This is a genomic window from Pseudonocardia halophobica (genome assembly GCF_050948485.1).
GTDB classification, from domain to species: domain Bacteria; phylum Actinomycetota; class Actinomycetes; order Mycobacteriales; family Pseudonocardiaceae; genus Pseudonocardia; species Pseudonocardia halophobica.
This window is the reverse complement of sequence record NZ_CP192046.1, coordinates 1-452,964: the sequence shown is the minus strand read 5'-3', so window position 1 is coordinate 452,964 and position 452,964 is coordinate 1. Positions and strand designations below refer to the sequence as shown.

The following is a 452,964-nucleotide window of genomic DNA, read 5'->3' as shown; positions in this document are numbered from 1 at the left end:
CCCAAGGCTTCCTGGGCACTGATCCGACGCGGTGAGCAGGAGGTCCACCTGTTCCAACCGACCGTCCCCGCGTAGACCGCCGCGGCTCGTCGGACGCTGCCGGGCGTCGAACCCGTCGCTCAGCCTGCTGCCGTCGCCGGTGGCGGCCTGCTCCAGACTCTGCTGCAGGCGGAACCGCTCGTTCGGGCTGCCGAGGCGGTCCCGCACTGCTCCACTGGCGGATACCCGAGTCACGCTGTCAGGCCCGCCGCAGGCTGCGCGCCCTGTGGGCGGGGCGGTGAGCTGATGCGGTCACGCGGAGCGCGATGACTCCCTAGATCGCGTGTCCTGTAAGGGATCTGAGCTGGCCTGATTGATCATGTCCGGGTGGTCGGTCGCGGCGAGCTGACAGATAAGGCGTGGGCTCGGATCGAGCCGCTGCTACCCGCGGTGGCCGGAAACGGCCGCCGCTGGCGCGACCACCGCCAGGTGATCAACGCGATCCTGGGGAAGCTGCGCACCGGAGCGCCGTGGCGAGATCTGCCCGAACGCTACGGGCCCTGGAAGACCGCCCATGAGCGGCTGCGCCGATGGACCGCCGATGGAACCTGGGACCGGATCCTCGACCAGGCCGTGACCAAGTACGACTCCGTAGGCGCGGTCGAGTGGACCATCACAAGCTAGACTAGGCTGACCTGGTCGGCGCCCCGAGCACCAGTGAGGACCGGTGATGCCGGGCAGTGCGAGGAACGATCGGTGGCACATCTATGAGCATCGGCCCGCGCAGCGTGATCGCGGCGGCGACGCTCACCCCCTGGAGGCGCGCCCGTTCCCGAGGAACGCCCGGTCATGCGGTAACCAACCCGCGCATATCAGCCTGACCGCGCGTCGACCGCGACAGCCTCTCCACCACCGGTCCTCACCGGCCACAAAGCTCCATGGCAGCCACGATGCCTCCGCATGGCCCAATTGCCCCTGCCCACATGACAAGAGCTACCCATATCGGCTGTCTCAGCTGCCCCTGGCCGGGTCGCAGATGCAGCCGCGCTCGTGGGACATGGCGAGCGTTGCGGTGCAGAAGCGCACGTCGATGGGCGAGTGCTCGGACCACAGGTGCACGCAGGCCAGGCAGCGGGGGCCCTCGTCCAGCTCGGCCCACTCGTCCTCGACAGTCCTGCCCGGCGCGCCGCGGGCGGCGCCGTTGAGCCCGTTCATCGCACCCACTCCCGGAGGTGCTCGAGCGCGCCCAGAACGGGGGCCGCGAGGGAGAGCCCGGCTTGCTCGGTGAGGGCCGAACCCTCCCGGATCTCTCCGCACACGAGTGCGAGCCCCCGTTGGTGGCCCGTGGTGGTGACAAGCGGGACCGATGTCATGCCGATGTTCCGTCCCCGGGCGGCGATCCGCCCGGCCTGGCCGTTCACCGGGGACGACAGCGGGCCGAACGCCCGCGTACAGGAATGCTCCCGGTATAGCCCACCGTACGCGGTCGGGGCGTCGCCGCAGGGGCTGCTCACGGGACGCCGGAACGTAGCCGCGGCACGCGGACGTCGCCACCGAGGCCGGGGCCGGTGCCGCTTGCGTGGGCAGAGCGGCAGGAGGACAGTCACGGAGGAAGCCTGTGGCTCCATGGCCCGCGTCCCACTGGCGCAACACCCGAACGCGGCGCCTCCCGCCGACCAAGGAGATCCGCCATGTCCGACAAGTCCCCGCGCCAGTCCAGTAGCAAGAAGTCCGCCAAGACCATCAAACAGAAGCGTGCCGAGAAGAAGTCGGCCGCGGCCGCGGCCCTCAACAGGGCCGTCATTCCCACGCGGAAGGACAAGTAGCACCGGCGAGCGCATACTTCCCTGCCACACCGCGCCGCGGCTCGCCGCTCGGTCCGAACCGAGTAGGGCCCGAGCGGTCGTCAGGTGGTCAGGCGGCCGACCACCGCTGTGAAGAGCTCCGAGGCACGCGCCGGCGGAGGGGCGGCCACCAGAGTGGGCCGGCCCCGGCGACGGCCGCGGCACCGCCGTAGGGGTCCGACGACCGAGCGGCGACCGGAGCGCCCAGGGCGAGGAGCGATGTATACAAGTGCCGCCCATATCCCGGCCTCGGCCTGGGCGTGTTGGTCGAACTGGTTGCGCAAGGCGGTCCTGCCGACGATAAGGCGCGGTTAACGCCGACTGAAGAAGAACCCGGCCAGCGGCCGCCTCACGCGGTCACCACCAGTACACCTGCGCTCGCCCCGGAGAACGCTCGCACTCTCCCCGCGCATCCTCCTACCCCGCCTCGACGCTGGTACGCATCGCGACGAGGTTGTCGAAACGGAACATCACGGCGGCCGCCCAACATCGGTTCGGCCGCCGCCGTCAGCAGCTTGGGCGCTTTGAATGCGCGATCCCCCGTCGCCTCATGGGTCCAGCTGCTCCCGGCATGCCGCCGGCGGGAGGCCGCACACGAGCTGCGCGTCCTCGCGACCAACCGTTGGCAACGCGGAAGCCGCGGCGCGGTCGAGGTGCGCGGACAGCGCCGCCGAAGCTGAGGACCCTGTGAGCTGTCGCCGAAGGTCGAGGTGGGAGTTCAGCACAGGTAGGCGTGAAGGGTGCGAATTCGGTTGAGTTTGCGCAGGCTGGACATCGTCTTGTCCTCGATCTGTCGGATGCGTTCCCGGCTCACACCGTAGCTTCGGCTGATCTCGTCGAATGTCTGCGGCGGCTCGCCGGTGAAGCCGAAGCGGCGGCGGAGGATGTCGGCCTCTCGTGCCGGCAGCGTGGCCAGTACCGCCCGGACTTCGGTCCGCAGCGCCGCGGCTTGAGCGGCGTCGGCAGCGCGGTCACCTTCGAGGTCCTCGGTGAGGTCGGCGAGCCGGAGATCGCCCGTCTGGCCCACGGGAATGTCCAGGGACAGCGTCCGGCGTGTGCAGCGCCGGATTTCCACGACCTGCGCGGGCTGCATCCTCAGCTCGGCGGCCAGCTCGGCTGCGGTCGGTGGGTGGCCTAGACGCACGAGCAGCTCGCTGCTGGTCCGGTCGAGCCGGGCCACCAGCTCCAGCACGTGCGCCGGGATCCGGATCGTCCGGGCTTGCTCGGCTGTGGCTCGGCCGATGGCGTAGCGGATGCACCACGTGGCGTAGGTGGAGAACCGATATCCCTTGGTGTAGTCGAATTTCTCCACCGCGCCGATGAGGCCGATGTTGCCTTCCTGCACCAGGTCCAGCAGGGCCATACCGCGGCCGAGGTAGCGGCCGGCGATCGACACGACGAGCCGCAGGTTCGCCTCGACCAGGTGGGTTCTTGCTGCATGGCCGTCCTCGGTGAGGGCGCGCAGATCATGCGCGGCCGCGGTGGTGTGATCGGGTCCGTCGACTCCGCCGCGAAGTCGTTCCTCCGCCAACAGGCCCACCTCGATGCGCTTGGCCAGATCGCACTCATCGGCCGCCGTCAGCAGGGCGCTCTCACCGATATGCCCCAGATACGCGGACAGCGCATCAGCGGCGTCTCGATCGTCGAACCGTCCCTGGGTAGTCATGTGCCGGGATCGGCTTCGGACGAGTTCTGGTCATACACAGCGTCGAACGCGACGGCGGTCAGCGACCGGGCCAGGTCGAGCACCACCGCGAGCGCCTGGTACTTCTCCCCCACGCCGGGGCGCTCGCCGGCGCGTTCCACGTCTTGCCAGAGCGCCTCGATGTAGTCGAGGAGGTCTTGGCGAGCGACGAGCTGGGTCTCGCGACTGCGCTGGTCTGTCCTGCCGAGCCGCGCACGGTCCAGGGAGGCAAATGACTCGACGAGCTCCTCGGGAAGCTGCATGTCCTCAGCTCCCGCCGCTCGTCGCCCGCTGAGAGCGATTCACACCGTACGGACGTGGTTCGCCACCCGGCCCGGCGCGCACGGGGCGAGGTCGAACTCGACGGGGCGACCCGCCACCTCGCTGAGGGCAGATGTGTCGATGTCGGAGACGTGGACGGACAGCTCGTCTCCGCTGCCCTGACGGATAAAGCCGTAATCCCGGTCCTGGTTGAGCCACTTCACTGATCCTTCGAGGAAGGGAGAACTCCTGTCGATCACGTGCGGAGATCGCCGAGGGCTTGCCTGCCGCTGCGACGACGCTGCGACCGCCTCCTTCCCCGATCCGGCACTGGCGTGACCCTCATGCGGGGGACGAGTGCAACCGAAGGGTCAGGGGACGAAGACGTCGACGATGCGGGGGCCGCACGGGTGGTCGAGCAACGTGAAGGCGACCCGGGTGGCCGCCGTCAGGCTTTGTCGTCCGCCCCCGTCGATCTGAGTCGAGCGCACCGACACCTCGGCCCCGGACACATCGACGGTGATGGCACCCACCCCACGCTGGGCGTCGAACCACGCGACCGTTCCGCAGTGCATGCCTGGCTCCTGTTCATCGCGCGCCGCTACGGTGTAGACACTACGCTGTAGACGTTCGACGGACAACGGGAAGGAAACGAACGCGATGCCGACCTCCACGAAAGCGCCGGTCCGGCACCACCGCCCGGTGCTGACCCGACGTACGGTGCTGGACACCGCACTACGTCTGATCGACGCCGAGGGCGTGGAGGCCCTGTCGATGCGCCGGATGGGAAAGGCCCTGGGCTGCGACCCGATGCGCCTCTACCGGGTCGCAGCGGGCAAGGACGACCTGCTCGACGGCGTCGTCGAACTCGTCCTGAGTGAGCTGCGAGTGCCCGCACCGGTCGACCACGACTGGGAAGGCGTGCTGCGACGGACCGCGCACTCCTTCCGGACGATCGCTCTCGCCCATCCCGGCATCGTTCCGCTGCTGGTGACCCGCCCGCTGGCGACGCCCCTGGCGATGCGCCCGCTCGGGACCTTGCGCCCGCTGGAGGCGCTGCTCGAGCTGTTGGTCGGCGTCGGTTTCGATGAGCGCGGCGCGCTGCACGCCTACCGGCTCTACATCGGCTTCCTGCACGGGCACGTGCTCAACGAGCTGCAAGAGCGTGTCCTCGACCCGGACGAACCCGACGACCTCCTCCGGCTCGGGCTACACCGACTCCCGGTCAAGGAGTTCCCACGACTCCGCGCCCTCGCCACCGAGCTCGCCTCCTACGACGGCCGCCGCGAGCTCGAAGAAGGACTCGACGTCATACTCGCCGGCCTTCGCCGCCAACTCGACCGCACCAGCCCCGGAGAAGGGCTTTGACCCAGCTACTCATCCCCAGCCCACGGCCCGCGCCAGGATGCTCGCGACCGTCCCCCCGCCGCGGTTGCCGAGCCCCACGCGCAGCCTCCTGAGCGGCACAGCGAACGACCCGCCGGCAGGGGCCCGGGCCCGCATGTTGAGGCACCTGTGGCCGGGCGGACCGGCACCCAGGTGTCCCCGGGGCGTTCACAGGTCGCGAGTCCATCTGGCGCGGGGTGAGCCCGCCGCTGGACAGCGATCTCGATCTGGGTCACCGCTTGCCGGCGCGCGGATCACCACGCCCCTGCTGCCTCGTTCATCCGCTGGCGCGCTCCTGGTCGGCGGCACACGATACGGCCGAGCGCGACGCCGCCCGAAGTGATCGCCGGTTTCGCGATCGACCTCAGAGTGGGGCGCCCCTCGGGCGCTGGCAACCGTGTTCGATCGCGTAGACCGCGGCCTGGGTTCGACGCGTGAGACCGAGTTTGTGCAGCATCGCCGAGACGTAGTTCTTCACGGTCTTCTCCGAAAGGTAGAGCCGCGCGCCGATCTCCCGGTTGGTCAGCCCACTGGCGACGAGCGTCAAGACCCGGCGTTCCTGCGCCGACAAGGCTGCATAACCCAGGTCCTCGTCGGGGTGTCCGTGCCGCAGCCGGTCGAGCACCAGCCTGGTCGCGTTCGGGTCGAGCAGCGAGCCCCTGGCGGCGACGGTGCGCACCGCGGCGACCACCTCATTGGCGGGCACTTGCTTGAGTAGATAGCCGGCCGCGCCGGCCATGATCGCCCCGAACAACACCTCGTCGTCGGAGTACGAGGTGAACATCAGACACACCGGCGGCGGATCTGTCGTCGCACGCACCTGCTGGCACACCATGACCCCGTCGCCGTCGCGCAAGCGCACATCCAGGACCGCGGCGTCGGGCCGGACCACCGGGATACGGGCACAGGCTTCGGCGGCGGTGCGCGCCTCGCCCACCACCTGGATGTCGTCGGTGGCCTCGAGCAGTGCCGTAACGCCGCGGCGCACGATCTCGTGATCATCGAGCACGAACACCGAGATCGGCACGAGCCGCCCTCCGTCTTTCAGCATCAACGGGATGTTGGGAGAGGATGAGGTGCAGTGTCGGATCGTCGCTGGCCTCGACACCGGCCACGTGGTGAAAGAGCTTGCGCGACCGCCTCGCGCAACGCAGCTGCCGCACGGTCTGCCCCAGCTCCTCGATCCGCGCCCGGAGCTCGACCTGTCCGGATGGTTCTGCCACCCGCTGCCGAGCAGCGACCATCGCGCGACTTCCCTTCGACGGGCCTGTGAAACGCACAGGCCGCCGAAGCGCCCCCGGCTCACCACCGGAAGGTGCGCGCCCGCCCTTCCCCCGGCGCGGCGCGAGATGGCCGGTCAGTTCCCGTAGGGGTGGTCGGCGTAGTGCTGCGCAGGAGGGGTCTGGGTGGTTTGCCGATGAGGCGAGATGGTGACGGCGGCCGTTCCCCGTGCAGCGCATCCGACATCTCCGTTTGCTCTCCCTCCTGGCCGTTCCTAAAGTGCAGGAACAGGCGACGCAGCGATATTGCAAATACTTGGACGCCGTCTAGCCTACTCGACCGAGTTTCACAAGATACGGGACCGACGGTGGACGCGCGGTGAGTCAATGCCGGGACAACGTAGTGGTCGGGCGCTAATTCGTAGAGGGTGCAGTGGCGAACCAACCCCATTCTTGGCCACTGCACCCCGGCTACACGTGCCGTGCCCAAGCACGCGCATGCTCTCCGTGATCCCACTCGTCGCCGAGTCGACCCCGGCCTCGACCAGGTTCGACCAGCCAGGTCGGCCCCTTCCCGTCGTTCCCCCCACCAGGGGCTGCGACGACGCGCCCTACGAGGACAGTCGATGATGTAGATCACAACGTAGCCGACGCCGACTGTCGGCCACAACTTCAACAACTTGTCGGCGCCCGCTTACTTTTCGGCAGCGACAGCGATGATCGTCAGCCGGGCATGGATCAAGAAGTTCGTCGTTAAGCAAGGCTCCACTAAGCCGAGAGGGGCGGTCTTGCGCAGCCTCGCCGAGGACTCATAATGTCGAGCCCTCGGTTGTCATTTCTCCCAGCTCCGGCGAGAGAAGCTCTACGGTTAGTCACCGATTTGATCGAGGAATGTTGAATATGGGCAGATGTTGTGCGCTTACCGCAGTGGGCGTGCCCCCGTCGCCGTGGTCCCCGGCCTCGGGCCGGTCGGGGCTCGCTCCGAGCGGCCCAGCCGGGGGCGCCGAACTCGCCGACCAGGCGGCACTTTGGCCGCCCGATCCGGCAGGGCGGCAACGGTGAGTCTCACGCTCGAGCAGCCCGCAGCCAGCGCGCCTGACCTGGCCAGCGGGCCCGGTTGCGCGAGGACGCCGGCCTCGGTTTCATCGATCCTGGCTGCACGAGCCCAGCAGGCGCTGGACGTGCGGCTCTATGCGCCGTACCCGGACGTGGTCATCATTAGGGTGGCCGGGCCGCTGTGGCAATCGACCGCCTCCTTGCTGATGCTTCGGCTTGAGCAGCAGATTCACCGCGCCCCGCACGTCATCGTCGATCTGTCCTTGGTCGACGAGCTGGACGCGGACGCGGCGAGCGAACTACGAGCAACGGTTGCCAAGGCCCAGCGCAGCGGCACCCAGGTGCACCTGGCCGGCGTCGGGTCCGAAGCGATCGCCGAACCGTTGCGGCAGGTGGACCCGGGCTGGCGGCTGGTTGCCGGTCCCGCCGACGCCGTCCTGGCCACCCTCAACCTCGACGCCGCCGGCCACCACCGCACCGTCCCCCACACCGTGCCCACCACCGTGCCCACCCGCGACCTGGCGCCCCTTGCCTCCACACCCGCAGGGAACGCATTGTGAGCACTTTCCCGCCGTATCGCCGCCACGGCACTTCCCCGGACGGCTGCTTCGCGACTCGGTGCGGGCCGATCCGCCCACAGCCAAGATCCTCGAGCCCTTGGCAGACGATCGGCGACGTCCTGGACCAACCGACCACCACCCCTAACGTCCTGGACTGCCCGCGCGATGCTTGATCCGGCTGGAGACGGCGCATCCGCGACCGGGTCGCCCGGCGGGAATTTCTCGAGCTCCCTTCCGGATGCTCCGCAGAGCAACGGTTCCTCTCCGGGGCCACCGGTCACTTCCTTGTGGTCGCGAGCCTCCAGCGACGGTCCCAGCCCGGCCGCCTCGTCGCGGCTCACCGGCCTGCGTTCGGCCCGGATGCACTGGTACCTCTCGCGGCGCAGGTCGTGACGTCCTCCATGACGACCACGGGCGGCGAGGCGACGGCGGTCGGTCGCCGCGAAACAGCTCGGTAACCATGGAGGCCGTCGGGTGTCGGCCACCGGTGGTGAGCGTGTCGGCGCCCGAGCTCGGCAAGCGCAATGTGCCGGCCAATGGGTGGTTGCGTGCAGCAGGTCGGCCCAGCACCCCGCGAAGGGCGTAAGCTCAAGGTCACAGAGTTCTTTCTGCACGTCGGCGGCCTGTCGACGTCGACCTCTGCGAACTCTGACACCGGGCGCTCTCGCTCGGGAACGGAAAGCACCGACATGGCCTCGGTAGCCCTCACCTCGACACCCATCCCCACGCCAGTCGCGTCCGCAGCTGCCAGCGACGAGTCACGAGCCAGGCTGTCGGTCAAGTCCGTCGGCTCTGGTACTACAGGCCAGGTCGACGGTGCGTGGTGGCCGCACTCGCGCGGCCTCGTGGAAGAACTCAGCAATCTCCTGCCGCTTCTGCTTGGGCGCCTCGGTCGTGTCGAACGCGTGAGCTACCGGCTCGGCGAGTGGGACCCGGCCGCTCGGAAGGCGGACGTAGGGGGCGAACGCATCCGGTTGGCCGGCTTCAACTCCAAGGCAGCACACACTGTCGACGTGCTTGCCGAGCAGCACCGCGTCACGCTGCTCGTGATCCCGCCCGACACCGCACCCGCGCTCGCGCCGTCCGTGCTGGAGGCCGCGGGAACCGACGGCAACGCGGACAGCATTGCCGCTCTGCTGGCGGCCGCTGGTCTCAGCAACTGATCCGCCCGACCCTCCGAGTCCCAGGGGTGACACGATGACCACCGTCGCTATCGACAGACAGCTCTCCCCCTATGAGCGCCGGGTCGAGCTCGTCACCGACGTGCTGGTCGCGAACTCGCCCCTGGCGAAAGAAGCCGCCGGCGAGCTCGCCGTCCTCGTCCTGCACGCGCTCGACCACATCCCGGAACGGGTGCGGTGAGCAGCCGTGCCCACCACCAGACCGCGGTCAGGACGCTCACATCACGACCAGCCCAGGAATGCCGACGGCGGCTCCGTCACGGAGAAGCAGCACCCCTTGCCGTGGCGCAACACGCCGACCGGCGGCGAGAACAACGTCACCGACGCACGAGGTGCGACGGTGTACCGGGGATGCGACGCCTCCGAGATGTTCCGGCTCCTTGCCGCCGCCACCACGCCCATCGACCCGACGCAACCGCGCCCGCGGGCACCGCGCAGGGTCTTCCGCCGGCGCACCCCTCACCGCCACGACGGGCCGCCCAGGCCGACTGTATGACATTCGCCTCCGGGGCACCGGCACCGCAGCTCGCGCCGCGCGGGGCCTGATCGCAGCATGCACAAGAGCTCCACGTCAGTCGCTTCACCGAGGCTAGGGAGACAGCAATGGCACCGTCAGCGGCCGGCGCTCACGATGAGGCCGCCTCGCCGTCGACCAGCCCTCGGGCTGCAGCCCGACCCGTTGATGTCGTGGGTCACGGCTTCGTGATGTCCGAACGGGAACGCGCCCACGTGGTCGAGAAGATGCGCCACTTGGATCGCTGCGACGACGGCATCAAGCGGTACCAGGTCGCGGTGTTCCATGAGCACAACCCGCGCCAGGCGAAGCGCAGCGACCGGGTGCAGATCACCGGTACCGGCCGAGGGGTCACGGTTCGGGTGCAGGCCAGCGGCTCGGGGTTCCACCCGGCCTTCGCCGCTGCCCTTGCGAAGCTCGAAGGCAGGCTCCATCGCGCGCACGAACGGCGCGTGATGCGAGACCACAGTGGCGGTCACCGAAACCCGGTCATCGACACCACCGCCTGAGCTGAGCCCGCTCGGGATAATGGACATGCTAGGTCACGGCGGTTGCGACTGACACCGTTGCGACGTCAGGAGGTCGCTCCCGACTGGCATCCCTCCGACCCGGAGCGGGCCACGCCCTGGGCTGGTCGCGATGATTGACCAGCATTGCGGCCGCGGTCCGACGCGACCCATCGGGTTGGAATTCACCGCGGTCGTCGCCGGCTTGGCGCTGCTGGCCAGCTACGCCCACGACGTTCTGGTTCACTCACGCGATGACGGATGGCGGCCCCCGCAGCCGAACGTCGCATCCTGGGTTCTTCTCCGTTGGTGACGTCTGGCCCTTCCACGGTCGGGCCTTTCCCCGGTTCCTGGACACGGGGTGGAATTTCGCGGCATCATGTCGATCACGAGCGAGGAAGAGCAGCCCGAGGTCCCAACCGTCCGCCGCCGGTCTGCGCCCGGTGGCGTCAGCCTCGAGCGGCTCGGGTGTGGAGGCGCTGGAGAATCTGTCTGGTGTCGGCGATGTGTTCGCGGATGCTGCAGAGAGATTGGTGAATGAGGTTGCCCGACGCCCAGGCGCGTTCCACGCTCGCTTCGAGCTGTCGCTGGAGGGCTTGGAAGCCGGTCCGGAAGTCGACCTGTTCGGTCGAGCACCGCTTGTTGACGGTCCGCCGAGGAGTCGTCGCGGTCGTGGGCGGCGCGGATGACCGTGGACAGCCCCGCGCTCCGCCGCCGGCTGTGGACCCTGGTCGGGCTCATGGGCCACATCGTCATGGCCAAGCTCGCCTACAGCGACCGGCTCAGACGGTGGCGAAGCGACGGCCCGCTCTCCCTCCCGTCAGACCGGCTCTAGCAACTGGTCCCGCCACGCACCTTCGCCACCGAACGGGTGGTCGTGTCGGCGCTCCTGCAGCCTCACAGCCAGGTCGCCGGCGACGCCTACGACTACAACGTCGACGGCGAGGTCGTCGAGCTCGCCGTGTTCGACGCGGTCGGGCACGACATCCGGGCCGGCCTGACCACGGCGTTGGTGATGACTGCCATCCGCAACGCCCGCCGTCCGGCGAACACGACCTCGCGGCGATCGCGGCCCGCGCCGACGACGTCGTCGCCGCCCAGCCCGGTCCGCTGCAGTTCGCCACCGCCGTCCTGGCCCGCTTCGACACGGTCACCGGCGACCTTCGCTACCTGTTGGCCGGCCACCCGGCGCCGCTGCTGCTACGCCACGGCAAGATCGTCAAGGAGCTTACCGGCCCTGCCCGGCCGCCCCTCGGCGTGAAGCCGCTGAACAGGGCGACGGCCGCCTCGTGGGGGACGGTGTCGCGCGACAGCTCGAGCCGGGTGACCGCCTGCTGTTCTACTCGGACGGCACCACCGAGGCGCGCGATGCACAGGGCGCCTTCTTCGGCGAGAACCGCCTCATCAAGCTGACCGAGCGCGCCGCGGCGGCCGAACTGTCCGCCCCCGAGACCCTGCGCCGGCTGGGCATCGCGGTAATGGAGCACCAGGACAGGTGCTGGCGCTCGGCGAAAGTGACCAGTTCTGATCGGCGAGAGTGATCACCCTGGCCCGGCCAAGGGTAGTGGTCAGGTCGGGCTCATGTGGGTCACCTCCGGGGTGCGGATGTGGGCGGCTTCGGCGGGGACGACGACGGCGATGACGGCGAGTTCGGTGTGGCAGTGCGGGCAGCGTTGGATGCCGTTCGCGGCGGGGACGGCGTTCGCTGGTGGGCTGGCGTTCCTGACGGCGTCAGGGACGGCCTTCACGGCGTTCGGGCTGGTGAGAGCGCTGCGCGTGACGGCGTTCGTGACGGCGTTTGCCGGGCGCTGGGTGCGGTGGTGTGCGGCGCGGCAGCGCGCCGAGCAGAACCGCCGGTTCGGGTTGCGGCTGGTCACGCTCACTCGGGTGCCGCAGGTCGCGCAGGGGCGCTCGGACAGGACAGTCATGGCTGTCCCGGGCCGGTGAGGGCGCGGCGAAGTTGGTCGCTGCGTTGCTGGTGGGCGCGCATCCGGTAGGACGGGCCGTCGATGGCGACGACGATGCCGCGGTGCAGGAGCCGGTCGAGCAGGGCCGCGGCGAGCATCGGGTCGGCGAGCCGGTCGCCCCAGCTGGCCACTCCGGCGTGGCTGGTCACGATGGTCGAGGACTTCAGGTAGCGGCGGTTGATCACCTCGAACAGGGCGGCGTTGGCGTCCGGGTCGGGGGCGGTGCGGGAGTAGGCGAACTCGTCGATCACGAGCAGTCGGGGCCCGCAGTAGAACCGCATGGCGGTGGCCCAGCGTCCTTCGAGGGCGGCTTTGCGGCAGCGTTTGGCCAGGTCGGCGGCGGTGGTGAAGTAGACGCGGTGCCCGGCGTTGACTGCGGCGCGGGCGAGTCGCGCGAGCATGGTCTTCCCGGTGCCGGGTGGGCCGACGAACAACACGTTGCCGGCGTCGTCGAGGAACCGCAGCGCGGCGAGCTCGCGCACGAGTTTCTCGTCGACCCCGGGCTGGGCGGCGAAGTCGAACTCGGCCAGGGTCCAGGAGTGCGGCAGGCAGGCGAACCGCAACCGGCCGGCCAGCCGGCGGGCCTCGGCCTGGACGACCTCGAGCCCGAGCAGGTGCTCGAGCGTGGCGGTGGGCGTCCACTGCTGGTCGCGGGCGGTGTCGAGCACCCCGGTCAACGCCTCCGCGGCCGTGCCCAGCTTGAGGGTGTCCAGATGGGCGCGCAGCCGCTGATAGGTCGCCGCCTCACTCGAGCCGTCAGGCTGGGTCGGTTCGGGCTCGGTCAGTTCGGGCCGGGTGATCATGAGCTCTCCCGGGCGTCGGCGCCGGGGTTGGCCCCGCGCAGCGGGCGGGCGCCCGAGGCGTAGGCGTCGAAGTCGATAACCACCTGCTCACCGCTCTCGACGGGCGTGCCACTACGGGTGCGGCGGATCCGCTCGGCCTCGGCCAGGGCCTGCGCGGTGGGTGGACACCGACGTTTGCGCTGACACGGGGCCCGGTCGGTGAACTCGGCCAGCACCACTCGGGTCATGGCGGCGACGTGTTCATCGGCGCGGACCAACGCGCCGGCCCCGTCCGGGCAGCGACGGTGACGGGCCAGCGTGACGCCGCGAGCGGTGGTGATGTCCAGCTCTGGGGTGCCGAGCCGATGGCGGACTTGCACTGTCTCGCCGGTGTGCCCAGGCGGGATGGAGTAGCGGTTGCCGCGGAAGGAGACCAGGGCCTGCTCGGACACGGTGCGCTCCACCCCGAGCACCGCCGGCAGCGGTGCCGGGGCCGGGCGCAGCCCCTCGGCCTCGGCCAGCGCGCCCACGGTCGTCTTGACCCCAGCAGCGTCGACGCGACGACGGCCGTCCAGGCGGGCGCAGACGCGGTCGAGCCCGGCCTGGGCGTGGGCCAGGGTGGTGTCGTCGGCCAGGGTGCGCCACCAGCGTTGCGCGATCACGTGCGCGCTCTTCTCCACCGCGCCCTTGCGCCAGGCGTGCCGAGGCGGGCAGATGTCGATCCCGACCCGATAGTGCACCGCGACCGGCCCGAAACTGGCCTTGAGCCGGCCCGAGCCCGGGTGGCAGACCGTGGACATCCGGTCGAACCGCCACCGCCGGGTCAGCCCGCCCAGACGGCCCACGACCTGGTCCAGGCCCTCGATCAGGTGCGGTTGGTCGAGCGACTCGGTGATCCAGCCCCGCCAACGCCCAGAGTGCGAGAGCACCCCGAGCAGCACGAACGCGCTGCCGCGGAAGCCCCAGTGCTCGGGCGGGTCGGTCAGCTCCAGGTAGTCCCACTGGGTCTCCTCACCCGGCGGGTGGGCGATCACCGCCCGCTGGCCAGTCTTGCCCGACCGACACGGCCCGCAGACCGGGCGCAGCTCCCGCGCGCGCAGCGCCCGTGTGAACGACGGGTAAGATCCGCGATAGCCCAACGCCGTGACCTCGTCAAACAACGTGGTCGCCCACAGATGCGGGTCCGCGCTCAGCCGCAGCCGGCAGTACTCGACGAACTCTTCGAACGGGTCCGGCGCCGTCCGGGCCCGCTGGCCCGGGACGCGTTCGCCGCTCAGATAGCGGCGCACGGTCAACCTGGTCACGCCCAGATGCCGGGCGATCGCTGAGATCGTCCACCCCTGCGCGCGTAGTGCTTGTGCTTCCACGTACGACTCCCATGCGAGCATCCCGAACGGGCTCCCTCGACTGCTTCCGGCTTCGACAACCGAAGCGTCGAGGGAGCCCGCCCACTGACAGCGGATCTCCGTCGGCGGGTCGCAAGCGTGGTCACTTTCGCTGATCAGCCCTGGTCACTTTGAGATGAGCGGCGGCACAGGCGGCTCCAGGACGACGCGACACTGCTGCTGCTGGACTGGTTCACCGCGGGGCACCTCAGGATGTTCCCCACGCTCCCCACCCTCGCCCCGCACCTCGACGCGCTACATGTCGACGCTCCGGACGGTGAGGCACCGGACGGATGAGCATCCCTACGAGGGCGTCCCGAAGGACGTGGAGGAGACCCCCGTCCACCGGTCGACGTCGCGCAGAGCGTCTTCACGGGAGCGGTAGAGAGCCAACAGGCCGGCGCTGAGGCGTCCACGTCGCGCGGAGTGAGCCCTCAGCCCTCTCTCTCCCTCGCGCTCGACCCCGCAACGGACGTGCAGCTGTTCCAGTCCAGGGCGGCTCCCCGAAACCGGGCGCCACAGCCGCCGAGGCAGCGTTGCGACAGAACATCGACGACCTTCGTTCGCTTTATCAGCGCGCTGGCTGCTGGTAACAGCAAGAGTGCTGAACACATCGACGACGTCCACGACGGGTGCCGGAACTCCGAGCGCCGCGCGCCGGTCGCGCTCGTTCACGGCAGACGGGATCACCGCGGGCATGCTGGAGGCGTGAGAACAGTCGTGCACGCCCTCGGATCGGCAGTGTTTCTGGCCGCGGGCGTGATGCTGCTGGCCGTCGGCTCGCTCCTGCTCGGCGGCATCGTGGCCCTCGCAGGCACCTCGTGGCTCGTCTGGTGCCTACGGCGGGCCTGATGCCTGGCGCAGCCAGCGACGGTCTCACGTGGCGACCTCCGTCACAGCGATGTTGATCCGGCACGTCTCCGTCCACGGCGCCCACATGCTGGCCCTGCAACCCTCGACCTTCCGGCATTCTTCTCCGCCGAGGCATGCTCGATCAGCGACCGTGCCGTCGGGAGATGCCCATGATTCGCCAGATCACCGACTCGGTGAAGGCGGGTCGGGCCAGGATCTGGGCTGCCTCTCCAGTGGTCGGTACTGCGGCGCGTAACGGCGGTCCCGGAGCACGTTCCGGGCCCCGAGGACAGCGATCATGGCGTAGCCGAGGATTAGGACCAGGGCCAAGAGCGGCGTCGCCGAGGCGGTGGCCGTACCCGCCCCGAACCGACCGAGGCCGACCGGCAGCGCGGGGCGCTCTCGGCTCAGTTCGACGACCGCGTCGTTCCCGGCGCCAGTCCGTCCGGCGGTACCAGTGCGGCGCCGACCTGGTTGGCGAGCGCGATTGCGACACGTAACTGCTCCCGCGTTGGCCGGACCACCCGGCTCGTGGACACCAGCAGGAACCGGCCCCTGACCACGCCACCACTGCGGACCATCAGGGCGATCTCGGTGTCGCTGGGCAGCCCGGACCGGGCAACGTCGAGCGGGCGCCCGTCGTAGACCACGCTCGTATCGTCGCGAAGCTCTGCGAGGACGCCTCCGCCGCCGTCGTCGAAACGGCACGCGTCGATCTCCAGCAGGTCGACGATCTGGCGTGACACGAGGTCGATCAATGTCGACGCTGAGGTGCGCCCCGCGCCCACGGTGGCCGCCGTCGTCACGACGCCGTCGAGATAGCCCTGCTCCCGACTGGCCCGGGCCTGCTGCCGGCGTCCCCAGATGGCGATCTCGCTGACGGCGAGACCGACCAGCAGGAGCAGCACGGCGGTCTCGATGTCCGCCCGCTTGGTGACGGCGAACTGGTTGTACGGCCCAGTGAGGAAGAAGTCGAACCAGACCGCGCTCGACAGCGCCGCGGCAAGGCCGGCGGCGCGGATCCCCGTGGCGGCCAGCGCCACGATCAGCAGGACCAGCCCGAGCGCGGCGTTGGTGTTGGCGACCTCTTGGCGGAACAGACCCAATACCGCACACGCCACGAGCGGTAGTGCTGCGGCGCTCCACACAACGAAGGTCCGGTGGGTCTGCAGGAGTCGATCGAGCTGCACCTCGTCAGCGAAGCCGGCGACAGACCGGGCCACGAGGTTCCGATGGCCCCGGTCGCCCAGGCCGATCGGCACTCGCGAGCGGGGGGAGGGGAACAGCGGTCGGGTCGAGGCCGGTTCGGCGTCACCCGTGAGCGTCGATGCGAGGTCCTCGGCACGTCGACCGCCTTCGGAAGAGCGAGGACGACCGTGACCCAGCCTCCCGGGGTCTCCTCGAGTGCGAACAAGACGCCCATCGCTTCGGTGGGCACCGGCCAGGCGCAGACCGGCACCCCCCTGTCCCCCTTGTCGCGGTTGCCGGTCTCCTCGTCGGACGCGAATAGTGAACGCAGGCGCCGGCGAGAGCGGCGGACCTGCACCGACGATGCGCAGCTCGACGTGATCCCCCGTGCCACCGGCTCGGAGAGCGGCCGGTTCGCCGACCCCGTGACGGAGGACCGAGTCGACGACATCGGCGACCACCCGTTTCAAGGAGCCACGGGCCGTCGCCGTGCGGAGCAACGGGATACCCGCGACCGCGCCTGGACCCGGCCCGACCACCTGGAGGCAGCGGCGGATCCAGGAGGACCTCGCCCGTTCCGGGACGCAGTGGCGCGACGATCTCGGCCACCGCGCGCCCGGGGTTGCTGCGCGTGCACGTGACCAAGGGGAAACGGGCCTGCGCCTCGGCGTCCCCCCCGCCTCGGAGCAGTCGAACCCAGCTGGGCAGGGTCGATGGGCGTCCGCTACCGGGTGCCGCTCGGTCCCGGACTGTCCGCGCGGTCCGAGACCATGACGCTTTGTGGGCGGCCCGCAGGTTCCGCGGCCGACTGCCCCGTAGGGATGGCGCCCCCACGACGGTGGCCGAGCCAGCCCTGCTCGCCCACGCCGAGTTGGTAGGGCACGTCGACCACGACGACACCCGGGGTGAACAGCAGCCGGGTCTTGAGCCGTAGCGCGCTCTGGTTGTGCAGCAGCTGCTGCCACCACCGGGTCACCACGTACTCGGGCAGGAAGACGAGCACGACCGAGCTCGGGTCGTCGCGGCGCAGCCGCTTCACGTACGCCCCCAGCGGCCGCCCGAGGTCACGGTAGGGCGCTTCGAGCACGGTCAGCCGCACCGGGATGTTCCGGCGCTCCCACTCCGCGCGCAGCCGTCGGGTGTCGGCCTCGTCGACGTCGAGTGTGACCGCGGTGAGGCTGTCCGGACGGATCGCCCGGGCCAGCTCGAGCGCGTGGAGGGCCGGCTTGTGCAGGCGGGAGACCAACACGATCGCGTGCACCCGGCTCGGACGGGTGCCGAGGGTGTCCCCCGGCTCCGGCGTGACCTCGGCGGTGACCCGGGCGTAGTAGCGGTTCACCCCCCGCATGGCCGCGAACAGCAGGATCATCGCGAGCACCGCGATCCACGCGCCGTGGGTCACCTTCGTGGCGAACACGACGACCAGCACGACCGTGGTGAACACGGCGCCGGTGGCGTTGACGGCCTGGGAGCGGCGGATCGCGGCGCGGTTCACCACGTCGGGGGCCCGCAGGATCCGCTGCCAGTGCCGCACCATCCCCAGCTGGGACAACGTGAAGCTGGTGAACACCCCGACGATGTAGAGCTGGATGAGCCGGTCGAGGTTCGCGTCGAACCCGATGATCAGCGCGACGGACGCGGTGGCCAGCAGCACGATCCCGTTGGAGAACACCAGCCGGTCGCCCCGGTTGTGCAGCTGCCGGGGCAGGTACCAGTCGCGGGCCAGGATCGACGTCAGCACCGGGAAGCCGTTGAACGCGGTGTTCGCGGCCAGGACCAGGATCGCCGCCGTCGCGGCCTGGAACAGGTAGAACAGCGGCGAGCTCCCGCCGTAGACTGCCGCGGCGATCTGCGAGATGACCGAGGGGTCGCCATCGGGCAGCGCGCGGGCGTCGAGCGCCACCGCGAGCAGCGTGATCCCGGAGAACAGGACCACCGCGATCAGGCCCATGAGCGTGAGGGTGGTGGCGGCGTTGCGGGCCTTGGGCTTGCGGAAGGCGGGCACCCCGTTGCTGATCGCCTCCACGCCGGTCAGTGCCGTGCACCCGGAGGCGAAGGCGCGCACGAGCAGCAGCACCAAGACCAGCCCGGCCAGCCCGGTCGACGGCGGGACGGGCAGCGCGGCCGTCTCCGCCTTCGGCAGGCCGCCGGTCAGTGCGCGGATGCCGGCCCAGACGAACATCAGCAGGGTCAGGCCCACGAACGCGTAGGTGGGGACCGCGAACGCGCGCCCGGACTCGCGGGTGCCACGCAGGTTCACCAGCGTCAGCACGACAACCAGGGCAATCGCGAGCGCGACCGCGTGCGGCGACAGCGCCGGGAATGCCGAGGTCACCGCGACCACACCGGAGGTCACCGAGACCGTCACGGTCATCACGTAGTCGACCAGCAGCGCGGCCGCAGCGGCGAGCGAGGCGTCCTCACCGAGGTTGTCGCGGCTGACCACATACGCCCCGCCGCCGCTGGGGTAGGCGTAGCAGGTCTGCCGGTAGGAGGCCACCACCGTAACCAGCAGCAGCACGACCACCAGTCCCACCCACGGGGTGGCGCGCAGCGCCAGCAGCCCGCCCGCGGCCAAGACCAGCACGATCTGCTCGGTCGCGTAGGCCACCGAGGAGATCGGGTCGGAGCAGAACAGCGCCAGCGCGATCCGCTTGGACAGCAGCGTGTCGCCCAGTCGGGAGCTTCGCAGCGGCCGGCCGACAAGGAGCCGCTTGACCACCTCGAACACGGTCCGAGTATCGCGGCGCGCCAACGGCGTCGGCGTCACGAGGACGTCAAGATCCGAACGGTTCGCATCAGGATTTCGTCAAGATCAGCACACGATGTGGCGCAAGGCCGCAAATGGGACTGGATGACCGGGCCCGGGAGAACCCCGACGTCTCCTGGGTCGAGTGCTTCTCGAGTGCCGCACGAAGCATCGCGACCGACACCGTGTAGAGGGCGGAACGGGTCGGCCGCGGCCAGCCCCGATAGTCCGCCGGCAAGGCGACAACATGACAAGCCGACGTGCGCGCACGTGCTTGTCGTCGGGATGACGTCTGGCGTGGTGGACGAGGGCAAGCACTCCGTTGCACTGGTGGCGCGGTCTCGACGATGACTGCTCGCTGACCGAAGCCGAGACCGGTTGGACGCCGCGCGGCGCACGCCTGGAGGAGCTCACCCGCGGCCGCGGGCGGGCTCGTTGAACATCGAGCACGTCGTGACCCGCATGGTTAGGCCGCAAAGGCTGGTGTCCTGGGGGCGAACAGGGCGCGCACTGCGACGTCATGTGAGGCCGGCCGCGTCGGCGATGGTGACCCTTCGCCGACGTGGGCGCCTTAAAACCGGAGGCCCCCCGGTAGGCTGCCTCCCGCTGCGCTTCCCCCGCAGCACCGTTCCGCGGGTGCCGTCGAGAGGGGAAGCCAATGTCCAGCGCCGCCGAGCAGCGGGCCGCGGCGAAGCGAGCCAGCCAGCGTCAGCTGCTCGAGACCTTCGCGCGCGACCTCGGGCACAAGGCTCGGCAGGGGCAGTATGCGGGGATCGACCAGGGCGACTACGTCGCGGCGGCGATCGGCGCGGTGTTCACTGGAATTGCGCTGCACATCCGCGACCTGCCGCCGCAGATCGTCTCCGACGCGCGCTGTGCGCGGCCCGCCGGCACCTTCATGGTCCGGCCGGGCAGCGGGATGCGCGGCGGGCTGCCCGCGCTGTCCGACGGCCCGGGGCACTGACAAGCCTGCACTTGCCGTGGCGGGCACGGCCGTCTGGCGAGGCCTCGGACGGTCGCTGGACCGCGAAGGTCGTTTGTGGATGCTGTGGCCGGCCAGCGGTCGGAGGCTGTGCACGCAGCAAACCCCGCCGAGACCCGCCGAGACCCGCCGAGACCCGCCGAGACCCGCCGAGACGAGGTGTGCCATGGCCGATGAGCTGACGATCGTGCGGTCGCGGTTCGATGTGCCCACAACCGTAAGCCGGATCGAGAAGGCCCTGGCCGAACGCGGCGTGCAACTCTTCGCCTCTGTCGACCACGCGGCCGGTGCCCGGGCCGCGGGCCTGGACCTGCCCGACGAGGTCCTGCTCGTGTTCGGCAACGCCGCCGTCGGCACCGCGCTGATGCAGGCCGACCCCCGTGCGGGCCTCGACCTGCCGCTTCGGATGCTCGTCTGGGCGGCGGGCGGCGGGGCCGCTATCGCCTTCCGGGACCAGCGCCGGCTCGCCGCAGACTACGACGTCGCTGCGCACGGCGCGGTGCTCGCAAAGCTGAACGGGTTGCTCGAGCAGCTCGCAGCCGAGGCCGCCGGGTAGGCGGCCGTTCGCCGTGCTCCGGGCCTGGGTCTCAAGCGACGGCCAGTGCGGCGCCCACCCGTGGCGAGCCGGCAGGACAGGTGAGCTCTGGGCGAATTGCGCCGTTCGGCGCCAACCGCCTCGCCGCGTGAGCCGTCCCCCTCGTAGATCGACGATCATGAAGGGGGTAGCCGGTGGCGAGGTGGAAGTCGCGCAAGGTGCTGGCCGTGGCGGCATCGCTGGTGGTCGGGGCGGCCGTGGCGACGGCGCTGACGGTGACGACGGCGAGTGCCTCGCCGGGCGGGCACCGCGACGACGGGTTCTACCTGTACTGCACGCCGATCGACCGTACACCGGGCTACTACTGCACACCGACCGACGAGGACGACGGGAAGGCGGGCGGCTGGTGGGGCGGCTCCGGCGGTCGTAACGACCCGGGACCGCGGCAGCCAACAGCCCCGACCCCCGTGCCGCCGCCGGTCGCGCCGCCGCCGATGACCACGGAGCCGCCGCCGAGGACGCCCACTACGTCGCCGGTGCCGCTGCCGACGCCGACGACGCCAGCACCGACAACGACCCCGCGGGCATCTGACGGGTGCGACCAATAGGGTAGTTGCCCGGTCGAGAGCGATGGTGACGTGCCGGTCAGGACGGACTCTCCCGGGGCGACCGGCACCCTGGGCCCAATTACGGCCCCGGTGGCGCCTTGAGACCAGATGGGGCGTTCGCCGAATGGTTCGGCGAACGCCGAGCCGGTGGAGTAGCAGCTGGAGCGGTCTTGGGCCGCCGCTCAGCTGGTGACATGTCGGCGGTGTCAACCCAGGGCGCGAGGACACTGAGCGCCGCCAGCTGCTCGAGAGCCTCGTTCTCGGGGAGCTCGCCCTCATCGTGTGAGGCCGGGTTCGGATAGCGGCGTAGCAGCCCTCCCCGAAGTTGCGGACCCCGATGCATGCTGTTGAACGTCTTGCTTCGATCGTCGGGGTGCACTCTCAGGCGGCTGACCCGGTGCGGGCGGGTTCTCGCTGAACGCCTGCTTGAATAGGTCAGCCTCCGACACGTCTCGCCGTCCGACCTTGTTCTGTGTCTTCTCGCAGGCGCGGTCGGGGCCGCGGCGCATGTAGTAGAGGAGGGCGGCGACCAGGCGCGGGTAGCAGTCGCGCTGCTGCGGAGTCCAGTCGTCGCGGGTGCCAGTCGGCTCGGCCTCGATGCCGAGGAACTCGTCGTTGAGGTCGGTGGAGCCTGCCCACCGCGAGGCGCCCGCGTGCCAGGCGACGCCGGCGGCGGTGACGAAGATCGTGCCGTCGCGGCCGAGGTTGGCCAGCGGCCCGGCGAGCCCGGCGCGGCCGTCGCGCACGACCCCGAGCGAGGGGTAGATGCCGGTCGGGCCGTCTGCGGTGTGGTGCAACACGACGCCCTCGAGCACCCGGAAGTCGCCGTGCCCTCGGCCGCGCCAGCCCGCTCCCTCGTTGACGGGGTAGCCGGTGAGCCGGGCGGCGTCGACCAACCAGGTGGCGCGCACGCCCATCTCGGGCCTCCCGCAGGTCGTCGTAGGCGCCCTCGGCTTCGGGCCCCTCGGGGGCGGACGGGTCGGCGATGCGCGGCGAGCGCGGCGCGGGCCTCGTCGACGGTCTTCGGCGTCTCACGGCCGGCGTCCCACCGCTCGGCCTCATAGACCTCGGCCAGGCGGATCGAGCCGAGCAGCTCGTCGAGGTCGGCGGGCATCGGATGCTGGGCGCTGCTGGGCGCGCCGAGTTCGATGTCGAGGTAGCGCTCGACGCCCTCCATCTCGCGGAAGGCGCGCCCGTGCGCGTCGGGTCGGTACGGCATGCGCCGGTCCTCCCTCATTGCCCGTCCGCCGGGGGCTCGCAGGCGAGTTCGTGCAGGCGTACTGCGGGGATGCGGGGTCGAGGTTGGGCGAGGCGGATGCAGGTGGTCGTCGAGTCGTCGGCCTCGTTGACCATCCAGCCCGCGAGCGGCTGGCCGTCGCTGCCCGGTGCGCCCGGCGGACCCGCGGCACCGGTCGGTCCCGCGCTTTCCGGCTGGCCGTCCGTCCCGCTGCTGCCGTCCGCGCCGGCGGGCCCGGGTGGTCCGACGGGCCTGGGTTGCCCGTCCGCGCCGGGCGGCTTGGCGGGGCCCGCAGGCCCGGGCGGGCCGGTCGCGCGGGCCAGGTATCGGGTCGGCCGCGACCTGATCGGCGGTTTGGCAGACCGGGCCGGAGAGCCGCCCGTCGGCGCACGCGTCGCGGATCTGCGCGGCGAGGCCCTGCGCCTGCTGCGCGGTGGCGTCGCGCTGCTGCTCGGTGACCTGCTGCGCCCGCTCGACGTCGGTCGTACCGAAGTTCGCGTAGAGGGTCGAGCCGACGAGGAAGGCGATGGCGCCGAGCGCGACGATCATCTGCGCCGAGCGCGGCAGGCGCAGCCGGTACCGTCGACGCGGCCTGATCTTGGTCACCGGCTCCATGGCGAGTCTCCGCCAGGGCGATTGATCATGTCCTCCGCTGCCTGCGTAGGGCCCGCTCGGCGTCGAGAGCGGCGTTGAGCTGATCGACCTGCTTGCGCAGCTCGGCGAGGTCGGAGCGCAGTTCGGCGAGCTCGGCGTCGTGGTCGGCGTTGACCCGCTTGAGGTCGGCGGTGTGCCGCTCGGCGACCGCAGCCAGCTCGAGGCGGTGGTCTTCGCGTTCGCCGACCTGCCGGCGCTGCCGGATGACGAGAAGGGCGAGCAGGACACCACCGAGCCGAGCTGCGGTGTTGGCACCGAGGATGGAGGTGATGATGGTGTCCCCCCTCGGGCGCCCCTTTCGTGCGGCGGATGCAGGATCAGGCGGCGTACTGCCCGATCCAGTCGACGCACATGTCCGAGGGCGTATAGGGCCCGGTGCCGTCGAAGGCGTCGAGCTGCACGATCATGTGCATCGCTTGCGGCGGAAGGTGCGAGACCGTGCAGTCGCGGAACCACTGCTCGCCGTCGATGTAGCCGGTCACACAGGTGGCGGACCACTTGACCGCGTAGTTGTGCCAGGCCGTAACGTCGAGCCGTTTGCCCGCGTGCGTCTGGGAGTTGCGCGCGCCGTAGTGCAGGAAGAAGTCGACGCTCTGCCGCCCGGCGTCGGACACCTCGGCGTAGTCGACCTCGCCGGCGCGCGGCCAGTCCTCGGCGTCGGGCCACAGCAGTAGCACCGGGTGGTAGTCGCCGTCGCCGGCGGGCGCCCGCATCCGCGCCTCCTGGCCACACGACGGTGCTGCGGTGTGGGCGAGCCAGCGCTCAGGACGGTGGGGCCGTCGGAGAACACCCTCACAGCCGCTCGCCGTCCGCGTCACGACGTACGCACCACTGCGTATGTCCGGCTGCCGTAGCCGGCCGCGAAACTGGACGGTCCCTCAGCCCTGGGGGTTACAGATGTTGGTCAAGCCGGGCGCCAGGAGGACACCCATGGGCAGCGAGAGCGGCTACATCCTCACCGAGATCTGGAAGGCGAGGCCGTCCTGGATCAGGCTTTCCCCCGGGGAGCGACAGAAGTTCTTCCACGAGAAGATCGGTCCGCTCATCATGAGTCAAGTCGAACAGGGTGCCCAGTTCCTTGGCTGCGCCATCAACGACAACACGGGCCCGGAGCGCATGGATTATCGGTACATGGCCGTCTGGAAGCTGCCCGACAAGGCTTTCAGCGAGAGGCTCGAAGCCAGCGCGAAGGAAGCAGGATTCCTTGCCTATTTCGAGCAGGTCAATTTCAGTGGCAAGCTCATCGCACCGGACGTGATGAACGCCGACATGATCCAGCTCGATGGGTAACAGTCGCGGGTCCCAGACAGCGCGAACATCTTACTGGGGCTGACACCGCGCATGACGCTGGTCGGGCGGCCGCCGAACTCGCCGGGCAGCACCGTGACGTAGGACTGCCCGTAGGTGAGTGTGGCGCGGTGCACGGCGATCTGTCGGGCGTCGAAGCGGTTCGCCTGCCAGGTCCGCCACGGCCCATCGATCTCGGCGATCTCGAGCACGCCGTCGGGGCCCGGCTCGGGCGCCGCGCCGGCGTCGACCGCCGAGATGTAGTTGTCGACGTACATGCACTGCGCGACGGTGTTGACGACGAGCCCGAGCCACGGCGTGCGGCTGATCTCCTCGAGCGGCTTGTGCTCGGTGGTGGGCTTGCGGGGCAGGGTCAGCGGCTGCTGATGCCAGCGCGACCAGGCGTCGATGACGTCCAACCGCTCGCGCTCGGCCTTCCACCCGGGCCACAGTCGGTGATCAGGGCCTTGAGGTCGGACTCGCTCAGCACGCACTCACCCGACCGTTCTGCTGACTGTTGGGGTTGGGCTCGTAAGCGGGAAACGAGGCTCAGGACTCGACGTCGGGGCGGGTGCACCCTGCCAGTGCCGGGTAGCCCGGACCGAGTAGGCGTATCTCGGAGCGAGGGGGTGCCCCATGGGCGAAGACCGACGGGTGGATCTAGGGGCTGTCGACCTGTACGGGCTCATCGAACAGCTCGTCATCCGCGAGCCCTATGCGGGCGCCGCGCCTGCGGGCACCGGAGCGACCCGTCGCGACGATGCGCTCGCGGCGGTGGTGGAGATGGCCCGCATGCTCGAGGTACCAGCCGAGGCCTCCGATGTCGACCTCGAGCAGGCGCGCCGGAGAATGACCCTCCTGCTGGTCATCCGCGACTTCGTCGAACCCACGGACGAGGGCCGCGCCGACGAGCACGTGCGGCGCTATCTCGACGAGGTGCTGGATCGGATGCGGCGCGAGGGCAGCGGCTAGCCCGGGGCTTTCATCGCGGTACGTCGCGGTAGGCCTGTCAGATGGCTGGAGGGTGCCGCTGACCAGCGAGAATAGGGATTGCTGAAGTCTCTATCGTCGCGAGGACAGGAGCACCCTCCAGGTGAAGAAGACTATCGGGTTCTACCCGTGCCCGGACATCGACACGGTCGGGACGCAGGTGGTGTCCCACGCCGGGACGGTGCTGCTGACCGAGACGATCACGAAGGTCGGGCTTGACCGCGCTCTGTCGGGGGCGCTGGGGCGGTGGCGACCCCGGCTGGCGGTCCATGACCCGGCCAAGATCGTGCTGAACCTAGCGTTGGGTCTCGCGGTCGGCAGGGACTGCCTGGCCGACATCGCGGTGCTGCGCGCCGAGCCCTCGGTGTTCGGGCTGGTCGCCTCTGATCCGACGGTGTCACGCACCATCGACCGCCTCGCTGGCGACGCGACCGCCGCGTTGGCCGCGATCGACGTCGCCCGCGCGCAGGCGAGGGCCCGGGCCTGGGAGCTGGCCGGCAATCATGCCCCCGACCACAACACTGACGGCGGCCGACCGCTGGTCATCGACGTGGACGCCACCCTGGTGACCGCCCACAGTGAGAAGGAGGGCGCGGCGGCGACGTTCAAGAAGGGCTACGGCCACCACCCGTTGTGGGCGTTCGTCGACCACGGACCCGAGGGCACCGGCGAGCCCCTCGCCGCGCTGCTGCGCCCGGGTAACGCAGGCTCCAACACCGCCGCCGACCACATCACCGTCATCCTCGCCGCACTACGCCAGCTCCCCGGCCACAAGGCTGGACACCGGGCGGGCCGCAAGGTCTTGGTCCGGGTCGACGGTGCCGGTGCCACCCACGAGCTGCTGGACTGGCTGCACACCCAGCGTCTGTCCTACTCGGTCGGGTTCGGTCTGACCCAGGACCTCGTCGACCAGCTCGCCGCCCTCCCGAGCTCGGACTGGCAGTCCGCCTACAACGCCGACCGGGAGCCACGCCCCGGCGCCTGGATCATCGAGGCCACCGGCCTGATGAACCTGACCGGCTGGCCGAAAGGCATGCGGGTGATCGTCCGCAAAGAGCGCCCACACCCCGGCGCGCAGCTGCGGCTGACCGACCCCGACGGGCACCGCTACACCGCCTTCGCCACCAACACCCGCCCCGGCGACTCCCACCGCCAGCTCGCCGACCTCGAACTACGCCACCGCCGCCGCGCCCGAGCCGAGGACCGCATCCGCGCGGCGAAGGACACCGGCCTGACCAACCTCCCGCTCCATGAGCTCGACCAGAACCGGATCCAGTGCGCCGTCGTCGCGCTGGCCTGCGAGATCACCGCCTAGACCCAGCTGCTCGCCTACACCGAACACCCGGCGCGGCGCTGGGAACCGAAACGGCTCCGGCTACGGCTGTTCTCCCTGCCCGCCCAGATTGCCCGACACGCCCGCCGGGTCGTGCTGCACCTACCCGCCCACGCACCCTGGTCCGGGCTGGCCCTCGACGGCCTCACCCGACTCCGCGCGCTCACCGTCCCCGGCTGAGCAGCAGCCCATCCGCCCCGACGACCCAAGAATCCCGACCGGACCCGTGGAACCCGGCGCCCACCCGAGCGACCTCGGCCGAACTGTCACACCCGACAGACAGAATGCCCCCGGCACACCGGCCAGCACCGGTGTCGATCAAGCCAGCGCCACGGGACGAAAGATCTGGGCTAGAGGCGTACTCGGCAGTGGTCCACGCTACCGGAAGTGTCGTCTGACCAGCAACTCTATGAACAAGACCGCGTCGGCAGGTCGATCTCTTCGGCTTTACCTGCGAGACGCTGTCGGAACGATCGCGGGCCGAACTGTGTCGGCCATGTCAGCCGCGGTTGTGCGAGCGGCCCTGCCACATATCAGCGCTCTCTGGGCGCTTCCGTCAACGGGCGCGGCCGCCTTGAAAGGAGGTCAGTCGGACGGTGTGGGGACGTCCCGGAGACTCCATGCTTGGCGAGGGCCGGCACTGCTGAGACTCCGCTCTCGTATCTCGAATTGCCGGCAGACGGCGTCAGCGCAGCTGCTTCGCCGCAGCTGGGCGCAAAGCCGAGTGTTCCGGCAAGGTCTGTCGGAGGAGCACCGTCGTCCCCGAGGCATCGTGACTGATCGTGACGGTGTCGACGAGGTGGTTCATCATCGGGATCCCCATACCCCGCCCGCCAGCGGGGCCAGGAGTCTGCCACTGCCCGTGGTCCTCGATCGTGATGCTCAGCGCGTCGTCCTCGACCCAGAAGTCGATGTCGACGGTGTCATCGGGGCCCGGCAGCACGTACGCGTGCTCCATCGCGTTGGTGGCCGCTTCGTTGACGGCGAGTACGAGGTCGTCGACCGCGTCGAGCCGATAGCCCAGCGCGTCCAACCAGCGCCGTACCTCGTCCCGCAGAACGGCCAGATCGCCTGGATCAACTGGCCACGTCCGTTGGGCGAAGGCTACCCGGCCGCGGGCCGCGAATTGGTCGACCACAAGGTCCCCCTGTGCGTCACGCATGCTCGTCGCCGGGGACCGGGGCGACCTCAACAAGAAAGTATACCCGTGGCAGCCGGCAGGAAACTGCAATTGCGCGGACCGACGCCGGTCTCAGAGCGTGTTTGAGAAGGGTCGGCGTGTCTGCGTCGTGTTCGGCCGGGCGTGGTCCATCGTCGACGGGTGGCTCGGCGTAGGCGGCGGTATCCCTCGGACACCAGTGACGCCCAGTGGGCGTTGATCGAGCCGCTGCTCCCGGCGGCGGGTCGGGGGGCGGCCGGAGAAGCACCCGCGCCGTGACGTGGTCGACGCGATCCTCTACGTGGTGCGGGCAGGGTGTGCGTGGCGGGCTCTGCCTGCGGACTTCCCGCCGTGGCAGACGTGTACTGGTACTTCAACCGGTGGGAGCAGCAGAAGGTCACCGAGAAGATCCTCCCCGTCGTGCGCGGACAGCTGCGCGCCGAGGAGGGCCGAGACCCCGAGCCGAGCGCCGGCATCCTCGACTCCCAGAGTGTGCGCGGCGCCGACACCGTCGGGCTGGACTCGCGTGGCTATGACGCCGGGAAGAAGGTCAACGGGCGGAAGCGGTTCATCGTCACCGACACCCTCGGCCTGCTGCTCACCACGATGGTGTGCTCGGCGTCGGTGCAGGACCGCGACGGCGCCAAGTCGATCCTGCTCGACCTCTACCTACGCACCAGGGTGCGGTTCGTCTTCGCCGACGCCGGGTTCGCGGGACGCCTGCTCGACTGGGCGAACACCATTCTGCGCACCACGGTCGAGGTCGTGCGTAAGCCCGCGGACCAGCGGGGATTCGCCGTGCTGCCGCGACGGTGGGCGGTCGAGCGGACCTTGGCCTGGCTGACCGCGCACCGCCGTCTGGCCCGGGACTACGAACGCCACCCCGCCATCTCCGAGGCCATGATCCGCTGGGCCGCGATCAACACCATCACCCGCCGCATCGCCCGCGGCACACCCGCCACGCGACAGCAGAAGTACATCTTCACGCCCTCAGCTTGATCTTCTCAATCAGGCTCTCAGTAGGTGATCAACGGCTTGATCACGCCGTCCCGCTTGTCGCGCATGACCGCGAACGCCTCCTCCGCGTCACCCATCGCGAAGCGGTGGGTGGTCATCGGGGTCGGGTCGACCTTGTCGGTTGCGAGGAGGCGCATGAGCCGCTCCATCCGGTCTCGCCCGCCAGGGCACAGGTCGGTGGTGATCTGCTTGCCGGCCATACCCAGCCCGAAGGCGTCGAGGGGGATGGTCAGGGTGGGGCCGCCTTCGCCGTGGTAGCCGAGGTTGGAGATCGTGCCTCCGGCCCGAGTCGCGCGGAGGCAGCCCTCAAAGGTGGCCTGCGACCCGAGCGCTTCGATGGCCGAGTCGACGCCGCCGCCCGTGATCTCGACGATTTGTTCGGCGGCGTTGCCGTCGGACGGGTCGATCACGATGTCGGCGCCGAACTGCTTGGCCAGCGCGGCGCGGTCGGGCCGGCCCTCGACGGCGATGATGAGCCCGGCACCGAGGAGTTTGGCGCCCATGGTGGCGGAGAGCCCAACCGCTCCTTGGGCGAAGACGGCGACGGTGCCGCCGAGGGGGATGTGGGCGTTCTCCGCGCCGACGAAGCCGGTGGAGAGCATGTCGCAGGCGTAGACGGCGACTTCGTCGGCGAGCTCGCCGGGGATGGGGGCGAGGTTGTAGTCGGCGTCGTTGACGTGGAAGTACTCGGCGAGGTTGCCGTCTTTCTGTGCGGTGTAGCGGTAGCCGCCGAGCGGGCCACCGCATTGTGAGGTGAATCCGCGCTGGCAGTAGTCGCAGGTGCCGTCGGGGGTGACGGCGTTGACGGCGACCCGGTCGCCGACCTGGACCGAGGTGACGCCGTCGCCGATCTCGTACACGACGCCGACGCTCTCGTGACCGAGCAACCGTCCGGCGGGAACGGGCAGGACGCCGGCGACGGTGTGGACGTCGGAGGTACAGATCAGGGAGGCGGTGGTGCGGACGACGGCCTCACCGGGCCCGGCGGTGGGGATGTCGCGCTCGACGAGCCCGACCTGTCCGTCGCCGAGGAACGCGAGGCCTCGCATCGTTGCGGTCATGGGTGTTCCTTTCACATCTGGGGAGGCGGTCGGCGGGCACTCGACAACCCGCCGACCGCCGGTCGGAGCGCCGCTCAGGCCGGGCTGTTAAGCAGCTCGGCGAGGTGCTGGTCGATCTGCGGCATGTAGGTGGGGGCGACGGCGAACAGGCCGAGGTGGCCGAGGATGTCGTCGATCACGCGCAGCTCGGAGTTCTTGATTTTCTCCTGTTCGGCGCGGCAGTCGCGGACCGGGAAGAACATGTCTTCGCTGATCGGCATGACGAACGTCTTCGCGGTGATGCGGCCGAGGGCGGCGTCGAGGTCGCCGCCGGCGTGGCGGGCAACGTCGCCGCGCTGCCACTTCCACGCCATGCACAGCAGGTCGTTGGGGTCCATCGCCGTGAAGTAGGGCTCGAGGAAGCCTTCGACGAAGGCCTCCTTGGAGTCGAACTCCAGTGCCCGCCAGACCTCCTGCTTCCAGAACTCGGTGGAGAAGCCCATCACGGCCCAGATGCCGGCGTGGCGCTTGAGCCCGGCGACGACCTCGGCGTTGGAGCTGTACTCGCCGCCCGCGAAGCCCGGGTCGGAGGTGATCGCCTCGGTGAGGGCCTTGGTGAAAAGGAAGTCGTGCGGGGTGTTCTGCGCGGTGCCCGCGATGGGGGCGGCGCGCTTGACCTTCTCCGGGAAGCGGACGGCCCACTCGTAGGTCTGCTGGGCGCCCATTGAGCCGCCGACGACGGCGTGCAGGGTGTCGATGCCGAAGTGCTCCCGCAGCAGCCGTTCCTGGGCGACGACGTCGTCACCGATGCGCACGTGCGGGAACTTCGACATGGCGATCTCGGCGTTGGGGCCGTCGGCGTTGTGCGGGGAGGTCGACAGCCCGGAGCCGATCTGGTCGGCCACGACGATGAAGTACTTGTCGGGGTCCAGCGCGTGGCCGGGCCCGATGTACTGCTCCCGCCAGATCTGGTGTGTCCCGGAGTACCAGGTCGTCACCAGGATCGCGTTGTCCTTCGCCTCGTTGAGGGTGCCGAAGGTGGCGACGGCGAGCTGGCAGTCCGGGATCGTGCCGCCCTCCTCCAGGTCCAGGCGGCCGACAGGGATCAGGTCGTACTCGCCGTGGAACTCGTGCGAGTAGAAGGGGTTGTCGATCATTTGTGCTCCTCGTCGTTGACGGAGTGGGGGCGGTCAGCGGGCGGTGTAGCCGCCATCGATCACCAGCTCGCTCCCGGTGACCCAGCGGGCTTCATCGGAGGCGAGGTAGACGACGCCCCAGGCGATGTCGTCAGGGGTGCCGGTGCCGCCGAGGGGGTGCAGCGCATCGAGGGCGGTGCGGGCCTCGCCGCGGTCCATCCCGGCCTCGTCGACGTAGCGGTTGACCATGTCGGTGAAGATGAAGCCGGGATGGATGCTGTTGACCCGGATCTTCTCCGGGGCGTAGGTGAGCGCGTCGTTCTTGCTCATCAGCCGCACCGCGCCCTTGGAGGCGTGGTAGGGCGGGATGTCGCCGCCCCCCACGAGGCCGTAGATCGAGGAGATGTTCACGATCGCGCCGCCCCCGGCCTGGCGCAGGTGCGGGATGGCGTGCTTGGTGCATAGAAACACCGCCGTGCAGTTGACGGCCATGACCCGCTCCCACTCCGCGAGCTCGAGCTGGTCCGTCGGCTGGTTGGCGCCTTCCACCCCGGCGTTGTTGACCAGGACGTCGAGCCGGCCGAGCTCGCCGGCCACCTCGCGGATCCGGCCGGCCACCTCGTCCTCCGCTGTGACGTCGCAGGTGCGGAAGATCGCCCGCCCTCCACCAGAGGCAATCTTCTCGGCGACGTCCTGCCCGGCCGGGTCACGGTCGAGAATCGCGACCGCGGCCCCTTCCTCGGACAGTCGTGTGGCGATCGCAGAGCCGAGGCCGTTCGCTCCGCCGGTGACGACGGCGACCTTGCCGCTCAGACGAGACATTGCTGGTTCCTCCTGGCGAGACATGGTCCCGGATACGCTGTGCGGTGGTGGGATCCAGGTCACTGTCGAGGGTGTCCCGGCACTACAACGTGTCCCGTAATGGGACACGTTGCGGCCTTGCCCCTTGCCGCACCATGAACGGCGGGGCACGAGGAGGTGTTGCCTGGTGGCCGAGATGCCTGACCGGCGGTTGTTGTTGGCCTCCGCGCGCGCGGATCTGCTCGACGGTAATGGTGCGCTGGAGTGCCACGGGGTGCCCGATCATGTCGCCGCCTCCTGGCGACGAAGTGTGTCGCACGGTGTGCCCCCGGACGGCGTCCAGAGCCCGTACTTCGCCGAGCTCGACTTCGGATCGCGGCTGGTCCGCTGCGCCCAGCCGGTGATCGATCAGCTGTCCGAACAGATCGCGGACGTGCCGATGTGTGTCGCGTTGACCGACAGCCGGGCCCGGATCGTCGTCCGCCGGGACAGCAGCCAGTGGATCGGCAAGATCCTCGACCGCGTCTACTTCGCCAAGGGCTTCGGTTACGACGAAGGCGCCGTGGGCACCAACGGCGTCGGAACCGTGCTGGAGTTCGGCGAGTCGGTGCACATCGTCGGCGCCGAGCACTTCGTGGACAACCTGCAGTCCTTCGCCTGCGCCGGCGCCCCGGTCCGCGACCCCTTCTCCGGTCGGATCGAGGGCGTGCTCGACATCAGCTGCCTGAGCGACCACTCCACGCCGATCATGCACTCCCTCGTGCGCTCGGCGGCCCAGCGCATCGAGCACAACCTGCTGCTGGACCGCAACGAGGCCCAGCAGGCCCTGTTCGACGTCTACTCCCGCGTCGATTCCCGCACCCGGGACGCCGTCGTCGCTGTCGGCCCGCGCTTCGTCCTGGCCAACACCGCCCTGCAGACCCTGCTCGTCTCAACCGACCAGGAGGCGCTGCACGACCACATCCGGTTCGTGACCCGCCGCCACTCGACCGTCGACGACAAGGTCGACCTGCCCTCCGGGCTGCAGATCCGCCTCCGGGGGTCGACCGTAACGGTCGGCGACGACGTCGCCGGCATGATCGGCATCGTCACCCCTCTGCGCGACGACATCCGGTCGATCTCTCGCGAGCGGTTCACCACGGCTGCTGCCTCGAAGCCGGTTGCTGCGGAACCATCGCGACAGGTCGCGAGCAGCTCACCCGCGTGGCGTGCCGCCGAGACGATCGCATGCAGCGCCCTGGGCGCCGACGAGACGGTTCTGGTCCTCGGCGAACCTGGCAGCGGTCGTTTCACACTTCTCGCCCAGCTGGTCCGCCTCGAGCGGCCAGGGGTTCGCCTGCACCGCATCGAGGCCCAGGACGTCGAGAAGGACCCCTGCGAGATCGGGTGCGTCCTGGCGGAGGCAGACCCGCAGGAGGACCTGTACATCCTGTGCGACGTCGACCAGCTCTGCGGTCGCACGGCGGACGCGATGATGGCCTGCCTGGGCGAGCACAGCTCTGCCCCCGGCCTGCTCGGGGCGACCGCCGGTGTGTCCGCGCGCCCGGACACCGACCAGGGCGCGCTGCTCGCCCTGTTCTGCCAGTCGGCGACCCTTCCGCCGCTGCGGCATCGCACCGGTGACCTCATGGCTCTCGTCCGCTCCATCCTGCACGAGCTCGCGCCCTATCGTGAGCTTCAGGTGTCCCCGGAGGCCTTCCGGGTGCTCGGGCGGTACCGCTGGCCGGGCAACGTCCGGGAGCTGCGCGAGGTGCTGGCCGGCACGGTCGCCCGCCGGCCGGTCGGCGTCATCCAAGCCGAAGACCTCCCCGCCTACTGCCAGAGTGCACCGCGTAGCCCGCTGCGGCAGGTCGACCAGATCGAGCGGGACGCCATCATCGACGCGATCCGGCAGGCCAAGGGCAACCGCAAGGCCGCGGCTGCTGCGCTCGGCTTCTCCCGCTCCACCCTGTACCGGAAGATCCAGCAGTACGGGATCACCGACTGACGTGGCGAACGTGTCCCGCCTTGGGACACGTCGATGGTGTGGGACACCGCACACCATGTCCGTGTTCGCGCACCACCTGGACACGGAAGAGGCACATGACGATGACGTCCACGACCGACACCGCACCCGCATCCGACGGCTCCGCGGTCGACCGCGAACTCGACGCCGTTGTGCTCGGCGCCGGGGTCGCCGGGCTCTACCAGCTCCACCAGCTGCGCGAGCAGGGCCTGCGGGTCCGGGCCTACGAGGCCGGCAGCGACGTGGGCGGGACCTGGTACTGGAACCGCTACCCCGGCGCGCGGTTCGACTCCGAGGCCTACATCTACCAGTACCTGTTCTCCGAGCAGCTCTACACGGACTGGAGCTGGAGCGAGAAGTTCCCCGGCCAGCCCGAGATCGAGCAGTGGCTGCACTACGTCACCGACCGGCTGAACCTGCGCGAGGACATCCAGTTCTCCACCCGGATCGTGAGCGCCCACTACGACGAGGACCGCGGCCGCTGGACCATCCGCACCGACCGCGGCGAGACCATCGACACGCAGTTCTTCGTCACCTGCGCCGGCATGCTCTCCGCGCCGATGGACAACATGTTCGACGGCCAGGACAGCTTCCAGGGACCGATCTTCCACACCTCGCGCTGGCCGAAGGAGGCGGTCGACCTCGCCGGGAAGCGGGTCGGCGTCGTCGGGGTCGGGGCCACCGGCATCCAGGTCATCCAGACCATCGCGAGCCAGGTCGAGCACCTCACGGTCTTCGCCCGCACCCCGCAGTACGTGCTGCCGATGAAGAACCCGAAGTACGGCGAGACCGAGCAGCGCTGGTACAAGAGCCGCTTCCAGGAGCTCCGCTCGACCATCCCGCACACGTTCACCGGGTTCGAGTACGACTTCGAGCACGCCTGGGCCGACTGCACCCCCGAGCAGCGCCAGGAGATCCTCGAGGAGATCTACCAGGACGGGTCGCTCAAGCTGTGGCTGGCGAGCTTCGGCGAGATGTTCTTCGTCGAGGAGGTCAGCGAGGCGGTCTCGGAGTTCGTCCGCGACAAGATGCGCGCGCGGCTCGAGGACCAGCACCTGATCGACGTCCTCGTGCCCACCGACTACGGCTTCGGCACCCACCGCGTCCCGCTCGAGACCAACTACCTCGAGGTCTACCACCGGGAGAACGTCGAGCTGGTCGGGGTGAAGGACAACCCGATCGCCCGGATCCGGCCCGAGGGCGTCGAGCTCGCCGACGGCAGCGTCCACGAGCTCGACGTGATCATCCTGGCCACCGGATTCGACGCCGGCACCGGCGCGCTGACCCGCATCGACATCCGCGGCCGCGAGGGCCGGTCACTGACCGAGGACTGGGGCCGCGACATCCGCACCACGATGGGCCTGATGGTCCACGGCTACCCCAACATGCTCACCACCGCCGTGCCGCTCGCCCCGTCCGCGGCGCTGTGCAACATGACCACCTGCCTGCAGCAGCAGACCGAGTGGATCACCGACACCATCCGGACGCTGCGTGAGCAGGGCAGGACCGTGATCGAGCCGACCGAGGCCGGCGAGGAGGCCTGGATCGCCCACCACGAGGAGGTCGCCTCCGCCACGCTGGTCCCGAAGACGCACTCCTGGTACCTGGGCTCCAACGTCCCCGGCAAGCCCCGCCGGCTGCTGTCCTACATCGGCGGCGTCGGGCAGTACCGGCAGAAGTGCGACGAAGAGGCCGCTGCCGGCTACCCGAAGTTCCGCATCGCGTAGCGCCCGGTCTCGCAGCCAACGGAGCCGACCTTCCCGACGGGCCGCTTGGGAGGGTCGGCTCCGGCGGTCAACCGCTACCAAGCCGTTCGTCGCCTATGCATGGAAGGAGTTGCGCTCATGGCGAGCACAGAGCAGCGCGCCGCAGATGACAGTCTGAAGTCGTCGTTCGCTCGGCTCGACCCCGTCACCGCACCGGCAACCGCAAACCCGACCGGTACGAGGACCACGCCGCGGCGGCGACCCTCCATGGCGCTACTCGTCGCGTCGGCAGCGAGACCGAGCCCGAGGCTTCCCGAGTACGAGGTCCGCGCCCGGCTCACGGTGAACACCGCTCGAGATGCCTGCCTCGCCTTTCGCGACCAGCAGTTCGACATCGCGCTCGTCCACATCGGCCCGGCCGCCCGGGATTACGTCTGGGCTGTCGACGCGTACCGAAGGATCCAGCTCACCGCCCCGACATGCCCGATCGTGCTGTGGGGCATAGGAGTGGAGCCCTGGATGGCAGAGGCGGCCCTTGACGTGGGTGTACGTGCGGTCCTTGATGGACCCGCTCCGGCCGACCTGGCTGCGGCCGTTCGAGTGGTCAGGCGTGGGGGCGTCGTCATCGACGTCGGCCCCGACTGCGCGCCGCTGTCGACGGCCACCGGCCCGGCACCGTCAGGGGCGGAGCCCATGCGCGGCAAGAAACAGGACCTACTCACCGAGCAGCAGCGCGAGGTCCTCCGCCTCGTATCGCAGGGCCTACGCAACGAGGAGATCGCCGAACGGCTCGACGTCGCGCTCTCTACGGTCAAGTTCCACATCCGATCGATCTTGACCAGGCTGCAGGCTGCCAACCGTGCGGAAGCGGTTTACCTGGGCGCGCAGCTGAGCTTGTGTTGAAGCGAACCGCAGGAACCTGCTACAGCCACTTGTGCGTGCTCGCCGGGAACCTACCGGGTTGCCGAGCGGGTCTCCCTGTCCAATGGCATCGCAACGTCGTCGGCCACACCCTGCACGTCTTCTTGTTCCTTACTACTGCAGATAAGACGTGACCTTCTCAAACACGCTCTCAGTCGGGTGGGCTCGGGTCGGCTGTGATCCCGGCGGGATCGAGCTCTCGCCGGACGATCTGGCTGGCGACGACCGCGAGCTTCCCATTGTGACTTCGCGCGTACGAGCGCAGACGCTCGAACGCTACCTCGACGCTGACGCCCAGCTGTTGGCTCAGCACGCCTTTGGCCTGTTCGATGGTTACCCTGCTGGTCAGCGCCATTTGCAGCTGCTCGTTGACCACCTCGGCACGACGGATCGCCCGTTCCTGGAGGATGCCGATCGTGGCCACGTCGGCCAGGGCCTGGCCGAGGGCGAGGTCGCCCTCGGGCAGCGAGCCCGGCTCGCGGTCGAACAGATTCAACGCGCCGATCGCCTGCCCCCGCAGGCGCAAGGGAAGGGCGTGCACGGCCCGGAACTGTCCGCGCTCGGCGACCGCGGCCACGAACCGCGGCCAACGAGCCGCCGCGCCGGTCAGGTCCGCAACGCTGACCGGCGTCGCGCTCTGGAAGCAGTCGAGGCAGGGCCCCTCGTCGCTTTGCAGCTGCAGGAGCTCCATCAGCTCGGCCGCCTCGCTGGAGGCCGCGACGACCCGCAGCTCCCGGCGGGCGTCCCCGAGCACGATCCCGGCGGCCTCGGCGGGCAACAGGTCCACGCAGAAGCCGATCAGACGATCCAGAAGATCGATGGCGTCGTAGTCGGCGACCATGGTGTCGGCCAGCACCACGAACGCATGGCTGGCCGACCGCTCGCGATCGGCAGGCAACGAACTCATGACCGACACCCCTCACATCCCGCCACCGCTACTGCACATCCTCGAGGAAGCTGACCCGGCGAGCCACCACGTCACGGGCGACGTCGATGAGCAGGCGCCCCTGGACGAACGCATGGGCACGTAGGCGGGCCAACGCTTCCGGGGCCGTGACCCCGAGCTGCACCAGCACCATGCCCGTGGCCTGGTGGATCTCGGCCCTGCTCGCGACACCGCCATCCAGCCAGCCGCCCCCGCCGGGGTCGGTGCGCTGCCCCAACATCATCAACGCCGCGACATCCGCGGCGCCGAACGCGTCGCGGCGCTCACCGTCGGTCAACCCACCCGGATCGCGCCGGTGCAGATCCAGAACGCCCAGGTTGATCGCGCCCCACTGCAGGGGCAGCGCGAACAGGGCCCGGGCCTCGGTCTGCTCCATCACGGCCGCGGCGAACGCCGGCCACCGCGCCGTGTCGGTGGAATCCTGCACGTCCGGCACCAGGACCGGGTCGCCGGTCAGCGCAGCCTCCACACACGGTCCTTCGTTCAGGGTGAACTGCAGGTCTTCCAACAGCTGCGCGGTCCGATCGGTAGCCGACAGCGTCTCGCGGGCGTCGGTCACCGTGAGCACCGAGATCGACGCGCCGTCGACGTCAAGCCCGTTCACGCACGCCCCGCAGATCGTCCTCGCCAGACCACGGTCATCCGAGCCGTCTCGGGCAAAACCCAACAAGACCCGGGTCACAACCCCCAGCTCAGGCACCCGGCCCGCACCTTCCCGGCGCCGCGCGCAGCCGACCGATCACGCGCCACCTCCCGTCGTCCGATGAAAGCGGGACAGGGGCACGACGGGGACCAGATCGAGCACCAAGCCAAGGCCGCAAACCCTACTCCCCGGGGGCCGTCATAGCGCTCCCCGGCCGATATGCCCGTGCAGGTTCCCTGTAGCCGACCGAAGAGACCCGCGTTCCGGTCGGTGTCGTGCTTCCCCATGGCTGCGGTTGCCGCTTCACGGTGGGAGGAGTAGACATTCAGGCAGCCCTGGACCTCGGCCGCGACACAGCACCGACGGCGAGTTGTCGTCGTGTCCACTCTGTCGCCGACGGATCGAGGGCAGATGATCGCGGGCAGCAGTCCGGCGGTACCACCGTGTGGTGCAACAGGCGGCTCGCTCCGCAGCGTTACACCCGAGCAAGCTCCGCCGGCACCATCCCGGCGCCTGGGTAACGGAGTTGCGCAGGATCCCGCAGCCACCGCCGGGAGCGGCGCTGACTTCGACGAGCGCGACCGGATCGCCGCCGAGTTGTCCAACAACATCGTCCATCGCTTGTTCGCGGCCGGGCTGTCCCTCAACAGCGCCGCATCCCGGTTGCGGACCTCGACCACCGTGCACGCGACTTCCCTCACCGCCGGCCACATCGACGACGCCATCCGCATACTCGACGAGACGATCAACGAGATCCGCACGATCCTCTTTCCCCCTACCGAGCGGCGCCTCGCAGAAGGAGATGACCTGCTGCGCAGGCTGCAGGCCATCATCACGGATATGGCCGCCGTACTGGGTTTTCCGCCCTCCGTGTTCCTGGCCGCCGCACTCGGCGGCTTCGTCCCGCAGGAGCTGGGCAACGACCTCGTCATCGCGTTACGGGAGTCCCTGGCCAACGTCGTGCGGCACGCCTGCGCGCGATCCGTCTCAATCAGCGTCGAGGTGACCCCTGGCCGCCTCACCCTTGAGGTCACGGACGATGGCGTCGGAATCAGCACGAAGACCCGGAACCGTGGACTCCGCGAAATGCGGCAACGTGCCGAGCATCACAGCGGCTCCTTTTCGATCAGCACTTCTGATTGTGGGGGTACACGAGTGGTCTGGTCAGTCCCCATGTGATCCGTGGCGCGACGTCGTTCCTGGACGGGTCGGAGTGGGAGGGCACCTTCAACCATCCAGGGTCCGGGGCCACTGGGGGCTCATCGTGGCGCCCCCATCGCGCCCCGGTGGCCGGTGGCGGCCGGGCCCCGAAAGCCTGGGGCCCGGCCGCCCGCAATGTCGACGCTGCAGAAGCAGCAGCTCAACCACGCTCAGGTGCTCGGCGTGGACGGCGGGCTCGGCTCGTCGACAAACACGCGTCGGCCAGATCCGCCGCCGCCAGCCCCTGCCCAGCGGCGGTGGAGGCGACCTTAGCCCGGGGCTAAGACGACATTTCAGAAGTCCAGGCACCCGTGGCTCAGGCGATGCCGTGGGGTACAGATCCGCTGGCAGAAGGACTGGTCGCCCTGCTGGCGATCTTGCTTCCCAGACTTCTGCAATGACGTCTAAAGATCCTCCTCCGGTCTCGACTAGTACTCCAGCCGCAGTTCGTTAGGTTTGTCGTTCGCGTCGGCGGTAGTGGGCTTGGCGGGCTCGGTGTTGGTGTCGTCGTCGCCAGGTGGACCAGGCCCATCGCAGGGTGTGGGCGGGGATGTGGGTCAGAGGTGCCAGGAGACGTCGGATCTCGGCGAGGGTGAGCGGGATGAGGCCGCTACCAGGTCTTTTGGGGCGATGGCCGCGGTGACCGAGAGGTAGGCGTGGGCGAGGAGGGCGAGGGTGATGTGCCGGTACCAGGCGTCGTAGCGGCGGACCTGGTACTGGTCGAGGCCGACTTCGTTCTTCGCGGTCTGGAAGCATTCCTCGATGGCCCAGCGGGTGCCGGCGACCCGGATCAGGTCGGCGTCGGTGGTGCCCGGTGGGCCGGCGCACAGGTAGTAGGCCAGCTCCGGCTCCGCGCCGGCCTGGGTCTGCTCATCGGTGAGGATCTGGCGGCGCACCAGCAGCCATCGGCCCAACCCGGCGGGGGCGTTCTCGGGCGGATACAGCGAGGCCACGGCCCAGTCGTAGAACCGTTCCCCCTTCACCCCCGGACCGGCTGAGCGGCGCTTCCAGGCCCGGTCGGGAGCGCGGGCGACCAGGTCGTCGGCCCGTCGTGAGCCGCCGATCTGGGAGATGTCGGCGTCCAGGGACACCGGGCTGGACAACGGGATGGACTGGTTTCGGGGGACCGCGACGACGTAGCCGATCCGGCGCTGCTCGCACCAGGAGCGAAACTTGTAGTCCTGCCCGTAGGCCTCGTCCGCCGCTACGAAGCCCGCCGGAACTCCGGCATCGAGGGCACGGCCGAGCATGTCCTTGGCCAGGGCGGTCTTGGTGGCGAACTCGACCTCGTCGGGCACCGCCGCCTCCCGGCAGCGTTCCCGATCGCCGGTCCACGACTTCGGCAGGTAGAGCTCGCGGTCGATCAGAGTGCGGCCCTTCCCGGTGGCGTAGGCCAAAAACACCCCGAGCTGGCAGTTCTCCACCCGCCCCGCGGTGCCCGAGTACTGGCGCTGCACCCCGGCGGACTTGGTGCCCTTCTTGAGAAACCCGGTCTCGTCGACGATCAGCACCCCGCCCGGCTCGCCGAGGTGGGAGACCACGTAGTCCCGCACGTCGTCACGGACTCCGTCGGCGTCCCAGGCGGCGGCGTTGAGGAGCCGCTGCATCCCATCCGGGGTCGAATCACCGGCGACCTCGGCCAGCGTCCACCCGTTCTTCCCGGCCAGCGGGGCCAGCAACCCCCGCACATACGCCCGCGCCCGCCGCCGCGGCTCCGCACGGAAGAACCGGCCCGCCACCAGCCCGAACAACCCGTCCAGGCCACCGGCCCACGCCTCGAGATCCTCCGACGACTCCACAAGATCGAACCCTATTGGAAGATCCCATAACGAACTGCGGCTGGAGTACTAGACCGTAGCGATCACCACCGACAGTTCCGGGCGCCGGAAGCCCTCGCCGGGCGGCAGATCAACAGGATGGCGACCCGTTCCGTGCCATCCCGACGACCTCCCGGAGGGCTACCACGCGGCCACCCGTGGGCGGAGCTGGCGTAGCTCGGCCGGCGGTTGGCATCGAGGGCCGCCCACGGACGTCCGCGTGGTCGGGCTGCGCCAGGTCGACGGGATGGCACTCAGCGAGCAGGGGAGTGCGCGGCGAGGCATTAGGAAGGCATCACGAGCCCTGGCACGGCCCGCTACGAGCGAGTACCCAACAGCACGTCAACCAGCGAGAACGGTCCTGGCTGGCCCTTGTCGGCAGGCGGGAACCGCGTTCACACCGAAGCGCTCGCTCGGTCGCCGTAACGCGAAGATCAACCAGCGCGAGCTTCCGGTGACAGTGAGTGAGAGCCGGAGGACTCCCCGTTGGCACGACGGATCGGCGGCAAGGGTGGCGGGAGCGACAAGGGCAGCGGCGGCGGTACTCCTCTCGCTATCGCCCTCGGCGTAGCCCTTTTGGCCAGCGCCGGCGGCGCGACCGCGATCGGGAGCGCCACATCCTCCGGTGGTGCATCAGTCTCAGCCGGTGGCGGTTCCGGGGCACGGAGCGGGTCGCGGGTCGGCAGCAGGAACTCGACCGCGGCGGAAGCACGCATCGTCCGGCAGGGCGTGCGCCTGACCGGGAAGGTCACGGACGACTCCGCGGATTGCGTGGCCAACTCCTACGGCCAGGTCCAGGACTTCTTTCGCCGCACTGCCTGCACGGGGCTCCATCGCGCCTACTTCGAGCTGCGCGACCAGAAAGGCGACACCGCCATCGTCGCAGTGTCCTGGGTCGAGATGCCCGACGAGACGAGCGCTCGTGCGCTCAAGCAGCTCATGGACACCAGCGGCACCGGCAACGTGACGGAGCTGTCTCGGAACCGCGGCAGGTACCGCACGGTTAGCTATACCGGCGACGCCTACGCCTCCCGACGCGACGGGCCGGTCGTCATCAACGCCCAGGCCGAGCCCGTGGCCCGCGGGTGGGCAGGGCTCGCCCTCACCAGCATCGCCACCAACGCCGCGCAGTAGGCCGCGCCTGGACATGACCGCGACGCCCGGGGCGCTCCTGGTCAAGGCGACAACATGACAAGCCGACGTGCGCGCACGTGTTCTTGTCATGATGGCGTCTTCCCTGGTCACCTCTACGTGGGGTTGTCGTCTTGCCGCCTTGGTGCGGTATCGAGCGTCCAGGTCCAGCCGGTTGCGGTTCGGTGGGTGGACACGTGCGCGCGTTTGCGGGCGCGCTGCAGCAGGCGTTCGTTGAAGCCGTCCGCTTTGGCTGCCCGAAGGATCTCACCAGCGCCCGCGGAGCCGGCGCGCTTCTCGTCGGAGAGGTAGCCGAGCAGCCATGTCACCGCCTCGGCGATCAGGGAGCGGTCTTCTCCCTCGGGGCCAACCGCGAGGAGCTCCTCCGCGCGTTGCGGTGTTTCGCCGTGCCACTCGACGCGTGCCACCTGTGTGGGGCCGTCCGGCGTGTCCACCGCCGCGGGAACGAGGCTGACGGCGAGCGATGCGGCATCCCCTGGCGCGAGGTTCGCCTTCGTCGAGGAGATGACCAGCTGGTGGGTGTCCTCGTCCCGAGCCACCGCCAGGACCGAGCGCGCCACCTGCGACCACGCGATCGAGCCCAGGATCAACTTGCCAGTGTCCGCCGACTCCCGCTTCCCGAAGTGCACGATGCCCACGATCGCGGCACCCGTGTCCGCCGCAAGCTTGGAGATCGGCTCCAGCCCGCGCCGCATCTGGCGGTCTCGATCACCGTCCAGCGTGCTGTCGATGACCGACGTCGCGGCGTCGAGCACCACCAGGGCAGCCCCGAGGTCGTCGATCTCCTCTGCCAGCAATCGGGTGTCGTGAGGCAGGACCAGCGGCGCCTCGTCGTCGGTCGGTGACACAGCGTCCAAGAAGACAACCCGTTCGAGATCGGCCCCGGCGGCCACCAGGCGCGGGACGATCGTGCTGTCCCTCGCGTCCTCCGAGTTGACGTAGATGACAGGGCGGGGCTCGCCGAGGAACTCCCCGGCGAGCTCGCCCCGCGTGACCTGCGCGACCAGGTCCACGGCAACCGTCGACTTCCCGAGCCCTTCTCGGCCGGCCAACAGCGTCAACCCGCCGAGCACAATCCGGTTCTGCCACAGCCACCGCAGCCGGCGCATCGTCACTTCGGAAGCCGGCGTCCGACGGAGTCGCCGCCCCCGACCAGACCGCCCACCGCCGGCGACCTCGTCGAGGAACTCATGCGCCCGACCGACCAGGTCCTCGTCGACGTCGCCCGGCAGCGCGTAGGCAAGCTGGGACATCCTCGTCGCCGCCGCCACCAGTCGGCGCCGCATCGCCTTGTCCGCGACGATCTCGGCGTAATACGCCACGTTCGACGGCGTGGGGACGCTCCCCATGCAGTCGATCAAGTACGGCGCGCCACCCAACTGATGCAGACGATCTCCAAGGTGCGCAGCCAACGAGATCGCATCAACCGGACGACCCGCCTCACGCATCCTCAGCATCTCGCGGAAGAGCTCCGCGTGGGCCGGACGGTAGAAGTCCTCCGGAGACACGAGCTCGGCCGCCTCGTCCAGCACAGCTGCGTGATGAAGCACCGCCCCGATCACGGCTCGTTCAGCGCCCAGGTCAGCAGGTGGCAGCCGCTCCGGCGGAGGCGCATCCGCGAACCCAGTTGTCACCTGCCCGGCCCCGTCCGTCGGCATAAGGGCTCATGCCACACCCTGCGCACCGCTGCCCCCACCCGCCGGATCGTCGGTGCCCCGAGCCCGGTCAACCTCTCCGACGGCCTTCAACAAGTCAGCCCGTCGGACTCGATACGTCCGGCCCAGCCGCAGGACCGGCACGGGGAAGGTCCCCGCCCTCACCATCTCGTGCGTCTTCGTCCGGCCCAGCCCGAAAGCCCGTCCAGCCGTCACCACGTCGACCACGACGGGCAATCCACAAAGCTCAGTGATCGACATGCCGCGCGCATCCTGTGTCGCCATCTCACGATCCCCCGATCCGAGAGTTACAGCTGTGTCACTCGATCAACGTGACAGGCTGTGTCGCCACTTGTCAAGCGGGGGGCGGATGCCGCTATCCTGTGTCGCGATGACACGCGAGGCTGAGTGGGAGAAGGAGCTTGTTCGGACCGTCGCCGACGAGGTGCGGCGCTACCGGAACAAGCGGCGCCTGAGCGCCCAGCAACTCTCCGAGCGTTGCCGCGAGATCGGCTACGACATACCGAGGTCGGTACTCGCGAACCTCGAGTCCTACCGACGCAAATCCGTGTCACTGGCCGAGCTGCTCGTACTGGCCGAGGCCCTCGAGGTTCCGCCTGTCCTTCTCATCAGTCGCTTCGGCCAGACAGACCTCATCGAGATCCTGCCCGATCGCAGTGTTCACCCGTGGCATGCCATCGAGTGGGTTTCCGGCGATAAGCAGCTACCAGAGTCCGAGCACGAGAACCGCTCGTCGTTCGGCCTCATCTACTCGTTCAAGCTCTTCCTCAAGCACCTCGACAGATTCGATCGCGCCGTCAAGTATTGGCAGGCCATCAAGAAGCGCGAGATCAAGCGCAGAGAGACCGAAACAGTCGCCCAGCACATACGTGATCTCGCGAACGCGGAAGATGATGTCCACCTCAGCCGCGAGGCCGTCCGGAATGCCGAGTGGTTCCTGCGGAGCAGGGCAGAACAGGCCGGCACCATCCCCGAGGCGCTGACCTCCTACCTCCCTGACCGTGTAGACCGCTACGACATCCTCCAGGAACGCGCGGAGCAGTACGAGATGTTCGAGGATCGCAGGTGAACAGGGGCGCGATCTCGAAGCGTTGTGCCTGCACAGAAGTCGTCGATGGGCGCCGACGTCAGCTCGGTGCACGCTGCCCAAAACTCAAGCGCGCAGACGGGAGTTGGAACCCGAGACATGGGCGGTGGGGCTTCACGCTGACCGTTCCCGGCCGAAGCGGGAAGCCACACCAATTGCGTCACTGGAAGTGGGATACCCGCCAGGAGGCAGAAGCCGCTCTCGATGCCGCAAGGACGCGCTATCGAAACGGATCAGGTCGAATCGGGCTCCAGCTTGGCACATATCTTTATGAGTGGATCGCAGCAAGGACCGACCTTGCAGACACCTCCCACCGAAGTTATGCCGGCCATATTCGGAACCATCTCGTGCCGCGGCTCGGACATATCAAGCTCGACGATCTACGAGTCGCACACGTAGCCGAGGCCTTCGCCGAGATCCCGGTGAGCGATTCGACCCGTCAACGAGTCCGCGCCACCCTGCGGGCAGCTCTCAACGACGCCATGCGCGAGAGCCTGATCCCCTCGAATCCCGCCGCCCTGGTTCGACTCCCAAGTGGGAAACGTCCGAAGGCACTCATCTGGACCGAGGAACGCGTCTCCCGCTGGTCGGCTGCGTGCGCCGCGCTCGCCGCCTGCGAACTTGACGAACCTGACCGAGAACGGCTCGAGGAAGCGTGCCAACCGCCCTCGCCGGTGATGGTCTGGACGCCAACACAGCTGGGCGCCTTCCTCGACCACGCCCACCACGACCGCCTCTACGCCCTCTGGCACGTCGTCGCTCACCGTGGCCTCCGCCGTGGTGAGGCGTGCGGCCTTGCCTGGGAGGACGTGGACCTGTCCGCAGGCCTGATGGCGATCCGACGGCAGCTGGTCCAGAACGGGTGGCAGGTCATCGAGAGCAGACCGAAGTCGGAGGCCGGCAACAGGTTCATCGCCCTCGATGCCGGCACCGTGGCCGCGCTGCAGGCACACAAGGAGCAGCAAGACCGAGAGCGGGCCGTCTGGGGCGAGGCCTATCAAGAGTCCGGCCGCGTCTTCACCAAGGAGAACGGCGAGGCGCTGCACCCGGCCTGGGTTACGGCGCGCTTCCATCACCTCGCCGAGGAGATCGGCCTACCGCCCGTGCGGCTACACGACCTGCGTCACGGCGCTGCCTCCCTCATGCTCGCGGCGGGGGTGCCGATGAAGGTCGTCCAGGAGACCCTCGGCCACAGCTCGGTAACGCTCACTGCCGACACCTACACGTCGGTCTTCCACGAGGTGGCGGCGAGTGCGGCCGAGGCGGTCGCCGCCCTGATCCCACGAGCCCGAGCCGGATCCGCCACGCACAGACCACGCACACACTCGGCCAAACGCGATCATCCCGAGGTACGATCTCCCCAGGTAGAAGGGGGTGGGCCCCGTGAGGATCGAACTCACAACCCGCGGATTAAAAGTCCGCTGCTCTGCCGATTGAGCTAGAGGCCCTGGCCGGATCCCGGGGAGCTGCCCAGGTCGACCGCGGTCGAGCGTACTGGGCGCAGGTGCCGGCCGGGGATCGAAGGGCACCTCATGCGCAGAGCGGGGTCGCGCCGGCGGTGGGGCGGTACTCGACGACCATCCCGCCGGTCTCGAAGTGGGCGAGGCCGTCGGACACCAGGGTCATCACGCCCGTCACGTAGCCGAGCGCGCCGCCCCCGTCGAACGGATCATGGCCGGCGTCCCAGGAGCGCGAGTCGAAGGTCGTGTACCGCCCACCGCAGTGTGCGTGCACCGGAATCACCGTGCGCGAGGGAGCCGGGCCGGGTGCGGCGGGTTCGGGCGGCACAGAGGAGGCCGAGCAGGCGGCCGACAGCGCCGGACCGAGGCCGACGACCGTCGTCCGGATCACCCTCCCCCTCATCCCACACCGTCGCGACACGCACGTGGACAATGGGATCCCGTGACACTGCTGGACACCCCCGAGAGCACCGCCCGCCCGGTGCTGCCGCCGCTGCGCATCGGCCGCCACGAGGTGGCGACGCCGGTCGTGCTGGCGCCGATGGCGGGCATCACGAACCCGGGGTTCCGGCGGCTGTGCCGCGAGCAGGGGGCGGGCTTCTACGTCTGCGAGATGATCACCTCGCGCGGGCTGGTCGAGAAGAACCCGCTGACCTTCCGCATGATCGCGTTCGACCCGGACGAGCAGCCGCGCTCCATGCAGCTCTACGGCGTGGACCCGGCGGCGATGGGGCAGGCCGTGCGGATGATCGTCGAGCGCGACCTCGCCGACCACATCGACATGAACTTCGGCTGCCCGGTCCCGAAGGTCACTCGACGGGGCGGCGGGGCGGCGCTGCCGTTCAAGCGGCGGCTGTTCGAGCGGATCGTGAAGGCGGCCGTCGACAACGCCGGCGACCTGCCCGTGACCGTCAAGATGCGGATCGGCATCGACGACGGGCACCACACCTACCTCGAGGCCGGCCGGATCGCGGCCCAGGCCGGGGTCGCGGCCGTCGCGCTGCACGCCCGGACCGCGGCGCAGCGCTACTCGGGGCACGCCGACTGGTCCGCGATCTCGCGCCTGCGCGACCACCTGCCCGCCGGGCTCCCCGTGCTGGGCAACGGCGACATCTTCAGTGCCGACGACGCGCTCGCCATGGTCCGCGAGACCGGGTGCGACGGCGTCGTCGTCGGGCGGGGGTGCCTCGGCCGGCCGTGGCTGTTCGGCGACCTCGAGGCCGCCTTCGCCGGGCGCCCGCTGCCCACGCCGCCGAACCTGCGGCAGGTCGCGGCCACGCTGCGTCGGCACGCCGTGCTGCTGTGCGAGCACATGGGTGACCACAAGGGCATCCGGGACGTCCGCAAGCACATCGCCTGGTACCTCAAGGGCTTCGCGGTCGGCGGCGACCTGCGGCGCAGCCTCGGCATGGTCGAGAGCATCGACCAGCTCGACGAGCTCCTCGCCCAGCTCGACCTCGACCAGGAGTTCCCCGCCGACGCCGAGGGCCCGCGCGGGCGGCAGGGTTCACCGGGCAAGGTCGTCCTGCCCGAACACTGGCTCGACGACGCCGACGACCCCTCCGTGCCCTTCGGCGCGGAGCTGGAGCACTCCGGCGGGTGACGTCGCGCGCCGACGCCCTGTGGATCATCTTTCGCCCGGTCGGGTGGAGTGGGACGCGAACGGGTAGGAACGTCCCGTCCGTCTCAAGAACCACACGCGTCACGACGACGATAGGGGCAGCAGGGGGGTGATCGGGATGGACGGCAGGGCAGCGGTGCGGACGTTGGTGCACGACGCGCCGATGGTCACGGACACCCCGCCGGCGTCCCCGCGCAACCGCGCGGCCCTGCACACCGCCGCCGCCGAGCGCCTCGCCGCCGAGGGTGCCTGGGAGCAGGCCTACGGCCACCTCCACGCGGCGCTGCGCCTCCTGCACGGCGACGAGCCCCTGCCCGACGCGCACGACGAGCTCGACCGCCTCCGCCGCGAGCACGCCGAGGCCCGCGAGCAGAGCCGCCGGGACAGCCTCACCGCGAGCTACAACCGCCGCTACCTCGACGAGCGACTCGCCGCCCTGCTGGCCGACCTCGACGGCACGCCCTTCCGGACCACCGGGCTGTGCCTCGCGCTGGTCGACATCGACCACTTCAAGCTGGTCAACGACACCCACGGGCACCTGTTCGGCGACCGCGTCCTGCAACGCATGGTGACCGAGCTCGACGCCGCGCTGCCCGAGGGCGGCTTCTGCGCCCGCTACGGCGGCGAGGAGTTCGCGCTGGTCCTGCCCGGCCGCGACCTGGCCCAGGCGGTGGAGATCAGCGAGCAGGCGCGGGACCGCATCGCCCGGCACGACTGGTCCGACCTGCACCCCGACCTGCGGGTCACCGTGAGCATCGGGGTGGCGCACGCCGCGGGGCGGATCGCCGAGGTCGAACGCCTGATCGGCGAGGCCGACATGCTCCTCTACACGGCCAAGGAGGCGGGGCGCAACGCCGTGGCCTACCGGACCGCGCGCGGCGGCCGGGTGCGGCTCGCCGGGCCGGCCGGGGCGCGCCGGTCCATACCCCAGCCGGTTCGCACGACCGGCTGACCCTCCGCCGGTCGGAGCATTGCGGCTCCGTAAACTCGACGGCCGGGGCGGACACTGCCGGTGACGGCTACTCCGCCCTTCCCGCTGTCGGTGGGCCGGAGGTGACGTGCAGGACGAGGACGACCGGCGGTCGCGGGGTTCCCGCGCGGGCCGGCGTGCCCGGGGGGACGGGCCTCCCCCTGCGGACGACGTCCTCGCCCGGCTCGGCATCCGCGCCACCGAAGAACCCGAGCCTGCCCCGTGGGTGGACGAGACCTCCCGGCGCGAGCGCCGCGCCCCTGAGGGATCGGGCGTTGACGGGTACGACCCTGCCTCGACGAACGGCCGGCCGCGGAACGGCACCGCCCCGAGCCCGTCCTGGCCGGGACAGCCCGGCGGGTACGAGCAGGCCGGGACCGGCCATGCCGGACGCCGGGCCGCCGACGACGGGACCGGCCAAGGCCCCGATGTGGCGGATCGGAACGGCTACGGACGCAGCGGCGCAGGACAGAACGGTCCGGGATACAACGGCGGTGCCCCGGGCGCTCCCGGGCCGAACGGCCCCGGCCGGAACGGCGCGGGACAGAGCGGGTACGGCCCGCCCGGCGCCACGCAGAGCATCCCCACGCCGAACACCGCCGCCCAGAACACCGGGCCGAACGGCCCCGGGCAGAACCGAGCCCCGCACCACACCGGGCCGAACGCCTTCGAGCAGCACGGCGCCGCGCCGGGCACCGCCGGGCCGAGCGGCCACGGGCGGCGCAGCGCCCCGCCGAACACCGGGCCGAACGGGTTCCGGCAGAGCGGCGCCGCCCCGAACAGCTCCGGGCCCAACGTCGGCACGCGACACACCCTCGGGCAGAACCGCTCGCGGGAGAACGGCGCGCTGCAGAACGGCGCCGGGCAGGGCAGTGTCGGGCAGGGCGGTGTCGGGCAGGGCGGTGTCGGGCAGGGCGGCTACGGCCGTACCGCTGACCGCCCAGGAGGCGGCGGGCAGGCCCAGGACCCGCGAACCGCAGGGCCGGCGGCAGGGAATCCCGGCGACCGACGGACGGATGCCCGACCCGCCCCGTCGAGCGCCGACCCGCGGGACGCGGCCCGGCACCGCCCCGACACCTCCGACGCCGCAGCCACAACGGGGATCCGCCCCGGCGGGCCGCGCCGCCCCTCCGACCCCGCGACGAGCACCGTCGGCCTCCCGACCGGCCCCGCCGGTGCACCGCCCCGAACCCCGAACGCCGGCGGCCGGCCGCCGGCGCAGGACTCCGCACCCCAGCACAGCCCTGCACGCCGACCCGGCGCCGCGGCACCACCGCAGCCGGACGAGGCCGGAGGGACGACCGCCTCCCCCACCACCCGCCTCCGCGCCCGTACGGGCTCCCCGGACACCCCCGGCCGTGCCCTGCGCGCCCCCCGCGGCGACGACACCGCGCTCGTTTCCCCTGTCGGGGACGAGACCGATGACGACGGCGACGCCCTCGCCGACCGCACCCGCGCGATCGACGCGAGCCTCACCCGTCTGACCGCCGCCCACGCCGGCGTCACCCTGGACGACGACGAGGACGGCGAGGAGGACGAGGAGGAGGCCCCCCGCGCCCGTCGCGCGGACCGTCGGGCCACCACGGACACCCCGCCGAAGCCGCCGTCCCGCCTCGCCCTGGCCGGCCGGATCACCGCGGCCGCGCTGGCGGTCCTGACCTTCCTCGGCGTCGCGCTGAGCTGGGGCGCCACCCGCTGGATGGACTCGACCATCCGCTCGGTCGCCGCCCTCGACCCCGAGTCCGGGGTGATCGACGCCGCGGGCCAGGCCGGCGACGACAACGTCCTGGTCCTCGGCACCGCCTCCGGCAGCTCGGGCACACCGGCGGCCACGGACGAGCGGACGGACACGCTGATGCTCGCGCACGTCGCGGCCGACGGGGACCGGGTCGTCGGCGTCTCGTTCCCGATGGACCTGGAGATCAACCGACCGCCCTGCCCGCGCTGGGACCCCGCGGCCGCCACCTACCTCGACGAGACCGTCCCCGCCGAGACCCGCACCGCGCTGTCGTCGGCCTACACGGTGGGCGGGCCGCGGTGCCTGGTCCGCACCGTCCAGCAGCTCACCGGGATGTCCGTGACCCGGTTCGTCGCGCTGGACCTGCCCGGCATCGCCGGCATGGTCGACGCGATCGGCGGCGTCGACGTGTGCGTCGGACAGCCCGTCGAGGACCGCACGCTCGGCACCGTGGTCCCGCGGGCCGGCACCACTCGGCTCGACGGGACCCAGGCCGTCCGGTTCGCCGAGGCCGCCGCGGTGCCGACCGACCCCTCCCCCGCGCTGGGCCAGCTGCAACGCCAGCAACAGCTGCTCGCGGCCACCTTCCGCGAGGCCCTTTCCGCCTCGACCCTGCTCTCTCCCACTACGACCCGGGACTTCGCCGCCGCCCTGGGCCGCAGCATGCTGGCCGACGACGTCGGCGTGCACGAGATGGTCCGGCTGACCTCGGCGCTCGACCGGCCGTCCGCCGACGGCGTGACCTTCCTGCCGCTGCCCGTCTCCGCCGTGCCGAACACCCGCGGCAACCTGGAGCTGCGCGACACCGAGTCCTCCCGGCTGTTCTCCGCGTTGCGCAAGGGCCAGCCCCTCCCCACCACCACGACGCCGGTGGCGTCCGCCGAGGGACCAAAGCCCGCCGACGTGACGGTCGGTGTGGTCAACGCCGCGGGCCGCGACGGGCTGGGCCGCCAGGTCGGCGACGCACTTCGGTCGCTCGGGTTCGGCGTGGGCGAGGTCGGCAACGCCGCGCAGCCCTCCACCGAGACGGTCCTGCGCTTCTCCCCCGACCGCGCCGACGCCGCCGAGCTGCTCCGCGCGGTCGTCCCCGGCGCCCGGCTCGTCCAGGACCCCGGCAGCACCGGAACCCTCCAGCTGGTCCTCGGCAGCTCGTTCGACGGCACCGTGCGGGCCCCCGTGACCGACGCGGCCGCCCCGGCCGCGCAGACCGCCCCGACCGCCTCCTGCGGCTGACCGCGACCCCGAGCGTTCATCGCCGGTTCACGTCCTGCTGCTGTGCGCCGGATCGCACCCCTTTACCCTCGGACCATGCGCGACGCCTACACGGACCAGCTCGACGAGCTCGGCGACGCCCTCGCCGGAATGTGCGAGGACGTCGCGACGGCCATGGAGAAGGCGACCCGTGCGCTCCTCGACGCGGATCTCCGGCTCGCCGAACAGGTCATCGACGAGGACATCCGGATCGACGAGATCCGGCACTCCGCCGAGGAGAAGGCGTTCGCCCTGCTCGTCCTGCAGGCCCCGGTGGCGACGGACCTGCGGATCGTCGTCTCCGCGATCCACGGCGCCGGCGACATCGAGCGGATGGGCGACCTGGCGCTGCACGTCGCGCAGGCCGCGCGGCGCCGCCACCCCCAGCCGGTGCTGCCGGAGGAGATCGCGCCGTACTTCGCCGAGATGGGCCGGGTCGGCGTCGCACTGGCCCGCAAGGCCGGGGCGGTCATCCGCAGCCGCGACCTCGCGGCCGCCGCCGAGCTCGAGTCGGACGACGACGCGATGGACGACCTGCACAAGCACATGTTCACGGTGCTGATGGACCGGAACTGGGACCACGGCGTGGAGGCGGCGGTCGACGTCACGCTGCTCGCCCGGTTCTACGAGCGCTACGCGGACCACGCCGTCGCCGTCGCGCGGCGGATCGTCTACGTCGTCACCGGGCAGATGCCGGGGCCGCTCGCCGTCTGATCGCCGCTCCCGCGTTTGGGGCGCCCCGTGATCGGGCTACACAGGTGCATGTCGGATCATGTGTACCGCGTCACCGAGATCGTCGGCACCTCGCCCGAGAGCGTCGAAGCGGCGATCCGCAACGGCGTGAGCCGCGCCCACGAGACACTCCGCGGGCTGGACTGGTTCGAGGTCACGGAGATCCGCGGGAACCTGCAGGACGGGGCCGTCGACTACTTCCAGGTCGGGCTGAAGGTGGGCTTCCGCCTCGACCCGTAGGACAGCCAGGCGTTCACCCACCGTTCACGCGGACCCGGCCGTGGTCGTCCGTCCCGTTTTCCTAGGCTGGCCCGGTGGCACGGGAGACCCTGGACGGCAACACCGCCCAGCTGCAGGCGCTGCTCGGCGAGATGGGCGACGCCGTCGTGGTCGCGTTCCGGGCGGCCTGTGCCGCCCTGCTCGACCGGCACCCCCGCCTGGCCCAGCGGGTGATCGAGGGCGACCCGGCCATCGACGACCTGCGGGCGCGGATCGAGGTCCTCGCGACCGAGACCATCACCATCTTCGCGCCGGTCGGACCGGACATGCGGGTGGTCGTGGCCGCCATCCAGTCCGCGCACGAGCTCGAGCGGGTCGGCGACCTCGCCCAGCACATCGCCGAGGCCGCACACCGGCGTGACCCGCTGCCGGCCGTGCCGGACGTCGCCCGCGACCTCGTCGTGGAGCTCAGCGCCCAGGTCACCGCGATGGTGGCCAAGGCGGTCACGGTGCTGCGGACCCGCAACGTCCTCCTCGCCCTCGAGCTCGAGTCCGACGACGACCGGGTGGACGCCCTGCACCGCGACCTGTTCGCCCTGATGTTCGGCGAGCGCTGGACCTGCGGCATCCGCGCCGCCGTCGACCTCACGCTGCTCGCCCGCTTCTACGAGCGCATCGCCGACCACGCCGTGGCCCTCGCGGAGCGCACCGTGTACGTCGTGACCGGGTACCACCCCGAGGCCCTGCAGATCTAGGCCGAGAACGCCGAACGCCGGCGGCATCGCGCACCGCCGGCGTCCGTTCCCGCAGGTCCCCGGCTCAGCCGAACCGGCCGGAGACGTAGTCCTCGGTCGCCTTCTGCTTCGGCTGCGAGAAGATCGTCTTGGTCTCGTCCATCTCGACGAGCTTGCCGGGCTTGCCGGTGCCCTCGATGTTGAAGAAGCCCGTGAAGTCGCTGACCCGCGCCGCCTGCTGCATGTTGTGGGTCACGATGACGATCGTGTAGTCCGTCTTCAGCTCGTTGATCAGGTCCTCGATCGCGAGCGTGGAGATCGGGTCGAGCGCCGAGCAGGGCTCGTCCATGAGCAGCACGTCGGGCTGCACCGCGATCGCGCGGGCGATGCAGAGCCGCTGCTGCTGGCCGCCGGAGAGGCCGGAGCCGGGCTTGTCGAGCCGGTCCTTGACCTCGTTCCACAGGTTGGCACCGCGCAGCGAGCGCTCCACGGTGTCGTCCAGGTCCGCCTTCTTCGACTTCTTGTTGTTCAGCCGCATCCCGGCGATGACGTTGTCGTAGATCGACATCGTGGGGAACGGGTTGGGCCGCTGGAAGACCATGCCGATCTGCCGGCGCACCCCCACCGGGTCGACGCCGGGCCCGTAGAGGTTCTGGCCGTCGAGCTCGAGCCGGCCCTCGACGTGCGCGCCCGGGATGACCTCGTGCATCCGGTTGATGGACCGCAGGAAGGTCGACTTCCCGCAGCCGGACGGCCCGATCAGGGCCGTGACCGTCTGCTTCTTGATCGAGATGTTCACGCCCTCGACCGCGCGGAACGACCCGTAGTAGATGTTCAGGTCCTTGGCGTCGATGTTCTTGCTCATGACGTGTCCTATCGGGTCTTCGGGGCGAACGCGCGGGAGATGATCCGGGCGACGACGTTGAGCAGCATCACGATGATCATGAGGACCAGCGCCGCCGTCCACGCCCGGTCGAGGAAGGGCTCGCGCGGGATGCCCGGCGCGACGTACGAGTAGTACGAGAAGACCGGCAGGGTGGCCATCCGGTCGTCGAACGGGTTGAGGTTCACGCCCGTCGTGATGCCGACCGCGACGAGCAGCGGGGCCGTCTCGCCGATGACGCGCGCGATCGCCAGGGTGATGCCGGTGGCGATGCCACCCGCCGTCGTCGGGATGACGACCTTGAGGATCGTCCGCCACTTCGGGACGCCGAGCGCGAACGCGGCCTCGCGCAGCTCGTTCGGGACGATCTTGAGCATTTCCTCCGTGGAGCGCACCACGATGGGGATCATGAGCACGGTCAGGGCGACCGCGCCGGCGAAGCCCATCCGCACGCCCGGCCCGAGGATCAGCGCGAACAGCGCGTAGGCGAACAGGCCGGCGACGATCGACGGGATGCCCGTCATGACGTCGACGAAGAAGGTGATCGCCCGGGCCAGCCGGCCCTTGCCGTACTCCACCAGGTAGACCGCCGTGAGCACGCCGATCGGGATCGACATGACGGCGGCGAGGCCGGTGATGATCAGCGTGCCGATGACGGCGTGGTACGCGCCGCCGCCCTCGCCGACGACGCCCCGCATCGAGTTGGTGAAGAACGTGGCGTCGAAGCGGGCGACGCCGTTGGAGACGACCGTGTGGATGACCGAGACCAGCGGGATCATGGCGACCAGGAAGGCCGCGGACACGATCACGGTGACGAGCCGGTCGGCCGCCTTGCGGCCGCCCTCGACCACCCGCGAGGTGACATAGGTGGCGACGGCGTAGAGCACCGCGCTCAGGAAGACCCACAGGCCGACGCTGAAGCCCGTGGCGGCCAGGACCGCGCCGACCACGACGGCCGACCCCACGAGGATGCCCCAGGGCGCCCAGCGCGGGAGCGTGCCCTGGACCCGGGGGACGTCGGAGGTGGTCGTGGCGGGCGTGTCGAGCGAGCGGTCGCCCGGCAGCGTGTCGAGGTCGTTGCGCTCGGTTCCGGTGGACATCAGTTCGCTCCGGAGAACTCGCGGCGACGGTTGACGATGTAGCGGGCCAGCATGTTGACCGCCAGGGTGACGAGGAAGAGCACCAGGCCCGACGCGATCAGCGCGTTCACCGCGAGGCCGGAGGACTCGGGGAACTGCAGGGCGATGTTCGCCGCGATGGTCGACGGGTTGCCGGAGCTGATCAGGTTGAACGTGACGACGCCCGAGACCGACAGCACGATCGCGACGGCCATCGTCTCGCCGAGCGCGCGGCCGAGGCCGAGCATGGCGCCGGAGATGACGCCAGAGCGGCCGAACGGGATGACCGCCATGCGGATCATCTCCCAGCGGGTGGCGCCGAGGGCGAGCGCGGCCTCCTCGTGCAGCTTCGGCGTCTGCAGGAAGACCTCGCGGGCGACGGCCGTGATGATCGGGAGGATCATGACCGCGAGCACCAGGCCGGCGACGAGCATGGTGCGGCCGGTGGTCGAGACCGGGCCGGCGAACAGCGGGATCCAGCCCAGGTACTCGTTCAACCAGGTCGTCAGACCGACGGAGGCGGGCGCGAGCGTCCACGCACCCCACAGGCCGTAGACGATCGACGGCACCGCGGCGAGCAGGTCGACGAGGTAGCCGAGGCCCTGCGCGAGCCGGCGCGGGGCGTAGTGGCTGATGAACAAGGCCACGCAGATGGCGAGCGGGGTGGCCACGACCAGCGCGAGGAAGGCGCTGAGCAGCGTGCCGAACAGCAGCGGCCAGACGTAGACGAGCAGGCTCTGGTCGCCGGGCAGCTCGTCGGCCGGGGCGACGATCGCCGGGAACGCCTCGCTCAGCAGGAACGCGGCGACCCCGGCCAGGACGACGAGGATCAGGATCCCGGCGCCCTTCGCCGATCCGGCGAAGATCCGGTCGCCCAGCTGCGTGACCGGCTTGCCGGTCTTCCGCGGCGTGGGCGTGACTTCCGTTGTGGTCACGGCATTCCCTCAGCTGGCGAGGTGGGACGGGGGCACGGGCGGGGGCCCCGGCCGCGCGGCGTGCACGGGCCGGGACCCCCGGACGTCGGTGCGGTCGAGGATCAGCCCGAGGCCCGGATGCCGTCGATCACCGGGGTGATCTGCTGGCGCAGGGTGTCGGACAGCGGCGCGGAACCGGCGGCCTGCGCGGCGGCCTGCTGGCCGTCGGCGCTGACCACGTAGGTCAGGAACGACTTCACGAGGTTCGCCTGGGCGGCGTCCGAGTACTGCGGGCACGCGATCAGGTACGACACCAGGACGATCGGGTAGGTGCCGGCCTCGGTCGTGGTGCGGTTCAGCTCGAAGGCGAACGAGCTGTCGCCCTGGCCCTCGACCCGCTGCGACTCCTCGAGGATCTTCGCCGCGGCCTCGGGGGTCGGGCCGACGTAGTCGTCGCCGACCTTCACGTTGACCTTGCCGAGCTGGCCGGCCTGGCTGGCGTCGGCGTAGCCGATGGTGCCGTTGCCACCGCTCACCGCACCGATGACACCGGAGGTGCCCTGCGCGGCCTCACCGCCCTGGACCGGCCAGTTGCCGTCCGGCTCGTGCGGCCAGGCCTGCGGCGCCGCGGCGTGCAGGTACTCGGTGAAGTTCTCGGTGGTGCCGGACTCGTCGGACCGGTTCACCGGGGTGATCGGGGTGGCCGGGAGGGTGACGCCGGGGTTGTCGGCGGCGATCTCCGGCGCGTTCCAGGTCGTGATCTTGCGGTCGAAGATGCCCGCGATCGTGGCCGGCGCGAGGTTGAGGTTGCTGACGCCGTCGAGCTTGTAGACCACCGCGATCGGCGAGACGTAGTTCGGGACCTCGACGACCGCGCCGCCGCACCGGGTGCGGGCCTGCTCGAGCTGCTGGTCCTTGAGGTAGGCGTCGGAGCCGGCGAAGGCGGTGCCGCCCTCGACGAACTGGGTGCGGCCACCGCCGGAACCCACCGGGTCGTAGTTCACGGTGGCGTCGGGGTTGGCCCCGGTGAAACCGGCGATCCAGGCCTGCATCGCGGCCTGCTGCGAGCTCGCGCCCGCACCGCTGATGGTGCCCGAGACGTTCGACGACGGGGCGCTGGAGGCGCCGCCGGCCGACGAGCCCTCGTTGGCCGCGCCGCAGCCCGCGAGCACGATGGCTCCGCCGGCCACCAGTCCGACCGCGGCGATCCGGCCGCGCTTCGGGCGCATGGTCTTCACTGCTGGTTCCTCCGTGTTCGGGTAGCCGGTCGGAACCGGCCGCACACGCGGCCCGGGAGGGCCGCACGGCGAGGAACGCTAAGTGCGCCCGGTGGACGCTCGACCCACTACGGATGAACGGGGGATGAACACGTAACCCGAACGGCACGGCCTTCATCACGTGCCCGACGGCACGTGACCGGCCCGTGATCTGCGGCGTGACGGGCCACACGGACCGGTGACGGGGGGCTATCCCCGTATCACGAGGAGTACATGACGTCCGAGGTGTGGACGGCGAAGCCGAGCTTCTCGTAGACGCGCACGGCCGGCGCGTTGTCCGCCTCGACGTAGAGCAGCACGGTGTCGAGCCCGCGCCCGGCCAGGTGGTGCAGACCGGCCAGGGTCAGCACGCGACCCAGGCCGCGGCCGTGCGCGGCGGGGTCGACGCCGAGGACGTAGACCTCACCCATGGAGGGCTCGGTCGCCGTCGGCGGGTGCACCTTGGTCCAGTGGTAGCCGAGCAGCGTGCCGTCGGCGTCCACGGCCAGGAGGAAGCCCTCGGGGTCGAACCAGTCCTCGGCCTCGCGCTCGCGGACCTGGTCGACCGCCCAGCCGCCCTGCTCCGGGTGCCAGTCGAAGGCGGCGTTGTTGACCCGCAGGAACTCGGCCTCGTCCTCGCCCACCACGAAGGGGCGGATCGTGACGCCCTCGGGCACGGTCGACGCGGGCAGCGGGCCGGCGTCGGGGGTGCGGCGCATCTGCCACAGCACTCGCGCACGTTCCAGATCGTGGGACCGTGCGAGGGCGGCGGCCGCCGGGAGGTCGCCGTGCGCCCAGACGTCGATCTTCGGGGCCCGGCCGGTCAGCTCGGCGAGCAGCGCGGCGCCGAGCCCGCGGCGGCGGTGGTCGGGGTGCACGGCCAGCTCGGCCGACGTGCCGTCGAGCTGGGCGTACCCGGCGACGGTGCCGTCGGCGCCGGCCACGAGGTGCGTGACGCCCTCGCGGGGCCCGCCACGCAGGTTGAGCAGGAACTGCTCGGAGAAGGGTTCGCGCCCGTCCGCCCGCTCGGCCGCTTCGGCCAGGGCGCGGACGCCGGCCGTGGTGGCGGGGTCGATCTCGGACAGGACCCGGACGGCGCTCACCGGGACGACCCTACCCGCGGGCCGTCCCGGTGTGCCGTGATCGGTCGATCAGTGCATCTGGTGCAGACCACGGAAGGCGGCTCGGTCGCCGTCGTCGTCCGTGTCCGTGTCGCTCTCCTCGGGGATCCCGCCGGCCGGCACGCCCAGCCCGGCGCGGCCGGGGCGGACGAACTTGTAGCCGACGTTGCGCACCGTGCCGATCATCTGCTCGTGCTCGGGGCCGAGCTTCGCGCGCAGCCGCCGCACGTGGACGTCGACGGTGCGGGTGCCACCGAAGAAGTCGTAGCCCCAGACCTCCTGCAGCAGCTGGGCCCGGGTGAACACCCGGCCCGCGTGCTGCGCGAGGTACTTGAGCAGCTCGAACTCCTTGTACGTGAGCTCGAGCAGGCGCCCGCGCAGCCGTGCCGCGTAGGTCGCCTCGTCGATCACCAGCTCGCCCAGCACCAGCGCGCCGCCCGCGCTCGCGGAGTCCGCGCCCGGGCGGGACTTCAGCAGCCGCAGGCGTGCGTCGACCTCCGCGGGACCCGCCGACGGAAGCAGGATCTCGTCGACCACCCACTCACCGGAGACGGCCACGAGTCCGCCTTCGTTGAGCACGGCGATGACGGGCACGTCCGTGCCGGTGCTGCCGAGCAGCCGGCAGAGGCTCCGCGCGGCGACCAGGTCGGTCCGTGCGTCGACCAGGACCGCGTCGTGGGGACCGGCGTCGAGCAGCGCGGCCACCTCGGGCGCTGCCGTCCGGACGCCGTGCGGGAGCAGGGTCAGCGCGGGGAGCACCGAACCGGGGTCCGTGTCCGCTGTCAGCAGTAGCAGTTCCACCGCTGCCTCCTCTCCACCGGGGAATCGACGGCGGACGCCACGCCCGGCGTCCGTCGTTCTGGTCACGGTGGGCGACGCCGACCTCCGTCCCGCACCGCGTGACCCGGCGGGTCCGTCACGCGGATCGGTCAAGAATAGACAAGCGGTTGCCGCGGACACGAGTTCCGCGAGCCAGCTCACCCCCTTCGACGGGCTCGTGCGCTGCAGAAATACCTGTGCGTGACGAATTCCCTCATCCGGAGGCGGCTGCGGTTTCGGGCGCGTTACGAACTCGTCAGAGCACTGTGACGAACGGCGGGGGCGGGCCCGCCGCACGGGCCCGCGCCGGGGGTCTCTAGGTTGGGCCCGCGCGACGTGTGGGAGCCGGAGGTCGAGAGTGAAACGCCTGATCGTCGCGGTGCTGGTGCTCGCCGGGGTACTGGTCGCCGCGGACTACGCCGCGGCCGCGGCAGCGGAGTCGGTGGTGTCCCGCGAGCTGCGGGACCGGCTCGGCCTGGCCGACGACCCCTCGGTGCGGATCAACGGCTTCCCCTTCCTCACCCAGGCGGTCTCGGGCGAGTACCGCTCGGTCGAGGTCCGCGCGGACCGCCTCCAGGTCGGCGACCTGCACAACGTGCAGTTGCGCGCGGACCTGCGGAACGTCGAGGCACCGCTGTCCGGGTTCCTCGGCGGCGGCACGCCGGGACTGAGGGTGACCACGGCCGAGGGTGCGGCCCGCGTCGGCGCGGACGACCTGCAGCGGATGCTCCCGGGCGTCGAGCGGTTCAGCCTCGGCAACGTCGACGCCAACGCGATCGCCGACGTCGTCGACGAGGGCGGCGACCCGAGCATGCGCCAGCTCGACCCGGACTCCGTCGCGCGGCTCTCCGGCACCGTGACGATCGGCGGCGAGGAGTACCAGCCCGTCGTGCTCGCCGAGCTGCAGGTGGCCGACGGCGTCATGCGGGTCGTGCCGCGGGACGTGCGCGGCAGCGACGGCGACCCGCTGCCCGATGCGATCACCGAGCTGGTCAGGCAGACCTTCGCTCTGCGCATCGACCCTGGCGGCCTGCCCTTCGGCGTGGTGCCCACGAAGCTCCAGGCCCGCGACGGCACGCTGGAGATCTCCGGCGAGGCGCGCGACGTCGTCGTCGGGGCCCTCCCCGGATCGGGTACGACGGGCTGACCCGGGAACATCGCGCCGGCCGGCCGGGTTGGCCCGGGACATGAGCGGCACGGGACTCGTGGTCCTGATCGCGGCGCTGGTGGCGGCCACCGCGCTGGGGCTGGTGCTGCGCGCCCGCAACGGCCGGGTGCGGACCCCGTCCGGCGCCGGCTCGCCGGACGGTTGGGCCCTCACCGGTTCCGCCCCCGAGGGTGCCGAGCAGGTGCTCCTGCTGCAGCTCTCCTCGCCGGTCTGCACCCCCTGCCGGCAGACGGCGGGCGTGCTCGGCGAGCTGGCCGCGGGCGAGCCCGGGGTGCGGCACGTCGAGATCGACGTCGTCGACCGGCCGGACGTGGCCCGCGCGCTGTCCGTGATGCGGACGCCCACCACGATCGGCTTCGACCGCGCCGGTCGTGAGCTGCTGCGGGTGTCCGGCGTGCCCCGGCGCGCGGAGCTCGACGCGGCGCTGGCCCCGGAGCTGCGCGGACGCCCGGCGTGACGGGCGTCCATCTTCCGGGACGCCGCTCCCGCCGACCGGACCTTTCGGTTACCCTCGCTGCCGTGAACTGGCCGCTGACCCGACGCCGCGCAGTCGATCTGTGCCGCGTGGCCGGCTGCCTGTGTCGGCCCTCCTGACCCCGACCCCTTCGTCGAGAACCCTCAGGAGTTCCCCCATGTCCGCACCGGACGGGTCCGGCGCGCCCGCGCGCTCGGTCGACCCGCCCCTGGACCCGCGCGGCGTGCGGTTCGCCGCCGGACTGACCACCGTCGTCCTGGCGCTGGTCCTCGTCAGCGGCAGCGGCTGGCTCGCCGCCGCGCAGGCGCTGGTGTTCGCGTCGGGCGCGTTCGGCGGCATGCGGTTCGCGCCCTACGGCGTGCTCTACCGGCTGGCGGTCGCCCCTCGCCTGGGCCCGCCCGCCGAGCGCGAGGAGGCGGCCCCCGTCCGCTTCTCCCAGACCGTCGGCTTCGTCTTCGCCGCGGTCGGCGCGCTCGGCTACCTCTCCGGGCTGACCGTGCTCGGGATCGTCGCCACCGCGTTCGCGCTGGTGGCCGCCTTCCTCAACGCCGCCTTCGGCTTCTGCCTGGGCTGCGAGATGTACGGCCTGCTCGCACGGGCGCGCGCCGCACGCGCCTGACCCGCTTTCGTTCACCATCGACACCGACACACAGGAGTGACATCACCATGAGCCGCGAGGACGTCCTGGTCACCGCCGACTGGGCGGAGAAGAACCTGGGCACCGAGGGCGTCGTGTTCCTCGAGGTCGACGAGGACACCACCGCCTACGACGGCGGCCACCTCCCGGGTGCCGTCAAGATCAACTGGACGACCGAGCTGCAGGACCCGGTCCGCCGCGACATCGTGTCGCAGGAGCAGTTCGCCGAGCTGCTGTCGAGCAAGGGCGTCGCGAACGACGACCTGGTCGTCCTCTACGGCGGCAACAACAACTGGTTCGCCGCGTACGCGTACTGGGAGTTCAAGCTCTACGGGCACGAGAAGGTCGTGCTGCTCGACGGCGGCCGCAAGAAGTGGGAGCTCGACGGGCGCACGCTGACCACGGACGTCCCGAAGCGCAGCGGCACCACCTACAGCGCCAAGCCGGCCGACAACTCGATCCGCGCGCTGCGGGACGAGGTCGTCGAGGCGATCGACACCAAGAACCTTGTCGACGTCCGGTCGCCCGACGAGTTCTCCGGCAAGATCCTCGCCCCGGCCCACCTGCCGCAGGAGCAGTCGCAGCGGCCGGGCCACATCCCGTCGGCGATCAACATCCCGTGGTCGAAGGCGGCCAACGAGGACGGCACCTTCAAGTCGGACGAGGAGCTCACCGCCCTCTACGGCGAGGCCGGCTTCGACGCCGGCAAGTCGACCATCGCCTACTGCCGCATCGGCGAGCGTTCCAGCCACACGTGGTTCGTGCTGCGTGAGCTGCTGGGGCACTCGGACGTCAAGAACTACGACGGCAGCTGGACCGAGTACGGCTCGCTCATCGGCGTGCCGATCGAGCTGGGGAGCAAGTGACCTATGTGTGGAGCACCTGACCAGGCGGCGCTGCTGCCCGCCGGTACCGACCTGACCAAGGAGACCGTCCTGGCCGGGCGCGTCGTGTCCGGCGACAAGCCGGTCGGCGGCGCGTTCGTGCGGCTGCTCGACGGGACCGGCGAGTTCACGGCGGAGGTCGTGTCGTCGGCCTCCGGCGACTTCCGGTTCTTCGCCGCGCCGGGCACCTGGACCGTCCGGGCGCTGTCCCGCAGCGGCAACGGCGAGGCCACGCTGTCCCCGGAGGCGCCGGGCCTGCACCGCACGGAGATCGCCGTCGCCTGACGACCGCGCGACCCGCACCGCCCCGGTCACCCTCGTGGTGGCCGGGGCGGTGTGCTGTCCGGCCTCCCGCGGGTCGCGGTCAGACCGTCGGGGCCGCGGGGGCGAGGCGTGCGGCCGTCACGTGCGCGACGACGACCGCGACGATGACCAGCGGCATCACGGCCAGCCCGTCGGCGCCGAGCAGCAGCGTCGCCAGCAGCACCGAGGTGAGCGGCAGCCGCAGCATCACCACGGACATGGCGCCGATGCCGATGGCCGCTCCGGCCACGAGCGGCAGCCCGGGCAGGTGCGACAGCAGCACACCACCCGCCGCCCCGATGAACAGCGCCGGGAAGATCGGGCCACCGCGGAAGCTCGCGAGGCACAGCGCGTAGGTCAGCACCTTGGCCACGAGCACGATCACCAGCGCCGGCACGCTCCACCCGGCGCTGCCGAGCAGCAGCGGGCCCAGGGCCTCCTGCCCGGAGAACAGCACGAACGACACGTCGTGCCCGCTCAGGACCGCCGCCAGCACCGCCAGCCCGGCCACGACCACCCCGACCACCGGGCCCGCCACGACGATCCGGGGCTCGACCTGCCGGCGCACCACCGCCGTCAACCGGTGGATCACGGCACCGACCAGCGCGGCGAGCAGGCCCGCCAGCACCGCCCACCCGAACTCCACGATGTCGGTCCTGCCGAACGCCGGGAGGCCGGGCAGGGTCAGCGACGCCGTGCCGAGCCCGGTCAGCGAGTCGAGCCCGAGGAAGATCAGCGAGCCGATCCCGGCCGCGAGCAGGCCGGGAAGCAGGATCACGCCGAGCGCCGCGCCCGCCGCCAGCGACGCCTCCATCAGCAGGAAGGCACCGAGGATCGGCGAGCCCAGCAGGGCGCTGATCGCGGCGAAGCTGCCGGTCGCGGCGAGCACGGCCGCCGTCCGGCCGTCGGCGCCCCTGCGGAACGCGTGCAGGGCCAGCACGCCGAGGCCGCCGCCCAGGGCGATCAGCGGCGCCTCGGGCCCCAGCACGACCCCGAGCCCCAGCCCGACGAGCGCGGCGAGCAGGATCCCGGGTAGATCCCGCGGGACGGGCACGTGGCCCGTCTTGAAGCCGTCGGCGGGCGAGTGGCCGCCCTGCCCGGGCAGGTAGCGGATGACCGCCCCGACGACCAGGCCCGCGACGGCCAGGAGCGGGAACGGCCACCACACGGGCGCGGTGGCGAAGCCGAGGGCGCGCGGCAGGTCGGTGTAGGTCCAGCTCTGCAGCCCCGACACCAGCTGGAGGAAGAAGTACGCGGCCGCCGAGATCGGCGCACCGACGATCGCCGCGAGGATCAGGAGCCGGGTGTAGCCGGCCGAGCGCAGGACGTCCTCGGGGGACTGCGGTGCCGCCGTACCCGTCGTCGTCCCGGTCCTCGCGGCCTCGTCCGCCTGGGCCATCAGCGGTCTCCCGTCGTCGCGCCGGTCGTCCACCCTCGCGTCCGCGCGCCCGGGCGGCACCGCCCGGAGCGGGTGACTCAGCCGCTCGCCCCGTCCGCCCGGTCCCGGGCTCGCACGGCCGCGGCGGCCATGCGCTCCGGCCCGCTCGTCAGGGCCCGCCGCCAGGGCGGGACGCCGTCGATCTCGATCTCCAGCGAGAAGCTGAGGAACGTGCGGATGACGACGATCAGGCCGAGGATCGCGACGTTCTGCAGGGTCGGCTCGACCGCGATCGTGCGCAGCAGGTCCGCGGCGACCAGGACCTCGATCGCGAGCAGCAGCGTGCCGCCGAAGGTCTCGCGCAGGGTCTGGTAGCCCTCGCGGCCGCGCCCGGTGGCGAGCCAGACCCGGGCCGACAGCACGACCGACCAGACCAGGCCGATCACCAGCACCGCGGCGCCGAGGACCTCGAAGGCCACCGCCGCGCCGTCCATCAGCCGGACGACCGTCGTCGCCGCCGGCTCGGCCGCGAGCCCACCCATTCCGCCCCTCCCGCCCGCAGCGTGGTCCGTACGGAGGCGCGCCGCCCTCACCCGGGTCGGGCGAACGGGGGGTCGGCGGGACTATGCTCGCCCGCCGTGCACTGGTTCTTCACCGTGCTGCTGATCGCGGCGAGCGCCGGCACGGTCGCCTTCACCGGCTTCCTGCTGCGGCGCCTCTTCACGACGGCGCCCGACGCCGCCGCCGCGCTCGCGGCCCGGCCGACCGAGGAAGTCCCGGAGGAGCCCTCCGCATGACGCAGCCCGACGGCAACGACGTCCCCACCACGATCACCGGCCCCGTCAACGCCGCGCCGGACTCACCGCAGCGCAACCGCCCGCAGTGGGACGACCTGCCGGTCCCCGACGACACCGCCAACCTCCGGCGGGGCCCGGACCTGCACGAGCAGTGCGTCGGCCTGCTCCCGCTGATCGGCGTGTGGCGCGGGACCGGCGAGGTCGTCTACCCGACCATCGACGGGCCGTTCCACTTCGGCCAGCAGCTCGTGTTCGCGCACGACGGGCGCCCGTTCGTCTCGTACGAGGCCCGTGCCTGGCTGCTCGACGAGGACGGGAAGGTCATCCGGCCCGCGGCGCGCGAGACCGGGTTCTGGCGCCCGCAGCCCGACGGCTCGCTCGAGGTCCTCATCGCCCACGCCACCGGCATCATCGAGGCCTGGTACGGCGAGAAGGGCGACCTGCGCTCCTGGCAGATCGAGACCGACGCGGTGGTGCGCACCCCGTCCGCCAAGGACGTCGTCGCGGCCAAGCGGCTCTACGGCCTGGTCAACCAGGGCGACCTCGCCTACGTCGACGAGCGGGCGATGCAGGGGGAGCCGATGCAGCCGCACATGTCCGCCCTGCTGCACCGGGTGGTGGGCTGAGGGCGCTCCGCTGCGGCGATGGTCGTTCAGGGTGTGACCGTGCCGCTGAAGTCGGTGTGCTGAGGAGCGCTCCTGTCCCGCTCGGAGTGATCGTGCGGGTACGGGCGGGTCAGGGGCGGCGGGGCCGGCCGAGCATGCGGTCGACCTCCGCGCGGTCGAGGCCGGCGAGCTTCGCGACCTGGTCCGGGCCGAGGCCGGCGGCGGCCAGCCGGCGGACGACGGCGCCGAGCTCGTCGCGGCGGGTGCGCATCTCCTCCGCGAGCCGGCTGAGCTCCTCCTGCTGGCTCTGCAGCTCGACCGTCGCGCCGACCGCGCGCACCGGGTCGTCGAGCAGCACGGCGAGGAGCCGGTCGCGGGCGTCGCCGCGGCGCGGGTCGACCACGCCGTTCGGCTGAGCGGCGCGGGCGCGCGCCGCCAGGGCGTGCTGGACGGCCGCGGCGACGGTCCGGCTGGACCCCGCCTCCTCCGGCCCCGGGTGCTCGATGCCCGGCTGCTCGGCAGTGACGGGCTCGAGCCCGCCCGGCTGAGCGGGTTCCTGCTGGCCGGCGTCCTGCGCTCCGGAGTCCGGCGGTTCGGCCTGGGCAGGGCGGTCGGCCGAGGTCCGGTCGGCGGCCCCGCTTCCGGTCACCGTCCCGGTCTCGGTCTCGCCACCGTCAGCGGACCCGTCGGTCGCCGAGGGAGCAGGGCCGGTGGCGTCCGTGCTCGCGGCCGCTACGGTGCTCTGCTCGGGGGTGTCGGTGGATGCCGCATCCCGAGTCGTGGAATCGGCCTCGCCGGACGCGGCCTGATCCGGGTCGGCGGTGGCCTTCTCGCCGCCCCGCCCCTGACGACCGAGTGCGGCGGCCCCGAGCCCGACCGCCCCGAGCCCGACCGCCCCGAGGGCGGCGAGCTGGGCGGCGGTGGGGCGCTCGTCAGTGGGAGCCACCGCGTCGCCCGCGGCCGGCTCCTGCCCGCTCTCCTGCGCCGCCTCGCGGGAGCGCGCGTAGGGGGTGGGCGCACCCTTCGCCGCCGCCATGAGCCGCGCAGCGCGGGTTGCCGGGGTGAGCTCGGGTTCCTCGGCATCGGGAGTCGGCCGGTCGGCAGGAACGGAGCGGGGGCCGGACTCGCCCACGACCGGTACGGAGTCGCGCCGCAGCGACACGACGTCGGCGACGCCCTCCTGCCGGGCGGCAGCAGCAGAGCGGGGGGCCGCTTCGTCGGCGCCTGTCGTCGGGGGATCCGCGGGGACAATGCGGCCCGCAACCCCCTCTGCACCGACACCGCCTGCTGCGGCAGCCGACCGCCCGGCCGGCGTCGGCGTGACCGTCGGCTGATCCGTGGAGTCGGCGCGGCCCGCAGCACCGACCTCGCGCAGGGCGGGCGCCGATCCGTCGATCGGGTGCGAAGCCGCTCCCTCCGACGTGGCGTCGCCGGCGAGGCGGGCTGCGGAGGTGTCCTCGCCGGCGGCGTCGGCTTCGACCTCCGCCGCCCCCTGGTCGGCGAGCGAACGGGGTCCGACGGCGGTCGCGCGGCCGTCGGTGCGCCCCGAACCCGGCTCGTCGCCCCGCGACTCCTCCTGCGGGCCCGGGTCGTCGCCCGAGGCGGCGCGGCGGGCCTCGGCCTGGATGGCGGCAGCGTGCTCGGCCGCCGCACGGTGGGCGCGAGCACGGGCGAGCAGGACGTCGGACTGCACGGGGAGCGGCGCGGTGTCGGCCTCGCGGACGGCCACCGCGTCGGCCACGGTCCGCGGGCGGCCCTGCCCGACGAGCGCGGCCGCGTCATCGGCACCCGCAGCAGCAGCACCACCCGCAGCAGCACCACCCGCCGCGACCCCGGCGGGCTCGGGCGCGGGGCGGGGAGCGGGCATCTCGCCGACGGACTCGCCGGTCCAGTCGGAGTGCGTGGGCTCGGCCACCGGCTGGGACTTCGCCTTGCCGCGCAACGCCCGCACGACGACGATCACGACCGCGATCACCAGTGCCGCGGCCCCGACGCCGAGCGGCACGAGGACGTCAGCCGAGAACGCCTGCTCCATGGACGCGCACGCTACGCCGATCTACGTCACGGTGTGCAGTCGTTCTATCCGGAGCGTGACCCCGAGGTCGACCGGTCCGAACGGGCCGCATCCTCGCTCCCGGACGGGCGCGCCGAGCCGGACGACGACCCGGACGACCCGCTGCGCTCCCCGGTCGACACACCGCCGCGCGACTCGTCGGAAGGCCCTGACCTGCCGTTTCGTCCCTTGGCGGAGTCGCCGGACGGCGCGGGCGCCGGCCGGACCGCGCTGACCTTGACCGTCTCGGACACCTCGTCGGCCGCGGCCTTCGCCGCCGGCTCGGCCTTCGCCGTGGGCGTGTCACCCGGCGTGTCCGACCCGCTCGCGGGCTTGGCGGCGCTCGACTTTTCAGCCGATCCGGTGTCCCCGGATCGCTTCGCCGGGGACAGCGCGGAGACCGCGGACACGGCGACCGTGCGGTCCGGTTCCACCTGCCGCGCAGGCGGTTCGGGCTTCTCGGCGTCCTCATCGGACGAGGCGAGCGGGACCATCGCGGTGGCCGGCTCGGCGTCCTCGTCGGGCTCCGGACGGCTCTCGCCGCGGTTCTCGACGCGGGCCTCGGAGCGGCTCTCGGAGGCCGGCCGGAAGAGGTCGCCGGGCGTCGAGCCTGACTCGGGACGACGGACGGCAGTGGTCTCCTCGACCGCCGACGCACCTGCCGGCCCCGCCGGCGACACGCCCTGCGACCCAGCGGTCGCACCCGAGGCCCCGGAGGACGAGGACGGCGCCGCACCCGGCAGCGGCTGGGCGGCGGCCCCCGCAGCCGGGCCCTCGGCGGGCGCAGGTGCGGGCTTCGGACGCGGGCTCGGCCGCACGGGCCGCTCGGTGCGCGCGTCCTCGCTCGTCGACGGCGAGGACGCGCCGGACGACGGCGGCGTGACGGCGAACCGCGCGGTCGGGGCGCCGAGCAGGCCCTCGAGCTGGCCGCGGAGCCGGGTCAGCTCGGCCACGACGGCGTCGCGCTGGCGGCTCAGCTCGGCGAGCTCGGTCCGCGCGTTCTCCTGCTCCTTGCGCAGCGACTCGGTCTCGGCCCTGGCCTCGCGACGGGCCGACGTGCGGATCTCCTCGGCCTCCTCCTCCGCGGCCTGCAGGATGCTCTGCATGCGGTCGGTGAAGGAGCCGATCATGTCCGGCGACTCGGGTCCGCCCGGGCGCGGGCGCGGCGTGGGACGCGGGCGGGCCCCGGGCGGCGGCCCCGGCTGCGGGCCCATCGGCCCGCCGGGCCCCATCGGGCGCGGCGCAGGGCCCATGCCGGGCTGCGGGCCCACGGCCGGGAAGGGATGGCTGCGTGCGGCGTCCAGGTCGGCGCGCATGCGCGCGAGGACCCGCTGCAGGCGCGCCACGTGCTCGTCGACCTGCCTGCGGTCGTAGCCGCGGAGCACGACGTCGAACCGCGGGGCACCGAGCGAGCGCTCACCCCCGTCAGCCGTCATGTCCCGACCCTTTCCGTCGTCGCCCCACCGCTCACTTCGCCGAGGGTAGGGAGATCCGTACTCGCGTTCAGAAGCGTTCACCCTAACGGAGCACGACTCCACCCGGCCAGTCGACTTGCGACAGCAGGCCGTGGAGCACTCACCCTCGCCACGGTCCCACGCCCGTCGACGCGCCTACCATCGGGGCCGTGGACACCTCGCTCAAGTCGACGCTGCACCGGCGCGGTCTGCGGATGACGCCCCAGCGCCAGCTGGTGCTCGACGCGGTCCGCGAGCTGGGCCACGCCACGCCCGAGCAGATCTGCACGCAGGTGCAGCGCGCGGCGCCGGCGGTGAACATCACCACCGTCTACCGCACGCTCGACCTCCTCGAGGAGCTGCGGCTCGTCCGGCACACCCATCTCGGCCACGGCGCGCCGACCTACTCGGAGCGGGAGCACGAGCACGTCCACCTCGTGTGCCACCACTGCGGCGCGGTGAGCGAGGCGCCCACGGCGTTGATGGACGAACTGGCGGACCGGCTGCGCGAGCGGGAGGACTTCGAGCTCGACGTCACGCACGTGGCGCTCTCCGGGCGGTGCGCGACCTGCCGCGAGGCCGATCTGAAGGCGTCCGAGGAACTCGGAGAGAAGGAGGCGCACGCGTGACCGAGGGACCCGAGGCGACCGTCGAGCAGCCGGACCCCGACGCCGCCGTTCCCGCGCACCGCGGCGACCCGCTGGCCGAGCAGCGCGCGATGGCCCGCTCGGCCGCGGTCGTCGACCGTTCCCACCGCGGCGTGATCGCGGTGCCCGGCGAGGACCGGCTGAGCTGGCTGCACCTGTTGCTGAGCCAGCACGTCAGCGAGCTGCCGGAGGGCGCGGGCACCGAGGCGCTGATCCTCGACGCGCAGGGCCGGGTGCTGCACCACGCGGTGGTCTCGCACGTCGGCGACACGGTCTGGCTCGACACCGAGCAGGCCGACCTGGCCGAGCTGCTGGCGTACCTGCAGAAGATGGTGTTCTGGTCGAAGGTCGAGCCGCGGGACGCGACCGACGAGCTCGCCGTGCTGTCCGTGGTGGGTCCGGACACCGCCGCGGTACTCACCGCGGCCGGCCTCCCGGTGCCCGAGGGGGCCTACGCCGGCGCCGCACTGCCCGAGGGCGGGCTCGTCCGGCGCATGCCCTGGCCCGGGCCCGACGCCGCCGACGTGCTCGTCCCCCGTGCCGAGCGCGACGCGTGGTGGGCGCGGCTCACGGCCGCGGGTGCCCGTCCGGCCGGGACGATGGCCTTCGAGGCGCTCCGGGTCGAGTCGCGGCGCCCCCGCGTCCACCTCGACACGGACGGGCGGACGATCCCGCACGAGGTCGACTGGATCCCGTCGGCCGTGCACCTCACCAAGGGCTGCTACCGCGGCCAGGAGACGGTCGCGCGTGTCGCGAACCTCGGGCGCCCGCCGCGCCGGCTGGTGCTGCTGCACCTCGACGCGGGCGACGAGGAGCTGCCGGTGACCGGCGACCCTGTCCTCAAGGACGGGCGCCCCGTGGGGCGTGTGGGCAGTGTCACACACCACCACGAGCTGGGTTCGGTGGCGCTGGCGCTCCTCAAGCGGTCGGTGCCCGCGGACGCCGAGCTGGTCGCCGGGACCGAGGAGCGGGCCTCGCCCGCGGCCATCGACCCGGACTCCTACGCAGCCGACGACGGCGCCCCGCCGCCCGGGCGCGCGGCTCAGCGGCGGGTCCGCTAACCGTCCCGCTGACGGGCGGCGACGCGGCCCCAGAAGTCGCGCAGCCGCCCGTAGCACTCGGTGGCCTCGTCGAGGTCCCCCGCGCGCAGCAGCCGCAGCGCCCGCCGGACCTCGCCCGCCGAGTCGTCGGAGCGCAGGGCCGCGTCGTCGAGGAGGTCGACGAGGCCGCCGTAGTCGAGCTCGACGATCGACGTCCGGTCGAACCGCTCCAGCCAGCCACGGGTCTCGGCGAGCACCTCCGCGGGCCCGTCGTCGCCGAGGGCGCCGCGCACGACGCGCTCGGCCTGCGCGGCCCGGCCGAGCGCCTTGGCGATCGGCACCCGCCACCAGACGCGGCGCTGCGCATCCAGCCTGACCTGCCGCTCCTCCGGGTCGACCAGGGCGAACCAGGGCAGCGGGACGGTCCACGCGGCCGTCACGACGTGGGCCGCGGAGTCCCCGAGCTCGGCCACCGCACGCTCCGCCCGGCGCCGCGCCGCGGCCTCGGGCACCACGAGCGCCGACGACCGCAGCACCGGGTCCTCCTCGGCCAGGAAGCCCAGCACGGCAGCCCCGGCGCGCGGGCGGGTGTCGAGCGGGCAGACGAACGGTTCGCCGCCCTCGCCCCCGAGGACCAGGACGTCGACCGGGGCACCCGCCCCGCCGCCGGCGTCGCCCGGCAGGAGCCGCCCGCGCAGCATCGCCCGCAGGCACAGCTCGCGCTCCCGGCGGCCCGCCCGGTCCGGCCGGACGGCCCCGCGCGCGAGCCCTGCCCGCACCGCGGCGCCCGACGCGCCGTCGAAGGCGCGCAGCGGCTCGTAGACCCGCAGGTAGGAGAGGAACGGCGACGGCACGGTCCGAGATCCTTCCGCACCCGCCCGCCCGCCGGACACGCCCTCCGCGTGATCGCGCCGCGGAGTGTGCACGGGACCACGTACCGAGTTCTGTCACACCGTCGATGCCACGTCGCACGCTCGCGGTATCGCACGGTACTGTGGAGCCCAGGACAGTGATGACACAGACGGGGCCGCCGAGACATCCGGCCGCCCCTTCCCTGTTGTAAGGGGGACCAGCCATGGGGCGCGGACGAGCCAAGGCCAAGCAGACGAAGGTGGCCCGAGCGCTCAAGTACAGCTCCCCCACGATGGATCTCGATGCATTGCAGCGGGAGATCGGCAGTGGGACGGCGGTAACCGACGACGACGAGTCGTACGACGAGTACGCCGAGCGCTACGGGTCGTACGCCGACGACGAGGACGACGAGCGCCGCTAGCGCGGTCCTCCCGCCCACCGCCGGAGCGGGCTGTTCGGCACCACCGGACGTCACGACGCATTCCCTCCCACCCGCCTCCGGACGGGTGGGAGGCGTCCGTCAGGACCGGTGGCGCCTCTCGCACGCCCCTCGGGGACGTGAGCCTTCCCACGGTCGCCCCCGCCGTTCCCGAGCGGTGGACGCGCCCGGGCGTCGGCCACGCTGCGCCGTCATCGGGCTCCCGCGCAGGTCAGCGCACCTGCGGAGATGTCCGCCGACCCGCCAACCGGGCGTACCGCCCACCCTGCCGCGACCGATCTTCACCCGATAGCCTCACGCCGACGAGAAGGCGGTGAGGGATGCGCGGGAACCTGTTCGCGGTGGCGGTCGACCTGGTGGTGCTGACCGTGCGCCACGACCAGCTCAACGTGCTGCTCGTCCGGCGTGGGGAGCGGCCCTACGAGAGCCACTGGGCGCTGCCCGGCGGGTTCGTCCGCGCGGACGAGGACCTCGGCGACACCGCCGCGAGGGAGCTGGTCGCGCAGACCGGGGCGGCCACCCAGGGCGCGGTGCAGGGGCACCTCGAGCAGCTGGGCGGGTACGCGGCACCGGACCGGGACCCGCGCGGACGGGTGCTCAGCATGGGCTATCTGGCGCTGCTGCCGGACGTGCCGGACCCCGAGCCCACCGGGGGACCGACGGCGGCGTTCCTGCCCGTCGAGGACGTCTACGGGCTGGCCTTCGACCACGACACGATCCTCGCCGACGGGGTGGAGCGGGCCCGGGCGAAGCTGGAGTACACCACTCTCGCCGCGGCCTTCTGCCCGCCGGAGTTCACCGTGACCGACCTGCGCCGGGTCTACGAGGCCGTGTGGCGCACCGAGATCGATCCGCGCAACTTCCAGCGCAAGGTGACCTCCACGCCCGGATTCCTCATCCCGACGGCCACCCGGGTGACCGGGGGCCGCGGCCGGCCGCCGCAGCTCTTCCGCCGCGGCCCGGCCACGGCGCTGCACCCGCCGATGCTGCGCGAGCCCGTCGCCCTGGCCCACGCGACCACCTGAACCAGCAGGTCAGGAGGGGTCGTGAGCGCGGACTGCCGCTCCAGGGGCAGTTCGCGCGCACGGGTCAGAAGCGGGGGTGCTCGCCCACCAGCTGCACCCGGGACCCGACCCCGCCGGAGGCCTCGCCCTCGGCGCGCCGGACGTCGCCGAGCACCCAGGCCGGCACGTGCCGGGCGGTGAGGACGGCGAGGGCGCGGTCGACGTCGTCCGGAGGCAGGACCGCCACCATGCCGACGCCCATGTTGAAGGTCTTCTCCATCTCGCCGCGCTCGACCCGGCCGCGGCCCTGGATCAGCTTGAACACCTGGTCCGGCGTCCAGGATCCGCGGTCGGCGACGGCCACCAGGCCCTGGGGCAGGACGCGCTCGAGGTTGCGGGCCAGCCCGCCGCCGGTGATGTGCGCGAACGTCCGCACCCCGGTCTCCGCGGCCAGCGCCAGGCAGTCCCGGGCGTAGATGCGGGTGGGGATCAGCAGCTCCTCGCCGAGCGTGTGGCCGAACTCCTCGACGTGCCCGTCGAGCGGCATCCGCGCGATGTCGAGCAGCACGTGCCGGGCCAGCGAGTAGCCGTTGGAGTGCAGGCCGGAGGACTCCATGGCGACCAGCACGTCCCCGGGGCGGACCCGCTCGGGCCGCAGCATGGCCTCGGCCTCGACGATCCCGATCCCGGTGGCCGACAGGTCGTACCCGCCGGCCTCCATCAGGCCCGGGTGCTCGGCCGTCTCGCCACCGAGCAGCGCGCACCCCGCCTGCTGGCAGCCCTCGGCGATGCCCTTGACGATCGTCGCCACCTGCGTGGGCACCTGCTTGCCGACGGCGATGTAGTCCTGCAGGAACAGCGGCTCGGCGCCGCAGACCACGAGGTCGTCGACCACCATCGCGACCAGGTCGAGGCCGATGGTGTCGTGCTTGTCCATGGCCTGCGCGACGGCGACCTTGGTCCCCACGCCGTCCGTGGACGCGGCCAGCACCGGCTCGGTGTACTTGCCGAGCTTCGGCGCGAACAGCCCGGCGAACCCGCCGATCCCGCCCAGCACCTCCGGGCGCGTGGCCTTCTCGGCGTACGGCCGGAGCTGCTCGACGGCCTCCTCACCCGCCTCGATGTCCACGCCCGCGGCGGCGTAGCTGGCGTGCGGGTCCTGCTCGGGGGTCGACGGGGAGGTCGGCATGGGTCGGGCTCTCGTTCCTGGAGGGAGGTCTCGGACACGGGGGCACCCGCGTCCGCCGGGTCGGCGGGCGTGCGCCGCCCCGGCCGCCCGGCCCGCGGTCGCGGACCGGGCCGCACAGGCCTCAGGGCCTGTTCAGGGCTTCCGCAGCACCGTAGCCGACGGACAGCGGTGCCGGGGTGTCTCGGGCGTTCTCCCGCAGCGGTCCGGGGTCGCCGGAGGCCGCGCCCGCGGCGTCGAGCGCCGGGGCCTCGAGGAGGTGCTTGCCCAGCCGGGCCTCCTCGGGGAGCGGGATCGGGTACTCGCCGTCGAAGCAGGCGCAGCACAGCCGGCTGCGGGGCTGCTCGCTGGCGGCCACCATGTTGTCCACCGACACGTACGCGAGCGTGTCCGCCCCGATGGAGCGCCGCACGCCCTCGGTGTCCAGCCCGCTCGCGACGAGCTCCGCGCGACTGGCGAAGTCGATGCCGTAGAAGCAGGGCCAGCGCACGGGCGGCGAGGCGATCCGGACGTGCACCTCGAGCGCCCCGGCCTCGCGCAGCATCCGGACGAGCGCGCGCTGGGTGTTGCCGCGGACGATCGAGTCGTCCACCACGACCAGCCGTTTGCCGCGGATGACGTCCCGGAGCGGGTTGAGCTTGAGCCGGATGCCGAGCTGGCGGATGGTCTGCGAGGGCTGGATGAAGGTCCGGCCCACGTACGCGTTCTTGACCAGGCCCTGGCCGTAGGGGATGCCCGAACCCTGGGCGTAGCCGATGGCGGCCGGGGTGCCGGACTCGGGAACCGGGATCACCAGGTCGGCCTCGACCGGGGCCTCCAGGGCCAGCCGGCGGCCGATCTCGACCCGCGCGGCGTGCACCGAGCGCCCGGAGATCGAGGTGTCCGGACGGGCCAGGTAGACGTACTCGAAGACGCAGCCCTTGGGCTCCGGCGCGGCGAAGCGCGAGCTGCGCATTCCGTCCGCGTCGATCGCGAGCAGCTCGCCCGGCTCGACCTCGCGGACCATCGAGGCGCCGACGATGTCCAGCGCGGCCGTCTCGCTCGCGACGACCCAGCCCCGCTCCAGCCGGCCGAGGACCAGCGGGCGGACGCCGTGCGGGTCGCGGGCGGCGTAGAGGGTGTTCTCGTCGGCGAAGACGAAGGAGAAGGCGCCGCGCACGCGCGGCAGCAGCCGCATCGCGGCCTCCTCGACACCGGTGTCGGCGGCGGTGGCGGCGAGCAGCTCGGCGACCAGGTCCGAGTCCGTGGTGGCCTGCACCCCGGAGTCGCGGCCCTTGTCCTGGAGCTTCCCGACCTCCTCCCGCAGCTCCGCGGTGTTCACCAGGTTGCCGTTGTGCCCGAGGGCCAGGCCGCTCCCGGTGGCGGTGGTGCGGAAGACCGGCTGCGCGTTCTCCCAGGTCGTGGACCCGGTGGTGGAGTAGCGGCAGTGGCCGACGGCCAGGTGCCCGCGCAGCGACGAGAGCGTCTGCTCGTCGAAGACCTGGCTGACCAGGCCCAGGTCCTTGAAGACGACCATCCGGCGGCCGTCCGACACGGCGATGCCGGCGGCCTCCTGCCCGCGGTGCTGCAGGGCGTAGAGGCCGTAGTAGGTCAGCTTGGCGACGTCCTCCCCGGGAGCCCAGACGCCGAAGACGCCGCACTCCTCCTTGGGGGAGTCGTCGACCGAGGGGTCGGCCGTGTCGGAGGGGGTGTCGGAGTGGACGGGGGTCTCGTTCCGGCTGGAACTCAACGCACTCGCTCCTCGGGGAACTCGGGGTGGCGGCTACTCGATGGTACGCCGCCGCAGGCCCGGAACCCATCGGGCGGGACCGGCGTCACCGAACCACCGGCCCTGGCCGAGGTCGCAGCCGAGCCGCCGGAGCCGCTCCGCCTGCACGTCCGTCTCCACCCATTCGGCCGTGACCTCGAGGCCCAACGCGTGCGCCATCGCGACCAACGAGCCCACGATGCTCTCGTCCACGGGGTCCGGGCTCTCGTGGCGGAGGCCGTCGATGAACGAGCCGTCGATCTTCAGCGCATGCACCGGCAGCCGGCGCAACCAGGCGAGGCTGGAGTAGCCGGTGCCGAAGTCGTCGAGCGCGAGCCGCACGCCCGCGGCCCGCAGCGCGGACAGCGCATCCATCGTGGCGGGCTCGTCCCCCAGCACCGCCTGCTCGGTGATCTCGAGCTGCAGCCGGTCCGGGGCGAGCCCGGTCTCGGTCAGCAGGGTGACGACCTCCTCGACGAACCCGGGCTCCGGCAGCTGCACCGGCGAGACGTTGACGCTCACGTACGGCGCGTCGACGCCCAGCTCCTCCTGCCAGGACGCCGCCTCCCGGCAGGCCTCCCCCAGCACCCACCGGCCGAGCGGCACGATCGCGCCGCTCCGTTCGGCGAGCTCGATGAACCGGCCGGGCCCGAGCAGTCCCTGCTCCGGGTGCTCCCACCGGACCAGCGCCTCCACGCCGCGCACCGAGCGGTCCGTCAGCCGTACCAGCGGCTGGTAGGCCAGCCGGAACTGGTCCCGCTCGACCGCGCCGCGCAGGCCCGCGATCAACGCGAAGCGGGCCGCCTCGCCGGCGTCGCGCTCGGGGTCGAACACCGCCCGCGTGCCGCCGCCCTGACCTTTCGCCCAGGACAACGCCACGCCCGCGGCCCGTTGCAGCTCGGCCGGGCACTCGGAGGCGGTGCCGCCCTCGGCGATCCCGATGCTGGCCGTGACCCCGATCCACCGGCCCGAGACGTGGAAGGGCGCGGCGAGGGCCTGCAGCAGCCGGTCGGCGACCGCCGACACCTCGCCGACGCCCTCGGGGTCGGTGAGCAGCACGGCGAACTCGTCGCCGCCGGTCCGGGTGACCAGGTGCGGGCCGGCCGCGGTGCGCAGCCGGTCGGCCAGCGCGGCCAGCAGCTCGTCGCCCACGGCGTGCCCGTGGATCTCGTTGACCCGGCGGAAGTCGTCGACGTCGATCGCGCACAGCCCCACCCGGGTCGCCGAGCCGGCGAAGGCCTGCTGCACGGCCTCCTCGGTGATGTCCCGGTTCGGCAGCCGGGTGAGCCGGTCGCGCGACGACGCCTCGACGAGCCGCGTCCGCAGCCGGTACCGCTCGGAGACGTCCTCGATCACGCCGATGAGGTGGCTCGGCCGGCCCGTGTCGTCCCGGATCAGCGAGCCGGTGACGTGCCCCCAGACGTACATCCGGGTCGGCCCGGCGAACCGGACGTCGATGCTCACCGTGTCCGGCGTGCCGGAGGCCAGCCGCCGGTAGGCGGCGTCGAAGGCCTCGTAGTCGTCCGGGTGGATGAAGTCGGAGACCGGGCGCGGGAGCGTGGGGCGCTCCAGCATCCCGAGCATGCGGCAGGCGGCCGGGTTGAGGTCGACGACGTCGCCCTCCAGCGTCGCGATCGCGATGCCGACCGGGCCCTGGGTGTAGATCGTGCGGTAGTGCGCCTCGCTCTCCGCGAGCGCCTTCTCGACGTTGCGGCGGGCCCGCAGGGTGGCCCGCATCAGGTCCTCCTGCGCCTGGTGGGCGCGGAACCGCAGGGCGCCGGCGAACCCGGCGGCCAGCTCGTCGAGCGCGAGGGAGAGCCGGTGCCGGTCCCCCGGCGAGGTCAGGCCCAACGCCCCGGGCGCGGCCTCGCGCAGCAGCCGGACCGTGCCGGGCAGGACGTCCTCCGGCGCGGCGCCGACCAGGCCGGCGCGGTCCCCGCAGAAGCCCGATGCGGCCAGGTCCGACCCGATCCCCCGCACGGCCAGCGGCCAGAAGGGCTCCGCCCGCAGCGCCGCCCCCAACCGGGTGACGAACGACGCGAGCACACCGGCGTCCTCGATCCCGGCGTTCGGCAGCAGCTCGGCCCAGCGCTCCGCGAGCGAGCGGACCTCGGGCCCCGGCTGCTCGCCGAGGATCCCGCCGATCCCGCCGATCGCCCCGGCCGCGGCCGTCCGCAACAGTCCGGCCGGCAGATCGTCGGGGCCCGGGAGGCTACCCGCTGCCACCACGCAGCCACCTCCCGTCGCCCGTCGGGCCCGTCCGTGTGCCGATCGGGGCAATCTTCGACCTCGGGACGCCGTTTCGCCACCAGGCGGTGCAGGCGTCGCCCGTTCCGGGGACCCGACGGGAGCCCCGGACGGTGGTCCTCAGCGCAGCGGGAGCAGCGCCCCGACCTCCGGGGCACGTGACCCCGAGGCGCTCACCGTGCCCGATCTCACTGCATCCGTCCAGTTCAGACGGCCCGTGGCGAGCGCGAGCCAGGTCCGGGCGTCGGTCTCGACGATGTTCGGCGGGGTGCCGCGGGTGTGCCGCGGCCCCTCGATGCACTGGACCGCCGCGTAGGGCGGGATCCGCACCTCCACGCTCCGTCCGGGAGCCAGCTCGGCCAGGGCGGCCAGGGACTCCTTGACGGCCTCCTTGATCACGCTGCGTGGCGGGGCGGCCCCGCCGGCCAGCCATGCGTCGAGCAGGTCCGCCTCGCTCACAGGGTCTCGGCGCCCGCCCGGGCCTCGAAGTCGGCCTCGAACAGCGCCGGCAGGGTGCCCTCCCACGCCGCGCGCAGCTCGGCGAGCGGCAGGGCGGCGACGCCGTCGACCGCGAGCTCGGCGCCGGAGGACTCGGCCGCGGCGACCGTGCCGAGCCGCTCGGCCGGGACGCCCGCCTCCGCCGCCGCGGCGAGCAGGACGTCGGCCGCCTCGGGGGCGACCGTGACCAGCACCCGCCCGGTGCTCTCGGAGAACAGCGCCACGAACGGGTCGACCGCGAGCGCCGCCGGCAGCGTGACGGCCGCGCCGTGCCCGCCGACCAGGGTGGCCTCGACCAGGGCCTGGGCCAGGCCGCCGTCGGACAGGTCGTGGCTGCCGGTCAGCACGCCGGCCTGCGCGACCAGCAGCTGCGCGAGCCGCTGCTCGTGCGCGAGGTCGACGGCCGGGGGCTCGCCGCCCAGGTGCCCGTGCACCACGTGCGCCCACTCGCTGCCGCCGAGCTCGTCCGCCGTCGACCCGAGCAGGACGACGACGTCGCCCTCGCGGCGGAAGCCGGACGGGATGCGGGCGGCCACGTCGTCGATCACGCCGAGCACGCCGACGACCGGGGTCGGCAGGATCGCCTGCGTGCCGGTCTGGTTGTAGAAGCTCACGTTCCCGCCGGTCACGGGGATGCCGAGCTGCGCGCACCCGTCGGCCAGGCCGCGAACGGCCTCGGAGAACTGCCACATGACGTGCGGGTCCTCGGGCGAGCCGAAGTTCAGGCAGTTGGTCACGGCGAGCGGCACGGAGCCGGAGGTCGCGACGTTGCGGTAGGCCTCGGCCAGCGCGAGCTGTGCCCCGGCGTAGGGGTTCAGGGCCGCGAACCGGGCGTTGCAGTCGGTGGCGACCGCGATCCCGCGGCCGGTGGACTCGTCGACCCGGACCACGCCGGCGTCGGCCGGCTGCGCGGAGGCGGTGTTGCCGCGGACGTACCGGTCGTACTGGTCGGTGACCCAGGCGCGGCTGCACAGGTTCGGCGAGGCGGCCAGGCGCAGGATCTCGGCGCGCAGCTCGGACGGGGCGCTCGGCCGGGGCAGCGCCGCCGGCGAGTTCGCGGCCAGCTCGTCCTGGCCCTTGCCCCGCAGGACCGGCCGCTCGTAGACGGGGCCGTCGTGCGCGACGGTCCGCGGCGGCACGTCGACCACGGTCTCGCCGTGGAAGTCGATGACCAGCCGGTCCCCGTCGGTGACCTCGCCGATCACCGTGGCGATCGTGTCCCACTTGCGGCAGACGGCCATGAACGCCTCGACGTTCTCCGGCGCCACGACCGCGCACATCCGCTCCTGCGACTCGCTGGAGAGGATCTCGGCGGGGGTCATGCCGGTGGCGCGCAGCGGGACGGAGTCGAGGTCGATGTGCATACCGCCGTCGCCCGCGCTGGCCAGCTCGGAGGTGGCGCAGGAGAGGCCGGCGCCGCCGAGGTCCTGGATGCCCACGACCAGGCCGGCGTGGAACAGCTCCAGGCAGCACTCGATGAGGACCTTCTCGGTGAACGGGTCGCCCACCTGGACGCTCGGCAGCTTCTTGCGGCCGGTGCCCTCGCCGAAGGTCTCGCTGGCCAGCACCGAGACGCCGCCGATGCCGTCCAGCCCGGTCCGCGCGCCGAACAGGATGATCTTGTTGCCGGTGCCGGAGGCGAAGGCCAGGTGCAGGTCCTCGGTGCGCATCGCACCCACGCACAGGGCGTTGACCAGCGGGTTGCCGGCGTAGCTGGCGTCGAACACGACCTCGCCGCCGACGTTGGGCAGGCCCAGGCAGTTGCCGTAGCCGCCGACGCCGGCGACCACGCCGGGCAGCACCCGCGCGGTGTCCGGGGCGTCGGCCGGGCCGAAGCGCAGCGGGTCGCCGACCGCGATCGGCCGGGCGCCCATCGCCATGATGTCCCGGACGATCCCGCCCACGCCGGTCGCCGCGCCCTGGTAGGGCTCGACGTACGACGGGTGGTTGTGCGACTCGACCTTGAAGGTGACGGCCCAACCGTCGCCGATGTCGACCACGCCGGCGTTCTCGCCGATGCCGGCGAGCATCTTCTCCTTCATGGCGGCCGTCGTGGTCTCGCCGAAGTAGCGCAGGTGGACCTTCGAGGACTTGTAGGAGCAGTGCTCGCTCCACATCACCGAGTACATCGCCAGCTCGGCGTCCGTGGGCCGGCGGCCCAGGATCTCGCGGATGCGGGCGTACTCGTCCTCCTTGAGCCCGAGCTCGCGCCACGGCTGCGGCTGGTCCGGCGTGTCGGCGGCGTGGGAAACGGTGTCGGTGACGGTACGGGCGTCGAGCTCGGTCACGGGTACCAGCGTAAACGCCGCGGGAGACAGCTTCCGCGAGCCGTCCGTCACCCGGGCCCCACGCGCCCCGACCACCTCGAAGGCGGAGCGGCGGGCGAGGGCGTCACGCTCGGATGGTGGGTCCGGGTCCGTCCACCGGCCGTTCGGCCCACTCCCCCGCGGCCGGATCCCGGTAACGTCGGTCACGGGGGCGGGTGCGGGAGGAGGCCGGTCGTGTCCAAGGTCGTGCTGCGGGTCGCGCAGATCGTCGGGGTGCTGGTGCTGGCGGGGATCGCGATCAGCGTGGCCGTCGGGCTTGTCCAGTGGATATTGGGGATCGCCCTGATCGTCGCGATCCCGGTGGGGGCGTACTGGATCTACAAGCAGGTGAAGGCGCGCAGGCAGCCGCCGGCGCTGGCCGCGGGCGCGCCCGTCACGCTCGGCCCGGGCAGCAGGGCGACCGACCGGCGCGCGGAGCTCGAGGGGCGCGCGGTGATCGACGCCGCCGGCCGCTGCGGCTGGTGCGGCTCGGCGACGCTGCACAAGGACGAGTTCGGCTTCCCGACCACGCCGCTCAAGTACCACCGCGCCGAGATCGACGCGATGCTCTGATCGGCTTCGTCAGCTGCCCGGCAGCTTGACCACGCTGACGAAGAAGTGGTCGATCTGCTTGATGGCCTCGATGAACCCGTCGAAGTCCACCGGCTTGGTCACGTACGCGTTGGCGTGCAGCTGGTAGCTGCGCAGCACGTCCTCCTCCGCCTGCGACGTGGTGAGCACGATGACCGGGATCGAGCGCAGCTGCTCGTCCGCCTTGACCTCGGCGAGCACCTCGCGCCCGTCGCGGCGCGGCAGGTTGAGGTCGAGCAGGATCAGGTCCGGCCGCGGGCTGTCCTCGTAGGGCGGCTCGTTGCGCAGGTAGGCCAACGCGGCGGCGCCGTCGGTGACGACGTCGAGCCGGTTGTGCAGGTGCTCCTCGAAGGCCTCGCGGGTCATGAGGACGTCGCCCGGGTCGTCCTCCACCAGCAGGACGTTGACGATGCGGGCGGGATCGGTGAGGGCTTCGCTCACGACGGGGACTCCTTGCTCGGGACCGCGCCGGCGAGGGCCGGGTCGGCGGGGGGCGGGGCGGCCGGGGACACCGGCAGGGTCAGGCGGATGGTCGTGCCGGGCTCGTCGGGCTCGCCGTGGTCGACCCAGATGCGGCCGCCGTGGAACTCGACGATCTTCTTGGCCAGGGCCAGCCCGATGCCGGTGCCGGCGTAGACGTCCCGCCCGTGGAGGCGCTGGAAGATCACGAAGATCTTGTCGTCGAACTCGGGCTCGATGCCGATGCCGTTGTCCGACACCGAGATCTCCCACTCGTCGCCGCGCCGGACGGCGCCGATGCGCACCACCGGCGGCACGTCCGCGCGGTGGAACTTCAGTCCGTTGCCGATCAGGTTCATCAGCAGCTGCTGGACGAGCGAGGGATCGCCGGGGACGGTCGGCAGGCCCTCGTCGATCACGACCTCGCCGCCGGTCTCCTCCGCCGCGGAGGCGAGCTGCGCGGCGGCGGCCCGCGCGACCCTGCCGAGGTCGACGGGCTCGAAGCCGGTGGTGGTGCGGCCGACGCGGGAGAACGCCAGCAGGTCGTTGATCAGCCGTTGCATGCGCTGGGCGCCGTCGACGGCGAACTCGATGTACTGGTCGGCCCGCTCGTCGAGCTTGCCGCCGTAGCGCCGCTGCAGCAGCTGGCAGAAGCTCGAGACCTTGCGCAGCGGTTCCTGCAGGTCGTGGCTGGCGACGTAGGCGAACTGCTCCAGGTCCCGGTTGGAGCGCTCGAGGTCGCGGGTCCGGTCGTCGAGCTGGGCGTTGGCCTCCTGCAGCTCGTCGACCTCGCGCCGGATGTGGGAGCGCATGGCCTCGACGTCCGCCCCGAGCTCCACGAGCTCGCGCGGGCCGCTGCCGAGCACGCGGGTGCCGACGGAGCCCTCGACGACCTGGCGCGTCTGCGCCGCGAGCCGGCGGATCGGGCTCAGGATGACCTTGCGCAGCCCGATCGAGGCGAGCAGCAGGAACACCGCCGCCACCGCCGTGATCGTGATCCCGACGACGGCGAGGAAGGTGATCGACGAGTCCAGCCGCTGGCGGGCCGCGAGCCGCTCGGTCTGCAGGTCGTCGATCAGCATGGCCGAGGCCACGCGGACGCGGTCGAAGAGCAGCCGGCCCTCCTCGGCGTCGGGCGTCGGCGCACCGGCCCGGGCGGCCGCGATGGTGGGCTCGGCGTAGTCGCGGCGCCATGCGTCCCCGGCGGCCTCGACCTCCTGCAGGTTCGCCGCGAGGCGCGCGTCCGGGAACCGGTCCAATGGCTGCAGCGCGGCGACGGCGGCCGCCTCGGCCTGCCGGCCGTTCACGTAGGGCGCGAGGAAGACGTCGTTGGGGGCGATGGTGAACCCGCGCACCCCGGTCTCCTGGTCGCGCACCGCCGACGACAGGTTCTGGCTCGCGGTGACGGCCGGGGCGACCTCGTCGTAGAGCACGGTGCGCGCGTCGGCGATCCGGACAACGGCCCAGGCACCGAGCACGACGGCGAGCACCGAGAGCACCCCGAGGACCGTGGCGCCGACGGTGAACCACCGGCGCAGCGTCCAGCGCTGCTGCGCGTCCTCCATCGTGGCGGGGTCGAGGCGCAGGCGGACCGGGCCGCGGCGCCGGGGGGCGGCGGGCGCGCTCACTCGTCCCCCGCGAGGTCCGTGAGCAACAGCATGGCGACGTCGTCGGCGAGCGGGCCGCCGTTGATCCGCTCGACGTGTTCGACGAGCCTGCCCGGGAGCTCGGACATCGGGGTGTCCCGCTCCTTCCCGAGCACGTCGATCAGGCCCTCCTGCCAGAGCAGCTCGTCGGGCCGCTCGCCGCGGCCCTCGATCAGCCCGTCCGTGAACAGCAGCAGCGCCCACCCCGGCATCAGCTCGAGGATCTCGGGCTCCCACTTCGCGTCCTGCAGGACGCCGAGCGGCACGCCGACGCGCGGCCGCAACGACACCGGGCCGGGGCGCAGCGACACGGGCGGCGGGTGGCCGGCCGAGCGGAGCAGCACGCGGCTGCCGCCCTCGGGGGCCGGGTCGATCGTCAGGGTGCAGACCGTGGTGAACAGCGTGCGCTCGTGCCGCTCGCTGACCAGCACCTCCTGCAGGTTCGGCAGGACCTGCGGCTCGTCGACCCCGGCCAGCACCAGGGCCCGCCAGGAGACCCGGAGCAGGGCGCCGAGCGCGGCCTCGTCCGGACCGTGGCCGGACACGTCGCCGATGATCGCGTGCACCGTGCCCGACGGCCCGCGGACGGCGTCGAAGAAGTCCCCGCCGATCACTGCGCGGGTGCGCCCGGAGCGGTAGAAGGAGCGGCCGTGCACGACGCTGCCGTCGAGCAGCAGCGACGGCAGCAGGCCGCGCTCGAGGCGCACCGACTCCGCGGCCACGAGCTGCTCCTCGCGGAGCCGGACCATGCTGGCCTCGGCCCGCCGGCGCTCGACGGCGTAGCGGATCGCGCGGATCAGCACGGCCCCGTCGGCCTTGTTCTTGACCAGGTAGTCCTGCGCGCCGACTCCGACCGCGGCGATGCCGAGGTGCTCGTCGTCGAGCCCGGTGAGCACGCAGACGGCCGCGGACGGGTCCGCCTGCAGCACCTCGCGCAGCCCGTCGAGCCCGCTGACACCGGGCAGGTTCAGGTCCAGGAGCACGCAGTCCGCGGCGGGCAGCAGGTTCCGCTCGACGACGGCGCGCACCGACTCGGCGACGGTGACCCGCACCGACGGGTCGACCTCGGCGAGCAGTTCCTGCACGAGGAAGACGTCGCCCGGGTCGTCCTCGACCAGCAGGACCCGGTGGCTGGCCGCACCGGGCAGGGGTCGGGTCACGAACGGCCTCTCGGTCGGTGGAGCGGACCGCCAGCCTAATGGGACGCGGACGATCTCAGGCCGCGGGAGCACCCGCGAGCGTGCCCAGGACCGAGGTGAACAGACCCAGGCCCTGCTCGGAGGGCCCGGTGAGCAGGTCGATCGCGTGCTCCGGGTGCGGCATGAGGCCCACGACCCGGCCGTTCTCGGAGGTGACGCCCGCGATGTCCGCCGCGGAGCCGTTGGGGTTGCCGCCGACGTAGCGGAACACCACGCGGCCCTCGGCCTCCAGCGCCTTCAGCGTGTCCGGCGCGGCCACGAAGCGGCCCTCGGCGTTCTTCACCGGGACGAGGATCTCCTCGCCACGGGTGAACCCGCTGGTCCAGGCGGTGTCGGCGTTCTCGACGCGGAGCTTCTGGTCCCGGCAGACGAAGTGCAGCTTCTCGTTGCGGGTCAGCGCGCCCGGCAGCAGCCCGGCCTCGCAGAGGATCTGGAAGCCGTTGCAGATGCCGAGGACCGGCAGGCCCTTCGCCGCACCCTCGACGACCTCGCGCATGATCGGTGCGAGGCTCGCGATGGCGCCGGCGCGCAGGTAGTCGCCGTAGGAGAAGCCGCCGGGGACGACGACCGCGTCGACCTCCTGCAGATCGTGGTCGCCGTGCCAGAGCGCGACGGGCTCGGCGCCCGCGTAGCGGACCGCCCGCGAGGCGTCGACGTCGTCGAGCGTGCCGGGGAAGGTGATGACCCCGATCCGCGTGCTCATACCCGCGTCACCGTCCAGTCCTCGATCACCGGGTTGGCCAGCAGGTCGCCCGCGATGCGGTGCAGGGTCTCGTCGTCGATCGAGTCGTCGACCTCGAGCTCGAAGTGCTTGCCCTGCCGCACCTCGATGCCGGACACACCGATCCGGGTGAGCGCGCGGGAGACCGCCTGGCCCTGCACGTCCAGGATCTCGGGCTTGGGCATCACGTCCACGACCACTCTCGCCACGCCGTCAAGCGTACGGTGAACTGCGACGACGACGGCGCCCCGCCCGGGTGAGGCTGGTGACACGCGGCCCGCACGTGCCGGGCGCCGCGCAGCGGAGCAGGGTGGGGGCATGCAGCTCACGCACTACGGCCACGCCTGCGTGCTGGTCGACACCGGCTCCGCCCGCCTGCTGTTCGACCCGGGCGCCTTCTCCACCGGTTTCGAGTCGCTGACCGGCCTCGACGCGGTCCTGGTGACCCACCAGCACTTCGACCACCTCGACGCCGACCGGCTCACCGCGCTCCTGCGCGCCAACCCGGACGCCCGGCTGATCGTCGACGACGGCACCGCCGAGCAGCTCGACGGCCCGGAGTACGAGACCACCGCCCCGGGCGCGGTGCTCGAGGTCGCCGGCGCGCGGATCGAGGTGGTCGGGAACGGCGACCACGCGGAGATCCACCGGGACATCCCGATCATCCGCAACAACGGCTACCTGGTCGACGACGCCCTGCTGCACCCGGGCGACGCCTACGTCCCGCTGCCCGAGGGCCGCGACCCCGTCGCCACCCTGCTGCTGCCGACGGGCGCGCCCTGGCTCAAGGCCGGCGACGCCGTGGACTACCTGCGCGCCATGACCCCACGCACCGCGGTCCCGATCCACGAGGCGGTGCTCGCCAACCCGGCGATGCACTACGGCCTGTTCACCAACCTCGCACCGGAGGGGACCACGGTCGAGGTGCTGGACCGGGAGAAGGCCACCACCGTCCGACCCTTGACCTGAACCGCACTTCACCTCCGAGGGTGGGTTTCGGCGACGACCCGAGGAGGAGACGTGCTGGTCATCAGGGTGGACGAGTTCGGCGGTCCCGAGGTGCTGCGGCCGGTGGAGGTGCCCGACCCGGTCGCGGGGCCGGGCGAGGTCGTGGTGGAGGTCGAGGCCGCCGGCGTGCTGACCCTCGACACGATCATCCGGCGCGGCGCCGCCGGCCCGCGGTTCGCGACCCCGCTCCCCTACGTCCCCGGGCGCGGGGCGGCGGGCCGGGTACGCGCGGTCGGTGAGGGCGTGGACCCGGCCTGGTTGCGGCGCCGCGTGCTGGCCGACGTCGAGGGCGGCGCGTACGCCGAGCAGCTCGTCGCGCCCCTGACCTCCGTCCTCCCCGTCCCCGACGGGCTCGGCGCGGCCGAGGCGATGGTGCTGCTGCACGACGGCGGCACCGCGCTGGCCCTGTTCGGCGACCTCGGCGTGCGGCCCGGCGAGCTCGTGCTCGTGCTGCCGGCGGCGGGCGGGGCGGGCAGCCTGCTCGTGCAGCTCGCGCGGTCGACCGGGGCGCGGGTGATCGGTGCGGCGCGGGGCGCGGAGAAGCTCGCGCTGGTCCGCTCGCTCGGCGCGGACCTCGCCGTCGACTACGGCGAACCGGGGTGGGCGGACGCCGTGCGCCGCCGGGCCGGCCAGGTCGACGTGGTGCTGGACGGCGTGGGCGGCGCGCTCGGCCGGGCGGCGTTCGGGCTGGTCGGCAAGGGTGGCCGCTACTCCAACTACGGCGTCGCGGGTGGCGGTCCGACCGAGGTGGACCCGGTGGAGGCGCACTCCCGGGGGATCGACGTGCGGGGGACGGAGCAGCTCGCCGGGTTCGGGGGCGGCCGGCGGGCCCGTCAGGAACGGATGCTGCGGGAGGCGGCGGCGGGCCGGATCCGGCCGGTGGTGGGGCGGCGCTTCCCGCTGGCGAAGGCGGCGGACGCGCACACCGCGCTGCAGGAACGCGAGGTCGCGGGCAAGGCCGTGCTGATCCCCTGAGCCCGAGGTCGGCACCTCCCGGCCGCACATCCCGGGACGACGGGAACGTGCGGTTCAACGACCGGAGGTGCCGACCCGCGTGTGGCCCTACTGCTGACCGATGTCGAGCCAGACGTACTCACCCACGAAGCGCTCCAGCACCGTGGCGTCGATGTTGTCCTTGGCCCACTGGCGGGCGACCTCGTCGGCGGCCTCGGCCTCCGCCTGCGACGCCCAGGCGCTCATCGAGATGATCTTCCCCTCCTGGGTCATCACCCCGTAGGCGAGGTAACCGGGCTGGGCCTGCATGAGCGGCAGGACGCCGGCCTTCGCCTTCTCGATCATCTCCTGCTCGTCACCGGCGAACGAGTAGATGACACAGCGGCCGTGCGGCATGTCCCTCTCCCTTCTCGCGGTCCTGCGGGAGCCGGACAGGGTCCTCCGACGATCGTGGAAGCGCCAGGGGCCTCAGGCGGTGCGGACGGCCGGGGTCGCGGACAGCGCGGCGTAGGTGGTGGGCCAGGCCCCCTCGGCGAGGACGGCGTCGACCGTCCCCCGCACCGTGCGGACCCGGTCGTCGCGGCGGAGGTCCTTGGCGCGCACGCCGATCCGCACGACACCCGCCCGGCGGGCGATCCGCACGGCCTCGGCGTGCAGCACCCGGCAGCGCCAGGACTCGGCCCGCCGCCGGTCGTCGCCGGACACCACGGCGTCGAGCCGGAAGCCGAGGGCGCGCGCCCGCAGGAGCACGCCGTCGTCGAAGAGGTGGACGCCGCCGTCGTCGAGGCACATGCGGAAGCCCTGTTCGCGCACCGCCTCGACGGTGCCGGGCGAGGCGAGCCAGCGCGGCGCGGCGAACACGGCGGTGCCGAGCCCGAGCCCGGTGAGCGCGCGCCGGGCGGCGGTGAGCCGGAGGCCGGCCTCGTGCCGGGGCAGCACGGCGAACTCGCCCTTGCGCCCGACGCCGCCGCGCCGCGCGGGGTCCGGGGTGTGGTCGTAGCCGTGCAGGGCGAGCTCGTCGGCACCGCGGGTGCGCTCGCGCAGCCACCCCAGCAGCTCGGGCGACGGCGGCCCGTCCGGCGAGGCGGGCTGCAGCAGGTGGGTCAGCGGGACGCCGCGCAGGTCGAGGTCGGCGGCCAGCGCGCGGGCGCGGGGCAGGGCGTCGGCCCGGGAGTCGGTGAGCCCGGAGAGCGAGACGACCAGTCGAGCGGGCATGCCCCGAAGGGAACGCTCCCGATGTGAACGCCCGACGACCCTGACGTGAGAACCGCATTATGGTTCCACAACGCTCGACAACCGGCTCTGACGTGGCGTTATGGAACCATGATGCGCCAGAACCCGGTCCAAGATCGCGTTGTGGAAACCATACTGCGGCTCCTGAGCGGGGCTATCGCCAGGGCGTGCCGGTGATCCGCTCGTAGACCTCGGCGTAGCGGGCGCGGACGGCCGCGATCACCTCCGGCGGGACCTCGGGGCCGGGCTCGGTCTTGTCCCAGCCCGTCGAGAGCGCCCACTCCCGCGCGTACTGCTTGTCGAAGCTGAACTGCGGGCGGCCGGGCTCCCACTGGTCGGCGGGCCAGAACCGCGACGAGTCCGGCGTGAGCACCTCGTCGCCCAGCACGATCCGCCCGTCGGCGTCCCGGCCGAACTCCAGCTTGGTGTCGGCGAGCAGGATCCCGTTCTTCTCCGTGATCTCCGCGCCCATCCGGTAGACCTCGAGCGTGAGGTCCCGGATCCGGGCCGCGGTCTCGGCGCCGACCAGGTCCTCGACCTGCGCGAACGTGATCGCCTCGTCGTGCTGCCCCTTCGGCGCCTTGCTCGAGGGCGTGAAGATCGGCTCGGGGAACCGCGACCCGTCCTCCAGCCCGGGCGGCAGCGCGATGCCGGACACGGTGCCGGTCTCGCGGTACTCCTTGAGGCCGCCGCCGGTCAGGTAGCCGCGGGCCACACACTCGACCGGCAACATCTCCAGCCGCCGGCACCGCACGGCCCGGCCCGCGAACTCCTCGGGGACGTCCGTGGAGCTCAGGACGTGGTGCGGCACGAGGTCCGCGACCTTGTCGAACCACCACAGGGAGAGCGAGGTGAGGATCTTGCCCTTGTCCGGCACCGGCGTCGGGAGGATGACGTCGAACACCGACAGCCGGTCCGACGCGACCAGGACGATGTCGCCCCGGTCCTCGTAGATGTCCCGGACCTTGCCGGAGTGCAGCAGCTTCACAGGATCGCTCCGGGGGTGTACGCCGCGGCCTCGGGCAGCGCGTCCGTGATCTCCGCGACCTGCGCGACCACCGCGGCGACCTGCGCGGTCGCGGCGCCGGTGAAGGACAGCGGGTCGGCGAGCAGCCCGTCGAGCAGGCCCGCCGGGAGCCCCAGGCGCTCGTCGGCCTGCAGGCGCTCGACCAGGTCGTTGTCCTGCTGGCCCTTCTCCCGCATCGCGAGCGCGACGCCGACCGCGTGCTCCTTGATCACCTCGTGCGCGGTCTCCCGGCCGACCCCGGCCCGCACCGCCGCCATCAGCACCTTGGTGGTGGCGAGGAAGGGCAGGTAGCGGTCCAGCTCGCGGGCGATCACGGCCGGGTAGGCGCCGAACTCGTCGAGCACGGTCAGGGTGGTCTCGTAGAGGCCGTCGAGGGCGAAGAAGGCGTCGGGCAGCGCGACCCGGCGGACGACGGAGCAGAACACGTCGCCCTCGTTCCACTGCGCCCCGGCCAGCTCGGCGGCCATCGACGCGGTGCCGCGCAGCACGACCTGCAGCCCGTTGATCCGCTCCGCGGAGCGGGTGTTCATCTTGTGCGGCATCGCGCTCGACCCGACCTGGCCGGGCTTGAAGCCCTCGGTCGCGAGCTCCTGGCCCGCCATCAGCCGGATCGTGGTGGCGAGCGACGACGGCGCCGCGCCCAGCTGCACGAGCAGCGAGCAGACGTCGTGGTCGAGCGAGCGGGGGTACACCTGCCCGACGCTGGTGAACACGCCCGCGAAACCGAGGTGCCCGGCGACCCGGGACTCGAGCTGCGCCAGCTTGGCGGCGTCGCCGTCGAGCAGGTCGAGCATGTCCTGGGCCGTGCCGACCGGGCCCTTGATGCCGCGCAGCGGGTACCGCGCCCGCAACTCCTCCAGCCGCCGGTACGCGACGAGCAGCTCGTCGGCGGCGGAGGCGAACCGCTTGCCGAGCGTGGTGGCCTGGGCCGCGACGTTGTGGCTGCGGCCGGCCATGACCAGCTCGGCGTACTCCGACGCCCGGCGCGCCAGCCGGGCCAGCACCGCGACCGTGCGGTCCCGCACCAGCTCCAGGGACAGCCGCATCTGCAGCTGCTCGACGTTCTCGGTGAGGTCGCGGCTGGTCAGGCCCTTGTGCACCTGCTCGTGGCCGGCGAGGGCGTTGAACTCCTCGATCCGGGCCTTCACGTCGTGCCGCGTGACGCGCTCGCGCTCGGCGATCGAGGCGAGGTCGACCTGCTCGACCACGCGCTCGTAGTCGGCGATCGCCTGCTCCGGCACGTCGACACCCAGATCGCGCTGCGCCTTGAGCACCGCGATCCACAGGCGCCGCTCCAGCACGATCTTGTACTCGGGCGACCAGATCTCGACCAGCTCGGGGCTCGCGTACCGCGCGGCCAGCACGTTGGGGATCACGTCTGACCAGGGTACGTGGCTACAGAACGCGCAGGAGCGCCGCCCGCGCGGTGGCCCGCGGGTCGGGGTCGGCCTCGATCAGCGCGGACAGCACCGCGCCGTCGACGACCTCGATCACCCGCCGCAGCCCGCCCGTGTCGAGCGGGTGCCCGGCACGGGCCAGGGCCTCGGTGAGCAGGCTGTCGAGCTCGGCGCGCAGGGTGCGCATGAGCGGGGCGAGGTAGGGCCGCCGCCCGGCCCCGACGAGCTGCTCGTAACGCAGCAGCACCGCGTCGAGCCCGCCCTTGCGGGAGTCCCGGCCCAGCAGCTGGTCGAGCACCAGCTCGAGCGGGTCGGCCTCGGTGCCGGCGTCGAGCTCCGCGCGGCCGGCCGCGAGCTCCTGCCGGCTGGTGAGCTCGACCGCGGCCGTGACCAGCTCGTCGAGCGAGTCGAAGTAGTACGTCGTGGAGGCGAGCGGGAGCCCGGCGCGTTCGGCGACCGCACGGTGCCGGACGGCGCCGAAGCCGCCCTCGCGGAGCAGCTCGCCCGCGGCCTCGGTGAGCGCCTGCCGGCGGCGCTCGCCCTTCTCCGTGGTCACGCCGCCAGTCTGCCCTGTGGTCCGCCGCTCACAGCCGGGGGCCGAGCGCCTCCGCCACCGACCGGACGTCGTCGGCGAAGGGGACGCCGCCGGAGTCCGCGTCGCCGCGCGAGGTCACCACCACGGTGCCGCCCGAGGCGGTCGGCACCTCCGCGGTGACCCAGCCGACGGCGGTCGCGGTCTGGGCGGGCGGCTCCCCCGCCGGGGTGTAGACGACGGTGAGCAGGCCGGTCAGCGCGCCGTCCGTCACCTCCAGGTTGACCTCGCGGCCGCCCCCGGGCCGGCAGATCATCGTGGTCGGCGCCTCGCGCGCGCCCGCCAGCCCGGGCAGCGCCGCCTCGACCAGCGCCCGCAGCTCCGGGTCCTGCGGGTTCACGCAGTCCCCCGCGGCCGGGCCCAGCGGCGCTCCCGACCAGGGCGCCGACGGGGCCGCCGCGGCCCGCGGTGCCGCCGCGTCGGCCGCCGAACCGGGTCCCGCCTGCTCGGCCCGCTCGGGCGCCGGGGCCGCCGCCGAGGTCGTGGTGCCGCCGTCGCGGGTGAGCACGACCCCGGTCGTCACCCCGCCGGCCAGCACGATCACCGCGGCGGCGACACCGCCGGCGACCAGCATCCGGTGCCGCCGGGCGAGCCGCTGCGAGCCCGCGAGCACGTCCTCGTGGTCGAAGCCGGCCTCGGGGGCGTCCTGCACGGCGGCCCGGAAGGCGGCCGCCAGCCGGTCGTCGTCGTTCTCCATCCGGGTCACCTCCTCGTCCCGCCCCTCATCCGGCGGCCCGGAGGTCGTCGAGCGTGTCCCCCAGGATCGCCCGCAACGCCGCCAGCCCGTGCGCGGTCTGGCTCTTCACCGTGCCGGTCGAGCAGCCGAGCGCCTCCGCCGTGGCCGCGACGTCGAGTCCCTCCAGGTACCGCAGCACCAGGACCGCGCGCTGCCGGGCCGGGACCGCGCGCAACGCGTCGACCAGCGCCGTCCGCGTGGCGACCCCGTCGGCCGACGGGCCCGTGGCCGCGCGGTCCGGGGTGATCTCGACCGGCCGCTCACGGCGCCACGGCCGGCGCGACTCGTCGACGACCGCCCGCACCAGCGTCCGCCGCACCCAGGCGTCGAGCGCCCGCGGGTCGCGGATCCGGTGCCAGTGCCGGTGCAGCGCGACGAACGCCGACTGCGCGTGGTCGTCCGCCCGGTGCCAGTCCCCGCACAGCAGGAAGGCCGTGCGGCGCACGGCGTCGCGGCGCGCGCGGAAGTACTCCGCGAACGCGCGCTCGGCGGCGTCGTCCACCCGGCGCCCTCCCTTCGTCACCGACGTGACGGTGCGGACGCCGACCACGGTTGCATCCCGCCACAGACCTCACCCGTCCGGCCCAACGTCGTGACCTTTTCGTGACCCGACGGGACCGAGCGTGGCGGGGACTGACAGAATTCCGTCCGATGCGGACCCCGACGCGATCCCGGCGACCTGCGGCGAGAGCTGTCTCCTCGGCCGTCTCCGCCCGGGCCAAGGCGAGCAAGCCGGATCCGGACGCGCCGATCGACCTCCGGTCGGACACGGTCACCCGGCCGACCCGCGAGATGCGCGTGGCGATGGCCGACGCCGAGGTGGGCGACGACGTCCTCGACGGCGACCCCACGCTGCGCGAGCTGGAGGAGCGGGTCGCGGGGATCCTCGGGGCGTCCGCCGCCCTGTGGACGCCGAGCGGCTCGATGGGCAACCTCATCGCGCTGATGTCGCACCTGCACCGCGGCGACTCGTTCCTCGCGCCGAAGGGCGCCCACGTGCTCGACGCCGAGCTCGGGACCGCGGCCTGGCTGGCCGGCGGCATGCCGCAGCCGCTCGACCACGACGCCGGGCCCGGCAAGGTCTCCGCCGCCGCGGTCCGCCGCGCCGCGGGCACCGCCGGGCCGTACTACACGCTGCGCACCCGGCTGCTGTGCCTGGAGAACACGCACAACGCCGCCGGCGGCACCGTCACCCGGCCCGAGGAGCACGCGAAGGTCGCCGGCGCCGCCCGGGCCGCCGGCCTCGCCGTGCACCTCGACGGCGCGCGGCTCTGGCACGCCGCGGTGAAGCTCGGCGTGCCGCCGGGCGCGCTGACCGTCGGCTCCGACACCGTGCAGGTATGCCTGTCGAAGGGCCTCGGCGCGCCGGTCGGGTCGGTCGTCGCCGGCTCGGTCGAGTTCGTCGAGGAGGCCCGGCGGCTGCGCAAGATGCTCGGCGGCGGGGTCCGGCAGGGCGGCGTGCTGGGCGCGGCCGGGCTGGTCGCGCTGGACCGGATCGACCGGCTGGCCGAGGACCACGCCCGCGCCGCCACGCTCGCCGCCGGCCTGCGCGAGCGGGGCTGGCGGGTGCAGGAACCCGAGACCAACATCGTGCTGGTCACCGTGGCCGACCTGGCCGGGACGATCGCCCGGTTCGCCGAGGCCGGGGTGCGGGTCAGCGCCATGTCCGGGAAGGTCCGGCTGATGACCCACGCCGACCTCACCGACCCGGACGTCAGCGCGGCGCTGGATCGGATCGGACCGCTGGAGCGGGCCGTCCGGCAGCCTGCGGCTCCAGCGCGTCGAGCCGCGCACTGAGCCGGCGCACCTCCTCGAGCAGCTGGTCGATCTTCCGCTCGGACTCGGCGAGCTCGCTCTCCGTGCGCTCGGCCGTCGTCTCGGCGGTACGCCGCAGGTTCTCGACGAACCAGCTGGCGATCGACGCCGTCACCACGCCGAGCAGCGCGATCCCGGCCACCATCAGCGTCGCCGCGATGATCCGCCCCTCGACGGTGACCGGGTAGCGGTCGCCGTAGCCGACCGTCGAGATCGTGGTGATCGTCCACCACACCGCCTCGCCGAAGGTCGTGATCGACGCATCCGGGGCGGCGCGCTCGGCGTCGTACACCGCGAGCGCCGCGACGAACCCGACGAGCGCCACGGTGCCGGTCACGTACACCGCGACCCGGCCGCGGAAGTCGTCCCGCAGCTGCCGGTTCAGCACGCTGATCACCGTGACCAGCCGCAGCACCCGCAGCTGGCGGAACATCGGCAGCAGCAGGATCGCCAGGTCGAGCAGGTGCGTGCCGACGAACCGCAGGCGCCGCCGGGCCAGCGCGAGCCGGATCAGGTAGTCCACCCCGAACACGACCCAGACCACGGTGAGCCCCGTGTCGACGGCCGCGCGCGTGTCCGGCGACAGCGAGGTGTCCAGCACCGTCCACGCGTAGCAGGCCAGGAACGCGACCGCGAGGACGGTCAGCGGCCAGTCCAGCCACCGGTTCCAGGCCGCGATGCGCGGCTCCTCGCGCTGTGCGTCCGCACGGGTCATGCGGTCACTATGACCGCTTCGCCACGAAGGGCCGCAACCGCTCGAGCGCCTCGGCGATCGGCTCGGTCGCCCCGGCGAAGGACAGCCGCACGTACCGGTGGCCGTCCACGGGGTCGAAGTCGACGCCGGGGGCGACCGCGATCCCGGTCTCGTCGAGCAGCTCGTAGGTCAACCGCATGGAGTCCTCGGTGAGATGGCCGACGTCGGCGTAGACGTAGAAGGCCCCGTCGGCGGGCGCGAGCCGCTCGATCCCCAGCGCGGGCAGGCCGCGCAGCAGCAGGTCGCGGTTCACGGCGTAGCGCTCCACGTGCGAGTCCGCCTCGGCGTAGGACTCCGGGGTGAACGCGGAGACGGCGGCGTGCTGCGGGAGCGCGGGCGGGCAGACGGTGAGGTTGCCCGCGAGCCGGTCGACGGCCCGGCGCAGCCGCTCGGGCACCAGCAGCCAGCCCAGCCGCCAGCCCGTCATCGAGAAGTACTTCGAGAAGGAGTTGACGACGACCGCCTCGCGCGAGGTCTCCCAGGCGCAGGCCGTTGCGGGCGAGCCCGCGTAGCCGATGCCGTGGTAGATCTCGTCGCTCACGAACTGGATCCCGCGCTCCTCGCAGTACCGCGCGAGCCCGGCCAGCTCCGCCGGCTCCAGCACCGTCCCGGTCGGGTTCGCCGGGCTGGCCACGATCAGGCCCTTCACCGGCTCGCCGAGCTCCTCCAGCATCGCGACGGTCGGCTGGAACCGGGTCTCCGGTCCGCACGGCAGCTCGACGACCTCGCAGCCGAGCGCGGTCAGGATGTTGCGGTAGCAGGGGTAGCCGGGGCGGGCCATCGCCACGCGGTCGCCGGCGTCGAACGCGGCGAGGAAGGCGAGGAGGAAGCCGCCGGAGCCGGCGGTCGTGACCACGACGTCCTCGGGGTCGACGGCGAGGCCGTAGGCGTGCCCGTGGTGGGCGGCGATGCCGGCCCGCAGCTCCGGGATGCCGAGGGCGACGGTGTAGCCGAGCACCTCGGTCTCCAGCGCCGCCGCGGCGGCGGCCCGGACGGGTGCGGGTGCCGGGGTGGAGGGCTGCCCGGCGGAGAGGTTGATCAGGTCACCGCGGGTGCGCTGCCGCTCGCCGGCCGCCGCCCAGACGTCCATGACGTGGAAGGGGGCGATGCCGGACCGGGCCGAGGGGCCCGCGATCCCGGGGTTCAGGGAGGTCACGCCCGCGAGCCTAAAACTCCGGGCCGGGCGGTGCGGTGCCGCCGCCGCGGACACCGCACCGCGTCACGCCCGGCCGTGAGCCCCTGGTGCCGGGCGCGGAGGCCGGACGGCGCCGGACGGGTCTTCGGGGGACCCGCCCGGGCGCCGTGGCGACCGGTGCCGGACGACGGTCAGGAGTGGCCCGCCGCCCGGCGGCGGATCAGCTCTCGAACTGGCCCGTCAGCACACCGACGACGTCGAAGACCTGCTTGTCCGTGGCGGCGACGGTCTCGTCGACGTACTCGAGGGCCGGCTCCAGCGGCGGGGTGCCGTGGGTGACGTTCTCGTCGAGGTAGGCGCCGACCGGGGCCAGCTCGGCCGCGGAGGCCGGGCCGGCGACCGCGAGCATCGCGGCCGGGGCGGCCACGGCCGCGAAGCCCAGCTTCGCGAGGGTCGGACGGGTGGTGCGGGGAGCGTGCGAACCCATGGGATCTCGCTTTCGGGGGATCGGATTCCTTCGGTACGCCGGGCACCTCGGTGTGCGCGACGACGGGGGAACCCTGGCCGTCCGGACGCTCGGTGATCAACCTGCGGCGAACGGGTTTACACGCTGTTTGCACGCCGACAACGTCGGCCCCTCGGTCCTGCTCGCTGCTCCGAACGGGCTCACCGCTGGTCCCGGACGTCCGGCACGTTTGCCGGATTTCGGGACCGTGCGGACGGCCGGCCGCAACGGCGGGGACACACCGGGGAAACCTGGGCCACGGACGCGTGAAGCGGAGATCACCGTCCGGGGACCGAGACCTCGCCCTTCTCCGCCCGCAGCGCGATGTCCGTGCGGTGGTGCGAGCCGGCGAGGTGGATGCCCTCCACCCGCCGGTAGACGTCGGCACGCGCGGCGGCGAGGTCCGGGCCGGTGCCCACCACGGACAGCACCCGGCCGCCCGCCGAGACCACTGCGCCGTCGTCCCGCCGGCGGGTGCCGGCGTGCAGCACGCCCTCGGCCTCCGCGCCGCTGATGACGTCGCCGAGCCGCGGCGTGCCCGGGTAGCCCTCGGCGGCCACGACGACCGTGACCGCCGCGCCGTCGCTCCACTCGAGCGGCGCGTGGTCGGCGAGGGTGCCGGTCGCGACGGCGTGCAGCACCCCGGCGAGCGGCGTGCGCAGCAACGCCAGCACCACCTGGGTCTCGGGATCGCCGAAGCGGCAGTTGAACTCGATGACCGCGGGGCCGTTCGAGGTCAGGGCGAGGCCCGCGTAGAGCAGGCCGCTGAACGGCGTGCCACGCCGCGCGAGCTCGTCGGCGACCGGCTGGACGACCCGGGCCACCAGCTCGTCGACGAGGCCCTCGTCGGCCCACGGCAGCGGGGCGTAGGCGCCCATGCCGCCGGTGTTCGGCCCGGAGTCGCCGTCGCCGACCCGCTTGAAGTCCTGGGCGGGGACCAGTGGCACGACGGTCGTGCCGTCGACCAGGCAGAACAGGGAGGCCTCCGGCCCGTCCAGGAAGGCCTCGAGCAGGACCGGGTGACCCTCGTCGAGCAGGTGCATGGCGTGCGCCCGCGCGATCTCCAGGTCCTCGCTGACCACCACGCCCTTGCCGGCGGCCAGCCCGTCGTCCTTGACGACGTACGGCGGGGTGAAGCCGGCCAGCGCGGCGTCCAGGTTCGCCGGGTTGTCCACGACGATCGACGTGGCCGTCGGGACGCCGGCGGCGGCCATGACGTCCTTGGCGAACTGCTTGGACCCCTCGATCCGGGCCGCCGCGGCGCCCGGACCGAACACCGGGATGCCCGCCTCGCGGACCGCGTCGGCGACGCCGGCGACCAGCGGCACCTCCGGCCCGATCACCACGAGCCCGGCGTCCCACTCCCGGGCCAGCGCCACGACGGCGGCGCCGTCACGGGCGTCGAGCCCGTGCTGCTCGGCGACCGCCGCGGTCCCCGCGTTGCCGGGGGCGCAGGCCAGCGCCGTCACCTGGGGGTCCTGCGCCAGGGCGAGGACGAGGGCGTGTTCTCGGGCTCCGCTCCCGACGACCAGTACGCGCACGGGTCGGAAGCCTAGACGCCGTGACGGCCGGTCCCGTCCCCGCCGCATGATCCCGCTCACCCGTCCGGGGCGCATCGCCCGCCCGCGTCGGTAGCCTCGCGACCCGCCGTCCGGCGTTCACGAGACCGATGCCCGGCGGTCGCATCCCCGACCCCCCGTCCGCGCAGGCTGGGAAGCAAGCCGTTTCCCGGCGAAAGGACACTCCCCCGTGCCCACCGCGCTGCTCTCCGCCCCGGCGACGCACGCTCCCCTCGTCATCGCCCACCGCGGCGCCCCCGGTCACCGGCCCGAGCACACGCTCGCCGGCTACGAGCTGGCCGCGCGGATGGGTGCCGACTACCTCGAGCCCGACCTGGTCAGCACGGCCGACGGTGTGCTCGTCGCGCGGCACGAGCCGATGATCGGCGGCACCACGGACGTCGCGGCGCATCCGGAGTTCGCCGACCGGCGCACGGTCCGCACGATCGACGGATTCACGGTCGAGGACTGGTTCGCCGACGACTTCACCCTCGCCGAGCTGCGCACCCTGCGCGCGGTCGAGCGGCTGCCGCTGCTGCGCCAGGGGAACACGGTCTACGACGGCCTGTTCCCGGTCCCCACCTTCGACGAGATCCTCGACCTGCGTGCCCGGCTCTCCGTGGAGCTGGGCCGCGAGATCGGGGTCTACCCGGAGACCAAGAGCCCGACCTACCTCGCCGGACGCGGGCTGCCGTGCGAGCCGGCGCTCGTCGCGGCGCTGCGCGCGCACGGCCTCGACCGAGCGGACTCGCCGGTCTTCGTGCAGTCCTTCGAGACCGCCAACCTGCGGGCCCTGCACGAGGAGATCCCGGTGCGGCTCGTCCAGCTTCTCGACGACGTCGGCGCCCCGACCGACCTCGTCGCCGCCGGTGACCCACGCACCTTCGCCGACCTCGTCCGGCCCGCCGGGCTGGCCGGCATCGCCGAGTACGCCACGGCCATCGGGCCCGCCAAGGAGCTGGTGATCCCGCCGGAGGGCGAGCCGACCACGCTCGTCGACGACGCGCACGCGGCCGGGCTGCTCGTGCACGCCTACACGTTCCGCAACGAGAACTCGTTCCTGCCGACCGGGATGCGGCGCACCGACCGCGAGGCCGACCACGGCGACGTGTTCGCCGAGTACCGGGCCTTCGTCGCCGCGGGCGTCGACGGCGTGTTCTCCGACTACCCCGACACCGCGGTGGCCGCGTTCAGCCTCTGACCTGACCGAGGATCGCCTCGGTCGTCGCGGCGGGCCGTTCCTGGTGCGGGAAGTGCCCCGTGCCGGGCAGGACGTGGTGCACGAACGGCCCGGTGACCCAGCGGGGCGAGACCTGCGCCGTGCGCTCCAGCAGGCAGGGATCGTCCGCGCCGTGGATCTGCAGCACGGGCACCTCGGCGGGCCGGGCGACCGCGGCCGCGAACCGGCGGCCCTCCGCGCGGAACTGCGAGCGCAGCGCCCAGCGGTAGTACTCCAGGCTGCAGTGCGCCACCGTGGAGATCAGCATGGCCTCGCGGTTGCGCCGCGCGGCCTCGGCGAAGTCCGGGCTCTCCGGCCAGTCCGGGCCCGACCAGGCCCGCATGATCCGCTCGACCCGGGCGCCGCCGTCGGCGCGCAGGGAGCGTTCGGGATGCCGCGGGAGCTGGAACCCGAGGGCGTAGCCCGCGGTCGCCCGGAACTGCCCGGTGGGGTCGCGCACCGCCGAGGCGCGGATCGCCAGCGGGTGCGGCGCGTCGACCACCGTGAGCGTGCGGACCAGCCGCGGGTGCAGGGCGGTGAGCGTCCAGGCGATCAGGCCGCCCCAGTCGTGCCCCACGACGTGCGCCTTCGGCTCGCCCAGCGCCCGGATCAGGCCCGCGACGTCGCCGGCGAGGGTCCACAGGTCGTAGCCGCGGGGCGGCTTGTCCGAGTCCCCGTAGCCGCGCAGGTCCACCGCCACGGTGCGGAACCCCTCGGCCGCGAGCGCGACGAGCTGGTGCCGCCAGGACCACCAGAACTCCGGGAAGCCGTGCAGCAGCACCACGAGCGGGCCCTCGCCCGCCTCCACGGTGTGCAGCCGGATGCCGTTGGCGGACACCGACCCGTGCCGCCAGGGGCCGCCGACCCGGACGGACGACGGCTCGGGCCGCGGACCTCCCCGACCCATCCGGTTCAGCGCGAGGTGCCGTCCAGCTGGGGCGTCCCGTTCGAGTGGGCCCTGCCCCGGCTCTGCAGCACCTCGGCCGTCTCCTTGAGCGAGGAGATCGTGCGTTCGGGCTTGCGGATCTTCTTCACCCTCAGATAGCCGATCAGCGCCGCCACGCCCGCAGCGATGATCATGATGCCGAAGACGATGCCGAAGGCCGCGGCCCGGTTCAGCCAGATCGACAGCAGCTCGCCGATGGCGAAGAAGAAGAAGAACAGGCTGAACAGGGCGATGACCAGCGCGACGATGAAGAAGACGCTGCCCTGGACACCCTTCTTGACCTCGGTCGTCACCTCGGCCTTGGCCAGCTCCACCTCGGAGCGGATCAGCGTCGAGACATGGGTGGTGACGTCGCGCACGAGGGCGCCGATCGACTGCTCGCCGGAGCCGGGAGCGGGCTCCTTCGACAGCGGGATCGACGGCAGCACGGGCGGGACGTCCGTGCCGCTGGAGCTGGTCGGGGTGGCCACCGCGGTGCCTCCTGCGTGTGTCGAGCGAATCCGCCGCACCGGCGCGGGCCGGTCGGCGAGTGGTCATCGTGCCACGGCGACCGGCGCGGTGCCTGGGCGGATGCGCGGTCCACGGTGGTCTTCCCCGGATCGTGGACGCCGAACCGGCGATCACTCGTCGGGGCGGGCGCGCAGCCTCTTGACGGCGCCGCGGCGGGCCTTCGCGTCGAGCCGCCGCCGTTGGGAGCCCTTCGTCGGCCGCGTGGGGCGCCGTGCCGGCGGATCGGCCGCGGTGGCCACGCGCAACGCCTGGGTGAGCCGTTCGCGCGCCGCCTCGCGGTTGCGGAACTGGCTGCGGTGCTCGCTCGCGACCACCGTCAGCACCCCGTCGACCAGCCGCCCGCCGAGCCGGGCCAGGGCCCGTTCCCGCAGGTCGTCGGGCAGGCTGGGCGAGTTCGCGACGTCGAAGGACAGCTCGGCCCGCGAGTCGGTGGTGTTCACGCTCTGCCCGCCCGGGCCGGACGAGCGGGAGAACCGCCAGCGGAGCTCGCGCGCGGGCACGACGACCCCACGGCGCACGAACACGCCGTCGTCGAGCTCCCCGGGACCGGTCACGGAGGCAGGATGCCCCACCTCCCCCATGGGCGAACGGCACTTTCGCTCACACCTACCGAGCGAGAGTGCCGTTCGCTCACACGTCAGTCCTCGCCCTTGCCCTCCTTGAGGCCGGTCTGGATCAGGTCCATGACCGCCGAGTCGGCCAGCGTGGAGACGTCGCCGACCTCGCGGTTCTCCGCGACGTCGCGCAGCAGCCGGCGCATGATCTTCCCCGAGCGGGTCTTCGGCAGCTCCTCCACGACCATGATCTGGCGCGGCTTCGCGATCGGCCCGATCTCCTTCGAGACGTGGTTGCGCAGGGCCGCGATGGCCTCCTCGCCCTTCGCCTCGTCCTGGGCCACGTTCCCGCGCAGGATCACGAACGCGACGATGCCCTGCCCCGTCGTCGGGTCGGAGGCGCCGACGACCGCGGCCTCGGCCACCGTCGGGTGCGAGACCAGCGCCGACTCGACCTCGGTGGTCGAGATCCGGTGGCCCGAGACGTTCATCACGTCGTCCACGCGGCCGAGCAGCCAGACCGCGCCGTCGTCGTCGTACTTCGCGCCGTCGCCGGCGAAGTAGTAGCCCTGCTCCTCGAAGCGCGACCAGTAGGTGTCGCGGTAGCGCTCCTCGTCGCCCCAGATCGTGCGCAGCATCGCCGGCCACGGCTTGTCCAGCACCAGGTAGCCGCCCTGGCCGTTGCCCACCGGGGTGCCGTTCTCGTCGACGACCGCGGCGCCGATGCCGGGCAGCGGGCGCATCGCCGAGCCGGGCTTCGTGGCCGTGACGCCGGGCAGCGGCGAGATCATGATCGCGCCGGTCTCGGTCTGCCACCAGGTGTCGACGATCGGGCAGCGCTCGCCGCCGATGACCTGGCGGTACCACATCCAGGCCTCGGGGTTGATCGGCTCGCCCACGGAGCCGAGCACCTTCAGCGAGGACAGGTCGAACTTCTCCGGGATCTCCTTGCCCCACTTCATGAACGTGCGGATCAGCGTGGGCGCGGTGTAGTAGATCGTGACCCCGTACTTCTGCACGATCTCCCAGTGCCGGCCCTCGTGCGGGGTGTTCGGCGTGCCCTCGTACATCACCGACGTGGCGCCGTTGGCCAGCGGCCCGTACACGATGTACGAGTGCCCGGTGACCCAGCCGATGTCGGCGGTGCACCAGTAGACGCTCTCGCCCGGCTTGTGGTCGAACACCACGTTGTGCGTGTAGGCGACCTGGGTCAGGAAGCCGCCGGAGGTGTGCAGGATGCCCTTCGGCTTCCCGGTCGTGCCCGAGGTGTAGAGGATGAACAGCGGGTGCTCGGAGTCGAAGTCCTCCGGCGTGTGCTGGTCCGAGGCCGCGTCGACGACGTCGTGCCACCACAGGTCGCGGCCCTCGGTCCACGGCACGTCGGTCTCGGTGCGCTTGACCACCAGCACGTGCTCGATCGAGGTGCCCTCGACGGCCTGGTCGGTGTTCTCCTTCATCGGCGCCGGCTTGCCGCGGCGGAACTGCCCGTCGCTGGTGATGAGGACCTTGGCCTCGGCGTCCTCGATGCGGGCCTTCAGTGCGCCCGGGGAGAACCCGCCGAAGACCACGCTGTGCAGCGCGCCCAGCCGGGCACAGGCCAGCATGGAGAACACGGCCTCGGGGATCATCGGCAGCTGGATCGCCACCCGGTCGCCGGTGCCCACACCCAGCTCGGCCAGGGCGTTCGCGGTCTTCGAGACCTCGCGCTGCAGGTCGGCGTAGGTGATCGTGCGGGTGTCGCCCGGCTCGCCCTCCCAGTGGAACGCGACGCGGTCCCCGTGACCGGCCTCCACGTGGCGGTCCACGCAGTTGTAGGCGACGTTGAGCTTCCCGCCCACGAACCACTTGGCGAACGGCGCCTCCCAGTCGAGGACCCGCTCCCACCTCGTCCCCCAGGACAGCCGGTCGGCCTGCTCGGCCCAGAAGCCCTCGCGGTCCTCGTCCGCCCGCCCGTACCAGTCCTCCGTGGCGTTGGCCTGCGCCGCGAACTCCTCGCTCGGGGGGAAGCTCCGGCTCTCGGTCGAGAGGTTGTCGAGCGTCGCTCCGGACTCGGCCATGTTCTCGTGCCCTCCTCTAGCCGTGGCGCTTCGGCGCACCGGTGCTGAGCGGCGGCGCGCACGTCAGGGAAAACGTAGTGCTCCGGATGCGCCTGCGCACCGTCAGTACGGAGAGGACACCACCCGGTCGGCCAGCAGGTCCCGGTGGCAGCATGGCCCGGTGCCCGCCCGTACCGACCCGCTCGCCCCGCTGACGGACCTGCCCGGGGTGGCCGACGCCGTCGCCGCCGCCCGCGCGGCCCTCGTGCCGGTGCACAACCACCAGGTCAACCGGCGCGGCTGGCCCGCCACCTCGGCCGAGGCGGCGCTGCGCGGGGCCCGGGCGTCGGCGGCGCTCGACGGCGCCCCGCTCACCCCCGCCCGGGAGGACCACGTCACCGACCCGGTGCTGGCCGGCGCCGTCCGGGTGGCCGACGAGGCGACGAAGCTGCTCGCGGTGTGGAAGGGCGCGCCGCTGCAGGCGCTGGCCCGGCTGCACGTGCTGGCGGCCACCGACCTGATCCCGGTCGAGGAGCACGAGGCCCGGCTCGGACGACCGCGCGAGGGCGCGTCGGCGCGGCTGTCCCTGCTGGCCGACCTGGTGACGGGCGGGACCTCGGTGCCCGCGCCCGTCGTCGTCGCGGTGGTGCACGGCGAGCTGCTCGCGCTGCGTCCCTTCGGGACCGCCGACGGCGTCGTCGCCCGCGCGGCGGCCCGGCTCACCGCCGTGGCCACCGGCTACGACCCCAAGTCGCTCGCCGTGCCGGAGGTCGGCCACCTGCGCCGGGCGCAGGAGTACCGCGCGACCGCGGAGGGCTTCGCCGCGGGGACGCCGGAGGGGCTGCGGGAGTGGATCCTGCACTGCTGCCGCGCCTGGGAGGCCGGCGCCCGCGAGGGGATGTCGATCGCCGACGCGCGCGCCTGACCGACCCCGACACGAGAGGGGGCGGTGCCCCCACCGTGTCGGGAAGGGGCACCGCCCACTCGCACGAAGCACCGGGATCCAGGCGTGCACTACGTGTCGTGCTCCGGCCTCGGCGTCCGGCGTCCCGGTACGCAGGCCCACGACGACATGCCTCCCGCGGCGTGCTGTGCGTGGAGTGCCCGGCGGTCGTGCACGGAGCTCCGGGAAGGGGAGTCGGGTGCTTCTCTGCCGCACCGGCCCTGGCCTCGCGGAGGTCCGTGAGGACATTCGTACCCCGTGAGCCGCACCACAGCAAGGGGTCCGGCGAGGTGCACCGGTTCAGTCCCGGAGGGTGTCGATCGGCGGTCCGCGACGCGACCCGGACGGCGGATGCGAGCGGCCGCCCCGTCCATCAGAATGGCTCCGACCTGCGGAAACGGCTGCCCCGCTCGCGGGTCCGCTGCGCCCACCAGCCGGCGCCGCCCGCCGCGGCGAGACCCAGCCCCGCGGCAGCGAGACCCAGCCCCGCGGCCGCCACGGCCAGGACCGGCGCCCGCGGACGGAGCCGGGAACGCAGCGAGACCGGGGCCGCGAAGGCGAGCACCGGCCAGCCCCGCTGCTCCGCCTCGCGCCGCAACGCCTTGTCCGGGTTGACCACGGTCGGGTGCCCGACGGCGAGCAGCAGCGGCAGGTCGGTGATCGAGTCCGAGTAGGCCCGGCAGTCGGCCAGGTCGTAGCCGCGCTCGGCCGCGATCGCCCGCGCGGCGGCCGCCTTCTCCTCGCCGTAGCAGTAGAAGTCGATCTCGCCGGTGTAGCGGCCGTTGCGCACGGACATCCGCGTGGCCATGCTGCGGTCGGCGCCGATCAGCGCGGCGATCGGTTCCACGACCTCGATCCCCGACGCGCTGAGCACGACGACCTCGTCGCCCGCGGCGTGGTGCTCGGTGATCAGCTCGGCGGCCTCGGCGTAGATCATCGGCTCGACGATCTCGTGCAGCGTCTCGGCCACGATGGACCGGATCTGGGCGACCTCCCACCCCGTGGCGAGCGCGGTGATGCGGCGGCGCAGCAGGTCCATCGTGTCGGCGTCGGCACCCGCGAACAGCAGCAGGAGCTGGGCGTACGCGCTGCGGAGCACCGCCCGCCGGGTGATGAGGCCCTGCCGCCGGAAGGGCCGGGAGAAGGCCAGCGCCGAGGAACCGGCGATGATCGTCTTGTCGAGGTCGAAGAACGCGGCGGCCGGCCGCGGGGCCCGGGGAGCGGCCGGCTGCTCGGCGGGGGCGGTCGGAGCGGGCACCGGGGAAGCCTGCCAGATCCGCGGATCGGGCCCGACGCGGCGCCCGGCCGGCCCCGGAATGGGGACGGCCTCCGCCAGGGGGGATTGGCGGAGGCCGTCGGGCGGTTCAGCCCCGGGGGGTCGAGCTGAACCCGCTCGGACACGGTCCGAGCCGACGACAACTGTAACCGCAAGTACGTCCCGGGGCCATGACTGTCTGCCGGGCGATCGCCCGACGGCCGGACGGCGGAGTGCAGGTGCGGGGCGGGGCGGGGCGGCGGGCCGCAGGTACGGCACGAGGCGTCGGGTCGGTGCCGCGGAAGAACAGTCGCGGGACTGCGGCCGGGCGAGCCCGCGCCACCCCGACCGCCACCACGAACCGCCCTGACCGCCACCCCGACATCCGCCGGGAGCGCCACCACGACCCACCGCACCCTTCACCGACCGCACCCACACGCCCCCGCACGATCGTGCCCCGAGCGCCCCGACGATTCCCGAGGTCGGAGGCCGGTCCGGGCCGATCTGTCCACACCCGACCCCGACGATCCACAGCGGCGCGATCGGTCCGTCCACCCACGCCCCGAGGCCGCAGGCTCGTGATCGGCCCCGAGGGACGGGAGCGGCGGAGGGAGCGTGCGATGGACGAGCGGACACTGGTGATGGTCGAGGACCCCGAACTCCTCGACGCCGTCCTCCGGCTGGCGGCCGCCGCGGGCTGCGAGGTGCACCGGGCGGCCGACGCGGCCGACGCGCGGCGGCACTGGCCGGGCGCCCCGTTCGTGCTGCTCGACGAGGAGTCGGCCCGGCGCTGCGTACGAGCCGGCCTGCCCCGGCGCGCCGACCTGATGCTGGTCGGCTTCGACCGGGCGTCGATCGAGGCGTTGGAGTGTGCCGTCGCGCTCGGTGCGGAGCAGGCGGTCGAGCTGCCCGCCGCCGAGCCGCATCTCGTCGAACGGCTCGCGGCCGCGGCCGAGCAGGGCGAGGCCACGAGGGTGGGGCGGGTGCTCGCCGTCGTCGGCGGGAAGGGCGGGGCCGGGGCGTCCGTGCTGGCGGCAGCCGTCGCCGTGGTCGCGGCAACTGCGGGCGACCGCACCTTGCTCGTGGACTGCGATCCGCTCGGTGGTGGACTGGACCTGGTGCTCGGTGCCGAGGAGGTCACGGGCCTGCGCTGGCCCGAGCTCACGATCACGGACGGCCGCGTGCCCGCCTCGGCGCTGCACGCCGCGCTGCCCGCACCCGCGATCAGCCGGTCCGGTGCCGAGCTCGGCGTGCTGTCGTGTGCGCGGGAGGCGGCCGGACCGTCGGCCGGTGCCGTCACCGCCGTGCTCGACGCGGGTCGCCGGGCGGGCGAGACGGTCGTGTGCGACCTCCCGCGATACCCCACGGACGCGGCCGTCGCGGCCCTCGACGCCGCCGACCTGACCGCGCTGGTCGTCCCGGCCGACGTGCGCTCCTGCGCCGCGGCGGGCCGGGTCGCGGCGGTGCTGGCCGAGCAGACGCGCGAGGTCGGTCTCGTCGTGCGTGGCCCCTCCCCCGGCGGCCTCGCCCCGGCCGACGTCGCCGACGCGCTCGGACTCCCGCTGCTCGCGTCGATGACGTCGGAGCGCACGCTGGCGCGGCTCACCGAGCAGGGCGTGCCGCCCGGCCGCAGGCGCGGCCCGCTCAGCACCGCGGCCCGCGAGCTGCTCGCCGCGCTGGCCGGCACCGGAGCGCCGGGCCTGCGGCGGGCGTCGTGAGCGCGCTCGTCGACCGCGTCCGGACCCGGCTCGCCGAGGACGGCCACGAGCCCACCCCGGCGGCCGTCGCCGACGCCGTGCGTGCGGAGTCCGGCGGCGTGGCCTCGGACCTCGACGTCCTCGCCGCGCTCCGGGTGCTGCGCGAGGAGCTGGTCGGGGCGGGCCCGCTCGATCCGCTGCTGCGCGATCCCCGCACCACGGACGTGCTGGTCTCCGGCGGCGGCACCGTGATGGTCGACCGGGGCGCCGGGCTCGAACCCGCGCCGGTCCGGCTGCCGGACGAGTCGGCGGTCCGGCGGCTCGCCCAGCGTCTCGCGCTCGCGGCGGGCCGCCGGCTCGACGATGCCAGCCCCTACGTCGACGGCTGGCTCGCGGGCGGTCCCGCGGGCTCCGGCGGGTCCCGCGGGGTGCGGCTGCACGCCGTGCTCGCCCCCGTCGCCGTCGACGGGACCTGCCTCTCGCTGCGCGTGCTCCGCCCCGCCGCCCACGACCTCGGCGCGCTCACCCGGCTCGGCACGCTCGAGCCGGCCGCTGAACAGCTGCTGCGCGCGGTCGTCGCGGCCCGGCTCGCGGTGCTGGTCTCCGGGGGAACGGGGTCGGGCAAGACCACGCTTCTCGCCGCCCTGCTCGGCGCGGTCGACCCGGCCGAGCGGATCCTCACGGTCGAGGATGCGCAGGAGCTCCAGCCGCGGCACCCGCAGGTCGTGCGGCTGGTCGCGCGTCCCGCGAACATCGAGGGCGCGGGCGGAGTCACTCTGCGCGACCTCCTCCGCCAGGCGCTGCGCATGCGGCCGGACCGGGTCGTCGTCGGCGAGGTACGCGGCGGCGAGGTCTGCGACCTGCTGTCGGCACTCAACACGGGTCACGACGGCGGCGCGGGCACCGTGCACGCCAACTCCGTCCGTGAGGTGCCGGCCCGGCTCGAGGCGCTCGCCGCGCTCGGCGGGATGGGGCGCGCGGCCCTGCACAGCCAGCTCGCCGCAGCGGTGCAGGTCGTGGTGCACATGCGGCGCACCCCGCGCGGCCGGGTGCTCGAGGCCGTCGGTGTGCTCGGCCGGCAGACGTCGACCGGGCCCGCCGAGGTGATCGTCCGGCCGGTGTGGGAGCGCGGCCGCGGCTGGACCGCCGACCGCGACCACCTGGACCGCCTCCTCGCCGAACGAGGAGTCCCGGCGGCGTGGAGTGCGTCGTGAACGCCGTCACGGCCCCGCCCGCTGTGGTCGCGCGCGCGCTGTGGGACCGCGACCCGGTCGCCGGGCACTTCGAGCGGTCCCGCACCGATCACTGGGTTCCGACGCCCTGGAATGCGCCATGAGCGCGGCGGTGCCGGCCCTCCTGGCGGCGGCACTGGTGTGCGCGCCCGGTCCGTCGGCGCGCCGTCGGCTGCGGGTGCTCGCGCCAGTGCCCACGGCACGTACCTTTGCCGTCCCGCCGCTCCGGCTGCTGGTCGTGCTCGCCGGTGCCGGGCTCGGCCTGGTGCTCGGCGGCCCCGCGGGCGGGGTCGCGGGAGCCGGGGCGGCGGAGGTGGTCCGGCGCCGGCGCGAACGGGCCCGGGAGCGGGCCGCAGCGAGCGCGGCCGCGGGCGAGTTGGCCGAGGCCGTGTCGCGCATCGTCGAGGAGCTCCGCAGCGGGGCGCACCCCGCGGCCGCGCTCGACGGCGCCCGCTCGGATGGTCCGTTGGCAGCGGCAGCGCTCGCTCCGGCGGCCGCCGCCGCCCGCCTGGGCGACGACGTCCCGGCCGCACTCCGCCGCGGTGCCGCCGAGCGCGCCGACCTGGTGGGGACCGAGCTGCGCCGCCTGGCCGGTGCCTGGTCCCTGGCCGACCGGCACGGCGCCCCGCTCGCCGACCTCCTGACCGGCACGCTGGCCGACCTGCGCTGGCGGCTCGCCTTCGAGGCCCGGGTCCGCGCCAGGCTCGCCGGACCGCGCGCCACCGCGGGAGTGCTGACCGCGCTTCCGGTGCTCGGGCTCGGCCTGGGCCATCTGCTCGGGGCCGACCCCCTGGGGGTGCTGCGCGACGGGCTGCTCGGTCAGGTTCTGCTGCTGGTCGGCTCCGGCCTACTGCTGGCCGGTCTCCTGTGGAGCGACCGGATCGCGACGGGCCCGGTGAACCGATGACCACGGCCGGCGGGACGGAACTCGTCGACGTGATGCTCGTGACCGGTCCACTGACGTACCTCAGGGGCTGGACCGCAACCGTGGCCGGCGCGCCCGCGGCCGGTCTCCGGGATGCATCGCACGCTTCCACGGCCGCCGCGCTGGTGCTCCTCGCCCTCGCCCTGCTGGTGGGAGGCGCTCCGGGGGCCAGGGCCCGGTTGGGCGGCCTGGTGTCGACGGCCGCGCCGGCCGCAGAACCGGCCCTGCCCCTCCGCCGTGGCTGGACGGCGGCCGGAGGGCTGGCCGTCGCCGTCGTCGTCTGGACCGTGGTCGGCGGGCCCGCGGCCGGTGTGGCCGGCGTCCTCGGCGCCGTGGTCGTCGGTGCGGCCGCAGCCGTGGGCCTGCACCTCCTGGTGGCGCGGGCCGTGGCGCGCCCGGTCCGCGGGGCGGACGCCGGTGGCCTCGCCGCGGGATGGGAGCTCCTGGCCACCTGCCTCGAGGCCGGGCTCCCGGTTCCCTCGGCCGCCGAGGCGGCGGCGCTGCGGATCGAGGGCGAGGTCGGCACCGGCCTCCGCCGAGCGGCCGGGCTGCTCGAGCTCGGGTCGGCGCCTGCGGAGGCGTGGGCCGCGGTCGCGGCGGTGCCGGGCCTCGAGGCGTTCGGTCGGGCCGCCCGCCGCTCGGCCGACACCGGCGCCGGGCTGGCGCGGGTCGCCCGGTCGGAGGCGGCTCGGCTGCGCGCCGGGCTCAGCGACGCGGCCGAGGCGAAGGCGGAGCGCGCCGCCGTGCTGATCGCCGCGCCGCTGGGTCTCTGCTTCCTCCCGGCCTTCCTCGCCCTGGGGATCGCGCCGGTCGTCCTCGGCCTCGCCGGGGAGGCCCTGGCGCGATGGTGACCGCTCCCCGCACCGCCCGGCCTCCCCCGCCGCGCCGACTCCGCCGACCCGGGAGCGTCCACGGCTGGCATCCGGCGGGCTCGTGCCCGCACTCCACCACCACCCGACCACTCGTCCCAGCGACCCCGACCCCGACCCCGACCCCGACCCGAGGAGGACCCGATGTCCCTGCCCGCCCTCGCACTGCCCCGGCCCGAGCCGCGTCCCGACCCGCGGCCCGGTCCCCGCAGCTACGCACTCCGCACCTGCCCCGAGCCCGCCGACCTGCGGTCGCCCGTCGAGGTCGAGCGTCTGCCCGGCGCACCGGCCGACCCGGGCCCGCTCGACCGCAGCTCGCCGCTCCGGCGACTCCGCCACCGGCTCGCGGCACTCCTCCGCGCGCTCGCGGCGCGAGTCACCGCCGACGACCGGGGGATGTCGACCGTCGAGTACGCGATCGGGACGCTGGCGGCGGCCGCGTTTGCCGCAGTGCTCTACACCGTCATCAGTGGCGACTCGATCGTCACGGCGCTGACCCAGCTCGTGCAGCGCGCGTTGTCGGTCACGTTCTGATGCGCCGGGCCGAGCGCGGCGCGGTCACCGTCGAGGCGGCGATCGCGCTCGGCGCGCTCACCCTCGTCGTCCTCGCCGCGCTCGGCGCCGTCGCCACGGTCGCCGCCGCGGTCCGCTGCACCGACTCGGCCCGGGAGCTCGTCCGCCTCGCGGCACGGGGTGAGGCCGACCGCGGGCGCGCGGCCGCAGCGGCGCTCGCTCCGCGCGGCGCAACCATCGAGCTGACCGTCGAGGCCGTCGAGGTGCGGGCCGTCGTCACCGCGGCGCCCGTCGGCCCCGTGCCGATCCGCGTCAGCGGCACGGCGGTCGGCGCCCTCGAACCCGGCGCCGCCACCGCCTCGGAGGCGGCGGCGTGAGCACCCGGGCCACGCCACCCCGCTCGGCCGCGTGCACCGGGTTGCAGGGCGCACGCCGGTCGAGCGCCGAGCCACCTTGCAGGGAGCTCCGTGACCGGGGATCCGCCACGGTGTGGGCGGCCCTCGCGGCAGCCTCGCTCCTGGCGGTGACGGCGTTCCTCGTCGACGTCGGCGGCGGGGTGCTCGCCCGGCACCGGGCGGAAGCGGCCGCCGATCTCGCCGCCCTCGCGGCGGCGGGCGACCCCGTGCAGGGCGAGCAGGTCGCCTGCGCGGCGGCGCGCCGGGTCACCGAGGCCATGGCCGCCGAACTCACCCGGTGCACTCTGGACGGCTGGAACGCGCTGGTCGAGGTGCAGGTGCGGCGGCCGTGGAGCCTGCTCGCCGCAGAGGCGGCGACCGGCCGCGCCCACGCCGGACCGGTACCCGACACGGCCCCCGCGATGGCCACCGGAAGACCACCGGGCAACGAACCGGTGAACGGTCGGGAAGGCCCGGTGAACGGTGTCGCGACACCGGCCTCCGCCACCTGCAGCCGCCCGCCCGACGGCTGCCCGTCGATCGACTCCGGCACCCGCGCTCGTCGTGGGACCGGAACCGATCGGCGACCGCGTCTGGCGGGTCCCGCGCGGACCGGGCCTACTGAACCCGGCACGGCGCGATCGACGAGCACGGCGGAGTCGGCAGCACCGTCCACGAGCACGCTCCCCAGACCGCGGTGGGACCGAGGCGCTCCGTCGCTGACCCCCGTACGGACCCACCGCTCGCTGGCCGCCGCCGGCCGGCCCGGCCCCCGACGGGCCCGCCGGCGGCGGCCGACGACATCCCCGGCACCCCCGCCCGATCGCTCAGCCGACCGCCGGGTGCCGCACCAACGCTCCGATCACCAGGTCCAGCACGCGGACCGCGCCCGCCTTGTCCAGCGGGTTGTTCCCGTTGCCGCACTTGGGCGACTGCACGCACGAGGGGCACCCGGTGCGGCAGCCGCAGTCCCGGATCGCCTCGCGGGTCGCCCGCAGCCAGCGCTCGAGCACGGCGTGCCCCCGCTCGGCCAGGCCCGCACCCCCGGGGTGACCGTCGTGGACGAACACCGTCGGCAGCCCGGTGTCGGGGTGCAGCGCGGTCGAGAGGCCGCCGATGTCCCAGCGGTCGCAGATGGCGAAGAGCGGGAGCAGGCCGATCGCGGCGTGCTCGGCGGCGTGCAGCGCGCCGGGCAGCCGCGCCGGGTCGATGCCCGCGTCGGCCAGCACGCCCTCGTCGACCGTGTACCAGACCGAGCGGGTCTCGAGCGTCTGCGCGGGCATGTCCAGCGGCACGGTCTCGAGGACAGTCCCGTCCGGTGTGCGGCGCTGGTAGCCCACGACCTGGCTGGTCACGCGGACGTCGCCGAAGTACACGGAGACCGGGCCGTGGTCGCTGCGGGCCCGCACGGCCACGATCTCGACGTCCGAGTTCGACCGCGCGTCGGTGCGCCAGTCCGGCTCCTCCTGGTGCACGAGCGCGACGCCGGCGTCGAGGTCCAGCTCGTCGACGACGTAGCTCTCCCCGCGGTGCAGGTAGAGCGCGCCGGGGTGCGCTGTCCCGGGCGCGGAGGCGCCGTCGACCGTGCCGAGCATCCGCCCGGTGCCGGCCTCCACCAGCGCGACCTGCCCCAGCCCGGACCCGCGGATGTCGACCGACGCAGCGGGCTGCTCCCGGGTCGTCGGCCAGAACCAACCGGTCGGGCGCCGGCGCAGCACCCCGTCCTCCACCAGCTCGGCGAGCACCTCCTCCGCGACGGCGCCCCCGAACACACCCGCGACGTCCGCCTCGGTGAGCGGCATCTCGGCGGCGGCGCACACGAGCTGCGGCGCCAGCACGTACGGGTTGCCGGGGTCGAGCACGCAGCTCTCCACGGGCGCGCCGATGAGGGCCCGCGGATGGTGCACGAGATAGGTGTCCATCGGGTCGTCCCGCGCGACGAGCACCACCAGCGCCTCGTCGGCCGCCCGGCCGGCGCGGCCCGCCTGCTGCCAGAAGGAGGCGCGGGTGCCCGGGAAGCCGGCCACGACCACGGCGTCGAGCCCGGCGATGTCGACGCCGAGCTCGAGGGCGTTGGTCGTGGCCACGCCGAGCAGCTCGCCGCGCATGAGTGCGCTCTCCAGGGCCCGGCGCTCCTCGGGCAGGTAGCCGCCGCGGTAGGCCGAGATGCGCGGCACCAGGTCCGGGTCGACGTCGGCGACGAGCCGCTGCGCGCCGAGCGCGGTGACCTCGGCACCACGGCGGGAGCGCACGAACGCGAGGCTCCGGGCGCCCTCCACCACGAGGTCCGCCAGCATCCGGGAGGACTCGGTCGACGCGGGCCTGCGGACCGGGGCCCCGTTCTCGCCGCTGAGCTCGGGCAGCAGCGGCGGCTCCCACAGTGCGACCGTCCGACCCGCGCTGGGCGAGCCGTCCTCGGTCACCGCACTGACCTCGCGGCCGGTCAGCCGGCAGGCGAACTCGCCGGGACGGGCCACGGTGGCCGAGGCGAGCACGATCGTCGGGCGCGCGCCGTAGCGCGCCGCGACCCGCAGCAGGCGGCGGAGCAGCAGCGCGACGTGCGAGCCGAAGACCCCGCGGTAGGTGTGGCACTCGTCGACGACCACGAAGGCGAGCTTGCGCAGGAACCCCGCCCAGCGACCGTGCCGCGGCAGCACGGAGCGGTGCAGCATGTCCGGGTTGCTGAAGATCCACCGGGCGTGCCGGCGGGCCCAGTCCCGCTCGTCCATCGGGGTGTCGCCGTCGAGCGCCGCGGGCCGGACCTCCGGCAGGCCGAGCTCGCGCAGGGCCCGCAGCTGGTCGGCGGCGAGCGCCTTGGTCGGGGACAGGTACAGCGCCGTGGCGCGGGGCTCGATGGCGAGCCGGGACAGCACCGGCAGCTGGTAGACGAGGGACTTGCCCGACGCCGTGCCGGTGGCGACCACGACGTCCCGCCCCGCGTGGGCCAGCTCCGCGCCCTCGGCCTGGTGGCTCCACGGCCGGGCCACGCCCGCGCGGCGGAACGCCTCGACCACCTCCGGCGGCGCCCAGCCCGGCCAGGCCACGGACCGACCGGGCCGGGGCGGCAGGCGCACCGCGTGGCGCAGCGGGTTCGCCGCCTCCGCGGGGTCGAACTCGTCCTCGAGCTCCTCGGTGTCCCCGGCCGCCCCCGGCGGCAGCGACCCGTCCGCCCCGAGCTCGACCACGGGCACGTCCGGATCGACGCCGGAGCCCGCGAGCACCCGGTTCAGCAGCTGCAGCCCGCGCGCCGACCGTGGCGCCGGCGCGGCGGCCACGACCGGGTCCGGCGGCCCCTCGACGAGCACCGGCCCGTCGCCCGCCCACCCGATCGCCTGGTCACGCATACGGTCGAGGCTCGCACATCGCACCGACGGTTCCGCGCGCACGCCCGGGAATCGGGCGCACGGTCAGTCGCTGCCGAACGCCCCCGTGAGCACGCCGGCCGCCGCCGACGCCACCGCGTCGAGCTCGTCCCGCCCCTGCGCCCAGCCGCCCACCCGCGGCCGGCTGCTGAGCACCGCGACCACGATCCGGAGGCGCTCCGGCGGTTCCCCGGTGGGCACGGCCACCAGCGCGGCCGAGCCGCCGCCGGTCCCCCGCGCGACCGGATTCGCCGGCGTCGGCGACGCCGGCGCGCTCGGGAGGACGGGCACGAGCGCCAGGGCGACCACCACGACCGCGACCGCCCCGGCGACTCCCGCGGACGGTGCAGCCTGTTTCGATGATCGTTCAAGCATCAACTGGACCTGCAGGTTCGGCCATTCGGCCGCCTGTGTTCTCGATCACCTCGCCCGACGGGGAGGTGGGGTGGTGTGGATCTCAACTGGGACATCGGACACACTCGTACACTGCACGCGCCCGTCGCACCGACGCGACGGAGCATGCGCTCGACGCCAGGGATGCCGTCGGAACGCGAGCCGGCCGGATCGGCCTCCCTGGCGCACACCGACGCAACAGGAGGACGGATGTCCGTGCCCGCTGTGGGCCTCGAGCTCGGCTCGGGTGATCGCGTCGTCGTCGGCGTGGTCGCCGTCGTCGCGCTCGCGGCCCTGGCCATCGGCTACATGCTGCTCCGGGAGGTGCTGGCCGCCGGCCAGGGCACCAAGCGGATGCAGGAGATCGGAGAAGCGGTCCAGGAAGGCGCCCAGGCGTACCTGAAACGACAGTTCAGGACGCTCGGCATCTTCGTGGTCGTCGTCTTCCTGCTGCTGCTGGCGCTGCCTGCCGACGACCTGGGCGAACGCATCGGCCGGTCGATCTTCTTCGTGATCGGCGCGGTCTTCTCCGCCACGATCGGCTACCTGGGCATGTGGCTCGCCACCCGCGCGAACATCCGCGTGGCCGCGGCGTCGCGGGAGCCGGGCGGCCGGGAGAAGGCCACCCGCATCGCGTTCCGCACCGGCGGCGTCGTCGGCATGTTCACCGTCGGCCTGGGCCTGTTCGGTGCCGCGCTGGTCGTGCTGGTCTACGCCGGCCAGGCCCCCAAGGTCCTGGAGGGCTTCGGCTTCGGCGCCGCGCTGCTGGCGATGTTCATGCGTGTCGGCGGCGGCATCTTCACCAAGGCGGCCGACGTCGGCGCCGACCTGGTCGGCAAGGTCGAGCAGGGCATCCCGGAGGACGACCCGCGCAACGCCGCGACCATCGCGGACAACGTGGGCGACAACGTCGGCGACTGCGCCGGCATGGCGGCCGACCTCTTCGAGTCCTACGCGGTCATGCTGGTCGCGGCGCTGATCCTCGGCTCGGCGGCGTTCGGGCTGCAGGGCCTGCTGTTCCCGCTGATCATCCCGGCCATCGGCGTGATCACCGCGGTCATGGGTGTCTACGTCACCCGGGCCCGCCAGGGCGAGAACACTCTCAAGGCGATCAACCGCAGCTTCTACATCTCGGCGGTCTTCGCCGGCGTGCTGTCGATCGTGGCGGCGTTCGTCTACCTGCCCGGCAGCTTCGCCGACCTGACCAACCCGACGGACGCCTCCGTCGCCACGCTGACCCAGGACCCGCGGATCATCGCGTCGGTCGCGGTGGTCATCGGCATCGTGCTCGCGGGCGTCATCCTCTGGCTGACCGGCTACTTCACCGGCACCGAGGACAAGCCGGTGCAGGACGTCGGGCGCTCCTCGCTGACCGGCGCCGCCACGGTCATCCTGTCCGGTATCTCGATCGGCTTCGAGTCCGCGGTCTACACGGCGCTCGTGATCAGCGCGGCGGTCTACGGGGCGTTCCTGCTGTCCGGCTCCATCGTCGTCGCGCTGTTCGCCGTGGCCCTGGCGGGCACCGGCCTGCTGACCACGGTCGGCGTCATCGTCGCGATGGACACCTTCGGCCCGGTCTCCGACAACGCCCAGGGCATCGCCGAGATGTCCGGCGACGTCGAGGGCGAGGGCGTCGACATCCTCACCGAGCTCGACGCCGTCGGGAACACCACGAAGGCGATCACCAAGGGCATCGCCATCGCCACCGCGGTCCTGGCGGCGACGGCGCTGTTCGGCTCGTACCGCGACGCGTTCACCCAGGCGCTCGCCAAGGCCGGGGTCGCCCTGCAGGACGCCGGCAACACGTTCAGCGCGGAGGTGTTCAGCCCGAACACGCTCGTCGGCGTGATCATCGGCGCCTCCGTCGTCTTCATGTTCTCCGGGCTCGCGGTCAACGCCGTGACCCGGGCCGCGGGCGCGGTCGTCTACGAGGTGCGGCGCCAGTTCGCCAGCAAGCCGGGGATCATGGACGGCACGGACCGTCCGGAGTACGGCCGGGTCGTCGACATCTGCACCCGGGACTCGCTGCGCGAGCTCGCCACCCCCGGTCTCCTCGCGATCTTCGCCCCGATCGCGGTCGGCTTCGGCCTCGGCGTCGGCCCGCTGGCCGGCTACCTGGCCGGCGCCATCGCCACCGGCACGCTGATGGCGATCTTCCTCGCCAACTCCGGCGGCGCCTGGGACAACGCCAAGAAGCTGGTCGAGGACGGCAACCACGGCGGCAAGGGGTCCGCGGCCCACGAGGCGACGGTCATCGGCGACACCGTCGGCGACCCGTTCAAGGACACCGCGGGCCCGGCGATCAACCCGCTGATCAAGGTCATGAACCTGGTCTCGGTGCTGATCGCGCCGGCGGTCGTCGTGTTCACCGTCGGCGACAGCGCCTCGGCTCCGATCCGCATCGCGATCGCGGTCGTGGCGGTGATCATCATCGTCGCGGCGGTCACGGTGTCGAAGCGCCGCACGTCGTCGATCCAGGAGACGCCCGCGGACAGCCCCGTGGCGTGATCCGGCGCGGCCGACCGGCGGAGTCCGGTCGGCCGAGCGCGGGCCCTCTCGGCGATCCAGGAGGCCGCTCGTCCCCTCCGGGGGCGGGCGGCCTCCTGCGTCCGCGCCGGGCTCGCTACCGTCTCAGCGCCCCGGACGGGGCGAACGGGACGGACAGGCGTCCGGGGGCCGACCGCAGGGCCGACGTGGAGGACGGATGACGATGCGTACCAGCGCCACCCGGCGGCGCGCCGCGGCGGTGGCCGCGGTCGCGACCGGGCTGCTGCTCGCCGGGTGCGGCGGCGCGAGCGAGCAGGAGACGGTCGACTGGACCAACGGCCTGTGCAGCTCCTACGCCACCTTCCGCGAGGCGGCGATCGTCGGGCCGCAGGCGGCCCCGGACCTGCCCGCCCAGGCGCGCAACCTGTCGGCCTACCTCGGCAACACGGCGACGTCGCTGGACAAGGCGCTGGCCGACCTGGACACCCTCGGCGCCTCCCCGGTCTCCGGCGGCGACGAGGCCGTCACGAAGTTCCGCGACCAGCTCACCGGCTACCGCTCGGCCTTCCAGCAGGCCAGGACCCAGGTCGACGCCCTGGACCTCTCCTCCCCGACCCTGCAGCAGGACATCGAGGGCGCGGTCGCGCCGGTCCTGCAGCTGCAGGACGCGAACCAGGACCCACTGGCGGGCCTCGACTCCGCGGTGACCGACGCCGCGACGAAGGCGCCCGCCTGCCAGAACCTCAGCCGCCTCAGCAACCCCACGCCCGGCGGCTGAGCAGGGCGGGACGGCCCGCTCGCGTACTGTCGGTCCCCGGCCCCCGCTCCCCTCGTCCCCTGGAGGCGCCCCGTGCCTCGCCCGTCCCGGCTCGCCGTCGCCCTGGTGCTCGGCGGGCTGCTGTCCGTCAGCGGCTGCGCGACCGTCGTCGCGGGCACCCCGACCGCCGACCCCGCGCCACGCCCGACGGCCGGCCGCGGCGCCGACCCGGTGGCCTGGGTCGACAAGGTCTGCGGCGCGGTCCTGACCTACACGACCCCGGTGCTGGCGCAGCCCGCCTTCGAGGGTGCCGACCTGCCCACGATCAAGCAGCGGCTCTCGGACTACCTCGGCGCCAGCCAGACCGGCCTCCAGCAGAGCCGCGACCAGCTCGGCACGGTCGGGGCCTCGCCCGTCGGCGGCGGCGACGACACCGTCGCGCGGATCTCGTCCGGCCTGGAGAAGCTGCAGAACGACATCGGCGCCGCCAAGGCGAAGGTCGACGCGGCCGACCCGGCGAACGTCGACGCCTTCCGCGCCGCCCTGGACGAGACCAACACCAACCTCACGCAGCTCACGGCGCCCGACGCGCTCGGCGACCTCAAGACCTCGCCGCGCCTCGACAAGGCGGCCCAGCAGGCCGGCAACTGCACGAAGCTCGCCGCGATCCCGGGCGCCGCACCACGATAGGCCGCACCCGGTAACCCGGGCGCGCAGGCCGGCGCGCGCGGCGGCCCGGCGTGTCGCCGTCCGGTCGGGCGAATCCGGCGCGCCACGCGATCAACTCTCGAACAGATGTTCTAGGGTGCGCGACGTGTCCCAGCTCTCGCTGTTCTCCGCGGACGCCCGGCCCCTGCGGCTCGGCGATCTCGCCGGGCTGCTGTGCGGGCCGGCCCGGATCACCCGCTTCGGGGCCGGGGACACCGCACGGATCAGCCTTCAGGTGGCCGACGCGGGGCGAGCGGCGGCCGTGCGGGCCGCGGCGGCGCCGTTCGGCATCCCGTTCGAGCTCGGCGAGCGGACCTGCGCGGGACGGGAGCTGCGTACCGCCTACCGCCGCGACCTGGCCGGCCTCGCGCGGGCCTGGGCGGGCCGGGACCGGCGCAAGAGCGTCCCGGCGGCCTTTCAGCTCGACGGCACCGCCCTGCGGCTCTGGGTGCTCGCCTGCGGCCGCGCGGACGGGCGCGGGGGCTACGTCCTGCCCCTCGACGGCGCCGCCCCCGGCACCCACGACGCCCTGATCGCCGCCACGACCCGGCTGGGCCTGCCGCCCGCGCGGATCGTGCTCCCACCCTGCGAGGACTGCCGGAAGCGCGCTGCGGCGGACACCGAGGCCGGCTCGGCGATCACGAAGGACGCTCTCACCAGGGACGACGACCCCGATGCGCGTCCCGACGCCGACCCCGCCGGCGGCCCGGTCACCCCACCCGTACCCAGGTCGTCGCCTACCCGCCCGGCCCCGGCGATCCTGCTCACGGACGGCACGACCGCCCTCGATCTGCCTCCGACGCCGCCTGCCCCGGCGCAGTGCCGGAGCCACCACCTCGCGCTCGTCCCGGCCGTCGCGCCGGAATGCCCGGCGGCCGGGCCGGCGTTACGCATCACAGGAGCGCGGCGCCTGCAGCGTCTCGTGGAGCTGGTCGGCCCCGCGCCCGAGGATGTGGACACCGCCGAATGGCCCAGGCACTGGGGTCGACCCAGGGCTTGACCCGCGGGCTACGCTCCCCCGGTCGCCCCGGAGGTCGCGACGCGGTGTGACGGATGCGACATGCTCGGTCGATGTGCGACCGTGGCGGCGGGGACCGGCCGGGGAGCAATACTGTCGATCCCGGGGTCGAAGGGGAGTGACGCGGTGACCGGAGGTAACGGTCCGTCGCGCCGCCCCGACCGAGACGCCCGGAAGTCGGACGCGAACCGGTGCGTGACCGGCGACGCGGCCGGAGGGATGGAGTAGGACCACGTGGCAACCCGAACGACGAGCACCGACACCGACGCGCCTGCCGAGAGCAACGGCACGGCCGCCGGCACCCGCACGCGCCGCAGCGCGGCCGGCGGGGGGCGCCGCAACGGGAACGGCACGGCCACGTCGGCCGGGGGGCGCGTGCGCCGCCTGGTGATCGTCGAGTCCCCCACCAAGGCGAAGAAGATCCAGCCTTACCTCGGCAACGACTACGTCGTCGAGTCGTCGGTCGGGCACATCCGGGACCTGCCGCGCGGCGCAGCGGACGTCCCGGCCAAGTACAAGGGCGAGTCGTGGGCCCGGCTGGGTGTGGACGTCGACAACGAGTTCCACCCGCTCTACATCGTCACGCCGGAGAAGAAGTCGAAGGTCTCCGAGCTCAAGGACCTGCTCAAGGACGCCGACGAGCTCCTCCTCGCGACGGACCCCGACCGCGAGGGCGAGGCCATCGCCTGGCACCTGCTCGACACGCTGCGCCCGAAGATCCCGGTGCGCCGGATGGTCTTCCACGAGATCACCGAGCCGGCGATCCGCGCCGCCGCGGAGAACACCCGCGAGCTGGACCAGGACCTGGTCGACGCGCAGGAGACCCGGCGCATCCTCGACCGCCTCTACGGCTACGAGGTCTCCCCCGTGCTGTGGAAGAAGGTCATGCCGAAGCTCTCGGCGGGCCGCGTGCAGTCGGTGGCGACCCGGCTGATCGTCCAGCGCGAGCGCGAGCGGATGGCGTTCGTCTCCGCCGGCTACTGGGACATCGCCGCGACCATGGACGCGGGTGCCGACGCGACCCCGCGCCAGTTCGGTTCGCGCCTGGTCTCGGTCGACGGGAGCCGGGTCGCGGCGGGCCGCGACTTCGGACCGGACGGCAAGCTCAGGAACACGGACGTCACCGTGCTCGACGAGGCGAGCGCCCGCCGGCTGGCGGAGTCGCTCGAGGGCCGGGACCTGACCGTCGGGTCGGTCGAGTCGAAGCCGTACACCCGTCGCCCGTACGCCCCGTTCATGACGTCGACGCTGCAGCAGGAGGCGGGCCGGAAGCTGCGCTTCTCGGCGGAGCGCACGATGCGCAGCGCCCAGCGGCTGTACGAGAACGGCTACATCACCTACATGCGTACGGACTCGACGACGCTGTCCGACGCCGCGATCCAGGCCGCCCGGGCGCAGGCCCGCGAGCTGTACGGCGACTCGTACGTCGCGCCGTCGCCGCGGCAGTACACCCGCAAGGTGAAGAACGCCCAGGAGGCCCACGAGGCGATCCGGCCCGCCGGCGACACCTTCCGCACCCCGGGCGAGATCGCCCGCGAGGTCGACGGGGACGACTTCCGGCTCTACGAGTTGATCTGGCAGCGGACCGTCGCCTCGCAGATGGCCGACGCGCGCGGCACCACGGTGTCCGTGCGGATCAACGGCACCGCGGCGACCGGCGAGGACGTCGTGTTCGCCAGCTCCGGTCGCACGATCACCTTCCCGGGCTTCCTCAAGGCCTACGTCGAGACGATCGAGGAGGGCTCGGGCGGCCAGGCGGACGACGCCGAGTCGCGCCTGCCGCAGCTCACCGAGGGCCAGGCCCTCACCGCCGCCGAGCTCACGCCCGAGGGCCACTCGACGAACCCGCCGGCCCGGTTCACCGAGCCGAGCCTGGTGAGCAAGCTCGAGGAGCTCGGGATCGGCCGGCCGTCGACGTACGCGTCGATCATCAAGACGATCCAGGACCGCGGGTACGTCTGGAAGAAGGGCTCGGCGCTCGTGCCCTCGTGGGTGGCGTTCGCCGTCGTCGGGCTGCTGGAGCACCACTTCGGCCGGCTCGTCGACTACGACTTCACCGCCGCGATGGAGGACGAGCTCGACGCCATCTCGTCGGGCAACCTCACCCGCAACGCCTGGCTGACCGGCTTCTACTTCGGCGACGGCGCGGGCTCGGAGGGCTCGGTGGCGAAGGCGGGCGGGCTGAAGAAGCTCGTGGGCGTGAACCTCGAGGAGATCGACGCCCGGGAGATCAACTCGATCCCGCTGTTCACCGACTCGCAGGGCCGCGAGGCCGTGGTGCGCGTCGGACGGTACGGGCCGTACATGGAGCGCCCCACGGGCGAGACGGACGCCGAGGGCAAGCCCAAGACGCAGCGCGCCAACCTGCCCGAGGACCTGCCGCCGGACGAGCTCACCGAGGAGATCGCCGAGCAGCTGTTCTCGGTCCCGCAGGAGGGCCGCTCGCTGGGCACGGACCCGGTGACCGGGCACGAGATCGTCGCCAAGGACGGGCGGTACGGACCGTTCGTCACCGAGCTCCTGCCCGAGGACGCCCCGAAGAAGACCAAGCCGCGCACCGGCTCGCTCTTCAAGGACATGTCCCTGGAGACGGTCACCCTCGACGACGCCCTCAAGCTGCTCTCGCTGCCGCGCCTGGTCGGCACCGACCCGGAGTCCGGCGAGGAGATCACTGCGCAGAACGGCCGGTACGGGCCCTACCTGAAGAAGGGCACCGACTCGCGCTCGTTGACCAGCGAGGACCAGCTGTTCACCGTCACGCTCGACGAGGCGGTGGAGATCTACAAGCAGCCCAAGCAGCGCGGCCGGCGCACCGCCGCCGCTACCCCGCCGCTGCGCGAGCTGGGCGAGGACGCCTCGACCGGCAAGAAGATGGTGATCAAGGACGGCCGCTTCGGCCCCTACGTCACCGACGGCGAGACCAACGCCTCGCTCCGCAAGGGCGACTCGGTCGAGGAGATCACGGACGAGCGCGCCTCCGAGCTGCTCGCCGAGCGGCGCGCCAAGGCCCCGGCCAAGAAGAAGGCCCCCGCCCGCAAGCCGGCCGCCAAGAAGGCCCCGGCGAGGAAGACCCCGGCCAAGTGACCCCGTGAGTGGCGGTGGTCGTCGAAGCGACCATCGCCACTCACGACGTCCGGTTGCACGAACGGCACTTTCGGGCGGACCTAGCGCACGAGAGTGCCGTTCGTGCAGGTCAGCTCAGGTGAGCAGGGATTTCACGACGGCGGAGAGGCGCTTGCCGTCGGCGCGGCCCTGGGCGGCGGCCTGCGCCTTCTTCATGACCTGCCCCATCTGCCGCGGGCCGGGCTTCTCGCCGGTCTCGGCCTCGACGTCCGCCACGGCCTGCTGCGCGAGGGCGGCCAGCTCGTCGTCCCCCAGCTGCTGCGGCAGGTAGCGGGCCAGGACCTCGCCCTCGGCCTTCTCCTGCGTGGCCAGCTCCTCGCGGCCCGCGGCGGAGAACGCCTCGGCGGACTCGGCCCGCTTCTTGGCCTCCTTGCGGATCACGCCGAGCACCTCGTCGTCGGAGAGCTCCCGGTGCGCCTCGCCCGCGACCTCGGCGTTGCCGATCGCGGTCAGGGTCATCCGCAGGGTTCCCTTCACCAGCTCGTCGCGGGCCTTCATCGCCGCGGTGAGGTCCTTGCGCAGCTGCTCCTTGAGGGTGCTCACGGGCGTGACGCTAGTCGACCGCCCGCTGCCCGTACGCTGGGATACGTGAACAGCCTCGCTCGCCTGGCCATCGGCGCCGTCACCACCGGCGCTGCGGGGATCGCCTACGCGGCCGGGTACGAGCGGCGTCGCTGGACGCTGCGCGAGGCCACCGTGCCGGTCCTGCCGGAGGGCAGCCGGCCACTGACGATCCTGCACGTCTCGGACCTTCACCTCACGCCGGGCCAGGAGAGCAAGAAGCGCTGGGTCGCCGAGCTGGCCGCGCTGGACCCGGACCTCGTCATCGACACGGGCGACAACCTGGCGCACCCGCGGGCCGTGCCGGGCGTGCTGGCCGCGCTCGGGCCGCTGCTGGAGAAGCCGGGCCTGTTCGTGTTCGGCAGCAACGACTACTTCGGCCCCACCCCGAAGAACCCCGCCCGCTACCTGCGCAGGTCGGACCGCCGCATCCACGGCGAGCCGCTGCCGTGGCGGGACCTGCGGGCGGCGTTCGTCGAGCGCGGGTGGCAGGACGCGACGCACCAGCGGCTGTTCCTCGACGTCGACGGCCGGCGGATCGGCGTCGTCGGGGTCGACGACCCGCACCTGTCGCTGGACCGCTACGACAGCGTCTCCGGCCCGATGACGGCCGACCTGCGGCTCGGCCTGACCCACTCGCCCGAGCCGCGGGTGCTCGACGGGATGGCGGCCGACCACGTCGACCTCGTCCTGGCCGGGCACACGCACGGCGGCCAGCTGCGCCTGCCCGGGTACGGCGCGCTCGTGACCAACTGCGGGATCGACCGCTCGCGGGCCCGCGGCGCCTCCCGCTGGGGTGCCCACACCTGGCTGCACGTCTCGGCCGGCATGGGCACCTCCCCCTACGCGCCGGTGCGCTTCGCGTGCCCGCCGGAGGCCAGCCTGCTGACCCTCGTGCCCCGTCCGGCCGCCCCCGGCGCCGCAAGGGCCACCCCCGCGCAGGCCGCCGGAACCGTCGGGTAGAGTTCACCACGGCTCGCAGGGAGACCGCGGGCCCTCGGGGTGTGGCGCAGCTTGGTAGCGCGCTTCGTTCGGGACGAAGAGGTCGCAGGTTCAAATCCTGTCACCCCGACCACATTCGAAGGCCCAGGTCAGCAGACCTGGGCCTTCGTCGTTCTCGGGGTCGGCCTCGAGTCCGCCGCAGCTCCTGGCGTACCGGTTCCGCGTGCCGCCAGCGACCCGCGAGGAGTTCTGGCACGCACCCACACCGTGCTGCGCGGCCGACCGGCTTTCTCGCCGACGCCTTGCTGGAGTCCGGCACCGACGTCGTGAGGGTCGTGCCCGTGAGCCTCCGCACCCGCACACCCCGCCGAAAACCACCACCCCTCCTCCAGCCCGCCGGCTGATTCAGAACGCGCGGGTACGGGGCTGCCCATGGGCACGGGCAGGCTGACGCCGCGATGCTCCGCGGCTCCTTGCGCGCCCACCGGTACCTGGCCTGGGTTGCTGGCGCCGAGCGGGCACCCCCGCATCGCGGGCACCGGCGGGGCCAGTGCTCAGGCCGGGCGTAGCGCCCGGGCACCGATGCCCACGCATTCGCGTCGACATGGGCAGTCGCCGGCCCTGAATGGGCAGTGTCCGCCGACGAGGGGGAAGGGGTCCGCGGCGCACGCTGGGCGAGTCCGCATCGCGCCCAGGAGGACCCCATGTTCACCACCGCCCTCTGCCCCCGCTGCACGGCCATCATCACCGTCCGGACCGAGTACGGGATCGACACGTACCGCTGTCGCGGCTGCGGCGCGAGCGCGCCGAGCCGGATGGGCGCCGTGATCGACCTACACGAACGCCGGGCACGCCGACAGCCTCACGACCTCACGTACGGCCGTCGGCCCGCAGCCTGAGCCCGACACCGCGCCGCCCCACCCCCGCCGCCGGTACAGCGCCGCCTCACCACCCGCGCGCCGCTGCCCTGCGACATACCGCCGACCGGTGCTGCGCCGTCGCACTCGCCCGCCGGTAGCGCCGCGTCGTCGCCCGCAGGTACACCGCCGACTCGCCACCCGCCAGCCGGAACAGCCCCGCCTCGGCGGCCGGCCCGGTGCCGTGCCGCCTCGCCGCACAGCCAGCCGCGCATCCCGCCAGCGGTGCCGCACCACATCCCGCCCGACCCCCTGTCGGGCGGGAGGAGCGGCTCAGCTCTCGCAGGCCACGCCGTCGCCGTCGCGGTCGAGGGCGCTGCGGTAGCCGGCATCGCCGCGGTACAGGGGGGCGGCGCCGGCCGCCTTGGCCGCGGAGCAGTTGGCGTAGTGGGCCGACGACCCGCCCGACGCCGGCGCAGGAGCCGCCGGAGCCGGAGCAGCGGGCGCCGGGACGGCGGCGCGGGGCGCCGCGACGAAGGGCCGCGGGGCGTCGACGCGCGGAGCGTCCGCCACCGGCTCCTCCACCGCAGCAGGAGCAGCAGCAGGAGCAGCGGTGGGGACGGCGGCGGGGACAGGCGGGGCGGCGGCCTCGCCGAGCGTGATGGGGTCGCCTGCCGAGGCGAGCGCCGTGGCACCGGGCAGCTGCGTGGTGACGGTCCCCTCCGCCACGCCCGCGACGGACCCCGTCGAGGGGCCGAGCACGACGGTGGTGAAGCCCGCGGCCGCGAGCACCTGGCGGGCCTGCGCGTCGGCCATCCCGACGACGTCGGGGACGGAGAGCAGTGCCGGCGCCGGTGCCGCGGCCGGCTGGACCACGGCAGCGGGCTCGGGAGGACGAGCGGCGCCGACGAACGCGAACACCGTCATCAGGAGGCAGATCGCCGTCCCGATCCACCCCAGCACCAGACCGGCGCCGCTCCGGCCCGCGGACGAGGCGCGTCCGTCCCGGAACCGCGCACGGCCCGCGCGGGACAGCAGCAGGGCCGGGACCGTCACGAGCAGCCCGACGATCGGCACCCACCCGACGACGAGCCCGACCAGCCCGAGCACGAACCCCGCGGTGGCCGGGGCGGTGCCCTGCCGGGCCGGGGTCGTCGGCGGGATCGGGGTCCACGGCTGGGTCGCGGTCATGGGGGTCCTCTCGGGTCCTGGAGCGAACGGCGTCGTGTCGCACCGCTGAACGGACCATCGGAGGAGTCGCGACGCCATTACCGAGCGTCGTCAGAAATGACGACGGCCCACCCCTCATCCCAGGGCGTCGGCGGGGGTGAACTTCTCGCGGTGGATGTGCCGCGGGGCCATGCGGCGACGCTTGAAGGCCTTCACCCCCGCCTCGACCATGGCGGGCGGGCCGCAGAGCCAGCCCGACCAGCCGCGGGCGCTGGGGACGTCCTCGACGAAGGCGTCCGTCGGGAAGCCCGAGCGGTGCCCGGCCGCGGGCTCGTCGGACAGCACCGGCACGAAGCGGAATCCGGTGTACTCCTCCGCCAGCTCGGCGAACCGGTCGAGGTCGTAGAGGTCCGCCGCGCCCCGCACCCCGTGGTAGAGCAGGACCTCGCGCGACGGGTGCCGCGCCAGCGCGGTGCGGGCGATCCCGGCCAGCGGGGCGAGGCCGGTCCCGCCGCCGACGAGGACCATCGGGCCGCCGTCGTCGTCGGACTCGGGCGGGAGGTGGAAGTCGCCGAGCGGGCCGGTCGCCTCCACCTCGTCGCCGACCGTCAGGCCGTCGAAGAGCCAGCCGTCGGTTGCCACCCCGCCCGGGACCCGCCGGACGTGCAGCTCGAGCACCTTGTCCTCGTCGGCGGTGTTGGCCAGCGAGTACTGCCGTCGTGCCTCCGATCCCGGGACGACGAGCTCGACGTACTGCCCGGCGGAGAAGGCCAGCGGCTCGGGGAGGCCGAGCAGCACCCGCCGGGTGTCGCGGGCGATGTCCGCGACCTCCAGCACCGTCGCGGTCAGGTCCCGCAGCGGGTGGGTGACGCGGTCACCGGCCCCGCCCACCTCGACGTCGGACACCGGACGGGCCTGGCAGGCCAACGCCATGCCGGCCGCCCGCTCCTCCGCGGTGAGGGTGTCGAACGGCGAGTCGCGGTGGTCGACCTCCCCGCCGACGACCTGCAGCTTGCAGGTGCCGCAGGTCCCCTGGTTGCAGGAGTTCGGCATCCACAGCCCGGCGCGCAGGCAGGCGTCGAGCAGGCTCTGGTCGGCGTCGCACTCGACCGGGCGACCGCCGACGGTCACCGCGAAGCCCATCTCAGACCTCCCAGGTGACGTGCAGGCTCGTCGGTCCGCGGAAGCCCCAGCCCCAGAAGTCGACGCCCTCGCGGGTGTCGCGCTCGAGGTTCGGGATCGCCTCGAACAGCTCCTCCATGGCGATCCGCATGACGTGGTTGGCGAAGTAGATGCCCGCACACGCGTGGCTGCCCGCGCCGAACGCGAGGTGCGGCAGCGGCGGGCGGTGCAGGTCGTAGGTCGACGGCGCCTCGTAGACGCCCGTGTCGTGGTTGGCCGAGCCGTAGGACAGCATCACCGGGGTGCCGGCGGGGATGTCGACGCCCGCCACGGTCACCGGCTTCGTGGAGATGCGCGCGGTGGCCGACCAGATCGGCGAGGTCCAGCGCATGCCCTCGGAGATGGCGCGCGGGATGAGCGCCGGGTCGTCGACGACCTGCTCCAGCTGCTCCGGGCGGCTGAACAGCCCGACGAGCGTCGAGGCCATGCCGTGGCCGGGCTCCTGCATCGCACCGAGCAGGTAGACGTAAATCGTCGGGTAGATGTACTCGCGGTCGCGGGTCTGTCCGGGCGGCATGCCGTCGTGCAGCCAGTGCGAGATCGCGCTGTCGTCCGGCTCGACGATCCACCTGTCGATCAGCGGGTCGACGATCGCGCGGATCTCGGCCTTCGCCTCGTCGCCCTCGCGGAAGCCCTCGGGGTTGGCGAACTCGCCGTCCTCGGTCATCGCGGCGTTGGTGAACGAGCGGTTCAGCTTGGCGAACCACTCGCGGAGCTTGTCCGAGTCGACCGACTGCAGGCCGAGGAGGTCACCGAGCGCGCGGACGCTGACGGGCTCGCAGAACTGCGAGACCAGCTCGGCCTGCCCGTCGTTCTCGAACTGCTCCAGGTAGCGGCGCGCGATCGGGCGGACGAGGTCGTCGATCCACCGGTCCACCTCGACGGGCTGCAGCGCAGGCTCGACCATCGACCGCAGATCGGCGTGGACGTCGCCGTTGACGCCGATGATCGCGGGGTGCCCGAAGGTCCGGCCGCCGGCCGGGGTGATCACGCCCTCGAAGTCCGGGCTGGTCGCGACCTCGCGGCACACCTCGGCGGTGGAGGCGACGTACGAGCCCAGCACCGGCACGAAGGCCAGCGGCGCCTCGGCCCGCAGCCGCTCGTAGGTGCGGTACGGGTTGCGCTCGAGCTCGCTCATCGTGACGTCGTCGAGCCAGGACAGATCGGGCTTCTCGGTGGTCGTCATCGACCGTCTCCTCCCACAGCGTCGTCCGGGATGGGTCGTCCGGGATGGGACGGGAAGGTAGGTCGCGACTCCGGCGCCCGGCGACACCGTGAGCGCGGCCCCGGTACGGATCGCGCGGCGGGTTCGAGAGGTCACTCTCAGGTACGCTCCCGGCATGTCCGCACGGCGTCGTGCAGCGCCCCGGGACTGGGACCAGGCCTCCCGGGCCGTCGCGCAGGCGTACTTCCCGCACGAGCTGCAGCTGCTCGGCGGGGGCCGGGAGCCGCGCCTCACGCTGCGCACGCTCGATCTCGGTGCCGTGCTCGTCGGGCACGTGGGCTGGGGCGCGGACGTCCGGATCGCGTGCGACTACCCGGGCTCCTACGAGATCAACCTGCCCCTGACCGGGCACCTGGAGAGCCGCGGCCGGCACGGCCCCGTCGTCTCGCTGCCCGGGCAGGCGACCGTGTTCCGCGCGGACACCCCGTCGTTGATCAGCCACTGGGACGCGACCTGCACGGTCCTCGGCGTGAAGTTCGACCGGACCTGGCTCGACCGGGAGGCCGAACGCGTGCTGGGCGACGACCGGGTGACGGTCCGGAGCCTGCTGCCGGACCAGATGGACCTGGCGGCCGGCCCGGGGCGGGCGTGGCGCCAGCTCGTCGGGAGCATGGCGGCGCACCTGCACGATCCCGACCTGTTCGGCGGCTGTGGCCCGGTCAAGGACCAGCTGGCCGGGGCGATCGCCGCCGGCTTCCTCCTCGCCAGCTGCCCCGGCGCCGGCACCGGGTCACCGGCACGTCCACGGACCGTCGCGCGCGTGGTCGACCAGCTGCACGACGACCCGGGCCGGGCCTGGACCGCCGGCGAGATGGCGGCCGCGGCGGGCACGAGCGTGCGGCGGCTGCAGGAGGGCTTCCGGGAGTGGCTCGGCTGCACGCCGACCGAGTACCTGACCGGGATCCGCCTGCAGCGCGCCCGCGCCGACCTGCTCGCCGACGCCGCGCTCACCACCAGCGAGGCCGCCGCGCGCTGGGGTTTCTCCAGCGCGAGCCGGTTCGCCGCGGCCTACCGCCGCCGCTACGGCCACCCGCCCTCGCAGGCCCGCGACTAGAGCTCGCCGGTCTCCAGCAGCGTCTTCAGGTCCGCCAGCAGCCGCGGCCAGCCCTGGGCCACCATCTCGGCGACCCGGCTGCCGGGGTCGAAGTCGTCGTGCACGACCGTCAGCCTGACGACGTCGCCCTCCGGCTCGATCTCGAAGGCCACCCGCGAGCGGCGCTCGGCCGAGATGCGGGTCAGGGTCTCCTCGTCGATCCCGGCGGCCGCGGCCCACTCCGGCGTGAAGGTGTGCCAGGTGTAGGCGAGCCGGCGCGGCGGGTCCGCCTCCAGCACGACCTGCTCGGGGTCGACGGTCTCGCGCCCGTTCTCCTCCCAGACCATCGGGGCGCCCTTGCGCCACTCGGTCCGGAAGGCCACGCCCCAGTAGCGCCGGGTGAACGCGGGATCGGTGAGCGCCTCCCACAGCCGCTCGGGCGTGGTCCGCACGTACGTGGTGTAGGTGAACTCGGTCGGTGACACGGGTGCTCCCTCCAGCGCCGCGCGCAGGTCGGCCACCGCCCGGACGCGCTCCCGGGCATACCGGCCGATCCAGCGCTCGGCGATCAGGTCGATGGGTGCGGCGTCGAGGTGGTGCAGCTTCTCCCGCCCCCGGCGCCGGGTCGTGACGAGACCGGCGGCCTCGAGCACCGCGAGGTGCTTGGCCACCGCCTGCCGGCTCATGTCGAGCCCCGCGCACAGCTCGCGCAGGGTCTGCCCGTTGCGCAGCCGCAGGCGGTCCAGGAGCGCACGGCGGTGCGGGTCGGCGAGCGCACGGAACACCTCGTCCATCCCCACCTCCACGAGCAACCCTGAGGTTGCCTTTTATAGGCAACCGAGTAGTTGCCGTCAAGGGCGGGCGGGGCCCGGAGGACCGCTCCCCGCCCGCCCCCGGTCAGACCGCGATCCGCCCCCCGTCCACGGGGAGCACCGCGCCGTGGACGAAGCCGGCCTCCTCCCCTGCCAGGAACACGATCGCTTCCGCGATCTCCTCGGGATCGGCCGGCCGGCCGGCGGGGCCGCCCCGGGCCAGCTCGTCCAGCGCCTCGCCCATCCCCGCGGTGCCCTCGGTGCGGGTGGGGCCGGGGCTCACGGCATTCACGCGCACCCCGCGCGGTCCGTACTCGGCGGCCCAGGACTTGGTGAGCAGGACGAGGGCCGCCTTACTCGACCCGTAGAGGCCCATCCCGGCCGCCCCGAACTGCGCGACCATCGTGGTGACGTTGACGATCGCTCCCCCGCCCCGCGCCGCCATGGCGGGCGCGAGCGCGGCGACGAGGAAGTAGGGCACCTTGACGTTGGTGTCGTACACGAGGTCGAAGTCCTGCTCGCCGGTCGTGTCCGTCGGACCGAAGGGGAAGACCCCCGCGCTGTTGACGAGCACGTCGATCGGTCCGGCCAGCTCCTCGGCCCGGTGGACGAGGTCGCGGGCACTCGCCTCGCCCAACAGTGTGGCGGCCACGAAGTCCGCTCGCCCGCCTGCGGCGCGGATCTCCTTCACGGTCCGTTCCCCGCGGTCCGCGTCCCGCCCGGTGATGACCACGTGCGCGCCCCGGCCCGCGAGCGCCTTCGCCGTGGCCCGGCCGATACCGCTGTTGCCCCCGGTCACCAGGGCCGCGGTTCCTGTCATGTCGGACATGTCGTCACCTCTCGTCGCACGTGCGCCCGGCGGCGCGCGCTCGGTTCAACCGCGGCCGGCGCGGCGGCTTTCCCGCCGGACCCCACCGGCCGCCTATGGCGGGTCATAAGCGCGGCTTCGGCGGTGTCGACCTCGCGGTGACGCCGCTCAGGATGCGGGAAGCGCGGCGACGAGACGCGCAAGATCACGGCGCCGCGAGTCCGCCCGCCACACCGCCCAGGTGCGTCGGACGATGGGGTGACCGACCAACGGCGACCAGGTGACGCCGTCCGGCAGGGGCACCGGCCAGTCCTGCGGCGCGAGGGCGAACGCGTCGCCCGAGCTGACGGCGCCCAGCTTCACCGGGGCGATCAACGACTGGCCCTCCGGAGCGGCCGCGCCCGGATCCACCCCGTGACTGCGCAGCACCGCGGTGAGCTCGTCGTACCAGGCGGGGCTGCCCGACCGGGGGAAGCCGACCCACTCGAGTCCGCCGAGGGCGTCGAGGCGTACCCCGTCGGCCTCTACGATGCGGACGGCGTGGTCGGTGGCGAGCAGGACCCCGAGCCGCTCCTCGAGGACCGGCAACGCGTCGAAGTCCCGGCCGGCTGGGCGCTCGCGGAGCAGGCCGAGGTCCAGCTCACCCGCGCGCAGCGCGGCCAGCTGCGCGGCGGAGGAGAGGTGCCGCAGCCGTGTCCGCGTCCGTGGGTACGCAGCGCCCAGCGCGGCGAGCGGCCCCGAGAGCAGGTCCGGTGGCAGCTCCAGGGGCACCCCGATGCGCAGGACGGTGTCGGGGTCCGGGCCCAGCCCGGCCATCACGGCCATGGCCTCGTCGTAGCGGGCCAGTACCGCTCGAGCCTCGGCGAGCAGCGTGCGCCCGGCGTCCGTCGGGCTCACCCCGGTGCGGCTGCGCACCAGGAGCTGCACGCCCAGCCGACGTTCCAGGGAGGCGATCGTCTGCGAGACCGCCGGCTGGCTCAGGTGCAGCCGCCGGGCCGCTGCCGACAGCCCGCCCTCCTCGACGACGGCGACGAACCCGCGCAGATCCCGCAGCTCCACCCGCCCATCCGACCACAGTCCGGCACACGAGGTCGCGGCCGCCACGACGCAGCGGTCGCGGCGGCCGGACGGGGGCGGCAGGGGGGCTCAGCCCTTCTCGGACAGCTCCTTCTCGTACTTCGCGGTCATGTGGTCGACGGCGGCGAGCTGGGTCGCGGCGTGCGCCTCACGGGTGTCGAGCGCCCGCTTCTTCGCCGCGAGGGTGCTCTCGGCCTGGCCCTGGAAGTGCGGGAACACCTGCTGCGCGATGAGCTCGTAGGAGCGCTTGGTGGCCTCCGGGTTCGCCCAGTCGTGCCCCAGCAGCAGCATGCAGCCGAAGCCGCCGTTGCTCTGGTCCCACAGCCGCTGGACCTGGGCGCGGGCGTCCTCGACGGTGCCGATCGCACCGATGCCGGCCTCGTTGATGAAGTCGATCATGCCCTTGATGTCCGTCGAGTCGCCGACGTCCATCTGCGGGAAGGCCGCGACCTTCTGGAAGTAGTTGAACCAGGGCACGATGCCGAACTCGACGTCCCGGTACGCCTGCTCCTTGGTCTCGGCGATGTGCATCAGCCCGACCAGCCGCCAGCCCGAGCGGTCCGGGGTCGGCTGGCCGAAGTGCGCGGCCCGCTCCTCGACGACGTTCCAGTGGTGGGCCAGGGCGTCGAAGCCGTCCTGGGTGAGCGTGGCGCCGATGGAGAGCAGGCCGGTGCCGTGCCGGCCCGCCAGCCGCGGGCCGGTCGGCGAGGCGACCGCGGCGACGGCGATGTCGAAGCACGGGTCCGTGAACGGACGCAGCTGCAGCTGGGCGTCGATCAGGTTGTGGGTCTTCGTCTGCTGCGTGACGGACTCGCCGCGCAGCAGCCGCATGATGATGTCGAGGTTGACGTCGAGCAGCTCGCGCGTGTCGGTCGGGTTCAGGCCGATCATCGCCGAGTCCGTCGGCAGCGAGCCGGGGCCGACGCCCAGCATCGTCCGGCCGCGGGTCAGGTGGTCGAGCATGACCATGCGGTCGGCCACCCACAGCGGGTTGTGGTAGGCGATCGAGGTCACGCCGGTGCCGAGCTTGATGGTGCGAGTCCGCTCGGCCGCGGCGGCGATGAAGATCTCCGGCGACGCGATGATCTCGCTGCCCGCGGAGTGGTGCTCGCCGATCCAGGCCTCGTCGTAGCCGAGCCGGTCCAGGTGCGTGACGAAGTCGAGGTCGCGCTGGAGGGCGAGCGTCGGGTTCTGCCCGGGCACGTGGAAGGGGGCGAGGAAGGTGCCGAACCGCAGTCGGGTCACGGGTTGCTCCTGATCGTCGTCGATCCTCACTGCTCGCACCGCGCGGGAGGGCGCGGGGAGGGGGCACCGTCATCGTGGGGTGCGTCGTCCGTCGTGCCGTGTCCGAAAACGGGACACCCGTGGGTCACCCGAGCAGCGGCAGGCTCTTGACCAGCTTCGCGACCCGGTTGCGCGGCCCGACCACGCTCACCGCGTAGTACTCGATCTCCTCCGGGGCGGTGCGCCGAGAGCCTCCAGGTACTCGTCGTACACCCGCGTCCGCTGCGCGGCGGCCGGCATGTCGGCCACGTACACGTCGTCCGAGCCTCCGGCGCGCTCGCGCAGCCGGCGCAGGTCCTCGGCGGAGGCCCGCAGCACCGAGCACCCCACCCACGGCAGGCCCGGGTGCACGGCACCGCCGGCGTCCTTCCCGTCCGGCCCGGCGAGCCCGCCGACCTCGCGTGCGGTCGCGGAGGCCACGCAGATCGCGGCGTTGGTCGCCGGGCCGGCGCCGATCCCGTCGTTCACCACCACGACCCACTTGAGCCGGGCGGAGCGGGTCGGCTCGCCGGTGGCGATCTCCTCGGGCTCGAATCCCACGGACACGGTTCCTCACGGCGGACGAACCGGGACGTGGCGGCCGCGGTGGGCGTCTCGCCCACCACCGCACTGGACCGCACACGGGCGCTGCGCCGGCGCGGCGTGATCCGCGGCGCGCGGCTCGACATCGACCTCGCGACGGTGGGCCGGCCGGTGCAGGCGTTGATCGCGGTGCGTGTCCGTCCGCCCTCCCGGCGCACCATCGAGGGATTCCGCAACTGGGTCACGCGGCTGCCCGAGATCCTCGGCGTGTTCGTGACGACGGGGACCGAGGACTTCCTCCTGCACGTCGCCGTCGCGGACAACCAGGCCCTCTACTCCCTGGTCATCGACAAGCTCACGGAGCGCGCGGAGATCGCCGACGTGCGCACCTCGGTCGTCTACGAGCACATCGTGGGCGACGTCATAGCGTGACCGACACGATGGACACCCGTTCCAGACGGGTGTCTTGATCACCTACTACTGTCGCCGCCCATGGGACATCGCGAGGACCTGCTGGACGGCGCCGCCGACTGCCTGTACGAGAAGGGCTTCGGCCGGACGACCGCGCGGGACGTCGTCGCCGTCTCCGGCACCAACCTCGCCTCGATCGGCTACCACTTCGGCTCGAAGGAGGCCTTGCTCACCGAGGCCGCGGTGCGCGGCGCCGGGGAGTGGGCGCAGGCCCTCGACCGGGCGCTCGCCGGGGTCGACCCGACCGCCTCGCCGGAGGAGCGGGTGGCGCAGACCTGGACCGCCGTGGTGGACCTGTTCACCCGGGAACGACGGCTGTGGGTCACCTACGTGGAGTCCCTCGCCGAGTCCGCGCGCTCGCCCCGGCTGCACGACGCCCTGGTGGGCGCGCAGCGCCAGACCCGCGAGGAGCTGGCCTCGATGTTCCATGCACTGCCGGACGACCCGGCCGAGGCCGACCACCGCACCCGCGTGCTCGGCGGCTTCTACCAGGCCCTGCTCACCGGGCTCATGGTGCAGTGGGTCGTCGACCCGGAGGACGCCCCCTCGGGTGCGGACGTGGCCGAGGCCATCGGGATGCTCGTCGGGTCGCCGGAGCTCGCGACTCACTGACCGCGAGGGGGTCGTCCGATCCCGAACGCGTACAGGACCCCGAGCGCGGCGAGCGGCGGCACGCCCGTCCACAGGAACCACGGGTAGAGCAGCTCGCCCGTGGTGATCGAGACGATCCCCCAGGCCACGAGGTTCACCACCGCGATCGTGGTGAAGATGATCGTGAGCACGCGCATCGCCGTGCCGCCGCCGGTGTCGGAGAAGACCCGCCTGCGGGAGGTGGCGTCGGGGAGCCGCGCCGGGGCCGCCGGCAGGTCCCGGACCTGCCGCTCGAGGTCTCCGCGGGTCCGGGCCCGGAAGACCTCCCGCGAGCGGGTGTCGTACTCGTCGAGGTCGAGCAGGCCCTCGCCCTGCGCCCACTGCAGGTGCCGCGCGGCCCGGGCGCGGTCGGCGTCGGAGACGCGCATGTCCTCGGGGCGCACCGGCTCGGTCACGCCCCCATGCTGCCCGCCCGGCCGGTGTGACGGATCAGGGATCGCCCGGATGCGCGCCGCCCACCATGCTGTGCGCATGACGGGCCCCAGCTCCCCGGAAACCCGCGCCACCTCCCCCGGAACGTCCGCCTTCGACCACCTCCCCCGGCCCGACGCCGTCGCCGCCCTGCTCGCCGTCTGCTCCTCGCCCGCGTGGGCGGAGGCGATGGCCGACGGCCGGGATGTCCGGGGCGTCGGACGAGGTCCGGGCGGCGATGGCCGAGGGCAACGCCGAGTACGAGCGCCGGTTCGGGCACGTCTACCTCGTGTGCGCCGCCGGCCGCAGCGCGGACGAGCTGCTGGCCGTGCTGCGCGACCGGCTCGGCACCACGGCGGCGGAGGAGGCCCGGCGCACCCGCACCGAGCTGGCCGCCGTCAACCGCCTGCGGCTCACCGGGCTCATCGTGCAGGATCGTTGAGGTGAGTACGGCATCCACCGGCCACCCGGTCGCCCCCGTCCCGGAGCGGCTCTTCGACGACGACCGCGAGCAGCGCTGGCGCGCCCGCTTCACGGCGGTCCGCATGTCCCGTCCCGCCTGGGCGCTCGACGCGCCGGACCGCAGCGTGTACTCGTCGAACGCCAGCGGCACCACCCAGGTGCACACCTGGGACCGCGCCACGGACCTGCACCGGCAGGTCACCGACCGGCCCGCCGGCACGCACTTCGCCACGCTCCCGCCGGACGGCGAGGAGGTCTGGTGGTTCGCCGACACCGACGGTGACGAGTTCGGCCACTGGGTCGCCGAACCGTTCGCCGGCCTGCCCGCCGGCGCCGCGCCGGCCAACCCCCTGCCCGGCGTCGAGGACGGCTACCCCGCGGGCCTCGACATCGGTCGCGCGCTCGTCGCCGTCGGCACCTCGACGGACGGCGGCACCACGATCTGGCTGCACCGCCGCGGCGCCGACGGGCCCGCCACCCGCGTCTACCACCACGCGGAGGACGCCGGCGTCGGCGGCCTGTCCGAGGACGAGACGCTGCTCGCGATCAGCCACTCCGAGCACGGCGACTCCCGGCACCCCGCGCTGCGCGTCATGACCGTCGACGGCGAGCTCGTCGCCGAGAAGTCCGACGGCCCGGGCAAGGGCCTGAGCCCGATCGCCTTCGCGCCCGTCCGCGGCGACCAGCGGCTGCTGGTCGGCCACGAGCGCCGCGGCCGGGAGGAGCTGCTGATCTGGGACGTCGCCACGGGCACCGAGACCGAGCTCGACCTGGGCCTGCCCGGCGAGCTCGACGCCGACTTCTACCCGGACGCCTCGGCCCTGCTCGTCTGGCACACCCACGCCGCGCGCACCCGGCTGCACCGCTACGACCTGACCACCGGCGAGCTCACCGAGCTGGCCACCGCCCCGGGGTGCATCGGCTCCGCCGACGTCCGGCCGGACGGCACGGTGGAGTACTCCAGCTCGTCGGCGGCCACGCCGTCGGCGGTGCGGGCGCTGCACCCGGACGGCACCGACCGGCGCCTGCTGACCCCGCCGGGGGAGCCCGCGCCCGAGTCCGTCCCGGTCGAGGACCTGTGGGTCGACGGGCCGGGCGGGAAGGTCCACGCCCTGATCGCCCGGCCGGCCGGCGAGGGCCCCTTCCCTGCGGTGTTCGCCCTGCACGGCGGCCCGCACGCCGCCGACGAGGACCGGTTCTCCGCCGGCCGCGCCGCCTGGGTCGACGCCGGGTTCGCCGTGGTCGAGGTCAACTACCGCGGCTCGACGGGCTACGGCTCGGTCTGGCGGGACGCGATCGAGGGCCGGCCGGGCCTGACCGAGCTGGAGGACGTCGCCGCGGTGCACGACGCCGTCGTCGCCGCCGGGCTCGTCGATCCGGCGCGCACGGTCGTCGAGGGCTGGTCGTGGGGCGGCTACCTCGCGCTGCTGGCGGCGGGCACCCAGCCCGAGCGGTGGGCCGGGGCGATCGGCGGGGTGCCGGTCGCGGACTACCTCGCCGCCTACGCCGACGAGATGGAGCAGCTGCGCGCCTTCGACCGGGCCCTGTTCGGGGGTTCCCCCGAGGAGGTGCCGGAGCGCTACCGGCTCGCGTCGCCGCTGACCTACGTCGGCGAGGTGCGCGCGCCCGTGCTGGTGCTGGCCGGGGAGAACGACCCGCGATGCCCGATCCGGCAGATCGACAACTACCTGGACGCGCTGCGGGAGCGCGCCGACCTGCCCTACGAGGTCGCGCGGTTCGACGCCGGGCACGGCTCGCTGGTCGTCGCCGAGACGCTGCGGCACGTGGCCACGGAGATCGACTTCGCCCGCCGCGCCCTGGAGAGGATCACAGTCGCGCGCAGCTAGGCGTCATGCCGGTGTAGCGAACCCGTAACGCGCCGCCGCCACGATGGGGTCGAGTCTGCAAGGAGGCGGTCACGGTGGCGCTCTGGCGCGTGCACGTGGAGCTGGAGGATCGACCCGGCCGGCTCGGTGAGCTGGCGACCGCGGTCGGCCGCTCCGGGTGCAACATCCTCTCGTTGCACGTGGTGGGGGAACCGGCCGACGACGGGTCGGTCACGGACGAGTTGCTGGTCAGGATCCCGGACGGGATCGAGCCCGCGAGCATGGTCGCCGCGGTGGAACGGGCCGGGATCCCGTGCACCCTGCTCGTCCGGGCGGACGCGACGGAGCTGGCCGACACCGCCACCACCGCGCTCGCCCTGGCCCGGATGGTCGCGGCCGACCCGGGCAGCGCACCCCAGGCCGTCGCCACGCTGCTGCGGGCGCGGATCGTCGAGCCCGGTGCGCCCGCCCGCACCGGGCACGTCCACACGCTGCGGGTCGGCACGTCGCAGGTGCACCTGGGCCGGTCGTGGCCGTTCACCGCCACAGAGCTCTCCCGCGCCGCCGCGCTGCTCGAGCTCGCGGGGCAGCTCTCGCTCACCGCGCCGCCCTCGCGGATGGTCGCGCAGCTGGACCCGATCCTGCTGCTGGTCGACGGCTCGGAGGTCCGGGTGCGCACGGCCGCCCCGGCCGACCTCCCGCTGGTCGCGGCCCTGCACGCCCGCTGCTCGCCGGCGACGCGCAGCGCGCGGTTCCTCTCCGCCTCGGCGCGGCTCGGCCCCGACGAGCTGGACACGCTCGTCGGGGCGCCGCACACGGTGTTCGGCCGCGGGGCCCGGCGCACGGTCCTCGCCCTCACCACGGACGGCGGCAGCGCGGTCGGCATGGTCAACGTCCAGCGCACGACCGCGGCCGCGGCCTCGTTCGCGGTGGTCGTGGAGGACGCCTGGCAGGACCGCGGGCTGGGCACCGCGCTGGTCCGGCGCGCCGCCGAGGTGGCCGCGGAGCAGGGCAACGAGGAACTGGTGGCCACCACGCACACGCAGAACATGCAGGTGGTGAAGCTGCTGCGCCGCGCCGGCCTGCGCCCCACCGCCGAGATCACCGGCGGAATGCTGCACGTCCGCGCCCCGCTGAGCCCGGTCGTCACCCGCGTCGGCCGGCCGTGAGCGGCAACTGCCGCTCCAGGGGCGGTCGCCACCCACGACCCCCTCAGAGCAGGTCGAGGACCTTCTCCGGCGGACGTCCGACCACGGCCCGGTCCCCGACGACGACGATCGGCCGCTCGATCAGGATCGGGTGCGCGGCCAGGGCGTCGAGCAGGGTGTCCCGGTCCGCGTCGGCGAGCCCGAGCTCCTTGTAGAGCTTCTCCCCCGTCCGCACGATCGCGCGCGGGTCGTCCGTGCCGAGCTGCGCGAGCACGCGCTCGAGCCCGGCGCGATCCGGCGCGTCGTCGAGGTACCGCACGACGGCGGGGTCCACGCCGCGCTCGGTGAGCAGCGCGAGCGCGCCACGGCTCTTCGAGCAGCGCGGGTTGTGCCAGATGGTCACGGCGTCCTGGGGCCCGGCGTCGGTCATGCGCCGAGCCTAGATTGGCCGGCATGACGCCTCCCACCACCGGCCTGCTGGTCTTCGACGGCCGCTGCGGGTTCTGCACCCGCACCGTCGGGTGGCTGCGCCTGCTCGACCGGGACGCGCGGATCACCACGCTCCCCTACCAGCAGGCGGGCGCCCCCGAGAAGGCCGGCGCGACGACCACCGCCTGCGCCGACGAGGTCCACTTCGCCGCCGAGGGGCGGACGGTCACCGGCGCCGCGGCCGTCAACGCGGCCCTCGCGGTCGCCCTGCGCACGGACCTGCCCGAGCGGCTCTACTCCCGCACCGCGCCGGTGCAGGACCGCGTCTACGCGTGGGTCGCCCGGCACCGCGGCCGGCTGCCGGGCACCACGCCCTGGTGCGAGCGCTACCCGGACGTCTGCGGGTCCTGACAGGGGCCGGCCCCCGCACCCGCGAAGGGGTGCGGGGGCCGACCGCCGTGGTGGGAACCGTGCGTGTGCCACCACTGCACCACGTTCTCTGGACCGAGTCAAGTTTTCGACCGGGTCACCGGAGCGGTGATCCCTCGCGCACCTGAAGCCACGCTGAGTGAGCACTCCGGGCGCCGCCCGTGCTCGGGCAGACTGGTTCGCGATGAGCGAGATCCCGTTCCCGCACCGCGCCGGCGGTGCGCGGTGAGCGCGCCCCCCGGGCCGTTCCCGCCGGCCGTCCCCACGGCCCGTCCGGGCTCCGGCCCGCCGCCCCCGCGTACCCCCGAGCCCGGCTACGGCGGCGGAGGCCGACGGCCGCGGCGCGGTCTCGGCGGGCGGGTCGTCGGCGCGGTCCTGCTCGCGGTGGCCGCCTCGGTGTTCACCGTGCCGGACCTGTGGTCCGGGCTCGACCGGTGGAGCCCGTTCACCCAGGTCGTGGCCTTCCGCGCGATCCTGCTGGTGGTCGTGACCGTCGTCGCGCTGGCGCTGGCGCTGGTCACGCTCGGGATGCGGCGCATGTGGCCCTTTCCGCTGGCCATGCTCGCCGTCGTCGCCGTGACGGCGTCGACGATGGTGCCGCGGATGTCCGCCGACCCGGTGCCGACCGGCGGCACGCCCGTGAAGGTGCTGTCCTTCAACGTCTACACCGGCGACGCGGACGTCCGGGCCCTCGTCGACCTCATCCACCGCGAGCGGCCGGACCTGATCGCCCTGCCCGAGGCCGGGGAGCGCTACCGGCAGAAGCTCGCGCCGCTCATCGAGGACCTCGGCTACCGCACGGACGCCTCGGTCGACCGGCGGTCGCAGGACGTCAACGGCGTGGTCGCGGCGGTGTCCCCGCGGTTCGGCGACGTGACCTTCGACATCGGCAAGATCACGGAGGACTCGCCGTTCCCGTACGTGCAGGTCTCCGGCGGGGAGATGGGCGACCTGACCTTCGTCGCCTTCCACTCGGTGGCCCCCACCGCGGGCTCGGTCGCCCAGTGGCGGCAGGACCTCGCAGGCGTGTCCCGGTGGTGCTCCGCGGGCTCGCCGGCGATCGTGGCCGGGGACTTCAACGCCACCCTCGACCACTCGGTGCTGCGCGGCGCCACCGCGGACTGCGGCGACGCGGCCGCGCAGCGCGGCGCCGCGCTCACCGCGACCTGGCCGGCGATGCTGCCCCGCTGGCTGGGCGCCGAGATCGACCACGTCTTCGCCAACCAGGGCGCGACCTCGGAGTCGTTCGAGGTCCTGGACCTGCCCGGCAGCGACCACCGGGCCATCCTCACGACGTTGCGGCTGCCCTGATCCCGTCCGTCTCGTCGTCGACGAACACCTCGTCGAGCACGAACCGCTCGATGTCGAGCACGAAGCCGCGGACCCGCGTCTCCGGGTGCAGGAACGGGTCGTGCCGGAGCTGGGTGACCCCGCGCGCGACGCTGGTCGCCACGTCCTTGAACGCGAAGGTCCGCCACGACGGGCGCATCCCCGTCTCGTCGGCGAGCTCCTCGGTGAAGTCCTCGTCGGAGAAGGTGTTGAGGCCGCAGCCGCTGTGCTGGACGAGCAGCACGTCGCGGGTGTGCAGCTTGCGCTGGCTGATCGTCAACGAGCGGATCACGTCGTCGGTGACGACGCCGCCGGCGTTCCGGAGCACGTGCACCTCGCCGAGCTTCAGCCCGAACAGGGCGAACACGTCGATGCGGGAGTCCATGCAGGTGACCACCGCGGTGTGCAGGGCGGGCGGGACCGCAAGGCCCTCCGCGTTCGCCTTGGCCAGGCGACCGCCACCGGCCTCGTACCGCGTCAGCAGCTCGTCGTAGCTCACGGCGCACATCATCTCGGACGGACGGGTAGGAGGCAGGCCGGGATGCCCGCTTGGGGCACATCTCACTCCCGGATGCGCATCCCGGAATGCACGAACGGCACTTCCGTGCGGTAGGTCCGCACGAAAGTGCCGTCGGTGCAGCGGGCGAGCCGGGTCAGACCTGGTCGGCGATCGTCTCCGCGATCTCGTAGGTGTTCAGCGCGGCGCCCTTGCGCAGGTTGTCGCCGCAGACGAACAGCTCGAGGGTGTTCGGGAAGTCGAGCGCCTGCCGGACCCGGCCGACGTGCGTCGGGTCCTGCCCGACGACGGCGGCGGGCGTGGGCCACACCCCGGCGGCCGGGTCGTCCTCGAGCACGATCGTGGGCTGCGCGGCCAGCACCTTGTGCGCCGCCTCGACCGTGACGTCCCGGGAGAAGGTGGCGTGCACCGCCAGTGCGTGCGTGGTGATCACCGGGACGCGCACGCAGGTCGCCGAGACGCGCAGGTCCGGGATGCCCAGGATCTTGCGGGACTCGTTGCGGACCTTGAGCTCCTCCGACGACCAGCCGTCGTCCTTGAGCGAGCCGGCCCACGGCACCACGTTGAGCGCGAGCGGGGCCGGGAACGGGGAGTCGTCGCCCAGGTCGGCCACCGCCGCGGCGACGTCGCCGGACTCCGAACCCAGGTTCTTGCCCGCCACCGCGGACAGCTCGGCCTGCAGCCGGTCGATGCCGGGCTGACCGGCGCCCGACGCGGCCTGGTACGAGGCCACGACCAGCGCCTCGAGCCCGAACTCGCGGTGCAGCGCGCCCATCGCGGCCATCATCGACAGCGTGGTGCAGTTGGGATTCGCGATGATCCCCTTGGGCCGGTTCGCGGCGGCCTCGGCGTTGACCTCGGGCACCACCAGCGGCACCTCGGGGTCCATCCGGAAGGCGCCGGAGTTGTCGACGGCCACGGCGCCGCGGGAGGCGGCGATCGGGGCCCACTCGGCGGAGATCTCGTCCGGCACGTCGAACAGGGCGATGTCGACGCCGTCGAACACCTCCGGCGCGAGGGCCTGCACGGTGACGTCCTCATCGCGGACCTTCAGCACCTTGCCGGCGGAGCGGGCGGAGGCGATCAGCCGGATCTCGCCCCACGGCACGGACCCGCGGGCGTCGATGATCTCGATCATGGTGGTGCCGACGGCGCCCGTCGCCCCCACGATGGCCAGCACCGGTGCAGCGTTGTCGGCCATGTCAGCGCCCCGTCCCGGCCGCGACGACGGCCTCTTCCTCGGAGTCGAGCTCGAACGCGGCGTGCAGCGCGCGGACGGCGTCGTCGAGCTGGTCGGACTTGCAGATCACCGAGATCCGGATCTCCGAGGTGTTCATGGTCTCGATGTTGATCCCGGCGTCCGAGAGCGCCTCGCAGAACGTGGCCGTGACGCCCGGGTGGTTGCGCATGCCGGCACCGACCAGCGAGACCTTGCCGACCTCGTTGTCGTAGATCAGCTCGGCGTAGCCGATCTGCTCCTTGGCCTTCTCCAGCGCCGCGACGGCGTTGGGGCCGTCCGAGCGGGGCAGGGTGAAGGTGATGTCGGTCTTGCCGTCCGACTGGTTGGAGATGTTCTGCAGCACCATGTCGATGTTGATCTCGGCATCGGCCACGACGCGGAAGATCCGGGCGGCCATGCCGGGGGTGTCCGGCACGCCCGTCACGGTGATCTTGCCCTCGGACCGGTCGTGCGCGACCCCGGTGATGATGGGGTTCTCCAACGGAATCTCCTCGATCGAGCCGGCGACGAGCGTGCCGGGCTTCTCGTTGTACGAGCTGCGGACGCGCAGCGGGACGTTGTAGCGGCGGGCGTACTCGACGGCCCGCAGGTGCAGCACCTTCGCGCCGCACGCGGCCAGCTCGAGCATCTCCTCGTAGGTCACGGTCTCGAGGTGCCGCGCCTTCGGGGCGATCCGGGGGTCGGCGGAGTAGATGCCGTCGACGTCCGTGTAGATCTCGCAGACGTCCGCCTCGAGCGCCGCGGCCAGCGCGACGGCGGTGGTGTCCGAGCCGCCCCGGCCGAGGGTGGTGATGTCCTTCGAGTCCTCGCTCATCCCCTGGAAACCGGCGACGAGCACGATGTGCCCCTCGGCCAGCGCGCTGCGCAGCCGGTGCGGGTTGACCTCGACGATGCGCGCGTCGCCGTGCTTCGAGGTGGTGAGCATGCCGGCCTGCGAGCCGGTGAACGAGCGGGCCTCGGCGCCCAGCGAGTGGATCGCCATCGCGACGAGGGCGTTGGAGATGCGCTCGCCCGCGGTGAGCAGCATGTCCATCTCGCGCGGCGGCGGGGCTCCGGTGGAGACCTGCTCGGCGAGGTCCGTCAGCTCGTCCGTCGTGTCGCCCATGGCGGACACGACGACGACGACGTCGTGACCCTCCTTGCGGGTGCGGACGATGCGTTCGGCGACCTTCTTGATCCGCTCCGCGCTCTCGACCGACGATCCGCCGTACTTCTGCACGACGAGGGCCACTCCGACCTCCTGTCCGGCGCCGGTCCGGCGCCCTGGTCCTCCGCCTCGGGGGCGTGTTCGCACCGCTCTCCGGGCGCTGGTCGGGAGCCGAGGATACCGGCTGCGACGTGCACCGTTAACGTGTTTGACCGATGCCACAGAGGCCCACGCCACGTTTGGGGGCCGGAGCCGAGGGGCATCGCGCGGGAACCCGGCCGTCTGGCGCTGGGTGGCTACCGCGGCGACGCAGCCGCGACACCACTCCGTCGGGTGCGGGTCGGCGGGGGCCGGAACGCCCGGGCACCCGGCAGGAGATCATGGACCGATGAGCGCGGCGGGCGGCGACGGGGGCGCGGAGGTGGTCCGGGACGAGGTCCCGGAGGCCGCCGAGCGCCCGACCGAGCCGCTCGCGGCGGTCCGGGCGCGCGGCCGCGCCGTGCCCTGGGCCGCGATCGGGCGGGCGCTGCTCCCCGCTGCCCTCTTCCTCGGCGTCCGCTGCGTCGGGCTCGTGGTGCTCGCCATGGTCGCGACCCGGCAGGGCACCCGGCTCGGCGACGAGCTCGGCTCCTGGGACGGGCAGTGGTTCCTCGGCCTGGCCCAGGGCGGCTACGACGGCGTCCCGATCGGGCTGAGCGACGCCTACGGCAACCGCAGCGGCGAGACCCCGCTGGCGTTCTTCCCCGGCTATCCCGCCACGGTCGCCGTCGTCCGGTTCCTCACGGGCCTGCCGCTGCTCTCGGCGGCGCTCGTGGCGACCGTCCTGGCCGGGATCGTGGCGGCCTACGGCCTCGCGAAGCTGGGCGAGCTGGTCCCCGGCGGGTCCCGGCGCGTCGGCCTGGTGCTGGTGGTGCTGTTCGCGAGCACGCCGATGGCCGTCGTGTTCTCGATGGCCTACTCCGAGGCCCTGTTCTGCGCGGCCGCCGCCTGGTCGCTGGCGTTCCTGCTGCGCGGGCAGTGGATCGGGGCGGGCCTGGCCGCGGCCGCCGCCGGACTGGTGCGGCCGACCGCGGCGGCGTTGGTCGCGGCCGTGGGGCTGGCCGCGGTCGTCGCCGTCGTCGGGCGGCGGGACGGGTGGCGGCCCTGGCTGGGCGGCCCGCTCGCCGCCGCCGGGCTGCTCGGCTACCTCGGCTACGTCGCGACCCGCACGGGCTCGCTCACCGGGTGGTTCGCGCTGCAGCAGCGCGGCTGGGACTCGCGGTTCGACGGCGGGAGGGCCACCGCGTCGTTCGCCACCGCCGCGCTGGCCGACGGCCGGTCGGTCATGGAGGTCGCGACCGTCGGCGTCCTGCTCGGGGCGATCGCGCTGCTGGCGGTGTCCGTGGCGCAGGCCGTGCGCGGCTGGATGCCGTGGCCGCTCGTCGTCTACTCGGCGGTGGTGCTGGTCATGGACGTGGGCAGCAACGGGCTCATGGGCTCCAAGGCGCGGCTGCTCGTGCCGGCGTTCACGCTGCTGCTGCCGGTGGCCGTGGGCCTGGCCAAGCGCAGGCCGGGCACCCGGGTGTCCGTGCTGGTGGCCGCGGTGCTGGTCTCGGCCTGGTTCGGGGCGTACGCGCTGGCCGACTGGCCGTACGCGATCTGAGGACCGTCCGGCGACGCATCGCCGGACGGCCTTCGAGCGGGCGACGCGTCGGGCTACGGTACGGGCGAGGCCCGGGGTGGCGCCTCCCGGACCCGCCCCGAGGAGCGTCACGATGACCGACACCGCGTCCGTGATTCCCGCCGTGGACCTGGCCGACCTCCGGTCGGCGCCCCACGGGCGCCGGGCCTGCGCGGAGACCGTGCACCGCGGGCTGCGCGACATCGGCTTCGTCTTCGTCCGCACGCCGGAGGTGGCCGAGCGGCTGCGGGCGGACTACCGGACCTTCGCCGAGGTCCTCGACCGGCCCGAGGCCGAGCTCGAGCGGTACCGCCGGCCGGACATCCACCATCTCCGGGGCTACACGCCGCTGGGTGCCGAGACCGCCGCGGCGTGCCGGCGGAGCGGTCGCGGCGGCGCGCCCCAACCGGACCACCGGTCGTGCTGGTTGATCGGCCCCGAGGGGTTCACCGACCCCACACTGCGGTCCCGGTTCCCGGCCTTCCACGCCGACAACGTCTGGCCGGAGGACGCACCCGGCTTCCGCGACCGGTCGCTCGCCCTGCACGCCCGGCTGGACGCGATCGGACACGAGGTGCTGCGGGCACTCGAACCCGGTCTCGGCTACGAGGAGGGCTTCTTCGACGAGGTGACCCGGGACGCCGGTTCGTCGCTGCGCCCGCTGCGCTACCCGCCCGTCCCGGCGGAGCGGCTCGGCAGCGTGGTCTGGGGTTGCCGGCACACGGACGGCAACCTGGTCTCGGTCCTGCCGCCGTCCACCTCGACCGGCCTGAAGGTCAAGGTGCGCGGTGGCGGCTGGATCGACGCGGTCGCCCCGCCCGGCCACTCCATCGTCCAGGTCGGCGACATGCTGCAGTACATGACCGGCGGCCATCTCCGGTCCGCCGTGCACCGCATCGACGCACCCGATCGCCCGACCACCGAGGCCCGCTACTCCGCGCCGCTGTTCGTCTATCCCCGCGCGGACGTCGACCTGCGTCCGCACGAGCGGTGGGGCGCGAACCCGGACAGGTTCCCGTCCCGCACGGCCGCCGACTACTTCCTGGAGCGGCTCCGCCGCATCGGGCTGGACCGCACGCGTGCGGCCGGCCCCGCGGTGGGGCTCAGCCGATCCGGCGGATCAGCCGGGTGACGACGGCGGTGATGATGCCCCAGATGATCGCCGCGGTGCCGTAGTTCAGGGTCACGGCGAGCTTCGGCTCCGCGGGCAGGAACAGGTTCCCGAGCCCGAGGTTGAAGTACTCCGCCAGATCGCTGATGAAGATCGTGAAGCCGTTGGCCGGGTTGGCGTCGAGCAGGGTCAGCACGATGTGGATCATCAGGACCGCCACGATCAGCATCCCGACGATCCGGACGAGGGAGGCCAGCAGGCCTGCCCCGCGACGCACGGTCGTTCCCACCGCCATTGTGTGTTCCCTCCACGGCACGAGTTGCGCGCATCCTCTCAGACGGTGGGCCGTTCGGCGGGGTCGGCGCGCTCCCCCTATCGGGTGGCCGGGCGTCACGAAGTGTGGTCGCCGTCATCGCGCCGGGGGTCGGGGTTGCCGTGGCCCCGGGGCGGGGGGTTACAGTCGACTCCATGGCGCGCCTGCTCCTTCGCCGCCGCGGCGGGGTCTGACCGACCGGCCCCTCGTCGCGGGTTCTGGCGTGCCGCCGGTCGACACCTCCCGGTAGCACCCCCAGAAGGAGCACGATCCCCGTGTCCATGTCGCCCGACGCCTACACCGCCTCCTCGGCCAGCAGGATCCGCACGCCCTCCGTACCGGCGCCCGCGGACCAGCCCGTGTGGAACCCCCAGAAGGGCTCCCATATGCCGATCGGGCGGTACAAGCCGTTCCACGAGCTGGTGGAGCCGGTCTCGCTGCCCGATCGCACCTGGCCCGCCACGCGGATCACCAAGGCCCCGCTGTGGTGCGCGGTCGACCTGCGCGACGGCAACCAGGCCCTGATCGACCCGATGAGCCCCGCGCGCAAGCGCCGCATGTTCGACCTGCTGGTCCGCATGGGCTACAAGGAGATCGAGGTCGGCTTCCCGGCCGCCAGCCAGACGGACTTCGACTTCGTCCGCGAGATCATCGAGCAGGACGCGATCCCGGAGGACGTCCGGATCCAGGTCCTGACCCAGGCCCGCCCCGAGCTGATCGAGCGCACCTTCCAGGCCTGCGAGGGCGCGCCGCGTGCCGTCGTGCACCTGTACAACTCCACCTCGGTGCTGCAGCGCCGCGTGGTATTCCGTTCCGACCGCGCCGGCATCACCAGGATCGCCACGGACGGCGCGGAGCTGGTCCAGCAGTTCGGCGAGAAGTACCCGGACACGGACTGGCGCTTCCAGTACTCGCCGGAGTCCTACACGGGCACCGAGCTGGAGTACGCCGTCGAGGTCTGCAACGCCGTCAGCGAGATCTGGCGGCCCACACCGGACAACCCGATGATCGTCAACCTGCCGGCGACCGTCGAGATGGCCACGCCCAACGTCTACGCCGACAGCATCGAGTGGATGCACCGCAACCTGGCGCGCCGGGACGGGATCATCCTGTCGCTGCACCCGCACAACGACCGGGGCACCGGCGTCGCGGCCGCCGAGCTGGGCTACCAGGCCGGCGCCGACCGCATCGAGGGCTGCCTGTTCGGCAACGGCGAGCGCACCGGCAACGTCGACCTGGTCACCCTGGGCATGAACCTGTTCACCCAGGGCATCGACCCGCAGATCGACTTCTCGGACATCGACGAGATCCGCCGGACCGTCGAGTACTGCAACCAGCTGCCCGTGCACGAGCGGCACCCGTGGGGCGGCGACCTGGTCTACACCGCCTTCTCCGGCAGCCACCAGGACGCGATCAACAAGGGCTTCGACGCCATGAAGGCCGAGGCCGCCGAGGCCGGGCACCCGGTCGACGAGCACCCGTGGGAGGTGCCGTACCTGCCGGTCGACCCGAAGGACATCGGCCGCACCTACGAGGCCGTCATCCGGGTGAACTCGCAGTCCGGCAAGGGCGGCGTCGCCTACATCATGAAGACCGAGCACCAGCTGGAGATGCCGCGCCGGCTGCAGATGGAGTTCTCGAAGCTCGTCCAGGAGGTCACCGACTCCGAGGGCGGCGAGGTCTCGCCCAAGGAGATGCGGGACGTCTTCGAGACCGAGTACCTGACCCGCGAGACCCCGCTCAAGCTGATCCGGCACCGGCTGACCAGCGACGGCGAGGGCCGGGACGAGATCGTCGCGACCGTCCGGGTCGAGAGCGAGCTGCACGAGATCGCCGGCAGCGGCAACGGCCCGCTCGCGGCGTTCGTCGACGCGCTGGCCGGCATCGGGTTCGACGTCCGCGTCCTCGACTACCACGAGCACGCGATGGGTGGCGGCGACGACGCCCGCGCGGCCGCCTACGTCGAGTGCGCCATCGAGGACACCGTCCTCTGGGGTGTCGGGATCGACTCCTCGATCGTCGCGGCTTCCTTCAAGGCGCTGGTCTCGGCGATCAACCGGGCCCTCCGCTGACACCCGTGAGTGCGAACTGCCCCTAGAGCGGCAGTTCGCACTCACGACCCGGCCTGACCCACGGCGATCCGGTTGCCGCGAGTCCGGCGCCGGGTCCGCCCGACGTGTGTACGTGCTCACCGCCCGCCGCGTGATCCCGCGAGGCGGTGTCGACGGCGGCGTGGGAGGCGACGATCTCGCCTCCCACGCCGCGACCCGAGGGACCGGGGCACCACAGCACCGTCCCGGGCCTCCGTCCTCGCCCCGAGCCCGACCGCCCGGACCTCACCCCCGGCCCGGGCGTCCCACACCCGTCGGGCAGCACGAGACACCCGCCTGCGACTCCCACACCTGCCTCGGCACCGCGACACACCCCGTCCGCACGTCCCACACCCGGTTGACGGGCTGTGGGACACGGCAACAGGTGTGCGGGTGTTCCCCACGCCCCGGAGCTCGGGCGCGGTACCCGTCCGGACCGCTCGTGAGTGGCGACGGTCGCTCTGGCGACCATCGCCACTCACGAGGGTCAGCGGCCGAGGATCTCCGTCACCGAGCCGGCGTGCTCCGGGGTGCCGACGGCGAGGTTGGCCGCCTCGTCGACCATGTCCGCGTCGACGTGGTGCGGGCGGATCCGGCCGTCCCGGATCTGCTCCGCCCAGTGGCAGGCCACGCGGTGGCCCGCCGCCGCGCCCTCGAGCCGGCGCAGCTCGGGCCGCTCGGTGTCGCACCGCTCGGCCTGCTTCCACGGGCAGCGGGTGTGGAACCGGCAGCCCCTGGGCGGGGCGGCCGGCGAGGGCAGGTCGCCGGCCAGCAGGATCCGCTCCCGCCGGTCCTCGGCCTCCGGGTCCGGCAGCGGTACCGCGGACATCAGCGCCCGGGTGTAGGGGTGCTGCGGGTCGGCGTAGAGGTCCGACGACGGCGCCTCCTCGACGATCCCGCCCAGGTACATCACGCCCACCCGGTCGCTGACGTGCCGGACCACGGCCAGGTCGTGCGCGATGACCAGGTAGGTCAGCCCGAGCTCGCGCTGCAGCCGGGACAGCAGATTGAGCACCTGGGCCTGCACCGAGACGTCGAGCGCCGACACCGGCTCGTCGGCCACGACCAGGTCGGGCTCCACGCACAGCGCCCGCGCGATCCCGATCCGCTGCCGCTGCCCGCCGGAGAACTCGTGCGGGTACCGGCGCAGCGCCCCCTTCGGCAGCCCGACGGCGTCGACCAGCTCCTGCAGCCGCTTCCGGTCCGCCTCCGGGCCGTGCGACAGCCCGTGCGCCTTCATGCCCTCGGTGAGCAGCGACTCCACGGACTGCCGCGGGTCCAGGCTCGACATCGGGTCCTGGAACACCATCTGGAACCGGCGGCGCCGCCGGCGCAGCTCCTCGCCCTTGAGCCCGGCGATGTCCTGGCCGTCGAACCGGACCTGGCCCCGCGTGGGCTCGGTGAGCTTGAGGATCGCCCGGCCCAGCGTCGACTTGCCGCAGCCGGACTCGCCGACCAGGCCGTAGGTCTCGCCGCGGCGCACCGTGAGCGAGACACCGTCGACGGCGTACACGTGCCCCACCGTCCGCGCCCGGAACACCCCCTGGGTGATCGGGAAGTGGACGGCGAGGTCCTCGACCTCCAGCAGCGCCGGGGCCAACCCGTCGGCCTGCTCGCTCATTCCGCTCCCTCCGCGACCGGGACGGGGTTGTGGCAGCGCAGCAGCCGCGTCCCGGCCTCCTCCGCCGCCGGCGTGACCTCCGCGCACACCTCGAGCGCGCGCGGGCAGCGCGGCATGAAGGCGCACGCCCCGCCCTCCGGCGAGGCCCACGGCAGGTTGTCGTTGACCGAGCCACGGATCGCCGCGAGGTCCTCCCCCGGCGGCCCGTCGAGCCGCGGGATGGAGCCGAGCAGCCCGTGCGTGTACGGGTGCCGGGGCTGCCGGAACAGCTCGTGTCGGTCGGCCCGCTCCACGATCCGGCCCGCGTAGAGCACGTTGACCCGGTCGCACAGCCCGGCGACGACGCCGAGGTCGTGCGTGATCATCACCAGCGCCGTCCCCGTCTCCGCGACCAGCTGCTTGAGCAGGTCGAGGATCTGGGCCTGGATGGTGACGTCGAGGGCGGTCGTGGGCTCGTCGGCGATCAGCAGCCGGGGCGTGCACGCCAGCGCGATCGCGATCAGCGCGCGCTGCCGCATCCCGCCGGACATCTGGTGCGGGTACGAGTCGAGCCGCCGCGTCGGGTCGGGGATGCCGACCCGGTCCAGCAGCTCCGCGGCCTCCCGGCGCGCGGCGTCCTTCTTCATCCCGCGGTGCCGGGTGAGCACCTCGGTGACCTGCAGCCCCACCGGGATCACCGGGTTCAGCGAGGACAGCGGGTCCTGGAAGATCATCGACAGGTCGCGGCCGCGGCGCTCGCGCATCGCGGAGTCCGTCAGGCCCAGCAGGTCCTCGCCGTCCATCCGGATCGAGCCGGTGACGCGGTTGCCGCGCTCGGGCAGCAGACGCATCACCGCCAGCGAGGTCACCGACTTGCCGCAGCCGGACTCGCCGACCAGCCCGACGATCTCCCCGGGCCTGACGTCGAAGCTCACCCCGTCGACGGCGACCGTGTCCGGCTCGCCGCGGCGGGTGAACGCCACCTTCAGGTCCTCGACCTCCAGCAACGCGCTCATCGGCGCCCCTTCGGGTCGAGCGCCTCGCGCAGGGCCTCGCCGAGCAGCGTGAACCCGAGCGCGACCAGGATGATCGCGATCGCGGGCCAGAACGCCAGCGCGGGCCGGACGTCGAGGTAGGACTGGGCGTTGGCGAGCATGAGCCCCCATTCGGCGCGGGCCGGGTCGCCGTCGCCCAGCCCGAGGAAGGACAGCGCGGCCGCGTCGAGGATCGACGTCGCCAGGGTCAGCGTGGCCTGCACGATCACCGGGCCCATCGCGTTGGGCAGCATGTGCCGCAGCACGATCGAGCGGCGCCGCACCCCCAGCGAGGTGGCCGCGAGGACGTGGTCGCTCTCCCGCTGCGCGAGCATCGAGCCGCGCAGCAGCCGGGCGAACACGGGCACGCCGACCAGCGCGACCGCGATGATCACCGTCGTCTGGCTGGGTTTGGCGGCCAGGGCCGCGATCGAGATCGCGAGCAGCAGCGACGGGATGGACAGCAGCACATCGGTGACCCGCATGAGCACGGTGTCGACCCAGCCGCCGAGGGCGCCGGCGAGCGCGCCGATCACCACGCCGAGCACCAGCCCGATCAACGTGGCCAGCACGCCGACCAGCAGCGTCTGCCGCGAGGCCAGGATCATCCGGGAGAAGAAGTCGCGGCCGTTCTGGTCCGAGCCCAGCGGGAAGCCGGGCTGCGCGCCGGGGATCGAGTCCGGGCGCAGGGTGCGCTGCAGCTCGGGAAAGGCGGTCGCGGCGTCGTGCGGGGCGATCCAGGGCGCGAGGATCGAGACCAGCACGAACAGGCCGACGATCACCGCGCCGACGATCGCGACCGGGTTGCGCCGCAGCCGTTGGAAGGCGTCGGCGGTGAGGCTGCGCCCGCTCGCCTCCGCCAGCTCGTCGACGCGGCGCCGGCGGCGGTCCAGCAGTGTCGGGGGTCGGGGTCGCAGGCTGCCCCTCGGCGAGGTCATCGCACCCTCACCCTCGGGTCGATGACCGCGTACGAGAGGTCCACGAGCAGGTTCACGATCACGTAGACCAGCGCGCCGAGCAGCACCACGGCCTGCAGCCGGGGGTAGTCGCGGCGCTCGATCGCCTGCGCGAGCAGCGTGCCGAGGCCACCCCATACGAAGACCTTCTCGGTGAGCACCGCGCCCGCCAGCAGCAGGCCGGTCTGCAGGCCGATCGTCGTCGAGACGGGCAGCAGGGCATTGCGGAGCACGTGCCGCTCGCGGACAGTACGGGGCGCGAGCCCCTTCGAGTTGGCCGTGCGCACGAAGTCCGAACCCATGACGTCGAGCACGGACGCCCGGGTGATCCGCACGATCACCGCGAGCGGGATCGTGGCCAGCGCGACCGCGGGCAGCACCAGGTGCACGAGGGCGTCCCACGACGCGTCGAGCTCCCTGGTCAGGAGCCCGTCGAGCACGGCGAACCCGGTGACGTGCGTGGCGTCGATGTCCACGGCCTGCCGCCCTGAGGGCGGGAACCAGCCGAGGTCCACGGCGAAGAACTGCTTGAGCAGGTAGCCGAGGAAGAACACGGGGACCGCGACGCCGACGAGCGTCGCGATCACGGTGGTGGTGTCGAGCGGGCGGCCGCGGTAGCGCGCCGCCACGTAGCCGAGCGGGATGCCCAGCACCACCGCGAGCAGCAGCGCGGCCATCGCGAGCTCGATCGTCGCGGGGAGCGCCCGGGCGATCTCGGTCGTCACCGGTTCGCCGGTGATCAGGGAGTTGCCGAAGTCGCCGGTCAGTGCGCGGCCGAGGAAGCGGAAGTACTGGACCGGGACGGGCTGGTCGAGCCCGAGCACGGTGTTGAGCTGGGCGATCTTCTCCGGGGTCGCCTTGTCGCCGAGCAGCGCGGCCGCCGGTCCGCCGGGCAGCGAGCGCAGCCAGGCGAACAGGAGGATGGACAGCAGCAGGAGCGTCGGGACGACCTGGATCAACCGCCGCACGATGAAGCGCAGCATGGTGGCCTTTCACACCGGCACCCCGAGCGCATCACGGAACCACGATGCGCTCAGGGCGGCCGATTCGGCGCATGAGGGAACCATAATGTGGTCGGCAATCGCGAATTCGACCCATTATGGTTCCATAATGTAGTTCGGTCGGATCAGCTCTGCGTCTTGCTGACGGTGTTGAACCGCTCGTCGGTCAGCGGGCTGGGCACCAGGCCCTGGATCGCGCCGGAGACGACGATCGCGGGCGGGCTGCTGCTGATCGGCACGGCCGGCAGGTACTTCGCCATCAGGTCGCGGTTGGCCTGCTCGTACGCCGCGGCGTGCTTGGCGGGGTCCGGCTCGGCGTCGGCCGCGTTGATCTGCGCGTACATCGCCGGGTCCTCCGGCCCGAATTCCGGCTTCTCGCGGCCGAAGAAGGTGCCGATGAAGTTGCCGGCGTCGTTGTAGTCGCCGGTCCACCCGAGCAGGTGCAGGTCCTGCTTGCCCGCGGTCTGGACGTCGTCCTTGAAGCCGCCGTTCCAGGGGCGCGGCACCGCGTTGACCGTGATCCCGGCCTGCTTGAGGTTCTCCGAGATCAGCTGGAAGAGGTCGGTCGGGTTCGGCATGTAGGGCCGGGTGACCTCGGTCGGGTAGTAGAAGTTCAGCGTCAGGTTCGACGCCCCGGCCTGGGCCAGCAGGTCCTTTGCCTTCTGCGGGTCGTACGGGTACTGCTGGACGTCGTCGGCGTACCCGGCGACGGTCTTGGGCATGAACTGCGTCGCGACCTCGGCGCCCTCGGGCAGCTTGGTCTGCACCAGCGCCTGCCGGTCGATCGCGTAGGCCAGCGCCTGGCGCACCCGGATGTCCTTGAGAGCCGGGTTGTTCTTGGTGTTGATGCCCATGTAGAGCACGTTGAACGGCTGGCGGATCAGCACCTGCTGCCCGGCCTGCTTCAGGGCGTTGTAGTCGGCGGGCGACGGGTAGTCGTAGCCGTCGATGGTGCCGGCCGTGAGCTCCTGCTTGCGGGCGTTCTCGTCCGGGATGATCTTGAACACGAGCTTGTCCAGCTTGGCCTTCTCACCCCAGTAGTCGGGGTTGCGGACCAGGGTGATCGTGTTCGCGGTGCGGTCGTAGCTCTCGAACTTGAACGCGCCGGTGCCGGTGGGGTGGTCCGTGGCGTAGGCGGGGTAGGAGAACGAGTCGCCGCTCTGCGTGACGTTGTCCGCGTCGTACTGCTTCAGCGCGGCCGGGCTGGAGATCGACAGCGAGGTCAGGCCGAAGGCGGCGGGGAAGGCGCCCTTGTACTTGGTCAGGGAGATGGTGGCCTTGTCGCCGTTCGCCTGGCAGGACTCGTAGATCCCGCCGGAGTTCTTGAAGCCCTCGAAGACGTCCGCGTAGTAGATCATGTTGCTCTGCGCGGCCTCGCTGGTCGTGTTCGCCCAGCGGTCGAAGTTGGTGCAGACGGCGGCGGCGTCGAGCGGGGTCCCGTCGTGGAACTTCACGCCCTGACGGATCGTGAAGGTCCACTGCTTGCCGTCGGGGCTGGACGACCACTCGGTCGCCAGGCCCGGCGCGAGGTCCGTGGTGCCCGGCTTGTACGTGATCAGCGTGTCGTACATCTGACGGACGGGACGGAAGCTCTCGCCGTCGTCGTTGAAGATCGGGTCGAAGTTCTTCGGGGCGCCGGCGGCGCCGAAGACCATCGTGCCGCCGGTCGCGCCGGCCGACCCGCCGTCACCTCGTTCGGAGGTCGCACAGGCGGCGAGCGAGACGGTGAGCGCGCCAGCGGCGATGGTGGCGAGCAGACGTCGTGTGGTGGGCATTCTCAGGACACCTCGAGGTCGTCGGGGTTCGAGCGATGCCCGGAGACGCTAGTCAAGGTGTTTACCCGTCGGTAGCCCGCAACGTCACAGTTGGGGCACAGCTACCTCAAAACCAGCTCAAATGCGTGAGGCGGGCGTAACAGTCTCACGCTCCGTGGCGCGAGCACACCCACCCGGCGGAACCATGCGTCGCGTCCACCGTGGACGCGCGACAGTCCGGTCAGGACGCCTCGAACTCGCCGTTCTTCACGCCCGCCACGAACGCCGCCCACTCCTCGCGGGTGAAGGCCAGCGCCGCCTGCTCGCGGTTCTTGGTGTCCCGCACCAGGAACGTGCCGTCGGGTGTGCGCCCGACCTCCACGCAGCTGCCGCGGTTGCAGAAACTGCTGGTCCGGAACTCGATCACGACCCGCCCCCTTGCGCACTGTTGCGCGCACCGTAGCGGGCGATCAGCTCTGCGCTGTCACCGGGGGACAGTGACACCCCGGCGACATCGTCGAAGATCTTCGTGTAGAGATCCACATCGGACGGAGCCTCGAGGTAGGTGTCGCCCGCGCTGCCCTCGATGTGGACCACGTCCCCTGCGAGCTCGTCCGCGAAGCGCAGCACGGTGAACTGACCGGCGAGCGCCCGGTGCATCCCGATGTCGAACGGGAGCACCTGGATCGAGACGTTCGGCAGGCTCCCGAGCTCGAGCAGGTGCTCCGCCTGCTGGGCCATCACGTCGACGCCGCCGACCAGACGGCAGAGCACGCTCTCGTCCATGACCGCGCGCACGCGGAGCGGGTCCTCGGCGCGCCGCAGCGCACGCGCCCGCCGCATCCGGAGCTGCACCAGGAGCTCGATCTCGGACTCCGAGTGGCTCGGCAGCAGCGCCCGCATGAGAGCCCGGGCGTACCGCTCGGTCTGCAGCAGCCCGAGCAGCACCGTGTTGTCGAACGTGCGGACCTCGACGGCCTCGGTCTCCAGCGCGGCGAAGCGCGCAGGGGCATCGAGCACGAACCGCTCGGGGTGCACGCCTTCGGTGATCGGCTCCCACCACCCCTGCGTCCGGCCCTCGCGGACCAGCCGGCGCAGCATGTCCTGCTCGGCGTCGGACGTGACGCCGTAGATCCGGATCAGCTCGTTGACGTCGGGCATCTTGGGGATCCCCTTGCCCGTCTCCAACCGGCTGATCTTGGAGGTCGAGCAGGTCATCTTCTCGGCGACCTCGTCGAGGGTCATGTCGGCGTTGAGCCGGAGTCGCCGGAGCTCGGCGCCCAGCCGCCGGCGCGGACCTGCGGGCCCCTGCTGTGGCGCCATCCCACCTCCCCCGTCCGCTCACCCGTCGGAACCGGTCGGATGCTCCGAGCGAGTGATTCGCACCTGGCCCCTCCCGTGCAATTGCACGAGGACATCCCGTCGGGCAATCTAAGCACAGCTGGACCCCGAGTGGTTCGCATCACCTCCACCCGGGGTCCCCGAGGGAAGGAGGGCGCTCGTGATCTCCCCGAACGGCCCGCGCCCCGCCCGTCGCACCTGCCGCCCCGCGGCCCCGGTCCCGCCCCGAGGGGCCCCTCCGACTCCCGGCACCCGCCGGGCAGCACTCCGAGTGGAAGGTGACGTCCGATGACCCACATCCGAGCCGTTCGCACGCGTGCCGGAGCCCCGTCCAGCAAGGTCGCCCGCCGTCGGTCGGGCAGGTGGTCCCCGTGATCGGCCCCATCGGCATCGTCCTGGTCGGGCTGGGTGTCCTGGCCGTCATCGGCGTGGTCGTCGGCATCCTGGATGCCGCACAGGCCCGCGCCTGGCGGCGGGTCGCCGCCGAACGCCGTCGCAACTGGGAGGGCCGGCAGGCCGCCATGGGCCGGTCGGGTCACGACTCCTGGGGTGACGACGACGGCGACTGACTGCGCAGTGCCGGGGGGTTCCTGCGCGCGGTGGTCCCGCTCGAGCGGGACCGGCGCCCCCACCGGCCCCACCGGGAAGGCGGTCCGCCCCGGCGGACCGGGTCCGGACCTCCGGCCCGGCGTCGCACACCGCGGCGTCGGGCCTTTTCCGTCTCGTGCGATGAGTTCTCGCCCGGTGCACGGTCACTCCCCTGCCGGCCCCGATGACCAGGAGGAACCGTGACAGAGGTCCACACGCTCGACGTCCCCGGCGCGCGCCTGCACTACGAGGTCCGTGGCTCCGGCCCGGTGCTCGTCGTGGTGGGTTCGCCGATGTCGGCGGCGCACTTCGCGCCGCTCGCCGACGCCCTCGCCGCGCACCACACCGTGGTCACCACCGACCCCCGCGGGATCGCGAACAGCGCGCTCGAGGACCCGACGGTCGACGTCCCGGTGGAGCAGCGGGCGGACGACGTCGTCGCGATCCTCGACGCACTCGGCGCCGGCACCGCGGACCTGTTCGGCTCCAGCGGCGGCGCGACCACCGGCCTCGCGCTCGTCGCCCGGCACCCGGACCGGCTGCGCACTCTCGTCGCGCACGAGCCACCACTGCTCGAGCTGCTGCCGGACCGCGAGGCCCGGCGCGCCGCGACCGAGGACGTCGTCGCGACCTTCCACGCCGAGGGCGTCGGTCCGGCGTTCGCCAAGTTCATGGCCGCCGCCGGGTTCGTGGGCGACGACGCCGGTGCGCCGGCCGAGCCCCCACCCGGCCCGCCGCCGTCCGAGCAGGACATGCGCGACGCCGAGCGGTTCCTGGCCCACGACCTGCTGGTCACGACCCGGTACGTGCCGGACCTCGAGGCGCTGCGGGCGGCGCGGACCCGGATCGTCGTCGGGATCGGCCGGGACTCCGGGCACCTGCTGACCCACCCGACGTCGACCGCCCTCGCCGAGCGGCTCGCGGTGGAGCCGACCTTCTTTCCCGGCGACCACGGGGGCTTCCTCGGCGCCCCGGCGGAGTTCGCCGAGGTGCTGACGAAGGTGCTGGCCGGTTAGGACAGCGCGCGGCGGCCTGCGAGGGCGCGGCCGAGGGTCATCTCGTCCGCGAACTCCAGGTCGCCGCCCATCGGCAGGCCCGAGGCCAGCCGCGTGACGCTGAGCCCGGGGAAGTCCTTGAGCAGCCGGACCAGGTAGGTCGCGGTCGCCTCGCCCTCGGTGTTCGGGTCGGTCGCGATGATGACCTCGCCGATGTCGCCCTCGTCGGTCGCCGGGCCGGTCCCGCCGAGCCGCGCGAGCAGCTCGCGGATCCGCAGCGACTCCGGCCCGATCCCGCCCAACGGGTCCAGCGCGCCGCCGAGGACGTGGTAGCGGCCCTTGAACTCGCGGGTGCGCTCCACCGCCAGGACGTCCTTGGGCTCCTCGACCACGCAGACGACCGTGGGGTCGCGGCGCGCGTCGGAGCAGTAGCGGCAGCGCTCCTTCTCCGAGACGTTGCCGCACACCTCGCAGAACTGCACGCCCTGTTTGACCTTCTGCAGGACCTCCTGCAGCCGGGTGACGTCCGCGGCGTCGGCGGCGAGCAGGTGGAACGCGATGCGCTGCGCGCTCTTCGGACCGACGCCGGGCAGCCGGCCCAGCTCGTCGATCAGGTCCTGGACCGGTCCCTCGAACACGTCAGACGCCGGGGAGGCCGAATCCGCCGAGGTCGCCCAGGCCGCCGGTGAGCGGGCCCATCTTCTCCGCCTGCAGCTCCTGCGCGGCGCGGGAGGCGTCCTGGATGGCGCCCACCAGCAGGTCCTGCAGGGTCTCGACGTCCTCGGGGTCCACGATCTTCGGATCGATCTCGACGCGGCGGATCTCGCCCGCCGCCGTCTGGGTGACACGCACGAGCCCGTTGCCCGCCTGGCCGGTCACCTCGGCCTCGGCGAGCTCCTGCTGCGCCGTCATGAGCTGTTCCTGCATCTTCTGCGCCTGCTGCAGGATCATCGACATGTCCGGCTGACCACCCGGTTGCACCAGAACACTCCTCGAGGTCTCGCCCGCGTGTGCGGTCTCGCGACCCAGGGTAGCCGTGCCACGCTGTCCGCCGTGTCCGCCCCGCGTCGCGCCCTCGTCCTGACGCCGGCCCTGCTCCTGCTGGTCGCCTGCACGGCCGCCGGACCCGCGGCGCCCGCGCCCTCCGTGGCCGTCCCGACCAGCAGCGTCGCCACGTCGCCCGCGCCGGCGGCCCCCACGCGCACGGTCGTCCTCGACCCCGGGCACAACGGCGGCAACGGGTCCGCCCGCGCGGCGGTCACCCGCCAGGTTCCCGACGGCCGCGGCGGCACCAAGGCCTGCAACACCACCGGCACCTCGACCGACGCCGGCTACCCCGAGCACGCCTTCACCTGGGACCTGGCCGGACGGGTCCGCGCGCACCTCGCGGCCGCCGGCGTCGCCGTCGTGCTCACCCGGCCCTCCGACGACGGCGTGGGCCCCTGCGTCGACGAGCGCGGCAAGGCCGGTCAGGAGGCCGGCGCCGACCTGCTCGTCTCGCTGCACGCCGACGGCGCCGCCGCCTCCGGGCGCGGCTTCCACGTCGCCTACTCCTCGCCGCCGCTCAACGACGCGCAGTCCGGCCCGGCCATCGACCTCGCCCGGGACCTGCGCGACGCGTTGCGCGCGGACGGCTTCCCGACCAGCGACTACATCGGCCGGGACGGCCTCTCCCCGCGCGCCGACCTCGGCGGGCTCAACTTCGCGACGGTGCCCGCGGCCCTGGTGGAGTGCGCGAACATGCGCAACAGCGAGGAGGCCGCCGTGGTCTCGTCGGCCGCGGGGCGGGAACGCTACGCCGCCGCGATCGCCGCGGGGATCACGACGTTCCTCGCCGGGCTGCCGGCCTGGTCCTTTCGTAAGGTGCCCGCGGTGCACGCCGAACAGCTCCTCGCGCTCCCCACCTGGCGGGCCTTCGACGTCGACGACTCCGGCCGGGTCCTCGCCGGTGGCGACGCCTCCGGCTCCGTCCAGCTCGTCGAACTCGCCCCCGACGGCAGCGCGACCCCGCTCACCGCCTTCGACGGCCCCTGCCGGGGGCGGTACCTGCCGGGCGAGCGACGGGTCGTCGTCGAGCACGACCGGGGTGGCGACGAGCGCGCCCAGCTCAGCCTGCTCGACCTCGCGACCGGCGGGCTCACCCCGCTGGTCGACGACCCGGACCACGTGAACCTGCTGCTCGCGGTGCTGCCGGGCCGCGTCGTCTACATGACCAACCGGTCCGACGGCGTCGCGTTCGATCTCGTGATCCACGGGGTCGACGCCGGGGCCGAGGAGACCGTGCTGGCCGGCGGCACGCCGGTCGGCGAGGTCGCGGCCGACGCGGAGGGGCGCCGGCTGCTCGTCACGGTGGCGGGCGAGGCGGCGATGACCGACCGGCTGCTGGCCGTCGACACCATGCCGGAGACCGAGGGCGGGCGCGTGCACGTGCTCGCCGAGGGCGCACGGTTCGTGCGGCCGCAGTTCGCCGGGGACGAGGTCGTCGTCAGCACGGACGCGGGCCGGGACCGCATCGGCGTCGCGCTGCTCGGCGGCTCCTGGCTCGCCGTGGACGACGACGCCGACCTCCTCGGCCTGCTCACCCCGGACGGCGGCACGCTCCTGGTGGTGCGGTCCGCCGAGGGCCTCGACACGCTCCGGCTGCACGACGCGGCGACCGGGGAGCCGCGGACCACCGTGGCGCTGCCGGTCGACGGGGTGGTCACCCGGACCCCGCCGGTCTTCTCGCCGTCGGGCCGGTACGCGGCGCTCTCGTTCACCGCGCCGGACACGCCCGGCGACGTGGTGCTGCTCGATCTCGCCTCTGGGCAGGCCACCCCGCTGACCCGCACCGTCGCGGCGTGGGAGGGACCGCCGTTCGTGCACCCCGCGGACGTGCGGGTGCCGGTGTCGGACGGCGAGCAGGTGCCGTGCGCGGTGTACCGGCCCGCGTCGCCGGACGGGTCGGCGGTCGTCGTGCTGCACGGGGGGCCGGAGAGCCAGGCGGTGCGCAGCTTCGACCCGGTGGTGCAGCTGCTCGTCGCCGCTGGGCACACGGTGCTGGTGCCGAACGTCCGCGGCTCCACCGGGTTCGGGAAGCGCTGGTACTCCGCCGACGACCGGGAGCGGCGCCTCGACGTCCTGCTCGATCTCGCGGCCCTGCACGACGCCCTGCCCGGGCTCGGCTGCGACCCGGCGCGCGCCGCGCTGTGGGGGCGGTCGTACGGCGGCTACCTCGTGCTGCTCGGGTTGGCCTTCCAGCCGGAGCGGTGGGCGGCGGGGGTCGACATCGCGGGCATGTCCAGCCTGGTCACATTCCTGCAGAACACCGCGCCGCACCGGCGGGCGTTCCGGGAACGCGAGTACGGCTCCGACCCCACCTCCCTCGCCGCCGCTTCGCCGCTCGCACGCGTCGACGAGATCCGCGCTCCGCTGCTCGTGGTGCACGGGGAGAACGACCCGCGGGTCCCGGTCTCCGAGGCGCGGCAGATCGCCGAGGCCACCGGCGCCGAGCTGCTGGTCTTCCCCGACGAGGGGCACGGCCCCGACAAGCGGGAGAACAAGATCACTGCCTTCTCGCGGGGCCTGGCTCTCCTCTCCCACCTCTGAGGACGCGAGTCGGGAATTCCAGCACCGCGAGTCGGGAGATCCGGCACCGCGAGTCGGGAGATCCGGCACCGCGAGTCGGCTCTGCACCCCCGCGGGTCGCGCCCTGCACCTCCGCGAGTCGCGCCGTGCACCTCCGCGAGTTGCGCCGTGCACCCCGCGAATCGCGCGCTGCACCCCCCGCGAGTCGGCGTGAGGCCCTGTGTGGTGCGGCAGCCGCACTGGAGCAGCCGAGGTACCGCAACGTGCTTGCCCGTCACCATGATCGCGAGTACACACCGCCGTCACCTCGCCCCTTGCGGGCTGAGTGTCGAGCACCGTGTCCGTGTGCGAGCTGCGGATGAAAACCGCCCGCCAGCGAGGGCTTCGCTGTACCGACCGCTCCGACGCGTCTGGCCGTCCCACGCACGCTCGCGTGTCCCTGCGCGCGGTCGAGATACGTGGTCGATTCGAGGGTGGCGTGCGGTTGCCAGGAGCGCGCTGAGGTGACGCTCGTAGCCATCTCCGTGGCGGTGATCGACCAGAGCGACACGCTGCTGCTCCGCGCCGCCGTTCGCCTGCGCTCACATGATCGTGGCGCCTACAGGTGGTGGGCACGGAGTGCCGGACGCTCGCAGTGATCCTTGTGCGCCGCGGTCGGAGGCGTGCCGGGACGCGCGCGGTGCGGGTGTGCGAGCGGTGCTCGGTTCGTCAGCGCCGGCCGGGCGGCGGCTGGTCGGGTGGGGTCAGCGCTGGTCGAAGGCGCGGGCGCCGAGTTGGGAGGAGAGCAGCTCGATGGCGACCTCCTCCGGGTCGCGGCGCACGCTGCGCTCCGCGCGGGACGCGTCGGCCTCGGCGAACATGGCCTCCTCGTCGTCCGGCGGGGGTTCGTCGGACGGCGGTTCGGGCGGGAGCGGGATGCCGTCGTCCGAGCCGCTTCCACCGCGAGGGCGCTGCGCCGGTGCCGGGCGTCGCGGCTCGGGGCGCTCCTGTCGCGCCGGCTCCGGGCGGTTCGGCCGCTCCGGCTCCGGGGCCTCGCGCCGCGACGGGCGCTGCGGGGCGGGTCGCGGCGCCGCCTGACGGGGTGGCGGCTGCGCGGGACCGCCGCCGTCGCCCGTCTCGCAGCGGACGCGCCACTGCACGCCCAGCACGGCGCGGAGCGCCTCGACGATCACGTCCGTGTTCCGCTGGTCCGACAGGCGGCGGGCCAGTGGCGGCGAGCCGATGCTCAGGACCAGCGTGTCGTCCTGCACCGCGCGGACGGTCGCGTTGACCAGCAGCGCCTCCGTGCTGCGGCTGAGTTGACGCGCCGCGGCCAGGATCTCCGACCACACGCGCCGTACGGCGCTCGCGTCGAGGCCGTGTGCGGCAGGCGCCTCGGCCGCAGTGGGAGAAGCAGGTTCAGCAGCGGGCGAGGTACTGCTCGCGGCCACCTGCTGCAGCGGCGCCTCTGGGCGCGCCGCGGTGTCGGGCCGACCGGGTGCCTCGGGCCGCCGCGGCTCGTCCCTCGGTCCAGCGGTCTCGCGGGCGGCAGCCTCACGCTCGAGCGGGGTCCCACGCCCGGGAGCCCCGCGGCCGGGTGCCTCGCGGTCCGAAGTCTCGCGGCCGGAGGTCTCGCGGGCGGATGCCTCACCGCTGCGCGCCTCACCGCTGCGCGCCTCGCCTCCGACGCTCTCGGCTCCTGCCGCCTCTGCACTCCCGGCGCCTGGGGCTCCGGCGCCCACGCGACCGGCGCTCTCGCGACCGGCAGACCCGCGGTCGGCAGAGTCGCGCTCAGTGAACTCGCGGTCGGCAGAGTCGCGCCCAGCAAACTCGCGGTCCACAGCCTCGCGACCGGCGGAGTCACGACCAGCAGGCTCGCGGCCGGCAGAATCGCGGCCGAGCGCTTCGCCGGCAGCAGTCTCACGCCTAGGGTCCTCGCGGCCGGGCCTCTCGTGTTCGGACGCCGCGGCGCGACCGGGAGCGCCGCTTCCGGCGCCCTCCTGGCCTGCTGCCTCACGACGTCCGGCGGCCTCACCCGACGCCTCGCCACCCGCCGACCCACGTCGGGCCGCCTCGTCCGACGCCTCAGGACTCGCGAAGCCACGTCCGGCGGCCTCCGCCGAGGCCTCACGACCAGCGGGCGTGGGTGCAGCCGCCTCGCGACCGGTACCCACGCGATCCGCCTCGGTCTCGCGGCCCGGGGCGTTGCCGCGAAGGGGCGCCACGGGCTCCGAGCCCTCGCCGCGCTCCGGTGGCTCTAACTCGCGGGCGGGCGCGTCTGCGCGATCAGGCGCGTCTGCGCGGGCGTGTGCGTCGGCGCGGCCAGGTCCGTCGGCGCGGCCAGGTCCGTCGGCGCGGCCAGGTCCGTCGGCGCGGTCAGGTCCGTCGGCGGGGGCGGGAGCGTCGCCACCCCGTGCACCCTCCGCCCCTTGCGACGAGCTGCTGTCTCCCGCAGCAGCCGGCCGACGGTCCTCCGCTCGCGCGGGGACGTCGTCAGGACCGGCCGCGACCTGCCCCGGTGCCGCGTCCTCTTCCGCCGCCTGCCGGGGCCGGGCCCCGTCCGCCGCACTCTCCTGCGTCGGCCGCGCCGCCGGAGCAGCACCCCTCGTCCGCTGCGACGGCCGCACGAACCGCGGCGCCGTCTCCCCGCCGGACACCGCGGAGCCGCCGGCAGCGGCAGGAGCCGAGCTCACGGCCGGAGCCGACCCACCCGACACCGCCGCCGCACCCGGCTCGGGCGCGATGGCCTGCCGCCGCTCGACCCGCTCGAGGCGCTCGAGCAGCCCGGCGTCGGACGTCGTGGCCGCGGGCAGCAGCATCCGCGCGCACAGCAGCTCGAGCAGCAGGCGCGGCGCGGTGGCCCCGCGCATCTCGGTGAGCCCCGCGTGCACGATCTCGCCGTACCGGGTGAGCGTGGCCGGGCCCAGCCGGGCGGCCTGCTCGATCATGCGGGAGAGCTCGTCGTCCGCCGCCTCGACCAGCCCCTGCTCGGCGGCCTCCGGCACGGCCTGCAGCAACATCAGGTCGCGGAGCCGCTGCAGCAGGTCCGAGGCGAAGCGGCGGGGATCGTGACCGGCCTCGACCAGCCGGTCGACGGCCTGGAAGACGGCGCCGCCGTCCGCCGCGCCGAGGGCGTCGACCACGTCGTCGATCAGGGCGACGTCCGTGACGCCGAGCAGCGCCATCGCGCGCTCGTACGTGACGCCCTCGGGACCGGCGCCCGCGAGCAACTGGTCGAGCACCGAGAGCGTGTCGCGCGCCGAGCCGCCGCCCGCGCGGATGACCAGCGGGTACACCGCCGGCTCGACGCGGACGTCCTCGTCGGCACAGATCCGCTCGAGCAGCGCGCGCAGCGTGCCGGGCGGGATCAGCCGGAACGGGTAGTGGTGCGTGCGGGACCGGATGGTGGGCAGCACCTTGTCCGGCTCGGTGGTCGCGAAGACGAAGACGAGGTGCTCCGGCGGCTCCTCGACGATCTTCAGCAGGGCGTTGAAGCCCTGCGTGGTGACCATGTGCGCCTCGTCGACGATGAACACCCGGTACCGCGACTCGGCCGGCGCGTAGAAGGCGCGGTCGCGAAGTTCGCGCGCGTCGTCCACGCCGCCGTGGGACGCGGCGTCGAGCTCGACGACGTCGATGTTCCCCGGCCCCTCGGGCGCGAGCGCGACGCACGAGGCGCAGACGCCGCAGGGGTCCGGCGTGGGGCCCTCGACGCAGTTCAGCGAGCGGGCCAGGATCCGCGCCGACGACGTCTTCCCGCAGCCGCGCGGGCCGGAGAACAGGTAGGCGTGGTTGATCCGACCGGCGGAGAGCGCCGTGCCCAGGGGTCCGGTGACGTGCTCCTGCCCCACCACCTCGGCGAACTTCGCCGGGCGGTACTTCCGGTAGAGAGCCAGCGCCACGCGAGCGAGGCTACCGACCACCCCCGACAAGTTCGGGAAGGGGCGGAGCCGGGGCGAGAGAACGAAGGGGACCCCGCGCACCCGCCAGAGCCCGCTGACCCTTGCTGCCTTCCGGCCCTGGGGGAGTTCACAGGATGGACGCCGCGCGGGGTCCGGTGCCGAGTGTAGCCACATGTGCCGGGGAGGGTCCCGGGGCGGGGGTCGGAAATCGCGTCGCGTATCGTTCCCGCCGGAGGATTCGCCTAGTGGCCTAGGGCGCACGCTTGGAAAGCGTGTTGGGAGCAATCCCTCAGGGGTTCGAATCCCCTATCCTCCGCCACGCGAGCACGAGCGCCGGGTCGATGCCCGGCGTTCGTCGTTCTCAGGGGCTACAGCGTCGTCTCGAGGCCCGCTCCCGCCCGTTCCGCCGCGTCGAGGACCACGGCCGCGGCCGCCACGTCGAGCACCGCCACCCCCACCGACTTGTAGACGGTGGGCTGCTCGTCCCAGGCCCGGCCGGGGCGCAGGCCGCCGAGCACCTCCCCGAGCTCGACGACGACGTCGGGGTGGATCCTCCCGCGCTCGAGCAGCTCGGCGAGGTCGTTCGAGCCGACGGGGTAGGGCGCGAGAGTGGTCGGGCGGTGCTCGACGACGATCTGCGCCCGGGTCAGCAGGGCCGCGTCCACCTCCCGCCCCTCCGGGCGGTAGCCGACGGAGGCCACGTGCACCCCGTCCGGCAGCCCGTCCGGCCCGACGAGCGGGCGGAGGGTGCTGGTCGCCGCACAGACCACGTCCGCGTCGTGCAACGCCCCCTCGATCGTGCAGACCCGCGCGGCGACGCCCTCCGCGGCGAGGAGGTCGACGACCGCGGTGACCTTGTGCGGGTCGCGTCCGCCGATGCGGATCTCCTCGAACGGGCGCATCCGCGCGACGTAGCGGGCGTGGGCCAGCGCCTGTGGGCCGGTGCCGAGCACGGCCAGGACCTTGGCGTCGGGCCGGGCCAGGGCCTGCACGGACAGTGCCGACGCCGCCGCGGTGCGGTCGGCGGTGATGACGTCGCCGTCCATCAGCGCGCGCAGGGTGCCGTCCTCCGGCGCGAACACCGCGACGAGGGCCTGGTGCGTCGGCAGCCCCAGCGACTCGTTCCCCGGGTAGAGGGTCAGCAGCTTCGCGGCGACGACACCGAGCGTCTCGCTGTACGCCGGCATGGCGGCGAGGAGGCCGAGCTCGCCGACCTGCGCCGCGATCCGCGGCGGGACGGACGCCCGTCCGGTGCTCAGGTCGACCAGGGCCGTCGCGACCGCGTCGAGGAGCGCGTCCGGGTCGAGGAGGGCCTGGACGGCGGCTCGGTCCAGCAGGCGCATCGGTCGATGGTGCTGAGTACGTCGGCCCACGTCAACGGCCCGGAACGACGAACGCCGGGGGGCCCTTGCGGGCCCGCCCGGCGGGTCTGGCGGTAGCGGTGGGATTTGAACCCACGGAGGCGTGAACCTCACGCGCTTTCGAGGCGCGCTCCTTCGGCCGCTCGGACACGCTACCGCCGACAAGGTTACAAGCCGGGTCTCGACGGGTTTCAGGCCCCCCGGTGCCCCGTGAAGAACGCCTCGAGGAGCGCCGCCGCCTCGGTGGCCCGGACCCCGCCCACCACCTCGGGACGGTGGGTGAGCCGCCGGTCGCGCAGGACGTCCCACAGCGACCCGGCGGCGCCGGTCTTCGGCTCCCACGCCCCGAACACCACCCGTCCCACCCGGGCGAGGCCGAGCGCGCCGGCGCACATCGTGCAGGGCTCGACGGTCACGGCCAGCGTGCAGCCCTCGAGCCGCCACTCCCCCCGGACCCGGGCGGCCTGGCGCAGCGCGAGGATCTCGGCGTGGGCGGTCGGGTCGCCCAGGGCCTCCCGGGCGTTGGCCGCGGCCGCCAGCTCGCGCCCCGCGGCGTCGACGACCACGGCACCGATCGGCACGTCACCGGTGCGCAGCGCACCGGCCGCGACCTCGAGGGCGCGGCCGAGCAGCACGTCGTCGGCCGGGGTGGGCAGCACCCGGCCATCGTGCCCGGTCAGCGCCGATGTTCGCTCCGCGAGCTCCGCTCAGCGCCGATGTTCGCTCCGCGAGCTCCGCTCAGCGCCGATGTTCGCTCCGCGAGCTCCGCTCAGCTGCCGATGAGCTTGGCCAGCTCCTCGCCGAACCCGCAGCGGCGGCCGATCGCGGCCAGCTGCTCGTCCGGGTACAGCTCGATCTCGCCGGCGAGCACGCCCAGCTCCTCGGCCGGCAGCCCGAGGTCGGCGAGGATCGCGAGGTCGCCCTCGGGCCACGGGTCGTCGTCGAGCGCGTCCTCGTCCGGCGGGAGCTCCACCCGCAGCAGGTCGAGCACGTCGGCCGCGACGTCGTAGTCCAGCGCCGCCACCGCGTCGGACACCATCAGGGACACGCCGTTGGGCACCGGGCGGAGGAGGACGAAGAACTCGTCGTCGACGTCGAGCAGCCCGACGACGGCGCCGGTGGACCGCAGCCCGCGCAGCTCGGTGATCGCGGCGTCGAGGTCGACCAGGGCGTCGGGATCCAGACGCACGCATCGCCAACGCCCCTCCTCCCGGATCGCGGCGACCGCGAACCCGGGCAGCGAGGAACCACGCGCCTCCGTGGGCGCCTCCACCGTCTGCACCGGCATGGCGCTCACGGTAGGCGCGTTTCGGCTGTGTCACAAACCACAATTCGGGTGGAGGTGCCCGCGGTGCCAGGATCGGTCCGTGCCCGACCTCGCGACCGCCCCCGCCACCCTCCTGGGCGCCGCCCGGTCCCTGCAGCCGCGCGCGGTGGCGCTGCGCCGCACCCTGCACCGCCGGCCCGAGGTGGGCCTCGACCTGCCCCTGACGCGCGACGCCCTGCTCGCCGACCTCGCCGACCTCCCGCTGCGCCTGCACCTCGGGAACGGGCTGAGCTCGGTCGTCGGGGTGCTCGAGGGCGCCCGGCCCGGCCGCACCGTGCTGCTCCGCGCGGACATGGACGCGCTGCCGCTGCGCGAGGACGTGGCCGTCCCCTTCCGCTCCGAGGTCGACGGCGTGATGCACGCCTGCGGCCACGACCTGCACGTCGCGATGCTGGCCGCGGCGGCGCGGCTGCTGTGCGAGCGGCGCGACCAGCTCGCCGGCCGCGTCGTCCTGGTGTTCCAGCCGGGCGAGGAGGGCTTCCACGGGGCCCGGCAGATGATCGAGGAGGGGCTGCTGGAGCGCCGGGGACCGGGCGGCCGGCCCGACGCCGCGTACGCGCTGCACGTCAGCGCCACCATGCCGAGCGGCGAGGTGTACTCCCGGCCCGGCCCGATCATGGCGGCGGCCGACGTCCTCCGGGTCACCGTCACGGGACGCGGCGGCCACGCCTCGGCCCCGCACCACGCCGTCGATCCCGTGCCCGCGGCCGCGGCGATGGTCGGCGCCCTCCAGACGATGATCACCCGGAAGGTGGACACGCACGACCCCGCCGTGCTGACCGTGAGCCGGATCAGCGCCGGGACCACCGACAACGTCATCCCGGAGACCGCGGAGCTCGAGGGCACCCTGCGGACGATGTCCGAGGGCGTGCGGCGGGCGGTGCGGGCCGAGATCGAGCGGGTCTGCACGCACACCGCGCTCGCCCACGACTGCACCGCGCGGGTCGAGATCGAGCCCGGCTACCCCGTGACCGTCAACGACCCGGCCGCCACGACCCGGTTGTCCGACGTCGCGCGCCGGCTGCTCGGCGACGCCCGCGTCGGCACCCTCCCCACTCCGATCATGGGCGCCGAGGACTTCGCCTACGTGCTGGCCCGGGTGCCCGGCGCCCTCGCCTTCCTCGGCGCCTGCCCGCCCGGCGCCTCGCCGCACGACACCCCGCCCAACCACTCCAACCGGGTGCGGTTCGACGAGTCGGTGATCCCGGCGGGCGCCGCCCTCTACGCCGCGCTGGCCCTGCTCTGAGGGGGTGGCAGGCTGGACGGGTGACCAGCCTGCGCGATCTCTCCCTCGCCCTGCGCTCCGGCGGGCTCTCGCCCGTCGAGCACGTCCGGGACGTCCTGGACCGGCTCGCCGCGGACGACCACGCCGCCGTCGTCACCCTCGACGCCGAGCGCGCGCTGGCCACCGCCGAGGAGCGCGCCGCGGAGCTGGCCCGGCACGAGTGGCGTGGCCCGTTGCACGGCGTGGCGGTCGGGGTGAAGGACCTGTTCGACGTCGTCGGGCTGCCGACGCGGGCGGGCTCGGCGGTGCTCGCCGACGCCCCCGCCGCGACGACCGAGGGGCCGGTCGTGGCGCGGCTGCGCGAGGCGGGCGCGGTGATCGTCGGGAAGCTGGCCACGCACGAGTTCGCCTACGGCCCGACCGGCGACGTGTCCGCCACCGGTCCCGCCCGCAACCCGCACGACCCCACGCGGATCACCGGCGGGTCGTCGTCCGGCTCGGCCGCGGCGGTCGCGGCCGGGCACCTGCCGATCGCGCTCGGCACCGACACCGGGGCGAGCGTGCGGACGCCCGCGGCGCTGTGCGGGGTGGTCGGGCTCAAGCCGGAGTACGGCACCCTCTCGACGGACGGCGTGTTCCCGCTGGCCGAGACCCTGGACACCGTCGGGATCCTGGCCGCGGACACGCACTCGGCGTCCGTCGCCTGGGACGTTCTGTCCCGGCCGGACGGCACCGGCGGCGGCATCCAGCCGCCCGGCATCCGCGGCGCGCACGTCGGCGTGCTGGTCGACGACTACTGGCAGGCCGCCGACCCGGTGCTGGCCGAGGCGGTGCGCGAGTCGGTGCGGCTGCTGGAGAAGGCGGGCGCGGAGATCGTCGAGATCCGGACGCCGTTCATCGGGGAGCTGGCCGCGTCGTATGCCGAGATCGTCGGGGCCGAGGCCTACGCGACACACCGGGACTGGCTGGCCACGCGGCGGGTTGACTACCAGCCGGAGACCGTCGAGCGGCTGGAGATGGTCGCGGACCGGCCGGCGCACGCGTACGTGGCGGCGCAGCGGACCCGGAAGCGGCTCACCGCGGAGTTCCGCGCGGCCGTGTCGGACATGGACGTGCTGGTCAGCGCCACGACCCGGCTGCGGGCGACGCCGATCGGCGAGCGGAAGGTCGACGGGGTGCCGGTGCGGTCGGCGCTGCTCGCGCTGACCAGCCCGTTCAACCTCACGAGGTGGCCGTCGGTGTCGGTCCCGGCGCCCGTCGCGGCGGGTGAGCTGCCCGCGGGGGTGCAGATCACGGGCGTCCGGCTCGAGGAGCGGGGCATCCTGCGGGTGGCGGGGGCGCTGGAGCGGGACTGACCGCGGGTCGGGCGGGGCGAGCCGGTCGACTAGCCTGCTCGCCCATGCGAGCGCTGTGCGTGGTGGGGACCGGGCTGATCGGCGGGTCGCTGCTGCGCGCGGCGCGGGCCGCGGGCCGGGAGTGCTGGGGCGTCGCGGCGTCCGACGGCACGGCCTCCGCCGCCCGGGCCGACGGGTTCGACGTGACCACCGATCTCGACGCCGCGCTGCGCCGGGCCCCCGGGGCCGACGCGCTGGTGGTGGTCGCGGTGCCGCTGCCCGCGGTCGAGGGCGTGCTGAAGCGGGTCGACGCCGTCGCGCCCACCGTCCGGCTGACCGACGCGGTGAGCGTCAAGGTCGCCGTGGCCGACGCCGTCGCCACCTTCGCCCCGCGCGCCCGGTACGTCGGCGGGCACCCGATGGCCGGCACGGCCGAGTCGGGCTGGGCCGCCGGCGACGGGGAGCTGTTCCGCGGGGCCGCCTGGGTGGTGATCGCCGACGACGGCGCCGACCTCGACGTGTGGAAGGACGTCGCCGAGCTGGCCTGGGCCTGCGGCTCGCGTGTGGTCCCGGCGGCGGCCGACGAGCACGACCTCGCCGTCGCCCGGATCTCGCACCTCCCGCACCTGCTCGCCGCCGTGCTGGCGACGGTCGGCGCCGGCGAGCCCGACGACGACCTGGCCCTCGCCCTCTCCGCGAGCTCCTTCGCCGACGGCACCCGCGTCGCGGGCACCCGTCCCGAGCTGACCCTGGCCATGTGCGAGGGCAACCGGTCGGCGCTGCTCGCGGCGGTCGACGAGGCCCTCGGCCGGCTCGGCGTGATGCGCGGGGCCCTCGCCTCCACCGGCGGGCTCAAGGCCACCGTCGAGTCCGGGTACCTGGCCCGGCAGCGCTGGGCCTCGACCCGCGAGCCGCTGGCCCTGGAGGTCTCGCTCGACGGTCCCGACGCCCTCGCCGAGCTGCGCGAGCTCGGCCGCCGCGGCGACGTGGTCGGCGGTTGGAAGTAGCCCCGGCCGGGCGTCAGCTCTGCGGCGCCGGTTCCGCCCGCTCGTTCGACACCAGCGCGGCGAGGCCCGGCACGGAGAGCACGAACCCGTCCGCGTCGACCTCCAGCTCGACCCGCAGGTCCGCGCGGGCGAACTCGACCACCGCCGGCGAGTCCCCCTCCCCCGGCCGCACGGTCCGGTAGCGCTGCCTGGTCAGGGTCACCTCGAGATCGGGCAGGGACACGAACACCACGGGGACCTCGACGTCGACGGCCTCGCGGTGCGCCCCGAGCCGCCGGATCGGCAGCGCGGTGAACAGCGGGCTGAACGCCAGGTCCACGTCGACGGCACCGTCGAAGTCCTGGCGCTCGCTGCCCGAACCGTCGTCGAGCAGCCAGAAGCCGTCCTCGGTCCGGTTCATCGTCAGGTGCTTCTCGAACCCGGTCGTCGCGGCGCTGAGCGAGAGCCGCCCGAGCGTGCCGTCCTCGCGGACGACCAGGCTGTACGACGCCGTGAAGTCGCCCTCCGGGTCCGGCCGGACTATCCGGCCGAGCGCGCGGAACCCGGCGGGACCGGGGCCGAAGTGCACGCGCGTGCCCTCGAGGCCCGGGCGGCCGTCGGCCTGCCAGGTGAGCATTGTCGTCATCGACACCACCGTAGGGAGCGGGGACGGGCGCGGTACGACACGCCCGTCGTCGGGCAGATGATCTACAGGGACAGCGGCTGCGCGCGGCCTCCGGTCGGCTCGGCGGCGGGACCCCTCCGCCGCCCGTCGTGTCCGGCCGGTGCCCGGCCCGCCGGTTCGTGCATGTCCACGGTGGGTGCCCCCTTCTCGAGCATCGCCGTCCGCGTCATCCAACACCTCCGTGGCGCGGGTTTCCAGACGTGTCGACCCTCACCGGTCCTCCCGCCGCACCTCGGCGGGGTCGACGTCGGCCCGGACGCCGCGGAAGACCGGCTGGCGCAGCCTGCCCTCCGCCGTCCAGCCGTGGTGCGCCACCTCGACCGTGAGGACGGGTTCGCACCAGTGCGCCCCGGCGGCCTCGGCCCGGGGCGGGCGGCCACGGAAGGGTGACGCGTCCGTCTCCAGGTCCGTCATCAGCTCGCCGAGCACCCGCTGCACCACCGCTCCGGCGAGCCCCACCGGGACGCGGCCCGCGTAGACCAGGTCGCCGCCGTCGGGCACGCCGAGCAGCAGCGCCGCGATCCGCGTGCCCTGCCCCGAGCGCTCGGGCCGCCAGCCGCCGACCAGACAGGTCTGGGTGTGCCGGTGGGTCACCTTCACCCAGGCGGGGCTGCGACCGCCCGGCCGGTACTCCGACTCCCGCCGTTTGGCGAGGATGCCCTCCATCCCCCGCCGCCCGGTGGCGTCGAACAGGGCGCGCCCGTCCGTGTAGAGCGGGGAGAGCGCCACCGCCGGGACCGACGTGGTGTCGAGCCGCTCGAGGGTCGCGCGGCGCTCGTGCATCGGCCGCTCGAGCAGCGGGACGCCGTAGAGCCGCAGCACGTCGAACACCATGAAGGTGACCGGCCGGGCCAGGGCGCGGGTCCGGGACACCGGCCGGTGCACCCGGTCGGCGAGCGCGGCGAAGCTCGGCACCCCCTCCTCGAGCAGGACGACCTCGCCGTCGAGCACGACGTCGGGGGCGATCGCGGTCAGCCCGGTCAGCTCGGGGAAGGTCGCCGTGACGTCCCGGCCCGCGCGTGTGACCAGGCGGACCTCACCGTCGGTGACCTCGGCGAGCAGCCGCATGCCGTCCCACTTCACCTCGTAGACCCATTCCGGCCCCGTCGGGAGCGGTCCGGGAGTGGCGAGCATGGGCTGCACACCGTCATGCTGTCACCCGACGGGCCGTCACGGACGGCAACCGGCGCGGAAGGGACGGGCGACCATGCGCGCGATGTGGAGCGGCGCGGTGTCCTTCGGGCTGGTCAGTGTGCCGATCAAGCTGTACTCGGCCACGACCAACCACGACATCCGCTTCCACCAGGTGCACGGCGCCGACGGCGGCCGCATCCGGTACAAGCGGACCTGCACGGTGTGCGGCGAGGTCGTGGAGTACGCGGACATCGTGAAGGGCTACGAGACCGAGGACGGCGAGCTGATCACGCTCGACGAGTCCGACCTGGACTCGCTGCCGGTGGCCAGCGGGCACGAGATCGACGTGGTCGAGTTCGTGCCGGCGGACCAGATCGACCCGCTGCTGTTCGACAAGAGCTACTACCTCGAGCCCGAGACCAAGGCGGCGAAGCCGTACGCGCTGCTGCGCGAGGCGCTGGCGGAGACCGACCGCCTGGCGATCGTGCGGTTCGCGCTGCGGCAGCGGGAGAGCCTCGCGCTGCTGCGGGTGCGGGACAAGACGATCGTGCTGCAGACGATGCTGTGGCCGGACGAGGTGCGCGAGCCGGACTTCGACATCCTCGACCAGGACATCGAGCTGCGGCCGCAGGAGAGGCAGATGGCCGCGTCGCTGATCGAGAGCATGGGCGCGGACTTCGACCCCACCGAGTTCCACGACGAGTACCGGGACGCCGTCGTCGAGCTGATCGAGTCGAAGAAGGAGCACGGCGACACCAAGCCGGCCCCGGTCGAGCAGAAGCGGGACGACGAGGGCGACTCGATGACCGACCTGCTCTCGGCGCTGCAGGCGAGCGTCGAGGCCGCGCGCGGCTCGTCCGGCAAGAAGGCCGCCACCAAGGCGGGCGCGGAGCCGCAGGAGACCGAGGAGCCGGCGGAGGAGAAGCCCGCCCGCGCCCGCAAGCCGAGCACCCGTCGCAAGAAGGCCGACGAGGGCGAGGACGGCGCCGAGAAGAAGACCACGACGCGCAAGCGCCGCACCGCCTGACCCCGTGAGTGCGTACTGCCGCTAGAGGGGCGGTACGCACTCACGACCGCAGGTGACCTGCGGCGACGTGGTCAGGGGCCGAGCGAGCTCTGCGCCGGCGTCTGGTCCTTCTGCAGCGCGCCGAACAGCGCGCTCGCCCGGGTCTTGTCCCAGCGCACCACGGACTGCCCGCCGATCGTCGGCGTGCTGCCGACCGGCGCGGTCGTCGCGATGCCCCCGTTGGTCACCCCGCGCATCGCCAGGCCGAGCTGGGCGACGTTCCAGATGTGGTCGTTGTCGTCGACCGTGAGCAGGGCGGTCATCGCGTCGGCCAGCGGGACCACCCGGAACGGATTGACCAGGGTGCCCACGCTCGTCGCCTTCGCGATCAGCGCCGAGAGGAACTCGCGCTGCCGCTGCACGCGGTCGAAGTCCGAGCCCGCCGTCGCCCGCGTGCGGACGTAGCCGAGCGCCGTCTGCCCGTCGAGCTCCTGGCAGCCGGCCTGGATGTCCAGCGCCGCCTTCGGGTCCTTGATCGCCTTCGGCACGCACAGGTCGACGCCGCCCACCGCGTCGACGGCGTCGACGAACCCGCCGAACCCGATCTCCGCGTAGTGGTCGATGTGCAGCCCCGTGGCAGCCTCGACCGAACTGATCAGCAGCGGCGCCCCGCCGAACGCGTAGGCGGCGTTGAGCTTGTTCGAGCCGTGCCCCGGGATCGGCACGTAGGAGTCGCGGGGCAGGCTGACCAGGACCGATCCGGAGCTGCCGGAGTGCAGCAGCATGATCGTGTCGGTGCGCTGGCCGGCGGCGTCGCCCGTGCCCAGCCGTTCCTCGTCCTCGGCGGAGAGGTCGGCGCGGCTGTCCGAGCCGACGATGAGCCAGTTCGTGCCCGACGACTCCGCGGTGCTGTCCGCGGGCAGCGCCTGGACCCGGTTGAGGTTCTGGTCGAGGTAGACGCCCCACCCGATCAGGGCGATGAGGATCAGCGCGAGCGCGATCTTGATGCGGCGCCCCCACCGGCCGGGCCGGCGGGCGCGGGGCGGCTTCGGCGGGCGGGTGCGGACCGGCGGCCGGTACGTCTCCGGCGCGGGGGCCGACGACGGCATCATCCGGGTGTTCTGCGGGGGCGGCGGACCCTGCCGCGGCGGCGGTCCCGACGGCCGCGCGCCCGGCGGCGGCATCGGACGCCCCTGGGGCGGCGGCCCGGGACGGCGCCCCGGCTGGGCGGTCCAGCCCGGCCCGCCGCCGCGCCGCGGGGGCGGGGCGCCCCTGCCCGGCGGCGGCCCGGCGGGGCCGCGTCGGTCACCGTTCATCCGTCCCTGCACCGTCCCGTCGGTGTCGAGGCTCGCTCCGCGAGCTCCGCTCGATGAGCCGCCGGTCCGCTCCGGTCGCGGACCACGGTAGCGAGGGGCCGTACCGGTCCCTCAACCATGGGACGCGCGGGAGCGGCCGGGGTTGCGCGACGGTCCGGAACCCGCGCCGGGCGGTGCCGGCGGCGGGCCGGAAGGATCAACGGGTTACGTGAGGAGCTCCTCGCCCTCGAACTTGCCGAGCTCCTCGCGGTAGAACTCGAGCCCGACGCCGTTGGGGTCCCGGATGTACAGGCTGTTCTCGACGCCGCGGTCCGGGCCGAGGTAGTCGATGCCGGCCTCGTCGAGCCGGGCCTTGGCGCGCTCGAACTCCTCCGGCGAGGTGGAGAGGGCGAGGTGCTGCACCGCGCCGATCGTCTCGCTGAAGTCCGGGTGGTCGTGCCCCGGGAAGTCGAAGAAGCCCAGCAGGTTGCCGTGGCCGATGTCGAAGAAGAAGTGGCTGGAGCCGCGGTAGTCGCGGTTCTCCACCAGCTCGACGAGCGGGAAGCCCAGCACCTCCTGGTAGAAGCGGATGGTCTCCTCGACGTCCTTGCAGATCAGTGCGAGGTGGTGGACGCCCTGCACGGTCGTCGGCCTGCGGTCGGCGGGTGCCTGGAGGTACTTCCCGCGCAGGTCGGTGCGTCGGGCGCGGATGGCCTCGAGCTCGGCTCCCTCGGGCTGCGGCATCGGACTCCCCTTCCGTCGGTGGTGCCCCGTCCAACGATTGTTGAGCGTGCAACATTCCGTGCCCGCTCCCGGAAACGGTAGCGCCGCGGGGCATGATCGGCCCGTGGATCCGCTGCCCCTCTGCGAGGACGACCTGGCCGATCCGGGGGTGCTCGAGCCGCACCGCGTCGTGCCCCGCCGGGTGCGGCTGCCGGAGGCCGCGGTGCTGTGCTTCTTCCCCGAGGTCGTGGCCGCGGTGCCCGCGGTGCGGACGGTGCACCTGTCGTCGGAGCTCGGGCCGTGGCCGGTGCACGAGATCGAGCGGGACGGGCGGCGGCTGGCGGTGATCCAGCCCGGCGTCGGGGCGCCGTTGTCGGCGATCTTCCTCGAGGAGCTGATCGCGCTCGGCGTGCGGGCGGCGGTGGCCGTCGGCGGGGCCGGGTCGCTCGTGCCGGAGCTGACCGTCGGGCACGCGGTCGTGGTCGACAGCGCCCTGCGTGACGAGGGCACCTCCTTCCACTACCTGCCCGCCGGCCGGGTCGTGGAGGCCGACCCCGCGGGCGTCGCCGCGCTGACGGGCACGCTCGACGCCGCCGACGTCCCCTACGTCACCGCCCGCGCGTGGACCACGGACGGCGTGTTCCGCGAGACGCGTGGCCGGGTCGCCCGGCGCGTCGCCGAGGGCTGCGCGGTGGTCGACATGGAGGCGTCGGCGCTGATCGCGGTCGCCCGGTACCGCGGGATCAGGCTCGCCCACCTGCTCTTCGCCGGCGACTCCCTCGCAGGCGAGGAGTGGGAGCACCGCGGCTGGACCACCGCCGCCGAGATCCGCGCCGCCCTCTTCGAGCTCGCCGCCGACGCGGCCCTACGCCTCGTTCCCCCTGCTCACCGAGGGTCCTGAGCGCGAACTGCCGCTCCAGGGGCAGTCGGCACTCACGGGGTGCGGAGGGCCTTTACGAGACCGGCGAAGCGGGCGGGGCCGGAGGCGTCACCGGGGCGGTTGAAGCGGACCCGGTGGGCGAGGCCGTCGTAGCGGCGGCGCAGGTCGGCGGCGACCTCCTTCTCCGTCCCGATCGAGCACATGCTCTCCAGGATCTCGTCGGTGACGAGCGGGACCATCTCGTCCCACCGCTCGCGCTTGGAGAGCGTGTTGAGGTCGGTCTGCAGGTCGCCCCAGCCGTGCAGCTCCAGCACCGGGCGGTAGGCCGGCGTGGAGCCGTAGAAGGAGATCTGCCGGCGGACGGCCTCGACGTCGGCCTCGTCGAGCGCGACGAAGGCGGACAGCGCGATCTCGAGCGGCGCCATGCCCTCCCCGCGGTGCTCCTCGACCTCCGGGAGGATCACTTCGCGCAGGTACCGCTCGGTGAGGAACGGGTGCGTGAACAGCCCGTCCGCCACCTGTGCGGTGGTCCGCAGCATGTGCGGCCCGACGGCGGCGAGGAACACCTTGGGCGGGCCGTACGGGTTCTCGGGCGGCACGAAGTTCGGCGTCATCAGGGTGTGGTCGTAGAACTCGCTGCGGTGGTGCAGCCGCTCGCCGCTGTCCCAGGCGTGCCAGATCGCCCGCAGCGCCACCACGAAGTCCTTCATCCGCGCCGCAGGTCTCGACCACGGCATCGAGAACCGCCGCTGGACGTGCGGCCGGACCTGGCTGCCGAGGCCCAGCACGAACCGCCCGCGGGAGAACCGCTGCAGGTCCACGGCCTGGTAGGCCACGGTCATCGGCGTCCGGGCGAAGGCGATCGCGACGGACGAGCCGAGCTCCAGCCGCGTGGTGTGCTCGGCCCCGACCGCGATCGGCAGGAACGCGTCCGCCTTGTTCTCGCTGTTCCAGGCGCCGTCGAAGCCGAGCTCCTCGGCGGTCCGGGCGTCCTCCGCCACATGCTCGAGGCCGTCCCGCAACCGCGCGTCGATCTTCACGGGCGCCGACTCTGCCCCGCGCCGGGCGGGCCGGTCAACGGCCGCGTCGAGCGCGTCACCGGGCCAGGTCGCTCAGCGAGTCCCCGGCCGTCCGGATCCCGCCGAACAGGATGATCGACGCGGCCACCGCGATCATGCCGACCATCAGCCCGAACGTGCCGCGCGGGCCGAACGCCGCCAGCGCGGCGACCACGATGTAGGGCTGCACCGCGCCGCCGAGGTGCCCCAGGCCGTCGCCGATGGACATGCCGGAGGCGCGGGCGCGCGTCGGGAACACCTCCGAGGTGTAGGCGTAGCCCAGCGCCGGCGCCATGATCCAGATCCCGGCGAGGAACGCGCCGACGATCAGCAGGCCAGGCCCGTGGCTCACCGCGACCAGGGTGATGCCGAGCATCCCGACGAGTCCGGCCGCGGCCGCCGAGTGCTTGCGGTTCCAGCGGTCGATGACCAGTACGGACACGAACCCGCCGACGAGGAAACCGAGGTCGCCGATGGCGCTGTACAGCAGGCTCTTCCCGACGCCCATCTCGTCCAGCAGCGTCGGCAGGTAGGCCAGGTAGGCGTACGCGGCCATGTAGCTGAAGAACCAGAACAGGAACACGACGATTACCCGGCCGAGGTACGGCGGACGCAGCAGCTCCCAGGTCGGGAAGGTGGACAGGTCCCCCTCGGCCGCGGCGGGACGCGGCTCGGGCAGCGTGTGTCCCCGCGCCCGGACGTGCGTCTCCATGCGGTCCAGCAGCCCGTCCGCGCGATCGGGCCGGCCGTGCAGCACGAGCCAGCGCGGCGACTCGGGCACCCACCGGTCGGTGAGGAAGACCAGCACGACGATCGCGAGGGCGCCGAGGGCGAACACCACCCGCCACCCGATGTCCGCGGGCAGCCACGAGATCAGGCCGAGCCCGATCCACGGTGCGGCCGCGAGCCCGACACCGCCCCAGAAGACGTTGAGCGCCACGCCGCGCCCGCGCAGCCGCGGCGGGGACAGCTCGGTCATGATCGTCGCGGCGAGCGCGATCTCCGCCCCCATCCCCAGCCCGGTGACGGCCCGGAAGATCGCCAGGCTGGTCACGCTCCAGGACAGGGCGGTGAGGACGGCCCCGACCGACAGCAGCACCACCGACAGCGCGAGCGCGCGCCGGCGGCCGATGTAGTCGGCGAGGCTGGACAGGACGTAGGCGCCGACGATGTAGGCGAAGAGGTTCGTCGTCACCGGCAGGGCGAGGTCCGCGCCGCTGAGCCCGAACCGCTCCTCCAGCACCGGCAGCGTGACCCCGATCGCGGTGATGTCGTAGAAGGTGAAGAAGTACGACGCCCCGACGACGACGAACACCACGGGCGAGAGCCCGAAGACCGGAAGCCGGTCCAGCCGGGCGTTCACCCGCGCGACGCGCTCCGCGGTGACTGACTGTGAACCCATGGTGGCCATGGCGGCCTCTCCCGGTCCGGCGGTGTGACGAGCGGAAGTGTTGCACCGTGAATCAGTTCACGCAGGGTGGATCACCTTGCGATCTGCTTTCGGCCCCGCCCCTTGCCACGGGCCCGTAATGTCCGTACATTTTGTGCGGCCGTCCCGAGGGGAGAGACATGAGTAGCGTGCCGGCCGGCTGGGCACCCGGTCATCCCCACGCGGGTCTGCTCGGCTCCGCCGCCGCAGGCCTCGGCCGTGCCGGACGGGTCGTCCGCCGGGTCGGCCCCGGTCTCGCGCTCGCCCTGCTGGTCGCCGCGGCCGCCACCGGCCTCGGCCGGCTCGTCCCGGTGCTCGGCGGGCCGGTGCTCGGGATCGTGCTCGGCGCGCTGGTCGGCGCGGTGGTCCGCCCGGGCCGGGTCCTCGCCCCGGGCCTGGCCGTCGCCGCCCGGCCGCTGCTGCAGGCGTCGATCGTCGTGCTCGGGACCGGCATCTCGCTGCAGCAGGTGGTGCACGTCGGGCTCGGCTCGCTCCCGGTCATGCTCGGCACGCTCGCGGTGGCCCTCGGCGGCGGCTGGCTGCTCGGCCGCCTGCTCGGCGTCACCGGCGACACCCGCACCCTGGTCTCGGTCGGGACCGGCATCTGCGGGGCCTCGGCGATCGCCGCGGTCGCCTCGGTGATCGAGCCCCGGCGGACCGACCTCGCCTACGCGGTCGGCACGATCGTGACCTTCAACGTGGCCGCCGTGCTGCTCTTCCCGGTGGTCGGGCACGCGCTCGCGATGGACCAGACGGCGTTCGGCCTCTGGGCCGGGACGGCGATCAACGACACCTCGTCCGTGGTCGCGGCGGCCGTCTCCTACGGGCCGGAGGCCGCGCAGGAGGGGATCGTCGTCAAGCTGACGAGAACTCTGATGATCGTGCCGGTGGTGCTGGCCCTGGCGATGCTGCGCGGGCGCCGGACCGGCGACACCCGCCGGGTGCCGTGGCGGAAGGTCGTCCCGCTGTTCCTGGTCGGCTTCCTCCTCGCCGCCGGCGCGCAGAGCCTCGGCCTGGTCCCGGCGGGCTGGCACGCGGGCCTCGCCCTGCTCGGTACCTTCCTCCTGACGACGGCGCTGGCCGGCATCGGCCTCACCCTCCGGTTCGCCGACATGCGCGCCGCCGGGTTCCGCCCGCTCCTGCTCGGCGGGCTGCTCTGGGTCGCCGTGGCCGCGTCGAGCCTGGGCCTGCAGGCCGCCACCGGCGCGCTGTAGCTCAGGCGAGCCGCCCCGCCAGGGCCTCGTGCCGGCGTGCGCTGTCGGCGTTCATCCCGGTGATCGTCACCTCGGTCCCGCGGGCCGCGTACTTCTGCGCGACGGCGTCGAGCACGGCCACCGTGGAGGCGTCCCAGACGTGCGCGCCGGAGAGGTCGATCGTGACCTCGGCGGGGTCGTCGGCGTAGGCGAAGCGGAGCACGAGGTCGTTGCTGGAGGCGAAGAACAACTGGCCGCGGACGCGGTAGACCACCTGCTCCCCGACGGCCTCCCGGTCGATCTCCACCAGCCGGGCGACGCGCCGCACGAACAGCAGCGCGGCCACGACGACCCCCACCCCGACGCCGTAGGCCAGGTTGTGGGTCGCGACGGTGACCACCACCGTCGCGAGCATTACCGCCGTCTCGCTGCGCGGCATGCGGCGCAGCGTGCGGAGGCTGTGCCAGTCGAAGGTCCCCACCGCCACCATGATCATGACGCCGGCGAGGGCGGCCATCGGGATCCGCGCGACGACCGGGCCGAGGACCACGCAGAGCACGATCAGGAACAGGCCGGCCAGGAAGGTGGACAGCCGGGTGCGGGCGCCGGCCCGGACGTTGATCATCGTCTGGCCGATCATCGCGCAGCCGCCCATGCCGCCGAAGATCCCGGTGACGACGTTGGCCACGCCCTGGCCCCAGGACTCGCGGCGGGCGTCGGAGCGCGTGTCGGTGATCTCGTCGACGAGCCGGGCGGTCATCAGCGACTCGAGCAGCCCGACCAGCGCCATCCCGACCGCGTACGGCGCGATGATGCGCAGCGTCTCCCAGCTCAGGGGCACGTCGGGCAGGCCCGGCACCGGGAGCGTCGACGGCAGGGCGCCCTGGTCGCCGACGGTGGGCACGGAGATCCCGGCGCCGACCGTGACCGCGGTGAGCACGACGATCGCGACGAGCGGGGCCGGCACCACCGTGGTGAGCCGGGGCAGCAGGACCATGATCGCCAGGCCGACGGCCAGCAGCGGGTAGACCGCCCAGGGCACGCCCCAGACCTGCGGGAACTGCGCGGCCGCGATGAGGATCGCGAGCGCGTTGACGAAGCCGACCATCACGCTGCGCGGCAGGAAGCGCATCAGCTTCGCCACCCCCAGCAGCCCGAACACCGCCTGCAGCACCCCGGCCAGGATCACCGCGGCGACCAGGTACGGCAGCCCGTGGTCGCGCACCAGCGGGGCCACGACGAGAGCCACCGCCCCGGTCGCCGCGGAGATCATCGCCGGACGACCGCCGACCACCGCGATCGTCACGGCCATGGTGAACGAGGCGAACAGCCCCACCTGCGGCTCGACGCCGGCGATGAGGGAGAAGGCGATCGCCTCCGGGATGAGGGCGAGCGCGACCACGAGGCCGGACAGCAGCTCGGTGCGCAGCACGGCGGGCTTCGTCGGCGCAGCCAGGGCAGGCGGGGCGGACAGGGCAGGACGGGACACGGGCGGCCTTCACGGGTCGTCGCCGGGCAGCGGTCGGCGACGGTGCGGAGGCTGCGGCGTGAGTGCGGGTGAGGGGGAGTGCGCGAACGGCGCGGGGTGACGCTAAGGGCGCGCGGGGCGTTGCGGGCGAACCGGTGTGACCGACCCGACGCCGCCCGTACGTCCGTCCGGCCCTGAACGATCGATAAGAAGACTTGAGTGTGACGTCGCCGTCATGTGAGACTCGCGCGGTCGTCCGAGACCCCCCAGCGTCGGAGGAAGTGTGAAGACCAAGGGTGCACTGCTGTACGAGCCGAACGCCGACTGGAAGGTCGAGGAGATCGAGATCGGGGATCCGGTCCCGGGCGAGGTGCAGGTCCGGCTCGCGGCCACCGGCCTCTGCCACTCCGACGAGCACGTCCGCACCGGGGCCAACACCGTGCCCGTGTACCCCGTCCTCGGCGGGCACGAGGGCGCCGGCGTGGTGACCCGGGTGGGCCCGGGCGTCGTCGGGCTGCAGGAGGGCGACCACGTCGTCCTCGGCTTCATCCCCGCCTGCGGCGTCTGCCGGCCGTGCTCGAAGGGCATGCAGAACCTCTGCGACCAGGGCGCGAACCTGCTGACCGGCAAGGCGATCGCCGACGACACCTTCCGGATCACCGCCTCCGGCAACCCGGTGTCGCCGATGTGCCTGCTGGGCACGTTCTCCCCGTACGTCTGCGTCAACCAGTCGTCCGTGATCAAGATCGAGAAGGACGTCGACCTGGCCACCGCGGCCCTGCTCGGCTGCGGCGTCTCCACCGGCTGGGGCTCCACCGCCTCGATCGGCGGCACCAAGGCCGGCGACGTCGTGGTGGTCGTCGGCGTCGGCGGCGTCGGGATCAACGCGGTGCAGGGCGCCGCGGCGGCCGGCGCGCGGATGGTCGTCGCGGTCGACCCGGTCGCCTACAAGCGCGAGTGGGCCCAGGAGTTCGGTGCCACCCACACCTTCTCCTCCATGGCCGAGGCGCTCGAGCCGCTCCGCGACCTCACCTGGGGCACCATGGCCGACACCGTGGCGCTGACCGTCGGTGAGCTCGAGGGCGACATGATCCAGCCCGCGCTGGACCTCACGGCGAAGGGCGGCCAGGTCGTCGTCACGGCGATCGCGGACATGCAGCAGATCGACGCCAAGGTCGGGCTGTTCGAGCTGGCCCTGCTGCAGAAGCGGATCCAGGGCGCGATCTTCGGCGGGATCAGCCCGCGCACCCAGATCCCCCGGCTGCTCGACGAGTACCGCGCGGGCCGGCTCAAGCTCGACGAGCTCGTGACCCGCACGTACACCCTGGAGGAGATCAACCAGGGCTACCAGGACATGCGCGACGGGAAGAACCTGCGCGGCGTCGTCCGCTACACCGAGGCCGACTGGTAGGCCGGTCCGGGGCAGACTCTCCTCCGGCGGTCGCGACGCCCGCGGCCGCCGGAGGAGCACCACGTCCAGGCGACCTCAGGAGAACGATGACGTCCCCGCGACTGCCCGGCAGCGGCCAGCACTGGATCGCGCAGATCGACCGGCACGCCCACCAGACACCCGACCGCGCCGCCCTCGTCTTCCGCGGCGAGCGCATCACGTGGACGCGGCTGCGCGCCCGGGTGCGCGCGCTGGCCGGGGCCCTGGCCGAACAGGGCGTCCGCGAGGGCGACCGGGTCGCGGTGCTGATGAGCAACCGGCCCGAGTTCCTGGAGGCCGTGCTCGCCGCGAACGCCCTGCGCGCCATCGCGGTGCCGGTGAACTTCCGGCTCTCCGCCGAGGAGGTCGCGTTCATCCTCGGCGACAGCGGCTCCGTCGCGCTGGCCGTCGACGCCGACCTCGCCCCGCTCGCGGCGCAGGTCCGCGGCACGCTCGCGGGCCCGGCCGTCGTGCTGGTCACCGGGACCGATCCCGCCGCCGCGGGCCCCGGCTCCCTGTCGTTCGACGAGCTGGCTGCCGGGCCGGAGCGCCCGCTGCCCGAGGTCGCGATCGACGAGCACGACCCGGCGCTGATCATGTACACGTCCGGCACCACCGGGCGGCCGAAGGGCGCGGTGCTCAGCCACCTCAACCTGTCGGTGCAGACCCAGACGCTGATCCGCTACTGGCGCCTCTACCGGGACGACGAGGTCAACCTCTGCGCCTCGCCGATGTTCCACATCGCGGCGATCGGCGGGATCGCGCCGCTCATCGCGACCGGCGGCACCACGGTGATCCTGCCCAGCGGCCAGTTCGACCCGGACGGGCTGCTCGACGTCCTGCAGCGCGAGCGGGTCACGCACGTGTTCCTCGTCCCGGCGCAGTGGCAGGCCGTGGTCGCCGTGCCCGACGCCGGTGCGCGGGCCGCCCACCTGCGGGTCATGTGCTGGGGCGCGGCCCCGGCGTCGGTCACCCTGCTGGAGCGGATGGCCGAGACCTTCCCGGGTGTGCCCAACGTCTGCACCTTCGGCCAGACCGAGATGTCCCCGGTCACCACGGTGCTGGAGGGCGAGGACGCGATCCGCAAGATCGGCTCCGTGGGCAGGCCGGTCCCGGCCGTGTCCATCCGGATCGTCGACGACGAGATGAAGGACGTCGCGCAGGGCGAGGTCGGCGAGATCGTCTACCGCGGCCCGAACCTGATGGTCGGCTACTGGAACCTGCCGGAGGCCACGGCGGACGCGTTCGCCGGCGGCTGGTTCCACTCCGGCGACCTGGTGCGGGAGGACGAGGAGGGCTTCCTCTACGTCGTCGACCGCAAGAAGGACATGATCATCTCCGGCGGGGAGAACATCTACTGCGCCGAGGTCGAGAACGTCCTGGCCGCGCACCCCGAGGTGGCCGACGTCGCCGTGGTCGCCGCGCCGCACGAGAAGTGGGGCGAGACCCCGGTCGCCGTGGTCGTGCCGCTGGACCCGGCCGCCCCGCCGTCGCTCGACGACCTCACCGAGTGGTGCCGCACCCGGCTCGCCTCCTACAAGAAGCCGACCCGGCTGCTGGTGCTCGACGCGCTGCCCCGCAACGCCTCGGGCAAGGTCCTCAAGCCGGTGCTGCGCGACCGCGTGCGATGAGTCCGGGGTCCCGCGACGGTCACCAGGACATGCTGATCGTCGCGGGACACCTCGTCGTCGACCCCGCCGAGCGGGACGGCTACGTCGCCGGATGTGCGCAGGTCGTGGAGCTCGCCCGGGCGGCCGAGGGCTGCCTGGACTTCTCCATCACCGCGGACGTGCTCGACCCGGGCAGGGTGAACGTCTACGAACGCTGGACGGCGGAGGAGCCGCTGCTCGCCTTCCGGGGCAGCGGGCCCTCCGAGGGCCAGCAGGCGCAGATCCTCGACGCGGACGTGAAGCGGTACACGGTCTCCGCAGTGGGCGATCCCTAGGGAGACCTGCGGCCGCCGCCGAGCAGGCCGCCGAGGAGGTCGCCCAGCCCGCCGCCGAGGATCCCGCCCTGGCCGGACCGCCCGCCCGCGCCGCCGAGGATCCCGCCGAGCAGGTCCCCGAGCCCGCCGCCGGAGCCCGCGCCGGACCCGGGCAGCCCGCCCGTGCCCGCGGACCCGCCGGCCACCTTCTTGGCCAGGTAGGACATCACGATCGGGGCGAGGATCGGCAGCAGCTTCGCGATCAGGCCGGAGCCGTCCTGCCCGCCGAGCGCACCCTGCGCGCCGGGGGCCGCGGCCCCGCCGCCGGGGCTCCCCCCGAGCGGGCCGAGCCCGCCCAGCTGGTTGACCACCATCGGGCGCTGCTCGCCGAACACGTGCCCGACGATCCGGTCGCCGTCCGAGGTGTCGACCTGTCCGAGGTCCACCCCGCCGTCGATGAGGCCGGAGTCGTGCTGCTGCACCGCGTGCGCGAGGGAGGCGGCCCCCGCGGGGTCCTCCGCGTTGGCCTGGATGCCGCCGAGCAGGGCCGGCAGGGCCTGGCGGGCGGCGTGTTCCGCGGTGGCCTCGTCGACGCCCAGGCGGGCCGCGAGGTCTCCGAGCGGAACCTGGGCGAGGATCTCGTCGACCGGGCTCATGCGGCGGAGACTAGCGGCGGTCCCGTGGTCCGCGCGCCCTGTCCGTCGTCCGGGACCGTCCACAGGGGTGTCCACAGGGCCCCGGGTAGGTTCCGCGCGAGACACGAGGAGGCGTCATGCGGCTGGGGTTCCACATCGGCTACTGGTCCTCGGGCCCGCCACCGGGTGCGCAGGAGTCGGTGCTGGCCGCCGAGCGGCTGGGCTACGAGTCGGTGTGGTCGGCCGAGGCCTACGGCTCGGACTGCCTCACCCCGCTGGCCTGGTGGGGCGCCGCGACCAGCCGGATCACGCTGGGCACCAACATCCTGCAGATGTCGGCGCGCACCCCGACCGCCGCCGCGATGGCCGCGCTGACGATGGACCACCTCTCCGGCGGCCGGTTCGTGCTGGGCCTCGGCGCGTCGGGCCCGCAGGTCGTGGAGGGCTGGTACGGGCAGCGCTACCCGCGGCCACTGGCCCGCACCCGCGAGTACATCGCGATCGTGCGGAAGGTGCTGGCCCGCGAGGAGCCGGTGGCGTTCGACGGCGAGTTCTACCGGCTGCCGGTCGACGGCGGCGCCGGCCTGGGCAAGCCGCTGCGCTCGACGGTCCACCCCGTGCGCCCGGACCTGCCGATCTACCTGGCCGCCGAGGGCCCGAAGAACGTCGCGCTGGCCGCCGAGATCGCGGACGGCTGGCTGCCGCTCTTCTTCTCCCCCAAGGCCGACGCGTTCTACCGCGAGGCCCTCGCCGAGGGCTTCGCCCGGCCCGGGGCACGCCGCACGGCGGACGACTTCCGGGTCCAGGCCTCCCTGCCCGTGATCGTCGACGCGGACGTCGAGCGCGCCGCCGACCACGTCCGCCCCTTCCTCGCCCTTTACGTCGGCGGGATGGGCGCCAAGGACGCCAACTTCCACAACCAGGTCTTCGTCCGGATGGGCTGGGAGGCCGAGTGCGTCCGGATCCAGGAGCTGTACCTGGAGGGCCGGAAGAAGGATGCGGTCGCCGCGGTGCCCACGGCGATGGTCGAGGACGTCGCGCTGGTCGGGCCGACGGAGAAGATCCGCGCGGAGCTCCCCGCCTGGGAGGAGACCGTCGTCGACACGATCCTCGTGCAGGGGAACCCGCGCGGCCTCGAGGCCGTGGCCGACGCACTGTCCTGAGCGAGCGGCGCGTTCGCTCAGTAGGTGTGAGCGAGAGCGCCGTTCACCGGGGTCGGGGGCGCGGTCAGAAGCGGTACCGGGTCTGACCGTAGGTGCCCTTGGCGAAGGCCCACACCGCCTCGGGGGCCACGGCGAACACCAGGGCGGGGCCGCCGTCGCCGACGAAGGTGCCGTCGTCCGCGACGTCGAAATGCCACTCCTCGCCGTACTTCGCGACGTAGGCGTCGGCGACGGCCTGCAGCGCCGCGGTGTCCGTGACGCGCACCGCCTCGCCCTCGACGACGACGTCGAGCCCCCGGTCCAGGTCGTTGCAGCCGGTCGTGACCACGCAGCCCGGGGTCTCCGCGAGGTTGCGGGCCTTGCGCTCCCCCGCCCCGGTGCAGAAGTGCAGTGCCCCCTCGTGCCACACCGCGATCAGCGGCGTGACGTGCGGGCGGCGGCCGCCGGGCCGGACCGTCGAGACCCAGTACAGCGGGGCGGCGGCGAGCCGCGCGCGGGCGGTCGCCCACGGCGTCGGCTGGGCGGCGGGCTCGCTGTAGCGGCCGTCGAACTCGGTCACCGGCTCGAGCGTGCGGGTCATGGCGGGCCTCCTCGGGTCGTCGTCGGATGGACCGCCGCCACGCCCGGAACTCATCGCCTACCGTGGGAGCCGGGGGTGCTCCATGAGGTACGAGTCCGCCGTCGAGAAGGCCATCCGCGAGGCCGTGGAACGCGGCGAGTTCGACGACCTGCCCGGCAAGGGCCGGCCGCTGCCGAACCTGGCCGACGCGGACGAGAACTGGTGGATCAAGGGCTATCTGCGGCGCGAGGGCGTGCCGTCCGACGTGCTGCTGCCCACCCCGGTCCAGCTCCGCAAGGAGGTCGAGCGGCTGCCGGAGACGGTCCGTGACCTGCCCACCGAGCAGGCCGTGCGCGATCTCGTCGCCGAGCTGAACGCCCGCATCGCGGGCTACCTGCGCGCCCCGGACGGGCCGCGGCTGCCGCTGCGCCGGGCCGATCCCGACGCCGTCGTGGAGGCCTGGCGGGCCCACCGGGAGACGCGTTCGGACGCCCTGCGACGGGCCCGCGCCCGGGAGACGCCCGCGCCGCGGCGGAGCCCGTGGTGGCGCCGGGGTGCCGGGGCGAACTAGCGTCGAAAGATCACCGTCGCTCGTGGAGGTACCTCGTGCCCGACCGCTGGGGCATCACCCTGCCGCTCTCCGGCCTCCCGCTCCGCGAGCAACGCGCGGTGGTCGAACGGCTCCCCGACCTCGGCTACACGGACGTCTGGAGCGCCGAGGCGGACCGGACCGACGCGTTCACCCCGCTGGTCCTTGCCGCGCAGTGGGCCCCGGCGCTGCGGCTGGGCACCGCGATCGTGCCGGCCTTCACCCGCGGCCCGGCCCTCCTCGCGCAGTCCGCGGCCACCCTGGCCAACCTGGCACCCGGCCGGTTCGCGCTCGGCATCGGCAGCTCGTCCGACGTGATCGTGGAGGGCTGGAACGGCATCCCGTTCGACGAGCCCTACGGGCGGGTGCGGGACACCCTGCGGTTCCTCCGCGCGGCGTTCACCGGCGAGCGGGTGGCCGAGGACTGGGCGTCGTTCTCGATCCGCGGGTTCCGGCTGGGCGAGGTGCCCGACCCGGTGCCGCCGGTGCTGGTCGCGGCGCTGCGGCCCGGGATGCTGCGGCTCGCCGGCCGGGAGGGCGACGGCGCGATCGTCAACTGGCTCACGGCCGACGACGTCCGGGCCGTCGCCCCGCACGTGCGCGAGTACGGCAAACCCGACGCCGAGATCGTGGCCCGGATCTTCGTGGTGCCCGACGCCGAGCCGGACGAGGCCCGCGCGCTGGGCCGCCGGCTCGCCGCCGCCTACCTCAACGTCCCGGTCTACCGCGCCTTCCACCAGTGGCTCGGCCGCACCGAGCTCGGGCCGATGTGGAAGCTCTGGGCGGACGGGGACCGGCGCGGTGCCGTCGAGGCCATTCCCGACGACGTCGTCGACCGGCTGGTGCTGCACGGTCCCGCCGCCGCGGTGCGCGAGCAGGTGGAGGAGTACGTGAAGGCGGGGGTGAGCACACCGGTGCTGGCGCCGCTCGGCGGCGGGGACCCGGTCGCGACCGTCGAGGCCCTGGCGCCGCAGTAGCCCGATAGCCCGGTAGCTCAGTTGCGGGGGCGCAGCCCGTCCATGACCAGGTCGAGCAGGCGGCCGGCCTGCTCGCGCTGCTCGGGCGCACCGGCGGACAGCGTGATCCCGGACAGCGCGGCGATCACGTCCCCGGGGTCGACGTCCGAGCGCAGGGTGCCCTCCTGCGCGCCGGCCTCGAGGAAGGAGCCGACGGCCTCGCGCATCCGCGCCTTGGTCTCGGCGTACGGGTTGCCGCCGGTCGCGACGATCGCCCGCAGGGTGTCGGCCATGCCGCGCTTGGCCGTCATGTAGTCGACGAAGCGGTCCATCCAGGTCCGCATCGCACGGTCCGGCGGCTCGGCCTCGAGCAGGCCGGGGACCGCGTCGCACAACCGGGCCACCTCACTGCGGTACGCCGCCTCGACCAGGGCCTCCCGCGTGGGGAAGTGCCGGTAGAGCGTGCCGATCCCGACGCCGGCCGCCTTCGCGATGCCCTCCAGCGACACGTCCCGGCCGGGCTGGGAGAAGGCCTCGACGGCCACCTGGAGCAGCCGTTCGCGGTTGCGCCGTGCGTCCGCGCGCAGCGGCCGTCCCGACTCCGCCACCGCGTCGCCACCAGTTGTGACCTGCATCACTGTCTCCTGTCAACCGGAACAGCCTCCGGTTCACCCGGGTTCGGACCGGAGGCAGCTCCGGTTGCACTGTACGCGCCCGGGCGCACTCGCCGGGCGTGCCACGATTCTGCGGAAGGGGTTCCCATGACCGTCACGTTCACCCCCTCGATCTCCCGCCCCTTCACCGGCCCGTTCGGGGCCGACACCACCGCCGCCGAGGTCGTCGCCGGCCTCGACCTGGGCGGCCGCCGCGCCGTCGTCACCGGCGGGGCCTCCGGCATCGGCCTCGAGACCGCCCGCGCGCTCGCCTCCGCCGGCGCCTGCGTGACGCTCGCCGTGCGCGACCTCGACGCGGGGGCCGCCACCGCCGCCGAGATCACCCGGGTCACCGGCAACGAGCTCGTCTCGGTGGCCCGGCTCGACCTCACCGACCGCACGTCCATCCGGGCCTTCGTGGCCAACTGGGACGGCCCGCTCCACATGCTGGTGCTCAACGCCGGGGTCATGGCGGCGCCGCTGACCCGCACCGCGGACCACTGGGAGCTGCAGTTCGCGACCAACCACCTCGGGCACTTCGCCCTGGCCACCGGCCTGTTCCCGGCGCTCGTCGCCGCGGACGGGGCGCGGGTGGTGTCGGTGTCGTCGGCGGCGCACCTGCGCTCGCCGGTCGTGTTCGACGACGTCCACTACCACGGCCGGGACTACGACCCGTGGACCGCGTACGGGCAGTCCAAGACCGCGAACGTGCTGTTCGCGGTGCAGGCCAACCGGCAGTGGGGCGGCGACGGGATCCACGTCAACGCCCTCAGCCCGGGCGGGATCCGCACGAACCTGCAGCGCCACCTCGGCCCGGCCGAGCTCACGTCGCTGGAGGAGCGGGGCGCCGCGATGGGCTGGAAGACGCCTGAGCAGGGGGCCGCGACCTCGGTGCTGCTCGCCGCGTCGCCGCTGGTGGAGGGCATCGGCGGGCGGTACTTCGAGGACTGTGCCGAGGCCGGCCCGCACGTGCCGGGCACCTACCGGGGCGTCGCGGACTACGCCGTGGACCCCGAGTCCGCCGAGCGGCTGTGGGACGTCTCGATGGCGACCATCAAGGTGTGACGGGCGCTCCGCCTCAGGGTGTGAACACCCCCGCCCGTTCGAGGTGGACCCGCAGCAGCTCGCCGATGTGCAGCATGTGGTCGCGCATGGCCGCCCGCGCCGCCCCCGCGTCGCGGGCGGCCAGCGCCGCGAGCACCGGGCCGTGGTCGCGGACCGAGGCCTGCACCCACCCGTCGACGCGGCCGTAGTGGCTGCGCGGCAGGTACTTGAGCGACATCGTCAGCTGGGTCTGCAGCCGCGCGGAGAGGCCCGGCCGGTTGATCGCCGAGTGGATCTCGTGGTTGAACCGGAAGACCTCGTCCGGATCGCCGGCGCGGGCGGCGTCGACCAGCCCGGCCTGCAGCTCGTGCAGCCGGCGCACGTCGGCGTCGCTCAGCAGGTCCACGGCCCGCGCCGCCAGCTCGCCCTCGATGAACGCGGCCACGGCGAACATGTCCACGACGTCCCGCTCGGTCAGCGGCACCACCCGGAACCCCCGCCGGGGCTCCCAGCGCACGGCGCCCTCGCTGTGCAGCACCATCAGCGCCTCGCGCACCGGCGTGGCACTCACCCCGAGCCGCTCGGCGAGCTGCTCGGTGCGCAGGTAGTCCGCCCCGCGGAGCTCCCCGGACATGATCGCCTCGCGGACGACCATCGCGACGTGCTCGGACAGCTGGCGCCGCTCCGTCCCCACCGGGATCGCCATCCCGGCAGCCTAGCCAGTGATCAGGCCGGGGCTGGGTCCACGGGCGCGGCGGCATCGGCGGGGCTGGCCGACCCCATCCCGTGCCGGGCGAGGAACTCCAGGGCCAGGTCCGCGGCGTCCCGCCAGGTCGAGTCGACGGCGTAGGAGTGGCCGGCATCCGGGAACGCGGCCCACTCCGTGACCCCGGGGCTGCGGGAGAGGATCCGGTAGGCGGCGCGGCTGGTCGCCTCCGGCACCGTCCGGTCCTTCCCGGCCCCGACGACGAGCACGGGCCCGCGATCGCGGTGCACGTCGACCGAGGCCTCGCTGTGCAGCGCGAAGTTGGCGGTCGCGGCCTGGAACAGCGGCTTCATCGGCGAGGGGACGGCGTAGGCGTCGTAGAGCGCGTCGGACTCCTCGCGGCTGATCGCGTTGGCGAAGCCCGCGTGCCAGGAGTCCTTCGAGTGGATCCAGCTCCGGGTCCGCAGCTTCGGCCTGCTCAGCACCGGGAACGCCGTCCTGAGCTGAGCGGGCGGCAGCGCCAGGTTGCCCTTGAACTGGGCGGGCGAGATCGCGATGCAGGCCCGCGCGCACCCCTGGCCCAGGAGCTTCTCGGCGATCAGCCCGCCGAAGGAGTGGCCGATCACGATCGGCTGGGTGGGCAGGTCGGAGATCAGCGAGGCGAAGTGGTCCGTGACCACGGCGATGCCGCGGTTCGCGACGGCATCGGGGTCGGCGCGGCACTCCTCGGCCGTCGGCGCCTCGCCGGGCCAGCCGGGGGCGACGGGCGCGTACCCGCGTTCGGTGAACAGCTCGACCCACGGCGTCCAGCTCGACGCGTGCAGCCAGAGGCCGTGGACGAAGACGACGGGATCGGGTCGGACGCGGGAATCGACACGTGTGTCCTCCGTGGATGGCCGGAAAGCGCAGCGTAAGGCCGTTCCGCAGGACGGTCGATCGCCCGGGTGCCGGAGCCGTGATCTTTCCCGCCGACGGTCCGGGTCCGCCGCCGGTCGAGCACCGGCCGGGACGAACCGGACCGACCGGCGGGATTACGTGCCGATCAGCTGGGGCAGACTGCCGGTGTGGAGGACTTCTTCTCGGCCTACCGGCACGGCTTCCTGCGCACGGCCGCCTGCACGATCCACACGACGATCGCCGACCCGTCGGCGAACGCCGCCGCCGTCCTGGAGACGGCGCGCGCGCTCGACGAGGACGGGGTCGGGCTCGCGGTCTTCCCCGAGCTCACGCTGACCGGCTACTCGATCGAGGACATTCTCCTGCAGGACACGCTCCTCGACGCGGTGGCCGCGGCGCTCGACGAGATCGTGGCCGGCTCGGCCGGGCTGCTGCCGGTACTCGTGGTGGGCGCGCCCCTGCGCCACCGGCAGCGCGTGCGCAACTGCGCGGTCGTGATCCACCGGGGCCGCGTCCTCGGCGTCGCGCCGAAGTCCTACCTGCCGACCTACCGGGAGTTCTACGAACGCCGGCAGATCGGCGCGGGCGACGACGTCACCGGCACGATCCGGATCGGCGGCGAGGACGTGCCGATCGGGCCCGACCTGCTGTTCGCCGCCTCCGACGTGCCCGGCTTCGTGCTGCACGTGGAGATCTGCGAGGACATGTGGGTGCCGGTCCCGCCCTCGGCAGAGGCCGCGCTGGCCGGCGCGACGGTGCTGGCCAACCTGTCCGGCAGCCCGATCACCGTGGGCCGGGCCGAGGACCGGAAGCTCATGGCCCGCAGCGCCTCCTCGCGCTGCCTGGCCGCCTACGTCTACGCCGCCGCCGGCGAGGGCGAGTCGTCGACCGACCTCGCGTGGGACGGCCAGACGATGATCTACGAGAACGGCCTGCTGCTCGCCGAGACCGAGCGCTTCCCCCAGGGCGCGCGCCAGTCCGTGGCCGACGTCGACATCGCGACCCTCTCCGCCGAGCGGGTGCGGATGGGGACGTTCGACGACAACCGCCGCCACCACGCCGACCGCACGGACGCCTTCCGACGCATCGAGTTCCGGCTCGACCCGCCGCGCGGCGACCTCGGCCTGCGCCGCGAGATCGAGCGCTTCCCGTTCGTGCCCGCGGACGAGTCGCGCCTCGAGCAGGACTGCTACGAGGCCTACAACATCCAGGTCTCCGGCCTGGAGCAGCGGATGCGGGCGATCGGGAACCCGAAGATCGTCATCGGGGTGTCCGGCGGCCTGGACTCCACGCATGCGCTGATCGTGGCGGCGCGGGCGATGGACCGGGCCGGGCGGCCGCGCAGCGACATCCTCGGGTTCACCCTGCCCGGCTTCGCCACCGGCGACCGGACGAAGGGCAACGCGTACCGCCTCGCCGAGGCCCTCGGCGTCACCTTCGAGGAGATCGACATCACCGAGACCGCGCGGCTGATGCTGCGCAACCTCGGCCACCCGTTCTCCTCCGGCGAGCCCGTCTACGACGTGACGTTCGAGAACGTCCAGGCCGGCCTGCGCACCGACTACCTGTTCCGGGCGGCCAACCAGCGCGGCGGGATCGTGCTCGGCACCGGCGACCTCTCCGAGCTGGCGCTGGGGTGGTCGACCTACGGCGTCGGCGACCAGATGTCGCACTACAACGTCAACGGCGGGGTGCCGAAGACCCTGATCCAGCACCTGATCCGGTGGGTCGTCTCGTCGAAGCAGTTCGACGACGAGGTGGGCGAGGTCCTCACGGACGTGCTCGACACCGAGATCACCCCGGAGCTGGTGCCGACCGGCGAGGACGAGGAGGTCCAGAGCAGCGAGGCGAAGGTGGGCCCCTACTCGCTGCAGGACTTCACGCTCTTCTACACGCTCCGTTACGGGCTGCGGCCGTCGAAGATCGCCTTCCTGCAGTGGCACGCCTGGCACGACCCGGCACAGGGCCCGTGGCCGCCCGGCTTCCCCGAGCACGAGCGGCCGAGCTACTCGATGGCGGACATCCGGCGCTGGAGCGAGGTGTTCGCGCAGCGGTTCTTCTCGTTCAGCCAGTTCAAGCGCAGCGCGCTGCCGAACGGCCCGAAGGTCTCCGCGGGCGGGTCGCTCTCCCCGCGCGGGGACTGGCGGGCGCCGTCGGACATGTCGGCGCGGATCTGGCTCGACGAGATCCGCCGCGAGGTGCCCGAAAGCTAGCCGGGTGTGCGCGCTGCTGCGCCGGACGGCGTAACGCCGAGCGGGCGGTGACGACTACAGGGACGGGAGCCATCCGTTCGAGGGAGTCCGTCGTGCCCGACCGTCACACAGCGTGGGGAGCCTCCGGCTGGGGCTGCAACGCCCGCGAGCCCTGGGCGCCACCGCTGTTCACCGCCGCGCCGGCCGCCGACGAGCGCGGACCCGCGGGCCGGGCCTCGCTGGTCGTCCTCGCCGTGCTGAGCCTCCTGCTGGCGGGCACCGCCTACGCCTACGGCGTCCTCCACCTGTTCTGACCCTCGCCGGCCGGCGGGCGCGATGAGTTCCGCGTCCCGCCGGGGTCCCCCTTCCGTACACCCGCGGAAGGAGAGCCCGATGAGCACGCCGACCACACCGACCACCTCGCCCGCGAGGGCGAGCCGCCGGGAGTGGACCGGCCTGGCCGTGCTCGCGCTGGCGTGCCTGCTCTACGTCATGGACCTGACGGTGCTGCAGCTCGCGCTCCCCCAGGTCAGCGCGGACCTCCAGCCGTCGAGCAGCCAGCTCCTGTGGATCGTCGACGTGTACGGCTTCATGGTCGCCGGCGCGCTGGTCACGATGGGCACGCTCGGCGACCGGATCGGCCGCCGCCGGCTGCTCCTCGTCGGCGCCGCCGCCTTCGGTCTGACCTCGGTCCTCGCCGCCTTCTCCACCACGCCGGAGATGCTGATCGCGAGCCGGGCGCTGCTGGGCCTGTCCGGCGCGACGATCGCGCCCTCCACCCTGTCGCTGATCTTCCACATGTTCCGGGACCCGCGGGAGCGCTCGCTGGCCGTCGGGATCTGGATCGGTGCCTTCTCCGCGGGCAGCGGGATCGGGCCCGTGCTCGGCGGCGTGCTGCTCGGCTTCTTCTGGTGGGGCTCGGTGTTCCTGCTGGCCCTGCCCGTGATGGGCGCGCTGCTGGTCATCGGTCCCCGCGTGCTGCCCGAGTTCCGCGACCCCGACGCCGGCCGGCTCGACGTGCTCAGCGCCGCCATGTCCGTCGTCGCGCTGCTGGCCGTGGTGTTCGGCGTGAAGCGGATCGCCGAGCACGGCCCGGGCACGGGCGCGTTCGTGGCCATCGCCGCCGGCCTGGTCGTGGGCGCGCTGTGGGTGCGGCGGCAGCGCCGGCTCGTCGAGCCGATGATCGACGTGGCGCTGTTCCGGAACCGCCGGTTCACCGCGGCGCTCGTGGTCAACTTCCTCGCGATCTTCGTGATGATCGGCTACTTCCTCTTCGTCGCGCAGTACCTGCAGCTCGTGCTGGGTCAGTCGGCGCTGGAGGCGGGGCTGTGGTCGCTGCCGTCGGCGGCGGCGTTCGTGGTCGCCTCGCAGCTGGCGCCGCGGCTGCTGGGCGGGGTCCGGCCGGCCCACGTCGTCGCGGGCGGGCTGGCCTGCGCCGCCGCCGGGATGTTCGTGCTCACCACGGTCACCACGCAGCAGGGCCTGACCGCGCTGGTCGTGGCCTCGGTCGTGATCTCGCTGGGGATGGGCCCGGTGTTCGGCCTGACCACGGAGATGGTGGTCGGCTCGGCCCCGGAGGAGAAGGCGGGCGCGGCCTCGGGGATCTCGGAGACGGCCGCCGAGCTGGGTGGCGCGCTCGGGATCGCGGTGCTGGGCAGCATCGGCGTGGCGCTCTACCGCGGCGGGATCGCCGGCGCGCTGCCGGTCGGCGTCCCGGCCGAGGCAGCGGCGGCCGCCGAGGACACGCTGGGCGGGGCCGCGCGCGTGGCGGCCGAGCTGCCCGCGCCCGTCGGCGGCGAGCTGCTCGGGGTGGCCCGCGAGGCGTTCGTGACGGGCATGCAGGTCACCTCGTTCGCGGCGGGCTGCGTCGCGGTGGTGATCGCCGGCGTCGCCGCCGTCGCCCTCCGGCACGCCCGACCGGCGGACCACGCCGAGCCCGCCGAGGCCGTCGGGACCGCGGCGCGGCCCGAGCCCTGCGCGGCCTGACCAGGCCGGCAACGATCAGGACAGCAGCCCGGCGACGACCTCGGCCGGCGACGGCATCGCCGCGATCTCCCGGGCCACCGCCCCGGCGGCCGCCCGCGGCTCCGGGTCGGTGAGCAGCGACGAGGCGACCTCGGCGACGGCGTCGGGCGTCGCCTCGCCGGGCAGCAGCCGCCGACCGGCCCCGACGGCCAGCACCGCCCCGGCGTTGTCGAACTGGTCGGCGCCCTGCGGCAGCAGGAGCTGCGGCACCCCGGAGGCCAGCGCGCCGAGGGTGGTTCCCGAGCCGCCGTGGTGCACCACCAGCGCCGCGTGCGGGAGCACGTCCGCCTGCGGTACCCACTGCTCGACGCGCACGGTGTCCGGCAGGTCGTCGACCAGCGCGGCGTCGATCATGGGCCCGGCGGCCACCAGCACCCGGGCGGGCAGTCGGCCGAGGCCCTCGATCGCCGTGCGCAGGACACTGCCCTCGGCGAACGCCGTGCCCAGCGTGAGGTAGACCAGCGGCGGGCCGGGCTCCCCCACCCGGGGCGGCAGCGGGGCGGGCTCGGCGAAGGGCACCGGACGAAGCGGCACGCGAGGCGCGCGGTCCGGGGTGAAGGCGGCAAGGAAGGCCGGGTCCTGCAGCGACCGCGGGCAGACGTCGAGGAACGGGTCGCCGAGTCCCGGGCCTGCGACGACGGCGGGGTCCAGCCCCAGCTCGGCGGCCAGCCCGCCCACGTGGTCGCCGGCACGGGCGAGCATCTTTCCGCCCGCCACCCGTCCGAACCCGTGGCACAGCCCCCGGATCCCGGCCACCTTCGCCGCGAGCCCGGCCCCGAGGTCGCCCGCCTCGTGCACCACGACGTCCGGGCGCAGCTCCGCCAGTACGGGCGCGAGCTCGGCGGCGGTGCGCCGCGGCAGGACCTCGCCGAAGACCCGGCCGGCCATCGCCATCACCTCGTCCGGCGGGGTGGAGAACCGGTCCCGGGGGTCCTTCCCCGACTGCGCCCACACCTGCCCGAACGCCTCGCGGATCTCGCCGCCGGCCGCGACCGGCCGGAACCCCAGCCGCTCGACGAGCGGGTGGAAGCTGGGTGCGATCGCGTAGGTCACCTCGTGCCCGGCCTCGCGCGCCGCGATCGCGAAGGGCAGCAGCGGGTAGGTGTGGCCGTGGGCGGCGATGCTCGAGATCAGGACGCGCACCCGTCCAATCTAGAACCGTTGCGCGGCGTACCGATCAGCCGGAGGGCGCGGCCAGACCGGCCAGCAGCACGGCGAGGAGCTCGCGGAGGGTGCCGGTGAAGTCCAGGCGCAACGCGGCCGGCTCCGGATCGGAGTCGCGAGACGTTGCGCTCCAGCACGGCGGCCTGCGCCGCGGCGAGGTCGCACAGCACCGGCCGGCCAGCGCCCCGGCCAGCGCCCCGGCCAGCGCCCCGGCCAGCGCCCCGGCGGGCGCCCGGGTCGTCAGCGGTCAGCGCGGCCGGGAGGCGCTCGGCGAGCTCGGCGAGCAGGGCCTGCCACTCGGCCGCGAGCAGCTCCAGGAGCACGGCCTCGCGGGAGTCGAAGTAGCGCAGCACCGCGGACTTGGCCAGGCAGGACCGCCGGGCGAGGGCGGTGAGGGTCAGGTCCGCGACCGGCGCCTCACGCAGCATCGCCTCGGCCGTGCCGAGGATCGCGCGCCGGCCGCTCCTCGCGCTGCTCCGGGCTGCGCGCCACCGGGGCCGACAGCGGCACCGGCAAGGAGGCCGCGCGGCGGCTCACCGGGGCGGGCGCCCGGGTGGTCCTCGCCGTCCGGACGCCGGAGAAGGCCGACGCCGCGAAGGCCGAGGTCCTGCGCGAGCACCCCTCGGCACAACTGGAGGTCCGCCGGGTCGACCTGGCCGACCTCGCGTCCGTCGAGGAGTTCGCGGCCGGCCTGCCTCGCCGCGGGCACGCCCGTCGGCACCCTGGTCAACAACGCCGGCGTGATGGCCCCGCCCACCCGCTTCACCACGGCCGACGGGTTCGAGCTGCAGTTCGGCAGCAACCACCACCTCGGCCCGTTCGCCCTCACCATGCGGCTGCTCCCGCTTGTCCTGTCCGCGCCGGAACCGCGGGTCGCGACCATGAGCAGCGGGGCGGCGCACCTCGGCCGCATCCGGTTCGAGGACCTGCAGTGGGAGCGGCGGTACAGCCCGACGCTCGCCTACGCGCAGTCGAAGCTCGCGAACCTGCTGATGGCGCGGCAGCTCTCCACGGTGGCCCGGGACCGCGGCTGGACCCTGCGCAGCACCGCCGCGCAGCCCGGATTCACCCGCACCAACCTGCAGACCGCCGGCCCGACGACGGGCCGGACCAGGCCGAGCCTGATGGGCCGGGGAGTGGGGATCCTGCCGTGGTAGGAGCCGCGGCAGGGCGCCGAGCCCCTGCTGTTCGCCGCGGCCGACCCCACCGCGACCGACGGCGGCTACTACGGACCGGACGGGCGGTTCGGCCTGGTCGGGACCACCACCGAGGCCCAGGTGCCGCGCCGGGCACGGGACGTCGACCTGGCCGCCCGGCTCTGGGCCGAGTCCGAGCGGCTCACCGGCGTCGCGCTCCCCGTGGCAGCGTGACTCACCCGCCGTGCGTGGCGGCGCTCTGGTAGTCGGTGTAGGTGTACGGGTTGTCGAGGATCTTGGTCTCCGGGACGTCGGGATTCATGCCCCGCGCCCAGGCCTCCTCGCCGAGCGTCGACCGCAGGTGCTCGACGGTCCGCTCGACCGTCGCCCGCGCCGCCGCCAGGTCGACGTCGACCAGCCGGCCCGCCCGCTTCACGATCCGCCCGCCCACGAGCACGGTGTCGACGTCGCCGCGCTGGGCCTGGAAGGCGACGTGCCCGTAGGGGTTGAGCAGCGGGAACATCACCGGCGAGTGCTCGTTGCGGATCAGCACCACGTCGGCGGACTTGCCCACCTCGAGGCTGCCCAGCTCGGCGTCGCGACCCAGCGCCCGGGCTCCGCCGAGCGTCGCCCACTCCACGACCTGCTCGGCACGCAGCGCGGCGTGGGTGACGGTGTTCCCCTTGGCGTGCGCCTCCAGGTGCTCGCGCGAGCGGTCCGCGCCGAGGGTGGTGCGCATGGCGGAGAACAGGTCGCCGCTCCACCACACCGAGGTGTCCATGGACAGCGACACCGGGATGCCGTGCAGCCGCAGCGCCCAGGTGGGCGGGTAGCCCTGGCCGGCGCTCTGCTCGCTCTCCGTGGACACCGACACCGAGCCGCCGGTGGCCGCGATCCGGTGGTACGAGTCCGCGGACAGGGTCGCGGCGTGCACGTAGACCGACCCGGGCGTCATGAAGCCGTGCTCGTGCATGAGCCGGATGCCGTCGTCGTTCGTGGCCCCCCAGACCCCGGCGTGCGTGGTGACGGGCGCGCCCAGTTCGCGGGCGACCTCGAAGGCCGGCCTCTCCGGGAACGCCGGGTCGCCGGTCACGTCGAAGGCCATCTGGAAGCCGTCCAGGTCGCCTCGGCGGCGGGAGACGAAGTCGCGGAACTCGGGTGCCGCGGTCCACTCGGCGGGCGCCTGCTGGATGTTGCCGTAGGCCAGCACGAACCGGCCGGGCACGGCCAGCAGGGCGTCGACGGCGGCGTCGGCGTGGTCGACCGTCTGCAGGCCGTGCGACCAGTCGACGGTGGTGGTGACGCCGGCGTCGAGCGCCTCGAGCGCCGAGAGCAGGTTGCCCGCGTACACGTCCTCGGGCCGGAAGGCCTTGCCCCACTCCAGGTAGTACCAGACGAAGTACTGGGTCAGGGTCCAGTCGGCGCCGTAGCCGCGCATGGCCGTCTGCCACATGTGCCGGTGCGTGTCGATCATCCCCGGCATGACGATGCCGCCGGTCGCGTCGATCTCGACGGTGCCCTCCGGCACCTCGAGGTCCGGGCCGAGGGCGGCGATGCGGCCGTCGGTCACGAGTACGTCCTGACCGGCGAGGACCCGCTTGGCCGGGTCCATCGTCAGCACGGTCCCACCGCGGAGGACGATCGGGCGCCCCTCGGTCGACTCGCTCATCGGCTCGCTCCCTCGCGATCTTCGGACCATCGTCCGCCTGTCGGTCAGCCCCGCGTGCGGGCTACTGTGGTCGAGCCCGTCGGCGGTGTCAATCACTCCGGGCCCGGGGCGCGGGCCCGCCGCGGTATGCCCTGACCGGCCAGCGGACGCGGCCGGGCTACGGTGGGCGCCGCACGCGGCGGGACGGGGGTACGCATGCCACGCGAGGGAACGGGTCCGGACTTCATCGAGGCCCTGGCCCGCGGGCTGGACGTCATCACGGCGTTCCGGCCCGGCCGGCCCGTGATGTCCCTGGCCGAGGTCGCCGCCGCCGCGGACCTGGCCCGGCCGACGGCCCGGCGAATCCTGCTCACCCTCGCCGAGCTCGGCTACGTCCGCGCCGAGGAGCGCGGCTTCGCGCTGACCCCGCGGGTGCTGGACCTGGGCGTGGCCTACGTCCGGTCGACCGGCCTGTGGGAGGTCGCCCGCCCGCACCTGGAGCGGCTCGTCGAGCGCACGAACGAGTCGTGCTCGATCGCCCAGCTCGACGGCTCGGACATCGTCTACGTCGCCCGCGTCTCGGTGCCCAAGATCGTGTCGCTGGCGGTGCAGATCGGCACGCGGTTCCCCGCGCTGCAGACCTCGCTGGGCAAGGTCCAGCTCGCCGCCCTCCCGCCCGACGAGCTCGAGCGCGTGCTCGCCGAACCCACCCGCTCCGGCCTGGTCCCGCGCTGGCAGCCGGACCGCGCGGAGCGGGACGCGGTGCTGCGCGAGGTGCGGGCCCGCGGCTGGGCGCTCACGGACGAGCAGCTCGCGCCCGGCATCCGCTCGGTGGCGGCACCCCTGCGGGACGGGTCGGGCCGCGTGATCGCCGGGGTCAACGTCAACTGCCACGCGGCGGAGACGTCCGTGGAGCACCTGCGCGAGCACCACCTCCCACTGCTGCTGCACGCGGCCGGGGAGATCAGCGCGGACTTCGCCCGGCTGGAGACCGTCCCGCACGTGACGGTGCCCGGCTCGTCGCGCCCCGCTTGACGCCGGCCGCCTCAGGTCGAAGAATCCGAGGCGCGACGGACGGATGTCCGTGTAGCGGACAGGAGGGCATCGGATGAGCGCGCCCGATCCCACGACAGGAGGCCCGCTCGCCGGGCTGCTGGTGGCCGACTTCTCCCGGATCCTGGCCGGCCCGTACGCCACCATGCTGCTGGCGGACCTGGGCGCCGAGGTGGTGAAGGTCGAGGGCCCGGCCGGCGACGACACCCGGACCTGGATGCCGCCGGTCCGCGAGGGCGTCTCGACCTACTTCCTGGGCATCAACCGCGGGAAGCGCTCGATCGCCCTGGACCTGCGCGACGAGTCCGACCTCGCCGCCGCCCGCGAGCTCGCCCGGCGCGCCGACGTCGTGATCGAGAACCTCAAGCCGGGCGGGATGGCCCGGTTCGGGCTGGACTACGACGCGGTCCGGGAGTCCAACCCCGGCGTCGTCTACGCGTCGATCAGCGGGTTCGGCTCCGGCCCGGGCCGGGACGTGCCGGGCTACGACCTGATGGTGCAGGCCATGTCCGGGCTGATGTCGCTCACGGGCGACGCGGACGGGCCGCCGTACCGGGCCGGGATCTCCGTCTTCGACGTCATGGCCGGCAACCACGCCGCGATCGGCATCCTCGCCGCGCTGCGGCACCGCGAACGCAGCGGCGAGGGCCAGCACGTCGAGGTCAACCTGCTGTCGTCCGCGCTGACCGGTCTGGTCAACCACAGCTCCGCCTGGGTCGCGAGCGGCACCGTGCCCTACCGGATGGGCAACGCCCACCCCAGCGTCTTCCCCTACGAGCCGCTCCCCACCGCGGACGACGACCTGATCGTCGCCGCCGCCAACGACCCGCAGTTCCGCAAGCTCTGCGGCGTGCTCGGGATTCCGGAGGTCGCCGACGACCCGCGCTTCGCCCGCAACGCCGACCGCACCGCGAACCGCGAGGAGCTGCGGCCGGTCCTGGTGGAGCGGCTGCGGCAGAAGACCGCGGTGGAGTGGTTCGACCTGCTCACCGCGGCGGGCGTGCCGTCCGGGCCGATCCAGACCATCGACGGCGGCTTCGCCATGGCCGAGCGGTTCGGGCTCGACCCCGTCGTCCCCGTCGGGGAGGGTGATCGTGCGGTGCCCACGACCCGGCACCCGATCCGGTTCTCCGCCACCCCCGCGGTCTACCGGCTCCCCCCGCCGGAGCTCGACGAGCACGGCGCCGAACTGAGGAAGTGGCTGAGCGAGGATGCCTGACCAGCACGAACCGGTCCGCGAGTACCCGACCGCATTGGGCGCGGCGTCCCTGGACACGATCACCCTGCTCGGCCAGGACCTGGCCGACGACGTCATGGGCCAGGTCGGGTTCGGCGAGCTCGCGTTCTGGCTGGCCACCCAGCGCCGCCCGAGCAAGGGCGAGACCCGGGTGTTCGAGGCCGTGCTGGCCGCGCTGGCCGACCACGGCTTCACCCCGACCGCGATCGTCACCCGGCTGACCTACCTGTCCGCCCCGGACTCGGTCCAGGGCGCACTCGCCGCGGGCCTGCTCGGCGGCGGGTCGCGGTTCCTCGGCGTGACCGAGGACTGCGGGCGGTTCCTGCACGAGCGGCTGCCGGACCAGCTCCCGACGGACGAATCCGGCTGGGACGAGATCGCCCTGCGGGTCGTCCGGGAGCAGCGCGAGGCGAAGAGGTTCGTGCCGGGGCTCGGCCACCACGTGCACAAGGACGGGGACCCGCGCACGCGCCGGCTCTACGCGATCGCCCGCGAGGAGGACCTGGTCGGGCCGCACCTGGAGCTGTTCGCCGCGATCGGCCGCGTCCACCCGCAGGTCCTGGGCCGGACCCTGCCGCTCAACGGCGCCGGGGTCTGCGGCGCCGCGCTGGCCGACCTGGGCCTGCCGATGGAGCTGCTGCGCGGCTTCGCCCTGCTCGCCCGCACCGCCGGGCTCATCGGCCAGCTCGCGGAGGAGCTGCGGCACCCCGTGGGCAACGACATCTTCCTGTCCGTCGACCTCCACAACAGGCCGGTCGACCCGGACCCCTACCGACCGTCCTGACGGTGCGGGACCTCTGACGAACGCGGGAGGCAGCAGCGATGAAGCTGGTCACCGAGGAGAACATCACCGACCTCGCGGTGGAGCGCTGGGCCACGGCACGCGACCCCCGCACCCGTGAGGTGCTCACGGCCCTGGTGCGGCACCTGCACGACTTCGCCCGCGAGGTCCGGCTGACCGAGGCCGAGTGGATGGCCGCGATGAAGTGGCTGACCGCGACCGGCCAGATCAGCGACGAGAAGCGCGAGGAGTTCATCCTCGCCTCGGACGTGCTGGGCCTGTCGATGCTCGTCGTGCAGATGAACAACCGGCTCGACCCCGCTGCGACCCCGGCGACGGTGCTCGGCCCCTTCCACATCGACGGCTCGCCGGAGCTGGACTTCGGCGGCGACATGTCCGACGGGCTGCCCGGCACCCCGCTCTACATCAGCGGCAGCGTCACCGCGCTCGACGGGACCCCGGTCGGCGGCGCCGTGCTCGACGTCTGGCAGTCCGACGCGGACGGCGTGTACGAGGCCCAGCTGCCCGAGATCGACGAGGCGCGGCTGCGGGCCAAGTACACGACCCGCGCCGACGGCTCCTACTGCCTGCGGACCATCGCCCCGAAGGGCTACACCATCCCGATGGACGGCCCCGTGGGTGACCTCATCGGGCGGACGGAGATCAGTCACTTCCGGCCCGCCCACGTGCACTTCCTGCTCGCCGTCGACGGCTACGCGCCGCTGATCACGCACCTGTTCGAGGAGGGCGGCGAGTTCCTGGACAGCGACGTCGTGTTCGGCACCAAAGAGGAGCTCGTGGTGGCGTTCGAGGATCGCGAGCCCGGACCGACGCCCGACGGCGGCAAGTCCGACGTGCCCTGGCTCGAGGCCCGGTACGACTTCCGCCTGCAACCCGCCTGAGTCCGTGCGCGCGGCGCTGATCCCCGAGCCCGGCCGGCCGCCTTCGGTCGCGGACCGCGAGCCGCCGGAGCCCGGGCCCGGCGAGGTCCTCGTCGAGGTCCTGGCCGCCCCGATCACCCCGCTCGACGTGCTCTGCGCCTCCGGCCGCTCGTACTTCGGTGTGCCGCGCACCCCGTACGTGCCGGGTGTGCAGGGCGTCGGCACGCTCGACGGCCGCACGGTGTGGTTCCCGACCCCGGCCGGGATGGCGCCGGGCGACGGCAGCATGGCCGCGGTCGCGTGCGTCCCCGAGGCCGACCTCGTCCCGCTGCCCGCGGGCGTCGACCCCGTCCGGCTGGCCGCGCTCGGGCTGTCCGCCGTGGCCGCGCACCGCGCGCTGCTGAGCACCGGCGGTCTGACGGCCGGCGAGACCGTCATCGTGCTGGGCGCCGGCGGCGTGGTCGGCCAGGTCGCGGTGCAGCTCGCCCGGCTCGCGGGCGCCGCCCGGGTCGTGGCGGGTGCCCGGTCGGCCGCCGCCCGGGAGCGCGCCTCCGCCGCCGGTGCCGACGCCGTGGTCGCGCTGGACACGGACGACGTCGCCGAGCTGGCGGGTCGGTTCACCGAGGCCGCCGGCGGCCCGGCCCACCTGGTCCTCGACCCGCTGTACGGGGTGCCGGCCGCCGCCGCGGCGCAGGCGCTCGGGCCCGGCGGACGGCTGGTCAACCTCGGCAGCTCCGCCGGGGAGACCTTCCCGGTCGACTCGTCGACGCTGCGCAGCCGCTCGTTGCGGGTGCTCGGCTACACCAACAACGCCCTGACCAGGGAGGAGCGCGCCGAGTCGGTCGCCCACCTCGCCGGGCAGGAGCTGACCGTCGCCCACGAGACCGTCCCGCTCGCGGACGCCGGCGCGGCCTGGGAGCGCCAGGCCGCGGGCGCCGCGCAGGGCCGGATCGTCCTCGTCGTCTGAGTTCCTGGAGGAGCCTGTGTCGCCGTCGCTTCCGCTGCTGCCCACCTCCCTGGTCGGCAGCTACGCCCAGCCCGAGTGGCTGATCGACCGCGCCCGGCTGGCCGGCCGCTTCCCGCCCCGGGTCCGTGCCCGCGAGCTCTGGCGGATCCCGCCGGAGCACCTCGCCGAGGCCCAGGACGACGCGACCCGGGTCGCGATCCGGGAGCAGGAGGAGGCCGGGCTGGACATCGTCACCGACGGCGAGATCCGGCGGGAGAGCTACTCGAACCACTTCGCCACCGCACTCGAGGGCGTCGACGTCGACAACCCCGGCACGGCGCTCGACCGCAGCGGGCACCCCAACCCGGTGCCGCGGATCGTCGGACCGATCTCCCGCCCGCGGCCCGTGCAGGTCGACGACCTGCGCTTCCTCAAGGCGCACACCGACCGCACGGTGAAGATGACGGTGCCGGGACCCTTCACGATGTCCCAGCAGGCGCAGAACGACCACTACCCGGACCTCGAGTCCGCGGCGATGGGCTACGCCGCCGCCGTGAACGACGAGATCCGGGACCTGTTCGCGGCCGGCGCCGACGTCGTCCAGATCGACGAGCCCTACCTGCAGGCCCGGCCGGACGCCGCCCGCGCCTACGGGCTGGCCGCGCTCAACGCCGCGCTCGACGGCATCACCGGCACCACCGTCGTGCACCTCTGCTTCGGCTACGCCGCGATCATCCACGAGCGCCCCGAGGGGTACTCGTTCCTGCCGGAGCTGGCCGGCTGCACCGCCGACCAGATCTCCATCGAGACCGCGCAGTCCGGGCTGGACCTCGGGGTGCTCGCCGACCTCAAGGACAAGACGATCCTCCTCGGCGTGATCGACCTGTCCGACCACGCCGTGGAGTTCGTCGAGACCGTGGCGGCGCGGACGCGGCGCGCCTTCGACCGCCTCCCGCCCGAGCAGATCGTCATCGCCACGGACTGCGGGATGAAGTACCTGCCGCGCGGCTCGGCCGTCGGGAAGATGCAGGCGATGGCAGGCGCCGCGGCCCTGCTCCGGGAGGAGCTCGCGTGACCGGACTCAGCCGAGCGAGTCGCGCCAGGCGATCCACTCCTCGAGCAGGGAGAGGTCGTGGTCCGGCCCGCCCACGCCCACGGTGAACAGCGAGACCCCGACGTCGAGGAGCTCCTGCGCGGCCTCCGACGGCGGCTTCTGCACGCCGCAGGACCGCGCGATCTCGCCGGGGTCCCGGCCGATGTCCCGGCAGTGCCCGTCGAGCACGGCGCACTTGTGCCGGACGGTGTCGGCGTCGCCGAAGCCGTGCCAGATCGTGGCGTGCTCGGCGGTGTACCGCAGCGTCTTCTTCTCCCCGCCGCCGCCGATGAGGATCGGGATGTCGCGGGTCGGGGCCGGGTTGAGTCTCGACCAGCGGTCGCGGATGCGGGGCAGGGCCGCGCCGAGGTCGTCGAGCCGCCGGCCGGCCGTCTTGAAGTCGTAGCCGTACTCGGCGTAGTCCTTCTCGAACCAGCCCGAGCCGATGCCGAGGATGAGCCGGCCCCGCGAGATGTGGTCGACGGTGCGGGCCATGTCGGCCAGCAGCTCGGGGTTGCGGTAGCTGTTGCAGGTCACGAGCGCGCCGATCTCGACGCGGCTCGTGGTCTCCGCCCAGGCGCCGAGCATGGTCCAGCACTCGAAGTGCTTGCCGTCGGGATCGCCGTAGAGCGGGAAGAAGTGGTCCCAGTTGAAGACGACGTCGGCGCCGGCCTCCTCTGCGGCGAGCAGCGTGTCGCGGATGCGGCCGTAGTCGGCGTGCTGGGGCTGCAGCTGCAGCCCGATGCGGACGGGAGCGGTCATGCCGCCATCGTGCTCCCGATCATGTCGTCGGACACCCCGGGGCCGAGGTGTTCCCGGCCGATGAGTTCGCGCGCCCGGCACGGTCCACCGCCCGTCGACCCGAGGAGGCACACCATGATCAGCGGCATCCACACCGTGGCGCTCACCGTGCGGGACCAGGACCGGGCGCTGGAGTTCTACGTCGGCGCGCTCGGTCTCGAGAAGCGGATGGACGCCCCCTTCGGCGAGGGCCGCTGGATCGAGGTCGCCCCGGCCGGCTCCGCGACGTCGATCGCCCTGGTCGCCGGCGAGCCCGCGCCGGGCGGGCTGGGCACCGCGGTCCGGCTCGCCAGCCCCGACGCCGACGCGGCCCACACCGAGCTGCGGGAGCGCGGCGTCGACGTCGATCCCGAGGTGCTGCGCATGGGCGAGTACGCCCCGCCCATGTTCACGCTGCGCGACCCGGACGGAAACGTGCTCGTGGTGGTCGAGATCACCCAGTAGCGGTCAGAACTGACTGTTACTGTCCGGGCGTCCCCAGCGCAGAGGAGGAGCCCGTGAGCGAGCAGGACGCCCTCGCCGGCCGCACGATCCTGATGTCCGGCGGCAGCCGCGGCATCGGGCTGGCCATCGCCGTGGCCGCCGGCCGGCGCGGTGCCAACGTCGTCATCCTGGCCAAGACCGACCAGCCCGACCCACGCCTGCCCGGCACGGTGCACACCGCCGTCGCCGAGATCGAGCAGGCCGGCGGGCAGGCGCTCGCCGTGGTCGGCGACGTCCGCAAGGAGGAGGACGTCGAGCGCGCCGCGACCCAGGCCGTCGCGCGGTTCGGCGGGATCGACCTCGTGGTCAACAACGCCTCGGCGCTGAACCTCACCGGCACCGAGGAGCTCAGCGTCAAGCGCTACGACCTGATGCAGCAGATCAACTCGCGCGGCACGTTCCTGCTGTTCAAGGCCGCGCTGCCGCACCTGCGCAAGTCCGACCGGGCGCGGGTGCTCACCCTCTCGCCGCCCGTCACGATGGCGCCGCACTGGCTCGGGAAGTTCCCCGCCTACGCGCTGTCCAAGTTCGGGATGACGATCCTGACGCTGGGCTGGGCGGCCGAGTTCGCCGACGCCGGCATCGCCGCGAACTGCCTGTGGCCCGAGACGGCGATCAAGACCGCGGCGGTGCAGAACCTGCTCGGCGGCACCGACACCGTGGACCGCTCGCGCGACCCGGAGATCATGGCCGACGCCGCGGTGGCCGTGCTGTCCCTGCCGCAGGAGCGCAGCGGCGAGACCTTCATCGACGTGCAGATCCTGCGCGAGACCGGGGTCACCGACTTCACCCGCTACGGCGGCGGCGACGACCCCGAGCTCGACTTCTTCGTCGACGAGCTCAGCTGACCCCTCCCCGCGACCGGTGAACGGCGCTCTCGCTCATACCTACTGAGAGCGAGAGTGCCGTTCGCTCATGTCCTGGCGCGGCTCCCGACGGGTCAGAAGCCGATGGGCAGGCCCGCGTAGTTCTCGGCGAGGCCCATCCGGCCGGCCTCGCTGGCCGCGACCCAGCGCAGCTGCGAGAGCTGCAGCTGGGCGTCGAACGGGTCGCCGGACTGGTGCAGCATCGTCGTCATCCACCAGGAGAAGTGGGTGCAGCGCCAGACCCGGCGCAGGGCCGTGTCCGAGTAGGCGTCGGCGAGCGCGGGGTCCTTGTCGCGCAGCAGCGCCGCCAGGGCCGGGGCGAGCAGCGCGACGTCGGCCACGGCGAGGTTCAGCCCCTTCGCGCCGGTGGGCGGCACGATGTGGGCGGCGTCGCCGGCGAGGAAGAGCCGGCCGTGGCGCATGGGCTGCTGCACGAAGCTGCGCATCGGCAGCACGGACTTCTCGGTGACGGGGCCGGGGGTCAGCGTCCAGCCGTCCTGGCCGTGGCCGAGCCGGGTCGCCAGGGCGTCCCAGATCCGGTCGTCGGACCACTCGTCGATGTCGGTGCCGTTCGGAACCTGCAGGTAGAGCCGGGAGACGTACTCCGAACGCATGGAGTGCAGCGCGAAGCCGTCCGGGTGCCAGGCGTAGATCAGCTCGTCGGTCGACGGCGCGACGTCGGCGAGGATGCCCAGCCAGGAGTACGGGTAGACGCGCTCCCAGGTCTGCGTGACCGAGTCCGGCACGGCGGCGCGGGAGGGGCCGAAGGAGCCGTCGCAGCCCACGACCACGTCGGCGTCGAGACGCTCGGCGGTGCCGTCCGGGCCGGTGAAGGTGACGTACGGCTGCTCGGTCTCCAGGTCGTGCACCGCGGTGTCGGTGACCTCGTAGCGGATCTCCTGGCCGGCGGCCTCGCGCGCCTTCCCGAGGTCCTTGGTCACCTCGGTCTGCCCGTAGACGGTGACGCTGCGGCCGACGAGGTCCACGAAGTCGAGGTGGTGGCGCTCGCCCGGCCACTGCAGGTAGATGCCGCGGTGCTCGTCGCCCTCCCGGCCGAGCCGCTCCCCCAGCCCCACCTCGTGCAGCAGCTGCACAGTGGAGTGCTCCAGGATGCCCGCGCGGATGCGCGCCTCGACGTACTCGCGGGAGCGGGTCTCGACGATCACGGACTCGACGCCCGCACGGCCGAGCAGGTGGGACAGGAGGAGCCCGGCGGGGCCGGCGCCGACGACGGCGACCTGGGTACGCATGGGAGGAGTGTGTCCGCCCGGCCGCCCGGCGCCTAGCGTCGGCTTTCACTCAGTGGAAGCGAGCGACCGATGCCGGCCGCCGCGACCTGCAGGGCCGCCACCAGACGGGCCCGGCCGCGCCGCAGATCGGGCACGACGAGCCCGAGCGCGGCCACGACCTCGCCGTCCGCTCCCCTTCGCACGGGGACCGCGACCGAGCAGGCGCCGGGGCTCATCTCCTCGACGGTCTGCGCGAACCCCTCGCGGTGCACCCGGCGCAGCTGCTCGCGCAGCCGGCCGGGCTGGGTGATCGTGTACGGCGTGACGCGCGAGAGATCGGCGAGGACGGCCCGCAGCACGTCGTCCGGGGCGTGGGCGAGCAGCACCTTCCCGACGCCGGTGGTGTGCAGCGGGAGCCGCCCGCCGACCCGGCTGACCACGGGCACCGTCGTGCGGCCCGAGAGCCGGTCGAGGTAGAGCACCTCGGTGCCCGCGCGCTCGGCGAGGTGCACGGTCGCGTGGGTCGCGGCGTAGAGGTCGTGCAGGAAGGGCGCGGCGACCTGCCGCAGCTCCGCCTGCACGGGCGCGAGCAGCCCCAGGTCCCACACCCGCCGTCCGACGACGTACCGGTCACCCCGCCGCTCCAACCCGCCCAGCCCGACGAGCTCCCCCGCCAGCCGGTGCGCCGTCGCCAGTGGCAGCCCGGCCCGCTCGGCCAGCGCGGTCAACGACAACGCCCGGTGTTCGGCGTCGAACGCCCCGAGCAGCGCGAACACCCGCGACGCCACACTCGCCCCCGGGGTCGACAGATTGCCCGCCACACCCCGATCCTCCCACTCAGCGGAAGCACCCCACGCGAGTCGGGACTTCCGGCACCGCGAGTCGCGAGTTCCGACACCGCGAGTCGGGGCCGCGACAAGTGGCACCACAAGTCGTCGACAGGTGGGGCTTAAGCGGGGTGACGCAGGGTGGCGACACACCCCGAGGAGGAGACGTCATGACCGCCCCCGCCACCACCCCCGACCTGCTGGGCATGCGCCTGGCGCACCGCATCATGCGCGGCGACCTGCACCGCCTGACCGCCGTTGCGCAGCGCCTGGCCGCCGGCGAGCCCTGCGACGCCCGCCGCACGAAGGCCCTCACCCGCTGGGTGGCGACGCTGGCCGACGAGATCCACCACCACCACACCGTCGAGGACGAGCTGACCTGGCCGCTGATCCTGCGCAGCGCCGGCACCGCCGTCGACCTCACCGTGCTGTCCGACGACCACCGCGCCCTCGACCCGCTGCTCGACGACCTGCGCCGCGCGGCCGCCGGCTTCCTCGACGCCCCGATCTACCCCGAGCGCGCCGCGGTCCTCGCCGACGCCCTCGCCCGCGTGCGCGACGAGCTCGACGAGCACATCGAGAACGAGGAGGCCGAGCTCTTCCCGGTGATCGAGCGGTACGTCGCGGCCGCGGACTGGCAGGAGATGGAGAAGGCGATCCGCAAGGGCGGCCCGCCGACGGGTTTCGTCCTGCCCCGGATCGCCGAGGTCACCACGCCGGACGAGCTGGCCGCGATCAAGGCGGAGGCCGGCCCGGTTCTCGTGCTCCTGCTCGCCCTGCTCCGCCCCCGCCACGCCCGCCGCGTCCGCCTCGTCTTCGGCACCCCGTGAGTGCCGACTGCCCCTAGAGGGGCACTTGCCACTCACGACCTCGGTCGACCTGCGAAAACCCGACCGAGTTCGGCGAGCGACGCGGCCGCCCGCGCCTCCCAGTGGGGCGAGCCGAGCCGGCGCGCGATCGCACCGGCGTGCACGAAGTGGGCCCGCCGCTCGTCGACCGGCCTCCCCAGCACCCCGCCGAGCTCGCCGAGGTGCTGCGCGACGGGGCCGAGCGTGACCGTCCCGCTGCCGAGCCCCGCCAGCTGGTCGGCCCACGGCTCGAGCTCGGCCAGGCAGGCGGCTGCGGCCTCCCGGTCGTCGAGCGCGACCGCGACCTCGGCACGCAGCCCCATGAACAGCAGCCAGTAGTAGGTGCGCGGCGGGTGCAGGTCGGGACGCCAGAGGGCGCGGGCCTCGTCGACACGCCCGGCCGCCACCAGCGCGCGGGCGGTCGGGTCGGTGATGGCGTCGGGGATCCGGGCCTGCAGCGCCGCGAAGGCCGGGGCCAGCTCGGCGAGCCTGCCCTGCGCGTGCCGGACCCCGAACAGCCCGAAGAGGCCGAGGGTGTCGGCGTTGATCGCGCCGACGGACTCCATCGCGGCCTGCACCGTCGCGTACCCCTGCTCGGCCCGCGCGAAGTCCCCGGCGACGACGGCGCGCAGCGCGGCGAAGATCGCCGCCCACGCGAGCGTCACGCCGAGCTGGCCGCCGGAGGCCGCGGCGATCGCGGCGTCGGCGTGCCGCTGCGCCCCGGCGAGGTCGAACCGCTCGCAGGCGATCATGAAGAGCAGGTGGTGGCCCTCGGAGCGGTACTCCGCCAGCCCGGCCCGCTCCGCGGTCCCCAGCAGCTCGTGCCCCACGCCCTCGAGCTCGTGCCGGAGATCGGGGCCCAGCGCGGCGAAGGAGCGGGCGTTGAGCACCCGGCACCGCAGCAGCGGGTCGCCGAGGCCGGCCGACAGGTCCATGGCCTCGGCGGTCAGCCGGCGAACCCGGACGTCGTCGTGGGACTCCAGCTCGAACGCCAGCGCGACGAGCAGCCGGCACCGCGTCGGCGGGTCGACGCCGGGCTCGGCGAGGGCCCCGTCGAGCAGGCCGACGAGCTCCGCGTCGACGGCGACGTCCTGCCGGATCGTCCACGAGACCGGCGCGTCGTAGCTGGTCAACGCCGCGACGAGGGACGCGGTGCCGCGTGCACGGTCGACCGCGGCACGGCGGGCACCGACGGCCGCGGCCACCTGGCCGGCGTGCGCCAGCGCGGAGACGTGCCCACAGCGCAGGGCGATCTCGTGGTCGACGCCGACGCCCGCCGGGCCGGCCAGGTCGATCGCCGCCGCCCAGAGCCGCGCCGCGTCCCGGTGCGCACCGAAGCCCGCGGCCTCGTGCGCCGCCGCCTCGACATGCCGCACCGCGGTGGCGGGTGGCACCGCCGGGCCCGCCTCGAGGGCGTGCCGGGCGAGGGCCGCGGGATCACCGGAGCCGGCCTCGACCGCGGTCAGCGCCGCCGCGTGCAGGCGGGTGCGCCGGAGCCGGGGCAGGTCGGCGTCGAGGGTGTCCCGGACGAGGGCGTGCGCGAAGCGGACCCGACCGGGGGCGGGCTCGGTCAGCAGGCCTGCGAGCACACCCAGTTCGAGGGCGTCGAGCACGCCGTCCTCCGAGCCGCCGGCCCCGCCGGACAGCCGGACCAGGGTGTCGATGTCGACCTCGCGGCCGAGCACCGCGGCCTGGCCCAGCACGGTCCGGGCGGGCGCGGGGAGTCGCGCGACCCGCCGGCGCAGGACGTCCCGCACCCCGGCCGGGATCGCGTCGGCCGCGGCCCCGGCGCCCTCGACCGCGATCAGCCGGGCGGTCTCGCGGACGAAGAGCGGGTTGCCGTCCGTGCGCTCGGCGACCAGGGCGACCGTCTGCTCGTCGGGGTCGGCGACGCCCTGCCCGGCCAGCAGCGCGCGCACCTCCGGCCCGGTCAGCCCGGCCAGCGCGATGCGGTCGGCGACCGGCCCGGCCAGGGCGGCCAGCGTGGCCGCGAGGTCCGGGCCGACCTCGGCCGGCCGCAGCGTCGCGACGACGAGGACGGGCGCGGCGCCGAGCCCACCGACGACCGCGCGGAGCAGCTGCAGCGTCTCGTCCTCGGCCCGGTGCAGGTCGTCGAGCACGAGCAGCACGGGCCCGCCCGCGGCGACGCCGCCCACCAGCTCGACGACGGCCCGGGACAGCCAGAACGTCTCGCCGACCTCCTCCCGCCCGGGCCCGGCGGCCCGCAGCGGGGCGAGCCGCGCGGCGAGCTCGTCGGACACGGGTGCGGCCCGGGCCAGCTCCTCGACCAGCTCCGTCCAGGCCCAGCCGGGCGGGGCGCCGTCGACCTCCGGGCACCGGCCGAGCGCCGTCGTCCACCCCGGGAGGTTCGCCCGGAACGCGTCGACCAGCGCGGACTTGCCGCCGCCCGCGTCGGCCTCGACGAGCACGACGGCCGCTCCGGACCGGGCGCGCTCGGCCGCGGCCCGCATCCGCTCCAGCTCGGCGGCCCGACCGACGATGGCCGGCCCGGGATCCGGCGCGACGGCGCGCGGTGCGCCGTGGTGCGGCGCGACGGGATGCTCGGCCTGGGTCAGGACGTCCTGCTCCACCGCCCGCAGCTCCGGCCCCGGGTCGACGCCCAGCTCCTCGGCCAGCCGCGTGCGCGCGGCCGCGAGCACCGCGAGCGCGTCCGCCTGGCGGCCGGTGCGGTAGAGGGCGAGCGCGAGCAGCCGCACCGCGTTCTCGCGCAGCGGGTGGTCGCGCAGCAGGAGCTCCAGGTCGGGCACGACGTCGGCGGCCCGGCCCCGCGTCAGCCGGGCCTCGGCGAGCCGTTCGGTCGCGACGAGCCGCAGCTCGCCCAGCCGCGCGGCCTCCGGTGCGGCCCACCGCTCGTCGGCGAACTCGGCGAGTGCGGGGCCCGACCAGGAGCGCAGCGCCTCGGCCAGCAGCTCCTCCGCCCGGTCCGGCGGGGCGACCGCCGCGGCGTCGAGCAGCGCGCCGACGCGGTGGGAGTCCAGGCCGTCGGCGGGCAGCCGCAGCGCGTACCCCGGCGGCTCGCTGACCAGCACCGTCGCCGGGGTGCGGGGCCGCCGGTCCGGTTCGAGCACCCGCCGCAGGTGCGAGACGTGGACCTGCAGGGCGCCGAGCGCGCGGGGCGGCGGCTCGCCGCGCCACAGGTCGTCGACGAGCACGTCGGTGGAGACCACCTCCCCGCCCGCGACGGCGAGCCGGGCCAGCACCGCGCGCTGCCGCGGCCCACCCAGGTCGACGGGCACGCCGGCGACCTCGGCCCGGACCGGGCCGAGCACCGCGACCCGGACCACCACGGCGTCAGTCAACCCGATCTTCGCGCGGCCGCCCAGGTCGGGCGGGCAAAACAGTCGGTGGTGCCGGGAAACCCGGCCGCGGCCGACTACCCTCCCGGGCATGGCCGCACCGACCCCGCGTCGCACCCAGGGCGAGCGGCGGGCCAGCAGCCACGCGCTGATCCTCGACGCCGCCGTCCGCAGCCTGGTGGAGGACGGCTACTCCGGCGCCACCACCGTGACCATCCAGGAGCGCGCCGGGGTCTCCCGCGGGCGGCTGCTGCACCACTTCCCCTCCCGGACCGCGCTGCTCGTCGCCGCCGCCCAGCACCTCGCCGTCGAGCGGATCACGGACATGGAGAGCTGGCCGCACGCCACTGCCAGCGGCGCCGAGCGCATCGACCGGGCGGTCGACCTGCTCTGGGAGACCTTCCGCCAGCCCTACTTCTGGGCCGCGATGGAGCTGTGGACGGCCGCCCGCACGGACGAGACCCTGCGCGCCGAGCTGCTGCCGGAGGAGCGGCGGCTGGGCCTGGCGATCCAGCACGTGGTCGCGGCGCTGTTCGGGCCGGTCCACTCGACCCACCCGGCGTTCGACGACGTCCGGGAGCTGATGTTCACCAGCATGCGCGGCGTGGCGCTGACCTACGCGATCGACCCGCGCGACCCCACCACGGACCCGCATTTGGACCTGTGGAAGCGGCTCGCGCGGCAGATGCTCACCGACGGTCGGACCTGACCGGTACCCGCGAGAGGACACCATGGAGTTCGAGACGCTCGCCGTGGAGGCGAAGGACGGCGTCGCGCAGCTGCGGCTCGACCGGCCCGCCCAGGCCAACGCGCTGAACCGGACGCTCTGGTCGGAGCTGCGCACGGCCGTCGACGCGCTCGACGCCGATCCGACCGTCCGCGTGGTGGTGATCGCGGGCAACGGGAAGCACTTCTGCGCCGGCATCGACCTCGAGATGCTCGGCAGCCTGCGCGCCGGCGCGGGCGCGGACTGCGCGGGCCGGGCGGCCGAGGCCCTGCGCCGCACGATCCTCGACCTGCAGGACGTGATCACCAGCGTCGAGCGGTGCCGCGTGCCGGTGATCGCGGCCGTGCACGGGGCGTGCGTCGGCGCCGGGATGGACCTCGCCACCGCCTGCGACCTGCGGTACAGCACCGAGGACGCGCGGTTCGTGGTCAAGGAGATCGACATGGCCGTGGTGGCCGACGTCGGCGTCCTGCAGCGGCTGCCGCGCATCGTCGGCGAGGGCGTGACCCGCGAGCTCGCCTACACCGGACGGACCGTCAGCGGCGGCGAGGCGCTCGGCCTGCGGCTGGTCAACGGCGTGTACCCCGATGCCGAGGCGCTCGCCGCCGGGGTCGCCGAGCTGGCCGCGTCACTCGCCGCCAAGCCGCCGCTCGCCCTGCGCGGCACCAAGCACGCGATCACCTACGCCCGCGACCACACCGTGGCCGACGCACTGGATCAGGTCGCCACCTGGAACGCGGGCATGCTCATCTCGGCCGACCTCGACGAGGCCCTGGCCGCCGCGAAGGAACGCCGCCCCGCCGTCTACCGCGACTAGGCAGCGCGGCCTCCTCGGCCGAACAGGTGATCGCGGTTGAGTGTCAAACGACCGTTTGGCAGTGTCGGCCCCACACCGAGGGAGGTGGGGACATGCCGCGGATCACGCCGCTGCCCGTCGACGAGTCCGGCAACGCGGTCACCAACAGCGTCCTGGCCAGGACGATGGGCCGGCGCCCCGAGATCCTGAAGGCCTTCGCCCGGCTCGACGCGGCGACCCGGTTCCACGGGCTGCTGCCGGCGTCCCTCAAGGAGGCGCTGCGCCGGGCCACCGCGGGCGAGATCGGGTGCGAGTACTGCGCGTCGCTGGACACCGGCGACCGTCCCGGCGCCGCCGACCGGCGCGAGTCGCTCGCCGTGGCCTTCGCCCAGCTCATCGCGCAGGACCCCGCCGGGATCACCGACGCCCAGTTCGACGTCCTGCGCGAGGAGTTCACCGAGGACGAGATCGTCGAGCTGGTCGCGTTCGTCTGCCTGGTCGGGGTGGCCGGCCAGATGTTCGGCGCGGTCATGGGGCTGGAGGCGGCCGATCCCGCGGAGGCGGCCGAGTACCAGCGGGTGATCTCCGGCCGTGGGTGACCGGCTGCGCGGCCTCGCCGTCGTGGTCACCGGCGCCGGGTCGGGGATCGGCCGGGCGGCCTCCGAGGCCTTCGCCGCGGAGGGGGCGGACCTCGTCCTCGCCGATCGCGACGCCGACGCAGTCGAGCAGGTCGCCAAGGAGACCGGCGGCCTCGCCGTCGCCACGGACGTCACGGACGAGGGCCAGGTCGCCGCGATGGCCGCGGCGGCCGTCGACGCCTTCGGCCGGATCGACGGCCTCTACGCGAACGCCGGGATCGACGGCGCGGGCCGCGCCCACGAGCTCACCCACACGCGGTGGTCCCAGGTGCTCGACGTGAACCTCACCGGCACCTGGCTCACGATCCGCGCGGTGCTCCCCGCCATGCTCGCCGCGGGCGGCGGCTCGATCGTCACGCAGGCCAGCACCGCGGCCCTGACGGGCGTGCCGGACCTGGCCGCCTACAGCGCGGCCAAGGGCGGCGTGACCGCCCTGACCAGGCAGATCGCCGTCGACTACGGCCGCGAGGGGATCCGGGCCAACGCGTTGTGCCCCGGCACGGTGTGGACCCCGCTGGTGGAGCGCACGTACGCCGCGCGCGGCGGGGACGCCACGTTCGGCTCGATGGACGCGATGCGGGAGCGGGCGGCGCGGGGCTATCCGCTGGGCCGCCTGGGCACCCCCGCCGAGATCGCCGCCTTCGCCCTGTTCCTGCTCTCCCCCGAGTCGTCCTGGATCAGCGGCGGCGTCTTCGCCGCGGACGGCGGCTACACCGCGCGCTGAACGCCCCCGAGAGGAGCAACGTCGTGACCGACGACCCGCTGCGCCCGCTCTACACCTACCTCGACCGCGTCGACGCCGGGGACGTCGACGCCATCGGCGCCCTGTTCACCGAGGACGGCGTCTACGACATCCTCAACACCGAGCACCGCGGACCGGCGGACATCGTCCGGTACCTGCGGACCGCCCTGTCCGCCTGGGAACGGACCAGCCACCACGCGAGCAACCCGTTGGTGGACGTCGACGGCGACACGGCCCGGATCTCCGCGAGCCTCTACGCGTACCACTCCGCCGACGAGACCGTCTGGCACTTCTGGGGCCGCTACACCCAGCGCCTCGTCCGCCGCGGCGACGGCTGGGCCATCGCCCACATGGCGTTGATCGGGATCGCGTCGGACCCGCCGGGCGATCCGGCGCAGTTCACCGGGCACCCCGACCGCCGGCCCGTGGAGGCGCCGTGACCCCGCCGCGCGGGATCGTCGCTGGTCGGCCGCAGTCGTGAGTGGCAACGCCCCTCCAGGGCAGTTGCCACTCACGGGTCACGCGAAGTGGACGTACTCGTAGTCGAAGGGCTGGCCGTTGATGCCGTTGGTCGGCGGGGCGATCCAGCCGGCGATCTTGCCGGGCTCGTAGACCGGGCGCATCAGGTTCTGTACGTGCGCCTTGTCGCCGGCGCTGGGCAGCCAGGAGTCCTCCTTGGCCTTCCACGCGTCCTCGCCGACGACCTCGCCCGAGGGCGTGACGTTGTGCTCGGAGAACAGCCCGACCTGCCGGTTGAAGCCCACGTGCGGCAGGTACAGCGACTCGCCGAAACCGTTCTTGGCCAGGATGCGGTTCCAGCGCTTGAGGCCGGACTGGCAGTCCTTGACGTACTCGTTGCGCAGGTCGAGGTTGAGCGCGAGCAGCGCGGACACCTCGTCGGTGGTCATCCGCCCGTCCTTGACGGTGTCGATCGTGAAGGCGTCCTCGGTGAGCCGATGGTCGTCCTTGCGGCGCTCCTCCTGCCAGCGGCCCTTGAGCCCGGCGGTGAAGTAGTTGGCCGCGTTCGTGGACTGCTCGGAGCCGAACAGGTCCAGCGACACCGAGTAGTGGAAGTTGATGTACTTCTGGATCACGTCCAGCGGGATGCCACCGTGCGGGGCGACGTCCTCGGTGTCGTGCTCGTGCATCAGCTCGCAGGTCCGCGTGACCACCCGGTCGATGCCGGTGGTGCCCACGAACATGTGGTGCGCCTCCTCCTTCAACATGAACTCGCAGGTGCGCGAGAGCGGGTCGAAGGCGGACTCCTTCAGCGTGCCGAGCTGGTACTTGCCGTCCCGGTCGGTGAAGTACGTGAACATGTAGAAGGACAGCCAGTCCGGCGTCTCCTCGTTGAACGCCCCGAGGATCCGCGGGCTGTCGACGTCGCCGGAGTTGCGTTGCAGCAGCGCCTCGGCCTCCTCGCGGCCGTTGCGGCCGAAGTAGGCGTGCAGCAGGTACACCATCGCCCAGAGGTGCCGGCCCTCCTCCACGTTGACCTGGAAGAGGTTGCGCAGGTCGTAGAGCGACGGGGCGGTCTCGCCGAGCCGGCGCTGCTGCTCCACCGAGGCCGGCTCGGTGTCGCCCTGGATCACGATCAGCCGCTGCAGGTCGGCGCGGTACTCACCGGGCACCTGCTGCCAGACCGGCTCGCCCTTCTGCTCGCCGAAGGCGATCCGCCGGTCGTCGCCGCGCTCGGCGAGGAACACGCCCCACCGGTACTCCTCCATGGCGACGTGCCCGAACTGCGCCCAGCCCTCCTTGCCGACGTCGACCGCCGTGCGCAGGTAGACGTCCTGCGTCGGGACCGCCGGGCCCATCGTCTTCCACCAGTTGAGGAAGTTGGGCTGCCACGACTCCAGCGCACGCTGCAGCTTGCGGTCGCTCGCGAGGTCGACGTTGTTGGGGATCTTCTCGGAGTAGTCGATGCTCATGTGCTCACACCCGCTTGCGATCGAATTCGGCCTTGCGTCCCGTGCCGTACCTGCGCAGCGCCCCCTCCGGACCGGAGGCGTTGGGCCGCACGAAGATCCAGTTCTGCCAGGCGGTCAGCCGCCCGAAGATGCGCGTCTCCATCGTCTCCGGGCCGACGAACCGGTGGTTGGCCTCCATGCCGGTCAGCGCGTCCGGGGACAGCGACGCCCGCTCCTCCAGCATGATCCGGATCTCGTCGTCCCAGTCGATGTCGTCCGGGGCGTCGGTGACCAGACCCAGTTCGAGGGCCTCGCGGGCCTCGATCCGCCGGTCGGTCTCCTGCCGCAGCTTGGCGACGTGGTCGTCGTCGCCCCAGAACCTGCTGGCGAGCCGGGACAGGCCGTTGCTCATCGGGAAAGCGCCGAAGTTGCCGGCCGACAACATGATCTGGGCCTCGTCGCCCTGCTCGGAGTCGTCCTCGTCCAGGGTCCCGTCGAGCATGTACTGCCGGTCGCAGGCCAGCGCCAGCTCCAGCAGCGCGCCGGCGAAGCAGGAGCCGGGCTCGATCAGCGCGATCAGCGAGCGCGAGGTCACGTCGAGCCGCTTGAGCACCCGCTTGAAGTAGTGCCGGATCTCGTTGACCAGCCAGTCGTCGCGCGAGTGCTCGGCGATGAGCCGCTCGAAGGCCAGCGCGTCCTCGACCTCGCCGCGCGTGCGGATCAGCCACGTGCCCAGCTCGAGCTCGTTGGCGCGCAGCCGCAGGATCAGGTCGTCGAGCTCACGGGTCATGGCCAGCGGCCAGAACGCCTCGCCCAGCTCGTGCACCCGCTCCAGGGACTCCGGCACCCCGCCGTCCGGCCCGGACACGGTGATCTCGACGAGGCCGCGGGCGCGGTCGAAATCGGCCCTGACGTACCGGTACGCGATCCGGTCCGCCGTCACGTCGGGCTCCAGCGGGGGCAGCGCGACACCCTGCGCGTCCGTCGGGCGGGACGACGCGGCGGCGGCCTCCCGCGCCCGCTCGGCCACCGTCTCGGCCCACACCCGCTTCGGGATCGTCTCGTCGACGAGCTTCCACTCCACGGCCTGCTTGCCGCGGATCCCCTCGGCGCGGGTGGCGAACACGTCCGCCCGGTCCTTGCGCACCTTGCGCTTGTCCGTGACCCGGGTCAGCCCGCCGGTGCCGGGCAGCACGCCCAGCAGCGGGACCTCGGGCAGCGAGACGGCGGAGGAGTTGTCGTCGATCAGGAGGATCTTGTCGCAGGCCAGGGCGAGCTCGTAGCCGCCGCCGGCCGCGGTGCCGTTGACCGCCGCGATCCAGGTCTGGCCGGAGTTCTCGGTGGCGTCCTCGATGCCGTTGCGGGTCTCGTTGGTGAACTTGCAGAAGTTCACCTTCCACGGGTGCGAGCTCTGCGCCAGCATCCGGATGTTGGCGCCCGCGCAGAAGTTCTTGTCCTTCGCGCTGGTCACGACCACGGCACGCACGCCGGGGTGCTCGAACCGCAGCCGCTGGGTGGCGTCGTAGAGCTCGATGTCCACGCCCAGGTCGTACGAGTTCATCTTCAGCTCGTAGCCCGGCACGATGCCCGCCGTCTCGTCGACGTCGAGGGTCAGCGTGGCCACCTCGCCGTCGACCTCGAGCCGCCAGTGCCGGTACGCGTCGGGCGACGTGGCGAAGGAGACCTCGGGTACCTGCTCCTCGCCGGACGGGTCGCTCACTCGGGGCCTCCTGTCGTCGCTGCCAGGTCGGGAAGGGATACCTCGTGCGGTGGTACCCGACACTCTACAACGCTGAGGCTGAGCGTCAACGATCTGTGGAACGTCTGAACGAGCCGCGATGCCGCCTTCGGCGCCGGCCGACTCTGCGCCGGTCGGCGCGACCCCGACGCACGACACGTGGTCGAATGGAGGCCGTGGGTGACGAGCGCGCACAGGCCGGCCCGGAGCAGCTCCCGGCGCCGGAGGCCCTCCTCGCCGCGCCGGGGTACGTCGCGCGGCGGCTGCACAGCGCCTACACCGCGGCCTGGCAGCGCCACGTCGACCCGCTCCTCACCGGCCCGCAGTTCGCGGTGCTGACCGCGGTCGACGCCTACCCCGGCGTCGAGCAGGGGTCACTGGCCCGGGCCGTCGCGCTCGACCGGTCCACGATGGCGAGCATCGTGCGCCGGCTCGAGGACCGCGGGTTGATCACGCGGGTCACGCCGCCCGAGGACGGGCGCAAGCGGCTGCTACACCTCACCGAGACGGGCTCGACGACCCTGCAGCAGGCCTACGACAAGGCCCGGGCACTCGACAAGCTGCTGATGCGCGGCATCGAGCACGCCGAGGAGACCGCGCTGCTCACCCGGCTCAACGGCATCGCCGAGCACTGGGAGTCCCTGGTCGAGGACTGACCCGCGAGTCGGCACTTCCGGATCATCGAACCGCACATCTCCGCACGTCCCGGGATGTGTGACTCGGTGTCGCGGAACTGCCGACCCGCGGTGTCGGAGGGCGCGACTCGCGGCGATGACAGCGCGATCCGCGCCGTGTTGCCACTCGAGGAACTCGGGTTTCTGACGCGTTACAGCTTGCGTGACCCCTTGCGCTCCGGGATCGTCAGTGTTCGGATTATCTCTGCCGGGCGGCGCACAGCATCGCCCTGAGCTGCCGGATCACGGCGGCACCGGCGGGGACGGCGCACCGTCCAGAATGGATCTCACCCGGGAGGGCACGTGGCCAGCCAGTCGTTCACGGTCATCGTCGTCGGCGGCGGGCTCGGTGGTCTCACCACCGCGCTCGCGCTGCGTCGGCGGGGGCTGCGCACGGTCGTCCTCGAGCAGGCGGCCCAGCTCGGCGAGGTGGGTGCGGGCATCCAGACCGCGCCCAACGCCAGCCGCATCCTGTTCGGGCTGGGCCTGCGGAAGAAGATGCAGGCCATCCGCACCGCGCCCACCGACCAGGTGCGCCGGCGCTGGCAGGACGGCAGCATCATCGCCTCGCTGCCGCTGGGCGAGCGGGTGGTGCGCGAGTACGGCGCCCCGTACTGGCACTACCACCGCGCCGACCTGCACCGGATCCTGCTCGACGCCTGCCTGGACCCCGACGGCCCGGGCCCGGTGACCGAGGTCCACACCGACTCGGGCGTCGCGGAGGTGGACCGCACGGACCCGGTTCGCCCCGTCGCCGTCACGGCGGACGGCCGGCGCTTCGCCGGCGACGTCCTGGTCGGCGCGGACGGCATCCGCTCGCGGGTCCGCGACGCCGCCGGCTTCGACGACACGCTCGTCTTCTCCGGGGAGATGTGCTACCGCGCGCTGATCCCCGGCGACAAGATCGCGGCCGACCCCGCGACCCGCTTCCTGCTCGACCGCTTCCACTCCACGATCTGGTACGGGCCCGAGCGGCACCTCGTGCACTACTTCGTCCGCGGCGGGGAACATCTCAACGTGGTCGCGGTCGTCCCGAACACGCTCGACACCACCGACGCCTGGACGCTCCCGGCGACGGCGGACGAGCTCGTCGACGCCTTCCCCGGCTGGGACGACCGGGTCGCGGCCATGCTCTCCAAGGCCGAGGGGGACGCGTCGAAGTGGGCGCTGTTCCGCCGCCGGCGCGACCCGGTGTGGGTCGACGGCCGGGTCGCCCTGCTCGGCGACGCCTGCCACGCGATGCTGCCCTACCAGGCCCAGGGCGCCTCGCAGGCCATGGAGGACGCCGCCGTCCTGGCCGAGGAGCTCGGTGCCGTGACCCGCGACGGCATCGACGCGGCGCTGGTCCGCTACGTCAACCGCCGGGCCACGCACGCCGGCATGGTCCAGGACGCCTCCCTGGAGAACATGCGCTTCTACCACCTGCCCGACGGCCCGGAGCAGCGCGAACGCGACGCGCAGCTGGCCGACTTCCGGGGCGAGTCGGACGTCTCGTACGACTGGCTCTGGGGCGGTTCGCCGCTGAACGACCCCGACACCGAGTCCCACTCCTACCCGTTCGCCCGCTGACCGCACCCCACCGGAACCGGAGCACACCATGCGTACAGGCGACCAGGTCGTCCAGGACCTCCCGTGGAAGTGGGGGGTGCAGGGAAGGATCTTCGTCATCGGCGGTCTCGGGTACATGTTCGACGCCTGGGACGTCTCCCTGAACGGCTTCCTCACCCCGCTGCTCGGCACCGAGTTCGGGCTCTCCACCGGCCAGCGCGGCCTCGTCGCGACGGCCAACCTGATCGGCATGGCGGTCGGCGCCATCGCCTGGGGCACGATCGCCGACCGGATGGGCCGCAAGAAGGCCTTCTCGATCACCCTGATGATCTTCGCGCTGTTCTCCGTGCTGGGCGCGCTGTCGCCGAGCTGGGAGATCTTCCTGGTGCTGCGCTTCCTGGCCGGCGTCGGGCTGGGCGGCTGCATCCCGGTGGACTACGCGATCGTCAGCGAGTTCTCCCCGAAGAAGCAGCGCGGCCGGGTGCTGGCCGCGATGGACGGCTGGTGGCCGATCGGGACCACGCTCGCCGGCGTCACGGCCACGTTCCTCGTGCCCGTCGGCGGCAACTGGCGCTGGATGCTCGCGCTGATGGTGCTGCCCGCCATCCTGCTGTTCTGGGTGCGCCGCGGCGTGCCGGAGTCGCCGCTCTACCTGGCCCGCACCGGGCGGGAGGCCGAGGCCCGGGCCGTGATCGACGACATGGTGCGACGCACCGGCGCCACGCCCGAGCCGTACGAGATCCCGGCCGTGGTGCCGGAGGCCGCCGCGTCGCGCAAGAAGGGCCTGACGGCCGCGTTCGACCAGCTCCGCCTGGTGTGGGCCTACAACCCGATCGTCACCGGCGTGGCCTGGGCGCTGTTCATCTCGGTCATGGTCGTCTACTACGCGGCGCTGTCCTGGATGCCGTCGATCCTGCGGGCGCAGGGCATGGGCGAGGTCGCGGCCTTCGGCTCCACGACCGTCATGAACGCGGTCGGCATCCTGGGCGTGATCACCTCCGTGCTGCTCGTCGAGGTGGTCGGCCGCAAGTGGGTGATCGGTGTCGCCGCCCCGCTCGCCGCCGTCGCGCTGCTGGTCTTCTCACTGGTCCTGGGCTCGTCGACGGCGGCCATCGCGATGATCGCGGTGTTCGGGTTCTTCGCCCTCGTGGTCATCCCCGTCATGTACGCCTACGTCTCCGAGCTCTACCCGACCGAGCTGCGGGCCAGCGGCTTCGGCTGGGCCTCCTCGATGAGCCGCGCGGTCACCGGCTTCGTGCCGCTGATCTTCGGCAGCGTGCTCTGGCCGATCCTGGGCCTGCCGCTGACCTTCGCGCTGATGGCGGTCGTGGTGTTCGGCGCCGTGATCTACATGGCGGTCGGCGCGCCGGAGACCAAGGGCCGCGAGCTCGACCGGATCACCGGGTCCGAGGAGGTCACCGGGGCCGAGGCACCGGCCACGGACGCGTCACCGGCCACCGGCGCCGTCCGCTCGTGAAGCCCGCCGCCTTCGAGTACCACCGCGCCCGCTCCGTGGCGGGCGCGGTGGGGCTCCTCACCGAGCTCGGCGACGACGCCAAGGTCGTCGCCGGGGGCCAGAGCCTGGTCGCGATGATGAACTTCCGGCTGGCCCGCCCCGAGCACCTGGTCGACATCACGCACATCGACGGGCTCTCCGGGATCCGACGGGAGGGCGACACCCTGCGGATCGGGGCGCTCACCACGCACCGCGCCGTCGAGAAGGCGGAGCTCGGCGACTTCGGCGTGCTGTCCCGGGCGATGCGGTGGGTGGGGCACCTGCCGATCCGCACCCGCGGCACGGTGGGCGGCAGCATCGCGCACGCCGACGCCACCGCGGAGTGGTGCCTGCTCGCCGTCCTGCTGGAGGCCCTGATCGTCGCCGAGGGGCCGGCCGGCCGCCGGGAGATCCCGGCCGGGGAGTTCTTCCTGGGCCCCTTCACCACCGCCCTGGAGCCCGACGAGCTGATCGTCGAGCTCGTGTTCCCCCGCCCCGCCCCCCGGGCCGCCCTGACCGAGTACGCCGACCGCAAGGGCGACTTCGCCCTGGTCGCGGCGGCCGTCGACCTGGACGCCGACCGGGTGGTGCTGGGCGGCGTCGGTCCCACCCCCGTGAGTGCCGACTGCCCCTCCAGCGGCACTTCGCACTCACGACCCCCGGTGAGCTGGGCCGATGCCGCGGCGGAGGTCGCCGCGTCCCTGGAGCTGCGGGACGAGCCCGGGATCAGCGCGCACTACCGCCGGGGACTGGTCCGCACGCTCGCCGAACGCGCCTGCGAGGAGGCCTCCCGTGGCTGCTGAACCGACCCCGAGAAATCCGCACCTCCGCCGCGACGGCGCCTGGGTCGGCGCCTCGGTCCCCCGCCGCGAGGACCCGCGCCTGCTGGCCGGCCGCGGCCGGTTCGTCGACGACATCACCCTGCCCGGCATGCTGCACGCCCAGTTCGTCCGCAGCACCGAGGCCCACGCCGACCTTCTCGCCGTCGACCTCGACGAGGTCCGCGCGACGCCCGGCGTGGTCGCCGCCTACACCGCGGCGGACCTGGCCCTGGCCGACATCACGGCGGAGCTCGACCGCCCACCGCACGAGTTCGTGCCCACCGCCATGCCGGTCCTGGCCCGCGGCAAGGTGCGGTACGTCGGCGAGCCGATCGCGGTCGTCGTCGCGAAGGACCCGTACGCGGCGGAGGACGGCGTCGAGGCGGCCCTCGTGGAGTACGCGCCGCTCGAGCCCGTGGTGAGCGACCTCGGGGCCCTGGCGGAGGGCGCCCCGCTCGTGCACGCCGAGGCCCCGCGCAACACGCTGGTCGACGTCTCGCTCTTCGCCACCGAGGGCATCGACGACGTGTTCGACTCGGCTCCCGTGGTCGTCGAGGTCCGGAGCAAGACCGGCCGGCAGAACGCGCTCCCGCTGGAGACCCGCGGCGTCGTCGCCGACTGGGACGACCGGGACGAGCAGCTGCGCGTGCAGACCTGCTCGCAGGTCCCCCACCAGGTGCGGACGGTGCTGGCGCGGTGCGTCGGGCTGGACGAGAAGCAGGTCCGGGTGACCGTGCCGGACATGGGCGGCGGGTTCGGGCAGAAGTGCGTGGTCGGGCGCGAGGAGATCGCCGCCGCGGCCGCCGCCCTGCGCCTGCGCCGGCCCGTCAAGTGGATCGAGGACCGGCGCGACGCGCTCACCGCCGCCTTCCTCGCCCGCGAGCAGCGCTACACCGTCCGCGCGGCCTTCTCCGCCGACGGCGAGATCCTCGGCCTGGACGCCGACGTCGTCTGCGACATGGGCGCCTACTCCTGCTACCCGTTCACGGCCGGAATCGAGCCGCTGATGGCGTCGGCCGAGATGCCGAGCGTCTACCGCGTGCCGGCCTACCGGGTGCGTGGTCGGGCGGTCACCACGAACAAGGCGCCGACCGCGCCCTACCGCGGGGTGAGCCGGCCGCAGTACGTGATGGTGGTCGAGCGGATCTTCGAGAAGGCCGCCCGGGCGCTCGGGATGGACGCCGTGGCGCTGCGGCGCCGCAACGTGATCACCGTCTTCCCGTACACGGGCGTCAACAACATCACCTACGACCCGGGCTCCTACCTGGAGTCGCTCGACCTCTGCGAGGCGACGTTGCGCGAGGAGGGCTGGTTCTCCCGTCGCTCGGACGACAAGAAGGTGATCGGGATCGGCTTCGCCTGCTTCTCGGAGCGGACGGGCTACGGTTCCGGCGCCTTCGCGCAGCGGAAGATGCAGGTCGTGCCGGGCTTCGACATCTCCGAGATCCGGATGGACCTCAACGGCACGGTCTCCGTCACCACGGGCACGCTGTCACACGGGCAGAGCCACGAGACCACGATGGCGCAGATCGTCGCCGACCGGCTCGGCATCCCGTACGACAGGGTGAAGATCGTCCAGGGCGACACGGACCGGATCACCTACGGCTGGGGCTCGTTCGCCTCCCGGTCGATCACCATCGGCGGCAGTGCCGTCGCGGCGGCGTCGGTGAAGCTCGGCGACCAGCTGCGGGAGATCGCGGCGCACCTGCTCTCCGGCGATCCGGAGGCGGCGGTGCTGGAGGACGGCGGGGTCCGGGTCGGCTCGTCCTGGCTGTCGTACGCGGACATCGCGGACGTGGCCTACCTCAAGGCGCACCTGCTGCCCAAGGGCGTCGGGCCGGGGCTGTCGGCCACGGCGAGCTTCGACGTCGGCGGCGACGGGACCTTCTCCAACGCGACGCACGGCTGCGTCGTCGAGCTGGACCCGGGCACCGGCGGCGTCGAGATCCTGCGGTACGTCTGCGTCGAGGACTGCGGGGTGGCGATCCACCCGCAGGTCGTCGAGGGGCAGGCGCGCGGCGGGATCGCGCAGGGCATCGCCGGGGCGCTGTTCGAGGAGGTCCGGTACGACGAGGCCGGCCAGCCCCTCGCCCCGAGCTTCATGGAGTACAAGGTCCCGACCGCGATGGAGATCCCGGACGTGCGCATCGAGCACCTCGAGACGCCGTGCGCGTTCACCGAGAACGGGGCCAAGGGCGCGGGCGAGGGCGGCACGATCGGCGCTCCGGCCGCGGTGCTCAACGCCGTCAACGACGCCCTGCGGCACACCGGCGTCGAGCTCGACGACACCCCGATCCCCCGCGAGGCGATCTTCCGCGCATTGGAGACGTCATGATCCAGTTGATGGAGCTCACCGTGAACGGCGAGCGGCACGACCTCGCGATCGAGCCGCGCCGCACCCTGGTCGACGTCCTGCGCCACGACCTGGGGCTGACCGGCACGCACGTCGGCTGCGAGCACGGGATCTGCGGGGCCTGCACGGTGCTGGTCGACGGCGCGCCGGCCCGGGCCTGCCTGATCTTCGCGGCGCAGGTGGAGGGCGCGGAGATCCGGACGGTGGAGTCGCTCTCGCCGGAGGGCGGGCTGAACGACCTCCAGCAGTGCTTCTCCGAGCACCACGGGCTGCAGTGCGGCTTCTGCACCCCGGGGATGCTCATGCTGGCCGAGGGCTACCTCGCCGAGGAGCCGGAGCCCACGACCGAGGAGATCCGCGAGGTCGTCGCCTCGAACCTCTGTCGCTGCACCGGCTACCAGACGATCGTGGAGGCGATCGACGACTGCGCCTCCCGCCGCCGGGCGGCGTTCCAGGAGCAACTCGACGGGAGCAGGGTATGAGTCTGCACGGGTCCGAGACGGACGCGACCTACGACCGGGCGGGCTTCGGCGCGCCCGTACGCCGCGGCGAGCGGCCCGCGATCGTCGTCGTGGACCTGACGAAGGGGTTCACCGACCCCGCGTACCCGACGGGCGCGGACCTGACCGACGTCGTCGCGGCGACCTCGCAGCTGGTCACGGCCGCCGCCTCGGTGGAGGTCCCCGTCGTCTACACGACGATCGGGTACACGCACGCCGAGATGGAGACCGTGGTCTGGCTGGACAAGGCGCCGGGGATGCGGGCGCTGGCCGTCGGGTCGGAGGCGGTGGAGATCGACTCCCGGCTGCCCTTCTCGGACGCCGACCACCTGATCATGAAGAAGGGCGCGTCCGGGTTCTTCGGCACCGGGTTGGCGGCGCTGCTGGCGTCTCTCAAGGTGGACACCGTGATCGTGTGCGGTGCCACGACCAGCGGATGCGTGCGGGCCACGGCGGTGGATGCGCTGCAGTCCGGTTATCCGGTGCTGGTCCCGCGGGAGTGCGTGGGCGACCGGGCCTCCGGTCCTGCCGAGGCGAACCTCTTCGACATCCAGGCGAAGTACGGGGACGTCATCTCGCTCGACGACGCCCTGGCGTACGTGGGAGGACTGAAGTGACCCGTGTCGTGCGGCAGGACGCGCTGGCCGACCTGGCGGACGTCCCCGCGACGTCCCGGTGGGTGCGCAACGGATCCCTCCGGCTGCACCTGCTCGACTACGGCGGCTCCGGCGTGCCGATCGTGATCGTCCCGGGCATCACGAGCCCCGCGATCACGATGGACTTCGTGGCGCGGGCGCTGGTCGACCTGGGCCGGCCCGTCGTCGTCGACGTCCGGGGGCGCGGGCTGTCGGACTCCGGGGACTCGTACACGCTCGCGGACTACGCCTCGGACACCCTCACCGTGCTGGACGGGCTGGACGACCGGGTCGTCGTCGGGCACTCGATGGGTGCGCGGATCGCGGCCGCGACGGCGGTGCGGCGGCCCCTGCGCGGCACGGTCCTGGTCGACCCGCCGATGAGCGGGCCGGATCGCGGGCCGTACCCGACGACGCTGGAAGCCTTCCTCGGCCAGCTCGACGAGGCCGAGCGCGGGACGACGGCGGACGAGGTCGCCCGCTCGTGGCCCCGGTGGCCACGGCGGGAGCAGGAGCTGCGGGCGCGGTGGCTGTCGAGCTGCTCGCGCACGGCGATCGCGGAGACCCATCGCGGTTTCGAGACCGAGGACTTCTTCGACGTCTGGCCGTCGGTCCCGGCTCCCACGACGTTGCTGTACGGCGCCGACTCCCCCGTCGTCACGGCGGAGGGGGCCAAGGAGGCGCAGGCGACCAACCCCTCCGCATCGCTGGTCGAGATCCCGGACGCCGGGCACATGGTGTTCTGGGACAACCCGGACGCCGCCCTGCGACTCCTCCGGGAAGCCCTCCACCCCCTCACCTGACGCCGCAGTGCCGCGAGTCGGGAGCTCTGGCACCGCAAGTCGGGACTTCCGGTACCGCGAGTCGGGACTTCCGACACGGCGAGTCGGGAGCGCTGGCACCGCAAGTCGGGAGCTCTGGCACCGCGAGTCGGGAGCGCTGGCACCGCAAGTCGGGAGCTCTGGCACCGCGAGTCGGGAGCGCTGGCACCGCAAGTCGGGAGCGCTGGCACCGCAAGTCGGGAGCGCTGGCACCGCAAGTCGGGAGCTCTGGCACCGCAAGTCGGGAGCGCTGGCACCGCAAGTCGGGAGCTCTGGCACCGCGAGTCGGGAGCTCTGTCACCGCGAGTCGGGAGCTCTGGCACCGCGAGTCGGGAGCTCTGGCACCGCGAGTCGGGAGCTCTGGCACCGCGAGTCGGCAGTTCCGGGTCATCGAACTACACATGTCGGGAGGCGTCCGCCCGGGAATAGGGATGCGCCCCGCCGGGCCCGGTGCCTAGCGTGATCACGCCCTGCTCCCCCGAGACCACGGACCGCACGATGACCACCGACGCCCGTATCCGCCGCGCCCTGACCAACTGCTCGAAGGGCGAGGCCGGCCGGCTGACCCTGCCGCCCGACGTCCGCGGGCTCGACCTCGACACGTTGGACGACGTCGTCGGGTGTGGCGGGACGCGAAGGCCCCGGACCGCGCGGTGCTGCTGGTCCCGGGCGCCGACGAGCCGATCGCGGTGATGCTCCGCGCCGCGTCGAACGCCGTCGGCGCGACCGCGATGTGCGCGCTGTGCCGCACCACCCACAGCGCGGGCGGCACGACCCTCTTCACCGCCGCACGCCGCGGCGGTAAGGGCCGCAACGGGAACACGGTCGGGACGTACGTCTGCGCCGACCTCGGCTGCCGTCACCACGTGCGGATCGAGAAGGCGACGGCGGCGCTGCGACCCGCGCCGGGGCTGACCGTCGACGAGCGCCGCGCCGGCCTGCGCGAACGGGCCGCGGCGTTCGTCGAGGAGGTCACGCGCTGATCCTTCCCGTCGCCGAGCAGGAGCTCAGGGTCGGATGATCACCAGATTCCGACCCTCGGCTCCTGGTGATCACGACGCGAAGGGGAAGGTCGCGACCGGCTCCCACGGCCCGCCGCGATAGCGCCACAGACCGAGCGCGACGACGGCGGTGCGCTCGGGCGGGTCGCCGGACAGCGCGGCGTGGAGGTCCCGGGCCTGCTCCGGCGGCACCTTGTTCTGGACGGTCACGTGCAGCTCGCGCTTTCCGCGGTCCTGCCGGGTCAGCCACGGGTCGAACGTCCGCGCGAGATCGGCGCGCAGGGCGAGCAGCACGGGCGCGTCGATGCGGAAGGCCACGCCGCGACCGAGCAATCGCGGCCCACCGACGACGGCGTCGAGCGGCTCCCGCCGAACCGCGTCGGTCAGGGCCGCAGCGACCTGCGCTTCCTGCTCGCCGGGCAGTGCGTGGAAGAGCGTGACGTGGGCGTCGAGATGGTTCCGTTCGGGCGGGAAGTGTCTGCGCCGCAGCGTGTTCAGCCGGGACTGCGCGGGCTCGTCGAGCACGGCCGTGACGACGAGCGGGTCCACGTCCCCACCCTGCACGCTCCTCCGCCGGTCCGCGTCGGCGGGGTCGCGTCCTCCCGACATGTGCATCTCGATGACCCGAAGCTGTCGACTCGCGGTGCCAGAGCTCCCGACTCGCGGTGCCACAGCTCCCGACTCGCGGTGCCACAGCTCCCGACTCGCGGTGCCACAGCTCCCGACTCGCGGTGCCACAGCTCCCGACTCGCGGTGCCACAGCGCGACCCCGCGGGAAATCCTCGCTGTCCACCCCTGGGTGGAGATCCGAGGTCCCACCCGCGGGTGGACGCCCGGAAGCCCGGCCGTGCCTAGCGTCGTCGGCATGCGTGGAGGACCGATGCGGCGGGCCGATCTCCTGCTCGGGATCGTGGCCCCGATCGCCGCGTACTGGGTGCTCACCGCGCTCGGCGCGCCCGACCTGACCGCGTTGGCCTGGGGCGTACTGTTCCCGCTGGCCGGCGTGGTGGTCGGGATCGCGCGCGAGCGACGGGTCGACGTGCTCGCCGCCCTTTCCCTCGGTGCGATCGCCGTGAGCCTGGCCGGGGCGCTGCTCCTGCACAGCGCGACGTTCCTGCTGGTCAAGGAGTCGCTCGTGACCGGCGTGATCGGGGTGGGGTTCCTCGGCTCGCTGCTCGCGCGGCGCCCCCTGCCCGTCCTGCTCCTGCGCGGGCGGCCCGGGGCGGCCGAGGTGATGGAGGCCCGGTGGGTGGATCCGGGGTTCCGTCGCGCGCTCCGGGGGATCACGATCGTGTGGGGGTGCGCGCTGCTCGCCGAGGCGGGCCTGCGCGTGGTCCTGGCCCTGTTCGTGCCACCGGGGGTGCTGATGGTCGTCTCACCGCTGCTCGCGGCCGCCGTACTCGGCCCGGTCGCGCTGTGGACCGCCCGCCGGCGGGGCGCCCTGCGCCGCACGCCGGTCCCCGTTCCCGCCTGACGACCCGCCCCGAGGAGGACCGATGACCACCACGATCCCGCAGCTGCCCTTCGCCCGCCCCGGCGTGCTGGACATCGCGCCGCTCTATGCCGAGCTGCGCGAACGCACCCCGATCTGCGCGGTGCGCACCGCGACCGGCGACCCCGCGTGGCTGGTCACGGGGCACGCCGAGTGCCGCACGCTGTTCGCCGACCCGCGGCTGGGCCGGTCCCATCCTCACCCCGAGCGCGCCTCCCGGGTGTCCGGCTCGGCGATCCTGGGCGGGCCGATGATGGGCGACCCCGAGACCGAGCGCGAGCAGCACGCGCTGATGCGCCGCCTCCTCGCCCCGGCCTTCTCCGCCCGCCGCATGCTGCGCCTGCGGGAGCACGTCGACGAGCTCGTCGGGCGGGCGCTCGACGCCCTCCAGGCCGCCGGCTCACCCGCCGACCTGCACGAACACCTCGCGCTGCCGGTGCCGATCCTCGTCATCTGCGAGCTGCTCGGGGTGCCGTACGAGGACCGGAGCCGGTTCCGTGCCTGGTCGGAGGGCGCGGGGCGGCTCGACGACCGCGAGGCCGCCCAGCAGTCCCTCCAGGCCCTGGTCGGCTACGTCCACGGCCTGGTGGCGCGCAAGCGCGAGGAGCCGGGCGAGGACGTGCTCAGCGACCTCGCCGCGTCCGGCCCGGAGCACGACTGGCAGAGCGCCGCCCTGGCCGCGGCCCTGCTCTTCGCCGGCCACGAGACCACGGTGACCCGCATCGACGTCGGCACGGCGCTCCTGCTGCAGCATCCCGGGCACTGGGCCGCGCTGGCCGCCGATCCCTCGCTGGTGCCGGACACCGTCGAGGAGATCCTGCGGCTGGCCGCGCCGGGCGGCAGCGGGCTGCCCCGCTACGCGCACGCGGACGTCGAGATCGGCGGTGTGACGATCCGGACCGGCGACTGCGTGGTCCTCGCCCCCGCGGCAGCCAACCGGGACCCGGACGCGTTCGCCGAGCCCGAGCGCTTCGACCCGGGTCGCGCCGACGCCCGCAGCCACCTCTCCTTCGGTCATGGACCGCGCTACTGCATCGGCGCGAGCCTCGCCCGGGTGGAGCTGCAGGCCGTGTTCACGGCGCTCCCGGCCCGCTTCCCCGGGCTGCGCCTGGACCGCCCGGTCGAGGCGCTGCCGTTGCGGGCCGACCTGCTCACCGGCGGCCTCGACGCCCTGCCGGTCGCCTGGTGAGAGGCCCGGAGCCCGTCCACCCACGTCACCCGAGGTCGTGAGTGGCAACTGCCCTGGAGGGGCAGTTGCCACTCACGGTGCCAGGAGGCGACCGGCGTTCGGGACCTCGGGTGGGAGGCCCAGCTCCTGCAGGATCCGGTAGGTGGTCGCGGTGGCCGCGGAGAGCACCGGGATGCCGATCTCGTCCTCGACCGGCTGGATCGAGGGCAGGGACGGCATCTGGACGCAGCAGCTGAGCACCAGCGCCTCGGCGCGGGACAGGTCCAGCTCGCGGCGGTGTTTCCGCAGGTCGGCCGGGTCGAGCCGGGCGACGGCGAGGTTGTCCGGCACCTCCAGCGACAGCGAGTCGACCACCTCGACGCCGGCCGCCTCCAGGTACTCGACCACGGCCTGGGTCAGCGGCTTCACGTACGGCGTGATGATCGCGACCCGGGACGCGCTCAGGGCGGCGATGCCGTCGAGCAGCGCCCCGGCCGAGGAGATCACCGGGGCCTGCGCGCCCTCGGCCCGCAGCGCCGCGGTGATCGAGTCCTCCGCGGTGCAGTGGTAGCCGGGGCCCTGGGCCATGATCGCGACCAGGCAGGCCGTGGCGACGACGTCCGGGCGGGCGTCGGCCAGCTCGGTCGCCGCCCGCTCGGCCTGCGCGTTCATCGCGCGCAGCTGCTCGGGCGTGACGTGCTGCATCCGGGCCCGCGCGGCGTGGAACACGAACCGGTCCTCGCCGAAGACCTCCTCGCGGGCGCGCAGCATGCGCGGCAGCTCGGTCTCCATGGTGAGGTTCGAGCTCGGGACGATCATCCCGATGTGGTGGTCGGTCATCGCTTCACAGAGCTCGATTCCTGGCAGGCCGCATCTCGGGGACGGTGAGCTCGCCGGCGTCGACGATCAGCTCGTCGTCGAGGTGGAGACTGTTGCCGCGCATCGGGATGTCGAAGTGGCAGGCGGTGTCGTTCGGACCACCGAGCTCGTTGTTCGGGCCGATGGAGAACATGACGTTGCCGTAGAAGCTGCGCAGCTCCATGCCCATGCCGCCGCCGAACTGGGTCAGCCCGTGCCAGTGCGCGCGCTCGTCGAGGCCCCATCCGACGTGGGACATGCCGTAACCACGCGGGTCGTCGAAGCTCTCGATGTAGGACGAGAGCAGGTCCGCGTCCAGGCCCGAGGACCCGGCGCCGCCGCGGATGTCGCGGATGAACCCCTCCTCGATGGTGATCTCCACCGGAGTCTGGACGTAGGTGTTGAACGGCAGCAGGACGTCCCCGGGCGCGAGGACGATCGTGCCGTCGACCCCGTCGTCGGCGCCGCCGGTGAACACGAACGCGGCGGGCCAGTGGTCCCAGCGGCCGGGCTGGTCGGTGTAGCCGTACTCGCTCAACGTCGGGTAGACGCCCAGCTTGTAGGTCACGTCGGTGCCGTGCGGGCTGGTGATCCGCATGGTCTGCGCCTTGGCCAGCAGCTCCGCGCCGATCTCCACGCGTTCCCGCAGCTCCTTGGTCGGCATCAGCCGGGCCAGCAGCGGGGCCGGCTCCACCGCGGTGAGGATCCGGGTCCCGGCGGCCTGGATCTCGAACTGCTCCGGGCTGAAGAGCAGGAACGTGCAGTCCACGACCATGTCGACGCTCTTGAGCGCCTCCACCGCCAGTCGGTTGTCCGCCAACCCGGAGTCGCCGACCGACCACGCCCCCGAGGCGCTCGTCGGCGCGGGCAGCCGCAGGTGGAAGCCCTGCGCGCCCAGCTTGCCGATCGCCCACAGGAACGCGTCGGCGTACTCGGCGCGCTCGTTCCCGCGGGTCAGCACCGCGACCGTCTCGCCCTCGTGCACCGCCGAGAGGGTCAGCTGCTGCAGGCAGATCTCGTTGAACAGGTTCTGGTCCATGGCTCCTCCGGCCTCGGCTCCCGAGATAGTCCGAACACTGACGATTGCCGGTACGAGCCGCTGCGTCAAGCGCTGAATGTGACATCCGGGTGACGAAATGCCGGATCGGCCGGACCTGAACCGGTTACGAGACGTCCCGGTCGGTCCCGGCCCAGTGCTGCGCCCGCAACTCCCGCTTGAGCACCTTGCCCGCACCGGAGAGCGGCAGGACCTCGACGAACTCCACGGACCGCGGGGCCTTGTACCCGGCGATGAGGCCCTTGACGTGGTCGCGCAGCTCGGCGGGGTCGGGGTCGCTCCCCGGCGCCCGGACGACCACGGCGTGCACCCGCTCGCCCCACTCGTCGTCGGGCACCCCGATGACGGCGCACGCGGCCACCGCCGGGTGGTCGGCGAGGGCGTTCTCCACCTCGGCGGAGTACACGTTCTCCCCGCCGGTGACGATCATGTCCTTGAGCCGGTCGACGACGAAGACGTAGCCCTCGGGGTCCATCCAGCCGCCGTCGCCGGTGTGCATCCAGCCGTCGCGCACGGCCGCGGCGGTCTCCGCGGGCCGGTCCCAGTAGCCGAGCATCACGTGCGGCCCGCGCACCGCGATCTCGCCGACCGTCCCGCGCGGCACCTCGCGGTCCTCGGCGTCGACGATCCGGACCTCCGCGTGCGGTGCGGCGCGGCCGGCCGAGCGCCGCAGCCGGTCGGTCGCGTGATCCTCGGGCAGCAGCAGGGTGGCGACGGGCGAGAGCTCGGTCATGCCATAGGCCTGCACGAACTCGGCGGTCGGCATCCGCTTCGCGGCCCGCTGCAGCACCGCCTCGGAGATCGGCGAGGCGCCGTAGGTGAGCCGCCGGACGGAGGAGAGATCGGCGTCGGCGGCCTCGGGCGAGTCGACCAGCACCTGGATCATCGTCGGCACCAGCAGCAGATCGGTGACGCCGTGCCGCGCGATCGCCTCGGCGACCCCGCCCGGGGTGAACGACGGGACGATCACGTGGGTGCCGCCCACGACGTTGCGGGCGACCCAGGCGGCGCCGTCGGCGAGGTGGAACATCGGCGCGGCGTGCAGCAGCCGCCCGCCCGGCGTGGCCAGCGCCCCGGACGCGAGCGACCCCAGCGCCGACGCGAGCAGGTTGGTGTGGCTGAGCACCACGCCCTTGGGTGTGCCGGTGGTACCGCCCGTGTACCAGATCCCGGCGGGCGCGTCGCCGCCCCGGCGCGCGTCCTCGGCCGGCTCGTGCCCCGCGACCAGCACCTCGTGCGCGACGGTCCCCTCGGGCGCCGGGCCGTCGCCGCACCAGACGACGCGGCGCAGGTCCGGGGTCTCCGCGCGCAGGGCCGGCAGCAGACCCGCGAAGGTCTCGTCGACCAGCAGGATCCGCACGCCGGCGTCGCGCAGCGAGTACGCGATCTCGCCCGCGCTCCAGCGCACGTTGACCGGGGCGAGCACGCCGTCCGCCCAGGGCACGGCGAAAAGGTACTCGTGGTACCGGTCCGAGTTCAGCGACAGCATCGCGACCCGGTCCCCCGGCCCGCAGCCCAGGTCGCGCAGGCCGGCGGCGAGCCGCGCCACCCGGTCGATGGACTCCGCCCAGGTCCGCACCCGGTCCCCGGCGATCGTGGCCGGGAGGTCCGGGGTCTGCTGGGCCGCCCGGTGCAGGGCCTGGGTGAGGTACATGGTCGCCTCCGGGGCAGCGCTGCCGTGGCCCCGGAACGTAGCGGTATGTCCGGTTTCGCACCACCCGCCGGTCAGCGGAGAAGACCCGGGTCGAGCCCGGCGAGGCGCTCCCGGTCGGCCAGGATGTCGATCTCCGTGATCCGGCCGTCGACGACGGTGAACGCCAGCAGCGCGACCGGGCGGCCGTCGATCGTCCCGAGCACCCCCGGCTCGCCGTTGACCAGCACCGGGTGCCGGACCTGGTCCTCGCTGCGGTAGGCCGCCGCCTGACCGGCCACCGCCCGCGCCCCGTGCACCGCGCGCAGCCCGTCGCCCGTGTCGGCACGCAGCACGACGTCCGGGTCGAGGACCGCGACCAGGCCCTCGATGTCCCCCTCGCGGGCCGCGGCCAGGAACGCGTCGACCACCTCGCGACGCGCACCGCGGTCCGGCCGCGACGCCGGCTCGGCCCCGCGGACGCGGCGGCGGGCGCGGCTGGCGAGCTGGCGGGCCGCGGCCGGGGTGCGCTCGACGAGCGGCGCGATCTCGTCGAACGGCAGCCCGAACATGTCGTGCAGCACGAAGGCCAGCCGCTCGTCCGGCGCGAGGGTCTCCAGCACGACCAGCAGGGCGAGCCCGACCGAGTCCGCGAGCTCGGCGCCGTACTCGGGGTCCCCGGCGTCGTCGCGGCGGACGATCGGGTCCGGCAGGTGGTCCGGGAAGGGCTGCTCGCGGCGGGTCCGGCGGGCCCGCAGCTGGTTGAGCGCCACCCGGGCGACGACCGTGGTCAGCCAGGCCCGCGGGTTGTCCACGTGCGCCGGGTCCGAGCGGTGCAGGCGGATCCAGGCCTCCTGCACGGCGTCGTCGGCCTCGCTGAGCGAGCCCAGCACCCGGTACGCCACCTGCCGCAGGTACGGCCGGTGCTCCTCGAAGTCCGCCACCGGATCCATCCGTCACATCCTCCCGTCGGCGCGTGTCGAGGTGGTGACCCACGAGAACCCGCCGATGTGACGGCGGGACGGAAGGAGACCGACATGCCTGCACGCATGACCAACCCCGCCATGGTCGTCCCCGGTGCCCTGGAGGCCCTGCTGGCGCTCGGCGAGGCCGAGAAGGCCACCGGCATCCCGGAGACCGTCCTGGAGCTGGTCCACCTGCGCGCCAGCCAGATCAACGGCTGTGCGGTGTGCCTGCACATGCACGCCCGCGCCCTGCGCAAGGCCGGCGAGTCCGACGAGCGCATCGACACCGTGGCGGGCTGGCGCGACGCCCCTTTCTTCACCGACGAGGAACGGGCGGCGCTCGCCCTGACCGAGGCCGTGACCCGGCTGGCCGACCGCGCCGACCCGGTGCCGGACGAGGTGTTCGAGGAGGCGGCCGCGCACTACGACGAGCAGCAGCTCGGCGCGCTCATCCTCTCGATCGCGAACATCAACCTGTGGAACCGGCTCAACGCCACCACCCAGCAGGTCGCCGGCGCCTACTAGATCGCACGAACTACTGGGGCCGGCGGAACGCGGCCGCCGCCGCGGCCCCCTTCGCCGGGTCCCAGCCCGGCACGTCCGCGACGGCCCGGATCATCGCCTCGGTGATCCGGCCGTCCGCGCCGAGCAGGGCCGCGACCGCGGCGGGCGACACCTCGCCGTCGACCTCGTTCTCGCAGAACTGCACGACGAGGTCGCGGCAGGCGTCGTCGCTCAGCGCGGGCAGCCCGACGCCGCTGAACCCGTCGGACTTCTCGTAGGGGCGCGGGACCACCCGCCGTCGAACCCGTAGACGAGACCCACCCACTCCCCGGCGGCCGCCGCGGCCTCCGCCGGCGGGGCCCACCAGTCCGGGGCGCCGGCGAGCAGGTCGGTCTCGGGCTCGCCGAAATACTCCGCCGCCGCGCGGAAGTAGGTGTCGGAGTACTCGTGGTCGTTGCCGATCAGGACCGCCCGGTCGCCGAGCAGGCGCAGGTCGGCCCAGTTGCCGCCGCCGTCGTCGTAGTGCCAGCGGCCGGGCTCGGCGAAGCAGGAGCCCGCCCACCCGCGCGTCGCGCAGATCGCGGCGAAGGCGGCCCAGCGGCCGCGCATCTCGGCGGGCGTCGACAGGTCGAGTGCAACGAGGGTCACCCGGACAGGGTGTCCTACGCCGGTGTCCAAACATGAAACACCTCGGACGGGGAAGGCTCCGGAAGGGTGGCGGCAGCAGCAGCCTCCCCGAGAACGACGAAGGAGTCGATCCCCGCATGAAGACCAAGGCCGCGGTCGTCTACGAGACCGGCAAGCCGATCGAGATCGAGGAGCTGGAGCTCGACGGCCCGAAGGACGGCGAGGTCCTGATCCGCTACACCCACGCCGGGCTGTGCCACTCCGACGTGCACATCTCGCACGGCGACCTCGAGGCCCGCCTGCCGATGGTGCTCGGCCACGAGGGCGCCGGCATCATCGAGGAGGTCGGGCCGGGCGTCACCCGCGTCAAGCCGGGCGACCACGTCGTGTGTTCGTTCATCCCGAACTGCGGCACCTGCCGCTGGTGCGCCACCGGCCAGCAGGCCATCTGCGACATGGGCGCCACCATCCTCGAGGGCTACCTTCCCGGCGAGCGCTTCCCGTTCACCGGCCCCAAGGGCAACTACGGCGCGATGTGCATGCTGGGCACGTTCTCCCAGTACTCCACCATCCACCAGAACTCGGTGGTCAAGGTCGACGACGACCTGCCGCTCGACAAGGCCGTCCTCGTCGGCTGCGGCGTGCCCACCGGGTGGGGCTCGGCGGTCAACGCCGCGGATGTCAAGCCGGGCGAGACCGTGATCGTCTCCGGCGTGGGCGGCATCGGCATCAACGCCGTGCAGGGCGCCCGCTACGCCGGCGCGAAGAACCTCATCGCCGTCGACCCGCTGCAGAACAAGCGCGAGAAGGCCATGGAGCTCGGCGCCACCCACGCCGTCGGCTCCATCGAGGAGGCGGCCGACCTCGCCCGCCAGATGACCAACGGCAACGGCGCCGACAAGGCCGTCGTGACCGCGGGCATCGTCACCGAGGAGATCGTGACCGGCGCGTTCGACGCGATCGGCAAGGGCGGCACCGTGGTGCTGACCGGCCTGAACAAGCTGTCGGCGCAGAACGTCAACCTGCCCGGCTCGATCTTCACGCTGTTCAAGAAGACGGTGAAGGGCTCGCTCTTCGGCGACTGCAACCCGACCACCGACATCCCGAAGATCCTGGGCCTGTACCAGTCCGGGGACCTCAAGCTCGACGAGCTGATCACCAAGACGTACACCCTCGAGCAGGTCAACGAGGGCTACGACGACCTGCTCAACGGCAAGAACGTCCGCGGCGTGCTCGTCCACGAGCACTGAGTCCGGGACACCTGATCCGCCGCGGCGGGACCGGAGTCGACCGGTCCCGCCGCGCGCTCAGGCCGGCCGCTCGCGCAGCGCCTCCGGGTCGATGTGCAGCTCGCGGATCCGGCGGTAGAGCGTGGTGCGGCTGATCCCGAGCCGGCGGGCGGCGTGCACCTTGTTGCCCCCGCAGCTCTGCAGGCAACGGACGATCGCGTCCCGCTCCGCCTGCCACAGGGCGCCCGGGACCGGTTCGCGCGGCCCCTCCCGGTAGCCCGGCGGCAGGTCGCCCTCGGTGAGGTCGCCCGCCGAGCGCCGCCCGGCGACGTACCCGACGACCGTGGCGAGCTCCCGCAGGTTCCCCGGCCAGTCGTGTGCGGCGAGGGTTCGGAGCGCGCCGGTGGTGAACCGGACGGCGCCGCCGGCGCGCTCCCGCAGCAGCGCGCCGGCGAGGGCCGGGATCCGGTCGCGCCGGCTGCGGACGGTCGGCAGCTCGAGGCGGACCGGACACCGGGCCCCGAACGCGGCCGTCTCCCCGGGCGGCAGGCCGTCGTGGCCTGCCGTCAGCACGAGCCGCACGCCCCGCCGGTCCGCCTCGTGCCCGAGGTGCGCCGCGACCGCCGGGGCCAGCAGGTGCGCGTCCTCGACCAGCAGGGTGCCTCCGCCGGTCGCCTCGGCCAGCGGCACGTGCGTCTCCGCCACCGTGACGTGGGCGCCGGCCAGCACCGCGACCGGTCCCGCGCCCGCGAGCCGGGTCGCGACCGTCGTCCGGCCCGTGCCCGGTTCGCCGAGGACCAGCACGTTCGCCTGCTCCGCGCGGTAGCGCAGGATCCGCGGCCGCAGCTCGGCGTGCCAGTCCCGGTCCGGCACGGGCACCGCCACGCGCACCACCGAGGGCCGCTCCGGCCGTTCCAGCTCCACGAGGAAGCCCCCGCCGCCGACGGGTTCGACGCGGGCGACCATCCGCCGGCCCGACGCCAGCTCGACCTCGGTGTGCACCGCCCCCGGCCGGCCGTGCCGCAGGGCCTGGAGCGCGGCGTGGTCGACGGGCTGCAGCAGATCCGCCGCGGCGTCGTTGGTCAGCACGAGATCGGGCCCGAACGCCACCAGCGGCCCCGCCGCCCGCAGCCGCGCCGCCTCGAACGCCGCGAGCACCCGGCGGTGCGAACCGCGGGCCTCGACCAGCATCCCGTCGGCGATCTGCTGGGCGGCGCCGAGCAGGAAGGGCCGCAGCAGCGGGCTCGCGTCGGCGGTCAGGCAGGTGATGTCGAGGACGCCGGCGTGCCGCCCGGTCAGCGGGTCCCGGATCGGCACCCCGTGGCAGGCGAACCGCTTCAGCGACTCCAGGTAGTGCTCCGCCCCGACGACGGCGATCCCGCGGCGCAGCTCGGCGACCGTGGCCACAGAGTTGGTGCCGCTGACCTGCTCGGTGAACAGCTGGCCCGGCACGACCCCGACGGACTGCAGCACCGGCTCCAGCTCGGGCGAGCCGAAGCGGATGTCGACCAGCCGGGTCTCCCGGTCGGCCAGGACGAGGGCGAACCGGGACCCGCGCAGGTGCCCCTCGAGCGCGGTGAGCACCGGGCCCGCCGCGCGGCGCAGGCGCGTGCCGGGATCGGGCTCGACGACCGCACCGACGTCGATGCAGGCGGCGGGGTCCAGCCCGCAGGACTCGATGCGATGCCAGGACTGGGCGATCTCGGGACGGAGCACGGACAAGCCCGGACCCTCCTCGCTGCGGGATCCGACGGTTGGGGAGTCGACACCGATCTTATGCCGCGGCACGCATCCGTCGACTCCGAGCCGACGTGGCGAGGGGTCCTCAGGGTCACCACAGGCGACGTGTGCACGATGTGACGGGTGCAGCTCGACATCGACCGCCCTCCGACGGCCGTGGCTCCCGAGCGCCCGCGGCCGGATCTGCTCGGTCGCGTCGCCGTGCTCGTGCTCGGGGTCGTCACCGTCCTGTCGGTGGTGCGCGCCTTCGGCCCCCTGACCTACCCCGGCGACATCTGGCGCCAGTCGGACACCGCGTCGATGGCGCGCAACTACGCCGAGCACGGCCTGAACCTGTTCATGCCCCAGATCAACTGGGGCGGGAACGGGCCCGGCTACGTCGAGTCCGAGCTGCCGATCATGCCGTGGCTGACCGGCATCCTCTACACGCTCTTCGGTGACCACGAGTTCCTCGGCCGGCTGGTGTCGCTGGCCTTCATGCTGCTCGCCACCGCGGCGTTCTGGGGCCTCGCGAAGCGGATCCTGCCGCCGACGGCCGCCCGGTGGGCGCTGATCGCCTGGGCCGTCTCGCCGGCGTTCATGCGGTGGGGCACGGCCTTCATGCCCGAGGCGACCGTCCTGGCGTTCACGCTGCTGGCCCTGCTGGCCTTCTGCCGCTGGCTGCAGGAGGACCGGCCGGTGTGGCTGGTGGCGGCAGCCGGGGCGGTCTCGCTGGCCGGGCTGGCCAAGCCGACCTCGTTGCACGTCGGACTCGTGATGGCGCTGTGGCTGCTGCTCGCGGCGCGCGACCGGTTGCGCCGGCCCTCGGTCTACCTGGCCGGGCTCGCCGCGCTCGTGCTGCCCGCGCTGTGGCTGCGGCACGCCTCGGGCCTCTACGAGACCTACGGCAACACCTTCGGCGTGATCTCGGGGGGCGACGACAAGTTCGGCAACCTCGCCATGTGGCTGGGCGCCGACTTCTACCTCGGCAACCTCCGCAGCGAGGTGCTGTTCATCTACGGCGTGGTCGGGGTGCCGTTCGCGCTGCTCGGTGCGGTGTGGCTGTGGCGGCACCGCCGTGGGGCACCGGCCGCGCCGTTCCTGCTCGCCGGCGCGGTCGCGCTCGTCGTCTACTACTTCGCGGTCGGCCGCTACAGCGGCTCCGACCTCGGCATCCAGTACCACGTCTACTCGCTGCCCTACGCCGCGGTCGCGACCGGCATCGGCGTCGTCGCGGCTCAGCGGCTGCTGCGCGACCGGCTCGGCCCGCGCCTCGTCGCGGCGCTCGGGGTGCTGGCCGTGCTGGCGCTCGGCGCCCAGTCGGTCAACGTCTTCCGGCAGTCGTTCGATCCCGACGCCGGCGCCCTCGGCACGTGCGCCACGCAGCTGGCGGCGGTGTCCCGGCCCGGCGATCTCGTGGTCGTCGGCACGGACAGCACCACGACGATGGACGGCGTCGCGAACAACTACCAGGAGCCGGTGATCCTCTACCGGGCCGACCGGTACGGCTGGGTGCTGGCCGCGGACCAGTACGAGCCGGCCCGGCTCGCGGGCATGCAGGCGCAGGGGGCCCGCTGGTTCGTGAACCCGGTGCCCGGCCGGCTCACCGGGCCGCTGGCGAGCTGGTTGCGCGACAACGCCGAGCAGGTCCGCACCTCGGCGTTCGACGGTTGCGACGTCTGGGCCCTCCGCGGCGCCTCCTGAGCGGCGCCTCCTGAGCGGCCCCTCACTCGGCGGCGGCCAGCCCCGAGCCGTCAGGGGCGCCGAGCAACGGCACGGGGACGCTGACCAGCGTGACGGTGGTGCCCGCGTCGTCCCGGCGGATCGACACCCGGTCCATGCAGCCGCGCATGACGCTCATCCCGTAGCCCTTCTCGCCGTGGTCCGGGCGCCACACGCCCTCGTCCCGCACCGTCACGACGACCTGGCGGTGCGTGGGCCCGGCCACCAGCCGGCCGACGACCTCAACGTCCCCGGGGACGCCCCCGGCGTAGGCGTGCTTGACCGCGTTGGTGCAGGCCTCGCTCACGGCCAGGATCGCGTCGACACGCTCGGCCTCGGGCCACTCCAGCGCCTGGAGCCAGCGGTCCAGCCCCGCCCGGAAGAAGGCGAGCTGCACCGGGTCCGCGCCGAACCGGATGCTGTAGAAGCCCGAGTCGTCCGCCATGCCCCGAGGATGACGAACCCCGGGGCCCTTCGCGACCGCTGGCCGGACGCCGCCCCGATCACCCGTGCCGGTCAGCTCGGCGCGCGCGGCTCCGGGACCTCCACGACGACGGGTTCCTCGGCGGGCGAGGGGATCCCGGCCGCCTCGGGCCCGACCACCTCGACCAGCTCGCGCCCGCCCTCGACGTCGAGCCCGGGCGTGCGGTCCGTCCCCGCGAGACCGAGCACGCGGCGGCGGGCCCGGGCCCGCCTGTCCAGCTCGGCCTGCTCGGCCGCGGTCCACGTGTGCCGCTCGGCCGGCGGCTGCCTGGAGACCATCGCCCGTACCCCCTGATCACCCTCACCCCGGAAGATCCACCGGCACCACCCGCTGTCATCGGGATCACGCAGTGGTGCGCACACCCAGTGTGCGCCCGCCACGCCCGAAAGCCCATGTCCCGGCCCGGCCGGGCCCTCCTGTCGGGCGGGCCGGTCGGACGGGACGGTCCGGGCCGGTTCGATGGTGAGCTGCGATGTCATCTCTCCGTCACATCGGATCCCCGTCGCCGTCCGGCCGACGGCACGGACGGGGCAGCACGAACGGGCAGGGCGGTGCACGAGTGGGTCGAGTCGGTCGCTTCCGCCCGATCCTCGCCGGAGCCACCCTCCGCGACCGGATGTTCGCCTGCGGCGGGGCGCTCGCCGCGCTCTGCGTCACCGCACTGCTCGGGGCGATCGTCGTGGGGCACACGGCGGCCCTCCTGTACCTCGTGGCGCCGATCGGCGCGTCGGCCGTGCTCGTGTTCGCGGTTCCCGCGAGCCCCCTCGCGCAGCCGTGGTCGGTCGTGGGCGGCAACGTGCGTCGACGCTGGTCGGGCTGGGAGTGCTGGCCCTCGTCGACGACCCGTTCCTCGCCTCCGGCCCGGCCACGCCTACCCGCACCGGACGCGGCGGGCCGACCCCGCGGAGCGCCGCAGCCGCTTCCGCGTCGAGGACGTGGACCGCGCTGGACGAGGTCGGCGAGGCGTTCGACATCAGCCGTGAGGACCTCGGGCTCCTGCTCCGCGAGGTCGAGACCCAGGCCCTCGTCCGGCGGCACGGCGAGCCCACGGGTGGAGGTGCACGACACCCCGTCCGGTCGGCGGCGAGTGCACGGCGTCCGCGTCGTGCTGGTCGAGCCTGCCTACACCAGCACCGCGTTCGAGTCGAACGCCGTGATCGCCGAGGACCCCACCCGGTCTACGCACCGCGGCGTGCCGTGTTCGACGAAGTGATGGGCGACGCTGTGATGGGCGGCGACGCCCCGACCGTCGTGGCGGCGACCATCGTCGCCGCCGCGACCGACCCGAAACCGAAACTGCGCTACACCGCCGGCTCGCGAGCAGGCCGGGTCAGCACGCTTCGCCGGATCGCGCCCGCCCGGCTCTTCGACGGGCAGATCCGCAAGCTGAACAAGATGGTGGGTTGACAACGACCGAAGAGGACGACCGAGGAGAAGGAGGCGCGATGGCGCGGTACGGGAAGGAACACAAGCAGCGAACGCGCCGGCGCATCGTGGAGACATCCGGGCGCCGGCTCAAGACCGACGGCGTGACCGGCTCCGGGATTGCCACGCTCATGGCCGACGCCGGGCTGACCAACGGCGCGTTCTCCGCCCACTTCGCCTCCAAGGACGAGCGGGTCGCCAGCGTGGTCGCCGACCAGCTCGGCACACAGCGCGAGGCCATCGCCGACCTGCCTCCCGCCTCCGGCGCCGAGCAGCTCGTCCGGGCCTACCTGTCGGTCGAGCATCGCGATCACCCGGGCGACGGCTGCCCGTCCGCGGCCCTGCTCAACGAGATCGGCCGCTGCGACGACACGGTCCGCCACGTGTTCACCGACGGGGTGCTCGGTGTCATCGACGTCATCGCGGCCCGGTTCGAACCCGGAGACCCGTCCTCGGCTCGCGTCCGGGTCCTCGCGGCGTTCGCCGGGATGGTCGGGACCTTGCAGATGGCCCGCGCGGTCACCGACCCGCAGCTCTCCGACGACCTCCTCGAACGGGGTGCGCAGAACGCGCTGGCCACCCTTCGCGACCGGAGCACCGAGGTCACCTCCGCCGACGTGCCGCACCGGTGACACCCCCATCCCCCGGGGCGACGCCCCCTCAACGCACGGTAAGGGACCTGACATGAGGGCCTTCCTCGTCGACAGGTACGGCAGGGACAGCACGTTGCGGGCCGGGAAGCTGCCCGACCCGGAGATCGGCGACCACGACGTACTGGTTCGGATCCTGGCCGCGGGCGTGAACCCGCTCGACGCCAAAATCATGGCCGGCGAGTTCAAGCTCTTCCTGCCCTACAAGCCGCCCTTCGTCCTCGGCAACGACCTCGCCGGGATCGTCGAGCGGGTGGGACCCGGGGTGCAGAAGGTCGCGCCGGGTGACGAGGTCTACGCGCGGCCGGACAAGGAGCGCATCGGCACCTTCGCCGAGCTGATCGCGATCGACGAGGGCGACCTGGCGCTCAAGCCGGCCGGCCTGACGATGGTCGAAGCGGCTTCGCTGCCGCTGGTCGCGCTCACCGCATGGCAGGCCCTGGTCGAGAAGGCGAACGTCCGGCCCGGCCAGAAGGTCCTCGTCCACGCAGGATCGGGCGGCGTCGGGACGATCGCGATCCAGCTGGCCAAACACCTCGGCGCCTACGTCGCCACCACCACCAGCACACCCAACGTCGAGTGGGTTCGCGACCTCGGCGCAGACCTCGTCGTCGACTACCAGAAGTACGACTTCGCACAGCTGCTGCGCGACGTCGACGTCGTCCTGGACCCACTCGGCGGCGAGAACCTCGACAAGTCCCTGCGGGTCCTGCGACCCGGCGGCCTGGCCATCGGCATCGGCGGCCCACCCGACCCGGACTTCGCGAGGCAGCTCGGCAAGCCGCTGCTGGGCCCGGTGATGGCACTGCTCAGCCACAAGGTCCGCCACGCAGCCCGCGGCAGGGGGGTGCGCTACTCGTTCCTGTTCATGCGGGCGAACGGCGACCAGCTGCGGGAGATCACCGCCCTGGTCGACGCCGGTGCGATCCGCCCCGTCGTCGACCGAATCTTCGACTTCGACCACACCGTCGCCGCACTCGACTACGTCAACTCCGGCCGCGCCAAGGGCAAGATCGTCGTCACGATCGCGTGACCAGCCGCATCCTGCAGGTCCTTGTGCACGCTCTCTGCTCCGCCCGAGCGACCGGAACGCCCAGAAGTAGCCTGCAAAGACGCGGGCTGAGGCCGGAGCCCGACGCACCCACCCGATCGTGGAGTTCAGTTAAGGAAGCCGTTGAACTTGGGTTCGTGTCGCCAGCTCGGCCCGGTGGGATCTGCTCGGCGGAGCGGGCAGTCATGGGCGCGATCGGGTATTGCACGGGGTTCCGGACCGAGGGGCTTACCGGACGACGGTAAGCCGGTCACGGGGTGTCGAGAGCCAGAGGACTGAGCTGAGGGGAGCCGGCGCCGCGAATCGGTCACAGCAGAATCGGTCACAGCAAACCTGGCCGAGCCGGGAGCCTCCCGCTCCGCGGGCTCTACTCGCTCGTCGTGGGGCTCTCAGCCTGAAGCGAACTCCCGGTACCCGGCAGAGTGTGAAGTCGGTCGATGATTCGCTTGGTCTCGTCGGCCTTCCGCAGCCCGTCCGGCAGTCACTGGATTCTGTGAGGGCTGTCACTGTCAGTCTGGGTGTGGGGTGCTCGACCACAGTTGAGGTCAGACGAACGTGCTGCTCGCTCCGCCAACTGCGGCTCGCCCCGGCAGGGCGTGGGGGCACGGTCGGTGGCCAAGCGGGTCCGCGTATCCCGCTTCTGGGCTTGGTGGTGGGGCGGCGGGCGTGTAGCGTTGATCTCGGTCACCGTAGTTCTGATGTTCGTGTTTTAGGGCGCGCTCGCAGGATGATGATGCGGGCGGATTCGCTGTCTTTGGTGTAGCTGAAGTTGGCTGCCGTCTGGGAATCACTTTGACCCGGGCAGCCACGGGCGTGGTTGTTCCGTCCAACGCTACGCAACGAGGAGCACCACATGATCCGTGGAACTGTGAAGTGGTTCAACGCCGAAAAGGGCTTCGGTTTCATCGCCCCGGAAGACGGCGGCGCCGATGTGTTTGTTCACTACTCGGCGATCGACTCGTCCGGGTTCCGGGAGCTGACCGAGAACCAGGCGGTGTCCTACGAGGTCACCCAGGGAGCCAAGGGGCCGCAGGCCTCCACCGTACTCATCTGAGTCGGAACCAGCCGAACTCTCACCCGGCGGTGGTGTCCCGCGTTCAGCGGGCACCATCGCCGGATCTGTTTTGCCTTCAGCACGTGATCGTCACCGATACCTGATAGAACCGGCGAGGAGCCTTTCATCTCCGCTCGACACCGTTCCCAGCCCGGCGCCGCGACCCTCGCGTGCGTTCGCCCGCAGCGTCGTCGCGTCGTTTCCTCGCCACGTCCACGCGCCGTACCTGAATCGGGTGGGGTGGGCTGCGATGAGCTGCAAGCGGGCCAGGTCCGGGGAGCCGAGCCAACCGGCACGACGTCGCTGAGCGACCCTCCCTCCGTGGAGCGCAGCAAGCCCGCCCCGCGCGGCCCTCGCATTCCGTTCGACACCGTGCGCGGCTGAAAGATCAGCCCACGGCCGAGCGCGCAGGCAGCGCTGCCGAGCCAGTCGACCTGCTGAAGAACCCTCTCGGGCGACCGAGCAGCCGGTCAGCGACGAGTGGGAACCGGTCGAGTCCACTGATTCCGCTGGCAGCCCCCACGCCACTCAACCCACTCCGCCGCCGCCCACAGCCGAGGACCCAGCGGATTGGCCGCGGGCGTGCCTCGCGCTGGCCGCCATCAGGTGCGTGCTTCGAGACCACCCACGACAACCACCTGCCCGAGACCTACTCGACGCCTACGGCGTGCGACGCGACGGTGAGCGGCTCGGCTGCGCAGGTCGAACATTTGCGCGGTCTTGGTCGAGGTCAGTGTCGCCGGATCAGGACGATTCGGAGGCGCTGGTCACCGTGAACCCGCTCGCCTGGACGCGCCGGTTCAGCTCGGTGTTCATGCGCCGCGCCTCCTCGAGCTGATCCTCCAAGATGATGATGCGGCACGCCGCCTCTAGGCCCGTGCCCTCGTCGACCAGCGCCCGGACCCGGGCGGCCAACCGCAGCTGATAGCGGGAGTAGCGACGGTGTCCCCCGGGCGAACGCTGCGGGACGAGCAGCTTCACCTCGTCCAGGCTGCGGAGAAACCCAGGCGTGGTACCGAGCATCTCCGCCGCTCGACCCATCGTGTAGGCGGGGTAGTGCTCGTCGTCGAACTTGTCAGCCGCGGCTTTCGGGTCTCGGGTCATTCCACCTCCACAGACGAGGGGCCCCGGCGCAGTCGCACCGGGGCCCCAGGGGTTAGCTCTTCACACCATCAACCGACTCGAACGTCGGTCTTCTCGACCCGCAGGACACTGAAACCAACTTCTGCGGGAAAACGCATCCGCGTAATAACCGAGAATCACCTTCCGTTCCGACGAGACGATACCCACCGGCCACGCGGCCGGTAGCGGGTCTGACAGTGAGCCGCTTTCCCTTCTCCTCAGTGTTGCGACCTGCTGGTGTTGCGACTTGCTGGTGTTGCGACTTGCTGGTGTTGCTTCACGGGTAGTTACGTCATCTCCCGTGCTGATCTTCTCTCGCTTCAACGCGGAGGACACTACACACAGCCGTGCGCGGATGTCTACCTCGGGGGGGTGAGATTTTCCTGGGGGGCGCGAGGTGCGCCAGCGCCGCGGGCCGTGAAGCCCGCTCCCTGCCTTCGGTCACGGGAGGGCGGCTGAATGGTGATCTTGGGGACGATCTGGGCCCGGGTCCGTGACGATCTCTCCGCGACGCGTTAGGTTGATCTGGTCAGGTCGGACAGCACGGGGACCATGGTCGGACTCACCGCACAGGCCGCCGTCGCCAGGAGTCGCGCTCCGCGCGCGCTCGGCGAGTGCTGAGCCGGCTCGAGGAGTACCCATGACGCGGCTCGGAACCGACCGTTCCTTGAAGGAACCCAGCGAGTGGGCGGCGCAAACCGCTGCGTACGAGATCGCGTGCCGGAGGCAGAGCGTCAAGGCGGCGCGGATCGTCGCCGATCGGGCCACGGACGCGGCCGACTGTCGCGAGCTGCTCGACATGCTAGGACTGGGGGCCGACGACCACCGGGCGGGCTGACCCGCTCACCGCGCTCCGCCGGGAGGATCCGGCCCGTCAGGGTGGTGCGCGTACTGTCCGGTGAAGAGTCTGTCGAGGCCTTTCGCCCGATGAGTACGTCGCAGCCGTGGCGCGAGGAGGCGGACATGGCGACGGGAACCGTCGAGTGGTTCGACCCCAGCAGGGTGTCGGCCTCATCGTCCTCGACGACGGCCGGAGATGCTCCGTGCGTCGTGACCAGCTCGACGGTGGGGACAGCCACAGTCTGCCCCCGGGCGGCCGCGTCCACTTCACTCTGCTGGACGCGGAATCCGCGCCGGCCGTGTCCGGCGTCTACCGCCTCTAAGGCCCCGCGTCGAGCTGGCGGGGCCGCCCGGGCGGCCCTCGACGTGGGTCGATCGCTCCGGTCACGATCGCGCCCCGGCGATCATCGGCCACGAGTTCGCCGAAGTGGTCTCCTCGTTCGGCTACGGCACGACGGGCCTCTCGCTGGGACAGCGGGTGTTCGGGATCGCGGACTGGCACCGCGATGGAACGCTGGCCGAGTACGCGGCCGTGGAGGCACGCAATCTTGCGCCGCTGCCGGGGAACGTCGACTACATGGTGGGTGCGAGTCTGCCGATCTCCGGCCTGACCGCGTGGCAGGGCCTGTTCCAGCACGGTCGTCTTCAGGCGGGGCAGAGCGTCCTGGCACACGGCGCCGCCGGCGCGGTCGGATCTGTGGTGACCCAGCTCGCCCGGGAGTTCGGCGCCTACATCATCGGTACCGGCCGGGCGGCGACCGCCAGGCGGCGCTCGACTTCGGCGCGAACGAGTTCCTCGACCTCAACCACGAGGATCTCGACGACATCGGCAGGGTCGACCTGGTCTTCGATGTCATCGGCGGTGATATCCAAAGGCGCTCGGCGCGCATCATCCGCCCTGGCGGGACGCTGGTGTCGGTGGTCGGACCTGTCGACGCTCGCCCCGTCGACGGCCTGGCGGTCGACTTCGTCGTAGAGTCCGTTCCGAGTCAGCTGCGGGAGATCGTCGACCGGGTGCGAAACGGGCGCCTTCGCACGCACGTCGGAACCGTCGCGACCCTCGACGAGGCCATCCCCGCGCTCAACCCGACCGAGCGGCGCAAGGGCAAGACCGTCATTCGCGTGCGCCCCTGAGCGCCCTGGAACAGGCCAACAGCGCCAGCCCAAAGCAGTTTCTTCGAGTCTCAATGGCAGTGCACCGTTCAGGGTCGACGCTGCTACTCAGGCCTCCTGCGCCTGAGCGCCGCTAGCCCGAATCTTTCGTCCTGAGCCGCTGTCGTGATCGACACCGGTCTGGCCGGTGCGGATGTCGGCATTGTGCCTGGTGGGTGTGACAGTTCGGCCGAGGTCGCTCGGGGCGCCGGGTCCACGGTTCCGGACGGGTTCCTGGGTCGTTGTGTCGGTGGGCGAGGGCTCAGCCGGGGACGGTGAGGGCGCGCAGCCGGGTGATGCCGTCGCAGAGCAGTCCGGTCCAGGGTGCGTGAGCGGGCAGGTGCAGCACGACCCGGCGGGCGTGGCGGGCGATCTGGGCGGGCATCGAGAACAGCCGCAGCCGCTTCGGCTCCCAGCGGCGCGCCGGATGCTCGGTGAAGGCGAGCAGCTGGGTCCAGGCGGTGATCTCACACGCCAGCGCGACCACCGCCTGCCAGATGTGGTTCTGGTCCAGGTCGTGCAACGGGAGGTTGGTCAGCCCGGTGTCCTTCGCCGCGCGGATGCGGTCCTCGGCTCGGGCCCGGCGGCGGTGGCGCAGCTCGAGGTCGGCGAGTTGGCGGCTGGGGCCGCCGGGGCGGGTGTTGGTGGCGAATGCGGTGTACCGCAGCCCGTCCGGGTCGGTCAGGCGCAGCTGCGCACCGGTGTGCGGCCGCTCCTTGCGGACGATCACCCGCATCCACTTGGGCCAGGTGGCCAGGTTCATCAGGCCCGTGGCCTCGATGACCCAGGCGCCCGGGCGGGGCTCGCCGTCGGCGTTGTAGGCGGCCTGCCAGTCGCTGCCGGGGAGGGCGACGAGCGGGTCGACCAGCTGCTGGGTCAGCCCGAACCCGACCGAGTAGGACAGACGCTGCCCGTGCAGCCAGTCCAGGAGCTCGTGCGAGGCACCGGCGCCGTCGATGCGGATCAACACCTTCCGGCCGGCCCGGTTCCCGGGCTTGTGGTCGGGGAGTTGGCGCAGGGCGGCGCGGATGACGGTGATGTGGTCGGCGGCGGTGTTCGCCCCGGCGTTGCCGGGTCGCAGCAGCGCGGCGAGGGGCTCGCCGGTGCCGTCGGGCCCGTGGTCCGACGAAGGGCTTGCCGTCGCAGAGCCCGCGGCACTTCCGCAGCCGCGCATAGAACGGCTCGAGCCGCTCGGCGGCCTCGCGCACGAACAAGATCAGCGGCACGTCTCCGAGCTTCGGCCGGATGTAGATCCGGATCTGCGCCTCGTACGTCATGCGCGTGGTCGGGTCGATCTCATGCTGGGCCATCCAACGGTCCAGAAGCGCCCCCGCGGTCGCGCGGGTGCGAGCCACCTTAAGGTCGTCGGCATCGGCCAGCAGGCGCGTACGGAGCTTCTCAGCCTCCTTCTGCGCCGCCCCGCTCCGAGCGTGCGTTGCCCGGCAGCTCGATCGGCATGCTGTCCGTGAGGATGATCCGCTCGCCTGTGCTGGGGTCCTCGCCGGCCGACACGCGCACCTGGAACCTGTCGCGCATCCGGCGGATGCTGCCCCGTTGCCGCGGCTTCGGCGGCTCCTCCACGGCGGTCACAGGCTGGAAGCTAGCAACGCTTGTGGATCAAGCCGTGGATCGTGATCCACATCGACGACCGCGAACGAGTCAGGCCCTGACCAAACTCGCTGGTCAGGGCCTGATTCCGTGGTGTGCGCCCGAAGGGATTCGAACCCCTAACCTTCTGATCCGTAGTCAGATGCTCTATCCGTTGAGCTACGGGCGCATGTACCGCATTCAGTTGTACTACATGCCGTGTCCGACCCGAGAGTCGACCCACGCCAGCGCGGAGGCTCCGGGATTTGAACCCGGGATGGGGGGTGACCCCAAACCGCATTAGCAGTGCGGCGCCATAGACCAGACTAGGCGAAGCCTCCCGGGGCCTCTCGGCCTCCAGCGGGTCCAAGAGTACACACGGCCCGGAGGGGGTTCGCACCCCACCCCGGGTCCGCGTGCCGGGGGCCCGTCAGCCGGACGTCGCGGCCAGGTCGAGGAAGGGCGCGAGGGCGTCCGGGTTCTGCAGCGCGCCCCTGCTCACGGCCTTGTCCGGGCTGACCCCGGCGAGGATCTTCTTGACCGGGACCTCGCACTTCTTCCCGTTCAGGGTGCGCGGCACGGCGTCGACGAGCACGAACCGGTCCGGGACGTGCCGGGGCGAGAGCTCGCTGCGCAGGGCCTTGCGTAGCCGCGGCTCGACGTCCTCCAGCGACGCCCCCGGGGCCAGCACGAGGAAGCACAGCAGCGCCCCCTCCTCCTTCGCCCCGAGCGCCGTGGTGTCGATCACAAGGGAGTCGGCGACCTCCTCGAAGCCCTCGACCACGGCGTAGAAGTCCGCGGTGCCCATCCGGACCCCGCCACGGTTGAGGGTGGAGTCCGAGCGGCCGTAGATCACGAAGGAGCCGCGCGGGGTGGCCCGCACCCAGTCCCCGTGCCGCCAGATCCCCGGGTACATCTCGTAGTAGGCCTCGCGCAGCCGGCTGCCGTCCGGGTCGTTCCAGAACATCACCGGCATGGACGGCATCGGCTGGGTGATGACCAGCTCGCCGACCTCGACCGGATCAGCACTGACGAGATCTTCGCCACGTTCGTCGAACGAGTGCACGTCGGCGCCCAGCGCGGCGACCGACAGCTCGCCCAGCCACACGGGCACGGTCGGTGCCGAGGCCACGAACGCCGCGCAGACGTCCGTGCCGCCGGACACCGAACAGATCTGGATGTGCTCGCCGCAGGCCTCGGCGATCCAGCGGAAGCCCTCGACGGACAGCGGGGAGCCGGTGGAGCCCAGGGCCCGCATCCGGGACAGGTCGTGGGAGTCCCGCGGCCGCAGGCCCTTCTTCAGGCAGGACTGCACGAACGGTGCCGACACCCCGAAGACCGTGACGCCGTGCTTCTCGGCCAGCGCCCACAGCGCGTCCAGGTCGGGGAAGCCCGGGTTGCCGTCGAACAGCAGGATCGTCGCCCCGACGAGCAGGCCGCCGACCAGGAAGTTCCACATCATCCAGCCGGTGGTGGTGAACCAGAAGAAGGTCTCCCCCGGCCCCAGGTCGTTCTGCAGCCGCATCGCCTTGAGGTGCTCGAGCACGATCCCGCCGTGGCTGTGCACGATGCCCTTGGGCAGCCCCGTGGTGCCCGAGGAGTACAGCACCCACAACGGGTGGTCGAAGGGCACCGCCTCGAACTCCAGCGGGCCCGCCGCGGCGGTGAACTCCGCCCACGACGTGGTCCCCTCCAGCGTCGCCCCGGGCTCCAGGTAGGGCACCAGCACGGTCTGCCGCACGGTCGGCAGCTGGTCCTGCAGCGCCGCGACGGTCTTGCGGATGTCGAACGCCTTGCCGTTGTAGCGGTAGCCGTCGACCGCCAGCAGGACCACCGGCTCGATCTGGGCGAAGCGGTCGTGCACCGCCCGCGCGCCGAAGTCCGGCGAGCAGGAGGACCACACCGCCCCCAACGAGGCCGCCGCGAGGAACGTGACCAGGGTCTCGACCGAGTTCGGGGCCAGCGCCACCACCCGGTCACCCTTGGCGACGCCCGCGGCGACCAGCCCGGCGCGGGCGCGGGCGACCTGCTCGCGCAGCTCGGCGTGGGTCACCGTGCGCTCCAGCCCGTCCTCGCGGGCGAACACCACGGCGGTGTCCGCGTCCTCCCGGCCCGGCCCCGGGGTGAGCGCGTGCTCGGCGTAGTTCAGCGTGGCGCCCGGGAACCACTCCGCGCCCGGCATCTCCCGCGAGCCCAGCACGGCCGTCGGCCGGTCCCGGAAGATCACCCCGAGGAACTCTGCGGCCGCGGCCCAGAAGCCCTCCAGGTCGCGCACCGACCAGGCGTGCAGCTCCGCGTAGTCGGTGTCCGACCCCAGCTCGACACCCTTGTGCTCCCGCACCCATCGCGCGAACTCCGCGATGGCGGTGCGACCTGCCTGCTCCGGCGACGGGGACCAGAGGACCTCGGGGACGTCGGCGTCGAGAGTCATGGCGTCATCGTCGCCGACGCCGTGCGTCCCGGGCCACCCCCGGAGGACGGGGTGGTGACGCGCCTCTCAGCGCAGGTGGGAGTCGAACCAGTTCAGCATCCGCTGCCACGCGTCGGCGGCGGTGGCCGGGTCGTCGTCGAAGCGGTGGCCGGAGCCCGGGTAGGTCACCAGGTCCGTGGCGACCTCGGACTCGCGGGCGGCGTCGAGCAGCCGGTCGAGCTCCGCCTTGTCGTCCCGGTCGCCGTAGATGCCGAGCCACGGGCAGGTCAGGCCGGGCGCGGCAGACACCAGCGCGGGGAGCGGACCCACCGGCTCGTCGATCCCGCCGCCGGCCACCGTGACGGCGGCGCCCAGGGTCCGCCGGGCCGCCACCAGCAGCGCCACGCTGCCGCCCAGGTCGAAGCCGATCACGCCCATCTGGTCCGGGGCGACCTCGTGATCCGCCAGCCAGCCGAACGCGGTGTCGGTGTCGGCCATGACCTGCTCGCCGTCCAGCCGGGCGACGTGGTCGGCGACCTGGTCCTCCGCGCCGTCGAGCTCGTCCGCCCCGTCGCGGTGGTAGAGGTGCGGCGCGACGACCAGCCAGCCGTCGCCGGCGATCCCCTCCACGAGCCGGCGGACCGTGTCGGTGACCCCGCGCGCCTCGTGCAGCACGACGATCCCGCCCCGGGCGGTGCCCTCGGGTTCCGCGACCGTGAGGCGCAGGTCGGAGCCGTCGACCAGGGGCACCGCCTCGGTGCGGATCTCGCTCATGAGGACAGCCTTCCACGACTGCGGGGCACGCCGGGGACGGGGCGGGCTACCGTGACGCACATGACGCCGATCCGCCCCGACCTGGACTCCCTGCCCGCCTACGTCCCGGGCCGGGCGATCCCCGGGGCGATCAAGCTGGCGAGCAACGAGGTCGCGCTGGCGCCGACCGCGCCGGTCCTGGCGGCGATCGCCGAGGCCGCGGCGGCCGGCAACCGGTACCCGGACCTCGCCGTCGTCGGGCTGAGCGAGCGGCTCGCCTCGGAGCTCGACGTCACGCCGGACCGGATCGCGGTCGGCTGCGGCTCGGTCAGCCTCTGCCAGCAGCTCGTGCAGATCACCTGCCGGGAGACCACGGACGAGGTCGTCTACGCCTGGCGGTCCTTCGAGGCCTACCCGATCGTGACCCAGATCGGGAACGCTCGCGCCGTCACCGTGCCGCTCGACGGCGACTTCCGGCACGACCTCGAGGCCATGGCCGCCGCCGTCACCCCGCACACCCGGCTCGTGTTCGTCTGCAGCCCGAACAACCCCACCGGCACGGTCGTGCACCGCGCGGAGTTCGAGCGGTTCATGGACGCGGTGGGCCCGGACGTCGTCGTGGCGCTCGACGAGGCCTACCACGAGTACGTCACCGACCCCGAGGCCGTCGACGGGCTGCCGCTGATCGACCGCTACCCGAACCTCGTGGTGCTGCGGACCTTCTCCAAGGCCTACCGGCTCGCGGGGCTGCGGGTCGGCTACGCGGTCACCGCCCCGGAGATCGCGACCGCCTTGAAGAAGGTGTGCGCCCCCTTCAGCGTCAGCACCGTGGCCCAGGCGGGTGCCATCGCTGCCCTCGACCACGCGACCGAGCTGCTGGCGGCGTGCAAGGAGGCCGTGGGCGAGCGGGTCCGGGTGCGCGAGGCCCTGCTCGCGGCCGGCTACACCGTGCCGCACACCCAGTCGAACTTCGTGTGGGTCTCGCTCGGCGAGCGGACCGCGGACTTCGCGGCGCACTGCCTGGAGCACAAGGTGGTGGTCCGGCCGTTCCACCCGGACGGGGTGCGGGTCACGGTCACCACCCCGGAGGAGGACGACCGGTTCCTCGAGGCGGCCCGCAGCTTCTGACCCGGGCCGGATCCCGGGGTCCTTCGACCCGGTATCTCCGGGCATTTCCCCGATGTCCGGGCCGCCGCGCGGGTGTTCACTGCGGATATGAGCAACTCGCCGTACGAGTACACCGGCCACCAGTCCGGGGACGCCCCGCTCGTGCCGCGCGACGACGAGCGCAACTGGGCCATGGCCGCGCACGTGCTCAGCTTCGTGTCCGCCTGGTTCGCGCTCGGCCTGTTCGCGCCGCTGATCGTGCTGCTGGTCAAGGGCGGAGACTCCGCCTACGTGCGGCGGCACTCGGTCGAGTCGCTGAACTTCCAGATCAACGCCCTGGTGTGGACGGTCGTGTTCGGCCTGCTGATCTTCGTGGGGATCGGGCTCGTCCTCCTACCGCTCTACGGGGTGTTCTACGTCGCCTGCGTGGTGCTGGGCACGGTCCGGGCCTCGCAGGGCGTCGACTTCCGCTACCCGCTCACCCTGCGCCTCGTGCACTGACCCGCGCATGCGGACGGGCCCGGACCGTGGTGGTCCGGGCCCGTCGCCTGCGCGTGCGGTGGGAGTGGTGCGCCCTCGAGTCAGTGCCGTGCGCCGCGCCTCGCCCACAGGTTCGAGACGAGCACCACCAGGATCACCGCCACGACGATCTGGAAGATCGTCTCCCAGAAGTTCCAGCCCGACGTCCGCAGGTTCAGGGCCCGGGCGATGAACGTGCCGATGAACGCGCCCACGAGGCCGACGATGATCGTCAGCCAGATCGGGATGTTCTGCTTGCCGGGTACGAGCAGGCGGGCCAAGGCGCCGATGATGAGCCCGAACACGATCGCAGTGATGATGCCGGTGACGGTCATGGAACTCTCCCGACTTCGTTGCAGGGCCACCCCCGCGGTCGCCCCCCAGGGCGTCTGCCTAGCACAGCGCGGAAGCCGCGGCCTGCCGGAAGGGCGGTCGGGACCGAAGCGTTATCTCTCGTTCCGTCGCAGGTCAGGACGTACACCCGGACGGATGACCACGGTCGGCCCAGCGGCCGCGCCGGAGGACCCGAACGGGACGAATATCGTCACCGTCCGTTTACGGCCGTCGATCACCGGGCACCCGCACCTCGACCACATCGGACACGCTCCGGAAGAACCCGGCGCGATCGTGAGGAGGAACAATGGGCGTCATCGGTTGGATCGTCGTCGGGCTCATCGTCGGTGCCCTTGCCAAGCTGATCATGCCGGGCAAGGACCCGGGCGGCATCATCGTCACCTGCATCATCGGTGTCGTGGGCGGCCTGCTCGGCGGCTGGATCAGCTCGGCCCTCTTCGGGGTCGACACGGGCAGCTTCTTCGACCTGCGCACCTGGGTGATCGCCCTGATCGGGTCGCTGGTGCTGCTCGGTATCTACCGGCTCGTCGTCGGCCGGCGCTCGCGCACGCGCGCATAACGCGAGCCGCCGCACGGCACACGAACGGCGCCCGCCCGGAGAACCCCGGGACGGGCGCCGTCGTTGTGCGGCCCCGGTACCTGCTCAGCCCTCGAGCACGTACCCGGCCCCGCGGACCGTGCGGATCCGCTCGGGGCCGATCTTGCGGCGCAGGTAGGAGATGTAGACCTGGACGAGGTTCGGCGAGGCCGGCTCCGACCACACCTGGTTCGCCAGCTCCTCGTGCGAGACCGTGGCCCCCGGTTCCGTGAGCAGGGCCGTGAGCAGCGAGAACTCGGTGGGCGACAACGACACCGGGCTGCCGTCGACGGTCACCTCGCCGAGCTCGGTGTCGACCACCAGCTCGCCGCGGCGGATCAGCGTGTGTCCGACGGCGCCGGTCAGCCGCAGCCGCAGCCGGATCCGCGCGGACAGCTCGTCGACGGAGAACGGACGCAGGACGTAGTCGTCCCGATCGCTGCGCAGCTGGGCGATCACCGCGTTGCGGCGCTCACGCGGGGTGAGCACCACCACGGGCACGCTCGGTGACTCCGCGTGGACCGCCGCGAGGACGGCGGCGTGCTCGGGTCCGGGGAGGTCGACGTCGAGCACCAGGAGGGCGGGCGGGGCGGCGCGGATCGTGTCGAGGACGGCGATGCCGTCGCCGGCGAGATCGGCGCGCATCCCCTCCGCACGGAGGGAGCGCAGCACCGACGCCGACGCGGCGGTCGGGGGCAGCGCCACGAGGACGGGGGCGTACGGGGGCACGAAGGCTCGAGCCGTCGCCTGCGACGGCACGAACACGGACGCACCCCCCGGGGGAGCAGCGGGGAGCATCACGGACAGCTTGGCGGGAAAGCCCCCCGATCACAATCCGTCAACGGTTCGAACGGCGTGTGCCGGACCGACGAGCGGCTCTCCCTGAGAGTCGTGCTGCTCCGAACGGAGCAGTCTCTCCGGGGATCCCGGGGAGAACGGGGCGCTCCGGCGCCTCACGGCGACCTGTCGGCGCGCTGGGGCAACCCCGGCTCTCAGCTTCGCCCGGTCGGTACGGCGTTGCTCCATATGGTCATCGATCATGCGACGGAAACCCTCCGCCGCGGAGGACCGGCTCGACCCCCGCGAGCTGGTCGCCCGACTCTCCGCGGAGCACGGCTCCCCCACCGGCCGACCGGGCCGTCCCACCCGTCGGCGGCACGCCGCCAGCGCCACGGCCACGGTCCCCGCGCCGCGCTCCGCCGACGACCCGGCCACCGACCCCGACGGCTCCCCGGACCTCGCGGACTCCCCGCGCGAGCCCGCGTTGCTGACGCACACGTCGTCGCTGCCCGCGGTCGGGCTCGACCCCGAGGCTGCCGGGCCGCCGCCGATCAGCCCGATGACGGGGATGCCGGTGATCACGGCCGCCGACATCATCGCGGGCCCGGGCACGGGTGAGCTCGGCGACGGCACCGGGCCCGCGGACGACACCGACATCGAGCGGGAGGCCCCCGACCCCCGCCGCGGCCGGCGCCGCGCCCCGCGCTCGGCCCTGCGCCGGTGGGCCCCGGTCACCGTCGGCACCGCCGCGGTCCTCGTCGCTGCCACGGTCGCCCTGCTGCTGCGCCCGGTCTCGGACGAGGGGCCGGACCTGTCTGCGTCCCTGACCTCGTCGGACACGGCCCAGGGCACGCCCGACGCACCCTCGACCGGCGTGGCCGCCATCCCGGCCCCCGGCGCGCTGAGCCAGGCGGTGGACTCAGCGCGCGAGCACGCCACGACCACCACGCGCCCGCCCGCCGCGGCCGCGAACCCGGCGACCGGCTCGGCCCGCGCCCGCGGCCCGGTCTCCGGCGGGGACGGCTCGACGGCGGCCGGCCGACTGGGCTGGACGCCGATCGGCGGCGACGAGTTCTCCGGCGGCCTCGACAAGTGGGGCCTCTACGACGGCGCGGGGCACGGCGGCAACGGCCGGCGCACCCCCGACGCGGTCTCCACCTCGGGCGGCGTCCTCACCATCCGCGGCGACTCGAACGGCAACACCGGCGGCATGGCGTACAACGGGAGCCGCCAGTACGGCCGGTACGAGATGCGCGCCAAGTTCCCGGCGGGCGACTCGCAGTACCACCCGGTGCTGATCCTCTGGCCGAGCGACATCGAGTGGCCGCGGGGCGGCGAGGTCGACTTCGCGGAGACCGACAGCGCGTCGGACGGCGTGTCCTTCTTCCTGCACTACGGCGCGGACAACAACCAGAAGTCGGCGAACCGGAAGATCGACATCACCCAGTGGCACAACTACGCCGTGGAGTGGACGCCGAAGGGGATCACCGGCTACCTCGACGGGCAGCAGTGGTTCTCCAGCACCGACCCGGGCACGCTCCCGCCGGGGAAGATGCACCCGACGATCCAGCTCGACTACTTCCCGGACGACGGCTCCCCGCGCCCGAGCGAGATGCAGGTCGACTGGCTGCGCATCTACTCCTGAGTCGGGCTACTGCCGGCGGATCAGCCGGACCACGTCGTCGACGCGCGGCTCCAGCAGCGCCCACCCGTCGCGGAGGAGCTCCAGGGGCCGCCCGTCGGCGAGCTGCCAGATCACGGCCGCCCCGGTCAGCGCGGCGAGGGCGACCAGGACCAGCAGCACTCGACCGAAGCGGACCCGGCGGACCCGGCGGCGGCGCCGGGCGGCCGACTCGGCCCAGGTCCGCGGTCCGCGCGTGCGGGTCGCCGCCCGGACGGCCCGGTGCGCGGGTCGCTGCACGGGCAGGCGGACGGTCGAGGTGTCGGCGGGAAGGGTCCAGGTCGGCTGCAGGCTCATGGCGTCCTTCCGGCGGCGGGTCGGTCCTCACTCTGTCGAGCAGATCTCTCTCCGCGTTAACCGTCGGGCTGGGGCCGAACGGGCGTTCCTGCGCACCCGTTCACCTGCAGTGACCGGCCTGTTCCACTGTGTGCGGCTGCGCTACGTGGGGTAGCGGATCAGCAGCGAGGCGTGCACGTCCTCCGGTCCGACGGCGGCGTAACCGTGAGGAGCGTCGGCGGCCCACTCGAGATACCCGCCGGGCCCGGCGAGGCCCGGCGCGTCGAGCCGGCCGGCGCGGAGCTCGCCGGCGAACACCGTCGCGTGCTCGGTGACGCCGGGGTGGTGGGCCGGCGAGACCTGCTCGGCTCCCGCGGGGATCCGCATCCGGTAGAGCTCGTAGGTGGCCGGGCCGTCGTCGAACACCCGCAGCAGTTCCATGTCGACCGCCGCACCGCGGATCCGGGGGCTGCCCCCGCCCGCGACGAGCGCGGTCAGCGCCACCCCGAGCGCCGCGGCCACCGCGTGCAGCGTGTCCAGGGTGGGGTTGCGGGTACCGGCCTCGAGCCCGGAGAGCGTGGCCTTGCCGATCGACGCGCGGCGGGCCAGCTCGGACAGCGACATCCCCCGCTCGGTGCGCAGCGCCCGCACACGCGGGCCGACGTGCGCGGCACCGCCGGGAAGGGCCGGCGCGGTGCCGGTCCCCGACTCGCTTGCCGCCGTCGCATCCACGCGGTTATCGTCCCATCCCGGCGTCCGTTCCGTAAACGGAACGGCCGGGAGGAGGCGTGGTGCGCGCAATCGCACGACCGGTGCTGGCCGGGGTGGTGACGGCGATCGTCGGCTTCGGCGGCTCGTTCACCGTGGTGCTCACCGGGCTCCGGGCGGCCGGTGCGTCCGAGGCGCAGGCGGCGTCGGGTCTGCTGGCGGTCGCGGTGGGGTCCGGGATCGTGGCGCTGGTCCTGGGCCTGCGCACCCGGATGCCGGTGAGCATCGCCTGGTCGACGCCGGGGGCGGCGCTGCTGATCTCGTCCGGCGTCCCGGAGGGCGGCTTCCCGGCGGCGGTCGGCGCGTTCCTGCTGTGCGGAGTGCTGATCGTCGTCGCCGGGCTGGTGCGCCCGCTCGGCCGGCTCATCGCTGCGATCCCCGGCGCCATCGCGGCCGCGATGCTCGCCGGAGTGCTGCTGGACCTCTGCCTCGCGCCCGTCCGCGCCCTGCACGACGTCCCGCTGCTGGCCGCGCCCGTGATCGTCGTCTGGGCGCTGGTGGCGCGGTTCGCCCGGCAGTGGGCGGTGCCGGCCGCGCTCGTGGTGGCGATCGCGGGCATCGCGCTCACCGGGCCGGGCCTCGGCGGGATCGACCTCGCGCCGCGGCTGCAGTGGACCACGCCGGTGTTCACGCCGTCGGCGCTGATCGGGATCGGGCTGCCGCTGTTCCTGGTCACGATGGCCTCGCAGAACGTGCCGGGCATGGCGGTGATGGCGCAGTACGGCTTCGTGCCGCGGCTGCGCGGGATCCTCGTCGCGACCGGGCTCGCGACCCTCGGCGCCGCCCCCTTCGGCGGGCACGCGGTGAACCTCGCGGCGATCAGCGCGGCACTGGCCGCCGGGCCCGACGCCGACCCCGACCCGGACCGGCGCTGGATCGCCTCGGTCACGGCCGGGCTCGGCCTGGCGGTGCTGGGCCTCGGCGCCGGGCTGGCCACCGCGCTGCTGCTGCTCTCCCCGCCGGTGCTGGTCGAGGCGGTCGCGGGGCTCGCCCTGCTGGGCGCGCTCGCCGGAGCCGTGACCTCGGCCGTCGCGCAGCCGGAGGGCCGGGAGGCGGCGATCGTGACGTTCGTGGTCACCGCCGCCGGGGTGTCCTTCCTCGGCCTGGGCTCGGCCTTCTGGGGCCTGCTCGCGGGTGGCGCGATGCTGCTCCTGCACCGCCGCCGCACCCCCCGACCCGTGAGCGGCAACCGCCCCTAGAGGGTCAGCCGCCGCTCACGACCCCTGCCGACCTGGGATTTCGGTGAGCAGGGCCGCGAGCCGGGCGTCGGACTCGGCGAGGGCGGCGCGGTCGAAGGTCGAGGAGCTGACCAGCAACTCGTCGGCGCCGGTGCGGGTGAGCAGCGCGTCGAGCCGGGCGGCGACCGTCGCCTCGTCGCCGACGATCGTGCGGCGCAGCGCGCCCTCGACCGTGCTCCGCTGCCGCTCGGTCAGCGGCCGGTCCGGGGCGGGTGGCTCCAGCGGCGGGAACTCGCCGGTGCTGCGCGCGACGGCCAGGGCCCAGGCCTCGGGCAGGGCGAGGTCCGGGTCGCCGACGAGGACGTCGAGCGACACGACCACGTACGCCCGGTCTCCTGCCCGGTCGCGGTAGTCGGCGAGGGGCCTCGGAACCGGCCGGGGTGTCGTCGAGCACCGGGCCGCCGACGACGACGGGCAGCCCCAGGTCCCCGGCCACCGCCAACCCCTTGCCCGTGGCCAGCACGAAGAGCGGGACCGGCGCGTCGAGCCGCGGGCGGGCGGTGACGGGGCCGCTGCCGTCGAGGTAGGCGCGGAGCTCGTCGAGGTCCTCGCGGAACGTGTCGGTCCCGTCGGCCCGCAGGGCCCGCCGGACGGGTGCGGTGAAGCCGAGCGAGCGCCCGACCCCGAGGTCGATCCGGCCGGGGTGCAGCGCCGCGAGCACCCCGACCTGCTCCGCGACGACCAGCGGCTGGTGGTTGGGCAGCATCACCCCACCCGACCCCACACGGATCCGCTCGGTCGCGTCCGCGACGGCGGCCATGAGCACGGTCGGCGCCCCCGAGCCGATCCCGGGGACGGCGTGGTGCTCGGCCACCCAGAACCGGTGGTAGCCGAGCTGCTCGGCCCGGCGTGCCCGCTCCACGGTGTGCCGCACCGCCGCGGAGTCCGGCTCACCCGCGCGGGTCCGCGACCGGTCCAGCAACGAGAGACGCACACCCCGTCCAACACCCCGCGAGTCGACAGTATTCGGTCACCGAGTCGCACATCCCGGGAGCTCCCGGAATGTGCGGTGCGGTCGCGTGAGAGTGCCGACTCGCGGGATCAGGTGAGGTTGCGGCGCTCCAGGAGCGGGCGGATCTCGGGGTCGCGACCGCGGAAGGCGCGGTAGGCCTCCATGGCGTCGACGCTGCCGCCCCTCGACAGCAGCTCCCGGCGGAAGTGGTCGCCGTTCTCCCGGCGCAGGCCCCCGTTCTCGGCGAACCACTCGACGGTGTCCGCGTCGAGGACCTCCGACCAGATGTAGGAGTAGTAGCCGGCCGAGTACCCGCCCGCGAAGACGTGGTTGAAGTAGGTGCTGCGGTAGCGCGGCGGCACGAGCGGGTGTGCGATCCCGGCCTTGCGCAGCGCCTCCGCCTCGAAGGCCAGCACGTCCTCGACGGTGCCGTCGACGCTGAGCGTGTGCCAGGCCTGGTCCAGCAGCGAGGCCGCCAGGTACTCCGTGGTCCGGTAGCCCTCGCCGTAGGCCCGGCTGGCCAGCAGCTTCTCCAGCAGCTCGGGCGGCAGCGGCTCGCCGGTCTCGTGGTGCCGGGCGTACCGGCCGAGGATCTCCGGGCGCTCCAGCCACATCTCGTTGACCTGCGACGGGAACTCGACGAAGTCCCGGGGCACGGACGTCCCGGAGAAGGTGGGGTACCGGACGGCCGAGAACAGCCCGTGCAGCGCGTGCCCGAACTCGTGGAAGAGGGTGCGGACCTCGTCGATCGTCAGCAGCGTGGGCTCGCCCCCGGCCGGCTTGGCGATGTTCAGCGTGTTCATCACGACGGGCCGGGTGCCGAGCAGCCCGGCCTGCGGGACCAGGGCGTTCATCCACGCGCCGCCGCGCTTGGACTCGCGGGCGTAGTAGTCGCCGCCGTAGAGGCCGAGCGGGGTGCCGTCGGCGTCGAAGACCTCCCAGTACCGGACGTCCGGGTGGTAGGTCGGCAGGTCGTGGCGCTCGTGGAACTGGATCCCGTACAGCTCCTCGGCCGCGTGGAACACGCCGTGCTGCAGCACCCGCTCGAGCTCCAGGTACGGGCGCAGGAGCGCCGCGTCGACCTCGTACCGCTCCCGCCGCACCCGCTCGGCGTAGAACGCCCAGTCCCACGCCTCGAGCGCGTGCCCGGCGATCGCGGCGAGGTCGGCGGCCTCCGCGTCGGCGTTGCGCATCGCGGGCGGGGCGAGGTCGGCCAGCATGGCGGCGACGGCGTCGACCGAACCGGCGGTGTTGTCGTCGATGACGTAGGCGGCGTGGCTCGGGAAGCCCAGCAGCCGCGCCCGCTCCGCGCGCAGCGCCGCGAGCCGCAGGACGACGTCCCGGGTGTCGTTCTCGTCGCCCTGCGCGCCGCGCCCGATCGACGCCTCGAAGATCTCGCGCCGCAGCTCCCGGTCGGTGAGCGACTCGAGCACGGGCTGCCCGGTCGGCAGCACGAGGGTGATCAGGAAACCGCTGCCGTGCCCGCGGTCCTTCGCGGCGGCCGCCGCGGCGGAGATCGCGCCCGGGGACATCCCGTCGAGCTTCGCGGGGTCGTGGACGTGCACGGCCGCCGCGTTGGCCCCGGCGAGCAGCCGGCCGCTGAAGGTCGTGGACAGCGAGGACAGCTCGGCGTTGATCGCGCTGAGCCGCTCCTTGTCGGCCTCGCCCAGCTCGGCCCCGGCCCGGACCGCGTCCCGGTGGTGGCGCTCGAGCAGCCGCAGCGACTCCGGGTCGAGGCCCAGCTCCTCACGCTTCCCGTGCAGCTCGGCGATCCGCGCGAACAGCCGTGGATCCAGGGCGATCGCGTCGGCGTGCGCGGCGAGCATCGGCGCGACCGCGGCCCGTACCTCCTCGATCTTCGGGGTCGTGTGCGCGCCGGCGCGGCTGAAGAACACCCGCGAGACCCGGTCGAGCGTGCGGCCCGAGAGCTCGAGCGCCTCGATGGTGTTGGCGAAGGTCGGCGGACCCGAGTCCAGGATCCCGTCCACCTCGGCCCGCTGCTCCGCCATCCCCGCCTCGAACGCCGGCAGGTAGTCCCCGTCGGTGATCGCCGCGAAGTCCGGGAGGCCGTAGGGCAGCTCGCTGGGCGCGAGGAAGGGGTTCGCCATCCCCTCACGCTAGCCCGGGCCGGGACGTCGGAGTGCCGCACGCGCGGCGGGAGATCACCAGAGCGACTGGACCACCACGCCGTCGTGCAGGGTGGAGACCTTGTTGCGCTTGCTCCACTCCATGAAGGCCGGGAGGTCCACCCAGTCCTGGATCGCCAGCCGCCAGTGCTCGGGCACGCCGGCGGGGCCCTGGTAGATCTCGTGGAGGACGAAGATCGTGTTCCCGGTCGGCGACGAGTTCGGGTCGACCGGGTCGGACAGTTCGGGACCCTTCGAGATCTTGTAGGAGAGCAGCGCCTCCTCACCCTCCCGCGGGTGCCCCGTCATGAACTCCGCGTGGCTGGCGAAGATGCGGTCGCCCTCGGCGACCTCGTCCGGGCCGACCGTCCACATGACGACGATGTTCGTCCTGCCCGTCTCCGACATCGGTGTCCTCCTCGGGGTCGGCCCCGCCCCGGCGGCGGGACGCCCACCCGGGATACGCGCACCGGCTCCCGCGGGCACTACGTACTTGTGCGTACCGGCCCCGCCAGCAGGTCCGCCGCCCGCTCCCCGACCATCACGGCAGTGGCGGCGGGCCCGCGGCGCGGCACCGCCGGCAACACCGAGGTGTCCGCGACCCGCAGGTTCCCGAACCCGTGCACGCGCAGGTCGGGATCGACCACCCGGCCGAGGGCCGCGCTGCCGCAGAGGTGCACCGAGGTGGTCAGGACGTCCCGGATCCAGCCGTCGAGCCGCACGTCGTTGCCCAGCACCCAGCCCTCGGGCGCGGCGCGGTCGAGATCGGCGACCCGGAGCAGGTCCGCCGCGATCCGCACGGCGGCGCGCAGCCGTCGTCGATCGGCCTCCGTGCGCAGGTAGCGGTAGTCGAGCAGCGGCGGGGCGAGCGGGTCGGCGGAGGTGATCGTGAGGTCGCCGTGGCTCTCGGGGCGCTGCAGGGCGCACATGAGGTGCACGTCACCGCCCTCGCTGAACGGCCGCGCGAACAGCAGGACCTCCAGGTCGCCGGCCGGGTCGGAGCCCGAGTCGAGGTTCAGCGCCGCCTGCCCGGCGACGGCGTCGGGATGCGGCGGCGGGCCCGGCCACCGGAAGGGCAGGTAGACGCTGGGGTGGTCCGACCACCCCAGCCCGACGGGCAGCTCCGCCCGCAGCGGGACGCCGGCCTGCTGGAGCACCGGCGCCGGCCCGATCCCGCTGTGCAGCAGCAGGTGCGGCGAGCCGACGGCCCCGGCCGCCAGCACGACCTCGCCGGCCCGGATCGGCCCCGCCGTCGTCTCCACGCCGAGGGCCCGGTCGCCCGCGAGCAGCACCCGCAGGGCCCGGACGTCCGGGCGCACGGTCAGCGTCGGCGCCTCCGGTGCCGCACCCCAGGGCGGCGGGAGGTACGCGGTCGCGGTGCTGATCCGCACGCCCTCCGCCGCGTTCGACGGGATCGGCCCCGCCCCGGGCGGCCCGCCCGCGTTCTTGTCCGGCTCCTCCGGATAACCCAGCGTGGAGCAGGCCGCGAGGAAGACCGGCGTGACCGTGGCCAGCAGCTGTCCCGCCGGCCGGCGCACCCGCAGCGGGCCGGCCGTGCCGTGCCGCGGCCCGTCGACGTCGAGGTCGGCCTCCGAGCGCCGGTAGTACGGGAGGACGTCGTCGAAGGACCAGCCGGGGACCGCCCAGTCGGCGAAGTCCTGCGGCACGGCCCGCACGAAGTACGACCCGTTGATCGCGGACGAGCCGCCGACCACGCGCCCGCGCGGCACCGAGACCATCCGGCCGCGCACCAGCCGGGCGGTGTACTCCCAGTTCAGAGGGTGCCCGGGTGCGGTGGCGGCGAGCGAGGCCGCACTGGTGACGTCGGGCAGCCGGGCGGCCGGGCCCGCCTCGACCAGGCAGACGGAGCGGTCGCCGCGCTCGGCGAGCCGCCCGGCCAGCGCGCACCCGGCCGAGCCCGCGCCGACCACCACCACGTCGTACCCGGGGTCGGTCACGGTGCGAGGATGCCGCACGTGAGCCCCCGGGACAGCAGTGCCGCGCGCGACCTCGCCGACTTCGTCTCCGCTTCCCCCACCCCGTACCACGCCGTGGCCGAGTCCGTCCGCAGGTTGCGCGAGTCGGGCTTCACCGAGCAGGTCGAGACCGAGGACTGGGACGCCTCGCCCGGCGGGCGCTTCCTGGTGCGCGACGGCACGCTGCTGGCCTGGCACGTCGGCGACGGCGCACGGCCGGGCTCGCCGCTGCGGATCTTCGCCGCGCACACCGACTCCCCCACGCTGAAGGTGAAGCCGCGCCCGGACACCGGGGCCGCGGGCTGGCGGCAGGTCGCGGTCGAGGTCTACGGCGGCGCGCTGTGGAACTCCTGGCTGGACCGCGACCTCGGACTGGCGGGCCGGCTGGCGCTGTTCGACGGGACCGTGGTGCCGGTGAACGTCGACCGCCCGCTGCTGCGCGTGCCGCAGCTGGCGATCCACCTGGACCGGCAGGTCAACCAGGGCCTCACCCTCGACTCCCAGCAGCACCTGCTGCCGATCTGGGGCATCGGCGACGTCCGGGAGGGCGATCTCGTCGAGTTCCTCGCCGCCGAGGTGGGGATCGACCCGCGGCAGGTCGCGGCGCACGACCTCGTGGTCCACGACCTCACCCCGCCCGCCCGGCTCGGCCGCGAGGGCGAGCTGCTCGCCTGCCCGCGGCTGGACAACCTGGCCTCGGTGCACGCCGGGCTGGCCGCGCTGCTCGCAGCGTCGCGCTCGAACACCGGCGTGGTCCCGGTGTTCGTCGGCTTCGACCACGAGGAGATCGGCAGCGGCACCGCGACCGGTGCGGCGGGCCCACTGCTGGAGACCCTCCTGACCCGGCTCGCCGGCGGGTTCGACGCCCGGGCGCGCGCCTTCGCGGCCTCGCGATGCCTCTCGGTGGACGTCACCCACGCGGCGCACCCCAACTACCTGGAGCGACACGACCCGGGGCACCGCAGCATCCCCAACGGCGGGCCGACGCTCAAGGTGAACGCCAACCAGCGCTACGCCACGGACGCCCCGGGCGCCGCCGCCTGGCAGCGGGCCTGCCGCGGCGCCGGCGTCCCCACCCAGTTCTTCGTCGGGAAGAACACCGTGCCCTGCGGGACCACGGTGGGGCCGATCGTGGCGACCCGGCTCGGGATCCGGACCGTCGACGTCGGCATCCCGGTGCTGTCCATGCACTCGGCACGCGAGCTCTGCGGCGTCGACGACCCCGGGCACCTCGCCGCGGCGGGCGCAGCCTTCCTCGCGGATCCGTCATAATGGGCTTACGGGACTCCTGTCACGCTTCCGTTTGACGCCGCACCTACTCGGGGTCACCGTCGGGCCGTCTATCCGCGACGACGACGACGGGGAGCAGACCGATGACCGGCACCACGGATTCTCGCGACGACGAGGCGATCCAACGGTCCCAGCGGCGGCGGGCGGTGGTCGCCTCGACCGTCGGAACGACCATCGAGTGGTACGACTTCTTCCTCTACGGGACGGCGGCCGCGCTCGTCTTCCCGAAGCTCTTCTTCCCGGGCGAGGACCCCTACGTCGGGATCCTGCTCGCCTTCGGCACGCAGTTCGCCGGCTTCGCGGCGCGGCCGATCGGCGCGGCGATCTTCGGCCACTACGGCGACCGGATCGGCCGCAAGTCCACCCTGATCATCACGTTGCTGCTGATGGGGATCGGGACGGCGCTGATCGGCGTGCTGCCGTCGTACGCCGCAATCGGCATCGCCGCACCCCTCCTGCTGACGATCCTGCGGATCGTGCAGGGCGTCGCGGTCGGCGGCGAGTGGGGCGGGTCCGTGCTGCTCGCCATGGAGTGGGGCCACGCCAAGCAGCGCGGGTTCATGGCCAGCTGGCCGCAGCTCGGCGTCCCGCTCGGCCTGCTCCTGTCCACCGGTCTGGTGCAGCTGATGTCCTCCACCACCGGCCCAGCCTTCCTCACCTGGGGCTGGCGGGTGCCGTTCCTGGTGAGCGTGGTGCTGGTCGGCGTCGGGCTCTACGTCCGGCTCCGGGTGCTGGAGAGTCCCGAGTTCGCCGCGGTCAAGGCGAAGCAGACCGTCGTGAAGATGCCGATCGTGGACGCCTTCCGCACCCAGTGGCGGGAGATCCTGAGCTCGGCCTTCGTGCGGCTCTCCGAGCAGGCGCCCTTCTACCTGTTCATCACGTTCGTGCTCAGCTACGGAACCCAGCAACTGCAGCTGGCCCGGGGTTCGTTGCTGAACGCCACGCTCGTCGCCGCCGCGATCGGCCTGTTCAGCGTGCCCTTCTTCGGCTGGCTGTCGGACCGCATCGGCCGGCGGACCATGTACGGCATCGGCATCGTGTGCACCGCGCTGTTCGCCTTCCCGTACTTCGGGCTGCTGAACACCCGCGTCGGTGTGCTGGTGCTGCTGGCGATCGTGCTGTCGCTGGTCTTCCACGACATGCAGTACGGCCCGCAGGCCGCGCTCATCGCCGAGAGCTTCGGCACCAACATCCGCTACAGCGGCGCCGGCCTGGGCTACCAGCTCGCCTCGGTGATCGCGGGCGGGCCCGCCCCGCTGATCGCGGCGTACATCCTCAAGAACACCGGGTCCAGTACGGGGATCTCCTGGTACATCGTCATCTGCTGCGTCATCGCGATGATCGCGCTCCTGGTGATGCCGAGACGCTCGCTGACGGACGAGCGGTCGGTGCAGGCCGCCGTCACGCAGGGGTAGGACCGGGCCCGCCCGCGTCCCGGCGATACGGTCCGTGGTCGTGACGGACGTCTGCTTCGAGACCGCCCGCGGCATGGCGGCAGCGCTGCGCCGCAAGGAGATCTCCGCGCGCGAGCTGGTCGGGGCCCATCTCGACCGGATCGGGTCCTGCAACGGGGCGGTCAACGCCGTCGTCACGCTGGTCGCGGAGCGTGCCCTTGCCGAGGCCGCGGCGGCCGACGAGCGGCTCGCGGCGGGCGAGCCGGTCGGGCCGCTGCACGGCCTCCCGATGGCGCACAAGGACACGCACGCCACGGCCGGGATCCGCACCACGAAGGGTTCGCCGATCCTGGCCGACGAGGTGCCGGCGGAGGACGAGCTCGTGATCGAGCGGATCCGGGCCGCCGGGGCGATCACGCTCGGCAAGACCAACGTGCCGGAGTTCGCCGTCGGCTCGCACACGTTCAACCCGCTCTTCGGGGCCACCCGCAACCCCTACGACCTGGGCCGCAGTGCGGGCGGCAGCTCGGGGGGCGCCGCCGCGGCGCTGGCCACGGGCATGCACCCGCTCGCCGACGGCAGCGACATGGGCGGCTCGCTGCGCAACCCGGCCTCGTTCTGCAACGTCGTCGGGCTGCGGCCGGCACCCGGCCGCGTGCCGTCGCACCCCACCGAGCTGGCCTACTCGACGATGAGCGTGCAAGGACCGATGGCGCGCACCGTCTCGGACGTCGCGCTGCTGCTGTCGGTCATGGCCGGCCCGGACCCGCGCTGCCCCATCTCCATCGAGGAGCCGGGCTCGGTGTTCGACGCGCCGCTCGAGCGGGACCTGACCGGGCTGCGGGTCGCCTGGTCCCCCGACCTGGGCGGCTCGATCCCGGTCGACGCGGCCGTGACGGCGGCGCTCGAGCCGCAGGTCCGGGCGTTCGAGGAGCTCGGCGCCACGGTGGAGCGGGCCGACCCGGACCTGCGCGGGGCGGACGAGGTGTTCCGCACCCTGCGGGCCTGGAGCTTCGCGGTGTCGATGGGCCCGCTGCTGGCCCGGCACCGGGACCGGATGAAGGCGACGCTCGTCGGCAACATCGAGGAGGGGCGGCGGCTGACCGGCGCGGACGTGGCGCGCGCCGAGATCCTGCACTCCGCCCTGTTCCAGCGGATGCGGCGGTTCTACGAGCGGTACGACGTGCTCGCGCTGCCGGTCTCGCAGGTGCCCCCGTTCCCGGTGGAGATGGAGTACCCGACCGAGATCGCGGGCGTCGCCCAGGGCTCCTACCTCGACTGGATGCGCTCGGCCTACCTGATCTCGGCCTTCGGCCACCCGGCGATCTCGGTGCCCGCCGGCTTCACCCCCGACGGGCTGCCGGTCGGGTTGCAGCTGGTCGGCGCGCACCGCGGGGAGGCGGGCCTCCTGCAGGTCGCGCACGCCTTCGAGCAGGCCACCCGGGTCGGCGAGCGCCGGCCCCCGCTGGTCGTCTGACGTGCGTCGCCCCCGGCACCCAGGAGGTGCCGGGGGCGGCGAGATTCGCGTCAGCTCCCCCTGACGCGGTGGCTTCGAGCTCGTGACCAGCATGAACCCGAGATGGAGCCGGCACCAGGTGGGTAATGTGCGTACACAAGATTGAGGATGCGGGCGCTAGGGTGGCCCTCCGATCCACGGGGGGACACCATGCTGATCACCACCATGAACGACGTTCCGGGACACCGGATCACGCAGGTCCACGGCGAGGTCTTCGGGCTCACGGTGCGCTCGCGCAACGTCGGCTCGCAGCTCGGCGCGGCCTTCAAGTCGCTCGCCGGCGGCGAGCTCAAGGGCATGACGAAGAACCTCGAGGCCAGCCGCGAGGAGGCGATCGACCGGCTCACCCGGGCCGCCGAGGCGCACGGGGCCAACGCCGTGGTCGCGATGCGCTTCGACACCACGGAGATGGGCGACACCTGGTCCGAGGTGTGCGCCTACGGCACGGCCTGCTCGGTCGAACCCGCCTGAAGCAGCTCCGCGACGGCATCGGCGGCCTTCAGCCCCGAGCCGGTCAGCACGGCGACCACCCGCTCGCCGGGGTGCAGCGCGCCGCGGTCCCGGAACGCCCGGACCGCGGGGACGACCTGCGCGCTCGTCGGCTCGGCGTAGAGGCCGCGGCGGGCGAGCTCCAGCGTCGCCGGGCCGATCTCCTCCTCCGGCACGGCCACCATCGTGCCGCCGGAGGCGCGCACGGCCGCGAGGACCTCCCGGTCCCGCACGGGCTGCGCGATCGCCGTGCCCTCGGCGATCGTGCGGGGCCAGGCGGCGGGCGCGACGGCGGCGGACCCCGCCTCGAAGGCCGCGACGAGCGGGCTGCAGCGCCGCGGCTGCGCGACCAGCAGCCGGGGCCGGCGGTCGATCGCGCCGGCCACGAGCAGCTCGCCGAAGCCCAGGTGGCAGCCCAGCACGAGGCTGCCGGCGCCGCACGGGAGGACGACGGCGTCCGGCGCCGCGAAGCCCAGGTCCTCCCAGATCTCGTAGGCCAGCAGCTTCGTGCCCTGCAGGAAGAACGGATGCCAGTTGTGGCTGGCGTAGAAGACCCCGGCCGAGCGGCGGACGGCCTCGTCGGCCGTGGCCTGCCGGCTGCCCGGGACGAGGTCGACGGTCGCCCCGTGTGCGCGGCTCTGCCGGATCTTGGCCGGTGAGGTGGACTCCGGCACGAGGATCGTGGCCGCGATCCCGGCCGCCGCGGCGTAGGCGGCCACGGACGAGCCGCCGTTGCCGCTGCTGTCCTCGAGGATCGCGGGCACGCCCTGGGCGCGAAGCACGGAGAGCATCACCGAGCTGCCGCGGTCCTTGAAGCTTGCCGTGGGGCTGAACCACTCGAGCTTGAGGCCGAGGTCCACGTCGTCGACCCGGTGGGGAAGCAGCGGGGTGAGACCCTCGCCGAGCGTCACGGGCTCCAGCGGGAGGGGCAGGGCCGCGGCGTAGCGCCACTGCGAGCGCACGGCCGGGTCGACCTCGCCGCGGGTGATCCCCGGCAGCGGCTCGACCAGGAGCGGGGAGCCGTCGTCGCCGCGCCAGCGCGGCTCGTCGAGCGGGTAGCGGCGTCCGGACCTGTCGAGGAGCATCACCCGCCATCCTGGCGCACCCGCGCTCGGATGTCGGGCTCGGCCGCCACCGTCCGCACCCGTGACGACCGGCGGGATCCGGGCGCCGAAGGAGCGGGAGAACACACCGCAGGGGTTCGACCTGACCCGGGTGGTAGTGGCGCGGACCCGGTCCGGCAACATAACGTCGTACCCGGATCGACGACCTCAGGGGGCCGTATGTCATCGCAGGGCTCGGACAAGCACTCGGCCGTGGCGGCGGTGGTGTCCGCCATCGTGGCGGTCGGACTGCTCGCCCTGCTGTTCCTCGTGGTCACCGGCTTCGCCCCGCCGCTGGGCGCGAGCGGCGTCGAGATGATCGTCGGCCTGATCGGCTTCGGGGTGCTCTACTGGCTCCTGGCGAAGCTCGTCTTCCCGCAGTTCGAGAAGCTCTACGCCGAGCGCGAGGACCGGATCGAGGGCGGCCTCGCCCGCGCCGAGGAGACCCGCAACCAGGCGCTGGAGCTCAAGCAGCAGTACGAGGAGCAGCTCGCCGAGGCCCGCGCCGAGGCCGCGCGCATCCGCGACACCGCCCGGTCCGAGGGCGCCGAGGTCAAGGCCGAGCTGCGGGCGGAGGCCGAGCAGGACGCCGCCGCCATCCGCGCCCGCGCCGCCGACGAGATCGCCACGCAGCGGGCCACGGCCGCGCAGGCCCTGCACGCGGACCTGGGTGCGCTCTCGACGCAGATGGCCGAGCGGATCCTGGGCAGCACGCTGTCGGACCGCGGCTCCTCCGCGATCGACCGCCACCTGGCCGAGCTCCAGGGCTCGCAGCGCTCCGCCACGAACTGAGTTCGTCGTCGCCGGACCCCGCCGCACTCGGTGCGGCGGGGTTCGGTCGTTCTCGGGCCCCGCGGTCAGGGACTGCGCCGTTGTGCGCGGCCGGGTTGTGCCTGGGCGATCGCGGTACCGGCCCGCGGGAGGAGGCCGCCGACGGCGCAGGCCAGGAAGCAGAGGGCGCCGGCCGCGGTGGTCCAGTTCGCCGCGGCCAGGTCCAGCATCGAGCCCGTGCCGGGGACGACGTACCCGGCGACCGCCGCGATCCCGAACAGGATGCAGCCGAGCAGGTTGACCCCCGGCTGCCACCACCCGCGCCCCTGCCGCGCCGGGAGCAGCCCGTGGCGGGCGGAGGCGCGGTAGGCGATCGCGCCCGAGACCAGGAAGCAGATCGAGCCCACGGCGTCCGGGCGCCAGACGAGCCGGTCGTAGAGCGGGTCGTCGAGCGTGACCAACAGCGCCCGGAAGGTCGTGACGTTGAACGACAGCGTCCCCACCCACTGGACCGTCGCCGCCCACCAGGCCGCGCGACCCGCGCCCGGCTCGTCCCGCCCCGGCGCCGCCAGCACGGTCTGCAACGTCCCGCCCGCGGTGAAGAACAGCGACGCGACGAAGAACGTGATCGCGTCCGCCTGCGGCCCCACCAGGTCGATGTAGCCCGGGAAGGGCCCGAGGACGAAGCCGACCGATCCGACGGCGAACGCCGCGGCCATCGCACGCCCGAGCCTGACCGCGTGGCGCTCGCCGGATCCGGCCGTCATGTGGGCCAGTCCAGCCGGTGCCGGTGGCGGCGGGATCACCCCTCGGGGAGGAGAGCGCGACCGCGCGACCGACCGTGCCTGGACGAGCCCCGACTCTCCCGGTCGCCGTGCACGGCTCCCTCTTCCCGGCTGCGGCGACCCACCGGGCGACCGCACGATCACTACGATCGGTGGTTCACCGACGTGTTACCGCTGGTGGAGAGTGGACGAGTGCGGCCACCTGGCAGCCGCCGGAGGCGACCCTCCCACAAGGAGTCATCAATGGCCGATCAGAGTCTCAGTGAGCAGGCCCGCGAGGCCGTCCTCGATGCGATCATCAAGGCCGCGCCGAAGGTGGGGAACAGTCCCGCAGGAGTTCGCGACCTCGCGGAGGCGTACGCCCTGCTGGAGCGCAATCTCGTGCCCGTCGCCGGGGTGGTACGGAACAAGACCTGAGCCGGCTTCTCCGGCAGCCGACGCAGGTGGTGGGCAACTCCGCGGCGAGGTCCGGTCCGACGGTCCGACACCCATCGGATGCATCGGCGCGGTGAGCGTTCCGCTCGTCGACCGCCGTCGACCCGGCGCCCACTACGGCGTGACCGGTTCGCTCACCCGTTCACCTCGCAGCTCCGGGCCGAACCCGGGCACGGTCGGCGATGCGGTCGACAGATGCCGTGCGACCCCGTAGCGTCGATCGTGCAGCGGTGCCCGTCTCACAGGCCTCGGACATCCACCCGACCAGCCGAGTCCCGGCACGAGAGGGTTCGCGATGCCGACCCGAACCGCACGCTCCGCCGGCACGACATCACGACGACCTCCGCGTGCTCCCCGTGCACGGACCGCCGAGTCCCTCCTGACAGCGGGGAGGGCCGCCGACGACGTCGACCCTCCCCGCGCACATCCGCGCGACGACGAGGGGACGGCCGCACTGTCGGCGTACCTCGTCCGCATCCGCAGGGTCCCGCTTCTCGCCGCGGCCGAGGAGGTCGCACTGGGCGGCCGCATCGAGACCGGCGTCCTGGCCGCGGAGCGACTCCACAGCCTGACCGTGGACGACTGCGACGGCGTGCTGGGGTGCGATCTTCGCCTTCTGGTTCGGGACGGGGCCCGCGCCCGCGAGGGTCTGATCACGGCCAATCTGCGGTTGGTGGTCTCCATCGCCCGCCGCTACGGCTCGGCCGACGTTCCCCTGCTCGACCTGATCCAGGAAGGCAACATCGGCCTGATGCGCGCGGTCGACAAGTTCGACCACGCGCGCGGGTACAGGTTCTCCACCTACGCCACGTGGTGGATCAGGCAGGCGATCGGACGCGGTCGGGCCGAGCAGGCCCGCGCGATCCGACTTCCGTCGAACAAGGCGGACCTGATCGCGAGGCTCGCCCGTGTGCGGAGCCGCCTCGCCCAGGATCTCGACCGGGAGGCCACGGTCACCGAGATGGGGTCGGCGCTCGGCGTCCCGCCCGCCGTGGTGGAACTGTTGCTCCTGCACACCCGCGCCCCGGTGTCGTTGGACCAACCCCTCGACGGGGCAGGGACCGGCACGTTCGGCGAACTGCTCGCCGATCCCCAGGCGACCGACCCCCAGGCAGCAGCCCTCGGGCAGGCACGTTCGCGACAGGTCGCCGTCGTGCTCGCCGCGCTTCCGGAACGGGAGTCCGAACTCATCCGTCTGCGGTTCGGGTTCGTCGACGGGCGTCCCCGCACCCTCGACGAGATCGGCACGCTCCTGGGTGTCAGCAGGGAACGGATCCGTCAGATCGAGGAACGAACCATGGCGAAGCTGCGCCGGCCCGAGCTGTCCAGGCTCGTGCGGGAGTACGTCGAGTAGATCGTTCGGCGGCGGGTCACGCCTGGTCGGCGGGTCGCCCGTCGAGCCCGAGCATGGCCAGCAGCTCCGCGCAGTCCTCGGCATCGATCGCCCTGCCGGCGACCACCCGCGCGGCCCGCCTGCCCTGTGCCGCGCAGCTGACCTCGTAGGCAGCCTGGGCTGCCTGGTAGCGCCCGTCGGCCTTGCCGAATCCGTGGTGTCCAGTCCGGCTCATCGCTTCTCCTCCGGCCGGCCGCACGGTCCCGCAGGCCGGCGGCGTCCTCGTGGTGGTCATGCGGTGGTGTCGACGACAGGGTTCTCGTGGCCGTCGCTGTGATCTCGCAGCACGCGCTCTCGCAGCTCCGCTGCGACTGTCTCGCGGCCGGCGCTCCCGGCGCGGTCGGCACGTGAGCCTCGTGACCGAGGGTCGGTGGTCCACATGAGCTACTGCGCCCGTTCCGGGATGTCGTCCGGGGGAGCTGCGGCCAGCAGCTCGTCGATGCTGTTCGCGTTGCCCTCGGTCCCAGCGGCCGTCAGTACCGCGGACGCGAGCTCGGGCGGGGTGTCGGGTGGGATCACGAGCAACGTGGCTCGGTGCTGCTCGGCGAGCACGTCGACCGTGTGTGCGGCGATCGAGTGGAAGCCGCCCAACGCACCGTCGACCTGGCCGGTGACACCCGAGCCGACGGACTCGACCGACATCCGGAGCCGCGGCTCGCCGCGGGCGGCAGGACCGGCCCGGCTGATCGGAGCCGCGCCGTCTGCAGAAGTGAGGGGTGCGGATGACAGGGGTGCCGATGTCATACCGGTGCTTCCCGTTCCCGGGCGGGTTCACCCGGTGTCAGAGTTCGCAGAGAACGACATCGGCAGGCCGCCGACATGCGGAAAGAACTCTGTACCGTCACCATACGCCCTGCGGGGCGCCAGGCGGCTGCGCTACTCGTTGTCCGGGTCGAGGTCATGCAGGATCGCGTCGTTCTCGCCCTCGGTGAGCAGAGCGCTCTCGCCGTCCTGCCGGTCGGACGGCGTGAGGCAGCGCGGGCACACGACCTTTCCGTCGTCGTAGACCTGCCAGTCGATGTAGTCGGCCGAAGCGGAGTCGACGAGTCGACCGCATCGACTGCACTGCTCGGTGTGGGGCATGGCGGTGTGCACCCTCCCGTCGTTCGGACTGAGCACACGGCTCGGGATGACAAGGCGCCGGCACCCTCAGCCTGACGCCGGTCAACCCCTGGCGCAATCACGTGGGCACCGGCTCTGGGGTCGAGCAGGCGCCGGGCCCTCGGACAGCGGCACGAGCCGTGCTCTCCTCGCCGCCCGCGGCGAGCTCCGACCGTCGGCGACACGAAGTTGCGCCGATCGGGAACCTTCGGGCACCTGCGGCCGTTCATCACACAGGTCGTTCGGTTTTCGAGGTTCGTGTCACGCACGCTCGCGAGAACAAGCGGTGGATCGTGTGGACGGCGTCACCAGGACGCCCGACGCCGGCTCCACCAGGGCCGGCCTGGCCCCGCACGTCGCGGAGCCCAGGACCAGCGAGGAGCAGACATGGCACAGGGAACCGTGAAGTGGTTCAACGGCGAGAAGGGCTTCGGCTTCATCCAGCAGGACGGCGGCGGTGCCGACGTCTTCGTCCACTATTCGGCCATCGACGGCGGCGGCTTCCGCAACCTCGACGAGGGCCAGCGGGTGGAGTTCGAGGTCGACCAGGGCCAGAAGGGCCCGCAGGCGACCGGCGTGCGCGTCATCTGAGCCGAGGCACGTCCCACACTCGACAGGAGCCCGCTTCCCGCCAGGGAGGCGGGCTCCTGTCGTACCCGCGGCCCCTTCTGAGGAGCATCGACCCGGTGACCACAGTCAACGTTGTCGCGCCCGAGCGACCCGCACGACGATCACCCGAGCCCGTACTCGACCGGGAGAGGCCCGCGCCGAGCAGCTGCTCATCGGCATGTTCACCGCCGTGCCCACCCTCGCACTCCTGGCGGCCGTCCCGCTGGCCTGGGGCTGGGCCCTGACCTGGACCGACATCGGGCTCGCGGCCGGTTTCTCCGTGGTCTCGATCCTCGGGGTCACCGTCGGGTTCCACCGCCACTCCACCCACCGGTCGTTCAAGGCGAACCGCGGGCTCCGCAACGCGCTGGCCATCGCCGGCAGCCTCGTGCTGCAAGGGGACGTCATCTCGTGGGCCGCCGACCACCGCCGCCACCACGCCTTCACCGACAAGGAGGGCGACCCGCACTCGCCCTGGCTGTTCGGCACCACCCCGGCCGCGCTGGCGCGGGGCTTCTGGCACGCCCACACCGGCTGGTTGTTCGGGCGCGACCGCACCAACCCCGCTCGCTTCACCCCCGATCTTCTCGCCGACCGCGACATCGCCCGCATCAGCCGGCAGTTCCCGCTGCGGACGGCGTCAGCCTGCTCACGCCCGCGCTGCTGGGTGGTCTGATCTCGATGTCGTGGTGGGGTGCGCTCACCGCGTTCTTCTGGGCCGGACTGGTCCGCGCAGGGCTGCTGCACCACGTCACCTGGTCGATCAACTCGATCTGCCACATGATCGGCGCGTTCGCGGGGCAGGGTCGGGCCACGAACTTCTGGCCGCTCGCGATCCTGTCGATGGGCGAGTCCTGGCACAACCTGCACCATGCCGATCCCACCTGCGCGCGCCACGGCGTGCAGCGCGGCCAGATCGACATCTCCGCGCGCGTGATCCGCATCCTCGAGCAGCTCGGCTGGGCCCGCGACGTGCGCTGGCCCACCCCCGTCCGCCTCGCCCGACTCCGCAACAGCCCGGCCCCGGGGCGGTGACGATCGTCACCCACGGCACGCCGAGGACACACCTCCGGCTCGGGGACCGGTCCTCAGGACGCCGAGGAGTCGGCCTCGACGCCTCGTGACGTGCCTCGGGTTCCGTCCCGGACCCGCTATCGCCCGGGACGGCGGCAGGGCCCTTCGGACGTGGCGGAAGCGGAGGGATTCGAACCCCCGGACACTCTCGTGTCTCTCGCTTTCAAGGCGAGTGCATTCGGCCGCTCTGCCACGCTTCCGTCGGGCAGCCTAGCGGCTGGCTGCGGACCCGGGTCGCGGCTACGAGCACTCCCGCAGGCCGGCGGCGACGCGCTCCATGAAGACCGCGGCCTGGGCCCGCTCCTCGGCGTCGAGCAGGTCGACGACGTACTTGCGCACACCGGTGACGTGGGTCGGCGCGGCGGCGACGAGCCGCTCGAAGCCGTACGGGGTGAGGGTGGCGAAGATGCCGCGGCCGTCGGAGACGTCACCGTCCCGGCGCACCAGCCCGGCCTTCTCCATCCGCGAGATCTGGTGCGACAGCCGCGACTTCGACAGAGCGAGCACGTCCGCGAGGGCGCTCATCCGCATCCGGTGACCGTCCTGTTCGGACAGCATGACGAGCACGCCGTAGTCGCCGTGGGAGAGGCCGTGCCCCTCCTGGAGATCACGGTTGAGCCGGTTCTCCAACAGCGTGGAGGAGAGGATCCAGGCGCGCCAGAACCGTTGCTCGCTCTCGTCCAGCCACGGGGTGGAGGACGCCTCCGGCTCATCCGACGCGTGATCCGTCACGACTGCGCACCCTACTGGGGGACCTCGGACCGGTGGTTCCGCGATGCGTCGCCGCCCGTCCGGCTCCGGCCCCGGGCCGCCCGGTGCGACCGTCCGGCCGGGGGCGCGCGTGATGTCGCTCCGACCGGCCCGGTGTGATGGGATCTCGTCGTCGGTCCGCGGGGCACCCGCCGGGCCTCGGGGGAGGAGCACGGATGCGGTTCGACGAGAACGCGGACCTGGACACGTCGAACATCGACGACCTGCGCGGATCCGGCGGGGGCGGCGGCGGGGTGGGCGGCCGGGTCGCCCTCGGCGGCGGCGGCCTCGGGATCGTGGGTCTCCTCGTCTTCTTCCTGCTCTCCTCCCTCAGCGGGGGCGGGGGCGGGGGCGGGGGCGGCACCTCCGGCGGCTTCGCGCTACCGGGCGGGCTCTCCGGGCTGCCCGCGGGCCAGAGCGCGGACAACACGCAGATCGCCGAGAGCTGCCGCACCGGCGCCGACGCCAACTCGAACCTCGACTGCGAGGTGACCGCGGTGGTCAACTCGCTCGACGGCTACTGGTCCGACGCGTTCGCCCGTGCCGGCCAGACCTACACCCCGCCCCGCACCAACTTCTTCTCCGGCCAGGTCAGCACGGGCGGGTGCGGCAGCGCGACCTCCGACGTGGGGCCCTTCTACTGCCCGGGCGACTCCGAGGTCTACATCGACCTCACCTTCTTCCAGGAGCTCGAGCAGCGGTTCGGCGCACAGGGCGGCCCCTTCGCCCGCTCCTACGTGATCGCGCACGAGTACGGGCACCACATCCAGAACCTGCTCGGCACCAACCGGCAGGTCCGCTCCGGAGACAGCGGCCCGACCTCCGGCTCGGTGCGGCTGGAGCTGCAGGCCGACTGCTACGCCGGGGTGTGGGGCAACCACGCCACCACGACCCCGACGGCCTCGGGCCGGCCGCTGATCACCGACGTGACCGACGCCGACGTGGCCGCCGCCCTCGACACCGCCGCGCGCATCGGCGACGACTACATCCAGAGCAACCTCGGCGGCGGCCGCGTCGACCAGAGCCAGTTCACGCACGGCAGCTCGGCCCAGCGGGAGAAGTGGTTCACCACCGGCTACGGCACCGGCGATCCCGCCCGCTGCGACACGTTCAGCACCAGCAACCTGGGCTGAGCCGCCACCGCACTCCCGTCACCGCTCCAGGGCCTCGAGCGCCTCGCAGTCGCACCGGGCCCCGAGCGCGCACAGGCCGCCCTCCAGCGGGTCCCACGGAACGCGGTGCGTGCGCGCCCAGCGCCGCGCCTCGCGCAGCGAGCCGTCGCAGCTGCGCACGGCGAGGCAGGCGGCGAGCCGGCCGCGCAGGGCGTCGACGTGGCCGGCGCGCATGCCCAGCACCACGCAGACGACCCGCTGCCACGCGGAGGCAGGCGGGACGTCGGAGGGATCGGGGAGTGCGGTCCGGTCGGGCTCGGGGTCACGGCCGTGAGTGGTCATGGCCGCACGGTCGGCCGCGGCACCGACGCTCCCGGCGCCCCCGAGCGGGACTGCGGCGAAGTTGTCCACAGGATCTGGGGCCTGTGGACAACTCCTCACGCCGCGCCGAGCAGTCCGGCAAGCTCCGGGCCGTGCCCCTCGACGACCAGCTCCCAGCCCGGCCGCGCGAACCGTTCCGCGGTCAGCCGCAGCCGCACGTTCTCCACCGGCTCCCCGCGCGGCGCCACGATCGAGATCCCGTCGCGCACGTAGCCGAGCTTCTCCGACACCCGCAGCGAGGCCACGTTGTCGGCGAACGCGTCGGAGCGGGCGTGCCGGGCGCCGAGGTGGTCGAACGCGTAGCCGAGGATCGCCGCCCGCATCTCCGTGCCGAACCCGCGGCCCTGGTGCTCCCGGCCGAGCCAGGAGCCCGAGTCCACCTCGCGCCGGGCGGCGAACTGGGTGGTCGTCAGGCTCTGCACCCCGATCACCCGGCCCTCGTGCCGCACCAGGAAGTGCAGCGCCCACGCCTCGGGCGCGAACCGGGCCCGTTCGGACCAGAAGTACTGCAAGGAGCCGCGGCCCATGTAGCGCTGATCCGCGTCCGTCCACGGCACGAGGAAGGGCATCCGGTCCGGCGGGTGGATGCCCGCGTAGGCGACCTCGACCAGCTCGGCCAGGCCCGCATCGTCGTCGGGGCGGAGCTCGAGCCGCGGGGTGCGCAGGACGAGGTCGCGCTGCGGCCAGTGCCGGACCGTTCCCACCATGGCGCAGCAGCCTGCCGGACTGCGTCCGCCGTGACGACGGAATAGCGTCCACGGTCATGTACGCGATCACGGTGGCGGAGCCGGGCGGGCCGGAGAACATGCGGTGGACCGAGGTCGAGGACCCGGAGCCGGGCCCCGGCGAGGTGCTGCTCGACGTCGTCGCCACAGCGGTCAACCGGGCCGACCTGCTGCAGCGCCAGGGGAACTACCCGCCCCCGCCCGGGGCGTCGGACATCATCGGCCTGGAGTGCTCCGGCCGGATCGCCGCGCTCGGCGAGGGGGTCACGGGCTGGTCGGTCGGCGAGGAGGTCTGCGCCCTGCTCGCGGGCGGCGGGTACGCGCAGAAGGTCGCGGTGCCGGCGGCCCAGCTGCTGCCGCAGCCCGAGCGAGTGGACCTGGAGACCGCCGGGAGCCTGCCCGAGGTGGCCTGCACGGTGTGGTCGAACGTCGTCGACCGGGCCGGCCTGACAGCGGGCGAGACCTTCCTGATCCAGGGCGGCAGCAGCGGCATCGGCACCCACGCGATCCAGGTGGCGAAGGCGTTGGGCGCCCGCGTCGCCGCCACGGCCAACCCCGCGCGGTTCGACGTCTGCCGCGAGCTGGGGGCCGACATCGTGATCGACTACAACGCCGACGTGCCGGAGGAGCTGAAGAAGGCCACGGACGGGCACGGGGCGGACGTCATCCTCGACAACATGGGCGCCAAGGGGCTCAAGGCCAACGTGGCCGCCCTCGCGGCCGACGGCCGACTGATGATCATCGGGATGCAGGGCGGGGTGAAGGCCGAGATCAACATCGGCGCGCTGCTGGCCAAGCGGGGCAGCGTCGCGGCGATGGGCCTGCGCGGGCGCCCGGTCGAGGGGCCGAACGGGAAGGGCGCGGTCGTCGCGGGCGTGCGCGAGCAGGTCTGGCCGCTGCTCGGCGACGGCCGGGTGAAGCCGGTCGTGCACGCCCGTTTCCCCTTGTCGCAGGCCGCCGAGGCGCACCGCACGCTGGAGGCCGGCGGCGTGGTGGGCAAGCTGCTGCTGGTCGCCGAGTAGGCGGGCATGATGGGGACATGACGGCACCAGAGGACAACGACGGACAGCAGCAGGTCATGGTGATCGGGCCCGACGGGCGCCCGGTCGGCATGGCCAGCGTGCCGCAGTCGGAGATCCGCCAGGCCGACGGCGACGACGGCGAGCAGGGTGGTATCGGCAGCATGGTCGAACAGCCGGCCAAGGTGATGCGGATCGGCACCATGATCAAGCAGCTGCTCGAGGAGGTGCGCGCCGCACCGCTCGACGAGGCCTCCCGTGCCCGGCTCCGCGAGATCCACGAGAACTCGATCAAGGAACTCGAGGAGGGCCTCGCCCCCGAGCTCCGCGAGGAGCTGCACCGCCTCTCCCTGCCGTTCACCGACGACGTGACCCCGAGCGAAGGTGAGTTGCGTATCGCCCAGGCCCAGCTGGTGGGCTGGTTGGAGGGTCTCTTCCACGGCATCCAGACGGCACTGTTCGCCCAGCAGATGGCTGCGCGGGCGCAGTTGGAGCAGATGCGCCGCGGGCTCCCCCCGGGCATCGGCGGCCAGATTCCGGGCCAGGTGCCGGAGGGCGGCGGGCGCGGCACCGGGCAGTACCTGTAGAGCGTCGTCCGTGCAGGTCGCGCCCGGTGGACCACCGCTCGCGGCCGGACGCTCACCCGTCGGTACCCTCGTCGGGTGGCCGTGACCGTGGACGACAGCACCGCCGGGCGGGCGCGCCCGGTGATCGCCGACGCGCCCGGCTCGCGGAGCTGGGCGCGCGCGTTCGGCGACCTGCGCCAGGGCTGGCAGCAGCGGGCCCTCTGGGGGCACCTGGGCTGGCAGGACATCAAGCAGCGCTACCGGCGGTCCGTCCTCGGCCCGCTGTGGATCAGCATCAGCATGGGCGTGATCGCCCTCGGCCTGGGGCTGCTGTACTCGCTGCTGTTCCAGGTGCCGCTGGCGGAGTTCCTGCCACACGTGGCCGTGGGGCTGCTTATCTGGAACTTCGTGTCCGGCTGCATCCTCGAGGGCAGCGAGGTCTTCATCGCCAACGAGGGGCTGATCAAGTTCCTCCCGGCGCCGCTGTCCCTGCACGTCTACCGGCTGGTCTGGCGGCAGACGCTGTTCTTCCTGCACAACATGGTCATCTGGGTGATCCTGATGATCGTCTTCCCGCACCCGCTGGGCTGGTCGCTGCTGCTGGCGATCCCCGCGTTCGCGCTGCTGGCGATCAACGGCGGGTGGATCGCGATCCTGTCGGGCATCCTCGCCACGCGGTTCCGGGACATCCCGCCGATCATCGCGAGCGTCGTCCAGCTGGTCTTCTACCTCACGCCGATCGTCTGGTCGGTCGACATCCTCGGCGACAACCCGGCGGTGCAGGAGCGCGCCCGGCTCGTCGAGCTCAACCCGGTCTTCCACTTCCTGGAGATCCTGCGCCGGCCGCTGCTGGGCCAGGAGACCGTGTGGCGGTACTGGTACGTGGTCCTGGCGATCACGGTGGTGGGCTGGGCCGTCGGCCTGGTCTGCATGCGCAACTACCGGGCCCGCGTGGCGTACTGGGTGTGAGATGAACGAGCCGAGCATCGACCTCGACGCCGCCTGCGTCGACTTCCCCATCTTCGACGCCAAGACGCGGTCGCTGAAGAAGTCCGTCCTCGGCCGTGCGGGCGGCCGGATCGGCACCGAGGCGAAGGTGCCGATCATCGAGGCGCTGCGGGACATCACGATCGCCCTGCGCAAGGGCGACCGGGTCGCGCTCGTCGGCCACAACGGCGCCGGCAAGTCCACGTTGCTGCGGCTGATGTCCGGCATCTACGAGCCCACCCGGGGCCGGGCGGCCGTGCGCGGCAAGGTCGCGCCCATCTTCGACCTCGCCGTCGGGATGGACCCGGAGATCTCCGGACTCGAGAACATCATCATCCGCGGGCTCTTCCTCGGGATGACCCGCAAGGAGATGGAGTCCCGGGTCGACGACATCGCCGAGTTCACCGAGCTCGGCGACTACCTGTCGATGCCGCTGCGCACCTACTCGACGGGCATGCGGGTGCGGCTCGCGCTCGGCGTCGTGACCAGCATCGATCCCGAGATCCTGCTTCTCGACGAGGGCATCGGCGCGGTCGACGCGGAGTTCCTCGCCAAGGCCCGCGACCGGCTGAACGAGCTGGTCGAGCGGTCCGGCATCCTCGTGTTCGCCTCGCACTCGGACGAGTTCCTCGCCGACCTCTGCGACACCGCGATCTGGATGGAGCACGGCACGATGCGCGAGTTCGGGCCGCTGCGCGAGGTGTTGCACCACTACAAGGGGCGGGACGTCCTCGCCGACCACCCCGTCCACGGCCTGCCGCGCCAGGCCCACGAGGACGCCGCCTCGTGAGCGAGCCGCTCCCCCCGGGGTCGGTCGTCGCCGTCGTCGTCACGCGGCACCGCAGCGAGCTGCTGGTCGACTCGCTGGCCGCGCTGGCCAAGCAGACGCACCCGATCGCGCACCTCGTCGTCGTCGACAACGGCCCGGACCGGCCCGCGCGCGAGGTCGTCGAGGCCTGTGGACTGCCGGCCACCTGGCTGCCCTCCTGGCACAACCTCGGCGGCGCCGGCGGGTTCGCCCTCGGCATCCTGCACGCCCTCGCGATGGGGGCGGACTGGGTCTGGCTGGGCGACGACGACGGGCACGCCGGCGACGAGTCCGCCCTGGCCACCCTCCTCGACCTCGCCGAGCGGCGCGGGCTCGCCGCCGTCTCGCCGGTCGTCGCGGACAAGGCGGAGCCGGACCGGCTGGCGTTCCCGCTGCGCCGCGGCCTGACCTGGCACCGCACCCGCCCCGCGCTGCTCGCCGCCGACCCGGAGGGCGACCAGGAGCTGCTGCCCGGCATCGCGTCCTTCTTCAACGGGGCCCTGTTCCGGGCGTCGACGCTCGACGTCGTGGGCGTGCCGGACCTGCGGCTGTTCGTCCGCGGCGACGAGGTCGAGACCCACCGCCGGATGCTGCGCTCCGGGCTGCCCTTCGGCACCGCCCTGCAGGCCACCTACCTGCACCCGCAGGGCGGCGAGGAGTTCAAGCCGATGCTCGGCGGGCGGCTGCACGCGCAGGACCCCGAGGACCCGACCAAGCGCTACTACACGTACCGCAACCGCGGGTTCCTCATGAGCCAGCCGGGGATGCGCCGGATCGGGCTGCTGGAGCTGCCCCGGTTCGCCTGGTACTTCCTCGTCACGAAGAAGGACCCGCGCGGGTTCCGGGACTGGCTGCGGCTGCTCAACCAGGGGCGCGCCGAGCGCTTCCACCGCGCCCCCTGAGCGGCGGCCACCGGGTGCGTCGCTACCCTCGACGCGTGACCGCGACCGAGCCCGAGGCGACTCCCGCCCCCGCCGGCCACGGGCTCGTCGGCCAGCTGATCCGGTTCGCGGTGGTCGGCGTGCTGTCGGCGGCCGTCGACTTCGGGATCTACCACCTGCTGCTGGCCCTCGACGCGCCCACCTGGCTCGCCCGCGCGATCAGCTTCATCTGCGGCACCACCACCGCCTACCTGCTGAACAAGCGGTTCACCTTCGGCGACGCCGCGGGCGGCCGCGGCCGGCTCGCCGGGTTCGTGCTGCTCTACGCCACGACCTTCGGCATCGCCGTCGGTGTGAACGCGCTGGCGCTGTACCTGCTGCCCGAGGTCGCGTTCAAGGCCTCGATCGCCTGGGTGATCTCGCAGGGCACCGCCACCGCGATCAACTTCGTGATGCTGCGGACCGTGGTGTTCCGGGCCCGCTGAGGCACGGGCGCGAGGCTAGAAGGCGAGGCCGCCCAGGCGGTAGCGCTGCCGTACGGTCACCGAGCCCATGCCGGCGCGGCCGTAGACGCGGAAGTGCGGAGCGCCCCGGCGGGCCGCGGCCGGCACCTTGCTGCGGACCGTGCCCATTCCGGCGACCAGGCCGTCGACGTCCGCGGTGGCGCCGTCCGGCACCAGCAGGCGCGCCGAGCCCGCCCCGAGCTCCAGCTCGATCTCGATCACCGGGTGGGTGAGCTCGGCGTCGGTGAAGTCGAGCAGCACCGCGCCCATCGCGCTGTGCACCCGCAGGCGCGCCGGGACGACCCAGCGGCCCGTGCGGCGCAGCGAGCCCATCCCGGTGCGCAGCACCATCGGCGGGCCGACCGGGGTGGAGAGCGCGGTGGGCTGCATGACGTCGAGCGGCTCGCCGGGGAGGTCCGCGAGCGGCGGGACGAGATCGGAGGCGTAGCGCGCCGCGTAGACCACGGCGAGGCGCTCCTCGAGCTCGGCCACGGTGATCCGGCCCTCGCCCAGCGCCGTGTGGAGGCGGGTCGCGGCCCGCTCCCGGTCGGCGTCGGAGATCCTGATCTCCGGGCGGGGTGGAACGGTCACCCGTGCAGGGTAGCGGCCAGCGGGAACGCCCACGCCCCCTCCAGCGGCACACCCTCGGATCCGGTGACGCGGCGGGTCCAGTCGAGGACCGGGGTCGGGTCGTCCCCCGGCCGCGGTGTCACCAGGACCACCGTGACGCCGACCTCGCGCAGGTCGCGGGCCGTTTCGGCGGGATCGGGCGACGCAGCGAGCGTCGGCCACTCCTGCGCGAGGGCCGCACCGGCCTGGTAGCGGTTCCACGGCGACTGCAGGAGCAGCGGATGGTCGGCATCGGCGCCGAGGAAGTAGCCGCCGCTGAGGCGGTAGCCGAAGCCCGACGCGATCTGGGCACGGAGCGGATCCGCGCCGCCGTACCAGTCGCCGGTGATCCGGGGCCAGGTCTCCACCACCTGCCCCGCGAGCTGCGGATGAGCCGGTGCGGCCGCGGAGGTGGTGCGTTGCGCGTCGGCCGGGATCCAGGACATCGCGGCGACGACGGCGACCAGCGCGACGGGCCGCGGGAAGCGGTCGAGCGCGAGACCGGCCAGGACCGCGACGGCCAGCGTGACCACCACCTGCAGGCGGACGGGCTCGACCTCCCCCAGCAACGGCACCTTCACCAGGGCACGCCAGGGCAGCGGGACGCCGGTCGGCTCCCCGGCCACGAACAGCTGCGGCCCGAGCGCGAGGACCCAGGCGACGGCCCCGACCGCGGCGGCGATCCCGGCCGCGGTCCCGCACGTCAGCACGGTCAGCAGGACCAGCAGCAGGACCGCGACCCCGAGGTAGCCGCCCTGCTCCCCCAGATTTCCCTGCATCCCGATCGGCGCGGGCACGGGTCGGATCGCGGTGAGCCAGGTGGGGGCGATCGTGTTCGCGAGGTCGGCGCTGCCGTACTCGGGCGAGCGCAGTGGCGCCCGTGGGCGGGAGGGCCCGGCGAGAACCAGGTACACCGCGTACCCGGCGAGGACGGCGAACACCGCGAGGCACGACGTCGCGGCCCTGACCAGCGCGGAAAGCCGGTCGGCAGCGCGTCCCGGGTAGCGGACGGCGAGGACCACGGCCAGCACGACCAGCATCAGGACGCCGATCGCGAGCGTCTGGGTGTAGAGCCAGGCCTGCGCCGCCAACACGAGCCCGGTGAGGCCGCCGAGCAGCCAGGGCCGGCGGAGGTCGCGCACGAACAGCCGGTGGGCGAGCGCCAGCAGGACCGGCGGCAGCACCGCCCAGACGAGGTTGAGGTGCCCGGCCTGCAGGTGGGCGACCATGAACGGGGAGAAGCCGTAGAGCGCCCCCGCGGTCGCGCGCGCGACCCCGGACCGCACGATCCCGCCGAGCGCGGCCGCGGCGACCACCCCCGACACCACCGGCCCGAGGACCATCCCGACGTTGAACGCCGCCGTGGCGCCCGCGGTGAGGGTGACCGGCGCGAGGAGCACCCCGAGCAGCGGGACGGCCGTGTTCCACAGCGCGTTGACCCCGACCGGGTAGTGCTGCAGGTCCGTGACCAGCGCGTTCGTCCCGGTGGTGAGCGCGTGCGCCGTGTGCGCGAGCCACCAGGTGAAGCCCGTGGCATCGGTGGACGTCCGCCCGATCGCGCTGCCCGCGAAGTCCCCGAGCGCGCGGTGCTGCAGGAGCAGCGAGATCGCGAGGTAGACCAGCCCGGCGACCCCGAGCCACCCCCGCCCACCCCGCTCCGCGCGCGCCGCAGTGCTCGGCGCGGCGAGAGGTGGGGCGGACACGGGCGGCAGGGTGGCACAGGTGGGGGTTCGAACTGCAGACGCCCACGAGTCCGCGTCGTTCACCCCATCGGTAGCCTGGCTCCCGATGACCAGCCCAGCCAGCGAGACCCGGTCCCTCCACGGGTGGGGGCGCACGGCGCCCACCGTGGCCACGGTGATCACGCCCCGGACGCCGGAGGAGGTCGCCGCCGCGGTGAAGGCCGCGGGCCGTCGCGGGATCATCGCCCGCGGCCTCGGCCGGTCCTACGGCGACCCGGCGCAGAACGCCGGCGGCACCGTGCTCGACATGACCGGGCTTGCCCGGATCCACTCGATCGACGCCGACTCGGGCGTCGTCGACCTCGACGCCGGCGTCTCGCTCGACGCGCTCATGCGGCGCGCGCTGCCCTTCGGGCTGTGGGTGCCGGTCCTGCCCGGGACCCGGCAGGTCACCATCGGCGGCGCGATCGGTGCGGATATCCATGGCAAGGCGCACCACGTCGTCGGCTCCTTCGGCAACCACGTCGAGGCGATGACGATCGTGCTGGCGGACGGCTCGATCCGCGAGCTCACGCCGGAGGGTCCGGAGGCCGAGCTCTTCTGGGCCACCGTCGGCGGAATGGGCCTGACCGGCGTGATCGTGCGGGCGCGGCTGAAGCTGCACCACGTCGAGACCGCGTACTTCAAGGTCGACACCGAGCAGATCGACAACCTGGCCGAGCTCATGGCGCGCCAGACGCAGGACGACGAGAAGTACGCCGAGTCGGTCTCCTGGTTCGACGCCGTCACCACCGGCGAGCACTTCGGCCGCGGCCTGCTGACCAGGGCGAACCACGCCACACTCGCGGATCTCACGCCCAAGCAGCGCCGGAACCCGCTGAAGTTCGACGCGCCGCAGCTGCTGACCGTGCCCGACGTCTTCCCGCCCGGGATGCTCAACCGCGTCACCGGCCGGCTGTTCAGCGAGCTCTGGTACCGCAAGTCCCCCACGAAGCTGGGCGCGATCCAGAACATCACGCAGTTCCTGCACCCGCTCGACATCGCGGGCGAGTGGAACCGCGGCTACGGCCCGCACGGCTTCCTGCAGTACCAGTTCGTGGTGCCACTGGGGCGCGGCGACGTGATCCGCACCGTGCTGGAGCGGATGACGGAGGCCGGCCAGGTCTCGGCGCTCAACGTGCTCAAGCGGTTCGGCGAGGGCAACCGGGCGCCGCTGTCCTTCCCCAAGCCCGGCTGGACGCTCTGCGTCGACATCCCGATCGGGCCCGGCCTGGGCGAGCTCTGCGAGGAGCTCGACCGGATCGTGCTCGACGCCGGTGGCCGGCACTACCTGGCCAAGGAGTCACGGACCACGCCGGAGGCGATCCGGCGCGGCTACCCGCGACTCGAGGAGTGGCGCAAGGTGCGCGCCGACGTGGACCCCGCAGGCGTCTTCGCCTCCGACCTCGCACGACGACTGGAGCTCATCTGATGATCGACGCCGTGGGCAACCCGCAGAGCATCCTGCTGCTGGGCGGGACCTCGGAGATCGGGCTCGCCGCGGTCGAGGCCTTCGCCTCGGACCGGCCGATGCGGGTCGTGCTGGCCGCGCGGCCCTCGCAGCGGCTCGCGGACGCGAAGGCCCGGCTCGAGGCCAGGGGCTGCGCCGTCGAGACCGTCGACTTCGACGCCACCGCGCTCGACACCCATACCGCCGTCGTCGACAAGGCGTTCGCCGAGGGCGACGTCGATGTGGCGATCGTGGCCTTCGGCCTGCTCGGGGACAACGAGGAGGCCTGGACGGACGTCGCGAAGGCCGTCGAGCTGGCACAGGTCAACTACACCGCGGCCGTCTCGGTCGGGGTGGCGCTCGGCGACCGGCTGAAGCAGCAGGGCCACGGCTCGCTGGTGGCGCTGTCCTCGGTCGCGGGCGAGCGGGCGCGCCGGTCGAACTTCGTCTACGGCTCCACCAAGGCGGGGCTCGACGCCTTCTACACCGGCCTCACCGAGGCGCTGCGTCCCTTCGGGGTCACGGTGACCGTGGTCCGGCCCGGGTTCGTGCACACCAAGATGACCGAGGGCCTCAAGCCGGCCCCGCTGTCGACCACCCCGGAGGCGGTCGCGGAGGTCATCGTGCAGGCGGTGCGCACCAAGCAGGAGCTGGTGTGGGCGCCCGCCCCGCTGCGCTTCGTGATGTCGGCGCTCCGGCACGTCCCGCGTCCGGTCTTCCGTAGGCTGTCGCTGTAGCAGCGATCTAGAGTCGGGGACATGGCAGAGCTGCTCCCGCTTGACCCCGACCAACTGCTGACCACCACGCGTTCGGTACGTAAGCGCCTGGACCTGGAGCGCCCGGTTCCGCTCGAGGTCATTCGTGAATCGCTCGAGGTCGCGCTCCAGGCCCCGAGCGGAAGCAACAAGCAGGGCTGGCACTGGATCGTGGTGACCGACCCGGCCAAGCGGAAGGTCGTCGCAGAGCACTACGCGCGCTCCTTCGACCTGTACCGCAACTCGGCGGGCTACGCGGCCAACGACTCGTCGGGCGACGCCGGCCGGGCGGCCACGCAGAAGCGCGTCGCGTCGAGCGCGGAGTACCTCGCCGAGGTGATGGCCGAGGTCCCGGTGCTGGTCATCGGCGCGATCGAGACGGGCACGGAGGACCTGCCCGCCGGGAACCAGGCCGGGCTGTGGGGCTCGCTGCTGCCCGCTGCCTGGAGCCTGCAGCTCGCCCTGCGCGCCCGCGGACTCGGCAGCGCCTGGACGACCCTGCACCTCCGGTACGAGAAGGAGGTCGCCGAGGCGCTGAGCATCCCGTCGACCGTCAAGCAGGGTGTGTTGCTGCCCGTCGCCTACACCAAGGGCACCGACTTCAAGCCGGCACCGCGTCAGCCCCTCGACGAGGTGCTGCACGTGGACGGGTGGTGAGCAGGCGGCCCACCAGGTAGCCGGACACCGACTGCTCGATCAGCCCGGGCGCTCGAGGACGAAGACGCTGTTCTCGCCCTCGCCCGGGTCCAGGAAGAGCGAACCGAGCCTCTGCTGGACCCGTGCCGGGAGGGTGCGGAGATCGAGCCAGGTCGGGATCCGGCCGTAGGGACCCCGGCTCAAGCCGTCGGACCCTTCCCGGTGCACGGACAGGCCGGCTTCGGCGAAGAGCCGGAGCCAGTCTGCGTGGTCCCGTCCGGCCGCCCGGGCGCCGGCCTCGAGGTCACCTGCGAGCCGGGCGCCGCGGCCCGCGGCGTCGGGAACCAGGACGACCGCGCGGCCGCCCGGGACCAGCACCCGCCGCCACTCGCGGACATCGGACCGGTCCCGCTCGGGATCGTCGGTTCGGCCGAGGGCGTTCATCGCGACGACACATCGGAAGGATCCGCTGGGGACCTCGGCGAGGGGAAGGACCGGACATCCTGGTGCCTCGGTCCTGACCCGCGCCGCCGTCTCCGGCGACGAGGCCACACCGGAAGCCGGACCGTACTCGGCGAGCCGGCTCAGCAGCCGGCCGTCGCCGGCGACCTCGAGGTAGGGGCCGCGACCCGCGTACCGCAGGACGAGCCGCACGTACCAGCGCAGCGGCGTCCGGTCGCGCTCCCGGTCGACGGACTCCGTCACCTGCTCGGCGTGCACCCGTGCATCGTGGCATCAGGCGACCTGCGTCCAGACCGCCGCCCCCGGGCGCGCAGGTGGTCGGTCAGTGCGCGCGACCCTGGCGCTCCGGTCCGCGCTGGCCGGCGATGTGCGGGGCGGCGTGCGGGCGGGCGTTCTTCACCCGGTGCTTCCCGCGGGCCAGCCGGGCGCCGACGAGCTGCTCGGACAGCTCCCGGGCCAGCCGCGGGTGCGGTGAGCGAAGCTCGGCGTTGCGGGCGTCGAGGAGCCTGCGGATGGGACTCGACTGCTCCGGCAGCGGCGCGACCGCGGGGAAGGCCTGGGTCGGCGGCTCGACGAGCGGCAGCGGCACGACGGTCGGCAGCGCCTGGGTCCTCGGGTCCCGCCGGGCCACGGTGGTGTCGATCGCCGCAGGACGCGGGGCGGGCTCCGGCGCGGGTACGGGAGCGGGGCGCGGGCGGCGGCGCTTGCGCTCCGGCCAGGAGCCGGCGCCGCTCAGCCCGATCGCGACCTCGGGCTCGAGCGGGACGGCGGGCAGGACGGCCGTGGCGGGGTCGCGCCGGGCCGCGTCGGTGTCGATCGGCACACCCAGGGCCGGGCCGTCGACGGCCGGGATGACCGGGAGCGGCGCGGTCCGCGGGGCGGACGGGGTGTCGGGACGGTCAGCGGCGGCCGGCCGCGGGCCGGTCGGGACGGACGGCATGCGGGCCACCTCCGGGTCGGGATCGGGAACGGCGCGGACGCCGGCGGGCGCCGCGGGCTCGGGAACGGGCGTGGCAGGGGGCGCGACGGCACGGGGATCCGGCGCGGTCCGCGCGGGGGGCACGACGGGGACGGGCGCCCCACCGACGCGCACGGAGCCCCGCTCCTCCGCCCGCCGCGGCGCGGGGGCCGCCGGCACCGGCAGGGCGCCGGCGGGGCCGGCCGGGACGAGCCGGGCGAGGGCCGCGGGCAGGTGGTCCCGGACCTCGGCCACGCGCTGTGTGCACAGCGCCGGCATCTCCCTCATCGCGGCGCGCGCCGGCTCCTCCACCCAGCGGTACAGGAGATGCGCCGCGGGCACGGTCGCGAGAAGGACGGCCGCTGCGGCCAGATGAGCCACGGGCGACGAACCGACGAGCCGCGGCTCGTACGCCATCGCCAGCCAGTACACCTCGAACATCGGGATGTGGATCAGGTAGAGCGCGTAGGAGATCCGTCCGCCGTGCACCATCGCCGGCCGCGAGAGCCACCGCGCGACGCCCCGGTCGGCCAGGGCGAGCGCACCGACCAGCACCGGGAACAGCACCAGGACGGCGCCGCCGCGGCCCGGGCCGACGAGCTCGCCGGCGAGCAGCCCGACGGCGATGACCGCCGGCGTGACCGAGGCGACGACCGAGGCCGGGCGGCGGACGCCCGACCGGTGCCGCAGCCGTCGCACCGCCAGGAAGGTCAGGATCCCCGCGCCGAACCCGCACAGGATCCGGACGAGCCAGCTCCACGGGTAGTAGGGGCTGCCGGTGGTCAGGTAGGCCACGGCGATCGGCGTCATCAGCGCGAGCGCGCCACCCCCCAGCACCCCGACGGGCAGGTTGCGCATCCGCTGGAACACCACGGCGACCAGCGGGAACAGCAGGTACGCGAGCCATTCGGCACTGATCGACCAGGTGGCCCCGACCCAGGACGCGCCGTCGAGGTACGGGTCGTCCCACAGCTGCACCATGACCAGCTGCTGCAGCCACTCGCCGGGGCTCAGCACCGGCTGGACCGCCTGGAAGGCGATGTCCGGGTCGCTGCCGTAGACGGCACGGGCCACGAGCCAGATGCCGAACATGTGGAAGACCAGCGCGTACGCGGGCCAGATCCGGCAGGCCCGCGCCCACACGAAGCGGCCGGTCCCGGCGGCGGTGAGCCGCGGGCCGAGCTGCTCCAGGTACGTGTAGGCGATCACGAAGCCGCTGAGCACGAAGAAGAGGTCCACGCCGAGCGCACCCTGCGTGATCAACGGGCCGAGCAGCCCGCTCACCACGGCGACGCCCGGCAGCGCGGTGAAGTGGAAGTGGAACAGCACGACCCACGCGGCGGCGACGGCACGCAGACCGGTCAGGGCGCGGAGCTCGCCGCCTCCGGCGGGGGGCGAACCGGGGGCCGGCCCCGTGCTCGGCATGGCGTCCGACACGGTCGCGTGCTCGGCGGTCGTGGTCACATCGACCACAACGATGCCCCCGAGTAGCCGTCACGGGCGTCCCCCACAGAGCGCCTGAACGGCCTAATGGATTACGCAGAGTGCGCTAACTACATGGATGTAGTTCTGAATGCCCGTACCGGATGACAATTGGACGACAGTGTGCCGCACCACCCCGGAGGACGGGTCGAGCGACCCGCCGGACCGGGAGATAACCTCGGGCGTCGTGCTGACCACCGACACGGTGGACGAGGCACGCCGCAGCTCCCCAACCCGGCGTGACTCCGCTCCCCCACACCACCGTCCCGGTCTGCGACGGCTCGCCGCCGGACTCGGCCTGCTGTCGGCCGTGCTCGCGCTCGCGATCCCGTTCCTGCCCGTGTCGCAGAACACCGCCCAGCTCAGCTGGCCCACGGCCGGCGGGGGCACCGCCCCCGTGTCCGCTCCCCTCGTCGCGCTGCGCCCGGAGAGCTTCGACGCCACCGTCCCCTGCGTCGCCGTCGCCAGCCTCGACGCGCGGAGCCCGCAGGCGGGCACCGTCTTCACCACGACCGCCCCCGGAGCTCCCGACGGCGCCGCGGTGGGTATGCGGGTCAGCGTCGACGCCGGGCGGCTCGCCGTCGACGACCGCGGCGAACGGATCGCGGAGGCCGACCTCGCGGCGGGCGACTGCTCGCTCGTCGTCCACTCCGACTGGGCGAGCACGACGGTCACGGTCGGTGGCCGGCAGCTGGCCGCGTTCGACGACGACCGCCGCCCGCAGGTCGTCGGGATCTGGTCGGACCTGGACCAGGCCCTCGACCCGGTGGCCGGCACCGACATCCGTTTCGCCACGGACAACCGCTTCGACAGCGCCCCCTCCGGGCTGAAGGTCGCGGCCGGGGTGCTCGCCGTCGTCGCCCTGCTCGGCTGCCTGCTGGTGCTGCGCCGGCTCGACGACCGGGACGGGCGCCGTCTCGTCCCCACCGGCCGACTGTCGGGCCGGCTGCGCGGGCACGACTGGTTCCGCGACTCCACGGTCGTCGTGCTGCTGGGCGGCGCGACCGTCTTCGGCAGCATGACGCCCGACGACGGGTACATCCTCAACATCGCCCGCGGCACCTGGACCTCGGGTTACGTCGGCAACTACTACCGCTGGTACCACGTCCCGGAGGCGCCGTTCGGCTGGTTCTACGAGCTGTACTCGAAGTGGATCGAGGTCAGCGACGCGGTCCTGTGGCTGCGGGTCCCCGCCCTCCTCATGGGCGTCGCGTCGTGGTTCCTGATCAGCCGCGCGCTGCTGCCCCGGCTCGGCACCCGGGTGCGGCGCAGCCGGTCCGCGGGGTGGGCCGCGGCCGGCGTGTTCCTCTGCTTCTGGATCCCCTTCGACAACGGCCTTCGCCCCGAGCCGGTCGTGGTGATCGCCGCGCTGCTCTCCCTGGTGCTGCTGGAGCGCGCCCTGGTCACGCAGCGGCTGCTGCCGATCGCCGGCGCGCTCGTCTCCGGCGCCTTCGCCGTGGCCGCCACACCGACCGGGCTGATCGCCTTCGCGCCGCTGCTCGCCGCCGCCCGTCCGCTGCTGCGGCTGCTCGCCAAGCGGGCCCGTAAGGCCGGGTGGCTGGTGGTGCTGCTGCCGCTGCTGGCCGCCGGCGTGATCGTCCTCGTCGCGGTGTTCGACGACCAGACCTGGGCCTCGGTCGCCGAGGCCACCCGGGTGCGCACCGAGATCGGCCCGAACCAGCCCTGGTACCAGGAGCTCTCCCGCTACCAGCTGCTGTTCTCGGACAGCCGGGACGGCTCGCTCATGCGCCGCTTCCCGGTGCTGCTGCTCGTGCTGCTGCTGGGGGTGAGCATCGCGGTGCTGCTGCGGCGCGGCCGGATCCCGGGGGCCGCCCTGGGCGTGTCCCGGCGGCTGATCGGCAGCAGTGTGCTCGCGTTCGTCGTGCTGGCGTTCACCCCGACCAAGTGGACGCACCACTTCGGCGCGTTCGCCGCGCTCGGCGCCGGCATGGCCGCGATCGCCGCGCTGGCCACCGGCACGAGCGTGCTGCGGTCCCGGCGCAACCAGGCGTTGCTCGTGGCGGCGCTGCTCGGCGCGACCGCGCTGGCCTTCGCCGGCCCGAACACCTGGTGGTACGTCTCGAACTGGGGCGTTCCGTGGTTCGACAAGCCGCCGTCGGTGAACGGGATCTCGGCGACCTCGCTGCTGCTGGTCGCCGCGGCACTCGCGCTGGTCTACGCGCTGGCCGAGCACCTGCGCGGGCCCGCGATCCCGCGTCCCCTGCCGGCCGACGGGCGGGGCCCACGACTGAACAACGCCCCGATCGCCGTGATCTGCGCGCTGGTGGTGGTCTTCCAGATCGCGTCGCTGGCCAAGGGCGTGCAGAAGCAGTGGGGCACGTACTCGCTGGCCGCGGACATCGTCCAGGACCCGACCGGCTCGCGGTGCGGACTCGCCGGCCGGGTGCTCGTCGAGACCGACCCGGAGGAGGGCGTGCTCCCGCCGGCGGCCGGGCCGGGCGCCCCGCCGGAGACCGTCGGGTTCGTCCCGGACGGGGTCCCGCCGAGCGGACCCGGCTCGTTCCGCGACTCCGACGGCGCGGGCAACCACGACCCCGCCGTCACCGGCACCGGTCCGCACGGCGGCCGCGTGACCGGCAGCTGGAGCGCCGACCAGCAGACGATCGGCGACTACCGCAGCGGCTGGTACGCCCTGCCGCAGGCCGCCCGGGACGGGTCGGTCCCGCTGGTCCTCGGCATCGCCGGGCAGGTGGGCGGCGGCACGTCGCTGACCCTGGAGTTCGCCCGCGGCGGCCAGGTCGTCGACCGCATCGAACCGGACGGCGCGTCCGGCACCGTCACGGCCACCGCCGACCCGCTCGGGACCGCCTCGGCCGGGCTGGGCTGGCGGGACGTCCGGCTGCCCCTGTCCGGGGCGGCGGCGACCGCGGACGCGGTGCGGGTCGTCGCGTCCGACCGGGCCCTCGGTCAGGACGGCTGGATCGCCGTGACCGAGCCGCGGGTCCCGCAGCTGACCCCGCTCACCTCCGTGACCGCGGGCATGGCCGGCTACACCGACTGGCCGACGGCCTTCCCCAGCCCGTGCCTGCGCCCCTTCGGCGTGCACCGCGGGGTCGCCGAGATGCCGGGCTACCGGATCCTGGCCGACACCCAGCAGCGCGAGGTCGGCGACAACTGGGGCTTCCCCTCGACGGGCGGCCCGCAGGGGTGGATCGACCAGGTGGCCCGGCAGCGGGTGCTGCCGACCTACCTGCAGGGCCAGTGGGACTTCGACTGGGGCCAGCTGCGGATGCTGGAGCCGTGGTCCCCGACGCCGGGCGGACCCGACGCCGAGCGGGGCACCCGCGCCACGTGGGGCTGGCAGAAGGTGGGCGAGATGGGCGAGGCCCCGGCGGACCCGCCGCTCGACCGCCCGTGACGGGTCAGGCGCCGCAGCGGGCCGCGGCCTCGGCCGCGTCCCGCGGGTACCGGTAGGACGTCCGCTCGACCGCCCCGGTGAGGTTCTGCCGGAACCGGTCGGCGGTCAGCGGGTCCCGGTACGAGGCCAGCATCTCGCGGGTCGCGGGGCAGGTCAGCGCGCGACGGGCGTCGTCGACGAAGGCCGGCCCGACGAAGCCGGTGTCGCCGCGCACGCCGGCGTCGGCCAGGAACCACTCCGGCAGCAGGTCCTTGTCGTGCCCGATCCGCCCGCCGGGCACCCCGGTCGCGTGCCCGGCGACCGGGTTGACGAGCCCGACGCCGTCGAGCACCCGGACGTCGAGCGGCGCGAGCTCGCCGGCCACGCCGAGGTTGAGCCACACGAGCGTGCTCCGCGCGGTGTCGGCCGGGTAGACGTACCACTGCCCGCCGCCGACGATCGCGAGCGACGATCCCGACGCCGCGTCGAGCCGCGCGACCCCCTCGCCGACCATCGGGTGCGCCGCGTAGTCCGCGGCGGTGACCGGGTGCGGGTGGTCGAGCAGCAGGACGTAGTAGAGCCGCTCGTTGGCGATCCAGTGCGGGCCGAGGTGCTCGCCGTAGGCCGGGCGCAGCGAGGTCAGGCAGAACGCCGCCCACACCAGGGTGCCGAGCACCGGGACCAGGGCCCAGCGCGTCGCCGGGACCGCCATCACCGGCAGGAGCAGCGAGAACAGCGCGGGCAGCAGCATCCGGCCGTGCATGAAGTCGCCGCCGACCCGGGTGACGTACAGGCCCAGCAGCAGCCCGGCGACGACCGGGGCCAGGGCCACCACGGCCGTCGCGCCGCGGGTGCCGGCGGCCGCCGGGCCGGTCCGGCCGCGCCGGCTCAGCAGCGCGAGCGCGACGAGCGCGACACCGGCGCCGGCGAACCAGAGCTCGTAGGTCTGCAGCAGGTCCAGCAGGTACCAGCCGCCCTGGTCCCAGCGGGAGTCGCTCGCCTCCTTGGCCAGCGCCGTCGACGGGACGAGCAGGCCGTAGTAGCCCATCCGGAAGATCTCGTAGCCGACCGGCACCGCCGCCGCCACGGCGGCGAGCGCGAGCAGCCGGCGCACGCCCCGGTGCCGCTCCAGCACCACGAGCGCGGCCGCGACGACCAGCCCGGCGAGCGCGAGGTCCGGCCGCACCAGCGGCGCCAGCCCGACGACGACGGCGAGGGGCACGGCCGATCCTGCCCGTCCGGTCGCCTCGCCCCGGCGCACCTGCAGCCGCCGGACGAGCAGCCACCAGCTCAGCCCGATCCATCCGGTGATCAGCCCGGTCTCCAGGCCGGAGGTCCCGAAGTCCCAGAACGGCGGCAGCACCAGCACCACCAGCGCGCCGGCCGGCAGGACCAGCCGCGCGCGGTGCAGGCGGCGGGCGGCGTCGACCGCGAACCCCAGCCCGGCCAGGGACAGCAGCAGCCCGAGGACGACGGCGGCCCAGTTGAGCGAGATCCCGGGCACGAGGCCCGGGATCGCGAGGAGGTAGGTCCAGAGGGTGGAGGTGTTGGCCTCCACCCGCTCACCTGCGTTGAAGACGGGCCCGTCCCCGGCCAGCAGGTTGCGCACGGTCCGGAGCACGATCAGGCCGTCGTCGCTGACCCAGCGGCGGTTCCAGATCAGCGCCGCGAACACCCCGAGGAGCACGACCAGGACGGCCGCGTTCCAGAGGCCGGGCCGGGGCCGACGGTCGGTGCGGCCGGGCGGGAGCCCGACCGGGGCGTGGTGGACCGGCGTGACGGTGTCGATCGCCTGCTCCTCATCTCGCGTGCGGTGTCCTCGACGAGCCTTCCCAGGGGCAGGCCGGGACATTCTGGCGGATGGATCACGAATCGCGACCGACGCCGCCCCGGAGCGCGGCGTGTCGCGAACGGGCTGGCACTGTGTCCGCGTGGTCTCCCCCGCGCGCCCCGCCGCCGACGCGACGCGGGAGGGCCCTCCGGTGCCGGTCGCCCCGCCGCGACGGCGGCCGGGGGTCCTCGCCGCCCTGCTCGGGCTCGTCGTGCTGGCGTGCGCGGTCGCCTTCCCGTTCGCGCCGGTCGTGCAGCCCGAGGCGCGGTACGACTGGGGCGGGCCGGGCGCGCTCCCCGCCGCGCTGCCGCTGATGCCCTACCAGCCCGTCTCGCTCACGGCCACGGCCACGTGCGACGCCGCCCGTGCGATCGGTGAGGGCACGCTCCTCGCGACCACCCCGGCCGCGCCGGACCCCCGGGCGATCCCGCTCGACGGCCTGCGGATGGAGGTCGCGGCCGGATCACTCAGAGTGACCACAGCCGGCGTCGAGCTCGAGCCGCTTCCCCTGCCCGCGGGCAGCTGCACCGTCGAGTTCCGCAGCGACACCACGGCCACGACGCTGCTGCTCAACGGCGCGCCGGTCGTCTCCCGCCCCGGCGACCTGCGGCCCGCCGTCGCCGCGGCCCTCACCGACGCCCCCGACACCTCCGGACTGCGGCTGCAGCTCACCGCCGACACCCGCTTCCAGACCTCGATCACCCCGCTCAAGGCCGCGATCGCCGTCGTCGGTGTCCTGGCGCTGGCCGCGATGGCCGTGGTGCTGGCCCGCGGCGAGCGGAGCCGCGCGGTCCGGGTGCTGCCCCGCCGCTGGTGGCGGCCCCGGTTCCCCGACCTCGCCGTGACCGCGGTGCTCGCGGTCTGGTGGGTGTCCGGGCCGGTGACCGTCGACGACGGCTATATCGCCGGGATCGTCCGGGACCGCGGCAGCAGCGCGTTCGTGGGCAACGTCTACCGCTGGCTCAACGCCCCCGAGGCGCCCTTCAGCTGGTTCTACGACCTCTACTACGCCTGGTCGCAGGTCTCGGCGTCGACGGTCTGGCTGCGGCTGCCGTCGATCCTGCTCGGGCTGGTCACGTGGGGTCTGCTGTCCCGCTGCGTGGTGCCCCGGCTGCTGCCGCGGGCCGGCCGCGGCGTCGCCTGGCTCTCCGCGCTCACGTTCCTCGCCTGGTGGCTGCCCTACACGCTCGGCCTGCGCCCGGAGCCCTGGGTCGCCGTCGGGACGGTGCTGGCCGTCGTCGGCGTGGAGCGCGCGATCGCGCTGCGCCGGGTGACCCCGCTGGTCCTGGCCCTTCTCGTCGCGGGCGTGACCACGGCCGTCACGCCAGGCGGGCTGATGGCCTTCGCGCCCGTGGTCGCCGGCCTGGTGCCGGTGCTGCGGACGCTGCGCCGGAGCGGTCTCGGCCCGGTCCCGCTCGTGCTGGTGCTGCTCGCGGGGCCGGCGGCCGCGGTGTTCCTCATGGTGTCCGACCAGAGCCTCGCCGCGATGCTCGAGGCCACCCGGGTCCGGACGCTCATCGGCGGCGGCCAGCCCTGGTACGACGAGTACAACCGCTACGCCCTGCTGCTCACCCAGGACGACATGCAGGGCTCGCTGGGCAAACGCGCGCCGGTGCTGCTTACGCTGCTCGCGGCCGTCGCGGCGCTGTGGGCGGCCGGACGCCGGATCCCGCCGGGCCCGACGCGGCGGATCACCGTGGTGTTCCTGCTCGGGCTCGCCTCGATGACCGCCACTCCGACCAAGTGGACCCAGCACTTCGGCGACCTGGCCGGGATCGGCGCGGCGGTGCTGCTGGTCGGCATCGTGGCCGTCGGGCGGCGGGCCCTGGCCGGCCGGACGACGCCGTGGCTCGCCGGGCTCGGCGCGCTCGCCGTCGTCGGGTCGCTGGTGCTCGCCGCGCAGAACGTGTGGCCCTTCGTCTCCAACTGGTGGGGCCTGACCTGGAGCACGCTCCCGCCGTTCGTCGCGGGCGTCGAGCTCGCGCCCGTCTGGCTGCTGGCTGGGCTCGTCCTGGTCACCGTGGCGCTGCTCGTGCTCGCCTGGCGGCGCTCGGGCGGCGGGACCGTTCGGCCGCCGCGGTGGCTCCCGAGCCCGGCCGCCGTCACGACCGTGCTGCTCACGGCGGTGGTCCTGTTGCAGGTCGGGTCGTTCGCGCGCACCGGCTGGCAGCACCGCGACAGCTACACGCTCCTGTCCGACGCCGCGTCGACCGCCCGCGGCGCTCCGTGCGGGCTGCAGGAGCGGTTGTCCGTCGAGACCGACCCGGCCGCGGGGCTGCTGTCCGCCCTGCCCGGACCGTCGGCGCTCCCACCGGAGCCGGTCGACGCCGGCGGCACCGAGCTGCCGGGGATCCGTGTGCTCGGGACCGGCGACACGGCGTGGTTCGCCCTGGACACCGCCCAGCGGTCGCGCGAGCTCCCGGTCGTCGTGACGGTCGCGGGTGCGCTGCGGCCCGGCGACACCCTCGCCGCCGAGTTCGCGGGCGACGACGGCGAGCCGCTCGAGCGCGCCGCACTGAAGCCCGACGGCGAGATCCCGCAGGACGTCCGGCTGCTCGCTCCCGACGGCGCGACGCGGGTCCGGCTCGTCGTCGACGTCGGGGAGCCGACCGACACCCCCGCCGTCGCGACCCTGCCCCGGGTCCCGCGGCTCACGCCGATGGACGAGGTCCTCCCGGTCGGCACCGAGGCGATCCTCGACTGGCCCGTCGCCTTCGTCTTCCCGTGCCTGACCCCGGCCCCGCTGCCCCTGGGCACCACGGTGCTCCCGCAGTGGCGGGTCGCCCCGCCGCAGCGCGACAACTCGGCCGGCATCACCTACGCGCCGAGCTACGGAGGACCGTTCGCCGCAGCCCGCACGCTCGTGATCGAGCAGCGGATGGCGACCTACCTCGCCGGCGACCCGACCCGCGACGCCGCCCAGGTCTACCGCTGGGTGCCCGCCCAGCCCCTGGCCGTCGCGACACCGCAGGTCACGGAGCGCACGATCGGTGGCTGGGTACACACCGGGCGTACCCGGGTCCCCGGTCTCGATCCCATCGGCTGAGGCGCGCCCGCCCGCCTGCGACGCACGTCATGCCCCACAATGAGTCACCGACCGCCCTCGGCCCGGCTCGCCGGACCGGCTCACACTGAGCAGCCTTCACGAGGAGAAGTCCGGAACAGATGAGCCAGAAGACCCCCGCCGACCTCGCCGTGGCGCCGAACGCAGCCCTGCCGGACGGAACTCCGGCCCCGAGTGCGGAGCTGGGCGACCAGAACGGTCTTCCGACGGCACGCGTCGTACAACGCGGTCTGTTCACCGGGCCGAGCCCTGTCGTGCCGGCAGATCTCTACGCCGAGGTCCTCCGAGGCACGGCCGAGCGCTCGAGACACGAGGTGCGCTTGACCCCGGGCACGGACGTCTCCACGAACACGTACTTCGGCCGCTTCCACGCGACCTATTGGCAGCGCTGGACGCCGGTTCAGGAGATCACGGCCGAATTCGTGGCGACCGGGCGCGGCCAGGTGCGGCTGATGGCCTCGGACACGAACAAGGTCGCACGCACGGTTGCCGTGGCTGAGGTGACCACAGAGTCCCCGACCTCGTTCCGGCTCACCGGCCCCATCGACCGCTTCGTCGACGGCGGGGGCATGTGGCTCGATCTCGCGACGGAAGTCGGCGAACTCACCGTCGCCGCTGTCCGCTGGACGGTGCGGGCCCCTCGACTGCAGCGGCCGACTGCGGCGGTGATCTGTACCTACAACCGCGTCGACGACTGCCTCAACACGCTCGAGGCGATGAGCGACGACGTGGAGGCCCTGGCGGCCCTCGACCATGTCTACGTCGTGGACCAGGGCAGCGACCCGCTGGAGTCACGGGAACGGTTCCAGCAGGTCCGCGCCGGTCTCGATGGCCGCCTGACCTATATCCGGCAGCGCAATCTGGGTGGAGCGGGCGGTTTCACGCGGGGTCTGTTCGAGGCAACGTCCGGGCCGGTCGAGGCGCAGCGCGACGTCCTCCTGATGGACGACGACGTACTTCTCGAACCGGACGTGTTCATCCGCCTGACGGCCTTCGCCGACTGTATGACCACACCGGCGATCGTCGGCGGCCACATGCTCAACCTGCTTCACCCCGCTCACCTGCACATCAGCGCCGAGTACGCCGACCCGGAGCGGCTGCTGGCAGGACAGAAGATGCCCGGTGGCGTGCACGAGGGCTACCTGCTCGGCAGGGACGAGCGACTCCTTCCCAACGTCCTCGATCGACGGGTCGACACGGAATACAACGGCTGGTGGGCGTGCCTGATCCCCGCGACGATCGTCGAGCGCATAGGCCTTCCGCTGCCGGTGTTCTTCCAGTGGGACGACGTGGAGTACGGCTACCGGGCCCGCGCCGCCGGCTTCCCCACGATCTCTCTTCCCGGCGCCGCGATCTGGCATGCGGACTTCGGTTGGAAGGACTGGGACGAGTGGCACCGGTTCTTCAACATCCGCAATGCGTTGATCACGGCAGCCCTGCACACCCGGTTCTCCGTGTCAGTCGTGACGAAGCAGGTCATGACGATGCTCGGCCAGTACCTCGTCGCGATGCAGTACGGACTGTCGGCCACTCTGCTCGAGGCGATCGAGGAGTTCCTCCGAGGTCCGGAGATCCTGAACGACGGCTCGGCCGACTCCGCCGCGCGCATCCGCCGCATCCGTTCGGACTACCCGGAGACCACGAGCCGACCGATTGCCGAGGCGATAGACGACTTCCGCGCCTTCCCTGTCGTTCGGGAACCCGGCCCGCCCAGTCACGAGGCGTTGACCTGGCTCAAGCGGGCCGTCTACCTGCTGGCGGACCGCGGAGCCGCACGGACCGGGATGATCACGGCCGGTGAAGCACACTGGTGGCACGTGTCCACGCTGGGCAAGGCGGTGGTCACCGACATGGCCGAGACCGGCGTGCGAGTGCGAACCCGCGACCGCAAGCGGGCCCTGGACCTCGCCAAGCGGGGGGCAGCGGTGATCTGCAGGCTGCACCGGGAGGGTCCCGGCGTCGCCGAGCGCTACCGCGCCGCGGTGCCGGAGCTGACGAGCCGGGAGAACTGGACCCGGCTGTACGGGCTCGAGGAGAAGGCGGACTGACGCGGGTTCCGGCCGCCCCTCGCCGGGGCGGCCGGAACCCCGCGCCCTACTTGTCGAAGATCTCCTCCGACCAGGCCTGCCGGCTGGTCAGCCAGGCGAGCGCGTCGGTGTAGCGGGTGCGCAGCAGCGGCCATTGCCGGGCGACCTCGCGGTGGAGCTCGAAGGACTCCTTCACCATCCGCTTGAACATCTCCGGGTCGCGGCGGCGGAAGGTGACCCCGCGCCCGTCCGGCGTCGACACCGTGGCGGAGTCGAGCCCGGCCAGCACGAACCACTGGGCCTGCTTCCACGGTACGTTGCGCTGCGGCACCTCGGCGTGCGCCGGGTTCGGCGTCTTGAGGTTGCGCAGCACGCCCTTCGCGAGACCGAGGCCGACCTTCACCTTGCCGACCGGGGGCTCCGGGAACAGCTGGGCGCCCAGGGCGTCGAGGGTCGACAGGGGCACCTCGGTCGCGGACTGCAGCGGGCGGCCGTCGTCGTACTCCGCACGCTCGGCCCGGATCTCGCCGAGCACCACCGGGAGCTTCGCGAACAGCGCCTCCGGTCCCGCGAGGAAGTCCTTGAGTCCCTTGATCTGCAGCGCGACGGCCGAGTACTCCATGAGCATCAGGTGCCGCAGGGTGCGCTTGAACGACTCCTGCAGCAGCGCCTTCGGCGAGTCCGGCCCGTGCAGCGCCGCCGCGACGTACCGGTTGCGGTAGTGGAAGTAGGCCTGCCAGTCGCTGGAGTCGTCCTTCTCGATGAAGGACATGTGCCAGATCGCGATGCCCGGCACGGTCGCCGTGCGGTAGCCGCGGCCCCGGGCGCGCAGGCCGTACTCGGCGTCGTCCCACTTGATGAAGAGCGGCAGCGGCAGGCCCAGGTCCTCGGCGACGGCGCGCGGGATCAGGCACATCCACCAGGCGTTGTAGTCGACGTCGACGCGGCGGTGCAGCCACGGCGTCTGTCGCAGGGTCTGCTCGGCCAGGTCGTGGTGCGGGTGGGTGTCCGGCGCGACCCGCCACATGAACTGGTTCCGGTCGACGACCTCGCCCATGGTCGACAGCTGCGAGCGGGCCTGCAGGGACAACATCTGCCCGCCGACCAGCATCGGTTCCCGCGAGAACCGGGAGAACGCCACGGCCCGCAGGATCGAGTCCGGCTCGAGCAGGATGTCGTCGTCCATGAAGAGGATCTGCTCGCAGTCGGTGGACCCGATCGCCTCGTACATCACCCGCGCGTAGCCGCCGGAGCCGCCGAGGTTGGGCTGGTCGACGATCTGCAGCCGGTCGCCGAGCACGGCGGCGGCCTGCTCGTAGCTGGCCTGCTCGCGGACCTTCTGCGTGCCCTGGTCCGGAAGGATCACCGCAGTGACGGCGGCAAGCACGTCGGGATCCTCGCCGATCGCCGTCAGAGTCGCGACGCAGTCCGCAGGGCGATTGAAGGTCGGCATCCCGATGGTGACCGCGGCGCGGCCGGGCGCCGGGGTGGGCGCGTGCCAGCCGCCGGAGTGCAGGGTGAGCTCGGAGTCCGCCGTGGTGAGGTCGAACCAGTACCAGCCGCCGTCCTCGAACGGGCGCAGGTCCAGGGGGACGTCCAGGTCCTGCTCTCCGGAGACGACCTTGCCGGTGACGTAGATGTGCGAACCGTCCGCCTTCGACCGGTAAACGTCCACGCGGCCCTCACCCTCGAGCGAGAGCTTCAGCCGGATGTCGGTGAGCGCCGACCAGTGCCGCCAGTAGCCCGCCGCGAACCCGTTGAAGTAGGCCCCGAAGGACACCTCGCTCTGCGGCGGCAGCACGGCCGAGGTCCGCGAGGTGACGCGCAACGCCCGCGTGGTGCTCGCCGAGACGGTGAGCGTCATCGGCTTCTCCTGCGACCCCGGCGTCGACTCGGTCGGCGCTAGCGTGGTGCCGGTCCGCTCGTCGACGTAGAGGGCACGGACGGACAGTGGGTCCGCCTGACGCGGAAGGATGATCCGCTGCAGGAGTGTGTCCGTCGCGATGTCCAGGTCGGCCTTCTCAGCGGTGGTCGTCACTCGATCACTCAGTCCTCGGACCTCGGGGGCAGGTACAGCGGAGTCACGCCCCCGGCACCCGGGCGACCGCCTGCGGGAGCGACGCCCGAGCCTATCGACGCGGGCCACCGGGGGCCGCAGCACCCCGACCACCGGCGCGAACACGTGAGTGACCCCGCTCCGGCAGCTGCTACCTGCTGACCGGGCGCAAGTACTACAGCACCGGCATCTCTGTTCGCGGAATGGATCGCGGCGACCGCGATCCTCGACGGGCAGCGCATGTCCGTGGCCGTACCTGCCACCGCAACGGGCGTCCGAAGGCTGGACGACTGGGACGCATCGGGCAGGGCCTCACCGTAGCGCATCACGCTCTTCGAGTCGGTTGCGATCGAGGCCACGCACGTGGGGGCCGTACGAGAGCCCCGGCGCAAGCGCCTCCGCAGCGTCCCACCAGGTCTACCTGCTGGCCGTGATGGCCGGGATCGGGCGCGCGCTCGTGTCCGCCGCCGTGTCGTCGCGCGAAGTCTCGGTCGTTCATCACGGGCCGCGGGGTGCTGCTCGGTGAGGACCCGCTCGTGCAGCAGGTCGTCGGACGGCTGTCGACCGTCACTGGCGGAACGCCCGCACCCTGGCATCCCACAACGCGGCCGTGTTCAAGGCCCGGATCGTGGGTGAGCACCTGCTGCTCGGCACCTCGCCGGCGGTGCGGTGGGCCGCCGGCGCGCGACTAGGAAGTGACTCGTGTCCAGCTCGACTCCTGCGCGGTGGACATGTGAGAGTCGGCGAGCGTGAGCGCGCTTGGCTGCGGCGCGGATCGCGGGATAATGAGGGCTACAGGGATTCTGTCGACACCGAACACCACATCTGGCTTATGAGTCGTTCCGCCGTTCGCCTCCTCGTGGCACTTCTTGCCGGAGTGGTGTCCTTGACGACGGTGGCCACCTCGTCCGGCCTTGGCGGGGGCGCTCCGGTAGGCGCCGCGGACAACGGAGACGGCGGACGACTTCTCTGCGGCGCGGGATTGGTTCCCGCCACCGCAGACGGCCGGTCCAACTGGGTCGGCGGCGTCGTGATGACGTTCACTCGAGACGCACCCTGCTCCGACCCCATCCCCTCGTCCGCGCTCACGCTTCTCCGGGCCGCCGCTGCGGGAAACCCTGACACATGGAACCTCACCGATTTGGGTTGGCTGTACGCGATTCTCATCGCCCTGGTGACAGCCGTTGCGGCATGGGCCTGTACAGCGCGGCGATGGTGGAGCCCCGTGGTGCTCCTGGCGCCGTTGGCACCGCTGGCGAGCCCGACGTTCACCCGGTTCTTCCTCTCCACCTATTCCGAGCCCGCGGGACTGCTGGGCGCCTACACCCTGTTGGCCGGCGTGGCGGCCCTGGCGGTTACGTCCCAGCGCGCACGTGACGCGAGGCTGGTCGCTGTGGCGTTGACGGCCGCGGGAGCGTTCACAGCCGGGACAGCGAAGGTCGCCTACCTGCCGCTGCTGGTGGTCGGAGTGGCGGTCTGCGCCACGGCCACCGTGCTCGTCAGTCGTCGCCGGAAGATGCTCAACCTGCTGCCCGGGGTCGCCGTGGCCGCAGGACTCGGGATCGCGGCGCTCGCGCCGACACACGCAGCGCTCTCCTGGCAGAGCCGCGACTATCCGGCGGTCAACGCACACAACCTGATCTTCACGACGCTGCTCCCCGAGGTGGGGGCCGGGGCGGCGTCCCAGGTCGGGCTGCCGGTCGAGGCGGCCGCACATGCCGGCCGGGGTTTCTACGGGCCCAGCGGCGCCCCGCTCGATCCCGATTCCGTTCCCGGTTGGCGAGGGGCGGTCGGCGACGACCCCGGCGTGGCCCAGCAGGCGGCCCAGCGGGCGCTGCTCTCGCATCCGGATGCCTTCCTGACCGCGGTCGGAGTGGCGATGCAGGCGACCAGAGGCGCGGACGTCGATTATCTGCAGTCCGGTCCGGTCCCGGCCGGGACCGCCGGGCCGCTACAGATCATCGACTCCCCACAGATGGGGAAGGACGTCGCCTGGATGCGGGCGTGGCTGGGCTCGATGCCGGCGCCGTGGCTCTCCTCCCTGCTGGCCGTCCTCGGCCTCTTGGTCGGAGCCGCGGGGTTGCGCACAGGCGGGGCACTCGCCGGGTTCACGCGACTCGCGGGTGTCGCGTCGGCCGCTGCGACAGGGCTCGCAGTCCTCACCGTGCTCGGCGACGGCTACTACGAGATCGCCAAACACATGTGGCCGGCGGCGTACCTGCTCGTCGTCGTCGCCATGTCGTCGGTCGGCGCCGGGGTCGTCCTGCTCGGGCGTGGCATCCGCAGGAGAACGGAGAAGTGACCGCGTAGCGTGGCGAGTAGTGCGCCGCGAGCAGGCGTCCGCCGGCTCAGTCCTCGGCCTCGGTGCCGGACAGCGCCTTGCCGTCGACGAAGTGCGGGGTGAGGCGGTTGTCGAACATGGTCAGCGCGGAGCCGATCGCCATGTGCATGTCGAGGTACTTGTAGGTGCCGAGGCGGCCGCCGAACAGCACGTTGCGGTTCGCGGTCTCCTTGCGCGCCAGCTCGCGGTACCGCTCCAGCTTGGCGCGGTCCTCGGGCGTGCCCACCGGGTAGTACGGCTCGTCGCCGGACTCGGCGAAGCGCGAGTACTCGCGGACGATGACCGTCTTGTCCTTGGGGTAGTCCCGCTCGGGGTGGAAGTGCCGGAACTCGTGGATCCGGGTGTAGGGGACCTCTTCGTCGTTGTAGTTCATGACGGAGGTGCCCTGGAAGTCACCGGTGTCGTGCAGGACCTCGGTCTCGAAGTCCAGCGTGCGCCACGACAGCTCGCCCTCGCTGAAGTCGAAGTAGCGGTCCAGCGGGCCCGTGTAGACGGTCGGGATGCCGACCGGCAGCTCCTCGCGGACCGCGAAGTAGTCCGTGTCCAGCCGGACCTCGATGTTCGGGTGGTCCGCCATCTTCTCCAGCCACGCGGTGTACCCGTCGACGGGCAGGCCTTCGTAGGTGTCGTTGAAGTAGCGGTTGTCGAAGGTGTAGCGGACGGGGAGCCGCGAGATGATCGAGGCGCCGAGCTTGGTCGGGTCCGTCTGCCACTGCTTCGCCGTGTAGCCCTTGACGAACGCCTCGTACAGCGGCCGCCCGATCAGCGAGATCGCCTTCTCCTCCAGGTTCTCCGCCTTTGCGGTGTCGAACTCGGAGGCCTGCTCGGCGATCAGGGCGCGCGCCTCGTCCGGCGTGTGCGACTTCCCGAAGAACTGGTTGATCAGCGCCAGGTTCATCGGGAACGCATAGACCTGGTCCCGGTACCGCGCGAACACGCGGTGCTGGTAGTTCGTGAAGTCCGTGAAGCGGTTGCAGTACTCCCACACGCGCTTGTTGGACGTATGGAAGAGGTGCGCGCCGTACCGGTGGATCTCGATGCCCGTCTCGGGCTCGGGCTCGGAGTAGGCGTTGCCGCCGATGTGGGGACGCCGCTCGAGCACCAGGACCTTCTTGCCCAGTTCGGCGGCGGCCCGCTCCGCGATCGTCAGCCCGAAGAAGCCCGAGCCCACCACGACCAGATCGAACTGTGCGTCAGTCACGGGCACCGAGGGTAGCGGCGAGGTGCGCGAACCCGGTCATCACCCCGTTCACGATGAACGCGTGGATCTCGGCGTACGCCGGGCGCGGCTCGACAGCAGCGGACTCGCCCGCCGCTAACATGCCGACGACCAGGAAACATCTTGGTAAGCGTGAGCGAGGTGGAGGATGGCCGCTCCGGTGGTCGACGGATCCGACCTCGGCCTTGTGGTCGTGTACGCACTGGCGCTGTTCCTGCCGGGAGGAATCGTCGGACTGGCGGCGCGGTTGCGTGGCTGGTGTCTGGCCGCGACGGCCCCCCTGCTCACCTATGCCCTCGTCGGCCTGCTCGGGCCATGGACGACTGCGCTGGGAGTGCGCTGGTCCGCGGGGGTCCTGGTCGTCGGAACACTTCTCGTGGCAGTGGTGCTCGCCGGACTGGATCGGCTGCTCGCACGGTGGCGTTCGGCTCCGACGGTCACCACCACGTGGCCGACGCCCTTGGCCGCCTGGTCACCTCGGGCACATCTGGCGGTAGCCGCTGTGGTCGGCGTCGCGGCACTGGCGGGCGCACAGGTCGTGATCGGCGGGATGCGCGGCCTGCGCACGATCCCGCAGGACTGGGACGCAGTGTTCCACGCCAGCGGTATCCGATGGATCGCGGAGCGCGGCGACGCCGGACTCTTCGGGATGAGCCAGATCAACTGGTTCGAGCCGGGCACCTCGATCTTCTACCCGAACGCCTACCACATTCTGGGCGCGACGGTGTTGCAGCTGACCGGCCGGGACGTCCCCTCCGTACTCAACGCGCACACGGCCCTCATCCCCGGCCTCTGCGCCCTGGTCCTCGCTGCCCTGGTGCGGCGCTTCGGCGGCACCCCGACACACGCGGCCGCGACAGCCCTCGCCGCGGTCGCCGCCAGCGCCTTGTACGACATGCTGTGGCGTGGGCCGTTGTTGCCCTACGCCACGGGGGTGGCACTGACCCCGGCGTTCCTGCTGCTGGTCGTTCACCTGCTGGACTCACTGTCCCTGCGCCAGGCAACGGTCCGCGGCCTCGTGGCGGCGCTCGGAGCGGCCGGCCTGGTTTGTCTGCATCCCGCGATGCTCTTCGGCGTGGTGGTCCTCGTCGTGCCATGCCTGATTCAGAGGTGGGCAACTCGCCCGGAGCGGCTACGCCGGGAGCCGCTCGTCCTGGCCGGCACAACCCTCGCGGCTCTCGCCCTCGTCTCGAGCCAGATCGCCGGCTCGCTGCACAGCGCGGCCAGCTTCCCCGCCGTGGACTGGCCGGCGGACCTCGCCTGGTCCGAGTCGATCACCGAGATCCTCTCGTTCGGGCACGCTGCGCCATGGCCACAGATGTGGCTCGTCGCTCCTGCTGTGGTCGGTCTGCTCACCTACAACCGGCTTGGTGCGCTCCGATGGATCGGAGCGCCGATCGTCGTCTTCGGGGCATTGTTCGTCCTCGCCGCCAGCTCGGACGCCGAATGGGTCAATGCCGTCACCCGGCCTTGGTGGAACGACCGCTGGCGGCTCGCCGCCCTGTTCACGCTGCTCGCATGCGTGCTGGTGGGCCACGGCGTGGATCGGATCGCCGCGCTGCTGGCGCGGCTGAGCCGGTGGCTGTTCCGGGATAGCGCCGGACGGCTCGCTGAGGGCAGCGGCGCGGTCACCGCCTTCATCGCGCTCGTCGCATTCGTGGCGCTCAGCCACGGGCTCTACCTCGAGCGCAACGAGACGAAGATGTCGATCAATACGGGGCAGGGGCCCGCTCTTTCTTCACTCGAAGTCACGGGTCTCAGCGCGCTCGGTTCGCTGGTTCCGCGCGGCGTCCGTGTACTCAACGACCGGAACGACGGGTCGGTCTGGATGTACGCATTGTCCGGGACACTCCCGGTCGCCGGGCACTACGACGGGACGGGCCTCGGGAACACGGACGTGTCGACCTTGGAGACTGCTTTCAACCTGTACGACGAGCGACCCGACGTCCGGGCGGCCGTCAGCCGGCTCGGGGTCGGCTACGTGGTCGTGGGTGAAGGCTTTCTCCGCAGCTACAGTGACCGCGCGCCTGGCCTGACCAATCTCGACGACTTGCCGTTCCTCCGTCTCGTCTACGCCAATCCGGACTTCCGCGTCTACCGGATCGTCGCCCCGGACGGTGACTGATCCTCCGTCGGCTTCGCGTTGACCGGCGGCTTCGCGTTGACCGGCGTCACCGCGGGTGCGACTGCGGGTTCGGTGCGACCGGATTCCCGCCAGGGGCGGTGCTGCGTGGAGGGAGGAGCCGTCGGCCGGTCCGGGCTCTCCTGGATGTCCAGCAACAGCGCATACATCAGCATCTGCATACCGAGCAGCCACGGAGCGACGGCCAGTACGACCGATCCCGCAGTAGCCGCCGGCGGGCCGATCGTCTCGATGATCGTCCACACCCCGACGACAGTGCCGAACAAGGTGAGAAGGAGGCCGCCCACGACGAACAACGCCACCGGGGAGAAGGAGTGCACGACGTACTTCCACAGGAAGCGCCGCCATAGTCCGCGCAGCAGTAGATTGCTGATCTCCGGCCCGACCCGGCGAAGCTTGATCGACGACACCTCCTCCCCGTACACGGCGGGAATCGGTACGTCCGTAGCAGGTACCCGCAGGATGTTCAGGTTGACCAGTACGTCGTTCTCGTACGAGTAGCGCTGAGCCAACTGCTCGAACGGGAGCCGCTGCAGCACGTCGCGACGCGTTGCCGTGTAGCCGTTCTGCGGGTCGAAGATGTGCCAGTAGCCGGAGGCGAACTTCGTCAGGAACGAGAGAACTATGTTGCCGAATACCCGGTATTTCGGCATTCCCTCGTACGAGCCCGTCGAAAAGAAGCGGTTTGCCTTCGCAAAGCCGTAGCCGTCGTGCACGATCGGGTCGAGCAGCGCCGGGAGGTATGCGGGGTCCATCTGCGCGTCGCCGGCCATGACCACGTTGATGTCGGAGCCACGGTCCAGCGCGGCCCGATGTCCGGTGATGATCGCCCCACCCACACCCGTGTTGACCTCATGTGTGATCACCTGAAGGCGGGGGTCGCCGGTGGCACGAGCCACTTCGGCCGTCCGGTCCGAGCTCCGGTCGTCGACCACCACGATGATGTCCACCCATTCGGGCATCGTCTTGATGACCTTGGAGATCAGCTTCTCTTCGTTGTACGCGGGTACGACGGCCGCGATCCGGTGGTCCTCGTACATGTCCCCTCCTCAGAGCCCGGCCGCAGCCCGCACCCGCATGGCGAGTTCGAGCGCTCGTGCACCGTCGCGACCCGTGACACGCGGCGTCGTACCTGTGCGGACACAGTCGACGAAATGCGACAGCTCGAGGAACAGCGGCTCACCGCGATGTTCCAGGAACGGCAACTCCACCACGCCCGTTTGCCGATAACGAGTGCCCTCGTCCGAGAGGTACTCCGAATGGTCGACGCGGTGGACCGTCACGTCCTGGCGGAGCAGGTCGACGTTGACGTAGTCCTTCTCTCGGGTGAGCGCGAGATTCCGGATCTTGTTCTGTCCGATCCTGCTCGCCGTCAACGCAGCAGTGACTCCGTTGTCGAATTCGATCAACGCGCTGACCAGGTCTTCCGTACCCGAGCGGGTGCGTTGTGCGGTCGCCAGCACCCGACTCGGCTCACCACCTGCCAGGGCGAGCACGATGTCGAGGTCGTGGATCATCAGGTCCAGCACCACCCCGACCTCGACACGGTTGCTGTACGGCCCGATCCGTGACGCCTCGACGTGCACGACGTCCCCTTGCATCCGGTCGAGTTCGAGCACGGCGGGGTTGAACCGCTCCACGTGCCCGACCTGGAGCACCATGCCCGCTGCGTCCGCAGCGGCGATCAGACGCTCGGCCTGCTCGACGGTGGTCGCCACGGGCTTCTCCACCAGCACGTGGACGCCTGCCGCCAGGAGCGCGAGGCCGTGCTCCTCGTGCATCGAGCTCGGGGACGCAACGATCGCGGCGTCGACCTCGCCGACGATCTCCCCGACGTCCGCGAGAGGCTCAGCGCCGGCCACGGCCGCGGCGCGCGCGGCCCGCTCCGGGTCCGGGTCGACGACGTGTGTGACCTGGACACCAGGCAACGATCTCGCGACGCGAGCGTGATTCGTGCCCATCACGCCTGCGCCGACGACGGCGATCTTCAGCGGGGTCATTCCGTCCTCGTGCTCGGGTGGATCATCGGGCATACCGCGTCGAACAGATTCACACCGACTCATCGGTGCTGTCCCGCGACACGCGGAAGACCCAGAACTGGTATGCGAAGTAGTTCCAGCAGGTCGTCAGTGCCACGGAAACGACTTTTCCCCACTGGTAACCGACGCCCGTCCGCTCGGCGAGCGCGACGATCCCGAGGGTGATCACGTAGTTGATCCCCAACAGGATGAAGTAGCGCAGAAGTTGCCGGTGCCCCATGCCCCGAGCACCGAAGGTCACGTATTTGTTGCACAGGAAGACGACTGCGAGGCTCGCCCAGAAGGCGATGCTCGTCGCCAACCAGACCGGCGTGCCCACCACCTCGCGAAGAAGGACGAGCAGTCCGAAGTCGACGACGAACCCGCCCACGCCGACGCCGACATAGGTCGCCATGCGGCGCAGCGAGATTCCTGACCGAAGCCGCTTGCCCAGCGCAGACACACTCATCACACGGTCAGGACAGGGCGGCGGAGACCGCGTCCGCAACCCGCTCCACGTCGTCGTCGTCGAGCGCGGCGTGGACGGGCAGGGAGAGACAGTGTGCCGCGACCTCACGAGCCACCGGGGTCTCGGCCACCTGCACCAGCGGGTGGTCGCGGTAGCAGGCGTAGTCGCTCGCGAGATGCGGGTAGTAGATGCCGCTCCCGATGTTCTGCTCGGCGAGCGCGGCCGCGAGCCCGTCGCGGTCCATTGCGGCTTCGCCCTCGAGGAGCACGGTGTACTGGTGCCAGACGTGCTGCCGCCCCGGGAGCACCTCCGGTGTCCGGAGGCCGGGAAGCCCGCTGAGTCGCTCGGTCAGTCGAGCCGCATGTCGCCGCCGGCGCTCCACCTGCTGGGTGTATCCGGCGAGCTGGGGCAGCCCGACGGCTGCCGCGAGGTCGGTCATCCGGTAGTTGTGGCCCACCATCTCGTACTCGTACCGGGCGCGCATTCCTTGGTTGCGCAGCACTCGAAGCCGGTCGGCGAGAACATCGTCCGAGGTCGTGATCATCCCGCCCTCGCCCGTGGTGAGATTCTTGGTGGCGTAGAACGAGAAGCAGCCGACGCCGAAGGACCCGGCCGCTCTCGTGCGGTATCGCGCCCCGTGTGCCTGAGCGGCGTCCTCGACGAGGTGCAGGCCGTGCTCACGGGCCAGCTCGGTGAGCGGGTCCATGTCCGCGGTCTGCCCGAAGAGGTGGACGGGCATGAGCACAGTGGCGCGCTCTCCGACCTGATCCGCGGCGGAGGCGGGATCGAGCGCGAAGTCGCGGGCCGAGATGTCGGCGAACCGAACCTTCGCACCTGTCGCCAGGACGGCGTTGACGGTCGCGATGAAAGTGAACGGCGAGGTGACCACCTCGTCACCCGGACCGACCCCCAGGCCCAGGAGCGCCGCGGTCAGAGCGGTGCTGCCGTTGCTCACCGCGATGGCGTGCTCGACCCCGCTGAGCTCGGCGAACCGCTGTTCGAATTCCGCCACCTTCGCACCCTGGGCGAGGTGTCCGGAACGCAACACCTCCAGTACCGACGCCTCGACGGCCTCGTCGAGACGGACGGTGGAGATCGGGACGGGACGAGACCCGGCGTGCGCGAGCGCCATGGCACTGAGGGTAGCCGGGGTGGTCATGACGCCAGGGGAGCCCCGGCCCTACGGTGTGCCCGTGCCCGTGCATCCCAGTGCCGTGATCTCCGAAGGCGTCGAGCTCGGGCGCGATGTCGCGGTCGGGCCCCACGCCGTCCTCCTCGGTCCATGCCGTGTCGGAGATGGCGTCGTCATCGGCGCGGGTTGTGTGATCGGCAGCCCGCCCGAGATCACCTCTGCCTCGCAGAATCTCGCGTGGGACGGCGAACTCGAGCACCACGGCGTCGTGGTCGAAGACGGCGTGGTCATTCGCGAGACCTCCACCATCCAGCAGGGAAGTCGGTCGCCGACGGTCATCGGGGCGGGCAGTTGGCTGCTGAGTCGCACCTACGTTGCCCACGACTGCGTTCTGGGCCCTGGTGTGACCACGTCGGCCGGTGTCTCGCTGGGCGGCTACGCGCGAATCGGCGAGGCCGCGAACATCGGCATGAACGCGACCGTGCATCAGCGGCGCTCCGTCGGCACCGGGGCGATGGTCGGCATGTCGTCGGCGGTGACTCGAGACGTGCCGCCGTTTGCGAAGGCGTTCGGCGTTCCGGCGCGGGTTCGCGGAGCGAACAAGGTCGGTATGATCCGGTCTGGCTTCGACCACGAGGTCGCAGAGGCCCTTGACGCCGCCTACACCACGGGGCGGGGGGACGAGGCCGCAGCCATTCTCGCGAAGCTCGAGATCGACGGCTGATCCGCCGTGCGTCGTCGCGTCGCACGCTCGCGAACGAATGGTTCCGGGACGGGAACGTCAGAGATAGACCGCCAGGGTCAGCATCGCGACCCACGCGATGGCAAGGACCTGCAGGACCCGGTCGCCGAGGGCGATGTCCTCGGGCTCGCCGCCGTCGCCGTTGTCGACGTCGACCGAGTAGCGCAGCACCGCGACGACGAACGGGACGATGGAGATCACCGACCACACCGAGTTGTGGTGCGCCTCGCGGATCTCGAAGGCCCACAGCCCGTAGGTCATGATCAGCACCGTGGCCGACAGCGCCCACACGAACCGCAGGTAGGACGGGGAGTACGACTCCAGCGACTTGCGGATCTTCGCGCCGGTGCGCTCGGCGAGCATCATCTCGGCGTAGCGCTTGCCGGAGACCATGAACAGCGAGCCGAACCCGGCGGCGAGCAGGAACCACTGCGACAGCGGGATGGCCGCGGCGACGCCTCCGGCGATGGCGCGCATCAGGAAGCCGGAGGCCACGATGCAGATGTCGAGCACCGGCTGGTGCTTGAGCCAGAAGCAGTACGCCAGCTGGACGCCGACGTAGACGCCCAGCACGATCAGCAGCTGCACCGAGGCCAGCAGCGACAGCGCGATCGCCGCGGCGAAGGCCACCGCCGCGACGCCGTAGGCCACCGGGACCGGGACGATCCCGGCCGCGATGGGCCGGTTGCGCTTGGTCGGGTGGGCGCGGTCGGCCTCGACGTCCTTGGCGTCGTTGACCAGGTAGACACCGGACGCGGCCAGCGAGAACGCCACGAAGGCGATGGCCAGCTTGACCGCCACGGCGCCCTGGAACAGGTCGCCGGAGGCGAACGGGGCGGCCAGCACCAGGACGTTCTTGACCCACTGGCGCGGGCGCATCGTCTTGACGACGCCGGCCGCCAGACCGATCGGGGTCCGCTGCGGGGCCTCCATCGTCGGGGGTACGTCCGTGCTCGTCATCAGCGCTTCTTCCTGTGGATCAGGCGCGGGATCACGCGCCGGGCGGCGAGGGCGACGCCGGCGCCGAGCGCCGATCCCGTCGCCACGTCGGTCGGGTAGTGCACGCCCAGGACCAGCCGGGACAGCGCCATCACCGGCACGACGGCCAGCGGCGCGGCGGACCGCAGCAGCCCGCCGTAGAGCACGGCGGCGGCGGTGGTCGAGGTGGCGTGCGAGGAGGGGAAGGACAGCCGGCTCGGGGTGCCCACGAGCACCTCGACCGACGGGTGTTCGGGACGGGGCCGGCGCACGACGCGCTTGACCCCGATGGACGCCCCGTGGGCGAAGGCGACGGCCGCGGTGGACCAGAGCCACTCCGCGCGCCGGCGGCGGTCGACGGCCGCGCCGACGAGACCCAGCGCGAGCCAGCCGCCCGCGTGCTCGCCGAAGTGCGACATGCCCCGGGCCACGGAGACCGTCCGCGGCCGCGCGATCCCGCGCTGGACGGCGGCCAGGACCTGCAGCTCGGGCGTCGCGCCGGGTTCGGCGGACGGCGCCACGGGGGGGACGGCGGGGACCGTGGGTGCGTCCGGCACGGCCGGTACGTCGAGCGACCGGTCGGTCACGGGCAGGCCTCCTCGCGCTCGCGGCGGGGTCTCCGCGGGCGCCGATCTGCGGGGTGTACGGCGCAGCCATGCTACGCGTCAGCCCCCGGCTCCCCGGTCCGGCGTGCCGGGGCGGGTCGTCCCCGCTGGTCAGCCCCGGGTCAGAACCACCGCTCGAGGACCAGCGCGACGCCGTCGTCGACGTTGGTCGCGGTGGTCTCGTCCGCCGCCGCGACGACCTCCGGGTGCGCGTTGCCCATCGCCACCCCGTGCCCGGCCCACCGCAGCATCGCCAGGTCGTTGGGCATGTCGCCGAACGCGACGACCTCGTCGGCCCGGATGCCCGCGAACTCCGGCGTGCGCTCCATGAGGTCGAGCAGCCCGGTGGCCTTCGAGACGCCCGCAGGCGCCACCTCGATCAGCCCGCCCGGGTGCGAGAACGTGATGTCGACGGTGTCGCCGACCAGCGGCTCCAGTGCGGCGGCCATGGCGTCGCTGGACATCCCCTTGGCCCGGACCAGCAGCTTCACCGCGGGGTGGGCCAGCAGCCGGCCGCGCTCCTCGGTCGGGGGCCCGCCGCCCGGCCAGGCGTGCTCGTAGTCCGGTTCGGCGACGAACTGGGCCACCTGGTCGTCGAACGCGTGCTCGCCCACCCGCTCCACCCCGAGGGTGGCGCCCGGCAGGGCCTCGGCGACGGCCAGCTCGAGCCGGGTGAGGTCCTCCGGGTGCAGGGGGCGGGAGCCGACGATCCGGTCGGCCTCGACGTCGTAGAGCACCGCGCCGTTGGCGCAGACCGCGTACCGGACCACGCCGAGCTGCGTCGCCACGGGCGGGATCCAGCGCGGTGGGCGCCCGGTCACCAGGACGAACGGGACACCGCGGGCGACCAGCCTGCCGACCACGGCCGCGGTGCGGGGGCTGACCTCGTGGTCCTCGCCGAGCAGGGTGCCGTCGACGTCCGTCGCCACCAGGCGTGGGGCCTCCATCAACTACACCATCCACCCGGACACGCCCCCAGCGTACGGGCAGCGGCCGACGCGATCTCCGGGATAGCGTGCGCCTATGCGCGTGCTGCTGGTGTCGGCGCCGCTCACCGGGCACCTGCTGCCGATGCTGCCCCTCGGTGAGGCGCTGTGGGAGGCGGGGCACGACGTGCTCGTCGCCACCGGCGGGGACGCCATGGGCGCCGACACGGGCGACCTCCCCGTGATCGACATCGCACGGGACCTCTCGTTCGCCCGGATCGCCGCGCGGAGCATGGCCGCCCATCCCCTCGACGCCCGCGCCGAGCTGGCCGGCACCGCGGGCACCCGGATGGTGGCCCGGCTGTTCGGCGCCGTGAACGAGGAGCTCACGGACGGGCTGGTGACCGTCGTCGAGCAGTGGCGGCCCGACGTCGTGGTCCACGAGCCGCTCGCGGTCGCCGCCGCCGTCGCCGCGGCCCGGTACGACCTGCCGACGGTCCTGCTGGAGAACTCACTGTTCGACGGTCCGTCGCTGGTCCGGGTCACGTCGGAGTCGAAGATCATGCGGCGCGCGCTGCGGCGGCACGGGCTGGAGGATCGCGGGCTCCCGGCCGCCGAGGTGGTGCTGACGACGGCGCCGCGCAGCGTCGTCGGCGAGCGGACCGGGCTGCCGATGCGGCCGGTGCAGCGCGGCGGCGGGGAGATCCCGGCCTGGCTGCGGGTGCCCTCGGACGCGGCGGACCGGCCGCGCATCCTGGTCTCGCGCAGCACGGCCCCCGGCCCGGGTGCCGACCCCATGCCGGGCGCGTTGGCCGCCGCGGCGGAGGTCGACGCCGAGATCGTGCTGGTCCGGCCGGAGCCGCGGATCGAGCGCCGGGCGCGCGGCGTGGACCGGGTCCGGACGGTCGGCTGGGTGCCGCTGGTCGACGTCATGCCGCTGTGCGCGGCCATCGTCCACCACGGCGGTTCGGGCACCGCGATGGGCGCGCTGTCCGCCGGGATCCCGCAGCTCGCGGTGCCCGGGGCCGGGGACCGGCGGCACAACGCCGAGCTCATCGCGCGGCGCGGGGCGGGCCTGTCCGGGAAGGTGACCGCCGAGGCGCTGCGCCGCCTGGTCGCCGACGGCGAGCTGGCCGCCAACGCCCGCGAGGTCCGGACCGAGCTGGAGGCGATGCCGCCGCCCGAGGCCCGGGTGCCGGACGTGGCCGCCCTCAACTGAGGCTCGTTTCCGCTGCTCACCCGCGGTCGTGAGTGGCGAGTGCCGCTCCAGGGGCAGTTGCCGCTCACGGTTCCCAGGCCAGCAGCGCCGTCCGGAGCAACGCGGCCAGCGACTCGCGCTGGGCCGGGGTGAGGGCCTCGAGCAGCTCGGCCTCGGCGGCGAGCTGGCGCGGGAGGACCTCGTCGACCAGGCGTTCGCCCGACGGGGTCAGCGCGACCCGGGCGGCGCGGGCGTCGTCGGGGTCCGGGGTGCGGGTGACCAGGCCGGCGGCGGTGAGCTTGTGCAGCCGCTTGGTGGTCGCGGCCGGCGAACCCACCACCCCGGCGGTGAGGTCGCCGGGACGCAGCGGGGCGTCGTTGCGGCGCAGCTGGCTGAGGACGTCGAACTCGGCGCGGGTCACGCCGGCGTCGGCCAGCCAGTCGTCGGCCGCCTGCTGGAGGAACCGCGCGGCCCGCAGGATCCGCCCGACGACGGCGATGGGCTCGGTGTCCAGGTCCGGGCGCCGGCCCGCCCAGACCGCCCGGATCTCGTCGATCGCGTCACGGTTCGCCGTCATCGGCTTCCCCTTCCGTACACCGGTGAAGTAAATTGCTACACCGGTGAAAGGAGTATGCGTGCGGGGGACGCTGGTCCGCGAACTGGCCCGCTTCGAGGCCCACGCCGGGGCGCACCGGCCCGCGCTGCGGTGCGGGATCTCGGTGGGCGTCCCGATGCTGGTGCTGCTCGCGCTGGGCCGGCTGGACCTGCTCGGGGCGGCCACCTTCGGCGCCTTCGCCGCCATCTACGGCCGGAACCTCACGGTCCCGGCGCGCACGGGGGTGCAGGCGGTCACCGGCCTCGGGCTGGTCGCGAGCGTGGCCGTCGGGCTGCTCGCCGCGCACCTGCCCGCCTCGCCGTGGCTCGCGCTGCTCGTCCTGGTGGGGGTGGCCGTCGCCGGCACGATCGGCGGCGAGGTCGTCGGCTGGAAGCCGGGCGGGCCGCTGTTCTTCGTGTTCGCGGCCGGCGCGTTCGCCGGCGCCCAGCCGCTCGGTCTCACCGCGTCGCTGCAGGTCGTGGCGGTCGCCGCGGGCTCGGCGGGGTTCGCGGTGCTCGTCGGGAGCGCCGGCGCACTGCTGCCCGGGCACGTCCGGCGCCGGGCACCGCTGGTCGCGGTCCCGCTGCGCGAGGCCGTGCGCCGGGAGATCGTGCTCGAGGTGCTGCTGGCCTGCGCGGTCACCGCGCCGCTCGCGGTGCTGCTCGGAGTGGAGCACCTGTACTGGGCGCTGGTCGCGGCCGTCGTCCCGCTGTCCGTGCCGGGCTCCCGGGCCCGGGTGACCCGCGGCGTGATGCGCATCGGCGGCACGCTCGGCGGGCTGGCCGTCGCCGCGGTCCTGCTGGCCCTGCACATGCCGGGCTGGGCGATCGTCGTCACGGCCGTGGTGCTGCAGACCGGGGCGGAGCTGCTGGTGATGCGCAACTACGCGATCGCGCTGCTGTTCATCACCCCGCTCGCGCACCGACCGGCTCGTCGCCACCGTGGTCGGGGTGCTGGTGGCGCTGGCCGTCCTGGGCCTGCGCGGCCGTGCACGTGACCGCCGGGCCGGGTACCCGGAGGTATGAGCACGCCCCAGGACACCGTGACCGCGCTGCTCGACGAGGCCGGCGAGACCTACGCCGAGCAGGCCGGGATCACGCTCAAGGACACTCCCGCACCGCTGTACCGGCTGCTGGTGCTCGCGGTGCTGCTCTCGACCCGCATCCGGGCGGACATCGCCGTCGACGCGGCGCACGAGCTCGTCCGCTCCGGCATGGGCACGCCCGAGAAGATGCGCGACGCGAGCTGGCAGGACCGCGTCGACGCCCTCGGCCGCGCCCACTACACGCGCTACGACGAGAGCACCGCGACCGCCCTCGGCGAGGGCGCCGAGCTGCTGCTCGACCGGTGGAAGGGCGACCTGCGGCGGCTGCGCGAGGAGGGCCGCGGCGACCCGGCCCACCTCCGCGAGCTGCTCACGGAGTTCCCCCGGCTCGGGCCGACCGGCGCGGACATCTTCTGCCGCGAGGCCCAGGAGGTGTGGCCCGAGCTGCGCCCGGCGCTCGACGGCAAGGCGCGGCAGGGCGCCGAACGCCTGGGCCTGCCGACCGATCCCGACGACCTCGCCGCGCTCGTCCCCGACGGCCGGCTCGCGCACCTCGCGGCTGCGCTGACCCGCGCGGCGCTGGCGAAGGACGTCGTCGAGAAGGTGCGCGAGGACGCGTGACCCGGCTCAGATGATCGCGACGGCCACCACGAGGCCGAGCGCCACGTGCGCGGCCGCGACCACCCACGCCTCGGCGTTGAGCTCGTCGGCCGCCAGCACCTCGCCGATCCGGATGCCGGTGACCCACTCCAGCAGCCGTACCGCCGCGACCTGCGCGATGATGCCGACCAGGCCGAAGATCAGGGCCGCGAGCAGCCCCTCCGCCAGCAGGCCCGAGGCGCTCCAGATCGCCACGACCACGATGAACGCCATCGAGATCATCCCGGCGGCGGTCACCAGCACCGCGCCCGGGCGGCCGTCGCGGACCAGCCGGTTCAGCTTGCCGGGCGTGGTGATGTCGATGGCCCAGAAGCCGATGAGCATGAGCAGCGCGCCGAGCAGCGCGTAGAGCAGGATCGCGCCGACGCCGCGGCCGATGTTCGCGAAGTACACCGCATCGAGGGCGAGGGTCATGGGGTCCTCCGGGAGGAAGGGGACGGGGAGCGGGGGTCCGGGGGCGAGGGGTACTAGTCCTCGGGGATGCGGTGCGGCACGAACGCGGCGCCGTCGTCCGTCACCAGACCGGCGGTCTCGCGGATGCCGAGGCCGGCCGAGCCGTCGCCCACGATCCACGCGCCCAGCGCGGGCCGGAAGCCGTCGAACTCGGGCAGCGGGTCGAAGAGCTGGTAGACGTAGCCCTCCTCGCCGTACACACCGCCGGTCGAGACCTGCGAGCCGGGCGAGACGATGTCGACGTTGGCACCCTCGCGGCCCAGCAACGGCTTGCGCACGTACTCCGTGAGCAGGCCCGGGTCGTGCAGGTACGCGGGCAGCAGGTTCGGGTGCCCGGGGTACATCTCCCACAGCACGGCGAGGATCGCCTTGTTCGACAGCAGCGTCTTCCACAGCGGCTCGAGCCAGAGCGTCTCGGGCAGGCTGCGCACGACGTGCTTGCCGAACTCCTCGGTGAGGATCCACTCCCAGGGGTAGAGCTTGAACACCGTGGCGATCGACGCCTCGGCGAGGTCGACGAAGCGGTCGAGGTCGACGTCCCAGCCGAGGTCCTCGATGCGCAGGCCCACCGTGTCGAGGCCGGCCTCCGCGGCGGTCTCCTGCAGGTACCCGACGGTCACGTGGTCCTCGCCGGTGGAGTCGCCGCCGGACCAGGTGAAGTGGACCTCCGAGCCCGGCAGCGTGCCCTTGATCTCGCCCCACCGCTCGACCAGGCGTTCGTGCAGCGAGTTCCACTGGTCGTCGTCCGGGTGCGTGTCCTTGAGCCAGTACCACTGCAGGATCGACGCCTCGAGCAGCGTGGTCGGGGTGTCGGCGTTGTACTCCAGCAGCTTCGCCGGGCCGGAGCCGTCGTAGCGCAGGTCGAAGCGACCGTAGACGTGCGGGTCGTGCCGCTTCCACGAGGCCGCGACCTTCTCCCACGCCCACTCGGGCAGGGCGAAGTCGCGGAACCGCTCGGTGGTGACGATGTGGTCGACGGCCTCCAGGCACATCGAGTGCAGCAGCTCGACGTCCGCCTCGAGGGAGAGGATCTCGTCCATCTCGAAGACGTAGTGCACCGACTCGTCCCAGTAGGGACGGGCCAGCCCGTTCTGGTCCCGCCCGGGGGCGTCGTACACCAGCCCCTGGTCGCGGACGATCTGCTGCCAGCCGGGGCGCGCGGCCCCGCGTTCACGGCGCACCGCTCAGCTCCCGCTGCTTCCGCCGGACTTCCCGCCCGACGAGGAGGACCCGCCCGACGTGCCCTTCGACCCGCCGGAGGACGAGCCGCCGTTGCTCACGCCGAGGCCGCCGCGCGAGATCGTCTTGCCCGAGGGCGTGCGGACGGTCCCGTTCTGAGGCACGGTCGTCGTCCCACCGGTGGCGACCTGGCCGATGTTGCCCGCGCCGCCGTAGTTGTAGTGGTACTGGCGGCCGCCGGCCCCGATGAAGATCGGGAAGAAGCCACCGCCCCCGTAGTAGGTGTTGTTGCTCGCCGAGGCCGGGGTGACGCAGTTCGCGTCGTCGACGACCACGTTGTTGTCGTCGACGCAGCGGGCCTCGACCTCCTCGTCGTCCGAGGACACCGCGTACCCGACGGCGATCAGTGCGACCACGCCCACCACGACGCCGGAGCCGATCAGGATCCGCTTACGCTTCTTCCGGCGCCCGGCGTCCTCCTCCGCCTGCCGGGCCTCCTCGGCGCGGCGGCGGGCGCCCTGCTCGCGGGCGCGCTTCTCGGCGAGGGTGGGTTCCCGGGGCGTGGTGGAGGCGTCCTGCCGGGCCATGCGCCCGCGGACCCTCTCGACGGGCCGGGTCTCCCCGGTCTCGTCCGGCGGCCCGGGCTGGTCCCGGCCGTCGTGCTCCGTCATTCGTCCACCCCCGTGCGCACCGTATCCGCTCGGGGCGGACGCACGGAACCGCCCTCGGTCTCGGGTCGGTATCGACCCGACCAGGATCGGGACACCGTTCACCCGGTCCGGGGCGCCTCCCGTCGCGCACGATCACCGGATCGGGGTGCCTCGCCGTCCCCCGACGACACCTCGCAGCACGCGCGCGACCGATGACCGAGCGACGGCGGCACCGGATCGGGGTCGCCCGGACGGGGACGGCAAGATGGTCGCCGACATGGACGAGCTCCCCAACCCGTCCGGCGGCCGCTCCCCCCTCGCCGTCGCCGACCGCCCGGCCCGCTCCCCGCGGACGAGCCCGCCCGCGCCACCCCGCCGGGGTGCGCGCCTGCCGGGCCGCCGCCAGGCGCGGCGGATCGTCGCGGCCGTACTCGTGGGCGCCGGGGTGATGCTCGGCGTGGCCACCCTCGACACCGTCGCCGGCGCCACCGTGCCGGTGCTCGGCTCGCTGGCCGCGCTGCCCTCGCCCAACGGCACCTCGGCGGACGTCGAGGACATCCCGCCGCCGCCGACCACGCCCGGCACCTGCCTGAACTGGGCCCGCGCCGACGCCGCGGACACCGCGGTCGTCGACTGCGCGCAGCCGCACCTGTTCGAGCAGTCGGGCACCGTCCAGCTCGCCGACCAGCAGGCCCTGCCGGACGACGCGACGATGCGCCAGCTCGTCAACGAGCGGTGCACCCCGGTCGTCCTGCAGTACCTCGGGGGCAAGTTCGACCCCAACGGCAAGTTCCGGGTGGGCGCGCTCAAGCCGTCGCAGAAGAAGTGGGACGAGGGCGACCGCGAGCTGCGCTGCGGCGTGCAGAGCGCCTCGCGCTCCGGCGCGCTCTACCCGCTGACCGGCAAGGCCGCCGACCAGGACCAGTCCGGGGTGTACGAGCCCGGGACCTGCCTGGCGATCGACGGGCCGCGGGTCGGCGACCCCACGGACTGCGCGGGGCCGCACGCGGTGGAGACGGTCGGCGTCGTCGACCTGTCCCAGAAGTTCCCGGAGGGCTTCCCCGCGGTCGGCGACCAGGACGGCTTCCTGCAGCCCGAGTGCAGCCGGATCGCGGGCGAGTACGCCGGCGGCCCGCAGGTCATCACGGACAAGAAGCTCACCGTGTACTGGGACAACATCACCGAGGACTCCTGGAACGCGGGCACCCGCAAGGTCAACTGCAACCTGGCGGCGCTGCTGCCGGACCGCAGCGGGTTCGCGCCGGTCACCGGCCCGGTGAAGGGCGCCGTGAGCGTCGGCGACCAGCCGGCGCCGCCCGCGACCACCACGCCGAAGCCGGGCGTCCCCGCCCCGCCGACGCAGTCCGCCACGCCGACCACGGACCCGAACGTCCCGCCGCCGAGCTCCGACCCGGCGGCACCGCCTAGCTCCGAGGCGCCCGCGCCGTCGGAGTCCGAGTCGGCGGCGGCGCCCGCGCCGCTGCCGGTGGAGGTCCCTGCGGCACCCTGACGTCGTGGTGGAGATGAGCCGGGCCCGGTTCGACGAGCTGGTGTCCGACGCCCTGGACACGATCCCCCGGCGGCTGACCGCGGCGATGGACAACGTCGTGGTGCTGGTCGAGGACCGGCATCCCGACGAGCCGGAGCTGCTGGGGCTGTACGAGGGCGTCGCGCTCACCGACCGGACCAGCGACTACGGCGGCGTCCTGCCCGACCGGATCACGATCTTCCGGGACGCGGTGCTGGACATCTGCGCGACCGAGGACGAGGTCGTGCACGAGGTCGCCGTGACGGTGGTGCACGAGATCGCCCACCACTTCGGGATCGACGAGCACACGCTGCACGAGCTCGGCTGGGGCTGACCCCATGAGTGCCGAGTGACCCCAGAGGGGCAGTCGGCCCTCACGACCCCGGCTGAGCTGCGCAGATCCGGTCAGGCGCGTAGGCGCGCAGGAACGCGTCGACGCCGGTCGCGACGATCGTGTCGATCTCCGCCTCCGGCAGCGGGACCGCGCCGTGGAAGGACCGGCTGGTCACCTCGCCCGCTGCGAGCAGCACGAGGTGGCGGGCCGTGCGGTGCGGGTCCGCCTCGCGGAGCCTGCCCTCCGCCGTGAACCGCGCGAGGTGCCCGGCCAGCGCGCGCTGTACCCGGCGCGGGCCGGTCTCCTGCCAGGCCTCGAGCGCCTCGGCGGGGATGTGCAGCACCTCGGCCTGGATCTGCCGGACGAGCGCGAAGTGCTCCCCCGCCGTGGGCTGCGCGTGGGCCCGGCCGAAGGCGAGCAGCGCCTGCTCGAGCGCCTCCGGACCCTCGCCGACCTGCGCGAGGTGGCGGTCCATCTCGGCGATCTGCTCCTCGGCGACCCGCTGCGCGCTCTCCTGGATGACCGTCTCGAACAGCGCGGCCTTGTCGCGGAAGTGGTTGTAGATCGTCCGCGTGGAGACCCCGGCCTCCCGGGCGATGAGGTCGATGCTCGCGCGGGTGTAGCCCTCGCGCGCGAACACGGCGAGCGCGCCGCGCAGGATCGCCCGCCGCTTGTCCGCGAGTCCCCGCCGCGCCCCGGCCCCGACCGTCGTCACGCCGCCTTCCTACCGGATACAACGAGCGTTGTCACTTTGCTATGCACGTTGTACTTTACCGTCCGTGAACAGCGACATCAGGATCGGGATCATCGTGGGTAGCACGCGCCCGCAGCGGCGGGGCGGGGTCGTGGCGGGCTGGGTGCAGCGGGTCGCGGAGGCCCACGGCGCGACCGTCGAGCTCCTCGACCTGGCCGCCTTCGACCTGCCGATGCTCGACGAGCCGAGCCCGGCGATCCACGGCGACTACACGGGCCCGCACACCCTGCGCTGGGCCGCGGCGGTCGCGGCCTGCGACGCCTTCGTCCTCGTGGTCCCGGAGTACAACCACTCCTTCCCGGCCGCGGTGAAGAACGCGATCGACTACCTGTTCGCCGAGTGGAACGACAAGGCCGCCGGGCTGGTCGGGTACGGCGTGCAGGGCGGGGTCCGGGCCGTCGAGGCGCTGCGGCCGGTGCTGGCGGAGGTCGGGATCGCCGACGTCCGGACGCAGGTCTGCCTCAACCTCATGACCGACTTCGTGCTCACGGGCCCGACCGACGTCGGCCGGATCGCCCCGGCCGAGCACCAGGAACCGACGCTCCGCCGGATGCTCGACGAGGTCACCGCCTGGGCCGGAGCGCTGCGGGGCCTGCGGGTCCCGGCGTGACGGTCTGGGACCCCGCGACCCGGAGGACCGCCGCGGTCGTGGTGCTGGGAGCCCTGCTCTCGATGCTCGACGCGACGGTGGTCGCCGTCGGGCTGGAGTCGATCGCCCGCGACCTCGGCGCCGGCCTGGGCGCCGCGCAGTGGATCGCGCACTCCTACCTGCTCGCGCTGGCCGTGGCGCTGCCCGCGTGCGGGTGGCTGGGCCGGCGGATCGGCGCCGGGCGGCTGTGGGTGCTCGCGCTCGCCGGGTTCACGGCGGCCTCGCTGCTCTGCGCCACTGCGCCGAGCCTCGGGCTGCTGGTGGCCGCGCGAGTGCTGCAGGGCGTGGCGGCGGGGTTCCTCGTGCCGACCGGGCAGGCGCTGCTGGGCCAGGCCGTCGGGCCGGACCGGCTCGGCCGGGTGATGGCGGTGCTCGGGTCGGTGGTCAGCCTCGGCCCGGCGCTCGGCCCGGTCGTGGGCGGCGTGCTGCTCGAGGTGGCGTCGTGGCCGTGGCTGTTCCTGGTCAACCTGCCGATCGGCGTGGTCGGGATCGCCGCGGGCCTGCGCGTGCTGCCGCGCGGGGTGCCGACGCGCACCGGGACGCTCGACGTCGTGGGCCTGCTCCTGGCGGGGATCGGCCTGTCCGCGCTGGTCTACGGCCTCACGGCGTGGGGCGAGCAGGGCGCACCCGTCGTGGTGGGCGGGACGGTGCTCGGCGGCGGGATCGCGCTCGCCCTGTTCGTGGCGCGGTCGCTGCGGCGCACGCACCCGCTCACCGACCTGCGCCTGTTCGCCGACCGCCGGTACGCCACCGCGACCCTCTGCAGCACGCTCACCGGCGCGTCGCTCTTCGGCACCGTGCTGGTCTTCCCGCTGCTCCTGCAGCTCGGCCGCGGCACCGACACGATCGGCACCGGCCTCGCGCTGCTCTCCCACGGGTTCGCGACGGCGGTGTCGACGCCCCTGGCCGGCCGGCTCACCGACCGCGCCAACGGCGGCGTCGTCGCAGCGGCGGGCTGTGCAGGCCTGGTGCTCACCGCGCTCCCCTTCGCACTCGCCGAGCCGGGGCCGGTGCTCGTCCAGGTGCTGCTGGTCCTGCGCGGGATCGCGATCGGCTTCGCGGCCATCCCGCCCACGGTCGCGGCCTACGCGGCGGTGCGGCCGGAGCAGCTGCCGGACGCGACGACCCAGCTCAACGCCCTGCAGCGGGTCGGCGGGGCGGTGGGCGGCGCGCTGGTGGCCACCACCCTGGCGGCGCTGCTGCCGCACGGCACGGGGCCGGCCTTCGCCGCGGTGTTCTGGCTGCTCGCGGGCCTGGGGGCGGTCGCCCTGGTCCCGGCGGCCCTCCTCGCCCGGAGTCCGGTCACCGCCAGGGATCGGTGATCTCCCGCAGGTCGGCGAGGATGGTGCGGAGCTGCGCCATCCGCCGCGCGCCGAGGTGCGCGGTCCACTCCGCCTCCACCTCCGCGACGATCCCGCGGGACACCTCCACGCTGCGCGCCCCCCGCTCCGCGACCCGAACGAGGCGGGCCCTGCCGTCCGCCGGATCGGGCACGCGCTCCACGTACCCCGCACGTTCCAGCTGGTCGACGAGGAAGCTCGCGCTCTGCTTGGTGATCCCGGCCTGCTCGGCCAGCTCGGTCGTGCGGCTGCCGCCGGGGGCGATCCGCTGGAAGACACGGGCCTGGGCGGGGGTGAAATCATCGAACCCGGCCGCGGCCAGACCCTCGAACACGCGGAACTCGAGAGCCCGGTAGGGCAGGAAGAGCAGCAGCCCGGTGTTCAACGACTCCGTCACGCTTGACGATCCTACGAGATGGTAAGAGACTCTGACGAAATTGGTCAGTTTCTCTGACTGAATCGGGGTGGCCGATGGACCGCGACGAGAAGTGGGCGGTGATCGCCGGACGCCGGCGGGAGCTCGCCGACCTGCTGGCCGGACTGCACAAGGAGGAGTGGGAGCGCCCGTCGCTCTGCTCGGAGTGGCGGGTCCGCGACGTCGCCGCGCACGTCGCGCTCACCCCGCAGTCGCCGGGCATGCTGCGCATCCTCGCCGCGGGCGTGCGCGCCGGCGGCGACCTCCAGGCCGTGAACAGGGACCTCTCACTGGCACACGCGCAGCGCCCCACCACCGAGCTCGTGGCCGAGCTGCGGGAGCTCGCCGACAGCCGCGCCCGACCGGCGATCACCACCCTGGACAACCTGGTGTTCGACGTCCTGGTGCACGTCCAGGACATCGCCCTGCCCCTCGGGCGCACGGTGCCGATGCCGCTCGCCGCGGCGCGGGAGGGACTGGACCGGGTGTGGCGGATGGGCTGGCCCTTCTGGGCGCGGCGGCGCTTCCGCGGCACGCGGCTCGTGGCCACGGACGTCGACTGGACCGCGGGCGACGCCGACGGCGCGGAGGTCCGCGGGCCCGCCGCGGCCCTGCTCCTGCTGCTCACGGGGCGCAGCGCCGCCGCGCTGCCCCGGCTCGCGGGAGACGGGCTCGCCCGGCTCGCCGCGCCCTGACGGCCTCCGGGGGGTGGTCGTCAGGGCGCCGGTCAGTGGGCCTCGGGTGCGGCGCCCGCCGTGACGTCGCCGACCAGCGCGGGACCGGAGTCCCACAGCTCCAGGGCCCACCCGGTCTCGGCGGACCGGTCGCGGCGCAGCACCACCCGGCCGGCGTTGGGCACGTACCGGGTCTCGGCGGTGTCGCCGAGCAGCGCGGCGGCGGCGAGCCGGATCGCGGCGCCGTGGCTCACCAGGACGACCATCCCGCTCGGCCCGTACGCCCGCTCCGTCTGCTCGACGATCCGGTCGACGGCCGGCAGGTACCGGGCCCGCAGGTCCAGGGCCGACTCCCCGCCCGGCAGGGTGCGCGCGAGGTCGCCGCCCCACCAGGCGTCGTACACCTCGTCGAACTCCCGGCGGGCGGGCTTGTCGGAGCGTCCCTCCAGCTCGCCCACGAAGATCTCGTGCACCCCGTCGACCACGGTCACGCCCAGCCCGTGGGCCAGCGCGACCGGCTCGGCGGTCTGCCGGGCGCGGATCGCCCGCGAGGCGTGCACCGCACGGATCGGCCAGTCCGCGATCAGCTCGGCGACGCCCGCCGCCTGCGCCCGGCCCGTCTCGTTGAGCGGGGCCCCGGGCGGGACGGTGTCCAGCGCCCGCGCGACGTTGGCGTCCGTCTGGCCGTGCCGCAGCAGGACCAGGCGCAGCTCGTCCTGCTCGGGCTCCTCGGGGGTCATGTCCACTCTCCGTTCCGCACTCCCTGCAGCCACTCCTGTGCCGCCCGGTACGCCGCCGCGTCCGCCCCGTGCAGCGGGACCGCGGGCGCCCCGACCCCCTCCACGGGCTCGGGCGCACCGGCCGCCCGCGGGTAGGAGCCGAGGAAGCGGACGCGGTCGCAGCGGCGGTGCAGCGCGGCCAGCGCCTCCCCCATCGCCGGGTCCGCGACGTGCCCGCTGCAGTCGAGGTGGAACCAGTAGTCCGCGTGCCGGTCCTTGATCGGGCGGGACTCGATGCGGGTCAGGTCGATCCCGCGCACGGCCAGCTCGGTGAGCAGCCCCAGCAGCGAGCCGGGCCGGTTCTCCGTGGTCAGCGCCAGGGTCGTGCGGTCGTGCCCGGTGGCGGGTGGCGGCGTGCCGGGCCGGGTGACGAGCACGAAGCGGGTGACCGCGCCGGCGTTGTCGGCGATGTCGTCGGCCAGGACCTCGAGCCCGTGCTGCTCCGCGGCCAGCGGCGACGACACGGCGGCGTCGACCTCGCCGCGTGCGACCTGCGCGGCGCCCTCCGACGTGGAGGTGGCCACCCGCACGTCCGCCTCCGGCAGGTGCGTGGCGATCCAGCCGCGGGTCTGCGCGATGCCGTGGCCGTGCGAGGCGACGGACCGGACCCCGGCGAGGGTCGTGCCGGCGCGGCCGAGCAGGACGAACCGCACCGGGATGACCGCCTCGCGGACGATCACCAGCGGCGGCTCCTCCACCAGCCCGTCGAGCACGGGCGGGACGGCGCCCTCCACGCTGTTCTCGATCGGCACACAGCCGGCGTCGACGGTGCCCTCGCGCACGGCGCGGAGGACGGCCGGGTTGCCCGGCAGCGGCACCAGCTCCGCGTCCTCGGACTCCGGCAGCGTGCGCAGCGCCTGCTCGGTGAAGGTGGCGTGCGGGCCGAGGAAACCGATGCGGGATCGGGGACGGGGCATGATCGACCAGCCTAGTCGGGCCGCCGGTGGCCGCTGCGCTGCCCCGTCCCGACCAACGGAGAGGGCCGGAGGGCCGAACTTCGAGATCCGGTCGAACCGGCGCGCCCTCGGGCTCGTAGGTCAGGACAGGGAGTCGCGATCCGAGGTGGCGGGGGGTCTTCGGTGCGCGGACGCCCCGGGGTCGCCGGACCCCGCGCCCGGGGTCCGGCGGCTCACTGCCCTGCCTACAGCAGGCCGAGCGTGGCGAACTCGCTGATCGACATCGGGTCGGGGTCGATCCCGCAGCAGGTGAACAGCCCGCGCACCGTGTCGACCGTGCGCCCGGACAGCGCCTCGGCCTCGCCGACGAGCGCCTGCCCGTCCGTCTCGCGGAGGGCGTCGCCCACGGTGCCCGCGCCGCCGGTACCCAGCTCACGGGCGACGGCGAGCAGCAGGTTGAGCACGCCGTGGCGGCCCCGGTCGGTCTCGTTCTCCGGCGTCGGCCGGACGGCCTCGCGCAGCCCGATCGCGGTGAAACCGCGCCCGGCCCCCACCGTGACCTGCAGGAACCGCTCGACCTCGGCGACCGACGGCACGTCCGACTGGCGCGGACCACCGCAACGCAGCTTCGGGGTGCACCCGTGCTCGGCGACCCGCTGCACGGCGTCGAGCCAGGCGTCGATCTCCTCGGGGGCGCCGCCGAGCGGGCGCCGCGGCTCGACCACGGGCGTGACCTCGTCCGGCACGAACTCGGACACGCGCTCGAGCCAGACGGCGTCGACGTCCGGCGGCGCGGCCGTCTCGACCGTGCGCGGCGTGAGCAGGCTCGACCGGGAGAAGACCGTGGACAGCGCCTTCGGCACCGCGCCGAGCCCCGTGTCCACGACCAGCGAGAGGTCGACGGGCCGCGACGGCGCCGAGCGGGCCAGCTCGGTGACCAGGGCGGGCAGGCGCGAGACGGGGCAGACCAGGTGACCGATCATGCCCCCGTAGGCACCGTCGCGGGCCGACAGGTAGCGGGCCACCACGGCGTCGATGCTCGGGGCGACCATCCGCGGCTGGACGAGGCTCGCGTCGTCGACCAGGCCGGCGAGCAGGGGACGGATCGGCCACGGGTCGGCGGAGGATCCCGAGGGCACGGTCGTCACGGGTACGCACGCTAACCCGCCGTTCACACGGGCCGGACAAGGGGTGGCGCTCCGGCCCTGGACAGGCTCGTCGTCCGGCAGCTAACTTAGCCTCACCTAACTCGGAGGTGAGCTACGTGGGACAGACCCGGCTCCGGCGTCCGCCGGCACCTGCGGACGCCGAACGCGCCCGGAGCGTCGCGGCGCGCGGCGGGGAGGCGGCACTGGTCGGGACGGGCGGACCGGAGCCCGTCGTGCCGCTGGTGCACCACGTCCACGCCGACGGCTCGGCCGTCGTGCTGCTGCCCGACGAGTCGCCGGTCCTCGAGGCGATCCGCACGTCGGACCGGGGCGAGATCCCGGTGATGCTCGAGCTGACCGACCGCGCGCCGGTCGAGCTGCGCGAGCCGGTCCGGGCGCTCCTGTGGATCAGCGGCTGGCTCCGGATCCCCGACGCGACCTCGGCCCGCCGGGCCGCGATGCAGGTCGCCGACGTCGCGCCGCACCCGCGGCTGCTCGACCTGGGCCACGGCGCCACGCTGGTGAAGCTCACCCCGAGCTCGGCCGTGCTGGCCGACGCCGAGGGCACGGCCGCGCTCGCGCCCGTCGACCTGGCCGCCGCGCGTCCGGACCCGTTCTGCCGGATGGAGGACCACTGGCTGTCGCACCTCGAGGAGGCGCACCCCGAGGTCTTCGACGCGCTCGCGCGGCACCTGCCGGCGCCGCTGCGCTGCACCATGGGGGCGCGCGTGCGTCCGCTCGGGGTGGACCGGTGCGGGCTGCGGCTGCGGGTGGAGACGCCGGAGGGCGACCACGACGTGCGGCTCGCGTGGCCGCAGGAGGCCACGACGGCCGAGGAGCTGCGCGTGCAGCTCGGGCTGCTGGTCGGGTGCCCGTTCCGACAGGTCGGCGGCCGCGCGCACGACCGGGTCGACGAGGCCGTCGACGAGGCCTGAGCTACGCCTCCTGCTGCAGGGCGCGCTCCCGCTCCTGCACGCGGTGGGTGACCTTGCGCTCGGCGATGAACGAGCAGATCGGGATCGTGCCCGCGAGCAGCACCAGCAGCGCGAACACCGGGGTGAACCGCGCGCGCTCGGCCAGCACCAGCGTGGCCACGATGTAGGCCATGTAGAGGAAGCCGTGCAGCATGCCGATGATCGCCGTGGGCCGCGGGTCGCCGGCGAAGTACTTCATCGGCATGGCGTAGAACACGAGCAGCAGCAGCCCCACGCCGGTGATGTAGGCGAACACGCGGTACAGCGGCAGCCGCCACCCGACGGGGCGCTGGGTGGTGGACGTCCTGGGGCTGGTCACGACTCGACTCTAACCGCGGCGGCTCACCGCTCGTCCGGGGTCTCCCGGTCCCGGGCGGCGCTGTGAGCGGCGTCGCGGGCGGCCAGGCCGGCGAGCATCCGGTTGTACTCGGCCAGGCCAGGCGCCTCCGCGTCCGTGACGGGGGCCGGGGCGGCGACGGGGCTGCGGGTGAAGGGGCTGGCGTCCCAGGGCGGCGGGGCGTCGTCCGCACTCGTCCGGGCCCGGGTGCCGGTCTCGGCCGTTGTCTCCGCGGCGGTCTCCGCGCTGGTCTCCGCGCTGGTCTCCGCGCTGGTCTCCGCGCTGGTCTGCGCGCGGACGGTCTCGGGCGGCGCGGTGACGGCCTCGGGCTCCGGGAGCGCGGGTCCCTCGGCCGCCGCGGTCTCCCGGTGCTCCAGCAGGTCCAGTCGCAGGAAGCGCCACCACATGTAGGCGAAGAACACGGCGAAGATGGGCCACTGGATGCCGTAGCCGACGTTCAGCGCGGAGCCCAGCGCCGATCCGGCGCGGCCCCACTGCCAGACCGCGGCGAGCACGCACCCGGCCACCGCGAGGATCGCCAGCACGTGCCAGAGGATCCAGCGGGGGGACAGGACCACGCGCCACACGCCGCCCACGATACGCGGTCCGCCGCGGGCCTCGGCCGCCCTCGCCGCGCCCGGTGACCGCCGGTGAGGAGGTTGGACACGGGGTCCGGTACCTGCTGCAGCGGTGGGCGGTAGTTTCGGGTCGTGGCGGCACGTCGGGTCGGGCGGTGGCTCGCGGCCCCGCCGTCCGGGATCGCGGAGGTCACCGACCCCCGGGGGCGCCGGCTGATCGGGCTGGAGATCGCCGTGGTGCTCACGGTGACGCTCGGGCTCTCCGCGCTGCGCAGCGCCCTGTCCCTGATCGACGCGCTCCTCGCCCCCACTCCCCTGTCGGAGCAGCAGGTCGCGCTCAACGCCCCCGCGGCCCAGGCCGACCTCGTCGACCTCGCACTGCAGCTGGTCCGGGTGTTGCAGCTCGTCGGCTGGGGCGCCCTGGCGGCGTACCTCCTGCTGCGGGCCGGGATCCCGCTCGCGCGGATCGGGCTCGACCGGACGCGCCCCGGGAAGGACGCGCTCGGGGCGGTGGGGCTGGCCGCGCTGATCGGTATCCCCGGTCTCGGGCTCTACCTGCTGGCCCGGGCCCTCGGCGTGAGCCTCGACGTGGCCCCCAGCACGCTCGACGACGTCTGGTGGCGCACCCCCGTCCTGATCCTCGCGGCCGCGGCGAACGCCTGGGCCGAGGAGATCGTGATGATCGGGTACCTGCTGACCCGGTTGCGCCAGCTCGGCTGGTCGGCCGATCGCTCGGTGCTCGCGGCCGCGGTGCTGCGCGGGGCGTACCACCTGTACCAGGGCGTGGGCGGGTTCGTCGGGAACCTGGTGATGGGGCTGGTGTTCGGGCGGGTGTGGCAGCGGACCGGGCGGCTGTGGCCGCTGGTGGGGGCGCACGCGCTGATCGACGTCGTGGCCTTCGTGGGGTACGCCGTGCTGCCCGCGAGCCTTCGTCCGTAGGGTCGCTGAGGTTACCCTTCCCGAGTGTCCGACTCGAAGTTCCTCGCCCTGCTCAAGGACCAGATCCGCAGCGAGTTCACGGCCTCGCAGCAGTACACGGCCGTCGCGGTGTGGCTCGACGGGGAGGACCTCCCCCAGCTGGCCGCGCACTTCTACGCCCAGGCGCTCGAGGAGCGCAACCACGCGATGAGCATGGTGCAGTACATCCTGGACACCCACGAGCGCGTACAGATCCCGGGGATCGACGAGGTCCGGAACGACTTCGCCACGGTCGAGGACGTCGTCTCGCTGGCGCTCGAGCAGGAGAAGCGGGTCACCGAGCAGATCACCACGCTGGCCCGCACCGCCCGCGACGAGGGCGACTACCTCGGCGAGCAGTTCATGCAGTGGTTCCTCAAGGAGCAGGTCGAGGAGGTCGCCTCGATGTCGACGCTGCTCACCGTGGCGCGCCGGGCCGGCGACAACCTCTTCCACATCGAGGACTTCGTGGCCCGCGAGCTCACGAAGGGCGAGGCGGCGGACCCGTCCGCCCCGCCCGTCGCGGGCGGCCGCGTCTGAGAATGCGCGTTGTGGAACCATAATGCGCACAATTCGGCCCGAGAATCGCGCCATGGAACCACAGTGCGCTCGATCCGGGGCCGAAGCGCGTCATGGTTTCATAACCCGGTCAGCGCAGGGTGATCTGCTTGCCCGCGAGCGCGTCCCGGGCGGAGCGCTCGGCCGGGCTCAGCTCGTCCGTGGAGGCCAGCGCCTGGGACAGTCGCTTCGCGAAGGCCACCGCCGGGGCGGCCCACTCCTTGGCGTGCATCTCCCGGTCGACGTCCCACACCGGCACGAGCAGGCCGTGGGCGCGGAAGGCGCCGGCGTAGCGGCTGCCCTCGCCGAGGTCGAGCTCGCCGGCCGCCTGCAGCCGGGCCAGCGCCGGCATCAGCGCGTCCTCGGCCTCCGGGCGCACCCAGCGCACGTGCGCCTTCGTGCCGGTGTCGACCCAGTACGCCGCCCGGACGCCCTCGCCGCCGAGCGCCTCGGTCGGCATGATCACCGAGTTGGCGCGCTCGATCGTCGCGGCGATCTCGGCGCCGGGCTCCTCGCCGTCGGCAGGGAGCCACCAGCCGAAGTCCTGGTGCAGCTCGAGGTCGAGCTCGGCGTCGGCGACCAGCAGGTCCTGCAGCCGGACGACCTCCCCCTCGCCCACCCCGGGCCCGACGACGGGCAGCGCGGACCCCGGCTCGGCCGCCTCGGCCCAGCGCAGCGCCTTGGCGAGGTCGGCGGACAGGTCGCCCGAGCGGGTCTGGACCTGCATGCCCAGCAGGATCTCGCCGTCCGGGCGCACGAGCGCCGCAGAGGCGCCCGGCAGCACCGTGGCCAGCCGGACGGTGCGCTCGCCGGGCTCGCGCAGCGGCAGCGGCGCGACGGCCGACGGCAGGAACTCGCGCATCGCGACGAGGTCCGGCTCGGCGGCGAGCCCCTCGAAGGGCCGGGTGACGATCACGTCGTCGCCGGCGCCGTGGCACGCCTTGTACCGCTTGCCCGAGCCGCAGGGGCAGGGGCGGCGCGGGTTCTCGCCGGTCGCGGCGCTGGACTTGTCGCGGTTCTTCTTGGCCATCAGGGCGCCACCGTAGCGCCGGGCGCCGCCTCGTCCGCCGCCGGTCCCGGCGGCCGCACGGCGACGAGCGTCTCGCGCCGGACCGGGCGGGCCGGCTCCAGCAGCGCCGTGAGGTAGCGCAGGACCCGCACCGTGACCAGCGCGGTCGCCGCGGCGAGCAGGTCGAGCACCGCGTGCAGCAGGACGCCGTCGGCCATGGCCTGCACGCCGCTGCGGAAGGACCACAGGAACACCACGACGCCGAGCACCACCCCGGCGCCCCACAGCCCCCACCACACCAGCAGCAGCCGCGACGGCCGCGGGCGCTCGGCGGGCGGGCGGTCCAGCCCGGCGTGCTCGATCTCGGCCAGCAGCGAGCCCGGCAGCGACAGGTTGAGCCCGGGCACCACCCACCCGGCGACGACGGCGGCCGCGGGCCGGGCCGGCACCGTGCCGGTCCGTTCGGCGGCGGCCTCCCGGGCACGCAGCGTCCAGAGCACCATCAGCACCCCGCAGCCGACCAGCCCGGCCAGCGACGCCCAGCCGCCGAACGCGACCGCGGCGTCGGAGAACGCGACCAGCCCGACCGGCAGCGCGTCGGCGCGGCTGAGCACCAGCAGGACGTACCGCAGGATCTCGGCGAGCGCGGCCACGACGGCGACGCCGGCGGTGACCCGCAGCAGGACGTCGAGCGGGTGCGCGATCCGGGCGGCCCGCTCGAGCGCTGGCACGCGCTCGGCCTCGGGCTCGCCGCGCCACGGGAGCGGCGGGAAGCCCCAGCGCGGCACCTCGCGGTAGCGGGGCGGGCCGGAGTACCGGAAGCGGGGGCGGACGGGCGGGCGCGGCTTCCCGTCCGGCGGCGGCTCGGCCACCCACGCCAGCGCGGCGAGGTAGCGGCCGCAGTACGGGCAGAAGGGCCCGGACCCGGGCGGCGCGACCCGCCCGCACCGCGAGCACGCCGGCGGCCGGGCGGGGGCCCCGCCCGTCGGGCGTGCGGACGCGTCCGGCATGGGGTTCACCCGGTCGCTCAGATGATCTCGGGGGTCCGGTCCGGGTCGGCGACGATCTCGCGGCCGGAGCCGGCCCAGGCCTGCATCCCGCCGTCGACGTTCACGGCCGGGTAGCCCTGCTGTGCCAGGTAGGCGACGACGCGGGCGGAGCGCCCGCCGGAGCGGCACACGACGTAGAGCGGCTCGTCGCCGGGGATCTCGTCGATCCGCTGGGTGAGCTCGGACATCGGCAGGTGCCGGGAGCCGGGGGCTCGGCCGGCGGCCCACTCGTCCGCCTCGCGGACGTCGAGCATGGCGGCGTCGGCCGGCAGGTCCGCGACGGGCACGGACGGAACGCTGGTCATGCCCCCATGATGGCACCCGGCCCCGTCAGGCTCCCGTGAACGCACGAACGGCACTCTCGTGCGGACCTACCGCACGAGAGTGCCGTTCGTGAGGTGCAGCGCGTCAGGCGTCGACGGTGGCCTTCTCCGACCCGGCGCCGGTGAGCGAGCGGACCTCCATCTCGGCGTACTTCTCCGAGTCGAACGGCTCGCGCCGGCCCACGAACGTCCCGATCACGCCGAGCAGGAACGACACCGGGATGGAGACGATGCCCGGGTTCGACAGCGGGAACCAGGCGAAGTCCGCGCCCTTGATCATCGCGGTCTCGCTGCCGGAGACGGCCGGCGAGAACACGATGAGCACGAGGCAGACGGCGAGGCCGCCGTAGATGCTCCAGAGCGCGCCCATCGTGTTGAACCGCTTCCAGAACAGCGAGTACAGGATCGTCGGCAGGTTCGCCGAGGCGGCCACGGCGAACGCCAGCGCCACGAGGAAGGCGACGTTCTGGCCGTTGGCCAGGATGCCGCCGGCGATCGCGACGATGCCGATGAGCAGCGCGGTGCGCCGCGCGACCTTCACCTCGGCACCCGGCGAGGTCTGCCCCTTCTTCAGGACGTTGGCGTAGACGTCGTGCGCGAAGGAGGCCGACGCCGTGATCGTCAGCCCGGCGACGACCGCGAGGATCGTGGCGAAGGCGATCGCGGAGATCAGGCCGAGCAGGATCTCCCCGCCGAGCTCGAAGGCCAGCAGCGGCGCGGCCGAGTTGACCCCGCCGGGCGCCTTGCTGATCACGTCCGGGCCGACGAGTGCGGCGGCGCCGTAGCCCAGGACCAGCGTGAACAGGTAGAACACGCCGATCAGCCAGATCGCCCACACCACGGACTTGCGGGCCTCCCTGGCCGTCGGGACCGTGTAGAAGCGCATCAGGATGTGCGGCAGGCCGGCGGTGCCGAGCACCAGCGCGACGCCGAGCGAGATGAAGTCGATCTTGTTCTTGTACTGCAGTCCGGGCGCCAGGAGGGCCTCGCCCTTCGACGACTTCTCCACCGCCCCGCCGAGCAGGGCCGAGAAGTTCAGGCCGTACTTGCCGAGCACCCAGAAGGTCATCACGAACGCGCCCACCACCAACAGCGCGGCCTTGATGATCTGCACGTACGTCGTGCCCTTCATGCCGCCGACCAGCACGTACGCGATCATGACGAGACCGACGACGGCGATGACGATCGACTGCCCGAGCTTGTTCGAGTTCGGGATCTGCAGCAGCAGCGCGATCAGCCCGCCCGCGCCCGCCATCTGCGCGATCAGGTAGAAGAACGACACGACCAGCGTCGACGTGGCCGCGGCGGCCCGGACCGGGCGCTGGCGCATCCGGAAGCTCAGGACGTCGCCCATCGTGAACTTGCCGGTGTTGCGCAGCAGCTCGGCGACCAGCAGCAGCGCCACCAGCCAGGCGACGAGGAAGCCGATCGAGTACAGGAAGCCGTCGTAGCCGTAGACCGCGATGGCCCCCGCGATGCCCAGGAACGACGCCGCCGACAGGTAGTCGCCGGAGATCGCGATGCCGTTCTGCGAGCCGCTGAAGGAGCGGCCGGCGGCGTAGTAGTCCGACGCCGTGCGGTTGCTGCGGCTCGCGCGGTAGACCACCACCAGCGTGAGCAGCACGAACGCCGCGAAGATGCCGATGTTGAGGCCGACGTTGCCGACCGTGCCCTGGGCCTGCGCGAGCTGCGCGGTCACGCCTCCCCCTCGATCTCGTGCCGCAGGCGCTCGGCGGCCGGGTCCAGCGTCCGGTCGGCGAAGCGCACGTACAGGGTCGTGATCAGGAACGTCGAGACGAACTGCAGCAGGCCGATGAGCAGGCCGACGGTGAAGTTGCCGGCCAGTCTGGTCGCCATGAAGGCGGGCGCGTACGAGGCCAGCAGGACGTAGACCAGGTACCAGATCAGGAAGAGCGCGCTCATCGGGAAGACGAACCGGCGCAGCCGGCGCCGCAGGTCCCCGAACTCGGGGCTCGCCTGGACCCGCTGGTAGATCGTCCCGTGGGCGCTCCGTTCCCCGGTGGTGCTCATGAGAAGTCCTTCCGTGCGTGTCCGGCGCCCTCCTCCGGCGCCGGAGCCACTACAGGGCGAACGACTCGGAACGACGATCGAGACGGTTCCGCGGCGAAACCGTCCGTGTCAGGGTGGCCACGGAGCGTGAACGGTCGGTCGGGTCAGCCGGACGGCCGGCGCACGTTCTCCACGGGCTCGCGGAAGAGTCCGAGCCGTTCGGGTGCGTGCAGCCGCAGCAGCAGGGCGTCCGTGTTGGGCGGGCGGTGCTTCCGCGTGGCGAGGCTGACCACGATCATCACCAGGAAGGCCAGCGGCACCGTGACGATCGCGGGCCGGTAGAGCAGGACGCCGACCCAGCCGCTGCCCCCGACCCCGGCCAGGCTCACCGCCACCGCGCCGGCCGACAGCAGCCCGCCGACGAGCAGCCCCGAGATCGCGCCGCGCGCGGTGAGCCCCCGCCACCAGATGCCCAGCACCAGCAGGGGGCAGAAGGTCGACGCGGCCACCGCGAACGCCAGCGCCACGGTCTCGGCGAAGTCCAGCCGGGTCACCCCGAGGGTGAGGGCCAGCGGCGCCGCGGCGGCCAGCACCGTCGAGATCCGCAGCTCGGTCATGCGCCGGTCGGCCGCCGCCGACCGACCGCGCAGCACGTCCGTGGACAGCACCCCGGCCAGGCTGACCAGCAGGCCGGACGCCGTGGACAGGAACGCCGCCCACGCCCCGGCCGCGACCACCCCGCCGAGGATCGCCCCGGCGAGCCCGCTGCCGAGAACCGCCTCGGGCAGCAGCAGCACCGCGGCGTCCGTGGGTCCGGCGACGAGCAGCTGCGGGGTGTAGAAGCGCGACAGCGCGCCGATCAGCGTGACCAGCAGGTAGAACCCGCCGAGCAGGGCCAGCACGATGACCGCGCTGCGGCGCGCGGCCCGGCCGTCCGGGTTGGTGTAGAAGCGGCCGAGGACGTGCGGCAGCCCCATCGTCCCGAGGAAGGTCGCCATGATCAGCGAGTAGATGGCCAGAAGCTGGTACGGCCCGTCGCCGGCCAGCGGGGTCAGCCAGCGGGCGTCCGTGGTCGGCCGGCCCGCCGTGGTCGGGACCGGCGAGCCGGCCGGGAACACCAGCTCGGAGCCGGCGCTCACCTCGTGCCGGGTGCCGGTCTCCCAGGTGAGCACGGTGCCGGGCGGCACCGGGGCGCCGTCGACCACCCCGCCGGCCGGGCCCACCTGCACGCGGGTGGGCGCGCCGGTGTCGAGCCGGACGTCCGTCTCGACCGTCACGGTGGTCTGCTCGCGGAAGTCCGGCGCCTGCGGCCGGTCGAAGGTGTGCCCGCTGTTGAGGAAGAAGACCAGCGCAACCGCGGCGGGCACGGCGAGCGCGGTGAGCTTGAGCCAGTACTGGAAGGCCTGCACGAAGGTCACCGAGCGCATGCCGCCGAACACCACGGTGAGCACCACGATCACCCCGGCCCCGACCGTGCCGATCCACTGCGGCAGCCCGGTGACGACCTCGACGGTCAGCCCGGCGCCCTGCAGCTGCGGCAGCAGGTAGAGCCAGCCGATGACCAGCACGAACACGCTGCAGAGCCGGCGCAGCGACGTCGAGCGCAGGCGCAGCTCGGCGAAGTCCGGCACCGTGTACGCACCTGAGCGGCGCAGCGGCGCGGCCACGAACAGGAGCAGCGACAGGTAGCCCGCCGTGTAGCCGACGGGGTACCAGAGCGCGTCGACGCCGTCCCGGAGCACCAGCCCCGCCACCCCGAGGAACGACGCCGCGGACAGGTACTCGCCGGAGATCGCGCCGGCGTTGGCGGCGGGCCGGACCGTGCGCGAGGCGACCAGGAAGTCCGACGTCCGGCGGGCCCGGTGCCCGAGCATGCCGATGACCGTCGAGGCCACCGCGACCAGCAGGATCGCGGTGAGCGCAGCGACGGCCGTGGCGCTCACGAGGGTTCCCGGCTCAACCGGTCGCGGGACAGGCCCAGGCGTTCGGGGGCGTGCAGCTGCAGGAGCGTGTGCTCGGCGTCCATCGGCACGGCGCGGCGGGTCGCCCGGCTGACCACGACCATGGTGAGGAAGGCCAGCGGCACGGCGACGGCGGCGGGCCGCAGCAGCAGCACGCCCACGGCTCCCTCCGGCACGCTCCCGGCCAGCGCGAACCCGACGCCGACCGCGGACAGCACGCCGCCGACGAGGATGCCGGCCGTCGCGCCGGCGGGGGTGAGCCCGCGCCACCAGACGCCGAGCACGAGCAGCGGGCAGAAGGTGGCGGCGGAGACCGCGAAGACGAGCGGCACGGTGAGCGCCAGGTCCAGCCGCGTGACGAGGAGGGCGGGCGCCACCGGCACGATCGCCGACAGCAGTGCGGCGAGCCGGAAGTCCCGCAGCTTCCCCTTCAACACGTCCGTGAACAGTACGCCGGCCAGGCTCACGACCAGGCCCGACGACGTCGACAGGAACGCCGCCGCGGCCCCGGCGGACACCAGGCCGCCGAGCAGCCAGCCCGCCCACCCGTCGCCCAGCGCGGCGGTCGGGACGAGCAGGACCGCGCCGTCTGTGCGGCCGTCGACCAGCAACTGCGGGGTGAACGCCCGCGACAGCAGGCCCATGAGCGTGACCAGCACGAACACTCCGCCGATCATGGCCAGCACGACGACGGTGGTGCGGCGGGCGGCCCGGCCGTCCGGGTTCGTGTAGAAGCGGACCAGCACGTGCGGCAGGCCCATCGTGCCGGCGATGCCGGCGACCAGGATCGAGTAGATCTCCAGGAGGTTCAGCGGGCCGGACCGCGGCTCCAGCCACTCCCGGTCCGTCGCGGGCGTGCCGGCCGGGACGGGAACGCCGGTGCCGGCCTCGAACCGCAGGTCGGTCCCGGCCTCGACGCTGTGCAGGCCGGGCTGCCAGACCACCGGGCCGTCGACGGGCGCGCCGTCGACCTCGCCGCGGGCCTCGAGCGGGGTGGGTGCGACGACCTCGAGGTCCACCGGCGTGCGGACGTCGATCGTGGTGGCCTCGGGGAACTCCGGCGCGGCGGGCCGGTCGAGCTCGCGGTCACCCCCGAGGAACAGCGCGAGCGCGACGAGCGCGGGCACCGTGAGGGCGGTGAGCTTGAGCCAGTACTGGAAGGCCTGCACGAAGGTGATCGAGCGCATGCCGCCGGCCACCACGCACAGCACCACCAGCACGCCCGCGCCGAGCACGCCGACCCACGAGGGCAGCGAGGTCAGGGTGGTGAGCGAGAGTCCCGCACCCTGCAGCTGCGGCAGCAGGTAGAGCCAGCCGATCAGCAGCACGAGCGCGGTGCAGAGCCGGCGCAGCCGCGGCGAGTGCAGCCGGGCCTCGGCGAAGTCCGGGATCGTGTAGGCGCCGGAGCGGCGCAGCGGGGCGGCCACGAACAGCAGCAGCGCCAGGTAGCCCGCGCAGAAGGCGATCGGGTACCAGAGCGCGGTCGCGCCCTCACGGAGCACCAGGCCGGCGATCCCGAGGAAGGTCGCCGCGGAGAGGTACTCGCCGGAGATCGCCGCGGCGTTGGGGACGGCGCCGACGGTGCGGGAGGCGACGAGGAAGTCCGAGGTGCTGCGGGCGACGCGCACACCCAGCGACCCGATGACGACGGACGCCACGCCGACGAGGGCGATGGCGACCAGCGCGATGACGGACGGGGTGGGCAACGGGGAGCTCTCTGTGGGATCGGGCGCGGGGGAGCGGGCGGGGGTCAGTCCTGGACGTGGTCGGCGAAGTTCTGCTCGACCCGCTCGGCGGCCTTCGTGTGCCACCAGCCCAGGGCCAGGAGGAACGGGTAGACCAGCACGCCGAGGAGCAGCCAGGGCAGCCGCAGCCCCAGCACCTCGAGCCGGCCGAGCTCTGGGTAGAAGGCGAACAGCGCGGGCAGCAGGCCGAGCACCAGCAGCGCGAGGCCGCCGATGCGCAGCGCGACCGCGAGCTGGCCCCCGATGAGGTTCGTGCGCAGCAGCTCGCCGACGGCGGTGCCCTCCTGCACGTCGACCACCGTCCGGACGGTGCGGGCGACGCCCTTGCGCTCGGACAGCACCACGCGGACGCGGCGGGGCGCGCCCTCGGGCTGCTCCTCCTCGACGGGCCGGAACCGGGCGCCGACGGGGCGGCCGGGGCCGGTGGGAGCGGTGGGAGCGGTGGGAGCGACGGCGGGCGAGGGCGCGCCGGCGGTGCGCGCGGAGAGCGGGAGCCGGCTCGCGGGGTCGACGGCCTGCGTGGCGTCGGCCGTCCCGTGCGGCGCGGTCTCGGGCGCGGGGCCCTGCTCGAACGCCGGCTCGGGATGCCCGGGGATCTCCGTGGGCGGGACCGGTGGGATGACGCCGACGTCCGTGCGTTCGGCGTCGGGGTCCGGCATCGGGCGGGGGAGCCCGGGATGGCTGCCCGGCGGGGCCATGGGCGCGGCCGGGGGCGGCACGGGCATCGCGCGGGAGGGCGGCTCCGGGGTGAACTCGCCGGTGAAGGCCTGGGGGTACGGGTCGCCGGACGGAGGCCGGACGGCCGGCGGCAGCCCGCCCAGGGAGTCCGGCGCGAGCGCGGGGCGGCCCGCCCGGGACAGCGGGTTTCCCGGTGCGCCGCTCTGCCGCATCCCGCCGGGGCCGCCCGACGGTCCCTGCGGGTCCGGTCCGGGACCGCCGCGGCCGTCGTCGTAGGTCTCGGGCGGCGGCATCCGCAGCGGCACGCTGGCCGGGCCGAGGACCCGCTCGAACCGCTCGACCTCGGGGCCGCCGAACGGCTCGTCGTCGGGGTCGTCGTAGTCGTCGTCGTAGTCCGGGTAGGCGGTGTAGTCCGGCCCGCCCGGCGGCGGGGTGTCGCCGCGGGCCACCCGGGCCCGCAGCTCGCCGACGCCGAACTGCTCGGTGTCCGCCTCGTCCCGCGCGTGCCGGCCGCGGCCGGAGCGGGCGTTGGCGTCCATCCGGCGGCGCATCTCCTCCTGCAGCCACAGCGGCCCGGAGTCCTCGGGACCGCCCGGCGCCGCGCGCCGGCGCCGGGTGGACCCCTCCCCGTCTCCCGGGTCGGGGCTCATCGACGGCGGGGAGCCGTCGACGGCAGCGCTCATGCCTCCTCCGCGGGAACGAGTGCGTCGTCGGCGCTCACCTCTGGCTCCACGCCTGCTTCGTCGCGCGGACCAGGCGGTCCTTCAGCTCACGGGTGTGCCGGCGGGAGACGGGCAGCTCCGCGGTGTCGGGGCCGGATCCGACCCGCACCACGTACCCCGACCCGGACAGCCGCAGCTCGGTGACCAGCGGCAACGCCACCAGGAACGAGCGGTGGATGCGGACGAACCCGGCGTCGCGCCAGCGGTCCTCCAGCACCGACAGCGGGATGCGGACCAGGTGGCTGCCCTCGGTGGTGTGCAGCCGGGCGTAGTCGCCCTGGGCCTCCACGTACCGGACGGCCGAGCGCGGCACCAGCTTCGTGGTGCCCGCGAGCTCGACGGGGATGACCTCGTCCTCGTCCCGCTCCTGCGGGGCGGGCTCGACGGGCGCGGCGGTCGCCCGGTTCGCGATGATCCGGTCCAGGGCGGCGGCGAGCCGCTCCTCGCGCAGCGGCTTGAGCAGGTAGTCCTTGGCGCCGACCTCGTAGGCGTCGACCGCGCGGTCGTCGTGCGCCGTGACGAACACGACCTCCGGCGGCTGGGCCATGGAGGAGAAGACGCGGGCGAGCTCGAGGCCGTCGAGCCCCGGCATGCGGATGTCGAGGAAGACGACGTCGACGTCCGTCTTCTCGGCCACGCGCGTGCCGGCGGCCGGGTGCGGGGCCCCCGCGGCGCGGGCGGCGTTCGCGGCGTGCACGCTCTCCCGGGAGCTGCGGGCGTTGAGGATGCGGAGGGCCTCGGTCGCGTCCGAGGCCTTGAGCACCTCGCCGACCCGCGGGTCCTCGTTCAGCAGGAACGCCAGTTCTTCGAGAGCCGGCTGTTCGTCGTCCACTGCGAGGACGACCAGACCTCCGGAGCTGTCGGTGCTGTCCACGATCTCCTCATCCTGCGTTCCCGGTGCGCGGCCGGGCGCGCACCTCGTCGGTGGCGGCCCCCGGCCCTGCCGACCATGGTGACGGTGATCGGTGCGGGATGCCAGGGCATCTCATCAATCTGCGACCGATCGGCTACTGATCGAACGGGTGAGGACCAGGGCTCCTCTCGGGCTCGCCCACCGCCGGCGAGGCTACAGACCGTAGCGTGCCCATGTCGCCCTGATGTCGGCCGCCTGGACCAGACCGAGCGCGGCGTCCGCCGCACCGCCTGCACCGAGGGCCCCGGGGAGCCCCGCGGCGGGGGCGGCCAGGCCCAGCCGGGCGAGCAGCGGCTTGCGTCCCTCGACCGGGGCCAGCTTCGCGTCCGGGAAGCGCTCCGTGAGGACGGACCGCGCCGTGCCCAGGCCGTCGACGAGGCCGAGCTGCAGCGCCCGCGCCCCGGTCCACACCTCGCCCGTGAAGAGCTCGTCGCCGCCGGTCAGCCGGTCGCCCCGGCGGTCGACGACCCACTGCCGGAACAGGCCGTGCAGCTCGTCCTGCAGCCCGCGCAGCCAGGCGACGTCCTCGTCCTTCTCCGGCAGGAACGGGTCGAGCCGGGACTTGGACTTCCCGGCGGTGTGCAGCCGGCGCTCGATCCCGAAGCGCTGGATGAAGCCCTCCAGCCCGAACCCGGAGCTGATCACGCCGATCGAGCCGACGATGGAGGTCGGGTGGGCGTAGATCTCGTCCGCCGCGCAGGCCAGCCAGTACCCGCCCGAGGCCGCGACGTCCTCGCAGAACGCCAGCACCGGCACCTCGTGCTCGGCCGCCAGCCCGCGGATCCGGTCCGCGACCAGCGCGGACTGGGTGGGCGAGCCGCCGGGCGAGTTCACCAGCAGCCCCACGGCGACGACCCGCTCCGTGCCGAACGCCCGCTCCAGCACCTTCTCCGTGGAGGCCGCGTTGATCACCGCGCGCGGCACCGGACCGGGCTGCGGCGAGATCACGCCGTGCAGCCGGACGAGCGGCACGACCGGCGCGTCGCCCTTCTCGCCGAGCCGTCCGGGAAGGCGCGAGGTCAGACGGTCGGGCAGGCGGAGGGCGTCCATGTGCACACGCTACAGATCAGGACCGCCGGGGAGGTGATCGTCGCCGGCCCGCGCGTCAGACCCGGATGCCGGCGCGGAACTTCGGCACCCGCAGCGTGATCTTCATGCCGGCGCCGACGGCCGTGTCCACGACCAGGCCGAAGTCGTCCCCGAAGGCCGAGCGCATGCGGTCGTCGACGTTGCCGAGGCCGACGTGCGCGCCGGACAGGTGGGCGTCGTCGAGGTCCTCGGTGAGGCGGGCGGGGTCCATGCCCACGCCGTCGTCCTCCACGATGATCACGCACTCGGCCCCGGCGTTCTCGGCGGTGATGGTGATCGTGCCGCCGTTGGGCTTGCCGGACAGGCCGTGCCGCACCGCGTTCTCCACCAGCGGCTGCAGCGCGAGGAACGGCAGCACGACGTTGAGCACCTCGGGCGCGATCTGCAGCTTGATGTTGAGCCGGTTGCCGAAGCGGGCCTTCTCCAGCGCGATGTAGCGCTCGATGTTGGTGAGCTCGTCCGACAGCGTCGTGTACTCGCCCGCGGTGCGGAACGAGTACCGGGTGAAGTCGGCGAACTCGATCAGCAGGTCGCGGGCGCGCACCGGGTCCGTGCGGATGAAGCTCGCGATCGTGGTCAGCGCGTTGTAGACGAAGTGCGGCGAGATCTGCGCGCGCAGCGCCCGGACCTCGGCCCGGTTGAGCCGGGCGCGCGACTCGTCGAGCTCGGCGAGCTCGAGCTGGCTGGAGACGTACCGCGCGACCTCGGCGGTGGCCCGCAGCAGCACCGGACCGGCGGTCAGGGTGGTGAGCGCGGCCAGGGTGCCGATGATCGCGCCGTCGCTCTCCAGCGGCACCACGACGATGCCGCGGACGTCGCAGCTCGGGTACTGGCAGGCGATGGCCGAGTGCGAGAGCACCTGCTGGCGGCCGGTGGAGATCACCTGGTCGGCCAGGGCCACCACGTCGGGCTTGTGCTGGTCGGCGTCGCCGTCCCAGGCCAGGACCTCGCCGCGGGCGTCCGTCATGGTGAGCGCGCAGGTGTCCAGCAGGGTGCGCAGGTAGGGCAGGGCGTACGCGGCGGAGTTGGGGTTGAGCCCGTCCCGCAGCGCGGGGGCGGCGAGCGCCACGGTGTGCAGCGTGGAGAAGGTGGCCCGCTCGAGCGGGCTCGCGAAGGTGTGCCGGCGGGCGCGGCGCACGAGGAGCACCACGATCACCACGACCAGCGCCACGATGACCGCCGCGAGAACGAGCACGAGCGGCGACGAGAGCACGTCCGCCACCGTGGTCACCTCACCAGTCTGGAGAGCCGCCGGTCGGCCAGGGGTTTGCCGCCGGTCTGGCAGGTCGGACAGTACTGGAACGACCGATCGGCGAACGACACCTCCCGGACGGTGTCGCCGCACACCGGGCAGGGCAGCCCGGTCCGTGCGTGGACCCGCAGGCCGGAGCGCTTCTCGCCCTTCAGCGACGCGGCGCGCTGCCCCACGGAGCGGTCCACGGCGTCGCTGAGTACCCCGCGCATCGCCTCGTACAGGACGTCGACCCGGTCCTCGTCGAGCCGCCCGGAGACGGCGTACGGGGACAGCCGGGCGGTGTGCAGGATCTCGTCGCTGTAGGCGTTGCCGATCCCGGCCAGCACCTTCTGGTCGGTGATCAGGTTCTTGATCCGCTCGGTACGCCCGGCGAGCAGCGCGCCGAACCCGGCGCGGTCGATGTCGAGCGCGTCCGGCCCGAGCTTCGCGATGCCCGGCACCTCCTGCGGGTCGTGCACCAGGTACACCGCGAGCCGCTTCTGCGTGCCCGCCTCGGTGAGGTCGAAGCCCGGCCCGCCGACGGCGTCGAGGTGCACCCGCAGGGCCAGCGGGCCGCGCCCGCTGGGCTTCGGCGGGGTGGCGGCGGCCTGGTCGTGCCAGCGCAGCCAGCCCGCCCGCGACAGGTGCGTGACCAGGTGCAGGCCCGGCTCGTCCTTGCGGTCCTCGAAGTCCACCGAGAGGAACTTGCCGAACCGGCTCGCCCCCGTGACCACGCGTCCGGCCAGCGCCGACACCGGCGGGTCGAAGGTCTTCAGAACGCTCATGCTGGCCACGTCGACCCGCGCCACCGGCCGGTACAGAGCGTGGTCGCGCAGGTGCTGGGCGAGTGCCTCGACCTCGGGGAGCTCCGGCATCAGTTGACCGGCTGCAGGGGGCTGTCGGCGTGGCCGGGGGTGCCGCGCTGGCGCAGCGACAGCACCACCACGCGCATCTCCTCCTGGGCACGGCTCATCCCGCGGACCTTGCCCACCCAGTGCTCGCGGCCGGCGTCGGAGCCGTAGTGCCCGTCCGTCTCCGCGACGATCTTCCACGGCCGGCGCAGCCACCAGCGGACCGGGAAGAAACCGAGGATCACGATCGCGGCGAACCAGTAGGCCAGCGGCACGTACACCTGGGACTGGGCGAGCAGCGGCCAGGCCACGATGGCGACGCCGAACACGATCAATGCGCAGACGACCATCACGACGGCCCCGCGCCCGCCGTCCACATCGTGCTCGAACTCGTCCCCGACGGCGGGCGGCGACCAGTCGATGCGCCTGCTGACCTCCCACGTCCGCCCGTCGTTGGCGGTCACGGTCTTCCTCGCCATGCACTCCGCCCGGTCAGAAGGGTCCCCGACACGGACCATCGTCCCACACCCGCGGGCCCGGGCGCCGCCTCTTCCACCCCGGCGGCGGACGCGTCACCCCTTCACCGCGCCCTGCGTGAACCCGGCGACGAAGCGGTCGAGGAAGAGGGTGAACACCACCGCGATCGGCACCGCGACGAGCACGGCGGCCGCCTGCAGCGACTGCCAGAAGAACACGTCGCCGCGAACGAGCTCGGTGGGCACGCCGGTGCTGATCACCTTCTCGGAGGTGGGTGAGATGAACGCGAGGGCGTAGATGAACTCGCTGGCCGTGAGGGTGAACGCGAACACGACCACCGCGACGAGCCCGGGCAGGAGCAGCGGGACGACGACGCGCACCATCGCGCCCACCCGGCTGTAGCCGTCGACCATGGCCTGTTCCTCGATGTCCTTCGGGATCGTCTTGAGGAACCCGAGGAGCAGCCACACCGAGACGGGCACGGTGATCGTCGGGTAGATGACCACGAGGGACCAGGTGGAGTCCTGCAGCCCGAGGGCCACCACGAGCCGCGAGAGCGAGAGGAACAGCAGCGTCGGCGGCACGAGGTAGACGAAGAAGATCGCGATGCCCATCCGGCCCGCCCACGGGCGGTCGAGGCGGGCCAGGCTGTACGCGGCCGGGAGCGCCAGCACCAGCGTGATCAGCACGACGAGCAGGCCCACCCACAGGGTGTTCCAGGCGAACGTCGCGAAGGCGGTGCGGGCGAACAGCAGCCGGAGGTGGTCGAGCGTCGGCGTCTCGTTGAAGACGAAGGGGTTGTTGCGCCGCCGGTAGAGGTCGCTGTCCTGCTTGAACGCGGTGATCGCCGCCCAGACGAACGGGCCCGCGGCGAACAACGCGGACAGGACAGCGATCACGTAGAGGGTCGCGCGGGCGGCCCGGTGCCGCCACGCGTACCGGCGGCGGTCGGCGTCGGTGACGACGAGCGTGCCGGCCACGGCTCAGCTCACCTCCATCCGGCGGACCGCGCGCAGGATCGCGATCGCCGCCGCGAGCAGCAGCGGGAACAGGAACAGCGCGATCGCCGCGCCCTGCCCGATGTCGCCGCCCTCGATGCCGCGGAAGAACGCCCAGCTCGCGAGCACCTGCGTCTCGTTGGTCGGGCCGCCGCGGGTGAGGACGTAGACGACGGTCATGTCGGTGAAGGTGAAGATCGCCCCGAAGAGCGCCGAGATCGCGATGACCGGCGCGGTGAGCGGGATCGTGATCTCGACCATCCGCCGCCAGTAGCCCGCGCCGTCGACCAGCGCCTGTTCCTGGACGTCCTTCGGGATCGACAGCAGGCCGGCCATCATGATCACCGCGGCCAGCGGCACCAGCCGCCAGACGTGCACCGCGATCACCGAGGCCATGGCCAGGGTCGGCCGCCCCAGGTAGAACATGTTGGCCTGGATGAGGCCGACCTGGCGCAGCACCCAGTCGATCGGGGAGAACACCGAGTCGAGCATCCAGAGCCAGGTGATGGTGGACAGCGCCACCGGCGTGGTCCAGGGCAGGAGCACGAGGAAGCGCACCAGCCACCGGCCGCGGAAGTCCGCGATGAGGACGTTGGCGAGCACCTTCCCGAACAGCACGATGAAGACCATCGACAGCGCGGTGAAGACGAGGGTGTTGCGCAGTGCGCGCCAGAAGACCGGGTCGGCGAAGACGCGCCCGAAGTTCTGCAGCCCGGTCCAGTCGAAGCTCGGGTCGCCGCCTGTGACGTCGGAGAAGCTGAAGGCCACGGCGAGCAGGAACGGCACCCCGACCAGCGCCAGGATGTAGACCACCGCCGGAGCCAGGAACAACCAGGCCAGGACGCCGTCCCGGTCGGTGAGGCGGCGCCGGTACCGGGTCGGCGCCGGCCGCTCCCGCTCCGCGACGGCACCGGCGGGCCTCGTGGCCGCCGGGGGTGCTCCGCCTGGGCCGGTCATCGCTCAGGTCCGGACCGGGACGGGGTCCGTGCGCAGCCCCGAGTCCTCGTCGAAGAACCGCAGCCGGCGCACCGGCACGGCGAACCCGTGCCGCTCGCCCGTGGCGAGGGGCGTGTCGACCGTGGCGGGGAGCCGGGCGATCACCCGCGTCGGGCCGGCGCCCAGGTCGACGGTGCCGTAGACGTGCCGGTCGCCGGACAGGTACTCCATCCGCTGCACCTCCAGCGTCACCGTGACGCGCTCGCCGGGCACGTTCTCCACCGGCAGCAGGTGCTCGGGGCGGAAGCCGACCAGCACGTCGCCGCGGGGCACGAGGTTCATGGGCGGGGAGCCGATGAAAGTCGCGACGAAGGTGTCCGCCGGGTCGTCGTAGACCTCCACCGGCCTGCCGATCTGGCGCACCCGGCCCTGGGACATGACGGCGATCCGGTCGCCGAGCCCCATCGCCTCGCTCTGGTCGTGCGTGACGTAGACCGTGGTCGCCCGGATGTCCTGCTGGAACCGCTTGAGCTCGTCGCGGGCGCTGGTCCGCAGCTTGGCGTCGAGGTTGGACAGCGGCTCGTCGAGCAGGAACACCGAGGGGTCGCGGACCAGGGCCCTGGCCAGGGCGACCCGCTGGCGCTCGCCGCCGGAGAGCTGGCGGGGCTTGCGGCCCAGCAGGTGCTCGATCCCGAGCATGCCTGCGGCGCGCCGGGCCTTCTGCTCGCGGTCGCCGTGCGGGACACCGGCCGCCCGCAACGGGAACACGATGTTGGCCAGCACGCTCTTGTGCGGGTAGAGGGCGTAGCTCTGGAACACCATCGCGATCCGGCGCGCCCGCGGCGGCAGCCCGGTGACCACCTGGCCGTCGATCACGACGTCGCCGCTCGAGGGGTCCTCCAGCCCGGCGATGGTGCGCAGCAGGGTGGTCTTGCCGCAGCCCGAGGGGCCGAGCAGCACCAGGTACTCGCCGTCGGACGTCGCGACGTCGACGCCGTCCACGGCACGCACCCGTCCCGAGTCGAAGTGCTTGTGCAGGTCGCGGACCTCGACCGTGGCCACGTCAGCGCCCGCCGGTGCCGATGAGGCCGCGGGCCCGCCAGTTGTCGAAGATCGGCGTGACCTGCGCCTCGGCGTCGGCCACCGCCTGCTGGGCGCTGACCTCCCCGCGCGCCGCCCGGGCGAACATGTTGGGGATGACGAAGGTCGCGAAGACCTCGCCCTCGGCCGTGTTGGCCGTGCCCGGGTATCCGACGTTGGTGCTCCAGCTGACGGCGTCGCCGAGCAGCGCGAGCTTGCCCGGGGGCTGGGCGCCGAACGGATCGGCGTCGAGCCACTTCTTCAGGTCGGGCACCACGTCCGGATAGGCCGGGAAGTCGTAGAGCTTCGACTGCCAGGCGACCACGTCGAGGTTCGCCGTGTAGTGGAGCAGGAACTCCTTGGCCGCGGCGGGGTTGGTGGCGTGGTTCGGGACGATCCAGTTGTACATGACGTGGCTGGCGGCCCGGGCGTCCGCGGGCCCGCGCAGCGGGGCGGTGAAGAAGATGTCGTGCGCCGTCTCCGGGTCGGTCTCCTGGGAGGTCCGCCACGCCGAGATCGAGTTGAGGATGTAGGACAGCTGCCCGGCGGCGAGGCCCTGGTTGTTCGACGCCGCGTTCCAGGAGAACACCTCCGGCGTCATCGCCTGCTGGTAGAGCCGGCTCATGAACTCCACGGCCTCGACCGTCTCCGGCGAGTTGAGCACGACCTCCTCGGCCTCGTTCTGGATCGACGCCCCGTACGACCACAACAGCGCCCGGCCCGCCATGTTGGAGTCGATCTCCTGCGACATCCCGACGCCGAGCTGCACGCCCTGGGTGCGTTTGATCTCCGCGCCGCCGCGCAGCAGGTCGTCCCAGCTCGCGGGGCCGTTCGCCAGCCCGACGGGCGCCCACAGGCTCTGCCGGTAGTCGCCCGGGTCCGGCACCCAGGCGGGGGCGTAGGCGAAGAACTTCCGCGTCGTCGGGTTGACGCTGGACCGGCGGCACAGGTCCAGCTGGGTGCCGTGCCGCTTCTCCGCCTCGGTCACGACGTCCGTGAGGTCGAGCACGCTCGGCTCGTACTGCGGCACCGGGGCGATGTGCAGGATCAGGTCGTGGCCCTGCTTCGCCTGGATCTCGGCCTGCGTGCGGGCGGGCAGCTCGGCGTAGTTGATGTGGTCGACGGTCACGGCGACACCGACCTTCGACCCCCAGTCCTTCACCCACGGGTCGAACCAGGCGTCGTGCGCCGGGACGAAGTGGCTCCACATGAGGAGGGAGAGGGCACCGCTCAACGACGTCGACGGCGGGGTGAAGGCGCCCGGCGGGGCGGCCTGGGTGGGCGCAGGGGCACCCCCGCCCCCACCTCCGCAGGCGACGAGCGCTCCCCCGAGCGCCGCCAGCCCCGTGACCTGGAGGAACCGTCGCCGGTCGAACTCGAACCCGTTCGCCATGGGACACGCTCCTGAGACGTCGTCGGCTCAGATCGCGCGATCCTAGGGGGTGGCGCCGCCCGGCGCAGGCTGGAGCGCCGGATCGTTATCCGGTGGGGGCCGGGGGCTCCTCCGGGCACGCCGACGGCACCGGGGTGGCCGCGGGCACGCCCTGGGCGAGGAAGCTGGTGACGACCAGCCGGGCCGGCTCCGTGCCGGTGTTGCGCACGACGTGCGCCACCCCCTCGCCCACGACGGCGACCTGGCCCGGCGCGAGCACCCGCGGCGCGCACGCACCGGCCTCCTGCACCGCGACCTGCCCGGCGTCGAGCAGGGTCAGCTCGGTGCCGGGGTGGGTCTCCCAGCCGAGGGCCTCGCCCGGGGCGAGGTCGAGGGTCCGCACGGTGTAGTCGGCGGGCGCCGGGGTCCGGAACCGCAGCGGGATGTCGACGACGCCCTGCCCGACCGTCTGCGGACCGGCCGGGGCCGCTGATCCCGCGGCGGCGGGAGCACCGGGAGCAGGGGCCGCGGAGGGGGCCGGGGCGGGTTGGCCGAGCTGGCCCGGCTGGGCGCACCCGGCGAACGCCAGCACGCACGCGAACCCCGTGACCGCACTCCCGACCCGGCCCGTCCGACCCATTGGCACGCCTCCCGTGATCGCTGCGGCGGAGACTAGGCCGTGTCTCTCGATCCGGCGCCGCCGGGCCCGGTGATCCACGTCGTTCCCGCAAGGCAGCCGGGCTGCCCTCATACCGGGCGTATTCGGGTGGCCCGGCAACGCCGGCGGGGACGGCGTGGGCGCCGGGAGCGGTGGTGGCGGGTTGGGAGACGCGGCCTGGACGGGGGTCACCAGCGCAGCGGCAGCCGGGTGACGCCGTTGATGAAGTTCGAGGTCAGCCGCCGCGGCTCGCCCGCGAGCTCCACCTGCGGCAGCCGGCTCAGGAACTCGGTGAGGAACTCCCGCAGCTGCAGCCGGGCGAACGCCGCGCCCAGGCAGAGGTGCGGCCCCTGCCCGAAGGCGAGGTGGTCGTTGGGCGTGCGGCCGATGTCGAAGCGGTGCGGGTCGGGGAAGCGCCGCTCGTCGTAGTGCGCGGACACGTGGTAGACGACGACCTTGTCCCCCGCCGCGATCGCCTGCCCGCCGAGCTCCAGGTCCCGGGCGGCCGTGCGGCGGAAGGTCAGCACCGGCGGGTGCCAGCGCAGCATCTCCTCGATCGCCCCCGGCAGGAGGCCGGGATCGGCGCGCAGCCGGGCGTACTCCCCCGGGTGCTCGACGAGCGCCAGCACGCCGCCGGGCAGGGCGCTGCGGACGGTGTCGTTGCCCGCGATGACGAGCAGGAAGAAGAACATCTTGAGCTCGGCGTCGGTGAGGCGCTCGCCGTCGACCTCCGCCTGCACCAGGGCGGTCATGACGTCGTCGGCCGGGTGCCGGCGCTTGGCCTCGGCCAGCTCCTCGGCGTAGGCGAACATGTCCGCGAGCTGCGCGGGCGAGCGCGGGTTGACGGGGCGACCGTCGGCGTCGAGCACGACCTGGGCGTGCTCGGGATCCTGGTAGCCGATCACCCGGTTCGTCCAGTGCAGCAGCTGCGCGCGGTCCGCGGCGGGCACGCCGAGCAGGTCGGCGAGGTTCTGCAGCGGGAAGTCGTCCGTGACGTCGGCGGGCAGGTCGCAGCTCCCCCGCGCCGCCACGGCGTCGAGCAGCACGGCTGCGCGCTCCCGCACGGTCGCGGCGAACCGCTCCAGCCGCCGGCGGGTGAACGCGCCGGTCACGAGCGTGCGCAGCCGCACCTGCTCGGGCGGGTCCATGTTGAGGATCATCCGGCGGATGAACGGCAGGTCGGCCGGGTCGGGGTCGCGGATCTGCGTGGCCCCGAGCCACGACGAGAAGTCGGCCGGGCTGCGCAGCACGTGCCGGACGTCCTCGTAGCGGGTCACCGCCCAGTAGCCCGGGCCGGCGGGCCAGATGCCGACCTCGTGCTCCTCCTGCCAGGAGACCGGCGCCTCGTCCCGCAGCCGGCGCAGCGCCTCGTGCGGGACGCCGCGGGCGAACACCCGGGGATCGAAGACGTTCTCCACCACCGTCGGTCGCGCCACGGGGGCACGGTAACCCGGCCCGGTGGTGCGGATCACCGCCGAGGAGGGGGTAATCGCTTTGCGCGGGAGGCCGCGCGGGTCCATGCTTGCGTACAGCAACTCGTTGCGTGATACACGCAAAGTACAGGTAAAGAGACGTTCAGGAGCAGGCATGACGGCCGAGATCGACGGCGCGCCCCCGCTCTCCGACCGGACCCTCGACGACCGGGACATCGACGTCGCCGACCGGCTGGTGCACCAGATCGTGATGCTCATGCGGCTGGTCAAGCGGGTGGCCCCGGCCTACCGGGCCGAGCTCGAGACGGCGGCGTTCCCGTTGCTCGCGCGGCTGGCCACCGACGGCCCGCAGCGCTCCGGGGAGATCGCCGCGGCGATGTGCGCCGACCCGTCGACCATCAGCCGGCAGGTCGCCGGCCTGGTCCGGTCCGGGCTCGTCGAGCGCCGCGCCGACCCCGAGGACGGCCGCGCCAGCCTGCTCGCCGCGACCACCGAGGGCCACCGGGTCCTCGACACCGAACGACGGCGCCGGGCCGGCCAGCTCGTCGACGCCCTGGCCGAGTGGACCCCCGAGTCCCGCGGCCAGTTCGCCGACCTGCTGGGCCGCTTCGTCGCCGATCTCCAGCGCACGACCGAGGGGGACCCCCGATGACCAGCCCAGCCGCCGCCGCGCCCGCGCGGCCGGCTCCTCCGACCGACCGGGGCGGTGAGCTGTCGCACAAGCAGATCGTGACGATCCTGATCGGGCTCATGCTCGGCATGTTCCTGGCCGCCCTCGACCAGACCGTCGTCTCGACCGCCATCCGCACCATCGCCGACGACCTGGGCGGGCTCTCCCAGCAGGCCTGGGCCACGACCGCGTTCCTGATCACCGGCACGATCAGCACGCCGCTCTACGGCAAGCTCTCCGACATCTTCGGCCGCAAGCCGCTGTTCCTCACCGCGATCTCGATCTTCCTCGTCGGCTCGGTGCTGTGCACCTTCTCGACGTCGATGTACATGCTCGCGGGCTTCCGCGCGGTGCAGGGCCTCGGCGCCGGCGGCCTGTTCGCGCTGGCCCTGACGATCCTCGGCGACATCGTGCCGCCGCGGGAGCGGGCCCGCTACCAGGGCTACATGCTCGCCGTGTTCGGCACGTCGAGCGTGCTCGGCCCGGTCATCGGCGGCGTGTTCTCCGGCCAGGCCACGATCGCCGGCATCGACGGCTGGCGCTGGATCTTCCTGGTCAACGTGCCGATCGGCGCCGTCGCCCTGGTGGTCGTGGCGAAGGTCCTCAACGTCCCGCACACCCCGCGCCGGCACCGCATCGACTGGCCCGGGGCGCTCACCCTGGCCATCGGCCTGGTGCCGCTGCTGATCGTCGCGGAGCAGGGCCGGGAGTGGGGCTGGGGCTCCGACCAGGCGATCGTCTGCTACATCGTCGGCGCGGTCGGCCTGATCGCCTTCGTGTTCTGCGAGCGCGGCTTCGGCGACGACGCCCTGCTCCCGCTGCGGCTGTTCCGCAACGGGGTGTTCACCCTGAGCAGCATGGCCGGCGTCGTGATCGGCATGGGGATGTTCGGCGGCATCGCGCTGTTCCCCCAGTTCCTGCAGATCGTGCACGGGGTCACCCCCACGGAGTCCGGCTTCCTGATGCTGCCGCTCGTCGGCGGGATCATGACGGCGTCGATCGTGTCCGGCCAGGTCACCTCCCGGACGGGGCACTACAAGATCTTCCCGATCATCGGCACCGCGCTCATGGCCGGCGCACTGGTGATCCTGCACTTCCGGCTCAGCGTCGACATCGCGCTGTGGGAGTTCGACCTCTACATGGCGATGTTCGGCCTCGGGCTCGGGTGCTGCATGCAGACCCTGGTCCTGGCCGTGCAGAACGCCGTGCCCGCGCGGGACATGGGTGTGGCGACGGCGTCGTCGACCTTCTTCCGGCAGATGGGCGGCACGCTCGGTACCGCCATCTTCCTCTCGATCATGTTCTCGACGGTCGGCGACAAGATCACGGCCGCGTTCCGGGGCGACGCCGGGCAGGTCTTCCGCTCCGCCCTCGCCGACCCTGCGGTCGTCGCGGACCCCGCCAACCGGCAGATCGTGCAGGGCGCGCAGTCCGGCGACCTGTCCGCCGCCTCCGGCGTGCTGAACGACTCCGCGTTCCTGCAGCAGATCGACGCCCGGCTCGCCCGGCCGTTCCTGGTCGGGTTCACCGACTCGATGACGCTCACCTACCTGGTCGCCGCCTGCGTGATCGCGCTGGCGTTCGTCATCGTGCTGTTCATCAAGGAGTTGCCGTTGCGCACCATGTCCGGCGCCCAGGCCCGGCTGGCCGAGGAGGCCGGCACCCCGCCCGCCCCCGCGGCCGTGACCGCGGCGGTCGAGCCGATCGAGGAGTTCCAGGCCCTGCACACGGGCAACGGGCACACGGGCAACGGGCACACCGGCAACGGACATGCCGGGTCGCGCACCGTCGCCGAGGCCGTGGGCGCGCGCAACGGGACCGGGCAGGGACCCGTCGACGGCGGCCGGCACCACCTCGCCGGGGAGCCGGCGCCCCTGCCGGCCGAGCCGGCCGACCCGGCCGACCCGGCCGTGGCGGGTGCCCCCGGCGGGTACGGCCCCGGACCCGAGGTCAACGGCATCGTGCACCGCGCCGACGGCACCGGGCTGGCCGAGGCGGTCGTGACCGTCACCGACCCGGGCGGGCACCAGGAGGGCCGTGCCGTGACCGGCCCGGACGGCGGGTACCGCATCCCGCTGGCCAACGGCGGCACGTACCTCGTCGTCGCCACCTCCGGCGCCTTCCAGCCGTACGCGGCGATGGTGGCGGTGGCAGACCGGCCCGTCCGGCACGACGTGCCGCTCGCCGGCACCTGCGCGGTCCGCGGGCTCGTCCGCGACGCCGAGGGCACGCCGATCGACGACGCCACGCTCACCCTGATCGACGCGCGGGGCGACGTCGCGGCGACCGGCCGACCCGACGCCGACGGGCGCTACCGGCTCGAGGGCGTCCCCGAGGGGCGGTACACGCTGACCGTCACCGGGCCCACGTTCGCGCCGGTCGCCGCGGCGGTCGAGCTGCGGACCGGGCTGGTGACCGACCACGACGTCGAGCTGCCCCGGCGGGCCCGGCTCGTCGGCACGGTGGTGGCCGCCAGCGACGGCCGCGGGGTCGGCGAGGCGCTCGCCACCCTGATCGACGGGCGGGGCACCGTGGTCGCGTCGACCGTGACCGGCCCGGACGGCTCGTTCGTCTTCGAGAACCTGCCCGGCGGGACCTACACGCTCACGGCCAGCGGCTACGCGCCGGTGGCGTCGGTGGTGCAGGTGGGCTCCGGCGGGGTGACCACCGCCGACGTCGAGTTCCCGGCCCCCGCCCAGCACGGCGCCGTCCCGAACGGGGCGGCCCAGAACGGAACGGCCCAGAACGGAGCCGTTCAGAACGGAGCGGCCCCGAACGCGGCGCCGAACGGGGCGGTCGGGACCGCGGCGACGCAGAACGGGACGACGGAGGGAATCCGATGAGCGACGTGACCGGCAGGCTGATGACCCCGGACGGCTGGCCCGTCACCGGGGGCACGCTGACGGCCGTCGACGCGACGGGCGTGCAGCGCGGCCGCGCGGCGAGCCGCGAGGACGGCGGGTTCGTGATCGAGGGGCTCGACCAGGGCCCGTACACGGTGATCGCGGCGGCGGCCGGCCACGAGCCCGCCGCGCGCACGGTCCAGGTGGCCGGCGAGCGCTCCACGATGGGCGTGCTGGAGCTGGCCAAGGTGGGTGGCGACGTCCTGCCCATGCCCGGGACCTGGACGATCGACCCGCACCACTCGAGCATCCGCGCCACCGCCCTGCACCTGGGCATGAGCCGGATCCACGGGCGGCTGCGCGGCTTCGGCGGCCGCATCCAGGTGGCCGACCCGCTGGAGAACAGCTCGGTGGAGGTCTCGATCGACCCGGGCAGCGTCGACTCCGACGACGCCGACCGGGACGCGCACCTGCGCAGCGCGGACTTCCTCGACATCGACGTCTACCCGGAGATCAGCTACAAGTCCGACGGGCTCGTGCGGATCGACACCCGGCACTGGCGGGTCGACGGGGTGCTCACCCTGAAGGGCGTGAGCGCGCCGGTCGCGCTCGACGTCCAGTACCGCGGCACCGGCCCCGACCTGTGGGGCGGCACCCGGGCGGCCTTCTCGGCCACCACCGAGATCTCCCGGGACGACTTCGCGATCTCCTGGAACCAGAGCGTCCTCGCCGGCGTGCTGGCGATCGGGCGCACGCTGCGGATCGACATCGACATCCAGGCCGTCCTCGGCTGATCCGCTCCCACCACGGCGAAACGGCGCTCTCGCTCATATCTTGTGAGCGAGAGCGCCGTTCGTCCGTCCGGGGTCAGAGGGCCGCGGCGGAGCCCACGCCGCTGCGGCGGTCGGCGGCGGCCGCGAGCAGGCCGTCGTCACCCCGTCCGACGGCGGAGAGCCGGCCGAGCGCCCACGGGCCGGCGTCGGTGACCCGGTGGCCGCGGCGCGCGAGCTCGTCGACCGTGTCCGCGCCGAGCCGCGACTCGACGACGAGCCCCGCCGGCTCCCAGCCGCGCGGCGCGAACGAGGCGGGGAAGGACGTCGTGTGCCAGGCCGGGGCGTCGATCGCCGCCTGCAGGTCCAGCCCCGCCCGGGTGTGGGCGAGCAGGAAGCACAGCTGCCACTGGTCCTGCTGGTCGCCGCCGGGCGTGCCGAAGGCGACGCGGGGCTCCCCGTCGCGGAGGCCGAGGCTGGGCGAGAGGGTGGTGCGGGGGCGCCGGCCCGGCACCAGCGAGCTGGCCAGGCCCTCCTCCAGCCAGAACATCTGCGCCCGCGTCCCCAGGCAGAACCCCAGCTCGGGGATCACCGGCGAGGACTGCAGCCAGCCGCCCGACGGCGTCGCGGAGACCATGTTCCCGGCGGCGTCGACGACGTCGATGTGCACCGTGTCCCCGCGCGCCACGCCCTGCCGGGTCAGGCTGGGCTCGCTCGGCGCGGGCTCTCCGGTCGCGGCGCCCTCGCCCAGCCGCGCGACCGTGGGCTCACCGGTGCCGGGGCCCTCGGTGCCCTTGCCGATCGGCCGGTCGTGGTCGGTGGCCAGCGCCGCGAGCCGGGGGTCACGGCCGCCGGGCGCGCCCGGCCGCAGCTCGCGGGACGCCAGCTCGCCGATCAACCGGCGCCGGGCGGCGGTGTAGTCCTCCGCCAGCAGGTCCGCCATGGGCACCGGCGCGCTGTCGCCGTACCAGGCCTCCCGGTCGGCGAACGCGAGCTTCGCGGCCTCCGCGGTGACGTGCACGGTGTCGGCGGTGGCGATCCCGTCGGCGTAGGTCAGGTCGGTGCCGTCGAGCAGGCGCAGCGCCTGGGCCAGGGCCGGGCCCTGCGACCACGGGCCGCACTTCGCGACCTGCCAGCCCGCGCCCGCGTCGACGACCAGCGCGTCCTCGTAGGTCGCGGACCAGCCGGCGAGGTCGTCGCCGGTGAGCACGCCGGCGTGGTCCTGGCCGGTCTCGTCGCGGACGGGCGTGCGGCAGAAGTGGTCGATCTCCTCGGCGACGAACCCGCGGGACCAGGCCGCCCGGGCCGCGTCGATGCGCGCCTCGCGGCTCGGTCCCTGCGCCTCGCCGAGCAGCCGCTCCCACGTCGCCGCGAGCACCGGCAGCCGGTGTGACCGGCGCGGGATCCCGCCGTCCGGCAGCCACTGGGCGGCCGAGCTGGGCCAGTGCCGGCGGAAGTGCTCCGCGACGGTGGCGATCGTGTCCGGGATGCGCGGGACCAGCGGGAACCCGCCGGCGGCATACCCGAGCGCGGGCGCCAGCGCGTCGGCCAGCTCCCAGGTCCCGTGGTCGCGCAGGAGGGTCAGCCAGGCGTCCCACGCGCCCGGGACCGTGGCGGCGAGCAGCCCGGTGCCCGGCACGATCGTGCAGCCCTCGGCGCGGTAGTGGTCGATCGTCGCCGCGGCGGGCGCCACTCCCTGCCCGCACAGCACACGGGGCCACGGGTCGGTGGCGGTGCTGAACACGACCGGGACCTCGCCGCCGGGGCCGCACAGGTGCGGCTCCACGACCTGCAGGACGAACCCGGCCGCGACGGCGGCGTCGAAGGCGTTGCCGCCCCGGGCCAGCACGGTCAGGGCGGTGGAGGTGCCGAGGTGGTGGGTGCTCGCGGCCGCGCCGGTGGGCCCGAGCTTCTCGTAGGTGCGGGGTGCCACGCTCCCACCCTCGCACCGGGTGGCTCCCGTCGCCGACCGAGGCTCGCTCCTGTCCCACGAGGCACGGTGGGCACGGAAGCGGACGAGTGAGCACTGCCTGGTAGGACGCACGCGGATCCGTGAACAGGGCGCCATGCACCAGCCGTGATCGCGACGGGAGCGGGCCGGTTCGGTGACGCCCCTCAGAACAGGGTCGGCGCCAGGACGCCCTCGTGCGCGAGCAGCCACTCCTTGGTCGCGCGGCCCCCGCCGAAGCCGCCGAGCCCGCCCGCCGCCATGACCCGGTGACACGGCACGACGACCGGGATCGGGTTCGAGCCCATGATCGATCCCACCCCGCGGGCGGCCGTGTAGCCGTGGCCCTCGTAGGCCCCGCTGAGCGCGGCGAGCTCCGCGTAGGTGGTGGTCGCCCCGAACGGGACATGCGCGAACAGCGCCTGCAGCACGGTGCGCTGGGTGCCGTGGGTGAGCCGCCAGTCCAGCGGCAGGTCGAACTCGCGGCGTGCGCCGGCCAGGTACTCCGCGAGCTGCGCGGCCGCTTCCTCCGTCCCGGCCGGGTCCTCCACGGGATCGGCGCCGAGCCGCTCGGCAGCCGCCGCCGCCCGCTCCGGCACCGCGCCGAACCCGACGAGGCACAGGCCGGCCTCGCTCACCGCGACGGTGAGCGCGCCGATCGGCTCCGGCGCCGGGATGATCCGCCAGCTCAGCTGCACCGGCACAGCATGCTCCGCTCCCGCAGGGCCGCGCTGGCGGATTTCGGACACGGTCACAGCTCCGAGGCGAGTGGGACCTCGTCGACGGCGCGCGAGGTCATCCACTCCCGCAGCGCCTGGGTGGCCAGTACGTCGTCCGTGTTGTAACCGAGCAGCCGCTCGCGCTGCGCCTGGTCCGGCGGGGCGCCGTCCATGCCCACCGCGTCCCGGTACCAGCGCATCGAGTTCTCCCCGCCGGCCTCCGGATCGCGCCAGCTGAACCCGGCGACGGGGGCGATCTTCTTCAACCCCTTGCCCTGCGCGCACAGGAACCACTCGTTGACCACGGCGAACAGGTCGACCCACCAGTCCGCGGCGATGAACTCGCGGACCTCCTCGACCGGCGGGACGCCGGGCATGCCCGCGAACCGGGTGGCCGAGGACAGCAGCCAGCGGTTCTCGGCCTGCTCGTTGTAGCAGTAGGCGGCGAAGGTGCGGCCGGTCCGCGCGGCGGCGGCCCGGACGCCCGAGAGCCAGGTCCAGAACTCGGCGAAGGAACGGCCCTCGTCCGGCGTGGGCACGGGCTCCCAGGTGGCGAAGGCGCGGTAGCCCTCGGGCTCGTCCCCCTCCTGGCGGCCGCCCGGGTAGGACAGGGCCGCGCCCCACAGGTAGGCGCCGGACTCGCCGAAGCTCTCCATGTCGACGTCGACCTCGACGTCCGCGCGGTACACCGGCACCCGCTCGACCCGCCGCGCCACCGCCAGGCCGCGCCGCCAGCCCCGGGCCAGCGCCACGACGTCCGGGAACGGGGTGCCGGGCAGCGGCACCGGCGGCTCGACCCGGGGGTCGAGGTCGGCCAGCTCGTCGACCGTGCGGATCCCGATCTCGCGCAGCGCCACGGCCGTGTCGCCGCGGACCACCAGGCTCACGTCCCGCTCCGCGGTGAGCCGCGCCTCGCAGGTCGGCCACCACGGGCAGCGCCTGCACTCCAGCACCCGCGAGGGCTCGGCCAGCGGCTCGGCGCCGGTGGCCGCCGCCAGCGCGACGGCGGCGCGGTCGGTGAACCGCTCGTCGTACTCCTCCAGGGTGCTGCGGTCGCCCGGCCAGTGCCCGGCCCGCAGGTCGTGCCACACCACCACGTCCGCGTCGAGACCGACGACGCCGCCCCGGTCCGCGCCCTCCACCTCGGCCGGCGGGGCCCACCCCGCCGTCCGCAGCATCCGGGTGAGGTGCGCGAGCCGAAGCAGGTCCCGCGGCTGGGAGCGCACCTTCCGCTCCTCGTCGTCGGCCGCGAGCTGCGGGAACGGCGCGGTGAGCGGAGTGGTGGCGGCACCGGTGCCGGGATCGGTGATCCGGTGCCGCACGACGATCACGGGCACGTACCCGCCGCCGGGCACCCGGACCAGGAGCTCGGCCGAGCCGCGCCGGCCCGCCGGGTCGATCGGCAGCACCGCCCCGCCGATCACGCCGGTGCCCGCGGCGACCAGCTCCCCGGTCAGCCTGGCGCGCTCCGCCGTCGGCAGGCCCTCGGGCACCGCCGACCACGCCGCCGGCTGCGCGCCGGACACGACCTCGGCGATCCGGGCGCGGTGCTCCCGCACGTCCGCCCGGCGCTGCTCCAGCGCCGGGTCGGGCAGGGCCCGCGGCGCCGAGGCGGCCGACGGGTCGTGGTCCAGGTGCACCCGGCGCCGGCACCGGGTCGTGGCCGCCGCGTCGAGCAGGGGGACGCGGGAAGCGGGCGCCGACCCCTCGCCGTGCCCGGGCACGGGGCCACCGGGGCCCGCCTGCCCGCCCGCACCGCTGATCGTCGCCGTCACACCCCCGAGGGTAGAGACCGACACTGACAACTCCGCGCCTGCCACGGCGCGCCACGCCCTCTAGGCTGCCGCTGATCACCGGGAAACGGGCACGCGACGCGGGAGGCACGGGACACATGGCACTGCGACGAGGTGGGTCGCCTGCCGCCGCGAAGGCCGCGAAGATCGAGAAGAAGGCGGCGAAGGCCGCCGACAAGGCCGAGCGCAAGGCCCGGCGGGCGACCGAGCAGGCCGGCGACGCGGTGAGCCGCGCCGCCGGGACCGCGCTGGCCGCCGTCGAGGCCGTCACCTCGGACAAGCCCGGGCGGAAGGCGGCGAAGAAGGCCCGCAAGGAGGCCGGGAAGGCCCAGAAGGCGCTGTCCAAGGAGGCCGGCACCGCGGCCCCCAAGGACCTCACGCCCGCGCACACCAAGCGGCTGATCGCCGTCGGGAAGGCCGTCGCGCCGCTGCTCGCGCCCTATGCGATCGCCGCGGGTGCGGTCGCCCGGGACCGCTGGGACGCGCATCGCGCCCGGCAGCTCGGCGTGTCCGCGGACCAGCTCGGCCGCTACAGCGGCCGCGGCGGTGCCCTGCACGCCCGCATCTCCCGCGCGGGCGAGGCGCTCACGGAGCTGGAGAACTCGCCCGACGCCACGGCCGCCGCGACCTCCTTCGTCCGCGAGATGCGGCCCCGGCTCGCGGACCTGGCCGTGGCCGTCCGGGCCGCCGAGCAGATGCCGTCGGCCCGCCGCCGGACCGCGTTCCGCGCCGTCGCGGGCGAGCTCGACCGGATCGAGGACCAGCTGCTCGACCTCCTCGGGATCCGCCCGTAACCCGACCCGCACCGGAACCGGCCGGGGGCTCGGCTACCGTCTGTGCCCATGCAGTCCCGGCCCGGCCCGTTCGGGGCCGGCCCGACGACCGGCCCGGCCCACGCGCGGGTACTGCGCGGGGCCGTCCTGGCCTCGCTCAGCACCCTGTTGACCGCCCTCGGCCACCTGGCGGGTGGCGGCACCCTGCCCGACCTCGGACTGCTCGTCGTGCTGCTCCCGCTGCTCGCGCTGGCCGTCACGTCCACGGCCGAGCGGGTGCGCGGGCCGGTCGGCACCCTGCTCCTGCTCGGCGGCGGCCAGCTCGTGCTGCACGAGCTGCTGGAGTTCCTCGGGCACGACCACACCGGGATCGCGTCCGGCCCGTCGATGCTGGCGGGCCACGCCGTCGCCACCGTGCTGTCCGGGCTCCTGCTCCGCGACGCCGACCGGCTCCTCTCGGCCCTGGCCCGCGCGCTGCGCCGGGTCCTGCCGCGCCGGTCCGCACCCCTTCCCGCCGACGCCCCGCTGCGCACGCTCGCCGTGCCCGCCGCCGGGGTGGCCGGGCACGTCCGCCGCGCCGCCGTCGGCGCCGTCCTCCGCCGGGGTCCACCGGTGCCGGGTCCGATCCCCGCCCCCTGATCGAACCCGCCGGCCCCGCCGGGGGCCGGTCCGCACCCCGCGCGCCCACGCCGGCGCGCCGAGAGGACCACCCGTGTTCACCCGCACCCGCCGCACCGCGCTGCGCGCGACGGCCGTCACCGCCGCCGCCGGCGGCCTCCTCCTCGCCGGGACCGTCCCGGCGTTCGCCCACGTCACCGCCCAGCCGAGCACCGCCGAGCAGGGCGGCTACGCCGTGATCTCGATGCGCGTGCCCAACGAGTCCGACACCGCCGGCACCACCAAGCTCGAGGTCACCTTCCCGACCGACCACCCGGTCACCTCCGCCCGGACCACCCCGCAGGCGGGCTGGACGGCCGAGGTCACCAAGGGGAACCTGCCCGCGCCCGTCGAGGTCAACGGCCGGCAGGTCACCCAGGCCGTCACCAAGGTCACCTGGACCGCGCAGCCGGGCACCCGGATCGGCCCCGGCCAGTTCGTCGACTTCCCGCTGTCGCTCGGCCCGCTGCCGACCGGCACCGACCAGCTGGTCCTGCCCGCCACCCAGACCTACGACGACGGCCGCGTCGTCGCCTGGGACGAGCCGACCACCCCGGGCGGGGCGGAGCCGGAGCACCCGGCCCCGACCGTCACCCTGACGCCCGCCACCACGGGCGGGCACGGCGGCCACGACGGCGCCGCGGCCGCGGGCACCGAGGACACGGCCGCGTCGACCACGGACACGACCGCCCGCTGGCTCGGCGGCGTCGGCCTGCTGCTCGGCGCGCTCGGGCTCGGCCTGGGCGGTGGGGCGCTGCTGCGCAGCCGTCGGCCGGCGCCGACCCCGGCACCGAAGAGCGAGGACAAGGTGGGGAGCGACACATGATCCGTCTGGCCCGTTTCGCGGCCGCCGGTCTGCTCGCCGGGCTCGCGCTGCTGCTCGGCGCCACCCCGGCGCTCGCGCACGCCGAGTTCGAGGGCAGCGACCCGGCGGACGGCGCGACCCTGGGCACCGGGCCGCAGAAGGTCACGCTGACCTTCAGCGACACCATGCAGCAGGGCTTCAACACGATCACCGTGATCGGCCCCGACGGGAAGGACTACGTCTCCGGCGAGGTCCAGGCCCAGGGCGACGAGGTGAGCGCGCCGGTCGGGCCGCTCGGCCCGGCCGGCCGGTACGAGATCGGCTACCGCGTGCTCTCCGACGACGGCCACCCGGTCTCGGGCAAGGTCGGGTTCACCCTGACCACGGCCGGGCCGGGCACCGGGAGCTCCGCCGCGCCGATCCCGTCGGCCGACGCCGCACCGAGCGCCGCCCCGGCCGCGCAGTCGGCCCCGGCCGAGTCCGGCGGCATGCCGGTCTGGCCGTGGATCGTGGGTGCCGTGGTGCTCGTCGGTGCCGGCGTGGCCGTCGCGATGCGGCTGGGCCGGTCGTGACCGTGCTCCGCACCGGGCAGGAGCGGGCCTGATGGGGGCGCCGACCGCGAGCCGGGGCTCGTCCGCCGAGCGGGTGGCCCCGCTCGTGTGGGCCGCGCTCGCGGTCGGCGCCGCGCTGCTCGCCGCCGTCCTGGCGCAGGCCGCCGGGATCACCCTCGCCGCCACCGCCCTCCGGGGCCTGACGGACGCGGCCGCGGTCGCCTGCGTCGGGCTCGGCCTGGTCACCGTGCTGGTCCCGACCTCGGCACGGGACGCCCGCGGCACCACGGTGATCCGCCGCGGCGACCGGGCGACGGTCGTCGTCGCCGGTGTGTGGCTCGCCGCGGTGCTCGTGTCGGTCGCGGTGCGCTCGGCCGAGGCGGTCGGCCGCCCGCTCGGCGCGCTGACCGCGGGCGACGTCGGCGCGTTCGTCACCCGGGTCGCCGCCGGGCGCGGGACCGTCCTGACGGCGTTGTGCGCGGCCGCGGTCCTCGGCTGCGCGATCGCCAGGATGCGCAGCCCGGAGTCGGTGCCGGGGCGGGTCGTGCTGGTCGCGGCCCTGCTCGGGTCCCTGACCCCGGCCGTCACCGGGCACACCGGATCGTCGCCGGAGCACTCGCTCGCCGTGGTCACGGTGGCGTTCCACGTCGGGGCCGCCGCACTGTGGGTCGGCGGGCTGGGAGTGCTGCTCCTGCTCGTCGCGCCGCACCGGGCGCTGCTCGACAGGGGGCTACCGCGCTTCTCCCGGATCGCCACGGTGTGCCTCGTCGGCACGGCGCTCACGGGGGTGGCCAACGCGGTGCTCCGGCTCCCGGTGCTCGGTGACCTGTTCAGCAGCAGCTACGGCGCGCTGATCCTCGCCAAGACCGGGCTCATCGTCGTCCTCGCCCTGCTCGGCGGCCTCGCCCGCCGACGGCTGCAGCGCGGCACCCTCCCCGTGCTGCGCTGGGCGGGGGTGGAGGTCACTGTCATGGCGGTGACCATCGGGATCGCCGCCGCCCTGAGCCAGACCGCCCCCTGATCCCTGCGGCTTCCCACGTCTCGGCGAGGGGACGGTCGGAGCCGCGAGCGGGACAGGTGTGCTGGCAGAACGACCGCCACGTACCGCTCGGCACGACCACGGCGCGGCCACGGTGACGGTTCCGCTGTCGTCGCCACCACCGCAGTGACGCCGGATGGATCTTCCCGCGATCACCGGCCGGACGCGGTTGCGGTGCGTCAGCCGCTCTGCAGCGGCTCCTGAACCACGACTCCGGTGACCGCCTCGCCATGATCGTCGACAGTGGAGCGGGAGCAGCGCTCCGCACCCGTGATCGTCGGTCAGCGTTGCCGGGACCGGCGACGCCCCTTGCTGCGCGGGCGGACGGGAGCGGGGCCGGTCCAGTGGGCCGGGCGCTCGAACCCGGTGGGCAGGCGGGTGGTGGTGTCACCCTGCGCCGCGGTGAGCTGCGGCGGCACCAGGAACAGCACCCCGCGCAGGTCTGCGCCCTCCAGCCGCGCACCGCGGAAGTCGGCGCCCGTCACGTCGGCGCCCCGCAGGTCCGCCCCGCGCAGGTCGGCACCCAGCAGCAGCGCGCCCCGCAGGCTCGCCCGCCGCAGGTCCGCGCCGCGCAGGCGGGCACCGATCAGGTCGGCGCCGCGGTGGTCCGGACCGCCGCCGCGCGCGGCCTCGCTGGCCGCGACCAGCAGGGGGTTGACGGCGCGGCGGTGGGCCTCGACGTCGAGCGTCGCCAGCTCCACAGGCTCCAGTTCGGCGAGCTCGGAGGTGCGGGCCACCGCCGCCCCGAGGTCCTCCGCGAGCGCACCCTCCGCCAGGTCCCGCGCCTCGACGAGATAGCGCAGCAGCTCGTGCAACGTCCTGAGCTGCGGGAACGCGGCGAACACCGCCTCGCGGTCACCCGTCCGCCAGTCCGCCCGCGCCGACAACGCCTGCCCCGCGCCGAAGCAGTCGAAGACCGTGCAGCCGACCATCCCCCGTGGCCGCAGCTCCGTGTGGACGCCGCACCGGGCGTCGGGCTGCAGGTGCCGGCACGGGGTGCCCGCGGGCTTGGCGAAGGCGAAGTCGGCGGAGCGCGCGAAGGCGGGCGCCACACAGCACAGCCCGGTGCAGCGGCTGCAGTCGGCGCGCAGGTCGATCAGGTCGAGCACGTGCTCCGACGCTACGCCTGCGGCTCGGACCGGTACGTCTCCAGCAGCCGGAGCCAGATCTCGCTGATCGTCGGGAACGACGGGACCGCGTGCCACAGCCGTCCGAGCGGCACCTCACCGGCGATCGCGACGGTCGCGGAGTGCACCAGCTCGGAGAGGTCCTGGCCCACGAACGTGGCCCCGACCAGCACCTCCCGCGCGGTGTCGACGACGAGCACCGCGGCGCCGTCGTAGCCGTCGGCGTGCAGCGAGGCCCCCGCGACGGCGATGTCCAGCTCCACCGTGCGCACGTCGATCCCGGCCTTGCGCGCCTCCTGGAGCGTCCTGCCGACGTGCCCGACCTCGGGGTCGGTGAACACCACCTGCGGCACGGCGTGGTGGTCGGCGGTCATCGCGTGCTCGCCCCAGGCCCCGGTGTCGAGCGTGGCGCCGTTCGCCCGAGCGGCGATCGCATTGCCGGCGATGCGCGCCTGGTACTTGCCCATGTGCGTGAGCGGCGCGCGGCCGGTGACGTCGCCGGTCGCGTACAGCCACCCGCCGTCGACGCCCTGGACCAGCCCGGAGTCGTCGATCACGAGCGGCTCGCCGGGCTCGAGCCCGACGCTCTCGGCCCCGACGTCGCCGGTCCGGGGACGACGGCCGGTGGCGAGCAGCAGCTCGTCGACCTCGATCGTCTCGCCGCCGACGGTGAGCGCGAGGGCGTCGCCCGACTTCGCGACGGCGTCGAGCTCCTGGCCGAGCCGCAGGTCGATCCCGTCCTCCCGCAGCGCCTCGGCCACCTTCTCCCCCGCGACGGGCTCGGCGGAGGTGAGCAGCCGGTCGCCGCGGACGAGCATCGTGACCTGCGAGCCGAGCCGGGCGTAGGCCTGGGCCATCTCACACCCGACCACACCGCCGCCGAGGACGCCGAGCCGGCGCGGTGCCTCGTCCGCCGAGGTCGCGTCGCGCGAGCCCCAGGTCCGGACGGTGTCGATGCCGTCGATCGGCGGGGTGACGGGCGTGCTCCCGGTCGCGACGACGACGGCGTGCCGGGCCCGGTAGACGTCGTCGCCGACGGCCACGGCCTTCTCCCCCGCGAGCCGCCCGTGCCCCCTGACCAGGGTGATCCCGGACGACCCGACCCATTCGGCCTGGCTCGAGTCGTCGCCGCGGGAGGTGAAGGAGTCGCGGCGCGCGAACACGGCCTTGGGGTCGAAGTCCGCGGTCACCCCGGGCAGCCGGCGGGCGGCGGCGACGGCGTTGGGCGTGCGCAGCAGCGCCTTCGACGGGATGCAGGCCCAGTACGAGCACTCGCCGCCGACCCTCTCGGCCTCGACCAGCGCCACCGACAGGCCGCCGCGGTGGGCGTAGTCGGCGGCGTTCTCCCCGACCGGGCCCGCCCCGATCACGACGACGTCGAACTCGTGCTCGCTCACCCGAACTCCTCCCGTGCCGACGGCTGCGGGGACAGCCCGCCGCCGGGGCGATCATGCCCCGGCCGACCGGGCACCGTGCGGGAACCGCCCGACCGGGATCCTGCCGTCAGTCCTGGACGGCCGCCACCGCCTCGAGGATGTCGGCGTCGCCGCCCATCAGCTCGAGCGTGAGACCGGCGGTGCCGGGCGCCTCGAGCAGCGTGGCGAGGACGGCGGCGGTGTCGTCCCGGGTGATCTTCGTGCGGTCGAGGTGGTCCTTCGACAGCGCCACCCGCCCGACGCCGGGGTCGTCGGTGAGCGGTCCCGGGCGCACGACCGTGAGGTCGAGGTCGGACCGGGCGCGCAGGGCGTCCTCCGCCGCCTTCTTGGCCCGGATGTACGCGACCCAGACCTCTCCGCGGTCCGGGTCCGGGTCCTGGTCCACCCCGGTCGACGAAATCAGCAGGTAGCGCCGCACCCCCGCCTGCGCGGCGGCCTCGGCCAGCAGTTCGGCCGCAGCCCGGTCGACGGTGTCCTTGCGCTCGGCCGTGCTGCCCGGACCGGCACCGGCCGCGAAGACGACCGCGTCGGCGCCCTTCAGGTGCGGCGCGAGGTCGCCCGGCGCCGCCTGCTCGAGGTCGACGACGACCACCGTGGCCCCGGTCGCCTCGACGTCCGCGCGGTGGTCCGGGTTGCGCACCACGCTCACCACCTCGTCGCCCCGGTTCGCCAGCAGCGTGGCGAGCCGGAGCGCGATCTTGCCGTGTCCTCCCGCGATGACCGTCCGCATGGACGCGACGCTAGCGGCGTCCGCGCGGGTGTGCCGCCCGACGATCGCCCGCGTTCCACGTGGAACACGTGCGGGTGAGGTCGGGCTCCATTCCTCCCCCGAAGAGCAGGCCGTCGCAGGATGAGACACCGGGCCGGACGGACCTCGGGTCGCCCGCGCCGAGACCGTCCTCGCAGGTCAGGGCCGAGCAGGTGGGCGTCTCATGATCGCGTCGCCCGACCGGTCGAACGCAGTACGTGCCCGATTAGTCCTTTTTCTCGCATGGCGGAATTTGCCGCCTTGTGACTCCGCACACCGTGATCGACGGTGATCGGGACCACAACGGCAGCGACTCCGAGGAGGTACGGGCGTGAAAGCCGTCCGGGTGCACGAGTACCACTCCGATCCGAAGATCGACGACATCCCGGAGCCCGAGCTCCAGGGCCCGCTCGACGTGATCGTCAAGATCGGGGGCGCCGGCGTCTGCCGTACGGACCTGCACATCATCAACGGGGACTGGGCGGAGGCGCAGAACCCCACGCTGCCGTACGTGATCGGCCACGAGAACGCGGGCTGGATCGAGGCGGTCGGCGACGGGGTCACCAACGTCGCCGTCGGGGACACGGTGATCCTGCACCCGCAGCCGTCGTGCGGGCTCTGCCTGGCCTGCCGGCGCGGGCGGGACATGCAGTGCGAGAACGCGTTCTTCCCCGGCCTGTCGAACAACGACGGCGGCATGGCGGAGTACCTGCGTACGACCGCGCGCGCCTGCATCAAGCTGGACCCGAGCACCAACCCCGCCGACGTCGCCGCGCTGGCCGACGCGGGCATCACGGCCTACCACGCGGTCCGCAAGGCGGTCCCGGACCTCTACCCGGGCACCACCGCCGTGGTCCAGGGCGCAGGCGGGCTGGGCCACATCGCGATCCAGACGCTCGCGGCGATCACCGGGACCCGGATCGTCGTCGTCGACAAGAACCCGGACGCGCTCGCGCTCGCCAAGCAGATCGGTGCCGACGAGACCGTCCAGGCCGACGGCAACCACGTCGATGCCGTGAAGGACCTCACGAACGGCCGCGGCGGCGACGTGGTGTTCGACTTCGTCGCCGAGCAGGGCGCGGAGCTGGACGCCTGGCAGATGACCGCCCCCGCGGGGTCGCAGTACATCCTCGGTTACGGCGGTGAGTTCAAGGCCCCGACGCTCGACTTCGTCGGCGGCGAGAAGAACGTCATCGGCAACATCGTCGGCACCTACGCCGACCTCACCGAGCTCATGGTCCTGGCGCAGGCCGGGAAGGTCACCCTGCACACCAAGCAGTACCCGCTGGACGCGGCGCTCGACGCCCTCCACGACCTCGACGCCGGTCGGGTCCGCGGCCGGGCGATCCTCGTCCCCTGATTCACCCCGTCTGAACAGCACCGACGCTGACGGAAGGAACCACCACATGTACGAGAAGGACGGCGAGAAGTACTTCATCGTCGATGCGCACAGCCATTTCTGGGACGCGTCGAAGGAGAACTGGGTCGAGGGCAAGGAGCAGTTCGCCAAGGGCTGGATCGACTGCTTCTACGGCTACCACCAGCTCGGCCCGCCCGAGACCCACTGGGACTGGGAGAAGTACCTCAAGGTCACGCCCGAGGACTTCGAGCGCGACATGTTCGTCGAGGGGCACGTCGACCACGCGATCTTCCAGTCGACCTACCTCAAGGAGTGGTACAAGGAGGGCTTCAACACGGTCGAGCAGAACGCCCAGCTCCTGGAGCGCTGGGGCGACAAGCTCATCGTGAACGGCCGCTTCGACCCGCGTGAGGGTGACGCCGGCCTCAAGCAGCTCGAGGCCGACGCCCAGAAGTACAAGCTCAAGGGCGTGAAGCTCTACACCGCGGAGTGGAACGGCGACTCCCGCGGCTACAAGCTCACCGACCCCGAGGCGTACCACTTCCTGCAGGCCGCGCAGGACCTCGGCATCAAGAACATCCACGTCCACAAGGGCCCGACGATCTGGCCGCTGGACAAGGACGCCTTCGACGTCGCCGACGTCGACCACGCCGCGACGGACTTCCAGGGGCTCAACTTCATCGTCGAGCACGTGGGCCTGCCGCGCATCGAGGACTTCTGCTTCATGGCGGTCCAGGAGCCCAACGTCTACGCCGGCCTCTCCGTCGTCATCGGCGGCCTGATGCACGCCCGCCCGAAGTTCTTCGCCAAGGTCATGGGCGAGCTGCTGTTCTGGGTCGGCGAGGACAAGATGACCTTCGGCTCGGACTACAACATCTGGACGCCGAAGTGGCAGGTCGAGGGCTTCGTCGACTGGCAGATGCCCGACGACGACCAGTTCGCCGACTACCCGCGCCTCACCACGGCGTCGAAGAAGAAGATCCTCGGGCTCAACGCCGCCAAGCTCTACGACATCCCGGTGCCGCAGGAGCTGCAGCTGCCGACCTCGGCCGACGAGGCCATGCAGCCGGGCGAGGAGCTCGTCGAGGACAAGGCGGGTGCCCAGGCATGAGTCTCGAGCCTGCCGTCTGGCAGGCGCTGGGGACGGTGCTCGACCCGGAGCTGGACGAGCCGATCACGGACCTCGACTTCGTCGAGTCGTGCACCGTCTCCCCCTCGGGGGAGGTCACCGTGGGGCTGCGCCTGCCGACGTTCTTCTGCGCACCCAACTTCTCCTTCCTCATGGTCGCCGACGCCTACGACGCCGTGTCGGCGGTCCCCGGGGTCACCGGCGCGGTGGTCTCGCTGGCCGACCACCACGCGTCGGCGGAGATCAACGGCGGGGTGGCCGCGCACGCCGGGTTCGTCGGCTCGTTCGAGGGCGAGGCGACGGCGGAGCTCGACGAGCTGCGGCACACCTTCCTCGCGAAGGCGGCGCTCGCCGGTCAGGACCGCCTCGCGCGGCCCCTGGTCGACGAGGGGGTGGGGCCGGACGAGCTCGCCGGGCTCACCCTGGCCGACATCCCGGACTCCATGGAGCTGCGCCGGCTCCGGGACCGGCGGATGGCGATCGGGCTGCCCTACGAGGACGACGCCCCACTGCTCATCCACCCCGACGGCAGCCGGGTCACGGCCGCCCAGGTGCCGCTGCACCTGCGGCGGGCGCGGCTGCAGCGGGTGGGGATCGAGACCAACGGCGAGTACTGCAAGTCCCTGCTCAAGACGCGCTACTCGGAGGAGGCGAAGGCCAGGGCGTGACGTGCTGATCGACGACCGGGGTCCCGCGGGGGTGGTGGGCCCCGGTCCGTCGTTCTCGGGGCTGGTCGCCGGCGGATCACCGGGCTAACTTTGATGCAGCTGGATCAAAGGTGACCGGCGACCGGGGCCGTGGTCCCGGCGAGGGCGTGAGGAGCTGCGACCTTGGGTGTGCTCGACGGGCGGACCGCGATCGTCACGGGCGGCGCGAACGGGATCGGGGCCGCGATCTGCCGGCGGTTCGCCGCGGAGGGCGCGGCGGTCGTCGTCAACGACCTCGGCGGCGGGACGGACGGCAGCGGCGCCGACGCGGGCCGCGCCGAGGCCGTCGCCGCGGAGATCCGGGCCGCGGGCGGCCGGGCCGTCGCCGACGGCGGCGACGTCTCCGACACCGCGACAGGCGCGCGGCTCGTGGAGACCGCCGTGCGGGAGTTCGGCGGGCTGGACGTGCTGGTGAACGCGGCCGGCATCCTCCGCGACCGGATGATCTTCAACATGTCCGACGAGGAGTGGGACGACGTGATCCGCGTGCACCTTCGCGGGCACTTCTCCACCTCGCGGGCCGCGGCGGCGCACTTCCGCGAGCAGCGGCGGCCCGACGGCCATTTCCGGATCATCAACTTCACCTCGCACTCCGGGTTGGAGGGCTCGCCGGGGCAGGCCAACTACGCCGCCGCGAAGATGGGGATCGTCGGGCTGACGTGGTCGCTGGCCCAGGGCCTGTCCCGCTACGGCGTCACGGCCAACGCGATCGCCCCGGCCGCCGCGACCCGGCTCGTCGCCACCGTGGCGGAGAAGGACCGGGCGGTCGCGGACCGTCCCGCGGACGACGACCTGGTCCGGTCCCCGGACAACGTGGCCGAGCTCGCGCTCTACCTGGCGAGCGACCGGTCCGACTGGCTGACCGGGCGGGTGCTGGGCTCGGTCGGCTTCGGCGTGACCGTCTACGAGAACCCCACGGTCGTGGCCGAGGCGCGCTCGGACGGGCCCTGGTCGTTCGACGACCTGGCCGCGTCGCTCGAGAAGGAGGTCCGCGCGGTCGCCGACGGCCTGCCGCCCAGCCTGTTCGCGGACCAGGTCGCCCGGCGGTCCTGACGCCCGCCTCAGGGCGCGGTGCTGGGCGCGGCGCTGGGGGTGGGCTGCACCGCCGGGACGACGACGGGCGCGATGCGGCGCGGGCGGAGCAGGAACGCGGCGACGAGGGCGCCGAGGCCCGCCAGGACGGCCGAGACCTCCAGGGCCAGCCGGACGCCGGAGGTCTGGGCGACCGCGTAGGCCGCCTGCACGGCATCGGCCGAGGTCAGGGTGGCCGCGCCGCGCAGGTCGCCGGCGGCGAGCAGGTCCGCGGCGACCGGCAGCTCGGTGCGGGCGGAGGCCAGCGCGCCCGCGTGGATGATGGCGCCGAGCACGGCGATGCCCAGCGCGTTGCCGAGCTGCCGCGCGGTGTTGGCCGCGCCAGCGGCGACCCCGCTGCGCTCCGGCGCCACCCCGACCACCGCCGCGGCACCGAGCGCCGGGTTCGCCAGGCCCATCCCGAGCCCGGCCAGCACGAAGCCGGGCAGCAGGAGCGGGAAGGTCCACGACGTCTGCACGAAGGCCAGGGCCGCGAGCCCGGCCCCGGAGAGCGCGAGCCCGGCGGTGAGCCGGGTGCGCAGGGAGAACCGCGCCCCGATCCGCGCGCCGAACAGGGCGACGAGCGTGGAGAGCAGCGTCGCCGGGAGGAACCACAACCCGGCCTGCAGCGCCGACAGCCCGAACACGACCTGCAGGTACGGGCCGAGCAGCACCAGCATCGACAGGATCGACAGCGCCATCGCCATGCCCGCGACCAGGCCGCCGGCGTAGGTGGGCAGGCGGAGGAGCCCGACGTCGATCATCGGGACCGTGCGCCGGCGCTGCTGCAGCACGAAGACCGGCAGCAGGACCACCGCGAGTCCGAAGGCGACCCACACCCGCGGGGCCGAGGCGTCGGCACCGACCCAGCTCACGCCGAGGATCAGCCCGCCCAGCCCGACCGTGAGCAGCACGGTGCCGACCAGGTCGAACCGGCCGCGGGCGGCCCCGCGGGTTGTGGGGAGGGCGAGGACGCCGAGCAGCGCGGCCGCGGCCGAGACGGCGGCGAGCACGGCGAACGCGGGCCGCCAGCGCCCGAACTCGAGCGCCAGCCCCGCCCCCACCGGACCGGTCGACAGCCCCGCACCGATCGCCGCACCCCACAGCGCGACCGCGCCCGCGCGCCGCTTCGGCTCGACCGTCGCCGCGATCAGGCTCAACGACGACGCCATCAGCGCCGCTCCCGCCCCGCCCTGCACGATCCTGGAGGCGACCAGGAGGGGCACGGTCGTCGCGAGGGCGCAGGCGGCGGAGAGGACCGCGAAGCCGACCATCGCCCCGATCCACACCCGCGCCGCCCCGAAGCGGTCGGCGAGGGAGCCGCCGGTGAGCAGGAACGCGCCGAGCCCCAGCGCATACCCGCTGACCAGCAGGTTCAGCTCGGCGATCCCGACGCCCAGGTCCGCCCCGATCGCCGGCAGCGCCACGATCGGCAGCGGGAAGCTCGCGAACACCACGAACGGGGCGAGCGCCGCGGCGCCGATGGTGACGAGCTGAGTTTTCGACACGAACTCAAGCTACGGACGTAGGGGTCGGGGCGTCAACGGGCTTCTCGGGCTTCCTGCTGTGACGCCGCGTCGTGTTGTGATGGCGGGGGTCGGCTCCTGTCGGGGGCGGTCGGCTCCTGTCGGGGGCGGTCGTGATCGGCGGTGGTGTGCAGAGGCGGTCATCGGAGGAGCCACCGCTGCACCCAAACGGCAATCGGCAGCGGCGGCGACCAAGTTGGCCGACGACGGCCGGGACCATGATCAGCAGTCGTGTGCGCGAACGGCCACGAGCGGAAGAGCCACTGCACGGAACCGGCAATCAGCTGCGAGCGAAGCCGGACGTGGACGCTGGCGGCACCGATCAGCGGCGGTGTGCAGAGGCGGTCGTCAGCGGAGCCGCCGCTGCACGAAGGAAGCGATCAGCTGCCTCGGGGCCCCGCGCGGCGGTCGATGCGGATGTCGGCGGCGCCTGCGGTACTTCGTCAGCGGTGATGTGCAAGAGCGGTCGTGGACAGAGTCGCGCCGCTGCACAGAGCGGTGATCAACCGTGGACGGTCGCCCACGTGAGCGCCGGCGCCGACTCCAGGATCAGCAGCTGACAGCGTCGTGATCAGCGTAGACGTGCGTGCACGGTCGTCGGTGGATCCGCATCTGCACGTGACCGGCGATCAGCTGTGTCCGAGCTGACGAGGACGCCAGCAGCGGCATCATGATCAGCCGCCGAGTGCGCGGACGGTCGGTAGCGGAGCCACCTCCGCACGGAACTGGCGATCAGCTGTGGGCGGCAGCAGGACGCAGACGTGGCGGCCTTACGGCGACATGATCAGTGGTGGTGTGCGGGGACGGCCCTGCGTCGAACCGCTGCTGCACGAGACCGGCGATCAACTGTGGGCGCGAGCTGACGCGGACGGCGGCGACCGAACCATGATCAGCAGCCGAGTGCGCGAATGGTCGCGAGCGGGACCACTACTGCACGGAACCGGCGATCAGCTCCGGACGGCAGCCGACGCGACAGTGGTGCTGGCGACGCCGTGATCAGCAGTCGTGGGCGCGGACGGTCGCGAGCGGGACCGCTACCGCACAGAACCGGCGATCAACTATGGGCGCGAGCTGATGCGGACGCCGGCGCCGGGCCGTGATCAGCGGTCGAGTGCCCGGACGGTCTCGAGCGGAACCGCAGATGCACGGAACCAGCGATCAGCTCGTGCAGGTGGTCGTCGTCTTCGTCGGTGTGCAGGCATGGCTGCGCGGCGCCCTCTCGGCCCCGACCCGCGCTCGGCACCTGGCTCAGCGCACGCCTGGTCAGGCGGGGCGGGCGTCGAGGACGCGGAAGAGGTTCCAGAGCCGGTAGCCGTCGCCATGGCGGCGCGAGGCGAAGGCAGCGAGCACCGCGTCGCGGACGGCCGCGGGACCGGCGGCGTTGACGGCGTACCGGCCGATGTCGGCCGTGAGCAGCGGGCCGACCAGGGCGTCCTCGTCGGGGTAGTCGAAGGGGCAGCGGACCTCGTCGAGCGCGACCACGTCCAGCCCGGCGGTCCCGGCGATCTTGCGGAAGCGGTCGGGCTCGGTCAGCGGGGGCGGTCCGGCCGGGGGGCGACGTGCCCCGCGGGGCGGGAGGAACGGGGCGAGGGCCTCGCCGAAGAGCCGGACGTCGGACTCCTCCTCGCGGCCCCAGACCGTCGCGCGCACCAGCCCGCCGACCCGTGCCGCCTCCTTGAGGACCTTGAGCGGGTTGGTGACGTGCGCCAGCACCTGGACGAGTGCGACGAGGTCGAAGGAACCGTCGAGCTGGTGTGCGTCGCCGACCTCGAAGGTCGCCCCCGGTACCTCGCGCCGCGCCGCCGCGACGGCGGACCGGTCCGCGTCGATGCCGGTGACCGTGAGCCCGCGCTTCGTGGCGAAGGCGGCGAACACCCCGGGCCCGCAGCCGACGTCGAGCACCGAGGCGCCCTCCGGGACCCCGGCCAGCACCCGCTCGTACAGCGGCTCGCCCCAGCCCGTAGGCCCCTCGCTCACCCGCCCGAGCCTAGCCGGACATGGTTCCGCTCACTGCCGCCGCGACACACCCGCCCGGGCGGCCTCGCACACCTCGACGATGCGCGACACATCTCGTCGACGGCCTGTGGGCGGGTCGAGTGGGTGTGCGAGCAGCAGAGAGCGGGATGCACCGCGCTGTCATCGGCGAGGCGTCCCACGTGCGGGTCGGCCGCGATCACGGGCAGAAGGTCGCGCGGTACGGGTCCGGCCCGGCCTGGCGGGAAATCGCGGGCGGACAGGGGCTCGGATGCCGAGACCGCGGACGGCTCAGACCACGGGCCAGAGGGCCGGCAGGGGAACGGGCGCCGTGTTCGCACACCGGTAGGAGCGCCGCCCAACCGGTCGACGAGGTGTGGGACCGAGCGTTCGGATGTACCGGGCGGCCAGAGCGGGTGTGCCGCGCTCGGAGGGGTGCCTCGGCCCGCCGCGCGAGTGTGGCGGGTCCGGGCAGGTGTGTGACCCGGCATCCGCTCACGCCCGATCGCCAGTCACACGACCGCCGAGCCACCAGCCGCAGCCGAGCCAGTCGCAGCGTGAGCAGGCGCAGCAGCCGAGCCAGCCGCAGCGTCAGCTGCCGCAGCAGCGAGCCAGCCGCCCAACCAGCAGCCGCCCAACCAACGGCCCCCCGCGCTACACGACCGGGAGACCTCCGGGCGTCGCGCCTCCCGCCCCACCCCAACCTCACTTCGGCGGGAGTGTCTTCACGAACCCCACTCCCTCGGCGACCCAGCGGGCGAGGTCGTCGTCGGGGAGGTCGTCGACGTCGGGGTGGCCGGAGACCCGGAGCCAGCCGTCCATCTCCCGCCCCTGCATCACCATGCGCTCGACCCCGGCGCCGGCGACCAGTTCGGCGGACCGGGCCGGGTCGACGCGCACCATCAGCCCGCCCCGCCCGCTGGCGGCGACGGCCATGTGCCCGCCGAGCAGGAAGGCGAGCCCGCCGAACATGCGTTTCTCGGTCAGCCCGGGCTCGTCCGCCACGAGCGCGCGGATGCGGGCGGCGAGTGCCTCGTCGTAGGCCACGGCCGGAGCGTAGCGCCGCAGGTCAGCCCCAGACGTCCTCCGCGACCTGCACGATCAGCCGGAGCTTGGCGATCTCCTCGTCGACGGTGAGCGTGTTGCCCTCGACGGTCGACGAGAAGCCGCACTGCGGCGACAGACAAAGCTGGTCGAGCGGGACGTACTTGGCGGCCTCGTCGATGCGGCGCTTGAGGGTGTCGGGGTCCTCGAGGCGGCCGTTCTTCGTGGTCACGAGCCCGAGCACCACCTGCTTGCCCGGCGGGACGAAGCGCAGCGGGGGGAAGCCGCCGGAGCGCTCGTCGTCGAACTCGCAGAAGAAGCCGTCGACGGCGAGCTCGCCGAAGAGCGCCTCGGCCACGAAGTCGTAGCCGCCCTCCGCGGCCCACGAGGACCGGTAGTTGCCGCGGCACATGTGCGTGGTGATCCGCATGCCCTCGGGCTTGTCCGCGATCGCGGCGTTGATCTGGCGGATGTAGCGCTCGTGCAGGTGGTCGGCGTCGTCGGCGGCGTGCTCGGCCCGCTGGGCCGGGTCGTTGAGGTAGGCGAGGCTGGTGTCGTCGAGCTGCAGGTAGCGGCAGCCGAGCTCGCCGAGGGCGCGGACCTCGTCGGCGTAGGCGGCCGACAGGTCGTGCCAGAACTCCTCGACGTCCGGGTACACCGAGCGGTCGATCGCCGCCGTGCCGCCGCGGTAGTGGACCATGCTCGGCGACGGGATCGTCAGCTTCGGGACCGCGCTCGTGGTGCACGAGGCGAGGAACCGGAAGGCGTCGGCGAAGATCGGCTCGCGCAGCCGGACCTTCTCCGTGATCGCCAGGCCGGCCGAGGTGAAGGCGCCCTCCCCCTCGGCGTTGACCATCCGCACCCGGATCTGCTCGTCCGTCTTCGTGACGCCGCCGAGCTGGTAGATGAAGTCCATGTGCCAGGAGGTGCGCCGGAACTCGCCGTCCGTGGCGGACCGCAGCCCGATCTCCTCCTGCAGCCGGACGACGTCGCGGATCGCCTCGTCCTCCACCGCCTTCAGCTCGGGTGAGCCGGGCGCGTGCTGCGCGCGGGCGTCGAGCAGGGCCTTCGGTCGCAGGAGGCTGCCGACGTGGTCGGCGCGGAACGGGGGTTCGGTGCGGAGCGCCATGGCCAGAACGTAACGCGCACCACGCAGGTGTGGCGCGACGGAACCACCGGGATGGCACAGTCCGAGCATGGACATCGGCGTCAGCACCTTCCTCACCGACTACGGCATCGACCCGCTGGTGCTCGCCCGGGGCGTCGAGGAGCGCGGCTTCTCGGCGCTGTTCCTCACCGAGCACACCCACATCCCGACGAGCCGGCGCTCCCCCTGGCCGGGCGGCGCCGAGCTGCCGCGACAGTACAGCCACACCTACGACCCGTTCGTCGCGCTGGCCGCCATGGCCGCGGTGACCAGCAGGATCGCGCTCGGTACCGGTGTCACGCTGATCAACCAGCACCACCCGATCAACCTGGCCAAGCAGGTGGCGAGCGTCGAGCGGCTCGCGCCGGGCCGCGTCGAGTTGGGCGTGGGGCCGGGCTGGAACAAGGAGGAGATGGCGCACCACGGGATCGACCCGCGCCGGCGGACCCCGCAGATGCTCGAGCGGATCGAGGCGCTGCGCGCGATCTGGACGCAGGACGAGGCCGAGTACCACGGCGAGTTCGTGGACTTCGACCCGATCTGGTCGTGGCCGAAGCCGACGGCGGCGCCGCCCGTGCTGATCGGCGGCGGCGGGCCGACCGTGCTCGACCGGGTCCTGTCGCACGGCGACGGCTGGATCCCGCTGCGGGTCCGGCTGAAGGAGCTCGACGCCTTCGCCGAGCGGATCGCCGAGCTGCGCCGCCGCACGGCCGAGGCCGGCCGCGACCACCTCTCCGTGACGATCTTCGGCGCCGTCCCGAAGCCCGACGCGCTGGACTCCTACGCGCAGGCGGGCGTCGACCGGGTGCTGTTCACCCTCACCGACCGCGAGGGGCCCGACGCCGACGCCGCCACCCTGGCCGAGCTGGACACCCTGGCGGACCTGCTCAGGCCGTGAGCACCCGGGACACGCGGTCCGCCGCCTCGCGGACCGCGTGCTCCAGCTCCCAGCGCCGCGCCGTGAACTCGGCCCGGCTCACCGCGACCCCCACCGCCGCTGTCGACCCGCGCAGCGCGACGGCGACGCCGGCCACCCCGCGGTGGAACTCCTCGACCTCCACCGCCGCGCCGGCCGCCCGGATCCGCTGCAGCTCCCGGTCGAGTCCGCGCCGGTCCGCGAGGGTGCGCGGGGTGTAGGCGGTGAGCGGCGTGCGCTCCAGGACCTCGCCGAGCTCGGCCGGCCCGAGGCCCGCGAGCAGCACCTTGCCCAGGGCCGTCGCGTGCACGGGCGCGGGCTCGCCGACACGCAGGCCGAGCGGCCCGGGATGGTCCGCGCAGCGGTCGACGTGCGCGACCACCACGTCGACGTCCCGCCGGACGGCGAGGTAGGCGGCCGCGCCCACGCCGTCGTGCACCTCGTGGAGCAGCCCGCGGACCGCCGCCGAGGGCCGGACCTGGGTGGTGAGGCCCCGGTGCAGCTCGGCGACCTTGTAGCCGAGCCCGTAGCCCCGCACCGCGTTGAGCCGGACCAGGTAGCCCTCCTCGACCAGCGTGCCGAGTGCGCGGTACACGGTGGGCAGCGGGCAGCCGAGCCGGCGGGCGATGGCCTTCGCGGTCACCCCGTCGCCCAGCGCGGAGACGGCCTCGAGCACGCGCAGCGCCCGGACCAGTGAGCCGCCCTGCCCCGAGGTCACGCGACTAGTGTCTCAAGGTGCAGTGATCTACCGGCAAGCACTTCAGCGGAGGGATCCACCATGACCGACGACGCCGACCTGCGGCACCGGATCACGGAACTCGTCGACGAGGAGCACCGGCTCGAGCGCTCCCACATCGGGAAGCCCCTCAGCGACGACGAGAAGGCGCGGCTGGACCGCATCGGCGTCGACCTGGACCGGTGCTGGGACCTGCTGCGCCAGCGCGACGCCCGCCGCGCGGCCGGCCAGGACCCCGACGAGGCACGGACCCGGGACGCCTCGGTCGTGGAGAACTACCGCCAGTGAGCCCGACGCGCTCGATCCGCGCGGTGAGCCGGGAGGGGCTCGCGGAGCACCTGGTCGAGCGGACCGACGCGCTGCCGGGGCGGGTCCGCGTCGCGATCGACGGTCCGCCGCCGACGGCGACGGCCGAGCTCGCCGAGGCGGTGGCCGAGGGGCTGCGGCTGCGCGGCCGGGAGACCGTGGTCGTGCGGGCCGGGGACTTCCTGCGGCCCGCCTCGCTCCGGCTCGAGTACGGCCACCACGACGAGGACATGTACCTCGACGGCTGGCTCGACGAGGGCGCGTTGCGCCGCGAGGTCCTCGACCCGGCCGGCCCGGACGGGGCGGGACGCGTCCTGCCCCGGCTGTGGGACGCCGAGCGCGACCGCGCCTACCGCGAGGACTACCGCGAGCTCGGCACCGCCGGCGTGGTCCTGGTGTCCGGCGCCCTGCTGCTGGGCCGCGGGCTGCCGTTCGAGCTCGTGGCGCACCTGCACATGGGCCGCGCGGCGCTCGCCCGCCGCACCCCGCCCGAGGAGCGCTGGACCCTGCCCGTGTTCGAGCGGTACTCCCGCGAGCGGGACCCCTCCGGGTCCGCCGACGTGCTGGTGATGGCCGACCACCCCGAGCGGCCCGCCATGCGGGAGTGAGCGCGCCATGATCGACCGGTCGCCGCACGGGGCCTGCGGCTCACCGACCCGAGAACGGACGAAGGCCCGCCAGCGACCGGCGGACCTTCGGGTGATGGTGGGCGAGGAGGGAGTTGAACCCTCACGTCCTTTCGGACACACGGACCTGAACCGTGCGCGTCTGCCATTCCGCCACTCGCCCGAGCGACTGGGAAAAGTTAGCACGGGCCCCGGAACCCCCGTGCGAGGGGGGTCCCCTACGCGATCGTCACCCGTCGATCCGGCGCGCGCGGGCGGACGGTCACCGCACCACCGGTCCGGGTGTCACCGGACGTGGGCCTACCACGGATACCATCGGGTAAGCCGGTAACACGCCGAGTGGACGAAAGGAAGATCGAGTGGGCCGTGTCGATCGCTTCGAACGCCGCCTCCAGGGGATGGTGGACGACGCCTTCGCGCGGGTCTTCGGAGGCAGCGTCGTTCCCCAGGAGGTCGCCCAGGCGCTGCTCAGGGAAGCCGAGGACCATCTCCGGCAGCTCGCGGGGGGTCGGGTGCTCGCACCCAACTGCTACACCGTGCAGCTCAGCCCCGCCGATCTGGACCGCATGGCGGGCGACACCGCGGGGGTCGTGGACTCGCTCTCCGCACACGTCGCCGCACAACTCGCCGACCAGGGATGGGACACCTACGGCGAGGTCGTAGTCTTCCTGGAGCGCTCCGAGGCGCTGCACACGGGACAGTTCCGCACCCGCTCGGCCGTGGACCCCGACGCTTCCCGTCGGTCCGCCGGACGAGCACGCAACGCAGGAGAAGCACCCATGAGCCAGCAACCGGGCCACCCCGAGGAGAACGGGCAGTACGGCTACGACCGTGGTGCCCCCTACGGCCAGCAGACCTACGCCCCGCCACAGGACCAGCACGGTCAGCAGGGCGGTCAGCAGGGCTACGGCCAGCAGGGCCAGCAGGGCCAGCAGGGTTACGGCCAGCAGGGCGGGTACGACCAGCAGGGCTACGGCCAGCAGGGCGGCTACCCGCAGCAGGGCTACGACCAGGGCTACGGCCAGCAGCAGGGCGGGTACGGCCAGCAGGGCGGGTACGGCGACCAGCAGGGCTACGGCCAGCAGGGTTACGGCCAGCCCCAGTACGGCGGCCAGCAGGGCTACGACCAGGGCTACGACGGCGGCCAGCAGTACGGCGGCCAGCAGGCCTACGCCCAGCCCGGCTACGGCCAGCCCCAGTACGGCGGCCAGCAGGGCTACGCGCAGCCCGGGTACGACGGCTACGGCCAGCAGTACGACCAGGGCTACGACGGCGGCTACGACCAGCAGCAGGGCTACGGCCAGCAGCAGGGCTGGGGCGGGCAGCCGGGCTACGGCCAGCAGCTGCAGGCCACGCTGACCCTGGACGACGGCTCCGGCCGCAGCTACCCGCTGACCGAGGGCACCCACGTCATCGGCCGCGGGCAGGACTCGAACTTCCGGCTTCCGGACACCGGCGTCTCGCGCCGGCACCTGGAGATCAGCTGGGACGGCCACGCGGCCACGCTGTCGGACCTGGGCTCCACGAACGGCACCACGGTGAACGGCAACCCGGTGCAGCAGTGGCAGCTCACGGACGGCGACGTGATCCGGGTCGGCCACTCCAGCCTGGTCTTCCGCACCCAGGGCTGAGCCGACCCGCGTCCGGGCGGGAGGTCGCGCGGGCGGGGTCGGTACGCTGCACCGTCCCTGCCGTGTCCTTTGCCCACCGAACGAGATCGGAGTGCCCGGCGAGTGCCCGAATTGGTGCTGCAGCTGACCAGAGCGGGTTTCCTCGCCCTGCTCTGGCTGTTCGTGCTGGTCGCGCTGCGGGTGGTCCGCTCGGACCTCTACGCGGCGTCCGGCCTGCGGGCGATCATGCCCGGTGGCGGCCGGGTGTCCGCCAAGGCGGGGCGCAGCCGCACCGCCCGCCAGCTCCAGGTCACCCAGGGCCCGCTCGCGGGCACCCGGATCACGCTGGACTCCCGGCCCATCCTCATCGGCCGGGCGGACGACTCCACGCTCAAGCTGGACGACGACTACGCCTCGACCCGCCATGCACGGATCAGCCAGCAGGGCGAGGAGTGGTACGTCGAGGACCTCGGGTCGACGAACGGCACCTACCTGGACCGGGCTAAGGTCACCGGACCCACCCGGGTGCCCCTCGGGGTCCCTGTCCGTATCGGCAAGACGGTGATCGAGCTGCGCTCATGACGCTGGTCCTGCGCTACTCCGCCCGCAGCGATCGCGGGCTCGTCCGGCAGAACAACCAGGACGCGGTCTACGCCGGTCCGCGGCTGCTGGCCCTGGCGGACGGGATGGGCGGGCACGCCGCCGGCGAGGTGGCGTCGTCCCTGGTCATCTCCGCACTGGCCCCGCTCGACGAGGACCAGCCGGGCGACGACCTGCTGGCCGAGCTGCGCGAGGCCACCTTCGAGGGCAACGCGGCGATCACGCGGCACGTCGCGGAGTCCCCCGACCTCGAGGGCATGGGCACCACGCTGACCGCGATCCTCTTCGCGGGCACCCGGCTCGGCCTGGTGCACGTCGGCGACTCGCGGTGCTACCAGCTCCGCGACGGGTCCTTCGCCCAGATCACGAAGGACGACACGTTCGTCCAGTCGCTGATCGACGAGGGCCGGATCACCGAGGACGAGGCGCACACGCACCCGCAGCGCTCGCTGCTGCTCCGGGCGATCACAGGGGCCGAGGTCGAGCCCTCACTGACGATCCGCGAGGCCCGCGCCGGGGACCGCTACCTGCTCTGCTCGGACGGGCTGTCCGGCCCGGTGAGCGACGAGACGCTGGCCGAGACGCTGCGCCAGTACCAGGACCCGCGCGAGTGCGCCGACCGGCTCATCGAGCTGGCCCTGCGCGGCGGCGGGCCGGACAACATCACCTGCATCGTCGCCGACGTCCTCGATGTCGACTACGGCGACGACGCCCCGATCATCGGCGGCGCGGCCGGGGACGGCAGCGAGGACGGGATCGTCGGCGCCGACACCGCCGCGTCCCGGGCCTCCGCGACCACGCTCCCCCGGGCCCTGCCCCGCCGCGTCGAGCCCGCCGCCGCGTCCCACCCGGACCGGCCGCACCGCCGCACCGCGGTGCGCGTGGGCATCGCCGTGGCCGGGCTGCTCGTGCTCCTCGTCGTGGGCGGCTGGCTGGCGCGCAGCTGGGTGATGCAGCAGTACTACGTCGGGACCGAGTCCCAACAGGTCGTGATCTACCAGGGGGTGCGCGGGAGCGTGCTGGGCGTGCCGTTGCAGACCGTGGCCGAGCGGTCGGACATCACGTTGTCCGACCTGCCCGAGGACGCGCGCAACGCGGTCACCGCCGGCATCCCCGCCTCGAACGGCCTCGACGGCGCCCGCGGCACCGTCGCCCGGCTGCACCAGCGCATGTTGCCGGTCTGCCCCACCGGGCAGCCCGCCACCACGGTCCCGCCCGCGCCCGTCGGCGCCGCGCAGCCCGACCCGAACGCCCCGCCGGACCCGAATGCGCCGCCCACGGACACCACTCCGCTGCCGACCGTCACCCCCGAGCCGGGCTTGACCTGCCGGCCGGCGAGCTGATGGCGGCCCCGGGACCCAGTGCGGCCCGGCCGGGCGGGGCGAACGGTCGGGAGGGCGCTCCCGCGCTGCCCACCGGACGCACCATCGAGCTGTTGCTGCTGGTGTTCGCCGCCGTCATCGTGACCGGCGCGCTGGTGCTGGTGGAGGCCAACCAGGAGCAGGAGCTCACGCCGACGCTGCTCTACGTGGGCCTGGCGTACCTGGTGGTGCTCACGCTCGCGCACCTCGCGGTCCGAAAGTTCGCGCCGTATGCGGACCCGCTGATCCTGCCCTCGGTCGCGCTGCTCAACGGGCTGGGCCTGGTGATGATCCACCGGCTCGACCTGGCCGACCAGGACCGCGCCGCGCTGCTCGGCCAGCCCGTGCCGGACTCGCTGGTGTTCAAGCAGATCCTGTGGACGGCCGTCGGGCTGGCGCTGTTCATCGCGGTGCTCTGGCTGGTGAAGGACCACCGCACGCTGGCGCGCTACGGCTTCACCTGCGGCCTCGTCGGCCTGGTCCTGCTCGCCCTGCCCGGCCTGCTGCCGTCGTCGATCTCCGAGGTCAACGGCGCCAAGCTGTGGATCCGGGTCGGTGGCGCCGGCATCCAGCCCGGTGAGTTCGCCAAGATCCTGCTGATCATCTTCTTCGCCGCGTTCCTGGTGCAGAAGCGGGACCTGTTCTCCACCGCCGGGCGCCGGTTCCTCGGCATGGAACTGCCCCGCGCCCGCGACCTCGCGCCGCTGCTGGTGGCGTGGGGGCTGTCGGTCGGCGTGCTCGTCGTGGAGCGCGACCTCGGCTCCTCGCTGCTGTTCTTCGGGATCCTGCTGGTCCTGCTCTACGCCGCGACCGAGCGCGTGTCCTGGATGCTCATCGGCATCGGGTTCTTCGTCGTCGGCGCGCTGATCGCGTACCAGCTCTTCGGGCACGTGCAGGTCCGCGTGCAGGTCTGGCTCGACCCGTTCTCGGACTACGACAACCGCGGCTACCAGATCGCGCAGGCGCTGTTCGGGCTCGGCACCGGCGGCGTCGGTGGCACCGGCCTGGGCGCGGGCCGCCCGGACCTGGTGCCGTTCGCGGAGAGCGACTTCATCTTCTCCTCGCTCGGCGAGGAGCTGGGCCTGATCGGGCTGGCGTCGATCCTCGTGGTCTACCTGGTGCTGATCACCCGCGGCCTGCGCAGCGCCCTCGCGGTGCGGGACAGCTTCGGCAAGCTGCTGGCCACCGGCCTGTCCTTCGCGGTCGCGCTGCAGATCTTCGTGGTCATCGGCGGCGTCACCAAGCTGATCCCGCTGACCGGACTGACCCTGCCGTTCCTGTCCTACGGCGGGTCGTCGCTCGTCGCGAACTACGCTCTCGTCGCGATGCTCCTGCGGATCTCGAACGCGGCGCGGGCCCCGCTCACGCGCCGCCCCGCCGCCCCGGCCGTCGCGATCGCCGACGCCGGCACCGAGCTGGTCCAGCGGCCCGCGGTCGGCCCGACCACGGGACCGGTCCCCGGCCCGACGGGGGGCCGCCCGTGAACACCCCGATCCGCCGGATCGCGATCGCCGTGATGGCGCTGATCCTGCTGCTGCTCGGGAACCTGACCTACGTGCAGGTGGTGAAGGCCGGCGACTACCGGGACGACCCGCGCAACCAGCGCGTCCTGCTCGCCGAGTACGCCCGCAAGCGGGGCCAGATCTCGGCGGACGGGCAGGTGCTCGCGCAGAGCGTCGAGACGGACGACCGCCTCAAGTACCAGCGCCAGTACACGGACGGGCCGGCCTACTCGCCGCTGACCGGCTACTACTCGGTGATCTACAGCTCCAGCGGCCTCGAGCGGTACGCCGACCCGGTGCTCAACGGCAGCGACGACCGGCTGTTCGCCCGCCGGCTCTCCGACCTGATCACCGGGCGGGACCCGAGCGGCGGCAACGTCGTGCTCACGGTCAAGCCGTCCGTGCAGGAGCGGGCGTACCAGGAGATGTCCGAGAAGGGCTACGAGGGCGCGGTCGTGGCCCTGCAGCCGAAGACGGGCGAGATCCTGGCGATGGTGTCCACGCCGTCGTTCGACCCGAACCCGCTGGCCAGCCACAACTCGGCGACCCAGCAGCAGGCGTGGAAGGCCGACAACGCCGCGGACCCGGCGACGCTGCCGAACCGCGCGATCGACCAGACCTTCCCGCCCGGCTCGACGTTCAAGCTCGTCGACGTCGCGGCCGCGCTGCAGAACGGCTACACCCCGGACAGCCAGCTCACCGCGGCGCCGAACATCAAGCTGACCAACACGAACACCACGCTGGAGAACTACGCCGGCACCCAGTGCGGCACCGGTCAGACGGCGTCGCTGCGCGAGGCCCTGGCCCGCTCCTGCAACACGGCGTTCGCGCAGCTCGGTGGCGAGCTCGGCGCGGACAAGCTGCGCGCCCAGGCGGACGCGTTCGGCATCGGCCGCTCCGACCTGTCCATCCCGATGCCGGTCACGGCCTCGGGCGTCGGCGACCTGCCGGACACGGCCGCGGTGCAGCAGTCCTCGATCGGCCAGCGGGACGTGCGGCTGACCCCGCTGCAGAACGCGATGATCGTCGCCTCGATCGCCAACGGCGGGCAGACCATGGCCCCGCACGTGATCAAGGAGGTGCAGGGCCCGGACCTCGACGTCATCGACACCACCGAGCCGGACCGGCTCGGCCGCTCGATGCCGGCCGGCGTCGCCGCCACGCTCACCGACATGATGATCGGCTCGGAGGCCCGCACCTCCGGCGGCGGCAAGATCACCGGAGTCCAGATCGCGTCGAAGACGGGCACCGCGGAGCACGGCACCGACCCCAAGAACACGCCGCCGCACGCCTGGTACGTCGCGTTCGCCCCGGCCAACGACCCGCAGGTCGCGGTGGCCGTGCTCGTCGAGAACGGCGGCGACCGGGCCCTCGAGGCCACGGGCGGCTCCGTCGCCGCCCCGATCGGGCGGGCCGTGATCGCGGAGGCGTTGCGGGGCGGCCAGTGACGGCCGCGGGCGGCCCGATCCCCGTCCCCGGCAGCCTCGCCGCGGGCCGGCTGATCGCCGACCGCTACAAGCTGGAGCGGCGGATCGCCGTCGGCGGCATGGGCGAGGTCTGGGAGGCGCTCGACGAGCGGCTCGGCCGCAACGTGGCCGTCAAGGTGCTGCGCGGCGAGCTCTCGGACGACGACGAGTTCCTCCACCGCTTCCGCATCGAGGCCCGCACGGTGGCCTCGCTCAACCACTCCGGCGTCGCCTCCATCCACGACTACGGCGAGGACGAGGTCACCGAGGACGGGCGGCGCACCGCCTACCTGGTGATGGAGCTCGTCCGCGGCGAGCCGCTGTCCGCCGTGATCGCGCGCGGCCCGATGGAGCCGGCCGAGACGCTGCGCATCATGGAGCAGGCGGCGCACTCGCTCTACGCGGCCCACGAGCGCGGGTTCGTGCACCGGGACGTCAAGCCCGGGAACATCCTCATCCGCGTCGACGGCACGGTGAAGCTCACGGACTTCGGCATCGCCAAGGCCGCCAACGCCGTCCCCGTGACCCGCACCGGCATGGTGATGGGCACGGCCCACTACATCGCGCCCGAACAGGCCAGCGGCGGCGAGGCCGGGCCGGAGGGCGACGTCTACTCGCTCGGCATCGTCGGCTACGAGTGCCTGGCCGGCCACCGGCCCTTCCGCGCCGACAACGCCGTGGCCGTCGCGATGATGCAGGTCCGCGACGAGCCGCCGCCGCTGCCGGAGTCCGTGCCGTGGCGGGTCCGGCAGCTGATCGAGACGATCCTGGTCAAGGACCCGGACCGGCGCTACGCCGACGGCGCCGAGCTGGCCGCCGCGGTCGCCGCCGTGCGCCGGGACGAGGCGCTGCCCACCCCCGCGCGGATGACCGCGCAGGGCCTGCGGCTGCCGTCGGCGGAGTCGGACGGCGCCGACCCGGGCACCGACACCCCCACGAGCCACCGTCGACGCAGCAAGCGGGAGCGGCGGGCGACGCGCGGGCGGGACCGGAGCCGCGCCGGGTCGTCCTCTTCGGCGGCGACGTCGTCCGGCGAGGTGTCCTCGGACGGGGTGGCGTCGGGAGGGCTGTCCGCCACGGGCTCGTCGACCGGTTCCCCGGCTGCCGGGGTGTCGTCGGCGCCGTCCCTGCCGCCCGTCTCCCCCACCTCCTCGCCCTCCGCGGGCGCGCGCCGGGCGACCGAGCAGGCCGGGTCCGCGGATCGGGACGGATCGGGTCCCGGCCGCGACCGGTCCCGCCCCTCGCCGGAGCGGAGCACCCCCGACCGGAACACCCCCGGCCGCGGCTCTTCCGACCGGAGCACTTCCGACCGCAGCACCTCGGACCGCAGCGCTCGGGACAGGGCCGCCGTGGACGGGCGTCCCGCTCCGGGCGCCGCCGCGTCGGGCCCGCAGGCGCTGCGCTCGCCCGCCCGGGGCGCCACACCCGCCCGGCCCTCGCCGACCCCCACGAGCGCCGGCGGCGCGGCGCGCACCGCCACGCCCGGCCCGACCCCGACGCCCACACCGACGCCCGGTGGCAGCGCGCGCCCGGCGACCGGCCCGTCGACCCCCGGAGCCGCGTCCCGCACGCCCCCGCCACGCCCCCCGGTCGCGCCCGCGCCGCCCACCGAGCCGCTCAAGCTCGTCGCCCGGCAGCAGTCGCAGCGCTCCGGGACCGTGCTGCTCGTGGCCTTCGTGCTGTTGATCGTCGCGGCCGTCGTCGTGGCGGCGCTCATGGTCCCGAAGCTGTTCGCCGACGCCGCGGCGCCGTCCACCGGGCTCCCACCGAACGGGACGCACGCGGACACCTCGACAGGTAGCGTGTCGGCCCAGGTGGCCGCCCTCGCCCGTCCGGCGGCACCGGCCGGGCCCGCGGGGTCCGCGGCCGCCCCGACCCGCACCGAGGAGGTCCGGTGAGCCCTCGCAGTCGCCGGGTCGGCGCACGCCCGGGGTGGCCGGGGACCGCGGGCCCACCCGGGCCGGGCATGATGAGTCCCGCCCCCGACCCCCTCAGGAACCGGACCCGATGACGACCCCCAAGCTGCTCTCCGAGCGCTACCAGCTGGGCGACACGCTCGGCTACGGCGGCATGTCCGAGGTCCATCGCGGGATGGACACGCGACTGAGCCGGGACGTCGCCATCAAGGTGCTGCGCGCCGACCTGGCGCGCGACCCCCAGTTCCAGTTGCGGTTCCGCCGCGAGGCCCAGAACGCGGCCGCGCTGAACCACCCCGCGATCGTCGCGGTGTACGACACCGGCGAGACACAGACCGAGTTCGGCCCGCTGCCGTACATCGTCATGGAGTTCGTCGACGGCCAGACGCTGCGGGAGATCGTCAAGACCACCGGGCCGCTGTCCCAGCAGCGGGTCATCGAGGTCATGGCGGACGTCTGCGCGGCCCTCGACTTCAGCCACCGGCACAACATCATCCACCGGGACGTCAAGCCCGCGAACATCATGATCACCCGCAACGGCGCGGTGAAGGTGATGGACTTCGGCATCGCCCGCGCCCTGGGCGAGGGCCAGAACGTCACGCAGACCGCGGCCGTCATCGGCACCGCGCAGTACCTCTCCCCGGAGCAGGCGCGGGGCGAGCAGGTCGACGCGCGGTCGGACGTCTATGCCGCCGGCTGCGTGCTGTTCGAGCTGCTCACGGGTGAGCCGCCGTTCACCGGCGACACGCCGGTCGCGGTCGCCTACCAGCACGTGCGGGAGGACCCCCGGCGCCCGTCGGACGTCAACCCGCAGATCCCGCCGTCGCTCGACGCGGTGGTGCTCAAGGCGCTGTCGAAGAACCCGGCCAACCGGTACCAGTCGGCCGCCGAGATGCGCACGGACCTCATCCGGGTGCGCAACGGCCAGCAGCCGCTCGCGCCGATGGTGATGAGCGAGGACGAGCGCACCGCGCTGCTCGCCGAGCACACCGCCGCCACCCGGCGGATCTCCGGCGGCGGCCGGCACGCCCCGCCGCCGCCCCCGCAGGCCTGGGAGGACGAGGAGCCCCCGCGGCGCACCGGCCGGACGGTGGCGATCGTCGTCGCGGTGGTCGCCGCGCTCGGCCTGATCGGCTTCTTCGCCTACCAGGTGCTGGGCGGGCCGGCGCAGCCCGACCAGGTCGCCGTGCCCAACGTCGTCGGCCAGGATCCCGACGCGGCGCGCACCGCCGTCGTCAACGCCGGACTGCTCGTGGACCTGAAGCAGGAGCCGTCGGAGGTGGCGCAGGCCAACAAGGTCACGCGCACGGACCCGGGGTCCAACGTGCAGGTCGCCGAGCGCAGCCGCGTCACGATCTACGTGGGCACCGGGCCCGCGTCGGCCACCGTGCCGGCGCTCACCGGCAAGACCCCGGACGAGGCCGCCTCGCTGCTCGAGCAGCGGGGACTCAAGCTGGGCGAGCAGAGGACGCAGGAGACCTCGGACTCGAGCCTCGTCGGCACGATCATCTCGTCGACGCCGGCGGCCGGGGTCGACGCGCCGGGCGGCAGCGCCGTGGCCGTCGTGGTCGGCACGAAGCAGACCACGGTCGCGGTGCCGGACGTCAGCGGCCAGAGCGAGGACCAGGCCAAGTCGACCCTGGCGAACTCCGGGTTCAGCTCCGTGCAGACGCAGAACGTCGACGGCGGCGGCCAGGAGGGCACCGTGGTGGGCACCAACCCGGCGGCCGGCACCCGGGTCGCGCCGGGCACCACCATCACGCTGCAGATCTCGCGCGGCAACCAGGTGCAGATGCCCAACGTCGTCGGCCAGTCCGTGAACGACGCGGTCGACCAGCTGCGCTCGGCCGGCATCCGGAACTACCAGCTGCAGGCCACGCAGGTGAACGACTCGTCGCAGAACAACCGGGTGGTCCAGACCGACCCGTCGGCCGGGCGGTCCGTCGACCCGGACGACACGGTCACGCTGGTGGTCGGCCAGTCGTCCAACGGCGGCGGCGGGTTCTTCGGAGGCGGGAACTGATGCGCGTCCTGGTCGTCGACAACTACGACAGCTTCGTCTACAACCTCGTCCAGTACCTGGCACAGCTCGGCGTCGAGCCGGTCGTCCTGCGCAACGACGAGCTGTCCGCCGGGCTCGACGAGCTCGGCGAGGTGGGCGCGGTCCTCGTCAGCCCCGGCCCCGGTACCCCCGAGGAGGCCGGCCGGAGCATCGACGTCATCAAGGCCGCCGGGGACCGCAACCTCCCGCTGCTCGGGGTGTGCCTCGGCCACCAGGCCATCGGTGTGGCGTGGGGCGGCGTGGTGGAGCGGGCGCCGGAGCTGCTGCACGGCAAGACCTCGCAGGTCTTCCACGACGGCGTCGGCGTGCTGCGCGGGCTGCCCGAGCCCTTCACCGCCACCCGGTACCACTCGCTGTCGATCCGGCCGGACACGCTGCCGGTCGAGCTCGAGGTCACCGGGCGCACCGAGTCCGGCCTGATCATGGCGGTGCGGCACAAGGACCTGCCGATCGAGGGCGTCCAGTTCCACCCGGAGTCCGTGCTCACCGAGGGCGGGCACCGGCTGCTGGCCAACTGGCTCGCCGGCGCCGGGTTCGAGGTGCCGGAGGAGCTCGTGCGCCGGCTCGGCGACGAGGTCGCCGCCCTCACCGCCCAGGTCTGACCGCCCCGGATCCGCGGCACCCCGCCCGATCCGGGGTGTTCGTGCTGATCGCGGGGCTCTCGTCCGGCCCGCGCCGCTCGCGTGTCCGATACGGTGGTCGCGAGCGGTGCGCGCGACCGGCGTGCACCACCCCGCACCACCGCAGAAAGCTCCACGAGGTCCCCGATGCCGAAGTCCAAGGTCCGCAAGAAGGCCGTCTACACGCCGCCGGCGAACGACCGGAAGCCGGTCAAGATCAAGGGCCCCACCCATCCCGCGTACGTCGCCATCATGCTGGGCGTCGGGTTGCTCGGGCTGGCCTGGCTGATCACCGACTACCTGGCCCGGGACGCGATCCCCTTCATGCAGGCGCTGGGCGGCGCGAACTTCCTCGTGGGCTTCGGGTTGATCGTCATCGCGCTGCTCATGTCGATGCGCTGGCGCTAGTCGATCAAGTAGTCACGCTGCGTGATCCTGGCCATATATGTTCGGGCGAGGCGCTGACCAGTAGGAACTACAAGTGTGTGATTCATCCCCACTGTGGACAAGCCCTGTGGACAACTTTCACAGCTACCATGCGTGAACACCAGTGGGCCCCCGCTCCCGGGCTCGTCGTGCTCGCCTGGGTCCTCACCGCGGCCGCCCTCGGCTGGCTCGCGGTCCTGCTGCTGGGGCACGCCGACCCTGCCGGGCGGCTGATCGCCGGCGTCGCCGCGCTCGGGCTCGGGTACGCCGCGCTGGTCGGCACCGTCGCCCGGCCCCGGCTCGCCCTGCACCGGCACGGCCTCGAGGTGCGCAGCCTCACCCGCACGCGGTCCGTCGACTGGCCCGCGGTGCAGCGGGTGCGCGTGCTGCGGACGCGGCGCTTCGGCCGCGAGGCCAGCCTGCTGGAGCTGGACCTGCTGGCGGGTGGCGAGGAGCGGCTCGTCGTCCTGGGCCGGCTGGACCTGGGCGCGGACCCCGAGGACGTCGCCGAGGTCGTGCGGCCGTACCTCCCCAGCCGCTCCTGATCACCCTGACGGCCCAGTGATCCTCACCCTCTGCCGAGCGCCGGCGGCCCGGTGTGCCACCTCCGGAGGCTCGCCCCGGCGGTCGCGCCCTTCCTAGGCTCGACCTGCCGACGAGGAAAGGGAGATCGCCATGATCGCCAGGACGCCGATGCGTGGGACCGACGGCTGCTCCACCGGCTGCGGGTGCAGCAAGCCGGAGTGAGTCCGGTGGCCGGGGACCGACGATGCTCCCCGGCCCACCCCGAATGCTCCCCGGCCCACCCCGATCGCGCGGGTCAGACGAAGGCGACCGCGGCGGCCCGCCCGGCGATGACGGTCAGCACCGCGACCGTGAGCACCACGAGCGCGCCGGTCTGGAGCAGGGTGCGGTTGCGCACCGGCGGCACGTGCACCAGCGCGGCCGCGGCGGCGGCGCCGAGCACCAGCCCGCCCAGGTGACCGACCAGTGAGATCCCCGGGATGACCACGCTCAGCACGAGGTTCACCACGACGAGGCCGACGACCTGGCCCGTGGGGACCCGCAGCCGCCGGGCCACCACGAACAGCGCGCCCATCAGCCCGAATACGGCGCCCGAGGCGCCGGCCACGAGCGATCCGGGCGCGGAGAAGAGCATCACGGCGGCCGCGCCGCCGAGCAGCGCCACCAGGTAGACCGCGAGGAAGCGCACCCGGCCCAGCACGGGTTCCAGCTCCCGCCCGATGATCCACAGCGCCATCATGTTGAACACGAGGTGCAGCGGCCCGTAGTGCAGGAAGCCGGCCGTCAGCGGCCGCCACCAGTCGCCGGCGGCCACCAGCCCCGGCACGAGCACCCACTCGCGGAAGAGCGGCGCGGCGTCGTTGGAGCCGATGCTCTGCGCCTGGGCCACGGTGAGCACGAACAGCGCGACGTTGAGCGCCACGAGCACGGGCACCACGACCGGGCGGCCGCCCGGCTCGGCGCCCGCCACCGTCCTTCCCCGCCGGACACCCCGGCCGGCCTGGTACACGCAGTCGACGCACTGCTGGCCGACCGCGGCGTCGCGCAGGCACTCCGGGCAGGCCGGCCGCCCGCAGCGCGTGCACCGCAGGCCCGTCGGGCGGTCCGGGTGCCGGGCGCAGGCCGGCAGCGCGGCCGTCGGGTCCGGCGGTCCGGCGGGGTACGTCACCCGGCTCCTACTCGACGTCGATGTGCTGGATCACGACGTCCGTGAGCGGCCGGTCCGCCCGGTCGGTCGAGGTGGTCGCGATCGCGTCGACGACGGCGCGGGACTCGGCGTCGGCCACCTCGCCGAAGATGGTGTGCCGGCGGTTGAGGTGCGGCGTCGGGCCCACGGTGATGAAGAACTGCGAGCCGTTGGTGCCGGGGCCCGCGTTCGCCATCGCCAGCAGGTACGGGCGGTCGAACTTGAGCTCGGGGTGGAACTCGTCCCCGAACTGGTAGCCGGGGCCGCCGCGGCCGGTGCCGGTCGGGTCGCCGCCCTGGATCATGAAGCCGCTGATCACGCGGTGGAAGACCGAGCCGTCGTAGAACGGCCCGCTGTCGCCGCCGGCGGCGTTCGGCTGCGAGTACTCCTTCTTGCCGGTCGCGAGGCCGACGAAGTTCTCCACCGTCTTGGGCGCGTGGTCCGGGAAGAGGATGATCCGGATGTCGCCCTCGGACGTCCGCAGCGTCGCGGTCTGCTTCGAGTTGCCTGGTGCAGTCACGTCGTCCATCGTGCCAGGGTCGGTGGGGCACGCCACCCCGGCACACCACGAGCGGAGGCCCCATGAACGCCCCCAGCATCCCCACCGGTACGCGCGAGGCGCTCGGCCGCGCCCGCGACCAGGCGGGTGCCGCCCTGTCGTCGTCCTTGTCCTCGCTGGGCGGGACGGTGGAGGAGCTCGCCCACGAGGTCGCCGGGAAGGTGGAGGAGAACCTCCCGGTGCTGGCCGAGCGGGCCGGCCGGCTCGCCGGTCAGGCCGAGGCGGTCGCCGGCGCCGCCGCTGCGACGGCCCTCGAGAAGCTCGACGAGGGCGTGCTCACCGCGCGCCGCGAGCTGGCCGCCCGCATCGACCCCGGGACCCCGTCGCCGCGCCGCTGGTGGTGGATCGGCGCGGGCCTGCTGCTCACGGCCCTGTCGATCGCCGGCTGGCTCGTGCTGTCCCGGCGCCCGCAGCCCGTCGAGCAGGTCACCGAACCGCCGGCCACGAACCCGCCCGGGGACGTCGACCTCGACGCCGGGTCGCCCGCCGCGGCGGCCCGCAACGGTCACTCCTGAGGGAGCACCTCCGTGAGGAACCCCGTGACCGCGCGCTCGTAGCGTTCGGGATCGGCGTTCCAGGCGGCGGTGTGCTCCACGCCGCCGACCTCGACGTACCGGATCGGCCAGCCCAGGTCGCGCCCGGCCGCGGCGAGCGCGCGGCTGGGCCCGACCGGCACGGCCGTGTCCGGCGTGCTGTGCACGAGGAGCGTCGGCGGCCGGCGCGCGGGCGGGTTCCGCAGCAGGTCGAAGTCGTCGAAGTCGATGCCGATCCGCCGGCGGGTGACCGCCGTGGCGACCGGGATCAGCTGCGGCGGGAGCAGCCGGTTGCGGGCCTGCCGGCGCAGCGTCGCGCGCCAGTCGACCAGCGGCGCGTCCCACACCACGGCGTCGACGAGCTCGGCGGCGGGCGAGCGGTCGAGGAACGCCCCTCCGATCGCGGCCCCCATCGACCAGCCGACGAGCACGATCCGCCGTGCCCCGCGGCCCTGCGCGTACCGGACCGCGGCCTCCAGGTCCTCCCACTCGGTGTCGCCGAGGTGGAAGCGCCCGTCCGGGCTGGGTGGGGCGTCGTCGTCGTTGCGGTAGCTGATCACCAGGGTCGGCAGGCCGAGCCGGTGCAGCACCGGCAGGATCCGCAGCGCCTCGCGCCGCCGCCCGCCGCGGCCGTGCACGGCGACCGCCCAGACGTCCCGCGCGGCGGGCACCTCCCACGCCGGGGCCGGGCCGAGCGGTGTCGCGACCTGCACCTCGGTGAAGGCCAGACCGCGCGCCCCGGGGTCCGGGTCGAACGGCCCGGCGTCGACGACGGCGGGCCCCTCCGGCGGGACCGGACCGGACAGCAGCCGCCTCCGCACGCCGTGCCGGTCGTCGGAGAGCACCCGGCCGACCACCGCGAGGCCCTCCGTCCAGCGCAGGCCCCACACCCCGGGCTGCCGGACGAGCCGGCTGCCGGCGAGCGTCACCGCGTCCGTGTCGGCGCGCAGCACCCGCTCGGGATAGGCGACGACCCGCGAGGGATCGAGCAGCACGTCGGCGTAGTGCCGGCCGACGCCGACCGCGCCGGCACCCACCAGTCCCAGGCCCGTGCCGACGCCGGCGGCGAGCAGTCCGCGAACACCCACGCGTCCGATCATCCCGAGTGGCCCGCGCCCGCGTCGAGGTGCCTCCGCGCGGGCCGGGACCGAGATGGTCGCAGCGTCAAGCACCGCCGCGCCCCCGACGCGGTGAAACGCGTGTGACCTGCGTCTTTGTCTCCACCGCATCGGGTGAAGCGGGGCCGGAGGGCACAACCAGGTAACGACGGCGTCGTTGGCCCCGCAGATCCACACGCGAGTTGACCGATGTTCGACATCCGGTTCCCCCGATCGGAAGGACCCCCAGTCATGAGCAGTCTCGCCAGGCGCACGCTCGCCACGACGGCCACCGTCGCCGGTGTCGCCGCCCTCGGCGCCGCCTTCGCGGGTCAGGCGTTCGCCGCCGACCTCCCGTCGCTGCCCGCGGCGCCCGAGCTGCCGACGGAGGCCCCGGCCGCCCCGGCCGAGGCCCCGGCGCTGGAGGCCCCGGCCGCCCCGGCCGCCCCCGAGCTGCCGACGGACTTCGAGTCCTTCTCGGTGCCGGGCGTCGCGAACCTCGAGACCCCGAACGTGTCCTTCGAGAGCGCCGGCAACAGCTCCACCGCCGACATCCCGGCGGCCTCGCACGAGGCGGCGCACGAGGCCCCGGCCCTGCCGGCGCTCCCGGACGCCGTCGCGAGCCACCTGCCGACCACGGGCGGCGAGCTCGCCACCCCGCAGGCGACGCTGCCGCTGGCCGGCCCGGAGCTGCCGGCCGCGCCGGCCGCGCCGGAGCTTCCGGCCCTGCCGTCGACCGCGGACCAGGACCTGGACACCCAGGACGTCGCGCTGCCCACCAGTGACCTGGCGGCCCCGAACGTCGCCCAGCAGATCGCTTCCCTCGCGGGCTGAGCGTCCGCTCCCCACGGTGCCCGGACCCCGAACCGGGCGCACCCATTCCGACGCGCCGGCCGGCCCCTCCCCAGGGCCGCCGGCGCGTCGGCTCTCGTCGCGAGGACCGGGCCGGCTAGCGGACGACGCGGCCGTGGATCAGTCCGGTGAGCAGCGGCGCGAGCGCGACCCGCTCCCCGGACACCCGCACCCACCGGGGCCCGCCGTAGGGATCCTGCTCCTCGACCTCGACGATGACGCCCGGCCGCAGCCCGCGCTCGCCGAGGTAGCGCAGGGCGTCGCTGCGCCGGTCCGACACCCGCTCGATCTCGAAGCGGCACCCCTCCGGCGCGACGGCGAGTGGCTGGCCCCAGCTCTCGTCGTGCCGCCCGGCCGCGCCCGGGATGGGATCGCCGTGCGGGTCGTGCGTGGGGTGGCCCAGTGCCGCGTCGATCCGGGCCTCCAGCCGGTCGCTCAGCGCGTGCTCGAGCTGCTCGGCCTCCTCGTGGACCTCGTCCCAGGGCATCTCCAGCGCCTTGACCAGGAAGGTCTCGAGCAGCCGGTGCCGCCGGACGACCCGCAGCGCGGCCCGCTCGCCGGCCGCGGTGAGGGTGAGGGTGCGGCCCCGCCGGACCAGCTCGCCGTCGGCCAGCCGTTTGACCATGGCCGACACCGACGGCGAGGACACCTGCAGCTCCTTCGCGAGCGCGCCGGTGGTGACGGCCTCCCCGCGCGTGGACAGCAGGAAGATCGTCTTGAGGTAGTCCTCGACGGCGGGTGTCATGGTCCCCACGCGACGATGTTAGCCGCGCCTGACCTCGCCCGGAGCGCACGTTCGGGCCCATCCGGCGGCGCCTCCGGTCGGACCGGTCAGGCCACGGTCCGGTCGGCCTCGATCCGCTGCCGCGCCGCGTCGGTCCGGCCCGTCACCGGGACGCGACCGGTCGCCTTCGCCAGCCCCAGCTCGGACGTGCCGACGTAGACGCTCTCCGCCTGCGCCACCCGGTACGTCTCGTGCCACACCCCGACCACGCCCGGTGCCTTCCGGGCCCGCCGGTTGAACGCGGCCCACGCCGGCCGGTGGGTCGCCGTGCGGTCGCTCGCGTAGGCGTAGAGCTTGTCGACCGAGCTCCAGTACTGCACCACGGTCGGTCCGCCGGCGCCGAGCAGCGCCCGGAACCCCAGCAGCCCCGAGTCCGGGTCGGTCGAGAGCTCCCGCAGCATCGGGCCCATGGCCAGCAGCGTCGGGAGCCACTGGTCGACCCGCCACCAGCGGTTGATCGTCATGCCGATCAGGAAGACCACCAGCTCGCCCTCGTGCTCGTGGGTCGTCCGCCGGCCGTCGGTCCGCGCCATCCCGCACCTCCTCAGATAGCAGATAGCGTCGCTCTCCAATAATGGAGAGTGATAGTATCCGTGTCAAGGTGTGAGGCGCGACGCTCGCGCCGGAGAGCCGTCACGTGATTGGTTGACGCCGTGCGCTCCGAGCTGACGGGCCCGCGCCGGGGGCGGCGGACCGGGTGATCGAGGTACGACTGCTCGGCCCGGTCTCGGTCGTGGTCGACGGGAGCGAGCGCGACGTGGGCCGCAGCAGCGAGCGGGCCCTGCTGGCCCTGCTGGCGCTGCGGGCCGGCACCGTCGTGTCGACCGCCCGGCTGATCGACGACCTGTGGGGTGAGGAGCTCCCGGACGACCCGGCCAACGCGCTGCAGACCCGGGTCTCGAAGCTGCGCCGGGCACTCGCGGCGGCAGGCGCCGCCGGCGTCGTGGTGACCCGCTCCCTGGGCTACGTGCTCGATCTCGAGCCCGCCCGGGTCGACGCGCTCCGAGCGGCCGAGCTGGTTGAGCAGGCCCGCCGCGCCGACCCGGACCGGGCGGAGGCGCTCCACACCGAGGCGCTCGGGCTGTGGCGCGGCGAACCCTTCGCGGAGTTCCCCGGCGAGGGCTGGGCGGGTCCCGAGCAGGCCCGGCTGGCGGAGCTACGGCTCACGGCGGTCGAGGAGCGTGCCCGCCTACGACTGGCGGTCGGCCGGGACGCCGAGGTCCTCGCCGAGGTGGAGCCGCTGGTGGCCGCTCACCCACTGCGGGAGCGGCTGCGCGCGCACCAGATGACCGCCCTGTACCGCGCGGGACGGCAGGCCGAGGCGCTGGCGGTGTACGCCGACCTGCGGCGCGCGCTGGCCGACGAGCTCGGGCTCGATCCGTCCCCCGAGCTGGAGGCGGTGCACGAGGCGGTGCTGCGCCGGCATCCGGACCTCGACCCGCCGGCCGTCGCCCGGCCCCGTCCCCACGCGCCGCTGCCCGCGCGGCTGACCGCCGTGCTGGGGCGCGGCGAGGAGCTGGAGCGGGTGGCGCAGCTGTGCCGGGACCGGCGGCTGGTCACGCTGACCGGCCCGGGCGGGGCGGGGAAGACGACGCTGGCCACCGAGGCCGCGCGCACCGTGTATGACGGCTTCCCCGACGGCGTCGTGCTGGTGGAGCTGGCCGGGGTGGAGGACCCGGCGCGGGTTCCGGCCGCGGTCGTCGACGCGTTGGGGCTGGCCGGCGACGCCGCCGTCGATCCGGCGGAACGGCTGGTCGGGGCGCTGCGCGGCAGCCGCCTGCTGCTCGTGGTCGACAACTGCGAGCACGTCGTGGACGCCTGCGCGGCGCTGGTGCAACGCCTGCTGGCGGGGTGCCCGTCGGTGCACGTGCTGGCCAGCAGCCGGGAGGCGCTGGCGGTGCCCGGCGAGGTGCAGCTCCCGGTGCGTCCGCTGCCGGTGCCGCCGGCCGGCGCGGCCCCGGACGAGCTGGCCGCGAACGACGCGGTCCGGCTGTTCGCCGAGCGGGCGTGGGCGGCCCGTCCCGACTTCGTCCTGGACGACTCGACGCTCGGGCCGGTCGCCGAGATCTGCCGCCGGCTCGACGGGCTGCCGTTGGCGCTCGAGCTCGCCGCGGCCCGGGTCGCCGTGCTGCCCGTGGACCGGATCGCCGAGCGCCTGTCGGACCGCTTCGCGCTGCTCACCGCCGGTCCGCGCACGGCGGCCGCGCGGCACCGGACGCTGCAGGCGACGCTCGACTGGAGCCACACCCTGCTCGACGACGAGGAGCGGGTCCTGTTCCGGCGCCTCGCCGTCTTCCGCGGCAGCTGGACGCTGGAGGAGGCGGAGGCAGCCTGCGCGGGCGACCCGCTGCCGGCGGGGGCGGTGCTCGACGTGCTCGGCCGGCTGGTCGCCCGGTCGCTGGTCGTCGACGCCCACGGCGGCGACGGCCGCTTCCGGATGCTGGAGACCGTGCGCGCCTACGCCGCGCGCCGGCTCGACGAGGCCGGCGAGCGGCCCGTGTTCGCCCGTCGACACGCCGAGGCGGTGCTCGCGGTGGCCGAGGCCGCCGCACCGCGGCTGCGGGGCCGCGACCAGCACATCGCGCTCGCGCGGCTGCGGGCCGAGCGCGACAACGTCGACGCGGCGCTGGCCTGGGCGCTCGACCACGTCGCCGACGCCCCGGACGTCGCCCTGCGGCTGGTGGGGGCGCTCGGCTGGTGGTGGTACTTCGGCCGCCACGACGAGGGCCGGCGGGTCGTCGACGCAGTGCTCGGTGCAGCCGAAGGGGTGGTGGTCGGCTCGCCCGCGGCGCGCGCGGTGGCCCACCAGGCGGCATCGCTCGTGTGGCGCCCGGGCGCGTGCGTGGTGCACCCGGGTGCGCGGTGCGCGCAGGAGGCGGCGGTGAGCCTGGCCGCCGCCGAGGAGGCGGGCGCGGTCGGGCCCGCGACCTACGCGCGGATCCTGCTGGCCGTCGAGGGCGTGACCGGGACCGATCCGGCCGGCGCCGAGGAGCTGCTGACCGCGGCCGAGCAGGCCCTGCACCGGGCCGGGGACGAGTGGGGGCTCGCCCTGACCACCTTCGTCCGTGCCGAGATCGGGTTCCGGACCGGATCCGTCCCGCTCGCCGAGGCCGAGCGGCTCGCCGTCCGGGCGGCGGACGGTTTCGCGGGCCTCGGTGACCGCTGGGGCCACTCCGCGGTGCTGGGCCACCACGGCACCGCGGTGCGCCTGTCCGGGCGTCCCGCCGAGGCCGTGCCGCTGATCGAGCGGTCGGCCCGGCTCGCCACCGAGCTCGGGCTCCTGCTGACCCTGCAGTGGATGCAGGCCGAGCTGGCCTACTGCGCCCTGCTCCTCGGCGACCGCGACCGCGCCCTGGAGCGGTGCGCGGAGGCCGAGGACACGGCGCGGCGGCTCGGCGCGGGCCCGGGCGCGGACTTCGCGGCGCTGGTCCGCGGCATCGACGCCCGCCGCCGCGGCGACCTCGCCGGCGCCCGGTCCGTGCTCACCGCGGCCGTCGACCACCTCGCGGCCGCCGGCATCGGCGGGCTCGCGGCTGCGCTGGCCGTTCAGCTGGGGCACGTGCTCGAGCTGTCCGGCGAGCTCGCCGCCGCGGAGCGCACCCACCACCGGGCGCTCGAGCTCGGCGGCGCCGCCGCACGACCCGCCGCCCTCGAGGGGCTGGCCTGCGTCGCGGTCGCCCGGGGCGACGCCGCCCGTGCCGCCCGGCTGCTCGGAGCGTCCGCGGCCGACCGGGACCGGACCGCGCACCCGGCCGATGCCGTCGAGCAGGAGGACGCGGACCGCGCCCGGTCCGGCGCGCGCACGGCGCTCGGTGAGCAGGCCTTCGCCGAGGCCCTCGCCGACGGGCGCCGCACGAGCCCCGACCCGCTGAGCTGCGGCGACTGACCCGACCGCGGGACCTGTCCCGACCTGACCGGCCCGGACAGCGCGGGGACAGCGGCCGGACAGCGGCCCCGCCGACCCTTCTCCCAGGCGTCCGAACCGCGGACGCGACCGGAGGAGGGATCGTCGCCGTGGGAGTACTCGAGCTGCGGGTGCCGGACATGACCTGCGAGCACTGCGTCCGCGCCGTCTCCGCCGGGGTCGGCGACGTCGCCGGTGTCACCGCCGTCGAGGTCGACCTGCCCGCCCGGACCGTGCGCGTGTCCGGTGCCGCCGCCCCGGAGCGGGTGCGCGCCGCCGTCGCCCGCGCCGGGCACCGCTGCGCGCCCTGACCGCGCCCGCCCTCCACCGCCTTTCGACATCGGGAGACCCTCGTGAAGACGCTGCTCCGCCCCACCACCCCGACCGGCCACTTCGTCCGCCACTACCTGGAGATGGTCGTGGCGATGATCGTCGGCATGGTCGCCCTCGGCCCGTTGTGGTCCCTCGCCGGCGACGCCCTCGGCTGGACCCCGGTGCTCCACGCCACCGAGCCGGCGGTCCTGATCATGGCCACGAACATGTCCGTCGCGATGTGCGCGTGGATGCGGTTCCGCGGCCACGGGTGGCGGGCGACCCTCGAGATGGCCGCCTCGATGTACCTGCCGTTCCTCGTGCTGTTCCCGCCGCTGTGGGCCGGCCTGATCTCCGCGGACACCGTCATGGTCGGCGGTCACGTGCTGATGCTGCCCGCGATGGCCGCGGCGATGCTGCTCCGTCGCGCGGAGTACACCGGCCACTGCCCGGCGCGGTCCTGACCCTTCCCCTTCCCTCGCCGCCGGGCGCGTCACGCCCGGCCGCCACTCCCGAAAGGAACCGATCATGGTGGTCGAACTGCTCGTCGAGGGTGCCGTCGGCGGCGCCTTGTGGTCGCTCGTCGGCATCGCCCTGTCCCGCTACGTCCGCGACGTCGCCGGCCGTATCCTGCTCGCCGCCGTGCTGATCGCCGCGGCCGTGTTCTACGTCGTGTTCGCCGCCCAGGGCGACGCCGGCGGCGCCTGGCTGGCCGCCGAGGTCGTCGGGATCCTGGTCTACGGCGGAATGGCCGTGCTCGGCGTCCGGCGCTCGCCGTACTGGCTCGCCGCGGCCTGGGCGCTGCACCCGGTGTGGGACATCGTGCTGCACAACATCGGTCCGGGCCGGGCCTTCGCGCCCGAGCCGTACACGATCGCCTGCCTGAGCTGGGACCTCGTGGTGGCCGCGGCCATCGCGGTGGCCTACGGCACGGGCTTCGTCGGCGGCCGTCGCACGCGCCCCGCACCCGCCGATGCGGTGGCGGTCGGCGCGGGCTGATCCCACGGAGCAGCGGCCCGGCCCGGAGGGGCCGGGCCGCTGTCGTGTCCGGACCAGTTCCGTGCCGGCGCTACTGCTGGGCCGGGGCCGGCTGCGGGTTGCGCGCCGCCATCTCCTCCGACGCCTTGACGACCTGCACCATGTCGCCGATCTGCAGATAGGTGAACCAGGCCTCGGCGTCGGCGGGCTCCAGGTGGATGCACCCGGCCGACGACCGGTCCGGGCTGCCGGAGTGGAAGGCGATGCCGCCGTCGTTGAAGAACACCGACCACGGCATGGGGGCCGGGTCGCCGTTGGGCAGCCGTGACTCCTGGCTCAGGTGGTCCTTCTCCTTGCGGTAGACGCGCAGGGAGTGGCCGATCGGGGTCTCCTGGCCGTTGCCGCCGGACGAGATGCGGACCGGGCCGCGCGTGACCTTCCCGTCCTGGATCAGCCAGGCCTGCTGGGACTCGAGGTCCACGCAGGCCTTGGCCGAGACCGAGCAGGGTGTGCCCTCCACCAGCGGCTCCGCGTGCGCCCGCTGCGCGGCGGGCGACTCGGCGAAGGCGGGGCCGGCGACCAGGGCGCCGCCGAGCCCGATCGCGGCCACGACGGTCGCGAGGACCGCCCTGCGTGTGCCGGTGCGTCGACCGGTGGCTGATGCGAAGCGCCGCGTACCCAAGCCCTGCCGCTCCTCGTGTCGGTGTGGTGGCTTCCGAGGGGAAGACGCCCACACACACTCCGGGGTTGCTCGATCACCGTGAGTGGATATCCGTCGAGGACCGGGCATCGGGTCCAACGCCCGCACACCCACACGGAAACGCCCGCGCCGCGGCCGGTCACCCGGAGGCGCCGAACGGCGGGTTGTCACCCGAATGCCACGTAGTGCAGCCAGAGATCGAGCAACGAGGGCTCGCCCGAGACCTCCAGGCCCGCCCCGTCGTGCCGCCGGTAGATCAGCAGGAGCAGGTCCGTGAGCGGTGCCCGGACCGTCACGGCGGCCTCCCCCGCCCCCCGCCGCCAGGTGATGACCGGGCCGGTGAGGTCGACGAACCACGCGGCGTCGCGGTCGGTGGCCTCCAGCGCGAGCGTGCGGCCGGGGCCGAGCAGGTCCCGTTTCTCCGGACGGAGATCGAAGTGCTGCGGGAGGACGTCGAGCTCCATCCACTCGTCCACGGCATCGAGCGCCACCTCCGGCTCGACCGCGAACGGGGTGCCCGCGGCGAGGGCGGCGTCGGCCCGGTGCATCAGCGTCTCGTGGGCGAAGCGCCGGGCCCAGAAGGTGGTGCTGCGGAAGTGGAAGGGGCCCCAGACCTCGGTGCCCGACCCGGCGGCGCGCAGGGTGGCGGCCAGTCCCTCGGCGCCCTCGCGCAGGTCGTCGGCGGGGAGGGGCCCGCTGTCGTCGCCCAGGACGTCCCGCACGATCGTGTCGTCGGGAAACGCCGTCGCGCGGGTCCGGACGATCTGCTCGGCCCAGCGGTGGCCGCCGCCGACGTGCCGCGCGAGCGCGCCCAGGGTCCAGCCCGGGCACGAGGGCACGGGCGCGCGCAGGTCGGCGCCGCCGGCGTCGCGGACGAGCAGGTCCGTCTGCGTGACGATCTCGGTGCAGTGGCGGTCGAAGTCCATCGGGTCCTCCCGTACTGGCCTCGCGGGTGTCGGGGAGTGGTCGGAGCCGGTGCCCCGCCCTCGACATCTCCTCTCGCGCGTCCTTCGTCCGGGTGGTTGGCTCCCGGGCGTGGACCCGATCGACGAGTGGACGCAGGCGCAGCAGCGGGTCGTGGCGCTCGTCTCCGCGGCGCCCGATCCCGAGGTGCGGGTGCCCGCCTGCCCGGACTGGACGGTGCGCGACCTGTTCTCGCACATGGTCGGTCTCGGCGCGGACGTCGTCGCCGGCGACGAGCCCGACGACCACAACGAGACGTGGACGGCCGCCCAGGTGGAGAAGCGGCGCGGGCACAGCGTCACCGAGCTCGTCGCCGAGTGGCAGGAGGTCGCCGAGCCGCTCCGCGGGTGGATGCGCGACCACGGCGCCCGACCGCTCGGCGACGTGATCATCCACGAGCAGGACCTGCGCGGCGCACTGCACGCTCCCGGTGCCCGCGACACCCCGGGCCTGCACGCGATCCGGGACCGCTTCGCCGGGCGGCTGGCCGATCGCCTGCCGGACGGGCCGTCGGTCGCCCTCGTCGGCGAGACGTGGCAGTGGACCGCCGCCGGCACCGTCGACGAGTCCCCGGTGCTGATCCGTGCCTCGGATTTCGACCTGGCGCGTCTGCTGACGACCCGACGCTCGGCCGCCCAGCTCGCGCGCTGGACCGAGCGGGGCGACGCCGGCGCCTACCGCTCGGCCTTCGAGTCCCTCGGCGCCCTGCCGGAGCACGACCTGACCGACGGGTAGCTCAGTCGCCGGCGCCGTCGCGCAACGTCAGGACCACCCGCAGGACGTGCTCGACGGCGGACTCGAACAGCGCGCCGCGCAGCTCGCCGCGGGTCGCGAGGTTCTGCGAGGCGAACTGGAGCATGCGCTCGGGCCCGACCCGGCGCACCACCAGCGCCGCGATCTCCTCGAGGTCCAGCGCGGGGTTGTCCAGGCGGGCGAGCGCGAACTCGACCACCAGCTCCTCCTCGGTCACGCTCCCCTCCTCTCCCCGCCCTCCATCATCCCCCGGCCCGCTCCCGGGCCGTCCACCACGCGCAGTCCGCGGGACCGCACCCATCGTGGCTCGTCCGTCCGGCGGCTGTGGCGGTGCCTCGGGTGCCACAGCATGGGATCGACGCGGTTCGGTCCCCGGCGATGCCGGTCGGGCGTTCGTGCACCACCACCCGCGAGCCCCTCCAAGCGTCGGAGAAGACCATGCGTCCTGGTGACGGGCGATGTCGATCCTTGCGTGGCCGTGTCTCGCTGGCGGCCTGCACGGTCCTGCTGCTCGCCGGCTGCGCGGCCAACGCCGCCCCGGCCGCGACCGCCCCGGCCGCGGCGGCGGCCACCACGACGTCGGCCGGACCTTCCGCGGTGAGGACGATCGACCCGGCCGCGCTCCGGGCCGCGGTGGAGGCGACGGTCCGCGAGCTCATGATCCCGGGTGCGCTGGTCGAGGTCCGCACCCCGCAGGGCGCCTTCACCACGGCCGTCGGCACGACGGAGCGGGGCACCGAGGTGCCGCCCGGCCCGGACACGCACGTCCGGATCGCCTCGATCACCAAGACGTTGACCTCGGCGGTGGTCATACAGCTGGCCCAGGAGGGCAAGCTGAGCCTCGACGACCCGGTGTCGACGTACGTCCAGGGCGTGCCCGACGGCGACCACATCACCGTCGCCCAGCTCCTGTCGATGCGCAGCGGCCTCTACGGCTACACGAACGATCCGGGGTTCGCGGCCACCCTCGACGCGGATCCGGACAAGGTCTGGACGCCGCAGGAGGTGCTGGCCATCGGCTTCGCGCACCCGCCGTTGTTCCCGCCCGGTGCCGGCTACGACTACAGCAACACCAACTACGCCCTCCTCGGGCTGATCGTCGAGAAGGTCGACGGCAGGCCGCTGGCGCAGGCCTTCCGGGACCGCCTGTTCGGTCCGCTCGGCCTGGCGCGGTCGTCGCTCCCGACGAGCACGGACACGTCGATCCCCGACCCGTCCTCCCACGGCTACATGTACGGCGGCTCCGCCTACGCGATGGTGGACAGCGAGTACCCGCCGGACGTGCAGGCCGCGGCCCGGGCCGGGACGCTGCAACCGACCGACTACACCCACCAGAACTCGTCCTACGCCACGGCGGCCGGGGGTGCGATCTCCACCGCGGACGACCTCGCCGCCTGGATCAAGGCTCTCGTCGGCGGCGGGGTGTTCGACGCGGATGTCCAGCGCCAGTGGCTCGACAGCCCGCAACCCGCCCCGGGCCAGCCCGCGACCGCGCCCCAGTACGGGTACGGCATCGAGCGGCAGGCCTTCACCCCGGGCGCCACCATGTACTTCCACTTCGGCGAGATGCCCGGCTACAACCTCTTCGCCGGCCACGACCCGGGCAACGACGTCACGCTCGTGATCTGGAGCAACCTCACCGTGGGGCTCGACGGCCGGCAGACGGCGAACGCCCTGCTGGTCTCGGCGGTCGACCAGATCTACGACCTGCCTCAGCAGGCCGCACCGTCGGCGCCGCCGACCACCACCCGGTGACAGCACGCGGAGACCACTCTTCTGGACTTGATCCAGTCAGCTTTTCGTGGTGGGATCGTCGTCGTGCCGAGCCGCGCGCAGATCGAGCGTTCCCTCCGCGAGGCGGCGCTGCGTGTCACCGCACCACGCAGGGCCGTGCTGTCGGCCGTGCACGAGCACCCGCACGCCGACACCGAGACCCTGCTCGCGGCGGCCCGGGCGCGGCTCGGGTCGGTGTCCCACCAGGCCGTGTACGACGTCCTGCGTGCCCTGACCGACGCCGGTCTGGTCCGCCGCATCCAGCCGGCCGGATCGGTCGCCCGCTACGAGGCGCGGGTGGGCGACAACCACCACCACCTCGTGTGCCGCTCCTGCGGCACGGTGCGGGACGTCGACTGCGCCGTCGGGGAGTCCCCCTGCCTGACCGCCGCCGACGACGGAGGCTTCGCGATCGACGAGGCCGAGGTCGTGTACTGGGGCCTCTGCCCCGCCTGCCAGTCCCCGCCCGCGGGCCGCTGAGCGCGCCCTCCGACCGACCAGACCGCACCCACCACCAGGCCGGCCCTCCGGGACCGGCGTTCCCCGTGAGGAAGGACCTGACGTGACCGACCCGAAGCCACGCGACACCTCGGCGAGCCCGCAGGGCACCGACACCACCGCAAGCCGCAGCGAGAGCGAGAACCCGGCCCTCGCCGGCCCGACCGCGCACACCGGGCAGCGGCCGCGGTCCAACCGCGACTGGTGGCCGAACCAGGTCGACCTGTCCGTCCTGACCAGGACCTCGCGCGAGTCCGACCCGCTCGGCGACGACGACTTCGACTACAAGAAGGCCGTCTCGCAGCTGGACTTCGAGGCCGTCAAGGCCGACATCGTCCAGGTCATGCGCACCTCGCAGGACTGGTGGCCCGCGGACTGGGGCCACTACGGGCCGCTGTTCATCCGCATGTCGTGGCACGCCGCCGGCACCTACCGCCAGCACGACGGCCGCGGCGGAGGCGGCGAGGGCGCCCAGCGCTTCGCGCCGCTCAACAGCTGGCCGGACAACGGCAACCTGGACAAGGCCCGCCGCCTGCTGCTGCCGGTCAAGCAGAAGTACGGCCGCAGCCTGTCCTGGGCCGACCTGCTGGTGCTCGCCGGCAACGTCGCCCACGAGGACATGGGCTTCGAGACCTTCGGCTTCGCCTTCGGCCGCCCGGACGTGTGGCAGCCGGACGAGGTCTTCTGGGGCCCGGAGGACACCTGGCTCGGCGACGAGCGCTACAGCGGCGACACCCCGCTCGAGCTCGAGGGCGCCCTCGGCGCCGTCACCATGGGCTTGATCTACGTCAACCCGGAGGGCGCGAAGGGCGAGGCGGACCCGCTCGCGACGGCCCACGACATCCGCGTGACGTTCGGCCGGATGGCGATGAACGACGAGGAGACCGTCGCCCTCATCGCCGGTGGCCACACCTTCGGCAAGGCGCACGGCGCCGGGAACCCGGACCTCGTCGGCCCGGAGCCGGAGGGCTGCCCGGTGTTCTCCGGCGGCCTCGGCTGGAAGAACCAGAACGGCACCGGCAAGGGCGCCGACACCGTCACCAGCGGCCTCGAGGGCGCCTGGACCCCGAACCCCACCCAGTGGGACAACGGCTACTGGGACATGTTGTTCGGCTTCGAGTGGGAGCTCACCCAGAGCCCCGCGGGCGCCAAGCAGTGGAAGCCCAAGGAGGCCGAGGGCCAGGAGCTCGTGCCCGACGCGCACATCGAGGGCAAGAAGAACCCGCCCATGATGGCGACGACCGACCTCTCGCTGATCGCCGACCCGGAGTACCGCAAGATCTCCGAGCGGTTCCGCGACAACCCCGAGGAGTTCGCGGAGGCCTACCGGCGGGCCTGGTTCAAGCTGCTGCACCGCGACATGGGCCCGGTCTCGCGCTACGTCGGCCCGTGGGTGCCGAGCGAGGTCCAGCTCTGGCAGGACCCGGTCCCGGCCGTCGAGCACGAGCTGCTGTCGGAGTCCGACGCCGCCGAGCTCAAGAAGCAGATCCTCGCCTCCGGCCTCACGGTGTCGCAGCTCGTGCACACCGCCTGGTCGTCGGCGGCGTCCTTCCGCACCACGGACAAGCGCGGCGGCGCGAACGGCGCCCGGCTGCGCCTCGAGCCGCAGGCGAGCTGGGCGGTCAACGCCGGCACGGCCGAGGTCGTCGCGAAGCTCGACGAGGTCCGCCAGGCGTTCGGCAAGCCCGTCTCGCTCGCCGACACGATCGTGCTGGCCGGCGCCGCCGCCGTCGAGAAGGCCGCCGCGGACGCGGGCGTCACGGTCACCGTGCCGTTCGCCCCCGGTCGCACGGACGCGTCGCAGGAGCAGACGGACGTCGACACGTTCCAGTACCTCGAGCCCCGCGCCGACGGGTTCCGCAACTGGATCTCCCCGGACGTGAAGCTGGAGCCGGAGACGCTGCTCGTCGACCGGGCCTACAACCTCGAGCTCTCGGCGAAGGACCTGACCGTGCTGATCGGCGGCCTGCGCGTGCTGGCCGCCAACACCGGCGGCACGCAGCACGGCGTGTTCACCGACCGGCCGGGCGTCCTGTCGCAGGACTTCTTCCGCAACCTGCTCGACCTCGGGGTCGAGTGGAGCACGTCGAAGGACGCCGAGGGCGTCTACGAGGCCCGGGACGCCCAGGGCACCGTGGTGCGCACCGCCACCGCCGTCGACCTGGTCTTCGGCTCGAACTCGATCCTGCGCGGCATCGTCGAGGTCTACGGCGCCGACGACGCCAAGGAGAAGTTCGTCCGTGACTTCGTGAAGGCCTGGGACAAGGTCATGAACCTGGACCGGTTCGACCTGCGCTGACCCGGCGTCCGAACGCCCCGGCCCGCCGCACCCGCGGCGGACCGGGGCGTTCGTCATGCGCGTGCGACCCGGCGTCGTTCCGGGGACGTGCCTTCGTATTCCGCACAGCCCGGACACGCGGTCGTTCGTCCACGGTGCAGACCCTGCCGCTGCGGGCGAGGAGACTCGACGGGTTCGAGAACGGACGCCACAAACGAATCGCAGGGAGACCTGGTGTGCACGGCACCCCGATCACGATCGGTGATCGGCGCACGATGACGGCCGACACCGGCCGGGGCCCGACCCCTGCCACTCACTGGCTCGAAGGGCCGCACAGCGCGCTCGTCCACCGGTCCCGGCGCACCGAGGACGAACGCGTCGGGGCCTGGATGGCCCGCGAGTTGAGCCGGGGCAGGCAGCTCGTCTACAAGTACGCCGAGTCCGACCCGGCCGTCCGCCACCGGCTCACCGCGCTGCTCGGCGGCGACGTGCTCGCCTCCGGTCGGGTGAGACTGGTCGAGGCGGCGCGCTGTCACGCGGAGACCGCCGGCGAGCCGGCCGCGCTGCGCGGCTGGCACCTCGAGCTGATCGAGCAGGCCCGCGACGCCGGCCACCCTGGGGTGGCGATCGTGTGCGACGGGACGGCGCTGCGCACCATCACGCCCGACCCCGTGGCGATGCTGGCCCACGAACTCGATCTCACCCGGCTCGCCGCCGCGAACCCGCTCACGGTGCTGTGCCACTACGACACCTCGACGGAGACGCCCACGGCCCTGCAGCAGGTGGTGGGCACGCACACCGCGCTGGACGACATCAGGTTCGCGGCCCGCCGCGACCCCGAGGCGCTCACGATCTCGGGGGAGATCGACATCAGCAACGCCGACCGGTTCGGCGCCGTCCTGCGCGCCGCCATCGACCACGGCACGCGGACCGTCGAGATCAGCGAGGTGCGGCATCTGGCCGCCGCCGGATGTCACGTCGTGCTCGACGCACTGCCACGGTTGCGCGCGGCCGGCCAGACCCTCGTCCTGCTCCGCCCCGGGGACGCCGTGCGGCAGATCCTGGACATCGCCGGCCTGGGCGAGACCGAGAACCTGGTCATCTCTGCATGAGACGCCGGTGACGGGTAATCCCGCCCTCGCCCCATCGGCGAGGAGGGGAGGCGGACCGTCGTGCAGCCCCGGGGACGAGTCGTGTCCGTGGAGCTCGGCGACGTCGACCCGTACATCCTCGCCGACCTGCGGGAGTGGGTTCACGAGCTGCTCACCGACGCCGCCGCTCCCGAACCGGCGATCACGGCGGCGCTGAGCATCCTGACCGAGCTGGTGACGAACGCTCTGACCCACGGCGCACCTGCCGGGCAGTGCCGCCTGCACCTCGTCCCCGGCAGGGTCCTCCGCATGGAGATCGACGACCGGAGCCCGCACGCGGCCACCGTCGCCGACCACACGAGGAGGCCACCAGGGTCAGGTGGCTTCGGACTCCTGATCGTGCAGAGCCTGGCCAGCACCTGGGGCCAGGTGCCCCACCCACCCGGGGGCAAGACCGTCTGGGCCGAGATCAACCTCCGGTAGGAGCCGACGTCCTCACGCCGACGACCGGGACGTCGTGATCATCCCGTCGCGCAGGGTGCGGCTGGGGAGCTCGCCGTAGGCGCTGCGGTACTGCTGCGTGAACCGGGAGTGGGTGAACCCCCACCGTGCGGCGACGGTGGCGACGGTGCGGCCGTCGTCGGCGGTGGCAGCGCAGAGTTCGTCGCGGGCGTGGTCGAGGCGGACGCGGCGCAGGTAGCTCATGGGTGTGGTGTCCAGATGGCGCCGGAAGGCGAGTTGCAGGCCGCGGGGGGTGACACAGGCGGCGCGGGCGATGTCGGTCAGCGTGAGCTCGAGATCGGGGTTGGCGTCGATGAAGGCGACGGCACGGCGCACGGTGGACGGGCTCGCGTCGTGCCGGTCGGCGGTGCTCGGCGTGGACACGGCGGTGGTGGGGAAGGTCTGGAGGACGCGCGCGGCCAGGTACTGGCTCGCGGTGGACACCACCAGCGGCGCCTGGGCCGCGTCGGGAGCGTCCAGCACGCTGTCGCGCACGTAGGCGATGGAGCGTCGCAGCTGCAGCGCTGCCTCTCGCGAGACCGGCCGGTGGTCGAGCACGCGCACCGGGTCTGCCTCATCCGCCTTCCCGGTCGCCGCCACGCGGGTCAGGAGGGCGGGATCGATCAGGGTGAACTGCAGGCGGGTGGCGTGGGCGACCCCGGCGTAGGGGAGATCGGGCCGGCTGATCAGGAACTGGTCGCCGGGGCCGAACACCTCGTCGCCGCCCTCGCCCTCCCTGCGGATGGTGTTGGAGACGACGTCGCAGATGATCATGAGCCCCTGGGGCTCGGCGGAGTAGCCGATGTCGAAGCTGTAGTCGAGATCGTCGAAGCTGATCTCGGGCGCCATCACGCGCCGGGTGATGTGCGCGCGGGTGCGCTCGCCGACCGCGCCGATGCGCATCCGGGAGTACAACCTGCTCACGGTCGCCTCGACCAGGCCGACGTCGTTGCTGTCGAAGGTCAACGGTTCCACGGGTCCACTCCTCCCGCCCGTCCGGTGGGAAGGGTACGACCGGGCACGCCGTCCTGCTCGCGGTGACCCGGACCAGGAGGCCGACGGCAGGGGGCGTGAGAACCGGGCGGCCGCGCTGCGCGGCGAGGTGCAGCGTCATCCGGCCTTCGGACGGATGCGCAACACCTTCACCTGCTCGTCGTCGAACTCCTCGAAGTGGAACCGGAGACCGGCGAACGGGCTGCCCGGGAAGTCGCCGGAGATCGTGCAGGTCACGATCGGTCCGTCGGCGGACTGCTCGACCTCGGTGATCGTGTGGGTGACGAGCGGGGCGCCCGAGCGCCAGGCGCGGACGGCGGCGGTGCCGGAGTGCTCCCCGCCCTCGTCCTCCACGAGGGCGTCCTCGGCGAACAACGCCAGGTAGGCCTCGTGGTCCTGGGAGGAGGCGAGCTCGAAGTACTCGCGGACGATCCGGGGGACGGTGACGGCGGTCATGATCCTCCTTGTCGGGTGACGACCGGGTCGCGGTCGGATCAGGGACGGGGTTCAGATGGTCGGGACGGTGCCGCCGTCGATGACGTGCTCCGCGCCGGTGATCGCCGAGGCCCGGTCCGAGACCAGGAACGCGACGAGCTCGGCCACCTCGGCGGGCTCGGCGGGTCGGCCCAGCGGGATCCCGCCGAGGGAGTCCGTCAGGGTCGCCAGGGCGGCTTCCGCGCCGATGCCCCGCCCCCGTGCGATCCGGTCGATGAGCGCCTCGGCCGCAGTCGTCCTGATCATCCCGGGAGAGACGGTGTTGACGCGGATGCCGCGCGGGGCGACCTCGTTGGCCAGGCCCTTGCTGTAGGTCGCCAGCCCGGCCTTGGCGGCGGCGTAGCCCAGGGTCGCGTCGAACAGGGGCATGGCGCGCTGGATCGACGTCACGTGGACGATCGCACCCCTGCCGCGCTCGATCATCCCGGGCAGCAGTCCGCGATCGAGCCGCACGGCACTGAGGAGGTTGAGGTTCAACTCCTCCCACCAGTGGTCGTCGGACAAGGCGGCGAAACCTCCGGACGGCGCGTGCGAACCCCCCGCGACGTGCACGAGGATGTCCACTCCCCCGTTCCGCACGACCTGCTCGACAACGGCTCCCACCCCCTCGGGAGTCGTCGCGTCCGCCGCGATGAAGTGCGACGGATCGGTGCGACCGGCCGGCATGGACCTCGCCGTCACCGTCACGTCCGCACCGGCTGCGCGCAGCCGCTGCGCGACGGCGGCGCCGGTGCCCTTCGTGCCCCCGGTGACCAATGCGCGTCGTCCGAGGAGATCCTGCTCAGTCATCGGCCCTCACTACTGCTAGAATAGAAGTCAGTGACTTCGACAGTAGCAGTAACTCGGAGGGAGTCAACCGTGGCGGGCAGGATCCGGCTCGAGGACCGCGAGTGCCCACTGTCGACGGCTCTGGGGTACGTCGGCGAGTGGTGGACGTTGCTGATCCTGCACGACTGCTTCGACGGCTACAGCCGTTTCGACCAGTTCGAGGAGAACCTGCAGATCTCCACCAGCATGCTCACCCGCCGCCTGAAGACCCTCGTCGAGAACGGGCTCCTGGAGAAACGGCCGTACCAGACCAACCCGGTCCGCCACGAGTACGTCCTCACCGAGCTCGGCCGCTCCCTGCGGCCGGTGATCGTCGCCCTCGCAGCCTGGGGGAACGCGCGGCTCGATCCGGCCGACCGCAGCATGATCCTCGTCGACGCCGCCACCGGGCAGGAGGTCGAGCCCGTGCTCGTCGACGACGCCACCGGACGTCGGGTCGACGGCGACGGGTTCGTCTTCGCCGCCGGTCCGGCGGCCAGCGCTCCCTTCCGCGACCGCTACGCAGACGTCGTCGCTGCCCCGCATGCCTCTGCACCTGCAGCCGTGGACTGACGGACGCCTCCAGGGTCGTCCGCGCCCGGCACCGGCACGGTGTCCTCGGGCTCGGTTCCTTCGGAGAGGACCGAGCGGTGCGTGGCTACACGGTGGGCACCACTCGGCCGGTGCGCGAGCAGGCTCCTCAGCATCCAGGCCGGTGAGCGGTGGTGGAGACGAGGGCCAGCGTCAGTGCCGGAACATCCACCATGGACTGCACGCCCAAGCGCCCAACCGACTTGTGAGGTCGACCCCTGGCACCGGACACCTCTTCTGAGGTGGACCAGGTGCCAAGCCGATCGCCGTGCTCGCGAAGGAACTGTCGATCTCGGAATCGTGTCTGCGGAACCGGATGGCCCACGCCGACGCCGACGAGGGCGCCGACAGTAGCGGGTCGGCCCAAGCACGGCAGAACGTCGCGAACTTGCTGAACTCCGTGAGGAGAAGCGGAGGCTTGAGGTGGAGAACGAGATCCTCAAGCCACAAGCTGACCGCCGCTCACGATCTACACCACGCCACGGGACGCAACTCCGGTTAGATCTTCGGCGCACGAGGCTGGGCTGAGGAGCCGTCGCGCGGAGAAGGATTTGTCAGCGGTATCAGGTGGAGGCGAGCGTGAACCGCCTCAACTCGGGTAACCGTGGTGGGAGGCGCCGGTTTCCCGCGGGGGAACCTGCCGTCGCCCGCCCTTGGCATCGGCGGAAGTACGCACGGCGCACCTCGCGGCCGTGGTTCGTCGTTAAGGGAGCACCTCCAGGGTGACCACATCTCTGTTCGTGCGCGAGCCCTCGGCCCCCGGGACAGGAAGCGGCGTAGGGGCTACGAAGCCGCTGCACGGTGACGCCCAGCCCCGCGGTCGAGCCTGGCTGGTGTACGCCTTCACCGCGGTTCCGATGCTCGCCCTCGTTGCCGCTGTTCCGATGGCGTGGGGATGGGGCCTGTCCTGGCTCGACGTCGCGCTCGCCGTCGGCTTCTACCTGGTGTCCTGCCTCGGGGTGACCGTCGGCTTCCACCGCTACTTCACCCACCGCGCGTTCAGGGCCAACCGTGGCCTGCGCAACGGCTTGGCGATCGCCGGGAGCATGGCGATGCAGGGCGACGTGATCACCTGGGTCGCCGACCACCGCCGCCACCACGCGTTCGCCGACAAGGAGGGCGACCCGCACTCTCCGTGGTTGCACGGCACCACTCCCGCCGGCTTGGCCAGAGGCTTCTTCCATGCCCACCTCGGCTGGCTGTTCGACCGCACCACCACCAACGCCGACCGGTTCGCCCCGGACCTGCTCGCCGACCGCGACCTCGCCCGCATCGGTCGCCAGTTCCCGCTCTGGACCGTGGTCACTCTGCTCGCGCCGGCCGTGATCGGGGGCGTCGCCACTTTGTCCTGGTGGGGCGCACTCACCGCGTTCTTCTGGGCCGGACTGGTCCGGGTCGCAGTCCTGCACCACGTCACCTGGTCGATCAACTCGATCTGCCACATGATCGGTGACCGACCCTGGACCGCCCCGGGCAAGGCGACCAACGTGTGGCCGCTGGCGATCCTGTCGATGGGCGAGTCCTGGCACAACCTGCACCACGCCGACCCGACCTGTGCCCGCCACGGTGTCGAACCCGGCCAGGTCGACATCTCCGCCCGCGTGATCTGGGGGCTCGAGAGGCTCGGCTGGGCCCATCACGTGCGATGGCCCACCGCCGCACGCCTCGCCCGCCTGGCAGCCCGGACCTGATCGCGCGATCACCGACCACTTCCTCCACGTCCGGTCGACCGACCCGGTCGCCGGAACGCGGCCACTCGAGCACGCGCTCAGAGCGAGCTCGACCTTCCCGAGAGGCACTCCCATGACCACGAGCTCAGACCCCGGCGCCACGGGGGTCGGACCGACCCCCAGCGGCGAACACAGCGAAGACGAGGAGGGTGCCGGACGCACTGCCGTCGACGCACTGCACGGCAGGAGGGGACCGGCGAACACCGACGTCCGCCATGACCGCATCCGCTGGGGTGCGGTGTGGACCGGCGCGCTGACCACCTTGTCGGTCTTCATCGTCCTGCAGCTGTTGTTCTTCGCGCTCGGCTGGCTCGATCTCGGATTCAACGAGAACGCCGACTCGAGTGTGCGCGCCATCGTCAGCGGCGTGCTGGCCCTCGTCGCGTTCTTCCTCGGCGGGGCGGCCGCCGGCGCGTCGGCCTTGTGGCATCGCGCCAACGACGGCATGGTCAACGGCGTCGTCGCCTGGGCCGTGACCGTCATCGCCGTGCTCGCCATCGCGCTGATCGGCGGTGGCGCCCTGCTCGGATCCGTCGCTGATGTCGCCACCCAGTTCGTGGACCTGCGCAATGCGGGAGCCGGCGTCGATGTCGCGGCTGCCACGGAGAACCTCCGCGAGACCTCGGGGTGGGCTGCGCTCGGTCTCGGGCTCACCATGCTCGCCAGCGCGCTCGGTGGCTCCATCGGGGCGAAGCTCTGGCCCGGACACGGCGAACGGGACTCCCACCGCCGCTGATCCGGCAGGATCGCGCTCGCGTAGATCCGCGCCGCTGCCTGATCAGCCGCCTGAGCGAAGCTGTGCCGCAACAGACCGGGAGACTGCTGTGAAGACGTCATGCAAACGGATGTCGGCCGCGGGGACACCCGTCCCGACATCTACCTGCAAGTACACCGAACTCGCGGCGTGGAGTACCGCCGGCGAGTCAGCGAGGCGCCGGTGAGCCGCTTCGGCGCCGCCATGCGCCGGTATCTCCTCGACCGTGCGTTGTTTGGCCGGCGCGCCGGGCGGTCCTACTACCCCGGGCCCCGGTCCTCGAGCCTCGCTCGGCGCCGCGGACGGTTCGGGATGTGGGGGCCGGTGCCCTACTACTCGACCCGTACCCGGCGCGGTGCCGACGTCTCGGTCGGCGGTTGCGGATGTTGTCTGCCGCTGCCGCTGTTGGTCGTCCTCGGCGTCGGTGCGGCGCTCCGCGCGCTCTGGCGGCGGATGCGCTGACCCTCCCGCCCGGCACGTCGCCTCCGGCTCTCGACCGGACGCTCCAGTTCACGAGCGACTACAGAAAGCAGCCGATGACCGCCGAAGCCGTGGGCAGCCCTCATGTGATCACCGACTCCCCGTTTGATCGGATCGTGGTGATCTTCAATCCGCACAGCGCGGGATCCGCGGCGGAGCCGGCCGAGGGACTCTGCGCCGTTCTCACCCGACGGCTGCCGCGGACGTCGGTTCACCTGAGTCCGACCGAGCACGCCGGTCATGCCCGCGACCTGGCCAGGAACGCGGCCCGCATCCCTCGCTCGCTGATCGTCTCAGTGAGCGGGGACGGCGGCTACAACGAGGTCGTCGACGGGGTCATGCAGGCCGGTGACACCGGCACGGTCTGCGCGGTCATGGCCGCGGGCAACGCGAACGACCATCGCCGGGCCACCGGCGAACAGCCTCCGGGCGACGCCATCGTCGCCGGCGAGGTCCGCCACCTCGACCTGCTGCGCCTCACCATCGGCCACGGACCCGACGCCGTCGTGCGGTACGCACACTCCTGCATCGGCATGGGCCTGACCCCGATCGTTGCCCTTGACCTGGAGAAGGGCGGTAAGGGCTCGCTGCGGGAGATCGTGTCGGTGGTGCGAACGTTCGCCGTCACACTGAACCCGCTGGCCGTCGTCCTCGCCACCGCCACCGGCCTGCTAGCCGTGATCAACTCCGCATCCTGTCCCTGCGCAGCGAGGCCGACCAGCACACCGAACCCCGCGACGTGCACACCAGCAAACCCGAACAGACCTGACCCGACGAACCGGGACTCGACCGCCAGCCCGAGCTCGCGCTCGATCCGGCACGGGAGCCAGGCCGGCCCGGCTGAGAAGCGAGAGGAGACGGCACGTGGGCATCTGGGGTGGTACGGCGGTCGTCCTCGGCGGGGGCGGCGTGCTCGGCGCCGTCCAGGTCGGCATGCTGCGGGCTCTGATCGAATTCGACGTTGAACCGGACCTCGTCGTCGGCACCTCGGTCGGCGCACTCAACGGGGCCGTACTCGCGGCGCTTCCACCCGACGAGGTCGCCGACCGGCTCGGCGCGCTGTGGTCCTCACCGCAGACGCAGAGCCTGTTCGCGGCGGGGACAGTGCGGCGGCTGCGCTCGCTCGCCCACAGCGGTGTGGCCGCACACTCCCCGGAACCGCTGCGTCAGGCAGCGGCGGCCGTGGTTGGCGGCCTGCGGTTCGAGGATCTCCCCGTGCGCTTCACCTGCTGCGCAGCACGCATCGAAGACGCCGCCGAGCACTGGTTCGACCAGGGCCCGGTCCTGGACGCCGTTCTCGCCTCGGCCGCGGTTCCCGGGCTGCTGCCTCCCGCCCAGGTCGAGGGTCACCACTTCTACGACGGCGGCCTGGTCAACAGCATTCCGCTTAGCCGTGCGGTGGAACTGGGCGCCGAGCGCATCTTCGTCCTGCACGTAGGCCGCGTCGATCAACCGCTACGCCCGCCTCGGCGCCCCTGGGAGGTCGGGCTCGTGGCATTCGAGATCGCCCGCCGACACCGCTACACCCGCGACCTGGCCACCCTGCCGAAAGAGGTCAAGGTGCACGTGCTCCCGACCGGAGGGGCCGGTGCACCGCGCTGGGACAGCCGTGCGGCCCTCAGATACCGACCGACCACCGCGTCCGCCGAGCGGATCGACACCGCCTACCAGGCATCGAAAGACTACTTACGAGCGCAACTAGACGACCGGGGCCGACCGTGAACCTTCCGCCACGATGGGTGCGGCGGCTGATCCTCGCGCCCGCAGTCGTGCTGGCCACCGCCGTCGTACTCACGACGTTGCCAGTGTGGCTTCTGCTCGGAGCGGCGCTGTCGCCGTTCCTACCGGGCCGGCTGCGCGCGCTCCGGGTGCTCTGGGTCGCCGTCACCGCGCTGGTCATGGAGAGCGCCGTGCTCTGCGCCCTGCTGGCACTCTGGATCGCCGCCGGGTTCGGCCTCGCCCTGCGCACCCCCCTGCTGCAGTACCTGCACTACCAGCTCGTGGGCTGGTACCTACGCACGCTCTACCGGGAAGCTGGCCGAGTACTGCGGCTACGGGTCCAGATCGAAGGACCCGATCCCGACGAGTACCTCGACCGTCCCCTCCTCGTGTTCTGCCGCCACGCCGGCCCCGGCGACTCCTTCCTGCTCGTCCACGCGCTGGTCAACTGGTATGCGCGGGAACCCCGGATCATCCTGACCGAGCGGCTGCAGTGGGATCCCGCACTCGACGTGATGCTCAACCGGCTGCCGAACCGCTTCATCCCCGCCGGAGGCGGCGGAACACATCTCGAACGCCGCATCGCCGACCTCGCAACCGCCCTCGACCACAACGACGCATTCGTGATCTTCCCCGAAGGCGGCAACTTCACCGAACGCCGCCGGACAGCCGGTATCGCCCGGCTCCGCGCCCGCGGGCTGGAAGACATGGCACGTCGCTCCGAAGCCATGCGCCATGTCCTCGCTCCCCGCCCGGGCGGCGTCACCGCGGCACTGGCCGCGGCACCCGACGCCGACATCGTGTGGGTCGCCCACGCCGGGCTGGACCACCTCTTCACCGTCGCCGACATCTGGCGCGCCCTGCCACTCGACACGACCGTGCACATGCGGTGGTGGCGAGTACCCGCCGGCGAAGTACCCCGAGACGAAGCAGACCAGGTGAACTGGCTCTACCAGTGGTGGGAACGAATCGACCAGTGGGTCGACACGAACCAGCGCGCTCCCGGCAACCACGAGAGGGGATAACCACGGGCCCGCCGGACTGCCATCCCCGAGGCCACCTCGTCACGGTGGGCATCCGTCGGTTCTCGAGGGCGTCACGCCCATAATCACCCGGCGACGAGCGACCCGTGGCCGCGAGGAAGTCGCCTGAAGGGAAAGTTCCCGTCGCCGGATCAACCCCTCAGCACGGGGCGCTATCGGGCTTCGGCGGGGTTCTCAGCTACGCTGCGCCAGCAGTAGCTGCCATTTTCATGACCATGTCAGCAGCTGCTGCCTGATCTTGTAAGTAGCACATTGATCGGTCGGAGTAGTGGTCCCCACGCCATTCAACACACTCCGCCGCCGCCCACGGCGAAGGACCAGCGGATTGGCCGCGGGCGTGCCTCGCGCTGGCCGCCGTCAGGTGCGGGCTCGGGACCACCGACGACATCCATCTGCCCGAGACCTACTCGACGCCTATGGCGTGCGACGCGACGGTGAGCGGCTCGGCTGCGCAGGTCGAACATTTGCGCGGTCTTGGTCGAGGTCAGTGTCGCCGGATCAGGGCGATTCGGAGGCGCTGGTCACCGTGAACCCGCTCGCCTGGACGCGCTGGTTCAGCTCGGTGTTCATGCGCCGCGCCTCCTCGAGCTGATCCTCCAAGATGATGATGCGGCACGCCGCCTCTAGGCCCGTGCCCTCGTCGACCAGCGCCCGGACCCGGGCGGCCAACCGCAGCTGATAGCGGGAGTAGCGACGGTGTCCCCCGGGCGAACGCTGCGGGACGAGAAGCTTCACCTCGTCCAGGCTGCGGAGAAACCCAGGCGTGGTACCGAGCATCTCCGCCGCTCGACCCATCGTGTAGGCGGGGTAGTGCTCGTCGTCGAACTTGTCAGCCGCGGCTTTCGGGTCTCGGGTCATTCCACCTCCACAGACGAGGGGCCCCGGCGCAGTCGCACCGGGGCCCCAGGGGTTAGCTCTTCACACCATCAACCGACTCGAACGTCGGTCTTCTCGACCCGCAGGACACTGAAACCAACTTCTGCGGGAAAACGCATCCGCGTAATAACCGAGAATCACCTTCCGTTCCGACGAGACGATACCCACCGGCCACGCGGCCGGTAGCGGGTCTGACAGTGAGCTGCTTTCCCTTCTCCTCAGTGTTGCGACCTGCTGGTGTTGCGACTTGCTGGTGTTGCCTCGCGGGTAGTTACGTCGTCTCCCGCGCTCATCTTCTCTTCTGTCCGACGCGGAGCAGACTACACACAGCCGTGCGTGCATGTCTACCTCAACGGGGTGAGGTTTTCTGACGAGGAGCTGCGGTCGTGGCGCCGAGGATGAAGACCGCCTTCTACCTGCAGCTGACCGGCGGTCCGGAGCAGGCAACCCCACGAGCCGCCGATGATCTCGGACTGCGTGGGCCGCGATCAACTCGTCCGGAGGGTCCGGGGGAAGGCGCTGGCGCCCTCCCGCAGGCGGGTCAGGACGACCGGTCCGTTGACCGACGAGGGCTGCGGGGTGAGGTTCTGTCACCTAGGCGAACCGAGGACGAACGTCCACCACAGGACGGCTGGGCACCGTGACCCTGAGACGTCATTTCAGAAGTCGGCGTGTCGGTCCGTGTGGAGCTGCACTGGTTGCTGATCATGCTCGTCGATGGCGAGGCGATCTTGTGTCGAGCGGTTGGTCAGCGACGCGCGTTGTTATCGCCGTCGTGCGCCCTGAGCTGTCACCGTCGCTAGCCCGGGCTCATCACAAGTGATCGGCGGTGTGGGTGACACCGCAAGAGTGCCTCGTGACCAGGTAGGACAGGGTTTGTCGAAGGCCACGTCCGCCGCGTCGAGGAGGCACTTTCCAGGTGCAGGCTACAACCACCCGTCCGAAGATCGTCGTGACCGCGGACGGGGCCGGGGTGGTCGCGCATGTCGGGTCCCGGCTGCTGGCCGATGTTGCGGATCGCACCACCCGTATGGCGAGCTGTCCGAGGTGCTGGGCGGGCTGTTGGCGCCCGCGCGCCCGGCATGACCCGGGACGGGTGCTGATCGATCTGGCCGGGGCGGTTGCCGATGGCGCGACCACGATCTCCGAGATCGCGGTGCTGGCGGACCAGCAAGCCTGTTCGGGCCGGTGGCGTCGGACTCGACCTGCTGGCGGCTGCTCGACCGGCTGCTCGACCGGCTCGACGATGCCGCCCTTGCCGCGGTGGCCGCATCGCGGGCCAGGGCACGGGAGTCGGAGTGGAGGCGTCCCCGGGTGTCGGTTCCGTCAGGTGAGCAGCTGGCTGCGGAGGCCGGCGAGCAGGATGGCGAGTCCCTCGTCCAGTTCGGTGGCGCCGTCGTAGGCGGCGAGCTCGGCGGCCAGCGAGCGCAGCCGGGGGAACTGCGTGACCCGTAGCCGGTGCAGTCCGAGGCGGAGCAGGTCGTCGGTCTCGTCGGGGGCGTGCACCCGCTCCTGCAGTTCGTGGATGACGTGGCCGTAGAGGAAGCCGGTGAACAGGCGTGCCGCGTGGAGCGCACCGTGGTTGTCGAACCCGGCGCTGATGAACACCTCGAGTAGCTCTTCGAACGGCAGCAGCGTGCCCAGGGGGCGCGAGGCCAGCGGGCCGGACAGCGGTCGGGTCACCAACAGCGGCACCACATTGGGGTGGGCCAGCGCGACTCGGCGGAACGTGTGTGCCGTACGGCGCAGAGCGTTCTCCCAGCCGTTGTCCCCGCCATCGTCCCGGTCCTGCTCGGGTGGGCTGGAGGTGACGAGCTCGGCGGCGACCTGTTCGACGACGCCGTCGAGCAGGTCCTCCTTGCTGGTGGCGTGCCGGTAGATCGCCATCGGATTGCGCTCGAGGGCCTGCCCGAGCCGGCGCATCGTCAAGGCCTCGACACCGCTCTCGTCAACGATCTTCAGCGCGGCGGTCAGGACCTGGTCCCGGGTCAGGCCATGTCGGCGCCCGGAGGACGACTGCGGACCGATGGGCCGCCGCGTGTCGGTGGCGTCGGTCATTAAACCTCCTTAGGTTCAAAGTCTCCATCTATGGCTACGCCGTCGGTCGACGTCTAACGTCTACATCGTAGCCCTGGGCCGTAGCGTGTCCGTTCGTCTGGCTACGAACCTCGATGCGGCCCCGATTACGGAGACTCATGTCTGCTACCACGCCCAGCCAGGCCGCCCTGCACGACGGGGCCGTCACGGCTGCGTCCCCTCGCCGTACCACCGAGACGAAGGCCGCGTTCAAGACGACCGAGTTCGTCGTCTACCTCGTCGCCGTTGCCGGGGTGCTGATCGCCTCCCACCTCGTCGGAGACGGCGACGGACGCGGCGATGTCTTCCTGGCTGACAAGGCCTGGTTCTACGTCACTCTGCTCACGATCGGCTACATGATCAGTCGTGGGTTGGCCAAGGCCGGTAGCCGCGAGCGCTACGAAGCCTGACCCGCGCTTCGGCCCGGACGCCGCGCAGTCGGCGGCAGCCGGGCCGGCTCCAACAGCATCAACCCAGCCCCCTACAAGGGCCGGGACGAATTCAGAGACCGCAGGTGGCTGATCTTCTGGCGCTGCCCGCTGCTTACGAGAGGTACTTCCACACAATGGCTCAGTCACACCAGCGAACCACCGCCGTGCGCAAGGAGACGACCGTCCCGGTTCCCGTCGACGTGACCGTCGAGGAGGGCGACCGGGGCCTGAAGGGCCCGGTCGGCCCGGACGGTGAGCGCGGCGACCAGGGCGACCAGGGCCGGACCGGCCCGGTCGGCCCGGACGGTGAGCGCGGCGACCAGGGCCCCCAAGGCTCGACCGGTCCCGCAGGCCCGGACGGTGAGCGCGGGGACAAGGGCCCCCAGGGCCCGGTCGGCCCCGCCGGCGACAAGGGCGACAAGGGCCCGACCGGTCCCGTCGGCCCGGCCGGTGAGCGCGGCGACAAGGGACCCATCGGTCCGCGCGGCGAGCAGGGCCCCGAGGGCGAGCAGGGCCCCGAAGGCGAGCAAGGGCGCGAGGGTGAGACCGGCCCACAGGGCGCTGTGGGCCTGCCCGGCTCCACCGGCCTGCCCGGCAAGCAGGGTGAGCAGGGGCCGCAGGGCGACAAGGGTCCGCACGGCCTCGTCGGTCTGGCCGGCGAGCGAGGTGAGCAGGGGCCGCAGGGCGCCAGGGGTCTACCCGGTGCACAGGGCCAGCGCGGCGTGATCGGCGAGACCGGGGAGAAGGGCGAGAAAGGCCCGCGCGGCCTGCAAGGTGAGCGGGGCGAGCGGGGCGAGCTGGGTGAGCCCGGCGTCCGTGGCCTGCAGGGCCCGCAGGGTGTACAGGGCCCGGAGGGTCCGGCCGGGGCGGTTGGCGTGCCCGGAGTGCAGGGGCCGCAGGGCCCGACCGGCCCGGCCTGGCTCCACCAGCCCGACACCACCGAGCTCGCGTCCAAGGTCATGCAGGCGGCGCTGAACCTCAAGCCGCGCACCATGCTGGACCCGCGGGTCGGCGTCCGCTACCTCACCACGCTGACCTCGCGGCTGGTGAAACTGCAGGGCGGGCTCATCCTGCGCGCCATCGTCGACACCGACGCCGCGGCCAACAGCCGCCAGGACGACCAGTCCAACGTGCGCTCCATCGCCTGACGAACGCAGCAGGACCCGAGGGCGCCTCGTCCCGCTACAGCGGAACGAGGCGCCCTCGCCGTGCGTGCTGGCGCAATCCACCCGCCAGTCGCCAGATCCAGCAGTAGCGGACTGGCTCACCCTGCCGATATCAGCGGTGTGCACGAGTCCGGGTGGCGGTAGGCGGGAACCGGCCGCAGCCGCGGGCACACGTGCAGGTCATGCTGCGCCTTCCACCCCGGTTCAGCGGTAGCGAGCAGCCAGCCCAGCGCCAGCTCGGCCTGACGAGCACCTTGAGCGCGGCGTTCCGGGTCATGCCCGGCACGGGGTCACCCAGCCCTCGGGCAGGCCCATCATCCATACGAACAGCGGCGACAGCTGCTGTCCGCCCCGCTTCCCCGTGATCGTGGGAGGCGGGGCTACTCGTTGTGTGATCCGCTCCCACCGCTCGATCGCGGGCGCGTGGTCCCCCACGCGACGTGGCAGGCGAGCCCGTCGCGACGTCCCGCGCCGCGTCCGTCAGCGTCGTCCCGTGGCTGCCCGACTGCCCGGGCCCGAGTTCTCGGAGTCCATCACCGTCGGCGTCGGCGACACCCGACGACCCGCCAACGAACCCTCACAGAACACGTCGAGCAGCGTCTCGCCCGAGTGGTACCAGCTGTCCGGCCTCCGGCCTGACGTCGCGTTCCTCGCGCCCTTCGCGTCCGTCGCAGTCGGCGTCGGCAGCAGGCGGTGCACGTCTCCGACAGCGGCCAGCCTTCCTGCTCGACGTACCCGGCTCCTCGACACGCGCCCCGGGCGGCCGGCGTCGGCAGCAGCGTCAGCGCGTCGTCGAGGTTCCGCCTGCCCGAGTCCATCCGCCTGCGCCGTCGCCTCCGACCGGATCCGGCCCGACTCGCCGCCGCGGCCAGCGACCACCCACCTGGCCGAGTGCCGTCGCAGTAATGAACCGAGCCGGCAGGTACCAGCCGCGACAGGGCTGCTCTCCGCTCATGGGGAGGCATGCTCCTGACTGGCCCCGTGGTGGGACTTGCGACCCGTCGACCCGCCGTACCAGTCGAGGCAGAGCACGGTGGCGTCGTCGCGCAGGTTGCCACCGGTGATCCGGAGGACCGCCGCGCCGAGCGCGTGCACGACCTCGCGCGGATGCAAGTGGGCGGTGTCCCGGAGCGTGGTGTGGAAGTCCAGGTCAGCGGCGTTTCGTTCGAGCATTCCGTCCGTGACGAACACGATCCGGTCGCCGGGTTCGAGCGCGAGGGGCTGTAGCTGGAAGGATCTGCCGGGCTCGAGGCCGAACGGTATGTCGATGGCCAGCTTGATCTCCTCGACCCGGCCCCGGCGCAGCCGAAGAGGGCTCGGATGGCCGGCGTTGACGATGATCGCGGTCTTGCGGTCCAGGTCGATCCGGACAACTTGGCCGGTGACGAACCAGCCCACCGAGGAGTGCGTTGTGAGCTCGTCGTTGGCGCTGGTGACCTGCGAGTAGAGGTCCATTCCCGCACGGCGGGCCTTGCGAAGCGCGCTGACGAGGACCGTAGCGAGCATCGCCGCTTCCACGTCGTGGCCCGCGGCGTCGGTGATCGACAGGTGCAGGGCCTCCCGGTCGAGCGTGTAGTCGAAGGTGTCGCCGCCGACGGTGCTGGCGGGTTCGAGCCAGCCGGCCAGGGTGAACTGCCCCGCCTCGCAGGTGAATGCGGGCGGCAGGAGCCGCCGCTGGATCTCCGCGGACAGGGAGAGGGCGGTGGTGCGTTGTCCCCACTCGAACAGATCCGTATAGCGCCGGTTGACGACCACGATGTGGCCGAGAAAGTGTCCGATGCCCGCGATGTCCGCGACCTGCTCGCTGGTCGGGCGGGTGGTGAGCACGAGATCCATCACGCCGATGGCGTCTCCGCGCACGGTCACCGGAGCAGTCACTAGTGTGCCCTCGTCGAGCTCGCGTACCGCGACCTGCTGAGTGCGCAGCACCTCGTCGTACGCGGTTCCCGCCAGGGGCACGGACTCGGCGTTCTCGCTGCCCTGCGTCCGCCCACCCGTCGCGTCCGGAGTGCGCCCGAGCCGGACGAGAACTCGGCCGCTGTAGTCCGCGACGAGAAGACGGACCGCACGCGCGTCGAGCATCGTCGCAAGCTCGTCGGCTGCGACGTCGATCGCGTCGAAGGGCGGGGCCTCCTCGACACGCTCCAGCAGCACGCGAAGATCCGACACCCGCCCGTTCGCGTCAGACATGGCGCTGAGCATAGGGATCAATCGGGGAAGTGCCGGCCTGGAACGCGACGCGATATCCGACGGCACAGCCGAGCAGCATCCCCGTCGGCAAGCGCCGGGCCGGAGCCGTAGCTACGTTACGGGCATGAACGACAGCGAGGGCATGTCGACTCGCTCGGCGAACGAATCAGCGTCGATCAGCATCGCCGATCGCGCCGATGCCGTCGTCGTCTGCGTGGCTGGAGAACTCGACTACGCGACCACGCCGGCCCTTCGGGCTGCCATCGCCGATGCCCTGAGCCGACTGAGCAACCGGCCGTTGATCCTCGACCTGACCAGGGTGACCTTCCTGGGGTCGGCAGGCCTCGCGACGCTGATAGAAGCCGCGGCGGAGGCCGAGCAACAGCTCGCCCCCGTCGGCCCCCTTCGCATCGTCGTCGACGGGACACGGCCAGTAATCCGCCCGCTGCAGCTCAGTGGGCTTGACCAGCTGCTCAGGCTCTACCATGACGTCAAGGATGCGCTCGCCGACCATCAGTAGCGTCCGCCTGGCGATCGCGCAGTGAGGCCGAGGCTCACCCGCCCGGAGGGGACGTCCTCGAGGAGTACGCCGCTCTATGGAGGTGGGCGGGTGGTAGTACCGGGCGGCGGCTGAGCGGGCGACCGCAGCCGTCAGGGCGCCGGGAGGGACCAGCCTCGTCCTCGCCCCCATCAATCGGCAGGAGACGCCCACCTGCCTACTCGAGGACGTTGACTCAGAAGCCGCCCGCCACGCCGCCGCCGACTACTCGCCGCCCTGTCCTTCTCGATGTTCCTGCCCGTCACGCGCACGTGGTTGCGGCGGACGTGGACGGCGCCGTGCTCCAGGTCAATGTCCGACCAGCGCAGCGCCAGCAGCTCAGCTCGCCGCATGCCCGTCACCATCGCGACCCACACAAGTGTGCCCCAGTCCGGCCCCTCCTCCCACGCGGCGGCCACGAGAGCAGCGGCCTCGGCTGGTTGTAGGCGGGTCGGGGTCCGGGGCGGGGAGGCGTGGAATGCGGGCCAGCTCGGCCGGGTTGGAGGCGATCCAGCCCCAACGCTGCGCCGCGGTGATCGCGCCGCGGATGAACTTGCGCAGCATCTTCTTGGCCTCGGCCTCGTCGGTGCTGGAGCCGCACAGGTAGAGCTGCCGTCCGGTGACCGCGTCCGTACCGGCGAAGAGGATCGCCTGGAAGGAGTTGCCCCGGCGCCGGATGATCCCCTCGGCGCGGGGCTTCGGCGGGTTGTTGGCCACACAGCGACGGTAGCCATTGCCTTGTCATTGCCATCACAGTGGTCGAGCGATCCTGCAACTAGCGTTAGTGCTGGTCAGAGGTGGTGGAGACGAGGGGAATCGAACCCCTAACCCCCGCCTTGCAAAGGCGGTGCTCTGCCAATTGAGCTACGTCCCCGTGGGGCCCACGCTACCGCGTGCGGCCCGAGGTGCGGGCGTCCTACTTCGTGGCTTCGTGCCAGGGGTCCTCGGCGGGACGGCTCTTGACCTTGAGGAGGACCAGGATCGCGGCGCCGGCTGCGGCGACGAGAGCGAGGAGCTTCTTCACGTCGATCACCTTCGGAGCCGGTGCCAGAGGAGTGGGCCTAGCTGGATTTGAACCAGCGACCTCATCGTTATCAGCGATGCGCTCTAACCAACTGAGCTATAGGCCCCTGCGGCAGGAACGACTGTACATGAGCCCCCGCCGGCCTCCCGCACCGGCCCCTCGAACCGGGGCGGGAGGCGAATCCGCAGGTCGGCGGCCCGTCGCCGGGCCGCCACGGGCGGACCTCAGTCGCGCTCGGAGAGCGTGACCTCGATCCCACCGACGAGGTCGGCGGAGACGTTGTAGACGAACGCGCCCACGGTGAGTGCCACCGCGAACAGCAGGCTGTTGATCGCGCCGATGATCGCGGCGAAGCCGAAGACGCTGCCGGCGCTGATGAGCGAGCCTCCGCCGCCCTCGCCGCCGCCGGAGACAAGGTCGGCGTAGGTGCCGTTGAGCCGGTCCCAGACGCCCATGCCGTCGAGCACGCCGTACAGCACGCCGACGGCCACGAGCCAGATGAAGAACAGCACCACGGCCAGGACCAGCGCCAGCTTCAGCACCGACCACGGGTCGAACCGCTTGACCTGCAGCAGCGCCTGCCGCGGCGCTCGGCCGGCCACATTCGGCACCTCGGCGTGCACCTCGGCCTGGGACCCGCCCGGGAGGGTCGCGGTCCCGGCCGCGGCTGCCGCTCCCGCGGCCCCCTCGGCGCCGGGCGACCCGCTCCGGTCGATGTAGGCCGTGGGCGCCTCGCTGAGCAGCGAGTCCACCGCGGGCGAGCGCTGCGGGGCCGGACGGGGCGTGCGCACCGTCTCCGCGCCCTCGGCGCCCTCGTCGCCCTGCGCCCGCCGCCACGGCGGAGGCGTCGGCACCGTGCCCGGCTGGACCTGCTGGGTCTCCCCCGCCGCCGTGGCCTCGGACCTCGCCGCGGCGGAACCCGATGCGGCCTCGGGGCGCGGGCTCGGCACCGGCCGCGCCGAGGCGCCGTCGGCACTCGCCGGCTCCGCCGCGGTGGCCGCGGCCGACCCGGACCCGTTGGACGACGACCCGTTGGTCGAGGTCGCGGAACCCACGGCCCCGTTCCCGGCCGCCTCCGCGGCCGCGGGCGTGGTCCGGTCCTCGGCCGTGTCGGCCTCGGCCGGCGCCGCCGCGGCCCCGTCGGCGGGCAGCTGGGGCGAGTCGGGGCTGTCCGTGGCGACACGCCCCTCGTCCTTGGCGCCCGGCGGCGTCGCCGGCTCTTCGTTCTCGCTCACGAGGTGGAGCACTCCTCGTCGGTCGGCGTGCAGGACATCGTGCGGGACAGCGGGGTCACCCGGTGGGCCGGCCTCAGCCGGTCACCTCGGGGGCGTCCGCATCGTCCTCCGCGTTGCGCGCGACCGCCAGCAGCGTGGCGTTCTCGCCGAGGTTCATGAGGCGCACCCCCTTCGTCTGCCGGCCGGCCTTCCGCACCTCGCGGGCCGAGGTCCGGATGACGCCGCCGGTCGACGTGATCGCGTACAGCTCGTCGTCGATCCCGACGATGAGCGCGCCGACCAGCGTGCCACGGCGGCGGTCGTACTGGAGGGTCAACACTCCCTTGCCGCCGCGTCCCTGGACCGGGTAGTCCTCGATCGGGGTGCGCTTCGCGTACCCGCCCGCGGTGGCGACCAGGACGAAGCGGTCCGGCTGGACCACGCCGATCGACAGCAGCCGGTCCCCGTCGTTGAAGCGCATGCCCAGCACGCCGGACGTGGCCCGGCCCATCGGGCGCAGCACCTCGTCGCTGGCGGTGAACCGGATCGACTGTCCCTCGGCGGAGACGAGCAGCAGGTCGTCGTCCGCGGCGCAGAGCACCGCGCCGATCAGCTCGTCCTCGTCCCGCAGGTTGATGCCGATCAGGCCGCCGGAGCGGTTGGAGTCGAAGTCCTCGAGCCGGGACTTCTTCACCAGGCCGTTTCTCGTCGCGAGGACGAGATAGGGCGCGGCCTGGTAGTCCTTGATCTGCATGACCTGGGCGATGTGTTCGTCCGGCTGGAAGGCCAGCAGGTTGGCGACGTGCTGGCCCCGGGCGTTGCGGTTCGCCTCGGGCAGCTCGTAGGCCTTGAGCCGGTACACGCGGCCCTTGTTCGTGAAGAACAGGATCCAGTCGTGCGTGGAGCACACGAAGAAGTGGGCGACGATGTCGTCCTGCTTCAGGGTGGCGCCCTGCACGCCCTTGCCGCCGCGCTTCTGCGCGCGGTACAGGTCCGTCTTGGTGCGCTTCGCGTAGCCGGTCTCGGTGATCGTGACGACCACGTCCTCGACGGCGATGAGGTCCTCGTTGGTGACGTCGCCGTCGTCGGCGACGAGGCGGGTGCGCCGCTCGTCGCCGTGCTTGTCGACGATCTCCATGAGCTCGTCGCGGACGATCTGCCGCTGTCGCTCGGGCCGGGCGAGGATGTCCTCGTAGTCGGCGATCTCGAGCTCGATCTCGGCCAGCTCGTCGACGATCTTCTGCCGCTCCAGGGCCGCCAGGCGGCGGAGCTGCATGTCCAGGATCGCCTGGGCCTGGATCTCGTCGACCTCGAGCAGGTCGATGAGGCCCTGCCGTGCGACGTCGACCGTCTCCGACGCCCGGATCAGCGCGATGACCTCGTCGAGCGCGTCGAGCGCCTTGACCAGACCACGCAGGATGTGGGCCCGCTCCTCGGCCTTGCGCAGCCGGTAGCGGGTGCGCCGGACGATGACCTCGATCTGGTGCCGGATGTAGTTCCGGACGACCTGGTCCAGCCGCAACGTGCGGGGCACGCCGTCGACGATCGCCAGCATGTTGACGCCGAAGCTGTACTGCAGCTGGCTGTGCTTGTAGAGGTTGTTCAGCACGACCTTGGCCACGGCGTCGCGCTTCAGCGTGAAGACGATCCGCATGCCGACGCGGTCGGACGACTCGTCGTTGATCTCGGAGATCCCGGTGAGCTTGCCGTCCCGGATCATCGAGGCGATCGACTCGACGAGGTTGTCCGGGTTGACCTGGTACGGCAGCTCGGTGACGACGAGGGTGGTGCGCCCCTTGGCGTCCTCCTCGACCTCGACGACCGCGCGCATCCGGACCGAGCCGCGGCCCGTGCGGTAGGCCGACTCGATGCCGTCCCGCCCCACGATCAGGCCGGCCGTCGGGAAGTCCGGGCCCTTGATGCGGGCCATGAGCGCGTCGAGGAGCTCCTCGTCCGACGCCTCGTGGTTGTCCAGCGCCCAGACCACGCCCTCGCCGACCTCGCGCAGGTTGTGCGGCGGGATGTTCGTGGCCATGCCGACGGCGATGCCGACGGAGCCGTTGATCAGCAGGTTGGGCACCCGCGACGGCAGGACGACGGGCTCCTGCGTCTTTCCGTCGTAGTTGTCGATCAGGTCGACGGTGTCCTCGTTGATGTCCTGCAACATCGCGAGGGCGAGCGGCGAGAGGCGGCACTCCGTGTACCGCATGGCCGCCGCGGGGTCGTTGCCCCGGGAGCCGAAGTTGCCCTGCCCGTCGATCAGCGGGTAGCGCATCGACCACGGCTGGGCGAGCCGGACCAGCGCGTCGTAGATCGCCGAGTCGCCGTGCGGGTGGTAGTTACCCATCACCTCGCCGACGACGCGGGCGCACTTGACGTAGGAACGGTCCGGCCGGAAGCCGTTCTCCCCCATCGAGTAGAGGACGCGCCGGTGCACCGGCTTGAGACCGTCCTCGACCAGCGGCAGGGCGCGCCCGACGATCACGCTCATCGCGTAGTCGATGTACGAGCGCTGCATCTCGTGCTGGATGTCGACCGGCTCGATCCGGTCGCCACCGCCGGCGCCGCCGTTCGCGGGCCCGCCCGGTGGGAGCGTGGGGTCCAGGGTGTCGGTCATCGTCCTTCTCTCACGTGCGATCCATACGTCCGTCCAAGACACTCGTGCGATCTAGACGTCCAGGAAGCGCACGTCCTTCGCGTTGCGGGTGATGAAGGAACGCCGCGACTCCACGTCCTCGCCCATCAGGACGGAGAACAGCTCGTCCGCCGTGGCGGCGTCGTCGAGGGTGACGCGGGAGAGCATCCGGTGCGCCGGGTCCATGGTCGTCTCCCAGAGCTCCTTGGCGTTCATCTCGCCGAGGCCCTTGTACCGCTGCACGCCCTCGTCCTTGGGCAGCTTCTTGCCGGCCTCGCGACCGGCCGCGATCAGCCCGTCCCGCTCCGCGTCGGAGTAGGCGAACTCCGGCTCCGAACCGCGGCCGGACCACTTGATCTTGTAGAGCGGCGGGTTCGCCAGGAAGACGTGGCCGGCCTCGACGAGCGGACGCATGAACCGGAACAGCAGCGTGAGCAGCAGCGTGCGGATGTGCTGGCCGTCGACGTCCGCGTCGGCCATCAGCACGATCTTGTGGTACCGCAGCTTCGCGAGGTCGAACTCCTCGTGGATGCCGGTGCCCAGCGCCGTGATGATCGACTGGACCTCGGTGTTCTTGAGGACGCGGTCGATCCGGGCCTTCTCGACGTTGATGATCTTGCCGCGGATCGGCAGGATCGCCTGGTACATCGAGTCCCGGCCGGACTTGGCCGAGCCGCCCGCGGAGTCGCCCTCCACGATGTAGACCTCGGACTTCGTCGGGTCCGTGGAGCGGCAGTCCGCCAGCTTGCCCGGCAGACCGCCGATGTCGCCCGCGCTCTTGCGCCGGACCAGCTCGCGGGCCTTGCGGGCCGCCAGCCGGGCCTGCGCCGACGACACCGCCTTGTTCACGATGATCTTGGCCTCGGCCGGGTTGCGCTCGAACCAGTCCGAGAGCCACTCGTTGCTGATCTTCTGCACGAACGACTTGACCTCGGTGTTGCCGAGCTTGGTCTTCGTCTGGCCCTCGAACTGCGGTTCGGCGACCTTGACCGACACGATCGCGGCGAGGCCCTCGCGGATGTCGTCCCCGGACAGGGCCGGGTCCTTCTCCTTGAGCAGCTTCTTGTCCCGCGCGTACCGGTTGACCGTGGTGGTCAGCGCGGAGCGGAAGCCCTCCTCGTGGGTACCGCCCTCGTGCGTGTTGATCGTGTTCGCGAACGTGTAGACGGACTCGGAGTAGCCCGAGTTCCACTGCATCGCGACCTCGATCTGGTGCCCGGGGCCCTCGCCGGTGTAGCCGATGACCTTGCGGTGGATCGGGTCCTTGCTCTTGTTGAGGTGGGCGACGAAGTCCTCGAGGCCGCCCGGGTAGTGGAAGGTCTGCTCCTTGACCTTGGCGACGAAGCCCTCGGCGTCGGGCTCCTCGGCCTCCTCCGACTCCCCGTTGCGCTCGTCGCGCAGGACGATCGTGAGCCCCTTGTTGAGGAACGCCATCTCCTGCAGCCGGCGCTGGATGGTCTCGAGGTTGTAGGTCGTGGTCTCGAAGATCGTGGGGTCGGCCCAGAAGGTGATCGAGGTGCCGGTGCGCTTCGTGGCCTCGCCCTTGTGCAGGACGCCGGGGACGGAGTGGTCGTAGCGCTGGGTCCAGACGTGGCCCCCGACGTTGATCTCGACGTCCAGCCGGCTCGACAGCGCGTTCACCACCGAGACGCCGACGCCGTGCAGGCCGCCGGACACCGCGTAGGACTTGCCGTCGAACTTGCCGCCGGCGTGCAGCACGGTGAGCACGACCTCGACGGCCGGCTTCTTCTCCACCGGGTGCATGTCGACCGGGATGCCGCGGCCGTCGTCCACCACGCGGACGCCGCCGTCGGCGGTCAGGGTCACCTCGACGCGCGTCGCGTACCCGGCCATCGCCTCGTCGACCGCGTTGTCCACGACCTCCCAGATGAGGTGGTGCAGACCGCGCTCGCCGGTGGAGCCGATGTACATGCCGGGGCGCTTGCGGACGGCCTCCAGGCCCTCGAGGACCGTGATCGACGACGCGCTGTAGCCGCTCTTCTTCTCCGCCACGGGCTGTTGGTCTCCTCGCCACGAGAGCCGGCCCGGGGACGCGCGGGACACGCGCCGGTACCGGCGAGGACCGGGCGGGGCACGGGGACCCGCACGGCACTACTGATGATTCTACCGGTCCGGCCCGACAGGAATGCGGCTAGGACACGTCCAGAATCGTCACAGCGGCGCGATCGTGGGCCGAAACGGGTCCGGACGGCGGGAACGGGGGTCGAACGGCGCTCCTGCGGCGTCATGTGGCGCTGAGCGGGCCCCTGACGGGACGCGAACGGTCGTCCCCGCCCCGTCACCGCCGGGATGACCGAACAGCACCTTCGCTCCATCCTAGTGAGCCGGAGCGCCGTTCGTGCTGGTCGCGGAGGTGCGTCGGGGCGGGTCAGCCGTCCGTGTCCCGACGTTCCCCGGACCGCCGCCCGGGTACAGCACTCCCTGGCCGATCAGCCGTACGTGTCCCGGGGGCCGCGGCCGCGGACGTGGCGGGGGCCGTGCCGCCAGCTCGGCCCGCTCGGCCCGACCACGCGGATCCGGCGCACGACGTCCGGCCCCACCGCCCCGGCGAGCCGCTGCAGCAGCTGGCGCTGCAACGTGCGGAGCTGCGTGGCCCACGCGGTCGACTCCGCCTGCAGGGTCAGCTCGCCGTCCCGCAGGGAGACCGGCGTGCAGTGGTCGGCGATGTCCGGCCCGACGAGCGTGGGCCAGCGGCCCAGCACCGTCGCATCGGTCAGCCGCGAGGACCAGCCGCGGTCCATCGCCACCCGGGACACCACCCGGCCGAACGGCTGCGGGTCGCGGTTGTCCGGGCCGGGGCCGGACCAGCGCCGGCGGCGACCGCGGCCGAAGCCCCTCGGCCGCACGCCCCGCTGCTCGGCCTCCCGCTCCTGCCGCTTCTGGGCGTTGGCCTCCCGGGCGGCCGCCAGCGCGTCCCGGGCGAGGTCCACGCCGCGTCGCTCACCGTCGCCGACCGGATCCTCCCCGTCGCGCCGAGCGGTACGAGCGGTCTCGTCCCCAGGGGTGTGGACAGGGCTGTGGGCTACCGACCGGTCCGACGGTCGATCGGTCGCGGCGGGCGGTGTGTTGTGACGGGAGTCACGAGAGGAGCGGGAGTTATCCACAGTATCCACAACCTTGTCCCCAGGAGCGCCCGCCCGGAGGGCGCTCGACGTCTTCCGTTCCGTCGCACGTCAGGTGGTGTTCGGGGGTGGTGTGTCCGGTTCGACCCGTACCGCCGATCCACCGCCCACCGCATAGCGCGTCCCCAGCAGCTCCGCCGGGACGTCCTCCGCGACCGCCGCCGTCACGACGACCTGCTCCGCCTCTGCGGCGACCGCGGACAACGCGCGCCGCCGTTGCGCGTCCAGCTCGGCGAACACGTCGTCGAGGATGAGGACGGGCTCGACGTCGTCGGCCTTCAGCAGCCGGTACGAGGCCAGCCGCAGGGCGAGCGCGATCGCCCACGACTCGCCGTGGCTCGCGTAGCCCTTCGCCGGCCCCTCGCCGAGGTTGAGCAGAAGGTCGTCGCGGTGCGGGCCGACCAGGCACACCCCGCGCTCGATCTCCTGCCGGCGCACCTGGGCGAGCTCGTCGAGGAGGAGCGCCTCCAGCTCCTGTGGTGAGAGGGGCAGCTCGCCGGGGATCGAGCACCGGTAGGCCAGCGTCAAGGGATCCGACGAGGGCGCCACCTCGGCGAACGCCTTCTCGGCGTGCGGCGCGATCCCCTCGACCAGGTCGAGCCGGCCGGCCAGCAGCGCGGCGCCGTGCCGGGCGAGGTGTCCGTCCCAGACCTCGAGGGTGGAGAGGTCGGCGTGGCGGTTGCGCGCGGTCTTGAGCAGCGCGGACCGCTGCCGCAGCACGCGCTCGTAGTCGCTGCGCACGCCGGCGTAGCGCGGGTAGCGCGCCACGAGCAGCTCGTCGAGGAACCGTCGGCGCTCGCCGGGGTCGCCGCGGACGAGGGCGAGATCCTCCGGCGCGAACAGGACGCTGCGCAGGATGCCGAGGATCTCGCGCGGGCGCGCCACCGGCGCGCGGTTCACCCGCGCCCGGTTGGCCTTGCCGGCGGTGATCTCCAGCTCGACGTTCAGCTCGCGGCCCTGGTGCACGACCTGGCCGCGGACGATGGCGCGCTCGGCGCCGCGCCGGATCAGCGGGGCGTCCGTGGCGACCCGGTGCGAGCCGAGCGTGGCGAGGTACCCGATCGCCTCGACCAGGTTCGTCTTGCCGACGCCGTTGGCCCCGACCAGGACGGTGACGCCCGGTTCCAGGAGGAGCTCCGCGCGTTCCCAGGAGCGGAAGTCCTCGACGGCGAGCCGACGGAGATGCACCTCGTAGGTCTACCTCAACCGTGGGTGGAGCCGGTGCCCGAGCTGGGTCCCGCGACGTCGCCGGGGGCGCCGGCCGGTCCGGCGGCCTTCTTCACCGCGTGCCCGCCGAACTGGTTGCGCAGCGCGGCGACCGCCTTCATCGCGGGGGACTCGTCCTGCCGGGAGGCGAACCGCGCGAACAGCGCCGCGGAGATCACCGGCAGCGGAACGGCGTGCTGGATGGCCTCCTCGATCGTCCACCGACCCTCACCGGAGTCGTCGACGTAGCCCTCGAGGTCGGCCAGGTGCGGGTCCTCGCGCAGCGCGTTGACCAGCAGGTCCAGCAGCCAGGACCGCACGACGGTGCCGCGCGACCACGCCTGGATCACCCCGGGCACGTCCTCGACCAGCGGCGAGGCCTCCATCAGCTCGAAACCCTCGGCGTAGGCCTGCATCAGGCCGTACTCGATGCCGTTGTGCACCATCTTCGAGAAGTGGCCGGCCCCGACCGGGCCGGCGTGGGCGAAGCCCTCCTCGCGCGGGCCCTCCGGCCGCAGCGCGTCGAAGATCGGCATGGCGAGCTCGATGTGCTCCGGGGCGCCGCCCGCCATCAGGCCGTAGCCGTTGTCCTTGCCCCAGATGCCGCCGGACACACCGCAGTCGACGTAGCCGATCCCCTTGCCGCGCAACAGATCCGCGTTCGGGGCGTCGTCGGTGTAGCGGGAGTTGCCGCCGTCGATCACCAGGTCGCCGGGCTCGAGGATGTCGGCCAGCGCGCGGACCGTGGAGCGGGTCGGCTCGCCGGAGGGCACCATCACCCAGACCACCCGCGGCGCGGACAGCGCCTTCGCGAGGTCCTCGACCGACGGCACGTCGGTCACCTCGGGCCGCGGGTCGAACCCGACGACCTCGTGGCCCGCCGCGCGCACCCGGTCCCGCATGTTGCCGCCCATGCGGCCCAGGCCGATCAGTCCGAGTTGCACGTCCCGCTCCCTACAGCTCGCTCGTGGGTCCCCGCGCCGGCCGGCGCCGGACCCATCGTGCCGCATCGGACGGCGCGACGATCAGTCGGAGCGCGGCGCGCTCGGACGCCGATGGTCGCGTCGCGAGCTCCGCTCAGCCCGGCAGGCGGACCGGCATCAGCAGGTGGAGGTACCCCGGAACGGCGAGGGCGTCGCCCGCGTCCTCACCGTCGGCCGGCGGCACGACCGGGCGCACCAGGGCGGGCCGGTTCGGGGTGGTGAACGTGAGCTGCGCCTTCTCGGTGTGCAGCGCGCCGAGGGCGTCGAGCAGGTAGCCGGGGTTGAACGCGATGGTCAGCGCGGTGCCGTCGAGCGCGCAGGGCAGCTCCTCCTCGGCGCTCCCGACGTCCTCGCCGCCGGCCGCGAGCCGCAGGCCCTCCTCGCCGAACTCCAGCCGGATCTGCGCGACCCGGTCCGCGACCAGCGACACGCGCTTGATCGCCTCGACGAGCGCGGCGACCTCCAGCTCGGCCGCGGTGGTGTGCTCGGCCGGGATCAGCTGGCGGAAGCGCGGGAACTCGGCGTCGAGCAGGCGGGTGGTGGCGCGGCGGCCGCCGCCGGTCATGCCGAGCATCCCGTCGCCGGCGGAGAGCGCGATCTCGACGGTGCCGGCGCCGGCGAGCGTCTTCGCCACGTCCGAGAGGGTCTTCGCCGGAATGAGCACGGCGGTGGACACGCCGGCGTCCTCGGGCTGCCAGTCGAGCTCGCGGACCGCGAGGCGGAACCGGTCGGTGGCGGCCAGGGTCAGCCGTGAGCCCTCGATCTCGAGCCGGACGCCGGTGAGCATCGGCAGCGTGTCGTCCCGGCCCGCGGCGACGGCCACCTGGGCGACCGCCCCGGCCAGCTCCGCCGCGTCGACCGCGCCGGCGCGCTGCGGCATCGCCGGCAGCTGCGGGTAGTCCTCCACCGGCATGATCGGCAGCGAGAACCGGCTGTTCCCGCAGTTGATCGTGGCCCGGGCGCCGTCCACGACGAGGTCGACCGGCTTGTTCGGCAGGGCGCGGGTGATGTCCGCGAGCAGCCGGCCGGAGACCAGCACCTGGCCCGGGTCGCCGATCGTCGCGTCGAGCTCCACGCGGGCCGAGGTCTCGTAGTCGAACCCGGAGACCGTGAGCCGGTCGCCGCCCTCCCCCGAGGCGGCGTCGATCAGGACACCGCCCAGGACCGGAACCGGCGGCCGCGCGGGCAGGCTGCGTGCCACCCAGGCGGCAGCGTCGGCGAGGACGTCGCGTTCGACCCGGAACTTCATGGCGAGGGAGACCTTTCACCGGTGGTCACTGGGTGTGACCGGGAGGCGGGCACACGGGACGGGCTGTGAGGAGCCCGGACGAGGTGGGTCCCCGACGGGGTCCGGCGGCTCGGCCGCGAACGGCGCCCCGGGATCCCGCCGACGGCCCGGCGGTCCGGGATCGGCCGACTCACCGTAGAGCCTCCCGCGTCCGGGTGTCACGTCGCCCGGTCGCCGTCCGGCGAGCGGTCGGCGGAGATCGGCTCGTGCCCCGTCCGTGTCCTCCATCCACCCCCTTCTTTCTCTTGTAGTTCCTCGAAGAGAGAACTCCAGAAGCAGAGACAGGGCCTGTGCACAGTGTGGATGGCCGTCGTCGCAGCAGGTCGCGCGGTGCGGCGTCCTGGGGACCGAGCCTCGGGACCGAGTCGGGACGGACGCGGCGGGCCGTGGATGGCCGGCGTTCTCGCGAGGTTGTCCGATGCCCATCCCCGTCCCGGTGGGGAGTTGTCCACTGTTCTCGGGGCGTCCGTCCACGGGCTCCGGCACGACAATCCACAGAGTTGTCCCCAGATGTGGGTGAAGCGTGGCCGTGCGTCCACGCTGTGCGACCGGTCGGCGTCGTCGCGGCAACCCGGTGGCGACGGGCGGCACCCTCAGAAGTCCCGCCCTGCACACGTTCCGCAACTGACCGTGAGCGGAACGGTCACGCCGCGAGCCCGGCGCTGGGCCGGCCGTGCGCCGAACGCCCACTACCGGACGACGAGCGGTGAGGGCGGGAGCGACACGCGGGCGATTTCGATCTCTACCGGATGGAGATCGCGATCGGGAGGTGTGGGAGGCGGCGGAGGGAAGTGGATCTCCGCGACGGTCACTCCGCGTGCTGCGCAGAGGCGCTGAGACGGCCGCTGAGGCCCGTTCGCGATGAGCCGTGTGGGTGCAGGTGGTCCGGCGCAGGCGGTGACGGTGCGAGACCGGGCGGCTCGGCCAGTCCCGTGGTGTTCGGCGCTCTCGGGGCTAGGGATGGCTGGGGACAACTCACCATCACGGCTGCTCGGACGCCCCGCGAGTCGGGAGATGTGGCAGCGCGAGTCGGGAGGTGTGGGTCCCGAGTCAGCAGGCGGGACCGCAAGCCGGGCGAGGCCGGCGCCACGAGTCGGAGTTCGACATCGCGAGTCGGGAGATCCAGCAGCGCGAGTCGGGCGTTGTCAGGCGAGTCGGGCGAGGGGCGTCCGCGTGGGCGGGATGACGTTCGCGGTCGCTTCGTCGGACAGACGTCGGCCGACGGGGGCAGTACCGATCATGGTCGGCGCACGAGCCGGATAGCGCTCGCGATCGCCGGCTCGGGCACGCGCTCGAGGGAGTCCCGGGCGATGCTCGCAGAGAGAGTCATCGCGTTCGGTCGGTCGCACATCCGGAGTGGCGTCGCGCGGGCCGTCGACGGGGTGTGCGGCGTGTTCTCCGGGTGTGGGAGCGGGATCGAAGAGGTGTGGCAGGTCGGAGCGGGTGTGCGCGTCGCGGCGCCGCGTCCACACCCGGGCGGCTGCTCCATCCCCGGCAGCAGCGGCGGCAACCGACCACGACGCTGCTCGCACAACTGATCGGACGTCTCCCACAACTGATCGGCCGTCGCACATCCGGCCGGCCGCCGTCCCATACCGCTTCGACCGTCGGCACACCTCGTCGACGGATGTGCCGGGCCACTCCGGGTGTGCGGTGTCGAGCGGTCGCGGGTCCGCGGGAGGCCAGGCGCCGGGCGTCGGCAGAGCGGAGGCGTCATCCTCGATCGGTCGCACACCCGAAGTGGCGTCGCGCGGGGGCGTCGACGGGATGTGCGGAGCGAGCGGCGGGTGTGTGAGCGGGAAGAGAAGGCGTGCCGCGGCCCCGGCGGGTGTGCGGGAGGCTGTTGCGTCGAGGTCTGCCTGGCACGATCAGCGCCGCCCGCCACAGCCCGAGTTCGCGACCGCGCGAGACCGATCGCTCCCGGCCGCCCGCGTGAGAGATGGGTGCCGCTCCTCCGAGAGGGAGGCAGCACCCCCGGGCGGTCAGTGCCGGGCGGTCAGTGCCGGGCGCGCTGCTTGATGCGGGCGGTGAGCTCCTGCACCTGCTCGAAGGTCTTGCGACGCAGTGAGATCTCGTTGCGGATCTTCTTGTCCGCGTGCATGACCGTGGTGTGGTCGCGGCCGCCGAAGGTCTGTCCGATGCGCGGCAGCGAGAGGTCGGTGAGCTCGCGGCACAGGTACATGGAGATCTGGCGGGCCTGGGCGAGGGCCTTCGTCTTCCCCGGCCCGCAGAGCTCCTCCATCGTCACGTCGAAGAACTCGGCGGTGACCGCCATGATCGTCGGCGCGGTGATCTCGGAGGCGGCCGAGTCGGGGATGAGGTCGCGCAGCACGATCTCGGCGAGCTGCGTGTCGACCGGCTGCCGGTTGAGCGAGGCGAAGGCCGTCACGCGGATCAGCGCGCCCTCGAGCTCGCGGATGTTCCGCTCGATGCGCTCGGCGATGAACTCCAGTACGTCCCCGGGCACGGCGAGCCGGTCCTGCGCGGCCTTCTTCCGGAGGATCGCGATGCGCGTCTCCAGCTCGGGCGGCTGGATGTCGGTGATCAGGCCCCACTCGAACCGCGTGCGCATGCGGTCCTCGAGGGTCTCGAGACGCTTCGGCGGCCGGTCGGAGGAGACGACGATCTGCTTGTTCGCGTTGTGGAGGGTGTTGAAGGTGTGGAAGAACTCCTCCTGGGTCCCCTCCTTTCCCTCCAGGAACTGGATGTCGTCGACCAGCAGGACGTCGACGTCCCGGTAGCGGCGCTGGAAGGCGACCTTGCGGTCGTCGCGTAGGGAGTTGATGAAGTCGTTCGTGAACTCCTCGGTACTGACGTACCGCACCCGCATCCCCGGGAAGAGCCGCTGGGCGTAGTGCCCCACCGCGTGCAGCAGGTGGGTCTTGCCCAGCCCGGACTCGCCCCAGATGAAGAGCGGGTTGTAGGCGCGCGCCGGCGCCTCGGCCACCGCCACCGCCGCGGCGTGCGAGAAGCGGTTCGACGCCCCGATGACGAAGGTGTCGAAGGTGTACTTCTCGTTCAGCCGGGTCTGCGAGCGCGGCGCGACCGGGTCGCCCGCCTGCGGGGCCGAGTAGGTCGGCCACACCTCGGGACGGCCGGGGGTGAGCGGGCCGACCTCGCCGGGGGCCGGCGGCTCGACGCGGTCGACCCCGGCGGGCTCGGGGAGCGCCGCGGCCGCGGCCGGGTCCACCGGGATGCCCGACGGCGGAGTGGGCGCGTCGTGCACCGTGCCGTCCGACCCGTTCGGGGCCGGCGGCGCCATGCCGGGCAGGGGTGCCGCCGCGACCGGGCTCCGACCGTCGGCGATCTCGCCGAGCGACGGGGCACCGGGCCGCACGCGCGACGGCGGGTCCGGGACGTCCGTCCCGCCGGAGGCGGCGTTGGCGTCGACCACCACCGCGAGGTTCACCTGCACGCCCATGTGCCGGCCGATGGCATCGCTGATCGGGCGCCGGAGGATCCGCTCGATCGCGTCCTTCGCGAACTCGCTGGGCGCGGCGAGCAGGGCCGTGCCGTCGAGGAGCCCGAGCGGGCGGGTCAGTCGCAGGAAGGCGCGCTGCTGCGCGGACAGCCCGGGCGAACCCGGATCCGTCGTGGGTCCGGCGAGGTCGGCGATGACCAGGCTCCACACCTGGGCGAGGTCACCGGGTTCGGCCACCGC

429 protein-coding genes, 11 tRNA genes, 1 other RNA gene and 18 pseudogenes (1 of these 459 only partly in view) are annotated in these 452,964 nt (G+C 73.2%); 226 read left to right on the top strand and 233 right to left on the bottom strand.

Annotated features, from left to right (window positions below; all coding sequences use genetic code 11):
* On the top strand, positions 1-75 hold the final stretch of the coding sequence (locus tag ACQP04_RS02295; protein ID WP_433505424.1) for a class II glutamine amidotransferase. 753 nt of this gene lie to the left of the window's left edge; only the last 75 of its 828 coding nucleotides appear in the window; its start codon lies beyond the left edge, outside the window; its stop codon occupies positions 73-75.
* 273 nt (positions 76-348) lie between these two features.
* Positions 349-654 (top strand): annotated as a pseudogene (locus tag ACQP04_RS02290) (transposase); the annotation flags it as partial.
* Between the two features lie 336 nt (positions 655-990).
* Here ACQP04_RS02290 and ACQP04_RS02285 read toward each other — a convergent pair.
* Entirely contained in the window at positions 991-1,194 is a 204-nt protein-coding gene (locus ACQP04_RS02285) for an RGCVC family protein (RefSeq protein WP_433505423.1), read from the bottom strand.
* A 476-nt stretch (positions 1,195-1,670) separates the two neighbouring features.
* On the opposite strand from ACQP04_RS02285, the gene ACQP04_RS02280 reads away from it, so the two are divergent.
* A complete protein-coding gene (locus ACQP04_RS02280; RefSeq protein WP_433505422.1) occupies positions 1,671-1,805 on the top strand; it encodes a hypothetical protein in 135 nt (44 codons plus the stop codon).
* Positions 1,806-2,541: 736 nt separating this feature from the next.
* Here the strand turns inward: ACQP04_RS02280 and ACQP04_RS02275 are convergent.
* From ACQP04_RS02275 to ACQP04_RS02260, 4 genes are all read right to left on the bottom strand, one after another.
* Complete coding sequence (locus tag ACQP04_RS02275; RefSeq protein ID WP_433505421.1) at positions 2,542-3,489, bottom strand: sigma-70 family RNA polymerase sigma factor; 948 nt, start codon at positions 3,487-3,489, stop codon at positions 2,542-2,544.
* Positions 3,486-3,770: a hypothetical protein gene (locus tag ACQP04_RS02270; RefSeq protein ID WP_433505420.1), complete on the bottom strand. Its 285-nt coding sequence runs from the start codon at positions 3,768-3,770 to the stop codon at positions 3,486-3,488. The genes ACQP04_RS02275 and ACQP04_RS02270 overlap by 4 nt, the downstream gene beginning before the upstream one ends.
* A gap of 39 nt (positions 3,771-3,809) precedes the next feature.
* Entirely contained in the window at positions 3,810-3,992 is a 183-nt protein-coding gene (locus tag ACQP04_RS02265; RefSeq protein ID WP_433505419.1) for a cold-shock protein, read from the bottom strand.
* Between the two features lie 147 nt (positions 3,993-4,139).
* Complete coding sequence (locus ACQP04_RS02260; RefSeq protein WP_433505418.1) at positions 4,140-4,442, bottom strand: cold shock domain-containing protein; 303 nt, start codon at positions 4,440-4,442, stop codon at positions 4,140-4,142.
* A 28-nt stretch (positions 4,443-4,470) separates the two neighbouring features.
* Here ACQP04_RS02260 and ACQP04_RS02255 point away from each other — a divergent pair, with 28 nt between their 5' ends.
* The gene (locus ACQP04_RS02255; protein WP_433505417.1) at positions 4,471-5,136 is read left to right on the top strand and encodes a TetR/AcrR family transcriptional regulator C-terminal domain-containing protein; all 666 of its coding nucleotides are present in this window, start codon (positions 4,471-4,473) and stop codon (positions 5,134-5,136) included.
* A 382-nt stretch (positions 5,137-5,518) separates the two neighbouring features.
* Here ACQP04_RS02255 and ACQP04_RS02250 read toward each other — a convergent pair whose 3' ends face one another.
* Positions 5,519-6,181 (bottom strand): response regulator transcription factor, encoded by a 663-nt coding sequence (locus ACQP04_RS02250; protein WP_433508280.1) that lies wholly within the window; start codon positions 6,179-6,181, stop codon positions 5,519-5,521.
* A gap of 1,251 nt (positions 6,182-7,432) precedes the next feature.
* On the opposite strand from ACQP04_RS02250, the gene ACQP04_RS02245 reads away from it, so the two are divergent.
* The 5 genes from ACQP04_RS02245 (at position 7,433) to ACQP04_RS02225 (ending at position 11,026) form a co-directional block, all read left to right on the top strand.
* A complete protein-coding gene (locus tag ACQP04_RS02245) occupies positions 7,433-7,990 on the top strand; it encodes a sodium-independent anion transporter (RefSeq protein WP_433505416.1) in 558 nt (185 codons plus the stop codon).
* A gap of 548 nt (positions 7,991-8,538) precedes the next feature.
* Positions 8,539-9,153: a DUF5994 family protein gene (locus tag ACQP04_RS02240; protein ID WP_433505415.1), complete on the top strand. Its 615-nt coding sequence runs from the start codon at positions 8,539-8,541 to the stop codon at positions 9,151-9,153.
* A 34-nt stretch (positions 9,154-9,187) separates the two neighbouring features.
* Positions 9,188-9,352, top strand: coding sequence for a DUF6307 family protein (locus tag ACQP04_RS02235; RefSeq protein ID WP_433505414.1), 165 nt, complete (start codon positions 9,188-9,190; stop codon positions 9,350-9,352).
* Positions 9,353-9,774: 422 nt separating this feature from the next.
* Positions 9,775-10,194 (top strand): HPF/RaiA family ribosome-associated protein, encoded by a 420-nt coding sequence (locus ACQP04_RS02230; protein WP_433505413.1) that lies wholly within the window; start codon positions 9,775-9,777, stop codon positions 10,192-10,194.
* Between the two features lie 682 nt (positions 10,195-10,876).
* Positions 10,877-11,026: a hypothetical protein gene (locus ACQP04_RS02225; RefSeq protein WP_433505412.1), complete on the top strand. Its 150-nt coding sequence runs from the start codon at positions 10,877-10,879 to the stop codon at positions 11,024-11,026.
* Here the strand turns inward: ACQP04_RS02225 and ACQP04_RS02220 are convergent.
* Positions 11,012-11,173, bottom strand: a complete 162-nt coding sequence (locus tag ACQP04_RS02220) for a hypothetical protein (RefSeq protein ID WP_433508526.1) — start codon at positions 11,171-11,173, stop codon at positions 11,012-11,014. The genes ACQP04_RS02225 and ACQP04_RS02220 overlap by 15 nt on opposite strands.
* A gap of 77 nt (positions 11,174-11,250) precedes the next feature.
* Between ACQP04_RS02220 and ACQP04_RS02215 the strand changes: the two are divergent.
* Positions 11,251-11,454 (top strand): annotated as a pseudogene (locus ACQP04_RS02215) (SpoIIE family protein phosphatase); the annotation flags it as partial.
* Between the two features lie 26 nt (positions 11,455-11,480).
* The gene (locus tag ACQP04_RS02210) at positions 11,481-11,732 is read left to right on the top strand and encodes a SpoIIE family protein phosphatase (RefSeq protein ID WP_433505411.1); all 252 of its coding nucleotides are present in this window, start codon (positions 11,481-11,483) and stop codon (positions 11,730-11,732) included.
* A 27-nt stretch (positions 11,733-11,759) separates the two neighbouring features.
* On the opposite strand, the gene ACQP04_RS02205 is transcribed toward ACQP04_RS02210, so the two are convergent.
* The 3 genes from ACQP04_RS02205 to ACQP04_RS02195 are packed head-to-tail and all read right to left on the bottom strand — an operon-like array spanning position 11,760 to position 14,244.
* Positions 11,760-12,119, bottom strand: a complete 360-nt coding sequence (locus ACQP04_RS02205; protein WP_433505410.1) for a hypothetical protein — start codon at positions 12,117-12,119, stop codon at positions 11,760-11,762.
* Positions 12,116-12,961, bottom strand: coding sequence for an IS21-like element helper ATPase IstB (gene istB / locus ACQP04_RS02200; RefSeq protein ID WP_433505409.1), 846 nt, complete (start codon positions 12,959-12,961; stop codon positions 12,116-12,118). The genes ACQP04_RS02205 and istB overlap by 4 nt, the downstream gene beginning before the upstream one ends.
* Positions 12,958-14,244, bottom strand: a complete 1,287-nt coding sequence (locus tag ACQP04_RS02195; RefSeq protein WP_433505408.1) for a Mu transposase domain-containing protein — start codon at positions 14,242-14,244, stop codon at positions 12,958-12,960. The genes istB and ACQP04_RS02195 overlap by 4 nt, the downstream gene beginning before the upstream one ends.
* A gap of 789 nt (positions 14,245-15,033) precedes the next feature.
* Between ACQP04_RS02195 and ACQP04_RS02190 the strand changes: the two genes are divergently transcribed.
* Positions 15,034-15,177 carry a hypothetical protein gene (locus ACQP04_RS02190; protein WP_433505407.1) on the top strand — a complete coding sequence of 48 codons (144 nt, stop codon included), beginning with the start codon at positions 15,034-15,036 and terminating at the stop codon, positions 15,175-15,177.
* A gap of 407 nt (positions 15,178-15,584) precedes the next feature.
* On the opposite strand, the gene ACQP04_RS02185 is transcribed toward ACQP04_RS02190, so the two are convergent.
* Both ACQP04_RS02185 and ACQP04_RS02180 read right to left on the bottom strand, forming a co-directional pair.
* On the bottom strand, positions 15,585-16,439 hold the full coding sequence (locus tag ACQP04_RS02185) for a DUF4118 domain-containing protein (RefSeq protein WP_433505406.1): 855 nt from the start codon (positions 16,437-16,439) through the stop codon (positions 15,585-15,587).
* 650 nt (positions 16,440-17,089) lie between these two features.
* A complete protein-coding gene (locus ACQP04_RS02180) occupies positions 17,090-19,096 on the bottom strand; it encodes an APC family permease (RefSeq protein WP_433505405.1) in 2,007 nt (668 codons plus the stop codon).
* A 676-nt stretch (positions 19,097-19,772) separates the two neighbouring features.
* Here ACQP04_RS02180 and ACQP04_RS02175 point away from each other — a divergent pair.
* On the top strand, positions 19,773-20,078 hold the full coding sequence (locus tag ACQP04_RS02175) for a hypothetical protein (protein ID WP_433505404.1): 306 nt from the start codon (positions 19,773-19,775) through the stop codon (positions 20,076-20,078).
* A gap of 184 nt (positions 20,079-20,262) precedes the next feature.
* A complete protein-coding gene (locus ACQP04_RS02170; protein WP_433505403.1) occupies positions 20,263-20,652 on the top strand; it encodes a DUF302 domain-containing protein in 390 nt (129 codons plus the stop codon).
* 862 nt (positions 20,653-21,514) lie between these two features.
* On the opposite strand, the gene ACQP04_RS02165 is transcribed toward ACQP04_RS02170, so the two are convergent.
* Entirely contained in the window at positions 21,515-22,156 is a 642-nt protein-coding gene (locus ACQP04_RS02165; RefSeq protein WP_433505402.1) for an N-acetylmuramoyl-L-alanine amidase, read from the bottom strand.
* A gap of 68 nt (positions 22,157-22,224) precedes the next feature.
* Here ACQP04_RS02165 and ACQP04_RS02160 point away from each other — a divergent pair, with 68 nt between their 5' ends.
* The gene (locus tag ACQP04_RS02160; RefSeq protein WP_433505401.1) at positions 22,225-23,169 is read left to right on the top strand and encodes a hypothetical protein; all 945 of its coding nucleotides are present in this window, start codon (positions 22,225-22,227) and stop codon (positions 23,167-23,169) included.
* 278 nt (positions 23,170-23,447) lie between these two features.
* Here ACQP04_RS02160 and ACQP04_RS02155 read toward each other — a convergent pair whose 3' ends face one another.
* The gene (locus ACQP04_RS02155) at positions 23,448-23,843 is read right to left on the bottom strand and encodes a family 16 glycosylhydrolase (protein ID WP_433505400.1); all 396 of its coding nucleotides are present in this window, start codon (positions 23,841-23,843) and stop codon (positions 23,448-23,450) included.
* A gap of 217 nt (positions 23,844-24,060) precedes the next feature.
* Here ACQP04_RS02155 and ACQP04_RS02150 point away from each other — a divergent pair, with 217 nt between their 5' ends.
* The gene (locus ACQP04_RS02150; protein WP_433505399.1) at positions 24,061-24,420 is read left to right on the top strand and encodes a DUF6616 family protein; all 360 of its coding nucleotides are present in this window, start codon (positions 24,061-24,063) and stop codon (positions 24,418-24,420) included.
* On the opposite strand, the gene ACQP04_RS02145 is transcribed toward ACQP04_RS02150, so the two are convergent.
* Positions 24,339-24,836: a phage portal protein gene (locus ACQP04_RS02145; protein WP_433505398.1), complete on the bottom strand. Its 498-nt coding sequence runs from the start codon at positions 24,834-24,836 to the stop codon at positions 24,339-24,341. The two genes, ACQP04_RS02150 and ACQP04_RS02145, sit on opposite strands and share 82 nt — an antisense overlap.
* Before the next feature lie 217 nt (positions 24,837-25,053).
* Here ACQP04_RS02145 and ACQP04_RS02140 point away from each other — a divergent pair, with 217 nt between their 5' ends.
* On the top strand, positions 25,054-25,389 hold the full coding sequence (locus tag ACQP04_RS02140; protein WP_433505397.1) for a hypothetical protein: 336 nt from the start codon (positions 25,054-25,056) through the stop codon (positions 25,387-25,389).
* Between the two features lie 121 nt (positions 25,390-25,510).
* A pseudogene (locus tag ACQP04_RS02135) lies at positions 25,511-26,920 on the top strand (IS1380 family transposase).
* Between the two features lie 505 nt (positions 26,921-27,425).
* Here ACQP04_RS02135 and ACQP04_RS02130 read toward each other — a convergent pair.
* Positions 27,426-27,902, bottom strand: coding sequence for an ATP-binding protein (locus ACQP04_RS02130; RefSeq protein WP_433505396.1), 477 nt, complete (start codon positions 27,900-27,902; stop codon positions 27,426-27,428).
* 159 nt (positions 27,903-28,061) lie between these two features.
* On the opposite strand from ACQP04_RS02130, the pseudogene ACQP04_RS02125 reads away from it, so the two are divergent.
* Positions 28,062-28,260: pseudogene (locus ACQP04_RS02125) on the top strand (transposase); the annotation flags it as partial.
* Positions 28,215-28,898, top strand: a complete 684-nt coding sequence (locus ACQP04_RS02120; protein ID WP_433505395.1) for an IS5 family transposase — start codon at positions 28,215-28,217, stop codon at positions 28,896-28,898. The pseudogene ACQP04_RS02125 and the gene ACQP04_RS02120, both read left to right, overlap by 46 nt.
* A 17-nt stretch (positions 28,899-28,915) precedes the next feature.
* Here ACQP04_RS02120 and ACQP04_RS02115 read toward each other — a convergent pair whose 3' ends face one another.
* The 3 genes from ACQP04_RS02115 to ACQP04_RS02105 form a co-directional block, all read right to left on the bottom strand.
* A complete protein-coding gene (locus ACQP04_RS02115; RefSeq protein ID WP_433505394.1) occupies positions 28,916-29,977 on the bottom strand; it encodes a zinc-binding dehydrogenase in 1,062 nt (353 codons plus the stop codon).
* 74 nt (positions 29,978-30,051) lie between these two features.
* A complete protein-coding gene (locus ACQP04_RS02110) occupies positions 30,052-31,113 on the bottom strand; it encodes an alpha/beta fold hydrolase (RefSeq protein WP_433505393.1) in 1,062 nt (353 codons plus the stop codon).
* Between the two features lie 33 nt (positions 31,114-31,146).
* Complete coding sequence (locus ACQP04_RS02105; RefSeq protein WP_433505392.1) at positions 31,147-31,914, bottom strand: SDR family NAD(P)-dependent oxidoreductase; 768 nt, start codon at positions 31,912-31,914, stop codon at positions 31,147-31,149.
* Positions 31,915-32,089: 175 nt separating this feature from the next.
* Here ACQP04_RS02105 and ACQP04_RS02100 point away from each other — a divergent pair, with 175 nt between their 5' ends.
* The 3 genes from ACQP04_RS02100 to ACQP04_RS02090 all read left to right on the top strand — a co-directional run bounded on the left by ACQP04_RS02100 (position 32,090) and on the right by ACQP04_RS02090 (position 36,507).
* A complete protein-coding gene (locus tag ACQP04_RS02100) occupies positions 32,090-33,880 on the top strand; it encodes a sigma-54-dependent Fis family transcriptional regulator (protein WP_433508279.1) in 1,791 nt (596 codons plus the stop codon).
* Positions 33,881-33,975: 95 nt separating this feature from the next.
* The gene (locus ACQP04_RS02095; RefSeq protein ID WP_433505391.1) at positions 33,976-35,625 is read left to right on the top strand and encodes a flavin-containing monooxygenase; all 1,650 of its coding nucleotides are present in this window, start codon (positions 33,976-33,978) and stop codon (positions 35,623-35,625) included.
* A 117-nt stretch (positions 35,626-35,742) separates the two neighbouring features.
* Complete coding sequence (locus ACQP04_RS02090) at positions 35,743-36,507, top strand: helix-turn-helix domain-containing protein (RefSeq protein WP_433505390.1); 765 nt, start codon at positions 35,743-35,745, stop codon at positions 36,505-36,507.
* A 169-nt stretch (positions 36,508-36,676) separates the two neighbouring features.
* On the opposite strand, the gene ACQP04_RS02085 is transcribed toward ACQP04_RS02090, so the two are convergent.
* Both ACQP04_RS02085 and ACQP04_RS02080 read right to left on the bottom strand, forming a co-directional pair.
* On the bottom strand, positions 36,677-37,432 hold the full coding sequence (locus ACQP04_RS02085; protein WP_433505389.1) for a GAF and ANTAR domain-containing protein: 756 nt from the start codon (positions 37,430-37,432) through the stop codon (positions 36,677-36,679).
* Positions 37,433-37,460: 28 nt separating this feature from the next.
* Positions 37,461-38,171, bottom strand: a complete 711-nt coding sequence (locus tag ACQP04_RS02080; RefSeq protein WP_433505388.1) for a GAF and ANTAR domain-containing protein — start codon at positions 38,169-38,171, stop codon at positions 37,461-37,463.
* Between the two features lie 321 nt (positions 38,172-38,492).
* On the opposite strand from ACQP04_RS02080, the gene ACQP04_RS02075 reads away from it, so the two are divergent.
* Positions 38,493-39,293, top strand: coding sequence for a sensor histidine kinase (locus ACQP04_RS02075; RefSeq protein WP_433505387.1), 801 nt, complete (start codon positions 38,493-38,495; stop codon positions 39,291-39,293).
* Between the two features lie 578 nt (positions 39,294-39,871).
* Here ACQP04_RS02075 and ACQP04_RS02070 read toward each other — a convergent pair.
* Positions 39,872-41,128 carry an IS701 family transposase gene (locus tag ACQP04_RS02070; protein ID WP_433508278.1) on the bottom strand — a complete coding sequence of 419 codons (1,257 nt, stop codon included), beginning with the start codon at positions 41,126-41,128 and terminating at the stop codon, positions 39,872-39,874.
* Positions 41,129-41,617: 489 nt separating this feature from the next.
* Between ACQP04_RS02070 and ACQP04_RS02065 the strand changes: the two genes are divergently transcribed.
* Positions 41,618-42,265, top strand: a complete 648-nt coding sequence (locus tag ACQP04_RS02065) for a hypothetical protein (protein ID WP_433505386.1) — start codon at positions 41,618-41,620, stop codon at positions 42,263-42,265.
* A 113-nt stretch (positions 42,266-42,378) separates the two neighbouring features.
* Here the strand turns inward: ACQP04_RS02065 and ACQP04_RS02060 are convergent, their stop codons facing one another.
* The gene (locus tag ACQP04_RS02060; protein ID WP_433505385.1) at positions 42,379-43,941 is read right to left on the bottom strand and encodes an AAA family ATPase; all 1,563 of its coding nucleotides are present in this window, start codon (positions 43,939-43,941) and stop codon (positions 42,379-42,381) included.
* A 388-nt stretch (positions 43,942-44,329) separates the two neighbouring features.
* On the opposite strand from ACQP04_RS02060, the gene ACQP04_RS02055 reads away from it, so the two are divergent.
* Both ACQP04_RS02055 and ACQP04_RS02050 read left to right on the top strand, forming a co-directional pair.
* Positions 44,330-45,028 (top strand): helix-turn-helix domain-containing protein, encoded by a 699-nt coding sequence (locus tag ACQP04_RS02055; RefSeq protein WP_433505384.1) that lies wholly within the window; start codon positions 44,330-44,332, stop codon positions 45,026-45,028.
* Positions 45,025-46,221, top strand: a pseudogene (locus tag ACQP04_RS02050) (tyrosine-type recombinase/integrase); the annotation flags it as partial. The gene ACQP04_RS02055 and the pseudogene ACQP04_RS02050, both read left to right, overlap by 4 nt.
* Before the next feature lie 200 nt (positions 46,222-46,421).
* On the opposite strand, the gene ACQP04_RS02045 reads toward ACQP04_RS02050, so the two are convergent.
* A tRNA-Lys gene (locus ACQP04_RS02045) sits at positions 46,422-46,494 on the bottom strand.
* A gap of 82 nt (positions 46,495-46,576) precedes the next feature.
* Positions 46,577-46,780: a hypothetical protein gene (locus tag ACQP04_RS02040; RefSeq protein WP_433505383.1), complete on the bottom strand. Its 204-nt coding sequence runs from the start codon at positions 46,778-46,780 to the stop codon at positions 46,577-46,579.
* 168 nt (positions 46,781-46,948) lie between these two features.
* Between ACQP04_RS02040 and dusB the strand changes: the two genes are divergently transcribed.
* The 6 genes from dusB (at position 46,949) to phoU (ACQP04_RS02010) (ending at position 53,792) form a co-directional block, all read left to right on the top strand.
* Positions 46,949-48,109, top strand: a complete 1,161-nt coding sequence (gene dusB, locus ACQP04_RS02035; protein ID WP_433505382.1) for a tRNA dihydrouridine synthase DusB — start codon at positions 46,949-46,951, stop codon at positions 48,107-48,109.
* A gap of 136 nt (positions 48,110-48,245) precedes the next feature.
* Complete coding sequence (locus ACQP04_RS02030) at positions 48,246-49,079, top strand: GGDEF domain-containing protein (protein ID WP_433505381.1); 834 nt, start codon at positions 48,246-48,248, stop codon at positions 49,077-49,079.
* A 448-nt stretch (positions 49,080-49,527) separates the two neighbouring features.
* Positions 49,528-52,068 carry an LCP family protein gene (locus ACQP04_RS02025; protein WP_433505380.1) on the top strand — a complete coding sequence of 847 codons (2,541 nt, stop codon included), beginning with the start codon at positions 49,528-49,530 and terminating at the stop codon, positions 52,066-52,068.
* A 75-nt stretch (positions 52,069-52,143) separates the two neighbouring features.
* Positions 52,144-52,800 carry a phosphate signaling complex protein PhoU gene (gene phoU, locus ACQP04_RS02020; RefSeq protein WP_037049540.1) on the top strand — a complete coding sequence of 219 codons (657 nt, stop codon included), beginning with the start codon at positions 52,144-52,146 and terminating at the stop codon, positions 52,798-52,800.
* A 48-nt stretch (positions 52,801-52,848) separates the two neighbouring features.
* Positions 52,849-53,058, top strand: coding sequence for a dodecin (locus ACQP04_RS02015; RefSeq protein ID WP_433505379.1), 210 nt, complete (start codon positions 52,849-52,851; stop codon positions 53,056-53,058).
* Positions 53,059-53,132: 74 nt separating this feature from the next.
* Positions 53,133-53,792, top strand: a complete 660-nt coding sequence (gene phoU, locus ACQP04_RS02010) for a phosphate signaling complex protein PhoU (protein WP_433505378.1) — start codon at positions 53,133-53,135, stop codon at positions 53,790-53,792.
* A gap of 64 nt (positions 53,793-53,856) precedes the next feature.
* Here phoU (ACQP04_RS02010) and pstB read toward each other — a convergent pair whose 3' ends face one another.
* From pstB to ACQP04_RS01980, 6 genes are all read right to left on the bottom strand, one after another.
* Complete coding sequence (gene pstB, locus ACQP04_RS02005; RefSeq protein WP_433505377.1) at positions 53,857-54,636, bottom strand: phosphate ABC transporter ATP-binding protein PstB; 780 nt, start codon at positions 54,634-54,636, stop codon at positions 53,857-53,859.
* Positions 54,637-54,644: 8 nt separating this feature from the next.
* On the bottom strand, positions 54,645-55,754 hold the full coding sequence (gene pstA / locus ACQP04_RS02000) for a phosphate ABC transporter permease PstA (RefSeq protein WP_433505376.1): 1,110 nt from the start codon (positions 55,752-55,754) through the stop codon (positions 54,645-54,647).
* Positions 55,754-56,707: a phosphate ABC transporter permease subunit PstC gene (gene pstC / locus ACQP04_RS01995; protein ID WP_433505375.1), complete on the bottom strand. Its 954-nt coding sequence runs from the start codon at positions 56,705-56,707 to the stop codon at positions 55,754-55,756. The genes pstA and pstC overlap by 1 nt, the downstream gene beginning before the upstream one ends.
* Before the next feature lie 101 nt (positions 56,708-56,808).
* Positions 56,809-57,915, bottom strand: coding sequence for a phosphate ABC transporter substrate-binding protein PstS (gene pstS / locus ACQP04_RS01990; RefSeq protein ID WP_433508277.1), 1,107 nt, complete (start codon positions 57,913-57,915; stop codon positions 56,809-56,811).
* A 248-nt stretch (positions 57,916-58,163) separates the two neighbouring features.
* The gene (gene mshD, locus ACQP04_RS01985; RefSeq protein ID WP_433505374.1) at positions 58,164-59,045 is read right to left on the bottom strand and encodes a mycothiol synthase; all 882 of its coding nucleotides are present in this window, start codon (positions 59,043-59,045) and stop codon (positions 58,164-58,166) included.
* Positions 59,046-59,093: 48 nt separating this feature from the next.
* Positions 59,094-59,864, bottom strand: a complete 771-nt coding sequence (locus ACQP04_RS01980) for a winged helix-turn-helix transcriptional regulator (protein ID WP_051737859.1) — start codon at positions 59,862-59,864, stop codon at positions 59,094-59,096.
* Positions 59,865-60,240: 376 nt separating this feature from the next.
* Here ACQP04_RS01980 and ACQP04_RS01975 point away from each other — a divergent pair, with 376 nt between their 5' ends.
* The 6 genes from ACQP04_RS01975 to ACQP04_RS01950 are packed head-to-tail and all read left to right on the top strand — an operon-like array spanning position 60,241 to position 63,331.
* A complete protein-coding gene (locus ACQP04_RS01975; RefSeq protein WP_433505373.1) occupies positions 60,241-61,029 on the top strand; it encodes an LmeA family phospholipid-binding protein in 789 nt (262 codons plus the stop codon).
* A gap of 40 nt (positions 61,030-61,069) precedes the next feature.
* Complete coding sequence (locus ACQP04_RS01970; protein WP_433505372.1) at positions 61,070-61,507, top strand: thioredoxin family protein; 438 nt, start codon at positions 61,070-61,072, stop codon at positions 61,505-61,507.
* A complete protein-coding gene (locus ACQP04_RS01965; RefSeq protein WP_433505371.1) occupies positions 61,504-61,644 on the top strand; it encodes an Ms5788A family Cys-rich leader peptide in 141 nt (46 codons plus the stop codon). The genes ACQP04_RS01970 and ACQP04_RS01965 overlap by 4 nt, the downstream gene beginning before the upstream one ends.
* 38 nt (positions 61,645-61,682) lie before the next feature.
* Positions 61,683-62,144 carry a DUF4395 domain-containing protein gene (locus tag ACQP04_RS01960; RefSeq protein ID WP_433505370.1) on the top strand — a complete coding sequence of 154 codons (462 nt, stop codon included), beginning with the start codon at positions 61,683-61,685 and terminating at the stop codon, positions 62,142-62,144.
* Between the two features lie 47 nt (positions 62,145-62,191).
* Positions 62,192-63,028 (top strand): sulfurtransferase, encoded by an 837-nt coding sequence (locus tag ACQP04_RS01955; protein WP_433505369.1) that lies wholly within the window; start codon positions 62,192-62,194, stop codon positions 63,026-63,028.
* 3 nt (positions 63,029-63,031) lie between these two features.
* A complete protein-coding gene (locus ACQP04_RS01950; protein WP_433505368.1) occupies positions 63,032-63,331 on the top strand; it encodes a DUF1416 domain-containing protein in 300 nt (99 codons plus the stop codon).
* 79 nt (positions 63,332-63,410) lie between these two features.
* Here the strand turns inward: ACQP04_RS01950 and ACQP04_RS01945 are convergent, their stop codons facing one another.
* Positions 63,411-64,748 carry a chloride channel protein gene (locus ACQP04_RS01945; protein WP_433505367.1) on the bottom strand — a complete coding sequence of 446 codons (1,338 nt, stop codon included), beginning with the start codon at positions 64,746-64,748 and terminating at the stop codon, positions 63,411-63,413.
* A gap of 77 nt (positions 64,749-64,825) precedes the next feature.
* Positions 64,826-65,269 carry a DUF1622 domain-containing protein gene (locus tag ACQP04_RS01940; RefSeq protein WP_433505366.1) on the bottom strand — a complete coding sequence of 148 codons (444 nt, stop codon included), beginning with the start codon at positions 65,267-65,269 and terminating at the stop codon, positions 64,826-64,828.
* A gap of 96 nt (positions 65,270-65,365) precedes the next feature.
* On the opposite strand from ACQP04_RS01940, the gene ACQP04_RS01935 reads away from it, so the two are divergent.
* Both ACQP04_RS01935 and ACQP04_RS01930 read left to right on the top strand, forming a co-directional pair.
* A complete protein-coding gene (locus ACQP04_RS01935) occupies positions 65,366-65,524 on the top strand; it encodes a hypothetical protein (protein WP_156067801.1) in 159 nt (52 codons plus the stop codon).
* Positions 65,521-66,150 (top strand): FABP family protein, encoded by a 630-nt coding sequence (locus ACQP04_RS01930; RefSeq protein ID WP_433505365.1) that lies wholly within the window; start codon positions 65,521-65,523, stop codon positions 66,148-66,150. Before ACQP04_RS01935 ends, ACQP04_RS01930 begins: the two co-directional genes overlap by 4 nt.
* Positions 66,151-66,259: 109 nt before the next feature.
* On the opposite strand, the gene ACQP04_RS01925 is transcribed toward ACQP04_RS01930, so the two are convergent.
* Both ACQP04_RS01925 and ACQP04_RS01920 read right to left on the bottom strand, forming a co-directional pair.
* Positions 66,260-68,164 (bottom strand): hypothetical protein, encoded by a 1,905-nt coding sequence (locus ACQP04_RS01925; RefSeq protein ID WP_433505364.1) that lies wholly within the window; start codon positions 68,162-68,164, stop codon positions 66,260-66,262.
* A gap of 44 nt (positions 68,165-68,208) precedes the next feature.
* Entirely contained in the window at positions 68,209-69,618 is a 1,410-nt protein-coding gene (locus ACQP04_RS01920; RefSeq protein WP_433505363.1) for a hypothetical protein, read from the bottom strand.
* Between the two features lie 188 nt (positions 69,619-69,806).
* Between ACQP04_RS01920 and ACQP04_RS01915 the strand changes: the two genes are divergently transcribed.
* The gene (locus ACQP04_RS01915; protein WP_433505362.1) at positions 69,807-70,265 is read left to right on the top strand and encodes a Fur family transcriptional regulator; all 459 of its coding nucleotides are present in this window, start codon (positions 69,807-69,809) and stop codon (positions 70,263-70,265) included.
* Complete coding sequence (locus tag ACQP04_RS01910) at positions 70,262-71,344, top strand: YgfZ/GcvT domain-containing protein (protein ID WP_433505361.1); 1,083 nt, start codon at positions 70,262-70,264, stop codon at positions 71,342-71,344. Before ACQP04_RS01915 ends, ACQP04_RS01910 begins: the two co-directional genes overlap by 4 nt.
* Here ACQP04_RS01910 and ACQP04_RS01905 read toward each other — a convergent pair.
* A complete protein-coding gene (locus ACQP04_RS01905) occupies positions 71,341-72,177 on the bottom strand; it encodes a hypothetical protein (RefSeq protein WP_433505360.1) in 837 nt (278 codons plus the stop codon). The genes ACQP04_RS01910 and ACQP04_RS01905 overlap by 4 nt on opposite strands.
* Positions 72,178-72,398: 221 nt before the next feature.
* Here ACQP04_RS01905 and ACQP04_RS01900 point away from each other — a divergent pair, with 221 nt between their 5' ends.
* Both ACQP04_RS01900 and ACQP04_RS01895 read left to right on the top strand, forming a co-directional pair.
* Positions 72,399-72,596, top strand: coding sequence for a DUF3073 domain-containing protein (locus ACQP04_RS01900; protein WP_037049508.1), 198 nt, complete (start codon positions 72,399-72,401; stop codon positions 72,594-72,596).
* A gap of 338 nt (positions 72,597-72,934) precedes the next feature.
* Entirely contained in the window at positions 72,935-73,639 is a 705-nt protein-coding gene (locus tag ACQP04_RS01895; RefSeq protein ID WP_037049506.1) for an NUDIX hydrolase, read from the top strand.
* Between the two features lie 64 nt (positions 73,640-73,703).
* On the opposite strand, the gene purM is transcribed toward ACQP04_RS01895, so the two are convergent.
* The 5 genes from purM to purL form a co-directional block, all read right to left on the bottom strand.
* The gene (purM, locus tag ACQP04_RS01890) at positions 73,704-74,807 is read right to left on the bottom strand and encodes a phosphoribosylformylglycinamidine cyclo-ligase (protein WP_433505359.1); all 1,104 of its coding nucleotides are present in this window, start codon (positions 74,805-74,807) and stop codon (positions 73,704-73,706) included.
* Between the two features lie 121 nt (positions 74,808-74,928).
* The gene (gene purF, locus ACQP04_RS01885) at positions 74,929-76,533 is read right to left on the bottom strand and encodes an amidophosphoribosyltransferase (RefSeq protein ID WP_433505358.1); all 1,605 of its coding nucleotides are present in this window, start codon (positions 76,531-76,533) and stop codon (positions 74,929-74,931) included.
* A 33-nt stretch (positions 76,534-76,566) separates the two neighbouring features.
* Positions 76,567-78,777: a putative bifunctional diguanylate cyclase/phosphodiesterase gene (locus ACQP04_RS01880; RefSeq protein WP_433505357.1), complete on the bottom strand. Its 2,211-nt coding sequence runs from the start codon at positions 78,775-78,777 to the stop codon at positions 76,567-76,569.
* Positions 78,778-78,918: 141 nt separating this feature from the next.
* On the bottom strand, positions 78,919-79,257 hold the full coding sequence (locus ACQP04_RS01875; RefSeq protein ID WP_433505356.1) for a sterol carrier family protein: 339 nt from the start codon (positions 79,255-79,257) through the stop codon (positions 78,919-78,921).
* A complete protein-coding gene (gene purL / locus ACQP04_RS01870) occupies positions 79,254-81,584 on the bottom strand; it encodes a phosphoribosylformylglycinamidine synthase subunit PurL (RefSeq protein ID WP_433505355.1) in 2,331 nt (776 codons plus the stop codon). The genes ACQP04_RS01875 and purL overlap by 4 nt, the downstream gene beginning before the upstream one ends.
* A gap of 213 nt (positions 81,585-81,797) precedes the next feature.
* Between purL and ACQP04_RS01865 the strand changes: the two genes are divergently transcribed.
* Entirely contained in the window at positions 81,798-82,175 is a 378-nt protein-coding gene (locus ACQP04_RS01865; RefSeq protein ID WP_433505354.1) for a hypothetical protein, read from the top strand.
* Between the two features lie 9 nt (positions 82,176-82,184).
* Here ACQP04_RS01865 and ACQP04_RS01860 read toward each other — a convergent pair whose 3' ends face one another.
* From ACQP04_RS01860 to purS, 5 genes are read right to left on the bottom strand one after another with little or no spacing between them, the layout of a single operon-like run.
* Positions 82,185-82,634, bottom strand: coding sequence for a response regulator (locus tag ACQP04_RS01860; protein ID WP_433505353.1), 450 nt, complete (start codon positions 82,632-82,634; stop codon positions 82,185-82,187).
* A complete protein-coding gene (locus tag ACQP04_RS01855; RefSeq protein WP_433505352.1) occupies positions 82,631-84,280 on the bottom strand; it encodes a sensor histidine kinase in 1,650 nt (549 codons plus the stop codon). Before ACQP04_RS01855 ends, ACQP04_RS01860 begins: the two co-directional genes overlap by 4 nt.
* Positions 84,277-85,458 (bottom strand): PP2C family protein-serine/threonine phosphatase, encoded by a 1,182-nt coding sequence (locus tag ACQP04_RS01850; protein ID WP_433505351.1) that lies wholly within the window; start codon positions 85,456-85,458, stop codon positions 84,277-84,279. The genes ACQP04_RS01855 and ACQP04_RS01850 overlap by 4 nt, the downstream gene beginning before the upstream one ends.
* 55 nt (positions 85,459-85,513) lie before the next feature.
* Positions 85,514-86,200 carry a phosphoribosylformylglycinamidine synthase subunit PurQ gene (gene purQ, locus ACQP04_RS01845; protein WP_433505350.1) on the bottom strand — a complete coding sequence of 229 codons (687 nt, stop codon included), beginning with the start codon at positions 86,198-86,200 and terminating at the stop codon, positions 85,514-85,516.
* Positions 86,197-86,427 (bottom strand): phosphoribosylformylglycinamidine synthase subunit PurS, encoded by a 231-nt coding sequence (gene purS / locus ACQP04_RS01840; protein WP_433505349.1) that lies wholly within the window; start codon positions 86,425-86,427, stop codon positions 86,197-86,199. The genes purQ and purS overlap by 4 nt, the downstream gene beginning before the upstream one ends.
* A gap of 109 nt (positions 86,428-86,536) precedes the next feature.
* Here purS and ACQP04_RS01835 point away from each other — a divergent pair, with 109 nt between their 5' ends.
* Positions 86,537-87,187 carry an MBL fold metallo-hydrolase gene (locus ACQP04_RS01835; protein WP_433505348.1) on the top strand — a complete coding sequence of 217 codons (651 nt, stop codon included), beginning with the start codon at positions 86,537-86,539 and terminating at the stop codon, positions 87,185-87,187.
* 51 nt (positions 87,188-87,238) lie between these two features.
* Positions 87,239-88,201, top strand: a complete 963-nt coding sequence (locus tag ACQP04_RS01830; protein ID WP_433505347.1) for a zinc-binding dehydrogenase — start codon at positions 87,239-87,241, stop codon at positions 88,199-88,201.
* An 87-nt stretch (positions 88,202-88,288) separates the two neighbouring features.
* On the opposite strand, the gene ACQP04_RS01825 is transcribed toward ACQP04_RS01830, so the two are convergent.
* From ACQP04_RS01825 to ACQP04_RS01795, 7 genes are all read right to left on the bottom strand, one after another.
* On the bottom strand, positions 88,289-88,576 hold the full coding sequence (locus ACQP04_RS01825; RefSeq protein ID WP_433505346.1) for a hypothetical protein: 288 nt from the start codon (positions 88,574-88,576) through the stop codon (positions 88,289-88,291).
* A gap of 72 nt (positions 88,577-88,648) precedes the next feature.
* A complete protein-coding gene (locus ACQP04_RS01820) occupies positions 88,649-89,395 on the bottom strand; it encodes a DUF2334 domain-containing protein (RefSeq protein WP_433505345.1) in 747 nt (248 codons plus the stop codon).
* A gap of 172 nt (positions 89,396-89,567) precedes the next feature.
* Positions 89,568-90,401 carry a phosphoribosylaminoimidazolesuccinocarboxamide synthase gene (locus ACQP04_RS01815; protein ID WP_433505344.1) on the bottom strand — a complete coding sequence of 278 codons (834 nt, stop codon included), beginning with the start codon at positions 90,399-90,401 and terminating at the stop codon, positions 89,568-89,570.
* Positions 90,398-91,816 (bottom strand): adenylosuccinate lyase, encoded by a 1,419-nt coding sequence (gene purB / locus ACQP04_RS01810; protein ID WP_037049477.1) that lies wholly within the window; start codon positions 91,814-91,816, stop codon positions 90,398-90,400. The genes ACQP04_RS01815 and purB overlap by 4 nt, the downstream gene beginning before the upstream one ends.
* A gap of 19 nt (positions 91,817-91,835) precedes the next feature.
* Positions 91,836-92,393, bottom strand: coding sequence for a TetR/AcrR family transcriptional regulator (locus tag ACQP04_RS01805; protein WP_433505343.1), 558 nt, complete (start codon positions 92,391-92,393; stop codon positions 91,836-91,838).
* Between the two features lie 28 nt (positions 92,394-92,421).
* Entirely contained in the window at positions 92,422-93,126 is a 705-nt protein-coding gene (locus ACQP04_RS01800) for a hypothetical protein (RefSeq protein WP_433505342.1), read from the bottom strand.
* A 25-nt stretch (positions 93,127-93,151) separates the two neighbouring features.
* Positions 93,152-93,667, bottom strand: coding sequence for a SigE family RNA polymerase sigma factor (locus ACQP04_RS01795; RefSeq protein ID WP_433508276.1), 516 nt, complete (start codon positions 93,665-93,667; stop codon positions 93,152-93,154).
* A gap of 290 nt (positions 93,668-93,957) precedes the next feature.
* On the opposite strand from ACQP04_RS01795, the gene ACQP04_RS01790 reads away from it, so the two are divergent.
* Positions 93,958-94,962: a threonine aldolase family protein gene (locus ACQP04_RS01790; RefSeq protein ID WP_433508275.1), complete on the top strand. Its 1,005-nt coding sequence runs from the start codon at positions 93,958-93,960 to the stop codon at positions 94,960-94,962.
* On the opposite strand, the gene ACQP04_RS01785 is transcribed toward ACQP04_RS01790, so the two are convergent.
* The 4 genes from ACQP04_RS01785 to purD all read right to left on the bottom strand — a co-directional run bounded on the left by ACQP04_RS01785 (position 94,880) and on the right by purD (position 98,915).
* On the bottom strand, positions 94,880-95,695 hold the full coding sequence (locus tag ACQP04_RS01785; protein WP_433505341.1) for an ion channel: 816 nt from the start codon (positions 95,693-95,695) through the stop codon (positions 94,880-94,882). The two genes, ACQP04_RS01790 and ACQP04_RS01785, sit on opposite strands and share 83 nt — an antisense overlap.
* A gap of 7 nt (positions 95,696-95,702) precedes the next feature.
* Positions 95,703-96,824 (bottom strand): pyridoxal phosphate-dependent aminotransferase, encoded by a 1,122-nt coding sequence (locus ACQP04_RS01780; RefSeq protein WP_433508274.1) that lies wholly within the window; start codon positions 96,822-96,824, stop codon positions 95,703-95,705.
* 265 nt (positions 96,825-97,089) lie between these two features.
* Complete coding sequence (locus tag ACQP04_RS01775) at positions 97,090-97,356, bottom strand: hypothetical protein (RefSeq protein ID WP_037049472.1); 267 nt, start codon at positions 97,354-97,356, stop codon at positions 97,090-97,092.
* 296 nt (positions 97,357-97,652) lie between these two features.
* Positions 97,653-98,915 carry a phosphoribosylamine--glycine ligase gene (purD, locus tag ACQP04_RS01770; RefSeq protein ID WP_433505340.1) on the bottom strand — a complete coding sequence of 421 codons (1,263 nt, stop codon included), beginning with the start codon at positions 98,913-98,915 and terminating at the stop codon, positions 97,653-97,655.
* A 208-nt stretch (positions 98,916-99,123) separates the two neighbouring features.
* Here purD and ACQP04_RS01765 point away from each other — a divergent pair, with 208 nt between their 5' ends.
* Positions 99,124-100,134, top strand: a complete 1,011-nt coding sequence (locus tag ACQP04_RS01765) for a glycerophosphodiester phosphodiesterase (protein ID WP_433505339.1) — start codon at positions 99,124-99,126, stop codon at positions 100,132-100,134.
* On the opposite strand, the gene ACQP04_RS01760 is transcribed toward ACQP04_RS01765, so the two are convergent.
* From ACQP04_RS01760 to acs, 4 genes are all read right to left on the bottom strand, one after another.
* A complete protein-coding gene (locus tag ACQP04_RS01760; RefSeq protein WP_433505338.1) occupies positions 100,124-101,059 on the bottom strand; it encodes an alpha/beta fold hydrolase in 936 nt (311 codons plus the stop codon). The two genes, ACQP04_RS01765 and ACQP04_RS01760, sit on opposite strands and share 11 nt — an antisense overlap.
* Positions 101,060-101,064: 5 nt before the next feature.
* Positions 101,065-101,568 (bottom strand): phage holin family protein, encoded by a 504-nt coding sequence (locus ACQP04_RS01755; protein ID WP_433505337.1) that lies wholly within the window; start codon positions 101,566-101,568, stop codon positions 101,065-101,067.
* Between the two features lie 150 nt (positions 101,569-101,718).
* Positions 101,719-102,162 carry an alternative ribosome rescue aminoacyl-tRNA hydrolase ArfB gene (gene arfB / locus ACQP04_RS01750; RefSeq protein WP_433505336.1) on the bottom strand — a complete coding sequence of 148 codons (444 nt, stop codon included), beginning with the start codon at positions 102,160-102,162 and terminating at the stop codon, positions 101,719-101,721.
* An 83-nt stretch (positions 102,163-102,245) separates the two neighbouring features.
* Complete coding sequence (acs, locus tag ACQP04_RS01745; RefSeq protein WP_433505335.1) at positions 102,246-104,219, bottom strand: acetate--CoA ligase; 1,974 nt, start codon at positions 104,217-104,219, stop codon at positions 102,246-102,248.
* A 160-nt stretch (positions 104,220-104,379) separates the two neighbouring features.
* On the opposite strand from acs, the gene ACQP04_RS01740 reads away from it, so the two are divergent.
* Entirely contained in the window at positions 104,380-105,123 is a 744-nt protein-coding gene (locus ACQP04_RS01740; protein ID WP_433505334.1) for an oxidoreductase, read from the top strand.
* A 391-nt stretch (positions 105,124-105,514) separates the two neighbouring features.
* On the opposite strand, the gene ACQP04_RS01735 is transcribed toward ACQP04_RS01740, so the two are convergent.
* Positions 105,515-106,399 (bottom strand): HAD family hydrolase, encoded by an 885-nt coding sequence (locus tag ACQP04_RS01735; RefSeq protein WP_433505333.1) that lies wholly within the window; start codon positions 106,397-106,399, stop codon positions 105,515-105,517.
* A 617-nt stretch (positions 106,400-107,016) separates the two neighbouring features.
* On the opposite strand from ACQP04_RS01735, the gene ssd reads away from it, so the two are divergent.
* The 7 genes and pseudogenes from ssd to ACQP04_RS01700 all read left to right on the top strand — a co-directional run.
* On the top strand, positions 107,017-108,114 hold the full coding sequence (gene ssd / locus ACQP04_RS01730) for a septum site-determining protein Ssd (protein WP_433505332.1): 1,098 nt from the start codon (positions 107,017-107,019) through the stop codon (positions 108,112-108,114).
* Positions 108,111-109,307 (top strand): TadA family conjugal transfer-associated ATPase, encoded by a 1,197-nt coding sequence (locus tag ACQP04_RS01725; RefSeq protein WP_433505331.1) that lies wholly within the window; start codon positions 108,111-108,113, stop codon positions 109,305-109,307. The genes ssd and ACQP04_RS01725 overlap by 4 nt, the downstream gene beginning before the upstream one ends.
* 118 nt (positions 109,308-109,425) lie before the next feature.
* Entirely contained in the window at positions 109,426-110,232 is an 807-nt protein-coding gene (locus ACQP04_RS01720; protein WP_433505330.1) for a type II secretion system F family protein, read from the top strand.
* Positions 110,229-111,101 carry a type II secretion system F family protein gene (locus ACQP04_RS01715; RefSeq protein WP_433505329.1) on the top strand — a complete coding sequence of 291 codons (873 nt, stop codon included), beginning with the start codon at positions 110,229-110,231 and terminating at the stop codon, positions 111,099-111,101. Before ACQP04_RS01720 ends, ACQP04_RS01715 begins: the two co-directional genes overlap by 4 nt.
* Positions 111,102-111,263: 162 nt before the next feature.
* The gene (locus ACQP04_RS01710) at positions 111,264-111,653 is read left to right on the top strand and encodes a DUF4244 domain-containing protein (RefSeq protein ID WP_433505328.1); all 390 of its coding nucleotides are present in this window, start codon (positions 111,264-111,266) and stop codon (positions 111,651-111,653) included.
* Positions 111,653-112,009, top strand: coding sequence for a TadE family type IV pilus minor pilin (locus ACQP04_RS01705; RefSeq protein ID WP_433505327.1), 357 nt, complete (start codon positions 111,653-111,655; stop codon positions 112,007-112,009). The genes ACQP04_RS01710 and ACQP04_RS01705 overlap by 1 nt, the downstream gene beginning before the upstream one ends.
* A pseudogene (locus tag ACQP04_RS01700) lies at positions 112,006-112,416 on the top strand (Rv3654c family TadE-like protein); the annotation flags it as partial. The gene ACQP04_RS01705 and the pseudogene ACQP04_RS01700, both read left to right, overlap by 4 nt.
* A gap of 438 nt (positions 112,417-112,854) precedes the next feature.
* On the opposite strand, the gene ACQP04_RS01695 reads toward ACQP04_RS01700, so the two are convergent.
* Positions 112,855-115,371: a DEAD/DEAH box helicase gene (locus tag ACQP04_RS01695; protein ID WP_433505326.1), complete on the bottom strand. Its 2,517-nt coding sequence runs from the start codon at positions 115,369-115,371 to the stop codon at positions 112,855-112,857.
* Positions 115,372-115,434: 63 nt separating this feature from the next.
* Positions 115,435-115,701, bottom strand: coding sequence for a hypothetical protein (locus ACQP04_RS01690; protein WP_433505325.1), 267 nt, complete (start codon positions 115,699-115,701; stop codon positions 115,435-115,437).
* A 291-nt stretch (positions 115,702-115,992) separates the two neighbouring features.
* Here ACQP04_RS01690 and ACQP04_RS01685 point away from each other — a divergent pair, with 291 nt between their 5' ends.
* The 5 genes from ACQP04_RS01685 to topA all read left to right on the top strand — a co-directional run bounded on the left by ACQP04_RS01685 (position 115,993) and on the right by topA (position 123,836).
* Entirely contained in the window at positions 115,993-118,290 is a 2,298-nt protein-coding gene (locus ACQP04_RS01685) for a sodium-translocating pyrophosphatase (protein WP_433505324.1), read from the top strand.
* 196 nt (positions 118,291-118,486) lie between these two features.
* On the top strand, positions 118,487-119,047 hold the full coding sequence (locus ACQP04_RS01680; RefSeq protein ID WP_433505323.1) for a hypothetical protein: 561 nt from the start codon (positions 118,487-118,489) through the stop codon (positions 119,045-119,047).
* Positions 119,048-119,119: 72 nt separating this feature from the next.
* Positions 119,120-119,716 carry a hypothetical protein gene (locus tag ACQP04_RS01675; protein ID WP_433505322.1) on the top strand — a complete coding sequence of 199 codons (597 nt, stop codon included), beginning with the start codon at positions 119,120-119,122 and terminating at the stop codon, positions 119,714-119,716.
* A 124-nt stretch (positions 119,717-119,840) separates the two neighbouring features.
* Positions 119,841-120,734 (top strand): hypothetical protein, encoded by an 894-nt coding sequence (locus ACQP04_RS01670; protein WP_433505321.1) that lies wholly within the window; start codon positions 119,841-119,843, stop codon positions 120,732-120,734.
* Between the two features lie 252 nt (positions 120,735-120,986).
* Positions 120,987-123,836 carry a type I DNA topoisomerase gene (gene topA / locus ACQP04_RS01665; RefSeq protein WP_433505320.1) on the top strand — a complete coding sequence of 950 codons (2,850 nt, stop codon included), beginning with the start codon at positions 120,987-120,989 and terminating at the stop codon, positions 123,834-123,836.
* 114 nt (positions 123,837-123,950) lie between these two features.
* Here topA and ACQP04_RS01660 read toward each other — a convergent pair whose 3' ends face one another.
* Complete coding sequence (locus ACQP04_RS01660; protein WP_433505319.1) at positions 123,951-124,418, bottom strand: GatB/YqeY domain-containing protein; 468 nt, start codon at positions 124,416-124,418, stop codon at positions 123,951-123,953.
* 45 nt (positions 124,419-124,463) lie between these two features.
* Here ACQP04_RS01660 and ACQP04_RS01655 point away from each other — a divergent pair, with 45 nt between their 5' ends.
* On the top strand, positions 124,464-125,399 hold the full coding sequence (locus ACQP04_RS01655; RefSeq protein ID WP_433505318.1) for a metallophosphoesterase: 936 nt from the start codon (positions 124,464-124,466) through the stop codon (positions 125,397-125,399).
* A 35-nt stretch (positions 125,400-125,434) separates the two neighbouring features.
* Positions 125,435-125,511: transfer RNA gene (locus tag ACQP04_RS01650), tRNA-Pro, on the top strand.
* Between the two features lie 1,057 nt (positions 125,512-126,568).
* Here ACQP04_RS01650 and ACQP04_RS01645 read toward each other — a convergent pair.
* The 3 genes from ACQP04_RS01645 to ACQP04_RS01635 all read right to left on the bottom strand — a co-directional run bounded on the left by ACQP04_RS01645 (position 126,569) and on the right by ACQP04_RS01635 (position 129,773).
* Positions 126,569-127,426 (bottom strand): excalibur calcium-binding domain-containing protein, encoded by an 858-nt coding sequence (locus tag ACQP04_RS01645; protein ID WP_433505317.1) that lies wholly within the window; start codon positions 127,424-127,426, stop codon positions 126,569-126,571.
* 114 nt (positions 127,427-127,540) lie between these two features.
* Positions 127,541-128,548, bottom strand: a complete 1,008-nt coding sequence (locus ACQP04_RS01640; protein WP_433505316.1) for a 2Fe-2S iron-sulfur cluster-binding protein — start codon at positions 128,546-128,548, stop codon at positions 127,541-127,543.
* A gap of 1 nt (position 128,549) precedes the next feature.
* The gene (locus tag ACQP04_RS01635; protein WP_433505315.1) at positions 128,550-129,773 is read right to left on the bottom strand and encodes a cytochrome P450; all 1,224 of its coding nucleotides are present in this window, start codon (positions 129,771-129,773) and stop codon (positions 128,550-128,552) included.
* Positions 129,774-129,927: 154 nt separating this feature from the next.
* Here ACQP04_RS01635 and ACQP04_RS01630 point away from each other — a divergent pair, with 154 nt between their 5' ends.
* Positions 129,928-130,866 carry an AraC family transcriptional regulator gene (locus ACQP04_RS01630; RefSeq protein WP_433505314.1) on the top strand — a complete coding sequence of 313 codons (939 nt, stop codon included), beginning with the start codon at positions 129,928-129,930 and terminating at the stop codon, positions 130,864-130,866.
* On the opposite strand, the gene ACQP04_RS01625 is transcribed toward ACQP04_RS01630, so the two are convergent.
* The 5 genes from ACQP04_RS01625 to ACQP04_RS01605 form a co-directional block, all read right to left on the bottom strand.
* Positions 130,863-131,639: an ArsR/SmtB family transcription factor gene (locus ACQP04_RS01625; protein ID WP_433505313.1), complete on the bottom strand. Its 777-nt coding sequence runs from the start codon at positions 131,637-131,639 to the stop codon at positions 130,863-130,865. The genes ACQP04_RS01630 and ACQP04_RS01625 overlap by 4 nt on opposite strands.
* A 103-nt stretch (positions 131,640-131,742) precedes the next feature.
* Positions 131,743-132,486, bottom strand: coding sequence for an SDR family NAD(P)-dependent oxidoreductase (locus ACQP04_RS01620; protein WP_433505312.1), 744 nt, complete (start codon positions 132,484-132,486; stop codon positions 131,743-131,745).
* A 147-nt stretch (positions 132,487-132,633) separates the two neighbouring features.
* Positions 132,634-133,524 carry a LysR substrate-binding domain-containing protein gene (locus ACQP04_RS01615; RefSeq protein WP_433505311.1) on the bottom strand — a complete coding sequence of 297 codons (891 nt, stop codon included), beginning with the start codon at positions 133,522-133,524 and terminating at the stop codon, positions 132,634-132,636.
* 87 nt (positions 133,525-133,611) lie between these two features.
* Positions 133,612-134,787 (bottom strand): LLM class flavin-dependent oxidoreductase, encoded by a 1,176-nt coding sequence (locus ACQP04_RS01610; protein WP_433505310.1) that lies wholly within the window; start codon positions 134,785-134,787, stop codon positions 133,612-133,614.
* A 186-nt stretch (positions 134,788-134,973) separates the two neighbouring features.
* Positions 134,974-135,366, bottom strand: a complete 393-nt coding sequence (locus ACQP04_RS01605) for a DUF2000 domain-containing protein (RefSeq protein WP_433505309.1) — start codon at positions 135,364-135,366, stop codon at positions 134,974-134,976.
* Positions 135,367-135,378: 12 nt separating this feature from the next.
* On the opposite strand from ACQP04_RS01605, the pseudogene ACQP04_RS01600 reads away from it, so the two are divergent.
* Together ACQP04_RS01600 and ACQP04_RS01595 are read left to right on the top strand one after the other, a co-directional pair.
* Positions 135,379-135,780 (top strand): annotated as a pseudogene (locus ACQP04_RS01600) (Lrp/AsnC family transcriptional regulator); the annotation flags it as partial.
* Positions 135,781-135,840: 60 nt separating this feature from the next.
* The gene (locus ACQP04_RS01595) at positions 135,841-136,431 is read left to right on the top strand and encodes a TetR/AcrR family transcriptional regulator (protein WP_433505308.1); all 591 of its coding nucleotides are present in this window, start codon (positions 135,841-135,843) and stop codon (positions 136,429-136,431) included.
* On the opposite strand, the gene ACQP04_RS01590 is transcribed toward ACQP04_RS01595, so the two are convergent.
* Entirely contained in the window at positions 136,425-136,865 is a 441-nt protein-coding gene (locus ACQP04_RS01590) for a DUF1707 SHOCT-like domain-containing protein (protein ID WP_433505307.1), read from the bottom strand. The genes ACQP04_RS01595 and ACQP04_RS01590 overlap by 7 nt on opposite strands.
* Positions 136,866-137,086: 221 nt before the next feature.
* On the opposite strand from ACQP04_RS01590, the gene ACQP04_RS01585 reads away from it, so the two are divergent.
* The 3 genes from ACQP04_RS01585 (at position 137,087) to ACQP04_RS01575 (ending at position 140,338) form a co-directional block, all read left to right on the top strand.
* Positions 137,087-137,323 carry a 2-oxo-4-hydroxy-4-carboxy-5-ureidoimidazoline decarboxylase gene (locus ACQP04_RS01585; RefSeq protein ID WP_433505306.1) on the top strand — a complete coding sequence of 79 codons (237 nt, stop codon included), beginning with the start codon at positions 137,087-137,089 and terminating at the stop codon, positions 137,321-137,323.
* Position 137,324: 1 nt separating this feature from the next.
* Positions 137,325-139,190 (top strand): prolyl oligopeptidase family serine peptidase, encoded by a 1,866-nt coding sequence (locus ACQP04_RS01580; RefSeq protein WP_433505305.1) that lies wholly within the window; start codon positions 137,325-137,327, stop codon positions 139,188-139,190.
* A 74-nt stretch (positions 139,191-139,264) separates the two neighbouring features.
* Positions 139,265-140,338, top strand: a complete 1,074-nt coding sequence (locus ACQP04_RS01575; RefSeq protein ID WP_433505304.1) for a GNAT family N-acetyltransferase — start codon at positions 139,265-139,267, stop codon at positions 140,336-140,338.
* Between the two features lie 43 nt (positions 140,339-140,381).
* On the opposite strand, the gene arsC is transcribed toward ACQP04_RS01575, so the two are convergent.
* A complete protein-coding gene (gene arsC, locus ACQP04_RS01570) occupies positions 140,382-140,747 on the bottom strand; it encodes an arsenate reductase (glutaredoxin) (protein WP_433505303.1) in 366 nt (121 codons plus the stop codon).
* Positions 140,748-140,770: 23 nt separating this feature from the next.
* On the opposite strand from arsC, the gene ACQP04_RS01565 reads away from it, so the two are divergent.
* The gene (locus ACQP04_RS01565; protein ID WP_433505302.1) at positions 140,771-141,157 is read left to right on the top strand and encodes a thiol-disulfide oxidoreductase DCC family protein; all 387 of its coding nucleotides are present in this window, start codon (positions 140,771-140,773) and stop codon (positions 141,155-141,157) included.
* 243 nt (positions 141,158-141,400) lie between these two features.
* Positions 141,401-142,486: an endonuclease/exonuclease/phosphatase family protein gene (locus ACQP04_RS01560; protein ID WP_433505301.1), complete on the top strand. Its 1,086-nt coding sequence runs from the start codon at positions 141,401-141,403 to the stop codon at positions 142,484-142,486.
* Here the strand turns inward: ACQP04_RS01560 and ACQP04_RS01555 are convergent.
* The 3 genes from ACQP04_RS01555 to ACQP04_RS01545 all read right to left on the bottom strand — a co-directional run bounded on the left by ACQP04_RS01555 (position 142,464) and on the right by ACQP04_RS01545 (position 145,492).
* Positions 142,464-143,003, bottom strand: a complete 540-nt coding sequence (locus tag ACQP04_RS01555; protein ID WP_433505300.1) for a beta-class carbonic anhydrase — start codon at positions 143,001-143,003, stop codon at positions 142,464-142,466. The genes ACQP04_RS01560 and ACQP04_RS01555 overlap by 23 nt on opposite strands.
* Before the next feature lie 154 nt (positions 143,004-143,157).
* A complete protein-coding gene (locus tag ACQP04_RS01550) occupies positions 143,158-144,222 on the bottom strand; it encodes an aspartate-semialdehyde dehydrogenase (protein ID WP_433505299.1) in 1,065 nt (354 codons plus the stop codon).
* A 1-nt stretch (position 144,223) separates the two neighbouring features.
* The gene (locus ACQP04_RS01545) at positions 144,224-145,492 is read right to left on the bottom strand and encodes an aspartate kinase (RefSeq protein WP_037048551.1); all 1,269 of its coding nucleotides are present in this window, start codon (positions 145,490-145,492) and stop codon (positions 144,224-144,226) included.
* Positions 145,493-145,796: 304 nt separating this feature from the next.
* Between ACQP04_RS01545 and ACQP04_RS01540 the strand changes: the two genes are divergently transcribed.
* Together ACQP04_RS01540 and ACQP04_RS01535 are read left to right on the top strand one after the other, a co-directional pair.
* Entirely contained in the window at positions 145,797-147,050 is a 1,254-nt protein-coding gene (locus ACQP04_RS01540) for a hypothetical protein (RefSeq protein ID WP_433505298.1), read from the top strand.
* A 112-nt stretch (positions 147,051-147,162) separates the two neighbouring features.
* The gene (locus ACQP04_RS01535; RefSeq protein ID WP_433505297.1) at positions 147,163-148,200 is read left to right on the top strand and encodes an isopenicillin N synthase family dioxygenase; all 1,038 of its coding nucleotides are present in this window, start codon (positions 147,163-147,165) and stop codon (positions 148,198-148,200) included.
* Here ACQP04_RS01535 and ACQP04_RS01530 read toward each other — a convergent pair.
* Positions 148,172-148,474, bottom strand: a complete 303-nt coding sequence (locus ACQP04_RS01530) for a hypothetical protein (RefSeq protein ID WP_433505296.1) — start codon at positions 148,472-148,474, stop codon at positions 148,172-148,174. The two genes, ACQP04_RS01535 and ACQP04_RS01530, sit on opposite strands and share 29 nt — an antisense overlap.
* A 299-nt stretch (positions 148,475-148,773) precedes the next feature.
* Between ACQP04_RS01530 and leuA the strand changes: the two genes are divergently transcribed.
* The gene (leuA, locus tag ACQP04_RS01525) at positions 148,774-150,564 is read left to right on the top strand and encodes a 2-isopropylmalate synthase (protein ID WP_433508273.1); all 1,791 of its coding nucleotides are present in this window, start codon (positions 148,774-148,776) and stop codon (positions 150,562-150,564) included.
* Between the two features lie 505 nt (positions 150,565-151,069).
* On the opposite strand, the gene ACQP04_RS01520 is transcribed toward leuA, so the two are convergent.
* The 7 genes from ACQP04_RS01520 to ACQP04_RS01490 form a co-directional block, all read right to left on the bottom strand.
* Positions 151,070-152,203, bottom strand: a complete 1,134-nt coding sequence (locus ACQP04_RS01520; protein WP_433505295.1) for an ABC transporter ATP-binding protein — start codon at positions 152,201-152,203, stop codon at positions 151,070-151,072.
* Complete coding sequence (locus ACQP04_RS01515) at positions 152,200-153,198, bottom strand: ABC transporter ATP-binding protein (RefSeq protein ID WP_433505294.1); 999 nt, start codon at positions 153,196-153,198, stop codon at positions 152,200-152,202. Before ACQP04_RS01515 ends, ACQP04_RS01520 begins: the two co-directional genes overlap by 4 nt.
* Positions 153,195-154,154 carry an ABC transporter permease gene (locus ACQP04_RS01510; RefSeq protein ID WP_433505293.1) on the bottom strand — a complete coding sequence of 320 codons (960 nt, stop codon included), beginning with the start codon at positions 154,152-154,154 and terminating at the stop codon, positions 153,195-153,197. The genes ACQP04_RS01515 and ACQP04_RS01510 overlap by 4 nt, the downstream gene beginning before the upstream one ends.
* A complete protein-coding gene (locus ACQP04_RS01505) occupies positions 154,151-155,155 on the bottom strand; it encodes an ABC transporter permease (protein ID WP_433505292.1) in 1,005 nt (334 codons plus the stop codon). The genes ACQP04_RS01510 and ACQP04_RS01505 overlap by 4 nt, the downstream gene beginning before the upstream one ends.
* A 143-nt stretch (positions 155,156-155,298) precedes the next feature.
* Positions 155,299-156,948, bottom strand: coding sequence for an ABC transporter substrate-binding protein (locus ACQP04_RS01500; protein ID WP_433505291.1), 1,650 nt, complete (start codon positions 156,946-156,948; stop codon positions 155,299-155,301).
* 220 nt (positions 156,949-157,168) lie between these two features.
* Positions 157,169-157,354, bottom strand: coding sequence for a DUF397 domain-containing protein (locus tag ACQP04_RS01495; RefSeq protein WP_433505290.1), 186 nt, complete (start codon positions 157,352-157,354; stop codon positions 157,169-157,171).
* The gene (locus ACQP04_RS01490) at positions 157,351-158,250 is read right to left on the bottom strand and encodes a helix-turn-helix domain-containing protein (protein ID WP_433505289.1); all 900 of its coding nucleotides are present in this window, start codon (positions 158,248-158,250) and stop codon (positions 157,351-157,353) included. The genes ACQP04_RS01495 and ACQP04_RS01490 overlap by 4 nt, the downstream gene beginning before the upstream one ends.
* A 389-nt stretch (positions 158,251-158,639) precedes the next feature.
* Between ACQP04_RS01490 and ACQP04_RS01485 the strand changes: the two genes are divergently transcribed.
* A complete protein-coding gene (locus ACQP04_RS01485) occupies positions 158,640-158,837 on the top strand; it encodes a hypothetical protein (RefSeq protein ID WP_156067742.1) in 198 nt (65 codons plus the stop codon).
* Between the two features lie 219 nt (positions 158,838-159,056).
* Positions 159,057-159,872 (top strand): alpha/beta fold hydrolase, encoded by an 816-nt coding sequence (locus ACQP04_RS01480; RefSeq protein ID WP_433505288.1) that lies wholly within the window; start codon positions 159,057-159,059, stop codon positions 159,870-159,872.
* Here ACQP04_RS01480 and recR read toward each other — a convergent pair.
* Both recR and ACQP04_RS01470 read right to left on the bottom strand, forming a co-directional pair.
* Positions 159,869-160,489, bottom strand: coding sequence for a recombination mediator RecR (gene recR / locus ACQP04_RS01475; protein WP_232868081.1), 621 nt, complete (start codon positions 160,487-160,489; stop codon positions 159,869-159,871). The genes ACQP04_RS01480 and recR overlap by 4 nt on opposite strands.
* Position 160,490: 1 nt before the next feature.
* The gene (locus tag ACQP04_RS01470; RefSeq protein WP_081924365.1) at positions 160,491-160,832 is read right to left on the bottom strand and encodes a YbaB/EbfC family nucleoid-associated protein; all 342 of its coding nucleotides are present in this window, start codon (positions 160,830-160,832) and stop codon (positions 160,491-160,493) included.
* Positions 160,833-160,904: 72 nt separating this feature from the next.
* On the opposite strand from ACQP04_RS01470, the gene ACQP04_RS01465 reads away from it, so the two are divergent.
* Positions 160,905-163,439, top strand: coding sequence for an alpha/beta fold hydrolase (locus tag ACQP04_RS01465; protein ID WP_433505287.1), 2,535 nt, complete (start codon positions 160,905-160,907; stop codon positions 163,437-163,439).
* 2,249 nt (positions 163,440-165,688) lie between these two features.
* Here the strand turns inward: ACQP04_RS01465 and ACQP04_RS01460 are convergent.
* Positions 165,689-167,299: pseudogene (locus ACQP04_RS01460) on the bottom strand (DNA polymerase III subunit gamma and tau); the annotation flags it as partial.
* Between the two features lie 61 nt (positions 167,300-167,360).
* An RNA gene (ffs, locus tag ACQP04_RS01455) (signal recognition particle sRNA small type) lies at positions 167,361-167,457 on the bottom strand.
* A gap of 73 nt (positions 167,458-167,530) precedes the next feature.
* Between ffs and ACQP04_RS01450 the strand changes: the two genes are divergently transcribed.
* Positions 167,531-167,618: transfer RNA gene (locus tag ACQP04_RS01450), tRNA-Ser, on the top strand.
* 49 nt (positions 167,619-167,667) lie between these two features.
* Here ACQP04_RS01450 and ACQP04_RS01445 read toward each other — a convergent pair.
* The 4 genes from ACQP04_RS01445 to ACQP04_RS01430 form a co-directional block, all read right to left on the bottom strand.
* On the bottom strand, positions 167,668-168,642 hold the full coding sequence (locus tag ACQP04_RS01445) for an ornithine cyclodeaminase family protein (protein WP_433505286.1): 975 nt from the start codon (positions 168,640-168,642) through the stop codon (positions 167,668-167,670).
* A gap of 87 nt (positions 168,643-168,729) precedes the next feature.
* A tRNA-Ser gene (locus ACQP04_RS01440) sits at positions 168,730-168,817 on the bottom strand.
* A 34-nt stretch (positions 168,818-168,851) separates the two neighbouring features.
* Entirely contained in the window at positions 168,852-169,319 is a 468-nt protein-coding gene (locus ACQP04_RS01435; protein WP_433505285.1) for a nucleoside deaminase, read from the bottom strand.
* Positions 169,320-169,429: 110 nt separating this feature from the next.
* The gene (locus ACQP04_RS01430; protein ID WP_051737761.1) at positions 169,430-169,948 is read right to left on the bottom strand and encodes a tRNA adenosine deaminase-associated protein; all 519 of its coding nucleotides are present in this window, start codon (positions 169,946-169,948) and stop codon (positions 169,430-169,432) included.
* Positions 169,949-170,027: 79 nt separating this feature from the next.
* On the opposite strand from ACQP04_RS01430, the gene ACQP04_RS01425 reads away from it, so the two are divergent.
* The 3 genes from ACQP04_RS01425 to ACQP04_RS01415 are packed head-to-tail and all read left to right on the top strand — an operon-like array spanning position 170,028 to position 173,553.
* Entirely contained in the window at positions 170,028-171,233 is a 1,206-nt protein-coding gene (locus tag ACQP04_RS01425; RefSeq protein WP_433505284.1) for a M20 metallopeptidase family protein, read from the top strand.
* A gap of 20 nt (positions 171,234-171,253) precedes the next feature.
* A complete protein-coding gene (locus ACQP04_RS01420) occupies positions 171,254-172,567 on the top strand; it encodes an amidase (protein ID WP_433505283.1) in 1,314 nt (437 codons plus the stop codon).
* A gap of 44 nt (positions 172,568-172,611) precedes the next feature.
* Complete coding sequence (locus ACQP04_RS01415) at positions 172,612-173,553, top strand: prephenate dehydrogenase (protein WP_433505282.1); 942 nt, start codon at positions 172,612-172,614, stop codon at positions 173,551-173,553.
* A gap of 13 nt (positions 173,554-173,566) precedes the next feature.
* Here the strand turns inward: ACQP04_RS01415 and ACQP04_RS01410 are convergent, their stop codons facing one another.
* Together ACQP04_RS01410 and ligD are read right to left on the bottom strand one after the other, a co-directional pair.
* On the bottom strand, positions 173,567-174,178 hold the full coding sequence (locus ACQP04_RS01410) for a putative glycolipid-binding domain-containing protein (protein ID WP_433505281.1): 612 nt from the start codon (positions 174,176-174,178) through the stop codon (positions 173,567-173,569).
* A 249-nt stretch (positions 174,179-174,427) separates the two neighbouring features.
* Positions 174,428-175,351 (bottom strand): non-homologous end-joining DNA ligase, encoded by a 924-nt coding sequence (ligD, locus tag ACQP04_RS01405; protein WP_433505280.1) that lies wholly within the window; start codon positions 175,349-175,351, stop codon positions 174,428-174,430.
* A 73-nt stretch (positions 175,352-175,424) separates the two neighbouring features.
* On the opposite strand from ligD, the gene ACQP04_RS01400 reads away from it, so the two are divergent.
* Entirely contained in the window at positions 175,425-176,378 is a 954-nt protein-coding gene (locus tag ACQP04_RS01400; RefSeq protein WP_433505279.1) for a Ku protein, read from the top strand.
* A gap of 71 nt (positions 176,379-176,449) precedes the next feature.
* On the opposite strand, the gene ACQP04_RS01395 is transcribed toward ACQP04_RS01400, so the two are convergent.
* Both ACQP04_RS01395 and ACQP04_RS01390 read right to left on the bottom strand, forming a co-directional pair.
* Entirely contained in the window at positions 176,450-177,469 is a 1,020-nt protein-coding gene (locus ACQP04_RS01395) for an LCP family protein (RefSeq protein ID WP_433505278.1), read from the bottom strand.
* Between the two features lie 408 nt (positions 177,470-177,877).
* A complete protein-coding gene (locus tag ACQP04_RS01390) occupies positions 177,878-178,396 on the bottom strand; it encodes a VOC family protein (protein WP_433505277.1) in 519 nt (172 codons plus the stop codon).
* A 103-nt stretch (positions 178,397-178,499) separates the two neighbouring features.
* Here ACQP04_RS01390 and ACQP04_RS01385 point away from each other — a divergent pair, with 103 nt between their 5' ends.
* Entirely contained in the window at positions 178,500-179,276 is a 777-nt protein-coding gene (locus ACQP04_RS01385; RefSeq protein WP_433505276.1) for a nucleoside phosphorylase, read from the top strand.
* A 32-nt stretch (positions 179,277-179,308) separates the two neighbouring features.
* On the opposite strand, the gene ACQP04_RS01380 is transcribed toward ACQP04_RS01385, so the two are convergent.
* Together ACQP04_RS01380 and ACQP04_RS01375 are read right to left on the bottom strand one after the other, a co-directional pair.
* The gene (locus ACQP04_RS01380; protein ID WP_433505275.1) at positions 179,309-180,295 is read right to left on the bottom strand and encodes a TIGR03617 family F420-dependent LLM class oxidoreductase; all 987 of its coding nucleotides are present in this window, start codon (positions 180,293-180,295) and stop codon (positions 179,309-179,311) included.
* 55 nt (positions 180,296-180,350) lie between these two features.
* Positions 180,351-181,715 (bottom strand): MFS transporter, encoded by a 1,365-nt coding sequence (locus tag ACQP04_RS01375; RefSeq protein WP_433505274.1) that lies wholly within the window; start codon positions 181,713-181,715, stop codon positions 180,351-180,353.
* A gap of 167 nt (positions 181,716-181,882) precedes the next feature.
* On the opposite strand from ACQP04_RS01375, the gene ACQP04_RS01370 reads away from it, so the two are divergent.
* A complete protein-coding gene (locus tag ACQP04_RS01370; protein ID WP_433505273.1) occupies positions 181,883-182,956 on the top strand; it encodes a YeiH family protein in 1,074 nt (357 codons plus the stop codon).
* 1 nt (position 182,957) lies between these two features.
* Here ACQP04_RS01370 and ACQP04_RS01365 read toward each other — a convergent pair whose 3' ends face one another.
* Positions 182,958-184,424, bottom strand: a complete 1,467-nt coding sequence (locus ACQP04_RS01365) for a SulP family inorganic anion transporter (protein ID WP_433505272.1) — start codon at positions 184,422-184,424, stop codon at positions 182,958-182,960.
* Between the two features lie 262 nt (positions 184,425-184,686).
* Between ACQP04_RS01365 and ACQP04_RS01360 the strand changes: the two genes are divergently transcribed.
* The 3 genes from ACQP04_RS01360 to ACQP04_RS01350 all read left to right on the top strand — a co-directional run bounded on the left by ACQP04_RS01360 (position 184,687) and on the right by ACQP04_RS01350 (position 187,777).
* Positions 184,687-185,814, top strand: a complete 1,128-nt coding sequence (locus ACQP04_RS01360; protein ID WP_433505271.1) for an NDMA-dependent alcohol dehydrogenase — start codon at positions 184,687-184,689, stop codon at positions 185,812-185,814.
* An 86-nt stretch (positions 185,815-185,900) separates the two neighbouring features.
* Positions 185,901-187,463, top strand: a complete 1,563-nt coding sequence (locus tag ACQP04_RS01355; RefSeq protein WP_433505270.1) for a long-chain-fatty-acid--CoA ligase — start codon at positions 185,901-185,903, stop codon at positions 187,461-187,463.
* Positions 187,464-187,492: 29 nt separating this feature from the next.
* Positions 187,493-187,777 carry a putative quinol monooxygenase gene (locus ACQP04_RS01350; protein WP_433505269.1) on the top strand — a complete coding sequence of 95 codons (285 nt, stop codon included), beginning with the start codon at positions 187,493-187,495 and terminating at the stop codon, positions 187,775-187,777.
* Here the strand turns inward: ACQP04_RS01350 and ACQP04_RS01345 are convergent.
* Complete coding sequence (locus ACQP04_RS01345; RefSeq protein WP_433505268.1) at positions 187,774-188,412, bottom strand: DUF937 domain-containing protein; 639 nt, start codon at positions 188,410-188,412, stop codon at positions 187,774-187,776. The two genes, ACQP04_RS01350 and ACQP04_RS01345, sit on opposite strands and share 4 nt — an antisense overlap.
* A 116-nt stretch (positions 188,413-188,528) precedes the next feature.
* Here ACQP04_RS01345 and ACQP04_RS01340 point away from each other — a divergent pair, with 116 nt between their 5' ends.
* On the top strand, positions 188,529-189,554 hold the full coding sequence (locus ACQP04_RS01340; protein ID WP_433505267.1) for an LLM class F420-dependent oxidoreductase: 1,026 nt from the start codon (positions 188,529-188,531) through the stop codon (positions 189,552-189,554).
* Between the two features lie 64 nt (positions 189,555-189,618).
* Here ACQP04_RS01340 and ACQP04_RS01335 read toward each other — a convergent pair whose 3' ends face one another.
* Positions 189,619-190,134 (bottom strand): pyridoxamine 5'-phosphate oxidase family protein, encoded by a 516-nt coding sequence (locus ACQP04_RS01335; protein WP_433505266.1) that lies wholly within the window; start codon positions 190,132-190,134, stop codon positions 189,619-189,621.
* A gap of 82 nt (positions 190,135-190,216) precedes the next feature.
* Here ACQP04_RS01335 and ACQP04_RS01330 point away from each other — a divergent pair, with 82 nt between their 5' ends.
* Complete coding sequence (locus tag ACQP04_RS01330; RefSeq protein WP_433505265.1) at positions 190,217-190,684, top strand: DUF1992 domain-containing protein; 468 nt, start codon at positions 190,217-190,219, stop codon at positions 190,682-190,684.
* Positions 190,685-190,719: 35 nt separating this feature from the next.
* Positions 190,720-191,679: an LLM class F420-dependent oxidoreductase gene (locus ACQP04_RS01325; RefSeq protein WP_037048463.1), complete on the top strand. Its 960-nt coding sequence runs from the start codon at positions 190,720-190,722 to the stop codon at positions 191,677-191,679.
* Between the two features lie 17 nt (positions 191,680-191,696).
* On the opposite strand, the gene ACQP04_RS01320 is transcribed toward ACQP04_RS01325, so the two are convergent.
* Positions 191,697-192,293 carry a TetR/AcrR family transcriptional regulator gene (locus ACQP04_RS01320; RefSeq protein WP_433505264.1) on the bottom strand — a complete coding sequence of 199 codons (597 nt, stop codon included), beginning with the start codon at positions 192,291-192,293 and terminating at the stop codon, positions 191,697-191,699.
* Positions 192,294-192,419: 126 nt separating this feature from the next.
* On the opposite strand from ACQP04_RS01320, the gene ACQP04_RS01315 reads away from it, so the two are divergent.
* A complete protein-coding gene (locus ACQP04_RS01315) occupies positions 192,420-193,376 on the top strand; it encodes an SDR family NAD(P)-dependent oxidoreductase (protein WP_433505263.1) in 957 nt (318 codons plus the stop codon).
* A 13-nt stretch (positions 193,377-193,389) separates the two neighbouring features.
* On the opposite strand, the gene ACQP04_RS01310 is transcribed toward ACQP04_RS01315, so the two are convergent.
* Together ACQP04_RS01310 and ACQP04_RS01305 are read right to left on the bottom strand one after the other, a co-directional pair.
* Complete coding sequence (locus ACQP04_RS01310; RefSeq protein WP_433505262.1) at positions 193,390-194,061, bottom strand: GntR family transcriptional regulator; 672 nt, start codon at positions 194,059-194,061, stop codon at positions 193,390-193,392.
* Positions 194,062-194,081: 20 nt separating this feature from the next.
* Positions 194,082-194,900 (bottom strand): annotated as a pseudogene (locus ACQP04_RS01305) (alpha/beta hydrolase); the annotation flags it as partial.
* Between the two features lie 225 nt (positions 194,901-195,125).
* Between ACQP04_RS01305 and ACQP04_RS01300 the strand changes: the two are divergent.
* From ACQP04_RS01300 to ACQP04_RS01290, 3 genes are all read left to right on the top strand, one after another.
* Positions 195,126-197,171, top strand: a complete 2,046-nt coding sequence (locus tag ACQP04_RS01300; protein ID WP_433505261.1) for an NAD(+) synthase — start codon at positions 195,126-195,128, stop codon at positions 197,169-197,171.
* Positions 197,172-197,263: 92 nt separating this feature from the next.
* Positions 197,264-197,464 carry a hypothetical protein gene (locus tag ACQP04_RS01295; RefSeq protein WP_037048455.1) on the top strand — a complete coding sequence of 67 codons (201 nt, stop codon included), beginning with the start codon at positions 197,264-197,266 and terminating at the stop codon, positions 197,462-197,464.
* Positions 197,465-197,543: 79 nt separating this feature from the next.
* On the top strand, positions 197,544-199,136 hold the full coding sequence (locus ACQP04_RS01290; protein ID WP_433505260.1) for an MFS transporter: 1,593 nt from the start codon (positions 197,544-197,546) through the stop codon (positions 199,134-199,136).
* Positions 199,137-199,151: 15 nt separating this feature from the next.
* On the opposite strand, the gene ACQP04_RS01285 is transcribed toward ACQP04_RS01290, so the two are convergent.
* Positions 199,152-200,318 carry a glycosyltransferase gene (locus ACQP04_RS01285; RefSeq protein WP_433505259.1) on the bottom strand — a complete coding sequence of 389 codons (1,167 nt, stop codon included), beginning with the start codon at positions 200,316-200,318 and terminating at the stop codon, positions 199,152-199,154.
* On the bottom strand, positions 200,306-200,767 hold the full coding sequence (locus tag ACQP04_RS01280) for a hypothetical protein (protein ID WP_433505258.1): 462 nt from the start codon (positions 200,765-200,767) through the stop codon (positions 200,306-200,308). Before ACQP04_RS01280 ends, ACQP04_RS01285 begins: the two co-directional genes overlap by 13 nt.
* A 53-nt stretch (positions 200,768-200,820) precedes the next feature.
* On the opposite strand from ACQP04_RS01280, the pseudogene ACQP04_RS01275 reads away from it, so the two are divergent.
* Together ACQP04_RS01275 and ACQP04_RS01270 are read left to right on the top strand one after the other, a co-directional pair.
* A pseudogene (locus ACQP04_RS01275) lies at positions 200,821-200,967 on the top strand (SDR family NAD(P)-dependent oxidoreductase); the annotation flags it as partial.
* Between the two features lie 115 nt (positions 200,968-201,082).
* A complete protein-coding gene (locus ACQP04_RS01270) occupies positions 201,083-201,496 on the top strand; it encodes a hypothetical protein (protein ID WP_433505257.1) in 414 nt (137 codons plus the stop codon).
* 214 nt (positions 201,497-201,710) lie between these two features.
* Here ACQP04_RS01270 and ACQP04_RS01265 read toward each other — a convergent pair whose 3' ends face one another.
* Positions 201,711-203,144, bottom strand: a complete 1,434-nt coding sequence (locus ACQP04_RS01265) for an amidohydrolase family protein (protein ID WP_433505256.1) — start codon at positions 203,142-203,144, stop codon at positions 201,711-201,713.
* Between the two features lie 195 nt (positions 203,145-203,339).
* Between ACQP04_RS01265 and ACQP04_RS01260 the strand changes: the two genes are divergently transcribed.
* The 6 genes from ACQP04_RS01260 (at position 203,340) to ACQP04_RS01235 (ending at position 209,096) form a co-directional block, all read left to right on the top strand.
* Positions 203,340-204,158 (top strand): IclR family transcriptional regulator domain-containing protein, encoded by an 819-nt coding sequence (locus ACQP04_RS01260; protein WP_037048441.1) that lies wholly within the window; start codon positions 203,340-203,342, stop codon positions 204,156-204,158.
* 73 nt (positions 204,159-204,231) lie between these two features.
* Entirely contained in the window at positions 204,232-205,395 is a 1,164-nt protein-coding gene (locus tag ACQP04_RS01255) for a CaiB/BaiF CoA transferase family protein (RefSeq protein WP_433505255.1), read from the top strand.
* Entirely contained in the window at positions 205,388-206,197 is an 810-nt protein-coding gene (locus ACQP04_RS01250) for a citryl-CoA lyase (RefSeq protein ID WP_433505254.1), read from the top strand. Before ACQP04_RS01255 ends, ACQP04_RS01250 begins: the two co-directional genes overlap by 8 nt.
* A gap of 38 nt (positions 206,198-206,235) precedes the next feature.
* Positions 206,236-207,096 carry a dioxygenase gene (locus ACQP04_RS01245; protein ID WP_433505253.1) on the top strand — a complete coding sequence of 287 codons (861 nt, stop codon included), beginning with the start codon at positions 206,236-206,238 and terminating at the stop codon, positions 207,094-207,096.
* 4 nt (positions 207,097-207,100) lie between these two features.
* The gene (locus ACQP04_RS01240) at positions 207,101-208,042 is read left to right on the top strand and encodes a quinone oxidoreductase family protein (RefSeq protein WP_433505252.1); all 942 of its coding nucleotides are present in this window, start codon (positions 207,101-207,103) and stop codon (positions 208,040-208,042) included.
* Between the two features lie 16 nt (positions 208,043-208,058).
* Complete coding sequence (locus ACQP04_RS01235; protein WP_433505251.1) at positions 208,059-209,096, top strand: 5-methyltetrahydropteroyltriglutamate--homocysteine methyltransferase; 1,038 nt, start codon at positions 208,059-208,061, stop codon at positions 209,094-209,096.
* A gap of 6 nt (positions 209,097-209,102) precedes the next feature.
* On the opposite strand, the gene ACQP04_RS01230 is transcribed toward ACQP04_RS01235, so the two are convergent.
* Entirely contained in the window at positions 209,103-209,876 is a 774-nt protein-coding gene (locus ACQP04_RS01230) for an LLM class F420-dependent oxidoreductase (protein WP_433505250.1), read from the bottom strand.
* Between the two features lie 114 nt (positions 209,877-209,990).
* Between ACQP04_RS01230 and ACQP04_RS01225 the strand changes: the two genes are divergently transcribed.
* Both ACQP04_RS01225 and ACQP04_RS01220 read left to right on the top strand, forming a co-directional pair.
* Complete coding sequence (locus ACQP04_RS01225) at positions 209,991-210,359, top strand: VOC family protein (protein WP_433505249.1); 369 nt, start codon at positions 209,991-209,993, stop codon at positions 210,357-210,359.
* Between the two features lie 53 nt (positions 210,360-210,412).
* A complete protein-coding gene (locus ACQP04_RS01220) occupies positions 210,413-211,246 on the top strand; it encodes an SDR family oxidoreductase (RefSeq protein WP_433505248.1) in 834 nt (277 codons plus the stop codon).
* Between the two features lie 92 nt (positions 211,247-211,338).
* On the opposite strand, the gene ACQP04_RS01215 is transcribed toward ACQP04_RS01220, so the two are convergent.
* Positions 211,339-212,514, bottom strand: a complete 1,176-nt coding sequence (locus ACQP04_RS01215; protein ID WP_433505247.1) for a 4-hydroxybenzoate 3-monooxygenase — start codon at positions 212,512-212,514, stop codon at positions 211,339-211,341.
* A 32-nt stretch (positions 212,515-212,546) separates the two neighbouring features.
* Complete coding sequence (locus ACQP04_RS01210) at positions 212,547-213,314, bottom strand: IclR family transcriptional regulator (protein WP_433505246.1); 768 nt, start codon at positions 213,312-213,314, stop codon at positions 212,547-212,549.
* Between the two features lie 176 nt (positions 213,315-213,490).
* Here ACQP04_RS01210 and ACQP04_RS01205 point away from each other — a divergent pair, with 176 nt between their 5' ends.
* Complete coding sequence (locus ACQP04_RS01205; protein ID WP_433505245.1) at positions 213,491-214,150, top strand: hemerythrin domain-containing protein; 660 nt, start codon at positions 213,491-213,493, stop codon at positions 214,148-214,150.
* 32 nt (positions 214,151-214,182) lie between these two features.
* On the opposite strand, the gene ACQP04_RS01200 is transcribed toward ACQP04_RS01205, so the two are convergent.
* Positions 214,183-217,488: a BTAD domain-containing putative transcriptional regulator gene (locus ACQP04_RS01200; RefSeq protein WP_433505244.1), complete on the bottom strand. Its 3,306-nt coding sequence runs from the start codon at positions 217,486-217,488 to the stop codon at positions 214,183-214,185.
* Between the two features lie 88 nt (positions 217,489-217,576).
* On the opposite strand from ACQP04_RS01200, the gene ACQP04_RS01195 reads away from it, so the two are divergent.
* From ACQP04_RS01195 to ACQP04_RS01175, 5 genes are all read left to right on the top strand, one after another.
* Positions 217,577-218,194, top strand: coding sequence for a TetR/AcrR family transcriptional regulator (locus tag ACQP04_RS01195; RefSeq protein ID WP_433505243.1), 618 nt, complete (start codon positions 217,577-217,579; stop codon positions 218,192-218,194).
* A gap of 22 nt (positions 218,195-218,216) precedes the next feature.
* On the top strand, positions 218,217-219,029 hold the full coding sequence (locus ACQP04_RS01190) for a crotonase/enoyl-CoA hydratase family protein (RefSeq protein WP_433505242.1): 813 nt from the start codon (positions 218,217-218,219) through the stop codon (positions 219,027-219,029).
* A gap of 92 nt (positions 219,030-219,121) precedes the next feature.
* Entirely contained in the window at positions 219,122-219,607 is a 486-nt protein-coding gene (locus tag ACQP04_RS01185) for a carboxymuconolactone decarboxylase family protein (RefSeq protein WP_433505241.1), read from the top strand.
* Positions 219,600-220,370, top strand: a complete 771-nt coding sequence (locus ACQP04_RS01180) for an SDR family NAD(P)-dependent oxidoreductase (RefSeq protein WP_433505240.1) — start codon at positions 219,600-219,602, stop codon at positions 220,368-220,370. Before ACQP04_RS01185 ends, ACQP04_RS01180 begins: the two co-directional genes overlap by 8 nt.
* Positions 220,371-220,393: 23 nt before the next feature.
* A complete protein-coding gene (locus ACQP04_RS01175; protein WP_433505239.1) occupies positions 220,394-220,828 on the top strand; it encodes a nuclear transport factor 2 family protein in 435 nt (144 codons plus the stop codon).
* A gap of 78 nt (positions 220,829-220,906) precedes the next feature.
* Here ACQP04_RS01175 and boxB read toward each other — a convergent pair whose 3' ends face one another.
* Together boxB and boxC are read right to left on the bottom strand one after the other, a co-directional pair.
* Positions 220,907-222,319, bottom strand: coding sequence for a benzoyl-CoA 2,3-epoxidase subunit BoxB (gene boxB / locus ACQP04_RS01170; RefSeq protein ID WP_433505238.1), 1,413 nt, complete (start codon positions 222,317-222,319; stop codon positions 220,907-220,909).
* Positions 222,320-222,323: 4 nt separating this feature from the next.
* A complete protein-coding gene (boxC, locus tag ACQP04_RS01165) occupies positions 222,324-224,018 on the bottom strand; it encodes a 2,3-epoxybenzoyl-CoA dihydrolase (RefSeq protein ID WP_433505237.1) in 1,695 nt (564 codons plus the stop codon).
* A 185-nt stretch (positions 224,019-224,203) separates the two neighbouring features.
* Here boxC and ACQP04_RS01160 point away from each other — a divergent pair, with 185 nt between their 5' ends.
* The 10 genes from ACQP04_RS01160 (at position 224,204) to ACQP04_RS01115 (ending at position 233,866) form a co-directional block, all read left to right on the top strand.
* Entirely contained in the window at positions 224,204-224,692 is a 489-nt protein-coding gene (locus ACQP04_RS01160) for a MarR family winged helix-turn-helix transcriptional regulator (RefSeq protein ID WP_433505236.1), read from the top strand.
* A gap of 321 nt (positions 224,693-225,013) precedes the next feature.
* The gene (locus ACQP04_RS01155; protein WP_433505235.1) at positions 225,014-226,279 is read left to right on the top strand and encodes an FAD-dependent monooxygenase; all 1,266 of its coding nucleotides are present in this window, start codon (positions 225,014-225,016) and stop codon (positions 226,277-226,279) included.
* A 28-nt stretch (positions 226,280-226,307) separates the two neighbouring features.
* Positions 226,308-227,735: an MFS transporter gene (locus tag ACQP04_RS01150; RefSeq protein ID WP_433505234.1), complete on the top strand. Its 1,428-nt coding sequence runs from the start codon at positions 226,308-226,310 to the stop codon at positions 227,733-227,735.
* Positions 227,732-228,556 carry an FAD binding domain-containing protein gene (locus ACQP04_RS01145; protein ID WP_433505233.1) on the top strand — a complete coding sequence of 275 codons (825 nt, stop codon included), beginning with the start codon at positions 227,732-227,734 and terminating at the stop codon, positions 228,554-228,556. Before ACQP04_RS01150 ends, ACQP04_RS01145 begins: the two co-directional genes overlap by 4 nt.
* Positions 228,546-230,909 carry a xanthine dehydrogenase family protein molybdopterin-binding subunit gene (locus ACQP04_RS01140; protein ID WP_433505232.1) on the top strand — a complete coding sequence of 788 codons (2,364 nt, stop codon included), beginning with the start codon at positions 228,546-228,548 and terminating at the stop codon, positions 230,907-230,909. Before ACQP04_RS01145 ends, ACQP04_RS01140 begins: the two co-directional genes overlap by 11 nt.
* An 8-nt stretch (positions 230,910-230,917) precedes the next feature.
* Positions 230,918-231,409 (top strand): (2Fe-2S)-binding protein, encoded by a 492-nt coding sequence (locus ACQP04_RS01135; protein ID WP_433505231.1) that lies wholly within the window; start codon positions 230,918-230,920, stop codon positions 231,407-231,409.
* Positions 231,406-232,044, top strand: coding sequence for an isochorismatase family protein (locus tag ACQP04_RS01130; protein WP_433505230.1), 639 nt, complete (start codon positions 231,406-231,408; stop codon positions 232,042-232,044). Before ACQP04_RS01135 ends, ACQP04_RS01130 begins: the two co-directional genes overlap by 4 nt.
* Positions 232,041-232,865, top strand: coding sequence for an alpha/beta fold hydrolase (locus ACQP04_RS01125; protein WP_433505229.1), 825 nt, complete (start codon positions 232,041-232,043; stop codon positions 232,863-232,865). The genes ACQP04_RS01130 and ACQP04_RS01125 overlap by 4 nt, the downstream gene beginning before the upstream one ends.
* 477 nt (positions 232,866-233,342) lie before the next feature.
* On the top strand, positions 233,343-233,576 hold the full coding sequence (locus ACQP04_RS01120) for a hypothetical protein (protein WP_433505228.1): 234 nt from the start codon (positions 233,343-233,345) through the stop codon (positions 233,574-233,576).
* Complete coding sequence (locus ACQP04_RS01115; RefSeq protein WP_433505227.1) at positions 233,537-233,866, top strand: FBP domain-containing protein; 330 nt, start codon at positions 233,537-233,539, stop codon at positions 233,864-233,866. Before ACQP04_RS01120 ends, ACQP04_RS01115 begins: the two co-directional genes overlap by 40 nt.
* 69 nt (positions 233,867-233,935) lie before the next feature.
* On the opposite strand, the gene ACQP04_RS01110 is transcribed toward ACQP04_RS01115, so the two are convergent.
* Positions 233,936-234,433, bottom strand: a complete 498-nt coding sequence (locus ACQP04_RS01110) for a 2'-5' RNA ligase family protein (RefSeq protein ID WP_433505226.1) — start codon at positions 234,431-234,433, stop codon at positions 233,936-233,938.
* Positions 234,434-234,749: 316 nt separating this feature from the next.
* On the opposite strand from ACQP04_RS01110, the gene ACQP04_RS01105 reads away from it, so the two are divergent.
* Together ACQP04_RS01105 and ACQP04_RS01100 are read left to right on the top strand one after the other, a co-directional pair.
* Positions 234,750-235,358, top strand: coding sequence for a VC0807 family protein (locus ACQP04_RS01105; RefSeq protein WP_433505225.1), 609 nt, complete (start codon positions 234,750-234,752; stop codon positions 235,356-235,358).
* A 22-nt stretch (positions 235,359-235,380) separates the two neighbouring features.
* Positions 235,381-236,565: a cytochrome P450 gene (locus ACQP04_RS01100; RefSeq protein WP_433505224.1), complete on the top strand. Its 1,185-nt coding sequence runs from the start codon at positions 235,381-235,383 to the stop codon at positions 236,563-236,565.
* A 72-nt stretch (positions 236,566-236,637) separates the two neighbouring features.
* On the opposite strand, the gene ACQP04_RS01095 is transcribed toward ACQP04_RS01100, so the two are convergent.
* The 4 genes from ACQP04_RS01095 to ACQP04_RS01080 all read right to left on the bottom strand — a co-directional run bounded on the left by ACQP04_RS01095 (position 236,638) and on the right by ACQP04_RS01080 (position 241,042).
* Positions 236,638-237,384, bottom strand: a complete 747-nt coding sequence (locus tag ACQP04_RS01095) for a maleate cis-trans isomerase family protein (protein WP_433505223.1) — start codon at positions 237,382-237,384, stop codon at positions 236,638-236,640.
* 4 nt (positions 237,385-237,388) lie between these two features.
* Entirely contained in the window at positions 237,389-238,441 is a 1,053-nt protein-coding gene (locus ACQP04_RS01090) for a leucyl aminopeptidase (protein ID WP_433505222.1), read from the bottom strand.
* A gap of 124 nt (positions 238,442-238,565) precedes the next feature.
* Entirely contained in the window at positions 238,566-240,113 is a 1,548-nt protein-coding gene (locus ACQP04_RS01085; RefSeq protein WP_433505221.1) for an acyl-CoA synthetase, read from the bottom strand.
* Between the two features lie 71 nt (positions 240,114-240,184).
* On the bottom strand, positions 240,185-241,042 hold the full coding sequence (locus ACQP04_RS01080) for a sigma-70 family RNA polymerase sigma factor (RefSeq protein ID WP_433505220.1): 858 nt from the start codon (positions 241,040-241,042) through the stop codon (positions 240,185-240,187).
* An 84-nt stretch (positions 241,043-241,126) separates the two neighbouring features.
* Between ACQP04_RS01080 and ACQP04_RS01075 the strand changes: the two genes are divergently transcribed.
* A complete protein-coding gene (locus tag ACQP04_RS01075; RefSeq protein ID WP_433505219.1) occupies positions 241,127-241,579 on the top strand; it encodes a carboxymuconolactone decarboxylase family protein in 453 nt (150 codons plus the stop codon).
* Between the two features lie 10 nt (positions 241,580-241,589).
* Here the strand turns inward: ACQP04_RS01075 and ACQP04_RS01070 are convergent, their stop codons facing one another.
* Positions 241,590-241,850 (bottom strand): hypothetical protein, encoded by a 261-nt coding sequence (locus tag ACQP04_RS01070; protein ID WP_433505218.1) that lies wholly within the window; start codon positions 241,848-241,850, stop codon positions 241,590-241,592.
* Positions 241,790-242,206 (bottom strand): hypothetical protein, encoded by a 417-nt coding sequence (locus tag ACQP04_RS01065; protein ID WP_433505217.1) that lies wholly within the window; start codon positions 242,204-242,206, stop codon positions 241,790-241,792. The genes ACQP04_RS01070 and ACQP04_RS01065 overlap by 61 nt, the downstream gene beginning before the upstream one ends.
* Before the next feature lie 116 nt (positions 242,207-242,322).
* On the opposite strand from ACQP04_RS01065, the gene ACQP04_RS01060 reads away from it, so the two are divergent.
* Positions 242,323-243,435: an NDMA-dependent alcohol dehydrogenase gene (locus tag ACQP04_RS01060; protein WP_037042341.1), complete on the top strand. Its 1,113-nt coding sequence runs from the start codon at positions 242,323-242,325 to the stop codon at positions 243,433-243,435.
* A 57-nt stretch (positions 243,436-243,492) separates the two neighbouring features.
* Here ACQP04_RS01060 and ACQP04_RS01055 read toward each other — a convergent pair whose 3' ends face one another.
* Complete coding sequence (locus tag ACQP04_RS01055; protein WP_433508516.1) at positions 243,493-245,130, bottom strand: sigma-54-dependent Fis family transcriptional regulator; 1,638 nt, start codon at positions 245,128-245,130, stop codon at positions 243,493-243,495.
* Between the two features lie 147 nt (positions 245,131-245,277).
* On the opposite strand from ACQP04_RS01055, the gene ACQP04_RS01050 reads away from it, so the two are divergent.
* Positions 245,278-246,837 carry an ArnT family glycosyltransferase gene (locus ACQP04_RS01050; RefSeq protein WP_433505216.1) on the top strand — a complete coding sequence of 520 codons (1,560 nt, stop codon included), beginning with the start codon at positions 245,278-245,280 and terminating at the stop codon, positions 246,835-246,837.
* A gap of 22 nt (positions 246,838-246,859) precedes the next feature.
* Here the strand turns inward: ACQP04_RS01050 and ACQP04_RS01045 are convergent, their stop codons facing one another.
* Both ACQP04_RS01045 and ACQP04_RS01040 read right to left on the bottom strand, forming a co-directional pair.
* Positions 246,860-247,300 carry an ATP-binding protein gene (locus tag ACQP04_RS01045; protein WP_051736999.1) on the bottom strand — a complete coding sequence of 147 codons (441 nt, stop codon included), beginning with the start codon at positions 247,298-247,300 and terminating at the stop codon, positions 246,860-246,862.
* Between the two features lie 71 nt (positions 247,301-247,371).
* A complete protein-coding gene (locus ACQP04_RS01040) occupies positions 247,372-247,617 on the bottom strand; it encodes a hypothetical protein (protein WP_433505215.1) in 246 nt (81 codons plus the stop codon).
* A 194-nt stretch (positions 247,618-247,811) separates the two neighbouring features.
* Here ACQP04_RS01040 and ACQP04_RS01035 point away from each other — a divergent pair.
* The 6 genes and pseudogenes from ACQP04_RS01035 to ACQP04_RS01010 form a co-directional block, all read left to right on the top strand.
* Positions 247,812-248,126, top strand: a pseudogene (locus tag ACQP04_RS01035) (HPP family protein); the annotation flags it as partial.
* Positions 248,127-248,390: 264 nt separating this feature from the next.
* On the top strand, positions 248,391-248,552 hold the full coding sequence (locus ACQP04_RS01030) for a hypothetical protein (RefSeq protein WP_433508525.1): 162 nt from the start codon (positions 248,391-248,393) through the stop codon (positions 248,550-248,552).
* Entirely contained in the window at positions 248,537-248,746 is a 210-nt protein-coding gene (locus tag ACQP04_RS01025; RefSeq protein WP_433505214.1) for a hypothetical protein, read from the top strand. The genes ACQP04_RS01030 and ACQP04_RS01025 overlap by 16 nt, the downstream gene beginning before the upstream one ends.
* A 38-nt stretch (positions 248,747-248,784) precedes the next feature.
* The gene (locus tag ACQP04_RS01020; RefSeq protein ID WP_433505213.1) at positions 248,785-249,396 is read left to right on the top strand and encodes a TetR/AcrR family transcriptional regulator; all 612 of its coding nucleotides are present in this window, start codon (positions 248,785-248,787) and stop codon (positions 249,394-249,396) included.
* A 52-nt stretch (positions 249,397-249,448) separates the two neighbouring features.
* Positions 249,449-250,447: an NADP-dependent oxidoreductase gene (locus ACQP04_RS01015; RefSeq protein ID WP_433505212.1), complete on the top strand. Its 999-nt coding sequence runs from the start codon at positions 249,449-249,451 to the stop codon at positions 250,445-250,447.
* 871 nt (positions 250,448-251,318) lie between these two features.
* On the top strand, positions 251,319-251,519 hold the full coding sequence (locus tag ACQP04_RS01010) for a cold-shock protein (RefSeq protein ID WP_433505211.1): 201 nt from the start codon (positions 251,319-251,321) through the stop codon (positions 251,517-251,519).
* 744 nt (positions 251,520-252,263) lie between these two features.
* Here ACQP04_RS01010 and ACQP04_RS01005 read toward each other — a convergent pair.
* Positions 252,264-252,623 carry a MerR family transcriptional regulator gene (locus ACQP04_RS01005; protein WP_433505210.1) on the bottom strand — a complete coding sequence of 120 codons (360 nt, stop codon included), beginning with the start codon at positions 252,621-252,623 and terminating at the stop codon, positions 252,264-252,266.
* A gap of 658 nt (positions 252,624-253,281) precedes the next feature.
* On the opposite strand from ACQP04_RS01005, the gene ACQP04_RS01000 reads away from it, so the two are divergent.
* The 3 genes and pseudogenes from ACQP04_RS01000 to ACQP04_RS00990 all read left to right on the top strand — a co-directional run bounded on the left by ACQP04_RS01000 (position 253,282) and on the right by ACQP04_RS00990 (position 254,615).
* Complete coding sequence (locus tag ACQP04_RS01000) at positions 253,282-253,479, top strand: hypothetical protein (RefSeq protein ID WP_433505209.1); 198 nt, start codon at positions 253,282-253,284, stop codon at positions 253,477-253,479.
* A gap of 429 nt (positions 253,480-253,908) precedes the next feature.
* A pseudogene (locus ACQP04_RS00995) lies at positions 253,909-253,983 on the top strand (hypothetical protein); the annotation flags it as partial.
* A gap of 113 nt (positions 253,984-254,096) precedes the next feature.
* On the top strand, positions 254,097-254,615 hold the full coding sequence (locus ACQP04_RS00990; RefSeq protein WP_433505208.1) for a zinc-binding dehydrogenase: 519 nt from the start codon (positions 254,097-254,099) through the stop codon (positions 254,613-254,615).
* Between the two features lie 280 nt (positions 254,616-254,895).
* On the opposite strand, the pseudogene ACQP04_RS00985 reads toward ACQP04_RS00990, so the two are convergent.
* The 6 genes and pseudogenes from ACQP04_RS00985 to ACQP04_RS00960 form a co-directional block, all read right to left on the bottom strand.
* Positions 254,896-255,756: pseudogene (locus ACQP04_RS00985) on the bottom strand (IS1380 family transposase); the annotation flags it as partial.
* Positions 255,757-256,031: 275 nt separating this feature from the next.
* Positions 256,032-256,223: a hypothetical protein gene (locus ACQP04_RS00980; RefSeq protein WP_433505207.1), complete on the bottom strand. Its 192-nt coding sequence runs from the start codon at positions 256,221-256,223 to the stop codon at positions 256,032-256,034.
* Positions 256,224-256,337: 114 nt separating this feature from the next.
* Positions 256,338-256,410: transfer RNA gene (locus ACQP04_RS00975), tRNA-Arg, on the bottom strand.
* Between the two features lie 61 nt (positions 256,411-256,471).
* Positions 256,472-256,561, bottom strand: a tRNA-Ser gene (locus tag ACQP04_RS00970).
* Positions 256,562-256,650: 89 nt separating this feature from the next.
* The gene (locus ACQP04_RS00965) at positions 256,651-258,651 is read right to left on the bottom strand and encodes an acetoacetate--CoA ligase (protein WP_433505206.1); all 2,001 of its coding nucleotides are present in this window, start codon (positions 258,649-258,651) and stop codon (positions 256,651-256,653) included.
* 66 nt (positions 258,652-258,717) lie between these two features.
* Positions 258,718-259,404 carry a dienelactone hydrolase family protein gene (locus tag ACQP04_RS00960; protein WP_433505205.1) on the bottom strand — a complete coding sequence of 229 codons (687 nt, stop codon included), beginning with the start codon at positions 259,402-259,404 and terminating at the stop codon, positions 258,718-258,720.
* Positions 259,405-259,464: 60 nt separating this feature from the next.
* Here ACQP04_RS00960 and hisC point away from each other — a divergent pair, with 60 nt between their 5' ends.
* Together hisC and ACQP04_RS00950 are read left to right on the top strand one after the other, a co-directional pair.
* Entirely contained in the window at positions 259,465-260,511 is a 1,047-nt protein-coding gene (hisC, locus tag ACQP04_RS00955) for a histidinol-phosphate transaminase (RefSeq protein ID WP_433505204.1), read from the top strand.
* A gap of 87 nt (positions 260,512-260,598) precedes the next feature.
* Positions 260,599-260,991, top strand: a complete 393-nt coding sequence (locus ACQP04_RS00950; protein ID WP_231498096.1) for a DUF4870 domain-containing protein — start codon at positions 260,599-260,601, stop codon at positions 260,989-260,991.
* An 80-nt stretch (positions 260,992-261,071) separates the two neighbouring features.
* Here ACQP04_RS00950 and ACQP04_RS00945 read toward each other — a convergent pair whose 3' ends face one another.
* A complete protein-coding gene (locus ACQP04_RS00945; RefSeq protein ID WP_433505203.1) occupies positions 261,072-261,344 on the bottom strand; it encodes a GlsB/YeaQ/YmgE family stress response membrane protein in 273 nt (90 codons plus the stop codon).
* Positions 261,345-261,649: 305 nt separating this feature from the next.
* On the opposite strand from ACQP04_RS00945, the gene ACQP04_RS00940 reads away from it, so the two are divergent.
* A complete protein-coding gene (locus ACQP04_RS00940) occupies positions 261,650-261,922 on the top strand; it encodes a GlsB/YeaQ/YmgE family stress response membrane protein (RefSeq protein ID WP_433505202.1) in 273 nt (90 codons plus the stop codon).
* Positions 261,923-262,006: 84 nt separating this feature from the next.
* Here ACQP04_RS00940 and ACQP04_RS00935 read toward each other — a convergent pair whose 3' ends face one another.
* A complete protein-coding gene (locus ACQP04_RS00935) occupies positions 262,007-262,705 on the bottom strand; it encodes a response regulator transcription factor (RefSeq protein ID WP_433505201.1) in 699 nt (232 codons plus the stop codon).
* A gap of 274 nt (positions 262,706-262,979) precedes the next feature.
* Between ACQP04_RS00935 and ACQP04_RS00930 the strand changes: the two genes are divergently transcribed.
* Positions 262,980-264,365, top strand: coding sequence for a glycoside hydrolase family 16 protein (locus ACQP04_RS00930; protein WP_433505200.1), 1,386 nt, complete (start codon positions 262,980-262,982; stop codon positions 264,363-264,365).
* Between the two features lie 6 nt (positions 264,366-264,371).
* Here the strand turns inward: ACQP04_RS00930 and ACQP04_RS00925 are convergent, their stop codons facing one another.
* Both ACQP04_RS00925 and ACQP04_RS00920 read right to left on the bottom strand, forming a co-directional pair.
* Positions 264,372-264,698 carry a hypothetical protein gene (locus ACQP04_RS00925; protein WP_433505199.1) on the bottom strand — a complete coding sequence of 109 codons (327 nt, stop codon included), beginning with the start codon at positions 264,696-264,698 and terminating at the stop codon, positions 264,372-264,374.
* 141 nt (positions 264,699-264,839) lie between these two features.
* Positions 264,840-265,409, bottom strand: a complete 570-nt coding sequence (locus tag ACQP04_RS00920; RefSeq protein WP_433505198.1) for a helix-turn-helix domain-containing protein — start codon at positions 265,407-265,409, stop codon at positions 264,840-264,842.
* A gap of 59 nt (positions 265,410-265,468) precedes the next feature.
* On the opposite strand from ACQP04_RS00920, the gene ACQP04_RS00915 reads away from it, so the two are divergent.
* Positions 265,469-266,644 (top strand): benzoate/H(+) symporter BenE family transporter, encoded by a 1,176-nt coding sequence (locus tag ACQP04_RS00915; protein ID WP_433505197.1) that lies wholly within the window; start codon positions 265,469-265,471, stop codon positions 266,642-266,644.
* 15 nt (positions 266,645-266,659) lie between these two features.
* On the opposite strand, the gene ACQP04_RS00910 is transcribed toward ACQP04_RS00915, so the two are convergent.
* The 5 genes and pseudogenes from ACQP04_RS00910 to mftG form a co-directional block, all read right to left on the bottom strand.
* Complete coding sequence (locus ACQP04_RS00910; RefSeq protein WP_433508524.1) at positions 266,660-267,004, bottom strand: hypothetical protein; 345 nt, start codon at positions 267,002-267,004, stop codon at positions 266,660-266,662.
* Between the two features lie 133 nt (positions 267,005-267,137).
* A pseudogene (locus ACQP04_RS00905) lies at positions 267,138-267,557 on the bottom strand (MsnO8 family LLM class oxidoreductase); the annotation flags it as partial.
* A 167-nt stretch (positions 267,558-267,724) separates the two neighbouring features.
* The gene (locus tag ACQP04_RS00900; protein ID WP_433505196.1) at positions 267,725-269,743 is read right to left on the bottom strand and encodes a M3 family metallopeptidase; all 2,019 of its coding nucleotides are present in this window, start codon (positions 269,741-269,743) and stop codon (positions 267,725-267,727) included.
* A gap of 54 nt (positions 269,744-269,797) precedes the next feature.
* The gene (locus ACQP04_RS00895) at positions 269,798-270,169 is read right to left on the bottom strand and encodes a hypothetical protein (RefSeq protein ID WP_433505195.1); all 372 of its coding nucleotides are present in this window, start codon (positions 270,167-270,169) and stop codon (positions 269,798-269,800) included.
* A gap of 77 nt (positions 270,170-270,246) precedes the next feature.
* On the bottom strand, positions 270,247-271,719 hold the full coding sequence (gene mftG / locus ACQP04_RS00890) for a mycofactocin dehydrogenase MftG (RefSeq protein ID WP_433505194.1): 1,473 nt from the start codon (positions 271,717-271,719) through the stop codon (positions 270,247-270,249).
* 18 nt (positions 271,720-271,737) lie between these two features.
* On the opposite strand from mftG, the gene ACQP04_RS00885 reads away from it, so the two are divergent.
* The 4 genes from ACQP04_RS00885 (at position 271,738) to ACQP04_RS00870 (ending at position 276,408) form a co-directional block, all read left to right on the top strand.
* Positions 271,738-273,009 (top strand): M18 family aminopeptidase, encoded by a 1,272-nt coding sequence (locus tag ACQP04_RS00885; RefSeq protein WP_433505193.1) that lies wholly within the window; start codon positions 271,738-271,740, stop codon positions 273,007-273,009.
* Positions 273,010-273,110: 101 nt separating this feature from the next.
* The gene (locus ACQP04_RS00880; protein ID WP_433505192.1) at positions 273,111-274,442 is read left to right on the top strand and encodes an MFS transporter; all 1,332 of its coding nucleotides are present in this window, start codon (positions 273,111-273,113) and stop codon (positions 274,440-274,442) included.
* Between the two features lie 40 nt (positions 274,443-274,482).
* On the top strand, positions 274,483-275,898 hold the full coding sequence (locus ACQP04_RS00875) for an amidase (protein ID WP_433505191.1): 1,416 nt from the start codon (positions 274,483-274,485) through the stop codon (positions 275,896-275,898).
* 189 nt (positions 275,899-276,087) lie between these two features.
* Positions 276,088-276,408, top strand: coding sequence for a YbjQ family protein (locus tag ACQP04_RS00870; RefSeq protein ID WP_345380731.1), 321 nt, complete (start codon positions 276,088-276,090; stop codon positions 276,406-276,408).
* Here the strand turns inward: ACQP04_RS00870 and ACQP04_RS00865 are convergent.
* The gene (locus ACQP04_RS00865) at positions 276,375-277,511 is read right to left on the bottom strand and encodes a threonine synthase (RefSeq protein ID WP_433505190.1); all 1,137 of its coding nucleotides are present in this window, start codon (positions 277,509-277,511) and stop codon (positions 276,375-276,377) included. The two genes, ACQP04_RS00870 and ACQP04_RS00865, sit on opposite strands and share 34 nt — an antisense overlap.
* 198 nt (positions 277,512-277,709) lie before the next feature.
* On the opposite strand from ACQP04_RS00865, the gene ACQP04_RS00860 reads away from it, so the two are divergent.
* Positions 277,710-278,321 carry a F0F1 ATP synthase subunit B gene (locus ACQP04_RS00860; RefSeq protein WP_433505189.1) on the top strand — a complete coding sequence of 204 codons (612 nt, stop codon included), beginning with the start codon at positions 277,710-277,712 and terminating at the stop codon, positions 278,319-278,321.
* A gap of 65 nt (positions 278,322-278,386) precedes the next feature.
* Here the strand turns inward: ACQP04_RS00860 and ACQP04_RS00855 are convergent, their stop codons facing one another.
* Complete coding sequence (locus ACQP04_RS00855) at positions 278,387-279,067, bottom strand: hypothetical protein (RefSeq protein ID WP_433505188.1); 681 nt, start codon at positions 279,065-279,067, stop codon at positions 278,387-278,389.
* A gap of 261 nt (positions 279,068-279,328) precedes the next feature.
* Here ACQP04_RS00855 and ACQP04_RS00850 point away from each other — a divergent pair, with 261 nt between their 5' ends.
* From ACQP04_RS00850 to ACQP04_RS00840, 3 genes and pseudogenes are all read left to right on the top strand, one after another.
* A complete protein-coding gene (locus ACQP04_RS00850; protein WP_433505187.1) occupies positions 279,329-279,502 on the top strand; it encodes a hypothetical protein in 174 nt (57 codons plus the stop codon).
* Between the two features lie 313 nt (positions 279,503-279,815).
* Positions 279,816-280,052 (top strand): annotated as a pseudogene (locus ACQP04_RS00845) (sigma-70 factor domain-containing protein); the annotation flags it as partial.
* 42 nt (positions 280,053-280,094) lie between these two features.
* The gene (locus tag ACQP04_RS00840) at positions 280,095-280,874 is read left to right on the top strand and encodes a sigma-70 family RNA polymerase sigma factor (RefSeq protein ID WP_433508515.1); all 780 of its coding nucleotides are present in this window, start codon (positions 280,095-280,097) and stop codon (positions 280,872-280,874) included.
* A 16-nt stretch (positions 280,875-280,890) separates the two neighbouring features.
* On the opposite strand, the gene ACQP04_RS00835 is transcribed toward ACQP04_RS00840, so the two are convergent.
* From ACQP04_RS00835 to ACQP04_RS00825, 3 genes are all read right to left on the bottom strand, one after another.
* A complete protein-coding gene (locus ACQP04_RS00835) occupies positions 280,891-281,088 on the bottom strand; it encodes a hypothetical protein (RefSeq protein WP_433505186.1) in 198 nt (65 codons plus the stop codon).
* A gap of 209 nt (positions 281,089-281,297) precedes the next feature.
* Positions 281,298-281,555: a DUF5994 family protein gene (locus ACQP04_RS00830; protein WP_433505185.1), complete on the bottom strand. Its 258-nt coding sequence runs from the start codon at positions 281,553-281,555 to the stop codon at positions 281,298-281,300.
* 234 nt (positions 281,556-281,789) lie between these two features.
* Positions 281,790-281,996: a hypothetical protein gene (locus ACQP04_RS00825; RefSeq protein WP_433505184.1), complete on the bottom strand. Its 207-nt coding sequence runs from the start codon at positions 281,994-281,996 to the stop codon at positions 281,790-281,792.
* 405 nt (positions 281,997-282,401) lie between these two features.
* Here ACQP04_RS00825 and ACQP04_RS00820 point away from each other — a divergent pair, with 405 nt between their 5' ends.
* Entirely contained in the window at positions 282,402-282,605 is a 204-nt protein-coding gene (locus tag ACQP04_RS00820; protein WP_433505183.1) for a cold-shock protein, read from the top strand.
* A 95-nt stretch (positions 282,606-282,700) separates the two neighbouring features.
* Positions 282,701-283,658 (top strand): annotated as a pseudogene (locus tag ACQP04_RS00815) (acyl-CoA desaturase).
* A 151-nt stretch (positions 283,659-283,809) separates the two neighbouring features.
* Here ACQP04_RS00815 and ACQP04_RS00810 read toward each other — a convergent pair.
* Positions 283,810-283,897: transfer RNA gene (locus ACQP04_RS00810), tRNA-Ser, on the bottom strand.
* Positions 283,898-283,937: 40 nt separating this feature from the next.
* Positions 283,938-284,429 (bottom strand): MarR family winged helix-turn-helix transcriptional regulator, encoded by a 492-nt coding sequence (locus ACQP04_RS00805; protein ID WP_433505182.1) that lies wholly within the window; start codon positions 284,427-284,429, stop codon positions 283,938-283,940.
* 194 nt (positions 284,430-284,623) lie between these two features.
* Here ACQP04_RS00805 and ypfJ point away from each other — a divergent pair, with 194 nt between their 5' ends.
* Complete coding sequence (gene ypfJ, locus ACQP04_RS00800; RefSeq protein ID WP_433505181.1) at positions 284,624-285,580, top strand: KPN_02809 family neutral zinc metallopeptidase; 957 nt, start codon at positions 284,624-284,626, stop codon at positions 285,578-285,580.
* A gap of 18 nt (positions 285,581-285,598) precedes the next feature.
* On the opposite strand, the gene ACQP04_RS00795 is transcribed toward ypfJ, so the two are convergent.
* Both ACQP04_RS00795 and ACQP04_RS00790 read right to left on the bottom strand, forming a co-directional pair.
* Positions 285,599-285,901: a DUF2695 domain-containing protein gene (locus ACQP04_RS00795; protein WP_433505180.1), complete on the bottom strand. Its 303-nt coding sequence runs from the start codon at positions 285,899-285,901 to the stop codon at positions 285,599-285,601.
* A gap of 95 nt (positions 285,902-285,996) precedes the next feature.
* Complete coding sequence (locus ACQP04_RS00790) at positions 285,997-286,647, bottom strand: GNAT family N-acetyltransferase (protein ID WP_433505179.1); 651 nt, start codon at positions 286,645-286,647, stop codon at positions 285,997-285,999.
* A gap of 56 nt (positions 286,648-286,703) precedes the next feature.
* On the opposite strand from ACQP04_RS00790, the gene ACQP04_RS00785 reads away from it, so the two are divergent.
* The 6 genes from ACQP04_RS00785 to ACQP04_RS00760 all read left to right on the top strand — a co-directional run bounded on the left by ACQP04_RS00785 (position 286,704) and on the right by ACQP04_RS00760 (position 291,411).
* Positions 286,704-287,687, top strand: coding sequence for an NAD(P)H-quinone oxidoreductase (locus tag ACQP04_RS00785; protein ID WP_433505178.1), 984 nt, complete (start codon positions 286,704-286,706; stop codon positions 287,685-287,687).
* 17 nt (positions 287,688-287,704) lie between these two features.
* Positions 287,705-288,271, top strand: a complete 567-nt coding sequence (locus tag ACQP04_RS00780; RefSeq protein WP_433505177.1) for a bacterial proteasome activator family protein — start codon at positions 287,705-287,707, stop codon at positions 288,269-288,271.
* A 75-nt stretch (positions 288,272-288,346) separates the two neighbouring features.
* Positions 288,347-289,219 carry a galactan export ABC transporter permease subunit Wzm/RfbD gene (gene wzm, locus ACQP04_RS00775; RefSeq protein WP_433505176.1) on the top strand — a complete coding sequence of 291 codons (873 nt, stop codon included), beginning with the start codon at positions 288,347-288,349 and terminating at the stop codon, positions 289,217-289,219.
* Between the two features lies 1 nt (position 289,220).
* Positions 289,221-290,027: a galactan export ABC transporter ATP-binding subunit Wzt/RfbE gene (gene wzt, locus ACQP04_RS00770; protein ID WP_433505175.1), complete on the top strand. Its 807-nt coding sequence runs from the start codon at positions 289,221-289,223 to the stop codon at positions 290,025-290,027.
* A complete protein-coding gene (gene glfT1, locus ACQP04_RS00765) occupies positions 290,024-290,947 on the top strand; it encodes a galactofuranosyltransferase GlfT1 (protein WP_433505174.1) in 924 nt (307 codons plus the stop codon). The genes wzt and glfT1 overlap by 4 nt, the downstream gene beginning before the upstream one ends.
* A gap of 35 nt (positions 290,948-290,982) precedes the next feature.
* Positions 290,983-291,411: a GtrA family protein gene (locus ACQP04_RS00760; protein WP_037042292.1), complete on the top strand. Its 429-nt coding sequence runs from the start codon at positions 290,983-290,985 to the stop codon at positions 291,409-291,411.
* A 15-nt stretch (positions 291,412-291,426) separates the two neighbouring features.
* On the opposite strand, the gene ACQP04_RS00755 is transcribed toward ACQP04_RS00760, so the two are convergent.
* Both ACQP04_RS00755 and ACQP04_RS00750 read right to left on the bottom strand, forming a co-directional pair.
* On the bottom strand, positions 291,427-292,020 hold the full coding sequence (locus ACQP04_RS00755) for a DUF1707 domain-containing protein (RefSeq protein WP_433505173.1): 594 nt from the start codon (positions 292,018-292,020) through the stop codon (positions 291,427-291,429).
* Positions 292,017-293,741 (bottom strand): hypothetical protein, encoded by a 1,725-nt coding sequence (locus ACQP04_RS00750; protein WP_433505172.1) that lies wholly within the window; start codon positions 293,739-293,741, stop codon positions 292,017-292,019. The genes ACQP04_RS00755 and ACQP04_RS00750 overlap by 4 nt, the downstream gene beginning before the upstream one ends.
* Before the next feature lie 85 nt (positions 293,742-293,826).
* Between ACQP04_RS00750 and ACQP04_RS00745 the strand changes: the two genes are divergently transcribed.
* From ACQP04_RS00745 to ACQP04_RS00735, 3 genes are read left to right on the top strand one after another with little or no spacing between them, the layout of a single operon-like run.
* Positions 293,827-295,191 (top strand): FAD-binding protein, encoded by a 1,365-nt coding sequence (locus tag ACQP04_RS00745; protein ID WP_433505171.1) that lies wholly within the window; start codon positions 293,827-293,829, stop codon positions 295,189-295,191.
* A complete protein-coding gene (locus ACQP04_RS00740) occupies positions 295,191-295,946 on the top strand; it encodes a decaprenylphospho-beta-D-erythro-pentofuranosid-2-ulose 2-reductase (protein ID WP_433505170.1) in 756 nt (251 codons plus the stop codon). The genes ACQP04_RS00745 and ACQP04_RS00740 overlap by 1 nt, the downstream gene beginning before the upstream one ends.
* A 21-nt stretch (positions 295,947-295,967) precedes the next feature.
* A complete protein-coding gene (locus ACQP04_RS00735; RefSeq protein WP_433505169.1) occupies positions 295,968-296,621 on the top strand; it encodes a nitroreductase family protein in 654 nt (217 codons plus the stop codon).
* Between the two features lie 39 nt (positions 296,622-296,660).
* On the opposite strand, the gene ACQP04_RS00730 is transcribed toward ACQP04_RS00735, so the two are convergent.
* Both ACQP04_RS00730 and ACQP04_RS00725 read right to left on the bottom strand, forming a co-directional pair.
* Positions 296,661-297,320 carry a class I SAM-dependent methyltransferase gene (locus tag ACQP04_RS00730; RefSeq protein ID WP_433505168.1) on the bottom strand — a complete coding sequence of 220 codons (660 nt, stop codon included), beginning with the start codon at positions 297,318-297,320 and terminating at the stop codon, positions 296,661-296,663.
* A 64-nt stretch (positions 297,321-297,384) separates the two neighbouring features.
* Positions 297,385-299,484: an acyltransferase family protein gene (locus ACQP04_RS00725; RefSeq protein WP_433505167.1), complete on the bottom strand. Its 2,100-nt coding sequence runs from the start codon at positions 299,482-299,484 to the stop codon at positions 297,385-297,387.
* 205 nt (positions 299,485-299,689) lie between these two features.
* On the opposite strand from ACQP04_RS00725, the gene ACQP04_RS00720 reads away from it, so the two are divergent.
* Positions 299,690-302,881 carry an arabinosyltransferase domain-containing protein gene (locus tag ACQP04_RS00720; RefSeq protein ID WP_433505166.1) on the top strand — a complete coding sequence of 1,064 codons (3,192 nt, stop codon included), beginning with the start codon at positions 299,690-299,692 and terminating at the stop codon, positions 302,879-302,881.
* Positions 302,882-302,885: 4 nt separating this feature from the next.
* On the opposite strand, the gene ACQP04_RS00715 is transcribed toward ACQP04_RS00720, so the two are convergent.
* Positions 302,886-304,547 (bottom strand): hypothetical protein, encoded by a 1,662-nt coding sequence (locus tag ACQP04_RS00715; protein ID WP_433505165.1) that lies wholly within the window; start codon positions 304,545-304,547, stop codon positions 302,886-302,888.
* Positions 304,548-304,791: 244 nt separating this feature from the next.
* Here ACQP04_RS00715 and ACQP04_RS00710 point away from each other — a divergent pair, with 244 nt between their 5' ends.
* Entirely contained in the window at positions 304,792-307,737 is a 2,946-nt protein-coding gene (locus ACQP04_RS00710) for an arabinosyltransferase domain-containing protein (RefSeq protein ID WP_433505164.1), read from the top strand.
* A 119-nt stretch (positions 307,738-307,856) separates the two neighbouring features.
* Positions 307,857-309,803: a glycosyltransferase gene (locus ACQP04_RS00705; protein WP_433505163.1), complete on the top strand. Its 1,947-nt coding sequence runs from the start codon at positions 307,857-307,859 to the stop codon at positions 309,801-309,803.
* Positions 309,804-309,849: 46 nt separating this feature from the next.
* Here ACQP04_RS00705 and ACQP04_RS00700 read toward each other — a convergent pair whose 3' ends face one another.
* Complete coding sequence (locus ACQP04_RS00700) at positions 309,850-311,820, bottom strand: glycosyltransferase (RefSeq protein WP_433505162.1); 1,971 nt, start codon at positions 311,818-311,820, stop codon at positions 309,850-309,852.
* A gap of 913 nt (positions 311,821-312,733) precedes the next feature.
* Here ACQP04_RS00700 and ACQP04_RS00695 point away from each other — a divergent pair.
* The gene (locus ACQP04_RS00695; protein WP_433505161.1) at positions 312,734-314,140 is read left to right on the top strand and encodes a hypothetical protein; all 1,407 of its coding nucleotides are present in this window, start codon (positions 312,734-312,736) and stop codon (positions 314,138-314,140) included.
* Between the two features lie 46 nt (positions 314,141-314,186).
* Here the strand turns inward: ACQP04_RS00695 and glf are convergent, their stop codons facing one another.
* Positions 314,187-315,380: a UDP-galactopyranose mutase gene (gene glf / locus ACQP04_RS00690; protein WP_433505160.1), complete on the bottom strand. Its 1,194-nt coding sequence runs from the start codon at positions 315,378-315,380 to the stop codon at positions 314,187-314,189.
* A 166-nt stretch (positions 315,381-315,546) separates the two neighbouring features.
* On the opposite strand from glf, the gene ACQP04_RS00685 reads away from it, so the two are divergent.
* Entirely contained in the window at positions 315,547-317,523 is a 1,977-nt protein-coding gene (locus tag ACQP04_RS00685) for a DUF6541 family protein (RefSeq protein WP_433505159.1), read from the top strand.
* Here the strand turns inward: ACQP04_RS00685 and ACQP04_RS00680 are convergent.
* The 4 genes from ACQP04_RS00680 to ACQP04_RS00665 form a co-directional block, all read right to left on the bottom strand.
* Positions 317,493-318,581, bottom strand: a complete 1,089-nt coding sequence (locus ACQP04_RS00680; protein WP_433505158.1) for a glycosyltransferase family 2 protein — start codon at positions 318,579-318,581, stop codon at positions 317,493-317,495. The genes ACQP04_RS00685 and ACQP04_RS00680 overlap by 31 nt on opposite strands.
* A 9-nt stretch (positions 318,582-318,590) precedes the next feature.
* Positions 318,591-319,541: a Gfo/Idh/MocA family oxidoreductase gene (locus ACQP04_RS00675; protein ID WP_433505157.1), complete on the bottom strand. Its 951-nt coding sequence runs from the start codon at positions 319,539-319,541 to the stop codon at positions 318,591-318,593.
* 49 nt (positions 319,542-319,590) lie between these two features.
* Positions 319,591-319,974 carry a GtrA family protein gene (locus ACQP04_RS00670; RefSeq protein WP_433505156.1) on the bottom strand — a complete coding sequence of 128 codons (384 nt, stop codon included), beginning with the start codon at positions 319,972-319,974 and terminating at the stop codon, positions 319,591-319,593.
* A gap of 61 nt (positions 319,975-320,035) precedes the next feature.
* Complete coding sequence (locus ACQP04_RS00665; RefSeq protein WP_433505155.1) at positions 320,036-321,160, bottom strand: DegT/DnrJ/EryC1/StrS family aminotransferase; 1,125 nt, start codon at positions 321,158-321,160, stop codon at positions 320,036-320,038.
* A gap of 61 nt (positions 321,161-321,221) precedes the next feature.
* Here ACQP04_RS00665 and ACQP04_RS00660 point away from each other — a divergent pair, with 61 nt between their 5' ends.
* The gene (locus ACQP04_RS00660) at positions 321,222-321,884 is read left to right on the top strand and encodes a UDP-N-acetylglucosamine acyltransferase (protein WP_433505154.1); all 663 of its coding nucleotides are present in this window, start codon (positions 321,222-321,224) and stop codon (positions 321,882-321,884) included.
* Between the two features lie 57 nt (positions 321,885-321,941).
* On the opposite strand, the gene ACQP04_RS00655 is transcribed toward ACQP04_RS00660, so the two are convergent.
* The 3 genes from ACQP04_RS00655 to ACQP04_RS00645 form a co-directional block, all read right to left on the bottom strand.
* A complete protein-coding gene (locus tag ACQP04_RS00655) occupies positions 321,942-322,862 on the bottom strand; it encodes a decaprenyl-phosphate phosphoribosyltransferase (RefSeq protein ID WP_433505153.1) in 921 nt (306 codons plus the stop codon).
* A complete protein-coding gene (locus tag ACQP04_RS00650) occupies positions 322,862-323,437 on the bottom strand; it encodes a phosphatase PAP2 family protein (protein WP_433508514.1) in 576 nt (191 codons plus the stop codon). The genes ACQP04_RS00655 and ACQP04_RS00650 overlap by 1 nt, the downstream gene beginning before the upstream one ends.
* Before the next feature lie 170 nt (positions 323,438-323,607).
* The gene (locus ACQP04_RS00645; protein WP_433505152.1) at positions 323,608-324,432 is read right to left on the bottom strand and encodes an HAD family hydrolase; all 825 of its coding nucleotides are present in this window, start codon (positions 324,430-324,432) and stop codon (positions 323,608-323,610) included.
* A 76-nt stretch (positions 324,433-324,508) separates the two neighbouring features.
* Between ACQP04_RS00645 and ACQP04_RS00640 the strand changes: the two genes are divergently transcribed.
* On the top strand, positions 324,509-325,630 hold the full coding sequence (locus ACQP04_RS00640; RefSeq protein WP_433505151.1) for a nucleotide disphospho-sugar-binding domain-containing protein: 1,122 nt from the start codon (positions 324,509-324,511) through the stop codon (positions 325,628-325,630).
* A 64-nt stretch (positions 325,631-325,694) separates the two neighbouring features.
* Here ACQP04_RS00640 and ACQP04_RS00635 read toward each other — a convergent pair whose 3' ends face one another.
* Entirely contained in the window at positions 325,695-326,186 is a 492-nt protein-coding gene (locus tag ACQP04_RS00635; RefSeq protein WP_358204433.1) for a MarR family winged helix-turn-helix transcriptional regulator, read from the bottom strand.
* Positions 326,187-326,244: 58 nt separating this feature from the next.
* On the opposite strand from ACQP04_RS00635, the gene ACQP04_RS00630 reads away from it, so the two are divergent.
* Both ACQP04_RS00630 and ACQP04_RS00625 read left to right on the top strand, forming a co-directional pair.
* Positions 326,245-327,201 carry an FUSC family protein gene (locus ACQP04_RS00630; protein WP_433505150.1) on the top strand — a complete coding sequence of 319 codons (957 nt, stop codon included), beginning with the start codon at positions 326,245-326,247 and terminating at the stop codon, positions 327,199-327,201.
* Between the two features lie 24 nt (positions 327,202-327,225).
* A complete protein-coding gene (locus ACQP04_RS00625) occupies positions 327,226-327,870 on the top strand; it encodes an endonuclease (protein ID WP_433505149.1) in 645 nt (214 codons plus the stop codon).
* A gap of 6 nt (positions 327,871-327,876) precedes the next feature.
* Here ACQP04_RS00625 and ACQP04_RS00620 read toward each other — a convergent pair whose 3' ends face one another.
* Genes ACQP04_RS00620 through ACQP04_RS00610 form a run of 3 tightly spaced genes read right to left on the bottom strand, consistent with a single transcriptional unit; the run spans position 327,877 to position 330,212 of the window.
* Positions 327,877-328,323 carry a DUF350 domain-containing protein gene (locus tag ACQP04_RS00620; protein ID WP_037042243.1) on the bottom strand — a complete coding sequence of 149 codons (447 nt, stop codon included), beginning with the start codon at positions 328,321-328,323 and terminating at the stop codon, positions 327,877-327,879.
* Between the two features lie 53 nt (positions 328,324-328,376).
* Positions 328,377-329,543: a glutathionylspermidine synthase family protein gene (locus ACQP04_RS00615; RefSeq protein ID WP_433505148.1), complete on the bottom strand. Its 1,167-nt coding sequence runs from the start codon at positions 329,541-329,543 to the stop codon at positions 328,377-328,379.
* 3 nt (positions 329,544-329,546) lie between these two features.
* Positions 329,547-330,212, bottom strand: a complete 666-nt coding sequence (locus tag ACQP04_RS00610; protein ID WP_433505147.1) for a hypothetical protein — start codon at positions 330,210-330,212, stop codon at positions 329,547-329,549.
* Between the two features lie 256 nt (positions 330,213-330,468).
* Here ACQP04_RS00610 and ACQP04_RS00605 point away from each other — a divergent pair, with 256 nt between their 5' ends.
* Both ACQP04_RS00605 and ACQP04_RS00600 read left to right on the top strand, forming a co-directional pair.
* A complete protein-coding gene (locus ACQP04_RS00605) occupies positions 330,469-331,701 on the top strand; it encodes a septum formation family protein (RefSeq protein WP_433505146.1) in 1,233 nt (410 codons plus the stop codon).
* Positions 331,702-331,714: 13 nt separating this feature from the next.
* On the top strand, positions 331,715-332,053 hold the full coding sequence (locus ACQP04_RS00600) for a metallopeptidase family protein (protein ID WP_433508513.1): 339 nt from the start codon (positions 331,715-331,717) through the stop codon (positions 332,051-332,053).
* Positions 332,054-332,093: 40 nt separating this feature from the next.
* Here the strand turns inward: ACQP04_RS00600 and ACQP04_RS00595 are convergent, their stop codons facing one another.
* Positions 332,094-332,768, bottom strand: a complete 675-nt coding sequence (locus tag ACQP04_RS00595; RefSeq protein WP_433505145.1) for a TetR/AcrR family transcriptional regulator — start codon at positions 332,766-332,768, stop codon at positions 332,094-332,096.
* A gap of 64 nt (positions 332,769-332,832) precedes the next feature.
* On the opposite strand from ACQP04_RS00595, the gene ACQP04_RS00590 reads away from it, so the two are divergent.
* On the top strand, positions 332,833-333,417 hold the full coding sequence (locus tag ACQP04_RS00590) for an NADPH-dependent FMN reductase (protein ID WP_433505144.1): 585 nt from the start codon (positions 332,833-332,835) through the stop codon (positions 333,415-333,417).
* Complete coding sequence (locus ACQP04_RS00585) at positions 333,414-334,778, top strand: DHA2 family efflux MFS transporter permease subunit (RefSeq protein WP_433505143.1); 1,365 nt, start codon at positions 333,414-333,416, stop codon at positions 334,776-334,778. Before ACQP04_RS00590 ends, ACQP04_RS00585 begins: the two co-directional genes overlap by 4 nt.
* On the opposite strand, the gene ACQP04_RS00580 is transcribed toward ACQP04_RS00585, so the two are convergent.
* Positions 334,759-335,193: a MarR family winged helix-turn-helix transcriptional regulator gene (locus ACQP04_RS00580; RefSeq protein ID WP_433505142.1), complete on the bottom strand. Its 435-nt coding sequence runs from the start codon at positions 335,191-335,193 to the stop codon at positions 334,759-334,761. The two genes, ACQP04_RS00585 and ACQP04_RS00580, sit on opposite strands and share 20 nt — an antisense overlap.
* Before the next feature lie 74 nt (positions 335,194-335,267).
* Between ACQP04_RS00580 and ACQP04_RS00575 the strand changes: the two genes are divergently transcribed.
* The gene (locus ACQP04_RS00575; protein WP_433505141.1) at positions 335,268-335,906 is read left to right on the top strand and encodes a maleylpyruvate isomerase family mycothiol-dependent enzyme; all 639 of its coding nucleotides are present in this window, start codon (positions 335,268-335,270) and stop codon (positions 335,904-335,906) included.
* A 32-nt stretch (positions 335,907-335,938) separates the two neighbouring features.
* Here ACQP04_RS00575 and ACQP04_RS00570 read toward each other — a convergent pair whose 3' ends face one another.
* The 3 genes from ACQP04_RS00570 to ACQP04_RS00560 all read right to left on the bottom strand — a co-directional run bounded on the left by ACQP04_RS00570 (position 335,939) and on the right by ACQP04_RS00560 (position 338,708).
* Positions 335,939-336,625, bottom strand: a complete 687-nt coding sequence (locus ACQP04_RS00570; protein WP_433505140.1) for a histidine phosphatase family protein — start codon at positions 336,623-336,625, stop codon at positions 335,939-335,941.
* Positions 336,622-337,581: a prephenate dehydratase gene (gene pheA / locus ACQP04_RS00565; RefSeq protein WP_433505139.1), complete on the bottom strand. Its 960-nt coding sequence runs from the start codon at positions 337,579-337,581 to the stop codon at positions 336,622-336,624. Before pheA ends, ACQP04_RS00570 begins: the two co-directional genes overlap by 4 nt.
* Positions 337,582-337,805: 224 nt before the next feature.
* Positions 337,806-338,708, bottom strand: coding sequence for a hypothetical protein (locus ACQP04_RS00560; RefSeq protein ID WP_433505138.1), 903 nt, complete (start codon positions 338,706-338,708; stop codon positions 337,806-337,808).
* A gap of 116 nt (positions 338,709-338,824) precedes the next feature.
* Here ACQP04_RS00560 and ACQP04_RS00555 point away from each other — a divergent pair, with 116 nt between their 5' ends.
* Positions 338,825-339,643, top strand: a complete 819-nt coding sequence (locus tag ACQP04_RS00555) for a DUF2470 domain-containing protein (RefSeq protein WP_433505137.1) — start codon at positions 338,825-338,827, stop codon at positions 339,641-339,643.
* A gap of 1 nt (position 339,644) precedes the next feature.
* Here the strand turns inward: ACQP04_RS00555 and ACQP04_RS00550 are convergent, their stop codons facing one another.
* Together ACQP04_RS00550 and ACQP04_RS00545 are read right to left on the bottom strand one after the other, a co-directional pair.
* Positions 339,645-340,001, bottom strand: coding sequence for a DUF3817 domain-containing protein (locus ACQP04_RS00550; protein WP_433505136.1), 357 nt, complete (start codon positions 339,999-340,001; stop codon positions 339,645-339,647).
* A gap of 23 nt (positions 340,002-340,024) precedes the next feature.
* Complete coding sequence (locus tag ACQP04_RS00545; RefSeq protein ID WP_433505135.1) at positions 340,025-340,606, bottom strand: hypothetical protein; 582 nt, start codon at positions 340,604-340,606, stop codon at positions 340,025-340,027.
* A 123-nt stretch (positions 340,607-340,729) separates the two neighbouring features.
* Here ACQP04_RS00545 and ACQP04_RS00540 point away from each other — a divergent pair, with 123 nt between their 5' ends.
* Positions 340,730-341,536: a CPBP family intramembrane glutamic endopeptidase gene (locus ACQP04_RS00540; RefSeq protein ID WP_433505134.1), complete on the top strand. Its 807-nt coding sequence runs from the start codon at positions 340,730-340,732 to the stop codon at positions 341,534-341,536.
* 24 nt (positions 341,537-341,560) lie between these two features.
* Positions 341,561-342,094 carry a ferritin gene (locus tag ACQP04_RS00535; RefSeq protein WP_037042228.1) on the top strand — a complete coding sequence of 178 codons (534 nt, stop codon included), beginning with the start codon at positions 341,561-341,563 and terminating at the stop codon, positions 342,092-342,094.
* 109 nt (positions 342,095-342,203) lie between these two features.
* On the opposite strand, the gene ACQP04_RS00530 is transcribed toward ACQP04_RS00535, so the two are convergent.
* The 19 genes from ACQP04_RS00530 to ACQP04_RS00440 form a co-directional block, all read right to left on the bottom strand.
* Positions 342,204-343,142 carry a DUF5926 family protein gene (locus ACQP04_RS00530; protein WP_433505133.1) on the bottom strand — a complete coding sequence of 313 codons (939 nt, stop codon included), beginning with the start codon at positions 343,140-343,142 and terminating at the stop codon, positions 342,204-342,206.
* Positions 343,142-344,131 (bottom strand): DUF4328 domain-containing protein, encoded by a 990-nt coding sequence (locus ACQP04_RS00525; RefSeq protein WP_433505132.1) that lies wholly within the window; start codon positions 344,129-344,131, stop codon positions 343,142-343,144. Before ACQP04_RS00525 ends, ACQP04_RS00530 begins: the two co-directional genes overlap by 1 nt.
* Before the next feature lie 17 nt (positions 344,132-344,148).
* The gene (locus ACQP04_RS00520) at positions 344,149-344,475 is read right to left on the bottom strand and encodes a rhodanese-like domain-containing protein (RefSeq protein ID WP_433505131.1); all 327 of its coding nucleotides are present in this window, start codon (positions 344,473-344,475) and stop codon (positions 344,149-344,151) included.
* A gap of 103 nt (positions 344,476-344,578) precedes the next feature.
* The gene (locus tag ACQP04_RS00515; RefSeq protein WP_433505130.1) at positions 344,579-346,192 is read right to left on the bottom strand and encodes a solute symporter family protein; all 1,614 of its coding nucleotides are present in this window, start codon (positions 346,190-346,192) and stop codon (positions 344,579-344,581) included.
* Positions 346,189-346,524 carry a DUF485 domain-containing protein gene (locus ACQP04_RS00510; RefSeq protein ID WP_037042219.1) on the bottom strand — a complete coding sequence of 112 codons (336 nt, stop codon included), beginning with the start codon at positions 346,522-346,524 and terminating at the stop codon, positions 346,189-346,191. The genes ACQP04_RS00515 and ACQP04_RS00510 overlap by 4 nt, the downstream gene beginning before the upstream one ends.
* 143 nt (positions 346,525-346,667) lie before the next feature.
* Positions 346,668-348,446: a cation acetate symporter gene (locus ACQP04_RS00505; protein ID WP_433505129.1), complete on the bottom strand. Its 1,779-nt coding sequence runs from the start codon at positions 348,444-348,446 to the stop codon at positions 346,668-346,670.
* Complete coding sequence (locus tag ACQP04_RS00500; protein ID WP_433505128.1) at positions 348,443-350,170, bottom strand: cation acetate symporter; 1,728 nt, start codon at positions 350,168-350,170, stop codon at positions 348,443-348,445. Before ACQP04_RS00500 ends, ACQP04_RS00505 begins: the two co-directional genes overlap by 4 nt.
* Before the next feature lie 44 nt (positions 350,171-350,214).
* The gene (locus ACQP04_RS00495) at positions 350,215-351,570 is read right to left on the bottom strand and encodes a hypothetical protein (protein ID WP_433505127.1); all 1,356 of its coding nucleotides are present in this window, start codon (positions 351,568-351,570) and stop codon (positions 350,215-350,217) included.
* 34 nt (positions 351,571-351,604) lie between these two features.
* Positions 351,605-352,483, bottom strand: a complete 879-nt coding sequence (locus ACQP04_RS00490) for a LytR/AlgR family response regulator transcription factor (RefSeq protein ID WP_037042213.1) — start codon at positions 352,481-352,483, stop codon at positions 351,605-351,607.
* A gap of 192 nt (positions 352,484-352,675) precedes the next feature.
* Positions 352,676-353,572 carry a S49 family peptidase gene (locus ACQP04_RS00485; protein ID WP_433505126.1) on the bottom strand — a complete coding sequence of 299 codons (897 nt, stop codon included), beginning with the start codon at positions 353,570-353,572 and terminating at the stop codon, positions 352,676-352,678.
* A 55-nt stretch (positions 353,573-353,627) separates the two neighbouring features.
* A complete protein-coding gene (locus ACQP04_RS00480; protein ID WP_358211629.1) occupies positions 353,628-354,833 on the bottom strand; it encodes a sensor histidine kinase in 1,206 nt (401 codons plus the stop codon).
* Between the two features lie 5 nt (positions 354,834-354,838).
* The gene (locus ACQP04_RS00475; RefSeq protein ID WP_433505125.1) at positions 354,839-355,720 is read right to left on the bottom strand and encodes an Fpg/Nei family DNA glycosylase; all 882 of its coding nucleotides are present in this window, start codon (positions 355,718-355,720) and stop codon (positions 354,839-354,841) included.
* Complete coding sequence (locus tag ACQP04_RS00470; protein WP_037042209.1) at positions 355,720-356,175, bottom strand: hypothetical protein; 456 nt, start codon at positions 356,173-356,175, stop codon at positions 355,720-355,722. Before ACQP04_RS00470 ends, ACQP04_RS00475 begins: the two co-directional genes overlap by 1 nt.
* A 93-nt stretch (positions 356,176-356,268) precedes the next feature.
* Positions 356,269-357,153, bottom strand: a complete 885-nt coding sequence (locus ACQP04_RS00465; RefSeq protein WP_433505124.1) for a carbohydrate ABC transporter permease — start codon at positions 357,151-357,153, stop codon at positions 356,269-356,271.
* Between the two features lie 3 nt (positions 357,154-357,156).
* On the bottom strand, positions 357,157-358,128 hold the full coding sequence (locus ACQP04_RS00460) for a carbohydrate ABC transporter permease (protein WP_433505123.1): 972 nt from the start codon (positions 358,126-358,128) through the stop codon (positions 357,157-357,159).
* Positions 358,129-358,131: 3 nt separating this feature from the next.
* A complete protein-coding gene (locus tag ACQP04_RS00455; protein ID WP_433505122.1) occupies positions 358,132-359,169 on the bottom strand; it encodes an ABC transporter ATP-binding protein in 1,038 nt (345 codons plus the stop codon).
* A 1-nt stretch (position 359,170) separates the two neighbouring features.
* Positions 359,171-360,580, bottom strand: coding sequence for an ABC transporter substrate-binding protein (locus ACQP04_RS00450; protein ID WP_433505121.1), 1,410 nt, complete (start codon positions 360,578-360,580; stop codon positions 359,171-359,173).
* An 85-nt stretch (positions 360,581-360,665) separates the two neighbouring features.
* Positions 360,666-361,199 carry a cupin domain-containing protein gene (locus tag ACQP04_RS00445; protein WP_433505120.1) on the bottom strand — a complete coding sequence of 178 codons (534 nt, stop codon included), beginning with the start codon at positions 361,197-361,199 and terminating at the stop codon, positions 360,666-360,668.
* Between the two features lie 206 nt (positions 361,200-361,405).
* Positions 361,406-362,653 (bottom strand): cytochrome P450, encoded by a 1,248-nt coding sequence (locus ACQP04_RS00440; RefSeq protein ID WP_433505119.1) that lies wholly within the window; start codon positions 362,651-362,653, stop codon positions 361,406-361,408.
* A gap of 151 nt (positions 362,654-362,804) precedes the next feature.
* Between ACQP04_RS00440 and ACQP04_RS00435 the strand changes: the two genes are divergently transcribed.
* Genes ACQP04_RS00435 through ACQP04_RS00425 form a run of 3 tightly spaced genes read left to right on the top strand, consistent with a single transcriptional unit; the run spans position 362,805 to position 366,957 of the window.
* Positions 362,805-363,302, top strand: coding sequence for a MarR family winged helix-turn-helix transcriptional regulator (locus tag ACQP04_RS00435; protein ID WP_433505118.1), 498 nt, complete (start codon positions 362,805-362,807; stop codon positions 363,300-363,302).
* Entirely contained in the window at positions 363,299-366,163 is a 2,865-nt protein-coding gene (locus ACQP04_RS00430) for a DHA2 family efflux MFS transporter permease subunit (RefSeq protein ID WP_433505117.1), read from the top strand. The genes ACQP04_RS00435 and ACQP04_RS00430 overlap by 4 nt, the downstream gene beginning before the upstream one ends.
* Positions 366,160-366,957, top strand: a complete 798-nt coding sequence (locus ACQP04_RS00425; RefSeq protein ID WP_358211624.1) for a YceI family protein — start codon at positions 366,160-366,162, stop codon at positions 366,955-366,957. Before ACQP04_RS00430 ends, ACQP04_RS00425 begins: the two co-directional genes overlap by 4 nt.
* 73 nt (positions 366,958-367,030) lie before the next feature.
* On the opposite strand, the gene ACQP04_RS00420 is transcribed toward ACQP04_RS00425, so the two are convergent.
* The 3 genes from ACQP04_RS00420 to ACQP04_RS00410 form a co-directional block, all read right to left on the bottom strand.
* Positions 367,031-368,866 carry a gamma-glutamyltransferase family protein gene (locus ACQP04_RS00420; protein WP_433505116.1) on the bottom strand — a complete coding sequence of 612 codons (1,836 nt, stop codon included), beginning with the start codon at positions 368,864-368,866 and terminating at the stop codon, positions 367,031-367,033.
* Between the two features lie 182 nt (positions 368,867-369,048).
* Positions 369,049-369,585: a methylated-DNA--[protein]-cysteine S-methyltransferase gene (locus tag ACQP04_RS00415; protein ID WP_433505115.1), complete on the bottom strand. Its 537-nt coding sequence runs from the start codon at positions 369,583-369,585 to the stop codon at positions 369,049-369,051.
* 47 nt (positions 369,586-369,632) lie between these two features.
* Positions 369,633-371,324 (bottom strand): TM0106 family RecB-like putative nuclease, encoded by a 1,692-nt coding sequence (locus ACQP04_RS00410; RefSeq protein ID WP_433508512.1) that lies wholly within the window; start codon positions 371,322-371,324, stop codon positions 369,633-369,635.
* A 167-nt stretch (positions 371,325-371,491) separates the two neighbouring features.
* Between ACQP04_RS00410 and ACQP04_RS00405 the strand changes: the two genes are divergently transcribed.
* From ACQP04_RS00405 to ACQP04_RS00385, 5 genes are all read left to right on the top strand, one after another.
* On the top strand, positions 371,492-372,187 hold the full coding sequence (locus ACQP04_RS00405) for a DUF6474 family protein (RefSeq protein WP_433505114.1): 696 nt from the start codon (positions 371,492-371,494) through the stop codon (positions 372,185-372,187).
* Between the two features lie 48 nt (positions 372,188-372,235).
* Entirely contained in the window at positions 372,236-372,805 is a 570-nt protein-coding gene (locus tag ACQP04_RS00400) for a hypothetical protein (protein WP_433505113.1), read from the top strand.
* 73 nt (positions 372,806-372,878) lie between these two features.
* Entirely contained in the window at positions 372,879-373,649 is a 771-nt protein-coding gene (locus tag ACQP04_RS00395; RefSeq protein ID WP_433505112.1) for a YcnI family copper-binding membrane protein, read from the top strand.
* Positions 373,646-374,200 carry a copper resistance CopC family protein gene (locus ACQP04_RS00390; protein WP_433505111.1) on the top strand — a complete coding sequence of 185 codons (555 nt, stop codon included), beginning with the start codon at positions 373,646-373,648 and terminating at the stop codon, positions 374,198-374,200. Before ACQP04_RS00395 ends, ACQP04_RS00390 begins: the two co-directional genes overlap by 4 nt.
* Positions 374,201-374,231: 31 nt before the next feature.
* Positions 374,232-375,200, top strand: a complete 969-nt coding sequence (locus tag ACQP04_RS00385) for a copper resistance D family protein (protein ID WP_433505110.1) — start codon at positions 374,232-374,234, stop codon at positions 375,198-375,200.
* Positions 375,201-375,499: 299 nt separating this feature from the next.
* Here the strand turns inward: ACQP04_RS00385 and ACQP04_RS00380 are convergent, their stop codons facing one another.
* The 3 genes from ACQP04_RS00380 to ACQP04_RS00370 all read right to left on the bottom strand — a co-directional run bounded on the left by ACQP04_RS00380 (position 375,500) and on the right by ACQP04_RS00370 (position 378,511).
* Complete coding sequence (locus ACQP04_RS00380) at positions 375,500-376,327, bottom strand: pentapeptide repeat-containing protein (protein ID WP_433505109.1); 828 nt, start codon at positions 376,325-376,327, stop codon at positions 375,500-375,502.
* An 11-nt stretch (positions 376,328-376,338) separates the two neighbouring features.
* Positions 376,339-377,742: a dihydrolipoyl dehydrogenase family protein gene (locus ACQP04_RS00375; RefSeq protein ID WP_433505108.1), complete on the bottom strand. Its 1,404-nt coding sequence runs from the start codon at positions 377,740-377,742 to the stop codon at positions 376,339-376,341.
* Positions 377,743-377,848: 106 nt separating this feature from the next.
* Positions 377,849-378,511: an SDR family oxidoreductase gene (locus ACQP04_RS00370; protein WP_433505107.1), complete on the bottom strand. Its 663-nt coding sequence runs from the start codon at positions 378,509-378,511 to the stop codon at positions 377,849-377,851.
* A gap of 349 nt (positions 378,512-378,860) precedes the next feature.
* Here ACQP04_RS00370 and ACQP04_RS00365 point away from each other — a divergent pair, with 349 nt between their 5' ends.
* From ACQP04_RS00365 to ACQP04_RS00350, 4 genes are all read left to right on the top strand, one after another.
* Positions 378,861-379,889: an NAD(P)-dependent alcohol dehydrogenase gene (locus ACQP04_RS00365; RefSeq protein WP_433505106.1), complete on the top strand. Its 1,029-nt coding sequence runs from the start codon at positions 378,861-378,863 to the stop codon at positions 379,887-379,889.
* 46 nt (positions 379,890-379,935) lie between these two features.
* Positions 379,936-381,000, top strand: coding sequence for an amidohydrolase family protein (locus ACQP04_RS00360; RefSeq protein WP_037042194.1), 1,065 nt, complete (start codon positions 379,936-379,938; stop codon positions 380,998-381,000).
* Complete coding sequence (locus tag ACQP04_RS00355) at positions 380,997-381,686, top strand: iron-sulfur cluster assembly protein (RefSeq protein WP_433505105.1); 690 nt, start codon at positions 380,997-380,999, stop codon at positions 381,684-381,686. The genes ACQP04_RS00360 and ACQP04_RS00355 overlap by 4 nt, the downstream gene beginning before the upstream one ends.
* Before the next feature lie 168 nt (positions 381,687-381,854).
* Positions 381,855-382,778 carry an SDR family NAD(P)-dependent oxidoreductase gene (locus tag ACQP04_RS00350; RefSeq protein WP_433508511.1) on the top strand — a complete coding sequence of 308 codons (924 nt, stop codon included), beginning with the start codon at positions 381,855-381,857 and terminating at the stop codon, positions 382,776-382,778.
* Positions 382,779-382,786: 8 nt separating this feature from the next.
* On the opposite strand, the gene ACQP04_RS00345 is transcribed toward ACQP04_RS00350, so the two are convergent.
* From ACQP04_RS00345 to ACQP04_RS00330, 4 genes are all read right to left on the bottom strand, one after another.
* Positions 382,787-384,304: an MFS transporter gene (locus ACQP04_RS00345; RefSeq protein WP_433505104.1), complete on the bottom strand. Its 1,518-nt coding sequence runs from the start codon at positions 384,302-384,304 to the stop codon at positions 382,787-382,789.
* 1,281 nt (positions 384,305-385,585) lie between these two features.
* Positions 385,586-386,299 carry a class I SAM-dependent methyltransferase gene (locus tag ACQP04_RS00340; protein ID WP_433505103.1) on the bottom strand — a complete coding sequence of 238 codons (714 nt, stop codon included), beginning with the start codon at positions 386,297-386,299 and terminating at the stop codon, positions 385,586-385,588.
* Between the two features lie 702 nt (positions 386,300-387,001).
* Positions 387,002-387,343, bottom strand: a complete 342-nt coding sequence (locus ACQP04_RS00335) for a TfoX/Sxy family protein (RefSeq protein ID WP_433505102.1) — start codon at positions 387,341-387,343, stop codon at positions 387,002-387,004.
* 22 nt (positions 387,344-387,365) lie between these two features.
* Positions 387,366-388,469 (bottom strand): 5-methyltetrahydropteroyltriglutamate--homocysteine S-methyltransferase, encoded by a 1,104-nt coding sequence (locus tag ACQP04_RS00330; protein ID WP_433505101.1) that lies wholly within the window; start codon positions 388,467-388,469, stop codon positions 387,366-387,368.
* Positions 388,470-388,536: 67 nt separating this feature from the next.
* Between ACQP04_RS00330 and ACQP04_RS00325 the strand changes: the two genes are divergently transcribed.
* Complete coding sequence (locus ACQP04_RS00325; RefSeq protein WP_433505100.1) at positions 388,537-389,385, top strand: LLM class F420-dependent oxidoreductase; 849 nt, start codon at positions 388,537-388,539, stop codon at positions 389,383-389,385.
* On the opposite strand, the gene ACQP04_RS00320 is transcribed toward ACQP04_RS00325, so the two are convergent.
* On the bottom strand, positions 389,375-390,121 hold the full coding sequence (locus ACQP04_RS00320; protein WP_358208628.1) for an IclR family transcriptional regulator: 747 nt from the start codon (positions 390,119-390,121) through the stop codon (positions 389,375-389,377). The genes ACQP04_RS00325 and ACQP04_RS00320 overlap by 11 nt on opposite strands.
* 60 nt (positions 390,122-390,181) lie before the next feature.
* Here ACQP04_RS00320 and ACQP04_RS00315 point away from each other — a divergent pair, with 60 nt between their 5' ends.
* Together ACQP04_RS00315 and ACQP04_RS00310 are read left to right on the top strand one after the other, a co-directional pair.
* A complete protein-coding gene (locus ACQP04_RS00315) occupies positions 390,182-390,427 on the top strand; it encodes a DUF2630 family protein (protein ID WP_037042175.1) in 246 nt (81 codons plus the stop codon).
* Positions 390,424-391,053 (top strand): uridine kinase, encoded by a 630-nt coding sequence (locus ACQP04_RS00310; protein ID WP_433505099.1) that lies wholly within the window; start codon positions 390,424-390,426, stop codon positions 391,051-391,053. The genes ACQP04_RS00315 and ACQP04_RS00310 overlap by 4 nt, the downstream gene beginning before the upstream one ends.
* Before the next feature lie 95 nt (positions 391,054-391,148).
* On the opposite strand, the gene ACQP04_RS00305 is transcribed toward ACQP04_RS00310, so the two are convergent.
* A tRNA-Leu gene (locus ACQP04_RS00305) sits at positions 391,149-391,234 on the bottom strand.
* A 235-nt stretch (positions 391,235-391,469) separates the two neighbouring features.
* On the opposite strand from ACQP04_RS00305, the pseudogene ACQP04_RS00300 reads away from it, so the two are divergent.
* Positions 391,470-391,724 (top strand): annotated as a pseudogene (locus ACQP04_RS00300) (DUF3662 domain-containing protein); the annotation flags it as partial.
* Between the two features lie 761 nt (positions 391,725-392,485).
* Here ACQP04_RS00300 and ACQP04_RS00295 read toward each other — a convergent pair.
* A tRNA-Leu gene (locus ACQP04_RS00295) sits at positions 392,486-392,573 on the bottom strand.
* On the opposite strand from ACQP04_RS00295, the pseudogene ACQP04_RS00290 reads away from it, so the two are divergent.
* From ACQP04_RS00290 to ACQP04_RS00245, 10 genes and pseudogenes are all read left to right on the top strand, one after another.
* Positions 392,541-392,609 (top strand): annotated as a pseudogene (locus tag ACQP04_RS00290) (FHA domain-containing protein); the annotation flags it as partial. The gene ACQP04_RS00295 and the pseudogene ACQP04_RS00290 sit on opposite strands and share 33 nt — an antisense overlap.
* Before the next feature lie 195 nt (positions 392,610-392,804).
* The gene (locus ACQP04_RS00285; RefSeq protein ID WP_037042171.1) at positions 392,805-393,263 is read left to right on the top strand and encodes an FHA domain-containing protein FhaB/FipA; all 459 of its coding nucleotides are present in this window, start codon (positions 392,805-392,807) and stop codon (positions 393,261-393,263) included.
* A complete protein-coding gene (locus ACQP04_RS00280) occupies positions 393,260-394,624 on the top strand; it encodes a PP2C family protein-serine/threonine phosphatase (RefSeq protein ID WP_433505098.1) in 1,365 nt (454 codons plus the stop codon). The genes ACQP04_RS00285 and ACQP04_RS00280 overlap by 4 nt, the downstream gene beginning before the upstream one ends.
* Positions 394,624-396,126, top strand: coding sequence for an FtsW/RodA/SpoVE family cell cycle protein (locus ACQP04_RS00275; RefSeq protein WP_433505097.1), 1,503 nt, complete (start codon positions 394,624-394,626; stop codon positions 396,124-396,126). The genes ACQP04_RS00280 and ACQP04_RS00275 overlap by 1 nt, the downstream gene beginning before the upstream one ends.
* Positions 396,123-397,592: a peptidoglycan D,D-transpeptidase FtsI family protein gene (locus ACQP04_RS00270; protein ID WP_433505096.1), complete on the top strand. Its 1,470-nt coding sequence runs from the start codon at positions 396,123-396,125 to the stop codon at positions 397,590-397,592. The genes ACQP04_RS00275 and ACQP04_RS00270 overlap by 4 nt, the downstream gene beginning before the upstream one ends.
* On the top strand, positions 397,589-399,508 hold the full coding sequence (locus ACQP04_RS00265; protein ID WP_433505095.1) for a protein kinase domain-containing protein: 1,920 nt from the start codon (positions 397,589-397,591) through the stop codon (positions 399,506-399,508). The genes ACQP04_RS00270 and ACQP04_RS00265 overlap by 4 nt, the downstream gene beginning before the upstream one ends.
* A 109-nt stretch (positions 399,509-399,617) precedes the next feature.
* Positions 399,618-401,549: a Stk1 family PASTA domain-containing Ser/Thr kinase gene (gene pknB, locus ACQP04_RS00260; protein WP_433505094.1), complete on the top strand. Its 1,932-nt coding sequence runs from the start codon at positions 399,618-399,620 to the stop codon at positions 401,547-401,549.
* The gene (locus ACQP04_RS00255) at positions 401,549-402,190 is read left to right on the top strand and encodes an aminodeoxychorismate/anthranilate synthase component II (protein WP_433505093.1); all 642 of its coding nucleotides are present in this window, start codon (positions 401,549-401,551) and stop codon (positions 402,188-402,190) included. Before pknB ends, ACQP04_RS00255 begins: the two co-directional genes overlap by 1 nt.
* A 165-nt stretch (positions 402,191-402,355) precedes the next feature.
* Positions 402,356-402,616 carry a cell division protein CrgA gene (gene crgA, locus ACQP04_RS00250; RefSeq protein ID WP_433505092.1) on the top strand — a complete coding sequence of 87 codons (261 nt, stop codon included), beginning with the start codon at positions 402,356-402,358 and terminating at the stop codon, positions 402,614-402,616.
* 128 nt (positions 402,617-402,744) lie between these two features.
* The gene (locus ACQP04_RS00245) at positions 402,745-403,179 is read left to right on the top strand and encodes a PH domain-containing protein (protein WP_433505091.1); all 435 of its coding nucleotides are present in this window, start codon (positions 402,745-402,747) and stop codon (positions 403,177-403,179) included.
* 275 nt (positions 403,180-403,454) lie between these two features.
* Here the strand turns inward: ACQP04_RS00245 and ACQP04_RS00240 are convergent, their stop codons facing one another.
* Complete coding sequence (locus ACQP04_RS00240; RefSeq protein WP_433505090.1) at positions 403,455-404,327, bottom strand: rhomboid family intramembrane serine protease; 873 nt, start codon at positions 404,325-404,327, stop codon at positions 403,455-403,457.
* A 7-nt stretch (positions 404,328-404,334) separates the two neighbouring features.
* Positions 404,335-404,874, bottom strand: a complete 540-nt coding sequence (locus tag ACQP04_RS00235; RefSeq protein WP_358208605.1) for a peptidylprolyl isomerase — start codon at positions 404,872-404,874, stop codon at positions 404,335-404,337.
* 53 nt (positions 404,875-404,927) lie between these two features.
* Between ACQP04_RS00235 and ACQP04_RS00230 the strand changes: the two genes are divergently transcribed.
* Positions 404,928-405,419, top strand: a complete 492-nt coding sequence (locus ACQP04_RS00230; protein WP_433505089.1) for a hypothetical protein — start codon at positions 404,928-404,930, stop codon at positions 405,417-405,419.
* Here ACQP04_RS00230 and ACQP04_RS00225 read toward each other — a convergent pair.
* Positions 405,410-406,525: an alpha/beta hydrolase family protein gene (locus ACQP04_RS00225; RefSeq protein WP_433505088.1), complete on the bottom strand. Its 1,116-nt coding sequence runs from the start codon at positions 406,523-406,525 to the stop codon at positions 405,410-405,412. The two genes, ACQP04_RS00230 and ACQP04_RS00225, sit on opposite strands and share 10 nt — an antisense overlap.
* Positions 406,526-406,786: 261 nt before the next feature.
* On the opposite strand from ACQP04_RS00225, the gene ACQP04_RS00220 reads away from it, so the two are divergent.
* The gene (locus ACQP04_RS00220; RefSeq protein ID WP_433505087.1) at positions 406,787-407,368 is read left to right on the top strand and encodes a hypothetical protein; all 582 of its coding nucleotides are present in this window, start codon (positions 406,787-406,789) and stop codon (positions 407,366-407,368) included.
* A 115-nt stretch (positions 407,369-407,483) separates the two neighbouring features.
* On the opposite strand, the gene ACQP04_RS00215 is transcribed toward ACQP04_RS00220, so the two are convergent.
* Complete coding sequence (locus ACQP04_RS00215; protein ID WP_433508510.1) at positions 407,484-408,131, bottom strand: metal-dependent transcriptional regulator; 648 nt, start codon at positions 408,129-408,131, stop codon at positions 407,484-407,486.
* Positions 408,132-408,217: 86 nt separating this feature from the next.
* Positions 408,218-408,703, bottom strand: coding sequence for a DUF4188 domain-containing protein (locus tag ACQP04_RS00210; protein WP_433505086.1), 486 nt, complete (start codon positions 408,701-408,703; stop codon positions 408,218-408,220).
* Positions 408,704-408,867: 164 nt separating this feature from the next.
* On the opposite strand from ACQP04_RS00210, the gene ACQP04_RS00205 reads away from it, so the two are divergent.
* From ACQP04_RS00205 to ACQP04_RS00190, 4 genes are all read left to right on the top strand, one after another.
* Positions 408,868-412,056: an ATP-binding protein gene (locus ACQP04_RS00205; protein ID WP_433505085.1), complete on the top strand. Its 3,189-nt coding sequence runs from the start codon at positions 408,868-408,870 to the stop codon at positions 412,054-412,056.
* A 128-nt stretch (positions 412,057-412,184) separates the two neighbouring features.
* Positions 412,185-412,385: a heavy-metal-associated domain-containing protein gene (locus tag ACQP04_RS00200; protein ID WP_379563101.1), complete on the top strand. Its 201-nt coding sequence runs from the start codon at positions 412,185-412,187 to the stop codon at positions 412,383-412,385.
* A gap of 42 nt (positions 412,386-412,427) precedes the next feature.
* The gene (locus ACQP04_RS00195) at positions 412,428-412,850 is read left to right on the top strand and encodes a hypothetical protein (protein WP_433505084.1); all 423 of its coding nucleotides are present in this window, start codon (positions 412,428-412,430) and stop codon (positions 412,848-412,850) included.
* A 64-nt stretch (positions 412,851-412,914) separates the two neighbouring features.
* Positions 412,915-413,385, top strand: a complete 471-nt coding sequence (locus ACQP04_RS00190) for a DUF6010 family protein (RefSeq protein WP_433505083.1) — start codon at positions 412,915-412,917, stop codon at positions 413,383-413,385.
* Positions 413,386-413,455: 70 nt separating this feature from the next.
* Here the strand turns inward: ACQP04_RS00190 and ACQP04_RS00185 are convergent, their stop codons facing one another.
* Positions 413,456-414,046 (bottom strand): L,D-transpeptidase, encoded by a 591-nt coding sequence (locus ACQP04_RS00185; RefSeq protein ID WP_433505082.1) that lies wholly within the window; start codon positions 414,044-414,046, stop codon positions 413,456-413,458.
* A 185-nt stretch (positions 414,047-414,231) separates the two neighbouring features.
* A complete protein-coding gene (locus tag ACQP04_RS00180; RefSeq protein ID WP_433505081.1) occupies positions 414,232-414,990 on the bottom strand; it encodes a maleylpyruvate isomerase family mycothiol-dependent enzyme in 759 nt (252 codons plus the stop codon).
* Between the two features lie 109 nt (positions 414,991-415,099).
* Between ACQP04_RS00180 and ACQP04_RS00175 the strand changes: the two genes are divergently transcribed.
* Positions 415,100-415,762 carry a maleylpyruvate isomerase family mycothiol-dependent enzyme gene (locus ACQP04_RS00175; protein ID WP_433505080.1) on the top strand — a complete coding sequence of 221 codons (663 nt, stop codon included), beginning with the start codon at positions 415,100-415,102 and terminating at the stop codon, positions 415,760-415,762.
* Between the two features lies 1 nt (position 415,763).
* Here ACQP04_RS00175 and ACQP04_RS00170 read toward each other — a convergent pair whose 3' ends face one another.
* Positions 415,764-415,997, bottom strand: a complete 234-nt coding sequence (locus tag ACQP04_RS00170; protein WP_433505079.1) for a hypothetical protein — start codon at positions 415,995-415,997, stop codon at positions 415,764-415,766.
* A 251-nt stretch (positions 415,998-416,248) separates the two neighbouring features.
* On the opposite strand from ACQP04_RS00170, the gene ACQP04_RS00165 reads away from it, so the two are divergent.
* The 5 genes from ACQP04_RS00165 (at position 416,249) to ACQP04_RS00145 (ending at position 421,903) form a co-directional block, all read left to right on the top strand.
* Entirely contained in the window at positions 416,249-417,535 is a 1,287-nt protein-coding gene (locus ACQP04_RS00165) for a serine hydrolase domain-containing protein (protein ID WP_433505078.1), read from the top strand.
* 27 nt (positions 417,536-417,562) lie between these two features.
* Positions 417,563-418,033 carry a Fur family transcriptional regulator gene (locus tag ACQP04_RS00160; protein ID WP_433505077.1) on the top strand — a complete coding sequence of 157 codons (471 nt, stop codon included), beginning with the start codon at positions 417,563-417,565 and terminating at the stop codon, positions 418,031-418,033.
* Between the two features lie 82 nt (positions 418,034-418,115).
* Entirely contained in the window at positions 418,116-420,350 is a 2,235-nt protein-coding gene (gene katG, locus ACQP04_RS00155; protein ID WP_433505076.1) for a catalase/peroxidase HPI, read from the top strand.
* Between the two features lie 215 nt (positions 420,351-420,565).
* Complete coding sequence (locus tag ACQP04_RS00150) at positions 420,566-421,441, top strand: MEDS domain-containing protein (protein WP_433505075.1); 876 nt, start codon at positions 420,566-420,568, stop codon at positions 421,439-421,441.
* Positions 421,442-421,522: 81 nt separating this feature from the next.
* Positions 421,523-421,903 (top strand): ATP-binding protein, encoded by a 381-nt coding sequence (locus ACQP04_RS00145; protein WP_433505074.1) that lies wholly within the window; start codon positions 421,523-421,525, stop codon positions 421,901-421,903.
* Between the two features lie 12 nt (positions 421,904-421,915).
* Here the strand turns inward: ACQP04_RS00145 and ACQP04_RS00140 are convergent, their stop codons facing one another.
* From ACQP04_RS00140 to ACQP04_RS00130, 3 genes are all read right to left on the bottom strand, one after another.
* Complete coding sequence (locus ACQP04_RS00140) at positions 421,916-422,896, bottom strand: helix-turn-helix transcriptional regulator (RefSeq protein ID WP_433505073.1); 981 nt, start codon at positions 422,894-422,896, stop codon at positions 421,916-421,918.
* A 135-nt stretch (positions 422,897-423,031) separates the two neighbouring features.
* Positions 423,032-423,370 (bottom strand): nuclear transport factor 2 family protein, encoded by a 339-nt coding sequence (locus tag ACQP04_RS00135; protein ID WP_433505072.1) that lies wholly within the window; start codon positions 423,368-423,370, stop codon positions 423,032-423,034.
* Positions 423,371-423,421: 51 nt separating this feature from the next.
* Positions 423,422-424,198, bottom strand: a complete 777-nt coding sequence (locus ACQP04_RS00130; protein ID WP_433505071.1) for an SDR family oxidoreductase — start codon at positions 424,196-424,198, stop codon at positions 423,422-423,424.
* Positions 424,199-424,267: 69 nt separating this feature from the next.
* Here ACQP04_RS00130 and ACQP04_RS00125 point away from each other — a divergent pair, with 69 nt between their 5' ends.
* The 7 genes from ACQP04_RS00125 (at position 424,268) to ACQP04_RS00095 (ending at position 430,515) form a co-directional block, all read left to right on the top strand.
* Positions 424,268-424,789: a winged helix-turn-helix transcriptional regulator gene (locus ACQP04_RS00125; protein WP_433505070.1), complete on the top strand. Its 522-nt coding sequence runs from the start codon at positions 424,268-424,270 to the stop codon at positions 424,787-424,789.
* 812 nt (positions 424,790-425,601) lie between these two features.
* Positions 425,602-426,498, top strand: a complete 897-nt coding sequence (locus ACQP04_RS00120) for an acyl-CoA desaturase (RefSeq protein WP_433508509.1) — start codon at positions 425,602-425,604, stop codon at positions 426,496-426,498.
* A gap of 277 nt (positions 426,499-426,775) precedes the next feature.
* Complete coding sequence (locus ACQP04_RS00115) at positions 426,776-427,273, top strand: hypothetical protein (RefSeq protein ID WP_433505069.1); 498 nt, start codon at positions 426,776-426,778, stop codon at positions 427,271-427,273.
* Positions 427,274-427,474: 201 nt separating this feature from the next.
* The gene (locus ACQP04_RS00110; RefSeq protein ID WP_433505068.1) at positions 427,475-427,753 is read left to right on the top strand and encodes a hypothetical protein; all 279 of its coding nucleotides are present in this window, start codon (positions 427,475-427,477) and stop codon (positions 427,751-427,753) included.
* Between the two features lie 74 nt (positions 427,754-427,827).
* On the top strand, positions 427,828-428,736 hold the full coding sequence (locus ACQP04_RS00105) for an acylglycerol kinase family protein (RefSeq protein ID WP_433505067.1): 909 nt from the start codon (positions 427,828-427,830) through the stop codon (positions 428,734-428,736).
* A complete protein-coding gene (locus ACQP04_RS00100) occupies positions 428,636-429,493 on the top strand; it encodes a patatin-like phospholipase family protein (RefSeq protein WP_433505066.1) in 858 nt (285 codons plus the stop codon). The genes ACQP04_RS00105 and ACQP04_RS00100 overlap by 101 nt, the downstream gene beginning before the upstream one ends.
* Positions 429,490-430,515, top strand: coding sequence for a 1-acyl-sn-glycerol-3-phosphate acyltransferase (locus ACQP04_RS00095; RefSeq protein ID WP_433505065.1), 1,026 nt, complete (start codon positions 429,490-429,492; stop codon positions 430,513-430,515). Before ACQP04_RS00100 ends, ACQP04_RS00095 begins: the two co-directional genes overlap by 4 nt.
* A gap of 516 nt (positions 430,516-431,031) precedes the next feature.
* Here the strand turns inward: ACQP04_RS00095 and ACQP04_RS00090 are convergent.
* Together ACQP04_RS00090 and ACQP04_RS00085 are read right to left on the bottom strand one after the other, a co-directional pair.
* The gene (locus tag ACQP04_RS00090) at positions 431,032-431,391 is read right to left on the bottom strand and encodes a MerR family transcriptional regulator (protein WP_433505064.1); all 360 of its coding nucleotides are present in this window, start codon (positions 431,389-431,391) and stop codon (positions 431,032-431,034) included.
* Between the two features lie 1,344 nt (positions 431,392-432,735).
* Positions 432,736-433,467: a TetR/AcrR family transcriptional regulator gene (locus tag ACQP04_RS00085; RefSeq protein ID WP_433505063.1), complete on the bottom strand. Its 732-nt coding sequence runs from the start codon at positions 433,465-433,467 to the stop codon at positions 432,736-432,738.
* Positions 433,468-433,604: 137 nt separating this feature from the next.
* Between ACQP04_RS00085 and ACQP04_RS00080 the strand changes: the two genes are divergently transcribed.
* Both ACQP04_RS00080 and ACQP04_RS00075 read left to right on the top strand, forming a co-directional pair.
* A complete protein-coding gene (locus ACQP04_RS00080; protein ID WP_433505062.1) occupies positions 433,605-433,895 on the top strand; it encodes a hypothetical protein in 291 nt (96 codons plus the stop codon).
* Positions 433,896-434,050: 155 nt separating this feature from the next.
* Positions 434,051-435,064, top strand: a complete 1,014-nt coding sequence (locus ACQP04_RS00075) for a hypothetical protein (protein WP_433505061.1) — start codon at positions 434,051-434,053, stop codon at positions 435,062-435,064.
* A 969-nt stretch (positions 435,065-436,033) separates the two neighbouring features.
* Here ACQP04_RS00075 and ACQP04_RS00070 read toward each other — a convergent pair.
* Positions 436,034-437,338, bottom strand: coding sequence for a PP2C family protein-serine/threonine phosphatase (locus ACQP04_RS00070; protein ID WP_433505060.1), 1,305 nt, complete (start codon positions 437,336-437,338; stop codon positions 436,034-436,036).
* 58 nt (positions 437,339-437,396) lie between these two features.
* Between ACQP04_RS00070 and ACQP04_RS00065 the strand changes: the two genes are divergently transcribed.
* Entirely contained in the window at positions 437,397-437,792 is a 396-nt protein-coding gene (locus tag ACQP04_RS00065; protein ID WP_433505059.1) for an STAS domain-containing protein, read from the top strand.
* A 357-nt stretch (positions 437,793-438,149) separates the two neighbouring features.
* Here the strand turns inward: ACQP04_RS00065 and ACQP04_RS00060 are convergent, their stop codons facing one another.
* From ACQP04_RS00060 to dnaA, 12 genes are all read right to left on the bottom strand, one after another.
* On the bottom strand, positions 438,150-438,527 hold the full coding sequence (locus tag ACQP04_RS00060; protein ID WP_433505058.1) for a hypothetical protein: 378 nt from the start codon (positions 438,525-438,527) through the stop codon (positions 438,150-438,152).
* A gap of 81 nt (positions 438,528-438,608) precedes the next feature.
* Positions 438,609-438,684: transfer RNA gene (locus ACQP04_RS00055), tRNA-Ala, on the bottom strand.
* A gap of 42 nt (positions 438,685-438,726) precedes the next feature.
* Positions 438,727-438,834, bottom strand: coding sequence for a DLW-39 family protein (locus tag ACQP04_RS00050; RefSeq protein ID WP_433505057.1), 108 nt, complete (start codon positions 438,832-438,834; stop codon positions 438,727-438,729).
* 32 nt (positions 438,835-438,866) lie between these two features.
* Positions 438,867-438,940: transfer RNA gene (locus ACQP04_RS00045), tRNA-Ile, on the bottom strand.
* Between the two features lie 118 nt (positions 438,941-439,058).
* Positions 439,059-439,784, bottom strand: coding sequence for a DUF3566 domain-containing protein (locus tag ACQP04_RS00040; RefSeq protein ID WP_433508508.1), 726 nt, complete (start codon positions 439,782-439,784; stop codon positions 439,059-439,061).
* 358 nt (positions 439,785-440,142) lie between these two features.
* Positions 440,143-442,665, bottom strand: a complete 2,523-nt coding sequence (gyrA, locus tag ACQP04_RS00035) for a DNA gyrase subunit A (RefSeq protein ID WP_433505056.1) — start codon at positions 442,663-442,665, stop codon at positions 440,143-440,145.
* 51 nt (positions 442,666-442,716) lie between these two features.
* Positions 442,717-444,696 (bottom strand): DNA topoisomerase (ATP-hydrolyzing) subunit B, encoded by a 1,980-nt coding sequence (gene gyrB / locus ACQP04_RS00030; protein ID WP_433505055.1) that lies wholly within the window; start codon positions 444,694-444,696, stop codon positions 442,717-442,719.
* Positions 444,697-445,133: 437 nt separating this feature from the next.
* Positions 445,134-445,634, bottom strand: coding sequence for a DUF721 domain-containing protein (locus tag ACQP04_RS00025; RefSeq protein WP_433505054.1), 501 nt, complete (start codon positions 445,632-445,634; stop codon positions 445,134-445,136).
* 243 nt (positions 445,635-445,877) lie between these two features.
* Positions 445,878-447,014, bottom strand: a complete 1,137-nt coding sequence (recF, locus tag ACQP04_RS00020; protein ID WP_433505053.1) for a DNA replication/repair protein RecF — start codon at positions 447,012-447,014, stop codon at positions 445,878-445,880.
* Between the two features lie 14 nt (positions 447,015-447,028).
* Positions 447,029-447,976: a phosphogluconate dehydrogenase (NAD(+)-dependent, decarboxylating) gene (gene gnd / locus ACQP04_RS00015; RefSeq protein ID WP_433505052.1), complete on the bottom strand. Its 948-nt coding sequence runs from the start codon at positions 447,974-447,976 to the stop codon at positions 447,029-447,031.
* Positions 447,977-448,109: 133 nt separating this feature from the next.
* Entirely contained in the window at positions 448,110-449,264 is a 1,155-nt protein-coding gene (gene dnaN, locus ACQP04_RS00010; protein WP_433505051.1) for a DNA polymerase III subunit beta, read from the bottom strand.
* 2,035 nt (positions 449,265-451,299) lie between these two features.
* A complete protein-coding gene (gene dnaA / locus ACQP04_RS00005; protein WP_433505050.1) occupies positions 451,300-452,961 on the bottom strand; it encodes a chromosomal replication initiator protein DnaA in 1,662 nt (553 codons plus the stop codon).
* Positions 452,962-452,964: the final 3 nt, after the last annotated feature.

Bases quoted from the DNA above. Each gene is read 5' to 3' on its own strand.
- ACQP04_RS02285 (WP_433505423.1), bottom strand. From the start codon at position 1,194: ATGAACGGGCTCAACGGCGCCGCCCGCGGCGCGCCGGGCAGGACTGTC.
- ACQP04_RS02280 (WP_433505422.1), top strand. From the start codon at position 1,671: ATGTCCGACAAGTCCCCGCGCCAGTCCAGTAGCAAGAAGTCCGCCAAG.
- ACQP04_RS02275 (WP_433505421.1), bottom strand. From the start codon at position 3,489: ATGACTACCCAGGGACGGTTCGACGATCGAGACGCCGCTGATGCGCTG.
- ACQP04_RS02270 (WP_433505420.1), bottom strand. From the start codon at position 3,770: ATGCAGCTTCCCGAGGAGCTCGTCGAGTCATTTGCCTCCCTGGACCGT.
- ACQP04_RS02235 (WP_433505414.1), top strand. From the start codon at position 9,188: ATGACCACCGTCGCTATCGACAGACAGCTCTCCCCCTATGAGCGCCGG.
- ACQP04_RS02230 (WP_433505413.1), top strand. From the start codon at position 9,775: ATGGCACCGTCAGCGGCCGGCGCTCACGATGAGGCCGCCTCGCCGTCG.
- ACQP04_RS02225 (WP_433505412.1), top strand. From the start codon at position 10,877: ATGACCGTGGACAGCCCCGCGCTCCGCCGCCGGCTGTGGACCCTGGTC.
- ACQP04_RS02205 (WP_433505410.1), bottom strand. From the start codon at position 12,119: ATGACTGTCCTGTCCGAGCGCCCCTGCGCGACCTGCGGCACCCGAGTG.
- istB (WP_433505409.1), bottom strand. From the start codon at position 12,961: ATGATCACCCGGCCCGAACTGACCGAGCCCGAACCGACCCAGCCTGAC.
- ACQP04_RS02175 (WP_433505404.1), top strand. From the start codon at position 19,773: ATGTCCAGCGCCGCCGAGCAGCGGGCCGCGGCGAAGCGAGCCAGCCAG.
- ACQP04_RS02170 (WP_433505403.1), top strand. From the start codon at position 20,263: ATGGCCGATGAGCTGACGATCGTGCGGTCGCGGTTCGATGTGCCCACA.
- ACQP04_RS02165 (WP_433505402.1), bottom strand. From the start codon at position 22,156: ATGGGCGTGCGCGCCACCTGGTTGGTCGACGCCGCCCGGCTCACCGGC.
- ACQP04_RS02160 (WP_433505401.1), top strand. From the start codon at position 22,225: ATGCGCGGCGAGCGCGGCGCGGGCCTCGTCGACGGTCTTCGGCGTCTC.
- ACQP04_RS02155 (WP_433505400.1), bottom strand. From the start codon at position 23,843: ATGCGGGCGCCCGCCGGCGACGGCGACTACCACCCGGTGCTACTGCTG.
- ACQP04_RS02150 (WP_433505399.1), top strand. From the start codon at position 24,061: ATGGGCAGCGAGAGCGGCTACATCCTCACCGAGATCTGGAAGGCGAGG.
- ACQP04_RS02140 (WP_433505397.1), top strand. From the start codon at position 25,054: ATGGGCGAAGACCGACGGGTGGATCTAGGGGCTGTCGACCTGTACGGG.
- ACQP04_RS02130 (WP_433505396.1), bottom strand. From the start codon at position 27,902: ATGCGTGACGCACAGGGGGACCTTGTGGTCGACCAATTCGCGGCCCGC.
- ACQP04_RS02115 (WP_433505394.1), bottom strand. From the start codon at position 29,977: ATGACCGCAACGATGCGAGGCCTCGCGTTCCTCGGCGACGGACAGGTC.
- ACQP04_RS02110 (WP_433505393.1), bottom strand. From the start codon at position 31,113: ATGATCGACAACCCCTTCTACTCGCACGAGTTCCACGGCGAGTACGAC.
- ACQP04_RS02105 (WP_433505392.1), bottom strand. From the start codon at position 31,914: ATGTCTCGTCTGAGCGGCAAGGTCGCCGTCGTCACCGGCGGAGCGAAC.
- ACQP04_RS02100 (WP_433508279.1), top strand. From the start codon at position 32,090: ATGCCTGACCGGCGGTTGTTGTTGGCCTCCGCGCGCGCGGATCTGCTC.
- ACQP04_RS02095 (WP_433505391.1), top strand. From the start codon at position 33,976: ATGACGATGACGTCCACGACCGACACCGCACCCGCATCCGACGGCTCC.
- ACQP04_RS02090 (WP_433505390.1), top strand. From the start codon at position 35,743: ATGGCGAGCACAGAGCAGCGCGCCGCAGATGACAGTCTGAAGTCGTCG.
- ACQP04_RS02085 (WP_433505389.1), bottom strand. From the start codon at position 37,432: ATGAGTTCGTTGCCTGCCGATCGCGAGCGGTCGGCCAGCCATGCGTTC.
- ACQP04_RS02060 (WP_433505385.1), bottom strand. From the start codon at position 43,941: ATGCCGACGGACGGGGCCGGGCAGGTGACAACTGGGTTCGCGGATGCG.
- ACQP04_RS02055 (WP_433505384.1), top strand. From the start codon at position 44,330: ATGACACGCGAGGCTGAGTGGGAGAAGGAGCTTGTTCGGACCGTCGCC.
- ACQP04_RS02030 (WP_433505381.1), top strand. From the start codon at position 48,246: ATGGACGGCAGGGCAGCGGTGCGGACGTTGGTGCACGACGCGCCGATG.
- phoU (WP_037049540.1), top strand. From the start codon at position 52,144: ATGCGCGACGCCTACACGGACCAGCTCGACGAGCTCGGCGACGCCCTC.
- ACQP04_RS02015 (WP_433505379.1), top strand. From the start codon at position 52,849: ATGTCGGATCATGTGTACCGCGTCACCGAGATCGTCGGCACCTCGCCC.
- pstB (WP_433505377.1), bottom strand. From the start codon at position 54,636: ATGAGCAAGAACATCGACGCCAAGGACCTGAACATCTACTACGGGTCG.
- pstA (WP_433505376.1), bottom strand. From the start codon at position 55,754: ATGTCCACCGGAACCGAGCGCAACGACCTCGACACGCTGCCGGGCGAC.
- pstS (WP_433508277.1), bottom strand. From the start codon at position 57,915: ATGCGCCCGAAGCGCGGCCGGATCGCCGCGGTCGGACTGGTGGCCGGC.
- ACQP04_RS01970 (WP_433505372.1), top strand. From the start codon at position 61,070: ATGAGCGGCACGGGACTCGTGGTCCTGATCGCGGCGCTGGTGGCGGCC.
- ACQP04_RS01960 (WP_433505370.1), top strand. From the start codon at position 61,683: ATGTCCGCACCGGACGGGTCCGGCGCGCCCGCGCGCTCGGTCGACCCG.
- ACQP04_RS01955 (WP_433505369.1), top strand. From the start codon at position 62,192: ATGAGCCGCGAGGACGTCCTGGTCACCGCCGACTGGGCGGAGAAGAAC.
- ACQP04_RS01950 (WP_433505368.1), top strand. From the start codon at position 63,032: ATGTGTGGAGCACCTGACCAGGCGGCGCTGCTGCCCGCCGGTACCGAC.
- ACQP04_RS01945 (WP_433505367.1), bottom strand. From the start codon at position 64,748: ATGGCCCAGGCGGACGAGGCCGCGAGGACCGGGACGACGACGGGTACG.
- ACQP04_RS01940 (WP_433505366.1), bottom strand. From the start codon at position 65,269: ATGGGTGGGCTCGCGGCCGAGCCGGCGGCGACGACGGTCGTCCGGCTG.
- ACQP04_RS01930 (WP_433505365.1), top strand. From the start codon at position 65,521: ATGACGCAGCCCGACGGCAACGACGTCCCCACCACGATCACCGGCCCC.
- ACQP04_RS01925 (WP_433505364.1), bottom strand. From the start codon at position 68,164: ATGGAGCAGGCGTTCTCGGCTGACGTCCTCGTGCCGCTCGGCGTCGGG.
- ACQP04_RS01920 (WP_433505363.1), bottom strand. From the start codon at position 69,618: ATGACGGCTGACGGGGGTGAGCGCTCGCTCGGTGCCCCGCGGTTCGAC.
- ACQP04_RS01900 (WP_037049508.1), top strand. From the start codon at position 72,399: ATGGGGCGCGGACGAGCCAAGGCCAAGCAGACGAAGGTGGCCCGAGCG.
- ACQP04_RS01895 (WP_037049506.1), top strand. From the start codon at position 72,935: ATGCGCGGGAACCTGTTCGCGGTGGCGGTCGACCTGGTGGTGCTGACC.
- purM (WP_433505359.1), bottom strand. From the start codon at position 74,807: ATGCCGACCTCCCCGTCGACCCCCGAGCAGGACCCGCACGCCAGCTAC.
- purQ (WP_433505350.1), bottom strand. From the start codon at position 86,200: ATGAGCACGCGGATCGGGGTCATCACCTTCCCCGGCACGCTCGACGAC.
- ACQP04_RS01835 (WP_433505348.1), top strand. From the start codon at position 86,537: ATGCAGCTCACGCACTACGGCCACGCCTGCGTGCTGGTCGACACCGGC.
- ACQP04_RS01825 (WP_433505346.1), bottom strand. From the start codon at position 88,576: ATGCCGCACGGCCGCTGTGTCATCTACTCGTTCGCCGGTGACGAGCAG.
- ACQP04_RS01820 (WP_433505345.1), bottom strand. From the start codon at position 89,395: ATGCCCGCTCGACTGGTCGTCTCGCTCTCCGGGCTCACCGACTCCCGG.
- ACQP04_RS01800 (WP_433505342.1), bottom strand. From the start codon at position 93,126: ATGGAGAACGACGACGACCGGCTGGCGGCCGCCTTCCGGGCCGCCGTG.
- ACQP04_RS01790 (WP_433508275.1), top strand. From the start codon at position 93,958: ATGCGCGTGGCGATGGCCGACGCCGAGGTGGGCGACGACGTCCTCGAC.
- ACQP04_RS01785 (WP_433505341.1), bottom strand. From the start codon at position 95,695: ATGACCCGTGCGGACGCACAGCGCGAGGAGCCGCGCATCGCGGCCTGG.
- ACQP04_RS01780 (WP_433508274.1), bottom strand. From the start codon at position 96,824: ATGGACGTCTGGGCGGCGGCCGGCGAGCGGCAGCGCACCCGCGGTGAC.
- ACQP04_RS01775 (WP_037049472.1), bottom strand. From the start codon at position 97,356: ATGGGTTCGCACGCTCCCCGCACCACCCGTCCGACCCTCGCGAAGCTG.
- ACQP04_RS01760 (WP_433505338.1), bottom strand. From the start codon at position 101,059: ATGGGTCGGGGAGGTCCGCGGCCCGAGCCGTCGTCCGTCCGGGTCGGC.
- acs (WP_433505335.1), bottom strand. From the start codon at position 104,219: ATGGCCGAGTCCGGAGCGACGCTCGACAACCTCTCGACCGAGAGCCGG.
- ssd (WP_433505332.1), top strand. From the start codon at position 107,017: ATGGACGAGCGGACACTGGTGATGGTCGAGGACCCCGAACTCCTCGAC.
- ACQP04_RS01720 (WP_433505330.1), top strand. From the start codon at position 109,426: ATGAGCGCGGCGGTGCCGGCCCTCCTGGCGGCGGCACTGGTGTGCGCG.
- ACQP04_RS01715 (WP_433505329.1), top strand. From the start codon at position 110,229: ATGACCACGGCCGGCGGGACGGAACTCGTCGACGTGATGCTCGTGACC.
- ACQP04_RS01710 (WP_433505328.1), top strand. From the start codon at position 111,264: ATGTCCCTGCCCGCCCTCGCACTGCCCCGGCCCGAGCCGCGTCCCGAC.
- ACQP04_RS01705 (WP_433505327.1), top strand. From the start codon at position 111,653: ATGCGCCGGGCCGAGCGCGGCGCGGTCACCGTCGAGGCGGCGATCGCG.
- ACQP04_RS01695 (WP_433505326.1), bottom strand. From the start codon at position 115,371: ATGCGTGACCAGGCGATCGGGTGGGCGGGCGACGGGCCGGTGCTCGTC.
- ACQP04_RS01685 (WP_433505324.1), top strand. From the start codon at position 115,993: ATGTCCGTGCCCGCTGTGGGCCTCGAGCTCGGCTCGGGTGATCGCGTC.
- ACQP04_RS01680 (WP_433505323.1), top strand. From the start codon at position 118,487: ATGACGATGCGTACCAGCGCCACCCGGCGGCGCGCCGCGGCGGTGGCC.
- ACQP04_RS01645 (WP_433505317.1), bottom strand. From the start codon at position 127,426: ATGACCGCGACCCAGCCGTGGACCCCGATCCCGCCGACGACCCCGGCC.
- ACQP04_RS01640 (WP_433505316.1), bottom strand. From the start codon at position 128,548: ATGGGCTTCGCGGTGACCGTCGGCGGTCGCCCGGTCGAGTGCGACGCC.
- ACQP04_RS01635 (WP_433505315.1), bottom strand. From the start codon at position 129,773: ATGACGACCACCGAGAAGCCCGATCTGTCCTGGCTCGACGACGTCACG.
- ACQP04_RS01630 (WP_433505314.1), top strand. From the start codon at position 129,928: ATGTCCGCACGGCGTCGTGCAGCGCCCCGGGACTGGGACCAGGCCTCC.
- ACQP04_RS01625 (WP_433505313.1), bottom strand. From the start codon at position 131,639: ATGGACGAGGTGTTCCGTGCGCTCGCCGACCCGCACCGCCGTGCGCTC.
- ACQP04_RS01620 (WP_433505312.1), bottom strand. From the start codon at position 132,486: ATGTCCGACATGACAGGAACCGCGGCCCTGGTGACCGGGGGCAACAGC.
- ACQP04_RS01595 (WP_433505308.1), top strand. From the start codon at position 135,841: ATGGGACATCGCGAGGACCTGCTGGACGGCGCCGCCGACTGCCTGTAC.
- ACQP04_RS01585 (WP_433505306.1), top strand. From the start codon at position 137,087: ATGTCCGGGGCGTCGGACGAGGTCCGGGCGGCGATGGCCGAGGGCAAC.
- arsC (WP_433505303.1), bottom strand. From the start codon at position 140,747: ATGACCGACGCCGGGCCCCAGGACGCCGTGACCATCTGGCACAACCCG.
- ACQP04_RS01565 (WP_433505302.1), top strand. From the start codon at position 140,771: ATGACGCCTCCCACCACCGGCCTGCTGGTCTTCGACGGCCGCTGCGGG.
- ACQP04_RS01550 (WP_433505299.1), bottom strand. From the start codon at position 144,222: ATGGCCGACAACGCTGCACCGGTGCTGGCCATCGTGGGGGCGACGGGC.
- ACQP04_RS01540 (WP_433505298.1), top strand. From the start codon at position 145,797: ATGAGCGCGGCGGGCGGCGACGGGGGCGCGGAGGTGGTCCGGGACGAG.
- ACQP04_RS01535 (WP_433505297.1), top strand. From the start codon at position 147,163: ATGACCGACACCGCGTCCGTGATTCCCGCCGTGGACCTGGCCGACCTC.
- ACQP04_RS01530 (WP_433505296.1), bottom strand. From the start codon at position 148,474: ATGGCGGTGGGAACGACCGTGCGTCGCGGGGCAGGCCTGCTGGCCTCC.
- leuA (WP_433508273.1), top strand. From the start codon at position 148,774: ATGTCGCCCGACGCCTACACCGCCTCCTCGGCCAGCAGGATCCGCACG.
- ACQP04_RS01520 (WP_433505295.1), bottom strand. From the start codon at position 152,203: ATGAGCGAGCAGGCCGACGGGTTGGCCCCGGCGCTGCTGGAGGTCGAG.
- ACQP04_RS01515 (WP_433505294.1), bottom strand. From the start codon at position 153,198: ATGAGCGCGTTGCTGGAGGTCGAGGACCTGAAGGTGGCGTTCACCCGC.
- ACQP04_RS01510 (WP_433505293.1), bottom strand. From the start codon at position 154,154: ATGACCTCGCCGAGGGGCAGCCTGCGACCCCGACCCCCGACACTGCTG.
- ACQP04_RS01505 (WP_433505292.1), bottom strand. From the start codon at position 155,155: ATGCTGCGCTTCATCGTGCGGCGGTTGATCCAGGTCGTCCCGACGCTC.
- ACQP04_RS01500 (WP_433505291.1), bottom strand. From the start codon at position 156,948: ATGCCCACCACACGACGTCTGCTCGCCACCATCGCCGCTGGCGCGCTC.
- ACQP04_RS01490 (WP_433505289.1), bottom strand. From the start codon at position 158,250: ATGGCGCCACAGCAGGGGCCCGCAGGTCCGCGCCGGCGGCTGGGCGCC.
- ACQP04_RS01445 (WP_433505286.1), bottom strand. From the start codon at position 168,642: ATGCGCCTGCTGGACCGAGCCGCCGTCCAGGCCCTCCTCGACCCGGAC.
- ACQP04_RS01430 (WP_051737761.1), bottom strand. From the start codon at position 169,948: ATGCCGGTGCAGACGGTGGAGGCGCCCACGGAGGCGCGTGGTTCCTCG.
- ACQP04_RS01415 (WP_433505282.1), top strand. From the start codon at position 172,612: ATGCGAGCGCTGTGCGTGGTGGGGACCGGGCTGATCGGCGGGTCGCTG.
- ACQP04_RS01410 (WP_433505281.1), bottom strand. From the start codon at position 174,178: ATGACGACAATGCTCACCTGGCAGGCCGACGGCCGCCCGGGCCTCGAG.
- ligD (WP_433505280.1), bottom strand. From the start codon at position 175,351: ATGCTCGCCACTCCCGGACCGCTCCCGACGGGGCCGGAATGGGTCTAC.
- ACQP04_RS01400 (WP_433505279.1), top strand. From the start codon at position 175,425: ATGCGCGCGATGTGGAGCGGCGCGGTGTCCTTCGGGCTGGTCAGTGTG.
- ACQP04_RS01395 (WP_433505278.1), bottom strand. From the start codon at position 177,469: ATGATGCCGTCGTCGGCCCCCGCGCCGGAGACGTACCGGCCGCCGGTC.
- ACQP04_RS01390 (WP_433505277.1), bottom strand. From the start codon at position 178,396: ATGCCGCAGCCCGAGGGAGCCGAGCTCGAGGCCATCCGCGCCCGACGC.
- ACQP04_RS01375 (WP_433505274.1), bottom strand. From the start codon at position 181,715: ATGGGTTCACAGTCAGTCACCGCGGAGCGCGTCGCGCGGGTGAACGCC.
- ACQP04_RS01370 (WP_433505273.1), top strand. From the start codon at position 181,883: ATGAGTAGCGTGCCGGCCGGCTGGGCACCCGGTCATCCCCACGCGGGT.
- ACQP04_RS01355 (WP_433505270.1), top strand. From the start codon at position 185,901: ATGACGTCCCCGCGACTGCCCGGCAGCGGCCAGCACTGGATCGCGCAG.
- ACQP04_RS01350 (WP_433505269.1), top strand. From the start codon at position 187,493: ATGCTGATCGTCGCGGGACACCTCGTCGTCGACCCCGCCGAGCGGGAC.
- ACQP04_RS01345 (WP_433505268.1), bottom strand. From the start codon at position 188,412: ATGAGCCCGGTCGACGAGATCCTCGCCCAGGTTCCGCTCGGAGACCTC.
- ACQP04_RS01340 (WP_433505267.1), top strand. From the start codon at position 188,529: ATGCGGCTGGGGTTCCACATCGGCTACTGGTCCTCGGGCCCGCCACCG.
- ACQP04_RS01335 (WP_433505266.1), bottom strand. From the start codon at position 190,134: ATGACCCGCACGCTCGAGCCGGTGACCGAGTTCGACGGCCGCTACAGC.
- ACQP04_RS01330 (WP_433505265.1), top strand. From the start codon at position 190,217: ATGAGGTACGAGTCCGCCGTCGAGAAGGCCATCCGCGAGGCCGTGGAA.
- ACQP04_RS01320 (WP_433505264.1), bottom strand. From the start codon at position 192,293: ATGCAGGTCACAACTGGTGGCGACGCGGTGGCGGAGTCGGGACGGCCG.
- ACQP04_RS01315 (WP_433505263.1), top strand. From the start codon at position 192,420: ATGACCGTCACGTTCACCCCCTCGATCTCCCGCCCCTTCACCGGCCCG.
- ACQP04_RS01310 (WP_433505262.1), bottom strand. From the start codon at position 194,061: ATGGCGATCCCGGTGGGGACGGAGCGGCGCCAGCTGTCCGAGCACGTC.
- ACQP04_RS01290 (WP_433505260.1), top strand. From the start codon at position 197,544: ATGAGCACGCCGACCACACCGACCACCTCGCCCGCGAGGGCGAGCCGC.
- ACQP04_RS01280 (WP_433505258.1), bottom strand. From the start codon at position 200,767: ATGCTGCGTGAGGCGCCGGTCGCGGACCTGACCCTCACCGCCCTCGCC.
- ACQP04_RS01270 (WP_433505257.1), top strand. From the start codon at position 201,083: ATGGCCCCGCCCACCCGCTTCACCACGGCCGACGGGTTCGAGCTGCAG.
- ACQP04_RS01265 (WP_433505256.1), bottom strand. From the start codon at position 203,144: ATGAGCGAGTCGACCGAGGGGCGCCCGATCGTCCTCCGCGGTGGGACC.
- ACQP04_RS01260 (WP_037048441.1), top strand. From the start codon at position 203,340: ATGCCACGCGAGGGAACGGGTCCGGACTTCATCGAGGCCCTGGCCCGC.
- ACQP04_RS01255 (WP_433505255.1), top strand. From the start codon at position 204,232: ATGAGCGCGCCCGATCCCACGACAGGAGGCCCGCTCGCCGGGCTGCTG.
- ACQP04_RS01250 (WP_433505254.1), top strand. From the start codon at position 205,388: ATGCCTGACCAGCACGAACCGGTCCGCGAGTACCCGACCGCATTGGGC.
- ACQP04_RS01245 (WP_433505253.1), top strand. From the start codon at position 206,236: ATGAAGCTGGTCACCGAGGAGAACATCACCGACCTCGCGGTGGAGCGC.
- ACQP04_RS01230 (WP_433505250.1), bottom strand. From the start codon at position 209,876: ATGACCGCTCCCGTCCGCATCGGGCTGCAGCTGCAGCCCCAGCACGCC.
- ACQP04_RS01225 (WP_433505249.1), top strand. From the start codon at position 209,991: ATGATCAGCGGCATCCACACCGTGGCGCTCACCGTGCGGGACCAGGAC.
- ACQP04_RS01215 (WP_433505247.1), bottom strand. From the start codon at position 212,514: ATGCGTACCCAGGTCGCCGTCGTCGGCGCCGGCCCCGCCGGGCTCCTC.
- ACQP04_RS01205 (WP_433505245.1), top strand. From the start codon at position 213,491: ATGACCGCCCCCGCCACCACCCCCGACCTGCTGGGCATGCGCCTGGCG.
- ACQP04_RS01195 (WP_433505243.1), top strand. From the start codon at position 217,577: ATGGCCGCACCGACCCCGCGTCGCACCCAGGGCGAGCGGCGGGCCAGC.
- ACQP04_RS01190 (WP_433505242.1), top strand. From the start codon at position 218,217: ATGGAGTTCGAGACGCTCGCCGTGGAGGCGAAGGACGGCGTCGCGCAG.
- ACQP04_RS01185 (WP_433505241.1), top strand. From the start codon at position 219,122: ATGCCGCGGATCACGCCGCTGCCCGTCGACGAGTCCGGCAACGCGGTC.
- boxB (WP_433505238.1), bottom strand. From the start codon at position 222,319: ATGAGCATCGACTACTCCGAGAAGATCCCCAACAACGTCGACCTCGCG.
- ACQP04_RS01160 (WP_433505236.1), top strand. From the start codon at position 224,204: ATGGAGGCCGTGGGTGACGAGCGCGCACAGGCCGGCCCGGAGCAGCTC.
- ACQP04_RS01150 (WP_433505234.1), top strand. From the start codon at position 226,308: ATGCGTACAGGCGACCAGGTCGTCCAGGACCTCCCGTGGAAGTGGGGG.
- ACQP04_RS01135 (WP_433505231.1), top strand. From the start codon at position 230,918: ATGGAGCTCACCGTGAACGGCGAGCGGCACGACCTCGCGATCGAGCCG.
- ACQP04_RS01130 (WP_433505230.1), top strand. From the start codon at position 231,406: ATGAGTCTGCACGGGTCCGAGACGGACGCGACCTACGACCGGGCGGGC.
- ACQP04_RS01105 (WP_433505225.1), top strand. From the start codon at position 234,750: ATGCGTGGAGGACCGATGCGGCGGGCCGATCTCCTGCTCGGGATCGTG.
- ACQP04_RS01100 (WP_433505224.1), top strand. From the start codon at position 235,381: ATGACCACCACGATCCCGCAGCTGCCCTTCGCCCGCCCCGGCGTGCTG.
- ACQP04_RS01095 (WP_433505223.1), bottom strand. From the start codon at position 237,384: ATGACCGACCACCACATCGGGATGATCGTCCCGAGCTCGAACCTCACC.
- ACQP04_RS01090 (WP_433505222.1), bottom strand. From the start codon at position 238,441: ATGGACCAGAACCTGTTCAACGAGATCTGCCTGCAGCAGCTGACCCTC.
- ACQP04_RS01085 (WP_433505221.1), bottom strand. From the start codon at position 240,113: ATGTACCTCACCCAGGCCCTGCACCGGGCGGCCCAGCAGACCCCGGAC.
- ACQP04_RS01080 (WP_433505220.1), bottom strand. From the start codon at position 241,042: ATGGATCCGGTGGCGGACTTCGAGGAGCACCGGCCGTACCTGCGGCAG.
- ACQP04_RS01075 (WP_433505219.1), top strand. From the start codon at position 241,127: ATGCCTGCACGCATGACCAACCCCGCCATGGTCGTCCCCGGTGCCCTG.
- ACQP04_RS01060 (WP_037042341.1), top strand. From the start codon at position 242,323: ATGAAGACCAAGGCCGCGGTCGTCTACGAGACCGGCAAGCCGATCGAG.
- ACQP04_RS01045 (WP_051736999.1), bottom strand. From the start codon at position 247,300: ATGGCGGACGACTCGGGCTTCTACAGCATCCGGTTCGGCGCGGACCCG.
- ACQP04_RS01040 (WP_433505215.1), bottom strand. From the start codon at position 247,617: ATGGTCTCCAGGCAGCCGCCGGCCGAGCGGCACACGTGGACCGCGGCC.
- ACQP04_RS01020 (WP_433505213.1), top strand. From the start codon at position 248,785: ATGGCGCGGTACGGGAAGGAACACAAGCAGCGAACGCGCCGGCGCATC.
- ACQP04_RS01015 (WP_433505212.1), top strand. From the start codon at position 249,449: ATGAGGGCCTTCCTCGTCGACAGGTACGGCAGGGACAGCACGTTGCGG.
- ACQP04_RS01010 (WP_433505211.1), top strand. From the start codon at position 251,319: ATGATCCGTGGAACTGTGAAGTGGTTCAACGCCGAAAAGGGCTTCGGT.
- ACQP04_RS01005 (WP_433505210.1), bottom strand. From the start codon at position 252,623: ATGACCCGAGACCCGAAAGCCGCGGCTGACAAGTTCGACGACGAGCAC.
- ACQP04_RS01000 (WP_433505209.1), top strand. From the start codon at position 253,282: ATGACGCGGCTCGGAACCGACCGTTCCTTGAAGGAACCCAGCGAGTGG.
- ACQP04_RS00965 (WP_433505206.1), bottom strand. From the start codon at position 258,651: ATGACTCTCGACGCCGACGTCCCCGAGGTCCTCTGGTCCCCGTCGCCG.
- ACQP04_RS00960 (WP_433505205.1), bottom strand. From the start codon at position 259,404: ATGAGCGAGATCCGCACCGAGGCGGTGCCCCTGGTCGACGGCTCCGAC.
- hisC (WP_433505204.1), top strand. From the start codon at position 259,465: ATGACGCCGATCCGCCCCGACCTGGACTCCCTGCCCGCCTACGTCCCG.
- ACQP04_RS00950 (WP_231498096.1), top strand. From the start codon at position 260,599: ATGAGCAACTCGCCGTACGAGTACACCGGCCACCAGTCCGGGGACGCC.
- ACQP04_RS00945 (WP_433505203.1), bottom strand. From the start codon at position 261,344: ATGACCGTCACCGGCATCATCACTGCGATCGTGTTCGGGCTCATCATC.
- ACQP04_RS00940 (WP_433505202.1), top strand. From the start codon at position 261,650: ATGGGCGTCATCGGTTGGATCGTCGTCGGGCTCATCGTCGGTGCCCTT.
- ACQP04_RS00930 (WP_433505200.1), top strand. From the start codon at position 262,980: ATGCGACGGAAACCCTCCGCCGCGGAGGACCGGCTCGACCCCCGCGAG.
- ACQP04_RS00925 (WP_433505199.1), bottom strand. From the start codon at position 264,698: ATGAGCCTGCAGCCGACCTGGACCCTTCCCGCCGACACCTCGACCGTC.
- ACQP04_RS00900 (WP_433505196.1), bottom strand. From the start codon at position 269,743: ATGGCGAACCCCTTCCTCGCGCCCAGCGAGCTGCCCTACGGCCTCCCG.
- ACQP04_RS00895 (WP_433505195.1), bottom strand. From the start codon at position 270,169: ATGTCGGAGACGGGCAGGACGAACATCGTCGTCATGTGGACGGTCGGC.
- ACQP04_RS00880 (WP_433505192.1), top strand. From the start codon at position 273,111: ATGACCGGCACCACGGATTCTCGCGACGACGAGGCGATCCAACGGTCC.
- ACQP04_RS00870 (WP_345380731.1), top strand. From the start codon at position 276,088: ATGCTGATCACCACCATGAACGACGTTCCGGGACACCGGATCACGCAG.
- ACQP04_RS00865 (WP_433505190.1), bottom strand. From the start codon at position 277,511: ATGCTCCTCGACAGGTCCGGACGCCGCTACCCGCTCGACGAGCCGCGC.
- ACQP04_RS00860 (WP_433505189.1), top strand. From the start codon at position 277,710: ATGTCATCGCAGGGCTCGGACAAGCACTCGGCCGTGGCGGCGGTGGTG.
- ACQP04_RS00855 (WP_433505188.1), bottom strand. From the start codon at position 279,067: ATGACGGCCGGATCCGGCGAGCGCCACGCGGTCAGGCTCGGGCGTGCG.
- ACQP04_RS00850 (WP_433505187.1), top strand. From the start codon at position 279,329: ATGGCCGATCAGAGTCTCAGTGAGCAGGCCCGCGAGGCCGTCCTCGAT.
- ACQP04_RS00835 (WP_433505186.1), bottom strand. From the start codon at position 281,088: ATGAGCCGGACTGGACACCACGGATTCGGCAAGGCCGACGGGCGCTAC.
- ACQP04_RS00830 (WP_433505185.1), bottom strand. From the start codon at position 281,555: ATGTCGGTCGAGTCCGTCGGCTCGGGTGTCACCGGCCAGGTCGACGGT.
- ACQP04_RS00825 (WP_433505184.1), bottom strand. From the start codon at position 281,996: ATGCCCCACACCGAGCAGTGCAGTCGATGCGGTCGACTCGTCGACTCC.
- ACQP04_RS00820 (WP_433505183.1), top strand. From the start codon at position 282,402: ATGGCACAGGGAACCGTGAAGTGGTTCAACGGCGAGAAGGGCTTCGGC.
- ypfJ (WP_433505181.1), top strand. From the start codon at position 284,624: ATGCGGTTCGACGAGAACGCGGACCTGGACACGTCGAACATCGACGAC.
- ACQP04_RS00795 (WP_433505180.1), bottom strand. From the start codon at position 285,901: ATGACCACTCACGGCCGTGACCCCGAGCCCGACCGGACCGCACTCCCC.
- ACQP04_RS00790 (WP_433505179.1), bottom strand. From the start codon at position 286,647: ATGGTGGGAACGGTCCGGCACTGGCCGCAGCGCGACCTCGTCCTGCGC.
- ACQP04_RS00785 (WP_433505178.1), top strand. From the start codon at position 286,704: ATGTACGCGATCACGGTGGCGGAGCCGGGCGGGCCGGAGAACATGCGG.
- ACQP04_RS00780 (WP_433505177.1), top strand. From the start codon at position 287,705: ATGACGGCACCAGAGGACAACGACGGACAGCAGCAGGTCATGGTGATC.
- wzt (WP_433505175.1), top strand. From the start codon at position 289,221: ATGAACGAGCCGAGCATCGACCTCGACGCCGCCTGCGTCGACTTCCCC.
- ACQP04_RS00745 (WP_433505171.1), top strand. From the start codon at position 293,827: ATGACCAGCCCAGCCAGCGAGACCCGGTCCCTCCACGGGTGGGGGCGC.
- ACQP04_RS00740 (WP_433505170.1), top strand. From the start codon at position 295,191: ATGATCGACGCCGTGGGCAACCCGCAGAGCATCCTGCTGCTGGGCGGG.
- ACQP04_RS00735 (WP_433505169.1), top strand. From the start codon at position 295,968: ATGGCAGAGCTGCTCCCGCTTGACCCCGACCAACTGCTGACCACCACG.
- ACQP04_RS00705 (WP_433505163.1), top strand. From the start codon at position 307,857: ATGAGCCAGAAGACCCCCGCCGACCTCGCCGTGGCGCCGAACGCAGCC.
- ACQP04_RS00685 (WP_433505159.1), top strand. From the start codon at position 315,547: ATGGCCGCTCCGGTGGTCGACGGATCCGACCTCGGCCTTGTGGTCGTG.
- ACQP04_RS00680 (WP_433505158.1), bottom strand. From the start codon at position 318,581: ATGTACGAGGACCACCGGATCGCGGCCGTCGTACCCGCGTACAACGAA.
- ACQP04_RS00675 (WP_433505157.1), bottom strand. From the start codon at position 319,541: ATGACCCCGCTGAAGATCGCCGTCGTCGGCGCAGGCGTGATGGGCACG.
- ACQP04_RS00670 (WP_433505156.1), bottom strand. From the start codon at position 319,974: ATGGCGACCTATGTCGGCGTCGGCGTGGGCGGGTTCGTCGTCGACTTC.
- ACQP04_RS00665 (WP_433505155.1), bottom strand. From the start codon at position 321,160: ATGGCGCTCGCGCACGCCGGGTCTCGTCCCGTCCCGATCTCCACCGTC.
- ACQP04_RS00655 (WP_433505153.1), bottom strand. From the start codon at position 322,862: ATGACGAGCACGGACGTACCCCCGACGATGGAGGCCCCGCAGCGGACC.
- ACQP04_RS00645 (WP_433505152.1), bottom strand. From the start codon at position 324,432: ATGGAGGCCCCACGCCTGGTGGCGACGGACGTCGACGGCACCCTGCTC.
- ACQP04_RS00640 (WP_433505151.1), top strand. From the start codon at position 324,509: ATGCGCGTGCTGCTGGTGTCGGCGCCGCTCACCGGGCACCTGCTGCCG.
- ACQP04_RS00635 (WP_358204433.1), bottom strand. From the start codon at position 326,186: ATGACGGCGAACCGTGACGCGATCGACGAGATCCGGGCGGTCTGGGCG.
- ACQP04_RS00625 (WP_433505149.1), top strand. From the start codon at position 327,226: ATGAGCACGCCCCAGGACACCGTGACCGCGCTGCTCGACGAGGCCGGC.
- ACQP04_RS00620 (WP_037042243.1), bottom strand. From the start codon at position 328,323: ATGACCCTCGCCCTCGATGCGGTGTACTTCGCGAACATCGGCCGCGGC.
- ACQP04_RS00610 (WP_433505147.1), bottom strand. From the start codon at position 330,212: ATGACGGAGCACGACGGCCGGGACCAGCCCGGGCCGCCGGACGAGACC.
- ACQP04_RS00605 (WP_433505146.1), top strand. From the start codon at position 330,469: ATGGACGAGCTCCCCAACCCGTCCGGCGGCCGCTCCCCCCTCGCCGTC.
- ACQP04_RS00600 (WP_433508513.1), top strand. From the start codon at position 331,715: ATGAGCCGGGCCCGGTTCGACGAGCTGGTGTCCGACGCCCTGGACACG.
- ACQP04_RS00575 (WP_433505141.1), top strand. From the start codon at position 335,268: ATGGACCGCGACGAGAAGTGGGCGGTGATCGCCGGACGCCGGCGGGAG.
- ACQP04_RS00570 (WP_433505140.1), bottom strand. From the start codon at position 336,625: ATGACCCCCGAGGAGCCCGAGCAGGACGAGCTGCGCCTGGTCCTGCTG.
- pheA (WP_433505139.1), bottom strand. From the start codon at position 337,581: ATGCCCCGTCCCCGATCCCGCATCGGTTTCCTCGGCCCGCACGCCACC.
- ACQP04_RS00530 (WP_433505133.1), bottom strand. From the start codon at position 343,142: ATGGCCAAGAAGAACCGCGACAAGTCCAGCGCCGCGACCGGCGAGAAC.
- ACQP04_RS00525 (WP_433505132.1), bottom strand. From the start codon at position 344,131: ATGCCGGACGCGTCCGCACGCCCGACGGGCGGGGCCCCCGCCCGGCCG.
- ACQP04_RS00520 (WP_433505131.1), bottom strand. From the start codon at position 344,475: ATGACCAGCGTTCCGTCCGTGCCCGTCGCGGACCTGCCGGCCGACGCC.
- ACQP04_RS00510 (WP_037042219.1), bottom strand. From the start codon at position 346,524: ATGAGCACCACCGGGGAACGGAGCGCCCACGGGACGATCTACCAGCGG.
- ACQP04_RS00495 (WP_433505127.1), bottom strand. From the start codon at position 351,570: ATGAGCGCTGCCGTCGACGGCTCCCCGCCGTCGATGAGCCCCGACCCG.
- ACQP04_RS00485 (WP_433505126.1), bottom strand. From the start codon at position 353,572: ATGGACGCCCTCCGCCTGCCCGACCGTCTGACCTCGCGCCTTCCCGGA.
- ACQP04_RS00475 (WP_433505125.1), bottom strand. From the start codon at position 355,720: ATGCCGGAGCTCCCCGAGGTCGAGGCACTCGCCCAGCACCTGCGCGAC.
- ACQP04_RS00470 (WP_037042209.1), bottom strand. From the start codon at position 356,175: ATGGCGAGGAAGACCGTGACCGCCAACGACGGGCGGACGTGGGAGGTC.
- ACQP04_RS00460 (WP_433505123.1), bottom strand. From the start codon at position 358,128: ATGACCGGCCCAGGCGGAGCACCCCCGGCGGCCACGAGGCCCGCCGGT.
- ACQP04_RS00450 (WP_433505121.1), bottom strand. From the start codon at position 360,580: ATGGCGAACGGGTTCGAGTTCGACCGGCGACGGTTCCTCCAGGTCACG.
- ACQP04_RS00445 (WP_433505120.1), bottom strand. From the start codon at position 361,199: ATGGGTCGGACGGGCCGGGTCGGGAGTGCGGTCACGGGGTTCGCGTGC.
- ACQP04_RS00435 (WP_433505118.1), top strand. From the start codon at position 362,805: ATGACGGCCGAGATCGACGGCGCGCCCCCGCTCTCCGACCGGACCCTC.
- ACQP04_RS00430 (WP_433505117.1), top strand. From the start codon at position 363,299: ATGACCAGCCCAGCCGCCGCCGCGCCCGCGCGGCCGGCTCCTCCGACC.
- ACQP04_RS00425 (WP_358211624.1), top strand. From the start codon at position 366,160: ATGAGCGACGTGACCGGCAGGCTGATGACCCCGGACGGCTGGCCCGTC.
- ACQP04_RS00405 (WP_433505114.1), top strand. From the start codon at position 371,492: ATGGCACTGCGACGAGGTGGGTCGCCTGCCGCCGCGAAGGCCGCGAAG.
- ACQP04_RS00400 (WP_433505113.1), top strand. From the start codon at position 372,236: ATGCAGTCCCGGCCCGGCCCGTTCGGGGCCGGCCCGACGACCGGCCCG.
- ACQP04_RS00390 (WP_433505111.1), top strand. From the start codon at position 373,646: ATGATCCGTCTGGCCCGTTTCGCGGCCGCCGGTCTGCTCGCCGGGCTC.
- ACQP04_RS00385 (WP_433505110.1), top strand. From the start codon at position 374,232: ATGGGGGCGCCGACCGCGAGCCGGGGCTCGTCCGCCGAGCGGGTGGCC.
- ACQP04_RS00370 (WP_433505107.1), bottom strand. From the start codon at position 378,511: ATGCGGACGGTCATCGCGGGAGGACACGGCAAGATCGCGCTCCGGCTC.
- ACQP04_RS00360 (WP_037042194.1), top strand. From the start codon at position 379,936: ATGTACGAGAAGGACGGCGAGAAGTACTTCATCGTCGATGCGCACAGC.
- ACQP04_RS00355 (WP_433505105.1), top strand. From the start codon at position 380,997: ATGAGTCTCGAGCCTGCCGTCTGGCAGGCGCTGGGGACGGTGCTCGAC.
- ACQP04_RS00330 (WP_433505101.1), bottom strand. From the start codon at position 388,469: ATGGCGCTCCGCACCGAACCCCCGTTCCGCGCCGACCACGTCGGCAGC.
- ACQP04_RS00325 (WP_433505100.1), top strand. From the start codon at position 388,537: ATGGACATCGGCGTCAGCACCTTCCTCACCGACTACGGCATCGACCCG.
- ACQP04_RS00315 (WP_037042175.1), top strand. From the start codon at position 390,182: ATGACCGACGACGCCGACCTGCGGCACCGGATCACGGAACTCGTCGAC.
- ACQP04_RS00280 (WP_433505098.1), top strand. From the start codon at position 393,260: ATGACGCTGGTCCTGCGCTACTCCGCCCGCAGCGATCGCGGGCTCGTC.
- ACQP04_RS00275 (WP_433505097.1), top strand. From the start codon at position 394,624: ATGGCGGCCCCGGGACCCAGTGCGGCCCGGCCGGGCGGGGCGAACGGT.
- pknB (WP_433505094.1), top strand. From the start codon at position 399,618: ATGACGACCCCCAAGCTGCTCTCCGAGCGCTACCAGCTGGGCGACACG.
- ACQP04_RS00255 (WP_433505093.1), top strand. From the start codon at position 401,549: ATGCGCGTCCTGGTCGTCGACAACTACGACAGCTTCGTCTACAACCTC.
- crgA (WP_433505092.1), top strand. From the start codon at position 402,356: ATGCCGAAGTCCAAGGTCCGCAAGAAGGCCGTCTACACGCCGCCGGCG.
- ACQP04_RS00245 (WP_433505091.1), top strand. From the start codon at position 402,745: ATGCGTGAACACCAGTGGGCCCCCGCTCCCGGGCTCGTCGTGCTCGCC.
- ACQP04_RS00235 (WP_358208605.1), bottom strand. From the start codon at position 404,874: ATGGACGACGTGACTGCACCAGGCAACTCGAAGCAGACCGCGACGCTG.
- ACQP04_RS00230 (WP_433505089.1), top strand. From the start codon at position 404,928: ATGAACGCCCCCAGCATCCCCACCGGTACGCGCGAGGCGCTCGGCCGC.
- ACQP04_RS00220 (WP_433505087.1), top strand. From the start codon at position 406,787: ATGAGCAGTCTCGCCAGGCGCACGCTCGCCACGACGGCCACCGTCGCC.
- ACQP04_RS00215 (WP_433508510.1), bottom strand. From the start codon at position 408,131: ATGACACCCGCCGTCGAGGACTACCTCAAGACGATCTTCCTGCTGTCC.
- ACQP04_RS00210 (WP_433505086.1), bottom strand. From the start codon at position 408,703: ATGGCGCGGACCGACGGCCGGCGGACGACCCACGAGCACGAGGGCGAG.
- ACQP04_RS00190 (WP_433505083.1), top strand. From the start codon at position 412,915: ATGGTGGTCGAACTGCTCGTCGAGGGTGCCGTCGGCGGCGCCTTGTGG.
- ACQP04_RS00180 (WP_433505081.1), bottom strand. From the start codon at position 414,990: ATGGACTTCGACCGCCACTGCACCGAGATCGTCACGCAGACGGACCTG.
- ACQP04_RS00135 (WP_433505072.1), bottom strand. From the start codon at position 423,370: ATGACCGCCGTCACCGTCCCCCGGATCGTCCGCGAGTACTTCGAGCTC.
- ACQP04_RS00130 (WP_433505071.1), bottom strand. From the start codon at position 424,198: ATGACTGAGCAGGATCTCCTCGGACGACGCGCATTGGTCACCGGGGGC.
- ACQP04_RS00105 (WP_433505067.1), top strand. From the start codon at position 427,828: ATGACCGCCGAAGCCGTGGGCAGCCCTCATGTGATCACCGACTCCCCG.
- ACQP04_RS00090 (WP_433505064.1), bottom strand. From the start codon at position 431,391: ATGACCCGAGACCCGAAAGCCGCGGCTGACAAGTTCGACGACGAGCAC.
- ACQP04_RS00085 (WP_433505063.1), bottom strand. From the start codon at position 433,467: ATGACCGACGCCACCGACACGCGGCGGCCCATCGGTCCGCAGTCGTCC.
- ACQP04_RS00080 (WP_433505062.1), top strand. From the start codon at position 433,605: ATGTCTGCTACCACGCCCAGCCAGGCCGCCCTGCACGACGGGGCCGTC.
- ACQP04_RS00075 (WP_433505061.1), top strand. From the start codon at position 434,051: ATGGCTCAGTCACACCAGCGAACCACCGCCGTGCGCAAGGAGACGACC.
- ACQP04_RS00065 (WP_433505059.1), top strand. From the start codon at position 437,397: ATGAACGACAGCGAGGGCATGTCGACTCGCTCGGCGAACGAATCAGCG.
- gyrA (WP_433505056.1), bottom strand. From the start codon at position 442,665: ATGACCGACACCCTGGACCCCACGCTCCCACCGGGCGGGCCCGCGAAC.
- dnaN (WP_433505051.1), bottom strand. From the start codon at position 449,264: ATGAAGTTCCGGGTCGAACGCGACGTCCTCGCCGACGCTGCCGCCTGG.